Annotated in this window: 336 protein-coding genes, 9 tRNA genes, 2 other RNA genes, 90 pseudogenes, 1 riboswitch and 1 other annotated feature (2 of these 439 running past the window's edge); of the genes and pseudogenes, 283 read left to right on the top strand and 154 right to left on the bottom strand. The window is 50.5% G+C overall.

All coding sequences use genetic code 11. The features are described from left to right. The 7 genes and pseudogenes from hemW to ABDK09_09305 form a co-directional block, all read right to left on the bottom strand. Positions 1 to 852, bottom strand: a pseudogene (gene hemW, locus ABDK09_09275) (radical SAM family heme chaperone HemW) (it extends 328 nt beyond the left edge of the window). Continuing rightward, the gene (locus ABDK09_09280) at positions 852 to 1,478 is read right to left on the bottom strand and encodes an XTP/dITP diphosphatase (GenBank protein XAW89791.1); all 627 of its coding nucleotides are present in this window, start codon (positions 1,476 to 1,478) and stop codon (positions 852 to 854) included. Before ABDK09_09280 ends, hemW begins: the two are co-directional and overlap by 1 nt. Before the next feature lie 17 nt (positions 1,479 to 1,495). After that, entirely contained in the window at positions 1,496 to 1,897 is a 402-nt protein-coding gene (locus ABDK09_09285; GenBank protein ID XAW90707.1) for a DUF4426 domain-containing protein, read from the bottom strand. A gap of 171 nt (positions 1,898 to 2,068) precedes the next feature. Then, complete coding sequence (gene yggU / locus ABDK09_09290) at positions 2,069 to 2,359, bottom strand: DUF167 family protein YggU (GenBank protein ID XAW89792.1); 291 nt, start codon at positions 2,357 to 2,359, stop codon at positions 2,069 to 2,071. Further along, entirely contained in the window at positions 2,359 to 2,916 is a 558-nt protein-coding gene (locus ABDK09_09295; protein ID XAW89793.1) for a YggT family protein, read from the bottom strand. Before ABDK09_09295 ends, yggU begins: the two co-directional genes overlap by 1 nt. A 125-nt stretch (positions 2,917 to 3,041) precedes the next feature. Continuing rightward, on the bottom strand, positions 3,042 to 3,860 hold the full coding sequence (gene proC, locus ABDK09_09300; GenBank protein ID XAW89794.1) for a pyrroline-5-carboxylate reductase: 819 nt from the start codon (positions 3,858 to 3,860) through the stop codon (positions 3,042 to 3,044). A gap of 214 nt (positions 3,861 to 4,074) precedes the next feature. Then, a pseudogene (locus ABDK09_09305) lies at positions 4,075 to 4,787 on the bottom strand (YggS family pyridoxal phosphate-dependent enzyme). A 40-nt stretch (positions 4,788 to 4,827) separates the two neighbouring features. On the opposite strand from ABDK09_09305, the gene ABDK09_09310 reads away from it, so the two are divergent. Together ABDK09_09310 and ABDK09_09315 are read left to right on the top strand one after the other, a co-directional pair. Continuing rightward, on the top strand, positions 4,828 to 5,865 hold the full coding sequence (locus ABDK09_09310) for a type IV pilus twitching motility protein PilT (protein XAW89795.1): 1,038 nt from the start codon (positions 4,828 to 4,830) through the stop codon (positions 5,863 to 5,865). 108 nt (positions 5,866 to 5,973) lie between these two features. After that, positions 5,974 to 7,090 (top strand): annotated as a pseudogene (locus ABDK09_09315) (PilT/PilU family type 4a pilus ATPase). 88 nt (positions 7,091 to 7,178) lie between these two features. Here the strand turns inward: ABDK09_09315 and ruvX are convergent. From ruvX to metK, 8 genes and pseudogenes are all read right to left on the bottom strand, one after another. Further along, the gene (gene ruvX / locus ABDK09_09320) at positions 7,179 to 7,604 is read right to left on the bottom strand and encodes a Holliday junction resolvase RuvX (GenBank protein XAW89796.1); all 426 of its coding nucleotides are present in this window, start codon (positions 7,602 to 7,604) and stop codon (positions 7,179 to 7,181) included. 28 nt (positions 7,605 to 7,632) lie between these two features. Beyond that, a complete protein-coding gene (locus tag ABDK09_09325) occupies positions 7,633 to 8,196 on the bottom strand; it encodes a YqgE/AlgH family protein (GenBank protein XAW89797.1) in 564 nt (187 codons plus the stop codon). A 77-nt stretch (positions 8,197 to 8,273) separates the two neighbouring features. Next, a complete protein-coding gene (gshB, locus tag ABDK09_09330; protein ID XAW89798.1) occupies positions 8,274 to 9,230 on the bottom strand; it encodes a glutathione synthase in 957 nt (318 codons plus the stop codon). An 11-nt stretch (positions 9,231 to 9,241) separates the two neighbouring features. Beyond that, a pseudogene (rsmE, locus tag ABDK09_09335) lies at positions 9,242 to 9,974 on the bottom strand (16S rRNA (uracil(1498)-N(3))-methyltransferase). Between the two features lie 180 nt (positions 9,975 to 10,154). Further along, positions 10,155 to 10,871, bottom strand: a complete 717-nt coding sequence (locus tag ABDK09_09340; protein ID XAW89799.1) for an endonuclease — start codon at positions 10,869 to 10,871, stop codon at positions 10,155 to 10,157. 180 nt (positions 10,872 to 11,051) lie between these two features. Beyond that, positions 11,052 to 11,558: a SprT family zinc-dependent metalloprotease gene (locus ABDK09_09345; GenBank protein XAW90708.1), complete on the bottom strand. Its 507-nt coding sequence runs from the start codon at positions 11,556 to 11,558 to the stop codon at positions 11,052 to 11,054. A 312-nt stretch (positions 11,559 to 11,870) separates the two neighbouring features. Continuing rightward, positions 11,871 to 12,665 (bottom strand): DUF2189 domain-containing protein, encoded by a 795-nt coding sequence (locus ABDK09_09350; protein XAW89800.1) that lies wholly within the window; start codon positions 12,663 to 12,665, stop codon positions 11,871 to 11,873. Between the two features lie 416 nt (positions 12,666 to 13,081). Continuing rightward, positions 13,082 to 14,236: a methionine adenosyltransferase gene (gene metK / locus ABDK09_09355; protein XAW89801.1), complete on the bottom strand. Its 1,155-nt coding sequence runs from the start codon at positions 14,234 to 14,236 to the stop codon at positions 13,082 to 13,084. Positions 14,237 to 14,614: 378 nt separating this feature from the next. Between metK and tkt the strand changes: the two are divergent. After that, positions 14,615 to 16,613 (top strand): annotated as a pseudogene (tkt, locus tag ABDK09_09360) (transketolase). Between the two features lie 153 nt (positions 16,614 to 16,766). On the opposite strand, the pseudogene ABDK09_09365 reads toward tkt, so the two are convergent. Further along, positions 16,767 to 17,664: pseudogene (locus ABDK09_09365) on the bottom strand (LysR family transcriptional regulator). A gap of 161 nt (positions 17,665 to 17,825) precedes the next feature. Between ABDK09_09365 and ABDK09_09370 the strand changes: the two are divergent. The 6 genes from ABDK09_09370 to mscS all read left to right on the top strand — a co-directional run bounded on the left by ABDK09_09370 (position 17,826) and on the right by mscS (position 26,069). Beyond that, positions 17,826 to 19,904, top strand: coding sequence for a TonB-dependent receptor (locus ABDK09_09370; GenBank protein XAW89802.1), 2,079 nt, complete (start codon positions 17,826 to 17,828; stop codon positions 19,902 to 19,904). Positions 19,905 to 20,024: 120 nt separating this feature from the next. Further along, positions 20,025 to 20,981 (top strand): siderophore ABC transporter substrate-binding protein, encoded by a 957-nt coding sequence (locus ABDK09_09375; GenBank protein XAW89803.1) that lies wholly within the window; start codon positions 20,025 to 20,027, stop codon positions 20,979 to 20,981. 281 nt (positions 20,982 to 21,262) lie between these two features. After that, on the top strand, positions 21,263 to 22,288 hold the full coding sequence (gene epd / locus ABDK09_09380; protein XAW89804.1) for an erythrose-4-phosphate dehydrogenase: 1,026 nt from the start codon (positions 21,263 to 21,265) through the stop codon (positions 22,286 to 22,288). 214 nt (positions 22,289 to 22,502) lie between these two features. Then, on the top strand, positions 22,503 to 23,666 hold the full coding sequence (locus ABDK09_09385; protein ID XAW89805.1) for a phosphoglycerate kinase: 1,164 nt from the start codon (positions 22,503 to 22,505) through the stop codon (positions 23,664 to 23,666). Between the two features lie 151 nt (positions 23,667 to 23,817). Next, a complete protein-coding gene (gene fbaA / locus ABDK09_09390; protein ID XAW89806.1) occupies positions 23,818 to 24,894 on the top strand; it encodes a class II fructose-bisphosphate aldolase in 1,077 nt (358 codons plus the stop codon). 311 nt (positions 24,895 to 25,205) lie between these two features. Next, a complete protein-coding gene (gene mscS, locus ABDK09_09395; protein XAW89807.1) occupies positions 25,206 to 26,069 on the top strand; it encodes a small-conductance mechanosensitive channel MscS in 864 nt (287 codons plus the stop codon). Positions 26,070 to 26,185: 116 nt separating this feature from the next. On the opposite strand, the gene ABDK09_09400 is transcribed toward mscS, so the two are convergent. Beyond that, the gene (locus tag ABDK09_09400; GenBank protein ID XAW89808.1) at positions 26,186 to 26,809 is read right to left on the bottom strand and encodes a LysE/ArgO family amino acid transporter; all 624 of its coding nucleotides are present in this window, start codon (positions 26,807 to 26,809) and stop codon (positions 26,186 to 26,188) included. 156 nt (positions 26,810 to 26,965) lie between these two features. Here ABDK09_09400 and ABDK09_09405 point away from each other — a divergent pair. The 4 genes and pseudogenes from ABDK09_09405 to ABDK09_09420 all read left to right on the top strand — a co-directional run bounded on the left by ABDK09_09405 (position 26,966) and on the right by ABDK09_09420 (position 31,048). Beyond that, positions 26,966 to 27,869, top strand: a pseudogene (locus ABDK09_09405) (LysR family transcriptional regulator ArgP). Between the two features lie 365 nt (positions 27,870 to 28,234). Further along, positions 28,235 to 28,933 carry an oxidative stress defense protein gene (locus ABDK09_09410; protein XAW89809.1) on the top strand — a complete coding sequence of 233 codons (699 nt, stop codon included), beginning with the start codon at positions 28,235 to 28,237 and terminating at the stop codon, positions 28,931 to 28,933. A 242-nt stretch (positions 28,934 to 29,175) separates the two neighbouring features. Continuing rightward, positions 29,176 to 30,411, top strand: a complete 1,236-nt coding sequence (locus tag ABDK09_09415; protein ID XAW89810.1) for a hypothetical protein — start codon at positions 29,176 to 29,178, stop codon at positions 30,409 to 30,411. Position 30,412: 1 nt separating this feature from the next. Continuing rightward, positions 30,413 to 31,048 (top strand): GGDEF domain-containing protein, encoded by a 636-nt coding sequence (locus ABDK09_09420; protein XAW89811.1) that lies wholly within the window; start codon positions 30,413 to 30,415, stop codon positions 31,046 to 31,048. A 473-nt stretch (positions 31,049 to 31,521) separates the two neighbouring features. Here ABDK09_09420 and pykF read toward each other — a convergent pair whose 3' ends face one another. Then, positions 31,522 to 32,934 (bottom strand): pyruvate kinase PykF, encoded by a 1,413-nt coding sequence (gene pykF, locus ABDK09_09425; protein XAW89812.1) that lies wholly within the window; start codon positions 32,932 to 32,934, stop codon positions 31,522 to 31,524. Between the two features lie 436 nt (positions 32,935 to 33,370). Between pykF and ABDK09_09430 the strand changes: the two genes are divergently transcribed. Then, positions 33,371 to 34,132, top strand: coding sequence for a DeoR/GlpR family DNA-binding transcription regulator (locus ABDK09_09430; GenBank protein ID XAW89813.1), 762 nt, complete (start codon positions 33,371 to 33,373; stop codon positions 34,130 to 34,132). Positions 34,133 to 34,240: 108 nt separating this feature from the next. Continuing rightward, positions 34,241 to 36,074, top strand: a pseudogene (gene glmS, locus ABDK09_09435) (glutamine--fructose-6-phosphate transaminase (isomerizing)). A 324-nt stretch (positions 36,075 to 36,398) separates the two neighbouring features. On the opposite strand, the pseudogene ABDK09_09440 reads toward glmS, so the two are convergent. The 5 genes and pseudogenes from ABDK09_09440 to ABDK09_09460 form a co-directional block, all read right to left on the bottom strand. After that, positions 36,399 to 38,595 (bottom strand): annotated as a pseudogene (locus ABDK09_09440) (YjbH domain-containing protein). A gap of 4 nt (positions 38,596 to 38,599) precedes the next feature. Further along, complete coding sequence (locus tag ABDK09_09445; GenBank protein ID XAW89814.1) at positions 38,600 to 39,043, bottom strand: capsule biosynthesis GfcC family protein; 444 nt, start codon at positions 39,041 to 39,043, stop codon at positions 38,600 to 38,602. 13 nt (positions 39,044 to 39,056) lie between these two features. Further along, positions 39,057 to 39,341 carry a hypothetical protein gene (locus tag ABDK09_09450; protein ID XAW89815.1) on the bottom strand — a complete coding sequence of 95 codons (285 nt, stop codon included), beginning with the start codon at positions 39,339 to 39,341 and terminating at the stop codon, positions 39,057 to 39,059. Positions 39,342 to 39,417: 76 nt separating this feature from the next. Continuing rightward, complete coding sequence (locus ABDK09_09455; GenBank protein XAW89816.1) at positions 39,418 to 40,083, bottom strand: YjbF family lipoprotein; 666 nt, start codon at positions 40,081 to 40,083, stop codon at positions 39,418 to 39,420. A gap of 265 nt (positions 40,084 to 40,348) precedes the next feature. Then, positions 40,349 to 40,747, bottom strand: coding sequence for a hypothetical protein (locus ABDK09_09460; protein ID XAW89817.1), 399 nt, complete (start codon positions 40,745 to 40,747; stop codon positions 40,349 to 40,351). A gap of 471 nt (positions 40,748 to 41,218) precedes the next feature. Between ABDK09_09460 and ABDK09_09465 the strand changes: the two genes are divergently transcribed. The 22 genes and pseudogenes from ABDK09_09465 to galU all read left to right on the top strand — a co-directional run bounded on the left by ABDK09_09465 (position 41,219) and on the right by galU (position 59,798). Continuing rightward, positions 41,219 to 41,566, top strand: coding sequence for a hypothetical protein (locus tag ABDK09_09465; GenBank protein ID XAW89818.1), 348 nt, complete (start codon positions 41,219 to 41,221; stop codon positions 41,564 to 41,566). A 14-nt stretch (positions 41,567 to 41,580) separates the two neighbouring features. Next, the gene (locus ABDK09_09470) at positions 41,581 to 42,603 is read left to right on the top strand and encodes a polysaccharide biosynthesis/export family protein (protein XAW89819.1); all 1,023 of its coding nucleotides are present in this window, start codon (positions 41,581 to 41,583) and stop codon (positions 42,601 to 42,603) included. Positions 42,604 to 42,607: 4 nt separating this feature from the next. After that, entirely contained in the window at positions 42,608 to 43,324 is a 717-nt protein-coding gene (locus ABDK09_09475) for an SLBB domain-containing protein (GenBank protein ID XAW90709.1), read from the top strand. A 2-nt stretch (positions 43,325 to 43,326) separates the two neighbouring features. Beyond that, a complete protein-coding gene (locus ABDK09_09480) occupies positions 43,327 to 44,112 on the top strand; it encodes an ABC transporter permease (protein ID XAW89820.1) in 786 nt (261 codons plus the stop codon). Positions 44,113 to 44,227: 115 nt separating this feature from the next. Next, a complete protein-coding gene (locus tag ABDK09_09485; GenBank protein XAW89821.1) occupies positions 44,228 to 44,995 on the top strand; it encodes a hypothetical protein in 768 nt (255 codons plus the stop codon). Beyond that, positions 44,964 to 45,638, top strand: a complete 675-nt coding sequence (locus ABDK09_09490) for a hypothetical protein (protein ID XAW89822.1) — start codon at positions 44,964 to 44,966, stop codon at positions 45,636 to 45,638. Before ABDK09_09485 ends, ABDK09_09490 begins: the two co-directional genes overlap by 32 nt. Positions 45,639 to 45,687: 49 nt before the next feature. Then, on the top strand, positions 45,688 to 46,602 hold the full coding sequence (gene rfbA / locus ABDK09_09495; protein XAW89823.1) for a glucose-1-phosphate thymidylyltransferase RfbA: 915 nt from the start codon (positions 45,688 to 45,690) through the stop codon (positions 46,600 to 46,602). A 134-nt stretch (positions 46,603 to 46,736) separates the two neighbouring features. Then, positions 46,737 to 47,283 (top strand): annotated as a pseudogene (gene rfbC, locus ABDK09_09500) (dTDP-4-dehydrorhamnose 3,5-epimerase). A 2-nt stretch (positions 47,284 to 47,285) separates the two neighbouring features. After that, the gene (locus tag ABDK09_09505) at positions 47,286 to 48,119 is read left to right on the top strand and encodes a glycosyltransferase (GenBank protein XAW89824.1); all 834 of its coding nucleotides are present in this window, start codon (positions 47,286 to 47,288) and stop codon (positions 48,117 to 48,119) included. Beyond that, a complete protein-coding gene (locus tag ABDK09_09510; protein ID XAW89825.1) occupies positions 48,097 to 49,059 on the top strand; it encodes a glycosyltransferase family 2 protein in 963 nt (320 codons plus the stop codon). Before ABDK09_09505 ends, ABDK09_09510 begins: the two co-directional genes overlap by 23 nt. Positions 49,060 to 49,286: 227 nt before the next feature. Further along, on the top strand, positions 49,287 to 50,081 hold the full coding sequence (gene rfbD, locus ABDK09_09515; protein ID XAW90710.1) for a dTDP-4-dehydrorhamnose reductase: 795 nt from the start codon (positions 49,287 to 49,289) through the stop codon (positions 50,079 to 50,081). 107 nt (positions 50,082 to 50,188) lie between these two features. Beyond that, a pseudogene (gene rfbB, locus ABDK09_09520) lies at positions 50,189 to 51,278 on the top strand (dTDP-glucose 4,6-dehydratase). Between the two features lie 6 nt (positions 51,279 to 51,284). Beyond that, entirely contained in the window at positions 51,285 to 52,199 is a 915-nt protein-coding gene (locus ABDK09_09525; protein ID XAW89826.1) for an NAD-dependent epimerase/dehydratase family protein, read from the top strand. Then, positions 52,196 to 52,684: a hypothetical protein gene (locus ABDK09_09530; GenBank protein ID XAW89827.1), complete on the top strand. Its 489-nt coding sequence runs from the start codon at positions 52,196 to 52,198 to the stop codon at positions 52,682 to 52,684. Before ABDK09_09525 ends, ABDK09_09530 begins: the two co-directional genes overlap by 4 nt. Before the next feature lie 25 nt (positions 52,685 to 52,709). Then, positions 52,710 to 54,473: a hypothetical protein gene (locus tag ABDK09_09535; protein ID XAW89828.1), complete on the top strand. Its 1,764-nt coding sequence runs from the start codon at positions 52,710 to 52,712 to the stop codon at positions 54,471 to 54,473. Beyond that, on the top strand, positions 54,403 to 54,957 hold the full coding sequence (locus tag ABDK09_09540; protein ID XAW89829.1) for a glycosyltransferase: 555 nt from the start codon (positions 54,403 to 54,405) through the stop codon (positions 54,955 to 54,957). The genes ABDK09_09535 and ABDK09_09540 overlap by 71 nt, the downstream gene beginning before the upstream one ends. After that, on the top strand, positions 54,957 to 55,409 hold the full coding sequence (locus ABDK09_09545; GenBank protein XAW89830.1) for a glycosyltransferase: 453 nt from the start codon (positions 54,957 to 54,959) through the stop codon (positions 55,407 to 55,409). Before ABDK09_09540 ends, ABDK09_09545 begins: the two co-directional genes overlap by 1 nt. Positions 55,410 to 55,698: 289 nt before the next feature. Beyond that, positions 55,699 to 56,184 carry a hypothetical protein gene (locus ABDK09_09550; GenBank protein ID XAW89831.1) on the top strand — a complete coding sequence of 162 codons (486 nt, stop codon included), beginning with the start codon at positions 55,699 to 55,701 and terminating at the stop codon, positions 56,182 to 56,184. A 46-nt stretch (positions 56,185 to 56,230) separates the two neighbouring features. After that, positions 56,231 to 56,887 carry a hypothetical protein gene (locus ABDK09_09555; protein ID XAW89832.1) on the top strand — a complete coding sequence of 219 codons (657 nt, stop codon included), beginning with the start codon at positions 56,231 to 56,233 and terminating at the stop codon, positions 56,885 to 56,887. A gap of 88 nt (positions 56,888 to 56,975) precedes the next feature. Next, the gene (locus tag ABDK09_09560) at positions 56,976 to 57,605 is read left to right on the top strand and encodes a hypothetical protein (GenBank protein XAW89833.1); all 630 of its coding nucleotides are present in this window, start codon (positions 56,976 to 56,978) and stop codon (positions 57,603 to 57,605) included. Between the two features lie 74 nt (positions 57,606 to 57,679). After that, the gene (locus ABDK09_09565; protein XAW89834.1) at positions 57,680 to 58,840 is read left to right on the top strand and encodes a hypothetical protein; all 1,161 of its coding nucleotides are present in this window, start codon (positions 57,680 to 57,682) and stop codon (positions 58,838 to 58,840) included. 63 nt (positions 58,841 to 58,903) lie between these two features. Continuing rightward, positions 58,904 to 59,798, top strand: a pseudogene (gene galU, locus ABDK09_09570) (UTP--glucose-1-phosphate uridylyltransferase GalU). Positions 59,799 to 59,866: 68 nt separating this feature from the next. On the opposite strand, the gene ABDK09_09575 reads toward galU, so the two are convergent. The 3 genes and pseudogenes from ABDK09_09575 to ABDK09_09585 form a co-directional block, all read right to left on the bottom strand. Continuing rightward, positions 59,867 to 60,208 (bottom strand): hypothetical protein, encoded by a 342-nt coding sequence (locus tag ABDK09_09575; protein ID XAW90711.1) that lies wholly within the window; start codon positions 60,206 to 60,208, stop codon positions 59,867 to 59,869. 16 nt (positions 60,209 to 60,224) lie between these two features. Continuing rightward, positions 60,225 to 60,629 (bottom strand): annotated as a pseudogene (locus ABDK09_09580) (N-acetylmuramoyl-L-alanine amidase). A gap of 40 nt (positions 60,630 to 60,669) precedes the next feature. Next, a complete protein-coding gene (locus tag ABDK09_09585; GenBank protein XAW89835.1) occupies positions 60,670 to 60,978 on the bottom strand; it encodes a hypothetical protein in 309 nt (102 codons plus the stop codon). Positions 60,979 to 61,251: 273 nt separating this feature from the next. Between ABDK09_09585 and ABDK09_09590 the strand changes: the two are divergent. The 14 genes and pseudogenes from ABDK09_09590 to cysN all read left to right on the top strand — a co-directional run bounded on the left by ABDK09_09590 (position 61,252) and on the right by cysN (position 75,240). After that, positions 61,252 to 61,518 (top strand): annotated as a pseudogene (locus ABDK09_09590) (helix-turn-helix domain-containing protein). A 299-nt stretch (positions 61,519 to 61,817) separates the two neighbouring features. Continuing rightward, positions 61,818 to 62,138: a hypothetical protein gene (locus tag ABDK09_09595; protein ID XAW89836.1), complete on the top strand. Its 321-nt coding sequence runs from the start codon at positions 61,818 to 61,820 to the stop codon at positions 62,136 to 62,138. Between the two features lie 207 nt (positions 62,139 to 62,345). Beyond that, on the top strand, positions 62,346 to 62,672 hold the full coding sequence (locus ABDK09_09600) for a hypothetical protein (protein XAW89837.1): 327 nt from the start codon (positions 62,346 to 62,348) through the stop codon (positions 62,670 to 62,672). A 130-nt stretch (positions 62,673 to 62,802) separates the two neighbouring features. Next, a complete protein-coding gene (locus ABDK09_09605) occupies positions 62,803 to 63,849 on the top strand; it encodes a hypothetical protein (protein ID XAW89838.1) in 1,047 nt (348 codons plus the stop codon). Continuing rightward, complete coding sequence (locus tag ABDK09_09610) at positions 63,846 to 65,879, top strand: HAD-IA family hydrolase (protein XAW89839.1); 2,034 nt, start codon at positions 63,846 to 63,848, stop codon at positions 65,877 to 65,879. Before ABDK09_09605 ends, ABDK09_09610 begins: the two co-directional genes overlap by 4 nt. A 4-nt stretch (positions 65,880 to 65,883) precedes the next feature. Continuing rightward, positions 65,884 to 66,318, top strand: coding sequence for a hypothetical protein (locus ABDK09_09615; GenBank protein XAW89840.1), 435 nt, complete (start codon positions 65,884 to 65,886; stop codon positions 66,316 to 66,318). 31 nt (positions 66,319 to 66,349) lie between these two features. Then, positions 66,350 to 66,865 (top strand): hypothetical protein, encoded by a 516-nt coding sequence (locus ABDK09_09620; protein ID XAW89841.1) that lies wholly within the window; start codon positions 66,350 to 66,352, stop codon positions 66,863 to 66,865. Between the two features lie 36 nt (positions 66,866 to 66,901). Beyond that, positions 66,902 to 68,647, top strand: a complete 1,746-nt coding sequence (locus ABDK09_09625; protein ID XAW89842.1) for a glycosyltransferase family 2 protein — start codon at positions 66,902 to 66,904, stop codon at positions 68,645 to 68,647. Further along, complete coding sequence (locus ABDK09_09630) at positions 68,613 to 69,290, top strand: ABC transporter ATP-binding protein (protein XAW89843.1); 678 nt, start codon at positions 68,613 to 68,615, stop codon at positions 69,288 to 69,290. Before ABDK09_09625 ends, ABDK09_09630 begins: the two co-directional genes overlap by 35 nt. Before the next feature lie 45 nt (positions 69,291 to 69,335). Next, the gene (locus tag ABDK09_09635) at positions 69,336 to 71,072 is read left to right on the top strand and encodes an SLC13 family permease (GenBank protein XAW89844.1); all 1,737 of its coding nucleotides are present in this window, start codon (positions 69,336 to 69,338) and stop codon (positions 71,070 to 71,072) included. Positions 71,073 to 71,167: 95 nt separating this feature from the next. Further along, a complete protein-coding gene (cysD, locus tag ABDK09_09640) occupies positions 71,168 to 72,076 on the top strand; it encodes a sulfate adenylyltransferase subunit CysD (protein XAW90712.1) in 909 nt (302 codons plus the stop codon). A 31-nt stretch (positions 72,077 to 72,107) separates the two neighbouring features. Then, positions 72,108 to 72,737, top strand: a complete 630-nt coding sequence (cysC, locus tag ABDK09_09645) for an adenylyl-sulfate kinase (protein ID XAW89845.1) — start codon at positions 72,108 to 72,110, stop codon at positions 72,735 to 72,737. 2 nt (positions 72,738 to 72,739) lie between these two features. Beyond that, a pseudogene (locus ABDK09_09650) lies at positions 72,740 to 73,703 on the top strand (DHH family phosphoesterase). A gap of 130 nt (positions 73,704 to 73,833) precedes the next feature. Beyond that, positions 73,834 to 75,240: a sulfate adenylyltransferase subunit CysN gene (gene cysN / locus ABDK09_09655; protein ID XAW89846.1), complete on the top strand. Its 1,407-nt coding sequence runs from the start codon at positions 73,834 to 73,836 to the stop codon at positions 75,238 to 75,240. Between the two features lie 430 nt (positions 75,241 to 75,670). On the opposite strand, the gene ABDK09_09660 is transcribed toward cysN, so the two are convergent. Continuing rightward, a complete protein-coding gene (locus tag ABDK09_09660) occupies positions 75,671 to 77,170 on the bottom strand; it encodes a UbiD family decarboxylase (protein XAW89847.1) in 1,500 nt (499 codons plus the stop codon). A gap of 295 nt (positions 77,171 to 77,465) precedes the next feature. Here ABDK09_09660 and ABDK09_09665 point away from each other — a divergent pair, with 295 nt between their 5' ends. Further along, the gene (locus ABDK09_09665) at positions 77,466 to 78,395 is read left to right on the top strand and encodes a LysR family transcriptional regulator (GenBank protein ID XAW89848.1); all 930 of its coding nucleotides are present in this window, start codon (positions 77,466 to 77,468) and stop codon (positions 78,393 to 78,395) included. Between the two features lie 191 nt (positions 78,396 to 78,586). Here ABDK09_09665 and ABDK09_09670 read toward each other — a convergent pair. Next, positions 78,587 to 80,342, bottom strand: a pseudogene (locus tag ABDK09_09670) (lysophospholipid acyltransferase family protein). A 246-nt stretch (positions 80,343 to 80,588) separates the two neighbouring features. Next, positions 80,589 to 81,161: a YceI family protein gene (locus ABDK09_09675; GenBank protein XAW89849.1), complete on the bottom strand. Its 573-nt coding sequence runs from the start codon at positions 81,159 to 81,161 to the stop codon at positions 80,589 to 80,591. A 390-nt stretch (positions 81,162 to 81,551) separates the two neighbouring features. Here ABDK09_09675 and ABDK09_09680 point away from each other — a divergent pair, with 390 nt between their 5' ends. Further along, on the top strand, positions 81,552 to 82,049 hold the full coding sequence (locus ABDK09_09680; protein ID XAW89850.1) for an acyloxyacyl hydrolase: 498 nt from the start codon (positions 81,552 to 81,554) through the stop codon (positions 82,047 to 82,049). Between the two features lie 193 nt (positions 82,050 to 82,242). On the opposite strand, the gene ABDK09_09685 is transcribed toward ABDK09_09680, so the two are convergent. Then, positions 82,243 to 84,036, bottom strand: a complete 1,794-nt coding sequence (locus ABDK09_09685; GenBank protein ID XAW89851.1) for a rhamnogalacturonan lyase — start codon at positions 84,034 to 84,036, stop codon at positions 82,243 to 82,245. Between the two features lie 422 nt (positions 84,037 to 84,458). Here ABDK09_09685 and ABDK09_09690 point away from each other — a divergent pair, with 422 nt between their 5' ends. Further along, entirely contained in the window at positions 84,459 to 85,205 is a 747-nt protein-coding gene (locus ABDK09_09690; GenBank protein ID XAW89852.1) for an alpha/beta fold hydrolase, read from the top strand. A 278-nt stretch (positions 85,206 to 85,483) separates the two neighbouring features. Beyond that, positions 85,484 to 86,446, top strand: coding sequence for a hypothetical protein (locus ABDK09_09695; GenBank protein ID XAW89853.1), 963 nt, complete (start codon positions 85,484 to 85,486; stop codon positions 86,444 to 86,446). A gap of 252 nt (positions 86,447 to 86,698) precedes the next feature. Here the strand turns inward: ABDK09_09695 and rhlP are convergent, their stop codons facing one another. Both rhlP and ABDK09_09705 read right to left on the bottom strand, forming a co-directional pair. After that, positions 86,699 to 87,574, bottom strand: a complete 876-nt coding sequence (rhlP, locus tag ABDK09_09700) for a rhombotarget lipoprotein (protein XAW89854.1) — start codon at positions 87,572 to 87,574, stop codon at positions 86,699 to 86,701. 219 nt (positions 87,575 to 87,793) lie between these two features. Then, positions 87,794 to 88,441: a glutathione S-transferase family protein gene (locus ABDK09_09705; GenBank protein XAW89855.1), complete on the bottom strand. Its 648-nt coding sequence runs from the start codon at positions 88,439 to 88,441 to the stop codon at positions 87,794 to 87,796. 102 nt (positions 88,442 to 88,543) lie between these two features. On the opposite strand from ABDK09_09705, the gene ABDK09_09710 reads away from it, so the two are divergent. After that, positions 88,544 to 89,404 (top strand): LysR substrate-binding domain-containing protein, encoded by an 861-nt coding sequence (locus tag ABDK09_09710; protein XAW89856.1) that lies wholly within the window; start codon positions 88,544 to 88,546, stop codon positions 89,402 to 89,404. A 1-nt stretch (position 89,405) separates the two neighbouring features. Here ABDK09_09710 and ABDK09_09715 read toward each other — a convergent pair whose 3' ends face one another. After that, positions 89,406 to 90,560, bottom strand: coding sequence for a GNAT family N-acetyltransferase (locus tag ABDK09_09715; protein XAW89857.1), 1,155 nt, complete (start codon positions 90,558 to 90,560; stop codon positions 89,406 to 89,408). A 303-nt stretch (positions 90,561 to 90,863) separates the two neighbouring features. Then, positions 90,864 to 91,755 (bottom strand): annotated as a pseudogene (locus ABDK09_09720) (LysR family transcriptional regulator). 110 nt (positions 91,756 to 91,865) lie between these two features. Here ABDK09_09720 and ABDK09_09725 point away from each other — a divergent pair. From ABDK09_09725 to ABDK09_09760, 8 genes are all read left to right on the top strand, one after another. Continuing rightward, entirely contained in the window at positions 91,866 to 92,537 is a 672-nt protein-coding gene (locus ABDK09_09725) for a type 1 glutamine amidotransferase domain-containing protein (protein ID XAW89858.1), read from the top strand. Positions 92,538 to 92,786: 249 nt separating this feature from the next. After that, complete coding sequence (locus ABDK09_09730) at positions 92,787 to 93,743, top strand: methyl-accepting chemotaxis protein (protein XAW89859.1); 957 nt, start codon at positions 92,787 to 92,789, stop codon at positions 93,741 to 93,743. 73 nt (positions 93,744 to 93,816) lie between these two features. Then, positions 93,817 to 94,410 carry a methyl-accepting chemotaxis protein gene (locus tag ABDK09_09735; GenBank protein XAW90713.1) on the top strand — a complete coding sequence of 198 codons (594 nt, stop codon included), beginning with the start codon at positions 93,817 to 93,819 and terminating at the stop codon, positions 94,408 to 94,410. A gap of 788 nt (positions 94,411 to 95,198) precedes the next feature. After that, complete coding sequence (locus tag ABDK09_09740) at positions 95,199 to 95,801, top strand: methyl-accepting chemotaxis protein (protein ID XAW90714.1); 603 nt, start codon at positions 95,199 to 95,201, stop codon at positions 95,799 to 95,801. Between the two features lie 773 nt (positions 95,802 to 96,574). Beyond that, the gene (locus tag ABDK09_09745) at positions 96,575 to 97,360 is read left to right on the top strand and encodes a hypothetical protein (protein ID XAW89860.1); all 786 of its coding nucleotides are present in this window, start codon (positions 96,575 to 96,577) and stop codon (positions 97,358 to 97,360) included. Positions 97,361 to 97,385: 25 nt separating this feature from the next. Next, entirely contained in the window at positions 97,386 to 98,312 is a 927-nt protein-coding gene (locus ABDK09_09750; GenBank protein ID XAW89861.1) for a hypothetical protein, read from the top strand. A gap of 99 nt (positions 98,313 to 98,411) precedes the next feature. After that, the gene (locus ABDK09_09755) at positions 98,412 to 98,840 is read left to right on the top strand and encodes a hypothetical protein (protein XAW89862.1); all 429 of its coding nucleotides are present in this window, start codon (positions 98,412 to 98,414) and stop codon (positions 98,838 to 98,840) included. Continuing rightward, positions 98,770 to 99,276: a hypothetical protein gene (locus tag ABDK09_09760; GenBank protein ID XAW89863.1), complete on the top strand. Its 507-nt coding sequence runs from the start codon at positions 98,770 to 98,772 to the stop codon at positions 99,274 to 99,276. Before ABDK09_09755 ends, ABDK09_09760 begins: the two co-directional genes overlap by 71 nt. A 53-nt stretch (positions 99,277 to 99,329) precedes the next feature. Here the strand turns inward: ABDK09_09760 and ABDK09_09765 are convergent, their stop codons facing one another. Next, positions 99,330 to 100,538 carry an IS256 family transposase gene (locus ABDK09_09765; GenBank protein ID XAW89864.1) on the bottom strand — a complete coding sequence of 403 codons (1,209 nt, stop codon included), beginning with the start codon at positions 100,536 to 100,538 and terminating at the stop codon, positions 99,330 to 99,332. A 477-nt stretch (positions 100,539 to 101,015) separates the two neighbouring features. Continuing rightward, positions 101,016 to 101,921, bottom strand: a complete 906-nt coding sequence (locus ABDK09_09770) for a LysR family transcriptional regulator (protein ID XAW89865.1) — start codon at positions 101,919 to 101,921, stop codon at positions 101,016 to 101,018. 166 nt (positions 101,922 to 102,087) lie between these two features. Here ABDK09_09770 and ABDK09_09775 point away from each other — a divergent pair. Next, positions 102,088 to 103,021, top strand: a pseudogene (locus tag ABDK09_09775) (aldo/keto reductase). A 71-nt stretch (positions 103,022 to 103,092) separates the two neighbouring features. After that, positions 103,093 to 104,253, top strand: coding sequence for an MFS transporter (locus ABDK09_09780; GenBank protein ID XAW89866.1), 1,161 nt, complete (start codon positions 103,093 to 103,095; stop codon positions 104,251 to 104,253). A 242-nt stretch (positions 104,254 to 104,495) separates the two neighbouring features. On the opposite strand, the gene ABDK09_09785 is transcribed toward ABDK09_09780, so the two are convergent. Continuing rightward, the gene (locus tag ABDK09_09785; protein XAW89867.1) at positions 104,496 to 105,116 is read right to left on the bottom strand and encodes an NAD(P)H-dependent oxidoreductase; all 621 of its coding nucleotides are present in this window, start codon (positions 105,114 to 105,116) and stop codon (positions 104,496 to 104,498) included. 267 nt (positions 105,117 to 105,383) lie between these two features. Between ABDK09_09785 and ABDK09_09790 the strand changes: the two genes are divergently transcribed. Beyond that, positions 105,384 to 106,280 (top strand): LysR family transcriptional regulator, encoded by an 897-nt coding sequence (locus ABDK09_09790; GenBank protein ID XAW89868.1) that lies wholly within the window; start codon positions 105,384 to 105,386, stop codon positions 106,278 to 106,280. Here ABDK09_09790 and ABDK09_09795 read toward each other — a convergent pair. The 11 genes and pseudogenes from ABDK09_09795 to ABDK09_09845 all read right to left on the bottom strand — a co-directional run bounded on the left by ABDK09_09795 (position 106,267) and on the right by ABDK09_09845 (position 113,433). Further along, positions 106,267 to 106,542, bottom strand: coding sequence for a hypothetical protein (locus ABDK09_09795; GenBank protein XAW89869.1), 276 nt, complete (start codon positions 106,540 to 106,542; stop codon positions 106,267 to 106,269). The genes ABDK09_09790 and ABDK09_09795 overlap by 14 nt on opposite strands. 546 nt (positions 106,543 to 107,088) lie before the next feature. Further along, positions 107,089 to 107,751 (bottom strand): hypothetical protein, encoded by a 663-nt coding sequence (locus ABDK09_09800; GenBank protein XAW89870.1) that lies wholly within the window; start codon positions 107,749 to 107,751, stop codon positions 107,089 to 107,091. 167 nt (positions 107,752 to 107,918) lie between these two features. Beyond that, positions 107,919 to 108,164, bottom strand: a complete 246-nt coding sequence (locus tag ABDK09_09805; GenBank protein ID XAW89871.1) for a hypothetical protein — start codon at positions 108,162 to 108,164, stop codon at positions 107,919 to 107,921. Positions 108,165 to 108,264: 100 nt separating this feature from the next. After that, on the bottom strand, positions 108,265 to 109,356 hold the full coding sequence (gene trbL, locus ABDK09_09810) for a P-type conjugative transfer protein TrbL (GenBank protein ID XAW89872.1): 1,092 nt from the start codon (positions 109,354 to 109,356) through the stop codon (positions 108,265 to 108,267). A 2-nt stretch (positions 109,357 to 109,358) separates the two neighbouring features. Further along, positions 109,359 to 109,547 (bottom strand): hypothetical protein, encoded by a 189-nt coding sequence (locus tag ABDK09_09815; protein ID XAW89873.1) that lies wholly within the window; start codon positions 109,545 to 109,547, stop codon positions 109,359 to 109,361. Positions 109,548 to 109,549: 2 nt separating this feature from the next. Continuing rightward, a pseudogene (gene trbJ / locus ABDK09_09820) lies at positions 109,550 to 110,327 on the bottom strand (P-type conjugative transfer protein TrbJ). 29 nt (positions 110,328 to 110,356) lie between these two features. Beyond that, positions 110,357 to 111,973: a TraI/MobA(P) family conjugative relaxase gene (gene traI, locus ABDK09_09825; GenBank protein XAW89874.1), complete on the bottom strand. Its 1,617-nt coding sequence runs from the start codon at positions 111,971 to 111,973 to the stop codon at positions 110,357 to 110,359. Next, entirely contained in the window at positions 111,930 to 112,130 is a 201-nt protein-coding gene (locus ABDK09_09830) for a hypothetical protein (GenBank protein XAW89875.1), read from the bottom strand. The genes traI and ABDK09_09830 overlap by 44 nt, the downstream gene beginning before the upstream one ends. Before the next feature lie 5 nt (positions 112,131 to 112,135). Further along, entirely contained in the window at positions 112,136 to 112,498 is a 363-nt protein-coding gene (traJ, locus tag ABDK09_09835; protein ID XAW89876.1) for a conjugal transfer transcriptional regulator TraJ, read from the bottom strand. A 343-nt stretch (positions 112,499 to 112,841) separates the two neighbouring features. Then, on the bottom strand, positions 112,842 to 113,186 hold the full coding sequence (locus ABDK09_09840; protein XAW89877.1) for a TraK family protein: 345 nt from the start codon (positions 113,184 to 113,186) through the stop codon (positions 112,842 to 112,844). A 1-nt stretch (position 113,187) separates the two neighbouring features. Then, the gene (locus tag ABDK09_09845) at positions 113,188 to 113,433 is read right to left on the bottom strand and encodes a DNA-binding protein (protein ID XAW89878.1); all 246 of its coding nucleotides are present in this window, start codon (positions 113,431 to 113,433) and stop codon (positions 113,188 to 113,190) included. Positions 113,434 to 114,499: 1,066 nt separating this feature from the next. Here ABDK09_09845 and ABDK09_09850 point away from each other — a divergent pair. Together ABDK09_09850 and ABDK09_09855 are read left to right on the top strand one after the other, a co-directional pair. Then, the gene (locus tag ABDK09_09850; GenBank protein XAW89879.1) at positions 114,500 to 115,027 is read left to right on the top strand and encodes a metallophosphoesterase; all 528 of its coding nucleotides are present in this window, start codon (positions 114,500 to 114,502) and stop codon (positions 115,025 to 115,027) included. Positions 115,028 to 115,424: 397 nt separating this feature from the next. Further along, on the top strand, positions 115,425 to 117,551 hold the full coding sequence (locus ABDK09_09855; protein XAW89880.1) for a hypothetical protein: 2,127 nt from the start codon (positions 115,425 to 115,427) through the stop codon (positions 117,549 to 117,551). Positions 117,552 to 117,889: 338 nt separating this feature from the next. On the opposite strand, the gene ABDK09_09860 is transcribed toward ABDK09_09855, so the two are convergent. From ABDK09_09860 to ABDK09_09885, 6 genes are all read right to left on the bottom strand, one after another. Continuing rightward, positions 117,890 to 118,936 (bottom strand): HipA domain-containing protein, encoded by a 1,047-nt coding sequence (locus ABDK09_09860; protein ID XAW89881.1) that lies wholly within the window; start codon positions 118,934 to 118,936, stop codon positions 117,890 to 117,892. Between the two features lie 80 nt (positions 118,937 to 119,016). Next, a complete protein-coding gene (locus ABDK09_09865) occupies positions 119,017 to 119,247 on the bottom strand; it encodes a HipA N-terminal domain-containing protein (protein XAW89882.1) in 231 nt (76 codons plus the stop codon). Next, positions 119,232 to 119,552, bottom strand: a complete 321-nt coding sequence (locus ABDK09_09870; protein ID XAW89883.1) for a helix-turn-helix transcriptional regulator — start codon at positions 119,550 to 119,552, stop codon at positions 119,232 to 119,234. The genes ABDK09_09865 and ABDK09_09870 overlap by 16 nt, the downstream gene beginning before the upstream one ends. A 155-nt stretch (positions 119,553 to 119,707) precedes the next feature. Continuing rightward, on the bottom strand, positions 119,708 to 120,163 hold the full coding sequence (locus tag ABDK09_09875) for a hypothetical protein (protein ID XAW89884.1): 456 nt from the start codon (positions 120,161 to 120,163) through the stop codon (positions 119,708 to 119,710). A 28-nt stretch (positions 120,164 to 120,191) separates the two neighbouring features. Then, on the bottom strand, positions 120,192 to 121,070 hold the full coding sequence (locus ABDK09_09880) for an ABC transporter substrate-binding protein (protein ID XAW89885.1): 879 nt from the start codon (positions 121,068 to 121,070) through the stop codon (positions 120,192 to 120,194). Further along, positions 120,997 to 121,518 carry an SgrR family transcriptional regulator gene (locus ABDK09_09885; GenBank protein XAW89886.1) on the bottom strand — a complete coding sequence of 174 codons (522 nt, stop codon included), beginning with the start codon at positions 121,516 to 121,518 and terminating at the stop codon, positions 120,997 to 120,999. The genes ABDK09_09880 and ABDK09_09885 overlap by 74 nt, the downstream gene beginning before the upstream one ends. 141 nt (positions 121,519 to 121,659) lie before the next feature. Here ABDK09_09885 and ABDK09_09890 point away from each other — a divergent pair, with 141 nt between their 5' ends. Beyond that, positions 121,660 to 122,484, top strand: a complete 825-nt coding sequence (locus ABDK09_09890; GenBank protein XAW89887.1) for a shikimate 5-dehydrogenase — start codon at positions 121,660 to 121,662, stop codon at positions 122,482 to 122,484. Between the two features lie 428 nt (positions 122,485 to 122,912). Here ABDK09_09890 and ABDK09_09895 read toward each other — a convergent pair whose 3' ends face one another. Continuing rightward, positions 122,913 to 123,563, bottom strand: a complete 651-nt coding sequence (locus ABDK09_09895; protein XAW89888.1) for a LysR substrate-binding domain-containing protein — start codon at positions 123,561 to 123,563, stop codon at positions 122,913 to 122,915. A gap of 144 nt (positions 123,564 to 123,707) precedes the next feature. On the opposite strand from ABDK09_09895, the gene ABDK09_09900 reads away from it, so the two are divergent. Further along, on the top strand, positions 123,708 to 124,937 hold the full coding sequence (locus ABDK09_09900; GenBank protein ID XAW89889.1) for a MalY/PatB family protein: 1,230 nt from the start codon (positions 123,708 to 123,710) through the stop codon (positions 124,935 to 124,937). Between the two features lie 74 nt (positions 124,938 to 125,011). Next, positions 125,012 to 126,217, top strand: coding sequence for an MFS transporter (locus ABDK09_09905; GenBank protein XAW89890.1), 1,206 nt, complete (start codon positions 125,012 to 125,014; stop codon positions 126,215 to 126,217). A gap of 27 nt (positions 126,218 to 126,244) precedes the next feature. Here the strand turns inward: ABDK09_09905 and ABDK09_09910 are convergent, their stop codons facing one another. Beyond that, the gene (locus tag ABDK09_09910) at positions 126,245 to 126,706 is read right to left on the bottom strand and encodes an Lrp/AsnC family transcriptional regulator (GenBank protein XAW89891.1); all 462 of its coding nucleotides are present in this window, start codon (positions 126,704 to 126,706) and stop codon (positions 126,245 to 126,247) included. A gap of 138 nt (positions 126,707 to 126,844) precedes the next feature. On the opposite strand from ABDK09_09910, the gene ABDK09_09915 reads away from it, so the two are divergent. Genes ABDK09_09915 through ABDK09_09930 form a run of 4 tightly spaced genes read left to right on the top strand, consistent with a single transcriptional unit; the run spans position 126,845 to position 130,499 of the window. Next, the gene (locus ABDK09_09915) at positions 126,845 to 127,675 is read left to right on the top strand and encodes a hydantoinase/carbamoylase family amidase (GenBank protein ID XAW89892.1); all 831 of its coding nucleotides are present in this window, start codon (positions 126,845 to 126,847) and stop codon (positions 127,673 to 127,675) included. A 13-nt stretch (positions 127,676 to 127,688) separates the two neighbouring features. Then, positions 127,689 to 128,093, top strand: coding sequence for a M20/M25/M40 family metallo-hydrolase (locus tag ABDK09_09920; GenBank protein XAW89893.1), 405 nt, complete (start codon positions 127,689 to 127,691; stop codon positions 128,091 to 128,093). A gap of 27 nt (positions 128,094 to 128,120) precedes the next feature. Further along, positions 128,121 to 129,308: a diaminopropionate ammonia-lyase gene (locus tag ABDK09_09925; GenBank protein XAW89894.1), complete on the top strand. Its 1,188-nt coding sequence runs from the start codon at positions 128,121 to 128,123 to the stop codon at positions 129,306 to 129,308. A gap of 9 nt (positions 129,309 to 129,317) precedes the next feature. Further along, positions 129,318 to 130,499 (top strand): M20 aminoacylase family protein, encoded by a 1,182-nt coding sequence (locus ABDK09_09930; protein ID XAW89895.1) that lies wholly within the window; start codon positions 129,318 to 129,320, stop codon positions 130,497 to 130,499. A 373-nt stretch (positions 130,500 to 130,872) separates the two neighbouring features. Here the strand turns inward: ABDK09_09930 and ABDK09_09935 are convergent, their stop codons facing one another. The 6 genes and pseudogenes from ABDK09_09935 to rpsU all read right to left on the bottom strand — a co-directional run bounded on the left by ABDK09_09935 (position 130,873) and on the right by rpsU (position 136,860). Continuing rightward, positions 130,873 to 131,964 carry a site-specific integrase gene (locus tag ABDK09_09935; GenBank protein ID XAW89896.1) on the bottom strand — a complete coding sequence of 364 codons (1,092 nt, stop codon included), beginning with the start codon at positions 131,962 to 131,964 and terminating at the stop codon, positions 130,873 to 130,875. Between the two features lie 98 nt (positions 131,965 to 132,062). After that, positions 132,063 to 132,138, bottom strand: a tRNA-Ile gene (locus ABDK09_09940). Between the two features lie 139 nt (positions 132,139 to 132,277). Continuing rightward, positions 132,278 to 134,159: pseudogene (rpoD, locus tag ABDK09_09945) on the bottom strand (RNA polymerase sigma factor RpoD). Between the two features lie 97 nt (positions 134,160 to 134,256). After that, positions 134,257 to 136,009: pseudogene (gene dnaG, locus ABDK09_09950) on the bottom strand (DNA primase). Between the two features lie 163 nt (positions 136,010 to 136,172). Then, on the bottom strand, positions 136,173 to 136,616 hold the full coding sequence (locus tag ABDK09_09955) for a GatB/YqeY domain-containing protein (GenBank protein ID XAW89897.1): 444 nt from the start codon (positions 136,614 to 136,616) through the stop codon (positions 136,173 to 136,175). A 28-nt stretch (positions 136,617 to 136,644) separates the two neighbouring features. Next, a complete protein-coding gene (gene rpsU / locus ABDK09_09960; GenBank protein XAW89898.1) occupies positions 136,645 to 136,860 on the bottom strand; it encodes a 30S ribosomal protein S21 in 216 nt (71 codons plus the stop codon). Positions 136,861 to 137,093: 233 nt separating this feature from the next. Between rpsU and tsaD the strand changes: the two genes are divergently transcribed. Then, positions 137,094 to 138,113, top strand: a complete 1,020-nt coding sequence (tsaD, locus tag ABDK09_09965; protein XAW89899.1) for a tRNA (adenosine(37)-N6)-threonylcarbamoyltransferase complex transferase subunit TsaD — start codon at positions 137,094 to 137,096, stop codon at positions 138,111 to 138,113. A gap of 130 nt (positions 138,114 to 138,243) precedes the next feature. Then, positions 138,244 to 139,059, top strand: a complete 816-nt coding sequence (locus ABDK09_09970) for an alpha/beta fold hydrolase (GenBank protein ID XAW89900.1) — start codon at positions 138,244 to 138,246, stop codon at positions 139,057 to 139,059. Between the two features lie 162 nt (positions 139,060 to 139,221). Here ABDK09_09970 and plsY read toward each other — a convergent pair whose 3' ends face one another. Continuing rightward, entirely contained in the window at positions 139,222 to 139,824 is a 603-nt protein-coding gene (gene plsY, locus ABDK09_09975) for a glycerol-3-phosphate 1-O-acyltransferase PlsY (protein ID XAW89901.1), read from the bottom strand. A gap of 189 nt (positions 139,825 to 140,013) precedes the next feature. On the opposite strand from plsY, the gene folB reads away from it, so the two are divergent. From folB to rpoS, 11 genes and pseudogenes are all read left to right on the top strand, one after another. Beyond that, positions 140,014 to 140,367, top strand: a complete 354-nt coding sequence (folB, locus tag ABDK09_09980; GenBank protein ID XAW89902.1) for a bifunctional dihydroneopterin aldolase/7,8-dihydroneopterin epimerase — start codon at positions 140,014 to 140,016, stop codon at positions 140,365 to 140,367. Next, positions 140,364 to 140,855, top strand: a complete 492-nt coding sequence (gene folK, locus ABDK09_09985) for a 2-amino-4-hydroxy-6-hydroxymethyldihydropteridine diphosphokinase (protein ID XAW89903.1) — start codon at positions 140,364 to 140,366, stop codon at positions 140,853 to 140,855. Before folB ends, folK begins: the two co-directional genes overlap by 4 nt. Positions 140,856 to 140,870: 15 nt before the next feature. Further along, on the top strand, positions 140,871 to 141,674 hold the full coding sequence (locus ABDK09_09990) for an undecaprenyl-diphosphate phosphatase (GenBank protein ID XAW89904.1): 804 nt from the start codon (positions 140,871 to 140,873) through the stop codon (positions 141,672 to 141,674). Between the two features lie 182 nt (positions 141,675 to 141,856). Beyond that, a complete protein-coding gene (gene ftsB / locus ABDK09_09995) occupies positions 141,857 to 142,141 on the top strand; it encodes a cell division protein FtsB (GenBank protein XAW89905.1) in 285 nt (94 codons plus the stop codon). Beyond that, positions 142,142 to 142,831: a 2-C-methyl-D-erythritol 4-phosphate cytidylyltransferase gene (ispD, locus tag ABDK09_10000; protein ID XAW90715.1), complete on the top strand. Its 690-nt coding sequence runs from the start codon at positions 142,142 to 142,144 to the stop codon at positions 142,829 to 142,831. Between the two features lie 203 nt (positions 142,832 to 143,034). Beyond that, on the top strand, positions 143,035 to 143,511 hold the full coding sequence (gene ispF, locus ABDK09_10005; protein ID XAW89906.1) for a 2-C-methyl-D-erythritol 2,4-cyclodiphosphate synthase: 477 nt from the start codon (positions 143,035 to 143,037) through the stop codon (positions 143,509 to 143,511). Between the two features lie 46 nt (positions 143,512 to 143,557). Then, positions 143,558 to 144,604: a tRNA pseudouridine(13) synthase TruD gene (gene truD, locus ABDK09_10010; GenBank protein XAW89907.1), complete on the top strand. Its 1,047-nt coding sequence runs from the start codon at positions 143,558 to 143,560 to the stop codon at positions 144,602 to 144,604. Positions 144,605 to 144,648: 44 nt separating this feature from the next. After that, positions 144,649 to 145,428 carry a 5'/3'-nucleotidase SurE gene (surE, locus tag ABDK09_10015; protein ID XAW89908.1) on the top strand — a complete coding sequence of 260 codons (780 nt, stop codon included), beginning with the start codon at positions 144,649 to 144,651 and terminating at the stop codon, positions 145,426 to 145,428. After that, a pseudogene (locus ABDK09_10020) lies at positions 145,421 to 146,048 on the top strand (protein-L-isoaspartate(D-aspartate) O-methyltransferase). The gene surE and the pseudogene ABDK09_10020 overlap by 8 nt, the downstream one beginning before the upstream one ends. Further along, positions 146,048 to 147,046 (top strand): murein hydrolase activator NlpD, encoded by a 999-nt coding sequence (nlpD, locus tag ABDK09_10025; GenBank protein XAW89909.1) that lies wholly within the window; start codon positions 146,048 to 146,050, stop codon positions 147,044 to 147,046. Before ABDK09_10020 ends, nlpD begins: the two are co-directional and overlap by 1 nt. Positions 147,047 to 147,115: 69 nt before the next feature. Continuing rightward, a complete protein-coding gene (gene rpoS / locus ABDK09_10030; GenBank protein XAW89910.1) occupies positions 147,116 to 148,111 on the top strand; it encodes an RNA polymerase sigma factor RpoS in 996 nt (331 codons plus the stop codon). Between the two features lie 175 nt (positions 148,112 to 148,286). On the opposite strand, the pseudogene mutS reads toward rpoS, so the two are convergent. Further along, positions 148,287 to 150,822, bottom strand: a pseudogene (mutS, locus tag ABDK09_10035) (DNA mismatch repair protein MutS). A gap of 113 nt (positions 150,823 to 150,935) precedes the next feature. On the opposite strand from mutS, the gene pncC reads away from it, so the two are divergent. The 23 genes and pseudogenes from pncC (at position 150,936) to luxS (ending at position 170,019) form a co-directional block, all read left to right on the top strand. After that, positions 150,936 to 151,424, top strand: a complete 489-nt coding sequence (pncC, locus tag ABDK09_10040) for a nicotinamide-nucleotide amidase (protein ID XAW89911.1) — start codon at positions 150,936 to 150,938, stop codon at positions 151,422 to 151,424. A 171-nt stretch (positions 151,425 to 151,595) separates the two neighbouring features. After that, the gene (gene recA / locus ABDK09_10045) at positions 151,596 to 152,645 is read left to right on the top strand and encodes a recombinase RecA (protein XAW89912.1); all 1,050 of its coding nucleotides are present in this window, start codon (positions 151,596 to 151,598) and stop codon (positions 152,643 to 152,645) included. A gap of 131 nt (positions 152,646 to 152,776) precedes the next feature. Continuing rightward, positions 152,777 to 153,235, top strand: coding sequence for a recombination regulator RecX (gene recX / locus ABDK09_10050; GenBank protein ID XAW89913.1), 459 nt, complete (start codon positions 152,777 to 152,779; stop codon positions 153,233 to 153,235). Between the two features lie 184 nt (positions 153,236 to 153,419). Beyond that, positions 153,420 to 156,003, top strand: a pseudogene (gene alaS, locus ABDK09_10055) (alanine--tRNA ligase). Between the two features lie 219 nt (positions 156,004 to 156,222). Beyond that, positions 156,223 to 157,411: pseudogene (locus tag ABDK09_10060) on the top strand (aspartate kinase). A gap of 92 nt (positions 157,412 to 157,503) precedes the next feature. After that, on the top strand, positions 157,504 to 157,701 hold the full coding sequence (gene csrA / locus ABDK09_10065; protein ID XAW89914.1) for a carbon storage regulator CsrA: 198 nt from the start codon (positions 157,504 to 157,506) through the stop codon (positions 157,699 to 157,701). 195 nt (positions 157,702 to 157,896) lie between these two features. Next, positions 157,897 to 157,989 (top strand) — tRNA-Ser (locus ABDK09_10070). A 39-nt stretch (positions 157,990 to 158,028) separates the two neighbouring features. Then, positions 158,029 to 158,105: transfer RNA gene (locus ABDK09_10075), tRNA-Arg, on the top strand. A gap of 58 nt (positions 158,106 to 158,163) precedes the next feature. Further along, a tRNA-Ser gene (locus ABDK09_10080) sits at positions 158,164 to 158,256 on the top strand. An 89-nt stretch (positions 158,257 to 158,345) separates the two neighbouring features. Continuing rightward, positions 158,346 to 158,422: transfer RNA gene (locus tag ABDK09_10085), tRNA-Arg, on the top strand. 72 nt (positions 158,423 to 158,494) lie between these two features. Further along, a tRNA-Arg gene (locus ABDK09_10090) sits at positions 158,495 to 158,571 on the top strand. A 132-nt stretch (positions 158,572 to 158,703) separates the two neighbouring features. Next, a tRNA-Arg gene (locus tag ABDK09_10095) sits at positions 158,704 to 158,780 on the top strand. 73 nt (positions 158,781 to 158,853) lie between these two features. Next, positions 158,854 to 158,930 (top strand) — tRNA-Arg (locus ABDK09_10100). A 131-nt stretch (positions 158,931 to 159,061) separates the two neighbouring features. Further along, a tRNA-Arg gene (locus ABDK09_10105) sits at positions 159,062 to 159,138 on the top strand. 369 nt (positions 159,139 to 159,507) lie between these two features. Further along, a complete protein-coding gene (locus ABDK09_10110; protein XAW90716.1) occupies positions 159,508 to 159,765 on the top strand; it encodes an oxaloacetate decarboxylase subunit gamma in 258 nt (85 codons plus the stop codon). Between the two features lie 26 nt (positions 159,766 to 159,791). Further along, positions 159,792 to 161,574, top strand: a pseudogene (gene oadA, locus ABDK09_10115) (sodium-extruding oxaloacetate decarboxylase subunit alpha). 9 nt (positions 161,575 to 161,583) lie between these two features. Further along, complete coding sequence (locus ABDK09_10120; protein ID XAW89915.1) at positions 161,584 to 162,714, top strand: sodium ion-translocating decarboxylase subunit beta; 1,131 nt, start codon at positions 161,584 to 161,586, stop codon at positions 162,712 to 162,714. Positions 162,715 to 162,858: 144 nt separating this feature from the next. Next, positions 162,859 to 163,809 carry an NADP-dependent oxidoreductase gene (locus ABDK09_10125; protein XAW89916.1) on the top strand — a complete coding sequence of 317 codons (951 nt, stop codon included), beginning with the start codon at positions 162,859 to 162,861 and terminating at the stop codon, positions 163,807 to 163,809. Beyond that, positions 163,803 to 164,264, top strand: coding sequence for a YqaA family protein (locus ABDK09_10130; protein ID XAW89917.1), 462 nt, complete (start codon positions 163,803 to 163,805; stop codon positions 164,262 to 164,264). The genes ABDK09_10125 and ABDK09_10130 overlap by 7 nt, the downstream gene beginning before the upstream one ends. A 9-nt stretch (positions 164,265 to 164,273) precedes the next feature. Further along, a pseudogene (locus ABDK09_10135) lies at positions 164,274 to 167,131 on the top strand (pitrilysin family protein). A 156-nt stretch (positions 167,132 to 167,287) separates the two neighbouring features. Beyond that, positions 167,288 to 168,853, top strand: a complete 1,566-nt coding sequence (gshA, locus tag ABDK09_10140; protein XAW89918.1) for a glutamate--cysteine ligase — start codon at positions 167,288 to 167,290, stop codon at positions 168,851 to 168,853. 16 nt (positions 168,854 to 168,869) lie between these two features. Beyond that, on the top strand, positions 168,870 to 169,475 hold the full coding sequence (locus ABDK09_10145; protein XAW89919.1) for a hypothetical protein: 606 nt from the start codon (positions 168,870 to 168,872) through the stop codon (positions 169,473 to 169,475). A gap of 25 nt (positions 169,476 to 169,500) precedes the next feature. Beyond that, positions 169,501 to 170,019, top strand: a complete 519-nt coding sequence (gene luxS / locus ABDK09_10150) for an S-ribosylhomocysteine lyase (GenBank protein ID XAW89920.1) — start codon at positions 169,501 to 169,503, stop codon at positions 170,017 to 170,019. Positions 170,020 to 170,137: 118 nt separating this feature from the next. On the opposite strand, the pseudogene ABDK09_10155 reads toward luxS, so the two are convergent. Together ABDK09_10155 and ABDK09_10160 are read right to left on the bottom strand one after the other, a co-directional pair. Next, a pseudogene (locus ABDK09_10155) lies at positions 170,138 to 171,413 on the bottom strand (CNNM domain-containing protein). A 108-nt stretch (positions 171,414 to 171,521) separates the two neighbouring features. Continuing rightward, entirely contained in the window at positions 171,522 to 172,316 is a 795-nt protein-coding gene (locus ABDK09_10160; GenBank protein XAW89921.1) for an inner membrane protein YpjD, read from the bottom strand. A 339-nt stretch (positions 172,317 to 172,655) separates the two neighbouring features. Here ABDK09_10160 and ffh point away from each other — a divergent pair, with 339 nt between their 5' ends. The 5 genes and pseudogenes from ffh to rplS all read left to right on the top strand — a co-directional run bounded on the left by ffh (position 172,656) and on the right by rplS (position 176,336). Continuing rightward, a complete protein-coding gene (gene ffh, locus ABDK09_10165; GenBank protein ID XAW89922.1) occupies positions 172,656 to 174,035 on the top strand; it encodes a signal recognition particle protein in 1,380 nt (459 codons plus the stop codon). 302 nt (positions 174,036 to 174,337) lie between these two features. Beyond that, a complete protein-coding gene (gene rpsP / locus ABDK09_10170) occupies positions 174,338 to 174,586 on the top strand; it encodes a 30S ribosomal protein S16 (GenBank protein ID XAW89923.1) in 249 nt (82 codons plus the stop codon). Positions 174,587 to 174,615: 29 nt separating this feature from the next. Continuing rightward, positions 174,616 to 175,171: pseudogene (rimM, locus tag ABDK09_10175) on the top strand (ribosome maturation factor RimM). Between the two features lie 26 nt (positions 175,172 to 175,197). Beyond that, positions 175,198 to 175,941: a tRNA (guanosine(37)-N1)-methyltransferase TrmD gene (trmD, locus tag ABDK09_10180; GenBank protein ID XAW89924.1), complete on the top strand. Its 744-nt coding sequence runs from the start codon at positions 175,198 to 175,200 to the stop codon at positions 175,939 to 175,941. A gap of 41 nt (positions 175,942 to 175,982) precedes the next feature. Continuing rightward, complete coding sequence (rplS, locus tag ABDK09_10185; protein XAW89925.1) at positions 175,983 to 176,336, top strand: 50S ribosomal protein L19; 354 nt, start codon at positions 175,983 to 175,985, stop codon at positions 176,334 to 176,336. A 131-nt stretch (positions 176,337 to 176,467) separates the two neighbouring features. Here rplS and degS read toward each other — a convergent pair. From degS to zapG, 3 genes and pseudogenes are all read right to left on the bottom strand, one after another. After that, positions 176,468 to 177,530, bottom strand: a pseudogene (gene degS, locus ABDK09_10190) (outer membrane-stress sensor serine endopeptidase DegS). A 307-nt stretch (positions 177,531 to 177,837) separates the two neighbouring features. After that, the gene (locus ABDK09_10195; GenBank protein XAW90717.1) at positions 177,838 to 179,205 is read right to left on the bottom strand and encodes a Do family serine endopeptidase; all 1,368 of its coding nucleotides are present in this window, start codon (positions 179,203 to 179,205) and stop codon (positions 177,838 to 177,840) included. A 349-nt stretch (positions 179,206 to 179,554) separates the two neighbouring features. Then, a complete protein-coding gene (gene zapG, locus ABDK09_10200) occupies positions 179,555 to 180,010 on the bottom strand; it encodes a Z-ring associated protein ZapG (GenBank protein ID XAW89926.1) in 456 nt (151 codons plus the stop codon). Positions 180,011 to 180,161: 151 nt separating this feature from the next. On the opposite strand from zapG, the pseudogene zapE reads away from it, so the two are divergent. The 8 genes and pseudogenes from zapE (at position 180,162) to sspB (ending at position 186,646) form a co-directional block, all read left to right on the top strand. Beyond that, positions 180,162 to 181,266, top strand: a pseudogene (gene zapE / locus ABDK09_10205) (cell division protein ZapE). 272 nt (positions 181,267 to 181,538) lie between these two features. Then, the gene (gene rplM / locus ABDK09_10210; GenBank protein ID XAW89927.1) at positions 181,539 to 181,967 is read left to right on the top strand and encodes a 50S ribosomal protein L13; all 429 of its coding nucleotides are present in this window, start codon (positions 181,539 to 181,541) and stop codon (positions 181,965 to 181,967) included. 15 nt (positions 181,968 to 181,982) lie between these two features. Continuing rightward, positions 181,983 to 182,375, top strand: coding sequence for a 30S ribosomal protein S9 (gene rpsI, locus ABDK09_10215; protein ID XAW89928.1), 393 nt, complete (start codon positions 181,983 to 181,985; stop codon positions 182,373 to 182,375). 439 nt (positions 182,376 to 182,814) lie between these two features. Then, positions 182,815 to 183,408 carry a ubiquinol-cytochrome c reductase iron-sulfur subunit gene (gene petA, locus ABDK09_10220; GenBank protein XAW89929.1) on the top strand — a complete coding sequence of 198 codons (594 nt, stop codon included), beginning with the start codon at positions 182,815 to 182,817 and terminating at the stop codon, positions 183,406 to 183,408. Then, a complete protein-coding gene (locus ABDK09_10225) occupies positions 183,408 to 184,673 on the top strand; it encodes a cytochrome bc complex cytochrome b subunit (GenBank protein XAW89930.1) in 1,266 nt (421 codons plus the stop codon). The genes petA and ABDK09_10225 overlap by 1 nt, the downstream gene beginning before the upstream one ends. Continuing rightward, positions 184,670 to 185,407 (top strand): cytochrome c1, encoded by a 738-nt coding sequence (locus ABDK09_10230; GenBank protein XAW89931.1) that lies wholly within the window; start codon positions 184,670 to 184,672, stop codon positions 185,405 to 185,407. Before ABDK09_10225 ends, ABDK09_10230 begins: the two co-directional genes overlap by 4 nt. A gap of 100 nt (positions 185,408 to 185,507) precedes the next feature. Next, positions 185,508 to 186,144 (top strand): annotated as a pseudogene (sspA, locus tag ABDK09_10235) (stringent starvation protein SspA). A gap of 10 nt (positions 186,145 to 186,154) precedes the next feature. Next, the gene (sspB, locus tag ABDK09_10240; protein ID XAW89932.1) at positions 186,155 to 186,646 is read left to right on the top strand and encodes a ClpXP protease specificity-enhancing factor; all 492 of its coding nucleotides are present in this window, start codon (positions 186,155 to 186,157) and stop codon (positions 186,644 to 186,646) included. Positions 186,647 to 186,855: 209 nt separating this feature from the next. On the opposite strand, the gene ABDK09_10245 is transcribed toward sspB, so the two are convergent. From ABDK09_10245 to ABDK09_10260, 4 genes are read right to left on the bottom strand one after another with little or no spacing between them, the layout of a single operon-like run. Further along, entirely contained in the window at positions 186,856 to 187,425 is a 570-nt protein-coding gene (locus ABDK09_10245; protein XAW89933.1) for a BON domain-containing protein, read from the bottom strand. 3 nt (positions 187,426 to 187,428) lie between these two features. Beyond that, positions 187,429 to 188,019: a phosphoheptose isomerase gene (locus ABDK09_10250; protein XAW89934.1), complete on the bottom strand. Its 591-nt coding sequence runs from the start codon at positions 188,017 to 188,019 to the stop codon at positions 187,429 to 187,431. 3 nt (positions 188,020 to 188,022) lie between these two features. Continuing rightward, entirely contained in the window at positions 188,023 to 188,409 is a 387-nt protein-coding gene (locus ABDK09_10255; GenBank protein ID XAW89935.1) for a YraN family protein, read from the bottom strand. Next, on the bottom strand, positions 188,396 to 190,201 hold the full coding sequence (locus ABDK09_10260; protein XAW89936.1) for a penicillin-binding protein activator: 1,806 nt from the start codon (positions 190,199 to 190,201) through the stop codon (positions 188,396 to 188,398). Before ABDK09_10260 ends, ABDK09_10255 begins: the two co-directional genes overlap by 14 nt. A 69-nt stretch (positions 190,202 to 190,270) precedes the next feature. Between ABDK09_10260 and rsmI the strand changes: the two genes are divergently transcribed. From rsmI to lpxC, 16 genes and pseudogenes are all read left to right on the top strand, one after another. Further along, complete coding sequence (gene rsmI / locus ABDK09_10265; protein XAW89937.1) at positions 190,271 to 191,134, top strand: 16S rRNA (cytidine(1402)-2'-O)-methyltransferase; 864 nt, start codon at positions 190,271 to 190,273, stop codon at positions 191,132 to 191,134. 111 nt (positions 191,135 to 191,245) lie between these two features. Next, positions 191,246 to 191,639: RNase P RNA component class A (gene rnpB, locus ABDK09_10270), an RNA gene on the top strand. 184 nt (positions 191,640 to 191,823) lie between these two features. After that, positions 191,824 to 192,774: a 16S rRNA (cytosine(1402)-N(4))-methyltransferase RsmH gene (gene rsmH / locus ABDK09_10275; GenBank protein XAW89938.1), complete on the top strand. Its 951-nt coding sequence runs from the start codon at positions 191,824 to 191,826 to the stop codon at positions 192,772 to 192,774. Between the two features lie 151 nt (positions 192,775 to 192,925). Next, the gene (gene ftsL / locus ABDK09_10280; protein XAW89939.1) at positions 192,926 to 193,243 is read left to right on the top strand and encodes a cell division protein FtsL; all 318 of its coding nucleotides are present in this window, start codon (positions 192,926 to 192,928) and stop codon (positions 193,241 to 193,243) included. After that, a pseudogene (locus tag ABDK09_10285) lies at positions 193,240 to 195,007 on the top strand (penicillin-binding transpeptidase domain-containing protein). Before ftsL ends, ABDK09_10285 begins: the two are co-directional and overlap by 4 nt. Before the next feature lie 47 nt (positions 195,008 to 195,054). Next, positions 195,055 to 196,542: a UDP-N-acetylmuramoyl-L-alanyl-D-glutamate--2,6-diaminopimelate ligase gene (gene murE, locus ABDK09_10290; GenBank protein XAW89940.1), complete on the top strand. Its 1,488-nt coding sequence runs from the start codon at positions 195,055 to 195,057 to the stop codon at positions 196,540 to 196,542. Continuing rightward, the gene (gene murF, locus ABDK09_10295) at positions 196,539 to 197,900 is read left to right on the top strand and encodes a UDP-N-acetylmuramoyl-tripeptide--D-alanyl-D-alanine ligase (protein ID XAW89941.1); all 1,362 of its coding nucleotides are present in this window, start codon (positions 196,539 to 196,541) and stop codon (positions 197,898 to 197,900) included. Before murE ends, murF begins: the two co-directional genes overlap by 4 nt. Next, positions 197,897 to 198,980 (top strand): annotated as a pseudogene (mraY, locus tag ABDK09_10300) (phospho-N-acetylmuramoyl-pentapeptide-transferase). Before murF ends, mraY begins: the two are co-directional and overlap by 4 nt. A 44-nt stretch (positions 198,981 to 199,024) precedes the next feature. Then, entirely contained in the window at positions 199,025 to 200,359 is a 1,335-nt protein-coding gene (gene murD, locus ABDK09_10305) for a UDP-N-acetylmuramoyl-L-alanine--D-glutamate ligase (protein XAW89942.1), read from the top strand. A gap of 37 nt (positions 200,360 to 200,396) precedes the next feature. Then, positions 200,397 to 201,590: a cell division protein FtsW gene (gene ftsW, locus ABDK09_10310; GenBank protein ID XAW89943.1), complete on the top strand. Its 1,194-nt coding sequence runs from the start codon at positions 200,397 to 200,399 to the stop codon at positions 201,588 to 201,590. Then, positions 201,577 to 202,656, top strand: a complete 1,080-nt coding sequence (gene murG, locus ABDK09_10315) for an undecaprenyldiphospho-muramoylpentapeptide beta-N-acetylglucosaminyltransferase (GenBank protein XAW90718.1) — start codon at positions 201,577 to 201,579, stop codon at positions 202,654 to 202,656. The genes ftsW and murG overlap by 14 nt, the downstream gene beginning before the upstream one ends. 10 nt (positions 202,657 to 202,666) lie before the next feature. Beyond that, positions 202,667 to 204,124, top strand: a complete 1,458-nt coding sequence (gene murC, locus ABDK09_10320; protein ID XAW89944.1) for a UDP-N-acetylmuramate--L-alanine ligase — start codon at positions 202,667 to 202,669, stop codon at positions 204,122 to 204,124. 329 nt (positions 204,125 to 204,453) lie between these two features. Next, the gene (locus tag ABDK09_10325) at positions 204,454 to 205,227 is read left to right on the top strand and encodes a cell division protein FtsQ/DivIB (protein ID XAW90719.1); all 774 of its coding nucleotides are present in this window, start codon (positions 204,454 to 204,456) and stop codon (positions 205,225 to 205,227) included. Further along, entirely contained in the window at positions 205,220 to 206,482 is a 1,263-nt protein-coding gene (gene ftsA, locus ABDK09_10330; protein ID XAW89945.1) for a cell division protein FtsA, read from the top strand. Before ABDK09_10325 ends, ftsA begins: the two co-directional genes overlap by 8 nt. A gap of 30 nt (positions 206,483 to 206,512) precedes the next feature. After that, positions 206,513 to 207,728, top strand: a pseudogene (gene ftsZ, locus ABDK09_10335) (cell division protein FtsZ). A gap of 98 nt (positions 207,729 to 207,826) precedes the next feature. Continuing rightward, positions 207,827 to 208,744 carry a UDP-3-O-acyl-N-acetylglucosamine deacetylase gene (lpxC, locus tag ABDK09_10340; GenBank protein ID XAW89946.1) on the top strand — a complete coding sequence of 306 codons (918 nt, stop codon included), beginning with the start codon at positions 207,827 to 207,829 and terminating at the stop codon, positions 208,742 to 208,744. Positions 208,745 to 208,792: 48 nt separating this feature from the next. Here the strand turns inward: lpxC and ABDK09_10345 are convergent. Continuing rightward, a pseudogene (locus ABDK09_10345) lies at positions 208,793 to 209,252 on the bottom strand (DciA family protein). A gap of 371 nt (positions 209,253 to 209,623) precedes the next feature. Between ABDK09_10345 and secA the strand changes: the two are divergent. The 7 genes and pseudogenes from secA to ABDK09_10380 all read left to right on the top strand — a co-directional run bounded on the left by secA (position 209,624) and on the right by ABDK09_10380 (position 220,607). Continuing rightward, positions 209,624 to 212,339, top strand: a pseudogene (gene secA / locus ABDK09_10350) (preprotein translocase subunit SecA). A 241-nt stretch (positions 212,340 to 212,580) separates the two neighbouring features. Continuing rightward, positions 212,581 to 212,979, top strand: a complete 399-nt coding sequence (gene mutT, locus ABDK09_10355) for an 8-oxo-dGTP diphosphatase MutT (GenBank protein ID XAW89947.1) — start codon at positions 212,581 to 212,583, stop codon at positions 212,977 to 212,979. A gap of 154 nt (positions 212,980 to 213,133) precedes the next feature. Beyond that, a pseudogene (gene dapB / locus ABDK09_10360) lies at positions 213,134 to 213,944 on the top strand (4-hydroxy-tetrahydrodipicolinate reductase). A gap of 481 nt (positions 213,945 to 214,425) precedes the next feature. Next, positions 214,426 to 215,566: pseudogene (carA, locus tag ABDK09_10365) on the top strand (glutamine-hydrolyzing carbamoyl-phosphate synthase small subunit). Between the two features lie 16 nt (positions 215,567 to 215,582). Beyond that, positions 215,583 to 218,822: a carbamoyl-phosphate synthase large subunit gene (gene carB / locus ABDK09_10370; GenBank protein XAW89948.1), complete on the top strand. Its 3,240-nt coding sequence runs from the start codon at positions 215,583 to 215,585 to the stop codon at positions 218,820 to 218,822. A 263-nt stretch (positions 218,823 to 219,085) separates the two neighbouring features. After that, the gene (locus tag ABDK09_10375; GenBank protein XAW89949.1) at positions 219,086 to 219,709 is read left to right on the top strand and encodes a serine protease; all 624 of its coding nucleotides are present in this window, start codon (positions 219,086 to 219,088) and stop codon (positions 219,707 to 219,709) included. Between the two features lie 118 nt (positions 219,710 to 219,827). Beyond that, on the top strand, positions 219,828 to 220,607 hold the full coding sequence (locus ABDK09_10380; protein XAW89950.1) for a TSUP family transporter: 780 nt from the start codon (positions 219,828 to 219,830) through the stop codon (positions 220,605 to 220,607). On the opposite strand, the gene ABDK09_10385 is transcribed toward ABDK09_10380, so the two are convergent. The 10 genes and pseudogenes from ABDK09_10385 to gltB (ABDK09_10430) form a co-directional block, all read right to left on the bottom strand. Then, the gene (locus ABDK09_10385) at positions 220,558 to 221,403 is read right to left on the bottom strand and encodes a LysR family transcriptional regulator (protein ID XAW89951.1); all 846 of its coding nucleotides are present in this window, start codon (positions 221,401 to 221,403) and stop codon (positions 220,558 to 220,560) included. The genes ABDK09_10380 and ABDK09_10385 overlap by 50 nt on opposite strands. A gap of 97 nt (positions 221,404 to 221,500) precedes the next feature. Continuing rightward, a complete protein-coding gene (locus tag ABDK09_10390; GenBank protein ID XAW89952.1) occupies positions 221,501 to 222,121 on the bottom strand; it encodes a TRIC cation channel family protein in 621 nt (206 codons plus the stop codon). A gap of 186 nt (positions 222,122 to 222,307) precedes the next feature. Further along, positions 222,308 to 223,192, bottom strand: coding sequence for a vitamin B12 ABC transporter substrate-binding protein BtuF (gene btuF / locus ABDK09_10395; GenBank protein XAW89953.1), 885 nt, complete (start codon positions 223,190 to 223,192; stop codon positions 222,308 to 222,310). Next, entirely contained in the window at positions 223,193 to 224,146 is a 954-nt protein-coding gene (locus ABDK09_10400; GenBank protein XAW89954.1) for a cobalamin biosynthesis family protein, read from the bottom strand. Between the two features lie 10 nt (positions 224,147 to 224,156). Continuing rightward, a complete protein-coding gene (gene mtnN, locus ABDK09_10405) occupies positions 224,157 to 224,852 on the bottom strand; it encodes a 5'-methylthioadenosine/S-adenosylhomocysteine nucleosidase (protein XAW89955.1) in 696 nt (231 codons plus the stop codon). 96 nt (positions 224,853 to 224,948) lie between these two features. Continuing rightward, positions 224,949 to 225,383, bottom strand: a complete 435-nt coding sequence (locus ABDK09_10410) for a DUF1499 domain-containing protein (GenBank protein ID XAW89956.1) — start codon at positions 225,381 to 225,383, stop codon at positions 224,949 to 224,951. A 269-nt stretch (positions 225,384 to 225,652) separates the two neighbouring features. Beyond that, positions 225,653 to 227,066 (bottom strand): annotated as a pseudogene (locus tag ABDK09_10415) (FAD-dependent oxidoreductase). A gap of 18 nt (positions 227,067 to 227,084) precedes the next feature. Further along, positions 227,085 to 231,549: pseudogene (gltB, locus tag ABDK09_10420) on the bottom strand (glutamate synthase large subunit). Between the two features lie 416 nt (positions 231,550 to 231,965). Next, positions 231,966 to 233,436, bottom strand: a pseudogene (locus ABDK09_10425) (glutamate synthase subunit beta). Next, positions 233,436 to 237,976: pseudogene (gene gltB, locus ABDK09_10430) on the bottom strand (glutamate synthase large subunit). The pseudogenes ABDK09_10425 and gltB (ABDK09_10430) overlap by 1 nt, the downstream one beginning before the upstream one ends. Before the next feature lie 538 nt (positions 237,977 to 238,514). On the opposite strand from gltB (ABDK09_10430), the gene ABDK09_10435 reads away from it, so the two are divergent. The 3 genes from ABDK09_10435 (at position 238,515) to ABDK09_10445 (ending at position 242,505) form a co-directional block, all read left to right on the top strand. After that, on the top strand, positions 238,515 to 239,444 hold the full coding sequence (locus ABDK09_10435) for a TIGR01212 family radical SAM protein (GenBank protein XAW89957.1): 930 nt from the start codon (positions 238,515 to 238,517) through the stop codon (positions 239,442 to 239,444). A 267-nt stretch (positions 239,445 to 239,711) separates the two neighbouring features. Then, a complete protein-coding gene (arcB, locus tag ABDK09_10440) occupies positions 239,712 to 242,057 on the top strand; it encodes an aerobic respiration two-component sensor histidine kinase ArcB (GenBank protein ID XAW89958.1) in 2,346 nt (781 codons plus the stop codon). Between the two features lies 1 nt (position 242,058). Then, positions 242,059 to 242,505, top strand: coding sequence for a hypothetical protein (locus tag ABDK09_10445; protein ID XAW89959.1), 447 nt, complete (start codon positions 242,059 to 242,061; stop codon positions 242,503 to 242,505). 109 nt (positions 242,506 to 242,614) lie between these two features. Here the strand turns inward: ABDK09_10445 and arcA are convergent, their stop codons facing one another. Further along, positions 242,615 to 243,331, bottom strand: a complete 717-nt coding sequence (gene arcA, locus ABDK09_10450; protein XAW89960.1) for a two-component system response regulator ArcA — start codon at positions 243,329 to 243,331, stop codon at positions 242,615 to 242,617. A gap of 319 nt (positions 243,332 to 243,650) precedes the next feature. Here arcA and ABDK09_10455 point away from each other — a divergent pair, with 319 nt between their 5' ends. Beyond that, positions 243,651 to 244,040 (top strand): DUF3293 domain-containing protein, encoded by a 390-nt coding sequence (locus ABDK09_10455; protein ID XAW89961.1) that lies wholly within the window; start codon positions 243,651 to 243,653, stop codon positions 244,038 to 244,040. Positions 244,041 to 244,128: 88 nt separating this feature from the next. Next, positions 244,129 to 244,620: a putative 4-hydroxy-4-methyl-2-oxoglutarate aldolase gene (locus ABDK09_10460; GenBank protein ID XAW90720.1), complete on the top strand. Its 492-nt coding sequence runs from the start codon at positions 244,129 to 244,131 to the stop codon at positions 244,618 to 244,620. Positions 244,621 to 244,632: 12 nt separating this feature from the next. Here the strand turns inward: ABDK09_10460 and ABDK09_10465 are convergent, their stop codons facing one another. Further along, complete coding sequence (locus ABDK09_10465) at positions 244,633 to 245,097, bottom strand: hypothetical protein (GenBank protein XAW89962.1); 465 nt, start codon at positions 245,095 to 245,097, stop codon at positions 244,633 to 244,635. Between the two features lie 295 nt (positions 245,098 to 245,392). Next, positions 245,393 to 245,511, top strand: a sequence feature (Thr leader region). A 31-nt stretch (positions 245,512 to 245,542) separates the two neighbouring features. Between ABDK09_10465 and thrA the strand changes: the two are divergent. The 3 genes and pseudogenes from thrA (at position 245,543) to thrC (ending at position 250,260) form a co-directional block, all read left to right on the top strand. Continuing rightward, positions 245,543 to 248,003 (top strand): annotated as a pseudogene (gene thrA, locus ABDK09_10470) (bifunctional aspartate kinase/homoserine dehydrogenase I). An 18-nt stretch (positions 248,004 to 248,021) separates the two neighbouring features. After that, the gene (gene thrB / locus ABDK09_10475; GenBank protein ID XAW89963.1) at positions 248,022 to 248,978 is read left to right on the top strand and encodes a homoserine kinase; all 957 of its coding nucleotides are present in this window, start codon (positions 248,022 to 248,024) and stop codon (positions 248,976 to 248,978) included. Next, a pseudogene (thrC, locus tag ABDK09_10480) lies at positions 248,975 to 250,260 on the top strand (threonine synthase). Before thrB ends, thrC begins: the two are co-directional and overlap by 4 nt. 135 nt (positions 250,261 to 250,395) lie before the next feature. Here thrC and grcA read toward each other — a convergent pair. Next, positions 250,396 to 250,773, bottom strand: coding sequence for an autonomous glycyl radical cofactor GrcA (gene grcA, locus ABDK09_10485; GenBank protein XAW89964.1), 378 nt, complete (start codon positions 250,771 to 250,773; stop codon positions 250,396 to 250,398). Positions 250,774 to 251,099: 326 nt separating this feature from the next. On the opposite strand from grcA, the gene nfo reads away from it, so the two are divergent. The 4 genes from nfo (at position 251,100) to ABDK09_10505 (ending at position 253,763) form a co-directional block, all read left to right on the top strand. After that, a complete protein-coding gene (gene nfo / locus ABDK09_10490; GenBank protein ID XAW89965.1) occupies positions 251,100 to 251,975 on the top strand; it encodes a deoxyribonuclease IV in 876 nt (291 codons plus the stop codon). A 192-nt stretch (positions 251,976 to 252,167) separates the two neighbouring features. After that, the gene (locus ABDK09_10495) at positions 252,168 to 252,320 is read left to right on the top strand and encodes a hypothetical protein (protein XAW89966.1); all 153 of its coding nucleotides are present in this window, start codon (positions 252,168 to 252,170) and stop codon (positions 252,318 to 252,320) included. A 100-nt stretch (positions 252,321 to 252,420) separates the two neighbouring features. Beyond that, positions 252,421 to 253,098: a uracil-DNA glycosylase gene (gene ung / locus ABDK09_10500; protein XAW89967.1), complete on the top strand. Its 678-nt coding sequence runs from the start codon at positions 252,421 to 252,423 to the stop codon at positions 253,096 to 253,098. 113 nt (positions 253,099 to 253,211) lie between these two features. Further along, positions 253,212 to 253,763 carry a hemerythrin domain-containing protein gene (locus ABDK09_10505; protein XAW89968.1) on the top strand — a complete coding sequence of 184 codons (552 nt, stop codon included), beginning with the start codon at positions 253,212 to 253,214 and terminating at the stop codon, positions 253,761 to 253,763. 91 nt (positions 253,764 to 253,854) lie between these two features. On the opposite strand, the gene ABDK09_10510 is transcribed toward ABDK09_10505, so the two are convergent. After that, positions 253,855 to 254,034 carry a DUF3545 family protein gene (locus ABDK09_10510; protein ID XAW89969.1) on the bottom strand — a complete coding sequence of 60 codons (180 nt, stop codon included), beginning with the start codon at positions 254,032 to 254,034 and terminating at the stop codon, positions 253,855 to 253,857. Positions 254,035 to 254,729: 695 nt separating this feature from the next. Here ABDK09_10510 and ABDK09_10515 point away from each other — a divergent pair. The 9 genes and pseudogenes from ABDK09_10515 (at position 254,730) to deoD (ending at position 264,403) form a co-directional block, all read left to right on the top strand. Continuing rightward, entirely contained in the window at positions 254,730 to 256,154 is a 1,425-nt protein-coding gene (locus ABDK09_10515; GenBank protein XAW89970.1) for a sodium:alanine symporter family protein, read from the top strand. Positions 256,155 to 256,285: 131 nt separating this feature from the next. Next, positions 256,286 to 257,062: a peroxide stress protein YaaA gene (gene yaaA / locus ABDK09_10520; GenBank protein XAW89971.1), complete on the top strand. Its 777-nt coding sequence runs from the start codon at positions 256,286 to 256,288 to the stop codon at positions 257,060 to 257,062. Positions 257,063 to 257,085: 23 nt separating this feature from the next. Further along, positions 257,086 to 257,223: a DUF5363 family protein gene (locus ABDK09_10525; GenBank protein ID XAW89972.1), complete on the top strand. Its 138-nt coding sequence runs from the start codon at positions 257,086 to 257,088 to the stop codon at positions 257,221 to 257,223. Continuing rightward, positions 257,198 to 258,019 carry a TatD family hydrolase gene (locus ABDK09_10530; GenBank protein XAW89973.1) on the top strand — a complete coding sequence of 274 codons (822 nt, stop codon included), beginning with the start codon at positions 257,198 to 257,200 and terminating at the stop codon, positions 258,017 to 258,019. Before ABDK09_10525 ends, ABDK09_10530 begins: the two co-directional genes overlap by 26 nt. A gap of 186 nt (positions 258,020 to 258,205) precedes the next feature. Then, a complete protein-coding gene (locus ABDK09_10535) occupies positions 258,206 to 259,471 on the top strand; it encodes a NupC/NupG family nucleoside CNT transporter (protein ID XAW89974.1) in 1,266 nt (421 codons plus the stop codon). 573 nt (positions 259,472 to 260,044) lie between these two features. Then, the gene (deoC, locus tag ABDK09_10540; GenBank protein ID XAW89975.1) at positions 260,045 to 260,824 is read left to right on the top strand and encodes a deoxyribose-phosphate aldolase; all 780 of its coding nucleotides are present in this window, start codon (positions 260,045 to 260,047) and stop codon (positions 260,822 to 260,824) included. A gap of 106 nt (positions 260,825 to 260,930) precedes the next feature. Then, complete coding sequence (deoA, locus tag ABDK09_10545) at positions 260,931 to 262,292, top strand: thymidine phosphorylase (protein XAW89976.1); 1,362 nt, start codon at positions 260,931 to 260,933, stop codon at positions 262,290 to 262,292. Between the two features lie 14 nt (positions 262,293 to 262,306). After that, positions 262,307 to 263,528, top strand: a pseudogene (locus ABDK09_10550) (phosphopentomutase). A 140-nt stretch (positions 263,529 to 263,668) separates the two neighbouring features. Next, the gene (gene deoD, locus ABDK09_10555; GenBank protein XAW89977.1) at positions 263,669 to 264,403 is read left to right on the top strand and encodes a purine-nucleoside phosphorylase; all 735 of its coding nucleotides are present in this window, start codon (positions 263,669 to 263,671) and stop codon (positions 264,401 to 264,403) included. A 53-nt stretch (positions 264,404 to 264,456) separates the two neighbouring features. On the opposite strand, the gene ABDK09_10560 is transcribed toward deoD, so the two are convergent. Then, positions 264,457 to 265,068 (bottom strand): YtjB family periplasmic protein, encoded by a 612-nt coding sequence (locus ABDK09_10560; GenBank protein ID XAW89978.1) that lies wholly within the window; start codon positions 265,066 to 265,068, stop codon positions 264,457 to 264,459. 101 nt (positions 265,069 to 265,169) lie between these two features. Between ABDK09_10560 and serB the strand changes: the two genes are divergently transcribed. Then, positions 265,170 to 266,174 carry a phosphoserine phosphatase gene (gene serB, locus ABDK09_10565; GenBank protein ID XAW89979.1) on the top strand — a complete coding sequence of 335 codons (1,005 nt, stop codon included), beginning with the start codon at positions 265,170 to 265,172 and terminating at the stop codon, positions 266,172 to 266,174. Positions 266,175 to 266,314: 140 nt separating this feature from the next. Here the strand turns inward: serB and ABDK09_10570 are convergent. After that, positions 266,315 to 268,664: pseudogene (locus ABDK09_10570) on the bottom strand (PilZ domain-containing protein). A gap of 147 nt (positions 268,665 to 268,811) precedes the next feature. Here ABDK09_10570 and radA point away from each other — a divergent pair. Together radA and fusA are read left to right on the top strand one after the other, a co-directional pair. Continuing rightward, positions 268,812 to 270,192 (top strand): annotated as a pseudogene (gene radA, locus ABDK09_10575) (DNA repair protein RadA). Between the two features lie 408 nt (positions 270,193 to 270,600). Next, the gene (fusA, locus tag ABDK09_10580) at positions 270,601 to 272,688 is read left to right on the top strand and encodes an elongation factor G (GenBank protein ID XAW89980.1); all 2,088 of its coding nucleotides are present in this window, start codon (positions 270,601 to 270,603) and stop codon (positions 272,686 to 272,688) included. 147 nt (positions 272,689 to 272,835) lie between these two features. Here the strand turns inward: fusA and ABDK09_10585 are convergent, their stop codons facing one another. Continuing rightward, positions 272,836 to 273,768: a LysR substrate-binding domain-containing protein gene (locus tag ABDK09_10585; GenBank protein ID XAW89981.1), complete on the bottom strand. Its 933-nt coding sequence runs from the start codon at positions 273,766 to 273,768 to the stop codon at positions 272,836 to 272,838. A gap of 176 nt (positions 273,769 to 273,944) precedes the next feature. Here ABDK09_10585 and ABDK09_10590 point away from each other — a divergent pair, with 176 nt between their 5' ends. Then, on the top strand, positions 273,945 to 274,073 hold the full coding sequence (locus ABDK09_10590; GenBank protein ID XAW90721.1) for a DUF1127 domain-containing protein: 129 nt from the start codon (positions 273,945 to 273,947) through the stop codon (positions 274,071 to 274,073). Here the strand turns inward: ABDK09_10590 and ABDK09_10595 are convergent. The 3 genes and pseudogenes from ABDK09_10595 to ABDK09_10605 form a co-directional block, all read right to left on the bottom strand. After that, a pseudogene (locus ABDK09_10595) lies at positions 274,070 to 274,976 on the bottom strand (LysR substrate-binding domain-containing protein). The gene ABDK09_10590 and the pseudogene ABDK09_10595 overlap by 4 nt on opposite strands. A 380-nt stretch (positions 274,977 to 275,356) precedes the next feature. Beyond that, positions 275,357 to 277,043: pseudogene (locus tag ABDK09_10600) on the bottom strand (AMP-binding protein). A 328-nt stretch (positions 277,044 to 277,371) separates the two neighbouring features. After that, positions 277,372 to 278,043: an AraC family transcriptional regulator gene (locus ABDK09_10605; GenBank protein ID XAW89982.1), complete on the bottom strand. Its 672-nt coding sequence runs from the start codon at positions 278,041 to 278,043 to the stop codon at positions 277,372 to 277,374. 610 nt (positions 278,044 to 278,653) lie between these two features. On the opposite strand from ABDK09_10605, the gene ABDK09_10610 reads away from it, so the two are divergent. From ABDK09_10610 to ABDK09_10680, 15 genes and pseudogenes are all read left to right on the top strand, one after another. Next, a complete protein-coding gene (locus ABDK09_10610) occupies positions 278,654 to 278,836 on the top strand; it encodes a Flp family type IVb pilin (protein ID XAW89983.1) in 183 nt (60 codons plus the stop codon). A gap of 75 nt (positions 278,837 to 278,911) precedes the next feature. Then, a complete protein-coding gene (locus ABDK09_10615) occupies positions 278,912 to 279,442 on the top strand; it encodes a prepilin peptidase (GenBank protein ID XAW89984.1) in 531 nt (176 codons plus the stop codon). A 39-nt stretch (positions 279,443 to 279,481) separates the two neighbouring features. Beyond that, positions 279,482 to 280,820: pseudogene (locus ABDK09_10620) on the top strand (AAA family ATPase). Further along, complete coding sequence (cpaB, locus tag ABDK09_10625) at positions 280,817 to 281,563, top strand: Flp pilus assembly protein CpaB (protein ID XAW89985.1); 747 nt, start codon at positions 280,817 to 280,819, stop codon at positions 281,561 to 281,563. The pseudogene ABDK09_10620 and the gene cpaB overlap by 4 nt, the downstream one beginning before the upstream one ends. 8 nt (positions 281,564 to 281,571) lie before the next feature. Continuing rightward, positions 281,572 to 283,042, top strand: a pseudogene (locus tag ABDK09_10630) (type II and III secretion system protein family protein). Positions 283,043 to 283,054: 12 nt separating this feature from the next. Next, positions 283,055 to 283,324: a hypothetical protein gene (locus tag ABDK09_10635; protein ID XAW89986.1), complete on the top strand. Its 270-nt coding sequence runs from the start codon at positions 283,055 to 283,057 to the stop codon at positions 283,322 to 283,324. 15 nt (positions 283,325 to 283,339) lie between these two features. Continuing rightward, positions 283,340 to 283,621 (top strand): pilus assembly protein TadG-related protein, encoded by a 282-nt coding sequence (locus ABDK09_10640; GenBank protein XAW89987.1) that lies wholly within the window; start codon positions 283,340 to 283,342, stop codon positions 283,619 to 283,621. Between the two features lies 1 nt (position 283,622). After that, positions 283,623 to 284,510: a pilus assembly protein gene (locus tag ABDK09_10645; GenBank protein XAW89988.1), complete on the top strand. Its 888-nt coding sequence runs from the start codon at positions 283,623 to 283,625 to the stop codon at positions 284,508 to 284,510. Beyond that, complete coding sequence (locus ABDK09_10650) at positions 284,511 to 284,798, top strand: TadE/TadG family type IV pilus assembly protein (protein ID XAW89989.1); 288 nt, start codon at positions 284,511 to 284,513, stop codon at positions 284,796 to 284,798. It begins immediately after the preceding gene. A gap of 150 nt (positions 284,799 to 284,948) precedes the next feature. Continuing rightward, entirely contained in the window at positions 284,949 to 285,428 is a 480-nt protein-coding gene (locus ABDK09_10655; protein ID XAW89990.1) for a TadE family protein, read from the top strand. 9 nt (positions 285,429 to 285,437) lie between these two features. Next, a complete protein-coding gene (locus ABDK09_10660) occupies positions 285,438 to 286,658 on the top strand; it encodes an AAA family ATPase (GenBank protein ID XAW89991.1) in 1,221 nt (406 codons plus the stop codon). A gap of 15 nt (positions 286,659 to 286,673) precedes the next feature. Beyond that, positions 286,674 to 288,128: a CpaF family protein gene (locus ABDK09_10665; GenBank protein XAW89992.1), complete on the top strand. Its 1,455-nt coding sequence runs from the start codon at positions 286,674 to 286,676 to the stop codon at positions 288,126 to 288,128. Between the two features lie 15 nt (positions 288,129 to 288,143). Further along, positions 288,144 to 289,110, top strand: a pseudogene (locus tag ABDK09_10670) (type II secretion system F family protein). A 1-nt stretch (position 289,111) separates the two neighbouring features. After that, positions 289,112 to 290,068: a type II secretion system F family protein gene (locus ABDK09_10675; GenBank protein ID XAW89993.1), complete on the top strand. Its 957-nt coding sequence runs from the start codon at positions 289,112 to 289,114 to the stop codon at positions 290,066 to 290,068. An 11-nt stretch (positions 290,069 to 290,079) separates the two neighbouring features. After that, positions 290,080 to 291,097: pseudogene (locus tag ABDK09_10680) on the top strand (tetratricopeptide repeat protein). Positions 291,098 to 291,165: 68 nt separating this feature from the next. On the opposite strand, the pseudogene ABDK09_10685 reads toward ABDK09_10680, so the two are convergent. Together ABDK09_10685 and chrA are read right to left on the bottom strand one after the other, a co-directional pair. Then, a pseudogene (locus ABDK09_10685) lies at positions 291,166 to 292,312 on the bottom strand (HD domain-containing phosphohydrolase). 135 nt (positions 292,313 to 292,447) lie between these two features. Next, on the bottom strand, positions 292,448 to 293,608 hold the full coding sequence (gene chrA, locus ABDK09_10690; GenBank protein ID XAW89994.1) for a chromate efflux transporter: 1,161 nt from the start codon (positions 293,606 to 293,608) through the stop codon (positions 292,448 to 292,450). Between the two features lie 331 nt (positions 293,609 to 293,939). On the opposite strand from chrA, the pseudogene galM reads away from it, so the two are divergent. Beyond that, positions 293,940 to 294,975: pseudogene (gene galM, locus ABDK09_10695) on the top strand (galactose-1-epimerase). Between the two features lie 217 nt (positions 294,976 to 295,192). On the opposite strand, the gene ABDK09_10700 reads toward galM, so the two are convergent. The 3 genes and pseudogenes from ABDK09_10700 to ABDK09_10710 form a co-directional block, all read right to left on the bottom strand. Continuing rightward, the gene (locus ABDK09_10700) at positions 295,193 to 295,744 is read right to left on the bottom strand and encodes a gamma-glutamylcyclotransferase family protein (GenBank protein ID XAW89995.1); all 552 of its coding nucleotides are present in this window, start codon (positions 295,742 to 295,744) and stop codon (positions 295,193 to 295,195) included. 59 nt (positions 295,745 to 295,803) lie between these two features. After that, a pseudogene (locus ABDK09_10705) lies at positions 295,804 to 296,743 on the bottom strand (zinc transporter ZntB). 51 nt (positions 296,744 to 296,794) lie between these two features. Continuing rightward, positions 296,795 to 298,247: pseudogene (locus ABDK09_10710) on the bottom strand (RimK family protein). 85 nt (positions 298,248 to 298,332) lie between these two features. Here ABDK09_10710 and ABDK09_10715 point away from each other — a divergent pair. Together ABDK09_10715 and ABDK09_10720 are read left to right on the top strand one after the other, a co-directional pair. Continuing rightward, entirely contained in the window at positions 298,333 to 299,427 is a 1,095-nt protein-coding gene (locus ABDK09_10715) for a GNAT family N-acetyltransferase/peptidase C39 family protein (protein XAW89996.1), read from the top strand. A 194-nt stretch (positions 299,428 to 299,621) separates the two neighbouring features. After that, on the top strand, positions 299,622 to 300,806 hold the full coding sequence (locus ABDK09_10720; protein ID XAW89997.1) for an NnrS family protein: 1,185 nt from the start codon (positions 299,622 to 299,624) through the stop codon (positions 300,804 to 300,806). 111 nt (positions 300,807 to 300,917) lie between these two features. Here the strand turns inward: ABDK09_10720 and ABDK09_10725 are convergent. The 4 genes and pseudogenes from ABDK09_10725 to ABDK09_10740 form a co-directional block, all read right to left on the bottom strand. Beyond that, positions 300,918 to 301,929: pseudogene (locus ABDK09_10725) on the bottom strand (adenosine deaminase). 192 nt (positions 301,930 to 302,121) lie between these two features. After that, positions 302,122 to 302,221, bottom strand: a riboswitch (purine riboswitch). Between the two features lie 189 nt (positions 302,222 to 302,410). Continuing rightward, a complete protein-coding gene (gene dapD, locus ABDK09_10730) occupies positions 302,411 to 303,442 on the bottom strand; it encodes a 2,3,4,5-tetrahydropyridine-2,6-dicarboxylate N-succinyltransferase (protein XAW89998.1) in 1,032 nt (343 codons plus the stop codon). 348 nt (positions 303,443 to 303,790) lie between these two features. Further along, positions 303,791 to 304,081 carry a YebG family protein gene (locus ABDK09_10735; protein ID XAW89999.1) on the bottom strand — a complete coding sequence of 97 codons (291 nt, stop codon included), beginning with the start codon at positions 304,079 to 304,081 and terminating at the stop codon, positions 303,791 to 303,793. 118 nt (positions 304,082 to 304,199) lie between these two features. Next, complete coding sequence (locus ABDK09_10740) at positions 304,200 to 305,090, bottom strand: LysR family transcriptional regulator (GenBank protein XAW90000.1); 891 nt, start codon at positions 305,088 to 305,090, stop codon at positions 304,200 to 304,202. A 230-nt stretch (positions 305,091 to 305,320) separates the two neighbouring features. Here ABDK09_10740 and recC point away from each other — a divergent pair, with 230 nt between their 5' ends. The 3 genes and pseudogenes from recC (at position 305,321) to recD (ending at position 314,980) form a co-directional block, all read left to right on the top strand. Then, positions 305,321 to 308,875 carry an exodeoxyribonuclease V subunit gamma gene (recC, locus tag ABDK09_10745; protein XAW90001.1) on the top strand — a complete coding sequence of 1,185 codons (3,555 nt, stop codon included), beginning with the start codon at positions 305,321 to 305,323 and terminating at the stop codon, positions 308,873 to 308,875. 320 nt (positions 308,876 to 309,195) lie between these two features. Next, positions 309,196 to 312,832 (top strand): annotated as a pseudogene (gene recB, locus ABDK09_10750) (exodeoxyribonuclease V subunit beta). Next, a pseudogene (gene recD / locus ABDK09_10755) lies at positions 312,832 to 314,980 on the top strand (exodeoxyribonuclease V subunit alpha). The pseudogenes recB and recD overlap by 1 nt, the downstream one beginning before the upstream one ends. A gap of 135 nt (positions 314,981 to 315,115) precedes the next feature. Here recD and ABDK09_10760 read toward each other — a convergent pair. Continuing rightward, complete coding sequence (locus ABDK09_10760; GenBank protein XAW90002.1) at positions 315,116 to 315,295, bottom strand: hypothetical protein; 180 nt, start codon at positions 315,293 to 315,295, stop codon at positions 315,116 to 315,118. Between the two features lie 334 nt (positions 315,296 to 315,629). Beyond that, positions 315,630 to 316,970: an amino-acid N-acetyltransferase gene (gene argA, locus ABDK09_10765; protein XAW90003.1), complete on the bottom strand. Its 1,341-nt coding sequence runs from the start codon at positions 316,968 to 316,970 to the stop codon at positions 315,630 to 315,632. Between the two features lie 298 nt (positions 316,971 to 317,268). Here argA and ABDK09_10770 point away from each other — a divergent pair, with 298 nt between their 5' ends. The 4 genes and pseudogenes from ABDK09_10770 to csdE all read left to right on the top strand — a co-directional run bounded on the left by ABDK09_10770 (position 317,269) and on the right by csdE (position 320,327). Then, positions 317,269 to 317,706 carry a DUF2850 domain-containing protein gene (locus ABDK09_10770; GenBank protein XAW90004.1) on the top strand — a complete coding sequence of 146 codons (438 nt, stop codon included), beginning with the start codon at positions 317,269 to 317,271 and terminating at the stop codon, positions 317,704 to 317,706. 71 nt (positions 317,707 to 317,777) lie between these two features. After that, a complete protein-coding gene (gene mltA, locus ABDK09_10775; protein XAW90005.1) occupies positions 317,778 to 318,893 on the top strand; it encodes a murein transglycosylase A in 1,116 nt (371 codons plus the stop codon). A gap of 166 nt (positions 318,894 to 319,059) precedes the next feature. Continuing rightward, positions 319,060 to 319,870, top strand: a pseudogene (gene tcdA / locus ABDK09_10780) (tRNA cyclic N6-threonylcarbamoyladenosine(37) synthase TcdA). A 10-nt stretch (positions 319,871 to 319,880) separates the two neighbouring features. Next, complete coding sequence (gene csdE, locus ABDK09_10785) at positions 319,881 to 320,327, top strand: cysteine desulfurase sulfur acceptor subunit CsdE (protein XAW90006.1); 447 nt, start codon at positions 319,881 to 319,883, stop codon at positions 320,325 to 320,327. Between the two features lie 99 nt (positions 320,328 to 320,426). Here csdE and csdA read toward each other — a convergent pair whose 3' ends face one another. The 4 genes and pseudogenes from csdA to ABDK09_10805 form a co-directional block, all read right to left on the bottom strand. After that, positions 320,427 to 321,638 (bottom strand): cysteine desulfurase CsdA, encoded by a 1,212-nt coding sequence (gene csdA, locus ABDK09_10790; protein ID XAW90722.1) that lies wholly within the window; start codon positions 321,636 to 321,638, stop codon positions 320,427 to 320,429. Between the two features lies 1 nt (position 321,639). Then, positions 321,640 to 322,240: pseudogene (locus ABDK09_10795) on the bottom strand (DJ-1 family glyoxalase III). Then, on the bottom strand, positions 322,237 to 323,127 hold the full coding sequence (panE, locus tag ABDK09_10800; GenBank protein XAW90007.1) for a 2-dehydropantoate 2-reductase: 891 nt from the start codon (positions 323,125 to 323,127) through the stop codon (positions 322,237 to 322,239). The pseudogene ABDK09_10795 and the gene panE overlap by 4 nt, the downstream one beginning before the upstream one ends. Positions 323,128 to 323,234: 107 nt before the next feature. Beyond that, a complete protein-coding gene (locus ABDK09_10805) occupies positions 323,235 to 324,053 on the bottom strand; it encodes an outer membrane protein OmpK (protein XAW90008.1) in 819 nt (272 codons plus the stop codon). Positions 324,054 to 324,403: 350 nt separating this feature from the next. Between ABDK09_10805 and ABDK09_10810 the strand changes: the two are divergent. From ABDK09_10810 to ABDK09_10825, 4 genes and pseudogenes are all read left to right on the top strand, one after another. Further along, positions 324,404 to 324,983, top strand: a pseudogene (locus tag ABDK09_10810) (LON peptidase substrate-binding domain-containing protein). 202 nt (positions 324,984 to 325,185) lie between these two features. After that, the gene (locus ABDK09_10815) at positions 325,186 to 325,770 is read left to right on the top strand and encodes an RNA polymerase sigma factor (GenBank protein ID XAW90009.1); all 585 of its coding nucleotides are present in this window, start codon (positions 325,186 to 325,188) and stop codon (positions 325,768 to 325,770) included. Then, positions 325,767 to 326,474: a ChrR family anti-sigma-E factor gene (locus ABDK09_10820; GenBank protein XAW90010.1), complete on the top strand. Its 708-nt coding sequence runs from the start codon at positions 325,767 to 325,769 to the stop codon at positions 326,472 to 326,474. Before ABDK09_10815 ends, ABDK09_10820 begins: the two co-directional genes overlap by 4 nt. A gap of 150 nt (positions 326,475 to 326,624) precedes the next feature. Continuing rightward, a pseudogene (locus ABDK09_10825) lies at positions 326,625 to 328,068 on the top strand (MDR family MFS transporter). 64 nt (positions 328,069 to 328,132) lie between these two features. Here ABDK09_10825 and ABDK09_10830 read toward each other — a convergent pair. The 3 genes from ABDK09_10830 to rdgC all read right to left on the bottom strand — a co-directional run bounded on the left by ABDK09_10830 (position 328,133) and on the right by rdgC (position 330,964). After that, entirely contained in the window at positions 328,133 to 328,387 is a 255-nt protein-coding gene (locus ABDK09_10830; protein ID XAW90011.1) for a YfhL family 4Fe-4S dicluster ferredoxin, read from the bottom strand. A gap of 1 nt (position 328,388) precedes the next feature. Beyond that, positions 328,389 to 329,789, bottom strand: a complete 1,401-nt coding sequence (gene yegQ, locus ABDK09_10835) for a tRNA 5-hydroxyuridine modification protein YegQ (GenBank protein XAW90012.1) — start codon at positions 329,787 to 329,789, stop codon at positions 328,389 to 328,391. 260 nt (positions 329,790 to 330,049) lie between these two features. Then, complete coding sequence (rdgC, locus tag ABDK09_10840; protein ID XAW90013.1) at positions 330,050 to 330,964, bottom strand: recombination-associated protein RdgC; 915 nt, start codon at positions 330,962 to 330,964, stop codon at positions 330,050 to 330,052. 216 nt (positions 330,965 to 331,180) lie between these two features. Between rdgC and phoB the strand changes: the two genes are divergently transcribed. The 3 genes and pseudogenes from phoB (at position 331,181) to ABDK09_10855 (ending at position 334,207) form a co-directional block, all read left to right on the top strand. Continuing rightward, positions 331,181 to 331,870 carry a phosphate regulon transcriptional regulator PhoB gene (phoB, locus tag ABDK09_10845; protein ID XAW90014.1) on the top strand — a complete coding sequence of 230 codons (690 nt, stop codon included), beginning with the start codon at positions 331,181 to 331,183 and terminating at the stop codon, positions 331,868 to 331,870. Positions 331,871 to 331,924: 54 nt separating this feature from the next. Further along, positions 331,925 to 333,224, top strand: a pseudogene (phoR, locus tag ABDK09_10850) (phosphate regulon sensor histidine kinase PhoR). Between the two features lie 2 nt (positions 333,225 to 333,226). Further along, complete coding sequence (locus ABDK09_10855; GenBank protein XAW90015.1) at positions 333,227 to 334,207, top strand: phosphate ABC transporter substrate-binding protein PstS family protein; 981 nt, start codon at positions 333,227 to 333,229, stop codon at positions 334,205 to 334,207. Positions 334,208 to 334,326: 119 nt separating this feature from the next. On the opposite strand, the gene ppx is transcribed toward ABDK09_10855, so the two are convergent. After that, positions 334,327 to 336,030, bottom strand: coding sequence for an exopolyphosphatase (gene ppx, locus ABDK09_10860; GenBank protein ID XAW90016.1), 1,704 nt, complete (start codon positions 336,028 to 336,030; stop codon positions 334,327 to 334,329). Beyond that, entirely contained in the window at positions 336,005 to 338,116 is a 2,112-nt protein-coding gene (ppk1, locus tag ABDK09_10865) for a polyphosphate kinase 1 (protein ID XAW90017.1), read from the bottom strand. The genes ppx and ppk1 overlap by 26 nt, the downstream gene beginning before the upstream one ends. Positions 338,117 to 338,534: 418 nt before the next feature. Between ppk1 and ABDK09_10870 the strand changes: the two genes are divergently transcribed. The 5 genes and pseudogenes from ABDK09_10870 (at position 338,535) to phoU (ending at position 344,071) form a co-directional block, all read left to right on the top strand. Beyond that, complete coding sequence (locus tag ABDK09_10870; protein XAW90018.1) at positions 338,535 to 340,736, top strand: ABC transporter permease subunit; 2,202 nt, start codon at positions 338,535 to 338,537, stop codon at positions 340,734 to 340,736. An 11-nt stretch (positions 340,737 to 340,747) separates the two neighbouring features. Continuing rightward, complete coding sequence (locus ABDK09_10875; protein ID XAW90019.1) at positions 340,748 to 340,882, top strand: hypothetical protein; 135 nt, start codon at positions 340,748 to 340,750, stop codon at positions 340,880 to 340,882. Between the two features lie 6 nt (positions 340,883 to 340,888). Further along, positions 340,889 to 342,535: a phosphate ABC transporter permease PstA gene (pstA, locus tag ABDK09_10880; protein ID XAW90723.1), complete on the top strand. Its 1,647-nt coding sequence runs from the start codon at positions 340,889 to 340,891 to the stop codon at positions 342,533 to 342,535. Then, the gene (gene pstB, locus ABDK09_10885; protein XAW90020.1) at positions 342,536 to 343,354 is read left to right on the top strand and encodes a phosphate ABC transporter ATP-binding protein PstB; all 819 of its coding nucleotides are present in this window, start codon (positions 342,536 to 342,538) and stop codon (positions 343,352 to 343,354) included. Between the two features lie 17 nt (positions 343,355 to 343,371). Then, a pseudogene (gene phoU, locus ABDK09_10890) lies at positions 343,372 to 344,071 on the top strand (phosphate signaling complex protein PhoU). A gap of 113 nt (positions 344,072 to 344,184) precedes the next feature. Here phoU and ppk2 read toward each other — a convergent pair. The 3 genes from ppk2 to ABDK09_10905 all read right to left on the bottom strand — a co-directional run bounded on the left by ppk2 (position 344,185) and on the right by ABDK09_10905 (position 347,312). Beyond that, the gene (gene ppk2 / locus ABDK09_10895) at positions 344,185 to 344,961 is read right to left on the bottom strand and encodes a polyphosphate kinase 2 (protein ID XAW90021.1); all 777 of its coding nucleotides are present in this window, start codon (positions 344,959 to 344,961) and stop codon (positions 344,185 to 344,187) included. Positions 344,962 to 345,014: 53 nt separating this feature from the next. After that, positions 345,015 to 345,767, bottom strand: a complete 753-nt coding sequence (locus ABDK09_10900; GenBank protein XAW90022.1) for a copper homeostasis protein CutC — start codon at positions 345,765 to 345,767, stop codon at positions 345,015 to 345,017. Between the two features lie 336 nt (positions 345,768 to 346,103). Continuing rightward, on the bottom strand, positions 346,104 to 347,312 hold the full coding sequence (locus ABDK09_10905) for an IS256 family transposase (protein XAW90023.1): 1,209 nt from the start codon (positions 347,310 to 347,312) through the stop codon (positions 346,104 to 346,106). Positions 347,313 to 347,411: 99 nt separating this feature from the next. Between ABDK09_10905 and ABDK09_10910 the strand changes: the two are divergent. Continuing rightward, a pseudogene (locus tag ABDK09_10910) lies at positions 347,412 to 348,604 on the top strand (ISL3 family transposase). A gap of 125 nt (positions 348,605 to 348,729) precedes the next feature. Here ABDK09_10910 and ABDK09_10915 read toward each other — a convergent pair. After that, entirely contained in the window at positions 348,730 to 349,341 is a 612-nt protein-coding gene (locus ABDK09_10915) for a peroxiredoxin C (GenBank protein ID XAW90024.1), read from the bottom strand. A gap of 198 nt (positions 349,342 to 349,539) precedes the next feature. Here ABDK09_10915 and ABDK09_10920 point away from each other — a divergent pair, with 198 nt between their 5' ends. From ABDK09_10920 to aceA, 3 genes are all read left to right on the top strand, one after another. Continuing rightward, on the top strand, positions 349,540 to 350,445 hold the full coding sequence (locus ABDK09_10920) for a hydrogen peroxide-inducible genes activator (protein ID XAW90025.1): 906 nt from the start codon (positions 349,540 to 349,542) through the stop codon (positions 350,443 to 350,445). A 611-nt stretch (positions 350,446 to 351,056) separates the two neighbouring features. Further along, positions 351,057 to 352,730, top strand: a complete 1,674-nt coding sequence (gene aceB / locus ABDK09_10925; protein ID XAW90026.1) for a malate synthase A — start codon at positions 351,057 to 351,059, stop codon at positions 352,728 to 352,730. Positions 352,731 to 352,906: 176 nt separating this feature from the next. Further along, positions 352,907 to 354,217 (top strand): isocitrate lyase, encoded by a 1,311-nt coding sequence (aceA, locus tag ABDK09_10930; protein XAW90027.1) that lies wholly within the window; start codon positions 352,907 to 352,909, stop codon positions 354,215 to 354,217. Between the two features lie 263 nt (positions 354,218 to 354,480). On the opposite strand, the gene ABDK09_10935 is transcribed toward aceA, so the two are convergent. Continuing rightward, a complete protein-coding gene (locus ABDK09_10935; GenBank protein ID XAW90028.1) occupies positions 354,481 to 354,951 on the bottom strand; it encodes a CBS domain-containing protein in 471 nt (156 codons plus the stop codon). 431 nt (positions 354,952 to 355,382) lie between these two features. Between ABDK09_10935 and queA the strand changes: the two genes are divergently transcribed. From queA to ABDK09_10965, 6 genes and pseudogenes are all read left to right on the top strand, one after another. Further along, entirely contained in the window at positions 355,383 to 356,435 is a 1,053-nt protein-coding gene (queA, locus tag ABDK09_10940; GenBank protein XAW90029.1) for a tRNA preQ1(34) S-adenosylmethionine ribosyltransferase-isomerase QueA, read from the top strand. Positions 356,436 to 356,545: 110 nt separating this feature from the next. Beyond that, positions 356,546 to 357,685 (top strand): tRNA guanosine(34) transglycosylase Tgt, encoded by a 1,140-nt coding sequence (tgt, locus tag ABDK09_10945; protein ID XAW90030.1) that lies wholly within the window; start codon positions 356,546 to 356,548, stop codon positions 357,683 to 357,685. Positions 357,686 to 357,790: 105 nt separating this feature from the next. Beyond that, the gene (gene yajC, locus ABDK09_10950; protein ID XAW90031.1) at positions 357,791 to 358,123 is read left to right on the top strand and encodes a preprotein translocase subunit YajC; all 333 of its coding nucleotides are present in this window, start codon (positions 357,791 to 357,793) and stop codon (positions 358,121 to 358,123) included. Between the two features lie 21 nt (positions 358,124 to 358,144). After that, a pseudogene (gene secD, locus ABDK09_10955) lies at positions 358,145 to 359,999 on the top strand (protein translocase subunit SecD). A gap of 14 nt (positions 360,000 to 360,013) precedes the next feature. Next, the gene (gene secF / locus ABDK09_10960) at positions 360,014 to 360,961 is read left to right on the top strand and encodes a protein translocase subunit SecF (protein ID XAW90032.1); all 948 of its coding nucleotides are present in this window, start codon (positions 360,014 to 360,016) and stop codon (positions 360,959 to 360,961) included. A 112-nt stretch (positions 360,962 to 361,073) separates the two neighbouring features. Continuing rightward, positions 361,074 to 361,733, top strand: a complete 660-nt coding sequence (locus tag ABDK09_10965) for a cysteine hydrolase (protein ID XAW90033.1) — start codon at positions 361,074 to 361,076, stop codon at positions 361,731 to 361,733. Between the two features lie 52 nt (positions 361,734 to 361,785). Here ABDK09_10965 and suhB read toward each other — a convergent pair whose 3' ends face one another. Then, a complete protein-coding gene (gene suhB, locus ABDK09_10970; GenBank protein ID XAW90034.1) occupies positions 361,786 to 362,589 on the bottom strand; it encodes an inositol-1-monophosphatase in 804 nt (267 codons plus the stop codon). A gap of 179 nt (positions 362,590 to 362,768) precedes the next feature. Between suhB and trmJ the strand changes: the two genes are divergently transcribed. The 20 genes and pseudogenes from trmJ (at position 362,769) to ABDK09_11070 (ending at position 381,752) form a co-directional block, all read left to right on the top strand. Further along, the gene (gene trmJ, locus ABDK09_10975) at positions 362,769 to 363,500 is read left to right on the top strand and encodes a tRNA (cytosine(32)/uridine(32)-2'-O)-methyltransferase TrmJ (protein ID XAW90035.1); all 732 of its coding nucleotides are present in this window, start codon (positions 362,769 to 362,771) and stop codon (positions 363,498 to 363,500) included. 129 nt (positions 363,501 to 363,629) lie between these two features. Further along, positions 363,630 to 364,151, top strand: a complete 522-nt coding sequence (gene iscR, locus ABDK09_10980) for a Fe-S cluster assembly transcriptional regulator IscR (GenBank protein XAW90036.1) — start codon at positions 363,630 to 363,632, stop codon at positions 364,149 to 364,151. Between the two features lie 26 nt (positions 364,152 to 364,177). Next, positions 364,178 to 365,392, top strand: a complete 1,215-nt coding sequence (locus tag ABDK09_10985; GenBank protein ID XAW90037.1) for an IscS subfamily cysteine desulfurase — start codon at positions 364,178 to 364,180, stop codon at positions 365,390 to 365,392. Between the two features lie 36 nt (positions 365,393 to 365,428). Further along, on the top strand, positions 365,429 to 365,812 hold the full coding sequence (gene iscU / locus ABDK09_10990) for a Fe-S cluster assembly scaffold IscU (protein XAW90038.1): 384 nt from the start codon (positions 365,429 to 365,431) through the stop codon (positions 365,810 to 365,812). Positions 365,813 to 365,872: 60 nt separating this feature from the next. Beyond that, a complete protein-coding gene (gene iscA, locus ABDK09_10995) occupies positions 365,873 to 366,196 on the top strand; it encodes an iron-sulfur cluster assembly protein IscA (protein XAW90039.1) in 324 nt (107 codons plus the stop codon). A 191-nt stretch (positions 366,197 to 366,387) separates the two neighbouring features. Continuing rightward, entirely contained in the window at positions 366,388 to 366,903 is a 516-nt protein-coding gene (gene hscB, locus ABDK09_11000) for a co-chaperone HscB (GenBank protein ID XAW90040.1), read from the top strand. Between the two features lie 21 nt (positions 366,904 to 366,924). After that, positions 366,925 to 368,779: pseudogene (hscA, locus tag ABDK09_11005) on the top strand (Fe-S protein assembly chaperone HscA). A 13-nt stretch (positions 368,780 to 368,792) separates the two neighbouring features. Further along, a complete protein-coding gene (fdx, locus tag ABDK09_11010) occupies positions 368,793 to 369,131 on the top strand; it encodes an ISC system 2Fe-2S type ferredoxin (protein ID XAW90041.1) in 339 nt (112 codons plus the stop codon). Between the two features lie 61 nt (positions 369,132 to 369,192). Continuing rightward, the gene (gene iscX, locus ABDK09_11015) at positions 369,193 to 369,387 is read left to right on the top strand and encodes a Fe-S cluster assembly protein IscX (GenBank protein ID XAW90042.1); all 195 of its coding nucleotides are present in this window, start codon (positions 369,193 to 369,195) and stop codon (positions 369,385 to 369,387) included. A 250-nt stretch (positions 369,388 to 369,637) separates the two neighbouring features. After that, complete coding sequence (gene pepB, locus ABDK09_11020; GenBank protein ID XAW90043.1) at positions 369,638 to 370,930, top strand: aminopeptidase PepB; 1,293 nt, start codon at positions 369,638 to 369,640, stop codon at positions 370,928 to 370,930. A gap of 134 nt (positions 370,931 to 371,064) precedes the next feature. Continuing rightward, positions 371,065 to 371,496, top strand: coding sequence for a nucleoside-diphosphate kinase (gene ndk, locus ABDK09_11025; GenBank protein ID XAW90044.1), 432 nt, complete (start codon positions 371,065 to 371,067; stop codon positions 371,494 to 371,496). A gap of 330 nt (positions 371,497 to 371,826) precedes the next feature. Next, a complete protein-coding gene (locus tag ABDK09_11030; GenBank protein ID XAW90045.1) occupies positions 371,827 to 372,948 on the top strand; it encodes a bifunctional tRNA (adenosine(37)-C2)-methyltransferase TrmG/ribosomal RNA large subunit methyltransferase RlmN in 1,122 nt (373 codons plus the stop codon). Between the two features lie 371 nt (positions 372,949 to 373,319). Further along, positions 373,320 to 374,279 (top strand): annotated as a pseudogene (gene rodZ, locus ABDK09_11035) (cytoskeleton protein RodZ). Positions 374,280 to 374,287: 8 nt separating this feature from the next. Then, positions 374,288 to 375,407: pseudogene (ispG, locus tag ABDK09_11040) on the top strand (flavodoxin-dependent (E)-4-hydroxy-3-methylbut-2-enyl-diphosphate synthase). 26 nt (positions 375,408 to 375,433) lie between these two features. Further along, positions 375,434 to 376,702 (top strand): histidine--tRNA ligase, encoded by a 1,269-nt coding sequence (hisS, locus tag ABDK09_11045; protein ID XAW90046.1) that lies wholly within the window; start codon positions 375,434 to 375,436, stop codon positions 376,700 to 376,702. A 38-nt stretch (positions 376,703 to 376,740) separates the two neighbouring features. Further along, positions 376,741 to 377,355, top strand: coding sequence for a YfgM family protein (locus ABDK09_11050; GenBank protein XAW90047.1), 615 nt, complete (start codon positions 376,741 to 376,743; stop codon positions 377,353 to 377,355). Between the two features lie 12 nt (positions 377,356 to 377,367). After that, a complete protein-coding gene (gene bamB / locus ABDK09_11055; protein XAW90048.1) occupies positions 377,368 to 378,528 on the top strand; it encodes an outer membrane protein assembly factor BamB in 1,161 nt (386 codons plus the stop codon). A 193-nt stretch (positions 378,529 to 378,721) separates the two neighbouring features. Continuing rightward, positions 378,722 to 380,207 (top strand): annotated as a pseudogene (gene der / locus ABDK09_11060) (ribosome biogenesis GTPase Der). 79 nt (positions 380,208 to 380,286) lie between these two features. Further along, positions 380,287 to 381,171 carry an alanyl-tRNA editing protein gene (locus tag ABDK09_11065; protein XAW90049.1) on the top strand — a complete coding sequence of 295 codons (885 nt, stop codon included), beginning with the start codon at positions 380,287 to 380,289 and terminating at the stop codon, positions 381,169 to 381,171. A gap of 355 nt (positions 381,172 to 381,526) precedes the next feature. Continuing rightward, positions 381,527 to 381,752 (top strand): annotated as a pseudogene (locus ABDK09_11070) (zinc ribbon domain-containing protein). On the opposite strand, the gene xseA reads toward ABDK09_11070, so the two are convergent. Then, the gene (xseA, locus tag ABDK09_11075) at positions 381,753 to 383,138 is read right to left on the bottom strand and encodes an exodeoxyribonuclease VII large subunit (GenBank protein XAW90050.1); all 1,386 of its coding nucleotides are present in this window, start codon (positions 383,136 to 383,138) and stop codon (positions 381,753 to 381,755) included. 168 nt (positions 383,139 to 383,306) lie between these two features. On the opposite strand from xseA, the pseudogene guaB reads away from it, so the two are divergent. The 5 genes and pseudogenes from guaB to ABDK09_11100 all read left to right on the top strand — a co-directional run bounded on the left by guaB (position 383,307) and on the right by ABDK09_11100 (position 388,017). Then, positions 383,307 to 384,771, top strand: a pseudogene (gene guaB, locus ABDK09_11080) (IMP dehydrogenase). A gap of 146 nt (positions 384,772 to 384,917) precedes the next feature. Next, positions 384,918 to 386,471 carry a glutamine-hydrolyzing GMP synthase gene (gene guaA / locus ABDK09_11085; GenBank protein XAW90051.1) on the top strand — a complete coding sequence of 518 codons (1,554 nt, stop codon included), beginning with the start codon at positions 384,918 to 384,920 and terminating at the stop codon, positions 386,469 to 386,471. Between the two features lie 421 nt (positions 386,472 to 386,892). Continuing rightward, positions 386,893 to 387,120: a hypothetical protein gene (locus ABDK09_11090; GenBank protein ID XAW90052.1), complete on the top strand. Its 228-nt coding sequence runs from the start codon at positions 386,893 to 386,895 to the stop codon at positions 387,118 to 387,120. 19 nt (positions 387,121 to 387,139) lie between these two features. Then, positions 387,140 to 387,619, top strand: a complete 480-nt coding sequence (locus ABDK09_11095; protein ID XAW90053.1) for an outer membrane protein OmpK — start codon at positions 387,140 to 387,142, stop codon at positions 387,617 to 387,619. 161 nt (positions 387,620 to 387,780) lie between these two features. After that, entirely contained in the window at positions 387,781 to 388,017 is a 237-nt protein-coding gene (locus ABDK09_11100; GenBank protein XAW90054.1) for a hypothetical protein, read from the top strand. An 18-nt stretch (positions 388,018 to 388,035) separates the two neighbouring features. Here ABDK09_11100 and ABDK09_11105 read toward each other — a convergent pair whose 3' ends face one another. Further along, positions 388,036 to 388,392, bottom strand: a complete 357-nt coding sequence (locus ABDK09_11105) for a GtrA family protein (GenBank protein ID XAW90055.1) — start codon at positions 388,390 to 388,392, stop codon at positions 388,036 to 388,038. A 385-nt stretch (positions 388,393 to 388,777) separates the two neighbouring features. Between ABDK09_11105 and ABDK09_11110 the strand changes: the two genes are divergently transcribed. The 7 genes and pseudogenes from ABDK09_11110 (at position 388,778) to ABDK09_11140 (ending at position 395,858) form a co-directional block, all read left to right on the top strand. Continuing rightward, positions 388,778 to 389,804 (top strand): IS630 family transposase gene (locus ABDK09_11110; GenBank protein XAW90056.1). Its coding sequence is split into 2 segments (ribosomal slippage): positions 388,778 to 389,227 and positions 389,229 to 389,804, totalling 1,026 coding nucleotides; the frame shifts between segments, so codons are not numbered across the junction. 254 nt (positions 389,805 to 390,058) lie between these two features. Further along, positions 390,059 to 390,656: pseudogene (locus ABDK09_11115) on the top strand (acetate uptake transporter). A 268-nt stretch (positions 390,657 to 390,924) separates the two neighbouring features. Beyond that, positions 390,925 to 391,869, top strand: a complete 945-nt coding sequence (locus ABDK09_11120; GenBank protein ID XAW90057.1) for a bile acid:sodium symporter family protein — start codon at positions 390,925 to 390,927, stop codon at positions 391,867 to 391,869. 364 nt (positions 391,870 to 392,233) lie between these two features. Next, a complete protein-coding gene (locus tag ABDK09_11125) occupies positions 392,234 to 393,547 on the top strand; it encodes an MFS transporter (GenBank protein XAW90058.1) in 1,314 nt (437 codons plus the stop codon). 151 nt (positions 393,548 to 393,698) lie between these two features. Beyond that, entirely contained in the window at positions 393,699 to 394,895 is a 1,197-nt protein-coding gene (locus ABDK09_11130) for a M20 aminoacylase family protein (GenBank protein XAW90059.1), read from the top strand. Positions 394,896 to 394,945: 50 nt separating this feature from the next. Beyond that, the gene (locus tag ABDK09_11135; GenBank protein ID XAW90060.1) at positions 394,946 to 395,326 is read left to right on the top strand and encodes a LysR family transcriptional regulator; all 381 of its coding nucleotides are present in this window, start codon (positions 394,946 to 394,948) and stop codon (positions 395,324 to 395,326) included. Next, positions 395,235 to 395,858 (top strand): LysR family transcriptional regulator substrate-binding protein, encoded by a 624-nt coding sequence (locus ABDK09_11140; protein XAW90061.1) that lies wholly within the window; start codon positions 395,235 to 395,237, stop codon positions 395,856 to 395,858. The genes ABDK09_11135 and ABDK09_11140 overlap by 92 nt, the downstream gene beginning before the upstream one ends. A gap of 89 nt (positions 395,859 to 395,947) precedes the next feature. Here ABDK09_11140 and ABDK09_11145 read toward each other — a convergent pair whose 3' ends face one another. Beyond that, positions 395,948 to 397,498 carry an alanine/glycine:cation symporter family protein gene (locus ABDK09_11145; GenBank protein XAW90062.1) on the bottom strand — a complete coding sequence of 517 codons (1,551 nt, stop codon included), beginning with the start codon at positions 397,496 to 397,498 and terminating at the stop codon, positions 395,948 to 395,950. A gap of 570 nt (positions 397,499 to 398,068) precedes the next feature. Continuing rightward, positions 398,069 to 399,332 (bottom strand): annotated as a pseudogene (locus ABDK09_11150) (D-amino acid dehydrogenase). A gap of 115 nt (positions 399,333 to 399,447) precedes the next feature. Here ABDK09_11150 and ABDK09_11155 point away from each other — a divergent pair. Beyond that, positions 399,448 to 400,341 carry a LysR substrate-binding domain-containing protein gene (locus ABDK09_11155; GenBank protein ID XAW90063.1) on the top strand — a complete coding sequence of 298 codons (894 nt, stop codon included), beginning with the start codon at positions 399,448 to 399,450 and terminating at the stop codon, positions 400,339 to 400,341. Between the two features lie 96 nt (positions 400,342 to 400,437). Here ABDK09_11155 and ABDK09_11160 read toward each other — a convergent pair whose 3' ends face one another. The 3 genes from ABDK09_11160 to ABDK09_11170 are packed head-to-tail and all read right to left on the bottom strand — an operon-like array spanning position 400,438 to position 403,481. Beyond that, positions 400,438 to 401,730 (bottom strand): glycoside hydrolase family 3 C-terminal domain-containing protein, encoded by a 1,293-nt coding sequence (locus ABDK09_11160; GenBank protein XAW90064.1) that lies wholly within the window; start codon positions 401,728 to 401,730, stop codon positions 400,438 to 400,440. Positions 401,731 to 401,770: 40 nt separating this feature from the next. Beyond that, positions 401,771 to 403,219, bottom strand: a complete 1,449-nt coding sequence (locus tag ABDK09_11165; GenBank protein ID XAW90065.1) for a glycoside hydrolase family 3 N-terminal domain-containing protein — start codon at positions 403,217 to 403,219, stop codon at positions 401,771 to 401,773. After that, complete coding sequence (locus ABDK09_11170; GenBank protein ID XAW90066.1) at positions 403,206 to 403,481, bottom strand: hypothetical protein; 276 nt, start codon at positions 403,479 to 403,481, stop codon at positions 403,206 to 403,208. The genes ABDK09_11165 and ABDK09_11170 overlap by 14 nt, the downstream gene beginning before the upstream one ends. 847 nt (positions 403,482 to 404,328) lie before the next feature. Between ABDK09_11170 and ABDK09_11175 the strand changes: the two genes are divergently transcribed. After that, positions 404,329 to 405,291, top strand: coding sequence for a sensor domain-containing diguanylate cyclase (locus tag ABDK09_11175; protein ID XAW90067.1), 963 nt, complete (start codon positions 404,329 to 404,331; stop codon positions 405,289 to 405,291). A gap of 169 nt (positions 405,292 to 405,460) precedes the next feature. On the opposite strand, the gene ABDK09_11180 is transcribed toward ABDK09_11175, so the two are convergent. After that, positions 405,461 to 406,228 (bottom strand): glucose 1-dehydrogenase, encoded by a 768-nt coding sequence (locus tag ABDK09_11180; GenBank protein XAW90068.1) that lies wholly within the window; start codon positions 406,226 to 406,228, stop codon positions 405,461 to 405,463. A 723-nt stretch (positions 406,229 to 406,951) separates the two neighbouring features. Between ABDK09_11180 and ABDK09_11185 the strand changes: the two genes are divergently transcribed. The 5 genes and pseudogenes from ABDK09_11185 (at position 406,952) to ABDK09_11205 (ending at position 410,421) form a co-directional block, all read left to right on the top strand. After that, complete coding sequence (locus ABDK09_11185; protein ID XAW90069.1) at positions 406,952 to 407,734, top strand: hypothetical protein; 783 nt, start codon at positions 406,952 to 406,954, stop codon at positions 407,732 to 407,734. Further along, positions 407,691 to 408,299 carry a hypothetical protein gene (locus tag ABDK09_11190; GenBank protein ID XAW90070.1) on the top strand — a complete coding sequence of 203 codons (609 nt, stop codon included), beginning with the start codon at positions 407,691 to 407,693 and terminating at the stop codon, positions 408,297 to 408,299. The genes ABDK09_11185 and ABDK09_11190 overlap by 44 nt, the downstream gene beginning before the upstream one ends. 6 nt (positions 408,300 to 408,305) lie before the next feature. Further along, positions 408,306 to 408,659, top strand: a complete 354-nt coding sequence (locus ABDK09_11195; protein XAW90071.1) for a hypothetical protein — start codon at positions 408,306 to 408,308, stop codon at positions 408,657 to 408,659. Positions 408,660 to 409,262: 603 nt separating this feature from the next. Beyond that, positions 409,263 to 409,823, top strand: coding sequence for a hypothetical protein (locus ABDK09_11200; protein ID XAW90072.1), 561 nt, complete (start codon positions 409,263 to 409,265; stop codon positions 409,821 to 409,823). 116 nt (positions 409,824 to 409,939) lie between these two features. Beyond that, positions 409,940 to 410,421 (top strand): annotated as a pseudogene (locus ABDK09_11205) (transposase). A 103-nt stretch (positions 410,422 to 410,524) separates the two neighbouring features. Here ABDK09_11205 and ssrA read toward each other — a convergent pair. Both ssrA and smpB read right to left on the bottom strand, forming a co-directional pair. After that, positions 410,525 to 410,892: a transfer-messenger RNA gene (ssrA, locus tag ABDK09_11210) on the bottom strand. Positions 410,893 to 410,960: 68 nt separating this feature from the next. Next, positions 410,961 to 411,449, bottom strand: coding sequence for an SsrA-binding protein SmpB (smpB, locus tag ABDK09_11215; GenBank protein XAW90073.1), 489 nt, complete (start codon positions 411,447 to 411,449; stop codon positions 410,961 to 410,963). A 238-nt stretch (positions 411,450 to 411,687) separates the two neighbouring features. On the opposite strand from smpB, the gene ABDK09_11220 reads away from it, so the two are divergent. Both ABDK09_11220 and ABDK09_11225 read left to right on the top strand, forming a co-directional pair. Beyond that, on the top strand, positions 411,688 to 412,119 hold the full coding sequence (locus ABDK09_11220) for an SRPBCC family protein (GenBank protein XAW90074.1): 432 nt from the start codon (positions 411,688 to 411,690) through the stop codon (positions 412,117 to 412,119). A gap of 119 nt (positions 412,120 to 412,238) precedes the next feature. After that, entirely contained in the window at positions 412,239 to 412,598 is a 360-nt protein-coding gene (locus tag ABDK09_11225) for an RnfH family protein (protein ID XAW90075.1), read from the top strand. A 151-nt stretch (positions 412,599 to 412,749) separates the two neighbouring features. Here the strand turns inward: ABDK09_11225 and bamE are convergent, their stop codons facing one another. From bamE to nadK, 3 genes and pseudogenes are all read right to left on the bottom strand, one after another. Then, entirely contained in the window at positions 412,750 to 413,109 is a 360-nt protein-coding gene (gene bamE / locus ABDK09_11230) for an outer membrane protein assembly factor BamE (GenBank protein ID XAW90076.1), read from the bottom strand. Positions 413,110 to 413,263: 154 nt separating this feature from the next. After that, positions 413,264 to 414,929: pseudogene (gene recN, locus ABDK09_11235) on the bottom strand (DNA repair protein RecN). 135 nt (positions 414,930 to 415,064) lie between these two features. Beyond that, entirely contained in the window at positions 415,065 to 415,949 is an 885-nt protein-coding gene (gene nadK, locus ABDK09_11240) for an NAD(+) kinase (protein XAW90077.1), read from the bottom strand. A gap of 227 nt (positions 415,950 to 416,176) precedes the next feature. Between nadK and grpE the strand changes: the two genes are divergently transcribed. The 4 genes and pseudogenes from grpE to dnaJ all read left to right on the top strand — a co-directional run bounded on the left by grpE (position 416,177) and on the right by dnaJ (position 421,988). Then, positions 416,177 to 416,788: a nucleotide exchange factor GrpE gene (gene grpE / locus ABDK09_11245; protein ID XAW90078.1), complete on the top strand. Its 612-nt coding sequence runs from the start codon at positions 416,177 to 416,179 to the stop codon at positions 416,786 to 416,788. Positions 416,789 to 417,129: 341 nt separating this feature from the next. Next, a pseudogene (locus tag ABDK09_11250) lies at positions 417,130 to 418,402 on the top strand (dicarboxylate/amino acid:cation symporter). 282 nt (positions 418,403 to 418,684) lie between these two features. After that, positions 418,685 to 420,599: pseudogene (gene dnaK, locus ABDK09_11255) on the top strand (molecular chaperone DnaK). A 240-nt stretch (positions 420,600 to 420,839) separates the two neighbouring features. Then, a complete protein-coding gene (dnaJ, locus tag ABDK09_11260) occupies positions 420,840 to 421,988 on the top strand; it encodes a molecular chaperone DnaJ (GenBank protein ID XAW90079.1) in 1,149 nt (382 codons plus the stop codon). A 150-nt stretch (positions 421,989 to 422,138) separates the two neighbouring features. On the opposite strand, the gene ABDK09_11265 is transcribed toward dnaJ, so the two are convergent. Beyond that, entirely contained in the window at positions 422,139 to 422,576 is a 438-nt protein-coding gene (locus tag ABDK09_11265; protein XAW90080.1) for a type IV pilin protein, read from the bottom strand. A 97-nt stretch (positions 422,577 to 422,673) separates the two neighbouring features. Here ABDK09_11265 and ABDK09_11270 point away from each other — a divergent pair, with 97 nt between their 5' ends. The 4 genes from ABDK09_11270 to ABDK09_11285 all read left to right on the top strand — a co-directional run bounded on the left by ABDK09_11270 (position 422,674) and on the right by ABDK09_11285 (position 424,803). Then, positions 422,674 to 423,177, top strand: a complete 504-nt coding sequence (locus ABDK09_11270; GenBank protein XAW90724.1) for a GspH/FimT family pseudopilin — start codon at positions 422,674 to 422,676, stop codon at positions 423,175 to 423,177. Then, positions 423,155 to 423,838 (top strand): prepilin-type N-terminal cleavage/methylation domain-containing protein, encoded by a 684-nt coding sequence (locus tag ABDK09_11275; GenBank protein ID XAW90081.1) that lies wholly within the window; start codon positions 423,155 to 423,157, stop codon positions 423,836 to 423,838. Before ABDK09_11270 ends, ABDK09_11275 begins: the two co-directional genes overlap by 23 nt. Further along, positions 423,835 to 424,290 (top strand): hypothetical protein, encoded by a 456-nt coding sequence (locus ABDK09_11280; protein XAW90082.1) that lies wholly within the window; start codon positions 423,835 to 423,837, stop codon positions 424,288 to 424,290. The genes ABDK09_11275 and ABDK09_11280 overlap by 4 nt, the downstream gene beginning before the upstream one ends. A gap of 63 nt (positions 424,291 to 424,353) precedes the next feature. Beyond that, complete coding sequence (locus ABDK09_11285) at positions 424,354 to 424,803, top strand: prepilin-type N-terminal cleavage/methylation domain-containing protein (protein XAW90083.1); 450 nt, start codon at positions 424,354 to 424,356, stop codon at positions 424,801 to 424,803. A gap of 83 nt (positions 424,804 to 424,886) precedes the next feature. On the opposite strand, the gene fghA is transcribed toward ABDK09_11285, so the two are convergent. Together fghA and ABDK09_11295 are read right to left on the bottom strand one after the other, a co-directional pair. Beyond that, positions 424,887 to 425,783 (bottom strand): S-formylglutathione hydrolase, encoded by an 897-nt coding sequence (fghA, locus tag ABDK09_11290; GenBank protein ID XAW90084.1) that lies wholly within the window; start codon positions 425,781 to 425,783, stop codon positions 424,887 to 424,889. Positions 425,784 to 425,911: 128 nt separating this feature from the next. Beyond that, positions 425,912 to 427,046: pseudogene (locus ABDK09_11295) on the bottom strand (S-(hydroxymethyl)glutathione dehydrogenase/class III alcohol dehydrogenase). Between the two features lie 265 nt (positions 427,047 to 427,311). Between ABDK09_11295 and ABDK09_11300 the strand changes: the two are divergent. Continuing rightward, positions 427,312 to 428,184 carry a LysR family transcriptional regulator gene (locus ABDK09_11300; protein XAW90085.1) on the top strand — a complete coding sequence of 291 codons (873 nt, stop codon included), beginning with the start codon at positions 427,312 to 427,314 and terminating at the stop codon, positions 428,182 to 428,184. A 110-nt stretch (positions 428,185 to 428,294) separates the two neighbouring features. Continuing rightward, positions 428,295 to 428,828 carry a tRNA adenosine(34) deaminase TadA gene (tadA, locus tag ABDK09_11305; protein ID XAW90086.1) on the top strand — a complete coding sequence of 178 codons (534 nt, stop codon included), beginning with the start codon at positions 428,295 to 428,297 and terminating at the stop codon, positions 428,826 to 428,828. A 182-nt stretch (positions 428,829 to 429,010) separates the two neighbouring features. Here tadA and ABDK09_11310 read toward each other — a convergent pair whose 3' ends face one another. Beyond that, positions 429,011 to 429,142 carry a hypothetical protein gene (locus ABDK09_11310; protein XAW90087.1) on the bottom strand — a complete coding sequence of 44 codons (132 nt, stop codon included), beginning with the start codon at positions 429,140 to 429,142 and terminating at the stop codon, positions 429,011 to 429,013. A gap of 352 nt (positions 429,143 to 429,494) precedes the next feature. Continuing rightward, positions 429,495 to 431,064, bottom strand: a pseudogene (gene mltF / locus ABDK09_11315) (membrane-bound lytic murein transglycosylase MltF). A gap of 309 nt (positions 431,065 to 431,373) precedes the next feature. On the opposite strand from mltF, the pseudogene purL reads away from it, so the two are divergent. Next, positions 431,374 to 435,270 (top strand): annotated as a pseudogene (gene purL / locus ABDK09_11320) (phosphoribosylformylglycinamidine synthase). Between the two features lie 104 nt (positions 435,271 to 435,374). On the opposite strand, the gene ABDK09_11325 reads toward purL, so the two are convergent. From ABDK09_11325 to tsaA, 5 genes and pseudogenes are all read right to left on the bottom strand, one after another. Then, entirely contained in the window at positions 435,375 to 435,566 is a 192-nt protein-coding gene (locus ABDK09_11325; protein ID XAW90088.1) for a DUF4250 domain-containing protein, read from the bottom strand. 1 nt (position 435,567) lies between these two features. Beyond that, positions 435,568 to 435,771, bottom strand: a complete 204-nt coding sequence (locus tag ABDK09_11330) for a YaeP family protein (protein ID XAW90089.1) — start codon at positions 435,769 to 435,771, stop codon at positions 435,568 to 435,570. A 104-nt stretch (positions 435,772 to 435,875) separates the two neighbouring features. After that, the gene (locus ABDK09_11335; protein XAW90090.1) at positions 435,876 to 436,523 is read right to left on the bottom strand and encodes a tellurite resistance TerB family protein; all 648 of its coding nucleotides are present in this window, start codon (positions 436,521 to 436,523) and stop codon (positions 435,876 to 435,878) included. A 152-nt stretch (positions 436,524 to 436,675) separates the two neighbouring features. Further along, positions 436,676 to 438,392, bottom strand: a pseudogene (locus ABDK09_11340) (proline--tRNA ligase). Positions 438,393 to 438,533: 141 nt separating this feature from the next. Then, positions 438,534 to 439,229 (bottom strand): tRNA (N6-threonylcarbamoyladenosine(37)-N6)-methyltransferase TrmO, encoded by a 696-nt coding sequence (gene tsaA / locus ABDK09_11345; protein ID XAW90091.1) that lies wholly within the window; start codon positions 439,227 to 439,229, stop codon positions 438,534 to 438,536. 331 nt (positions 439,230 to 439,560) lie between these two features. Here tsaA and ykgO point away from each other — a divergent pair, with 331 nt between their 5' ends. After that, the gene (gene ykgO, locus ABDK09_11350) at positions 439,561 to 439,686 is read left to right on the top strand and encodes a type B 50S ribosomal protein L36 (GenBank protein ID XAW90092.1); all 126 of its coding nucleotides are present in this window, start codon (positions 439,561 to 439,563) and stop codon (positions 439,684 to 439,686) included. Between the two features lie 88 nt (positions 439,687 to 439,774). Here the strand turns inward: ykgO and ABDK09_11355 are convergent, their stop codons facing one another. Both ABDK09_11355 and ABDK09_11360 read right to left on the bottom strand, forming a co-directional pair. Then, positions 439,775 to 440,224, bottom strand: a complete 450-nt coding sequence (locus tag ABDK09_11355) for a YaiI/YqxD family protein (protein ID XAW90725.1) — start codon at positions 440,222 to 440,224, stop codon at positions 439,775 to 439,777. Continuing rightward, entirely contained in the window at positions 440,224 to 440,514 is a 291-nt protein-coding gene (locus tag ABDK09_11360; GenBank protein ID XAW90093.1) for a hypothetical protein, read from the bottom strand. Before ABDK09_11360 ends, ABDK09_11355 begins: the two co-directional genes overlap by 1 nt. A gap of 884 nt (positions 440,515 to 441,398) precedes the next feature. On the opposite strand from ABDK09_11360, the pseudogene ABDK09_11365 reads away from it, so the two are divergent. Next, a pseudogene (locus ABDK09_11365) lies at positions 441,399 to 441,945 on the top strand (GNAT family protein). On the opposite strand, the gene ABDK09_11370 reads toward ABDK09_11365, so the two are convergent. Both ABDK09_11370 and ABDK09_11375 read right to left on the bottom strand, forming a co-directional pair. Beyond that, a complete protein-coding gene (locus ABDK09_11370) occupies positions 441,902 to 442,204 on the bottom strand; it encodes a DUF3301 domain-containing protein (protein XAW90094.1) in 303 nt (100 codons plus the stop codon). The pseudogene ABDK09_11365 and the gene ABDK09_11370 overlap by 44 nt on opposite strands. 4 nt (positions 442,205 to 442,208) lie before the next feature. Beyond that, positions 442,209 to 443,246: a DUF3549 family protein gene (locus ABDK09_11375; GenBank protein ID XAW90095.1), complete on the bottom strand. Its 1,038-nt coding sequence runs from the start codon at positions 443,244 to 443,246 to the stop codon at positions 442,209 to 442,211. An 80-nt stretch (positions 443,247 to 443,326) separates the two neighbouring features. Between ABDK09_11375 and ABDK09_11380 the strand changes: the two genes are divergently transcribed. Together ABDK09_11380 and truC are read left to right on the top strand one after the other, a co-directional pair. Further along, positions 443,327 to 443,638: a YqcC family protein gene (locus ABDK09_11380; protein XAW90096.1), complete on the top strand. Its 312-nt coding sequence runs from the start codon at positions 443,327 to 443,329 to the stop codon at positions 443,636 to 443,638. Then, positions 443,638 to 444,394 (top strand): annotated as a pseudogene (gene truC / locus ABDK09_11385) (tRNA pseudouridine(65) synthase TruC). The gene ABDK09_11380 and the pseudogene truC overlap by 1 nt, the downstream one beginning before the upstream one ends. Before the next feature lie 103 nt (positions 444,395 to 444,497). Here truC and dxs read toward each other — a convergent pair. The 3 genes and pseudogenes from dxs to xseB form a co-directional block, all read right to left on the bottom strand. After that, the gene (gene dxs / locus ABDK09_11390) at positions 444,498 to 446,381 is read right to left on the bottom strand and encodes a 1-deoxy-D-xylulose-5-phosphate synthase (GenBank protein ID XAW90097.1); all 1,884 of its coding nucleotides are present in this window, start codon (positions 446,379 to 446,381) and stop codon (positions 444,498 to 444,500) included. 20 nt (positions 446,382 to 446,401) lie between these two features. Beyond that, positions 446,402 to 447,287 (bottom strand): annotated as a pseudogene (gene ispA, locus ABDK09_11395) ((2E,6E)-farnesyl diphosphate synthase). Positions 447,288 to 447,333: 46 nt separating this feature from the next. Beyond that, positions 447,334 to 447,576, bottom strand: coding sequence for an exodeoxyribonuclease VII small subunit (xseB, locus tag ABDK09_11400; GenBank protein XAW90098.1), 243 nt, complete (start codon positions 447,574 to 447,576; stop codon positions 447,334 to 447,336). 376 nt (positions 447,577 to 447,952) lie between these two features. Between xseB and pomA the strand changes: the two genes are divergently transcribed. The 7 genes and pseudogenes from pomA to rlmM all read left to right on the top strand — a co-directional run bounded on the left by pomA (position 447,953) and on the right by rlmM (position 454,878). Next, on the top strand, positions 447,953 to 448,717 hold the full coding sequence (gene pomA / locus ABDK09_11405) for a flagellar motor protein PomA (protein ID XAW90099.1): 765 nt from the start codon (positions 447,953 to 447,955) through the stop codon (positions 448,715 to 448,717). A gap of 11 nt (positions 448,718 to 448,728) precedes the next feature. Continuing rightward, the gene (locus tag ABDK09_11410) at positions 448,729 to 449,697 is read left to right on the top strand and encodes a flagellar motor protein MotB (GenBank protein XAW90100.1); all 969 of its coding nucleotides are present in this window, start codon (positions 448,729 to 448,731) and stop codon (positions 449,695 to 449,697) included. Positions 449,698 to 449,906: 209 nt separating this feature from the next. Further along, positions 449,907 to 451,355, top strand: a complete 1,449-nt coding sequence (thiI, locus tag ABDK09_11415) for a tRNA uracil 4-sulfurtransferase ThiI (protein ID XAW90101.1) — start codon at positions 449,907 to 449,909, stop codon at positions 451,353 to 451,355. Between the two features lie 521 nt (positions 451,356 to 451,876). Continuing rightward, the gene (locus ABDK09_11420) at positions 451,877 to 452,797 is read left to right on the top strand and encodes a transcriptional regulator GcvA (GenBank protein ID XAW90102.1); all 921 of its coding nucleotides are present in this window, start codon (positions 451,877 to 451,879) and stop codon (positions 452,795 to 452,797) included. Continuing rightward, a pseudogene (locus tag ABDK09_11425) lies at positions 452,778 to 453,402 on the top strand (alpha/beta fold hydrolase). Before ABDK09_11420 ends, ABDK09_11425 begins: the two are co-directional and overlap by 20 nt. Then, positions 453,392 to 453,790 (top strand): DUF423 domain-containing protein, encoded by a 399-nt coding sequence (locus ABDK09_11430; protein ID XAW90726.1) that lies wholly within the window; start codon positions 453,392 to 453,394, stop codon positions 453,788 to 453,790. Before ABDK09_11425 ends, ABDK09_11430 begins: the two are co-directional and overlap by 11 nt. Then, the gene (rlmM, locus tag ABDK09_11435; GenBank protein XAW90103.1) at positions 453,787 to 454,878 is read left to right on the top strand and encodes a 23S rRNA (cytidine(2498)-2'-O)-methyltransferase RlmM; all 1,092 of its coding nucleotides are present in this window, start codon (positions 453,787 to 453,789) and stop codon (positions 454,876 to 454,878) included. The genes ABDK09_11430 and rlmM overlap by 4 nt, the downstream gene beginning before the upstream one ends. A 228-nt stretch (positions 454,879 to 455,106) precedes the next feature. Here rlmM and xni read toward each other — a convergent pair whose 3' ends face one another. The 4 genes and pseudogenes from xni to ABDK09_11455 form a co-directional block, all read right to left on the bottom strand. Continuing rightward, on the bottom strand, positions 455,107 to 455,898 hold the full coding sequence (gene xni / locus ABDK09_11440; protein XAW90104.1) for a flap endonuclease Xni: 792 nt from the start codon (positions 455,896 to 455,898) through the stop codon (positions 455,107 to 455,109). Between the two features lie 122 nt (positions 455,899 to 456,020). Next, positions 456,021 to 457,383: pseudogene (gene ppnN, locus ABDK09_11445) on the bottom strand (nucleotide 5'-monophosphate nucleosidase PpnN). A 311-nt stretch (positions 457,384 to 457,694) separates the two neighbouring features. Then, positions 457,695 to 459,260 carry a diguanylate cyclase gene (locus ABDK09_11450; protein XAW90105.1) on the bottom strand — a complete coding sequence of 522 codons (1,566 nt, stop codon included), beginning with the start codon at positions 459,258 to 459,260 and terminating at the stop codon, positions 457,695 to 457,697. A gap of 109 nt (positions 459,261 to 459,369) precedes the next feature. Continuing rightward, on the bottom strand, positions 459,370 to 461,373 hold the 3' portion of the coding sequence (locus ABDK09_11455) for a tetratricopeptide repeat protein (protein ID XAW90106.1). Its footprint extends 264 nt past the window's final position; the window shows 2,004 of its 2,268 coding nt (coding positions 265–2,268); its start codon lies beyond the right edge, outside the window; its stop codon occupies positions 459,370 to 459,372.

The following is a 461,373-nucleotide window of genomic DNA, read 5'->3' on the forward strand; positions in this document are numbered from 1 at the left end:
ACGCACAATGCGGCCGTCACTGAAACTGAGCTTGCCGTGTGAGCCGCAGCCAATCCCCAGATAGTCGCCAAAGCGCCAGTAGTTGAGGTTGTGCTGGCACTGATAACCCGGTTTGCTGTAGCCGGAGATCTCGTACTGCACATAACCGGCCTCGGTCAGCTTATGATGGCCGAGATCAAAAATATCCCACAGCGCATCATCATCCGGCAAAGTCGGCGGTTTAAAGTAAAACAGCGTATTGGGCTCTATGGTGAGCTGATACCAGGACAGATGTGGCGGATCGAGTTCGATCGCGCGGTCGAGGTCGGCCAGCGCCTGATCCAGGCTCTGATCCGGCAGGCCGTGCATCAGATCGAGGTTAAAGCTGCTGAGGCCAATCTGGTGCGCCAGTTTGGCGGCATTCACCGCTTCATCCTGACCGTGAATGCGGCCAAGACGGGTCAGTTTCTCCGGCTCAAAGCTCTGCACGCCAATCGAAATCCGGGTCACGCCTGCGCTGCGGTAACCGGCAAAACGCTCGGCTTCAATCGTGCCCGGGTTGGCTTCCATGGTGATTTCAATATCCGGCTTAAACGCGATCCGGGCTTCAATCCCGCGCAGCAACCGGCCGATGCCTTCGGCTGAGATCAGGCTCGGCGTGCCGCCGCCGATAAAAATCGAATGCAGCGGGCGCGGTGCCTGCTTAAGCTGATAGCGCTCAATATCGGTATCGAGATCTTCCAGCAGAGCATCAATATACTCATCTTCCGGAATATCGTTTTTCAGGGCGTGCGAGTTAAAATCGCAGTACGGGCATTTTTGCACGCACCACGGAATGTGCACATACAGGCTCAGCGCCGGAGGAGTCAACATCACTGCTTTTGCTCTTCAATTACCTGAAACTGCTTTTGTTCTTCAATCGCCTGAAACAGCTTGTTAAGTGCCTGCCCACGGTGTGACAGTTGCTTCTTACGCGCCGGTTCCAGTTCTGCCGAAGCACAGTTCTCTTCCGGTACGAAGAACACCGGATCGTAGCCAAAACCGTTGCTGCCGTGCGCCTGCTCCAGAATGCGTCCTTCCCATTTACCATGGCAAACCAGCGGTGTCGGGTCATCAGCGTGACGCATCAGTACCAGTACGCAGTGGAAACGCGCAGTGCGCTGCTCAAGCGGCACGCCCTGCATGGCCTCAAGCAGCTTGTTAAGATTGTCGGCATCGGATGCGCCTTCGCCGGCGTAACGGGCGGAATAGACACCCGGCGCACCGGCCAGATAATCGACTTCCAGGCCAGAGTCGTCGGCAATCGCAGCCATTCCGGTCTGTTTGGCGGCGTGACGCGCTTTGATAATCGCGTTTTCGATAAAAGTGGTGCCGGTTTCTGCCACGTCAGAGACGTTAAATTCACTCTGCGCCATCACGTCAAAACCAAACTCGGCCAGCAGGTCGGCCATTTCACGCACTTTGCCCTGGTTACCTGTGGCTAATACAATCTTGTTCATGCTTGTCTCAATCTTGTTTACTGTTCTACATAAAATTTTTGGCTGAATTTGAGCTTGCCGGCGCCTTTCATCCCGGCGTTGACGTCAATGTCAAAGGTCAGATTTTCTTCGTTACTGATCGGAAATTCAGCCAGATAATAAATCGCATCGCCTTCTTTCACTTCGCGAAACTCCAGCTCGCGGATATTGCCGATCAGGTTCTTGGCCTGGCCGGAGAGCTTAGCTTCGGTGGCCGGTTTACCCAGCGCGGCCGTATCGAGCACGCTGACGTTGAGGATGGCCGAGTAGCCATTACGGGTCAGCTGATACTGCGTGGCGACCTGCGGCGTCAGGAAAGTCGAATTAAACGCCGAGTAGTGTACCTCAATATCCTTGATAGTGATCGCTTGTTGCGCCTGAGCAGGCACGGCGGCGGCCATCAGCAGTGCAGGCAGCAGGGCGCAGCGTGCGCGGCGGTGCAGCGGCAGAGAGTGATTGAATCGCTTAAGGGTGAGACGCATGGTTTTTCTCCGTTAGCTGGACTGGCGCCAATCCAAAAATTGCCGACAGCACTAAAAACAATCCCCACCATAAGGTGGGGAAGTATGTAATTAACTGAGCAGCGCCGCAACCGGCGGCGGCAGACAGACAGGAGAACTGATGCGCACTTGTTTGTGGCGGCCAAGCTCCCCTTTTTCTATCGCTATCAGCCCTTTCGCTACCTTACACTGTTTTGCCAGGAACTTACTGAGATGTGCGTTGGCTTTGCCGTCGACCGGCGGGGCGGTAATCGCCACTTTGAGCTCATCGCCATGCAAGCCGACAATTGTGTCACGGCTCGCCTTGGGCTGAATATACAGCCGTAATACCAGATCGTCCCCGTCAAACCAGGCTGCTTTCATTATAGCTGATACCAGATAGGACCGATAAAGTCGCCCATCAGGAAGTTAGCAAACTGCAGCACAATGAACAGCACCAGTACGCTGAGGTCAAAACCGCCCATCACAGGGATCACGCGGCGAATCGGCGCCAGCATTGGCTCAGTCAGCTGATGGAATACGTATTCCACCGGGCTGCGACCCTGGCTGACCCAGCTCAGGATAGCGCGCAGCAGCAGTACCCAGAACAGCAGGCCACCGGCCGCTTTAATCAGCGACAGCAGACCCAGTAGCAGGAAGTCAGCGCTGAATACCACACTGCCGCCTGAGGCGATCAGGATCAGCGCCACGTATTTAAGAATACATAACACGTAGCCGAATAATACCGTGGCCAGATCCAGGCTGCCAACGGACGGAATAACACGGCGAAGCGGGCCGACTACCGGCTGGGTCGCTTTTACCACAAACTGGGAAAATGGGTTGTAGAAATCAGCACGCGCTGCCTGCAGCCAGATTCGCAGAATCACGACCATGATATAAAGATCAAACAGGGTGGAGATTAAAAAACTCATTGCATTCATAGGTTGCCCTTACTGCGTAGGATGAACGTTGTGCTCCAAAGATCACAATCAAGCGTCGCAGCACTTTGTGAGTACTGCGGCGGCATTAAATAGTGTGCTCTAGAGTAAGCAAACGTTGGTGTATTTTAAAATAGTTTTTCCATCTCTTGCGCGCGGCTTACGGCAGCGCGCATCGCTTGCGCGACAATCTCACTGAGCTGATGCTCATTGAAAGTGCGGATGGCTTCGGCGGTGGTGCCGCCTTTCGAAGTCACCTGCTCACGCAGGGTCGACAGTTCAATCTCCGGATTGGCTTTAACCATCTCTGCGGCGCCGAGTGCAGACTGCTGCACCAGCAGGCGCGCGGTTGCCGCGTCAAAGCCTTGTGCCATTGCTTCTGCCTGCATTGCTTCCATAAACAGGAAGAAATAGGCCGGCGCACTGCCTGCTGCAGCAATTACGCTGTTGATGCCGGATTCCTGTTCTACCCAGCACACTTCACCCACCGCGCTCATCAGGTCAGCGGTGAACACTTTATCCTGCTCGGCCACCAGCGGAGTTGCAAACAGACCTGCCATACCACGGTTCACCAGTGACGGGGTGTTCGGCATGACGCGCACCAGGCGCAATTCCGTCGCCAGCATCGCATTGAGACGCGCCGCTGACACACCAGCTGCAATTGAAATCACCAGCTTGCCGGAAAAATCGACCGCCTGCAGCGGCTTACACACCTCGGCCATCAGCTGCGGTTTGACCGCCAGTACTACCACATCGGCTTCACTCGCCGCCGCCAGGTTGTCACTGCTGGTGCGGATACCATACTTCTGCTCCAGCGGCAGGCGACGGGTTTCAGAAGGTGCAGTGGCAATAATGCTCCGGGCCGGATAGCCGCTGCTGACCAGACCTGCGATGATGGCGTGTGCCATGTTTCCTGCACCAATAAAGGCGACGGTTCTTTGTTCCATGTTTCTCTTGTCCAATATTGTGGCTGCGGTTAGGTGCCGGTATTGGCTTACAACCGCAGACCTGAGTTCGAAAATTGTGTGTCACAACCTGACTGATGACTTAGGGTACATGCTGTCTGCCTGCTGCGCATCTGCGTAAATCGTTACAGACGGTAAATCGTTACAGGCAGTTACCCCTGCGGCACATTGTACGCTTACAGCGTAGCGGCGCGGATTACCCTTTCTGGCTGTAATCGCGCTGTCCAAAAATCGCGGTGCCGATGCGGACAATGGTACTGCCGGCTGCAATTGCCGCCTCCATATCGCCGCTCATGCCCATCGACAGGGTATCAATGCCGTCAAACTTGTCCGCCAGCTGCTGCTGCAACGCTTCCAGCTGCTGAAAGGCGGCCAGCTGCGACTGATAGTCAGTGACGTTCTCCGGAATTGACATCAATCCTCTTAACGTGAGGCCCGGCAGAGTAGAAATCAATTCCGCGAGCGGAAATAATTCCTGCGCACTGATACCGGATTTAGAGGCTTCACCACTGGTATTGACCTGGATCAGCACCTGCAGCGGCGGCAGGTGGGCCGGACGTTGCTCACTGAGGCGCTGGGCAATCTTGGCGCGGTCAATGGTGTGCATCCAGTCAAAGTGCTCGGCAATCAGGCGGGTTTTATTCGATTGCAGCGGGCCGATAAAATGCCATTCCAGATCGAGCTCAGGATGTTGGGTGGCGAAAAACTGCACTTTATCGCAGCCTTCCTGGACATAGTTTTCTCACCAAAAGCACGCTGGCCTGCCGCGGCAGCTTCCAGAATGGCTTCAACCGGTTTAGTCTTGCTCACTGCCAGAAGTTGCACTGAGCCTGGAGCGCGACCACACTTTTGTTGTGCGCTTGCGATCTGTGAAGTGATAAGTTCAAGATTTTGTTGAATACTACTCATAGCCGGACTTATTTGGGTCTGTTGACCATAGGAAAATTAAATGGATATCTCTGAATTACTGGAATTTAGTGTAAAACATAATGCGTCAGATCTACATCTTTCTGCAGGAGTTCCTCCGATGGTTCGTATCGACGGCGAGGTGAGAAAGCTTGGTGTGCCTGCTTTCAGCCATGCTGACGTGCATCGATTAATTTTTGAAATTATGAATGACGCCCAGCGCAGCGAGTATGAAGAGCGGCTCGAAGTGGACTTTTCCTTTGAACTGCCGTCGGTCGGCCGTTTCCGGGTTAACGCCTTTCATCAGGCGCGTGGCGCCTCTGCGGTGCTGCGTACCATCCCGACCAGGATTCCGACTCTGGACCAGTTAGAAGCGCCGGAAATCTTCAGTAAAATCGCCAACTATGAGAAAGGTCTGGTGCTGGTTACCGGCCCGACCGGCTCCGGTAAATCGACCACTCTGGCGGCGATGGTCGATTACATCAATGCCCATCATAATAAACATATCCTGACCATAGAAGATCCGATCGAATTTGTGCACAGCAATAACAAGTGCCTGATCAACCAGCGTGAAGTGCACCGGGATACCCACAGTTTTAAAAACGCGCTGCGCAGCGCACTGCGTGAGGATCCGGATGTGATTCTGGTCGGTGAGCTGCGCGATCAGGAGACCATCAGCCTGGCGCTGACCGCGGCAGAAACCGGCCATTTAGTGTTTGGTACCCTGCACACCAGCTCGGCGGCGAAAACCATCGACCGTATTATTGATGTGTTTCCGGGTAATGATAAGTCCATGGTGCGCTCCATGCTGTCGGAATCACTGCGCGCGGTGATTGCGCAGAAGCTGCTCAAACGGGTTGGCGGCGGCCGGGTGGCGTGTCACGAGATCATGATGGCCACTCCGGCGATCCGTAATCTGATCCGCGAGGATAAAGTGGCGCAGATGTACTCGATTATTCAGACTGGTGCCATGCACGGCATGCAGACCATGGAACAGAACGCTAAGCAGCTGCTGGCCAAAGGCCTGGTTGACCTGGCTGAAGTGCAGCAAAAAGTAGAGAGCGATATGTCGGCGTTTTGATGCTAAAGCGCAGCGTAATACCCAGAGCGCGGCGTAAGCTCCAGAGCGCAGCGTAAGCCCCGGTGCTGGCACCTGAGCCAGAACAGTAACTGAAGCAAAGAGAGCAAGATGCAACTTGATGATTGCCTGCAGGGCATGGTGACGCGTAAAGCGTCCGATATTTATATCACGGTCGGCGCGCCGCTGCTGTACCGGGTCAACGGCGCCCTGGAGGCAGAGGGTAGTGCACTTGGCTCGGCTCAGGTTGAGCAGCTGCTGCAGGCGATGATGGACAGCGTTCGCCAGCAAGAGTTTGCCGCCAGCCATGAAGCCAATTTTGCCCTGGTGCGTGACTTTGGCCGTTTCCGGGTCAGTGCTTTTATGCAGCGCGAGCAGCCGGGCGCGGTCATTCGCCGCATCGAAACCGAAATTCCGACCTTTGAGCAGCTCGACCTGCCGCCGGTGCTGAAAGATCTGGCGCTGGCCAAACGCGGCCTGGTGTTGGTGGTGGGCGCGACCGGCTCCGGGAAGTCGACCACCATGGCGGCGATGACCGGTTATCGCAATGCCGAGCGCAGCGGGCATATTCTCAGCGTCGAAGACCCGATTGAGTTTGTCCATCCTCATCAGCGCAGTATTGTCACTCAGCGTGAAGTCGGTCTGGACACCGCCAGCTTTGAAGTGGCGCTGAAAAACTCGCTGCGTCAGGCTCCGGATATGATTGTCATCGGTGAGATCCGCACGCGTGAGACGATGGAGTACGCCATGACCTTTGCCGAAACCGGCCATCTGTGTCTGGCAACCCTGCACGCCAATAATGCCAATCAGGCACTGGAGCGCATTTTACATCTGGTCAGCAAAGAGCGCCGCGAGCAGTTCCTGTTTGATCTGTCGCTCAATCTGCAAGGGATTATCGCGCAGCAATTGCTGGCGGATAAACATGGTCAGGGGCGGCACGGGGTGTTTGAAATCCTGCTCAACAGCCCGCGTGTGGCGGATCTGATCCGGCGCGGCGATCTGCACGAACTGAAAGCGACCATGGCTAAATCACGCGAGAAACGGTATGCAGACCTTTGATCAGACGCTGTATCAGCTGGTGGCAGAGGATAAAATCGATGAGCAGGAAGCGCTGCACAGCGCCGATTCCGCTAATGATTTACGTCTGATGCTTAAAACCCGCTCGGGCTGTGACAGCTCTGCGCTATCCGGCGGGTCACTGGCTAATGTGCAGATTGATATGGACTGAGCGCAAAGGGAATGTAAATGGATATAAAAAACAGCCGTCAAAGGCTGTTTTTTTATTGACCGCAATGGTTTTCCGCCACAGTCCGGCGCTATTCACCCCACAGGGTTTCGAACCAGCTTTCCAGGATCACCACCGCTGACTGGCAGTCGACGTTGCCCTTGCTCAGCGCTTTATAGCCGCCCATTGAAAACAGCTCGGCGCGCGCTTCGGCAGTCGACAGACGCTCATCATGCAGTTCGACCGGCAGACCGTAGCGGCCATGCAGGCGCTGGGCAAACTTCTTGGCACGCGGGGTAATGGTTTCCAGTGCTTTGCCTTGCAGGTCAGTCGGCAGGCCAACCACCAGTAAGTCCGGTTGCCACTCTTTGATCTGTTTTTCAATCTCATCCCAGTTGGGAATGCCATCGTTGGCTTTAAAGGCTTTCAATGGTGAGGCGGTGCCAGTGATCTCCTGGCCAATGGCGCTGCCGATACTCTTGGTACCGAAATCAAACGCCATAATTGTGCGTGACATAGGGTGTTTCTCTTCAATTACGCGCCGCTCAGGCGTGTCCGCTCTGGGTGGACAGCTGGTGCGGATTAATGCCCAGTTTCTGAATCGCTTTATTCCACTTTTCATGCACCGGGGTGTTAAAAATCAGTTCCGGATCCGCTTCAATCGTCAGCCAGGAGTTTTCCGCCAGCTCATCTTCGAGCTGACCCGGCGACCAGCCGGAGTAGCCCAGCGCGACAATGTAGCCGCTTGGCTCGGCATCGGTGCCCAGCACCGTCAAAATATCTTTTGAGGTGGTGACACTGATCTCGCTGGTCATATGAATGCTAGATTCATAATGATCTTTCGGACGGTGCAGAATAAAACCGCGATCTTCCGAAATCGGACCACCGTTAAATACCGGACGTTTCAGGCTGTCGGTGTGTGACTGCGGATAAGCCGCTTCCACTTCAACCTGCTTGAGCATCCCGCCGACAGTGACATCGATCGGGGCATTGATCATCAGCCCCATCGCTCCTTCTTCATTGTGTTCACAGATATAAATCACACTGTGCTTGAAGTAAGGATCCTGCATGCTCGGCATGGCGACGAGAAAATGGTTGGTCAGGTTCATCTTGGTCTCCACTTGCAAGGGCCTGCGCAGCGGTATTTGCACCGCGAGTGAGGCCCAATTATCAGGAGCGGAGCTCCTTACAATGACAAGGCTTTGATACGACGCTCAATCGCGTCCATCAGTTTACCTGTGATTGAGATATCGAAAGCCGCTTCAATCTCGCGTACGCAAGTCGGGCTGGTGACGTTAATCTCAGTCAGTTTATCGCCAATGACGTCAAGGCCGACAAAGATCAGACCTTTTTCTTTTAGTACCGGTGCCACGGTTTCTGCAATCTTGCGATCCGTGTCGCTGATCGGGCGGGCTTCACCACGACCACCGGCGGCGAGGTTACCACGGGTTTCACCGGCGGCCGGAATACGTGCCAGACAGTAAGGCATCGGCTCACCATCCACCACCAGGATACGTTTGTCACCGTTGCTGATATCCGGCACGAACGTCTGTGCCATGCAGTAGTTTTGCCCTTGGTTGGTCAGCGTTTCAATGATGACCGAAACGTTTGGATCGCCTTGCTTGACCCGGAAAATCGAGGCGCCGCCCATGCCGTCGAGAGGCTTAAGGATAATGTCACCGTGCTGCTCGCGGAACGCTTTAATCTTCTCGGCTTTACGCGTCACAATCGTGGTCGGTGTCAGTTCCGGGAACCAGGCGGTGAACAGCTTCTCGTTACAGTCACGCAGGCTCTGCGGTTTGTTGACGATCAGCGTACCTTCTTCTTCGGCACGTTCCAGAATGTAGGTCGCGTAAATGTATTCAGTATCAAACGGAGGATCTTTACGCATCAGCACGGCGTCGAGTTCAGACAGGGCGATGGATTGCTCGGACTTGAATTCATACCAGCCGGTTGGATCTTCTTTCAGCTCGACAACTTTCGTGTCAGCCATGGCGACGCCTTGATCTAAGTGTAGATCATTCATCTCCATATAATGAATCTCATAACCGCGACGTTGCGCTTCTAGCATCATGGCGAAGCTGGTGTCTTTTTTGATGTTAATGGACGAAATCGGGTCCATTACGATGCCGAGTTTAATCATGCTCATCTCCGTTAGCCAAGATCGCCGAAGCGAACTTGCAGGGCTGTAATTGCGGTTAAGGCTGCGGTTTCGGTGCGCAGTACGCGCGGGCCGAGCAGCGTCTCTTCAAATTGGTGATCGCGGGTCATCTTGATCTCTTCCGATGACAAGCCGCCTTCCGGGCCAATCAGCAGGCGCACTTTGCTTACCGGCTGTGGCAGGGTATTGATGGAATATTTAGCGCGCGGGTGCAGGTTGAGTTTGAGCGCGTCGCTCTGCTCGGCACACCACTCTTCCAGGCTCATGATTGGGCGAATTTCCGGCACGACATTACGGCCGCACTGTTCACAGGCACTGATGGCAATTTTCTGCCATTGCTGCAGTTTCTTCTCAAACCGTTTTGGATCCAGCTTGACGCCGCAGCGCTCAGAGATGAGCGGTGTAATGGTGTTGACGCCGAGCTCCACCGATTTCTGAATGGTGAACTCCATTTTATCGCCACGGGAAATCACTTGTCCCAGATGCAGATCGAGCGGGGATTCAATACTGTTCTCAACCCGTTCGGACAGTTCAACTACCACCTGTTTCTTACCGGATTCGGTAATCACAGCCGGAAATTCCGCGCCACTGCCGTCAAACAGCAGTACTTCCTGGCCCGGTTGCATGCGCAGTTACGCGCCCGATGTGACCGGCCGCATCTTCACTCAAAGTGAGCGCGCCAAGATGAGTAATAGGGTGCGGGTGATAAATACGGGGAACTCGCATGCTGGTATTCCTGAAATTATGCTAATTATCTGGCCCTTAAGATGGGCGCTTTACAGCAAAAAAACAAGGGGCAATATCGGATTGCCCCTTGTTTTCATATAAAGCCAGTTTTGGCGCAAAGTCAGCATTGTCATCTGTCAGCATGGATATCGGCCGCTGTGTGGCCGTGCGGATTAACGATTAAGGTGTGGCGCTCAGTGCGTAACTGCGGCACTGCTCGATGACGTACGGGTTGTGGTTACCCTGAATGCGCTCGATACGCTGATCGCGCACGCACTCCCACTGATTAACCGGATACTGGCGGTTCCAGGCCTGCATCAGCTGAGTCTGGGCTTTGGAGAGACGAAAACCGTAGCGGTCGCTCATATAAAGGTAGGTTCGCGCAATTGCACCGCGTGCACGCTCCGGCGGCATTACCCGGCGCTGTTTAAAGTTGACCTGCACTTCGCAGCGGCCGTAAGTCGCGCCGTCAATGCCGTTCCACTGACTGAAGTTGAGATTGGAGCGGTCGCCGTTGACCTCACCGATCGCCGGGGTCAGGTTGTGCAGATCCGCTTCCATCCGCTTGAACGTTGCATCATGACGCGTGCACTCTTTACGTCCGCCTTTTTGCCAGCATTGCAGCTGGTGGCCAAACTGCCAGGCCGGAACAACGTGTTCCCATTCAATCCGGCTGGCACGTTTTTGCTGTTTACGCACCTGATAGCCGCAGCTTGCCAGATCCGGTGTGCCTTTTTTACCCTGCCAGCTGATATTACAGCCACAGTAAAAGCTGACCGGATGATCCTGATAAATCTTCAGGGCGGCCGTTTTGGCCTGATAAAATGAGGTCGGTGCCGAAGCCCAGGCGCTGGAAACCAGGCTGGTTAAACCAATAGCGAGTAACAAACGAAACATAGTAAAGACGGGTTATAGTGTGATTTTTTCCAGTCTATCACTCATAAATGGCAGTTTGAGCAGATGTTTTTATCATTACGGAACGCAGCGCACTGTCTGACCAAAACTTGCGCGGCGCGCTGGCTGTTAACGTACGTAACTCGATAAAAACAGGATTAGCAATGGCCGTGCAGACGCCGCCTAAGAGAGTTGTTTGCCGCTGAAAGTCAGGGTTTGCAGGCACTGCTGGCAGCGGTACACCGCTTGATTGCGCAGCACTTTATTGTGGCGGCGCACCGAGAGTGGATAACGGTTGCAGGCACACAGATACTCAAAGGTCTTACCCTGTACCGAGGCGACCGAGAAACTGTGGGTGGTATTGGCGGGCACGCCAAACACTTCAGTCATGATGTGCTGCCATTCTCTGCCGTGCGGACGCACCCGGCCGTAAACCTGATAGGTGATCAGGTGGGCGATTTCATGCGGCACCACTTCCTCGATGAAAGCGTGCGGGTTTTCGCCAAACAGTACCGGGTTGAGGCGGATCTCTTGCAGCTGCAGATAGGCTTTACCGGCCACTTTACCGCGCAGCTGAAAGCTCAGGGAAGGAGTGGTAAAGGTACGCTTAAAATAGCGCTCGGCTTTGTCGATACAACGTTGAATTTGCGCTTGGGCGCGATAGTGCAGTTCAAAATCGACCACAAACAGGGACTCCGGCGAAGCGTGCTCAGTAACGGTGTGGTCACGGGGCACGAGAGAAAAGATAAAAAAAACCTCAGCATTTGGCTGAGGTTTTATCATAACACTGTTGACCGTACTCGCTGTAGTTTCCAGTAGGACGGGACAGTGATCAAGGTTGGAGACCTTTGAGATCAGTGTCATACCCTTCCTACTTGAAGCTGCAGCGGTGTTGGCTGCATTCGTTCACCCCAATCACATAGTGTCTCTATGCTCATGGGGATTCACTCATTTGCCGCCTACCTGCAACTCCAAGTTGTTTGGGTATATTTCTTTTTGATATTATTCATGTTTCTTCTTGATAATCGCATGGTAGGCGTGCCAGGTGCTGTAACCGAGAATCGGCATAGTAAACAGCATACCGATACCGTAGGTGGCAAAGCCTATCAGGATCCCGCCGCAAATCACTCCGGCCCAGACGATCATGGCCGGAATGTTGGACTTAACCGCGTTAAAGCTGCTGAATACCGCGGTCATCACATCGACGCGCCGTTCCATCATCAGCGGAATCGAAAACGCTGAGATACTGAAGATGACACAGGCAATCACGAAACCGACCAGAGAGCCAATCAGCAGAAATGGCAGGAAATCGGTCAGCGGTGCGCCTTGCACCGACGGGTAGAGCGCGTGCAGCAGGGCAGCAATCCGCATCCAGAAAATCATCGCAACCGCCAGCATGACCGCAAACGCCCACTGTGAGCTGGAGTTACGGGTAATGGCTTTAATCGAGTGCAGCAGACCGGCGGAGTGGCCTTTTTCCCGTTCCCAGCTTGCGGCATACAAACCGAGCGCGAGGAAGGGACCAATCAGCATATAGACCACCAGGCTGGGCAGGATCACCAGGTGGGTGCCTTGCCACTGCACCAGCAGCACAATACCGATGGCGGCGGCCATAAAGCACAGACCGTAAAAAGCGCTGATCAGCGGCATGCGGATAAAGTCATGCAGGCCAAGCGCCAGCCAGTGAAACGGAGCAGACACACTGACCGAGTTGCATGGCAGCGTGCGGGCGTATTCCTGAGGACCGACTTCTTTTTGCTTATGGTCGAAGTCGGAAGAGTGAACCGTACGAGGCATAAATCCTCCCTGATCGATTAGGCACAGCAGTTGGATAAGGAACGCAGCCAGCGAGGTGCTTTTCAGAGCCTTATGTCTTTCAAGAACGTAATGTCTGTTAAGAATATAGCGTTTTTCAAGATCATCGTGTCTTTCAAGACTAAATTGACCCGGGCAGCGCAGTATAAATTCTGTCTGTATTATCTGTTTCGTCTGTTCTGATAAATGTTGCGTCTGTTAGTATTAACTATCTAGAATTAACTATCGTTGACGTGTGGCAAAAACACAAATAAACGGATAAAAATTAATCAAGGCATGACAGATGTAAAGCGCGGATAAAGAGAGTGGCAAATGTGATAAAAGAGGGGGATACGAAAAAGCCCTTGCGCGTTGGCAAGGGCTTTGCAGTGTGGTGCTGTCATGTCAGTTCAAAGAACTTATTTCAGGCCAGCGAAGTCACGCAGTTCAGCGGCTTTGTCAGTCGCTTCCCAAGGGAACTCTTCGCGACCGAAGTGACCGTAGGCTGCTGTCTTCTTGTAGATAGGTTGCAGCAGGTTCAGCATCTCTTGCAGACCGTAAGGACGCAGGTCGAAGAACTGGCGTACCGCTTCAATGATGATGTCGTGTGATACTTTCTCAGTACCGAACGTTTCCACCATGATTGAGGTTGGATCCGCAACACCGATAGCGTAAGACAGCTGGATCTCACAGCGGTCAGCCATACCGGCTGCGACGATGTTTTTCGCCACGTAACGTGCTGCGTATGCTGCACTGCGGTCTACTTTTGATGGATCTTTACCAGAGAATGCACCACCACCGTGACGAGCTGCGCCGCCGTAAGTGTCAACAATGATCTTACGACCAGTCAGGCCACAGTCACCCATTGGACCACCGATAACGAAACGGCCGGTTGGGTTGATGAAGAATTTAGTCTCTTTGTTGAGCCATTCAGCTGGCAGAACCGGCTTGATGATCTCTTCCATCACTGCTTCACGCAGATCCGGGGTAGAGATTGAATCACAGTGCTGAGTTGACAGAACAACTGCGTCGATACCGACGATCTTGCCTTGCTCGTACTGGAAAGTAACCTGAGATTTTGCATCCGGACGTAACCATGGCAGCGTGCCGTTTTTACGTACTTTTGCCTGACGCTCAACCAGACGGTGAGAGTAAGTAATTGGTGCAGGCATCAGCACTTCAGTTTCGTTACATGCGTAACCGAACATGATGCCCTGGTCGCCGGCGCCCTGTTCTTTAGGGTCAGATTTGTCGACGCCCTGATTGATGTCTGGAGACTGTTTACCTATGGTGTTCAGTACCGCACAAGAGTCCGCATCGAAACCCATGTCTGAGTGGGTGTAGCCAATTTCACGTACGGTTTCACGAGTCAGCTCTTCGATATCAACCCAAGCTGAAGTGGTGATTTCACCACCGACCATTACCATGCCGGTTTTCACGTAAGTTTCACAAGCAACACGTGCTTTTGGATCTTGTTCCAAAATGGCATCTAAAACCGCATCAGAGATTTGGTCTGCGATTTTATCCGGATGGCCTTCTGATACTGATTCAGAAGTAAACAGGTGCTTAGCCATGATTGCTCCAATTCTATAATCAAAAGAGCAGTGCACTGTGGTCACTGCTCTGTAAAATCGTTCATTATGTAGGCGTTTCTACATCTAGACGTCTATTCTAGTTTTGAATGCTTAAATTACAAGCTCTTTTTTTGTCTGATTGCTAACCAAACGTTTGCTCATCGGCAGGCCTTTTGCAGGCTTTGTGCATGAATATGTTGTAAAGCATTGCAAAATTAGAACAAAGCGCCAGCAAAAGGTTTGCAGTGCCGATCCGGCTTTGCGACAATATCGGCCACTTTTCTGCCCGATTAATCTCTGAGCTACCTGCCTGAGGCAGCGCGGTGAGATTAGTTGCGGACCGACGGATACTTTTCGCATATTGCTTTAGGAGCTGACATGTCTTCCCGTAAACAACTGGCTAACGCAATCCGCGCGCTGAGCATGGATGGTGTACAACAGGCTAACTCTGGTCACCCAGGCGCCCCGATGGGGATGGCTGACATCGCTGAAGTGCTGTGGCGCAGTCACCTCAACCACAACCCGCAAAACCCGAACTGGGCTGATCGTGACCGCTTCGTGCTGTCCAACGGCCACGGCTCTATGCTGATTTACTCACTGCTGCACCTGAGCGGTTACGAACTGTCAATCGACGACCTGAAAAACTTCCGTCAGCTGCACTCAAAAACCCCGGGCCACCCTGAATACGGTTACGCACCAGGCATCGAGACCACCACAGGTCCGCTCGGTCAGGGTATCACGAACGCCGTAGGTATGGCGATTGCTGAAAAAGCGCTGGCAGCGCAGTTCAATAAAGAAGGTCACGACATCGTTGACCACTTTACTTACGCGTTCATGGGCGACGGCTGTCTGATGGAAGGCATCTCGCACGAAGCGTGCTCTCTGGCGGGTACCCTGGGTCTGGGCAAGCTGATCGCATTCTGGGATGACAACGGCATCTCTATCGACGGTCATGTGGAAGGCTGGTTCTCGGACGATACGCCAAAACGTTTCGAAGCTTACGGCTGGCACGTCATCCCGGCGGTAGACGGTCACGATCCAGAAGCGATCAACGCTGCTATTGAAGCCGCACAAGCGGAAACCGGTCGTCCGACCCTGATCTGTACCAAGACCATCATCGGCTTTGGTTCACCAAACAAAGCGGGCTCACACGACTGTCACGGTGCTCCTCTGGGCGCAGACGAAATCAAAGCCGCACGTGAATTCCTGGGTTGGGAATACGGTGCATTTGAAATCCCGGCGGATATCTACGCTGAGTGGGATGCCAAAGAAGCCGGTGCTGCCAAAGAAGCAGCCTGGAATGAAAAATTCGCAGCCTATGCTGCAGCTTACCCGGCAGAAGCGGCGGAATACCAGCGCCGTATGGCTGGCGAAACTGCCGGCAGACTGGGAACAAGCAACCAGCGCAGTGATTGCTGAGCTGCAAGCCAACCCGGCCAACATCGCGTCACGTAAAGCGTCACAAAACGCGCTGGAAGCGTTCGGTAAGGTCCTGCCTGAATTCATGGGCGGCTCAGCCGACCTGGCTCCGTCTAACCTGACCATGTGGTCTGGCTCTAAGTCACTGACTAACGAAGATTTCGCCGGTAACTACATCCACTACGGTGTACGTGAATTCGGTATGACCGCCATCATTAACGGTATTGCCCTGCACGGCGGTTTCGTGCCTTACGGCGCAACCTTCCTGATGTTCATGGAATACGCGCGTAACGCAATGCGTATGGCGGCGCTGATGAAGATTCAGAACATCCAGGTTTACACTCACGACTCCATCGGTCTGGGTGAAGACGGCCCGACTCACCAACCGGTAGAGCAAGTGGCGTCACTGCGTATGACACCAAATATGAGCACCTGGCGCCCATGTGACCAGGTTGAATCTGCGGTTGCTTGGAAACTGGCTATCGAGCGTAAAGACGCGCCATCGGCGCTGATCTTCTCGCGTCAGAACCTGGCTCAGCAAGAGCGCAGCGCGCAGCAAGTGGCGGACATCGCGAAAGGTGGTTACATCCTGCAAGATTGTGCCGGTAAACCTGAGCTGATCCTGATCGCGACCGGTTCTGAAGTAGAACTGACCGTAGAAGCCGCAGCGCAACTGACGGCGGCCGGTAAACAGGTTCGTGTGGTATCTATGCCATCGACTGACACCTTTGACAAGCAGGATGCGGCTTACCGTGAAGCGGTACTGCCAGCTGATGTGACTGCACGTATCGCTGTTGAAGCGGGCATCGCTGACTTCTGGTACAAGTACGTCGGCTTTGGCGGTCGTATCATCGGTATGACCACCTTCGGTGAATCTGCACCGGCGGGTGAACTGTTCAAGATGTTCGGCTTCACTGCTGAAAACGTAGTTAACACTGCGAACGAACTGCTGGCGTAAGCCTGGTTTGATCCTGTCTTAGGACGGGACAACCATGAAAGCCAAGGCCCTGCTCATTGAGCAGGGCCTTTTCTTTTTTATGAATCAGTTTTTTATGAATCAGTTTCTATGAGCATTTTTCAGAGCACTGGCTTGGGCTTCTCTGTCAGGCGGTTATTTCCACTCGTCGGGACGGGCCGCGCGCAGCGCATCAATAAACAGCCGCAGCCGCAGCGGATGACGTCCGGTCGGGTAGTAGCAGTTGATGTTAGACGGAGACGCTGACCACTCCGGCAAACATAACGAGATGCTGCCCGGGTGATGTTTCTCATAACCCTGCGCGACCCAGTTTGGCAGTAAGCCGATGCCGCGCCCTTTGGCAATGGTGTCGATCTGCATGTAGAGATTGTCACACTGCAGGCGGCTCTCTTTGGCCGGCAGGACATACTCGCCCTGCTGCGGGTGGGTCAGCGTCAGTGCTTCCTGACGCTGTGCCACCAGGTCAATCCAGGCGTGCTTGGTCAGATCGCGCGGATGGTCTGGCTGGCGATGCTGGGTAAGGTAATCCGGTGAGGCATACACGGCGCAGCGCCATTCACCGAGCAGTTTCGCGCCGGTAACCGGCCGGGTCGATATCGCCAATCCAGATAATTAAATCCGGTTCAAGCAACTGTTCATCATGCTGAAACTGGCTGTAGAGGCGCACACGTAGCTGCGGATGCTGCGACATAAACTCATCCAGCACCCGGCTCATCCAGCCGCGGGTCAGGTTAGGGTGCACCACCAGGGTCATTTCACCGCTGACCTCATTGTTGAGTTCATGCAGGGCCTGCTGACTTTTATTAGCCAGATCAATCAGCTGCTCCGAGTAGGCAGCAAACACTTCACCGGCTTTGGTCAGTGCCAGGCGGTTGCCCTGGCGTGTGACCAGCGCCTGGCCTAAGTCTTCTTCTAACTGAGTCAGACGGCGGCTGAGCGTCGATTTAGGCTGATTGAGGGCTTTTGCCGCTCCGGTCAGGCTTTTGTGTTGGCAGAGCGCATGGAATGCGCGCACTGCACTGAGATCCTGCATTTTTCTTTCCTCTTACGGCCGTCGTGACAACAATATTTTTGCTTTGTTCCATAACTGGGCCTAAGTATTCCACATCTTGCCCTATTCATGCAGCTCTTTTTGTGAATAATTCTCATCTTGATTTTGATAATTATTACCATTTAGAAATGAAGGAGTAGTAGATGTACAAATGGACGCCATCTAAAGTCTCATTGGCAGTCTCCCTTGGCCTGGTTTGTCAGTTCCCGGCTTTGGCAGCAGAGACACAAGAGCAGGCTCAAGAAACCCAGGCCCATGAAACAGTAGTCGTGACCGCTTCCGGTTTCGAGCAAAATATTACCCGTGCCCCGGCGACCATTTCGGTGATTACCGCTGAAGATATCGAAAAAAAGTCCTATACCGACATCACTGATGTGTTAAAAAATGTTTCCGGGGTGCAAGTCTCCGGTGGCGGTGTAGAGCAGTCGATCATGATTCGCGGTATGTCATCTGACTACACCCTGTTTCTGATTGACGGCCGTCCGGTGCAGGGCAACGATGCTTTTGGTCTCAATGGTACCCAAGCGGGAACGCCGATTAACTTTTTACCACCTGTTTCGCAAATCGAGCGTATTGAAGTCATCCGTGGCCCTGCCTCTTCTTTATACGGCTCCGATGCCATGGGCGGCGTCATTAACGTCATCACCAAAAAAGTCGGCAACGAGTGGAGTGGCAGTGTCACCACGGAATACAACCTGGCAGACAGCTCCAATAAAGTGAATGAAGATTCCACTCAGACCAGCATCGCGCTCAATGCGCCGCTGATCGAAGATACGTTGTCGCTGCAGTTTACCGGTTCATACCTCAATCAGGACGAAAGCCATTTCATCGGCAGCGATGACAGTGAAGCCTCGGACCCTGAATACAAACGCCGCAACTTCAGCACCAAGCTGAACTGGAGCGTGAATGAGCAAAACAACCTGACTTTCGGTTACAGCCGCGCCGAGCAGGAACGGACCCATAACCCGGGCGTAAGTATTGCCGAAACCGTCACCAACCGTGATGGCAGCATCAGTGATGCCGAGCAGAGCTACAACAAATCGATCCGTGATACCTATTTCCTTGAGCATGAAGGTCACTATGACCGCATGCGCGTTAAATCTTACGTCAACTACGACCAGTCCGAGAACCCGTCCCGCGTCAATGAAAATACCGGTAACGGCATTGATTTCGATGTGCTGACGCTCAACTCGCAAGCCAACTGGTTCTGGGACGCCAACACACTGACTATCGGTGCGACTTACAAAAATGAGAAGCTGGAAGATGGTGCGACCAATGGTCTGTCTGAACCGGTCGTTGCTGACGCTGATGCGATCAACAAAATGGAGCGCTACCAGTACTCGATTTTTGCCGAAAATGAATGGCTGCCGATGGATGACTGGTCAATTGTGCTGAGCGGCCGTTTTGATGACAACGAAGCGTTTGGTAACCACTTCAGCCCGAAAGTGTACAGCGTGTATGGCCTGACCGATGCCTGGGTGGTCAAAGGCGGGGTGACTTCCGGCTACAAAGCGCCGAGCCTGCGCCAGAGCGCAACCGATTTTGGTTCCACCTCGCGCGGTGGTGTGATCATCGGTAACCCGGATCTGAAACCGGAAACCAGTCTCAACTATGAAATCGGCCTTGGCTTTGACGACAGCTATGATTCGGGTATCTCCGCCACGCTGACCGCGTATCTGACCGAGTTTGAAGACAAGATCAACCGTACCGGCCGTATCTGTGAAGCCAACGTCGAGTGTAACTACGGCGGCACTGTCTATCCGGCGCACCAATACGGTTATACCGCCTACGAAAACATCGCTAAAGCGGAAATGTCCGGTATTGAAGCGACCATGGATTACCAGATCAACGAAGATGTGCTGCTGCGCCAGTCGTACACCTTTACCAAAACCGAGCAGAAGAGCGGTGAGTACAAAGGTGAGCCGCTCAATGATGTGGCGAAACACATGTACAACGCGTCAGTGGAATGGCAGGCAACGGAGAAACTGCTGCTCTGGACCCAGGGTAACTACCGCAGCAAAACCACCGGTCGCTGGCAGACCGGGACCAGCGGCAGTTCAACCAATGGTCTTAAAATCCCGAGTTACACCCTGTTTGATCTCGGTCTGGTGTACAAAATCAAGCAGGACATCAGCCTGAAAGCGGGCGTGTACAACGCATTTAACAAAGAGATCAACCCGGAGAAAGACGAGAAACTACCGTTACATCCTCGATGGTCGTAAGTACAACCTGGCGCTGACCATGCGCTTCTAAGGTGACAGAGTAAAAGCGGAAGGCCCGGAGAATAGAATACCGGCCTTCCGCTTTATCGTGAGCAAACCTGACTATATAAGAGAAAAGCAATGAAAATATTGGCAGTTGGCCTGGCGGTAGTCGCCAGCGTATTGAGTTTTATCCAGCCTGCGCTGGCCTTTCCGTTAACCGTGCAGCACAAGCAGGGCAGCACCATCGTTGAACAGGCGCCGCAGCGCGTGGCCGTGTTTGATCTGGCAACCCTGGATACCATGAATGCCCTGGGCGTCAGTGCAGCCGGTGTACCGGATACCTTTATGCCGCAATACCTCAGTCATTATTCAGGTGACGAGTTCACTAAAGTGGGTGACCTGTTCAAGCCTGATTACGATGCGCTGAAAAAGCTGCAGCCGGACTTAATCATTGTTGCCGGCCGTTCATCACGTGCTTATGAAGAACTGAGCAAACTGGCGCCGACGCTGGATCTGAGCATTGATGCCGGCCACTTCGTGCAGGGTATACAGCATAACCTGGCACTGCTTGGCACCCTGTTTAACCAGCAGGAAAAAGCGCAGCAGCTGAGTGTTGAATTTAATAACAAACTACAGAGCCTGCATGCACAAGCGGCCAAACAAGGCCCGGCGCTGGTGCTGTTTACCATTAACGGCCACGTGATGCTGCATGCTCCGGGTGAGCGTTTTGGTATGCTGTATGAACTGACCGGCCTTAAATCTGTGGTACCGGCGGTGGAAGCGGCAGAGCCGAAACCACGCGCTAAACCAGGCTCAGAAGAAGCAAAACAGCAACAGGCTGAGCGTCAGCAGCGTCTTGATGCGGCACTGGCTGAAAACCCAAGCTGGCTGTTTGTGCTGGATCGCGGCGCGGCCACCGGTGGTGAAGGTAAAGCGGTGGAAACCCTGTCAGCGATGGACAGCATCACTGCGACCACCGCATGGCAGGAAGAGCAGGTTTACTACCTCAATCCGAAAGAGTGGTATCTGGCACTGGGCGGCTACCAGAGCGTATTCAAAACCCTGAACGATCTGAGCAGTCGTTTCGCACAGTAAAACTGCCCTCATTAAATCCTGTCTAGTCAAACCCCGGCCCGCTGGCCGGGGTTTGTTGTTTTGGCCCTGGCTACTTATGTTACTTGGTCATCTATGTTGTATGACTGGTGTTATGTGACCGGCTGCCTAACCGATTGAGGCAAGCGTCAGCCACCGGCCTGGCTGGGAGCGGTTTCAATCGGAATCCGGGGTAAAAGATGGGGTACCGCGATGGATTTTAGATGAATAAATACGCATTTCTGGTTACCATCACGGCATAAGGAATAAGGGATAGTGAACCGATGTTAAAAGTGGCGATCAACGGATTCGGACGCATTGGCCGTAACGTTCTGCGGGCGGTGTACGAGAGTGGCAAAAACCAGCATATTAAAGTGGTGGCAGTGAATGAACTGGCCAAGCCCGAAGCCATGGCGCACCTGTTGCAATATGACACCAGTCATGGCCGGTTTGGTAAAAAAATCAGCCACGATCAGGAACACATTTATATCCATCATGACAACGGCGACTTTGACCGGGTGCGTATTCTGCATCTGGCTGAAATACCGCTGCTGCCGTGGCGCGATCTCGATGTCGACATCGTGCTCGATTGTACCGGCGTGTACGGTTCGCGCGCTGACGGACTGCAACATATTGAGGCTGGCGCTCGTAAGGTGCTGTTTTCCCATCCTGGTGCAGCGGACATCGATAACACCATCATCTACGGTGTTAACCACGACACTCTGACTGCTGATCAGCACATCGTTTCCAACGGTTCCTGTACCACCAACTGCATCGTGCCGATCATCAAGGTCCTCGACGATGCGTTCGGCATTGACTCCGGCACCATCACCACCATTCACTCATCAATGAATGATCAGCAGGTCATCGATGCTTATCACAGTGACCTGCGCCGTACCCGTGCCGCCAGCCAGTCGATCATTCCGGTTGACACCAAACTGCACAAAGGTATCGAACGGATCTTTCCGAAATTTTCCAACAAATTTGAAGCTATTTCGGTGCGCGTACCGACCGTAAATGTGACCGCGATGGATTTAAGCGTTACCTTGAACACAAATGTGAAAGTTAATGACGTAAATCAAACCATAGTACAGGCGTCTCAGTGTACATTAAGCAACATTGTTGACTATACTGAAGCGCCGCTCGTTTCCATCGATTTTAACCATGATCCGCACAGTGCGATTGTGGACGGAACCCAGACCCGGGTAAGTAACGGGCAACTGGTGAAAATGCTGGTCTGGTGCGACAACGAGTGGGGATTTGCTAACCGTATGCTCGATACTGCGTTAGCGATGCAGGCCGCGCAATAGCGCTTTAGCCTGATGAGGCGGTTGCCCCCGAATGGGGAGAGCGCTGCCCATGATTGGGGAAAAATATTTATTTTTTGCATTGAAATAAATATCATGATCCCCATATCTTATGTAGTTTAAAAAATTAGCTAACCAGTTTAAGAATTGACAGGTTCGGCAGGATCGCCGAACTGACGAAAACTTTATTTTCTTTGAATATTTGAGAGGACAAACCATGTCTGTAATCAAGATGACTGACCTGGATCTGGCAGGTAAACGCGTATTTATCCGTGCTGACCTGAACGTACCAGTAAAAGATGGCAAAGTGACTTCTGATGCACGTATCCTGGCATCACTACCAACGATCAAGCACTGCCTGGAAGCTGGCGCGAAAGTAATGGTGACATCTCACCTGGGTCGTCCTACTGAAGGCGAATACGCAGAAGAGTTCTCTCTACAGCCTGTTGTGAACTACCTGAACGACGCGCTGGACTGCGAAGTGAAACTGGCGAAAGAGTACCTGGACGGTCTGGAACTGAACGCTGGCGAACTGGTTGTTCTGGAAAACGTTCGTTTCAACAAAGGCGAAAAGAAAAACGAAGAAGAGCTGTCTAAGAAATACGCGGCACTGTGTGACGTATTCGTAATGGACGCTTTCGGTACTGCGCACCGTGCACAAGCTTCAACTCACGGCGTGGGCATGTTTGCTCCTGTTGCATGTGCAGGTCCTCTGCTGGCGAACGAACTGGATGCACTGGGTAAAGCAATGGACAACCCGGCTCGCCCAATGGTTGCTATCGTTGGCGGCTCTAAAGTATCGACCAAACTGACTGTCCTTGAGTCACTGTCTAAAATCGCTGACCAACTGGTTGTTGGCGGTGGTATCGCAAACACCTTCATCGCAGCAGCAGGCCACAACGTAGGTAAGTCTCTGTACGAAGCTGACCTGGTTGAAACTGCCAAGAAACTGATGGACGAGTGTGCGATTCCGGTAGCGACTGACGTTGCGTGTGCAAAAGCATTCGACGAAAACGCAGAAGCGGAAATCAAAAACGTAGCTGACGTTCAGGATGACGACATGATCTTCGACCTGGGCCCTGATTCAACTGCGGCACTGGCTGATATCCTGAAAAACGCGAAAACTATCCTGTGGAACGGCCCGGTAGGTGTATTCGAGTTCAAGAACTTCGAAGCAGGTACTCGTGGTATTTCAGAAGCGATTGCCTCTTCTGAAGGCTTCTCTGTTGCGGGTGGTGGTGACACGCTGGCTGCGATCGACAAGTTCGGTATCAAAGCAGACGTTTCATACATCTCAACTGGCGGCGGCGCTTTCCTTGAGTTTGTAGAAGGTAAAGTTCTTCCTGCGGTTGAAATGCTGGAAGCACGCGCTAAAGCGTAACTGATTGATAGAAAGCGGGAGTGATTTCCCGCTTTCTTGTTTGCTGCACCGGCCGGTTTCTTCTGCTAGAATAGCGCCAGTTGTAAGCAAGCTTTTACAAGAATGTAAACTTACCGTTTTTAATTAAAACGACAAAAATAGGATTATATCCATGTCTAAGATCTTCGATTTCGTTAAACCAGGTGTGATCTCTGGCGACGACGTTCAGAAAGTATTTGAAATTGCTAAAGCAAACAAATTTGCTCTGCCAGCAGTAAACTGTATCGGTTCTGACTCTGTAAACGCAGTACTGGAAGCAGCAGCGAAAGTTAAGTCTCCGGTTATCGTACAGTTCTCTAACGGCGGCGCAGGTTTCTTTGCTGGTAAAGGTCTGAAACTTGAAGGTCAGCAAACTCAAATCCTGGGTGCTATCGCTGGTGCAAAACACGTACACACAGTTGCAGAATCTTACGGCGTGCCTGTAATCCTGCACACTGACCACGCAGCGAAAAAACTGCTGCCATGGATTGACGGTCTGCTGGACGCGGGTGAAAAACACTTCGCAGAAACTGGTAAGCCTCTGTTCTCTTCTCACATGATCGACCTGTCTGAAGAGTCTCTGGAAGAGAACATCGAGATCTCTGCTAAGTACCTGGAGCGCATGGCTAAAATGAACATGACTCTGGAAATCGAACTGGGTTGTACCGGTGGTGAGGAAGACGGCGTAGATAACTCTGACATGGACGCATCTGAGCTGTACACTTCTCCGGAAGACGTGGCATACGCTTACGAAAAACTGAGCGCAATCAGCCACCGTTTCACTATCGCAGCCTCTTTCGGTAACGTACACGGCGTTTACAAACCAGGTAACGTAGTACTGACTCCAACTATCCTGCGCGATTCTCAAAAATACGTTTCTGAGAAATTCAACCTGCCAGAAAACTCACTGAACTTCGTATTCCACGGTGGTTCAGGTTCTTCTCTGGAAGAAATCCGCGAATCTATCGGCTACGGTGTTATCAAAATGAACATCGATACTGATACTCAGTGGGCATGTTGGGATGGTATCCGCCAGTACGAAGCGGCTAACCACGATTACCTGCAAGGTCAAATCGGTAACCCGACTGGTGAAGATGCACCAAACAAGAAATACTACGATCCACGCGTATGGCTGCGTGCTGGTCAAGCTTCAATGGTAACTCGCCTAGAGCAAGCATTCTCTGACCTGAACTCAGTTGACGTACTGTAATCAGTCATTGATCTAATACGAAAGCCCGCTCATTGAGCGGGCTTTTTTGTATCCGCCGCACACAAATCAGTGCACCAGTTGGCACAGTTGCTATTTATTGCATAGGCTGTAACAGGCAGATTTGTAACAAGATAATCTCTTGCTTGGTAAGCCTTTAAACTAACAGTGCCAATTTAATGTTAATTGGTGCATATAAGCTGTGCCAAACTGAAATTTGACCAAAATCTGATGTCAGGTCACGGCAGATTATGTGTATGATAGTCAGTGGGTTATATACAAATACATAATGATTACTCTAGAGGATAGACACTATGGCTGGTGAGTCGAGCAGTGTAGAAATACCAATTGTCGATAGTTTGGGTCAGGTGAATGCCTGGCTGACCAATAATTCGGAGCTGTTGATCCAATACGGCGTCAATATCATTTCAGCGCTGCTGATCTTATTTATCGGTAACATCATCGTTAAGGTGATTGCCGGCAGCGTTTCCAAAGTTCTGCAAAAGAAACAGATGGACAAAGCCGTGGTGCAGTTCATCTATGGTCTGGTGCGTTACCTGCTGTTTATCATCGTGCTGATTGCTGCACTGGGCCGTATCGGCGTGCAGACTGCCTCAGTGGTTGCGGTGATTGGTGCGGCCGGTCTGGCAATTGGCCTGGCTCTGCAGGGCTCACTGTCGAACTTCGCCGCTGGTGTACTAATTGTGGCATTCCGCCCGTTCAAATCCGGCGACTATGTGGAAGTGGCAGGTGTGGCCGGTTCAGTCGATTCTATCCATATTTTCCAGACCATTCTGAAAACGCCGGATAACAAGATGATCGTACTGCCTAACTCATCCGTGATTGGCGACTCGATTGTCAACTACTCACGCTACGACACGCGCCGGGTCGATATGCTGATTGGCGTATCGTACAAAGCGGATCTGAAAAAGACCAAAGAAGTCATGCGTAAAGTGGTCGAAAGCGATCCACGCGTGCTGAAAGATCCGGCGGTCAACATTGCCGTACACGCTCTGGCGGATTCGTCGGTCAACCTGATTGTCCGTCCTTGGGTTAACAGCGCCGATTACTGGCCGGTGTACTGGGATCTGACCCAGGCGATTAAAGAAGCTCTAGATGAAAACGGTATCGAGATCCCATTCCCGCAAATGGATGTGCATCTCAACAAGCTGGACTAATTAGTCATTCAGCAACGTTATTCACTAAGACAAAACGGAGGCTTCGGCCTCCGTTTTTACGTTATGCGCCTGGCACTTTTTCTAGGCCTGGCGTTCTTCTATGCTGCAGCGCCGGATTAAACCGGCCACTGCAGGTTATGGCCGAGCGTAAAGGCGATGAGAAACATCACTGCGGCAACCACCAGATCGATGACCTTTTTCACCTTAGGTTTGGACAAGGTCGGCGCCAGTTTGGCCGCACCCATCGACAGCGAGTAGAACCACACGAACGAGGCCAGAATGGTGCCGATGGCAAATGAAATCCGGTCGCTGCCTTCAAACTGACCGCCAATCGAGCCCAGAATCACAATCGTATCCAGATACAGGTGCGGGTTGAGTACCGTCACCGCCAGCGTACCAAGGATCACCGCGCGGCGGCCTCGCAGCATCGCCTGTTTATCGCTGCTCTCCTGCTGCTGGTCAAAGGCGCTCTTCAGCGACTGGATCCCGTAGAAAATCAGAAACAGAATGCCGCCCAGGGTCACCAGTGCCAGCAGCCATTCATTCTGAGTCAGAATCGCGCCGCCGCCAAAGATACCCAGCGAGATAAAAAAGATGTCTAAAAAGCTGCACAGGGTGGCGGTTGTGAGATGATGGTTGCGCTTAATGCCCTGATTAAGCACAAACGCATTCTGAGCCCCGATCGGGATTATCATGGTAGCGCCGAAACCAAAGCCCTGCAGTAAAATCCATAAGTTCATTGTCAAACCTGAAAATTAATAGTTATGTTCGGAAAAGTTAATAGTTATGTTCGGAAAATGAGTAAGTATTAAATCTGGCGTTAAAATAAAGCATGGGTAAAAATAAATAAATCTAATAATATTAATTACTCATAAGTCAGGCTAATGGAGGCGGGAATGCGCGGATTGGATTATCGCTGGATAGAAGCACTGGATGAAATCATTGCCCAGCGCAGTTTTGAAAAGGCCGCCGATGTCTTGTGCATCTCGCAGTCGGCAGTATCACAGCGGATTAAGCAACTGGAAAAATGGCTGGCGCAACCGGTACTGGTGCGCGAGCAACCGCCGCGTGTCACACCGGCCGGGCAGAAGCTGCTCGGCTTATATCGTCAGGTATGCATTCTGGAACAGGAAATTCTGCCGGATCTGAGTGGCGATGACAGTGATAAAACCGTCTCAGTTTCCATTGCCACCAATGCGGACAGCCTGGCGACCTGGCTGATCCCGGCGCTGGCACCGCTGGTTGAGCAGGGCAATATTCAGCTTAACCTCCTGGTTGATGATGAGCACCGCACGATAGAGAAACTTAAAAATGGCGAGGTTGTCGCGGCCATCAGCCAGTCAGCCAAATCGATTCCCGGCTGTGAGGCCGTGCTGCTCGGTGATATGCCTTATCTGTGTGTCTGTGCGCCGGGATTTTATCAGCGCTATTTCCCGGCCGGAGTGAGCGGCGCAGCACTGGAGAGAACGCCCTCCATCGCTTTTGATCCCAACGATTTTGTCAACGAGCGCTTTGTGCGCAAGTCGCTGGGCTATGAGATGCAAAGTCCGGTTAAGCACAGTGTCGGCAGTTTCCGAAGCGTGTGTGAAAGGCGCGCTGGCGGGGATAGGCTTTGCCATGATCCCGGAGATACAGATTCGCGCTGAGCTGGAGCAGGGCTTGCTGGTCGAGATCCTGCCGGGCATGCGCATCGATCAAAAGCTGTACTGGCATCACTGGCAACTGGAGAGCGGCATTCTTAAACGTCTGTCACACGATATCATCCGCGCTGCGCAGAGTGTTTTGCCGCGGTCAGCATAGCCACAGCCAGTAGCGTAAGGGCTGTCAGGTCAAAGTTATGTCAGTTTACCTTGGATTGACGGAGAGTGTGCAACCTTTCACCTATTATAAGCTCAAAGTCTGCGTGTTCGTCGAGTGCCCGGTTGGCTTGTAACTAAGGACTAAGTAACTAAGGCCTCAGTACCTTAAAGTTAAACGCCTTAGAGCTTAATGCCTGCGGTCTAAGTACCTGCTGTCTAAGTACCTGCGGGTTAAGCCCAAGCGTACCGACGAGACAACACAACAGACAGGAGAGCAGTCAGCACAACTTGATGTGCTATTGCTCTGGCTTATCTGCCCGGGCCTGAATGGTCAGGATCCGGATTTGACGATAAAAAGGTGAATAAATGAAATGGATCGCCCAGCTTGCGTTAGTGCTATGCAGTGTCACATCACTGAGTGCGTATGCACAAACTCCGGATTTTCCCCATTTGGTGACCACAGGTTACGGTGAGGTTGAGGCTCAGCCTGATATGGCGCAGTTCTCAGTACGGGTGGTGGAAACCACTATGAATGCCGAACAGGCCAAGGCTGCGGTGGACAAAGTGGTGGCGCAGTTTACTGACCGCCTGGCCGAGTCCGGTGTTGAGCGCAAGCAGATTGCCAGCTCCAACCTGTTTGTCGCCCCGCAGTATCATTATCCGCAATCGGGCCAGCCGGAACTGGTCGGCTACCGCGCTTCGCGCAATGTGACGGTTGAAGTAGGCGATATCGCCAATCTGAATCAGTATCTCGATATTGCTCTGGCGGCGGGTATCAACCAAGTGGATAACATTCAGCTCAAAGTCAGTGACCCGGGTAAATATCAGATGCAGGCGCGCATGGCTGCGATTGAGGATGCCAAGCTGAAGGCACAATCAGTGGCCAAAGGTTTTGAACGTAATCTCGGCTCTATCTGGCAGGTAGAATACAATGATGCCAATCAGCAACCGGTACTGATGCGCAGTATGAACATGAGTGAAAAGCGCGCCATCAGTGATACCTATCAGGACTCCGTGCTGACTATCCGCGATCGGGTACAGGTTATCTATCGTCTGGCCGACTAGGCTTAGCGTTTCACGCAATATTATCGATTAACTCAACAATATCGAGAGTTAACTGATAAATTGATAACTTAAAGCATAAAAAACCAGTGTTAGCCGACAATTCATGTTAGTACCACGTTATTTGCTACTGAATACAAAAAGCATGGAGTTAAATGATGAATCGGCTATTTTATATTCTGTCTGCGTGCGATGGTGCTATAATGCCCGACTTAAATTTTTTGGCAGGTTAGTGGCGCAGAGTGATGAGATTTTCAAGAGTAGTGATCTTTCTTGCGATTGTCAGCACCCTGATCCTGAGCGCAACGGCTGCTTACTATTACCAACGCTACCAGGCAATCAAACAAGCCAGCATAACGGAAATCGCGCAGAGCGGCCTGAATCAGCTGACCTACAGTGAACGGGAATTTGCCAACAGCCAGGAGCAGCTGTTTTCTGTGGTTGACCTGCTTAGCCACAGCCAACTGACGGCAGACTTTGCGGTTGACCCCGGTGAGGATAACAAAGCGCAGCTGCAGGGGATGTTCATTTCCGTACTTAAGAGCCAGAAATGGTACGATCATATCCGTTTCGTTGACACTCAAGGCATCGAAAAACTGCGGGTCGATTATTATCCGCACACCCACTCCGCGCAGAGTATGGAAGATGATACCGATCAGTCACAAACCAGTTTCTTCCGCTACGCGCAAACCCTCTCTGATGATGACATTGGTATCTGGAGCTTGCAGCACAGCCTGGGGCCAAATATCGAATTTACCCTGCCATCTCTGCGGGTGATCACGCCGGTATCTATTCTGGGCAAGCGCTATGGCTACATCATGGTCAGTGTTGATCCGTGGAATCTGGCCAACCGGCTCAACTATGTGCTTAATAAAGAACTGCGGCCGCAGCTGGTCTCTGAGCAGGGGATCTATCTGGTCGCATCGGGACGTAACTACCTGAACACGCCGGGACAAGGCCTCCTGCGCAGCGAGAGTCTGGCGCAGCGTTTTCCGCTCAGCTGGAATGAAATCAAACAGGTGCAAAATGGTTATACCCAGGAAAAGGGCTGTCTGCTGATATTTACCACCTTTGCTCTCTCTGCCGACCAGAAGCTGCACCTGGTGATTAAGTTATCTCCTCAGCAACTTGCCGAGCGTTTACAGCGCGATGTGGATGATCTCATCAAGCAGAGCATTTTTGTCTGTCTGCTGTTGCTGGTGTTTATTCTGCCGACCTTGTCGATGGCGCTGCATTACCACCGGCGTAACATTGACAGTAAACTGGCGCGCGCAGCTCTGGAGGGGATGTCGGCGGTGATGATCTCCGATACCTCACACCAGGTCATTAAGGTCAATCAGGAGTTTGAGAATATCACCGGTCTCGGCAGCGATCAGGTACTGGGCTGTAATGGTTTGAAAACTCTGTTATCGCAGCATGGCATCGAGTATGTGCTGCAAGTGCTGGAATGGGTCGAGCAGGCCCGGTTTCTGGGAAGGTGAAGTGGAATTTGTCACCCCGGATCAGCGTCATCTGACCACGATTATGCGTATCCAAGCCATCACTGAAGCCGGAAGCATCAGCTATTACATTACCTCGCTGGTGGATATCAGCGAACGTAAAGCACTGGAAAATAAACTGCGTGAACTGAGTGAGAAGGACTCGCTGACTCAACTGTGGAACCGGCGTAAGTTCGAACAGGAGCTGCAGGCGCAGACCCAGCTCGTGGCGCGTTATCCCGACAGTCATGATGCTTGTCTGGTACTGATTGATATCGACTTTTTCAAACGGATTAACGATGAAAAAGGGCACGATGTGGGTGATCAGGTGATCATCCAGGTAGCCCGAATTCTCTCTGGCCAGTTACGCACCACCGACTTTATCAGCCGGATCGGCGGTGAGGAATTTGCTGTGATCATGCCGCATACAGCCATTGATGAAGCGCAGGCGGTGGTCGAGCGTTTGCGCCATGCGGTTGACTTAGACCAAAGTCTGACTGTGACCATCAGTGCCGGAATTACCGACTTGAACCAGGACAGCACCCGTTCCTACAAATGTGCTGACATTGCCTTGTATGAGTCTAAAACCCTGGGACGCAACCGGGTTTCGCTCTGTTACAGCTGTGATGATATTGCTTAGTGTTTATTACTACTGATAAATGTTGATGAGTGTCACATTTTTCTGACACTGCGACTAAAGTCTAATTTCTCTTTTTACTTGAGCTAAACTGTACAATAAGTAGACTGTTGTTCTTTTCATCAATAGTCGTCCGGGTACTGAGCTATCATGTCGTCACCGCTGTGTGATGAACAAGTTGTCACCGCTGTGTGATGAACAGACAGCACGATAAAGACGCCGGGCAAAACGGGGCAGGTATGGTTAATCACTTTCTGGTGAGGCTGACCATTGGCTTTTTGTTGGTGTTGGGCATAAAACTGAGCGCACTTTATTTCCTACCTATGGTTTTATTGCTGAATACCCATCACAAAGAGTTCTTTGGCTGGTAGTTGAACCACAGAAATTAAAGACAAAAAAATCGGGGCATGCCCCGATTTTTTATTGTCTGTCATCTTATCCGGCGCAGGCCGGATAAGTGCCTCAGCGGACTGAAATTACAGTACGTGAACAGATGTTGTGTTGGTGGTACCTGAAGCAACCAGAGCGCCAGAAACCATAACCACGATGTCGCCTTTCTTACCCAGACCAGATTCCAGAGCAATCTCTTTACCCAGACGGTAGAAGTCATCAGTGCTGGCGATTGAATCAACCACAACCGGACGAACACCTTTAGTCAGAACCAGCTGAGCGGCGGTTTTCTTGTTCGTAGTTACCGCGATGATGTTCGCCGTCGGGAAGTACTTACGTACTGAACGTGCAGATTTACCCGCTTCAGTTGCAACCACAATCAGTGGTGCAGCCAGTTTCTCAGCAGTATCTACCGCGCCTTTACATACCGCTTCAGTGATGCGCAGACGTGGGCTGTCCAGACGAGAACCCAGTTCTGCTTTCAGAGCTGAGTCAGTACGGTTTGCGATTTGCGCCATGATCGTCACAGCTTCAACCGGGTATTTACCTTTCGCGGTTTCACCAGACAGCATCACTGCGTCAGTACCGTCCATGATCGCGTTCGCTACGTCACCCGCTTCTGCGCGAGTAGGACGTGGGTTCTTGATCATTGAATCCAGCATTTGTGTTGCAGTGATAACCACTTTACGTGCACGGTTACATTTCTCGATCATCATCTTCTGCGCGAAGATAACTTCTTCAGCCGGGATTTCTACACCCAGGTCGCCACGTGCAACCATGATACCGTCAGACAGTTCCAGGATTTCGTCGAAGTTGTCTACGCCTTCCTGGTTTTCAATTTTAGAGATGATCTGGATGTTTTCGCCGCCGAATGCTTTCAGCACGTCGCGGATTTCTTTCACGTCAGAACCTTTACGGATGAAAGATGCTGCAACGAAATCAACGCCTTGCTCACAACCAAATTTCAGGTCATTTTTGTCTTTTTCAGACAGGGCTGGCAGGTTCACAGAAACGCCTGGCAGGTTAACACCTTTGTTTTCGCCCAGTGCGCCGTTGTTAAGAACTTTACATTTTACTTCGCTGTCAGTTTTAGCAACCACTTCCATTTCGATCAGACCATCGTCAACCAGGATAGTGTTGCCTACGTTCAGGTCGTCAGCGAAACCGGCGTAAGTAACTGCCACGATGTCTTTGTTACCGACGACTTTAGTATCAGTGGTGAAGGTGAATTCCTGGCCTGCAACCAGCTCAACGTCATCACCGTTTTCCAGTTTGATAGTACGGATTTCAGGACCTTTAGTATCCAGCAGGATAGCCAGTTCCTTACCTGTGTTTTCCATGACAGTACGGAAGTTCGCGATGCGAGTACCGTGCTCGACAAAGTCACCGTGAGAGAAGTTAAGGCGCATGACGTTCATTCCGGCTGCAACCAGTTCAGTCAGCTTCTCTACAGATTCAGTTTTAGGGCCAATCGTACAAACGATTTTGGTCTTTTTCATGGAAGGGTCTCTCCGGTAAATAAAATTTAATAAATAAAGTAAAGTTTCGTTGTTAGCGTCGAAGTGAGCTCGGTGGTGGCAACTTATCTTCTTCTATTGCCAAGTGTAGTTCACGAGTTTTACTCACCTCAAAGCTGAAAGTCTTTCAACAAATTTAGTCATTTTATGACCATTTGTATGGGATGAAATTTCAGAAATCTTCAACTTATCCATGTTGAACGGGTTTTGTGACACTAATGCGGCGTCTGATTCTGTAATTTTTTTTCTTTTCGGGTGTGAATTCTAACACTGAATGAAGGCAATATCACTGTCTAAGGTTTGTCTTAGGACAAGGTTTTAGCGCGAAATAATAATTTTTTGGATCGAAATAAATGGACAGAAATGTTTCATCTTGATTATAATTTCTTTCGATTCGAAACTAACAAAACAAAAAATCATGTCGAAACGAAACACGCAGCTCAGACGACACGCTATCGCCAATCTGGTGAATGAAAAAGGTGAAGTGAGCGTCGAAGCGCTTTCCAGTCAGTTTGATACTTCCGAAGTCACCATCCGAAAGGATTTGGCTTCATTGGAGGCTAACGGATTACTACTCAGACGCTATGGCGGCGCGATTGCGCTGCCTCGCGAAGTGGTGGCCGATGAAATGAATTCAAAAGTTTCGTTTCGAAAGGTTGAGCTGGCAAAAGCGGCGGCAGAGCTGATTCGGGAACATAACCGAATTGTGATCGACAGCGGCAGTACCACTGCGGCACTGATTCAGCAACTGAACGACAAACGCGGCCTGGTGGTGATGACCAACTCCCTCAATGTCGCCAATGCGCTGAATGAACTGGAAAGTGAACCGACCTTATTAATGACCGGCGGAACCTGGGATACCCATTCAGAATCTTTCCAGGGCCAGGTGGCTGAATCTGTGCTGCGTTCCTACGATTTTGATCAGCTGTTTATCGGCGCAGACGGTATTGATTTGGCACGCGGTACGACTACGTTTAATGAACTGGTCGGCCTGAGCAAAGTGATGGCGGAAGTGTCGCGCGAAGTGATCGTGATGGTCGAGTCAGAAAAAATAGGCCGTAAGATTCCCAATCTGGAACTGGCCTGGGACAGCATAGACGTGCTGGTCACGGACAGAGAGCTGTCTGATGACTATGCTAAACAAATTGAATCTCATCAGGTACGGGTGATCCGGGCCTGATACAAATTATCCCGCTTCTAAGTGACATGGCTTGTTTCATTTGCTGAAAATGGCGTAAGCATACTTAGTCGTTTTGTCCGGAAGCAAAACAATTAACGGAGAATAAACATGTGTGGAATTGTTGGCGCAGTAGCGCAGCGTGATGTGGCAGAAATCCTGGTTGAAGGCCTGCGCCGTCTTGAATACCGTGGTTACGACTCAGCCGGTGTGGCGATTGTGGATGGTGAGCAGCAGCTGACCCGCATCCGTCGTCTGGGCAAAGTTCAGGAAACTGGCCGATGCGGTTGACGCGGCGCAGGTATCTGGCGGTACCGGTATCGCCCATACCCGCTGGGCGACGCACGGTGAGCCGTCTGAAGTTAATGCTCACCCGCACATGTCTGGTGATATCGCTGTTGTGCACAACGGCATCATCGAAAACTACGAAAGCCTGCGTGAGCAACTGCGCGAACGCGGCTACGTGTTTGAATCGCAAACCGATACCGAAGTCATTGCTCACCTGGTGGATTGGGAGCTGCGCAGCGCCTCTTCACTGCTGGAAGCGGTGCAGAAAACCGTTAAACAGCTGGAAGGCGCCTACGGTACTGTGGTTGTTGACCGCAAAGATCCAAGCCGTCTGGTGGTCGCTCGTTCCGGCAGCCCAATCGTGATCGGCTTTGGTGTCGGTGAAAACTTCCTGGCGTCAGATCAGCTGGCCCTGCTGAGTGTGACCCGCCGCTTTATGTACCTGGAAGAGGGCGACGTGGCAGAAATGACCCGCCGCGAAGTGAAAGTGTTTAACACCTTGGGCGAGCAGGTTGAGCGTGAGATTGTCGAATCGAACGCAGAACACGATGCCGGTGATAAAGGCCAGTACCGTCACTTCATGCAGAAAGAGATTTTCGAACAGCCAAAAGCGCTGCTCAACACCATGGAAGGTCGTATCACCAAAGATTCTGTGATAACCGAAAGCATCGGGGTGAACGCGGTTGAGATCCTGAGCAAGGTTGAGCACGTGCAGATCATTGCCTGTGGTACTTCGTACAACTCAGGCATGGCGGCGCGCTACTGGTTTGAAGCTCTGGCCGGTGTCAGCTGTGACGTGGAAATCGCGTCTGAATTCCGTTACCGCAACTTCGTGACCCGTCCGAACAGCCTGCTGATCACCTTGTCTCAGTCCGGTGAAACCGCCGATACCCTGGCTGCGCTGCGTATCGCCAAAGAGCGTGGCTACATGGCCGCGATGACTATCTGTAACGTCTCCGGTTCATCACTGGTACGTGAATCCGATATCGCGTTCATGACCCGCGCCGGGACTGAAATCGGCGTGGCATCAACCAAAGCCTTCACCACGCAGCTAGCGGCGATGCTGATGCTGGTAACGGCAATCGGTAAAGAGCAGGGCCGTATCAACAAAGCCAAAGAAGCGGAAATTGTCGAGGCGATTCACGCGCTGCCGGCGCAAATTGAAAGCGCACTGGCCTTCGACAAGCAGATTCAGACTCTGGCGGAAGATTTTGCCGACAAGCATCACACCCTGTTCCTCGGCCGCGGTGAGTACTACCCGATTGCGATGGAAGCGTCACTGAAGCTGAAAGAGATCTCTTACATCCACGCAGAAGCGTACGCAGCCGGTGAACTGAAACACGGCCCGCTGGCACTGATCGACGCCGATATGCCGGTCGTGGTGATTGCACCCAATAACGACCTGCTGGAAAAACTGAAATCCAACGTCGAAGAAGTGCGCGCCCGCGGCGGCCTGCTGTATGTTTTCGCGGACGAGAAGGCCGGCTTTGAGGCGGATGAAAGCATGAAGATCATTCCGATGCCGCACGTCAGCGAAATCACTGCGCCAATCTTCTACACCGTACCGATGCAGCTGCTGTCGTACCACGTCGCTCTGATCAAAGGTACCGACGTCGACCAGCCTCGCAACCTGGCTAAAGCGGTAACCGTAGAGTAATTCAGTTACCCGCCCCCGCCCAAAAAAAGAAAAGGCGCAGTCAGATTCAATTCTGGCTGCGCCTTTTTGTTTCCTTACTTTTCGGAAACAGTGCTCCGGGAACAGAAGCGGGAACAGGACACACACCGTCGTGGTGTTCCTTTTTTACGGGGACACTCGCCTATATGTTTGTGCTGGTTTAAAGGTGTGTGTCCTGCTTAAAAATTGTTCCGTCCGAGCTCGATATCCTTTTCTTAGGTGCATAAAAAATGACGATGCTGTAAACACAACATCGCCATTTGAATTACTTGTTAACGCATTTGTTAACGTACTTGCTGACTCAGGTTAGTTTGCGCTGCTTGGCTTCTGGTACCACTGTGAACGCGAATCGGTTTCGGTAAACAGATAGTGCTGTTTACGCAGCATCTGGCCGCCATCACGGGTAATTGGTTCCCAGGCGATATTGGCGCGGCTGGTACTTGGTTTCACCGTCATGATATCCATCGGGATAGAAACATAGAAACCTTTACTGAAGCTGCCTTCACCGTACTCTTCGGCACTCAGGTTAGTTTTAGCCGCGTATGCACCAACAGTTACGCCAGACTTAAACTGCTTAGAAAAATCGACCATCACACCGACATCGCCACCCAGGAACTTACCTGCGTGTACTTTGATCAGCGTATTGTCCAAAAATTCCCACTGCGGCATGTAGTACGCCGACACATGGCCGGTTGTTCCGCGGCTCAGTACATAAGCCTGACAAGACGGAATACGCTCGTCACAAGTGGCTTCGTCGTAGAAGAAGTAGTCGTCAGTAAAGACACCAAACCAGGAATCCGGATCACGCTGACTCACCAGGTTAGCATCCACACCCAGCGCCCAGTTCGCATTCATCGGACGATAGAGCACTTCACTGCCGACACCGGCAAACATGCTTTCCAGATAACCGCCATACACCTGGGTGTACAGACCGTCAGTCGGCTGGGCAAACCAGGTCAGCTGTAAGTTGTTCAGACGTACCGGATGATCATGCACGTAAGCACGGAACATGGTTCGCACCCTTGGGGTCGCGTAGTTGCGAACGTGTGGCGAGTTCTCGACGTAGTTGAACTTGTCATAGTTATCGACCAGGTTGAAGTAAATCGAGCCGCTTAACTCAACATTATCAGCCAGCCACAACTTAGCGCCCGCGTTAACGCCCAGGCTGTAAAGATAGAAGGTTTCCGGTGCGCCGAGGCTCTGCTTCAACGATGGATCGATATTGTAATCCCACACCTTGCGGGTTGTCGCCTGGTTATCACCTCGCTCAGCACGCGGTTCACTGACGGAGAAAGCGTTCTTCACATCAGAGTTCACGCTCATGTAGTTTGCCGCCTGAACATATTGCTCACGGTCTACCTGAGTTTCGGTCATATCCATACCGGCTTGCTGTTCCACAATGCGGAAGGTACGAATCGAGGCGTCAGAGGCATTATTCAGAATCGCAGCCGTGCGATCCAATGCTTCCGTACGGTCACGATATTTCTTCTGCTCGCCGCGCACGACAATTTCATCATCACTGACACGGATATCATTCAGCTCGTAGCCGGCGTTGTCTTCAAGTTTCCTGAGCGACCTGCTGCCAGTCCGTATCTTGCGGATTCGGGCGTAACTGAGCCTGAGGTTTTGGATCATCACGCCAGGTGGTCGACATATCGTTAAAGTTGGTATAAAGGTTAAAGCCCAGCGTCAGCGTGTCACCGCGCTCATAGCTGACCTTCGCATCCCCCCAGTCGCCTAAACGATAGTTGATCCCGAAGTTCCACGGAGTGTGCTGGCGCAGAAGCTTACCGTTGACGGTGGGTAAGTCCTGACTGTAGTCGTTGCCTTCATATTCCACTTTAATGCGCAGTGGTTCGTACGGCGTCTGATATTCGATCCCACCGAACAGGGCAGCAGGGCCCTTAAACCAGCGATCCAGGTCAACACTACCGCCTGAACCGGCATATTCATCGTTGTTACGGATACAGTAACTGTCGGTGGCTTTACAGAACGGGTTGGTGACCGAACCGCTCTGGCCCAGGTAGCCCCAGCCCATACCCAGGGTAAAATCCAGGTTGCCGAAACGCTTGGTCGCCGCAACAAATTCACCGTCAAACAGACCGGTACCACCGATATCGCGGATACCGAACGAGGTTTCCGGTAACCAGTAGCTCTCTTGCAGCAGGCGCAGTTTAAAATCCAGGCCTTTGTCGGTATACAGGTTGTCGCCACTGTAGCTTTCATCGTTACTGAATTTAAAATCAGGGACACGGGTATAACGAATAGTGGTTTCCAGCCAGCTCATCAACTGCAGCGACACCATGTAATGCTGATAATCATCGTTGATGGTCGCACCCAGGTTGAATTCACCTTCTTCGGCCATGCGGCCGGTCGGAGTCTGCATCAAACCGGTGCCGCCAAAATCAGTCTGAGAGACTTTCCATTGAGTATTCGGGTCCGCGTAAATAACAGACGATGAAAGCACACTGCACACAGCAATCAGTAAAGTCGAGTGTTTCATCTGTTTATAATCCTTTTCTCATACTGATGAGTTTTACAATATCTCTTTCTAAATCAACCAGCTGAGGTTCATCTGAGCCAAAGCCAAGAAATATAACACTGCCCGGCGCCAGATGGCGGCGTTCATTATTGAAGTACTCGTAGCCAGAGCGGAAAGTCTGACCATCCGGATAAATCACCCAGGCCAGGCTGTTGTCAGCGCTCGACAGCGGCGTCACGTTTTCCAGGTAATCACTGAGATGATAAGCCGGATTAAACGGCACGCTTTGCGGGCGGAAAAGTAAGCCTTCAATGCTGATGTGCTCATTGCGCTGCGGGATAATCAGTTCGAATTCACCACTCATCATCGGATTAGCAGCGGGTTTGAGACGAATGGCATCATAGTCGAGCGAAGTAAACTCACGATAACCAATATCCCAGCGTTTGATCTGTTCAATCAGCAGCTGCACCGAAGTGGTCCATTCACTGTGCGTGTTGGCAAAGGTTTGCAGTTGGTCCAGAAACCTTAGCTTTTAATTGCTGGGCTTTACCTTCTTTGTCACTGTCAAACAGCTGATTAGAGAGAGGGTACACCACAGGCGAAGCCTGTTTGGATTGAGCAATCGAATCAGCCAACACCCGATCAAGGCGAACAGGTTGAGAATATTCCAAAGCGATCCCTTCTCCGGGCAGTTCGACCACCAGAGGTTTCGCATAAGAGGAGACAGACAATAGAATGAAACTGCCGAGCAGAATTTTCCGTTTCATGGGTAATACTCTTCTAATTTAACGGCAAGCGTTAGTCGTTACTTAATGACAGACATCAGTTATTTAACAGCAAACGTCAGTTAACGGCGTAAGGCTTAACGATCTCTAACTCGATATAGAGCTGATCCGGGATAACCCATTGGGCGCTCTTCACCACCTGACCTTGTTGATCAACCCAGTAATGGCTCGACATTTGAGAGCCTGAGTCCTTAAAGCGCACATCTTCCTGAATATGCGTGGTCTGCTTTGTCCATACCGAGGAAGTGACGGTTTCGTTGCCGATAACATGCGAGGTCACATCGGCAATATGGCCAAACTGGTAGCCGGGTTGCCAGTCATAAGTGGCTTGCCATTGCGGTGCAGTATTTGCTGACGGTGAAGTGAGCTGATTGGTTGCTGAAACATTAACCAGGTTGGTGTTGGGTAAATTCAACGTTTTAACAATGCGGCCGTTTTCTGTCGTGATCATAGCCTGGTCGGCAGAAACCCATTTTAATTGTACATTGCCGGTTTGCGGGTTTATTTCAGTTAAAGCCAGAACCATGGATATTTGATGCGTACCGTTTACCCGGGCATACAGGTTGGCATAAGGCAGATTTTCTATCTGTTCTTGGGAGAGGTTCACATCTTCAAAACCGAGAAAAGCTTCTTTCAATGTGGAACCGGTATCTAAAAATCGTTGGCTGCAGCCTGCCAGTAAAGTAAAAATAAAGACAGAAGTGTAGCGAGTAAACTGGCTCATCCGTATGTCCTGAATGTAAGTCCTGAATAAATTAATGCGAACGGTATGTTATATCGATTAGCAGTACGTTAGTCACGTCAACGCTATATTTACGCAAAAGCTCTATTTGCGTCAAAAAGGAAGCGTGGCAAAAGAGTTATTACGTCAAAAACTAATTACCTAACAATATAAGCAAAAAAACACCCTTGGCTTAAGCCGAAGGGTGTTTGGCGTCAAAATACTAACGCTTGGTCAGTACCGTCACGCTTAGTTAGTACTATCACGCTTAGTTAGTACCGTCAGTACCGTCAGTACCTGTTGTACCAGTTGTACCATCGTTGTTCGATGATGCAATGGCAACAGCAGCAACTGCCAGGCCTGCACCTACAGCAACAGCTGTAGAGGTAGCAATGCCTGTCGCAGCAGCAGTAGCAGCAGTAGTAGAACCTGCTGCACCAGCACCAACGCCAGCACCAGTACTAGCGCCAGAAGAGGCGCCTGCAGCTGTAGTAGTACCAGTAGTACCACCAGTACCCGTTGATGCACCAGCAGTACCTTCTTCTACTGCAGCGTTAACTGCGGTTGAAGAGATACCAAAAGCCACCAACATTGCTAGAGCAAAGTGTTTCATTAATAATATCCTTGTAAATTTACAAATGAACCATCGATGATGTGCATATTCCATGCACAGGATACATTCTATGGGTAAATAAAGTCCTTGTAAAAATAAATATTTGCCTTAGCCCAGTTCAACTTACGTTCAATCTTGCGTCAAAATTTAAACATAGGCTATACTCTCGCGCGGAAAAATGTATAGTTATACCCCTATGAATGAATCAGTTTATTCATATTTGTATTAGTGATTGCCGATATATTGAGCAGTTGCTAATTAGTAAACAAAGATTCACGGCTTATTCATAGAAGCGTCACTAATACACAGGCAGTCTTTGATGAATACTTCAAGGCTTGCAGTGCATTCGTGCGCATTACGGAATAATACAAAAGATATGGAGATGTGCGTTGTGTGGTTAACGCTAAAAGCCAATGGGCGGTAGCGTGCCTGCGCACAGTAATTAGCATGTACAGACCAACCATGTATAAAAAAACCTTCTCTAAAAGCATTATCAGCAAAAGTATAGTGCTATGTTGTCTAAGCATGCTGGGATTAACGGCGTGCAGCAGCGCGCCACGTCAGGTTCAGGCAAGCCTTCCTTTAGTCGCAGCGACTATTCAGCCTCTCGGACAAAAATTACCCGCCAAATATCGTTCCCAGTTGGAACAGGCAGACAGCACCCAACTCGACAATTCCGATTACTCCATTCAGCTCGGAGCCCGCTATACCTCTAGCCTGGGCCAGGATTGTCGTGACCTGACCATCTACGATCAAGCCGGTGATAAAAGCCAGCGCGTTGCCTGCGCTGAGAAAAAACAGTATCCGGAGCAAATCCGCGCCTGGTACCTCGTCCCGAACATTGTCCAGCACGCGTCCTCAATTAAGTTATGATTATGAATCTCTCATTGTTTAGTAAACGACTGCTGTGTGCAGTGTCGTTACTGCCGATGGCTGCCTTTGCCGCATCCCCGTTACTGATGAATGCCGCCAACCAAAATGGCAGTGCGGCAGATCCATCTGCTTATACCACTCCGACTTCTGCACAAGGCCAGCAAGCGCCGAATGAAGCGCTGGCGATGGGCACTTACTCCAGCGAAAACCGCACCAACTTATTATTACCGGGTGAAACCGACGTACGTAAATTGTTGCCCTCAAGTGGTGAGAATATGCCTCCCCCTTATGGTGCAAACTTATTTGCCGGCGGATATGAAACTGAGCGGACAGACGGATTAAATGATAATTATCTGATCGCAGCCGGTGATAAAATTAATATTTGGATTTGGGGCGCAGTTAATTATTCCAGCGTGGTTACTGTTGATAACCAAGGTAATATATTTATTCCTGATATCGGCCCGATTAAAGTACAAGATTTACGTGCCAGTGAAGTAAACCAATATGTTACTTCGCAAATAAAGAAAGTGTATACCAATAATGTCAGCGTTTATGTCAATTTGCTGACATCCACGCCGGTCAGTATTTATCTTTCCGGGCCGGTCATTCGTCCCGGCCAGTATGCCGGTATGGCATCCGACAGCATTCTCTATTATCTCAACCGGGCGGGTGGCATTGACCCGGAGCGTGGCAGCTACCGTGAAATTGTTATCCTGCGCGATAACCAGCCAATTGAAGACATTGATTTATATGACTTCATCCGGACCGGTAAGATGCCGAAAGTCAGCTTTAAAGACGGCGATGTCATTTTAGTCAAACCACAAAAAGCGGCGATTACTGTTTCGGGCGGGGTACGTAACCCGTTCCGTTTCGAGCTTAAAGAGTCCGTCACTCCGGGCAATATGCTGACTCAGTATTCACGTCCGCTGGCGAAAGTGAGCCACGTCGGTGTTATGGGTAACCGTGACAGCGGGCCGTTTCTCTTTATATATGCCGTATCAGGAATTCCTGAAATTCAAATTACAGGATGGCGATAAAGTGATGTTTAATGATGATCTGCATCCGCAGGTAATCGATATTCAGGTCACCGGCAGCTATCTTGGCCCTTCTTATTTCTCCGTCAACAAACGCACTCGTTTACATGAGTTGCTGAGCTATATTCCGATTGATCCGGAACTTGCCAATAACGGGTCGATCTACATTTTGCGCCAAAGTGTGGCACAGAAGCAGAAAGAGATGATCAACGAATCACTGGATCGCCTCGAGCGCAGCGTATTTACCGCACCAGCCTCATCAGACGGTGAAGCGGCTATCCGTGCCAAAGAAGCGGAGATGGTGATGCAGTTCACCGAGCGCGCGCGTAAGATTCAGCCGCTGGGTAAAGTGATTGTTTCCGACGATGGCAATATCGCCAACATTCTGCTTGAACAGGGCGATAAAATCGTCATTCCTTATCAGACCGATCTGGTGCAAATCGGCGGTGAAGTGCTGATGCCACAGGCAGTGGTGTTTAATAAAGATGCCACCATCGATGATTATGTCGCCTGGGCCGGCGGTTTTACCGACCGGGCAGAAGACAAGCGCATCGCGATTGTGCGTGCCAACGGCCTGGTTGAATTTGACAGCAAGGACCCGATTGAAAAAGGCGACCAGATTCTGGTGCTGCCGAAAGTGGAAACCAAAACCATGCAGGCAGTTAAAGACATCACGCAGATCATCTATCAGATCGCAGTGGCAGCCAACGTAGCGGTTAACTAACCATGGCCTTGGTTGAAAAACGCTCCACCCTGAAAGTGTGGGGCGATGTTATTTTTGCCATCTTTTTGCGCGAAATTAAAAGCAAATCGAACGATAAGCTCGGTGTGGCCTGGAGTGTGGTCTCGCCGGTCGCCTTTATTTTTATGCTGTCGTACATTCGCGGGCGAATGGATGGTGGTGAAACCCATGGTGTGCCGACCTTCTACTTTATGGTATTTGGCATGATCCTGGTGCAGTTTTTTCTCGGCTGTATCGGGTCAGTGTCCGCCTCGATCAAGAAGAATAAGCCGCTGTATGCGTTTCGTCAGGTGCAGCCAATCAGCTCCATTGTTGCTATTGCTGGTTTTGAGCTGCTGATTAAGCTGTTTGTGGTATTGATTATTGCCATACTGGCCTACTTCCTGCGGATTAATGGCCAGGTCGATGATTTATTGGAAATTTTATTGATCTTGCTACGGGTCTGGCTGATTGCAACCAGTCTTGGAGTACTGTTTGCATTGGCGGCTTGTTATGTACCAGAAATTGATAAATTGCGTTCACTGGCAATGCGGCCGATCTTCTTTATCTCCGGCATCTTTTTCAGCTTGCAGGATATTCCGCGTGACTACTGGCCATACCTGACCTGGAACCCGCTATTACATGCAGTGGAGCTGGCGCGTTATGCCGCTTATCCGCAGTATGGTACTGAAGGTGTCAGTTATTTTTATCTCGATATCACCACTCTGGTGCTGACCTTTTTCGCTCTGGCGTGTTACCACGTCAGCTGGAAGCAGGCAATTAGCCGCTAATCGTAGACGCTATGTTTTTAGTCGCTGTCTCATGGCCAGCGACTAAGCAGCCGTCAGTTGTAAATGGCAAATGATAGCGCCCGTCGGGCGCAGTTAAACTTTATAAGAAGTATCAATGAGCGAACAGACCACAGCGCAGAAGTTTAAGCAATTACAGCAAGATCTGACGCAGCAAGAATTCAACAGTATCGATTTTCTGACCGCAAAAGCAGAGCAGATTGAAGAACAAGATCCTGAACTGGCCAAACGGATTCTGGTGCGGGTTGCTAATCTGAAAAAGCAGCAGGCAGCAAACAGCGAACCGAAAGCCAAACTGACGCCGCCAAACGATGGTGCAGACAAAGCGTCACGCCCGACGCAACAAGCAGATGGCAGTGAGGATGATAGCGCAGTGCAAGATGCCGATGAACTGCCGCTCTGGCGCCGTTGCTTTAACGCGCTGAAGAAATCTCATTTTTTCCTGTTAGTGGTGACGCCGACTCTGCTGTTTGCATTTTATCAGCTGATCTGGGCTACTGACCGTTACGAGAGTCAGGCGCAGGTGATTGTGCAGCAGCCGGATGGTATGGCGACTATGGATGCCTCAATGGCAATCCTGAGCGGATTGGGCGTTTCCAACAGCGGGGTATCAGATACCGAACTGGTGAAAGCTTATATTCTGTCCAACGATATGCTGAGCTACCTGGATGACAAGCTCAATCTGCGTGAGCATTACAGCCAATCATCGATTGATCTGTTCAGCAGCCTGCCGGATGACGCGACCCGGGAAGATTTCCTTAAGTATTACCAGGACCACCTTGAAGTTTATATCGATTCCAAATCGAGCATTGTTCATGTTTATAGCCAGGCGTTTGATAAACAGTTTCGCCCATCTGCTGACTGAAACCATCGTTAAACGTGCCGAGTGGTACATCAACTCCATCGGTCATCAACTGGCGGAAGCGCAGCTCAAGTTTATTACTCACGAGCATGAGAATATCGAGCAGCGCCTTGAACAAGCGCAAGTTAAACTGATGAACTTCCAGCAGCGCTATAACCTGCTCGATCCGACCGCCGAAGGCACGGCAATGCAGCAGATTACCTATACCTTAGAAGGTCAGGTATCAACGAAAGAAGCCGAGCTGAAAGGGCTCTCTTCGATCATGAGCGCGCATGCGCCGCAAGTGGTGCAGGCTCAAAACCAGTTGGCAGCGCTCAAAGCGCAGCTGATTAAAGAGCGCTCTAAGTTGTCTGAAGAGGACGGCAAAGTGACGCCGCTGAGTGAAATCCTCGCCAGCTATACCGACTTAAAAGTCAAAATGGAGCTGGCACTGCAGGCGTATACTTCATCGCAGGTATCACTGGAAAAATCACGCATCGAAGCCTACCGCCAGCTTAAATATCTGGTGGTAGTCGAAGCGGCCACGCAGCCGGAAGACAACAAATACCCGGATGCGTTTTACAATATTTCTCTGTTTGCCGCCCTCGCTGCGATGCTGTTTGCCATTGGCAATATCATCGTCTCGACCATCCGCGAACTGAAATAACTCCCCTAAAAAAGACATTGAAAATAATCATGCAAGGAACAGTTGGACTATGAATTTAAACGTCGAATCGCCGATTAATCCGTATGGACGCAAAGGGATTATTCTGGCCGGTGGCTCAGGCACCCGTCTTTACCCGCTTACTCAGGTGGTCAGCAAACAGCTGATGCCGGTGTATGATAAACCAATGATCCACTACCCGCTGGCCAACCTGATTATGGCCGGCATCCGTGAGATCTGCATCATTACTACTCAAGAAGAGCAGCACCGCTTCCAGCGCCTGCTCGGTGACGGCTCGCAGTGGGGTGTATCGCTGGAATACGTGGTGCAACCTTCACCAGACGGCTTAGCGCAGGCGTTTATTCTGGCGGAAGAGTTCCTGGCGGGCGCACCAGCAGCGCTGATCCTGGGCGATAACCTGTTCTACGGCCATGATTTAGCGAAATCATTCCGTAATGCCAACGCGCATGGCAGCGGTGCGACCATCTTTGGTTACCACGTGGCGGATCCAACCTCTTATGGTGTGGTTGAGTTTGATTGCGAAGGCAAAGTGCTGTCGATTGAAGAGAAGCCGCAGCAGCCGAAATCTAACTATGCAGTACCGGGTGTATACTTCTTTGATCATAATGTTGTTGAGTACGCCAAACGAGTGGAGCCTTCTGCGCGTGGCGAACTGGAAATCACCGACCTGATTGAGCAGTACCTGCAAGCCGGCACTCTTAACGTTGAAGTTATGGGGCGCGGCACCGCCTGGCTGGATACCGGCACGCTGGATGACCTGCTCGATGCGGCGGTCTTTATCCGCGCGATTGAAAAGCGGCAGGGCCTTAAGGTCAATAGCCCGGCCGAAGTGGCTTATCGCATGGGCTTTATCGGTGAAGAAGAAATTCGCCGCATTGCCGAACCACTGCGTAAATCCGGTTACGGTGATTACCTGCTAGGCCTGCTGGAGCACAAAGTATTTTAAGCTTAGAACCTGATGCTTGGGCTTGAAGCGTGAGTCGGCTTCAAGCTTTAACAGTCGGCTGCCTTGCCGGGCAGCAATTAATGTTATAACGGTGTGATATACCGTGCAGAGGTTTATATAGGTTAGAACATAATATGAAATTTATTGAAACTCGTATTCCGGACGTGAAAATTATAGAGCCTCAGGTGTTTGGCGACGAAACGCGGCTTTTTTATGGAAACGTTCCGCACCACACTGTTTAACCGAGAGTGCGGTGAACGTGAGTTCGTGCAGGAAAACCACAGTAAATCCAGCCACGGTATCCTACGCGGTCTGCATTTCCAGACTGAAAATACCCAGGGTAAACTGGTGCGCGTGGTCTCCGGTGAAGTATTCGATGTCGCGGTTGATATGCGCAAAGAGTCACCAACCTTTGGCCAGTGGGTAGGGGTGGTACTCTCAGCAGAAAACAAACGTCAGCTGTGGGTGCCGGAAGGTTTTGCCCATGGTTTTTACGTCATGTCTGCTGAAGCCGAGTTCGCCTACAAATGTACCGATTTTTACAACCCGCAAGCCGAAGTTTCAGTCAAATGGGACGATCCGACGCTGGCGATTGAGTGGCCGCTGGTGGATAGCCAGGCACCAAGTTTGTCAGCCAAAGATGTGGCTGGCCTTAGTTTTGAAGCGGCGCCTAAGTTTTAACTGTGTCTTATTCAAGTGCGCCGCCAATATCACTGGTCACCGTGTCTCACGGGCATGAAGTCTATATTCGCGAGCTGGTCGCTTCGCTGATCAAGTTTTGGCCATCACCGTTTGAGCTGATCCTGATTGACAACCTTAACAGTGATGCATTTGATCGCTGGGCTGAAGAGTGCAATCAGCAGCTGAGCACGGTGAACTCGTCGATCCGTTTATATAAATTCAGCCAGCCGAGATCGTTTAGTGTCGGCAATAACTTTGCCATCACCAAAGCGAGCCACGAGCATCTGTTTATTATCAATCCGGATTGCCAGTTCATTAACCGCTCGGTCCAGAAGTGGTTTATCGACCATCGTGAAAAAATCGACGGCAACTTGTTTTATCCCTGCTTACTCAATAGTGACGGCTCACGCCAGCAAAACTACAACGAATGGCCCTGTTTAACCAATCAGGTGATGCGTTTAATTCGCGCGAAACTGGGGCTGCCGACCGGGCAGCGGCAAAAACGGCGTGACTGGTATTTTGCTTCGGCCATTATTACCACCAAATCAACCTTTAGCCGCTTAAACGGCTTTGATGAGTTGTTTCCGCTTTATTGCGAGGATGTTGATTTGTGCTACAAAGCCAAATTACTCGAGATTCCTTGTATTCCGGTGGAGTCAGTCAGAATGATTCATCATTTGGGTGGTGAGGCGATGCACAAGCATCTGCGCAAAGCGATTCACTCTAATGTGGTGTGGCGCTATGTGCGGGTGCGCAATTATATCCGCATCAAGGTGCTGAAAAAGCAGTATGACCAAACATGGGTGAAATCCAGTGGCGACAAAACCCTGTATTGATATTGTGCTCGCTACGTATAACGGTGAACGTTTTGTTGCGCAGCAAATTAGCTCACTGCAAAACTGCCGGCGTTACGCAGAGTTGGTGGCGCGCGTAATCGTGGTCGACGATGGCTCATCAGACCAGACTCGGGCGATTATTGCCCGCTTGCAACAAAGCGATCAGCGGATTGAATGGCATGTTAATCGCGGCCCGCTGCATGGCCCATGCGCCAACTTTAATTTTGGCCTCGGCCTCACCACAGCAGATTACATTATGCTGTGCGATCAGGATGACATCTGGCACGCCAATAAAATTGCGCGCTCTTTTCAGGCTATCTCTAGTCAGGCTATAACAGCCCGGGAAATCATCCAAGCTCAGCGGCCAGCATTAGTGTTCAGCGACAAACGCATTGTCGATCAGGATCTCAATGAGTTGTGCCCGAGCTTTTTTCAGCTGCGTAATATCTCCCGCCAGTGGCATCACTGCACGGAAAGCTTACTGCAGCAGAATGTCGCCTCCGGCTGCACCATGTTGTTCAACCGCCAATTACTGCAACTGGCACTGCCGATTCCGCCCGCAGCCTTTATGCATGACTGGTGGTTAATCCTGGTGGCTAAATTAAACGGCGAGGTGGTGTTTATCGATGAGCCGCTTATCGATTACCGTCAGCACAGCAATAATAGCCTGGGCGCAAAGTCACACACAGTCTGTTATCTAATATTCAATTTTTTTAGTCACTTTAACAGGTTCGAGAAGAATTTCTGGCACACAGTAAGACAAGCAGAAGCACTGTCATCACAATTTAGTGAGAGTGGAGTTAATCTTGTTCCCTTTACTGAGGTAAGGTGTCTGTCTTATGGGAAACGTTTACGACTTTTCCTTCAAGGAGATATCCGACAGCACAGCTGGAAAGGTCAGATTGCGTTGTTATTAACTCTTCTTAAAGGTTATCGTTAAGGGTTTCTGCACATTTCTATCCACAAGGTCGATTTGAATATTAATGGTACGATTTTTCTCTCTCTCTCTCGTAAGATGCGACTATGCAGCCATGATTATTAAATCGAAAACCTAAATTTATATGAAAATACTTATTACCGGAAAAGGTGGGCAGTTAGCCTGGGAAACTAGAGCAAACGGCTCCTCAGCAATATGATGTCAAAGCATATTCCGCTGAACAATTAGATATTACTAACCAGATGCAAATTCTGAATGTTATTGAGAAATATCAACCAGACATATTAATAAATGCAGCGGCATATACATCGGTTGATAAGGCTGAATCAGAAAAAGTGATGGCATACGCCGTCAATGATAAAGGCAGTGAAAATCTCGCGTATGCTTGTGTAAATCACAAAGTGAGCTTGATTCACATCTCAACTGACTTTGTGTTTGATGGCAATCAAACTACACCTTACCAGCCAGATGATCGTCCATGTCCGGTTAACGTTTATGGAGATTCGAAACTGCGCGGTGAGAGAAAAGTAGCGGAAATTCTTGGTAGTCAAGCAACTATTATCCGTACTGCCTGGGTCTATTCCGCGCACGGCAATAACTTTGTAAAAACCATGCTGCGCCTGATGGCAGAGAAAGAGCAACTGGGTATCGTGTACGATCAAGTCGGCACTCCAACCTGGGCCAAAGGCCTGGCTCAGATGATCTGGAACCTGATTGAGCAGCAGACACAAAACACAACCGGTGCTGATTCAGCGCAGACGCAAATTCTGCACTGGACCGATGCTGGTGTTGCATCCTGGTATGATTTTGCAGTAGCAATTCAGGAGCTGGCGATCGAAAAAGGCTTACTCGAAAAATCGATCCCGGTACGCCCGATTCCTGCTGCGGCATACCCAAGCCCGGCCAAACGGCCAAGTTTCAGCGTGATTGATAAAACCAGCGCTGAAAAAGCCAGCCAAACGGAGACCGTTTACTGGCGTAAGCAGCTGGCTGCCATGCTGGATGAACTGGCAAGCTGTGACTAGCTGCGCAAAAGTCGCGGAATTGAAGCAGAATTTTACTCTGTCTAACTTTTGCGACTTGTATTTCTCTAAACTACCCAACTTCACTTAACAACATAAATTGAAACATCATGAAACAACGTAATCTATTGGTAACAGGTGGCGCAGGCTTTATCGGCGCAAATTATGTCCACTACTGGCTGGAGCAATACCCGAATGATAAAGTGGTTGTACTGGATGCGCTGACGTATGCAGGAAACCAGGCCAATTTAACCCCGGTGCAAGATAACCCGAACTTTGTTTTTGTTCACGGCGATATCTGCAATACCGAATTAGTCGAAACTCTGCTCAAAGAACATCAGCTGGACACTATTGTACACTTTGCTGCAGAGTCTCATGTTGACCGCTCTATTACCGGCCCGGATGCGTTTATCGAGACCAATATTCTCGGTACTTATAGTTTACTCAAGAGTGCCAAAAAGGTGTGGTTGGATGAGCCAAAAGCGGAAGGCAGATCACCGTTACCGCACCGTTTCCACCATGTTTCAACCGATGAAGTATACGGCACTCTGGGCCCGAACGACCCTGCGTTTACTGAAGATACGGCTTACGCGCCAAACTCACCTTACTCAGCTTCAAAAGCGGCCTCTGATCACCTGGTGCGTGCTTACCACCACACTTACGGCTTAGAGGTCACTACCTCTAACTGTTCTAATAACTACGGGCCTTTCCATTTTCCGGAAAAACTGATCCCGCTGATTATTACCAATATCCTGCACAACAAAGCGCTGCCAATTTACGGCGACGGCCAGCAGATTCGTGACTGGCTGTTTGTGACCGACCACGCACGCGGTATTGACCTGGTACTGAACAAAGGCCGCCTGGGTGAAAACTACAATATCGGTGGCCATAACGAATGGGCTAATATCGATATCGTTAAAGTGGTGTGTAAACTGATGAACCAGGCGTTTGCTGAGGATGCAGAAACTGGCTTCCCGTTACCCGTTAGCACTGGCAGCTCAGTCTGGTGAATCAGAATCTCTGATTACTTATGTCACTGACCGTGCCGGCCATGATCGCCGCTACGCGATTGATGCGACTAAGACGAACAATGAACTGGGTTATAAGCCAGCCGAATCCTTTGAAACAGGTATCCAAAAAACAGTAATGTGGTATCTGACCAATGAAACTTGGTGGAGTGAACTTCTTAGAGAGGTTTAGTACATTATGAATGTTAATAAATTAGGTGTTACATTACTTGGTGCGACTGGTTTTCTGGGATCGGCTATAGCAGAGGAATTAGAACGAAGTGGAATAAATTGGATAGGGGTGACAGTTGACAGTTGTGATCACCCCAAGATTCGTTCTATTGCAGTTGAAAACTTTGATGAAGTTATCGAAATTATTAATGACTACCCGATAGTTATTAATGCTGCTGGTGCATTAAAACCTAACGATTTTGAAAATGATTTAGGAATTGCAGCCAAAAAGTTTTGGGGAACAGTAGAGCAATTTACATCGGCTTTTAAAAGTTCAAAAATTGATACACTTGTTCATTTGTCATCAGCTGGGACTGTTTATGGAGAGTTAGAGCAGTACAGCGATCCGCACCGTGAACAAAGTTTACTTCAGCCAATTTCTTGGTATGGAAGAATGAAGGTGTTCGAAGAACTACATTACGAAAAAATTAGTAATGCTTTGGGGACCAAATTCATATGTGCGCGCGTATCTAACCCATATGGTAATAAAAAGAAAACTAAACATGGATTTATTGACGTATTAATAAATTGCATAAAAGAAGGCAAAGAATTATATCTATATAATGATTGTGACCCTATTCGTGATTTTATTTATGCTCAAGATATGTCCAGAATGATAGTAAACATGATTATTACTAGGAAATCGGGTGTCTATAATGTTGCATCTGGTCAATCCAATAGTCTATCCGAAATTATTGATTATGTTAAAGCTAAAAATTTCCCTATAAAAATAAATAAAATCAATAGCAAGCCTCAGCATGATGTTGTTTCAAATGTTTTGGATGTATCAAAAGCGATAGATGAAGATATCTATACTAATACAATGACTGTATATGATTATATCGATATTAGATTACAAGATTTTAATAAGAAGTCAGCATGAAAAAATTTAACTTTTCTGAAGATGATACTTTAATTGAAGTTTTGTCTAATGATGAAACAATTATAAATATTCTTAATGTTCAAGGGAAAGAAAAAACAGAATCTCTTGAGATATTGACTTTTATTGTCAATAATAATTTACCTATCCCTGGTTATATTGATCCCGAATTTTATTTCGACTTATACGAAGATGTAAAGAATTCAGGAATGTCGGCAATCCAACATTTTAAACTATTTGGCCAGGAAGAAGGTAGAATAGGTTATCCTGAGGAGTTAAAACATTCAATTCAAGATATGCGGAACCTTGGACGTTGGGAAGCTAATATTTCTCGGGTTGATGGTGTCTTTAATCTCAATTACAGTACTATATTTGATGACTATCTACATCTAGATAGTGATATATGTGTTTTGAGCTATCATTGGTTTAATAGTATCGATTCCGAAACTGTTAAGGTCAAAATACAAACCAGTGTTAAAAAAGTTTAATTCTATTAAAGCTTTAGAATATCTAATGGAATTAAATAAAAGCTATTCATTAAACGAGCTTTATGACCACGAAATACCGTTATTCATAGAGATTGTCATCAGTAGTCAACTAGGGTTGAAGAATTTTGATGATGAATGGTCTCCGAGTGATGTTCATTTCTTTGATATTCCGTACTTGGAAAAATATACACTAACATCTTACAGTAGTATTTTAGAAGCCTTTAAAGATTGGTTTAGAAATCATCGGGATTTTGTTCCTAATAATTTTTTTAATTCGAATTTTTACACTTCGGCTTACAAAGACATAAATGGAATTAAATATCCATTTGAACATTATCTTTTACATGGCCGATATGAAGGTAGAAAACCAAACCAATTTGTTTTTCATATTGAGTTTGGTCTATCTGATACTTGCAGATATACCCAATATCCTTTAGAAAAGCTTTACCCATTTTTAGCGGATTGTAATGAGGAAGTTGGCGAGTTATTGGATTCAGTCTTTCTAAATCTGTCAGTGTTAGTTAGAAAATATAGTCATATACACTTACTATGGAAATTTATTAATAATAAATATTTTATAGATTATTATGATTGCGATTCTTTAGCTGAAGCTATCAAGTGCTGGATGGATGATAGTTTTAGTGATGATGCAATACTACTGTTTGATACTTCTTTCGTAGCTTCAAATTTAAGTACAGATTTGACGGATTTTGTAGCAGTATTTTCTCAATGGGTTGATTCAGAACAATTGAGTACAACGCCACTGTTCGATGAAAATTTTTACTTGAACAAGTATCTAGATTTAAAAAAATCAAAAGTGCATGCATTCCGTCATTTTTTAGATCATGGTCAATTTGAAAATAGAGCGCCATGCCTTCTTTTAGATCCTATGTGGATCTGTAATACATATAATTCTGGTACTTTACCTGGTCTGCAGTTTTTTGCTAGTACTTCTCAGCCAGTAAAACCTTCTCCAGGCATTATGCCAATATCATGGACTGAGCTTAAATCACTGGCTCTAGATATTAGTGAAAATCAATGGTTTGATCTCGTTGAAAACAATGAACTAAGAGAACAGTTTGAGAAAGTAACAGCAATAGATCCAAGAATAAAGTTAAATGATCCTCAAAGAATCCATACATTAATGCCATATAACATGGATTTCTATCATTATATTCGTGATCTGGAAAAATACTTTAAAGATGTAGATGTTCTTATTTTTAGGGATTCAATTAACTTTGGTGGTGCTGACGTAGTTTTAGGCTATTTATACAATGCGATTAAATCAAATCAGCCGAATAGTATCATCAAAGTCGTATCATTCGGTCATGTTGACGAGTTAGTATTAGCTGACCGCAACATTGATGCTGACGATGTTTTTTCCTTGAGTTCTTTGAAAGGTGAGATCCCTCATGTTCATCAGTCAAATATAGTTTATGATTTAATTGTTGGATCGAATGCGAAGAAAGTATACAACGTAAATAGCTATGGTGCTTGGGAAGCATTTTCTAATTATGGTAAAAGCTTATCAGGAAGTGTATCTTTGTATGGCTATTTTTTCTGTGATGACAGAGATGAGTTTGGTAACATAGCCGGATATCCAACATCGTATTTCTTCTCTACTATTGAATATATGACAAAAGTTTATCTGGATAGTTATAGCTTACAATATGAATTAGAAAGTCGCGGAGCTATTATTGACAGATATAGAAATAAAGTTGAAGTCGTTAAAACACCATTTGAGTGTAAGTTTAATCAGTATACTCCCGCCGAGAAACAGCAGTCTTAAAGTTGCTTGGGCTGGTCGTTTTGATGAACAAAAAAGACCTGACTTACTGATTGAAATTGCTAAGTTAATGCCAGAAACTGAATTTCATGTCTGGGGTAAAGCTGTTCTATCCAAGGAAAATTATGATTTTTCATCTTGTCAAAATATTAAGCTACATGGCTTATACGGAAGTATAGATGAGGTTTTGCACCAAGGATGTAACGTATATCTATATACGTCAGGCTGGGATGGCATACCTACTATATTATTAGATATGGTAGATCTAGGTTTACCTATTGTTGCTAGTAACGTTGGCGGAGTTTCTGAAGCATTACCAGAATGGTCTTTGGTTGACGGCAATGGAAATGCTCAAGCGTACGTAGATAAGATGATGAGTATATCGAATAATATATCTGACTATTGTGTTGATATGCTCAATCACAAAAAATCACTTATGAATGAATGTACTACGGAAATATATAATACTAAGATTGGAAAAAGATAATGACTAGTTTGCCAAGTCTAGATGTAGTTATTACCGCTCATAAGGAAGGGGATCTACTTCTTCCTACGTTTATTAGCGCTCAGAAGTCAATCAAGTGTCTTAAAGAGGCATTTAATGTACAGGTTTCTATACTCATTTTTCTTGATAATCCTGATGAGATTACACAGCAAGTGGCAAGAGAGCTGTCTAAGAAGTACGATTTATTTTTAGTTGAGGGTAGCAACGGCGATCCCGGTTTATCTCGAAATCAAGCTATTTCAATTTGTCGTAGTGATATGATTGCATTACTTGATGGCGATGATTTGTGGTCAGAGAATTGGCTTTTTTCTGTATATAAAGATATACAGACATCGCTTGAAAATGGTCATTCTATTGATGATCTAATTTATCATCCTGAATACAACCTCATCTTTGGTGGACATAATGCCTTTGTTTCGTCAGGGAAATATTGAGGATCCATTTTTTGATAAGCGTTTTTTAAGAGCATCTAACTATTGGGATGCCCTTTGTGTTGCTCCAAGAAGATTGTTCAAGAAATTTCCTTACAAGAAAAACGATTTGTCCAAAGGTTTTGCACATGAAGATTATCATTGGGTTTGTGTGACAACATCGAAAGGACTAGTACATAAAAGCTTGAAGAATACAATTCACTTTAAACGACGCAGAGCAAATAGCGTGTCTGTTATCGCTAACAGTCAAAGTGTTAAAAGCTACACAACAGAATTACAGAGATTCTAGGATATGAACAGAAAATTAGTATTGCATATTGGTACAGAAAAAACTGGAACGACCTCTTTACAGAATACTTTGCATAGTAATAGAGAGTATCTAAAAGAAAAAGGAATACTAATTCCAAATAGTTTTAAATTGTCCAATCACGTAGAGATGGCTGTTTGTTTTCAAGACTATAATTCATCATCTGAACTTTATAGTGTTGTTGATGTTAATAATGATTTTGAATCAGTATCAAAATTTACTGATAACTTTTTAAATAAAATTAAAGAAGAAATTTTATCGAGCAACTGCAATACAGTTGTCATTAGTAATGAACACTTACATAGTCGAATTACAACAGAGGATGAAATAAAAAAAATTTATGATTGGGCAAGCGATATATTTGACTCTGTGACGATAAATGTATATTTAAGAAAGCAGTGTGATCTAGCTGTATCACATTTTTCTACTGCTCTAAAATCAGGTTTCTACAAATTGCAAACCTCTTCCTGATAATGCATTTAATAGCCTATATTATAACTATGAAAGTCTTTTAGCTATGTGGGGGACATTTTTTTCTGACATTCAAGTTAACGCATTCGCCCGAGAGCATTTGTATAACAAAGATGTAGTTTATGATTTCTGTCATTGTACTCTCAGCTTAGATGACTCAGAAATTGTTAAGTTGGAATTAAAATTGGATGATAATATTTCTTTAGGTGTTGAAGCATTATCTTTTCTAGCAAAGGCTAATGAGAAACTTCCTTTAATTGTCGATAATCAGTTGAACCCTAATAGAAGACGTTTGATTCAATTTCTCGAAGAAATGAATTTCAACGATGAACCGTTAAAAATGCCTCATGAAAGCTTAGAATCTTTTCAGTCTCAATTTTTGGAGTCAAATTTACAAAGTCCATTAATTCCTAAACATGTTTGCGACTACCTAAATAGTCCTGTCAAAGTAAAGGAATCTAATTATGATTTGTTTTTGTCAAATATTAATCATGAATTTTCATTACAGCTTTGGTGCCGTTGTATTGAGACGATGAACTTTCTTGAGGTAAGGAATACTGCTTTTAGAGCAAAGATCTCTATGTTAGAAGGTGATTTAGATGAAGCTGAAAAGCTTCTTTATCAAGCAAGAAAAATTAATAAGCGCTTACCTATTATTTCTCAAATTCAAGAAGAAATTGTTAATATCAGGAGTTGTTCATAAGTTGTTTTATTATTTCTTCAAATAAAAAATAAAGCCTGGATTTTTAATTTTTTTCAGGCTTTACTATTTAAATTTATGTTGTTTAATTATGAATAAAAAAATTTTAAATGCAGCATTGGTTCTCGTTCCTAGGAATTTACAAAATAAGGCAGTATCTAAAGCACTAAATTTCTTATTTCCTGTCGGAACTCTTGCTTTTGACGAAAAAAAGGTTTTTAAGTTAGAACTGAAAGACTTAAATCGGTATTGGATAGTAAGATTTGATGATTTTGGTTTTCGGCCTTGTTCTGTTAAATCTCGGGCGGATATTGAGATTTATACCAATTTTGATGTTCTATTTTTAGCACAGAATACTAATGATTTGTGTGCAGCTCTTGATGCGGGGCTTATTCAGTTTAAAGCTGATGAGCGAGATAGATACTTGGTTGAATCTTCTTTAAAATCGTTATCACAGAATAAAATAGATGAGTTAGTTCAGCGTTGCTATTCTTTTTTCAAGATTAAGCCTAAACCTCGTTTTGATCTTGATTCAGTAAAACTAACTGATATAAAAACATCTAAAGATGTAGATTGGCTTCGCGATGAAGCCGTAAAACTTGAAAAAATAAATTTGCCGGAAGCACTACGGTTGATGGAGCTTGCACATTTAGCTAGACCAAGTGGTCCGTTTATTCGCCAAAAAGTTGAAGAATATAGAGCCTCGCTTAAATTAGATTGATTTTATAGGAAAATCATTATGGAATCTTTAATTAGTGTGTTTGCCAGATGAATGATATAACGAACGAATATTGGATGAGCCACGAAAAGGTTGAATTCCGAAATAATGTTGTTATTTTTGGAGGAAAGTATTTTTTTTTACATCAAAATGGTTCAGGTCAACGCCAATGTGATTATCTTTTGTCAAATAGGAAAGTTGATGAGAATAGCATATCAGTATTTAAAGAGAATATAGATAGAAATATCGCCCTTTCCAGAAAACAAGGTTTTAAATACTGTCATCTTATATGTCAGAGTAAAATTACATCTCACGCAATGATATTAAATAAAGAGTTTTGTGTTGATGTTTTTCCTCTTTATAAACAATTTGATGTATCTGATTTTGTACTCATTCCTAATATGGAGCCAGATGATTTCTTTATTGGAGATTCACATTCTCATTCTGTTGGCGCTTTAAAGCATATATCGGCTATTCTTGATTTTTTTAATATTAACGATTTATGTCCATACGATATAGAAACTACAACGGTGAAATTTAAAGGTGACCTTTCTTCCAAACTTGGACTTGCGGAATTTGATGAGGTTTTTTTAGACTCAGTCAATGGAGTTAAAACGAAAAAGGCAATTTTCAATTTTAACTCATATTTGAAGGGTAATACCGGTAATATTCAGTATTATTATAATGATAAAGCCTTAGTTAAGAAAAGATTAGTAACCTTTGGTGATAGTTTTATAGGTATGAATCTCCAAGCTTGGGGGGTTTTCTTTGAAGAAGTTATACATTTCAGGATACCTTATATAGATGAATTTATCGTTAATAACCTAAAACCAGACTATGTAGTTACAAGTAATACTGAACGATACCTGGTTGATGTACCATCAGCAGTGCGTTCAAGTATTCCTTTTTTTATAACCACAATTCTTTCTATGAATAAGTCTGTATCAAAAAATGATAGTGAAATAATATTAAGTTTATTTTCAAATTCTAAGGAAAAACACCTGAACAATATTCCTCTTAGATATAAGACTATAGATGATGAATTTTTAGGATTTATTACTGAGAATGATGTAAAAAATGAAAGTGATATTGATTTTATTAGGGATGTAGCGATAAGTAGAGAAAGAGATAACGTTGAATTATCCTATTATTTAATGAAAGTTGCTCATAAGTTAAGGCCGAATGGCCCTTTGATAAAGGGCAAGCTTGAAGAGTACAGTAAAATGTTAGGTTGCTAAATTCCTATCTATCATTTTTAAATAACTAATTTATATTTATTTGTAGTTCGGATTAACAACGTCATGATTAAAAAATGTTTATTTCCCGCCGCAGGCTACGGCACCCGCTTCCTCCCGGCGACTAAATCCATGCCCAAAGAGATGATGCCGGTGGTGAACAAACCGCTGATTGAATACGGCGTCGAAGAGGCGATTCATGCCGGTATGGATGGTATGTGTATCGTCACCGGGCGTGGTAAGCACACCCTGATGGACCACTTTGATAAAAACTACGAGCTGGAACATCAGATTGAAGGCACCAATAAAGAAGAGCTGTTGGTGGATATCCGTCATTTGATCGACTCGGCTAATTTTACCTATATTCGCCAGCGTGAGATGAAGGGCTTAGGCCATGCAATTCTGACCGGGCGTGAACTGGTGGGTGATGAACCGTTTGCTGTGGTGCTGGCGGATGACCTGTGTGTCAATACCGAAGGCGACGGAGTACTGGCGCAGATGGTTAGCCTGTACAAGCAGTTTCCGCTGCTCCATTGTGGCGGTGCAGGAAGTGCCGCGTGACCAGACCCATAAATATGGTGTGATTGCCGGTGAAGCGATCCGTGATGACCTGCTGCGCATTAATGATATGGTTGAAAAGCCGGCTCCGGGTACAGAGCCAAGTAACCTGGCGATTATCGGCCGTTATATCCTCACTCCGGATATCTTCGAGCTGATTGAAAATACCGAGCCGGGTAAAGGCGGTGAAATTCAGATCACCGATGCGCTGCTCAAACAGGCGCAGCAAGGCTGCGTCATTGCCTACAAATTTAAAGGCCAGCGTTTTGACTGTGGTTCGGTCGACGGTTATATCGAAGCAACTAATTTCTGTTACAACAATTTGTACCTGCAAGATAGCCAGGCGGAGCTTAAACAGCAGCCGACGGCGCGTCAGGCAGTGAAACAGCCTGAGCCGGCATAAATCCGGTGATTGTGTAATGGAACTAAATAACAAAAGCGCAGCACGGAGCTGCGCTTTTGTTGATCAGGCTATGACTTTTTCGGCCATACCCCGCCGGTCAGATATAAGCCGACGGCAGTCAGTACCGGATAGCCGAACGCCTCGTTGATCATCTCGCCAATTGGTGCCCATTCCAGGCCGTGCATACAGCCGACAATCACCATGCTGTGCAAAATGATATAAGGGACGGTAAACAGCAGCACAATGCAGCGCTGCACCAGTTTAAACGGCTCAAAGGCTTTGAGCAGGTCGAGCTTGTACTGCGCTTTTTCCTGATTGGTAAAAAACATCGCATCTCCTGTTCGGGTGATGGCGTCTAAGCTTTTTTCCACAAAAGACGCACTGCCAAAGATACGGCTCCATAAACTCATCATAACCTCCTTGTGCTTACTGATGGCGCTCAAAGTCGCGGGCATGCAGATTGATTACCGGGCAAGCTTTGTTGGCCCAGTAGTGATGGGGTTTCACATGCGCATCATCGACTGCGTATTGGGTCTGTAACTCGTTTATCAGTTTAAAAAGGGCTTTGCGCTGGGCCAGGGTAAAGTTGTCCTCTGCTTGCTGCTGCAGATTACATCCTCCGATCAGGCAAATGCCCAGATTGCCCTGATTCGCGCCGCGCACGTGAGCGCCGATTTGGCCGGGCGGGCGCCCGGTTTCTATGCTTCCGTCCCGTTTGATGACCCAGTGATAGCCAATATCACGCCAGCCTTTGGCCAGATGCCAGCGGCGAATTTCGGCGGCATCGATATCTTGCTCCGCGTGAGTTGCGCTGCAGTGAATCGTGATCCATTCAATAGGCAGATTCGCCGCGGCGGGAATCTGTTTCGTCTCAGGTCTGTTCATCAGGTTGGTTCTCCTCTGCGCTGCTGAGCTGATCCAGGGTGGCGAAAAACTCATTCAGGTGATATTCCAGCTCCTGGCTCGGGAGTTGGAAGCGGGTTGCTAAAACACGCAGGCTGCCGTGGTGCAGCCAGACAAACCGGGCCAGTGCAAACCCCAATGGGTGCAAGTGGGCCGCTTTGGCAATCAGCCAGATAAAGTCTTCACGGCGCAGTGTGTTAGCTGGTGGAAAATAGCTCTCCTCTTGGTGATGGACCGGGTTATGAACGTAAATAAAGCGACGTATGCTAATCGTCATGCTTAATTCCTATCTCAGTCGGACCGGGCCACTTTAGTTCTGTTTTGGCGTTGAGGGATGAAAAATAAACAGGGAATTTTGCCTTATTGAGTATGGTGTTCTGAAAAATAGAGCCAGTTCAAACTTGGATGAAACTAGAGTTGTTAGTCAGAGCTTCGCAGCGCGAAGTCGATTCTATTTTTGAACTAATGTCACCTTTTCATGTGCAGTAAAGTAACCCTAATGCGGCTGTAGCTGGTTTGGTAGTCCTCTTTTAATCAAGAGGATATCAGTATGAGCCATACCTTAGTTGCCACATTAATGAAAGTGAAAACCGGGTCACCGATCAGTAAGTTGATTTTATTGAAGCTGGCTGACAACGCCGATATTCACGGCCGATGTTTCCCCTCGTACCAATATCTGGCGCAGTATTGTGAGGTGTCGCTGCGCACGGTCAAGCAGCATGTCAGGCAGCTTGAAACCCTGGGGTTAATTGAACTGATACATAGGTTTGATCAACGGGGCCGGCAGCGCAGTAATCTGTATCAGATACGAACTCCGCCTCACCTGCATATTGAACTGCATACCGACACGGCATTTAACTGCATCCCGCAGGAGGCAGCGTCTGCTCTCTCTGGCAGTGCAGCCACTGCACCGATAAACTCCCATAAAGAATATGATCTGGTGTCAGGGGGGCAGATAACTGAGGTTCGCAGCCCGTTACCTGTCCGGGTGGCTGATCAGTTGGTGGCCGACTTTGCTGCCAATGCGCAGCCCAACCCGTTTGCCGAACGGATTGAGAAGCTGATTCGCCAGCGCCGTGAAGAAGTGGCGGATACCTCCGCCGATGGGGAGGGAAAATGAACGCGATTCTTTCCCTCGCTGAAGAAAAAGAGATCTTGTCGTGGCATATTGCTCCTGCTTACGGACGGTCCAGACAACTGCTCGATGCCTTATTGGAGTGTTATCCTTATCCGGCAGAGAAAGAAATGTTAGAAACAAAGCTTTCATTCACCGGTAAGCATTCGCTGGGGTCGGTCCTTCGCAATGCAAAAATTTTTATTGAAATACATACCAGCAATGATGCGGATTCAAATCAATGTTACTATTCGTTGGATGATAGTTGCATCCGGATCGCAAAGATCAACCGGATTATGAATAGTCTGGTGGTAAGATGTTAGCGTGTTAGTTCGGGTATTCACCGCCTCGCTATGGGGCGGTTTGTGACATTAAAATGCTATTGTTGAAGTTAAGCATAAGTGTGTTAGCAAAACATAGGTGTGTTAGTCAAACACGCGTGTTTAAGATAAACATAAGTGTTTAAATCAAAAATGATTGTGTCAGTCAAAAATGACTGTTTGAAACGGATATTATGAAATGGAACAGCTATGCCACTGTTAAGAATTGCCAGAAAATTAAAATCAAAATTGTCGGGGCATAACTTACCCTCCGCAGATTATGTCTACCACCTTGATGCGTGTTTCAATCATGTGGTGAAGGGATGGGTTTATAAAAAAAGCGACCCGGGTAAAGCCGTGCACGTCGCGTTTAAACAAGGTAATCACACCTTTTGTGAAGTGATGGCCAACCAGGCGCGTGAAGATTTGGCTCAGGCCGGCTTACCGAGCACAAACTGCGCATTTGAAGTGGCGCCGGATCTTAAGCAGAACAGCTTAACGCCGGTTTCTGGCCGATCTCTATCTGGACGGGATTAAAATCAACCCACAACCTGTTGTGTTTGCGATGGATTACCAAGTATTTGTCGATCAGCTGACGCAGCCGCCGGTCCAATCCTAATAAAATAAAGACCAGTATTCATATTCTACCTATTAAGACAGACATCAGATGGCTATTGAATCCTTACAGCAACTGGGGGCGGTATTTCTGTCGCCGGTACTGACCTATTTTAACCAGCATTTGTCCCAGCAGCAGCCGGCTGACCGGCCGCTGTTTTTTCTTGCCCGTGAAGGATACTGGCTCGAGCAGGCGTTTCAGCGCTATGCCGCAGCCAAACCGTGCCAGGCAGACACGCGCTATATGCTGGTATCGCGCTCTTTCCTGTTTAAGATAGGTTTGCTTAAACCGCAAACCTATACCTATTCACTCAACTTTACCTTCTCCGGCACCTTGTATGAGCTGATGCGCAGCCGCTTTATGCTCAGCGATACCAAGATCCGTGAAGTCTTCAGTGCCAAAGAATTTAATAAAGGTCTGCAGCTGCCGAGGGATCTCGCTAAAGTTGCAGACCTTTTAGCCGCAAAAATCCCGCAACTGACTCCGGTTATCTCGGCGTCCGCCGATGCCTATCAGCGCTACCTGACAGAATTAGGCTTTTTCGCCCATGACAAGGTCGATGTGGTGGATCTCGGCTACGGCGGCACCATTCAGACTCTGCTGAGCCTGATTTATAACATTGATACCTGCGGCCATTATCTGATTGCCTCTAATCCCGGTGAGAAGCAGCTTGGTGACAATACCATCACCATGCGCGGCTATCTGCACGAGGGCGTCAAGCTGGGCGAGGGCTATGTGCCGTTGGACCGTTCTATGTTTTTGGAAGGCTTACTCACCGCACCGGTGGGGCAGTTTCAGGATATTCGTCTCAGCCCGTTACCGCATCGTACCTTTGACTTTTATTACGGGCGTAAAGTCTCCACCCAGCATCAGTTTCATCTGGTTGAGGCTGTTTGTCAGGGAGCGCTGGCACAACTGGAAAGTTTTGCTAAGCAGGGCATCGAATTTAGTAAACCAGAAGTTGAGACGCTCTATACCACCTATGTGACTAAAAAAGGGCTGCTTCCGCGCCACAGCTGGCCGTTATTTGAAATTGATGACGATATTGCCAGTGAGGGCACCGTGAACGGCATCGACTTCTTCGGATTAAGAGTATGAATTACAGAGCAATGATTAAGCGCCGCTTTCCGCGAGTCGAGCGCACATTACGCCGCAATCCGCAGCTGATGAAACTGGCTGTGAATGTTGAAGGCCGGCTGCTGCAGCGTAAAATGAAAAAACTGTCGCAGAGCTATGCTGTCAGCGGTATCGCCATAGATACTCATCATCTGCAGTTACTGGCCGACGCCAAACAGCATGGGCTGTTTGATTTTGGCTGGTATTGCCAGGTGCAGAATCGTCAGTTTCGAACGGAGCAGGAAGCGTTCAGCGATTATCTGCACAAAAGCCGTTTTTCTTCTGTCAGCCCGAGCCCTGCTTTTGATAACCTGACTTATCAGAAACACAATATTGACGTTTATCACAGCAATATCAGCCCATTGGCGCACTATCTGCAGTCTGGTCACTCCGAAGGTCGTATCACTGCGCCGTTTGCACCCAAGTGGACACCGACCAGCACTCTGGATATCACGCCGGATACCAAACTGCTCAAGCAGGCTAAAGTGGCGGTTTGTCTGCATATCTTTTATGAAGATTTTATCCCTTACTACGCCCGTTGCCTGCGCGATTTTCCCGCTCAGGTGGACCTGTTTATCAGTGTCAGTGATAAAGCGTATCAGGCCGCCATTGATGAGCATTTAGCGCCATTGGCGGCGGTGCAGAATATTGAAGTGGCTGAAGTACCAAACCGCGGACGTAACTTTGGCCCTCTGCTGGTCGAGTTTGGCCGCAAGCTGCTCGATTACGATCTGTTTTGCCACCTGCACTCGAAAAAGTCGCTCTATTCGGGCCGTCCGCAGACGCAGTGGGCTGACTATCTCGGTGAGTACCTGCTCAAAGACCATGCGGTGATTGCGCGGGTCATGACCCAAATGCTGCAGGACAGTGAGTGCGGCCTTTACTACCCGACTTCATTTAGCATGATGCCGGACTGGGTTAATCACTGGCTCAAGAATAAACCGTTTAAAGGTGAATTTTTTGATGCCTGGGATCTGCAGGATCACTCTGAGTTTCTGGCTTACCCGGTCGGCGGTATGTTCTGGGCCAAACCTGAGGCGTTAAGGCCGCTGCTGGAGAAAGAGTACCAGTACAGTGATTTCCCGGCAGAGCCACTGCCGAATGATGGTTCGCAGCTGCATGCTTTAGAGCGTTGTATCGGCTTACTGGCGGAGCGCAACGGCTATTCTCAGCTGTTTTTCCACCCGGAACTGGCCTGCTTTACCCAGGATAAAGGCTATCTGTTTACCAATTACGTCAGCACCCAGCAGCAGCTGTTGCATAAAGTGCAGATGTTTGATGTTATCTCGTTCGATGTGTTTGATACCCTGGTGCGCCGCAGTCACTATGTGCCGGATTACGCCAAACTGAAATTAGGCCAGTATCTGGTGTCGCAAGGTGTGGTTAGTGATGCCAAAGCCTTTGTGCAGGAGCGTAACCAGGCTGAGTTTCTGGTTCGTCAGGACAAGCAGTTTCAGGGTGATGTGACCATTTTTGAAACCTATCAAAAGCTGGCTGCACTGCAAAACTGGACAGAGCAGCAGGCGCATGAGTACGCTGAGCTTGAATTTGCCTACGATCTGGAAATGATTGAGAGCAAGGATGAGGTGGTTGATGTCCTTAACCAGTTGATTGGTATGGGTAAAACCGTCTACATTATCTCCGATACCTATTATACCGAGTATCAGATTATCCTGATGCTGCGCAAGGCTGGTGTGACCAATGGCTACCGCTTGTTTGTGTCTTCTCAGCTCGGGCTGCGTAAAGATAACGCTACCATGTGGTCTTACATCAGTGATGAGCTGAAAGATAAGAGCCGTTTTGTCCATATTGGTGATAATGCGGTCGCCGATGCCCAGTTGCCGGGTGATTTTGGTTTAGCCAATTTGCATATTCTCAACCCGATCGATAAGTGGCAGGCTGCTGGCTGGGATAACCCGTTTGCTGGTGGTAACGAATTAAATGAACAACAAATTTTAAAATGGGGACCGCTGATCAGTCAGTTTGGCCGTTTCCCGTTTTTAGGTGAGTAAAGCAATGACGAAAACGATTTATCTTCATGTTGGCCCGCATAAAACAGGAACAACGGTGATTCAGAAAGCTTGTCTGGACAATACGGATGTATTGGATAAACATGGCGTCTCTTTTCCGTCCCTCTACTTTACGCCGATTGGCCACCATGACTTGGTAAATACGGTCAGAAGAAGAGCTATTTCTGATGAAGATCTGGCTACACTGGCATCCGGACATGAGAAGGCACTGCTTTCCAGTGAAAACTTTATCCACTTTTCCGCTCAGGACTGGAAATACCTCAGTGAGCGTTTAGCTCAGTTCGAGGTTAAAATTATTTATGCCTGGCGCCGCTCCAGCTTAAAAATGTATTCCATGTGGCAGGAGTCGGTCAAACACGGCGGAAACGACACCGTTTCATGCGTTTTTTTATCAGGATCTGATCCGTCCTGGCGAAAGTAAAAGTCTTATGCAGACTCTCAATCTGGATGCCATGGCTGCAGCTTTTGGTAAAGATAATATTCATATTCTGGATTTTGATGCGCTTTTTGAAAGCAAGATGCTGGTCACTGAATTTTTTAACCTGCTTGGAGTTGATGGTACTCAGATTGATATCTCAGGTCAGAGCCAGGGATTCAGAAATGAGTCGATGGATCCGGTGACGACTGAAGTTTTACGTTGTTTAAACTCCCTCAGCGTTAAAGCCGGTTATCCGCAAAACTCGAAAACCCGTGAGGTTTTTTCTGCACTGCAACCTACGTTGGATGCTGAAATGGAGCAGGCCAAATCATTAATGGAAAATGATGTGGATACGTTTGAAGTAGGTGATTACTTTGTTGATCGCGCTACCGAGCATGCTTTAAAGAGTAAGTTTATGACCAACCTGGTTCACTATAAGGCGCAAAAAAGAACTAAGAATATTAAAGTAGCCAATCAGGATTGGCTGTTAAAGCCGCAGGCTTATCAGTTGATCAGTGCCATGCACGAAAAAATAATGAAAAATTACTAGTAATGGTCAGCAGTAACTTTAACCAAGAGAGCTTCTATGCCTGCTCACAATAAAAAAGTAAAAATCGTTGCGATTGCTAAAGATGAAGCCAGATACATTGTGGAATGGATTTATCACCATGTTTATTTTGGTTTTGATGCATTTGATATTTATGTAAATAACACTTCAGATGGCACTGTGGCTATTCTGACCCGCTTGGCGGAGAAGTTTGATATCAATATCATTATGGCAGATGATTTATATCGTTCGGCCCCAGCTAACTTTCAGACCAATGCATACAATCAGTCATTACAGCAGGCAGATAGCGATGAATTCTCGCATCTTGCTTTTCTGGATATTGATGAGTTTTGGACGCCGAAGGATTTTTCGACCGGAATCCACGAATTGTTGGCGGAAGCTGATAACTACGATGTTTTGCTGTTTAACTGGGCCATTCACCGCAGTGAAACTGAATTCAGCCGCTGTTTTTCGCAAGTGAATGCATTGATAACCGATCACCACGTAAAATCGATCGTGAAAGTGGGTTGTCAGGCGAGAGCCGGTATTCACAATGCCTATGGCGCCAATTTAGCGTATGCCAATAGTGATCTTGAACCCGCAGTTTTTGCTGACGACGTCAAAGCCAAAATTAAAGCAGAGCACCATCTGGCACCTAACGTATTTGTTGTGCACCGTGTGTACCGCAGTCAGGTTGAATATGTCTCAATGCTTGGCCGGGGCCGTCCGCGAGGGGATCGCTTTAAGTCCAACCGTACTGGTTATTATCTTAATAATGACCAGGGTTATCAGTTTACGGTTTCTCCCGATAAGTTAGAGACTTATTACATCGGCTATGAGGCTTTGATTGAAGAGTGTGCTTTAGAGGCGATGCTTGCCGATGCTCAGCAGTTTGTGATGCAGCGTTATCATAACTTGGTGAAGTCGATTCAGCACGGTGTGACGTACACCGAAGCTAAAGTTTTATTGCGGGCGTTAAAAAACATTTCCCTGCCAGAAATCTCAGGGATGATTACTCTGCTGGATGAGAAAGTTAACCAAATGAAAATCTTCCAAATTGGCTTTAATAAAGCCGCGACGGCCAGCATTTATCACTATTTTAAAAATGATGGCTTTAAAGCGCTGCATTGGGAAGGTGGTAATTTATCCAAAACAATTAAGTCTAACTTTGAGAAGGGCTTGCCGTTACTGACCGGTTATGAGGACTTTCAGGTGTTCACTGATATGGAGCATCGTGAGGAAGACCAAACGGCTTTTTACAGTGCAGAGCAGTACTTCAAAGAGTTGGATCAGCAGTATCCGAATTCAATTTTTATCTTGAATTACCGGGATGTCGATAAATGGGTGCAGAGCCGACAAAATCATCCGGGTTATTTGCAAAAAACCGTCAACAGCACAGGCATGACGCCGGCAGAGGTTGTTGATGAGTGGAAACGTAACTATTCCCGTCATATCGAGGCAGTAAAACAGTACTTTAAGGATAAATCTAACTTAATTGTTATTGATCTGGACCAAGATGACAGCCAGAAGCTTTATCGCGAATTAACGGAACGTGGTATCGAGTTAAGTCAAAAAGAACTGCCCCACACACACAAAACTAAGCCAGCCGTCTCTGAACAGAATAAACACATTGATGCCGTGCGTGATGCTGCGCTGTTTTTTGCTCAAGACAACATCGAAGTCGCTTACATGCTGATGAAAGTCGCACATGAATTGCGCCCGCAGGGGGCAGTGATTGCGCAGAAGTTAAATGAGTTTGAAGCAAAGCTGGCTGCTGATGATTAAACTGCAAAACCTGACTAAATATTATCCTTCAGAGCTGGGTAAACAGTACGTTTTTAAAGACATCAACTTTACCCTGCCTGAAGGTCATAATGTGGCCTTACTCGGCTCGAACGGTGCGGGTAAATCGACCTTGTTCCGCATTATTGCCGGCAGCGAATACCCCAACACCGGTAAAGTGGTAACCGACAAAGCCATTTCCTGGCCGGTGGCGCTTGCCACTGGCATTCACCCGCAGATGACCGGACGGGAAAATACCCGTTTTATCGGCCGGGTCAATGGGGTGGCCAATCTGGATGAGTACGAAGAAAAGGTAAAACGCTTTGCTGAGCTAGGGGTGAAGTATGATTTACTGGTAAAAAATTACTCCAGTGGTATGCGCTCCCGCTTAGCCTTTGGCTGCTGTATTGCGATTGATTTTGATGTCTATCTGATTGACGAGGCGACGTCGGTCGGTGATCAGAAGTTTCGTAAAAAAGCTAAGCAGGCACTGCTGGATAAGAGTAAAACCGCCAGTGTGATCATGGTCAGCCACGATATGAAGGAGATTCGTGAGTTTTGTGACAGTGCGATAATTCTCCATCAGGGCACGCTGACCTTTTATGACGATCTTGAGCGGGCATTAAAGGTATACGAAGAGCTGTGACAGAAACACAGCCAATAATTTTCCCAAGGAAGAATAAAAACAACAATGTTAGTTACTTATACGTCGGCTTTGGCGGTCTTGTTGCTGTTTGTATTAACAATAGCGGGGCTGATCAAGTATCAATCCAACCCTGAACGTGTGTTCGGGGTATTGCTTCTCGTGCTGTTTGTATGCGGTTTTGTCAGCAGTGAACAGGTAGTGAGCAGCTTTGCCAGCCAGGGCGTACTGACTCTGGTGTTACTTATGGTGTGCTCGCTGGCGCTGGAGAAAACCCGCTTTTTACGCCAGGTAGCCAATTTTGTTATCCGGCTCAGTTATCGCCGCTCATGGCTTAATTTGTATATCTTCGGCGCGTTGTCGTCTGCGGTGCTGAATAACACTGCGGTGGTGTCGGCCATGCTGGCACCGATTCGCGCCAACCGCCACCATGCGCCAAGCCGCTTATTAATTCCTCTCTCTTATGCCGCCATTCTCGGCGGTACACTGACTTTGGTCGGTACTTCCACCAACTTAATCGTTAACTCCATGGTGATTGAAGCCGGTTTTAAGCCGCTGGGTTTCTTTGATTTCACCTTGGTTGGCAGCTTGCTGGTGCTCGGTTGTGGTATCACGCTGTTTATTGCCAGTCGCTGGCTGCCCAATCATTGCAATACCACTCAGGTACTGGCCGATTACTTTATTGATACCAAGGTGCGCGAAGGCTCGGCGTTAATTGGCCGCACTATTGAAGAGAACGGCCTGCGAAACCTGGAAGCACTGTTTCTGGTCGAGCTGCAACGTCAGGGCAAACTGATTTCGCCGGTTTCACCTTATGAGGTACTGCAGCAGGGCGACCGTTTGCTGTTTAGTGGCGATATTAAAAAAGTCACGTTGCTCAATCAGTTTTCCGGCCTGGAATCCTTTGCCAACCAGAACGGCCTGCCGCTCGATAACCTGTCGGAAGTGATTGTCCGTCCGGAAAGTACCCTGGTCGGCCGCACCCTGAAGCACGCCGGATTCCGCGCGCTGTTTGATGCGGCTGTGGTAGCGATCAAACGCGATGGTGAACGTTTATCCGGCAAGCTGGGTGAGGTGGTGCTCAAAGCCGGTGACAACCTGGTGCTGGCGGTGGGCGAAGATTTTAAATCTCGTCATAACCTGCGTAAAAACTTCTTCTTTGTCAGCGGGGTAGAAACTGAGCAAACCCTGACCCCAACTAAAGAGTGGGTTGCGGTACTTGGCTTTGTCGCTGCCATCGGGCTCTCCGCGTTAGGTTTAGTGCCGCTGTTTAAAAGCATGTTTATGCTGCTCGGGGTATTTTTACTGACCCGCATGCTCAAGCCGAATGAAATCCTGCAGCGCCTGCCGACGCAGATCTGGCTGATTATTTCCGCCGCTCTGCTGCTGTCGCATGCGCTCAATAATACCAAAGCGACCGAACTGCTCGATTTACTGATCCTGGATAATCAGCAGGCGTTCACCCCCTTTGCCGGGCTTTGTGTGGTTTACATCATGACCTGGTGGCTGACTGAGCTGGTCACCAATAATGCCGCTGCGGCACTGGTGTTCCCGCTCGCGGTTGGTCTGGCAAAAACGCTGGGCGTGGAGCCGACCGGCTATATCCTGGCGGTCGCGTTTGGCGCCAGTGCCAGTTTTGTCAGCCCGTACGGCTATCAGACCAACCTGATGGTGTTTAACGCCGGCCAGTATCATATTAAAGATTTTGTCAAAGTCGGGCTGCCGGTCAGCCTGGTGTATGGTCTGATCACGGTCAGCAGTATCAGCGTAATGTTTGGACTGTAAAAACTGCGCGTTAGAATGAACTCCTTAACGGGATGTTTGATACATTGTGTGTTACATTTTCACCAATTCAACAAATGGAAAAGATTGGAATGAATATTTCTCCAGAACGTATGACTCACCTTAAACAGCTGGAAGCTGAGTCAATTCATATCATGCGCGAAGTCGCGGCTGAGTTTGATAACCCGGTTATGTTGTACTCGGTAGGTAAAGACTCCTCCGTAATGCTGCACCTGGCGAAGAAAGCCTTTGCTCCGGGTATCCCGCCGTTTCCTTTGATGCACGTGGATACCACGTGGAAATTCAAAGAGATGATCGCGTTTCGTGATTACATGGCGAAAAAGCTGGGCATGGAACTGATTGTGCACCAGAACCCGGAAGGTCTGGCGATGAACATCAGCCCGTTTGTACACGGCAGCTCAATGCACACTGACATCATGAAAACTCAGGGTCTGAAACAGGCACTGGACAAGCATGGTTTTGACGCGGCCTTCGGCGGCGCACGTCGTGACGAAGAGAAGTCTCGTGCTAAAGAGCGTGTGTACTCATTCCGTGATGAACACCACCGTTGGGACCCGAAAAACCAGCGTCCTGAGCTGTGGAACATCTACAACGGTAAAGTGAACAAGGGCGAAAGCATCCGTGTTTTCCCGCTGTCGAACTGGACTGAGCTGGATATCTGGCAATACATCTACCTGGAAAACATCGAAATCCCGGGTCTGTACTTGTCTGCCAAGCGTCCTGTAGTTGAGCGTGACGGCATGCTGATCATGGTTGATGATGAGCGCATGGAACTGAAAGAAGGTGAAGTGGTTGAAGAGAAGATGGTTCGCTTCCGTACTCTGGGTTGTTACCCGTTGACCGGTGCGGTTGAATCTGAAGCGACGACGCTGCCTGAAATCATTCAGGAAATGCTGCTGACCACGACTTCTGAGCGTCAGGGCCGTGCGATTGACCACGACAGCTCAGGCTCGATGGAAAAGAAAAAACGTGAGGGCTACTTCTGATCTTGGTGTAACCAGTCAGAAGCAAATAACTATGACTTCTCCATACATTAAAAAAGAAAATCAATCGGTCAGTGATGATGTAGTGTGGCATAACACTACGGTAACTCATCAGGATCGGATTGAATTAAAGAAGCAAAAGCCGGTTGTGCTTTGGTTTACCGGATTAAGTGGCTCGGGTAAATCGACGGTGGCGAACGCCGTTGAGAGCAAGCTGCTTAGCCTGAATAAACATAGTTACTTATTAGATGGCGACAACGTCCGTCATGGCTTGAACAAGGATTTAGGCTTTAGCGATGCAGACCGCATCGAGAATATTCGTCGTATCAGTGAAGTGGCTAAGCTGTTCGTTGATGCGGGCACGATTGTGCTGACCGCGTTTATCTCTCCGTTTATTTCCGATCGCGAACAGGCCAGAGCGCTGCTTGATGCGGGGCAATTTTTGGAAGTGTATATCGACACGCCGCTTGAGGTGTGTGAGCAACGCGATCCAAAGGGGCTGTACAAGAAAGCCCGTGCCGGCGAGATCAAAAACTTCACTGGCATTGATTCTGCCTATGAAGCGCCACTCAATGCAGAAATTCACATTCAAACCGCAAATAAGAGCGTGGAAGAGTGTGCAGAGGCCGTGGTCGAACAGCTAACTAAGCTTGGGTATATTTAATTATGCATTACGATGTATTTAACGGCGATGCTGATGGCATCATTGCTCTGCTGCAGCTACGTAAGGCGGAGCCAAAACGCTCAACTCTGATCACCGGCGTTAAGCGTGATATTAAACTGCTGCAACAAGTGGCTGCACAAAAGGATGTGTGCGGAGTAACTGTGCTTGATATTTCGATGGAGAAAAACATCGATGCTCTGTATGAGCTGATTGAGCGTGACGTTCCGGTATTCTATTGTGACCACCACCGAAACTGGTGAGGTTCCTCAGGCGAGTAACTTCACGGCTTTGGTTAACCTGGATGCCCAGGTGTGTACCAGTTTGCTCATCAGCCAGCATTTGAATCATCGTTATGCGCAGTGGGCGGTAGCCGGTATCTACGGCGATAATCTGTTTAGTACTGCTGAAGCGCTGGCCGACCAAATCGGTTTAACTTCAGAGCAGCGTGAGTTTTTGAAAGAGCTCGGCACGCTGATCAACTACAACGGTTATGGCGCGACCATTGACGACCTGCATATCCCGCCGGCTGATTTGCTGGCGATGCTGATGCCATACGCTTCTCCGTTTGATCTGAAAAACGATCCGGAGTCGCCTTACTACCTGCTGAAAAACGGCTATGCCGCCGATTACGCGCACATTGCAGCGCTGTCTCCGGTTGAGAGTAGTGAAGTGGCTGAAGTGTATGAGTTGCCGTGCGAAGCATGGGCGCGCCGCATCAGCGGTGTGTTCGGTAATGAGTTGGCCAATCAGTCTCCGGCCAAGGCGCACGCAGTGCTGACCCTGAACCAGAACCTGCAGGATTATACCGTGAGTGTGCGCGCACCACTGGAAAACCGTACTGGTGCTGATGAAGTGTGTTGTCAGTTTGATACCGGTGGCGGCCGTAAAGCGGCCGCGGGGATTAATCAGTTACCGCTCGATGCCAAGCACAAGTTTATCTCGGTTCTGACGGAGTTTTATCGCTGAGCCGGGGTACAACCAGTTACTGTTTTTATCGTTAACACTTAAGTTTTTATCGTTAACTAGAAATTTGTATCAGTTATCAATCGACGAGTGGTGAGCCATTCGTCGTTGTAGAGAAAATCAAGGAATAAAAATGTCACACGCATCAGATCTAATTGCAGAAGATATCGAAGCGTATCTGAAAGTGCATGAAAACAAGGACCTTCTTCGCTTCCTTACCTGTGGTAACGTTGATGATGGTAAATCTACCCTGATCGGTCGCCTGCTGTTTGACAGCAAGCTGATTTATGAAGATCAGATGGCAGCGATTGAAAAAGATTCACAGAAATTCAATACCACCGATGAAGCGTTTGACCTGGCGCTGCTGGTGGATGGTCTGCAGTCAGAACGTGAGCAGGGCATCACTATCGATGTGGCTTACCGTTACTTCTCAACTGACAAGCGTAAGTTCATCATCGCCGATACTCCGGGACACGAGCAGTACACCCGTAACATGGTAACCGGCGCATCAACTTGTGACCTGGCGATCGTGATGGTTGATGCCCGTTACGGCATCCAGACTCAGACTCGTCGTCACAGCTACATCTGTTCTTTGCTGGGTATTAAGCACATCATCGTGGCCATTAACAAAATGGACCTGATGGAGTACAGCCAGGACGTGTATCAGAAAATTAAAGCTGATTACCGTGAAATGGCGAAAAACTTCAACATCGACGATATTCGTTTCGTGCCAATCTCGGCACTGAAAGGTGATAACGTCGTAACGCCAAGCGAAAACATGGACTGGTACCCTGGTGCCACTCTGATGAAGCTGCTGGAAACGGTTAAAATCGATCAGGATAAAGATCTTGAGCACATGCGTTTCCCGGTTCAGTACGTTAACCGTCCTAACCTGAACTTCCGCGGCTTCTGCGGTACGCTGGCATCAGGTGTTGTACGTGTGGGTGATGAAGTGACCGCTCTGCCATCAGGCAAGACTTCACGCATCAAAACCATCTACACTCACGATGGCGAGCTGGAAACGGCGTACCCAGGTCAGGCAATCACGCTAACTCTGGAAAACGAGATTGATGTGTCACGCGGCGATATGCTGGTTCACTCTGGTCATGAGCCAGTGGTGACTAACAAGCTGTCTGCTCACGTGGTATGGATGGACGAGAACCCGCTGCGTACTCAAAAAGAGTACTCATTCAAGTTCGCGACCAAGACGTGTACCGGCCGTATCAGCAACATCGATCACAAGGTGGATGTGAACACGCTGGAACAGCATGAAGAGAACAGTGAATCTCTGGGTCTGAATGAAATCGCGCTGACTTCAGTATCGCTGACTGACAAAGTAGCCGTTGATACTTACAGTGCGCTACCACAAACGGGTGCATTCATTATCATCGACCGTTACACCAACGTTACCGTCGGTGCCGGTATGGTTCACGCGCTGAACGATGGCCAGGATAACGTGCGTCATTACACTCAGGCAGAAAAAGAACTGAACGCGTACGTGCGTAAGCACTACCCTGAATGGGGCTGTGCAGAGATCTAATCTGTAAGCACTCACTATCAGCAAAGCAAAAGGTGGCCAAGGCCACCTTTTTTTATACCTGCGATTTACCCCACCAAACCGCCTCTTTCTTACGGGGACACACACCGTCGTGATGCCTCTTTTTTACGGGGACACACACCGTCGTGGTGTCTCTTTCTTACGAGGACACACACCGTCGTGGTGCCTCTTTCTTACGAGGACACACACCGTTGTAGTGTCTCGTTCTTACGGGGACACACCGTCGTGGTGTCTCTTTCTTACGGGGACACACACCGTTGTGGTGTCTCTTTTCTTACCGTTCTTACGGGGACACACACCGTTGTAGTGTCTCGTTCTTACGGGGACACACACCGTTGTGGTGTCTTTTTCTAACGGGGACACACACCTTTATTACGGTGTGTGTCCTGCTTAGCGAAGTTCAGATCGATGATCAGTCTTGTGGTAAGAAGCGCTGGTAATCGACTTCCATAAACTGCGAGCGCTGGAAGCGGGTCTCTTTCAGTTCCAGCGGTACGGTACAGTCGTAGATAGTTTTGCATGACATACCGCGCGCTTTGATCGACGGGCTCATGTCCGGCATTTGTGACGGGTCGAGTACGTGGGTGGTGACGCCCGGGATCACTATGGTATCGACATCGGCTTGGTGGCGGGTATTGAGCGCCCACAGCACGTCGTTAGAGTCAAAAATATCCACGTCATCTTCAACCAGAATGATGTTCTTCAGCTCCGGGAAGGCACCGAAGGCGACCAGTGCGGCCTGGCGCTGACGACCTTCATCTTTGGCACTCAGTTTCTTGAACTGCATCACCGCCATCAGCTTACCGCCACCGGAAGAGTGGGCGTAGACGTTCAGGACACGGCCCGGCATAGCGCGCTCGGTCATCGACAAGATACTGGCTTCGGTACAGATCCCCGCCAGGCTGACGTGCTCTTCACTGCAGCCGATACAGGTTTGGGTGATTGGGTTGGTGCGCGTCGTGACCGATTTGACTTTGATGACCGGCAGGCTCGGGTTGGCTTCGCCGGTGTAGCCCGGAAACTCCGGCATGGCTTTACCTGTGTGGCTGTTTTGATCTTCCACCACGCGGTAGTCCGGCATGATCTCGCCTTCAATCACGATTTCAGCATGGGCAATGGCTTTGGTATCGACGGTTTTGGCTTGGACCAGTTCAACCGGACGGTTACGGAACGCGCCGGCGATTTCCAGTTCGTTAAAGCCCAGCGGGGTCACTGGTGGCTCAAAGCAGGCGGAAACGTACACTGCCGGATCTAGACCGATATTGACCGTGATGGGAAGAGGTTTGCCCATGGCTTCGGCTTTTTTACGGAACACATCAATATGGCGGCCCGGCGCAAAGAAGATCGACACTTCATCGCGCGACTGAAAACACTGGCGGTGAATGGTGACATTGGTGTCACCGTTTTCCGGATCTTCGGCGTACACCAGACCGAGCGTGACGTAAGGGCCGGCATCTTCCACTGTGTTGGTCGGCGCCGGGATCAATTTGCGGATATCGAAGTCCGGATCATCGGCGTAGTGTACCACTTCCTGGCACGGCGCTTGATCGACCAGGATCGGTTTGATCGGATTATTGGCGGCCTGCATCATGGCATGACCGAGATGCTCCGGTTCATGACCGAGCAGCAGGGCGGTACGTGCGCGGCTGGCCAGTACGCCAATCGCAACCGGTGATTTCTCAAAGTCTTTGATGTTATTAAATAGCATCATCGGGCCTTCTTTGGTCGGGCGCATAGTCGTGCCGGCCGCGCCGATATGGCGATAGACGCCGGACAGCTCACCGACCGGATCGACTTCGATATCGGTTTCCAGCAGCTGGCCTTCATATTCGGAGAGAAATTGAATCGCGGAGCGCAGGTCGGTGATCTCTTCCCGGGCGCGTTGGTAATCTTCAGGGCGGTATTTTTTCATCTTGTCTCCTCGCAACTGTTGTGTGCTGCGACTTCAGGTTTAACGCACAATGGCGGGTAGCGGCTTTGAGGCGTGCAAGGCAATCACGGGCGTGCGTCGGCCCAGCATGAACGCTGTGCGTGACGGGCGTGATTTGTCGGGTTTGTCAAAGCGGGTGATACGCCGTTAGTGCGCGGGGTGGTGCTGTGAACGGGTCGCAGAGCGTGCAACCCGTTATCTGCAGCCCAGTATAGAGATTGAGCACAAGTTATCCATAACCTAAAATGAATGTGAAATATTACGTTTTGGAATGTTTATGAAGCAGGTTAAACCGCTTAATCAGATCAATATGAATCTGTTGATCCCGCTCAACGCCTTGCTGGAGTACAAAAGTGTTACTGCGGCAGCAGAATCGCTCGGCATTGCCCAGCCGACCATGAGTAAGCATCTCGCCCAGTTACGCCGCTTACTCAACGACCAGCTGCTGGTGAGGGTCGGGTCGCACATGCAGCTCACTCCAACGGCGCTTGAGATCCAGTCGAGTCTGACGCTGGTGCTGGACGGGCTGAATGATATTTTCGCCGCCAGTTATGATCCGGATAAGGATAAGCGCGAGTTTATTATTGCCTGCCCGGATTATGTCAGTGCCTACATTCTGCCGGATGTGATCCGGCCCTATCTGGCTGATGAGTCGCAGGTGTCGTTTCATGTTATCAACTGGGATGTGCAGGCGCGCAGCCTGCTGCTGGAAGGATTGATCGACTTTGTGATCACCATAGATGAGGATTTTGCGCCCAACTTTATTCGCAAAGTGATCGATAAAGATCACTGGGTGATGGTGATGAGAGCGGATCATCCGCTGGCTAATCAGGTTGAGATCAGCATGGATCAGTTACTCGCCCAGCCGTTTGTGCAGACCGTGACCGGTGGCGGCAGCTCGAAACAGATTGACCGCTATTTCAGTCAGCGCCGTCTGAAACGCAATATCAAACTCACCACTCAGGGCTATATCCCGACCTTCAGTGCCATTCGCAGCAGCGACATGATCTCTGTGGTGCCGCAGCATCTGGCGACATACATGGCGCAGGACTTCGGCCTGGTGGTGCGGGTGCTGCCGTTTCGGGTCGCGCAGTCACAACATTCGGTCTACTGGCACGAAAAGTTCAATAATGACAGTGCGCACCGTTGGTTTCGCGACCACATCATCAGCGAAATTATCACGCACCCGCGCCACCGCAGCGGCTAAGCCTGCAGAGAAAAGAGTAAGCAGAAAGAAAAAATAAGCAGGACACACGCCGTTACGGTGCCTCTTTGTTACGAGGACACACACCTTTAATTGCGGTGTGTGTCCTCGTAAGAGATGCGCCTTTAGTTACGGTGTGTGTCCTGTTAAAAGACATCCTGTTAAAAGACAGCGAGGTTGTGCGGGCAGCCAGATTACTGCTGATGGTAATTGAGGTACTGCTCAGCTTCGGCGCTGCCCATATAACGCGCCAGCGTGCGCTGCGGCACGTTGCGCAGGTCGACCACAATCAGGCCGTCGAGGGCATCGTTAAAGTCCGGGTCGATGTTAAAGCTGACCAGTTTACCGTTCAGGCCGAGATACTGGCGCAGCAGCACCGGGACCCCTTTGCCTTCATCGATACGCGCAATCACCCGCGACAGCAGCTGTAGATCGGCCAGTGAAGTGAGCAGACTGGCGTTCCACAGGTTGTGTCCGATCGGCAGCGGGTTGGTGGCTTCGACCAGATCCGCCTGCGCTTTGTCGTAGTAGTGCAGAGTCATGGTATCGGCCAGCAGGCGGCGCGCCTGATCGCTGTAATCATTGCTGATACTGACCGGCCCGAAACAGATGAGTGTACTGTGGGTTGCGGCTGACGTAAGTGGCGATGCCTTTCCACAGCAGCAACAGCGGTGCCATGCTTTTCTGATAGTAGGCGTCGATCACCGAGCGGCCCATTTCAATCGCATTGCCCATGTTGTGCAAAAAGCGCGGATCGTAATGGAACAGAGTGCTGGAGTAGAGTCCGTCGATACCGCGCTGTGCCAGAATTTGATCCACCAGGCCGAGACGGTAAGCGCCGACCAGCGCCTGACGCTCACGATCCCAGATAAACAGATGCAGGTAGTCGCGATCAAACTCATCGATATCGAGCGCCAGTCCGGTGCCTTCGCCGACCTGACGGAAGTTGATTTCTCGTACCCGGCCAATCTCGTGCATGATGGCCGGAATGTTTTCGGCCCGGGTGCAGTAGACGTCAAATTCGTTGTGGCGCAGCAGATGGTCGGAGAAGGAGAGTCGCGCTAAGTCCTGGCGCAGATCATCCGTTGGCAGACGGCTGTCGATTGGCTGCAGCGCGCTGTCCTGGGTCGCCTTATTACGCGTGATGGTGTGCTGGCTGTGCAGCAGGTAGGTGTTAAGGCGCAGGTAATTGACCAGTTGCTGGTCGCACAGATCGTGAATCTCTTTGTAGTGAATGGTTTCACCAATCGCGATTGAAATGCAGCTCTGTTTTTTATTGAGCAGCTCGCGCCCCAGCATCAGGGTGCGCAGCAGCGGATGGATCTTGCCGGCCATGTAAAAGCGTTTCGAATTATGGCCGTCGATAAACACCGGCACCGTTTTGGCTTTGTGTTTTTTGATCAGGCGGCTGACCGAGTGACTCCACTCTTTGTCTTCCAGGCGGCGCTGTTTGCGATCGACCAGTTGCGACACTTCACCGGCCGGGAAAATCAGCAGTAAACCACCTTGCTCAAGGTGTTTATGTGCCTGACGCATCGCGAGCAGATTGGCTTTGGCCGATTTCTCCGTTTCAAACACATCGACGCCGATAAACAGTGAGTCGAGTTCCGGTACGGTTTTGAGGTAGTGGTTGGCGAGGATCTTGATGTCAGAGCGGCGGGTCAGCAGCATTTCGGCCAGGATCACGCCCTCGACGCAGCCGAGCGGGTGGTTGGCAACCACGACCGTGGCGCCACTTTGCGGCACATGACCTAGCGAGCCTTTATTGAGCTGATAGTCGATGCCGAGAATTTCGAGGGTAAAGCGCAGGAACTGCGCGGTATCACAGCCGGCCGGGCGCTGGGCGTAGAATTTATCCAGCTGGCTTAATCCGGTCGCCCATTCTGCCAGGTGTTCGCCAAGGCCAAACGGGGTTTTACGCGGTAATTTGAAGGGGCTGGTGGATAGCATAACGTCCTCACAATCCTATGTGTTGACGTTATGCTAGTCAGCCTGTGTGTCAGATTCGCGGCGCTTTAATGAGGCTTTAATGGCGGTTTGATTGCAATTTAGTGACTCGATTACAAATTGGTGACTTGATTACAACTTAGTAACTTGAATACAACTTAGTGACGCCGGCTGGTGCTGTTGTCACTAAGTTATTGATTCCATCAAGTGCTCAAGTGCCGCGTACTACGGTAGCCGTTATTGTCGACGTTAGTGTTGAAACAGCAGGGTCAGGCTGACCGGCACACTGTCCGACAAACTCAGCCCGCCGACGGTTTCTGACAGGGCGCTCAGGTTGGCGGCCGGAATCGAGAAGTCCGCGGCGTTGATGATGACCGGAGCGCTGGAGCTGACCATCACCTTGCCATCGGATGGCATGATCACCACCGGGAAATCGACCATTTTACTCTGCCCGTACAGGGTGACCTGGGCCGGAATGGTCGTGCTGGTGGCTGCCCCGGACAGCAGTTTGCTGTCGACCATGCCACTGACCATGACCTGCGGGTATTTCATGCTTTCAAAGTAGATCTCGTTGAGGCGGCTATCACGAGTCGGCACGCCGGTACTGATGCCTTTCAGGTCGATATTGACTGAGAACTTACCCTCTTCGCTCAGTTGTCCGCTCAGGGTACGTATGCTGGCCGGCTCAACAATATACTGCTTTTTGATGGTGGCGAAGCTGACCGACGAGAGGTCTGAATTGAGCATGTAATCGCCTGCGGCGAGCGTCGGCAGAGAGAATGCGCTGAGTACCAGACAGAGGGAAGAGCTGATTTTGTTCATTATGCTAACCTTGTTCAGGAGAGGATTAGCCATAAGCGTAGTCGGTTAATTCACGGGATGACAAATATTGACGCGATGGTCGCTGATCATCAGATGACAGATGTTCACCGGACGGCAGCCATTGAGCGGATGACCAAGAAACATTGAGCGGATGAAAAAGAAAACGACCACGCGCCGTTGGTACTTTTTTAACCTGGTTTCGTCACGGCACAGTGGCCTGCATCGCTTGCCGCGCTGGTTGTGTCTTTAGTCAGGCGCGCCAGAAAAGTACAAAACGTGATCTGCTACACAACTTTCCTATTGGCGTGCCTATACTAAAATGTCTTTTATCAATAACAACAAGAAAGCAAAACTATGAATATTTTATTTCGTAATCTATTGATAGTCATAATGTCTATTCTGTTTGTTCCTGCCAGTTACAGTCAGAGCCTGGTTGACGGTGTCAGCATCGGGGCCGGTTATTCGTTTGATGACGACCTGCTGGGGCGCATCGGGCTGCAGCACGATCTCGATTACCGCTGGCTGGAGAGTGACAGCGGCCACCTCGCCGTGTACTGGGATGCCTCCTATAACCGCTGGTTTCTGCGCGACGATGATGATTTCAGTATCATCGCGCTGACGCCGGTCCTCTATTATCAGTTCACTCAACCGCTGCTCGGCGGCGTCCCTGTGGTTGAGTTGGGGATCGGGGTGAGTTACATCAGCGACCGTTATGTCAATGATCGTGATATGGGCGGCCACTTTCAGTTTGAGGACCGGATCGCGGCCGGGCTTAAATATGACGCGGTTTATCTCGCCCTGATGTATGTCCATTACTCGAACGGCGGGCTGTATGATGAGAATGCCGGCTACAACACCGCACTGATCAATATACAGTATTCTTGGTAAGGCGGGCGATCTCAATTAAGCACACCGACGGCGCTGAGACCATAGCCGAGAGTCGCTCTCGTCTAGGGTTAAATTAATATCCCCACACGACGTTCATCGTGCGGGGGCTGGTTATTTTTGACTAGCTTTTATCAAGGTGATGTTCGGCGTCGGAGCGCCGTCCGGGAAGTAGTAGCTGACATGAGCTGGCTGGTTATAACCGACGTTTCTGTACCACCACGTTCATGCGATACATAGGATCATGCATCAAGGTGTAGTTTTTGTGCTCGGTTTCAATCCAGGTCGAGATCAGCAGCAGTTCAGTGTTGTCTACATTAGGGAAAATAACCTCTTCGCGCCAGTCACCTAAAATATCGGCCACCAGGTTAGCGTCATTTTTTGAGTCATGCACGGTGGCTGCGCCATAGTACCAGCCGGTCAGTAAGCGGGTTGAGCCGCTGATATTGGATCCTGAACGCATTTCTTGCTGTACATCACCATCAAAATAGATCGGTTGGTTATAGGAGTTGTAGTCAGTATCCAGGCTGTTGCCTTCGGCATCAAAGGTGCCAAGACCAACGGCCGCAACTTCAGAACCGCGATAGTCGGCGGTGACATCAGCCGCCCACGCGCGCCCGACATCATCGGAGCTCAGCACTTCCCACAAAATCTCACCGGTTGCGGCATCGCGCATGTCAATGCCGTAGGTACTGTTCTCGTGTGGTTGGAAGAACTCCAACCCGTCACGATCTGGTATCAGGTCGCCAATGGCATGCGCATCGCCATGGCCGCGTTGTGTGGTATACAAGCCGCTACCATCGTTATCGATCGCCATTGCACCGTAGGTCAGTTCGTCAGAGCCATCATTGTCGACATCGCCGACCGCCACGCTGTGGTTACCCTGGCCGGCGTAACCTTCGTTCCCTTCATCATCTGAGTCAAACTTCCACACCGTGGTTAAACTGTTGGCACCATCCCACTTGTAAGCGGCCATACCGATTCGGCTGTAAATCCCCCGGGCAAACACCAGCAGCGGACCTTGCTCGGCATCATATAGCACAGCGGCTTTTTTCGATGCTGAGCGTTTACCGTAATCGTCGCCCCAAGTTGCTTCCATATCCTCAGTTGCTCCAATCGCTGGCCAGTAATTGACGGTCGCCATTTCTTTACCGGTTTCGCCGTTGAACAAGGTGATATAGGATGGGTCACTCATCATGTGACCTGAGGTTCGCTCAATAACTAAGGTGTCATCGTCATCGGCGGCGGGCCCCTGGCTCAAATAACTACCGGTACCATCAATGGTACCCGGGCCGGTTGTCATGGCGACTTCGGCTTTGCCATCCTCATTGAGGTCGTACACCATGATGTTGAGGATTTGCTTGGTGGTATTTGGACCGCAGTCAATACGCCATAGGCTGTTGCCGTCCAAATCAATCGCTTCAACATAGGAGTGCAGGCCTGAGCTTGGTTCCCATTCAAAAATTAATTCATACTGACCGTCACCGTCCAGGTCGCCGACACTCATGTCACCCGGGGTATATGTGATGTCATCATTCTGCGGGGCTTCCGGCAGTGGGATGCGTTTGAAGGGAACCTTAGACTTGGTTGGGCTCAAATAAGGTGATTGCAGTTCCCAGACCGACACCGAATTAGAGACTTCATTACCGGTGCTCAAGACGGTTTCGACGCTGTAGGTATCAGAGGCAGAGCCGTCTTCATCCAGATAATTGGTCGATGTGGTGATCGGCGTAGTGTTGATTTGCTCGCCATTGCGGTACAGATTGAAACCGATATCACGGTTATCAGCGCCCAGCATTCGCCAAGACAAATAGACGCCATCGGAGCGCTCCAAAGCCACCAAACCACGGTCGAGGTATTCCATTGGTCGCGTGTTATCGTCGGATTTTGCATGTAAGGGTGCCATGGAGCCCAATAAGCCTAATGTACAGCTCAATGCTAACTGGCTAAGCTTGCTGCGTTGCTTCAGTTTTATGTTTTTACTTTTCATATATTTCTCTATCGAAAATCGATAAAGAAAATATACAGATACCATGCGTCATATTGTAAAACTTGATGCATTTAAAGGGAGCGATGTAACAGATTACAAAAGATCTCTAATAAGTGTGTTGACCTATTACTTTTGGTATTTTTTTTCATGGGTGAGCTTTAAGGAGAAAGCTTTTAAGGGGGACACACACCGTGGAATGAGGGCTTTTTAAGGCGGACACACGCTCTAAGGAAAGTCTGAAGCGGACACACAACATGAACGGAATTCTGATTTGATTGACTTTAATGGTTATACCCGGCAGCTTGAGCAGTTCGATTACTCACAATATGCTGCGGTGAAAACTCGTGAGGGGAAGGTCGCGGGTTTGAGCTTTTGTTTATATCAGCAAAGCGATGTGCCTTCAGAGGTGTTCATCATTTACCATGGCGGTGGCGTTTCACCGCAACGCGGGTTACCCCGTGCTGGCTTACCAGTTGTGCGCCGACCCTTATGTTGCGGTCTGTCTGGTCGATATTCGCGGGCATGGTCAATCTGATGGTCAGCGGGGAAGCGTTGCCCGGCCTGATCTCATTTGGCAGGATGTGGATACGATTATGGGGGAGATGGAGCGGTACTTTCCTGACGCGCGGCGGCATCTTGTCGGGCACTCCAGCGGGGCTGGTATGCTGATAAATTATTGTACCCGTTACGATTATCAGCACTCAGCTGACAGTCTGATTCTTGTGGCGCCTGAGTTTGGCCCGTTTGCCGGAATAGCGCGTCCGATTGGAGAGAGGCAGCGCTTCGCTCAGGTGCGCCAGTGGCCGTTCATTGTTAATGCGATGAGCGCGGGCTACCTGTTGGGTGAATGCTGGGCTGTAAAACTGCATTTTTCGGATCAAGTATTAAGCTCTTCACCTGGTTTTGTTTCTCGTTATAGCGTCAACATGGCTAATGCTCTGACACCGCGCGATCCCAAGAAACAGTTATCGTCGTTATCAGTCCCAACCTTGTTGCTGTTTGCTCAGCACGATGAGCTGTTTGATCGTCAGGCTATGTGCGATTTTGCAAATCAACACGGGAATGACTTGTTGCAAAGTCAAGAGATGCCAGGTGCAACACACCTCGCCTGTGTGTTTGATGCCCACCATTACATGGCTCCATTCATCGCCGGTTTATCGCCATGTTAGTAGTGTTAGCCCGTTTGTTAGCAGCGTGTTAGCCGGAGCATGTTAGCCGGACACACACCGTTAATGGATGAATCTTTAAACAGGACACACACCATTATTTCAGTGTGACTGATGGTGTGTGTCCTCTTTATTTTCCCGTATTAGCGGACATTTTCTAATACTTTATAAACAGTGAAGTTGCAGCTGTTACGATATCCGGGCTGCAGTTTTTATTTGTGCGTTTGCGCTTTATGCTCTGTGGGCCAGACTCGTCATATCACCCATAAATGACATGACCTATGACGACAGCACGATCTCAATTGATTTGCCCTGACATCACGCCTTATTATCACTGCGTTTCCCGCTGCGTACGCCGCTCGTATTTATGTGGTGAGGATTCTCATACCGGTCAGTCTTATCAACATCGTCGCGCTTGGGTGGAAGAGCGCATTTTAACTCTGGCGACCATTTACTGTATTGAGATCTGCGCTTATGCAGTGATGAGTAATCACTATCACTTGGTGGCCTTTATCGACATGACCGGAGCGGCTGCGCTTTCCGATTCAGACGTCATTGAACGCTGGGGGATAGAACACTGTTTACCCAAGCTTATTCAGCGTTACCAATCAGGTCAAAAGTTAGCTGACGCTGAATGGCAAAAGTGCCGGGAAATTATCGAAGTTTGGCGCACTCGTCTGTGCTCACTCAGCTGGTTTATGAAAGAGTTAAATTACCAGATAGCTAGGCAGGCGAATCAAGAAGATCAGTGTACCGGACGGTTCTGGGAAGGGCGGTTTAAGTCTCAGGCGCTGTTGGATGACAAAGCTCTGCTGGCAGCCATGGCGTACACTGACCTCAACCCTGTACGGGCGAAAGTCGCGGATACGCCCGAGCAGTCTGACCATACTTCGGTAAAAGCGCGCCTGATTGCTCTGGATAGAGGTAAAACCTCTGCGCATGCTTTGCTGGATTTTATCGGTTATCACAGCCTGGAAAACACGCGTGGTATCCCGTTCCGATTGATGGATTACCTGGAGTTGCTTGATTGGCTGGGACGGCAGATGAGAGAAGGCAAACGTGGGGTTATCGATGCAAGATCACCGGGCATTCTGCAGCGCTTATCACTGGTGCAGAAAGAGTGTTTAACGCTTTGCTCTGAACTTGAGAAGAAGCCGAGAGCCTGGGTTGGTTCGCAGCGTCACCTCATGCATGCTAAATCGCAGTTAAATCGTCAGCGTATGCTGGGAATCGTCATTTCTTAGTTATTTAAAACCGGGTACACATCCGTTTCTGCTGTATTTATTCATTTCCTCTCTGAGACTCCTTGAAACATATTCTTCATCAGCATTCATTTGTTTGTACTCCTTCTGATAGCGAAGGACACCACACTTTTGGTTTTTCGGCTTAAGGTGTGTGTCCTGTTCAGCCTAATGGGTGAATCTTTAACGAGGACACACACCGCTATATTTACGGTGTGTGTCCTGTTCAGACCCTCCTGTTCAGACCCATGCTGTTCAGCCTCTTTTGCCCGCTCGTCTGCGCAGCGCAGCAATACAGCCCAACACTGCCAGCAGGAGAAATTCCGGCCCGCTAAGAGCGCTGCCTGAGTAGCCTTTGCTGTGTACTATTTGCACTTTTTCCGGCTGCTGTTTGACTTTATCTTTGAATGAAGCGAGCTGGATATCGAGATTCTGGATCATCATATCGGTTGCTTCGGCAAAGCTTTTACGGCTGTCTTTACGCAGTGATTCACTCAGGTTAACCGGGGTGGCGCTGCTTTTTACCTGGCTGGTACCCGGCGCGCGAAACAGCATATTCTGACTTCTCACATCGAACACGGCGGTGTCGAGCATGGTGCTGGTGTCGTTCTTCTCGCCAGCCACGAAATAGCCGCCAATCAAGGTCCAGTAGGTGAGTGACAGTAAGCCTTCATCGGTAAACTGCACCTGGTCATAGGAAACCAGAGCAATCACATCGGTGCCGTACATGGTCTGAATCTGGCCCAGGTTGGCAAAACTGCCGTGCGGGGTAAGGTAGGCGGGAGGGATCACCGTGATCTCATTGATGTAGTCGTAGCGGCGAAAATGGCGGGCAACTTTTTCCAGCAGATCCACTTTTTCCGCATCCGTCAGTGTGCTGGCCGACAAAGAACCTGCCCAGAAATTAGAGCCACTGGCGTAAGCGCTCTGGTCGGGCACAAACGCTATTCCGACGTTAATTGGCAGCGTTAACACCGGCACCGCCGGTTCAACAATGGTTTCAGCGCCCTTGGGATAGAGATAATCGACCACGCTGCTGCGTGCACGGCTTTGCTGACTGGCGCATCCGCTGATAAGCGAACATACGATAAATGACATCATAGCAATGAGTTGGATTTGGCGACGTTTCATGGACCACCTCTGCCTTCACAAGGTTACTGCCTGTATGGCGATGCTGCTTTACTTCATCAGTATAGATTTGATTGGGGCTGGCATGAGTGGGATGTTGAGCCAAAGATAAGTACAGGGTCAGTTGTATTGTACAGGAAGGTGCGTGTCCTGTTCGGATGTGTTAGCAGGACACACACTTTCATCAGTCGTCAAAATTTACGGTGTGTGTCCCACTAAAAATCAGATTGGTGTCCCAGCTTCGTCGATATCCACAATCTCGGTTTCTAAGCTGGCTTCGCTGAGCCAGCGCTGGATGGTTGGGCTGGCGAGGACGTGGTCACGGTATTGAGCGGCGCCGGGCGACAGCTCGATACCATAGGTTTTAAAGCGCAGCGCGACCGGGGCAAACATCGCATCGGCAATTGACCACTCGCCAAACAGCCATTGGCCCGGATAGCGCGCCATCTGCTCGCACCATAATGCGTCAATACGGGCGATATCCTGCTGCGCCCCGTCGCTTAATTCTATATGACGGCGCGCGCGGCAGTTCATCGGCATTTCGTTACGCAGGGCATTGAACCCTGAGTGCATTTCGCAGCTGATGGCCCGGGCTTTGGCTTTGTCGGCTTTATCCGCCGGCCAGGCTTGGCCGCTCAGATAGTTGTCATTGACGTACTCAAGAATGGCCAGCGAATCCCACACCACTATGTCACCATCCTGCAGCGCCGGGACTTTGCCTGTCGGCGTAATGGCTTGCAGCGTGGCATAAAACTCCGGCGTGCAGAGTTGTAGTTTACGGCTCTCGACCGGCAGCTGGTAATGGGCGAAAATCAGCCAGGCTCTGAGTGACCACGTTGAGTAGTTTTGATTGGCGATATAAAGTTGCATACATAACTCCTTGTCTTGTCTGTTGCTCAGCATAGAAAAACAATCGCAGCCTGACTAACGGATTGTTTGGATAATAACCATTAATAAAAGCGATGGATGAGTATGGATATTGATTCGTTACGCAGTTTTCTGGCCTTTGTTGACACCGGCAGTTTTACCCGCGCCGCCAAGCAAATAGCCCGCACCCAATCGGCGTTCAGTGCGCAGATGCGCAAGCTGGAGCAGGAAATCGGCAGTGAACTGTTTGTCAAAGAGGGACGAAATCTGGCGCTGAGCGAAGCCGGTATCCGGCTGGTGAACCATGCGCATGAGCTGTTAGAGCGCCACAATAAGGCGCTGCTGGAGCTGAAAAAGTTTCAGCACAAACAGCCGCTGCGCCTCGGCTGTCCGGAAGACTATAACGATCAGGTATTGCCGAAATTAATGCAGGCGTTACTGGCGGCCAAACCGACCTGTTCAATCCAGGTGTTTAATGAACCGAGTGTCGTGCTGCGCCAATGGTTGGATGAGGGCAAATTAGATGCCGCGATTGTGACCCGTTCTGCCAACAGTGAAGAAGGCTATTGGATCACCAGTGACCAGGGCGTGTGGATCTGCGCGCAGCCGGATGCTGAGACTGTTCAGCGTTCGCCGTTGCCGCTGGCCCTGTTTCAGACCGACTGCCGTTATCATTCGGCTGCCATCGACAGCCTGACTAAGCGCGGTGTGCCGTTTCACTTAGTAGCGTGCTGTAACACCTCATCGGCGCAGCGGGCGATTGTCCGTCAGGGGCTGGCAGTGGGCGCGATGGGGCGGCTCAGTGTCACTGACGATTTAACCATCCTCAGTGATTTTCCGCCGCTGCCGGCGGTCGATATCGTGTTGCTGGTGGCCGCTAAATCCCATCCGCTGCTGCCGCGTCAGTTTCTGAGTGACATCGGTGAGCTGTTTACTGCGCCGCAGGCGGAGCAGTCGTCAGAGTAAATTATATCTCCGGCTGCGTGTGTTGCAGGCGGTAGGGCAGGTAAGTGGCGAGCTCGGCCATACGAGCCTCGACCAGTCGCTGCTCCTCTTTGACGAAGCGCGCGATGGCCGGACGAAACGTGGCGGACTCAATCCAGTGCGCGGACCAGGTTGCGGTCGGCTCAAAGCCGCGCTGAATCTTATGCTCGCCCTGTGCGCCCGGGTCAAAATGCGCGATCTGATGGCGGATGCAGTAATCAATGCCCTGATAGTAGCAGGCTTCAAAGTGCAGCCGGTCGAACTCCTCGCTGCAGCCCCAGTAGCGGCCATACAGGGTGTGACTGTCTTTAAAGAACCAGGCACCGGCGACGGGCTGCTGCTGATGGTAGGCCTGAATCAATACGATATGCTGCGGCATACGCTGGCGCAGGCTCTCGAAAAAATCCTGATTGAGGTGCGGATAACGGCCGCGTTTGAGATAAGTCAGCTGGTAGAACTCAAAAAAGACCGCCACGTCGTCATCGCTTAACTGCGCGCCTTCAATGACTCGAAGCTCAATCTCTTGCTCTGTCACTTTCTCGCGCTCTTTACGCAGGTTTTTACGTTTGCGTGAAGTCAGGGTCGCAAGGAAATCCTCAAAGTGCTGATAGCCGCGGTTATACCAGTGATACTGGCAGTCCATCCGCACCGAGAGCGGCTTGAACTGTTGGATATGCTGCGCTTCAACAAACAGGCCATGCCAGCCGGAAAACTGATGCTCGGCGCACAGCTGACGCACCGCGCTCAGCATCGGCTGCAGAGCGTCGTCATAGCTGATGACATCGGCACGATACAGCAGGCGCGGGCCACTGACCGGCGTAAACGGAATCGCGCTCACCAGCTTGGGAAAATACTCTTCACCGGCCTCTTGGTAGGCTTCCTGCCATGACCAGTCAAACACGTACTCGCCCCAGGAGTGACTTTTCAGATACATCGGCATCGCCGCCAGTATGGTGCCATGCTCATCTTCCAGCGTCAGGTGGAGCGGATGCCAGCCACTGTCATCACTGACACAGCCACTCTGTTCTAACGCGCTCAGGTAGGCATAAGATAGAAACGGATAGTCACAGCAGCGTAGCGCGTCCCACTCAGGCTGCGCAATGTCGGTCAGTTGTTGGTGAACTTTGATGAGGGCCATGGTGAGCGTCCAAGCAGTAAACAGGCGTGAGTTATCCTAGCAGAAACCCTTAGCAGGACAAACCGTGAGCAGTAAACCGTTAGCAGGACACACGCATTAAGTCGTTGTCGCATCAAATCGTTCAAGGCGTTTTTAATGGGTATTTTCCTCTGTGTACAGCTCTGAAAGCTTTTGGATTATAGGTAACCATCCTTGCCTGGTTTTCTGTGATTTTAATTATTTTCATTTAAATACAGTTATTTATGATGTACAGCTTTTTTATGCTCAGTTTGATGAGCTTTTGGAACATAGGTGACCTTACCGTTATTTGCCAGCTTGTGCCCAGTCAGCGAAGTAACTGACCAGATAGTCGATCGCCAGACGGGCGCGTAACGGCAGAAAGCGCTGGTTCTGATACACAATCCAGCTGCTGTTGCCTGGCCCCCAGAAGTCTTGCAGGATCGGAAGCAGCGTGCCGGATTCTATACCTTTGGCCAGGCTGCTTTTGGGCATATAGGCGATGCCGAGCCCCTGTTTCGCAGGCAGCAATGGCCGCGTTGGAATTGTTACTTTTCCAGCGCCCGTGCACTCGCACGCTGAGAGGTTTGTTGTCGTTGGCAAATTGCCAGTGATCGTTATTGGTAATGATGCAGCTATGTTGTTTGAGTTGATTTGGATGGGACGGCTCACCAAAGCGGTGTAAATAGTCACGGCTGGCGACCGCGGCCATCGGGCGGTCAACCAGCTTTCTGGCAACCAGGCCCGAGTCTTTGAGCGCGCCGTAGCGAATCGCGAAGTCGATGCCATCTTCAATAAAATTGACCATGCGCGAGTTAAAATCCATCTCGATGGTGAGCTCTGGATATTGCTGGGCAAACTGCATCAGGGCTGGGGCGACGTGCTCTTCGGCAAACGCGCCGGCAGCGCTGACACGCAGAGTGCCGCTTAGAGTGATTTGCTGTGAGTTTAAGCCTTCATTGGCCTGCTCCAGCCCGGTCACCAGCTCTCGGCATTGCGAGTAATACAACTGACCAGCGTCGGTTAAATTGACCAGCCGGGTCGAGCGGGCAAACAAGGCCACCCCCAGGCGATCTTCCAACCGCGATACCTGGCGGCTGACGTGACTGGTGCTGCAACTGAGCTGTTTAGCGGCCGCCGAAAAGCCCTGACTTTCCGCCACGGCGACAAATTCTATGATGCCATCAAAACTGTTCATAACCTTCTATCTTTGCTATTTAGCAATAATCTTTTGTTGATTAACGGTATTATCATTGAAATGTTTTTTAATTAGTATCTTTTCTGTACTCAATCATGCAGGAGACAGCAATGAAGAAGATTCTAATTCCGGTAACTAATCATGCCACATTGGGCGATACCGACCAGGCGAACGGTACTTACTCACCAGAGATCACGCACGTCATCCATGAGCTGACCACGGCCGGGTTTGAGTATGACATTGCGTCGATTGAAGGTGGCAAAGCGCCGCTGTATGGCACTGACATCGAAGGTGATGAAGTCAACAGCCGAGTACTGGCGGATGATGATTTTCAAAACCGAATCAACAACACCATCCCGGTCTCGCAAATAAATATTGACGACTATGTCGCGGTATTTTATCCGGGCGGCTTCGGCTTGCTGTCTGATCTGGCCACCAACACCAGCTTTGCGCAACTGGCGGCTAAACACTATGAAGGCGGCGGTACGATAGCGGCTGTCTGTCATGGCCCGGCGGCACTGCTGCCGATTACCCTGAGCAACGGTGAAAGCTTACTGGCGACAAAATCGGTTACCGGTTTCACCCGCGAAGAAGAGATTGATTTTGGCACTATCGAACACATTCCGTTCTTGCTGGAAGAGTCACTGACCCGCAAAGCGGCGCGTTTCAGCAAAGTGCAGCCTTGGCAGGAGTTCGTGATTGTGGATGAGCGACTGATTACCGGGCAAAACCCGACCAGCGCACATGGCGTCGGCAAAGCATTGGTCTCTGCGCTGTCTTAAGTGATGACCGCTAAGGTTTAATCGCTTTAATTGCCAATCGCTAATAGCTCACTGAATGTGGGCTATTTTTGTTTCTGAGCGATGCTCAGTTAACGGGGAAGTTAACGGGGACACACACCTTATCGGTACTAATAATTAAAGAGGACACACACTTTTTCAGTAAGGTGTGTGTCCTTTTTGTTTGTGTCTATAATTGTTAAAAAATCAGTTAACAATAACGTTATCAATACGGCCACGGTGAAGGTATCTATGCGCAATATTAAAATCGGAACACTACTGTTGGGTGGTTTTATTATTCCCATCATCGCTCTTATCGGACTGGTGTGGTTGTCCATTACTGAAATGGGCACGATTAACAGCCAATCGACGATTATCTCTACCAACTGGCTGCCGTCGGTGCAGTTAGTGGAACGGGTAAATACCCAGACTTCTGATCTGAGAAACAGAGAATCTGTCCATATTATTTCTACCAACGCGACTCAAATCGCGTCTGCCACTCAAGCGATTGAGGACTCCAAAGCTGAAATACAAAAGACCCTCTCTGAGTATGAACAACTGGTGTCCAGTGACGAAGAAAAGCGCCTGCTGCAGGAGTTTAAGCAGAAATATAACGACTATTTAGTGATTCAACGCAATCTGCTGGCACTGTCGGAGCAAAATAAAAATGAAGAAGCTAAGGCCTTGTATCTGGGGCAGTCACGCGACGCTTACCGGGCTTATTCAGAGGTGCTGACCCGACTTTCAGACCTGAATGAAGCTTCGGCAAATCAAGCCAGTGAGTACGGCGATGTCATCTACGAAGAAGCAATTGAAATGATGCTGGCGGTGGTGGTTGTCGTGACGATTGTGGTTATTGCCACCGGCTTGGTTATCTCTAAAAATCTGACCAGTTCAATCAGCCTGGTACAGGATGCGATGGGCAAAATGGCGCAAGGGAACCTGACGGTTCGTATTGAACAGTTAGGTAACAATGAGTTGGGGATTCTGGCGGACAGTTACAATCAAGCCGCCAGCAAACTGTCGCAGTTGATGAGCAAATTGATTGCGGTTGCCGATAACGTCGCGCTGTCGTCAGAAACTCTGGCATCGACCATGAACCAAGCCGATGCCAACTCGCAAAATATGCTGTCTCAGGTTGAGCAGATCGCGACCGCATTGACGGAGATGTCGAGTACCGCACTGGAAATGAGCCAGAAACGCCGCTAACGCAGAAACGGCAGCCGGTGAGGCGATAGCTTATGTCGAAGTCGGTAATAAATCGCTGATTGAGTCGAATAAAATATCCCTCAAGATCGGCGACTCGTTGGGTGAGGCGACCAGTCTGGTGAATCAGCTCAAAGAGTACTCGACCGATATCGGTGAAGTGATTGATGTGATTAACAGCATCTCAGAGCAGACTAATTTGCTGGCCCTGAACGCGGCGATCGAGGCGGCGCGGGCCGGTGAAGCGGGGCGCGGCTTTGCGGTGGTGGCCGATGAAGTACGTTCACTGGCAGCCAAAACCCAGCAGTCGACCATAGACATTCAGGAAATTATCACCAAGTTGCAGTCACAAGCGGAAAAAGCCGATCAGTTTATGCAGTCCAACAGCAAGCTGATTGATGATTCGCAGCAAATCGCACATACCGTGCAGGAAGCGTTCAAGAAAATTACCGAATCGGTGACCACTATTTCTGACGTCAACACGCTGGTGGCGACGGCGGCAAGTGAGCAATCGAGCGTAACTGAAGATATCTCCAACAACATCGCTTCGACGGTCGACATCGTCAACCAGAACGTTGCAGGTATCGCCGAAAGTACCAATGCAAGCCGCTCACTGGCGCGTGAATCAGAAAACCAGAAAGGGCTGCTGAATGTGTTTGTGATTGGTTAAGCGCAAACCGTTGATATCACTTCACGTCAACCCGATGACTGACATCCGGCAGGTATTCATATCGGGTCCCTGACGGATGTCAAAAGCAGGACACGCGCTGTTTGCTCTTGTTTCGCATAAGGAGCGCTTAAAGTGTGTGTCCTCTTTACTCTTGCGCTGTTTATTGTTGCTGATGTGAGAGCCAAACGAGAGGCTCAGTGACCGGTTTTGCGGGCTAAATGAGGTTAAAATCCAGCAAACAGCATTAAAATGAGCAAATTGAACAAGATATAGCTGATAACGTCAATAGTACTGTATACTGCGCTCTCTTACGCATACCTTCATCTGTCGCGATAGAAGGTCGTTATTCTAATCAGTCTTTTGAGTTGTCTATGCTTTCTAAATTACCGGTTTTTTCTAAATTGATAGCCGCTGATATTGTGGTGGCGGTCGGGTTAATCCTTGCCTTCTTTTTCGCTGAACAGGGCTTGTCTTCAACCATCATCTTTCTGGTCGTACTTGCGACTGTCATGGTAAATGCAGCGCTGCTTTATATGTCTCTGTGTTATCGCTTGCAGGCGATTGCCGGCAAGCTGGTGAAGCGCACTTCCTACGCAACGGATCCTTTATCGCGCTTAGATTCCGCGGCGACTTTTGTTGTGGATGAATTGGAACAGTGCCGGGCTAACATCACCGCTCTGGAGAGTAACCAGCAGCAGCTTGAGCGTGAAATCGCTCGTCTTGAGCAGCAAAACCGTCAGCCTGATCTGAGCCGTCAATTGCAGCCGGTTGCCAATCGCGCATCGGACATGGGTAATACAGCGGCGGACATGATGGCCCAGACTGAGCAGATCACGGAAATGACCCGCCAGGTGATTACGGACCTGACTAAATCCTGGGAAGGTTTATCGCTGGGCGCCAAAGCGACCAAAGACGACGCAGATTTTATCAGCGGCTTTAAAGGCGACATCACCACCTTGAGCGAAACCGTGTCCAGCATCAGTAGTTTGGTTCAGGAGATTGATGATATTTCTGAGCAAACCAATTTGCTGGCACTGAATGCCGCGATTGAAGCGGCGCGAGCCGGGGAGCACGGCCGCGGATTTGCGGTGGTGGCTGATGAAGTACGAAAACTGGCGACCCGGGCTCAGTCTTCCGCCACTTATATTGAACGCGGTATCGCGACCGTGATTGACCAGGCCAACTCGTCGTCGAAAGGCATGGAGCGCATCAGAAATAACGTCGATTTCGCGGTGGTGGCTAACTTTGAACAAGTGGAGTTTGTGCAGGATATCCTGGATCGCCTGCAACAAATGAACGCCAGCATCAGCCAGCTTAACGCATCCGCTACTCAGCATCGTGATTTGAGTGAGGACGTTTGCCAGGGGCTGGAGCAGTTGCAGAGTGCCTGATCAAGGGCAATGAGATGTGAGTGTAGCCTCACATCAGGATATAACGCTTCTTAAAAGGACACACACCTTGTTGCGAGGGTGTGTGTCCTTTTTTGTTTTTTCATTTACTGATGCGGACGGGCAGAAAAGCTGGTACTTACCGGACAAGACTACGGACCGGATATCGATCGGACCAGAAAAGACAAAGGCCCGTAGATTTCTCTACGAGCCTTCTGAAAGATGGTGGCCCCTCCCAGACTTGAACTGGGGACCAATCGATTATGAGTTAGCCACTAACGCAGGAAGCCTAGGAAAACCGAGGTAAATTAAACGTAACTAAAAATACCTTAAAGTATTTACTAAACAGTAGTTTAGCGTAGTTTTGGTAAAACTGTCAAAACTAGTGACTGTACCTCTAGTGTACCTTTTTTCGGTACAGTACTCATACTCTGTGATTTCAGAATGCTCCGATCGATCGCCTTCACCACTCCTGCTCCCAAGACCGAAGAGGCGATCTGTTCCCACAACAAAACCGGCTAGCCAGCACATAATGGACACGTTTCTTTTGTCATTTCTTGACCACCTTTTATCAATGGCAGATTATGAGCTTAGTGGATTATTGGTGGTTAGATAGACATGTTCTGTCGTTACAGAGTGTTTAATAAAATTAACCATATAAATCAGAATCTTGATGTTATGGTGTCTGTATTTTCTTAAAATGTTATATAGACAATGTCTGCTTAAAAAAGACTGTTAGCTTAAGCCTCAAATCACGAATACATAAAGGATCAACTTTGACTTTTACAGAGATTTTTAACGCCATAAAATCCTATTTGGCAGGTTTTTTAACTTTTGTTGTCTGCTTTGCAGTTGCAGGTGTGTTTTTGTGGAATGAGTACAAGGCAGTGCAGGCTGATAAAGAGGCCGTATCAACCAAGTTACTATCCCTGAAAGATGCACAGATAGAACTAGAAAAGGAAAGGTCGCTCTTGCAGTCAGAATTGAAGGATGCAGAACTTAAGCAGGAGAAAGAAAAGGCGATATTGCAATCAAAGCTAAAAGAAAAGGAGTTTGAGCTTTCCACAAAGGAAGCAAAATTGGAACATACTAAAGCTGAATTAGAGGACGAAATTAATAAACTTAAGGGCTCTCTATCTAGCAAGCAGTCAATTAAGAGTGACTTGATTAAGGCCAAAGAAAGCGAGCTTAAGATTCTGATTGATCAGTATCAAAGCAAAGTCAAAGAAGTCAACGAACTATACTCATATTATTCAAACGAAGCCCTAAAAGCGAAGGCCGAAGAGCTAATATTGAAAGCTATGAACGAATTTTCGGCTTTAGGTGTAAATATTAGAAAGCCTGATTGGTGTGATAAAGATTACACAAGTAGGTATTACCAAGGCGAAGCTCTAATTGACCAGATTAGTGCCTTAAATAGTAAATATTCAATCAGTGACGAGTACGATTGGTATGTTAGAACGCATTCTCGAGGGATTTTTTCTTCAAGTGATGGAGTATGTGAAGCTAACAAGTCAAGTAACTCGGATGCTGCAAGCAGCACCGGTTTCTTGAAGCGTTAAGTGAATACAGAAAGGAGTCTTATCTATGATTATCAATAAAAAGCGGATCAGAACGCTAGGCGCGTACACTAAAGCGTTGCAAGAGGGTCAGCCCATAGTTGTGAGCGTTGGAGTATCAGATATTGATAGTGTCGCAGCTATAAATGTTGGCTTTAGTCCTGATTTATCTCCTGGGGAAACTGTCCTTCCGAAAGCAATTGGCAACATTTCTAAATTCAATGCCGAGGGTAAAGAAATCCCACTAAAAGACGAGCCAAAGGAAACACACTATAGACAGCAAGAATGGACCTGGAAAGAGTTCAGAGGTAGATACGATTTTGAGGAAAAGTCAAAAATCGTAGATATTCCTTATGAGCGCTATCCCAGAGAGCATGTAGAGCCTCCGGCTGTTGAACTGCATATCGCCACAAATGCTGACAGTGAAAAATTCATCGTCTCAGACCCGATAGAATTTACTACCGAGAACGAAGATCATCTGGTTCATATAATCAACTTATTCCTTGAGATTTTTGGATATTGCGAGATTAGGAGTGAGAATCTCGATTCTATTATTAGGGCTCCTCTTCGTAAGCTGAATTGGGATGTCCTTCCTCCAGGGAAAAAACCTTGGGGCGAGCTAAAGCCACTTGTAAATGAAGCTACAGAGAATCTCTCGGAAGGAAATAAAGTTGTTATTGATAAAAGGTTGGAATCTATCAATGTACATGAGCCCGACTTTGTTGCAGTAGGTAGAGCTGGATTTTCAGGTTATTTGATCTTTGGTTTCCCTGACAAAAATCTATACATCTTGGAAAGCACGCAAACAAACAATGCCACATATGTCATTGAAAAAAATTGGGAAGCTCTGTCTGGTTTAACTAAGGCTGAAATCCTAGAGAATAACCTACACAAAGAACGGATTATTCACAGGGAGAGTTGGTTTAATGAGATCAATCGAGTCTTGTGCAATTGAATCACTTAACAAGTCAATTAACTACGCGCCTGCGCTACGCTTCTGCTGCCGGTTATTGAGGCGTCATGCCTCCCCAATATTTTAACCTTTGGAGTAAGAATGAGATTAAAATCAGATTTTTTTTGTGATTGGGTCAATATCCAGAAAGATATTTTGATGAACCACTGGGGATATGATGTTTCATCAGTACCGGATAATGAGATCCCTTTTGTATATTTCAATGCTGAGCAGCGCCGTCCTGAAGCCAAAGTTAGGCAATTGCTTTTGGCTGATACTTTTTCTTGCCCTCAAAATTTAGAGTCCGGATGGGAACGTTTAAAAGGCTTGATTAAATCAGGTCATGACTTAACCCCTAATTTGAGTAAATTGGTAAACAATTTGAATAACAAAGATTCCATGCTCAATGATTGGGGAGTTCATCATTTTCATTTAGGTGAAAATATGAAAGGTGACTTTATTGAACGCACTGGACCACTTCTATTTGCACTGCTCATCGAGGATACGTTTCTATGCAATCGGTATCTTTAACCATGGCTCATGGGCAGACCAAGATATAGTTGAAATTATTCACCGTAATTGGTCTAGCGTAGTCGAGCGGTACCAAATTAAAGGCATCGTATCGTCGACTCCTTTAACCGAGCAAGAACGTTTAACTCTCCGTAAAAGAAATGCCAATAGCTTCGTAACTGTTCAGGATGGGACTGTCTATGCACCGATAGGTGGTGGAATGGTAAGTTCTGGTTTTAATATACAGGCTGTAATGAGAAAAGATCGCCAAAAAATATTTCTCAGAAACTTAGAACAACATCTAGATAGTCAGCTAGATAGCTTACGTGAGGTTTTTGAGAAACAAGGTTACAGCGGTGAGCCCGAGCTTGAAGCAATCTTGGATATTACAGAAGATAAATATACCGCTCTATTCCCTAAATATGGTGTGTCAGCAATTTTGTGGTCCAAGGCATAACAAACGAGCATGGCGTCAGTGAGACTGTAAATAATTCTGTGTAATTGTCGGGGTTACATATAATCACGCAGTCTGTCTTCGAACATAATCATAAAGCGGTTCAGGGCCTGTCGCCAGTTTCTGATAGGCATTGTCCACCTCTTGGATGCATCCTGGATCGCTAAGAAGATGACCTTTCTTGCCGATTCATCTGTTGGGAACAGCTTACGTTTTTTGATGGCTTTTCTAATCACGCTGTTCAACGACTCGATGGCGTTAGTCGTGTAAATCGCCTTCCTGATGTCCTCAGGGTAGTTAAACAGCGTATTGAGATTAGCCCAGTGAGTTGTCCAAGAGCGGCTGATTTGAGGGTACTTAGCGTCCCATTTATCAGCGAACTTCTCTAATGCTAGCAAGGCTTCATCTTCGGTTTTCGATTGGTAGATGGCCTTCAGATCCACAGCAACCGCCTTGTAATCTTTCCACGGCACATATTTCATTGAGTTTCGCACCATATGGACGATGCAGAGCTGGATTTGAGTGTTAGGGAAAGCGGTGTTGATGGCGTCAGGGAAGCCTTTTAGCCCATCAACACAAGCGATGAGGATGTCCTTGACGCCCCGATTTTGTAACTCCGTCAGCACATTCAGCCAGAACTTAGCCCCTTCGTTTTCAGATAACCACATGCCGAGTAGCTCTTTCTGACCTTCCATATTGACGCCGAGTGCTAGATAAACCGACTTGTTGATGACTTGCTTGTCCTGGCGAATTTTGACCACGATACAGTCAAGGTAAACAATGGGATACACTTCATCCAGAGGACGAGATTGCCACTCGATAACTTGCTCCAGAACGGCGTCAGTGACCTTAGATACCAAGGTGGAGGAGACATCTGCATCGTACATTTCTTTGAATGTGGCGACGATCTCTCGGGTGGTCATGCCTTTCGCATACAGACTTAAGATCTTGTCATCCATGGATTGGAATCGGGTCTGATGCTTACGAACTAACTGGGGTTCAAAGCTTGCCTCTCGGTCGCGAGGCACCTCAATTGGAACGTCACCATCATCAGTGATGATCGACTTTGATGAGTACCCATTGCGGGAGTTGGTACTGGGTTTTGACGCGTGTTTTTCATAACCAAGGTGCTCATCAAGTTCAGCATTAAGCGCCGTTTCAACAGTCACCTTGGTTAACATTTTACGGAAGTCATCCAGATCGGATTCTGTCTTGATTGATTTGGCGGCTTCACGCGCAAATGCTTCCAGTGCTTTCTTATCCATAATGTCTATCCTTAGCCTTTTAAGGCTTAAGCTTAGACAATTACACAGAAATCAGGACAGTCTCGCGTCAGTAGTTAAATTTTTACCATATTCACATTCCAAACAGTACCTATAGTGAGCAATCAAATTATGATCGCTTAGCCTTGCCTCTTCTCTCCAACTCTTTTCGCATCTTGGCCGATGCATCTTTCATGTCCTGGCGTAGATTTTCAATCTCTTCAGGTGTGAGTGGTCTTGGTCCATCATGATCTAGATACTCAGAACGAGATGCTCTGGCTTCTTTTCTCTTTCTAAGCTCCTCTCTGGCCCATTTTGACTACTCCTGCAATCATTCCTCAAGTTTTCCTTTTCGGCTTCTGTGAGGGGGCGTGGTGGCTCTGTATTGGGGGTTTTTCTTTTCATGCTGGGTCTATCACTCTTCTTCCTCGCCATGTTACTTCAAGGTCTGAAGTTGTCTTCGATTGCGCGATTTTTGCTTTAGGAGTCTGTATTTCTAGACTTAACCCAATCTATTAAAGTTCGCAAAGACACAGGAACATATTTTCGACTTGGGTAATAAATGCAGAAGTGTTCAGATGGATAATTATAGTTAGGTAACAAACGAACAAGATGACCTTTGTTTATTCTATCTTTGACTAAGTGTTCGTAGACGAAAGCTATACCTATATTGGATTCCGCGGCCTGAATCATAGCCATATCAGAATCAAGAACAAGATCTCCATTTACAGATATTTCTCTTATGTTTCCCTCGGTATCTAAAAACTCCCATCGATATATTTTTCCGCTAGGGAAACAACGATTTATACACTTGAATTTGGTCAGTGATTCAGGGGTTTCTGGGATGCCAAATTCTTTTAAAAAGATAGGGCTGGCTACTGGAATAAGGGATGGCTTATCTCCAATTGGAATTGCAACCATATCTTTAGGTACATCATGATTGTATCTAATTCCTGCATCAAAACCTGATTCAATGATATTAATCATTCTATCTGTTGTGAATAACTCTAAAGTTATATTAGGATGTTCATTTTTGAATTTTAATAAATATTCTTTGAAAAAAATATCAAGTGCTACTCTTGGTAAGTTTAACTTTATGACGCCTTCGGGCTTATTTTTATAACTATTTATATTATCAATGACTTTTCGATATTGATTAAAAATAGGTATAACATCATTTAAGAACTCTTCACCCACAACTGTCAGCGAGAGGCTTCTTGTTGAACGATTTAAAAGCCTCACTCCTAGCTTTTCCTCCAAATTATTTATGGCTGTTGTCAGAGACGGAGGTGATACATTTAATTCTTTTGCTGCTTTGCGAAAACTTCCGTGTCTCACAATAAGCATTAACATTTCAATATGCTGTAATTCGGGAATGTTTTTCATTGTTTATAATCTTCTAATAGTGCATTAAATATATGTTAATTGTTTTGGGTTTGGAATGAAAGTATACATATAAAAACACTAGGTAAGTAAGGACAAATAAGTGAAAACACGTTATCTCGGAAAAGAACAATTCGAAGTTTCAACACTTGGGCTTGGTTGTATGGGAATGAGTTTTGCGTATGGAGGTGCTGAAGAATCTCAAGCGATTAATACTATTCATACTGCTGTTGATATGGGAGTTACCTTTCTAGACACAGCTGAGGTATATGGTCCTTTTCAGAATGAAGAGTTACTCGGAAAAGCGATTAAAGGTATTCGGGATAAAGTCCAGATCGCAACTAAGTTTGGGTTTCGAATCCTTCCTACAGGTCAGGGACTTGAACGTATGGCGGGTGTTGACAGTAGACCAGAGCACATCAGAGAAGCGGTTGAGGGTTCTCTCAAACGGTTAGACATTGATACTATCGATATACTCTACCAGCACCGTGTTGATCCAAATATACCTATTGAAGATGTTGTCGGGACTATGGCGGATCTTATCAAAGAAGGGAAAATACGCCATATCGGTTTATCAGAAGTCTCTGGTGATACTTTGCTTAGAGCCTCTAAAGTCCATTCTATTACTGCGGTCCAGACAGAATACTCGCTTTGGACGCGGGAAACCAGAAGACGGCATTCTTAAAGCTTGTCACGAACTTGGGGTCGGCTTTGTTCCATATAGCCCGTTAGGACGCGGATTTTTAACAGGAAAGATAACGGATCAGTCAGGCTTTGCGCATGATGACTTTCGACGCAACCTTCCTCGTTTTCAGCAAGAAGCGATATTGAAAAATCAGCAACTACTAAACCAGTTGCAAGATATTGCATCTAAGCATGAGTGTACGTTAGCTCAATTGGCATTAGGGTGGGTATTGAGTAAAGGTGACAATATTGTTCCAATTCCTGGTGCTAGAAGAATAGAGCATTTAATAGATAATATTGGTGCTGTCACATTAAATATCTCCAGTGATGACATTAAACATATAGATAATATCTTTACGCCAAATAATGTTCATGGCTTAAGATACAATGAAGGAGATTTTGAATTAATCGATAAATAGAATGATTAATTTCAGGCATTTTTCTTTCAGTAAATAAATGTCCCGCCAGCATGGCGGGAAATAAGGTTTTTATGAACATCGCTGTTTCTCGTTCGTCAAGTATGCCAGCTTCAATATATGCGCTATCTGTAGGTTCTTTTGGTATAGGAACTACAGAGTTTGTAATTATGGGGCTCCTGATCACTATTTCTCGTGATTTTAATATATCTATTACACTAGCTGCTTACTCTATTACGGCTTATGCGTTTGGAGTCGTAATAGGTGCCCCTTTACTAACTCCATTGCTTAGTAAATATAATAAAAAACCGGTTCTAATTTTTCTTATGATCGTATTCATAATAGGTAATTTGTGGTGTGGTTTATCTGGAAGTATTAGTACATTAATTATTGCTAGAATAATAACTGCTTTTTCTCATGCTTCATTCTTTGGTGTTAGCTCCGTTTATGCTTCCGAATTAGCACCTGCTGATAGAAGGGCTTCTGCCGTATCTGCCGTTTTTCTTGGTGCGACGTTAGCTAACATCATGGGAGTACCTATTGGTGCCTGGGTGGGGCAGTTTGCTGGTTGGCGTTATACATTCTTTATGGTCACATTTATTGGCTTATTGTCTGCATTGGCAATAATAACCTCTGTTCCTAATGTAAGAAATAAAAATGCACCAAAAATCAAGATAATAGATGAATTGAGAGTCGTGACAATACCTAATGTTTTTAAAAGCTTATTGATTACGGCATTCGGATTTTCAGGAGTTTTTACTGCTTTCACTTATATCTCACCAATGCTTAAAGATATTACAGGTATGAATGAGAATCTAATACCGCCAGTTTTAGTTTTGTTCGGTATCGGTATGGTTGTTGGGAATTATTTTGGTGGAAAACTGACTGACAAAGGAACTCGTAAGGCACTTACTATAACGTTATTATTTCTAATTGTCGTTCTATGCTTGTTTCCTATTGCAATATTATCCGAGCCTACAGCCTGTCTTGCGATTTTTTTATTAGGTATGGCTATGTTTTCAACTATTCCGCCATTGCAAGTACAGGCACTTGATAGCAGCGATATATCAAAGAGTATGGTTTCTTCTTGTAACATTGCTGCATTCAATCTTGGTAATGCTGCTGGTGCTTTCCTAGGAGGGGTACTCATTACTAATGGAGTGTCTTTATTTCAGGTTCCATTTTTTGGGGCACTATTAACAGCAATTGGATTAATCATTGCATTTTTAAGATAGTCATTAGTTGGAGATTAGGCATCTTGGCATGAGATCAAAGAATCTTATATTCGAAACAAATAGCTCTGAGTGATAGTGTTTTTTACTGCATGTAAATCTCGCTTTGATATACGTCGGCATGTTACGACTGGGTGTTATTGTAGTATGTTGTATGCTACATACAACATACTACATTTCTTTTGACTTATTAAAGTCCGACGAATTTTTGGGGTGGGGAGCTTCAGTACCGTAAAAATGAGAAACTAATCATCCATATGGATACTTAAGCCGGTTTTATCCGTGGCTAGATGACTGACTAGAGTGTTCGATTCATAATCGCCACTGTCTTGTCGTCGAAATGGTATAGGGGCTTCATCAAACAGGTGCTCAAGGCGAGTGTTCCAAGAGCTGAGTTCTTTTTCAATCACACTAGATTCCACTTTCCCTGTACCATAAACAGCATGAGTTGGTAGTACATCGAATCCTGGAAAGAAGAGAGCTCCGTGAGTGATAGGAAACAGCAGTTCATCTAAAGGACCATTAATGCCTCTTGGTGAGTAATCCTGGCTTGGTCCTCCTACCATCACTGATAGAATCGCTCGCTTACCTTTGAATATCCCATCTCCATATCGATATCGATTACCCTGTCCTTTGTAGCCGTACGCAAAGCCATACGCATACACTCTGTCTATCCAGCCTTTTAGAATAGCTGGCATACCAAACCACCACAGTGGAAAATGAAATATAACGGCATCAGCCGCAAGGAGTTTTTGCTGTTCAGCGTGAACATCTTGGGTTTGTTGAGCAGTCGTATAAGCATGCTCAGACTCTTGAATAAACATCAATTTCTCAGAGTTTCGCTCTGTTGGGAAAGTCGGCTTCATCGAAAGTGGCTTTCCAATTCATACTGTAAAGATCTGATTTCAGAACGTTATATCCCAGGCTTTCTAATGTCTGCAAAGTTTTAGACACAAATGTTCGGGTCAGTGACTTTGGCTCAGGATGTGCGTAAACAACTAAGACGGTTTTTGACATGGCTCTCTCCTAAAGTGCTTCAACGAGCTATCTGATCATTTCTTGATACCGAATGCAGTGTGTAGGAAAGTTTGGTATATCTGAAATCTAAACATTCATGTGTAGGTATAGTTTTGATGGATACCAAAAAACCAGATCTCAATTTGCTCGCTACGCTAGAGGTCTTACTGGAAGAAAAAAATGTGAGTAAAGCAGCAGCCAGGCTACATCTAAGCCAACCTGCCGTTAGCACGCAATTAAGTCGGTTAAGAGATCTATTTAATGATCAGTTACTGATTCCAGCGCGTCGCGGAATGATCCCAACGGCGAAGGCGTTGGAGTTGCGCGCACCGTTGCGTCAGGCTTTAGATCACGTTCGAGACACTTTATCGACACATCAAAGCTTTGAACCGGAAAAAGCATATCTGACGGTTATGATTGCTAGCACCGACTATCTTCAATCCGTTATTGGTTCATCCATAATTGAAGCGATAAGGGAGCATGCACCTGGTATTAAAATTGGGTTACGGAATTTAGAGCCATCTCGATTAAACGAGCAATTTGTGAATGGTGAGGTCGATCTTGCTCTTATGACGCCGGAAGAGGCTCCTTCCGAGCTACGAACTAGGCATTTGTACGATGAAGTGTATGTACTGATCGGCCATAAAAATCACCCACAGCTTTCAGACAGTATGAGTTTTGAAGATTATCTCTCACTTGAACACATTGTTGTTTCTCTTGATGGTGGAAACTTTTTGACGCCTCACGATCAAGCTTTAAAAGAGCTTGGTTATTCGCGAAATGTCGTACTTTCAGTAGCTACATTCCTGATCGTTCCTGAAATAGTTGCTAAGTCCAACTTTGTAGCATTAGTTCCGAAGCGCTTAGTGAGTGGTCGAACTGATCTAAAAATAGTCTCTCCACCTATGTCATCAACCGGGTTCTCTGTAGGGATGGTTTGGCATGAACGTACTCATAATCACAGTGCACATCGTTGGGTACGTGATGTGATCAATCAAATTATGATCGCTTAGTCGGACCTCTTTTCTTTAACTCTTCTTGCATCTTGGCCGATGCATCTTTCATGTCCTGACGCAGATCTTCAATCTCTTCAGGTGTGAGTGGTCTTGGTCCATCCTGGTCTAGTTGCTCAGAACTGGATGATTTGGCTTCTTTTCTCTTTCTCAGCTCCTTTCTGGCCCATTTTGACGACTCCAGCATATCTTGCCTCAAGTTGTCCTTTTCGGCCTCTGTGAGGGGGCGTGGTGGCTCTGTATTGGGGGCTTTTCTTTTCATGCTGCGTCTGGCTCTCTCGGTGAGAAGATTTTGCTGTTTTGAGTCGATTACCTTCCTGGCGTAAAAACTATCATCTCATCATATGCTCAGGTGCTCAATATGTGAGCTGTTCTTGCAGCTGGTGATCAAGCTCCCGATGGGAGTCCAGAGGGGCTTGCCCCTTTGGGCATAGCGCAGCGTAAACTTTCAAATTCTATGCGAACGTTAGTTCGCGAAGACATTGATTCATGGGGAGGTACGAGGCATGAATCAATGCATGAAGTAATAGGTTAGGAAGTCTGTACAGCTCTCACTTTTCGTGCTTCCCGTGGTCCCGTTTTAGAGTCTCACTTTATCGACGATATGGTTTGTACGAGTTAAATTGCTTCGTTTTAAGGGCAACTGAACAGTGATTGATGAGTAAAGCAGTCAAAATTGTAGTTTGGGGTGGGGTCAGAATTGCTCATTAGTGGCGCAAAATTGCACATTTCCAGATGCCAGGCGTGCGAATATGACCGGAGTAAACCGGCGTGTTGCATTGAAGTGTTGAGCTTGATTTAGGTACCGTCAGCTCTCGTTGCTAAAAGGCTCTGCTTCGCAATAACGATAGTCCTGCGTTGTTTGCAGTGATATCGCCATAGAATGAGTTATGCGAGCACTGTGGCCTTTAAATACTCGCCATTGATTACTTAGCCCTTTAGCTTTGAGAGATTTCAGCGCGTGCTCTTGTTGCTGAGAAAGCCAATCTTTTTTGAACCCGAGTTCAGTCATGAATTTTTTCGTGAACCATTTATAAGCGGGCTTGTTGAAGACCTTTCCTTCACTCGTACTCATTCTTGCAGTAATACTATTTAAGTAGCCTGCATCGGTAATTTTTTTGATATACCGGTACCAAGTGGAACGGGGAATCGTTTCGTTGTGCAGTCGTTCATGGCGTTTCATGAAGGCTTTGTATGTAATCGGATCCAAGAACTCTTTTTTGGCTACGCCGATACGCAAAGTCGACCAATCTACCGCATCAATTAAGGTTTCGAGTATTCGATACATTCGGAGGCGAGCGTCTTTGCGGCATATATCCAGAGATTTGAGCATAAAGCTACGTACCGGGAATTTAGCGACTCGGTCTGAGACTATACGAGTGGTTTCTGGTACTGCTTTGAGCCTTTTCCCTCGATACTTGTTAAAACGGTGCTTATTTTGTCGGGTGCTGCTATTGGTTTTGTTGGTCATGGGATCACCCTTTGAAGATAGAATATGTCAGGGTGAAAAATGAGCACTTTATATCTTTAAAGTGTGCACTATAATGTTTTATTGTCATGTTATACCTCTCAGGAAGGTTAATGTGAAAATGCGGGCCGGTGTTGCGAGCACCGGCCTGTGTGTCTTTATGATTTGCGTTACTTGAACGGCCAACCTTTGGTTTTATTGGTTTGTTTATTCAACGACATCATTCCTCGATACGCCTTGTTTGCTACTTTGTTTTGAATCCCTTCCAGCACGTCAGCTAAGCGATAAAGCTGCTTACTGTATTTGGTGGAGTGTGCCCACTGACCAGCAAAATAAAACGCCAGCATTACCAGGAACATGACCGCGAAAAACGCGCCAAAGTCGGTCCAGTTTTGAGGTGGAAAATGTAGTTCCATGCTTGTTCTCCTCTATGCCTGGTGGTGAAATCCTGGAGATATGTTCTCTCAGAACTTCGGTGTGTGATTCTTTAGCCAACCGTCTACCGGCCAGTGAAACTCAATTCGACTCACGCCCCATACCTGCGGCTCTGGCAAACGGTGTGTCACCTGTACCTGGCTCTTCGGACTTGGCAGAATCGCTGCCAATTGAGCCTGTCATCATCTCAGCCATCTCTGAGTTGGTCGCCGATTTAAACGCGGCTTGAAGGGCGGATGCGCCACCGGCAGTACTCATCACTGCACCAGCCGACATTCCCCCGGTGGTCATTGCGGCTCCGGCCATTGCTCCGGCACTGATGTTGCCCGAACTGGCAGCGGCCCCTGCGCCTGGGATTAGACCGGCAACGATATTGGGAACGGAGTGGATCAGTAGCACCAGGACCAGCGCAACAATGAAAATAACCAGTAGCTCTCGCATGGGAGCGTCATCAGATAGGTTGACCAGGAATGAATCCATGATGGACATCGCAATGCCGATCATGAGAGTCATCGTCATGAGTTTTAACGCTAGGCCAAGGACGTTACGGAAATAGTTAATCGCGATATCGGAAGTCCAGCGCGAGCCGCCAAAACCAAGCACAAAGATGCCTGCGTAGCAAAGTACCCAGGCCGACACCAAGGCCACTAACACGTTGGCAGAAACGATAGTCATACAAACGACAATCAGCAGGGTGATGATAAAGATCGCCAGGCTGTCGAAAGGGCTCGAAAAGCTGTAGGCATTGCCTGATTTAGCCACAATATCCAGCGCGATACTGATTGGCTCAGATGGCGTCAGTTCACGCGGTAACCCCGCAGCTTCTGCGCCAATGATTCTCAGTGAATCGATGATGGACGTGGCAAATTCAGGACCATTGCGTAGCAGCCACAGAAAGAAGCCGAACGTCATGATGAAACGGATAAACTCGGCAAAGAATTCCCTGATATCCGCTTGGCGGAGGAGGAGGGTTCCTCCGGTCCAAACCAGAGAGATAGTACCAAGCAGCCAGAACAGCCAACTGGCATAGTTGGTCATTACGCCAATCCAGGTACTGGCGACCGTCATGAACTGGAATGCGACATCATCCAGCACACCGTTGTTATTAATGGCAGCATGGGCGGTCACCGAAGGGACAATCAAGCCCAAGGACATTACCTGACGAGCCTTCATAATCAGAACCCCTTATTCTGGCTGCGATCGGTAGGGTCACCCATGTTCCAAAAGCAGTTGGCTTGTTGTTTTTCGGCTTTGGTCAGGCCCGGTGAGTCGCAATCGATATCTTTGATGTCTTGGGATTGGTCACAGCCAAGCAGAAGCAATGACGTAAGCAGGCACAAAGTGATAGGTGAAGTAATTTTCATGCTTAAAACCCTCTGTTTTGAGAACGGTCGGTTGGCGAACCAAAATCAAAAAGTGCTTCGTGGGCTGCTTGTTGCAGTGCCTCTTTATCGGCGTCTGCCTGCATCCGAGCGCCCACAGCGTTTTGCTGAGCAATCAATAAACTGCGGATTTGCAGCAGTTGGTTAGCCTGGTTACTGGCAAGCTGATTGGCATAACCGATAGCGGCCATCTGACCATCGGCTCCCTGAGCGGCTGACTGCAATCGCTGAAGCTGGCGGGCATCGGTTTGTAAGTTGTCTTGCTGGAGTGCCAGGTTGTTGAATAACGCGTCGTTGGCTTTTTTCTGAGATTCAGACGCTAAGCGACGGTTTTGGATCATGGCAGTCCTTTCCGTTTCACTACATCCTGAAGAGGAAAAGCAAGGAGAAACTGCGGTAGTAGGCCACATCCTGAAATTTGCCCAGATACTCGTCCAGACTGCCGAGCTGATTCTGGTAATAGGAGAGTGTATTGGTCGCCTGAGTCAGATCATGAATTGTGGATTGAGCCTGGTCCCAGATATAGGAAGCCGGAGCCATCGTGTTTTGCAGCATGTTTTCATATTGCTGCAATTGGGACTGATACTGCTGGATTTGTTTGGCAGTCTGCGTCACGGCTTCCATCGCCGAAATGATGTTTTGTTGCAGGTTAACGCCGTCGGCCACCGGTATACCGGACCAAACAGGGCTAGCGTGCGCCATGATCCCGCCGAGTGCTAAAAGACGAATTTTAGCCGCTAAAATTTTTGTGCTGATGTTCATCGTGTATTCCTTACTGACGTTTAAGTGGTTTATCGACTTCTGCTCTTCTTGGCTTGTTTCTGTTTTTTCTGCGCCATTTCAGCGCGAAGTTGCGCTTTACGTTGTTCCAGCGCCGATGGCCTTTGCTCCTGTGGTTTGTCAAAACGCATGACGTCAAGCTGAGCAAGAGTGCTGAGCGTGTTGCGCCTGATGCCTGGCGGCGCTTTGCCAATCGGTGGAACACCACGGCGTTGAGCCTTAGCCGGTGTGGCCTGATGGTTGGCAGACAGCAAAGCTAATCGACGTTGTTCCAGACCTTTATCGCTGAAAGTAAGGGGCAGGCCGGTGTCTGCCGCTGCGCGGATCACACGAGCTTTAAACTCCGGAGAACCATTGACACTGATTTGATTGCCATAACGCTCCAGAGCTATTTTCAGCGCCTGAGTTATCGCTTCGGAGTCGGATTGGGTCGAAACCTGGAGGCGTTGACCATCGTCACGGACCGCGCCATTTTTGGAGCGAAACAGAACGGTGCCGGTTTTGGTGATTGAATCGATCACACTGCTCTGGTCTTTGCGTGTCTGCCCGTTTCCCTGGAGCGTGTTGCCATTCAGTGCCTGAGCTGCTTCTCGCGCTCGCAACGCGGCTAATGCGATTTGGTCACCTTGTTGCGCTTGGTGTTTCAGCCAGTCTGCCCAGGTGCGCTTGCTGTGAGTTTGATAAACCTGTTGGCGTTCTTGTCGGTATTGTTTATGGATAGAGTCCAAGCGGCTTTGCAGCGCCTGACTTGCCTGGGAATACAGTACGCGTTTGGTAAATCGACCGCTGCCGGTCAGTTTGATGGCGGCGCGGCGAACCTTGTTGTTATTTTTGGCGTTGATGATTTGCTGGTTTTTCTTGTGGCGAAGCTGCTCTAAAGCGGCGGCCTTATGAGTTGCGAGCGTCTGTTGCTCACGCTGATAGCGTGCATACAGTTCGCTGGTATCGATGCGTGTTTTTAGCGGCTGCTTTTGGTAATTGCGCTGCGCGGCTTGGCCTGAGTGATTGCTATCGGTCTGAGCCGATTGGAACGCGCCGAATCGTGCTTCTAATTTGGGTTTTGAGAAATCGCGCGCAACGGTACTGGCTTTGACTGTGATGCCACTGTCAGCCGAGAAAACCAAGCCATTACCTTTGGCCGATAGCGTTAGGCCATGTGCGCGGCAGGTATCGTGCAGTTCAGCCCAGGTTTGGGCGGCTTTCATCTCTTCTAAACACTCACGTTTAATCCAACCGGCCAGGCTCTCAATGCCAGAGTGTCGCTCCATGTCGGCGGCGCGCGCAGCATTGTGAGTTTGCTGCGGCTTGTGATTGTCCTGCTGGAGTCCAAACGCTTTTTCTAACTGCTCACATTGTTCGGCCAAGGTTCGATAGGCGGCATACGGTTCATGCATGGTGTGGCGCGTTGGGTGAATCTTATTGATGGCAACATGGATATGCAGGTTGTCCGTGTCGTTGTGCACGGCGCTGATACGTTGATGGCCGTTAAATCCAAGGCTGTCACACACACGATTTTCAATCTCTGAAAGCACGTTCTGCTCAAGCTGTTCACCGGCTCGGAAGCTGATGATCAGGTGATAGGTTTTATCGTTCTTTGCCCGGGTGTTCGACTGCTGAGTGGCAAGCACTTCGCTGATTGCGTCCCGGACGGAATCGGCGTGGCAGTTTCGTCAGCTTAACGTGCCCCAAGCGGTGCTCTTTGCTTTGAGCATCGGTGAGGTAATTGATTAAGCCGGCAAAATCAGATTTGTGCGTGGAACGCATCGGAATATGTTTAACAATCATGACTATCACCTTTGGCGCAGGACCGACTCCATGATGGTGCTCATTTGATCTTTGGTGGTATCAATCCGGTTCAGCACGGCCTTGATGGTCGGCACACCGATTTGCGCAGCTTTAACATCGTTGGTCAGCCAGAGTTTGAGTAAACCGCCAAGACGGCCAAGATCGCCGTTTACCTTAACCAGTTCTCGTACTTGCTCAGCATCGACGACGCTTTTCACTTGGCGTCCCTGACCAATTCTGCGCAGGTAAGTGGATACGCTCAGCCCGGCTTGTTTGGCGTTGGCTTCAATCAGTTCACGCTCTTCCGGCAGGCAATAGACTTTGATTGGTGTCGTATTCTTCCTGGTGACTTTCTGTGAATGATTCATGTGTTGCCTCCGTCTCGAACCGTCTGTTACTGACTCGGCCCCGCAGGGCAGGATTAGCGTTGAGCGCCTTGGCGCGAATAAGGGAAGTGAAGTGGTAACCGTCGACTTGTCGGGGGGACCACTTCACCTATCCTGCCCGCAATATCACCCGCAACTGTGTTTTGGATATCGCAGGTATGCTGCGCTGCTGTCGCGCAATTGCGCGTAAACCATCCCAAAAGCAGGCAAAAACACGAACAAACCACATCAATACTAGCGAAAAACACACAAAGTTGTGTCTGCGTTGCGCGTTGGTAGCGCCGCGACTGCGAGCTGACAGCGGGAAAACGGCGTGGCTGCGTATTCATATCAAGTCCTGCGTATTTGGCTTGGCATCAAACGAAAATCCGCTGATCTTGCGAGAAACGTTTTGCTTCTCTTTCGCTGGCTTATTGGTTGTGCAGGGCTTGGGGGCTTTCGTGATGTACTGCTTTACGTAGCGCAGAAACGTTTCATAGCGGAACGAGATATATTTCTGCTCCGTCAGGTATTCCCAAATGGTTTTGAGGTTATATCCGGTCTCAATGCTTTCCTCTACGAAGGGTTGAACGCCAAGGAAGGTTGCCAGGACTTCCTGCTTGGTCGGAGGGCGAGTTTTGGGCTGGCGCTGAATAATCCAGGCTTGCAGCTCTTTGACGTAATCCGACATCTCAAGCTTCCTCCATATTGTCCGGGGTAGCCTGGTCAATTAAGTTGGCGATATCGGAGACTTTGAAGTAAACGCGTCTGCCAATTTTGAGTCGATTGGGTTTCAGCTTATTGGCTAAATCGCAGTTAGTGCGAAGAGTAATTCTCAAGCCTTCAGGACTGCGATGCAGGATCTCTGCAACCTGGGTAAACGAAAGCAGCGGAGAATTGCCGTATTTGTTGTACAACCATTCTTCAGTCGTCATCATTTTGCTCTCCTTCCTTACACTCGTGAATGATTGGGATAATGGCCCACGAGAACACCCTTGAAGCCTATTTTGCTAAACGGTGGTGTGGGGAACTATTGAAGGATAATCATAAGATAAATGTGTCGTCAAATGCGTTTAATTGCTGCAAATTTTCATTAAATGTCGGTATTTGAACCTAAATTAGACAAAGTTTAGCTATACTTTTGTTGCGTTTTCTTTTGTTTTTGCCTTTTTAGAATGGCTTTTTTAGCCGCTAAAATTCAGAAAAGGGATATATTTATTTCGATATATCGAAATTAAATGGGTTATTAGCAGTTTTGTTTTCTTAATCAATTGTTTTTATTGGTTTATTTGATTTTTCACGTTGGGCGTTTAACTGTTTAAAAGGGAGGGGAATATAGAGTGTTCAGGTTGTAGACGGTGAATTGACAGAGATAGTGACGAGACTAAGAAAAGTTGTAGTTAAATTACTAAAGGATCTTAAAACAAACCTTTTTATTCCTAAATATTCTATTTTTTTATGAAATTGAGATCTGATGTTTTCACTAAATAGGAGATAAGTCTTGAGTCCTCATGGTCGTGCCCCTTAAATGTCAATAAGTACGATTTTCTGAGAGAGGTTGTGAGGCAATGTTATGGTGGTGTTATTGACATTGAGGGGTATGTGGCAGCTTTAACGACGCCCCATGTATGGAAAGCAGTGTCAGCTCGTCCTGGCTGAAACACTTTCTGCTCTAAAAATAGTTATGCTGATCACTTAATCAATGGTTTCCACTCTCTCATGTTCCTAATAAACGTGCAGTTGGGTAAACTGATTTAATGCGTTTTTTGTTGTATATAGTAATTGTATATGACGCTTAACTTTACGAGGTATGTATCATGGTTGAAGATCCAAAAAAGTTTTTTGTATGGAATCATTTTCTACCTGTGCCGTCATTAGCAACTCAGGGATAATACACTTAAAGAAATGGACTATCATCGAGATAGCACAACAGCTTAGAGCTTTTTATTGGCACATGACTCAATAAAAGCAGACGTCTCAATGTTGGAGAATAGGATTTAAAGAATGGATAATGGGCTATTTGTCGTTATTAGCGATATACATGCAAGACAAAATAACTGTGATGAAGTTAATAAACGACTTACTGAACTAAAAGAATGGATAAAAAGAAAGTGTATATGTGGTGAATATAGTTCTGTAGCGATACTAGTAGCTGGTGATATTGCTTTTAGTGGCTCTAGTGAAGAGTACGACCTAATACGATCGTCTTTCAAATCTCTTTCAGATGAATTCAAAGTAATACTCACTCCAGGTAACCATGACCATGATTTTTCCAAATATACAGGCGGAGCTCGTGATGTATTGATAAGTTCAAAGGGTTTTACTTTTGACGAATCTGTCTATCAAATTGTAGCAGCTGGCCAACAAGATTATTTTGATTTTGAATCTGATATTTGTAACGTTGAGGCTTCTAGCTCCACTCTGCTATCCAAAGAATTTAAACTTAGTAATAACGTATCTATACAAACAATAAATACAGCATGGTGCTCACAAATTAATGAAAAAGGTGGAGACCTAACTGTTTCCTATTAACCAGCTAATAGAGCCTTCTGGCAATGAGGAAATCAAGATTGTATTCTTTCATCATCCGCTAAGCTGGTTAGAACCAAATAACAATAAGGAGGTTAGAAACTTCCTTAATAGCAATAGAAATATCATTATATCTGGTCATGAACACATCGAAACTAGTTTTAAAGTTGAAACTGATAATAACAAGACACTAATCGTTGAAACTTGTTCATTTCATGATATTCATGTAGATGATAACGGGTTTATTAGCTTTACCATAGAGAATGAAGATATTTTAATAGAAAAACACATTTGGGAAGGCGATCATTTTACTAGTTTAGAAAACAAAAAAAGAAGTGATATAATAGACTCTAGCTCTTTATATTTTAACGGGTTCAAAGTAAGGGATAGTTACTATGAAATGTTAGTTGATGTTGGTATAGGATTCTCTCATCCAGAAAAAGACGAACTTAACATCCATGATATTTTTATATACCAGAATGTAAAAAACATTGACTCAAACTCAACTACAACTATTAAAAGAGAAAGCTCTAGAGATATTTTTTCTAGATACCCTGATGATAATATAGCTCTATCAGGAGAAGAAAGCATTGGTAAAACCTCGCTTTTAAAGAAACTTTGCCTTGATACATTAAATGATGGTAAGTTTTCTGTATTCTTAGATGGCTCTGATATAAATAGAGCAGATAGATTCAAAGATAGTAAAATAGAAGAGTATATAAAAAATCAATATGAAGATTTTAGCTTCGATAGATTATTATCAAATAGTCAAGATAGATACATATTTATAGACAACTTTAATTTGGTGAAGGGGGATGAGAAATCTTTATTAAATCTAATTAAAACCCTAAGGAAATATTTTACCAAGTTAATATTAACTGTTTCTGATTCATACACATTAAATCACGATAAAATAAAAGGTGATGGCATATTAAATGAGTCATTTACCAAACTAGAGATACTTAAGTTAGGTCATGCTTCTCGTTGGGAACTGATAACTAAATGGAACAACTTAAAATATGAATGTAGAGAGTCAACACAAGAATTAATCGTTAGAACAGATCATGCTAATAAAGAAATTAGTCGACTAATAGGAAGAAATTATGTTCCTTCAACTCCTTTCTTTCTATTGACAATGTTACAGTCCATGGATACGAGCATAGCGGCAGAATTAAATACTAGTTCTTATGGTCATTATTATCACTACTTAATTACATGTAGTTTAGGTCTAGCTGGCGTAAAAAAAGATAAACTAGATGGAATATTTACCTATATTACTGAGATGTCTTATTTTTTCTATAACTCAGAACATAAAGAGCTATCAAGAGACGCACTGTGGGAGTTTAACTCTAAGATCAATGAAGAGTATACGCTTAAGATAGATTGTGACAGTAGGCTAAATCAGCTTGTTTCTGCAAAAATAGTCAAAGAAAATAACGGTTACTATTCATTTAGATATCCTTATGTATATTACTATTTCTTATCTAAATATTTATCTGACAATCTATCAGATGATGGTGTTCAAAATATTGTTTCAAACCTTATATCAGGTTTAGATAAAAGAAAAAACATGAATACATTAATGTTTTTAACTCATCATTCAAAGGATAATCGTATACTTGATGGTATAGTTGGTCACTCCAAAACTATACTATCCGATTACAATACCTCTCGTCTAGACGAAGATGTACTCTTTATTAACAACATAATTGATGAATTAAATTTAGAGGAATTTGTATTTGTTGAAGGTAATGTTCAAGAAAATAGGATTAAAGCTGCCAAAGAACAAGAAGAATATGAAGATATTCAACAAAATCATGAGGCAGAGTTTGATGATAGCGTTCATGAAGAAGATAGTAATAAGCAATATTCATCATTAAACAATCTATTGCGAGACTTTAACCTCGCTTTCAAGTCAGTTGATTTAATTGGACAACTGACCAGAAACTATCATGAGTCTCTAAAAACTGAACCAAAAGTAAATCTTATAACGGAGGCAATAGAAGCACCATTACGAGCATTAGAAGCAATCTTAAATATAATGCGTGAAGATCATGAAACACTTATAGATATGCTCAAGAAAAAGATTAAGGAAGAATTTGAAGTACCAGATAAGTCTAAAAATGATATTGATTTAATAGCTAGGCAGCTTTTATTCAACATGGTTAGAGTTGTATCATATTCAATAATAAAAAAAATATCTTCTTCGATTGGAAGTAGAGATCTTATCCCTCTTATAGAAAAGGCTTACAGTAGTAAAGACAAGTCCAATGCTATAAGGTTAATTGAACTTTCAGTTCAATTAGATTTGGGTAATTTAGGGTCTATTGAAAAAATAAAGAAAATGAGAAGAGATTTTAAAATAAATACCGTATCAGGAAATGTTTTAAGGGATCTAATTGTTGACTACCTATACATGTTTGAAGACTCAGAACGCAACAGGAAAGCTGTTTGTTCTGCGCTTAAAATAAATTACATTCCAATGCAAAGCCATCAACAACAAAAGCTGATATCAAAAACTTCATAATATATACAACCCGTCATGACATCTTCATGGCGGGTTGTTGGGAATCTGATTTTCTACTATCCAGCACTTTAAAGATTATATCTTTGTCGATAAGTGAATGTTGCCCCCCCCCCCAAGTGTCAACAAACCAGTCTCATCCACTGAGTACAGCCAGGTCACATCGGCACAAACCTCATTTCATTGACACTTGAGGGGCGGTGTTGGCTAAGCCTTTCTCCCTTTGGCAATTGCGTCCAGGTCTTCGGCTCTGAGGTGAGTGTAGCGGCGTAGCATCTGCATTGATTTGTGGCCGCTGATGCTGCGACTTGCCGATCACTTAGTCCGCCTTCAACCATGTATTAAACAGCAACATGCTCTAATTGACCCAAATAGTTGACTCGACTCAATATCCATTCAGCGACTTTCTCTACGTGCTCTGGCAGCATGAAACTATTACGGTAGATATCGAGAATCGCCTCTTGCTTGGCGCACAACTCTTTGATCATTTTGGTCGCCAGTTTAGGGTTGAGACCAATATTTTGTGCGAAGGTGAGAAAGTCATAGCCGGTGTAGGTACTATGTGATTGATAGCCACTGGTATTGAAATTATCGCCTTCTTCACTCGCGAGAAGAGGTAGTGCTAATGGGTTCTCGTTTGCGATGTAGCCAGGATAGGGCGCTATAGATACGTAATCATAGATTGGCGCGAGTCGCGTGGCCTCTTGTTCCGGTAGCAGCAAACCAATGTTTCTAAGGTGTAGGTCATTATTACCGAGAAAGTAGGCGACGAGTATTCGGTTAAACAGCTCTTTCTTAAAGTTTAAGCTGCCGTCTACTTGATGAATTAAGAACTTACAGACTTGCTCGTAGCTCACATATCCTTCGGCATCACCTTCTGTCTTGCCGTACTTTTCCGGCACGGCCATAGCGGCATCCAGTTGCTCCTGATGAATCGCCTCTTCACCTGCGTTTAAGCGGTCATAGCGCTTAATCATAAAGGCGAGTTCACCTTCTCCGTCTGGCTCGTTAAATCGAACTAATCCAAATGGAGGTGTATCGAAACCGAGGAATTTCATCACTAACATGGTTGCGTGTTCGTTTTCGGCAAGATGAGGAAATTCTTCTGGTGAGGGCTTGAGAATAAATAGCGCCTTATCCTCCACAACCCCTAGCTGATTCTCGTCATTAATAGCCAGAGAAAGCTTGGGTTGATAACCGGAAATACTCATGCCTTTTTGTTTCTTTGGCAACTCAGTAACAAATTCAGCGCGCGAAAAAGGCAATTGGATCTGAAATCTATTCGAACCTAGTAGGGTTTTGATCTCCCCCTTTTTATACTCGACTTGTTCTCTATTTTGTTCATTGAGTTCATCGAGGCTAATGAGGCTTCTATTGCTCGGATACATGGTCTTCTAACCTCAACAGTTGGACTGCACCAAGTAAATTTTTACCGTTGGACAGCAGCATACCCAGCGGATCGTTTTCATCAATTTTTTGTAGTTTCTGAGTAGCGCTTCTTCAGCCATCCTTCGGGGGCAAGACTGAGGAAAAAAGGATGCAGCTCTTTACTCTCAAATGGCCCATCGGCGACAGGCATACTCAGCGATAAGCTCCGGCCTCGATAACCAGGTTCATATTCGAATAGATAACCTTGTTCGTTTTGAGTCAAAACACCGCAAAACTTGCCGTACAAAAGAACTTTTACTTTTCGATCCATATTTTCATTCCGAGTTCATTCGCAACGGCTAAAAAGTTATCCAGCGAAGTCTTACTTGGGTCTTTAAGCATTCGTTTTATCGTTGATTTAGAAATATCCGTCTGCAATTCAAGGTCTTCTAATGAGATACTCTTCTTGCGTGATTGCATATCATCAATCAGAGTGTTGGTCTCGTAAATTGAGTAACTTGAAATAGGGCGGTTGCTTGAGGCTTCAACGTTGCTAAGCATCTCTTCGAAAACTTCGTGAATTTCGGACTCAAGCTTAGTTGTGAGATTGCGAAGTTGTAGCACTTTAGGATTCATAGCGTTGCCTCTGGTATGTCAAATATGAACCATATGTCGGTTTTTTATAAATATAAGCTCAAAAATGGGCCGTGTAAACTGCTTGGGTGTCATTGATGAGCTTTATATTATTTTAGATAGGTAAATGGCTCATATTGGAGCCTTTAGTGCTCCAGCTATTGTTCTTCTGGCTCAAACCAAGTAGACCGAAAATCAAACCAACCTAAGTTATTGAGGTGTATACCCTGAGCGTTTTCTGGACCTTTAAGGCGCATCCAATGGTGAAATTGTGGTTGCAGCCAACCTGAATGTACCACTTGCCAAATTAGATGTTCGGAGCTCATATCACCACTACGCCATTGATTGTGCCAGTGATGCAACAGATCGTTATCTCTGCCACAGATGGATCTGCGCATCAGCGATGAGCCTAGCAGCCAAGCGCCAACATGCCAGGTTTCTGGGACTGGAAAATTGATGGTACCCAACCAGATATCAATATTATCAGCCGTACCTTGCGCCCACTGTTCATAAGGCAACTCAATTAGCTCGAGAGCAATATTGTTACGCTTTAGTAAGGTAGCCATCGCATTGGCGAGAGCTGGAAACTCAGGATGATGATCATGATAGGCCAAGCGAAGCGCAGTGTTTGATACTGTATCTTTAAAAGGAGAAGTGGCATGTATCGGTGCGATCCGGTGGCACCAATTGGGCAGTAAACTGGTTGCTGGCACCCACAAATGACGAATAACTGGACTCAGTTTCTTGTGATATGGAGTAAGGATTCAGAATTTGCTGCAACCAAGCCCGGTTTTCAGGCTGCTGCCACTTGTCAGAGTGACTATCGCACAGCAGAAAATATCCCCCTTGTTCTAAAAACATTTCTTCAAAACGGTCAGAAGGCCCTCCAGTCAGATCAGATGCAACACCTGAGATATATTCTTTGTCACTCAAACTTGAACTCAACCACGTTGCATTTGCTTCGGTTGATAGTGATTGTTTTGTCTCTTCCGCTTCTTGATCGGATTTATTGGTTAAATTCGTCCACATCAGGATATCGACCTGATCAAGAAGAGCTCTTAAGCCAAAATAACCATCAAAGGCTTTAAGACATAAACGGCGTTCGTCATTTTGTATCACTTGGTAGGGGCCTGTACCAACAGGTAAGCGCGCAAAATGCTCTATTTCAGCATGGTTAGCAGGTAGGATCAGTGCTGAGGATGTAGCCAACAGTTGTGGGAAGTTATCATCCTCTGCACTGAGTTCAAACTCCACACAATGCGGTCCGATGATTTTTATCTGCTCAATATGTGAAAAAAGGGCGTGCTTACGAGCACGGTTAAGGGAGGTGACCACATCGTCACTAGTTAACGGACGACCATCGTGAAATTGAACCGCAGGTCTTATATAGAAACGCCAGATAGATGGGGTAAGTTGTCTCCAATGATGAGCTAAGTCTCCTTCGACTTCACCTATTTCCTCTTTTATTCGGGTTAATCCACTGAAGATCTGACGAACAAGGTGACGCTCTGAGCGGCGCAAAGGTGTTCCCGGGTACAAATTGTACATAGTCCGATAGTAAGGAACACGCAGAAACCTGGTTGTCTGGGTTAATACTAAACCCCAGCTTTGAGCGCAATAATGGCGCAACTAAGTGCTTGTTTGTTCCGAGAAGATCAATGGCCTCGTTGAAGCGACCTTTATCAATTAAGTTTTCAGCTTTTCTACTAAGTAACTGGTTTTTATTGCTTAATAGCGTTAGTGTTGAGCGTTTCCCTCGCCCGAATTCCCCTTGCCAATCAATCCATCCGGACTCTTGCATTTGAAGTAGAAGATTTCGCATGTGCCGTTTGGTACAAAAAAGGCAGTCAGACAGCTCTTGTAATGTTACCGACACACTGCTTTCGCCAAAGTGGTTAAGCAGCTTGAGATATTGTTGTTCGAGTCTGTTGCTGGCCATAAAAGAGGAACTTATTTTATTTGAATTCATCAATTTTTAATCACCTCAATTTAGACCATTCTATTTCCATCAACAAGGCATACCTCACTATGAGCAAGCGAGTATTCCAAGATCTCGAGGCATTTTTGCCGTAGTTCTACCTATTCGTGAATAAAGAAATGGAAAGTTTTGATGAACACAAAAATTAATAAAGATACAACGATTTGCATGTCTTTGGCGGCAAGACCTACCAATTTCGGTACGCGCTTCCATAACTACCTCTACGATGCGTTGGATCTGAATTACCTCTATAAGGCATTTACCAGTAAAGATCTTGCTGGCGTGATAGCGGGGGTGAGAGCTCTCAATTTTCGCGGTTGCGCTATTTCCATGCCATTTAAAGAGGAAGTCATAGCATTGGTGGATGAGCTCGATCCCTCTGCGGCAGCGATTAATTCCGTTAACACTATCGTGAACACCGATGGACATCTTAAGGCGTATAACACTGACTACATCGCTATTTCTACGTTACTGACTCAATACGCGATCCCAACGGATTTTTCATTTGCTTTAAAAGGAAGCGGTGGGATGGCGAAGGCGGTGGCATGCGCGTTAAGAGACTTGGGATTCACCAACGGCGTTATTGTAGGGAGAAATGAGGCAAGCGGTAGGGCGCTAGCCGATTTGTGTGGATTCAAATGGCAAACCGATATGAGTGGCATCGAGGCTGATTTACTCATTAATGCAACGCCACTCGGCATGAGTGGTGGTATAGAAGAAGGAAAACTGTGCTTTTGTGAGCATGAAATTGAACATGCGCAAGTATTATTTGATGTTGTTGCCATCCCGGCTGTCACCCCCGCAGTACAGTTTGCAAAATCTATCAATAAAAGCGTTATCACGGGTAGTGAAGTATTTGCTATTCAAGCCGTTGAACAGTTTCAGTTATACACCGGAATGAAACCGAGCCAGGAACTTTTTGAACAAGCAGCAGCTTACTCAAGAAGTGAGAGCTAAATCTAATAAAACATCAACGTGTCAGTGAGCTCTTGACTGACACGAATTTGCTCCAAACCTTGCTAGATAATTGAAGCCGATAGATGACATCACTAGCTTTTCATAAAATTATCGTAATGTAATGGTAGTTCCATATGGGATAACTCAGTCTCTTGAAAAGCAACTATTAGAAGGTATAGATTCAAGTCAAAATTGGGACTATGTTTTTTGCTATTTCGACAAAACCCTTCAAATAATCAATCTCTTGCTCACCTTTTCGCATTCCCACATGTATGCACTTCTGGATCCCCTTTGAGCCAATTTTAATACATTCAAGATGTTCACTTTTTGTTGTCGCGCTTACAAGCCAGTCTGGGAGTACCGCTACACCCCGATTATGAGAAACCAATTGTAGGATCAAATCGGATGTTTCTATCTTTACGTGGTTTTTAGGTCTGCAATTGGACGGGATTAAGAATTGGGTGAAAATATCTAGTCTGTCCGCGGAAACTGGCACGGTAATCAGTTTCTTCATTAACCAAGTCGTGTGGCTCAATGTAGGCTTTTTTAGCGAGTGGGTGAGCTTTGTGTACAACTAAGACCAACTCATAGTCAAACACCGGTTGAAAAGTAAGAAGCGGGTGATCTATGGGATCAGGCGTAATTAATATATCTATTTCATGTTCATTGAGAGCATTTATACCGCTAAAATTAAAAGACGATGAGACTTCGAAACGCACATCGGTCCATTTCTCTAGATAAGGATCAGCAATAGCCATCAGCCACTTCTGGCAAGGATGGCATTCCATACCGACTTTTACGTGTCCTCTCATGCCTGAAGCATATTCGCGAAGCATAACCTCGGCATTTTCTAACTGCGGCAAAATTCGCTCAGCAACTTGAATTAAGTATTCACCGGCTTTGGTAAAATGTAAGTTTCTACCCTGTTTAATCCAGATTTTTGTGTTGTAGCGCTCTTCAAGTTTTCTGATCATATGCGAAAGGGCAGACTGGCTCACATGCAGCTTTTCTGCAGCAGCGGTAACACTGCCCTGAGACTTTACTTCCTTTAGAATTTCCAGATATCTCACATCAATCATAACTACGACCCGCTTCCTGATTATGTGATGAGCATAACTCATCATTTAATGAATAAATACCATTTTTAATCATGATAAAACTCCTGCAAAAATAGCGACTACCGATACTTATATTGTTAACTTTCTGATTTGGCGGAGTATTACATGAACTATACAGAAGAATTTCCTCAATCCATTTTTGATGAAGTGATAGAGCGCAAAAACTCAAACTCGATGAAGTGGGCATTCAGTAAACAGTTGCTCAGTTTAGAAGAAAGCGCGGCGGAACCGTTGCCAATGTGGGTTGCAGATACCGATTTCAGAGCGCCTAAACCTGTGTTAAATGCCCTGTATGACGCTGTTGAGCATGGCGTATTTGGTTATCCGGGTGGTGCGCTCGAAAGTTATGTGGATGCGGTAATAAATTGGCAAAAGAAGCGTTTTAGCTGGGCTGTACAAGAGGAGTGGGTGGTTCAAACCGCCGGAATCATTACAAGCCTAAAAACGGCAATTCAAGCATTTTCAAACCCTGGGGATAGCGTCTTAATTCAGCCGCCAGTCTATTCTCATTTTCATAACGATGTGCTTATTAATGGTCGACAACTGGCATTGGCTCCACTGGAGCGAGTTGACCAGGGCTATCGATTTAACCCTGAAGTGTTTGAAGATGCGATTCAAGCGAACACTAAAATATTCATTTTGAGCAATCCTCATAATCCTACCGGTAATGTGTGGTCGGAAGAAGAATTAAGAATCATGGGCGAAATATGTTTTAAACATGGAATACTGGTTATTTCGGATGAAATTCACCAAGATTTGATCATGAATCCGCTCAAAAAGCATACTCCGTTTGCCTCTTTGGGGCGTGAATTTGAGCTAAACAGTCTCACTTGTACCGCGCCAAGTAAAACATTCAATCTGCCTGGATTACAGTGTGCGAACGTCTTTATTCCTAACAAAAACCTACGAAATCAGTTTGCACGGCTGTATGAGAGAAATATGTTCCCATTGGTTAATACACTGGGCATGGTAGCGGCAGAGGCGGCCTATACACACTGTGAAAAATGGGTGGATGCGATGGTCGATTACGTCCGTGGTAACCATGACTATTTTGCGAAAGAGGTTAATGCGATGACGGATAGAATCAGCGTACTTCGGGCCGACTCTCTTTATTTGAGTTGGATTGATTGTCGCAAGTTGGGATTCAGTGCAGTGGAATTAGACCGATTTATGTTGACTAAAGCGCGTCTATGGTTAGATAAAGGGCAGAAGTTTGGTCAAGAAGGTCATGGATATATGCGAGTGAATTTAGGCTGCCCACGGTCCACTGTGGAAGAGTCGATTCGCCGTCTACGTCTTTCACTAGACTACCTTGCCAATGACTACACAATATAATCGACCTCAAACGTGCACTGACTCTACTTCAAGAACAGTTGTGAGATTAGAACAGACTATGGCTAGGAACAAATATGGATAATCAGACCGATTTGATTGTTGAGGCGTCGGAATACACGGAATCACAAAACCGCTCGAATATTTGGCGGTTAACCTTGGCTCAAGCCCTATCTGGCGCGAATGCGGTGGTGGTCTATGCAACGGGGGCGATTGTCGGGAATATGCTTGCTCCATCAGCGATGTTGGCCACTTTGCCCATTTCAATTTTTGTTGTCGGCATGGCGCTATGTGTTTTTCCTGTTGGAGAAATTGCCTTTCGTTATGGTCGCCGCGCTGCATTTTTGGTTGGCTCTGCGGCTGGCGTGATTACCGGTTTGCTTGCTATGGCAGCACTGTTTACACAATGGTTCTGGCTATTTTGTTTGTCGACATTTTTTGGTGGCGCTTACGCCGCGGTTGTGCTTTCTTTTCGTTTTGCCGCTACCGATGGCTTACCTGCGAACAAGCGCCCTCAAGCGCTCTCTCTAGTCATGGCTGGCGGGATTGTGGCAGGGATCATAGGGCCACAATTGGTTACGCAAACCATGCACTTGTGGCCACAGAAAATGTTTGCCGTGACCTTTTTGGCACAAGCGATAGTTGCGCTATTGGCTGGCATTGTACTCTTCGGTGTCCATTCGCCAGCACCAAAAAGGCAGACAGAGCGAGGTGGGCGAGCATTAGCAGATATTGTACTTCAGCCACGTTTTATTAGTGCGGTTATTTGTGGCGCGGCTTCTTATATGATCATGAATTTTTTAATGACAGCGGCTCCACTGGCTATGCACATGCATGGCCATAGCCAAGAGTCATCGAACTTGGGGATTCAGTGGCATGTGATTGCTATGTACGCGCCAAGCTTTTTTACCGGTAAGCTAATTGCGCGTTTTGGTGCTGCGAAAATCTCCGCATTGGGTATTTTCCTAACTGGGCTATCTGCTGTTATTGGTTTAATGGGAGAAGAGGTCGTGCATTTCTGGTCGCTATTGATACTGCTAGGTCTTGGCTGGAACTTTGGATTCTTAGGGGCGTCCGCGTTAGTACTAGAATGCCACGAAGCCAAAGAAAAGAACCGAGTGCAGTCGCTTAATGATTTCATCATATTTGGTTTGATGGCGATTGGCTCGTTTTCTTCCGGCGGTATCCTTAGCTTCTATGGTTGGCATACCGTGCTGTTGGTTTCATTTGTACCGTTAGTCTTGGCGACGATCACACTTGGCTCGGCAAGGAAGCGCTCGTAACCCGATTAAACCAATGGAGTGTTGGTCTTATAACGCAAGGCCAACACCAACTTTGGCTTTGGACATGGCGACGAGCGTTTTAAAACGTTTGACGTTAGGCTTTTGGAAAAACAGCTCTCTTGTCAGCTCATTGTATTGATCCATACTTTGCACCGCGAATATCAACACAAAGTCCCATTCTCCTGTTACGTAATAGCATTGTTGTACGAATGGGCAATTTTCAAAATCGCGACGGGTCGCATCCAGTTCGTGGATTTGTTCTGACTCCACTTCGATGTTGGCGATGATGGTTAAACCAAATCCCAGCGCTTCTTGATTAAGCAGTGCCGTATATTGCTTAATCACGCCATTGGCTTTGAGCTTTTTGAGTCGTCTATTTACGGCGGCCGTTGATAAATTTACCTCTTCACCTAACTCACTTTGCGCCATTCGCCCATCTTTTTGGATAGCACGTAGGATCTTTAGATCAAATTCATCCACTTCAATCATTAAAATTTCCACTTAATCGCTAATAAAACGCAAAAAAATTGCGATAACACAGTTAATTTAGAAAATTTATACGATCACTGCTCTCTATACTAGTCCTATCTAACATGACTTATTACACCGAAATATAGGAAGGTTCCTATGACAGCACTTGTGCTAGATGCGGATACGCTGCTTGAAAATATCACTACCCTTGGAAATATTGGCCTTGAGCCTAGCAATGAAGGTCGCTCTCGAATTGCTTTAACTGATGCAGAAAAGCTAGGACGAGATCAACTGGTTACATGGATGAAGGGATTGGACTTGGAAGTTCATATTGACGAAATCGGTAACCTATTCGGCATTCTCCCTGATAACACAGGAAACACAAAAAACGACGCTTTGATGATTGGCTCCCACATCGACAGTGTATTCAATGCTGGTGCACTTGATGGTTGCTACGGCGTTCTAGCCGGATTGGCTGTCACCAAAGCGTATCGGGACCAGAATGTTTCTCCTTCACGGCCAATCATTGTGGCGGCTTTCACCAATGAGGAAGGGGTTCGCTACCAACCAGATATGATGGGATCCCTTGCCCATGCAGGAGGCCTCACCGCAGAGCAAGTTTTAAATAGTATCGGCACGGATGGGACGCGCTTGGGAGATGAATTGCAACGCATAGGCTACGCCGGAACGATGCCTCTAGGAACGCTTATCCCCAGTCAGTACCTTGAACTGCATATCGAGCAAGGCCCGATCTTAGATAGTGAGGGCATCAAAATTGGTGCTGTTGCCAATCTGCAGGGGATTTCTTGGCAAAAAATTCAAATCAAAGGAAAAGCTAACCATGCAGGCACGACGCCTATGTCGATGCGCCATGATGCAGGATATGTCGCCGCTTCTATCATTGCGTTTCTTGAGAGAGATAACGGAAACGATGCCCGGAACTTTGGCGACAGTTGGCAGCATAAAATTCGAACCGAATGCGATTAATGTCATCCCACGAATGACCGAATTAACCGTTGATCTGCGCAATCCGGATAACACGATGTTAATGGCTGCCGAGCAGGCATTAGCAGAGAAACTAGAGATATTAAGACGAGAAGAAGGTGTCACGATAGGAACGGAGGTATTAGCTCGCTTTGATCCTGTTATCTTCGACGAAAGCTTGGTCGCTTCTATCGAGAAAGCTGCCAATTCACTCAATATTTCTCATCACCGAATGACATCAGGTGCAGGTCACGATGCACAAATGATCGCCCGCATTGCGCCATCAGCAATGATTTTTGTACCAAGTAAAGATGGCGTTAGCCACAACCCGAAAGAGTTCACTGAACTTGAAGATTTAATCCTCGGCGCTGAAGTTCTATTGACCACCGTAGACTCTTTGCTCAGCAACGTTTCTGGCTAATCCAATTATCGTTTGAGAGACCTTATCATGCTATTTAAAAACCCAAATGCCACCAATTCACCATATCCGACAAAATTGGCAACGGTGTTAAACCAAGAAACGGCTCATAAAAGTAAGCAATGGCTGTCTACTTGGCCTTTGCTTAGCCGTTGCGCCACGCCACTCAGGTCGATGACCGGAACCGCTCGAGCACTAGGCATTAACACGCTTTGGATAAAAGATGAATCCAAACGCTCCAAACTGGGGAGCTTTAAAGCACTAGGTGCTCCCAATGCACTTATCAATTTAATCCTGACCCATTTCCCAACATTTGAAGCCGATAAAATCCTATTGGGTAAATACCGAGAACAACTTGCAGACTTTGCTGTGGTTAGTGCAACTGACGGTAACCACGGACGCGCATTAGCAGCAGCAGCACAATCGAGTGGTTGTCCTTGTACCATTGTGATTCATGCACAAGTCAGCCAAGAAAGGGAAGACGCCATTGCTGAGTATGGTGCAACTATGGTTCGTATCACTGGAAACTATGATGAGTCGGTAGAAGAAGCTGACCGTATTGCGAAAGAAAATGGCTGGATTGTCGTCTCGGATACTTCTTATGAAGGATACACGGAAATACCTCGAGATGTTATGCAAGGTTATGGTGTGATGGCGACGGAAACTGCTGAACAACTCGAAGCGCAAGAGCAGAAGCCGACCCATATAATTCTTCAGGGTGGAGTCGGAGGTTTAGCTGCAGGTGTGTTCAGTTATTTCTGGGAGCAATACGGAGTTGAGCGCCCAACATTTATTGTGGTCGAACCAAGACAGGCAGACTGTTTATACCAGAGTGCTATCCAGGGTAAACCATCGGCGGCAACAGGGTCGGTAGATTCCGTAATGGCAGGACTGGCTTGTGGTGAAACTTCACAAATCGCTTGGGACTTTCTACAACCAAGTGTGGATTATTTCACTTTGATTGAAGATCAGGATGCGATCGACAGCATGGTGCATCTTGCTCACAGTAAATATGGGGACGCACCAATTGTCGGCGGTGAATCTGGGGTGGCGGGTTTAGCACTATTGACCAAGCTGGCAAAACTGACTCAGCTCAATGCGCTGAGTCTAAACGCGGACTCCAAAGTTTTAATCGTTAATACCGAAGGTGCCACTGCGCCAGATCTATTCAAAGAATTAACAGGTATTTCGGCAGAAGAAATCATCGCTAAACAATAAGGAATAGAAATGTCATCTATTGAATCGTTTAAAAAACAGTTAATGAGCTGGCGTCACCATTTACATCAGTATCCCGAGACCGGTTTCGAAGAGTATCAGACTGCTGAATTTGTTTGCCAAATACTATCGGATATGGGGCTAAAGGTAACCACAGGTATAGGAGGCACAGGATTAGTTGCCAGTATCAATCGAGGAAACAGCCATAAAGTCGTTGCTATTCGTGCTGATATGGATGCCTTAAACATTTGTGAGGCATCGAATGAGCGTCACTATACTTCTCAACATCAGGGGAAGATGCATGCGTGTGGCCACGATGGCCACATGGCTATGGTACTCGGCGCAGCAAAATTGCTTACCGATAATCCTGATTTTGATGGAACTGTGCGCTTCATATTTCAGCCGGCGGAAGAACACGGTCGTGGTGCGAAAGCAATGATGACTGATGGCGTGTTTGAGCGTTTCCCAGTAGACGCAATTTTTGGTGGTCATAATATGCCAGGAATGCCGTTAGGGACTATCGCTACTCGCTCTGGTGGTATCATGGCTAGCGAGGATAACTTTGAAATAACCATTGAAGGTAGTGGTACTCATGCTGCGCGGCCACACATGGGCAATGACCCGATGGTGATAGCGGCAAACATTATTTTAGCGCTGCAAACTATCGTGTCGCGGAACGTAGACCCAAGCCAACCGGCAGTGGTTTCCTGTACAGAGATCTTAACGGATGGGTTGCGTAACGCCATTCCTGGAAAAGTAGTAATTAAAGGTGACACTCGTAGTTATTCCAAAGCGATTCAAGCACAGCTTGAGGAGCGTATGCGTAGTCTTGTTAAAGGGATATGTGATGCGCACAACGCTAATGGAACCGTTATCTACACTCACGAATTTGCTCCGACAGTGAACACGGAGGAATACGTCAGCTTAGCGGTAGAGTCGGCAGCACAAGTGGTTGGAAGAGGTAATGTTGAAGACAATATTCAACCTATGATGATTTCAGAAGACTTTGGTGCTTTTCTACAAAAAGTACCAGGCAACTTTGTCTTTTTTGGTAATGGTCATCAAAAAGAACAGGGCGGTACGCCTCTACACAGCGCTCATTATGATTTCAATGACGAATTACTCGTTACCGGAGCAAACTACTTTGCCACGGTGGCTAAGGTTGCATTAAAGAAATTAAATCAATCCAACTAGCTCGGAAAATTCGGCGCATCATCGATATCGCGCCGAACTGCATCCATTAATTTACAATCTTGGCAATGTATCGATATAAGTTTTTCGCATCTAGAACTTTAACAGGTAAGGCTAGCGCAAGATCTGATCCGTTTTAGCGATACCTAAAGTTATTCGTCTTGGTCTAATTTAGCAAATTCACTGGCAAACTTCTGTCCAAAACTGATTTATGTTTGAATAAATCGATATCGCGGGTGCCCAACTCCCCGGCACATCCGAGGTTGTATCGATATTTTTGCCCCCCAAGTGTCAATAAACCTGCCTTTTCTGGTGAGCACAGCCAGGTCACATCGGCTTAATCCTCATTTGATTGACACTTGAGGGGCGGTGTTGGCTAAGCCTTTCTCCCTTTGGCTATCGCGTCCAGTTCTTCAACCAGGTCTTCGGCTCTGAGGTGCGTGTAGCGGCGTAGCATCTGCATTGATTTGTGGCCGCTGATGGCCGCAACTTGCTGATCACTTAGCCCGCCTTCCACTAAGCGGCTGACGCTCTCGTGGCGCAGGTCGTGGAATTTAAAATCTTTCAGGCCAATCTTGGCTTTGATCTTCATCCACACTTTGTTGAAGTTGTACGGGCGGCGCTTGCCGTCTTTGCCTGGTTCGCCAAAGAAAATCAGGTCGGTATCAATGGGCCGTACCGGATTATTAATCGCCTGCTTGAAGGATTCTAACGCCAGGAGAGAAAGCGGAACGGTTCTCGGCATGGTGTTTTTGGTTTCGACCAGGAAAACCACACGCTTTTTCAAATCAACCTGAGAGCGGCGCAGAGAAGTGATTTCAGAGGAACGCATACCGGTTTCCAGCGCGATACGAACAATCCAGGCTAACATCGGATTGGTGTGTGTCTCAACGGCTTCCAGGAGCTGTAGCTCTTCTTCCTCGGTCAAGCGCCGTTCCCGGCCAGAAGGCGGGGAGGGCTTACGAATATTCTGGACTGGGTTAATGGCCAGGCCGATACCCCATTCTTTAATCGCAATGTTATACAGGTGGCTGAGCAGGGCCAGGTCAATGCGCACGGTATTAGGAGATCGCGGTTTGGGAGCCGGGTTACCTCTGGCGTCGCAACGGTCCAGGCCAGCTAACCGATCGTCTCGATACTTGGCAATGATTTCGGGCGTCAAGGCGGCCAGGGAGTATTTCCCCAGGGCTTTGATAATCGGTTTGGAATGTCTCGCGTCACAGGCAGCGGTCGCCGGTCGTTTGGTCGGTGAGATTTCTGCCAGGTAGCGTTTTAATGCTTCTTCAATGGTGAGTCGTTCAGACGAGGAACGTTTGATATACACGCCACGCACAATTTCATCTTCAGTGCGTCTTGCCCAATCCTCGGCATCGCGTTTGAGACGAAAAGTTTTAGACGTCGTCGGCCAGCCGGTTTTTCGAATAACGGCTTTCCAGGTACCTGAAGAGGTTTTAACTAAAGTTGCCATGTGAGTACTCCCGAATGCGTACTGTACTGATTTTGTACCTCGGGACGGAATAAAAGGCAACATTCAAAGAAGGGGAAGCGATAACTGCTTGATTTGAATGGTGGCCCCTCCCAGACTTGAACTGGGGACCAATCGATTATGAGTCGACTGCTCTAACCACTGAGCTAAGGGGCCATACAGGTCAAAGATTATAGGGGAAGCTTTACGGGGTGTCTAGACGCTAGGGCGGGCAATTGCGCTTAGTTTTTATTCACTTAGAACAACAGGCAATAAAAAAGGTGAGCCAGAGCTCACCTTTTTCAGTCTTGGTCGATTATTCGTCCAGGAAGCTGCGCAGAGTTTCTGAGCGGCTTGGGTGACGAAGCTTACGCAGTGCTTTGGCTTCGATCTGACGAATACGTTCACGGGTTACGTCGAACTGTTTGCCCACTTCTTCCAGAGTGTGGTCAGTGTTCATGTCGATACCGAAACGCATACGCAGTACTTTAGCTTCACGTGGCGTCAGGCCGGCCAGAACGTCGCGTGTCGCGCCTTTCAGGCTGGTTGATGTTGCTGAGTCCAGTGGCAGCTCGAGGGTGGTATCCTCGATGAAATCGCCCAGATGCGAATCTTCGTCGTCACCGATTGGTGTCTCCATTGAGATTGGCTCTTTGGCAATTTTCAGTACTTTACGGATCTTGTCTTCCGGCATTTGCATGCGTTTCTGCCAGTTCTTCCGGCAGTGGCTCACGACCCATTTCCTGCAGCATCTGACGCGAGATGCGGTTCAGTTTGTTGATCGTTTCGATCATGTGAACCGGAATACGGATAGTACGTGCCTGGTCTGCGATAGAACGGGTGATCGCCTGACGAATCCACCATGTCGCGTAAGTTGAGAACTTGTAACCACGACGGTATTCAAACTTATCCACCGCTTTCATCAGACCGATGTTACCTTCCTGAATCAGATCGAGGAATTGCAGACCACGGTTGGTGTATTTCTTAGCGATAGAAATAACCAGACGTAAGTTCGCTTCAACCATCTCTTTCTTCGCACGGCGGGCTTTCGCTTCACCGATAGACATGCGACGGCTGATGTCTTTGATGCGAACCACAGTCAAAGAGGTTTCTTGTTCGATGATCTGCAGTTTCTGGATTGAACGGCGAATGTCTTCTTCATTACGGCGGATTTTTTCCGCGTACGGTTTATCAGACGCCAGAACCTGATCCAGCCACGCTTCGCTTGATTCGTTACCGGTGAAGACTGCGATGAACGATTTCTTCGGCATCTTAGCCACTTCAACCACAGACTTCATGATCAGACGTTCTTGAGTACGAACGCGATCCATAGAAGTACGCAGTGTTTCCACCAGGTGGTCGAACTGCTTAGGTGTCAGACGGAATTCGCGGAATACGTCCAGTACCAGATCAGTCGCTTCCTGAGCGTGTGAACTTTCGTTACCGTGCTCGTTGATCGCCAGTTGCAGGTTCTGGAATTTGTTACGCAGTTGCGTGAATTTTTCCAGTGCCAGCTCAGGGTCGATACCAACTTCTTCTTCGCTGTCGTCGCTTGAATCGCCGTCTCCATCTTCATCGTCGTCGTCTTCATCGTCGTCGATGTTTTTGTCGTCTTCATCTTTGAGGTCGGCTTCGGTCAGTTCAGAACCGATGTGCGTCGCAGTCGGCGCAGTGCTCTCTTCTTCATTCGGATCGACAAAACCTGAAATCAGGTCAGTCAGGCGCAGCTCTTCAGCCTGGACTTTATCAAACTGTTCCAGGATGTAAGGGATGGTGCCCGGGTATTCAGCGACCGCGCTTTGAACCTGGTTGATACCATCTTCAATGCGCTTGGCAATATCAATTTCACCTTCACGAGTCAGTAGTTCTACTGTACCCATTTCACGCATGTACATGCGGACTGGATCGGTCGTACGACCAATCTCGCTTTCTACGCTGGACAGCGCAGCGGCAGCGGCTTCTGCTGCATCTTCATCAGTGATCGTATCGTCGTCGTTTAACGCAAGATCATCGGCATCTGGGGCAGTTTCTACTACCTTGATACCCATGTCGTTGATCATCTGAATAATATCTTCTACCTGCTCAGAATCGACGATCTCGGCAGGTAGGTGGTCATTTACTTCGGCGTAGGTCAGATAGCCTTGTTCCTTGCCTTTCAGGACAAGTACTTTAAGCTGTGACTGCGGACTTTGATCCATAGACGGTATCCAACTTCGTATCTGGTGAAGGAATAGTATGCGAAATGCAAACCACGTATACTAACAAATTTATTCTTTGCTGACTATTTAAACTGGGTTACGCTTTTAATTCTAGCATTAACGCTACTAGCTCCCTTTTTTCGTCGCTTGATAAACCGACGCTTCTCTCTTTAGCCTGCAAGTTGTCAATTTGTTTCTCTACGCACTGGGCAAGAATCTTGTCCAGTGAGTCTAAAAATAGTTCTTCCTGATTGTCTTCGACGAGCGGTATCTCCCAGCTCGCCAGACGAGACAGAAGTGCCTCATGATTTTCGTTGCGCCAATGTTCGAGTAATTGGCCAGTTGATATATGGGGATTTTGTCGACAGTTTTCAAGCACTGTGACCAACAAACTCAACCCAGGTATAGCCAGACCTTTTACGCTGGAAAGATCCGGTACCATTTCAGCATAGCTCGGATTTTGCAGAAGCAAAGCGATGACTTCACGCATCGGGGTGCGTTTAATCTCTTTGTGTGGCTGCGGGCGCGGGTTAGCGGCCGCCGGCACGCTCGGCTTTTTATAAATGCCGGTCTTCTGCTCCAGAATGCGCAGCAGCTGATCCTGCAGCGATTCATCCGGGATCTGGTTAATCAGTGGCAGTGCCATCGCCTGCAGCGCGGCTTTGCCTTCATAAGTACTGGTGTCCACCTGGCTGAGCAGGTTGGAGAAACAGGTACTTAGACAGCGGTTCTGCGTTGTGCATCTGCTGTTCAAAGGCGTCTTTGCCGTATTTACGCACGTAGCTGTCCGGGTCCTCGCCGTCGGGCAGGAACAGGAATTTGAGAATGTTGCCGCTTTTGAGGTAGCTGAGCGCATTCTCCAGCGCGCGCCACGCCGCTTCACGGCCGGCGCGGTCACCGTCGTAACAGCACACCACAGTGTTGGTCTGACGGAACAGCAGCTGCAGGTGGTCACCTGTGGTTGAGGTGCCCAGCGACGCGACCGAATAGTCGATACCATACTGCGCCAGTGCCACCACATCCATATAACCTTCGACCACCAGAATCTGCGGTGGTTCACGGTAAGCCTGTAGCACCTCATACAGGCCGTACAGCTCTTTGCCTTTATGGAAAATCGGCGTTTCCGGCGAGTTGAGGTATTTCGGCGTGCCGTCACCCAGCACCCGGCCACCAAAGCCGATCACCCGGCCACGCCGGTCACGGATCGGGAACATGATGCGGCCGCGGAAACGGTCGTAACGGTTGCCTTTGTCGTTTTCAATCAGCATGCCACCGGAGACCAGCATGTCCTGGTTATGGCGGCTCTGACCAAAGTTTTTACGTACTTGGTCCCACTCGTCAGCGATGTAGCCGATGCCGAACTTCTGCACGATTTCACCGGATAAACCGCGGTTTTTCAGGTAATCGATGGCGGTGCGGTTAGTGGCTATTTTCAGCTGCTGACGGTAGAACTGAGCAATGCTGCCCATCAAATCGTACAGGTTACGCTTTTCTTCACTGCTGGCGCGCGGGGCATTACTGCCGTTATTGAAGCTGCCGTTGGAACGGGCTTCGCGCGGTACATCCAGGCCGAGAAAGGAGGCCAGCTCTTCAATCGCTTCCGGAAATTCCAGTCGCTCGTACTCCATCATGAAGTCGATGGCATTACCGTGTACGCCGCAACCGAAACAGTGATAGAACTGTTTTTCCTGGCTGACGCTGAAAGAGGGGGTTTTCTCGTTGTGGAACGGGCAGCAGGCGCTGTAGTTTTTACCCTTTTTTTTAAGTTTTACACGTGCGTCAATGATGTCGACGATATCAAGTCGAGCGAGGAGGTCATCAATGAAACTACGAGGGATCTGTCCTGCCATAAAACCTAAAACAAAGAGCTAAACGAAAAAATTACATCCGGCCGGATGGGCGGCGAGCCTCGCGGTTAAAGCTGAGGTTCGGGTCTGCAAAGGCCTGGAGTATAGATACAAACAAGCCGTGCGTTCCGAAGAATAGCACGGCTTGCTGCAATTGGGCGTGGTATTAAGCCAGCTTAGCGCGAACTAAACCGCTTACTTTACCCATATCTGCGCGCCCTTGAATTTGCGGCTTCAGCACAGCCATTACTTTACCCATGTCTTGCATGCCCGCGGCTTCGGATTCGGTGATTGCGCTGTCAATCAGGGCAGACACTTCGTCTTCGGTCAGTGGTTGAGGCATAAAATCCTCAAGTACAGTAATTTCGGCTTTTTCCGCATCAGCGAGGTCTTGACGACCGGCTGCTTCAAACTGCGCAACAGAGTCGCGACGCTGTTTAACCATTTTCGTCAGCACAGCAAGAATGTCGTCGTCGGACAGAGTAATCTGTTCGTCAACTTCACGTTGCTTAATGGCTGACAAAGCTAAACGGATAGTGCCAAGGCGCGTTTTGTCCTTGGCTTTCATCGCTAATTTTTGCTCTTCTTTGAGCGTGTCAATCAGAGCCATAACAAATTCCTAAGTAAGGAATCAGTTATTAGTACAGGCGAACGCGACGAGCGTTTTCGCGAGCAAGCTTCTTAGCGTGACGCTTTTGAGCTGCTGCTTTAGCGCGTTTGCGAACTGTAGTTGGTTTTTCGTAGTGCTCACGACGACGCACTTCAGAAAGGATACCTGCTTTTTCGCAAGAGCGCTTGAAACGACGCAGTGCTACGTCGAACGGTTCGTTTTCACGTACTTTAACTACTGGCATATGCCTTTCACCTCAGGGGTTAATTCGTTAACGCTGGCGTTCAGTGACCGAAACAATAATTTGCTTAGTCTATCTACCAGCTTGATCAAAAATGGTGCCGAATTTTAATCCGATCGACAGGGCTTTGTAAAGCATTTTGTCGACTACAGTCTGTACAAAATTTGTTTGTAAAGCCAAGCCGAGGTAACATGGCGCCAATTTCTAATTATAGATGAAAGCGTGCTGAGAAAACTATGCGCATTATTGGTATTGAAACTTCTTGTGACGAGACGGGTATAGCAATTTACGACGACGAGCAAGGATTGCTGTCGCACAAACTCTATAGTCAGGTCAAACTTCATGCAGACTATGGCGGTGTGGTGCCGGAACTGGCCTCACGCGACCATGTTAAAAAAACCATTCCTCTGATTAAAGCGGCGATGGCTGATGCCAATCTGACCCCGGCCGATATTGACGGTGTGGCTTACACCGCCGGTCCTGGCCTGGTTGGCGCGCTGCTGGTGGGGGCCACTATCGGCCGCAGCCTGGCGTACGCCTGGAATGTGCCGGCGGTGCCTGTGCATCACATGGAAGGCCACCTGCTGGCGCCGATGCTGGAAGATAACCCGCCACCGTTCCCGTTTGTGGCGGTGCTGGTGTCCGGCGGCCACTCAATGATGGTGGAAGTGAAAGGCATTGGTGAATATCAGATCCTCGGTGAGTCGATTGATGATGCCGCCGGTGAAGCGTTTGATAAAACCGCTAAGCTGATGGGGCTCGATTATCCGGGTGGTCCGCTGCTGGCGCGTCTGGCAGAGAAGGGTACGCCGGGTCGCTTTAAGTTCCCGCGTCCGATGACCGATCGTCCGGGGCTGGATATGAGCTTCTCCGGTCTGAAAACCTTCACCGCCAATACCATTGCCAGCAATGGTGATGATGAGCAGACCCGCGCCGATATCGCCTATGCGTTCCAGGAAGCGGTGTGTGACACGCTGGTGATTAAGTGTAAACGTGCTCTGGAACAGACCGGGATGAAACGCATCGTGATTGCCGGCGGCGTGAGTGCCAATAAGCAGCTGCGTGAATCGCTCGGTAAACTGGCACACAAAATCGGTGGTGAGGTGTACTACCCGCGCACGGAATTCTGTACCGACAACGGTGCGATGATCGCTTATGCCGGGATGCAGCGTCTCAAAAACGGTGATACCACGGATCTGAGTCTGGATGCGCGTCCGCGCTGGCCGATTGATCAGCTGACGCCGATTGCTCAGTAAGCACAATTGTTACGGTCGCTGCGGCGGCCGTTTTTATATCTCACGTTTGGTCACAAACCCCAAGCAGGTTTCATGACAACGACAGTAATACGCACGCGATGAGCGCTGCAATATAAAGGAAACAACAGCCATGACGATGTTTACTCATGACGGTCAGCAGATGCATTACCTCGATCAAGGTGAGGGTGAGGTGATTGTGTTTGGCCACAGCTATTTGTGGGACAGCGCGATGTGGGCGCCGCAGGTCGAAGCCCTGAGCGCGCAATACCGTTGTATCGTGCCTGATTTATGGGCACACGGCCAGTCACAACCCGCTCCGGCGTCGATGCGCAGCCTGAGTGATTATGCTCAGCATATTCTGGCACTGATGGATCATCTCGGCATTGAGAGCTTTACTATCGTCGGTCTGTCGGTGGGCGGCATGTGGGGCGCAGAGCTGACCGCGCTGGCACCGCAACGCGTTAAAGCGCTGGTGATGATGGATACTTTTGTCGGCCTGGAGCCGGAAGTCACTCACGCCAAATATTTCCACATGCTGGATACCATTACCGCGCTGCAAGCGGTACCGGCACCGATTGTCGAGACCGTGGCACCGATGTTTTTTGCCAAGCAGGCTGAGCAGGTTGCGCCGCAGCTGGTGCACAACTTTAAACAGCAGCTTGCTGCTCTGAGCGGCGAGCAGGCGGTGGAAGTGGCGCGTATCGGGCGGATGGTGTTTGGCCGTCGCGACCTGATGGAAGAGGTGGAGAAGTTTGCCTTGCCGGTACTGATTGCGGTCGGCGCCGAAGACAGCCCGCGTCCGGTGCTGGAATCTTATCTGATGCAGGACAGCATTAGCGGCAGTGAACTGGTGGTGATCCCGCAGGCCGGCCACATCAGTAACCTCGAACAGCCGCAGTTTGTCACCGAGATGCTGCAACGCTTCTTGGCGCGTTGTTTAAATTAGCATTGAGTCTCTGAACAGATAGCCAGGTGAATCTGAGCTGTCCAACTGACGTAATCAAAAAGGCCGTCACGGCCTTTTTTTGTGTCTGTTATTTGTTGTGAAGAGAATAGCTATGAAGAAAAGAGCTGTGAAGTTCACGGCCGTGAAGTGCTGGGCTCGGCGTTAATCGAGATGGCGACGTTTCTCGCCGACCTTGGGCTCGGTGCCGCTGATCAGGCGTTTAATATTCTGATGGTGACGCAGCACGATAAGGCAGCACAGCATCGCCACCGGCAGGGTGTAATGCGGTTTGACCATCCAGGTATAAAACGGTGCCAGCAGAACGGTGACCAACGCGGCCAGCGAGGAGTAGCGGAAGATCACGGCGATCACCAGCCAGGTGGCCATAATCATTGCGGTCAGATCGAGTCCGATCGGTGCGATCGCACCTAAAGCTGTGGCGACCCCTTTACCACCTTTAAAATGAAAAAACAGCGGATACATGTGGCCAAGGCAGGCTGCGATCGCGATTACGCCCAGCAGCAGCGCATCAATGCCGAGAAAATACGCACTCCAGACCGGAATGGTGCCTTTGAGCATGTCACACAGCAGCACCGCCGCCGCGGTCTTTTTGCTGCCGATACGCAGCACATTGGTCGCGCCCGGATTATGCGATCCGACGGCGCGCGGATCTGGCAGTCCGGTCATTTTGCAGATCAAAACTGCACTGGAGACGGATCCCAGCAGGTAAGCAGAAATGATCATAATGAGTGCCAGTGGCGTCATAATTTCCTCAGAGTGAAGATTTACCGGAATATCGGTTCACAAGTCCTTGTTAACCAAGCTCAAAGTAAAAATTCTGTCCGGATTTCGCATCTTGAGGTGGTTTAGGTATATGATATCGCGATTCAGCAAAATAATACGTTTTTTTCCTCAAATAGGGTATCCGACCTGTAAAAAGGATGTAATAGAAAGATGGATAAAGTTTTTATCGAGCAATTGGAAGTGATCACCACCATCGGTGTGTATGACTGGGAACAAGAGATCAAGCAGAAGCTGGTTCTGGATCTGGAAATGGCACACGACAACAAGCCTGCCGGGCTGAGTGATGATGTGGCGGATGCCCTGGACTATTCTCAGGTCAGTCAGGCGGTGATCGATCACATTGAAAACGGCCGTTTCCTGTTGGTGGAACGCGTGGCGGAAGAAGTGGCAGAGATCATTATGAGCCGTTTCTCAGTGCCTTGGATCCGTATTCGCCTCACTAAGCCGGGCGCAGTGGCCCAGGCCAAAGGCGTGGGTGTGATCATTGAGCGAGGACAGGCATGATCACCATCTATGTGGGCGTGGGTTCCAATCTGCAGCGTCACAAACACATAGAGGCCGCGATTCATGAGCTGGCCGGGTTGGGGGAGGGGCTGCGCCTCTCCACTATCTATGAGTGTGAATCGGTCGGATTTGACAGCCACGCCTTTTTTAATCTGGTGGTTGAATTGCAGACGGAACTAAATTTATCTGAGTTGTCTCAAACCCTGCGTGATATTGAACTGCGCTGGGGGCGTGACAGCCAGGCGCAGAAATTTCAGGACAGGACGCTTGACCTCGACATCATTCTGTATGGCGACACAGTGTCGCCCGCGGCGCCCAAGCTTCCCCGTCCGGACATTTATCAATATCCCTTTGTGATACAGCCTCTGTATGAGCTGTGTCCGTCGTTGTCCATTCCCGGCGATCAGCAGACGATCGCGCAGGTGTGGCAGCAAGCCAAAGGGCTGGAGGCACTTAAACCTGTAGAGCTTTGGTTCTCATTAAATTAATTACAAGAGTAAACAATGAGTTATTTTGAAGCTTTCATGTTAGCTTTAATTCAGGGCTTAACCGAATTTCTACCGATTTCCAGTTCCGCACACCTGATTCTGCCCTCGGCCATTTTTGGCTGGGCCGATCAGGGGTTGGCGTTCGACGTGGCAGTGCACGCCGGAACGTTAGCGGCGGTGGTGATCTATTTTCGCCGTGAGGTCATCACCCTGTTACGGGCGTTTTTCGGTTCGATTTTCAAAGGTCAGCGCGGCAAAGAGGTCACTTTGGCCTGGATGATCGTGCTGGCGACAATCCCCGCTTGCGTGTTTGGCCTGCTGATGAAAGATATAGTCGAGACGTATCTGCGCAGTGCATGGGTGATAGCGATCACGACCATCGTGTTCGGTCTGCTGCTGTGGTATGCCGATAAATACTCAGTGCCTAAGGATGATGAATATCAGGCTGGTTGGAAAAAGGCGCTGTTTATCGGCCTGGCTCAGGCGCTGGCGATTATCCCCGGCACTTCCCGCTCTGGTATCACCATTACAGCGGCGCTGTATCTCGGTTTTACCCGCGAGGCAGCAGCACGTTTTTCATTTCTGATGTCGATTCCGATCATTGTGCTGGCAGCCAGTTATCTTGGCATGCAGCTGGTCACCAGTGGTGCGCCTGTCCATGCCTGTTTTATGCTGACCGGAATTGTGACCTCTTTTGTCAGTGCTTATTTGTGTATCTTCTTCTTTCTGAAGTTGATTTCTCGCATGGGCATGACACCGTTCGTGATTTACCGTTTATTATTAGGTATCGGGCTGTTTGCCTTTTTACTCAATCAATAAGTCATCATTGTGGCGGGTCAGCTCCTGACTCGCCTCACTATCGGGCTTATGGTATAAATGGTGAACTTTTATTAACAACGATTCGTTGTTAATGATATTCCCCGGATACACACGCTGCTGCCTTCGGGCGGCAGCGTTTCCATTAACCAGTATGTGTTTAATTAAGAAACGAGAGGAAGGCAATGCGTGTATTTGCAGTGGCACTGACTCTGCTGTTTGCCTGTCTGCAGTATGACTTGTGGATGGGGAAAAACGGTATTGCGGACTATCGTTCGGTCGCGGGTGAAATCGAGGTTCAGCAGCAGGTGAACAGCAACCTGCATGTGCGCAACCAAGAGATGTTTGCTGAAATTGACGACCTGCGTCAGGGACTGGACGCAATAGAAGAGCGTGCCCGCCACGAGCTGGGTATGGTCAAGGATGGCGAAACGTTTTACCGCATCATAGGTGAGGAAAACCGGTCATGACTGACCTTATCACTGCCATCGTTTCCTGCCGCCGGTGTCGGCAGTCGCATGCAGGCCGACCGGCCGAAACAATACCTGACTCTGCACGGCCATACTGTGCTTGAGCATACGGTTGAAAAACTGCTCAGCCACCCGGCTATCGATCAGGTGGTGGTGGCTGTCAGCCCGGGCGATCCCTATTTTGGCGAACTTTCATTGGCTGCTCATCCGCGCGTGGTGCGGGTTGATGGCGGCAGTGAACGGGCCGATTCGGTGTTATCGGCGCTGAACTATCTTTGTCAGCAGCCATCCAATGAATGGGTCATGGTACATGACGCGGCGCGGCCCTGTGTGCAGCATGCGGATATCTCGCGCCTGATTGATGTTGCCCGCAATCATGCGGTCGGCGCCATTCTGGCGGCACCGGTACGTGATACCATGAAGCGTGGTGACGGCAGCGGTAATATCGATCATACGGTGGAACGCGTTGCTTTATGGCACGCGCTGACGCCGCAGATGTTCCGCACCCGGCCATTGCGTGATGCACTGGCTCAGGCTTTACAGCACCAGATAGCGATTACCGATGAAGCGTCCGCTTTCGAATGGCTGGGTCAACAGCCCGGTCTGGTTGCCAGCCGCGCTGATAACATTAAAATTACTCAGCCGGAAGATCTCGCTCTGGCGGACTTCTATTTGAGCAGAGAAATTTAAGTCAAGCAGCTGAAGCGGAGGCGTTGACACCGGACAGCATTTTAGCCAGCGCCGCGTATCAGCAATGCGGCGGATCAACTGAGTCGCGATAACCTGTGTCTTAACAAAGAGCTCAAAACAATTAGTTCAAAAAAATTAGCTAAAAACAATTAGCGATAAAAAGTCGCCATGAAAAGCAGCCATAAAAAGAAGAAGGACTGAACATGATTCGAATCGGCCACGGTTTTGACGTACATAAATTTGGTGGTGAAGGACCGGTGATTATCGGTGGTGTTGCGGTGCCTTACGAGCAAGGTCTGATTGCTCACTCCGATGGTGACGTGGCTTTGCATGCGCTGTGTGATGCGCTGCTTGGCGCGATTGCTGCCGGTGATATCGGCCGCCATTTCCCTGATACCGACGATAAGTGGAAAGGGGCTGACAGCCGCGAACTGCTTAAAGATGTCTACCGCCGGGTGAAAGAGCAGGGTTACCGTCTGGGTAACTGCGATGTCACTATCATGGCTCAGGCTCCGAAAATGGCGCCGCATATCGATGCCATGTGTGCGGCGATAGCACACGATTTAGAAACAGAATTAACTAACGTCAATGTTAAAGCCACCACCACAGAGCGGCTTGGCTTTACCGGGCGTAAAGAAGGTATTGCCTGTGAGGCAGTGGTACTGCTGGTGAAAGCCTGATCACATCAGGTGATTGGCGTACTGCTCTCACATATCGGAATAAAAAATGACAGATCTTTTATCATCGTTGGCTTATTTATGTGGTAAACCAACAGCGAAAGCAAAAATCAAAGCCAAGCCGGAACACTTTAAGGTGTTTGAGGAGCTGGGTTACGAGTTCAGTGGTCAGGGCGAACAGGTCATGATCCGGATTCGCAAAACCGGTGAGAACACCAGTTTTGTTGCCAATGAACTGGCCAAGGCGTGCGGCGTGAAGTCGAAAGATGTCAGCTGGGCCGGCCTGAAAGACCGCCATGCGGTGACCGAGCAGTGGCTGAGTGTTCACCTGCCACAGGGCAAGTTCCCCAATCTGGCTCAGTTTGAAGCCCAGTATCCGAGTATTGAGGTGCTGGCGATGCAGCGTCACAATAAAAAGCTGCGTCCGGGCGATCTGCAGGGTAACCGTTTTGAGGTGACCTTAAGCGAAGTCAGCGATATGGATGATGTGTTACAAAGATTGCAAGTAGTTGCACAGCAAGGCGTTCCGAATTATTTTGGTAATCAGCGCTTTGGCCGCGATGGTAACAACCTGCATGAAGCGCGCCGCTGGGGACGAGAGAATGTGCGTACCCGCAACCAGACTCAGCGCAGCCTGTATCTGTCCAGTGCCCGCTCGTGGATCTTTAACCATATTGTGTCTGCGCGCATTGAGGCCGGCTGTTTTTACCGCTTTATTGACGGCGATATCGCCCTGCAAGGCAAGCAGCAGTCATTAGTTGAGGCCGATAAGCTCAGCGAATGGAACGCACTGCTGGAACAAGGTCAGGCGGCGATTTCTGCGGCGCTGGCGGGTGACAACGCGCTGCCAACCCGTAATGACGCGCTGGCACTGGAGCAGCCGCAACTGGATGCGGAACCGGACCTGATGAAGCTGATTGGCGGTAACCGTATGCGTCACGATCGCCGCGCGGTGTCGATGATGCCACAGGATCTGAGCTGGGACGTCAACGGTGACGAAATTACCCTGCGTTTTGCGCTGGATGCCGGCAGCTTCGCGACCTCGATTGTACGCGAACTGGTGGAAGAGATTGCCGTCGAGCGTGTCTATGAGTGAATACAGCGTTTCTATGAGTGAACATCAACAGGCGTAACGGACTGATGAGTGATAAAAAATTAAAAATTCTGCTCAGTAATGATGATGGCGTCTACGCGGAGGGCATTCGTGCCTTGGCTTATGCGCTGGCAGATATGGCTGAAATCGTGATTGTCGCCCCGGACCGCAACCGCAGCGGAGCGTCGAACTCTCTGACTTTAGAGCAGCCATTGCGCGTCACCAAGATTGAACCTAATACCTATTCAGTGCAGGGCACGCCGACCGATTGCGTGCATTTTGCGTTAAACGAGCTGATGAAAGACGATTTGCCGGACCTGGTGCTGAGTGGTATCAACCACGGCGCTAACCTGGGTGATGACGTGCTCTATTCAGGTACGGTTGCGGCGGCGATGGAAGGCCATTTCCTCGGCGTGCAGGCGATCGCGTTTTCTCTGGTCGGAAAACATCATTTTGCCACTGCGGGAAAAATTGCCCGTCAGCTGGTTGAACAACATTTATCTTCTCCGATTCCGACCAACCGTTTAATCAATGTCAACATTCCGGATGTGCCGTTTGCCAAACTGACAGGTCAGAAGGTCACGCGCCTTGGTGCCCGCCACCATGCCGAGAATATGATTAAACAGAAAGACCCGCGCGGCCACGATATCTACTGGCTTGGGCCTCCGGGGCGTGAGCAGGATGCCGGTGAAGGCACCGATTTCCATGCAGTTGAACATGGCTTCGTGTCGATTACGCCGCTGCAGGTGGATCTGACCGCCCATGAGTCGCTGGGGGCGATGAATGACTGGTTGATGACCAAGGGAAAGGAAGGTGCGGATGACTAATCCGAAAGCGGACAAACTGATTCAACTGTTATCCGGTCACGGTATTAGTGATGAGAAAGTACTGGCCGCCATCCACGCTTTGCCGCGGGAAAAGTTCGTGTCGCAGGCGATGATGCATCAGGCCTATGATAATAATGCTCTGCCGATCGGTCAGGGGCAGACCATTTCCCAGCCTTACATCGTGGCGAAAATGACCCAGATGCTCGGGTTGCAGCGCGACAGTAAGGTGTTGGAAGTCGGCACAGGTTCCGGTTACCAAACCGCCGTGCTGGCGCAGCTGGTCGATCATGTCTGTTCAGTGGAGCGGATAAAATCGCTGCAGTGGGAAGCTAAGCGCCGTCTCAAGCAGCTCGACATTTATAATGTTTCCACCAAACACGGTGACGGCTGGCAGGGCTGGGCGGCGAAAGGGCCGTTTGATGCCATTATTGTGACCGCCGCAGCTCCCGTTGTTTCCGCAAGCTCTGCTCGATCAACTGGCTGACGGCGGACGCTTGGTGATCCCGGTCGGTGAAGAAGATCAGCAACTGCTGCTGATTGTTCGCCATGGTGACCATTTCGACACCCATGTGGTGGAGATGGTGCGTTTTGTGCCTTTAGTTTCAGGTGACCTGGCCTGATGCGCCCGCTTTGGTGCCGCAGTTTACTGGTCGCAGGGCTGTGCAGTCTGATGATAGGCTGCGTGGCGCATACCCCTGCGCCGGTATCGGGACTGAAGAAAGACTACACCTCTATCGAACGTGGCAGTTATCGTGGCAGCTACTATGAGGTCCGCCGCGGCGACACCTTGTACTACATTGCCTATATCACTGACAAGAACGTCAATGACATCATTCGTTACAATAATCTGCCGAAACCTTACACCATTCACCCGGGTCAGAAACTTAAGCTCTGGCAGCCTGCCTACACGCCTCCCGCTTATGGCGGCACCGGAGCCGGTCCAGCTGTTGCTGTGGCTAAAGCCGCATCAGCGCCGGTTAAAGCAGCGGTTTCTGCTCCTAAACCGATCAAAACGAGCAATAGCTCTAATACTGCGTCAACATCACAAACTGCTAATGTAACCGCTGATCAGGTTAAAAAATACCCAGGCAAGGGTGTTGAACAATCAAAACCAAAGGAGTATGTTAGTTCTGTAAATAAACAAACTGTTAACAAAAAGGTAAGTGAATCTTCATCTTCGAGCGCTAAGTTAGCTCAATCGAACGCCAAGCCAGCGAGTTCAAACGCTAAGCCAGCGAGTTCGAGTACTAAAGTAGCGAAGTGGATGTGGCCGACTAAAGGTCGGGTGATTCAGAACTTTTCCGCTGGGGATCAAGGTAATAAGGGGATCGACATCGCAGGACAGCGCGGTCAGTCCATTATGTCCACCGCAGCAGGAACAGTGGTTTATTCGGGCAGTGCACTACGCGGATATGGCAATCTGGTCATTATCAAGCACAACGATCATTATCTGAGTGCTTATGCCCACAACGATCGGTTGCTGGTTAAAGAAGGACAAAATGTAAACGCTGGCCAGAAGATAGCCACAATGGGCAGTTCAGGAGCCAGTAGTGTTCGCTTACATTTTGAAATTCGATATCAAGGTAAGTCAGTGAATCCAAAGCGCTACTTACCATAAACATACTTGTTCAGAGTCATGTGACATTAAGCAGTAGTAATGTCTTGCTAGCTCGCCAGGGGAGGCGCTATGAGTATCAGCAATACAGCCACTAAAATCGACGAAGAGTTTGAATTCGATGCCGAAGCAATGAATGCCGCGGAAGCAGAAGAGCAACTCACTACTAACAGTAAAGACCAATCTGAAGAGATTCGTGAAGAATTTGACGCATCGACTAAGAGTTTGGATGCCACTCAGATGTATCTGAGTGAGATTGGTTTCTCACCACTTTTAACCGCCGAAGAAGAAGTTTTGTATGCCCGTCGTGCTCTGCGCGGCGATGAAGCGGCACGCAAACGTATGATCGAAAGTAACCTTCGCCTGGTGGTCAAGATCTCACGCCGTTACAGCAATCGTGGTCTGGCTCTGCTCGATCTGATTGAAGAAGGCAATCTGGGTCTGATCCGTGCGGTGGAAAAATTTGATCCGGAACGCGGCTTCCGCTTCTCGACCTACGCCACCTGGTGGATCCGCCAGACCATTGAACGTGCGTTGATGAACCAGACCCGGACCATTCGTCTGCCGATTCACGTCGTCAAAGAGCTCAATATCTACCTGCGTACTGCGCGTGAACTGTCGCAAAAGCTCGATCACGAGCCAACTGCAGAAGAGATCGCACTGGAGCTGGATAAGCCGGTTGATGATGTCAGCAAAATGCTGCGCCTCAACGAGCGTATCAGCTCAGTCGATACCCCGATTGGCGGTGATGGTGATAAAGCGTTGCTCGACATTATTCCGGACATCAACAACTCGGATCCGGAAGTCTCGACTCAGGACGATGACATTCGTGACTCTCTGGTTGCCTGGCTGGATGAACTGAATCCGAAACAGAAAGAAGTGCTGGCGCGCCGGTTTGGCCTGCTCGGTTATGAACCTTCTACGCTGGAAGAAGTCGGTCGCGAAATCAACCTGACCCGCGAGCGGGTACGTCAGATTCAGGTCGAAGGTCTGCGTCGTCTGCGTGAAATCCTGATGAAACAGGGTCTGAATATGGAATCGCTGTTTAACGTGGAAAACGAACAATAATCCGTGATCGTTAGAGGTTCAGTTTATTGATATTGTTCATTACTGCGCAGTTTGAATATGAAAAAGGCACTCAGTGAGTGCCTTTTTTGATCTTACTGAATGTTTGATCTTACTGGTTTTTTCAACTTACGCAGTTACTCAACTTACAGAAAATAAGCGCTCATGCTCGCAAGGCTCAGAGCATTTTCTTCAGGCGATACAACGCTTCCAGTGCCTGACGCGGGGTCAGATCATCCGGGTCGATACCGGCCAGCGCCTGTTCCACTTCGCTTGGCTCCGGGATCAGACTAAGCTGATTGGTGATATCCACCTGACTTGGACGGCTGCTCGGTTGCTGCAGGCTAAGCTGCTCCAGCTGGCTCAGTTTGCTGCGCGCGTTTTTGATCACCGCTTTCGGTACGCCCGCCAGTCCGGCTACGGCCAGACCATACGACTTGCTGGCCGCACCTTCCTGCACCGCGTGCATAAAGGCAATGTCATCGCCGTGCTCAACCGCATCTAAATGAACATTGGCCAGATGCGGCAGGGTGTTCGGCAGCTCGGTCAGCTCAAAGTAGTGGGTCGCAAACAGCGTCATAGCGCCAATCTGTTTGGCCAGCCATTCCGCACTGGCCCAGGCCAGAGACAGACCATCATAGGTACTGGTGCCGCGGCCGATTTCGTCCATCAGCACCAGGCTGCGGGCGGTGGCATTGTGGAGAATATTGGCGGTTTCGGTCATCTCAACCATGAAGGTCGAGCGGCCGGACGCCAGATCGTCAGACGCGCCGATACGGGTGAAAATGCGATCCAGCGAGCCGATACGGGCCGACTCGGCCGGGACATAGGCACCGATGTGCGCCAGCAGGGCAATCAAAGCGGTCTGGCGCATATAAGTCGATTTACCGCCCATGTTCGGACCGGTAATGATCAGCATTTTACGCTGCGGATTGAGCTCTATCGGGTTGGCGATAAAAGGTTCGTCCAGCACCTGCTCGACCACCGGGTGGCGACCGCCCTGGATATGGATACCCGGCTCTTCGCTCAGTTGCGGACGGCAGTAATCGAGGCTTTCCGCCCGTTCGGCCAGGTTTTGCAGTACATCCAGCTGGGACAGCGCCGAAGCCAGGTTTTGCATCTGCTCAAGTTGTGGCAGCAGCAGATCAAACAGTTGCTCCCACAGCTGTTTTTCCAGCGCCAGTGCTTTGGATTTGGAATTGAGTACCTTGTCTTCGTGCTGTTTCAGTTCCGGAATAATGTAGCGTTCGGCATTTTTCAGTGTCTGGCGACGCACATAGTGCGGCGGCACCAGGTGGCTCTGGCCGCGGCTGACCTGAATATAAAAGCCATGCACATTGTTATAGCCGACTTTGAGCGTGTCGATGCCGTGGCGATCGCGCTCTTCTGCTTCCAGTTTGTCGAGGTATTCGGTTGCACCGTTGGCCAGATCGCGCCATTCGTCCAGCTCGGCACTGTAGCCGTCGGCAATCACGCCGCCATCGCGGATCACCACCGGCGGGTTGTCCTTGATCGACTGCTCAAGCAGCTCACACAGTTCATCAAGAGGCTGGGCGAACTCACGCAGTTTGCCAAGATAGTCGCCTTCAAGCGGCTGCAATACGTCACTCAGTTCCGGCAGTTGCTGCAGCGCGTTGCGCAGGCGGGCCAGATCGCGCGGCCGGGCCGAGCGCAGAGCGAGACGGGCCAGAATACGTTCGATATCACCTATCTGTTTCAGGACCGGATAGAGATCGGCAAACAGGCCCTGCTGTTTGATTTCACCAATCGCATCCAGACGCTGATTGAGGGTATCCAGGCTACGCATCGGCTGGTGGATCCAGCGTTTCAGCATCCGGCTGCCCATCGGCGTGGCACAGTGATCAAGCACTTCGGCTAAAGTGTTGTCGCTGCCGCCGGCCAGATTCTGGGTCAGTTCCAGGTTACGCCGGGTCGCTGCATCGAGGATCACTGAGTGATCCTGACGGTCAAAAGTCAGTGAGCGGATATGCGGCAGGGCGGTGCGTTGCGTGTCTTTAACGTACTGAATCAGACAGCCGGCAGCGCACAGGCCCAGCTTGGCCTGCTCGACGCCGAAACCGACCAGGTCACGGGTGCCGAACTGCTGGTTGAGCTGCTGCTTGGCGGTGTCGAGTTCAAACTCCCACACCGGGCGGCGGCGGTTACCCTGACGGCTGGCCATCAAATGTACTGGTTCGAAATCTTCCGGAAACAGCAGCTCGCGCGGCGCGGTGCGCTGCAGTTTCAGCCGCCATAGCTTCTTCCGACTCCGGCTCACATAGCTGGAAGCGACCTGAGGTAATGTCCAGCGTGGCGTAACCAAAGCGGCCATTATGGTAGTAAATCGCCGCGATCAGGTTATCAACCCGCTCCGAGAGCAGGGCTTCGTCGGTCACCGTGCCCGGCGTGACGATACGCACCACTTTACGTTCGACCGGGCCTTTGCTGGTGGCCGGGTCGCCTATTTGTTCACAAATGGCCACCGATTCGCCGAGCTGAACCAGTTTGGCCAGATACCCTTCCACGGCATGAAATGGCACTCCGGCCATCGGGATCGGCTCACCGGCCGACGCGCCGCGTTTGGTCAGGGAAATATCCAGCAGGTGCGAGGCACGTTTGGCATCGTCATAGAACAGTTCATAAAAGTCGCCCATCCGGTAAAACAGCAAAATATCCGGATTCTCCGCTTTGAGTTTGAGATATTGCTGCATCATGGGCGTATGTTTTTGCTCGGCAGTCACGGGTTACTTCTTTTGTTTGTGGACATAGCGGCTTAGGATACGTGAATCCCTATCGAGCGAAAAGACACAACAAGAGGTTTTTGGGCATGGAATTGCAGCAACGATTAAGTGAACAGGTGGGCGAGTTATTGCTCGCACGGCAGCAGGTGCTGGTGACGGCAGAATCTTGTACCGGTGGTGGTGTGGCCGCCGCGGTGACGGATATTGCCGGCAGCTCGGCCTGGTTTGACCGCGCCTTTGTCACCTACAGCAACGAGGCTAAGCAGGAGATGATTGGCGTGCGTGCAGCAACGCTGGCAGAACACGGTGCGGCGTCTGAGCCGGTGGTGATTGAGATGGCGCAGGGCGCACTGGCTCACTCCAACGGCACCATCGCGGTGTCGATCAGCGGTATCGCCGGACCCGGTGGCGGCAGCGAAGAAAAACCGGTCGGCATGGTCTGTTTTGCCTGGGCAGACAAGCAGGGCTGGCTGCAGGTTGAGACGCAGTTTTTTGCCGGCGATCGGCAAACAGTGCGTCAGTTAGCGGTGCATCATGCCCTGGCCGGGGTGGCAAACCATTTATCAGTAAGTTAGTTTGAAGTTTGTCGGGTTGCTGCAAGTTTTTTCTATACAGGGGTGGACACTGTATGAATCAACAGTATAATGAGCAACATTATGACAGCTTATGTCGAAGCAAATTTTACGCATTCACGTATCACTATTGATAGCCTCACCATGAGCAGTAGTGACAGTCTGGAGAGAGTAATGGACGAGAACAAACAGAAGGCTCTGGCCGCAGCCCTGGGTCAAATTGAAAAGCAATTCGGTAAAGGTTCCATCATGCGTCTGGGTGATAACCGCACCATGGATGTTGAAACCATTTCTACTGGTTCACTTTCTCTGGATATCGCTCTGGGTGCCGGTGGCCTGCCAATGGGTCGTATCGTAGAAGTTTACGGTCCTGAATCTTCAGGTAAAACCACCCTGACTCTGGAACTGATTGCGGCTGCGCAGCGTGAAGGTAAAACCTGTGCCTTTATCGATGCTGAGCACGCGCTGGATCCTGTGTACGCCAAGAAGCTGGGCGTAGATATCGACGCATTGCTGGTGTCTCAGCCGGATACCGGTGAACAGGCGCTGGAAATCTGTGATGCGCTGGCTCGTTCAGGTGCGATTGACGTGATGGTTGTCGACTCGGTTGCGGCACTGACTCCGAAAGCGGAAATCGAAGGTGAGATGGGTGACAGCCACATGGGCCTGCAGGCACGTATGCTGTCACAGGCGATGCGTAAGCTGACCGGTAACCTGAAACAGTCGAACTGTATGTGTATCTTCATCAACCAGATTCGTATGAAAATTGGTGTGATGTTCGGTAACCCGGAAACCACGACAGGTGGTAACGCGCTGAAGTTCTACGCGTCAGTCCGTCTCGATATCCGTCGTACCGGTTCGATTAAAGAAGGCGACGAAGTGGTCGGTAACGAAACCCGTATCAAAGTGGTTAAGAACAAGATCGCGGCACCATTTAAAGAAGCGAACACTCAGATCATGTACGGTCAGGGCTTTAACCGCGAAGGTGAGCTGGTTGACCTGGGCGTGAAACACAAGCTGGTGGAAAAAGCCGGTGCATGGTATAGCTACAATGGCGATAAAATTGGCCAGGGTAAAGCAAACGCGTGTAAGTACCTGCGTGAGAACACCCATATCGCTAAAGAACTGGATACTAAACTGCGTGAAATGCTGCTGAACCCGACTCAGGTTCCAGCCGATGAGCCAGAATTTGGCGCAGTGCCAGAGCAAGAAGAAGAGTTGTAATCACTCGGGTTGTCATTACAATCGAATGTGATGATCATCCATTGACGAATAAAGCCTCGCCTGTGCGGGGCTTTTTGTATTGTGGCGTGCTCAGCCACGCTAAGCTTAATTCATGTGATTAAGGAGCGATTATGTTTGGTAAATCTTCCCCGCGCAGTTGTCAGGAGAGTGCGCTGGCGCTGTTGTCGCGCCGTGATCACGGTGAACATGAACTGGGGCAGAAACTGCAACAAAAGGGCTACCCCGAGCAGGAGATCGCTCAAGCGATTGCATTTTGTCTTGAGCACCGCTTTCTCGATGATCTGCGCTTTGCTCACAGTCAGGTACGCCAGCACATCAGTAAAGGCCATGGTGAGCGGCGCATTCGTCAGGAGCTGCAGCAAAAAAGGGTCAACACTGACCTGATTGATCAGGCGCTGGCGGAAGAGGGCACCGACTGGTTTGAACTGGCCAGACAGACGGCGCAGAAAAAATTCAGCGACCTGCGCGGGCGTGATGCCAAAGAGTACGCCAAGCGAGTGCGTTTTCTGCAATACTGCGGCTTCAGCTTCGATCAGATTCAGTATGCTCTCAGTGACGAGACCGAATAATCTCGCTGATAGCGTCTCACCGGGCGGACTATCTGTTGCTGTGCTGCGACGGACAAATTTAACCTTCTGACATTGGGTTAAAATTCAATTCATTTTCTTCTTTTCTTGAAGAAAACTAGGCGAAGTCTTATCCATGCTTTACAATAGCGCAAAATTCTAACTTGAGTATTTCAGGAAGAGCTGCATGTACATGAGCACGGATGAGGTTCGCCGCGCGTTCCTCTCATTCTTTGAAAGTAAAGGCCACCAAATTGTCGAGAGTTCATCTCTGGTGCCTGATAATGACCCGACCCTGCTGTTCACTAACGCAGGTATGAACCAGTTTAAAGATTGTTTCCTTGGCTTGGAGAAGCGTGGATACACCCGAGCGGCTACCGCGCAACGCTGTGTGCGTGCCGGCGGTAAGCACAACGATCTGGAAAACGTGGGCTTCACCGCACGTCACCACACATTCTTCGAAATGTTAGGTAACTTCAGCTTTGGTGACTACTTCAAAGAAGATGCGATTAAGTTTGCATGGGAGTTTCTGACTGATGTACTGAAACTGCCAAAAGACCGCCTGCTGGTTACGGTTTACCAAACCGATGATGAAGCGTTTGATATCTGGAACAAACAAGTGGGTGTTCCGGCGGATCGTATTGTGCGCATCGGCGATAAGCCTGGCGGCAAAGCGTACGAGTCTGACAACTTCTGGCAGATGGGTGACACCGGCCCTTGTGGTCCGTGTACCGAAATTTTCTACGATCACGGTGATCACATCTGGGGCGGCCGTCCGGGCACACCAGAAGAAGACGGTGACCGTTTCATCGAAATCTGGAACAACGTTTTCATGCAGTTCAACCGTCACGCTGACGGCACTATGGAACCGCTGCCAAAACCATCGGTAGATACCGGTATGGGTATCGAGCGTATCTCTGCCATTATGCAGGGCGTACACTCTAACTACGAAATCGATGTATTCCAGACGCTGATTAAAGCAACTGCAGAAGTGATTGGTTACGACGACCTGTCTAACCAGTCACTGCGCGTTGTGGCAGACCACATCCGTTCTTGTGCGTTCCTGATTGTGGATGGCGTGATGCCGTCGAACGAAGGCCGTGGCTATGTACTGCGTCGTATCATTCGTCGTGCAGTACGTCATGGTAACAAGCTGGGTGCACAGGGTTCTTTCTTCCACAAACTGGTTGGCCCTCTGGCGGACATCATGGGCACAGCCGGTGATATTCTGAAGAACCAACAGGCTATCGTGGAAAAAGTCCTGCGCATCGAAGAAGAAAACTTCGGCCGCACTCTGGATCGCGGTATGTCACTGCTGAATGAAGCCCTGGACAACCTGCAAGGTAACGAGCTGGACGGAGAGACTGTCTTCAAACTGTACGATACTTACGGTTTCCCGGCTGACCTGACCAACGACGTGGCACGTGAGCGTGGTTTCATCATTGATGAAGCGGGCTTTGAAGCGGCGATGGAAGAGCAACGTCAGCGTGCGCGCGAAGCGGGTAACTTTGGTGCTGACTACAACTCAATGATCAAAGTGGACGGCAAAACTGAATTCTGTGGTTACGGCGCGACAGCCGGTCAAAGCCGCATCAGCAAGCTGTTTGTCGAAGGCAATGAAGTTTCTTCACTGTCGGCAGGCGATCAGGCGATCATCATTCTGGATGAGACGCCGTTTCTACGCCGAATCAGGTGGTCAGTGCGGTGATACCGGTACGATCAAAACTGAATCTGGTGTTTTCCAGGTCGAAGATACCCAGAAGCTGGGTAACGCGATTGCCCATTACGGTGTGTTGGCGGAAGGCGTATTTGCTGAAGGCGACAGCGTGACCACGGATGTGGATGCGAAGCGTCGTAAAGCGATTTCACTTAACCACTCAGCGACTCACCTGATGCACGAAGCTCTGCGCCGTATCCTGGGCGAGCACGTGATGCAGAAAGGCTCGCTGGTGCGTGCTGAAGCGCTGCGTTTTGACTTCTCTCATCTGGAAGCGGTCAGCGCTGAAGAGCTGAAAGAAGTTGAGCGTATGGTGAACGAACAGGTGCGTCGTAACCACCCGATCGAAACCAACATCATGGATGTGGAATCGGCAAAAGCGAAAGGTGCGATGGCACTGTTTGGTGAGAAATACGAAGAGATGGTACGCGTACTGTCGATGGGTGATTTCTCTACTGAACTGTGTGGTGGTATCCACGCCAATAGCACCGGTGATATCGGTCTGTTCAAGATCATCTCGGAAAGCGGGATTGCAGCCGGTGTGCGTCGTATCGAAGCAGTGACTGGTGAAGCGGCGCTGGATTACCTGGACGAGCAACAGGCTCAGTACCAGCAGAAAATGAACGAGATGGCGTCAAAAGCCAAGACTCTGGAAAAAGAGATCAATCAGCTGAAAGACAAACTGGCAGCGAAAGAAAGTGCCAACCTGACCAGCAATGTCAAAGAGATTGCCGGCGTGAAGGTACTGGTTGCTCAGTTGGATGGCGCGGATAACAAAGCGCTGCGCGGTATGGTTGATGAACTGAAAAACCAGATGGGCAGCGGCATCATCATGCTGGGTAACGTGGCTGACGATAAAGTGGGCCTGATTGCCGGTGTGACAAAAGATCTGACGGCTAAAGTGAAAGCCGGTGAGCTGGTCAACATGGTGGCCCAGCAAGTCGGTGGTAAAGGCGGTGGTCGTCCTGATATGGCTCAGGCGGGTGGCAGCGATGCAGCAGCATTGCCGGCAGCGCTTGCGTCAGTAGATGCCTGGATTTCCGAGCGTCTGTAACGATCAAATCGTTATTCATTGAAAATTAAAGACACTCAATCAGCGTTTTGTTGATTGAGTGTAACTTTATCTGGTCAACCAAGTGGTTTAATTGGCTTTAGCAACAGCGGGCTGATTAGCCGCTTGGTTTTGTTTTTTTATTGTGACCAAACTGATATTCAACTGATTGTTGACGGGTTTGGTCTTAATGAGACTTCGGTCCTGGGAAGGTGAATACTGGTGAAAAAGCCCATTATCGTGCAAAAGTTTGGTGGCACTTCAGTTGGTTCAATTGAAAACATGCACTTAGTCGCCAAGCACATCATCAAAGCGAAAGATGATGGTAATCAAGTTGTGGTAGTTGTTTCTGCTATGTCGGGTGAAACCAACCGTCTGCTGGGCCTGGCCCATCAGGTGGACAGTGTTCCGACCGCAAGAGAACTTGATGTTTTGCTCTCTGCCGGTGAGCAGGTATCTATGGCATTGGTAGCGATGACCCTGAATAAACTGGGTTATGCGGCGCGCTCGTTAACGGGCGGTCAGGCAAATATCGTCACCGATAATCAGCATAATGATGCGACGATTAAAGCCATTGATACTCAGGCGATAACGGACCTGCTGGAGCAGGATCAAATCGTTATCGTAGCCGGATTCCAGGGTGTTAATGAGAATGGGGATATCACCACGTTAGGCCGCGGCGGTTCTGATACCAGTGCGGTGACGTTGGCGGGAGCCTTAAAGGCGGATGAGTGTCAGATCTTTACTGATGTTGACGGGGTATATACCTGCGATCCGCGTGTGGTTCCTGGCGCGAAAAAGCTGGATGTGATTGATTTTCCTTCAATGGAAGAGATGGCTCGTAAAGGAGCTAAGGTCCTGCACCTGCCATGCGTTCGTTTCGCATGGAAAAACCAGGTCCCGCTGCGCGTTTCTGTCGACCTTTGATGTGAATGCCGGCAGCCTGATTAAAGGCGAAACCGGTACTCAGCCAATCTGCGGCCTGGCGCTGCAGCGTGATTTGGCGTTGGTCAGCGTTGACCATGACTCACTTGCCGCGTTGACAGCACAATGTCAGATGCTGGGAATTGAAGTGTGGAATGTGATCGAAAAGGCAGAATGGGCGGGTGTTGTGATAAAACATGACGCTTGTGCTAAGTTGGATCTGGTGTTCAGCAATAAAATCCGTAATAGTGAGCAGGTAAGCTTACTGACCAAGGTTGGTTTGCAAGCACCAGAACTGAAGGAACAGTGTTGTGCATTGTTGGCGGCAAATAATATTGAGGTTGATCACGTTTCAACCACTTCACAATCATTAATGTTAATGCTTTCGCCGCAAAATGTTGATAAAGCAGCAAATATTTTACATGAAGCTTATATTGATTCGCAGCTTTTCGTCGCAGTTGAAGCTAAACATGCCTTTTCGGGATGATTAGTCTGCATTAGAGAGTTTACGTAAATATAACTTTTAGTGGATAATAAAAGCGTTGCAAGAGAATACAGAGATCACTCAAGGAGCAAATAATGCTAATTTTGACTCGCCGTGTTGGCGAAACCCTCATGATCGGTGACGAAGTGACAGTGACTGTGCTGGGCGTTAAAGGTAACCAGGTACGTATCGGTGTGAATGCTCCAAAAGAAGTATCGGTACACCGTGAAGAAATCTACATGCGCATTCAAGCGGAAAAGGGTAATGGTAACGTTGCATCAGGCAACTACTGATTATCAGAGAAAGGCCGGCAATTTTGCCGGCCTTTTTTGTCCTGTTTTTTATCGGAATAGGGGGATTTGAATGGCTAAAGTTCAAATTCTCGGCGCTTTGGTTAAATAGCCAACGCTTAAGCAGTTTTTTATTATTTTTGCCAAGAAAGTGTTTGACATATTTTTGGTAAAACGTAATATGAGCCCCCGCAAGACGGTGAGGTGGCCGAGAGGCCGAAGGCGCTCCCCTGCTAAGGGAGTATGCGGTTTGTAGCCGCATCGAGGGTTCGAATCCCTCCCTCACCGCCATTCTTGCGACGCTTAATTTTAGCATGTTAAGTGAAATGCGCGTCCGTAGCTCAGCTGGATAGAGTACCTGGCTACGAACCAGGCGGTCAGAGGTTCGAATCCTCTCGGACGCGCCATATTCCTTCGGGAATATGCAAGGTTCTCTTGGAACATAAGTTCTTTGAGAAGAAAAGTGGTGAGGTGGCCGAGAGGCCGAAGGCGCTCCCCTGCTAAGGGAGTATGCGGTTTGTAGCCGCATCGAGGGTTCGAATCCCTCCCTCACCGCCATTTCTTGACCTTTGGTCAATTTTTTATTCCAAAAGAATAAAAACGTGATATAGTTCACACCTCAAAACGTGATGCAATTCACACACTGCGCGCTCGTAGCTCAGCTGGATAGAGTACCTGGCTACGAACCAGGCGGTCAGAGGTTCGAATCCTCTCGAGCGCGCCACTATTTTTAAGCTTCTGATTTATCAGGAGTCGATTGCAGAAGCGAGTCTTCTCCTGCTACAGTCAAGCCTGCGCGTCCGTAGCTCAGCTGGATAGAGTACCTGGCTACGAACCAGGCGGTCAGAGGTTCGAATCCTCTCGGACGCGCCACTTTTCAGTTTGAGAAGTTACTCAGGTTTTATCCTGAATGGCTTTTTGAACCGAACTTCTGGTTACAGAAGTATTGGGAAGGGTATTGCCCTGTTTATCTTCGGTTTATCCGCCATTGATAACAAAAATTGCGCGCTCGTAGCTCAGCTGGATAGAGTACCTGGCTACGAACCAGGCGGTCAGAGGTTCGAATCCTCTCGAGCGCGCCACTATTTTTAAGCTTTTGATTTATCAAAAGTCGATTGCAGAAGCGGGGTTTCTCGCTGCTACAGTCAAGCCTGCGCGTCCGTAGCTCAGCTGGATAGAGTACCTGGCTACGAACCAGGCGGTCAGAGGTTCGAATCCTCTCGGACGCGCCACTTTTCAGTTTGAGAAGTTACTCAGGTTTTATCCTGAACGGCTTTTTAAACCGAGCTTATGTTAAAGAAGCAATGTGAAGGGTACTGCCCTGTTTATCTTGGCTTTGTTTGCCATTGATAGCGAAAACTGCGCGCTCGTAGCTCAGCTGGATAGAGTACCTGGCTACGAACCAGGCGGTCAGAGGTTCGAATCCTCTCGAGCGCGCCACCTTTCTAAAGCCCTGCATTCGTGCAGGGCTTTTTTGTTTACATTCCATTAGCATTTTGTCTATTCTTTATTTACAACTCTTTGTTTTTACAAAGTTAGTTGCCACTTTATTAACTGCATCTCAATTTTCATTCCGATTGTTTACTAACCTCATCATATTCGGCACATAACTGAGCAAGTAAATCGCAGATTACATGACATTTTGTGATTTGTGTGACGAATCTTACGCTGATTTTGTGGCAAGCCTTAAAGAGTGGTGTGAACCAAATTGACAATTTTTCACCAAAATTGATAATCCTTGTTCACATATCGCTGCGTCTTTATACGCGTGCGGTATATGTTGTCAGGATGACACTGAAAGGAAGCAAAATGACAAATATTGGAAGCCTGCTAGTTGATGCGGCCACCCTGATGGTTACCGGGATGACGGTCGTATTTCTATTCCTCACCATTTTGGTTTATCTCGTTCGGTTAATGTCTAAATGGGTACCACAAGAAGTACCTCAGCCGATCGTATCCAAGTCCCCAGCGAAAAAAATGCAACCCGCCTCTGCTGCTGTCAGCCCTCAGGTTGTGGCTGCGATTTCCGCTGCTGTACACCAACACCGTACTTCAGCGGCGAAGTAGTCAGAATTTAAAAGGAGTTTATAAGCATGTCTAAACCACTCGCTATTACTGATGTGGTCCTTCGTGACGCACATCAATCCCTGTTCGCGACGCGTATGCGTATCGAGGATATGTTACCGATCGCTGCCGAACTGGACAAAGTGGGCTACTGGTCGCTGGAGACTTGGGGCGGAGCCACCTTCGATGCCTGTATCCGTTATCTGGGTGAAGATCCGTGGGAGCGTCTGCGCGTGCTGAAACAAGCGATGCCGAATACGCCGATGCAGATGCTGCTGCGCGGTCAGAACCTGCTTGGGTACCGTCACTACGCCGATGACGTGGTGGAAAAATTTGTTGAACGTGCCCATGCCAACGGCATGGATGTGTTCCGTATCTTTGATGCCATGAACGATGTGCGTAACTTCGAGAAGGCGGTGAAAGCTACTATCGATGTCGGCGGTCATGCCCAGGGCACCATGTCTTATACCACCAGTCCGGTGCATAACATCGAGACCTGGGTTGACCTGGCCAAGCGTCTGGAAGATCTCGGCTGTCACTCGTTGTGTATCAAAGATATGTCCGGTCTGCTTAAACCGTATGAAGCGGATGAACTGATCCGCCGTATCAAGGCCTCGTGTGATGTGCCGCTGGCGCTGCACTGCCATGCCACGACCGGTCTGTCGACCGCGACCGCGATTAAAGCGGTTGAAGCCGGTATCGATATTCTGGATACCGCGATCTCCTCAATGAGCCAGACTTACGGCCACACCCCGACTGAAACCGTGGTGGCGATGCTGGAAGGCACGGAGCGCGATACCCAACTGCAACTGGAAAAGCTTGAGCCAATCGCGGCTTACTTCCGTGAAGTACGCAAAAAATACGCTAAATTCGAAGGTCAGCTGAAAGGGGTCGATTCACGGATCCTGATTGCCCAGGTTTCCGGGCGGGATGCTGACCAATATGGAAAGCCAGCTCAAAGAGCAGGGCGCGTCTGATCGTATGGACGAAGTGCTGCAGGAGATCCCGCGTGTGCGTCAGGATCTTGGTTATATTCCGCTGGTGACACCAACCTCGCAGATCGTCGGCACTCAGTCGGTAATCAACGTGCTGACCGGTGAGCGCTACAAGAGCATCACTAAAGAAACTGCTGGTGTGCTGAAAGGCGAATACGGTGCGACGCCGGCCGAGGTAAACGCTGAGCTGCAAAACCGCGTGCTGGACGGTGCTGAACCGATTACCTGCCGCCCAGCTGATCTGCTCAGTGCGGAAATGGATAACCTGACCAGTGAGCTGCAGACCAAAGCGAAAGCTGAAGGCATCCGACTGGCGGATGAGCAGGTGGATGATGTACTGACTTACGCCTTGTTCCCGCAAGTTGGTTTCAAGTTCCTTACCAATCGCGGCAATCCTGCTGCCTTTGAGCCTGCGCCGGGTAGTGAGCCAGCACCTGCGGCGTCTGCATCTGCCCCTGCCGCATCTGGCGCTAAGATTGAAACGTACAGCGTGAAAGTGGACGGCCAGGTATACAACGTCGAAGTCGGGCCGCAGGGCCAGCTGACGTCGGTCTCTCCGGCAGCAGCACCGGCTGCTGCAGCGCCTGTCGTTGCGGCGCAGGATGCCGAATCGATTCCGGCACCGCTGGCCGGTAACATCTTCAAAATCAATGTCCATGCCGGCAGTGAAGTCTCCGAAGGTGATATTCTGGTGGTACTGGAAGCGATGAAGATGGAAACCGAAATTCGCGCAGCACGCGGCGGCGTGGTGCAGGAGCTGCTGGTCAAAGAGGGTGACTCTGTGACTGTCGGCGCACCTCTGCTCAGCCTGGCGTAAGGGAGAACCATGGACGGATTAATGACCCTGTGGCTGGAAACCGGCATTGCCAATTTCCAGTTTGGCCAGATCATCATGATTCTGGTCGGCTGCCTGCTGCTGTTTCTGGCGATCAGTAAAGGCTTTGAGCCTTTACTGCTGCTGCCGATTGGCTTCGGTGCGGTGCTGGCCAACATTCCTAACGCCGGCTTCACTGAGCCGGGCGGCCTGTTGTACTACGTCTACCATATCGGTATTGAGTCGGGCGTTTTCCCGCTGCTGATTTTTATGGGCGTCGGTGCGATGACCGACTTTGGCGCTTTGATTGCTAACCCGAAAACCCTATGGCTTGGTGCAGCGGCGCAGCTGGGCATCTTTGCTACGCTGTTCGGGGCGATCCTGCTCAACTATGTGCCGGGCATGGAGTTCACCATGGCCGATGCGTCGTCAATCGCGATCATCGGTGGTGCGGACGGCCCGACGGCGATTTTCCTCGCCAGCCAGCTGTCACCGGATCTGCTCGGTGCGATCGCAGTGGCGGCGTACAGCTACATGGCGCTGGTGCCGATTATTCAGCCGCCGATCATGAAAGCGCTGACCACGCCAGAGGAGCGTCAGATCAAAATGGCGCAGCTGCGTCATGTCGGTAAAGCGGAAAAGATCCTTTTCCCGCTGATGGTACTGCTGATGACCATTCTGTTCCTGCCGGCGGCGACGCCGCTGGTCGGCATGTTCTGTCTTGGTAACCTGATGCGTGAAGCGGGCGTGGTCGAGCGTTTGTCGAAAACGGCGCAGAATGAGCTGATCAACATAGTGACCATTTTCCTCGGCCTCGGTGTCGGCTCTAAACTGCAGGCAGATAAATTCCTCAATCTGGAAACGCTGGGTATCCTGGCGCTGGGTGCGGCGGCATTCAGTATTGGTACTGCCGGTGGCGTGCTGATGGCCAAGCTGCTCAACAAGTTTTCCAAAGAGGACATCAACCCGCTGATTGGCGCGGCTGGTGTATCGGCCGTGCCGATGGCAGCCCGGGTGGTCAACAAAGTCGGGCTGCAGGCTAATCCGCAGAACTTTTTGCTGATGCATGCCATGGGGCCGAACGTGGCCGGGGTACTGGGTTCGGCAGTTGCCGCGGGTGTGTTGCTGGCTCTGGTCGGTTAACTATCTGGTCGGTTAGCTATCTGGTCGGTTAACTAAAGGCCAAATTGCGAAGCCCGTATTCACGGTCGCAGATAATTTGGTATATATTCAAAGGGATGCTTCGGCATCCTTTTTTCATTTCGCCCACAGGCTCAAGGAAAGGACATGGACAACAAGCAGATTGTAATTACCCGATTTGGCGGGCCGGACGTGCTCGCCATTCAATCATCCGCGCTACCCGAGCCGCAGGCCGGTGAAGTGTTGGTCAAGGTCGCCTTTGCCGGCGTGAATCCGATTGACGTGAAAACCCGGGCCGGGCTGGGCTGGGCCGCGGCGCAGAATAAAGACAATCTGCCTTGGGTGCCGGGCTACGATATTTCCGGCTCAGTGGTCAAAGTCGGCGCAGGTGTCAGCGATTTGCAGCCGGGCGCGAATGTGGCGGGCTTTATCGGCTTTCCGCTGCGCGGCGGGGGTTACAGTCAGTATGTGTGTGTACCGCAAAGTGAACTGAGTGTGGTGCCGGATGCGGTCACACTCGAAGCAGCGGCGGTGCTGCCTTTGGCCGGACAGACAGCCGCTCAGGCGCTGAGCAAAGCCGAAGTCAAAGAGGGAGAGCGGGTGCTGATCCTGGCCGGGGCCGGCGGGGTCGGTCATCTGGCGGTGCAAATCGCCATTGCGGCCAAAGCCGAAGTGTATACCACCTGCAGTGAAGGTAATCTGGACTACCTCGCCACTTTGGGCGCGCATGCGATTAACTACAATTTCGAGCCGGTGTCCCAGCGTCTGCAGGATGTGGATGTGCTGATTGACCTGGTCGGCGGCGATGCGGCGCTCGATGCACTCAAATGTCTGAGCGATGACGCGCGGGTGGTTACTGTGCCGACCTTGAGCGCCGAGCTGATTTGTGAGAAGGCCAAACTGCTCGGCTTTAACGCCACCGGCATGCTGGTTGACCCCAATCCGCAGCAACTCGATACCATGCTGTATATGGTCAGTGTCGGCTTGCTGAAAACCGAAATTCAGCACGTTTATCCGTTGACTGAGGCCGCGCAGGCTCACATCCAGCTGGAGTCTGGTCACACCCGGGGCAAGGTCCTGCTTGATATGCAATGCTAGAGTGGGTTAACTCTGGCTTTACCCAACTGGTTACTCTGTTTTCTGATTCCGCTCTGTGGGTACTGTTTTGGGGCGGATTTCTCAGCGCGACTCTGCTGCCCGGCGGCTCCGAAGCCGCCGTGGTCGCGACCTTATCCCTTCCGCAATATTCGCCAATCATGATTGTTCTGGTGGCAACGCTGGGCAATACCCTGGGTGGTATGACAAACTACTGGCTTGGTTTGTGGCTGCCAAATCGAACTGATCAGGAAAAGCAGGGTCATAAAGCTTTAGCCTGGCTGCATAAACACGGTTACTGGGCTCTGCTGCTGAGCTGGTTACCGATTATCGGTGATCCGCTCTGTCTGGCGGCCGGCTGGCTTCGTATGCACTGGTTTTTGGTCGCCTTACTGATTCTGATTGGCAAAGCCGCACGTTATTCTCTGCTGGCTGCTGTTTTTTATGGTTTTTTCTAAGGATATGTCATGAGAAAAATCTGGATTGGTGTCGTTTCTCTTATCGCCATTTATGGCTGTACCTCAACGAAACACCCCGACATCGCTTTTCTCATCTCTGCCTTCCGGCGTCACCCTTGTTGAACAAGAGGATGCACAGCCGGGAAAAGTGATGATCCCTTATTCCAAGTACCGCCTGGCCAACGGCCTGACGGTGATTCTGTCGCCGGATCACTCCGATCCGCTGACCCATGTCGACGTGACTTACCATGTCGGTTCCGCGCGTGAAGTACCGGGTAAATCCGGCTTTGCCCATTTCTTTGAACATATGATGTTCCAGGGCTCCAAACATGTGGCGGATCAGGAGCATTTTCGTCTGATCACCGAAGCGGGTGGCTCGCTCAATGGGTCGACCAACCGCGATCGCACCAACTATTATGAGACCGTGCCGGCCAATCAGCTCGAGAAAGTGCTGTGGCTCGAATCGGACCGGATGGGCTTTTTGCTCGACGCCGTCTCGCAGCGTAAATTTGAGATTCAGCGTGACACAGTGAAAAACGAGCGCGCGCAGAACTACGACAACCGCCCGTATGGTTTGATCTGGGAAAAAATGGGTGAAGCCATGTATCCCAAAGACCACCCTTATTCGTGGCAGACGATTGGCTATGTTGAGGATCTCGACCGGGTTGATGTCAATGATCTCAAAGCCTTCTTCCTGCGCTGGTACGGTCCGAACAATGCGGTGCTGACCATTGGCGGGGATATCGATGTCAAACAAACGCTGCAGTGGGTGAATAAGTACTTTGGTTCTATCCCGCGTGGTCCGGAAGTGGATAAGGCGCCGAAACAGCCGGCGATTGTGCCGCAGGACCGTTATGTCACTATGCAGGATCGCATCCAGCAGCCGATGGTCGTCATTGGCTGGCCGACCAGCTACCGCGGCTCGGATGATCAGGCGTCACTGGATGCGCTGGCCAAGGTGCTGGGCGGCGGAACCAACGGCTTGCTGTACCAGAATCTGGTCAAAACCCAGAAAGCGGTCGACGCCGGTGCGTTCCAGGAGTGTGCTGAGCTGGCGTGTAACTTCTATGTTTACGCCATGGCGCCGTCCGGCGATAAGGCGCAGCTTAAACCGCTTTATCATGAGCTGATGCAGACGCTGCAGCAATTTGAACAGCAGGGTGTGCCGGAAGGTCGTCTTGAGCAGATCAACGGTATGGCGGAGGCCAATGCGGTGTTTGCGCTGGAAAGTGTCCAGGGCAAGGTGACTCAGCTCGCCAGCAATGAAACCTTCTATGGTAAGCCGGACCGGATTGAAACCCAGCTTGAGCAGTTGCGCGCGGTGTCGCCGCAATCGGTCAAGGATGTCTATCAGCGTTATCTTGATGGTCAACATAAAGTGACCCTGAGTGTGGTGCCGCGCGGTAAAACCGGGCTGGCGGTACAGAAAGACAACTTCACCCCTCCGGCGCGTGAGCTGCCTGAGTATCACAAAATCAGCGATGACGAGCTCAACTACCGCAAAGTTGATGACGACTTTGACCGTTCCGTGATGCCGCAAGTCGCAGAGGCGGTGCAGGCGCATATGCCGGCGCTGTATGAGATGTATTTTGATAACGGCGCGGAACTGCTTGGCACTGAAACCTCAGAAACCCCGACCGTGCTGGTCAAAATCAAACTGCCGGCCGGAGAGCGTCACGTGGTGCCGGGAAAAGAAGGCCTGGCGAACCTGACCGCGGCCATGCTGGAAGAAGGGTCCAGCGAGCGCAGTGTAGAGCAGATTCAGGCTGAACTGGATAAACTCGGGTCGCAGGTCAGCGTTAATGCCAATTCCTATGCGACCAGTATCGTGATTTCGAGCCTGAAGAAAAACCTGGCGCAAACGCTGGATGTGGTGTCGGAAGTGCTGTTCCATCCTGGTTTCCGCGCCGATGATTTTGCCCGCCTTAAGCAGCAGATGATTGAAGGTGTGGTCTACAAGCATCAGCAGCCGGGCTGGCTTGCGTCCCAGGCAACCCGTCAGGTGTTGTTTGGTGACTCGGTATTTGCCCGCACCAGTGACGGTACCAAGCAGTCGATTGCCGCGCTGACGCTGGATGATGTCAAAGATTTCTACCAGCAGCATTACACCCCGCAAGGCGCGCAGATTGTGGTGGTTGGCGATATCAGCAAACGCGAAGTGCGCCGCGATCTGCATTTCTTCGCCGACTGGAAAGGCGGGGTGTCGCCGCTGCTGCGTCCGCAGGTGATCCCGAAACTTAACGGCCAGAAAGTTTACCTGGTGGATAAACCGGGCGCACCGCAAAGTATCGTGCGTCTGGTGCGTCGCGGTCTGCCGTTTGACGCCACCGGTGAGCTGTACCGCAGCCAGCTGGCCAACTTTAACCTCGGCGGTAACTTTAACAGCCGGATTAACCAGAACCTGCGTGAAGACAAAGGGTACACCTATGGCGCGAACGGCTATTTCGCCAGCAACCGTGAAGTCGGTGCGATTGTCTACAATGCCCAGGTGCGTGCCGATTCAACCGTGCCGTCGATCATCGAAATGGAAAAAGAGATGAGCCGGTTTCAGCCAGCAAGGCATGACGGATAAAGAGCTGCAGTTTATGCGTCTGGCGGTGGGGCAGCAGGATGCGCTCAACTATGAAACTCCTTCACAGAAAGCGCAGCTGCTCAGCAGTATCCTGACCTACAATCTCGATCGCGATTATCTGCAGCAGCGTAATGAGATCGTGAAAGATATCGATAAATCGACTCTGGATGATTTGGCCGCCAAATGGTTCAATCCGGACGATTACCAGATCATTGTGGTCGGCGATGCAAAAACACTCAAACCTGAGCTGGAAAAGTTAACAATTCCCGTAGAAGAGCTTGAAATCATCCGCTAGAGTACACATTAAACAGGAGGCGAAGTTTACGCCTCCTGTTGCAAACATGGTGGATTACGGGCTACCTTATCGGTCCCGCGTATAATCGACGCTGTTTTGTGTTGCGGAGTTAGCTCAGCTTCATTTGGATTATCACACACATAAGCGAATCTCATTTTGACTAATTTTGCCGCGCGACTTGCCAAAGTCGCTCAACAACCTGAAGTGTTTCAACAGTTTGGCCGAGGCGTTGAACGTGAAACGCTGCGTTATACTCCGGATGGAGCTATCGCACAGACGCCTCATCCAAAAGCACTGGGTTCGGCACTGACCAACAACTGGATCACGACGGATTTCGCTGAGCCTTTGCTTGAGTTCATCACCCCGGTGTCTAACCAGGTGCCGACCCTGATGTCCCAACTGGCTGATATCCACCATTTTGCCCAGAGCAAAATGGGTGAAGAGAAGCTGTGGCCGATGTCGATGCCATGTTATGTCGGCAGTGAAGATGACATCGAGCTGGCGCAGTATGGTAGCTCCAACAGTGGCCGCATGAAGACACTTTACCGTACCGGTCTGAAACGCCGTTACGGCAGCCTGATGCAGATCATCTCAGGCGTACATTTTAATTTCTCGTTCCCGGATTCGTTCTGGGATGTGCTGTATGGTGAACAGGATGACGAGCAGCGTCAGGCGACCAAGTCCGATGCGTACTTTGCCGTGATCCGTAACTACTACCGCTTTGGCTGGCTGATCCCGTATTTCTTCGGCGCCTCTCCGGCCTTGTGCTCTTCTTTCCTGCGCGGCCGCGAAAGCAAACTGCCGTTTGAGAATATCGGTCAGACTCTGTATCTGCCGTATGCCACGTCGCTGCGTCTGAGCGATCTGGGTTACACCAACAATGCGCAGAGTGCGCTGAAAATTGGTTTCAACGGCATTGAGCAGTATCTGCAGGGCCTCAATCAGGCGATTCGCACGCCGTCGGACGAGTTTGCCAAGCTGGGCGTGAAAGTCGATGGTGAATACCGTCAGCTCAACAGCAATGTGCTGCAGATTGAGAACGAACTCTACGCGCCAATCCGTCCGAAACGGGTGGCGAAAAGCGGTGAGAAACCGTCCGAAGCGCTTGGTCGCGGCGGGGTGGAATACATCGAAGTGCGTTCACTGGACGTTAACCCGTTCAGCCCGGTGGGGATCACTGAGCAGCAGGTGCGTTTCCTCGATCTGTTCCTGACCTGGGCGGCATTGTCTGACTCTGACCCGATGGACGGCTGTGAGCTGGAATGCTGGCGCGATAACTGGAGCAAAGTGGTACTGGAAGGGCGCAAGCCTGGTCTGGAACTTCAGATCGGTTGTCACGGTGAAAAACTGTCACTGCAAAGCTGGGCGAAACGTGTGTTTGCCGATTTGGCGCAGATTGCTGAGCTGATGGATGCGGCGCAGGGTGGCAGTGCGTATCAGGATGTGTGTCGTGAGCTGCAAGGCTGGATCGAACATCCGGAGCGTACCTTGTCAGCGCAAATCCTGGAGATGACCAAACAGATGGGCGGCTTGGGTAAAACCGGCTGCGCGCTGGGGCTGAAGTACCGTCAGCACAACCTGGACCACCAATATGAAGTGTATTCACAGCAGGTGATGGAACAGGAAGTGGCGCGTTCGGTTGCGGCTCAGGCTGAGATTGAACAGCAGGATGAGCTCGACTTCGATGCCTTTCTGCAACACTACTTTGCCTACCTGAAATAGGCGGCCGGGCACTGCGATGAGAAAAGGTTTCCAGTTAGCGGCGCTTGCCAGTGTCGGAATGCTGGCCGGGTGTGCGACATCGCCACCGGCCCAGCAGAATAACCTGTGTGAGATCTTCCGCGAGAAACCGGACTGGTACGAAGACGCGCTGGCGATGGAAAAAGAGTGGGGCACGCCGATGCAGATTGCGATGGCGTTCGTCAAACAAGAGAGCAGTTTCCGTCACGATGCCAAACCGCCCAAAGATTACCTGCTCGGCTTCATTCCATGGGGCCGGGTCAGCAGTGCTTATGGTTATGCTCAGGCGCAGGATCCGGCCTGGGATGATTTTCAGGATGCGACCGATTATGGCGGCTCGCGCAGCAATTTTGATGACGCGTTAATGTTTATTGGCTGGTATACCAGCGAAACTCAGCGTACGCTTGGGGTCTCGAAATGGGATACCTATCATCAGTACCTCGCCTATCATGAAGGGCGGGGCGGATTTAAACGTAAAACCTATCAGTCGAAGCCCGCATTACAACGCGTGGCGCGCAAGGTTGAACAACAAGCCAATGATTATGGATGGCAGCTGAAACAGTGCCGTCAGGAATTAGAAGATAACCGCAGCTGGTTTTTCTAAGCTGGCCTGCAAGGGAGAGACAAACATGCCATTATTAGACAGCTTTACCGTAGACCACACTCGCATGAGTGCGCCGGCGGTACGTGTGGCCAAGACCATGCAAACTCCAAAGGGCGATACCATCACGGTATTTGACCTGCGTTTCACTCTGCCGAATCAGGATATTCTGTCAGAACGTGGTATCCATACGCTGGAGCACCTGTATGCCGGCTTTATGCGTGCCCACCTAAATGGTGCGAACGTGGAAATCATCGATATCTCGCCAATGGGCTGTCGCACCGGTTTCTACATGAGCCTGATTGGCGCGCCAAGCGAAGACCAGGTGGCAAGTGCGTGGCTGGCAGCGATGCAGGATGTACTGAAAGTCGAAGGCCAGGATAAAATCCCTGAGCTGAACGAGTACCAGTGCGGTACTGCGGCAATGCACTCTCTGACCGAAGCGAAAGCGATTGCTGAAAAGGTGATTGCTTCTGGTATTTCAGTCAACAAGAACGACGAACTGGCCCTGCCGGAGTCGATGCTGAAAGAGCTGAAAGTCAACTAAGCACGCTCATACTGCGTGGTGATTACGGCGCAGTTTAGGTGCTGATAAAGAAAAGGCTTGGGATTTCCCAAGCCTTTTTTAGTGTCTGAATCTGCCGGCCCCGTTGCGAGGCCTGCGACTAAGATTTCTTGCTCTTGCGCGGGTGAACGCGCACCAGCTTGATACGGTTCTCTTCCAGCTCGATAATTTCCATCGGATGATTGGCGACTTTCACGCTCAGGTGGCTGGCCGGGATCTCTTCCAGGTGCTCCAGAATCAGACCGTTCAGGGTACGCGGACCATCGGTCGGCAGTTTCCATTTCAGGCTCTTGTTGATATCCCGGATATTGGCACTGCCTTCAATCAGGAAGCTGCCATCCCCTTGCGGTGTGATCTCATCGGCCAGGCTTGGTGCAATCGAAGTGGTAAACTCACCGACGATCTCTTCCAGAATATCTTCCAGCGTGATCAGACCATTGATATCCCCGTATTCATCGACAATCAGACCGATACGCTCTTTGTTGCGCTGGAATTTCAGCAGCTGGACGTTGAGCGGGGTACTTTCCGGAATGAAATAGACTTCATCGGCCGCGCGCAACAGCGTCTCTTTGGTGAATTCATTTTTCTCCAGCATAAAGCGCGATGCTTCACGCAGACGCAGCATACCGACCACTTCATCAATATTGTCACGGTACAACACCACGCGGCCATGCGGCGAGTGGGTCAGCTGGCGCACAATTGATTTCCAGTCATCGTTAATGTTGATGCCGGTAATCTCGTTACGCGGAATCATGATGTCGTTTACGGTGACGTGCTCAAGATCTAGGATCGACAGCAGCATGTCCTGGTGACGGCGTGGAATAAGGCCGCCGGCTTCATTCACCACAGTGCGCAGCTCTTCTGAACTGAGCGGATCGTCGCCGCCGTGCTGGGCTGACAGGCCAAGCAGACGGATAAAGCCGTTGGTGATGAAGTTGACGAAAATCACCAGGGGAGACAGCAGTTTCATCAGCAGGCTGAGCAGAATACTGCTCGCGTAGGAAACCCGTTTCCGGGTACAGCGCCGCCAGGGTTTTTGGCGTTACTTCGGCAAACACCAGTACCACCAGGGTGAGCACGCCGGTGGCGATGGCAACCCCCATGTCGCCGTACAGGCGCATGCCGAGAATGGTGGCAATGGCAGAAGCGAGGATGTTGACCAGGTTGTTACCGATCAGGATCAGACCAATCAGACGGTCCGGACGGTTGAGCAGGTTTTCGACCCGCTTGGCCCCTTTGTGGCCGGTATTGGCTAAATGCTTAAGACGGTAGCGGTTAAGCGACATCATGCCGGTTTCTGAACCGGAGAAATAAGCAGATATAACAATGAGACACGCGAGCAGCGCAAATAAGATACCCGTTGATATGTCGTCCAAAACGCTTGGTTTCCTTGTAATGAATTTTGATGATCAGGCTTTACTGATCGGTTTTTGAATATTAATGGCCTAACTCTGGCTGGGTGTCAATCTTCTAACCCGTTGACCTTAGCGCAGAATAATCTCTCTGACAAATCGGCTGCCAAAGTACGCCAGCGTCAGTAATGTCGCCCCTGCAACCGCAAACCAGGTCACTTTGCGCCCGCGCCAGCCACGCTGGTAATGTCCCCATAACAAGATGGAGTACACAACCCAGGCGATAAAAGACAGCACGCCTTTATGCGCTTTGCCCTGGGCAAACATATCGCCGATAAAGAAAATGCCGGTGATCAGCGTGCCGGTCAGCAGCAGGTTACCAATCAGAATGATCTTAAACAGCTGACGCTCAACCAGCAGCAGCGGCGGCATATTAGGATTGATGCTCAGGCCCTTCTTCTTCTTGAGCTTGTAGTCAAGCCAGGCCAGCTGCAACGCGTACAGAGCGCCAATCGATAAGGTCGAGTAGGAGAACAGCGCAAACGAGATGTGCACCATCAGTTTAGGATCATTCTCAAGGTGAGTAATGAAGGTACCCGGCAACCAGGTTGCCGCCGACAAGTTGATGGCAGAGAAGCTGTACACCACTGGCAGCAGGAACCACAAACGGGTTTTGAACATCGCGATACTCATGACCAGCGAAATAATAAAGCTGATTAAAGAGGCGACGTTAAGCATGCTCAGGTTCTGGCCGCTGCCGTGCAGAATCAGGTCGCTGAGCAGCCAGGCGTGAAACAACAGTGCCAGTGCGGCGCTGACGAAGACAGCTTTAGCTTTGATGCCGGTCTGGCCGGAAAGGCCGGGTACAATCGTCGCAATTGACAGCACGTATAAGATGGCGGCAACGATAGCGATAAGGTTATCCATGCTTCTCACAATAATGGTGGACTAAGTGGCGAATTATACCTTGCCTGACTCCGATGGGCTACGCTGGATCGTGATCGATTTTGAGAGTTGAGATATAAGAATTTACCCCCACCTTAGGGGGAGTATCCGTTTTCGTCTCCAAAGGCTGCCATGAGGGGCCCGACAGCCAGACAGTAACGGGCAAAACCGTGCTGTCGGCAGCGAAATGCCGCTTCGATGGGCGCAAATCGACAAAGAAACCGACAAAGAAACTGACCAGCAACCGCACTATGGGTATGCCTATCCTTTTGGCTAAGGTATACTCAGCGCTATTGATCGCCTAATCGCGAAGAGAAAAGCATGTTTGAGAATTTAACGGATCGATTGTCCAGTACGCTGAAGAATATCAGCGGAAAAGGACGTCTTACAGAAGACAATATTAAAGAGACGCTGCGTGAAGTTCGCATGGCGTTGCTGGAAGCGGATGTCGCTCTGCCGGTTGTGCGTGAGTTTGTCGCCCGTGTGAAAGAAAATGCGGTTGGGGTTGAGGTATCTAAATCTCTCACTCCGGGCCAGGAATTCATCAAGATCGTCCGCAATGAACTTGAAGCGGTCATGGGTGAGTCCAATGAAGCACTGAATCTGGCGGCGCAGCCACCGGCAGTGATTCTGATGGCAGGTCTGCAGGGTGCCGGTAAAACCACTTCGGTCGGTAAACTGTCGAAACTGCTCAAAGAGCGTGACAAGAAGAAAGTGCTGGTGGTCTCGGCGGACGTGTATCGCCCGGCGGCGATCAAACAGCTTGAAACCCTGGCAACCGACCTGGGTGTCGATTTCTTCCCGTCTTCTGCTGACCAGAAGCCGATTGATATCGCCAACGCGGCGATTGATCACGCGAAGAAAAAATTCTACGACGTTCTGATCGTCGATACCGCCGGTCGTCTGGCTATCGATGAACAGATGATGGCAGAAATCAAGCAGCTGCATCAGGCGATTACGCCGGTGGAAACCCTGTTTGTGGTCGATGCGATGACAGGTCAGGATGCGGCCAATACCGCGAAAGCGTTTGGCGATGCACTGCCTCTGACCGGTGTGATTCTGACCAAAGTCGATGGTGATGCCCGTGGTGGTGCTGCGCTGTCGGTGCGTCATATTACCGGTAAGCCGATCAAATTCCTCGGTGTCGGTGAGAAGACCGATGCGCTGGAACCTTTCCACCCGGATCGCGTAGCGTCACGTATTCTGGGCATGGGCGATGTGCTGTCGCTGATCGAAGATCTGCAGCGCAATGTCGACCAGGAAAAAGCGGAAAAACTGGCCAAGAAGTTCAAAGAGAAGAAAGGCTTCGATCTGGAAGACTTCCGCGAACAGCTGGGTCAGATGCAGAACATGGGCGGCATGATGGGTATGCTGGATAAGCTGCCGGGCATGAACAAACTGCCAACCGACATCAAAGATAAAGTTGATGACCGCATGTTCAAGCAGATGGAAGCCATCATCAGTTCGATGACGATGAAAGAGCGTGAACGTCCGGAGCTGATTAAAGGCTCGCGTAAAAAACGTATTGCAGCCGGTTCCGGTACTCAGGTACAGGATGTCAACCGTCTGCTTAAACAGTTCACCCAGATGCAGAAGATGATGAAGAAGATGCAAAAGGGTGGCATGAAAGGCATGATGCGCAACATGCAAGGCATGATGGGCGGCATGGGTGGCGGTGGCGGCGGTTTCTTCGGTCGCTAGCACTGATAGTCTGCAGCCGGGGCAGACAGTTGGCCTGAACGGGTGAAAACCGGCTCAGGCCAGCAGGTTGGTTAAACGCAGTCGCCCGTAATCAGTGCGCTTCTGCAGCTAAGTTTCAAACTGTTAGCCAGCTCACGGTATTTTATCCCCACTTCTGGTGGCGAAAAAATAGCTAAAACCCTTGCAATGCCCCGGAATAAGAGTAAAATTCCGGGGCTTTATTTTGGCACGAGACCCCAAGCCGTTTTTGATAAAATGGTTACTGGGGTTAATTTTATTTTTGAGAAAGCAAAGAGGACGACATGGTAACCATTCGTTTGGCACGTCACGGCGCTAAAAAGCGTCCATTCTATCAAATCGTTGTTGCTGACAGCCGCAACGTTGCAACTGGCCGTTTCATCGAGAAAGTAGGTTTCTTCAACCCTACAGCTCAAGGTCAAGAAGAAGGCCTGCGCCTGGATCTGGATCGCGTGAACCACTGGGTTTCACAAGGCGCTTCAGTTTCTGACCGCGTAGCTAAACTAGTTAAAGACGCTCAAAAAGCGGCTTAATTCTTACTTTAGTAAGAAGTAATTAGTTTATGTCGATGAAAGGCAAAGAAACAATGAGTGAGCAAAGCGAAAAGATTGTTGTAGGCAAGTTTGGTGCTTCTTATGGCATTCGTGGCTGGCTTAAAGTTTTTTCCTATACAGACAATGCTGAAAGCATTTTCGATTACAGCCCGTGGTTTCGTGAACCATAAGGGCGAATGGGTTGAGTACAAAGTAGAAAGCTGGAAGCGCCATAACAAAGGTATGGTGGCTAAGTTGGAAGGGCTTGAAATCCGTGAAGACGCAAACCTGCTGACTAACTTTGAAATTGCTATCAACCCGGCATCTCTGCCTGAATTGTCAGAAGACGAGTTCTACTGGCGGGAATTGTTCGGTATGAAGGTAGTCACTACTCAGGGTTACGACCTTGGTGAAGTGGTAGACATGCTGGAAACCGGTTCGAACGATGTTCTGGTAGTGAAAGCAAATCTGAAAGATGCTTTTGGTCAAAAGGAACGATTGATTCCGTTCCTTGAAGAGCAAGTGATCAAGCAGATTGATCGCTCGGCTCAACGGATCGAAGTTGACTGGGATCCTGCGTTCTAAACTCGAAACGATAAGGCGAAGAACACATGTGGGTTGGCATAATTAGCCTATTTCCTGAAATGTTCCGCAGCGTTACCGATTTCGGAGTAACAGGTCAAGCGGTTAAAAAAGGGTTGTTGTCAGTTGAGACCTGGAATCCTCGTGATTTCACTCATGACAAACGTCGCACTGTCGATGATAAACCCTACGGTGGCGGCCCTGGCATGTTAATGATGGTTCAGCCTTTGCGCGACTCCATCCATGCTGCGAAACAAGCTGCACCGGGAAAGACGAAGGTCATTTACCTGTCGCCGCAAGGTCGAAAACTCGACCAGCAAGGCGTTGAAGAACTGGCAACCAATCAGAATCTGATTCTGATCTGTGGCCGTTATGAAGGGGTAGATGAGCGCATCATAGAGGCAGAAGTTGACGAAGAATGGTCAATTGGCGACTTTGTGATGACGGGCGGGGAAATCCCGGCCATGACGTTGATTGATTCGGTCTCACGGTTTATTCCGGGAGTATTGGGAGATTTCGCGTCGGCAGAAGAAGACTCTTTTGCCAATGGCCTGCTGGATTGTCCGCACTATACGCGTCCGGAAGTGTTAGACGGAAAAGATGTACCTGCGGTACTCAAATCCGGTAATCACGAGGACATTCGTCGTTGGCGACTGAAACAGTCGCTGGGCCGAACTTGGCTGAGAAGACCAGAGCTCCTGGAAAACCTAGCTCTGACTGACGAACAGGAACAATTACTAGCCGAGTACATTAAAGAGACTCACGCTAAGTAACCTATTAAATTTAGTATCAGTTTATTCTAGGAATTTACACAATGAGTAACATCATCAAAGCTCTAGAACAAGAGCAAATGAAACAAGACCTACCTCAATTTGCACCAGGTGACACTGTTGTTGTTCAAGTTAAGGTAAAAGAAGGTGACCGTGAGCGTCTACAGGCTTTCGAAGGCGTTGTAATCGCAATCCGTAACCGTGGTCTGCACTCAGCATTCACTGTACGTAAGATCTCTAACGGTGAAGGTGTTGAGCGTACGTTCCAAACACACTCTCCAGTTGTTGATAGCATTGAAGTTAAACGCCGTGGTGCAGTACGTCGTGCCAAGCTGTACTACCTGCGTGAACTGTCTGGTAAAGCTGCTCGTATCAAAGAGAAGCTTGCTAAGAAGTAATGCTAGAACTCGCGTTCTCATAAAAAACGGAGCCTTTGGGCTCCGTTTTTTTATCTGTTTTTCAACTCGTTAAACTTAGGTGTTTCTTTAAAGTAAGCTATTCACGAAAGTAAGTTATTCACGAAAGTAAGCTATTCACGGCTGTCTTCAGCAATCGTGACCGGTACCGTCATCTCTTTGCCTTTGCGCAGCAGGGTAAATTCGACCACAGTGCCCGGACGCAGGTCGGTCACGGTATCCATCACGTTTCTGGCGGCCGTTGATCTTGTTGCCGTCGATTTTAAGAATGACATCGCGGATCTGAAATCCGGCCTTGGCGGCCGGGCCGTTCGGGTCGATGCCCAGCACCACTATCCCGCCGACATGCTCGCTGCCGAGCAGCCTTGAGGTCATTGAGTTAATGTCCTGGCCGTCAACGCCGATATAGCCGCGGATGACCCGGCCGTCGGCGATGATCTTGTCCATGATTTTGTGCGCCAGCGCGAACGGGATGGCAAATGAAATGCCGTAAGTCTCTAGTTCAGTCGCTTGCTGGAATGAAGCGGTATTGATGCCGACCAGTTCGCCCTGAGTATTGACCAGCGCACCACCCGAATTTCCTTCGTTGATGGCCGCGTCAGTCTGAATAAAAGCCTGGCGGCCATCGGCACTGATTGAGGAGCGGCCGGTCGCGGAAATAATGCCGAACGTTGTGGTCTGACCGAGGTTATACGGGTTACCAATCGCCAGTACCACGTCACCGACTTCAGCCTGGTAGTTCGGATTTTGCGGGATGACCGGCAGGTTGGTGCCGTCGACCCGCAGTACCGCGATATCGGTGCGGCGGTCTTTACCTACTAACTGGGCTGCGGCAACCCGGCCATCCTGCAGCGCAACAATGATTTGGTCTGCCTGGGCAACCACATGATAGTTGGTAATGATGTAGCCTTTCTCGCTGACAATAACCCCCGAGCCCAGCCCCTGGGTGGAGAGTTTGGATTTGTCGCTCTCGGAATATTTACGGCTGTAGATATTGACCACGGCAGGCGCGGCGCGGCGTACGGCCTGATTGAATGAGATTTGCAGTGACGCAATATTGGCTGGTTTGGGCGCCGATGGTGGTATCACGTGATGACGCAGTGAAGGCACAGCAAACACCACCACTGCAGCGGTGACGAGCCCAAGTCCGACCGAGCGACCCAGAAATTTCAGCATATATTCCCCAAACGGTTAGTCGATGACGAAAATAAAGAGATTCCACGTATGCTGCGAAGGGACTGGTTGTGAGTCAGGGATAAAACAGTACCTGCTCGGCATCGCGTGGGTTAATTCGATTCTGCCCGCTTTCGATCGGATAACGATTTCAACAACCTGACTTGCGTTAGGGCAGTTTGGTAACGAATCCGAAGAATAGCATTACCGGCTGAAATAACAAAAGGGCAGCGTAACAAAGCTGCCCTTTTCAAATAAATTTATCACTAGTGACGGCCGCGGACGGCTGTCATCGAACGAAAGCTTGAGCTTAACGAACCACCAGATAGATAGAACGATCACCACGCTGGATGTTCAACGCCAGTACATTCGGTGTTTTTTCCAGGATCTTGCGCAGTTCAGCGATGTTCTTCACTCGTTTGCGGTTGACGCCGATGATGATGTCATCTTTCTCGATCTGGTAGTTGGCCGCCGGAGAGTCTTTCTCCACGCTGGTCACTTTGACCCCTTCTATCGGATCCTGGTCTGTGGTGTTGCTCAGCTCAGCACCGGTCAGGCCTTCATGCAGTTTATCAGCCTTGGTCTTGGCGTTGCTCTGTTCACCCAGGGTGACATCGAAGTTGCGCGACTTGCCGTCACGCACGATACCCAGTTCAACGGTTTTACCCGCGCCCAGGGTGGCGACTTTGGCACGCAGTTCAGCAAAGGTATCAATTTTCTTGCCGTTGACCGAGGTAATGATATCCCCGGCTTTGATACCGGCTTTATCTGCGGCGCTGTCTGGCAGTACCTGACTGACGAACGCGCCTTTACTTGAATCGTAACCCAGTGCTTCCGCCAGTTCAGAGGTGATCTCGCCACCTTGCACGCCGAGCATACCGCGTTTCACTTCGCCGAATTCGAGTATCTGATCGGTGAGGTTCTTCATCATGTTGGCCGGGATAGCAAAGCCGATCCCGACGTTACCGCCGTTCGGGCCGAGAATCGCGGTGTTGATGCCAATCAGTTCACCATTGAGGTTGACCAGCGCGCCACCCGAGTTACCGCTGTTGATCGCGGCATCGGTCTGGATGAAGTTTTCAAAGTTTTCGATGTTGAGACCACTGCGGCCCAGTGCCGACACAATACCTGACGTGACGGTCTGGCCAAGGCCAAACGGGTTACCGATCGCGACGGTAAAATCACCGACCCGCAGCTTGTCGGAATCGGCAATCTTAATTTGGGTCAGATTTTTCGCCTTATCGAGTTTGATCAGGGCGATATCGGCCATTTGGTCGCCGCCGACCAGCTCGGCGTCATACTCACGACCGTCATGCAGCTGGACGCGAATTTTTTCCGCGCCGTTAATCACATGGTAGTTGGTGACCACATAGCCCTTGTCGGCGTTGATGACCACGCCGGAGCCAAGGCCACGGAACGGACGTTCCTGTAATTGTTCAGTCGGAAAGTCAGGGCCAAAGAAGAAACGGAACTGGTCTGGAATACGTTGGCGAGAGACTTGAGTGCCTTCAACCGCAATGCTGACCACGGCCGGAGTGACTTTTTCCAGCATTGGGGCCAGGCTGGGAACCTGTTCTCCGTTGACAGATAAAGGCAGGGCGGCGGAGGCCGGTAGTGGGGCGATGATGGAACTTAAGCTTAGAGACAGGACGGTTAAGGCAAGCAAAGGTTTTTTCATCATAAAACTCCTCATAGATTAACGTCTGGCTGTTGTTATATTTGTGTCAAACAATGACAATTCAACAGGCTCAGTGAGGGTTATGACTAAAAAACATGAGCAAAGTTCATTTACTGCACAGCGATATTATTAATGAAAAGTGATGGACTGGCGAAAAACGATGGTTAAGCAACAAGCACAGCATTACCGATAGCGTATGCATACTTAAAAGACAGCTTCAGTTAAAACAAATGCGTCACCGGCCACAAATCGATTGTGTGCGGTGACGCATTATGTGTAGTGATGCTTTGTCAACAGAGACGAAGCGTGTACAGAGCTTTATCGTTTATAGAAAAACAATATCGAGCGATTAACTCGCTTTGGCACTGACCACTTCAGAAGAGCGGATGATGGCTTTCTCTTCTGGTTTCAGCAGGCCGGTCGCGCCTTGGGCGTAATCCTTCGGCGGCTGCTCGAACGTTTCGTCACTGCTGGCTGATGATGTTGTGTCGCTCTCCTTATGCTGGGCAATCTTTTTCACAAACGGATTGTCCTGCTCAGGCAAGCTTGGCAGCAGCTCAGAAGAGGTTGCGGCCATGTGCTGGTAAAGCTTGGTGTAATCTTTACCGAGTGTATCCAGCATCTCCGCCGCCTGGGCGAAGTGGTCCGCCAGCTCCTGGCGATGCTGTTCAATTTCAAACTTAGCGCTGTCTAAATCTTTCTGTAGGGTCTTCTGGGACTTATATTGAGGGGTCGTCAGGCGAGCAATTACAATCCCTGCAACGAGTCCTACTAGCAAGCCCACAATGGCATATATCCAAGGCATAACTGCTCCTTATTGTTGTTATTTAACATGTTTTTCACTGATTGGTTACACATGTTCAAGGGACATGTTACTATGAGACTGTTGGCGGATAAAGCAAAAAGCACACCCTTTAACCGTCAGAATTTGCCCCTCATTTTTTTAGCAGACTGTCATGACACCAAAGCAGCGATACGAGCAAGATCTAAAACGATCTGATTTTCAAAGGGATGAAGCGCAGGCGCGCGCGGTTGATGCGTTGGATGCCTTGCATCATCAGGTAATCGATTTCATTAATACCCCAGTGGTACGACCTTCACGCTGGCAAAAGTTACTCGGCAAAAAAGAGGTGGTGCCGAAGCCGCCGAAAGGCCTTTATTTCTGGGGTGGCGTCGGGCGCGGTAAGACTTATCTGATGGATACGTTTTATGAGGCGCTGCCGACCGAGAAAAAGATGCGCGTCCACTTCCACCGCTTTATGTATCGGGTGCATGATGAGCTCAGGCAGCTGGGTGATGTCGGCGATCCTTTAGAGATCGTGGCGGATAAATTCCGTGATGAGGCGGTGATCATCTGCTTTGATGAATTTTTCGTGTCAGACATCACCGATGCGATGATCCTCGGTACGCTGTTCCAGGCGCTGTTTCCTGCGTGGCGTGACTCTGGTCGCCACTTCCAATATTCCGCCGCACGATCTGTATCGCAACGGCTTGCAGCGCGCCCGCTTCCTGCCGGCGATCGCCCTGATTGAAGCCAATTGTCATGTGCTGAATGTCGACAGCGGAGTGGATTACCGTTTGCGGACGTTGCAGCAGGCTGAAATCTACCATTACCCGCTTGATGACCAGGCGCGCAGCAATCTGCAGCAGTATTACACTCAGCTGGTCGGCCAGGATAAAGCGAAAGCGGATCAAATTGAGATCAATCATCGCCGCATTGATGTGCTTGGTGCCAGCGATGGCGTGCTGCATGCCACGTTTGCCCAGCTGTGTCAGACCGCGCGCAGCCAGAATGACTATATAGAAATGTCACGTTTGTATCACACTGTGTTGCTGGCGGATGTGGAGCAGATGGGGCGTACTATCGATGATGCGGCACGCCGTTTTATCGCTTTAGTCGATGAATTCTACGAACGGCATGTAAAACTGATAATTTCTGCAGAAGTTGCGCTCGAAGATCTGTATACTTCGGGCCAGCTGGAATTTGAATTTAAGCGTTGTCAGTCAAGGCTGACAGAAATGCAGAGCCATGAATATCTGGCTCGCGAGCATCTCGCGTAATTCATTCCGCTGTCTATTGGGCATAAGCCTAAAAAAAACATCGGGCGTCAGCCCGAAAAAAGAGGGCGCAGGGCTTAAAAAAATGAGTTTTTTAAGCAAAAAGAGGTGATTTTTTCTTCTCTCTTCTCTATAATCCTGCGACCCACCGTTACTGCAGGTCTTTTTAAGACCGAGAGTGCCACCCACTCGAAGGGGTGATGACTGGGCTCTTAGACAGTGGGAGCGTATACGCTCCTTTAAGTGTAAATTTGATTAAACGGGTTATTATTAGCATGAAAACTTTCGTTGCTAAACCAGAAACTGTAAAACGCGACTGGTACGTTGTAGACGCTGAAGGTAAAACTCTTGGCCGTCTAGCAAGTGAAATTGCATCTCGCCTACGTGGCAAACACAAAGCTGAATACACTCCACACGTTGACACTGGTGATTACATCATCATCGTAAACGCGGAGAAAGTTGCTGTAACTGGTAACAAAGCTAAAGACAAGATGTACCACCGTCACACTGAATTCCCAGGTGGCCTTAAGTCAACTAGCTTCGAGAAGCTGATTGAACGTAAGCCAGAGATGGTACTTGAGCTAGCGGTTAAAGGTATGCTTCCAAAAGGTCCTCTAGGCCGTGCTATGTACCGTAAGCTGAAAGTTTACGCAGGCGCTGAGCACAACCATGCTGCTCAACAACCTAAAGTACTAGACATCTAATCGGGGATTTCGGAAATGGCAGAGAATCAATACTACGGCACTGGCCGTCGCAAAAGCTCAGCTGCGCGTGTTTTCATTAAACCAGGCAGCGGCAACATCGTAATCAACAAGCGTAGCCTTGATGAGTACTTCGGTCGTCCAACTTCTCGCATGGTTGTTAAACAGCCTCTAGAGCTAGTTGAGATGGTTGAGAAACTAGACCTATACATCACTGTTTCTGGTGGTGGTATTTCTGGTCAGGCAGGTGCTATCCGTCACGGTATCACTCGCGCTCTGATGGAATACGATGAGTCTCTACGTCCTGCTCTACGTGCAGCTGGCTACGTTACTCGTGACGCTCGTCGCGTTGAACGTAAGAAAGTTGGTCTGCGTAAAGCACGTCGTCGTCCACAGTTCTCTAAGCGTTAATCTTTTCACTACGAAAAGAGTTTCGCTTTCCAGCCTGGCTGGATTGTGGATCGAAAAGCCCGGTTTTTACCGGGCTTTTTTGTGTCTGCAATACAGGGCTTTCGCTTTAAATTCAGATTATTCGCTTTAAATTCAGGTTTTTTAGATAGTTAGCAGCTTATTTGTCAGAAAATATGACTGTTTTCGCTCTTCTCCCGCCGCGCAATGCTGCGCTTTCTCACAGCGTCCTTCTGTTGGTTTTCTCTCCCTTCTGCTTCTTTTGTGACCTGACGTGCGAAACGCCGCACTGATGTTAGCAAAAGGTAGCTTTATCTTGTCAAAAAGTAGGGTTTTATTTATGCTCATTCATCAAATACATACAATTATAAACGTATTTTGTTAGCCATGCTCTTGAGAGGAATAACAGGAATCCGCAAGGAGCAAATGGGAGAATGTCTGGATGAGCAATGTGCCTTTAAATAACGGTCGCAGACGTTTCTTAACCGCTACCACAGCAGTGGTCGGCGGGTTGGGAGCGGCTGCTGTGGCTGTACCTTTTATCAAATCGTGGAACCCAAGTGCCAAGGCGAAAGCCGCTGGCGCCCCGGTCGAAGTTGACATCAGTAAACTCGAAGAGGGGCAAATGGTTCGCGTCGAATGGCGTGGTAAACCGGTCTGGGTTGTACGTCGTTCGCAGTCAATTGTCGATGGCCTTAAACAGCACGACGATCAACTGCGCGATCCAAATTCTGAAGAAGATCAACAACCTGACTACGCCCAAAATACCTACCGCTCGATCAAACCTGAATACTTTGTCGCGGTTGGTATCTGTACCCACCTAGGCTGTTCACCTACCTATTTACCGGACTCTTTTAGTGAACAAGTGCAAGGTGTTAAATCGGGTTTCTTCTGTCCTTGTCATGGTTCTAAGTTCGACATGGCGGGCCGTGTATTCCAGGGTGTACCTGCTCCACTCAACCTGGTCATTCCTAAGTACATGTACCTGAGCGATACCCGTATGGTTATCGGTCTTGATGAAACCGGGGAGGCATAATGCAAGCACTACTTGATTGGGTGGAAAAACGCCTGCCCGCAATGAATGCGTACAAAAAGCACCTGTCTGAATACCCGATGCCGAAGAACTTTAACTTTTGGTACCTTTTCGGTTCCTTGGCAATGCTGGTATTGGTGAACCAGATCCTGACCGGTATCTGGCTGACAATGAACTATGTGCCGTCCGGTGAAGGGGCGTTTGCCTCAGTCGAATACATCATGCGTGATGTCGAATACGGCTGGCTGCTGCGCTATATGCACTCGACCGGCGCGTCGGCGTTTTTCGTGGTGGTTTATCTGCATATGTTCCGTGGCCTGATCTACGGCTCGTACCAGAAACCGCGCGAGCTGCTGTGGATCTTCGGTATGCTGATCTTCCTGGCGCTGATGGCAGAAGCCTTTATGGGTTACCTGCTGCCATGGGGTCAGATGTCTTACTGGGGTGCACAGGTGATCATTTCCCTGTTTGGTGCCATTCCGGTCATCGGTGATGATCTGACCTTATGGATCCGTGGTGACTACGTGATCTCAGGTGCGACTCTGAACCGCTTCTTTGCGCTGCACGTGATCGCGCTGCCGATCGTGCTGCTGCTGCTGATTGTGCTGCACATTCTGGCGCTGCACGAAGTGGGTTCAAATAACCCGGATGGTATTGAAACCAAGCTGCCAAAAGGCTCAATGGGTGACGATTACCAGAGCCAGTTCAAGTTCCATGAGTACTACACTAAGAAATACGACATCATTGATTCGATTCCTTTCCATCCTTACGGCACGGTAAAAGATCTGGTTGGTGTGGCAGGTTTCTTGTTCCTGTTCTGTTATGTGCTGTTCTTTAATCCGGAGATGGGTGGCTATTTCCTTGAGCCGCCTAACTTTGAAGCAGCTAACCCGCTCAAAACACCTGAGCATATCGCCCCGGTTTGGTATTTCACTCCGTTCTACGCCATTTTGCGTGCGGTACCGGACAAACTGATTGGCGTTATCGCGATGGGTGCATCGATTGTGGTGCTGTTCCTGTTGCCGTGGCTGGACCGCTGTAAAGTGCGTTCTTACCGCTACCGCAGTAAGTTCCACCTGGTGAACATTATTCAATTTACCATTTGTTTCATTGCCTTGGGTATTCTGGGCGCGCTGCCAGCGACGCCGACTTATACTCTGCTGGCGCGCATCTTTAGTCTGGGTTACTTCATGTTCTTCGTCTTGCTGTTCTTCTACAGTAAAAACGAAGCAACCAAACCATTACCGAAGAGGGTGACATTCAAATGAAAAAATGGATTGTAATTTTGTTTGCCATGCTGCCTTCGCTGGTGATGGCAGCCGGGGCTAACGTACATCTGGATAAAGCCGGTAATGACCTGACTGACACGGCTTCTCTGCAGCGTGGTGCCAAGCTGTTCATGAACTACTGTTTTGGTTGTCACTCGACTCAGTATCAGCGTTATGAGCGCGTTGCTACTGACCTGGGGATTCCGGCCGATCTGATGAAACAGAATCTGATTTTTGATCCGCAAACCAAAATTGGTTCGTTGATGGAAAACGCGATTCCGGAAGAGTCTGCGGCCAAGTGGTTCGGTGCGCCGCCTCCGGATCTGACGCTGGTGGCCCGCGTGCGCGGGGTTGACTGGCTGTACACTTACCTGCGTTCTTTCTATGCCGATCCGAGTCGCCCGTTCGGGGTCAACAACATTGTCTTCCCGAGTGTCGGTATGCCGCACGTACTGGAAGAGCTGCAAGGCATTCCGGATCCGGTATTCGGTACCCATATGGTGAACGGTGAAGAAGTGCGTACTGTGGTGGGCACCCAATCACGCGGTAACGGCGAACTGAGCAGCGGCGAGTTTGATACCGCAGTCCGTGACCTGGTGAACTTCCTGGAATATTCCGGTGAACCGGTCAAGCTCGAGCGTCAGAGCATGGGTTGGTGGGTGATGGCCTTCCTGGTGCTGTTGACCATAGTTGTTGTGCTGCTTAAGAAAGAGTATTGGCGTGATGTGCACTAATTGTGCTACTATGTCGTGCTAATTCTTGATTCATCGAATCATCAATGGAGGCTTAGCCTCCATTGTTTTTTATATTTGTAAGTGTGTGCTGGAGGGCTCCATGGCTGTAGCTGCCAATAAACGTTCTGTGATGACTCTATTTTCTAGTGCGTCAGATATGTATAGCCATCAGGTGCGTATTGTGCTGGCTGAAAAAGGTGTCAGTGTTGAGGTTGAGCTGGTTGATGACAATAGTCTGCCTGCTGAGCTGCTTGATCTGAACCCATATAAATCAGTACCAACATTGGTTGACCGTGAGCTTGCGCTTTACGATTCAAAAATCATCATGGAATACCTTGATGAGCGTTTTCCTCATCCGCCATTGATGCCTGTTTACCCGGTTGCCCGTGGTAACAGCCGTCTGATGATTTACCGTATCGAACGTAACTGGTACTCACTGGCGAACAAAATCGTGACGGGTTCTGCTGAAGAAGCGGAAGTTGCGCGTGCCACTCTGCGTACTGACCTGTTGACTCTGGGTCCGGTATTTGCTGAATACGAATTCTTCATGAGCGAAGAGTTCAGCCTGATCGACTGCTACCTGGCTCCGCTGTTGTGGCGTCTGCCGGTTTCTGGGCATTGAACTGGTCGGCCCGGGTTCTAAAGAGCTGAAAATTTACATGAACCGTGTGTTCGAACGTGATTCATTCCTGGCTTCTCTGACTGAAGCAGAACGCGAGATGCGTCTGTCTCGTTAAGGTCTGAGTAATGGATATCGAGCAAATGACTCCGCGCCGGCCATACATGCTCCGTGCATTTTATGACTGGCTGCTGGATAACGAACTGACGCCTCATCTGGTGGTTGATGCCACTCTGCCTGGTGTACGTGTTCCGATGGAGTACGTACAGGACGGTCAGATCATTCTTAATGTTGCGCCACGTGCGGTCGGTAACCTGGAACTGGGTAACGAAGCGGTCACATTCAGCGCCCGTTTTGGTGGTCGTCCGCATCAGGTTATCGTCCCTATTTATGCCGTACAGGCCATTTACGCACGTGAGAACGGCGCAGGTACCATGTTCGAGCCTGAAGAGGCTTACCTGGAACTGCCGGAAGAAGACGTGCAGGATGAGAGCCCTGCTGAACCGGCGCTGACTGATGTATCGGTTGCGGCGGTTGAGGATGATGGCGAGCAAGCCGGTGATGAGGAAGAAGCGCCTCGTCCGGCCAAAGGCAAACCCAGCTTGCGTGTGGTGAAATAACCTCAGGGTAATTGTTCATTGCAGTGGCAAGTTAGCCGCAGAAAAACAACCAGAAAACAAAAAGCAGCGTCAATACGCTGCTTTTTTTATGTCTCGATTTATATCTATGTCTCAATATGTATATCTTGATTGCCGCACGGGTTATCTTGTTATGCCCGAAGCCGAAGCCGAAGCCGAAGCGGGGCTAATCTGCGTGAGCCGCTCAGCGTTTAGTCCGCGTACTGAAACGCTTTGATAACCTGAGTGACACCAGAGATATTGCGCGCCACATCGGTGGCGATAGCGGCATGCTCACGGCTGACATAGCCGAACAAATACACTTCACTGTCTTCGGTAATCACTGACACTTTGACACCATTCAGCTCAGATTTCGCCAGCAAAGCGGATTTCACCTTGGTGGTGATCCAGCTGTCATTGCTGATCTCGCCAAACGAAAGTGGCTGTTTGATTTTGACCTGGTTATGCAGCTCTTTGACACCTTGCAGCTGCTCGACCTGGCCGACAAACTGGCGCAGCATATCTTCAGTACGTGACTGACCGATCAGAATCACGGTACCACGGTAGGATTTGGCGGTGATACGCATCTGATGCTGGTACGGCGCTTTATTGGCCAGACCGGTAATGTCGAGTTCCAGATTGTTATCTTTCCAGATCTCTTGCGTGGAGCGCGGGTCGGTGGCGATATTGACCGTGGTCGCGGCACCGGCGATGAACAATCCGGCACACCCCGACAGGGAGACCAGAGCCAGTAAAACAGAAAATAGGCGTAATGTTTTCATAACTTACTCTTCGTGAGCGGGAAATAAAACCTGATCGATCAAGTCGCACAAACAGTGCAGGGTGACCATGTGCACTTCCTGAATTCGGGCGGTACGGTGCGAAGGAATGCGGATTTCCACATCGTTTTCACCCAGCAGGCCGGCCATCTCGCCGCCGTCTTTGCCGGTCAGGGCGATAATGGTCATGTCACGGGTTACCGCCGCTTCCATCGCTTTAATAATGTTCTGGCTGTTACCGCTGGTGGAAATCGCCAGCAGAATGTCGCCTGGCTGACCAAATGCGCGCACCTGTTTGGAAAAGATTTCCTGATAGTGGTAGTCGTTCGCGACCGCGGTCAGGGTGGTGTTATCAGCGGTCATTGCCATGGCGGGCAGACTCGGGCGTTCAGTTTCGAAACGGTTGATAAGGCAAGAGGTAAACTGTTGCGCGTTTGAGGCTGATCCCCCGTTACCACAGCACAGAATTTTGTTGCCATTGAGCAGGGTCGCGACCATCGCCTGAGCGGCATGCATGATGGCATCCGGCAGCGCTTCTGCTGCGGCGATTTGAATTTGAATACTTTCGGTAAAACTGTCTTTAATGCTGTCTAGCATCGATTATCCTTCGGTGATTGCATTTTTTATCCAGTCAATCTGGCGTCCGTTATCATGAATGGCCACGACATCGAATCGAAAACTGGTGTGGTCGGCACTCAGGCCTTGTTTGAGCATCCACCAATTTGCTGCTTTGATCAAGCGTGTCTGCTTCTGTCTGGTTACGGTTTCAGCAGCGTGGCCGTGGCGTTGGTCATGGCGGTATTTCACTTCAACGAACACCAGGGTGTCATTGTCGCGCATGATCAAATCCAGTTCACCGGCCTTAACCTGAAAGTTTTGCTCAATCAGGATCAGGCCGTGGCGGCGCAGATAATCTGCTGCCGCCTGTTCGTAATTCTGCCCTTGCTGACGCCGGTTGACTGGCTTAAGACGGCTAAAGAGCCCCATGGTCAGCCCAGCTGATTTCACGCTGTACGACACAGTTATCGTCAATGCCCAGCACACCGGTCTGGCCCTGGATAGTATAGCCTTGGACGACTTTCATCTGCGGAAGTTCAACCATCAGCTGGTAGGCATCCATACCCATGGCCTGTAAACGGCGCTCGGCGTTGGAAGAGTCCGGCCACAGTTTTTCCATCTGCTCGGCAATCTTCTCATCCGGATGAATCAGCAGCGGGATGTCGCTGTAGCTGACACCGCTCAGATCTTCATATTGGCGACCGCCACTGTTGCTGGCTGAGTTCGAGAATAGTTTTGGTGGCTGAGTATCCGGGTTAATCGCCACTTCAATGAATGGCTTAATCAGGGTCAGGTCAGCACTGTTGGCGACGATGTACACCGCGTCGATGTCACGACGGCTGCGCGGCTGGCTTTCCATCTTCATGCCCAGCAGAGATTCCATCTGAGCAATATTCTGCTGGCTGTCCTGCAGACCAAACACGTTATTGATGTTGCGTTGCAGCTGACGGCGATCCTGATACTGGCTGACCGCGACTTTATGTTTGCTGTACTGTTTCCATGCCTGGTCAAAAGCTTCAACCACACGCTGACCGTAGTTGCCTTGTGGAGCCAGAATTAATGGATAGCGGTAGCCTTGATCATACAGATGCTTGGCCGCCTGCTCGACTTCCTGCTCGGGTGATAGGGCGAGGTAACAGGTGTCAGCGCCTTCTTCGACCTCATCCGGAATATTGAGCGCCAGAGCCGGAATAGTCTGACCGCGTTGCTGCTGATGTTTCTGCAGCGCTTCGATGTTGTCTTTAATTAGCGGGCCGACCACGAAATCAATCTTGTTGTTGATGAGGGTTTCATCGATCGATTGCGGGGTTTCACTGTTGGTGTCGATGATGGTCAGCGTCGCTTGCGGATCGCGCTGTTCATCGTTCATCAGCGCCATAATGAAGCCATCGCGGATCTGGTGTGCCGGCTTGGAGAATTTACCACTCAGCGGCAGCAGCAGCGCAGTATGCTTAGGCTTGACGATTTCCAGGTTAAGGATATCTTCAATCGCCTGCGGGGTATAGCGTGCTGCCGGATGATCCGGATTCTCCTGCAACCATTTTTCCAGGGTATTCTTCAGCTGAGGCAGATCGCTGCCCAGCGTTTTGACATACACAGCCAGTTGCAGCCAGCCGTCCAGTACCGCTTCATCGGCACCGGCCGAGAGCTTGGTGATGTCCTGGGCAGAGTAGCGGCTCAGGTTGGTCCAGATCTGGTCGGATAAGGCTTCATACTGCTCGCGATTGACGAAATCATATAGCGCAACCAGCTCGCGGCTGGAATCAAAGCTGCGATCCTGCGCGGTGAAGATATCGGCACGCAATTGGTGGTATTGCTGCCACTGCTGCTCGGCCAGTTTCCAGTCGTCCGCAAATTGCAGCTGCTTGAGGGCGTCGGCGTACTGACCGGCGTTAAACAGCTGCGCTGCGTGGGTCAGGCGCCATTCCGCCTGCTGCGAATGGCTCAGGGTCTGTTTGCTCAGGCGACGGTTAATCAGATCGGCCTGAGCGGTGTCGTTTTCTGCCAGTGCTGCTTTCAGTGCCATGATCAACCAGTCGTTTTGCAGGCTGCCTTGACTGCTGTCCGCTTGCATTAAATAGACCTGGGTCGGCAAGCTTGGCTCGTCTGTCAGGTTGACTTTCAACGGTGAGGTTGAGGTCGACGAACAGGCGGCCAGGGTAATTGCTAATGCAACGGGAGTGAGTAAGCGTGGTACACTGCGTCTCTGATGGTTTTTCATAGCCATGAGTTCTTTCGTTAATCCGTGTAAAATTGTCTCTATATTAATCGTTGAAGTGATGGTAAACAAATGACAGATAGCAAAACCTTGCCGACAGAAGTCCCAACTTTATACATAGTTCCGACTCCGATAGGCAATCTAGGGGATATTACCCAACGGGCACTGGATGTGCTGTCAAATGTTGACGTTATCGCCGCAGAAGACACTCGTCACACGGGCAAACTGCTGTCGCACTTCAATATTCAAACGAAGACGTTCGCTCTGCATGATCACAACGAACAGCAAAAAGCTCAAGTATTAGTTGAGAAATTACTGGCCGGGCAATCTATTGCGCTTGTGTCTGATGCCGGGACACCACTCATTAGTGATCCAGGTTACCATTTAGTCAATCAGTGTCGTCAGGCCGGTGTTAAAGTTGTGCCATTACCTGGTGCGTGTGCGGTGATCACCGCGCTGAGTGCCTCGGGTCTGCCATCTGACCGCTTTAGCTTTGAAGGCTTTCTGCCGGCGAAGAGCAAGGGGCGTAAGGATAAATTCCTCGAGATCGCCAAAGCCGAACGGACCTGCATCTTTTATGAATCGCCGCACCGGATTACCGAATCCCTGCAGGATATGCTGGAGATTCTCGGCCCGGATCGCGATGTGGTGCTGGCGCGTGAGCTGACCAAAACCTTTGAAACCATTCAGGGTTTGCCGCTTGGTGAGCTGATTGACTGGATTGAAGAGGACGATAACCGCAAACGGGGCGAGATGGTGCTGCTGATCCACGGCTACCGTGACAGTGCAGAAGAGTCGCTGCCGGAAGAAGCGCTGCGCACGTTGGGGATTCTGGTCAAAGAGCTGCCACTGAAAAAAGCGGCCGCCGCCACAGCGGAAATCTACAACCTGAAAAAGAACGCACTGTATAAGTGGGGGCTGGACAACCTGGGCTAATCCCGCAAACGGCATAAAAATCGCTGCAGGAATGACCACTTGGGCCTAATTTCAGCACTAAGCCCGATTCTTCCTAGACAGTGGCCGGTGTTGCCGCTAGAATTCGCGCCTGGAGTTGACTGGGTAGTCGCTGCCTTATTGACGTCCCTTGACCTTGTGTTGGGGAGACTGATAAGGGGGAGGAAAGTCCGGGCTCCATAGAGCAGGGTGCCAGGTAACGCCTGGGGGGCGCAAGCCTACGACAAGTGCAGCAGAGAGAAGACCGCCGATGGCCCGTAAGGGATCAGGTAAGGGTGAAAGGGTGCGGTAAGAGCGCACCGTGCGTCTGGCAACAGTTCGTAGCAAGGTAAACTCCACCCGGAGCAAGACCAAATAGGCTTCCACACAGCGTGGCTCGCGTTAGGAAGCGGGTAGGTTGCTTGAGCCAGTGAGCGATTGCTGGCCTAGACGAATGGCTACTACCGCGCAAGCGGAACAGAACCCGGCTTATACGTCGGCTCCACCTATTCAGACCCATCATAACGGCAACGTTATGATGGGTTTTTTGCTTTTTACTGACTTAGTCGACCGCAAAACCATTAAACTTAGCGCAATGTCACGTCCTGTATATGCTTATGGGTAGCAGTAGTGCGGGAAATCGGTACACTACTCACAGACACTGACGGGCGTTCCCGCAAAATGAGACCATTATGACTGAATCTTTCCAACATATTTCCGTGCTTCTCCATGAATCGATCGACGGCCTGGCGATTAAGCCGGACGGCACTTATATCGATGGCACCTTTGGTCGTGGCGGGCACAGCCGTACTATTTTGTCCAAACTGGGTCCGAATGGCCGTCTGTTCAGTATTGACCGCGATCCGCAGGCAATCGCCGAAGCAGCGAAGATCGACGATCCGCGCTTTACCATAGTGCATGGTCCGTTTTCCGGTATTGCCGAATACGCCGAGCGTTACGATTTAGTCGGTCAGGTGGATGGGGTGCTGTTTGACTTAGGTGTTTCGTCACCGCAGCTGGACGATGCTGAACGTGGCTTCAGTTTCATGAAGGACGGTCCGCTTGACATGCGGATGGACCCGACTTCCGGTCTGCCGGTGTCGGAGTGGCTGCTGCAGGCGGATCTTGATGACATCACCTGGGTGATTCGTGAATTTGGTGAAGACAAGCACGCGCGCCGTATTGCCAAAGCGATTGTTGCTCATCGTGATAACGAAGAAAAAGAGCCGCTGACCCGCACCAGTCATCTGGCAGCGCTGATTTCTGAAGCGGCGCCAAAGAGCTTTAAAGAGAAAAAGCACCCGGCGACGCGCACTTTCCAGGCGTTTCGTATTTACATCAACAGTGAACTGGAAGAGATTGATACTGCCCTGAAAGGCGCGGCTTCGATTCTGGCACCTGAAGGCCGCTTGTCGGTGATCAGTTTCCACTCGCTGGAAGATCGCATGGTGAAACGCTTTATCCGTAAAGAGAGCCAGGGCCCGGAAGTACCGCACGGCCTGCCACTGACCCAGGATCAGATCAAAGCGCTCGGTAGCGCTAATTTGAAAGCTGTCGGTAAGGCGATTAAACCCTCGCCACAGGAAGTGGAGATGAATCCGCGTTCACGCAGTTCGGTGCTGCGCATTGCAGAAAAACTGTGATGGCCAGTCACCGACATTGTTATGACAGATTCTGATAACAGATTCTCATAATAGTTAAACATAACCGATAACCATAACGAGAGCTGAAAGCTGGTCACAAGTAGCCTGAAAGCAGGTAACAACGAGCTGAAAGCAGGTAAAAATAGTTAATATGTCGCAAACCAAGCCGAACCTTGCCAAACTTATCGCTCTCGACCTGCTGACGGTCGGGCGGGTGCCTTTGGTGATGCTGGTGCTGATTTTTGCGTCAGCGATGGGGGTGGTGTTCACCACCCACCATACCCGCCAGGCCATTACGGAAAAGGATCAGGTACTGGAAGAGCGTGACCACCTCGATAACGAGTGGCGCAACCTGATTCTGGAAGAAACGGCGTTGGCGGAACACAGCCGGGTGCAAGAAGTGGCCCAAAACGACCTCAAAATGAAACGTCCTGATGCTGACAAAGAAGTAGTGATTGAACTCAAATGACGAAAAAGCCAGCCAAAGACAGCGCCAAGTCTAAATCTAAGTCTGCCGATAGCCCTAAATCCAAACCTCAAGCCAGTGCGAGCGATGCGCCGACATTCATTCGCTGGCGTTTCTATCTGATTGTATTTTTTGTATTGCTGGCATTCGGCCTTTTGGTCGGGCGCCTGGCATTTATCCAGATCATTGAGCCGGATAACCTGATCCGTCAGGGGGATATGCGCTCGGTGCGGGCCAAAACTCTCGAATCGGCGCGCGGTATTATTTCTGATCGCAACGGTGAAGCGCTGGCGGTCAGTGTGCCGGTCGAAGCGGTATGGGCCGATCCGGCCACGATTTACAAAAAGGGCGGTCTGGTTGAAAAGGATCGCTGGTACGCGCTGGCTGATGTACTGGGGCTGGACCGTCAGGAGATGATGAAGAAAATCGCCGACAACCAAACCCGGCGCTTTATCTACCTGCAGCGCCAGGTCAGCCCGGCGATGGCGAAATACATTCGTGAGCTCAAGTTGTCCGGAGTCGGACTGAAATCTGAGTCACGCCGTTACTACCCGGCAGGCGAAGTGAGTGCGCACCTGATAGGTGTGACCGGCATTGACGGTCATGGCCTGGAAGGGGTCGAGCGCAGTTATGACAAATGGCTGACCGGTGAAGCGGGTAAGAGCATCATCCGTAAAGACCGCTATGGCCGCGTGGTTGAGAACATCTCACTCGAAGAGCGTGAAGAGGGCAAGCCGCTCAAACTAACCATCGATCAGCGTCTGCAGGCAATTGCGTTTCGCGCGGTCAAGCAGGCAATGGCCGATTATCGTGCTACCTCTGCCTCGGCGGTGATGCTGGATGTCAAAACCGGCGCGGTGCTGGCGATGGTGAACGCGCCGTCGTATAACCCCAATAACCGTGCTGACTGGCAGAGCTTTAAAATGCGTAACCGCGTTATCACCGATGCGTTTGAGCCGGGTTTCGACGGTCAAACCGTTTGTGGTACTGGCGGCGCTTGCCAACGGCAGCGCTGATGAAAAGACCGTTATCGATACCGGCGACGGTGTGATGCGCATCGGCGGCAGCCGGGTGCGCGATACCTCGAAAGTCGGTAAAGCCACTCTGCAAATGATTCTGAAAAAATCCAGTAACGTCGGTGTGGCTCACCTGGCGCTCGGGATGCCGCTGCAGGATATGCTCAGTATGTATAATGCAGTCGGCCTCGGTGAAGTGTCCGGCCTTAATCTGGTTGGTGAAACCACAGGTATTTTCCCCAACCGCCGCCGCTGGTCGCAGTTTGAAATTGCCACCCTGGCGTTTGGCTACGGTCTGGCGATTACCCCAATCCAGCTTGCGCACGCTTATGCCACCTTGGGTAACCTGGGTAAATACCAGCCGGTACATCTGATTGACAGTAACGATGACGATCTGTCGCACCAGGTAGTAGACGCTAAATATGCGCGCAAAGTGCTGGATATGCTGGAAACCGTGACCCAGCCGGGCGGTACGGCTGTCAAAGCTGCTGTACCGGGTTACCGTATTGCCGCTAAGTCAGGCACATCGCGCAAAGCGATTGCCGGTGGCTACAGCGATGAATATTTTGCCTATACCGCGGGTGTGGCGCCGGTCAGCGACCCGCGTATTTCACTGATGGTGATGGTCAATGAGCCTCAAGGCGACTCCTATTACGGCGGTGCGGTCGCCGGTCCGGTCTTTTCTGAAATTATGAAAGGCGCGCTGCAGATCTTAAACATTGCGCCGGACGAGAACCGTTTTCAAAACTGAACCAACCCGGCCGTCGTTACGGCAGGGGCAGAGAGTGTGAGAATACAATGAACACTGGCATGGCATTACCCCAACTGCTTGCTCCCTGGCTGAGCATTGATGAGCCAGAACTGACGGCGCTGCCCGTTACCCGGCTGGAACTCGACAGCCGCAAAGTCAACCCGGGCGATACCTTTGTCGCCATTATCGGCCATGCAGCCGACGGGCGCCGCTTTATCGATACTGCGCTGCAGCAAGGCGCGAATCTGGTCCTGGCGCAGGCATGTGAGCAGCATCCGCATGGCAAGACCGAGTGGCGCAGCGGTGTCGCTGTCGTCTATCTGGCCGAATTGGGGGCCCGTTTGTCAGAGCTGGCCGGGCGTCTGTATGGCGCACATGCCAATCAGGTGATTGCGGTCACCGGCACCAACGGCAAAACCACGATTTCCCAGCTCATCGCGCAGTGGATTGAACTGCTCGGCAGCAAAGCCGCGGTGATGGGTACAACCGGCAATGGCTTTCTGGCCACCCTTGCGCCTGCCGCTAATACTACCGGCAATGCACTTCAGGTGCAGGAGACGCTGCATACGCTGGCGCAGCAAGGTGCGCAATACACTGCGATGGAGGTCTCCTCGCATGGCCTGGTACAGGGGCGTGTCAAAGCACTGACTTTCGCCGCCGGGGTGTTTTCTAATCTCAGCCGCGACCATCTTGATTATCACGGCACCATGCAGGCATACGCTGAGGCTAAGTTCAGCCTGTTTACCGAACATGCCACCCGTAATGCAATCATCAATGTTGATGATGCGGTGGGGGCTGAGTGGGCGGCGCAACTGAGTGCGTGTATCGGCGTATCGCTGAACGACCAGCCGCAGACCGATCGCAGCCTGTGGGCAACATCGGTCAGTTATGCCGAGAGTGGCATCAGCCTGGATTTCAGCGGTAGCTGGGGCGAAGGACGATTAAACGCGCCGTTGATTGGTGAATTTAATGCCTCCAATTTGCTGCTGGCACTGGCGACTTTACTCAGTCTTGGTTTCGATAAAACGGCGCTGTTAGCGTCAGCGCCTAAACTGACCCCGGTTTTAGGTCGCATGGAACTGTTTCAGGCACCAGGTAAAGCCAAAATTGTTGTCGATTATGCCCACACGCCGGATGCGCTGGAAAAAGCGTTGCGAGCATTGCGCGTGCATTGTCAGGGCCGCTTATGGGCCATCTTCGGCTGTGGCGGTGATCGCGATACCGGCAAACGACCTATGATGGCCGCTGTGGCGGAGCAGTTTGCTGATCAGGTGATTCTGACCGACGACAACCCGCGCAGTGAAGCGCCGCAACGGATCGTCGAGGATATGCTGGCCGGCATGCGTGAGCCGCAGCGGGCGCATATCGAGCACCGCCGTCTGGACGCGGCGCGTTTTGCCCTGCAGCAGGCCGGTGAGCAGGACATCATTCTGCTGGCGGGTAAAGGGCATGAAGATTATCAGGTGCTGGCTGATGAGACGATTCACTACTCGGACCGTGAAAGCGCCCAACAACTACTGGAGTTACCGGCATGATTACCACGACTTTAACGCAACTTGCGAATGTACTGGGCGCGCGCCTTTTGGGCGCAGACCGCGCTATCAGTGCGGTTTCAACTGATACCCGCAACATGCCGCCTGAAGCCTTGTTTGTTGCTCTGGTCGGCGAGCGCTTTGACGCGCACGATTTTGCTGCTCAGGCGGTAGAAGCCGGGGCCAGTGCATTGTTAGTCGAGCGCGAGCTGGACGTAGCAGCGCCGCAACTGATTGTGGACGACAGCAAACAGGCACTCGGCCAGCTCGCAAGCTGGGTGCATCAGCAGTGCCAAACCCCGACCATTGCGATCACCGGCAGCTGCGGTAAAACCACGGTTAAAGAGATGGTGGCCAGCATTCTGGCGGCCAAAGGCCAGGTCTTGTTTACCGCCGGTAACTTTAATAATGACATCGGTGTGCCGCTGACGCTGCTGCGCTCGACAGCGCAGGATGATTACGCGGTGATCGAGCTTGGCGCCAATCACATTGGTGAGATTGCGTATACCACAGCGCTGGTGAAGCCGGATGTGGCCGTGGTCAACAATGTGGCGGCTGCGCACCTGGAAGGTTTTGGCTCGATTGACGGGGTGAAACGCGCCAAAGGTGAAATTTATCAGGGCCTTAAACCGGGGAGCACCGCACTGGTGAACCTTGACAGTCACGGCGGTGAACTGTGGCAGGCGGTGCTGGCCGACAAAACGGTGCAAACTTTTTCCGTGACGGATCACAGCGCTGACTTTTATCCGCGTGACATCGTGTTGAATAGCGCCGGTGAAGCGAGCTTTATCATGATGACGCCGCAGGGCGAAATCGCGGTTAAGCTTGGCATTATCGGCCAGCACAACGTGGCGAATGCATTGGCGGCCAGTGCACTGGCGATGGAACTGGGCGCAAGCCTTGACGAGGTGCAGGCGGGACTGGCGCATCTGGCCAAAGTAAAAGGCCGGGTTGAAGTCAGCCAGTTAACCGACCAGATCCGCCTGATTGATGACAGTTACAATGCCAGCGTTCCGGCCATGAAAGCCGCGGTGGATCTGCTTGGTGGTTTTTGTGCCACTCGCTGGCTGATTTTGGGCAATATGGCCGAGTTAGGCGATGAAAGCCTTGCACTTCACCGACAAGTCGGTGAACATGCTGCACCATTCCAGTTTGAATATGTTCTGACATATGGTGAGGATACGAAAGTGATCAGCGAGGTCTGTCACGGCCGTCATTTCGCCTCGCATCAGGATATGATTATGTTTATCGAGCAGCAACTTGACCAACAACAGGATCGTGCTCACGTATTGATCGTCAAAGGGGCGAACAGTGCGGGTATGGGCCAGATCGCTGCTGCTCTTAAGGAGAAATACTCATGATTATTTGGCTTGCGGAGTTACTCCAGCCATATTTTTCGTTTTTCCGTTTGTTTGAATACCTGTCATTTCGAGCAATCGTCAGCATCCTGACCGCCCTGGCGCTCTCTTTGTGGATGGGCCCGCGTCTGATTAAACGCCTGCAGCTGCTGCAAATCGGCCAGGTGGTACGTAACGACGGCCCGGAATCGCATTTCAGTAAACGCGGTACGCCGACCATGGGCGGGGTGATGATCCTGGCTTCGATCATTATCACCGTACTGCTGTGGTCTGATCTCAGTAACCCTTATGTGTGGGCGGTATTGGCGGTACTGCTCGGCTATGGTGTGGTCGGTTTTGTCGATGATTACCGTAAAGTGGTGCGTAAGAAACACCGATGGCCTGATCGCGCGCTGGAAATATTTCTGGCAGTCGGCGATTGCGCTGGTGGTGGCATTTGCGCTGTACGCCCATGGCCAGGATACCGCAGCGACTCAGCTGGTGGTGCCTTTCTTCAAAGATGTCATGCCGCAGTTGGGTCTGTTGTATATCGTACTGACTTACTTCGTGATTGTCGGCACCAGTAATGCGGTCAACCTGACCGATGGCCTGGACGGCTTGGCCATCATGCCGACCGTACTGGTGGCGGCCGGTTTTGCCGTGATTGCCTGGGCAACCGGTAACGTTAACTTCGCTAATTATCTGCACATTCCCTACATTCCGTACACCTCGGAGCTGGTGGTGGTCTGTACTGCCATGGTCGGTGCCGGCCTGGGCTTCTTGTGGTTCAACACCTATCCGGCGCAAGTATTTATGGGCGATGTCGGCTCACTGGCACTGGGCGGCGCGCTGGGTACCATTGCCGTGCTGGTTCGTCAGGAGTTTGTGCTGGTGATCATGGGCGGTGTATTTGTGATGGAAACCCTGTCGGTGATTCTGCAGGTCGGCTCGTACAAGTTGCGTGGTCAGCGTATCTTCCGTATGGCCCCTATTCATCACCACTATGAATTGAAAGGCTGGCCGGAGCCGCGGGTTATCGTACGTTTCTGGATCATTTCCATCGTACTGGTACTGATTGGTTTGGCGACGCTTAAGGTGCGCTAATCCGGCTGGTGACGTTAAAGTAACTCACTGAAATTGGAAATAAAATGGACCGTTGGCAAGGCATTAAGCATGTAGTGGTCGCAGGGCTCGGTATTACCGGGCTCTCTGTCGTTAAATATCTGCAAAAATTTCATCCTCAGCTGCAGGTACGGGTGATTGATACCCGTGAGACGCCGCCCGGGCGAGACCAGCTTGCCCCTGAGATCGGCCTGCATTGCGGCAGCTGGAACCTGGAGTGGCTGCTGGAGGCGGATCTGATTGTCGCCAACCCCGGTATTGCTCTGGCCACCCCGCAGATTCAGCAGGCGCTGGCAGCTGGAGTCCCAGTGGTGGGTGACATTGAGCTGTTTGCCTGGCACTGCGATAAGCCGGTGATTGCCATTACCGGTTCAAACGGCAAAAGTACTGTTACGGATTTAACCGGCGTGCTGGCTAACGCTGCCGGTGTTGCAACTGCAATTGGCGGCAATATTGGTGTACCGGCGCTGGATTTACTCTCGACGTCTGCCGAGCTGTATGTACTGGAGCTGTCCAGCTTCCAGCTTGAAACGACAGCCAGCCTGGCACCGGTTGCGGCAGCCTTCCTTAATTTGTCTGAAGATCACATGGATCGCTACGACAGCATGCAGGGCTACCGCGCGGCAAAACTGCGTATTTTTGACCATGCGGCCACGGCGGTGATTAACGCCGATGACAATCAGACTTGGCCCGAGCAGGACAGTGTCCGCAGCGTGAGCTTTGGTCTGGAACAGCCGGCGGATTACTGCACCGCTCTCATCAGTGCCGACGGCGCTGCGCCGCAGGAGTGGCTGATGGCCAATGGCACTGCGGTGCTGCCAAGTCACGAGCTGACCTTAGTCGGACGGCACAATGTGGCTAACGTACTGACGGTGCTCGCTTTACTCGATGCTGCGGGCGTGAATTATACAAACGCGCTCACTGCGCTTAAGTCTTACACCGGGTTGACACATCGTTGTCAGGTAGTTGCCGATAATCAGGGTATAACCTGGGTCAACGACTCTAAGGCAACCAATGTGGCCAGCACGCTGGCGGCGTTGTCCGGGCTGAGCTTGCAGGGCACTTTGTACCTGTTGGTTGGTGGGGTCGGCAAAGGGGCGGACTTTACGCCGCTGCAGCCGGTGTTTGCCACTCTGCCGCTGCAGCTGTGCTGTTTCGGCCGCGACGGCGATCAATTCATGCCGCTGCATCCGTCGGCGCAGCGTTATGACAGCATGCAGGATGTGGTGCGTGCGATTCGGCCGCAACTTCAGGCCGGGGATATGGTCTTACTGTCGCCGGCCTGTGCCAGCTTTGATCAGTTTGCCAACTTTATGGCGCGCGGTGATACTTTTGCTGAGCTGGCGCGTCATTATGCTTAATTAAATGGCTTTATCTAATTAAACCAAGGGAACGATTTTGTTACTGTCCAAACCCATTTCCGCCCTGAGCCACTGGCTGCGCACGCCCTCACCACAAGTTCTGTTTGACCGGCAGTTGGTGTGGATTGCGCTCGGCCTGATGCTGATCGGTCTGGTGATGGTGACGTCAGCCTCGTTCCCGATCAGCTCACGGCTGACGGACGATCCGTTCCACTTTATGTTCCGCCATGGCATCTTCCTGTTTCTGGCTCTCGCCACCTCTTCCGTGGTGCTGCGGGTGCCGATGCAACGCTGGATGCAATACAGCACCGTGTTACTGGCGATCTCTTTCCTTTTGCTGATCATCGTGTTGCTGGCCGGTAAGTCGGTCAACGGTGCATCGCGCTGGATCCCGCTCGGGCTGTTCAACCTGCAGCCGGCCGAGGTGGCTAAGCTGTCACTGTTTATTTTCATGTCCGGTTATCTGGTACGTAAGCACGATGAAGTGCGCCAGACTTTCTTCGGCGGCTTTATGAAGCCGATCATGGTGTTTGGTACCCTGGCGATCCTGCTGCTCGGTCAGCCCGATTTGGGCACCGTGATCGTGATGCTGGTGACTCTGTTTGGCATGCTGTTTATCGCCGGGGCCAAACTGTCCCAGTTCCTGGCGCTGATGGTGGCCGGTATTCTGGCGGTGGTGGCGCTGATTGCGGCTGAACCGTATCGTATCCGCCGTGTGACCTCATTTCTTGACCCGTGGGAAGACCCGTTCGGCAGCGGTTATCAGCTGACTCAGTCACTGATGGCCTTTGGCCGTGGCGAATGGTTTGGCCAGGGGCTGGGCAACTCGATTCAGAAACTGGAATATCTGCCGGAAGCGCACACCGACTTTGTCTTCGCCGTGATGGCAGAAGAGCTTGGTTTTGTCGGTGTCACCCTGGTATTGATGCTGATTTTCAGCCTGGTATTCAAAGCGATCCTGATTGGTAAAAAAGCGTTCGAACACGATCACCAGTTTGGTGGTTATCTGGCGTTTGGTATCGGGATCTGGTTTGCGTTCCAGACCTTAGTGAACGTCGGCGCGGCGGCCGGTATGGTACCTACCAAGGGTCTGACTCTGCCGCTGATCAGTTACGGCGGCTCCAGTTTAATTATTATGTCGGTGGCGGTGTCGATACTGTTACGTATTGACCACGAATGCCGGCTGGCGCAACGCCACAACACAAAAGAACTCAATGATGAAAAACAATAAACGATTGATGGTAATGGCTGGTGGCACCGGAGGGCACGTCTTTCCGGGGCTGGCGGTTGCAAAACAGCTGCAGCAGCAGGGATGGGACATCCGCTGGCTGGGCACCGCTGATCGTATGGAAGCGGATCTGGTGCCTAAGCATGGTATCGAGATTGATTTTATTCGCGTCAAAGGATTACGCGGACAGGGTATTGCGCGCCTGATTAAAGCGCCGTTTCAGATAGTCAATGCCATTATGCAGGCACGCCGCCATATGCAGGCCTGGCAGCCGGATGCGGTGCTGGGCATGGGCGGTTACGTCAGCGGCCCGGGGGGCATCGCCGCCTGGACGCTGGGTATTCCTGTGGTGCTGCATGAACAGAATGCGGTGGCCGGGCTGACCAACCAGTGGCTGTCGAAAATTGCCCGTAAGGTGTTTCAGGCCTTTGATGGCGCATTCCCGAAAGCGCCGGTAGTGGGTAACCCGGTGCGCGCTGATGTAGTGGCGTTGCCGGCACCAGCGCAGCGTCTGGCTGAGCGTGACGGACCGGTGCGGATTCTGGTTATGGGTGGCAGTCAGGGCGCGCGGATTCTTAACCAGACTTTGCCGCAGGTTGCCGCTAAACTGGGCGCCGGTTATCAGATTCGCCATCAGGCGGGTAAAAATAACCAGGATGAGGTTGAACAGGCGTATCAGCAGCAGGGCGTGGTTAATGCGCAGGTGACCGAGTTTATCGATGATGTGGCGGCAGCTTATGCATGGGCCGACCTTCTGGTGTGCCGCTCGGGTGCTTTGACCGTGTCTGAAGTGTCAGCAGCCGGGGTGGGGGCGATTTTCATTCCGTTTATGCACAAAGACCGCCAGCAGGCACTCAATGCCGACCACCTGGTCGAATGCGGCGCCGCACAGATGATTGAGCAGCCGCAACTGACCGTGGATAAACTGGCACAGACGATTTCCGGCCTGGATCGCGCGGCACTGCTGGCGATGGCCGAGCAGGCCCGTAATGCGGCCAAACTGGATGCAGATAAAGTGGTGGCGGAAGCGATTATTGGGCTGACAGAGCCTGGCCACACTCCAAATTGAGAACAGATTCATGACAATTAAACACACTCAAGATTTAGCACAGATTCGCGCTATGGTTCCGGAGATGCGCCGGGTGAAATGCATTCATTTTATCGGCATCGGCGGTGCCGGTATGAGCGGGATCGCTGAGGTGCTGCTCAATGAAGGCTACCAGATCACAGGGTCTGATATTGCCTCGAACGCGGTGACTCAGCGTCTGGCTGAAAAAGGTGCCACCATTTTTATCGGCCATGCCGCAGAGAACGTAGCGCAGGCCAGCGTGGTCGTGGTCTCGACCGCTATCAATGAACAGAACCCGGAAATCAAAGCAGCACGTGAAAAACGTATCCCGGTGGTGCGCCGCGCAGAAATGCTGGCCGAGCTGATGCGTTTCCGACACGGTATCGCGGTGGCAGGTACGCACGGTAAAACCACCACTACCGCCTTGGTGACGCAGATTTATTCTGAAGCCGGTCTCGATCCGACTTTTGTCAACGGCGGTCTGGTGAAAAGCGCCGGTACCAACGCGCGTCTTGGTTCGAGCCGTATTCTGATTGCTGAAGCCGACGAGAGTGATGCCTCGTTCCTGCATCTGCAGCCGATGATGTCGATTGTGACCAACATCGAAGCGGATCACATGGACACTTACGGTGGCGATTTTGAAACCCTGAAACAGACCTTTATCGAGTTTCTGCATAACCTGCCGTTCTACGGCCGTGCGATTATGTGTATCGATGATGCGGTCATTCGTGAGCTGATCCCGCGTATCAGCCGTCATGTGATCACTTACGGCTTCGCACAAGATGCCGATGTACGGATTGAAAACTACCGTCAGGAAGGTCAGCAGGGCAAATTTACTGTAGTACGTCAGGGGCGCAAAAACCTCGATATTACCCTTAATATCCCGGGCCGCCACAATGCGCTCAATGCCGCGGCGGCCATTGCGGTGGCGACCGAAGACGATGTCGATGATGCTGCGATTCTGCGCGCTATGGAAAGCACCCAGGGCACCGGGCGTCGTTTCGATCAGCTGGGCGAGTTTGAAACCGGACGTGGTAAAGCCATGCTGGTGGACGACTATGGTCACCACCCGACCGAAGTGGATGTGACCATTGCGGCGGCACGTAATGGCTGGAGTGATAAACGTCTGGTGATGATTTTCCAGCCGCACCGTTATACCCGTACCCGCGATCTGTATGACGATTTTGCCAACGTGCTGGAGCAGGTTGATGTACTGCTGATGCTGGATGTGTACTCGGCCGGTGAGAAACCGATCGCTGGTGCCGACAGCCGTTCACTGTGTCGTACCATTCGCAGCCGCGGTAAGCTGGATCCGATTTTTGTCCCTGACAGCAAGACCTTACCGTCAGTTTTAGCCAACGTCCTACAAGACGGTGACCTGGTTCTGACGCAAGGCGCCGGTGATGTGGGCAAAGTAGCCAAAGATTTGGCGGCGTTGCAATTGTGCATCGAAAAGATGCAGAGCTAATAACGCTGTAACAAGATGTAATATGCTACACAATTAGTGGATTGCTGAACTAAGGTTGTATTGATTATCAATTTTGTATTTGAGTATTTGATACTTTCCACCACCTCAGTATAATCCAAAGGTTAAAGCCAGTGCTTTTGCCTCTATTACAAAAAGAAATAGGGAATCAATTTGCCAGTCGCCAACAGGAAAATCGGACTTTGATTAACCGTTTGTTTGCCAAAGTGAATGTATTTGACAAGGTTAATGTGTTTGCCAGAGGTGGTGCGCTTGCTAAAAGCAGTGTGATGTTCGCCAAAGGCAGCAACGTAGTTGCCAAGAGCAGCGCAATGGCCACAAGCAGTGTATTTGCTCAGGGGCGCCGATTGTCCGCGTCACCACAGGTAAAAAAACATGCCGCAGGCGGCAGCTTTTTTATTGTGGTGCTGTTGCTGATTGGTTTTTTGTTGTATTCGACGATCAGCTGGATGTGGGACGAACAACGTCTGCCACTGTCCAAAATCGTATTGCAGGGTGATTTACAATACGTCTCGACCTCTGATGTGCAGCGGGCTTTTGCCCGTATTGATCACATCGGCACTTTTATGTCACAGGATATTGATGTGCTGCAGGACAGCGTGCAGTCGATTCCCTGGGTGTCACATGCTTCAATTCGCAAGCAGTGGCCGGATACGATTAAAGTGTTTTTGACCGAGCACAAAGTTGCCGCCATCTGGAATGGCAATGCGCTGTTAGATGACACTGGGTACGTGTTTGACGGCGATATCGGTCTGGTTAATGAAGAGCACGTAAAGCTGTACGGTCCGCAGGGCAGTGCGCCGGAAGTGCTAAAAGTCTGGCGTGAGTATCAGGACAAGTTTGCGCGTATCGGGCACAGCATTTCATCGCTGCTGCTCAATGAGCGGCGAGCCTGGCAGATCATTTTGGATAACGGTATCCGGCTGGAGTTGGGAAAGGAGTCGCTTGATGAACGTATCAACCGCTTTTTTCTTCTCTACAAGCAATTAGGCAGTGACGCTGACCGGGTCAGTTATATCGACCTCAGATACGATACCGGCGCTGCAGTAGGTTGGATTTCAGAACAAGAGAATACAGATGACTAAAACTGCCAACGACAACATTATTGTTGGTCTGGATATCGGCACCGCCACCGTATCAGCGCTTGTGGGTGAAGTCCTCCCTGATGGTCAAATTAATATTATTGGTTCAGGTAATAGCCCGTCTCGTGGCATGGATAAAGGTGGTGTCAACGATCTGGAATCGGTGGTGAAATCGGTCCAGCGTGCGATAGACCAGGCAGAATTGATGGCCGAGTGCCAGATTAACAATGTGTTTTTGTCGATTTCCGGCCGACACATTGCCAGCCGAATTGAAAAAGGCATGGGAACCATTTCGGATGAAGAGGTGTCCCAGGACGATATGGATCGGGCGATCCATACCGCAAAATCAATCAAAATTGGCGAAGAGCAGCGAATCTTGCATGTCATTCCTCAAGAATTTACGATTGATTATCAAGAAGGCATTAAAAATCCGTTAGGATTATCGGGTGTACGTATGGAAGTCAGCGTACATTTGATCACTTGTCACAATGATATGGCAAGAAACATCATTAAAGCCGTGGAACGTTGCGGTTTAAAAGTTGAACAGTTAGTGTACTCAGGATTGGCGGCCAGCAATGCCGTGATTACCGAAGATGAGCGCGAACTTGGTGTGTGTGTGATCGATATTGGTGCAGGCACCATGGATATTGCCATCTGGACGGGCGGCGCACTACGGCACACCGAAGTGCTTTCATACGCCGGCAACGCGGTCACCAGTGATATTGCGTTTGCATTCGGTACACCGGTCAGCGACGCCGAAGAGATCAAAGTTAAATACGGTTGTGCGCTGAGTGAACTGGTCAGCAAAGATGACACAGTTAACGTTCCCAGCGTAGGTGGGCGTCCGTCTCGCAGTTTGCAGCGTCAAACCTTGTCGGAAGTCATTGAGCCTCGCTACACTGAGTTAATGGGCCTGGTAAACCAGACTATTGACTCAGTTCAGGAAAAATTGCGCCAGGACGGAATTAAGCACCACCTGGCAGCCGGTATTGTTTTAACCGGCGGCGCGGCGCAAATAGAAGGTTTAGTTGAGTGTGCGGAGCGGGTGTTCCGCAACCAGGTCAGAGTTGGCAAACCTCTCGAGGTCAGTGGCCTGACCGATTACGTTAAAGAGCCGTATCATTCTACGGCAGTTGGTTTACTTCATTATGCAAAAGACAGCCAGATTAATGACGACAGTGATTACCAGGAGCCTAAGCGCCAGTCGGTGTCGGGATTATTCGGTCGTTTGCGTAATTGGATACAAAAAGAGTTTTAACCTGAGTTGCAGGAAAAACGGAGATAACACATGTTTGAACCGATGATGGAAATGTCTGACGAAGCTGTAATCAAAGTCGTTGGGGTTGGTGGTGGCGGTGGTAACGCCGTTGAACACATGGTACGTGAGTCCATCGAAGGCGTGGAATTCATCAGTATCAATACAGATGCACAAGCGCTTCGTAAAACCAGCGTAAGCACAGTCATTCAAATCGGTGGCGATATCACCAAAGGCCTGGGTGCGGGTGCTAATCCGCAAGTAGGACGTGATGCAGCTCTCGAAGACAGAGAACGTATTAAAGAAGTTCTCGAAGGTGCCGATATGGTATTTGTCGCCGCTGGTATGGGTGGCGGTACCGGTACCGGTGCTGCTCCTGTAATTGCGGAAGTGGCTAAAGAAACTTGGCATCCTGACGGTTGCTGTAGTGACCAAGCCATTCAGCTTTGAAGGTAAAAAACGTCTTTCGTTCGCGGAACAGGGTATTGAAGAGTTGTCTAAGCATGTTGACTCTCTGATCACTATTCCAAACGAAAAACTACTGAAAGTACTGGGTCGTGGGATCACTTTACTTGAAGCCTTTGCCAGCGCGAACGACGTACTTAAGAATGCAGTACAAGGTATCGCAGAACTGATTACTCGTCCGGGTATGATCAACGTCGACTTTGCGGACGTACGTACCGTGATGTCGGAAATGGGTCACGCCATGATGGGTAGCGGTGTTGCGAAAGGTGAAGACCGTGCTGAAGAAGCGGCCGAAATGGCGATTTCCAGCCCACTGCTGGAAGACATCGACCTGGCTGGCGCGCGTGGCGTACTGGTTAACATTACCGCAGGTCTGGATATGCGTCTGGATGAGTTCGAAACGGTTGGTAACACTGTTAAAGCGTTTGCTTCTGACAATGCGACTGTCGTGATCGGTACTTCTCTGGATCCGGATATGGCTGAAGAGATTCGCGTAACGGTTGTTGCTACAGGTATCGGCAACGAGCGTAAACCGGATATCACTCTGGTCGCCGGCGGTAAAGCGAAACCTGCGCAGGCAGCTCAACCACAGCAAGCGGCAGTCGCTGCAAAAGTGGAAGAAAAACCGGCACAACCTTTGCAAGAGAAAGTAGAAGTGAAAACTCAGCCAGCACCGGCTCAGAGCTCAGCATCTGCTTCAGCAAGCCAAAGCACTGCGCCTAAGCAAGAGAAAGAAAACGGATATCTGGATATCCCGGCTTTCTTACGTCGTCAGGCTGATTAGATTCTCGCCACAATTTGACACTGTTCAAAATTCTGGTAGGATGTCGGTCGATAAGGTATATCGGCCGAGCTTTGTGGCATCGATTTAGAGGCAAGTAGATGATTAGACAACGTACACTGAAAGAAATAGTGAAAACAACTGGGGTGGGACTTCACTCTGGTCGTAAGGTCACGTTAACTCTTCGCCCAGCTGCTGCAAATACTGGTATCGTTTACCGTCGTACCGACGTAAATCCACCTGTGGATTTCCCGGCTGACCCGGAATCTGTACGCGACACTATGTTGTGTACCGCTCTGGTGAATGACGAAGGCATTCGTATCTCTACAGTTGAGCACCTGAGCGCAGCTTTAGCGGGTATGGGCATCGACAACGTGATCGTTGAAGTGGATGCGCCGGAAATTCCGATTATGGACGGTAGTGCGAGTCCGTTTGTATACCTGCTGCAACAAGCAGGCGTAGAAACGTTGAACGCACCTAAGCGTTTCATCCGTATCAAGAAACCAGTTCGTATTGAAGATGGCGACAAGTGGGCGGAACTGCGCCCGCACAACGGCTTCAAAATGGACTTCGAAATCGAATTCAATCACCCGGCGATTGATGGTGACGAACAGCATCTGGTGTTCGACTTCTCATCGCAAGGCTTTGTGAAAGAGATTTCCCGTGCACGTACCTTTGGTTTTATGCGTGATATCGAATACTTACAGTCACAGAATCTGTGTCTGGGTGGTAGCTTCGATTGTGCTATCGTTCTGGATGATTACCGCATCCTGAACGAAGAAGGCCTGCGTTTTGCCAATGAGTTCGTGACGCACAAAGTCCTGGATGCGATTGGTGATCTGTACATGAGCGGACACGCGATTGTCGGTGAATTCTGTGCCTATAAATCGGGCCACGGTCTGAATAACCAACTGCTGCGCGCAGTACTGGCGGATCAGGAAGCGTGGGAATGGGCAACCTTCGAAGAAGAAGCGGGCTCTCCGGTTGCATTCGCAGAACCAAACATGGTTATTGCATAAGCGAAAGATTAATGAAAAAAGCCAGACTAAGGTCTGGCTTTTTTTGTGTCATTTTTTCGCCAGCTTAGCCAGGCTTTCCAGCCGTTTGCGTACTTTCGGTGACGCATTTTCGGCGATCGTCATCAGAACATGGGCGGCATGATCCGTCAGGGGAGGGCGGGCTTTTGCCTCTTCCTTCTTTGCCGCCGCGGCAGAGTTGCCGCGATAGAGATCCGGATTGATCCGGATCTCTATGCTGATCAAGCGTCCGAAGCCCTGCGCGCGCAGCTGATTGAGCAGTGACAGACGATCGTAGTCGATCTTCATTTTGATCGCAGCGCTGGCGGCTTCGAGGATCAGATGACCGCCACGGATGTTGGCGGCACGCACATGCTTTTCAGTGCCGCGTGGCAGCAGCGTTTTGAGGATTTGATTGAGCTGGAGAATTTCTTTGGCATGCTCTTGCACCTGCTTGAGTCGCGATGCTTCGAGCAGTTTCTTCAGTGTTGGTCGGGCGGTGATCGCGCATCGGGTGCATCCGGTAATGGGTATGACTTTATTCTACCTGTTAACGCGAGTGAACGAAAACAGTGCGGTGGCCGAAAATGTCTGAATCCGTGCGGATAAAGCAGGATGTGATGATAAACCGCACACTAAACAGTGGCCTGAGCGCACAAATTGGTAAGCTTGCTGCAAACAAACCGGTTTGAGCATGGTTGTTCGGACAAAAATTCTCTAAACTAGGCGCCACTTAATTCATTTACTGCCTTGAAAATACGCGTCACCATCACAATATCCCAAGATACATGACATACCTCAGTATCCTTAGTTGAAATTAGGTAGACACTACAAAGGCATTAAGTAGATCGGGATGATCGAAGTAAAGAGAGATTCACATCAATGATAACTAAGTTACTGACCAAAGTGGTTGGCAGCCGTAATGACCGTACATTACGCCGCTTAAGAAAAATCGTAAAAGAGATCAATAACTACGAACCTGCATTTGAAACACTTTCTGACGATGAACTGAAAGCCAAGACCGTCGAATTCCGTCAACGTATTGAACAGGGCGAATCGCTCGACCAACTTCTTCCAGAAGCCTTTGCAACAGTACGTGAAGCCTCTAAACGTGTCTTTGGTATGCGTCATTTCGACGTACAGCTGATCGGTGGTATGGTGCTTAATGCCGGCCAAATCGCAGAGATGCGCACCGGTGAAGGTAAAACTCTGACCGCAACCCTGCCAGCCTACCTGAATGCTCTGCCGGGCAAAGGCGTTCACATTGTAACCGTCAACGACTACCTGGCTAAACGTGACGCGGAGACCAACCGTGCGCTATTCGAATTCCTTGGTATGACCGTCGGCGTTAACGTACCGAATATGCCACCGCAAGAGAAAAAAGAAGCGTATCAAGCGGATATCCTCTACGGCACCAACAACGAATTTGGTTTTGACTACCTGCGTGACAACATGGCATTCCGCGTTGAAGACCGTGTGCAACGCGAGCGTTTCTTTGCGGTGGTCGATGAGGTGGACTCGATTCTGATCGATGAAGCGCGTACCCCGCTGATTATTTCCGGTCCGGCTGAAGACAGCTCAGAGCTTTATACCCGCATTAATACCCTGATCCCGCACCTGAAACTGCAGGATAAAGAGGACTCGGAAGAGTACCGTGGTGACGGCCACTACACCGTGGATGAAAAATCCAAGCAGGTTTATCTGACTGAAACCGGTCAGGAATATGTCGAAGAGCTGCTGATCAACAACGGCCTGATGGAAGAGGGTGATACCCTTTACTCACCGGCGAACATCAGCCTGCTGCACCATGTCAACGCGGCACTGCGCGCTCACGTTCTGTTCGAGAAGAACGTCGATTACATCGTGACTGACAACGGCGAAGTGGTCATTGTTGACGAACACACCGGTCGTACTATGCCGGGTCGTCGCTGGTCTGATGGTCTGCACCAGGCGGTGGAAGCCAAAGAAGGCGTTAAGATTCAGAACGAAAACCAGACCCTGGCTTCAATTACCTTCCAGAACTTCTTCCGTCTGTACGAAAAGCTGTCGGGTATGACAGGTACTGCCGATACTGAAGCGTTCGAGTTCCAGTCGATCTACGGTCTGGAAACTGTGGTTATTCCAACCAACAAACCAATGATTCGTAACGATATGCCGGATGTGGTGTACCGTACCGAGTTAGAAAAATTTGCCGCGATTAAAGAAGACATCAAGGCACGGGTCGAAAAAGGCCAGCCGGTGCTGGTGGGTACGGTATCGATTGAAAAATCGGAACTGCTCTCCAATGCGCTGAAGAAAGACAACATCAAGCACAACGTGCTGAACGCCAAGTTCCACGAAAAAGAAGCGGAAATCGTGGCTGAAGCGGGTAAACCGGGTTCGGTGACTATCGCGACCAACATGGCCGGTCGTGGTACCGATATCGTGCTGGGTGGCAGCTGGCAGTCTAAAGTTGAGACGCTGGATAATCCGACTGCGGAACAGATTGCCGAGATCAAAGCGGAGTGGAAACAGGTTCACGATGCGGTACTGGCATCCGGTGGTCTGCACATTATCGGTACTGAGCGTCACGAATCACGTCGTATCGATAACCAGTTGCGTGGTCGTGCCGGTCGTCAGGGTGATGCGGGTTTCGACCCGATTCTATCTGTCGATGGAAGATACCCTGCTGCGTATCTTTACCTCGGATCGTATGGCGAGTTTGATCCAGAGCGGTATGGAAGAAGGCGAAGCGATCGAAAGTAAGATGCTGTCACGCTCAATCGAAAAAGCGCAACGTAAAGTGGAAGGCCGTAACTTCGATATTCGTAAGCAGTTGCTGGAATACGATGATGTGGCGAATGACCAGCGTAAAGTGGTGTACGAGCTGCGTGATGAGCTGATGGTGGCGGACAACATCAGTGAGATGATTGAACAAAACCGTATTGATGTACTGACGGCTGTGATTGATGAGTACATTCCGCCGCAGTCGCTGGAAGATATGTGGGATATCGCCGGCCTGCAGGATCGCCTTAAAAACGATTTTGATCTGGAGCTGCCGCTGCAGGAATGGCTGGATAACGACGACAAACTGTACGAAGAAGCGCTGCGTGAGCGTATCCTTGAGCAGGCAGTGACGGTTTACCAGCAGAAAGAAGCCGCGGTGGGCGAATCTGTGATGCGCAACTTCGAGAAATCGGTGATGCTGCAGACGCTCGATACGCTGTGGAAAGAGCATCTGGCGGCGATGGATCACCTGCGTCAGGGCATTCACCTGCGTGGTTACGCGCAGAAAAACCCGAAACAGGAGTACAAACGTGAGTCGTTTGAACTGTTTGAAGGTCTGCTTGATTCACTGAAATCTGATGTGATCATGATTCTGTCCAAAGTTCGTGTTCAGCAACAGGAAGAAGTGGAGCGCATGGAAGAGCAGCGCCGGGTGCAGGCTGAAGAAGCCGCACGTCTGGCTCAGGCTCAGCACCAGAGCGCGGACGGTTCCGACGACGAGCAGGATGACCATCAGCCACAAGTGCGTGACGAGCGTAAAGTCGGTCGTAACGAACCTTGTCCGTGTGGCAGTGGTAAAAAATACAAACAGTGTCATGGCAAGATTGCCTGATCCTGATTGAAACAGAGAGTCGCCCCGGGGCGGCTCTTTTTTTGTCTGTCAGTCGGCTCGTCAGTAATTTGAGTTTATCTCTGATGAGCTTTTCTTTAATAAGTAACCTAGTGCATATTTATGCTCAGGTGTTTATCTCAGATGATAACGGCCGGGCGCAGCTAACACTGGACTTTCACCTGGCGGGCGATAACCTAGTCGGTCAATAGTGAGCCCCGAGTTCTAGTGCACAGGAATTAATATGAAACGTATTCATATCGTTGCCGGGATTATTTTTAATCCCGATCAATCACAAATTTTTATCACCAAGCGTCCGGATAACCTGCATAAAGGTGGTTTCTGGGAATTTCCCGGCGGCAAAGTCGAAGCGGGTGAGTCAATTGAGCAGGCGATGACGCGCGAGCTCAACGAAGAGATTGGGATTGAAGTCACTGAGCAGGCGTGTTTTGAGCACCTGGAATATGACTATCCGGAAAAATCACTCAAGTTTGATTTTATCCTGGTAACGGCTTTCAACGGCCAGCCTTACGGACGTGAAGGACAAAGCGGGCAGTGGGTTAAAGTCGCCGATCTGAAAGACTACACTTTCCCGGAAGCCAACGTGCCGGTGCTGGAGCGCGTGCTGAGAGAATTTGCCTGACGCTGAGCGATAGTAAGTAGCGTTACTCGCTACAGTAAGTAGTGCTACTAGCCGCAGTAAGTGCTAGCCACAGCCAGCGATAGTTGATAGTTTATCGTTACTAGCAGGAACCATCGTGCCGAGCACGAATGAACAAAAGAATGGAGAATACGCAATGGTAAGAATTGCGATTGCAGGCGCTGCCGGCCGTATGGGCCGTAATCTGGTTAAAGCGACGCATCACAACCCGCTGTCTACTGTGGGTGCCGGTTCAGAAACGTCCCGAGTCATCTCTGGTGGGGGTCGATGTCGGTGAACTGTGCGGCGAAGGCCGTTTTGATGTTGCCCTGATCGATAACCTGGAGCAGGTGATTGACCAGTTCGATGTGATTATTGATTTTACCGCCCCGGTCAGCACACTGGCTAATCTTGAGCTGTGTAAAAAACATGGTAAGAAGCTGGTGATTGGTACCACAGGTTTCAGTGAGCAGGAGCGCGCGCAAATTGATGAAGCCGCTAAGCTGATCCCAATCGTGATGGCACCAAACTACAGTGTCGGTGTTAACCTGGTGTTCAAGCTGCTGGAAAAAGCGGCTAAAGTGATGGGTGACTACTGCGATATCGAAATCGTCGAAGCGCATCACCGTCATAAAGTCGATGCTCCTTCCGGTACGGCTATCGGTATGGGTGAAGCGATTGCCGGTGCGATGGGCAATAAGCTCAGCGATGTGGCTGTGTATGCCCGTGAAGGGATTACCGGTGAACGTACCCGCAACGAAATTGGTTTTGCGACCATCCGTGCCGGCGACATTGTGGGTGAGCATACTGCGATGTTTGCTGATATCGGTGAGCGGGTCGAGATCACCCACAAAGCGACCGACCGCATGACATTTGCCAACGGTGCCGTTAAAGCCGCGATCTGGCTGGATGAAAAACCAGCGGGTTTCTACACCATGACAGACGTCATCGGTCTTAACGATCTCTAATTACATAATTATGCGCCAAGACCCCTTGGCGCATTCGTTTCCTTTCTGCTAAACTCAGCAAAATCATCTCATCCCTTTTTGGTCTTTCCTGACCACTTTTCTGTTTATTATTTTGGTTTGAAGCAAAAAATAGAATGTAATCGATTTTTTATGTGTTAAAAAATCCAGATTATCGTTTGCCTCAATCGGGATAGCAAAAAAAACGCCAAGATTGATTCCGTGCGGCTGTTTTTTATTCAATTTAGCCTAAGTGAATTCTCAAACCGGCCAAAACATATGGTTTTACTGTGTTTGAATGAATTTTTCGTTGTAACAGGTCAAATTCCAATTTTATTTTTGAACAATTATTGACAGAAGTCACGGTGCTAATTAGAATACCGCCAATTTGTCTGATATACCCTAAAGCAAAGTTAAAATGCGAGCAGGAAGGCAAATGTGCAGTTTAATTTAAAATTTTTGCATTTTTATTCTGGAGGTTGTCTTGAGTAAATCAGCACTGTTAGTCCTGGAAGATGGGACAGTGTTCCACGGAATTTCCATTGGAGCAGATGGTTCGTCCGTTGGTGAAGTCGTTTTTAATACCTCGATGACGGGGTACCAAGAAATCCTCACTGATCCTTCCTATTCTCAGCAAATCGTTACCCTTACTTACCCTCACATTGGCAATACCGGCACCAATGCCGAAGATGAAGAATCATCCCAGATTCATGCACAAGGCCTTGTGATCCGCGATCTTCCTCTTATCGCTTCTAACTTCCGTAGTGAACGTTCCCTTTCTGATTACCTTAAGTCGCAAAACATCGTCGGCATCGCGGATATTGATACCCGTAAGCTGACGCGCATTCTGCGCGAAAAAGGTGCTCAGAACGGTTGCATTCTGGCAGGCGATAACCTGGATGAAGCTCTGGCGCTGGCAAAAGCAAAAGAGTTCCCGGGCCTGAAAGGTATGGATCTGGCGAAAGTAGTAACGACGAAAGAAGCTTACGAATGGAAGCAAGGTTCATGGACGCTGGAAGGCGGACTGCCTGAAGCGAAAGATGACAGCGAGCTGCCATACCACGTTGTGGCTTACGATTTCGGCGCGAAACGTAACATCCTGCGTATGCTGGTCGACCGTGGCTGCCGTCTGACTGTGGTTCCGGCTGAAACGTCTGCAGAAGACGTTCTGGCGCTGAATCCGGATGGCGTATTCCTGTCAAACGGCCCTGGTGACCCTGAACCATGTACTTATGCTATCGAAGCGACCAAGACCTTCCTTGAGAAGAGTCTGCCGGTCTTCGGTATCTGTCTGGGCCACCAGATTCTGGCACTGGCCTCAGGCGCTAAAACCATCAAGATGAAGTTCGGTCACCACGGTGCGAACCACCCGGTCAAAGATCTGGATCGTGATGTCGTGATGATCACCTCGCAGAAACCACGGTTTTGCGGCCGATGAAGCGACTCTGCCAGAGAACCTGCGCGCGACTCATAAATCGCTGTTTGATGGTTCACTGCAAGGTATCCACCGCACCGACAAGCCGGCATTCAGCTTCCAGGGTCACCCTGAAGCGAGCCCTGGCCCGCACGATGCGGCACCGCTTTTCGACCACTTCATTGAATTGATTAAACAACACCGCGCTTAATTTGGAGTAGTAAACAATGCCAAAACGTACTGACATTAAAAGCATTCTGATTTTAGGTGCTGGTCCAATTGTTATCGGTCAGGCTTGTGAGTTTGACTACTCTGGCGCGCAGGCGTGTAAAGCGCTGCGTGAAGAGGGTTACCGCGTTATTCTGGTCAACTCTAACCCGGCGACCATTATGACTGACCCGGAAATGGCAGATGCGACCTACATCGAGCCAATCCAGTGGGAAGTTGTACGTAAGATCATCGAAAAAGAGCGTCCGGACGCAATCCTGCCGACCATGGGTGGCCAGACTGCACTGAACTGTGCACTGGCACTGGAAAAACATGGTGTGCTGGAAGAGTTCGGCGTCGAGATGATCGGCGCAACGGCGGATGCGATTGATAAAGCAGAAGATCGTTCTCGCTTTGATAAAGCGATGAAATCTATCGGCCTGGAGTGTCCACGTGCTGATACGGCGAAGACGATGGAAGAAGCATACCGCGTGCTGGATATGGTGGGTTTCCCATGTATCATCCGTCCTTCGTTTACTATGGGTGGTACCGGCGGCGGTATCGCTTACAACAAAGAAGAATTTGAAGAGATCTGTCGCCGTGGTCTGGACCTGTCGCCAACCAACGAGCTGCTGATTGACGAATCTCTGATCGGTTGGAAAGAGTACGAGATGGAAGTGGTTCGCGACAAAGCGGACAACTGTATCATCGTGTGTGCGATTGAAAACTTCGACCCTATGGGTATCCATACTGGTGACTCGATCACTGTGGCACCGGCTCAGACCCTGACTGACAAAGAATACCAGCTGATGCGTAACGCGTCTCTGGCGGTTCTGCGCGAAATCGGCGTAGAAACCGGCGGTTCAAACGTGCAGTTCGGTATCAACCCGAAAGATGGCCGTATGGTTATCATCGAGATGAACCCACGTGTATCCCGCTCTTCTGCGCTGGCATCGAAAGCGACCGGTTTCCCGATTGCAAAAGTTGCCGCGAAACTGGCAGTCGGCTTCACGCTGGACGAGCTGATGAACGATATCACTGGCGGTGCAACCCCAGCTTCGTTCGAGCCGACCATCGACTACGTTGTGACTAAGATCCCTCGTTTTAACTTCGAGAAATTTGCCGGTGCTAACAGCCGCCTGACGACTCAGATGAAATCGGTCGGTGAAGTCATGGCCATTGGCCGTAACCAGCAAGAATCACTGCAGAAAGCACTACGCGGTCTGGAAGTGGGTGCTAACGGTCTGGATGAAATGGTGGATCTGGATGCTCCGGATGCACTGACTAAGATTCGTCACGAGCTGAAAGACGCAGGTGCAGAGCGTATCTGGTACATTGCTGATGCATTCCGTGCCGGTATGTCTGTCGACGGCGTATTCAACCTGACTAACATCGACCGTTGGTTCCTGGTTCAGATTGAAGAACTGGTGCTGATGGAAAATGACATCAAAGCGGGTGGCTTTGCCGGTCTGACGGAAACCACACTGCGCGCGATGAAGCGTAAAGGCTTCTCGGACGCTCGTCTGTCTGCTCTGCTGGGCGTAGCGGAAAGTGAAATCCGTCGTCTGCGTGACCAGTTCAACATTCACCCGGTTTACAAACGTGTGGATACCTGTGCAGCTGAGTTCTCATCTGACACTGCTTACATGTACTCATCTTACGATGACGAGTGTGAAGCGAACCCGACTGACAAAGACAAAATCATGGTTCTGGGCGGTGGTCCAAACCGTATCGGTCAGGGCATCGAATTTGACTACTGCTGTGTGCATGCGTCTCTGGCGCTGCGTGAAGACGGTTACGAGACCATCATGGTTAACTGTAACCCGGAAACCGTATCGACTGACTACGACACTTCAGACCGTCTGTACTTTGAACCAGTGACTCTGGAAGATGTACTGGCTATCGTACGCGTTGAAAAACCAAAAGGTGTTATCGTGCAGTACGGCGGTCAGACTCCGCTTAAACTGGCGCGTGCGCTGGAAGCGGCGGGTGTGCCTATCATTGGTACCAGCCCTGATGCGATTGACCGTGCGGAAGACCGTGAGCGTTTCCAACACGCGGTTGAGCGTCTGGGTCTGAAACAGCCAGAAAACGCGACCGTGACAGCAATTGAGCAAGCGGTTGAGAAATCGAAAGAAATCGGCTTCCCGCTGGTGGTTCGTCCTTCATACGTACTGGGCGGCCGTGCGATGGAAATCGTTTACGATGAAGCAGACCTGCGTCGTTACTTCAACGAAGCAGTCAGCGTATCGAACGAATCTCCGGTTCTGCTGGACCGTTTCCTGGATGATGCGACGGAAGTCGACATCGATGCTATCTGTGACGGCGAGCGCGTTGTGATCGGCGGTATCATGGAGCACATCGAGCAGGCGGGTGTTCACTCAGGTGACTCTGCATGTTCTCTGCCAGCTTACACGCTGAGCCAGGAAATCCAGGACAAAATGCGTGAACAGGTTGAGAAACTGGCGATGGAACTCGGCGTTCGTGGTCTGATGAACACCCAGTTTGCGGTGAAAGATAACGAAGTCTACCTAATCGAAGTTAACCCGCGTGCTGCTCGTACCGTACCTTTCGTATCGAAAGCAACCGGTGCACCGCTGGCGAAAATCGCTGCGCGCGTGATGGCTGGCCAGTCTCTGGAACAGCAAGGTTTCACCAAAGAAATCATTCCACCGTACTACTCAGTCAAAGAAGTGGTGCTGCCTTTCAACAAGTTCCCGGGCGTTGACCCGCTGCTTGGCCCTGAAATGCGCTCTACCGGTGAAGTGATGGGTGTTGGTGCCACGTTTGCTGAAGCCTTCGCGAAAGCGGAACTGGGCTGTGGCAACGTGTATCCTGAAGGTGGTCGTGCACTGCTGTCTGTTCGCGAAGGCGACAAAGAGCGTGTGGTTGACCTGGCCTCTAAGCTGGTGAAACTAGGCTACAAACTGGATGCAACTCACGGTACGGCTGTGATTCTGGGCGAAGCGGGTATTAACCCACGTCTGGTCAACAAGGTACACGAAGGTCGTCCGCACATTCTGGACCGCATCAAGAACAATGAGTACACCTACATCATCAACACGGCTGCCGGCCGTCAGGCGATTGAAGACTCAAAAGTTCTGCGTCGCGGCGCTCTGGCTGAGAAAGTGAACTACACCACAACGCTGAACGCAGCGTTTGCAACTTGTATGTCTCACACAGCGGATGCGAAAGCGAACGTCACTTCAGTTCAGGAACTGCACGCCCAAGTGCGCGCTGACCAGGCTGCTAAAGCGTAACGGATAACAATACGGGTAAGTAAAACTTATCTGACAACCTCATTGCCCGCTCATCTGAGCGGGCTTTTTTATGCCCCGTAAACTGACTCATGTTTGATTCCCGGCTGAAATCTTGTCTATTTGTTGCGACAACGTCATAACCTGAGTCACGTTTCTCATCTATTACTCTATTGTTAGTGTGATTCCAATCATAAAAATAACAATATTAAGTGATCTAAATATCAGTAAGGCTAGTTCCTCCTTGTTCACTGGAGTGCGTGGCCATGCTGAAATTTATCGTGATTGTGCTTTATTTGATGCTCACCGGATGCAGTAGTCATTTGATCTCTGGTGCTGATATTGATCAAGCCATAGGGCAAAACAACCAGAAAATATTTGTTGGAATTCCGGTGTTGGCCAGTATTGAAGGTTCTATGACCAGATTGGATGAAACCTGGTTGCTGACGGCTAAACACAATAAAGTGATTTTATCTTTGCAGGGGCGTGAGGTGTATTACCATCCTTATTGCGATATTGCCCTGGTAAGAAGTGCCGGCACCGTTCATGCAAGTATCGGGATGGTGTTGAATGGGCAAGATATCCTGCATGTTGGTTATCCGATAGGCTTACCGCTTTCTGCCAGCAAAGGTAAGTACGTCGGAGATGTGTTCGTGCAAGACTGGGACGGATGCCAGATGTCTGCGACTACAGGTGTCGTATCCAGTGGTATGTCTGGTGGTGGGGTTTACAACGATGATGATGAACTGATCGGCATCAATCATGGCTACGTCTCCGGCAGTGTCACCTGGCCGAGCGGTGAGAAAGTCTCTAATCCGGCGGTGTTTGTTTCTTTATATGCAGTGAAAGACTGGCTGCATCAGATAACGGGCAAAGATTACTATCGTTAGTCGCGCTGCGTGATTTAATCGTTGAATATCTGGAATGAATCATTTTCTTTCAATTCGCTGTTGCAGGCCGTGGCACAGTGGTAGCGTGTAGCCTTTCTCGTCTCAGTTTTGGAAGTTCATGGAAGTCTCGTTAGATATTTTAGCTCTGCTGTTTGTGGTCGCGGGTGTGGCCGGGTTTATTGATGCGATGGCGGGCGGCGGTGGGTTGCTGACTCTGCCGGCGCTGCTGGCGGCCGGGGTGCCGCCGACGCAGGCTTTGGCCACCAACAAGCTGCAAAGCTCGTTCGGCAGTTTTTCGGCCAGCTGGTATTTTGTCCGCAACGGCATTGTCAGTCTCAAAGATTTGCGGCTTGCGATTGCCTGTACCTTTATCGGTTCGGCGGTCGGCGCAGAACTGGTGCAACTGTTTGATGCCTCGCTTTTGACCAGTCTTATTCCTGTACTGCTGATCGCGATCTCACTCTACTTTCTTCTGGCGCCGCAAACCCGTGCCGACTCAGGTAAAAAGCCGTTGCCGGAAGCGCTGTTTGCGTTTTGTGTCGGCGGTGGGGTCGGTTTTTACGACGGCTTTTTCGGGCCGGGCACCGGTTCGATTTTTACCGTCTGTTTTGTGGTGCTGGGCCATTTCAGCCTGGTGGAAGCGACCGCACGCACTAAGGTACTCAACTTTACGTCCAATATTGCCGCATTAACGTTCTTCCTGATTGCCGGCCTGACTATCTGGCAAATCGGCCTGACCATGGCGGTGGGCGGTTTTATCGGCGCGCGCCTGGGGGCAAAAGTGGTGATCAGTAAGGGGCAGAAATGGATTCGTCCGTTGGTGATTGTGATGTCGATGCTGATGGCGACTAAGCTGCTGTGGCAACAGCACTCTCAATGGTTGCTATCAATGTTCTGACCCGTTGTGAACGGTAGCTGGTGGCGCGCACGCAGATGTGAATCGGGCGAAACAGCGGCGCCAGCTCGGCAAAATAGTGACAGTAGACCGGCTCGATTTTCAATGTATTGACGATAGACAAAGGCACCAGAGCCGGCGCCATACCACCCAGTGCCAGCTGAGCGGCTGCGGTGTAGGAGTCCATCTCCATCACCGGCGTAATACCCAGCCGGGCCAGGATCGCGGCCTGATAGGTGTTGGCCGGATTGGTTAAATCGTTGGTCACCAGCTCGGCAGGCAGACCGCTCAGCGGGCTGTGACTGACGATACAGAATGGCTCATCAAGCAGATGAAACGTCATCAGACCGTGGTTGCCCGGCAGATAACCGGCGCAGAATCCCAGAGTCGCTTTACCGGACTGGACATGCTCGACGATGCGCGGGGTATGGTGGGTGGTGATGGTAAAATGCGGATCGCGACGCCGAAATTCACCCATCACGTTACTGAGATAACCGGCCACCAGGGTCTCCGAACAGTCGAGGCGGATTTGGGTGTTATCTTCCAGCGTCTGCTGCTCGAAGATCAGACCGCGCAGTTCGTTAAAGGTCGGGCCGATATTGGCAATCAGCTGCTCGGCTTCGGCGGTCAGTTTGATGTGCCGACCGGCCGGAGTAATCAGCTTTTTACCCAGTTTTTTCTCCAGATTCGCAATCCGTTTGCTGACCGCAGACTGGCTGATGTAGAGCTGGCTGCCGGTACGACTCATGGTTTTTTCTTTGCTCAGTACCAGCAAAGTTTCAATGCCTTCCAATAGCATGGACTTTCAATGACAATCAGGAATAGATGGAAATAGTGTACTTGATTTGTCGCGTGAGTGCTTAAAAATAAGGCCACCTTAATCGGGTGGCCTGTATTTAGCGGCTGAGCGCAAACGTCGGTAGCGATAAGTGCCAGCGAATCGCACCGAGGCGGATAATCAGGGTCGACAGGGTACCGGAGATAAATGCGGTCGAGCTGTCATAGCCCATGGCCAGTGCGGTGGTATGGAATACGCCGCCGATAATACAGGCGGTGGCATACACTTCACTACGCAGTATCATCGGGATCTCACGCGCCAGTACGTCACGGATAATGCCGCCGCCACAGCCGGTGATCACGCCCATGATAATCGCAATCATCGCTGATTCCTGATACATCAGTGCTTTTTCTACTCCGGTACCGACAAAGACCGACAGGCCGATGGCATCGCATACCGGCAGAATCCACCACGGCAGACGCTTTGGACGGCGCACCACAATCATCATGGCAATACAGGTGATCAGTATCACCCACAGATACGTGGTATCCCGCACCCAGAATACCGGGGTAGCGCCCAGAGCCATGTCGCGGATCGTGCCGCCGCCGATAGCGGTAACACTGGCCAGCACAATAACCCCGAACGGATCCATTTTTAACCGTCCGGCTAAAAGTACGCCGGAAATGGCGAAAACTGCAGTACCAAACATATCGATCAGAAAGAGCAGTGAAGTATCCAAGGTGTCGTTCGCTTTGTTAAATCGGTGAATAAAGGTTCGTCGGATGACGGCCGCGACGACATAACCTGCGGCCTTGGGCTGCTTTAAGCATAACCTAATCTGGCCACAGCCGGTTTAGCGGCGGATAACATCCTGCGAGTGATGTATTTATGGGGCGCAGATTGTAAGGGATTTTTGCCGATCCTGTTACTGATTTCGCACCTGATCAAAATAATCACACACCTGTTTGATCGCATTGAGGGTACGCGGAGTCGGCCGGTTGATCCAATCGGAGTTGAGTGACCAGACATGACGCTTGGCCACGGCCGGCAGTTGCTCTGACCAGCGCCACCACATGGTGCCGTTTGCCATCGCATGCTGAGAGGTGAAGATCACTTCCGGCTGAGCGACCAGTACCTGTTCAATCCCAATCTGCGGGTAGGGAGAAGGACTGTCCTGAAACACATTTTCACCACCGCAGAAGCGGAACACTTCCGTCGGCCAGCCGTTTTGGGCCAGAGTAATGATCGGCTTCTGACTGAGCTGATAAAAGTAGCGCACTGGTCTTGCATCGGCATAGCGGGCGCGCAGTTCACTGAGCTGCTGACGAAAATCAGCCGCGGCCCTGGCCCCGACCGACGGGTCATCGGCGTATTGGCTCAGTTTTTCGATATTGGTGGCAATACTGTCCAGATCGCCGGTTTCTGAATAGTAAATATTGAGGCCGAGCTGCCGGAGTTTATCCAGTTCGCGTGCCGGATTGCCCGACGGCCAGGCCAGCACCAGATCCGGATGCAGAGCCAGAATACGTTCGATCTTGATGCCCTGATAGTTGGCAACTTTCTCAATCTTCTGCGCGGCAGGCGGGTAGTCGCTGTGTTCACTGACCGCCACCAGTTTATCGCCGAGGCCGGCGGCAAAGGCGATTTCGGTCGCGTGCGGTGCCAGGCTGACAATCCGCTGTATTGATGAGGCCTGAGAGTGAGCGTGAGCCGGTGCGACCTGAGATAGAGCCGGGGCGACCTGAGATTGAGACGGGGTGGCCTGACACCAGGCGCTGAAACAGATAAGGCTGAGCGTCCAGAGGCGCATTTAAACTCCTTGATGAATCAATACCAGCACGGCGCTTTCTGCCACAATCCAGGCGAAGATACGCCAGGCCAGCAGTTTATGCACCTGCGCCAGATGAATGGCTGACGGGGCAATCCGACCGCCAATTTTGACCCGCACCGCTTTCTGCTCGCCGTAAATGGCCGGTCCGCCCAGCGACAGCTGCAGTTTGTTGCCGACGGCACACAGCAGCCAGCCCGGGCCAGGCAGAGGCCAGGCGCGGCTTTGTGCCAGTGTAGTCGACAACACTTGTGCGGCTTTGCTGCCGCACACCACGAACAAAGTGAACAGGCGCAGCGGAATAAATTCCAGCATCGCGACCGCGCGCACCACCGGCAGACCGAATGGCTGAAAACGGGCACGGGACGGTGACCAGGCGCGAGCCAGTTCGACCATCAGACGATAGAGCAGGGCTCCAACGCCACCGAGTAAGCCGTACCAGAACAGCACGCACACCACATTGCGGCCAAAACCCATCACTATGGTTTCGGTACCGGCTTTACCCAGCCCCAGAGGTGACAAGGTTGAGGTATTGCGGTTGACGTAAGGAACCAGCAGGCTGCGCGCCAGCTTTTTATCTTCGCGTGCCAGCGCCTGACTGAGCTGATTGGCGAGCTGTTCCTGGCTGCGCCAGTCCAGTGCCAGCAGCAGCAGAGCCATTTCAAACAGCTGTGGTTGCCAGACGAGGGGTTTGAGGGCAATCAGCACCGCCAGCGCCGGCAGGATCATCAGCATCCAGGCTAAGGTGCCGGATAACTGACTCTGAGCGTAGTTGGTTTGGGTGTTGACTTTACTGGCCAGCAGATCGGCGAACTTGTGCCACAGCGTGACCGGATGAGCACTGCGCGGAATTGGCAGGATCAGGTGAAATAACAGCGCGCCCCACATCACCAGGAGCGCACCATTGGCATACAGAGTATGAAATATCTCGTCCATGAGCGTGGCTTTACTTCAGCAGTTCCACCATTTTGATCACCATCTCTGACGAGCTTTGCGCTGCCAGCGGCAGGAACTCATCAAAAGACATTGGTGACTCTTTATCGGCTACATCCGAAATCGCACGTACCACCACAAACGGTACCTGGAACTGGTGACAGGTCTGGGCAATAGCCGAGGCTTCCATCTCAACCGCGATCACCGACGGGAAGTTGCGACGGATTTCAGCCTGACGCTCAGCGCTACACACAAAGGCATCACCGGTACAGATCAGGCCGCGTACCGCGTGTTTGTCCTGCATGGTCGCCAGCGCCTGCTCTGCGACCGCCATCAGCTTGTCATCCGCTTTAAACGCTGCTGGCTGGCCGGCCATCTGGCCGATTTCGTAGCCGAATGCGGTTACATCAGCATCGTGATGGCGAACTTCAGTTGAAATCACCACATCGCCGACGTTGAGGGAAGAGTCAAAACCACCGGCTGAACCGGTATTGATCACGACATCCGGCTGGTGTTCGTCAAGCAGGATCGCGGTACCGACCGCAGCGGCCACTTTACCGATACCCGATTGCAGTACCACAACGTCTACGCCGTGCAGCTGACCGGTGTAATAGGTCGCGCCGCCTTTGCTGGTTTGCTGAACGTTTTCCAGGGCGTCTTTTAAAATCGCGACTTCCTGTTGCATTGCGCCGATGATGCCAATTTTCATGCAGAATCTCTTATATCAATTATGAAAAAACTGCGCAGAGTCTACCACGTTCTGCGCCGCTTACGCGAGGTCGGGTTTATTCGCGCGCAGAGCGCTTTAAGGTTGGCGCAGCATACCGGCGGCGGCCAGTTTCTCGCGCAGATTTTCGGCGCGGCGGCGGTTGACGCCAAAGTCACTGTAACCGACCCGTGATTCGGAGCGCACGATCAGGTGGTCGTCGCGCAGCTTCAGTTCCAGATCGTCGACGAAACGCAGGAAGCGCGTGGTGCACTCAATGCGCAGGTAGTTGTCCTGCTTGTCGGCGGTTTTGGCACCTTGCAGGGTCAGGGCGACTCGTTCAATCTGATCGAGCGTCACGCCCGGACGCAGGATAAAGGGCACCAGGGCAAACTTGTCGCGGCTTTCCTGAGTGGAAACACAATTGGGCTTATCACCGCAAGGGGTTTGGGTTCTGTCTGTCATTGGTGCGACTCCCTGACTGCACGCGCTGAGCAATAGCACGGCAACCAGCAGGATTCCCTCTCTTCGCATCGGCGCGGTCCTGTAACTTGATATGAGTGAAGACGAACGGCGGCAAGGTTATCGCGCTTAGCCTGGCTTAACCTGAGTTGGCTTAACCTAGGTTAGTTTAACTTAGGTTTACCTAGCTTAGGTCTTAGGTTTACTCAACTCAGCTTACGAACGCAGCCGCCGCCAGTCACTATTATAAGCGTTAAAAACAAAAAGGATTCATCAATGATGAATCCTTTTGTCAAACAGTGAAGCTGATAGCTCAGCGGTTAAACTGAGCGAGCGGACACTCAGACTTCCAGGAAGTCCATGATGCCTTCAGCGGCTTTACGGCCTTCATCGATGGCGGTTACCACCAGGTCCGAGCCACGTACCGCATCACCACCGGCAAAGATTTTCTCATTGCTGGTCTGGAAGCGGAATGATTGCTCAGAAGGCGCTTTAATGCGGCCCCATTGATCCAGCTCGACCCCAAATGGTTCCAGCCAGCTCATCTGGTGTGGTTGGAAACCAAATGCCATGATAACGGCATCTGCTTCCAGCACATGTTCGCTGCCTGCGACCGGTTCCGGACGACGACGACCAGCGGCATCGGGTTCACCCAGTGCCGTCTTGACCACTTTAACGCCGCTGACATGGCCCGCAGCGTTGACTTCAATCCCCAGCGGCTGCAGGTTGAACATAAACTCAACCCCTTCCTCTTTGGCGTTTTTCACTTCGCGGCGTGAGCCCGGCATGTTCTCTTCGTCACGACGGTAAGCACAGATAACGTTGCTCGCGTTTCTGACGAATTGAGGTCCGCACACAGTCCATCGCTGTATCACCACCACCCAGCACGACGACCTTTTTACCGGCCATATCGAGGAATGGTTCGTTGCTTGGCAGATCCATCACTTTGTAAGTGTTGGAAATCAGGAACGGCAGCGCATCGTACACGCCTTGCGCGTCTTCGTTTTCCAGACCGGCACGCATGTACTTGTAGGTACCGACGCCAAGGAACACGGCGTCGTATTCGTTGATCAGATCCTGCAACTGGACATCTGTGCCCACTTCGACGTTAAGGCGGAACTCGACACCCATCTCAGTGAAGACGCGGCGACGGTTTTCCATCACGCCTTTCTCCAGCTTGAATGACGGGATACCGAAAGTCAGCAGGCCGCCGATTTCCGGGTAACGGTCAAACACTACAGGTTTGACCCCGTTGCGCACCAGCACGTCAGCGGCGGCGAGGCCAGCAGGGCCGGCACCGATGATCGCGACTTTTTTGTCGGTCCAGACCACTTTCGACATGTCTGGTTTCCAGCCCATTTCGAACGCGGTATCGGTAATGTATTTTTCAATATTACCGATGGTGACCGCGCCAAAATCATCGTTCAGGGTACAGGAACCTTCACACAGACGGTCCTGCGGACACACGCGTCCACACACTTCCGGCAGGCTGTTGGTCTGATGCGCCAGATCGGCCGCTTCCAGAATCCGGCCCTCGTTGGCCAGTTTCAGCCACTGCGGGATGTAGTTGTGCACCGGACATTTCCATTCACAGTACGGGTTACCGCAATCCAGGCAGCGATCCGCCTGAGCGGTCGCCTGCTGTTTAGTGAACGGTTCGTAAATCTCTACGAATTCAATTTTACGCACATTGATCGGCTTCTTGGCCGGATCAACCCGGTTAACATCAATAAATTGGTATACGTTCTGGCTCATTACTTCGGCTCCTTCCAATTATTGTGCTTGAACGCGCAGTTCTGCAGAGCTGCGGCTTTGGTGACCGAGCAGGGTCTGTAGATCCGCAGACTGAGGTTTAATTAAGTAGAACTTCGGAATCCATTCATCAAAGTTCGCGAGAATGTTTTCAGCATGCACTGAACCGGTTTCTTCCAGGTGCTCGGCGATCAGGCCACGCAGATGCTCCTGGTGGATGTACAGTTCGTCCAGTGACAGTGCTTCGACCGATTCGTCATTGACGCGGCCCTGGAAGTCACCGTTTCTCATCCAGTACATAAGCAAAACCACCGGTCATACCGGCACCGAAGTTAACTCCGGTTGCGCCCAGAATCGCGACGATACCGCCAGTCATGTATTCACAGGCGTTGTCGCCCGCGCCTTCGATAACCGCGATGGTGCCTGAGTTACGTACGCCGAAACGTTCGCCCGCTTTACCTGCAGCAAACAGTTTGCCGCCGGTTGCGCCGTACAGACAGGTGTTACCGACAATGGTCGCTTCGTTACAGGTAAACGCAGTACCCAGATGCGGTTTGATCACAATCTTACCGCCGGCCATGCCTTTACCGACATAGTCGTTGGCATCACCTGTCAGGTACAGCTCTACGCCACCGGCGTTCCATACCCCGAATGACTGACCCGCGGTGCCTTGCAGCACAACTTTGATCGGGTTAGCGGCCATACCGGCGTTGCCGTAACGTTTGGCAATTTCACCCGACAGACGCGCGCCGACCGAGCGGTCAGTGTTGATCACATCATAGTACAGTTCAGTCGACTGCTGGTTTTCAACCGCTTGCAGCGCATCTTCCACGATCTTCTGGTTCAGTACGCCTTTATCAAACGGTGTGTTTGGCTGAGTGCAGTACAGCGGCAGATTCTCCGGCGAGACCGGGGCTTCCAGAATGCCGGATAAGTCCAGCTTGCTCTGTTTCGCAGTCATGCCCTGCACGGTTTCCAGCAGGTCAGTACGGCCAATCAGGTCAGTCAGTTTCTCAACGCCCAGCTCAGCCAGATAACCACGAACTTCTTCGGCAATGCCGGTGAAGTAGTTGATGACCATTTCCGGCAGACCTTTGAAGTAGTCGCGGCGCAGGGTTTCATCCTGAGTCGCAACACCGGTCGCACAGTTGTTGAGGTGACAGATACGCAGGAATTTACAACCCATCGCCACCATAGGACCGGTACCGAAACCAAAGCTTTCTGCACCGAGAATGGCACCTTTGATTACGTCCAGACCAGTTTTCAGGCCACCGTCCACCTGCAGGCGGATTTTGTGGCGCAGACCGTTGGCCACCAGAGCCTGCTGCGTTTCTGCCAGACCAAGCTCCCAAGGGCTGCCGGCGTATTTAACTGACGTCAGCGGGCTGGCTGCGGTACCACCGTCATAACCTGAGATGGTGATAAGGTCTGCATAGGCTTTAGCCACACCGGTCGCGATGGTGCCGACACCTGGTTCAGAAACCAGTTTGACCGATACCAGCGCCTGCGGGTTGACCTGTTTCAGGTCAAAGATCAGCTGGGCTAAGTCTTCAATCGAGTAAATATCGTGGTGAGGCGGCGGTGAAATCAGCGTCACGCCCTGCACGGAATAACGCAGTTTGGCGATTTCCGCCGTCACTTTGTGACCCGGCAGCTGACCACCTTCACCCGGCTTCGCGCCTTGTGCCACTTTAATCTGCAGCACGTCAGCATTAGTCAGGTAATGCGGTGTGACACCAAAACGGCCGGAGGCGACCTGTTTGATGCGCGAGTTACGCTCAGTACCAAAACGGCGCGGGTCTTCACCACCTTCACCTGAGTTGGAGTGACCGCCGATACGGTTCATGGCGGTTGCCAGCGCTTCGTGCGCTTCCGGACTCAGCGCGCCGATAGACATCGCTGCGGAATCGAAACGTTTGAACAGCTCAGTGGCCGGTTCAATCTGCTCCAGCGGCAGTGGCTTGTCGGATTTTTTCAGTTTCATCAGGTCGCGCAGCATGGCTGGCGGACGCTGGTTAACTTGTTGGGCAAACTCAGCGTAATCGCTGCTTGCGCCGGATTTAACCGCTTTTTGCAGTGTGCCGACCACGTCCGGGTTGTAGGCGTGGTATTCGCCGCCGTGAACGTATTTGAGCAGACCACCGTGTTCAACGGTTTTACGTTTGGTCCACGCTTTGCGTGACAGGTTGAACAGATCCTGCTGGAAGTCTTCAAAGTTCGCGCCCTGAATACGGGTCGCGACGCCTTTAAAGCACAGCTCCACGATGTCCGTGTGCAGACCGACTGCTTCAAACAGCTGTGAACAGCGGTAAGAGGCGACAGTCGAGATGCCCATTTTAGACATGATCTTGTACAGACCTTTGTTGATGCCGTACTGGTAGTTCTGCATCGCGTCGCGGTAGCTCTTATCCAGTACGCCGTCATCGACCATTTTTCCGACCACTTCGTACGCCAGGTACGGGTAGACAGCCGTGGCACCAAAGCCAATCAGGACCGCAAACTGGTGCGGGTCACGCGCGGTGGCGGTTTCAACAATAATGTTGGCATCACAACGCAGGTTCGCTTCAACCAGGCGGGTTTGCACTGCGCCAACTGCCATTGCAGCCGGAATCGGCAGTTTGCCCTGGGTCAGCGCGCGATCCGACAGCACGATCAGTACTGTGCCTTCGCGCACCACTTGTTCGGCTTTATCACACAGCTCAAGCAGGGCCTGTTTCAGGTCTTGCTGCTGCGGATCAAAGTTGATGTCGAGAATCGTATTGCGGTAATGCTGGTCACTCAGCGTCAGCAGCTGCTGCATGTCTGAGTAAAGCAGGACCGGTGAATCGAAGGTCACACGGTGTGCGTGGCCATCGGTTTCGTTAAAGACGTTCATCTCCTGACCGATACTGGTCGCCAGAGACATGACGTGTTTTTCACGCAGCGGGTCGATCGGCGGGTTGGTGACCTGGGCAAATTTCTGACGGAAATAGTCAGTCAGCAGGCGCTCTTTAGAAGAGAGTACCGCCATCGGGGTGTCATCACCCATAGAGCCGACCGCTTCCTGGCCCATATCGGCCATGACGCGCAGCACCTGATCCACTTCTTCACGGGTAACCGCAAACTGTTTCTGGTAAGTGTTGAGCTGATCTTCATCGAAGTTGCGCTCACCGACCTGATCATCCGGCAATTCCGCAAAGGTTTTCAGCGGGTAGACGTTATTTTTCATCCACTCGCGGTACGGGTGACGGCTTTTCAGATCGTTATCGATCTCGGCTGATTGCCACAGTTTGCCTTTGCGGGTGTCAATGACCAGCAGTTCGCCCGGACCAACACGGCCTTTCTCGGCCACTTCATCCGGTGCATAATCCCAGATACCCACTTCAGAGGCCAGGGTGATCAGCTTGTCTTTAGTGATCACGTAGCGCGCCGGACGCAGACCGTTACGGTCAAGGTTACACGCTGCGTAGCGGCCGTCAGACAGAACGATACCCGCCGGGCCATCCCACGGCTCCATGTGTTTGGAGTTAAAATCGTAGAACGCGCGCAGATCGTCGTCCATATCCGGGTGATTCTGCCATGCTGGCGGCACAAGCATACGCATGGCACGGAAGATATCCATACCACCGGCCAGGAACAGATCCAGCATGTTATCCAGGCTGGACGAGTCAGAACCGGTTTCGTTGACGAACGGTGCGGCACTCTTCAGATCCGGCAGCAGCGGAGAAGAGAACTTGTACGCGCGGGCGCGGGCCCACTGACGGTTACCTTCGATGGTGTTGATCTCACCGTTGTGCGCCAGATAGCGGAACGGCTGAGCCAGCGGCCAGCGAGGTTGCGTGTTGGTTGAGAAACGCTGGTGGAACAGACAGATGGCTGATTCCATGCGCAGGTCTGCCAGATCCAGATAGAAACGTGGCAGGTCCGCCGGCATACACAAGCCTTTGTAAACAATGACCTGAGTTGATAGCGAACAGATGTAGAAATCTTTGTCTTCGGTGATCTGTTTTTCGATGCGACGACGGGCGATGTACAGGCGGCGTTCAATATCACGCTCGCGCCAGCCAGCCGGGGCAGAAATGAAGACTTGTTGAATATCAGGCAGGGATTCCGCGGCGATCGGACCCAGTACCTTTGGATTGGTTGGTACGGTACGCCATCCGGATACCGTGAGTGTTTCTTGCGCCAGCTCTTTATTAATGATGTCGCGCGCAGTCTGCGCTTTAACAGGATCTCTGCTCAGGAAGATCATACCAACCGCGTATTGCTTACCCAGCTTCCAGTGCTGTTCTTCAGCCATCAGGCGCAGGTAAGAATCGGGTTTTTGTAGCAGGAGACCACAGCCATCACCGGTTTTTCCATCGGCAGCAATACCGCCACGGTGAGTCATGCGATCGAGAGCAGAAATCGCGGTGCGAACCAATTTATGACTAGCCTGACCTTCCATGTGCGCGATCAAGCCGAATCCACAGTTGTCTTTCTCAAGACTTGGATCATATAGAGCCATTGCAATTCTCCCTTTTGCTTCTCTGTCATCCAGACAGTAAATGACTAACTATTCGTTCGTATTGTTATAATTTAAATAATTATGAAAATTAAGTGACTAAAAACTTAACAATTCGAGACAGTCTATTTATCACTGAATTCACAACCTATAGCTTATTGTGAAAAAGGTCAAGTTTTTGGTGAATAATCATGTCTGTCAGCTATTTACCAGCTATTACTCTGTTAATTATCAATAAATTCAAATAGATAGTGAGTGTGGTGTTACAGCTTTTTAACAAATAACTCTCAATGGATGAGAATCACATAAAAAAGGCTAGCAGAGACTGCTAGCCAAATAGGAACTATAGGAAGGATTTTATGATATCTATATTAAGGCTCGCAGAGAATTGCTTCTGTCGAGCCTTAATTTCTGGACTTTTATGCTGAAAGCATCAGTGAGTCCGCTTTTGCCTCTAAATGGGTATTACCCATCAGGTAAGCGTCAACCGCACGGGCAGATTCACGGCCTTCGTTGATACAACGCACTACCAGAGACTGGCCGGTACGCATATCGCCTGCAGCGAATACGCCTTTTTGGTTGGTGGCGAAATCCTGGGTCGCTACGTTGCCGCGCTCATCCAGTTTAATGTCCAGCTGAGCCAGCACGCCGTGTGGTTCCGGATGCAGGAAGCCCATTGCCAGGAACGCCATATCACAAGGGATAACACGTTCACTGCCCGCGACTTCTTCAAAGCCCGGACGTTCGCCAGGTGCAGCGTCTTTCCACACGATATCTGCAATGCGCAGACCGGTGACTTCGCCTTTATCGTTGCCGATAAATTCTTTGGTCAGAATGTTCCAGTGACGCTCACAGCCTTCTTCATGTGAAGTTGAGGTGCGCAGAATCATCGGGTATTGCGGCCAAGGCATGTTCGCCGGGCGTTTTTCCGGTGGCATCGGCATGATTTCCACCTGAGTGATGCTGGCTGCGCCGTGACGGTTGGAAGTACCGACACAGTCAGAACCGGTATCACCACCACCGATCACGACCACATGCTTACCTTTGGCGTGAATTTCTTCCGTCTTCAGGTCCATGTTGTTAGCGCGGCGGTTGTTCTGACCCAGGAAACTGCATTGCGAAGTACACGCCATTCAGTTCGCGGCCCGGAATCGGCAGGTCACGTGGAACGGTTGAGCCACCGGTCAGCAGTACGGCATCAAATTCCTGACGCAGTTGCTGAGCGTTCACATCGACGCCGATGTGCTGGTTCACTGCAAACTTCACGCCGGCTTCAGCCATCAGATTAATCTTACGATCGATGACATCCATGCTCAGTTTGAAATCAGGGATACCAAAGCGCAGCAGACCACCGACTTTCTCATCACGTTCAAACACCGTCACTTCGTGGCCGGCACTGTTAAGCTGCTCGGCTGCGGACAGGCCCGCCGGGCCTGAACCGATGATCGCCACTTTCTTACCAGTGCGGCTGCGTGGTGTTTTCGGTTTGGCGTAACCCTCTTGGTAGGCACGCTCCACGATGGTCTTCTCGATGTTACAGATGGTGATCGGGTCCTGGTTAATGCCCAGAACACACGCACTTTCACACGGAGCAGGACACACACGACCGGTAAACTCCGGGAAGTTGTTGGTCGAGCTCAGAATGTTCCATGCTTCTTCCCAGCTGTCACGATACACCGCATCGTTAAACTCAGGAATGATGTTACCAATCGGGCAGCCGTTATGACAAAACGGCACGCCACAGTCCATACAACGGGATGACTGTTCATTAATCTTGCTGCCAAACTCTTCGTTCAGAACAAACTCTTTGTTGTTCTGAATCCGTTGTGCCGGGTCGATCTTCTGTGGTAGTTCACGACCAAATTCTAAAAATCCAGTAGGCTTACCCATTACACTGCCTCCGCTTCTGCTGTTGCTGCTGCTTCCTGACGCTGCTTCAGTACCGCTTTGTAATCACGCGGCATGACCTTAACCATATCGGCCAGGTTATCTTCGAAGTTGTCCAGGAACGCTTGTGCAACGTCACTTCCTGTGAACTCTACATGTTTGGTCAGCATCTCTTTCAGGAGTGCTTTGTCTTCGGCTTCGATCGGATCCAGATCCACCAGTTCCGCATTGAGCTTGGTTTCGAAGTCGCCTGACTTGTTCCACACGTAGGCGGTACCGCCACTCATACCTGCGGCGAAGTTACGTCCGGTTGCGCCCAGAATCACAGCCACACCACCAGTCATGTATTCACAGCCGTGGTCACCCACGCCTTCAACCACAACTTTGGCGCCTGAGTTACGCACACAGAAACGCTCACCTGCCAGACCACGGATGTAAGACTCACCTGAGGTCGCGCCGTAGAAACAGACGTTACCGACTACGATGTTGTCCTGAGCAACCAGGCTGGAGTTGCGATCCGGATACAGAACCAGCGTACCGCCGGACAGACCTTTACCCCAGTAGTCGTTGGCATCGCCTTCGACTTCGAACTTAACGCCTTTGGTCAGGAAGGCACCGAATGACTGACCTGCGCTACCGTTGAACTTGACGTTCATTGGCTGCGGCAGACCGGCATCTTTGTACACTTTCGAAATTTCATTCGACAGCATGGTACCGGTACTGCGGTCGGTGTTGATGATCGGCAATTCCGCTTGAACTGCCTGGCCGCTTTCCAGCGCCGGTTTGGCAATTTCGATCAACTGGCGATCCAGCACGCTTTCCAACTGGTGGTTCTGCTGAGTCTGACAGTGGATACCGTCGCCGGCACGTGGCGGCTCGATAAACAGCAGGGTCGACAGATCCAGGTTTCTTATACTTCCAGTGGCCGACTTCTTCGCGCACTTTCAGTTTCTGTGCCTGACCGACCATCTCATTGATGGTGCGGAAGCCCAGCTCAGCCATGATTTCACGCAGACCTTGCGCCATGTACTGGAAGAAGGTCACTACGTCTTCTACGCGGCCGTCAAAGCGCTCACGCAGGGTCTTGTTCTGGGTTGCGATACCAACCGGACAGGTGTTTTTATGACACTTACGCATCATGATACAGCCTTCAACCACCAGGGCGGCCGTCGCCACACCCCATTCCTCTGCACCCAGCAGAGTCGCGATAGCGATGTCGCGTGGTGTTTTCATCTGGCCGTCAGCCTGAACCACGATACGGTTACGCAGACCGTTTTTCAGCAGGGTCTGGTGTGCTTCAGCCAGACCCAGTTCCCACGGCAGACCCGTGTGACGGATGGATGAAATTGGTGATGCACCAGTACCACCATCGTGACCGGCAATCAGCACGACGTCAGCTTTCGCTTTCGCCACACCAGAGGCAATCGTACCGACGCCTGCGCCGGAAACCAGCTTCACGTTGACACGGCCTTTACGGTTGGCGTTTTTCAGATCGTAGATCAGCTGCGCCAAGTCCTCGATAGAGTAGATATCGTGGTGCGGCGGTGGCGAGATCAGACCGACGCCCGGAGTGGAGTGACGGGTTGCACCGATCCAGTCATCGACTTTATCGCCCGGCAGCTGACCACCTTCACCCGGTTTCGCGCCCTGCGCCATCTTGATCTGAATCTCTTCAGAGTTGGTCAGGTAGTAAGAGGTTACGCCGAAACGGCCTGACGCGACCTGTTTGATCGCTGAGCGTTCCCAGTCGCCGTTCTCTTTTGGCGTGAAGCGGATTGGGTCTTCACCACCTTCACCTGAGTTCGATTTCGCGCCCAGACGGTTCATGGCCACGGCCAGAGTCGAGTGCGCTTCGTAGGAGATAGAACCGAACGACATCGCACCGGTCGCGAAACGTTTCACGATGCTTTCGATAGATTCCACTTCTTCAATCGGAATTGAACCGGCCGGATTCTTAACGAAGTCCAGTTGGCTGCGCAGCGTCACGGCTTTGTCGCCCTGACGGTCGACTTCCGCGGCATACTGTTTGAACTGAGCAAAATCTTTGTTACGGGTCGATTTTTGCAGCAGGTGGATGGTTTCCGGGTTAAACAGGTGTTTTTCACCACGCTGTTTCCACTGGTAAACACCGCCCACATCCAGAATTTGCAGCGGGATTTCACGGGTCGGGTAACCGACACGGTGACGAACCAGCACTTCTTTGGCGATATCATCCAGCGTCATGCCCTGGATACGGGTCACAGTGCCGGTGAAGAATTTATCCACCACGGCTTTGCTGATACCCAGCGCTTCAAAGACTTGTGCGCCGCTGTACGACTGCAGGGTAGAGATACCCATTTTCGAGAAGATCTTCAGCAGGCCGCCGTTGATGCCTTTGCGGTAGTTGTCGAAGTACTGCTCAACAGAAACGTCGGCATCAAGTTTCTTGACGCGCTGCAGATCAACGATGGTCTCGGTAACCAGGTACGGGTTCACCGCGTTGGCGCCGTAACCGACCAGAGTCGCAAAGTGGTGGGTTTCACGTGCATCACCGGTTTCAACCACGATGCCACATTTAGCACGCAGACCTTTACGGATCAGGTGGTGGTGCACCGCACCGACTGCCAGCATGGCCGGAATCGCAGCGTGGTTTGAGTTCACCGCGCGGTCAGTCAGAACGATGATCGAGTAGCCGTCAACCACGGCATCTTCCGCGTACTGACAGATACGTTTCAGCGCGCGTTCCAGTTTACCGGCGTCTTCGCTGGCCTGGAATACGATGTCGAGGGTTTTCGCCTGCAGGTGCTCGTTGTCGATGGCACGCAGTTTTTCCAGCTCGGCGTTAGAGATAACCGGAGATTCCAGCTCAACTTTACGGCAGTGAGCCGGGCTTTCTGCCAGCAGGTTCTGGTCGCGACCAATGTAGGTATTGAGCGACATCACCATACGCTCACGGATCGGGTCGATCGGCGGGTTGGTGACCTGAGCAAACAGCTGCTTGAAGTAGTTAGACAGATGCTGTGACTGATGTGACAGCACGGCAACCGGCCAGTCCGCACCCATAGAACCAAGCGGTTCGTACGCGGTTTTCGCCAGAGTCAGGATGATGTCGTTGACTTCTTCGCTGCTGACACCGAAAGATTGCTGACGGTGCAGCAGACGCTCCGGTGAAGGCTGGCTGTGGACGTTGTCTGAAGCCGGCAGTTTTTTCAGGCTCAGCAGGTTGTCTTCCACCCATTTCTGGTATGGCTGAGCATTGGCGATGCCATCTTTGACTTCTTCATCAGAGATGATGCGACCTTGTTCCAGGTCAGCGACGAAGATACGGCCTGGTTGCAGACGACCACGGTGTTCAACGTTTTCCGGAGCGATTTCAACCACGCCGGACTCGGATGCCATGATCAGGAAATCGTCTTTGGTCACGGTATAACGTGACGGACGCAGACCGTTACGGTCCAGAGTTGCACCAACCTGGACGCCGTCGGTAAAGCACACCGAAGCCGGGCCGTCCCACGGTTCCATCACGTTGGCGTGGAACTGGTAGAAAGCGCGACGCTTCGGATCCATGTTTTTGTTTTCCTGCCACGCTTCCGGAATCATCATCATCAGGGCGTGTGGCAGGCTGCGGCCTGACAGTACCAGCAGTTCCAGCACCATATCGAAGCTGGCTGAGTCTGATCCGCCTTCCTGACAGATTGGCAGCAGCATGTCGATTTCGGCCTGAGTGAACAGATCCGATTGCAGAATCGCTTCGCGTGCCTTCATCCAGTTCAGGTTACCGCGCACGGTGTTGATTTCACCGTTGTGAGCAATGTAACGGAAAGGCTGCGCCAGGCGCCATTTAGGGAATGTATTGGTAGAGAAGCGCGAGTGAACCAGCGCCAGCGCGGTCACCATAGTCGGGTTTCTGCAGATCGAGGAAGTACTGTGGTACCTGCTCGGTGGTCAGCTGACCTTTGTACACCAGAGTCTTGTAAGACAGTGAGTTGATGTAGAAATCGTCGCCGATATTCGACACGCTTTCCAGACACACACGTACGGTGTAGTTACGCAGAACGTACAGTTTACGCTCCAGTTCGTCCGCGCTCATGCCCGGACCACCGGAAATAAACACGTGCTCGAATTGCGGTTCCGTGCTCAGCGGGTCTGCACCCAACATTGAGTTGTCGGTTGGCAGAACGCGATAACCGATCACGTCCAGATCCAGGCGCTTGGCATTGCGCTCGAGGATTTCACGACATTGTGCACGTTTGTCTGCATCTTTCGGGAACAGTACTACACCCACGCCGTATTTATCGAACGCCGGTAGTTTGATACCCAGTTTAACCGCTTCTTCCAGCAGAAACTCGTGTGGTTTTTGCAGCAAGATACCTGCACCATCACCGCTGCACGGGTCACAACCCTGGCCGCCACGGTGTTCCATACGTGCCAGCATATCCAGTGCCTGAGTCACGACTTGGTGAGATTTACGGTTCTTCAGATGAGCAACAAAACCGATACCGCATGCGTCATGCTCCAATTCCGGAGTATAAAGACCGTGCGAACTTTGCTCTTGATCTACCATAGATACATCCTTCCAGTTCAAGCGGACACAATTAAGCCAAGGCAAGCCCCAGCTGTGTATCCTGTCCTTTAATTGTTATGAATCTAAACCAGTCAGTGTGACTGGTTCGCTTCCTTTCCGTCTCTCACAGGAAAAGTTTTGTGAGAAAAACAATCCTTAGTGATATCCCTTTTATCGAACCACTTTCCTAGTGGTTTATATAGGTAGGTGCGGGATATCACCGATAATTCGCGAAGTTTTGTGTTGTAAACTAATCAAAAAACCACGCAAAACTGTAAGTATCCTACAATTTTGTTGCACGAAAATGCAACGAAAAGTGTCCTTTTTAGGGCGTTTTTTTTGTTTTCAATTGCATAACCTGTATAACATGAATGCAACAATAGTGAATAAAGGCCGTTTTTAATGAATGTTTATTGATTTCTGTTAGAGAAAATCTGCCGTCATGTTCCTAATATTTCAGCCAAAATTTGTAATTTAATTACACAGATCGAAGTGAGATTTATTTTCATTTATGAGTCAGGTAAAAGTGAGGGTTAACATGCAACTGCACCAGTTAGTCAATACCATCGGCCAGGATCTGCAGCGCCGCTACGGCGAAAAGGTGCATAAGCTGACTCTGCACGGCGGATTCAGTTGTCCGAACCGGGACGGTACTATCGGCCGTGGCGGCTGCACCTTTTGCAACGTGGCGTCGTTTGCCGATGAGCAGAGCCAGGCCAAAAGCATTGCCGAACAGCTGCGGGACAGGGCCGGTGAAGTGCGGCGTGCGAAGAAATACCTGGCGTATTTTCAGGCCTATACCAGCACCTATGCCGAGGTGCAGACGCTGAAAAATATGTATGAACAGGCGCTTCAGGCGGCGGATATCGTTGGTTTGTGTGTCGGCACCCGGCCGGACTGCGTGCCGGATGCGGTACTGGAGTTGCTGGCCGGCTATGTCGCTCAGGGTTATGAAATCTGGCTCGAACTTGGCCTGCAAACCGCCAGGGAAGAGACGCTTAAGCGCATTAACCGCGGCCATGATTTTGCCTGTTATGCCGATATTACCCGCCGCGCCCGCGCGCTGGGCATTAAAGTTTGTACCCATTTAATCGTCGGCCTGCCCAAAGAGAGCCGAGCCGATAATCTGGCTACGCTGGAGCAGGTACTGGCGGTCGGGACCGACGGCATTAAGCTGCACGGCCTGCACATCGTTGAAGGCAGCACTATGGCGAAAGCGTGGCGTGGCGGTCGCCTGCAGGCGCCGGAGCTGGATGATTATGTCGCCACCGCCTGCGAGATGATTCGCCGCACTCCGCCTGAGGTGGTGTTTCATCGTGTCACCTCGGCTGCACGTCAGCCGACTCTCCTGGCGCCGCTGTGGTGCGAAAACCGTTGGCTGGCGATGACGGCGATCGGCCACACCCTGGATCGCGATGGCGCGCAGGGCTCTTTGCTCGGCCGGCCGTTTCATCTGCCGGAGCGTTAGTTTCCTCTGTTGGGGCACCAGTTTTCTTCTGCCGCAGGACTCGTCTTACTCTGATATAGCACGCGTCTTCCTTTCCCGGCATTGTAAGCGGCCGGATGCAGGCAGCGATTTTTTCCTTGCGGCTGAAATCGCTGCTCATTTCTCCGATTTCTCAACGGGTTGTGAAGCCAATGGCTGACGTCCGGCGGTTAAACACGTTAGACTAGTCACTGCGGGCAATGGCCCCGTGCGGCCTCAAGCCGTCGAATTTTTGCTGCGGAGCATTGAATGAAACCGATGAAGAATCTCGCTCAGTATTACGTTGACCTGTTGGTGAAGCTGGGCATTTTACGTTTTTCTATTTTGCTGGCGCTGGCCCTGGTTGCGCTGGCGGTGGTGGTGCAGGTCGGGATCACCCTGGCTCTGAATGGCTATGTCGACGATATCGACATTGTACGCTCGGTGTTTTTCGGCCTGCTGATCACGCCATGGGCGGTCTATTTCCTCTCCGTGGTGGTCGATCAACTGGAAGAGTCACGCCAGCGCTTATCTAAACTGGTGTCGAAGCTGAAAGACATGCGCTCCCGTGACCAGGAGCTCAATCAGAAGCTGCAGCTGAACATCGTCAAGCTTAACCAGGAGATCGAAGAGCGCATCAAAGCGGAAGAAGCGCGCGAGATGGCGATGGCTGATCTGGAAAATGAGGTGTTTCAGCGTGAGAAAACTCAGATGGAACTGGCTGAGCGGACCGCGCTGCTGCGCTCGTTCATCGATGCTTCGCCGGATTTGATCTACTACCGTAACGCCAAAGGCGAATTCTCCGGCTGTAACCGCGCGATGGAAGAGCTGACCGGCAAACGCGAAAGCGATCTGGTCGGTCTGACGCCGTGGGATGTGTACCGCAAAGAGATCGCCCAGTCGATCGTCGAAACCGACCAGGAAGTGTTCCAGAATAACCGATCGCTGACCTATGAGCAGTGGCTGGAATACCCGGACGGCCGCAAGAATTACTTCGAGCTGCGTAAAGTGCCGTTTTACAGCAAAGAGGGCCGCCACCTCGGGCTGGTTGGCTTCGGGCGCGACATCACCGAACGCAAGCGCCATGAAGAATCGCTCGAGAAAGCCAGCCGTGACAAAACCACCTTTATTTCCACCATCAGTCATGAGCTGCGCACCCCGCTGAACGGTATTGTCGGCCTGAGCCGCATGCTGCTTGATACGCCGCTTGACCCGGATCAGCGCAAGCATATGCAGACCATTAACGTCAGTGCGGTAACTCTGGGCAATATCTTTAACGATATCATCGATATGGATAAGTTCGACCGGCGTAAACTGGAGCTGTTCCCGGCGCCGCTCAGCTTTGAAGAGTTCGTGGTTGAGCTGGAAAGTCTGTCGGCTCTGATGGCGGAGCAGAAAGGACTGCGTTTCGATCTGGAACGTCTCACCGATCTGCCTGCGCTGGTTGAAGTGGATGCGACCCGCCTGCGTCAGGTGCTGTGGAACCTGATCAGCAATGCGATGAAGTTTACCAAAGAGGGCGGGGTAGTCATGACCGTCAGCGCCGATATTGAAGATGGTCAGGCGTACATCGTGATGGACATTGAAGATACCGGCATCGGCATTCCGGAAGCGGAACTGGATAAGATTTTTGCCATGTACTATCAGGTCAAATCCGGCAAAGACAACCTGCATGCCGTCGGCACCGGTATCGGCCTCGCAGTATCACGTCAGCTGATTAATCTGATGGGCGGTGACATCACGGTCAGCAGCGAAGAGGGCTTTGGCAGCACCTTTACCGTCAGCATCTGTGTGCCGCTGGCACAAGAGAGTGAGCCGCAGCACAGCCCGGTTGAGCATAAGAGCCTGAATATCTTTATGGTCGAAGATATTGAGCTCAACATTACCGTGGCGCGTTCGCTGCTGGAAAGTCTGGGGCATACCGTGTCGGTGGCGATGACCGGCGAAGAGGCCAAACAGAAATTCGATCCTGCAGCCTTTGATCTCGCCTTCCTGGATATCCAGCTGCCGGACATGACCGGTTTTGACGTTGCCCAGTATTACCGCGCAACTTACCCTCAGCTGCCGCCGCTGGTGGCACTGACTGCTAATGTGCTGAAAGACAAAGCCGAATATCAGCGCAAAGGCATGGATGAAGCCATCAGTAAGCCATTGTCTGTGAAGGCGGTGCAAGAAGTCATCAATAAACTGGTTTATCAGCACACGGAAGTTCCCCAGGAGACTAATATGCCGACAGAAGCGCCGCAGGATGGCCATGATGAATTGTATAACCGTCTGCTCGATCTGAGTATGCTCGAGTCATATGTTGAGATTGTCGGCCCGCAGCCGGTGCTCGACAGCATTGAGATGTTTGAGCAGATGATGCCGGAATACATCGAGATCCTCGACTCCAATATGGTGGCCAAAGATCAGGACGGTATCGTTTCGGAAGCGCACAAGATCAAAGGCGCTGCAGGTTCCATTGGTCTGAAACACATTCAAAGTGTGGCGCAGAAAGCGCAGTCGCCGGATGCGCCGGCCTGGTGGGAGAACATTGAAGACTGGGTCGATGAAATAAAAAACGAGTACCTGAATGACATTGAGGTACTAAAACAGTGGTTAGCGCAAAGGAGATAACATGAAGAAATGGCTTTTAATGTTGGCGACCTTAGGTTTAGTCGCCTGTTCGACCCCGAATGTGAACTGGCACCAGGGTAACCTGGCCATGATTGAACAAACGGCGATTCAGCTCGAGAGTAATCTCTGGACCGATCAGATGCCTAAAGTCGGTGCCGGTGCGCAAAGCCAGAATCTGAACGGGACTTTGCGCCTGGAAACGTCCGATCAACTGCCGGCCGATCTGACGGTCAGTGAGGTGGTGATTAAACAGGGTGATTCGACGTGGATCATTGACGGTGACATGGTTGAGCTGCGCACTGAGAGTGATAACCGCTGGGAAGTGGTGTTCCAGAGCAGCAGTGAAGTCAATATCGACCGCAGCGTCAGTGTGGCGCTGGGTCTGAGCGACAGTCAGGGCGAGATCTGGCTGGTGCAGCACAAAGTGAGTATTGATAAAGTTTACTAAGCTTGTCGGTTGGCGTGGCCAACAAAAAAGCCTCTGCGCGGGCAGAGGCTTAGACAATTTGTTGCGTTATGGTGGCTGAGAAGATTATCGACTCAGTCAGGCTGGACGCTTACTCTTCCAGATCACCACAGAAGCGGTAACCTTCGCCGTGGATAGTGGCGATGATTTCCGGCGTACCGGTTACCGATTCGAAGTGTTTACGAATGCGGCGGATGGTCACGTCGACCGTACGGTCATGTGGTTTCAGCTCACGACCGGTCATTTTCTTCAGCAGATCGGCACGAGTCTGGATCTTGCCCGGGTTTTCACAGAAGTGCAGCAGGGCACGGAATTCTGAACGTGGCAGCTTGTAGCTGTCGCCGTCAGGATTGATCAGTGAACGGCTGTTGATGTCGAGAACCCAACCGTTGAATTCGTATTTCTCAACCGAGCGTTTTTCTTCGTGGCTGCTGCTGGCGTTCATAGAGCGGCTTAGCAGGTTACGGGCACGAATAGTCAGCTCGCGTGGGTTGAACGGTTTAGTGATGTAGTCATCTGCACCGATTTCCAGGCCAAGAATCTTGTCAACTTCATTGTCGCGACCTGTCAGGAACATCAGGGCTACATCCGCTTGCTCACGTAGTTCGCGAGCCAGCAGCAGACCATTTTTGCCTGGCAGGTTGATATCCATAATCACCAAATTAATGGCGTTATCGGTCAGCACATGGTGCATCTCTTCACCGTTACTGGCCTCAAAAACAGCGTAGCCCTCTGCTTCAAAAATACTCTTCAGAGTGTTACGAGTCACCTGCTCGTCTTCAACGATAAGAATCTGCGGGGTTTGCATTGGCGGTACCTAAACTTGTGAAAAAAATGTGCTAATAGAACTTATTCTAGGCAAAAACATAACATACAAGTAATTTTATGTTGATAATAAACCAAAGATTTTCGTGATTATGCTGACTTTGGCTGCCCGCCTTCCATGGATAACACTAGCAATTGAGATCCAATATCCCACTGGTTCTACTAGTCTTTAAAACGAATTCTATAATGTTAACAGCTTGCTAACAACGGCCTGATGTTAATTCCAACAACTTTGTTGATTTATATCAAGGGTTGAAATGTAACAGATATGAATAGTAATAACGAGTTGTAAAAAGACGAGAATGAGCACTATCGACCCAAGATTATGGCAGGCTTACCAAAATGTCTGTTTTTGCTTTGAAAACGAGACGTTATTTGCTTCTTTTGCGGTAATTACCGCATGGAACCCGAAAAGTATTCGGTTGTCAGACAGTGAGAATTGCGTAAATAATCTACGTTTACAGCAAACCATAGCCAACTATGATTGGAGTAGAGTCCGGGTCGGCGACCCAAGATTTGAGTGGTTTGAAGACAGTTTTGCCGTAGAGATGCCTTTAGCTGCGGCGCTGCAGCTGGCCACTGAGTTTGGCCAGAATGCGATTTACTATGTCAGCGACGGCGAGTTGTGGCTGCACGCTTGTGCGCCTCATCAGGCGTATTGCCTGGGCCAGCTGCGCGATAAGTTATCTTAAGACTAATAGCCTTAAGACAAATAGCCATAAGAGACATAATCTTAAGACAAATAACCATAATAAGCCCAACAAGAATCATGGAGGAATGATGAGAGATATAACACCGGATATTTGTGATAAATACCAATCCAAGGTCACGCTGCTTGAGTTGCCACTGCAAAACTTTGGCATGCGCAGTGCGTTCTGGGGCGAGATTGTCACTGTACGTTGCTACCATGATAATTCTAAAGTCAAAGAAGTACTGAGCCGTAACGGTAAGGGCAAAGTGCTGGTGGTTGATGGCCACGGTTCGTGCCGCAAAGCGCTGATGGGCGATCAGATTGCCATCAGTGCGATTGAAAATGAATGGGAAGGGGTGATCATCAATGGTGCGGTGCGTGATGTGGTGACCATGTCGCAGATCGATTTAGGGATTAAAGCGCTGGCCGCCTGTCCTTTCAAAACCGAGAAACGCGGTGCCGGAGATATCAACGTCAGCCTCAATATCCACAATCAGATGATTCATCCGGGCGATTACATTTATGCTGACTGGAACGGAGTGCTGATCTCCCAGCACGAACTGGATTTAAGCGCTCTTTAAGCCTGATTGGCGTCAGAAGCGAAAGCCGATGCCGACCTCAATACCTTGCTGCCACTGCTGATAATCCAGTGTGGCACGCAGGTCGAGGTTGTCTGACAGACGTAGGCTGCTGGAGAGTTCGGCTGAAAGGGAGTCATTGCCTTTCTTGTTATCATCATCACTGCGGTTGAGGGAGTAAACGGTACTTTTCACCGATACCCGCTCGGTCAGTTGATAACGCACGCCGCTGAGAAAACCATTTTCTCCGCCGTTAATTGAAGAATTGACCCGGGCGCCGACATACAGGTCGACGTCGCGAAAAATGTTGTACATGTAGCCACCATCAATCACCCAGCTGTCAAAGCCCTGGTTGTCCTGTTCGGTGGTGAAAAACATGTTGTGTGGTGAGGTGACCTGCTGCGATGGCAGGGAGGGAAGGGTGACGGCTTGCGCAGACACGGCGAAGGCGAGGCACAATATGCCGAGAATGACTTTCATTCGTCCCTCCTTATAATTTTTATCGTTGTCTGCTGTCCACTGCACTGCGTTTAAGTAAAGCACAAAATCGGCGGGGCTGCCGAAGAAATAATCTGATTCTGAATCATCAACCTAGCGTCTGCCCGCCCGGGCCATAAAGCAGTCATATGAATCATGATGATTTAAAGCTTTAGGCGATAATTTTGAAAAAGAGGCCAAAAAATCAAATTTTTCGTTGACTCTTTAAGCAAAAATAGGTTAAACGTAAGGGAACGCAAACACACGACTTACGCAAGAATTCATATGTTTACTAACAGCCTAGTAGTAATGACCACCACCATTATTATTACCGACATTACGCATGTTGGGGCAGGCTGCTGAGCGTAAAATTTTCGAAAAAAGGCCTGTACCCCAACCGGTACAGGCCTTTTTTTATACCAGTTTTTTACAATATTCGGAGGAAGGGATGCGAGTATTAAAGTTTGGAGGTTCATCGTTAGCTGATGCTGACCGTTTTTTGAGAGCGGCCGATATCATTGCCAACAATGCACAACAAGAAGAAGTGGCAGTGGTACTTTCAGCACCGGGTAAAACCACCAACAAGCTGGTGGCAGTGATTGAAAATGCACTGCGCAACGGCGAAGCTGAACTCCAGGTCGCAGAACTGGAAACGTCATTTCATGAGCTGTTTGAAGCGATTAAAGCGGTATTACCGAATATCGATGGCAAAGACTTCGAGCAGCAGGTCAGCACAGCCATGGCGCAACTGCGTCAGTATGTGCACGGTATGAGCCTGCTCGGCACTTGCCCAGATTACGTTAATGCCCGCATCATCAGTAAAGGTGAGCGCATTTCTATCCAGCTGATGAAAGCGGTGATGGAAGCGAAGGGCCTGGCCGCCAACCTGATTGACCCGGTGCAGTACCTGCTGGCGAAAGGGGATTACCTGGAAGCCATGGTGGATGTTGATGCTTCCACTCAGCGCTTTAAGCAGAACCCGCTCCCGGCCAACCACGTAAACATCATGCCTGGCTTTACTGCCGGTAATAAAAAAGGTGAGTTGGTGTGTCTGGGCCGCAACGGTTCTGACTACTCGGCGGCGGTACTAGCGGCTTGTCTGCGTGCTGATTGCTGTGAAATCTGGACCGATGTCGACGGTGTTTACAACTGTGACCCGCGTCTGGTCGACGATGCACGTCTGCTCAAATCACTCAGCTACCAGGAAGCGATGGAATTGTCTTACTTCGGTGCGTCCGTTCTGCACCCGAAAACCATCGCTCCGATTGCCCAGTTCCATATCCCTTGTCTGATCAAAAACAGCTTTAACCCGCAAGGTCCGGGCACGCTGATTGGCCAGGATACCGGTGAAGACAAGCTGGCAATTAAAGGCATCACTACCCTTAACGATCTGACCATGGTCAACGTCTCCGGTCCGGGAATGAAGGGCATGGTTGGCATGGCGAGCCGCGTGTTCGGCGCTATGTCTGCTGCGGGTGTGTCGATTGTGCTGATCACTCAGTCTTCTTCTGAGTACAGCATCAGCTTCTGTATTGAAGCGCAGCACAAAGCGCTGGCCCAACAGGCGCTGGCCGAGTCGTTCGAGCTGGAACTGAAAGATGGCCTGCTTGAGCCGGTTGAGTTTATCGATGACCTGTCGATCATCACGCTGGTGGGTGATGGCATGCGCACGACGCGCGGTGTGGCGTCACAATTCTTCGCTTCACTGACTGAAGCGCACGTCAACATCGTGGCGATTGCCCAGGGCTCGTCTGAGCGTGCGATCTCGGCGGTGATCCCGGAAGATAAAGTGTCGCTGGCAATCAAATCGTGCCACGAAAACCTGTTCAACTCGAAACACTTCCTCGATGTGTTTGTGGTCGGTGTCGGCGGTGTCGGCGGCGAACTGGTCGATCAGATCCATCGTCAGCAAGCCAAACTGGCCGATAAAGGCATCGTGATCCGCGTGTGCGGTCTGGCTAACAGCAAAGGCCTGCTGCTGGACAGTGAAGGTCTGCCGCTGGATCATTGGCGTGACCGCATGACAGATGCATCGGAAGAGTTCTCACTGGCGCGTCTGATTGCCCTGGTGCAACGCAACCACATCATTAACCCGGTGCTGGTGGACTGTACGTCAAGCGATGAGATTGCCAGCCAGTATGCTGACTTCCTGTCGGCCGGTTTCCACGTGGTGACACCGAACAAGAAAGCCAATACGGCCAGCATGGCGTACTACCATCAACTGCGTGAAGTGGCGCGCCACTCACGTCGTAAACTGATGTACGAGACCACAGTGGGTGCCGGTCTGCCGGTCATTGAAAACCTGCAAAACCTGATTGCGGCCGGTGACGAACTGGAGAAATTCAACGGTATTCTGTCTGGTTCTCTGTCGTTTATCTTCGGTAAACTCGATGAAGGGCTTTCTTTCAGTGAAGCCACCACAGTCGCCAAAGAGAAAGGTTTTACTGAGCCGGATCCGCGTGATGACCTGTCCGGTATGGATGTGGCGCGTAAGCTGCTGATCCTGGCGCGTGAAGCGGGCATGGTTCTGGAGCTGGCGGATGTTAACGTCGAGCAGGCTCTGCCACCGGGCTTTGATGCTTCAGGCAGTGTGGAAGATTTTATGGCACGTCTGCCGCAGGCGGATGCGTACTTCAAGTCGCTGTGTGATGAAGCGGCTAAAGAGGGCAAAGTGCTGCGTTACGTCGGTGAGATCAGCGAAGGCAAGTGTCACGTTCGTATTGCGGTTGCCGATGAAAACGATCCAATGTTTAAGATCAAGGATGGCGAGAAACGCGCTGGCATTCTACAGCCGTTACTATCAACCAATTCCTCTGGTACTGCGCGGCTACGGCGCGGGTACCGAAGTAACTGCCGCCGGTGTATTTGCCGATGTGATGCGTACTTTAGGCTGGAAATTAGGGGTTTAATCAATGAGTTCAAGTGATATGAGTGTCGTCGTTTATGCTCCGGCATCGATTGGTAATGTCAGTGTCGGTTTTGATGTGCTGGGGGCCGCAGTGTCCCCGGTGGACGGCACTCTGCTCGGCGACCGTGTGATGGTCAAAGCGGGCAGCGAAGCGTTTACTCTGCACACGGCAGGTAACTTTGTGTCTAAATTGCCGATCGATCCGAAAGAGAATATCGTTTACGACTGCTGGACTGTGTTTGCCCGTGAACTGGACAAAAAGCACATTGCACTCAAACCGCTCGAAATGACACTGGAAAAGAACATGCCGATCGGGTCTGGTCTGGGTTCCAGTGCCTGTTCTATCGTGGCCGCGCTTGATGCGCTGAACCGTTTTCACGGTCAGCCGCTGAATGAAACTGAGCTGCTGGCGCTGATGGGTGAAATGGAAGGTAAAATTTCCGGCGGTATCCACTATGACAATGTGGCGCCATGCTATCTGGGCGGCGTGCAGCTGATGCTGGAAGAGCTGGGTATCATCAGCCAGGAAGTGCCGTGTTTTGATGACTGGTACTGGGTGATGGCGTATCCCGGCATTAAGGTCTCCACGGCCGAAGCGCGCGCGATTCTGCCGGCGCAGTATCGCCGTCAGGATATTATTGCTCATGGCCGTTATCTGGCCGGCTTTATTCACGCTTGCCATACCGGTCAGCCTGAACTGGCGGCAAAAATGATCAAAGACGTGATCGCAGAGCCGTATCGTGAGAAACTGCTGCCTGGCTTTGCGCAGGCGCGTCAATACGCGACCTCTGCAGGCGCTCTGGCTACCGGTATCTCGGGCAGCGGCCCGACACTGTTTAGTGTCTGTAAAGATAAAGAAGTGGCCGAGCGTGTTGCGCGTTGGCTGGAACAAAATTACGTCCAAAATGAAGAAGGATTCGTGCATGTTTGTCGTCTCGACAAGCAGGGTTCGAAAGTGACAGGAAGTGAGCTATGAAGCTTTACAATATAAAAGAAAATGATGAACAAGTTTCCTTTGGCCAAGCCGTGCGCCAAGGGTTAGGCCGTAACCAGGGCCTGTTTTTCCCGTCGGAAACTGCCTAAGTTTGATGATATCGATGCACTGCTGGCAGAAGACTTTGTCGCTCGCAGCACCAAAATTCTGTCGGCACTGATTGGTGACGAACTGGCAGAAGATCAGGTCAATGCTATGGTCGATGCGGCATTCCAGTTCCCGGCACCAATTAAGTCGGTCAAAGACGGAGTGTACGCACTGGAGCTGTTTCATGGCCCGACACTGGCGTTCAAAGACTTCGGTGGTCGCTTTATGGCGCAATCACTGGCAGCAGTCTCTGACGGCGGTAAGATCACCATCCTGACCGCAACTTCCGGTGATACCGGCGCAGCCGTTGCGCACGCGTTTTACGGTATGGAAGACATCAATGTCGTGATCCTGTACCCGAAAGGCAAGATCAGCCCGCTGCAGGAAAAACTGTTCTGTACCCTGGGTAAGAATATCCATACTGTAGCGATCAACGGTGACTTCGATGCCTGTCAGGCATTGGTGAAAAAAGCCTTTGATGATGCTGAGCTGCGTAAACAGATCGGTCTGAACTCGGCAAACTCAATCAACATCAGTCGTCTGATGGCGCAGATCTGCTACTACTTCGAAGCAGCGGCGCAGCTGAGCAAAGCAGAGCGTGAAAACCTGGTTATCTCGGTACCAAGCGGTAACTTTGGTAACCTGACTGCCGGCCTGCTGGCCAAAGCACTGGGTCTGCCAATCAAGCGCTTTATCGCGGCAACGAATGCCAATGATACTGTGCCGCGTTACCTGGAAACCGGTAAATGGGATCCGAAGCCGACGGTTGCGACTACCTCAAACGCGATGGACGTCAGCCAGCCAAACAACTGGCCGCGCATCGAAGAGTTGTGCCGCCTGAAAGACTGGGGTCTGGAAACTCTGGGTAAAGGCGCAGTGCTGGATAACGAAAGTGCTGAATCGGTTAAAGAGCTGCACGCACTGGGTTACCTGTGTGAGCCACACGGTGCAATCGCTTACCGCGTGCTGAATGAACAGCTGCAACCGGGTGAAACTGGCCTGTTTCCTGTGTACTGCGCATCCGGCGAAATTCAAAGAAGTGGTGGATGATATTCTGCAGTCAGATATCGAACTGCCGGCGCCTCTGGCCAAGCATGCAGCGATGGAGCTGCTGTCGGTGGATCTGGATAATGATTTCGACGCGCTGAAATCGCTGCTGGTTAACGTACAGCCTTAAGCGGCCGACGTTGAGCGACGGTGTGTTCCGTGTGAACAATCTGTCGTTGTGTCACAGTAAATAAAAAGCGGTGCCTGGGGCACCGCTTTTTTGCATCTGGGCTTTTTGGCCTGTAACGACCAATTTTATCTGAAATTACAGCGTTTCTGTAAAAGTACGCGCGATAACGTCGCGTTGCTGCTCTTGGGTCAGAGAGTTAAAACGCACTGCATAGCCGGAAACACGAATCGTCAGCTGTGGGTATTTGTCCGGATTTTCAACTGCATCCAGCAGGGTTTCGCGTTTCAGGACGTTGACGTTGAGGTGCTGACCGCCTTCGATGCGTGGTGTACGTTCAATCGCAATTTCACGGCTTTCGAACTGACCCAGTTTGTTTAAAGCGACCACCTGATCCGCTTGATAACCGGCTACAGCGGCAACGCAGCGCGCTTCATTGGCTTCATTATCGATTAGCCAAATGGAGTTAAGTAGGTCATCATTAGCGGCTTGAGTAATTTGGATACCTTGGATCATTACAATCTCCTAGTTCACTGATAGGGCATGAATGGTTGTTAATTTTCAATGCTGGCTGAGCTTGGTATTATATACCCAATATCCATACTTATAGTATTGATTTAGGTCAATAAACAACATAAAGCCACAATTTAATGGTGGTTAAAGTTTTGATTATGATCAACAAAGCGTTTTAAAACATAGAAATGCTTTTCTGGTCGTAGGTTTTTAAATTTATGTGAGGCCTTGATATGTAGTAATTTTACTACATATCAAGGTCCTGGCGTGTACTGCCTGACCCGACATCAGGCAGTTAGCAAGTAAAACTGAAAGTGTGTAGTGATTGAATGACAAACAGTAATACCAACCTGACCGCTAAATTTATCGGCGCGCATGTCTCGGCATCCGGCGGGGTCGATCAGGCTCCGTTGCGGGCGAAAGAGATCGGTGCCAACGCCTTTGCTCTGTTTACCAAGAACCAGCGTCAGTGGGTGGCCAAGCCGCTGGAAGCATCCACTATCCGGGCATTCAAAGCTAACTGTGCACGGCTGGGTTTTGCCGCTGAGCACATTTTGCCGCATGACTCTTATCTGATTAACCTGGGCGCACCGGAAGAAGAGAAACTCAATAAGTCGCGCGCTGCTTTTATTGACGAGATGGAGCGTTGCCAGCAACTGGGTCTGACGTTGCTCAACTTCCATCCCGGCAGTCATCTGAAACAGGTCAGTGAAAGTGAATGTCTGGCCACGATCGCTGAGTCAATCAATCTGGCCCATCAGGCGGTACCGGATGTGATTGCGGTGATTGAGAACACCGCAGGGCAAGGCACTAACCTGGGTTGGAAGTTTGAACATCTGGCGGAAATCATCGCGCAGGTGGAGGATAAATCGCGGGTCGGTGTGTGCTTAGATACCTGCCATACCTTTGCTGCCGGCTATGATCTGCGCAGTGCGGAAGCGTGCGAAGCAACCTTTGCTGAATTCGATCGCATTGTTGGTATGCACTATTTAAGGGCAATGCATATTAATGATTCAAAATCGGCCTACGGCAGCCGGGTAGACCGTCACCACTCGCTGGGGGCGGGAGAGATCGGCTGGAGCTGTTTTGAATACATCGCCAAAGATGCTCGTTTTAATGGTATCCCATTGATTTTAGAGACGATCGATCCGGAACTATGGGCAGATGAGATTCAGGCGCTGCGCCATTTTCATCAGCAGGCGTAAAATATTCGGCGAATTTCTCTATCTTGGCATTCTTCTTTCATTACATTTATATGTAGATGATGTTTCATCACTATGATTTGACCCATGCGCACTCGCCGTTGCGTGGCGCATGTTTGAATCGTTGATGTTTTAGCTAAAGCTTTAGCTAATGTTTTAACTAACACATAAAGACACATAAAGAAGGATGCCATTATGCAAGCAGTGACTCGTACCACGCTAACCGCTATTTCATGCGCTACGCTAACGACTATTTCACGCGCCGTGCCACGTATGCCGGTGCCAAACCGCCACGTGACCGGTCAGGGTCATCACCGTTCACCGCAACCGAGCAGACCCCATCATTAGCTGATGCTTTGGAGCCACACTGAGCCATCGCCGACTGCACTGACGTCTGAAGCAAAATCAGGTTACAATCACCTGCTCATTCAGACAGTAAGGAAGGTTTATGGCTCAGTCCCTGACGTGGCACGATGTAATCGGCAACGAAAAACAACAAGAGTATTTTCAGCACACACTGGCGTTTGTTGAAGCCGAGCGACAGGCCGGCAAAGTCATCTTTCCTCCCGCACACGATGTTTTTAACGCATTTCGTTTCACTGAGTTTGACCAGGTAAAAGTGGTGATTCTCGGTCAGGATCCTTATCACGGGCCAAATCAGGCTCACGGGTTATGCTTTTCTGTGCAACCCGGTATCAAAACACCGCCATCCCTGGTCAACATCTATAAAGAACTGGCGCAGGACATTCCCGGTTTTACCATCCCGGCACACGGCTATCTGAAAAGCTGGGCCGAACAGGGCGTATTGCTGCTCAACACGGTATTAACCGTCGAGCAGGGCAAGGCTCACTCACACGCCAAAACCGGCTGGGAAACCTTTACCGACCGCGTGATTGATGCGCTCAACCAGCATGGTGACGGCATTGTCTTTCTGTTGTGGGGCTCTCATGCGCAGAAAAAAGGCAGCATGATTGACCGTCAGCGCCATCATGTGCTGACCGCGCCGCACCCGTCGCCGTTATCTGCCCACCGTGGCTTTTTCGGCTCCGGACATTTTTCTAAAACCAATCAAATACTTGAGCAGCAAGGTTTAGCGCCAATCGACTGGCAGCCACACGCTGAGTGAGTTGGGTAAGATATCGCGTTCGGGCGATAATTGCGTTTTTTTCGACCAGAATCAAAGCGTGCCCCGGCTTCCTTATATACACTTACTTTAAGTAAGTGTACGGGAGACACACTATGATGATTGAGAGAATCAGACGCGAACACGGTTACATGACACGGCTACTGGCGATTTTGCGTAACAAGCTGCAATTGCTTAAGGATGAGCAGCCAATCAACTACAGCCTGGTCAAAGAGATCGTCGATTACCTGGCGACACATTCTGAAACGGTGCATCACCCGAAAGAAGATATTCTTTACCGCTATTACATGGACCATTACGGTGATAACCAATCGGTAGAGGATCTGGAGAAAGAGCACGTACGTCTGGCTGAGCAAACCCATGCGTTTGTCGATGTGGTTGAAATGATTCTGCAGGACGCGGTGGTGCCGCAGGATGTATTTATCGAAAAAATGGAAGGCTTTATTAGCGCCCAGCGTCGCCATATGGAGCTGGAAGAGCAGTCCATTTTACCGCTCATCAGTCGCACCTTTAACGTCGAAGACTGGCAGAAAGTGGAAGAGCAATGGAGCCAGAATGAGGATGATCCGGTGTTTGGTGAAACCATAGCCGATCGCTTCACTCAGCTGGCGCGCCGGGTACGTAAAAGCGAATCCGAATGCACCTGATTGGCTAAGGCCGTTTGGTTGTAGCCCGGCTACAGCCGGATACTAAAAAGGCACCCTAGGGTGCCTTTTACGTCTCACTGGTTAAACTACATCAAAGTTTGAGTTCATCAAGTTCCAGACATACGTCCATGTCGAGCAGCTCTTTTTCCAGACGCTTTTTATCGCGAATGGCTTCGATCTCCCGCCACATTCGTTTGGCCGGTTTCGCACGGGTAGTGCGAATCTTGGTGATTTCCCTATCCAACATTTCATCAAAGTGCAAGTCATCCATAATCAAGCCTCATTGTTGTTGTCATCTCGCCATGAGTGCTGTCTAAATAGCACGTTTAGCCTCAGGCTAACTTTGATTTATTTCTCATTTGTTGCGTTTCGATGAATATTAAATGTGGTTTTTGTCTGAAATTCACAATTCCCATCGATTGCGATGAGCAAAAAAGCAGCACTTGGAGTCACGCAAACGATAAAATGGTCTGGCAAGGTTGTTAAAAAGGTGTTGAAGAGTTCGTGCGACAATCTATGGTTGGTGGTTTTTTGTGCGCTTGATTTAAAATTATGACTTTTTACTGACAAAATAACGTCGCTCTGCGCCTTATCCCTTTATTCTCAATGGATGAGATTGATTTTATGCAACCAGGCTTTTATGCTGTGTTTTTATCCTGATATGTTGCGCAATTGCTGGTCTATTGTTCTGACTTTGTGTTGTTTTTGATTGGTAACGTGTTAATGGATGGTGATTGTATAGTAAAAAATAACAACAAAATGCGTATGGTTGCATATTGATTTTTGCTATTGCAGCCTGCATTATCCGCCCGTCAAAAATTCGCTGATTTATTCTACTGGTCATCCCGACCGCGGAAATCACAACAAACGTATGCCATAACTCTGATAATTTCGCTGTTTGCGAAGATACGTTTGTGGTGCTGACGATCGGCTCAGATTAGCGCAATCACTCTACGAGAGGTTCTTGTGACAGACTTAATTAATTTGATGAACGATCTGCTTTGGGGATCGATTCTGGTTTATCTGCTGGTGGGTGTGGGCATTTACTTCACACTGCGTTTAGGTTTCATTCAGTTCCGTCATTTCGGCCACATGTTCTCAGTACTGAAGAACAGCCGCAAAGAGGACAAAGCTGGTATTTCTTCTTTCCAAGCCCTTTGTACCAGTCTGGCTGCTCGTGTCGGTACAGGTAACATGGCGGGTGTCGCTGTGGCGCTGACCATGGGTGGTCCGGGTGCGATTTTCTGGATGTGGATGACGGCGATGCTGGGCATGGCGACCTCATTTGCAGAAAGCACTCTGGCGCAGCTGTACAAAACCCGTGATAAAGACGGCAACTACCGCGGTGGTCCGGCTTACTACATGGAAAAAGGCCTGGGCATGCGCTGGATGGGTGTCCTGTTCTCTATCTTCCTGATGATCGCGTTTGGTCTGGTATTCAACGCCGTACAGGCGAACTCGATCACTAACGCAATGACCACCGCATTTGGTTTTGAACCACTGCATATCGGTGTGGTGATTGTGATCCTGTCAGCGTTTGTTATCTTCGGTGGTATCCGTAAGATTGCCCGCACTGCAGAAATCATCGTACCGTTTATGGCACTGGCTTATGTCGGCATCGCGCTGTTCGTCATGGTGATGAACATTGAGAAGCTGCCAGCGGTACTGACTCTGGTTATCAAGAGTGCGTTCGGCTATGAACAGGCGGCGGCTGGTGGTCTGGGCTACGCGATTGCACAGGCAATGATCAATGGTGTGAAACGCGGTCTGTTCTCAAACGAAGCCGGTATGGGTTCTGCGCCTAACGCGGCAGCAACGGCAACGCCGTACCCGCCACACCCGGCTTCACAGGGTTATGTACAGATGCTGGGTGTGTTCGTTGACACCATCGTTATCTGTTCAGCGACTGTGGCTATCATTCTGATGTCTGGTGAATACGTGCCGCACGGCGATGTGACCGGTATCGAACTGACTCAGCGCGCACTGAGCTCGCAAGTGGGCAGCTGGGGTAGCATCTTTATCGCCATGGCGATCTTCTTCTTCGCCTTTACCTCAATCATCGCTAACTACTCATACGCTGAGACGAACCTTATCTTCCTTGAGCACAACAACAAGAAAGGTCTGGCTATCTTCCGTATTGTGTTCCTGGGTATGGTGATGTTTGGTTCACTGGCGACCCTGCCAACCGTATGGTCGATGGCAGACGTGTCGATGGGTATGATGGCGATTGTTAACCTGGTGGCGATTTTGCTGCTGTCTGGCATCGTGATTAAGCTGGCGAAAGACTACAACCGTCAGTTGAAAGCGGGCAAAGTGCCGACCTTTGATGCCAATGAATACCCTGAGCTGAAATCTCAGCTGGAAGACGGTATCTGGGATAACAATAAGTAATCGCAGGACAATCAGTCTTCAACAGCTCACGGTGATAAGATTGTACCGATAGCTATGATTGGAAAAGCCATGCAGACAATGCATGGCTTTTTTTGTAGGCTATAGCCAAAGAAAACAACTAGGATATGATTATGCTGATTGTGGTATCACCAGCCAAAACGCTTGACTATGAGTCACCGCTACCGAGTGAACGTTACACCCAGCCGGAGCTGACCGAGCATTCCAAGCAGCTGATTGAGGTTTGCCGCAAGCTGACCCCGGCCGACATCTCTGAGCTGATGAAGGTCAGTGATAAAATTGCCGGCCTCAACGTGGCACGCTTTGCCGAGTGGAGCGAAACATTTACCACTGATAACGCCCGTCAGGCTATCTTTGCGTTTAAAGGTGATGTCTACACCGGTCTGGAAGCGGAAACACTGAGCGAAGATGACCTGAGTTATGCCCAGAGCCATCTGCGCATGCTCTCTGGCCTTTACGGTCTGCTCAAGCCGCTTGATCTGATGCAGCCATACCGTCTGGAGATGGGCACCAAGTTGGCGAATGAACGCGGCAGCAACCTGTATCAGTTCTGGGGTAACATCATCACCGACAAGCTGAATGAGGCGCTCAGCGAGCAGGGCGATAATGTGTTGATCAATCTCGCGTCCAACGAGTACTTTAAGGCGGTGAAGCCGAAAGCGCTGGATGCACAGATCATCACTCCGGTATTCAAAGACTGCAAGAACGGTCAGTACAAGGTGATCAGCTTCTACGCTAAAAAAGCGCGTGGCATGATGGCACGCTATATTATTGAAAACCGCATTGAATCGGTGAAGCAGCTCGAAGCCTTTGATACGGCAGGCTACTATTTTGCCGCGGATGAATCGACGCCGACCGAACTGGTATTCAAACGCGAAGAGCAGGCTTAATTAACGCCGCAAGAGGGCAGAGTATGATGGCATGGTTTAAAAAGTGGCTGGCGCGTTATGATGCCTGGTGTGTCAGCATGGGACTGACGCCGGAGCAGAAACGCTGTTGTGTGCCGTATCGTAAAGACCCGGTCCATGAGCGCAGCCGTGACGACGCCTGAGTATCCGCTGTTTGATACTCACTGTCATTTTGATTTCGATGCCTTCGCGGCGCATTTTGCCGACGAACTGGCTTTGGCATCACAGCAGGGTGTGCAACGCATTCTGATCCCTTCTATCGGCCGGCAAAACTGGCAGCGGGTGGCGACACTCGCTGCTGATTATCCGGACCACATCTATTATGCACTGGGCTACCACCCTTATTTCTTAGCTTCGGCCGGTTTAAATCCGTTACATAACCTTGAGCTGGCGCTCGACGCCCGCAGTTCTTCCTGTGTCGCTGTGGGAGAAGTGGGGCTGGACGCTATGGTGGATATTGACGCCAAGGTGCAGGAAACGCTGTTACTCGGCCAACTGGCGTTAGCCCAAGCGGCAGGCTTGCCTGTCGTGCTGCACAGCCGCAAAACCCATAACCGTTTATTGCAACTGCTCAAGCAGACACGCTTTCAGGGCGGTGGCGTGTTACACGCGTTCTCCGGCAGTGAGCAGGAAGCGCGTCAGTTTATCGATCTGGGCTTTAAAATCGGTGTTGGCGGCGGAATTACCTATCCGCGCGCCAACAAAACCCGGCGTACCATTTCTGCTCTGCCACTTGAGCATTTAGTGCTCGAAACTGATGCGCCTGATATGCCTTTATGCGGATATCAGGGCCACAACAACCATCCCTGCCGTTTGCCTCTGGTATTGAACGAACTGGTTCTGCTGCGAAAAGAGGATAAGCAAACGGTTGCTAGTACAGTTTGGAAAAACAGCAATTTGCTCTTTTCTATTTGTGAAAGAATCCCAACGGAAATGTAGTACGATTGTCACATTTAGTGACAAAATGGTGATTAAAGTCACATATTGAAATGAACAAGCAGTGAATCTTATTAGAAAGTGTGAAGGGTGCATTACTTTATGGATCTAGGGGTGAGTATAATTGCCACGCTTTTGAGCTCCATTTTGTTACACGCCAACAATAAACTTATAAGGAAGTCATAAACTATGAGCCTGTTTATGAGCCTCATCGGTATGGCAGTACTGCTCGGCATCGCCCTGCTGCTGTCTGAAGACCGTAAAGCTATTAACTTTAGAACCGTGGGTGGCGCATTCGCTATCCAATTCGCACTGGGTGGTTTCGTTCTTTACGTCCCTTGGGGTCGTGATCTGCTGGCAAGCTTCACTGCTGGTGTTCAGAGCGTAATCGATTATGGTAAAGACGGTATCGGCTTCCTGTTCGGCAGCCTGGTTAACTTCTCAGTTGACGGTATCGGTTTTATCTTTGCTTTCCAGGTACTTCCTACCGTAATTTTCTTCTCAGCCCTGATCTCAGTTCTTTACTACCTGGGTATCATGCAGTGGGTTATTAAGATTCTGGGTGGTGGCCTGCAAAAAGCACTGGGCACTTCTCGTGCGGAATCTATGTCTGCAGCAGCAAACATTTTCGTTGGTCAAACTGAAGCACCGCTGGTGGTTCGTCCGTTTGTACCAAAAATGACACAGTCTGAGTTGTTCGCAGTGATGTGTGGTGGTCTGGCTTCGGTAGCGGGCGGTGTAATGGCCGGTTACGCAGCGATGGGTGTACCACTGGAGTATCTGGTTGCGGCGTCTTTCATGGCGGCACCGGGTGGTCTGCTGTTTGCAAAAATCATCAAACCTGAAACTGATGCTCCGGAAGAAGAACTGGGCAACGTAGACATCGACGGCGGCGACGACAAGCCTGCTAACGTGATTGATGCCGCCGCTGGTGGTGCTTCAATGGGTCTGCAACTGGCTCTGAACATCGGCGCGATGCTGTTGGCGTTTATCGGTCTGATCGCGCTGATTAACGGTATTCTGGGTGGCGTTGGTGGCTGGTTCGGTATGCCGCAACTGACTCTGGAACTGCTGCTGGGCTGGGTGTTCTCTCCACTGGCATTCGTGATTGGTGTGCCTTGGTCTGAAGCGACTCTGGCGGGCTCTTTCATTGGTCAGAAGATCGTGGTTAACGAATTTGTTGCTTACCTGAACTTTGTTCCTTACGTGGGCGAAAATGCGCAGGTACTGGCAACGACTGGCGCAGTGATGTCTGAGAAGACAGCAGCAATCATCTCGTTTGCTCTGTGTGGTTTTGCGAACCTGTCATCGATTGCGATTCTGCTGGGCGGCCTGGGTGGTATTGCACCTAACCGTCGTCACGACATCGCACGTTTCGGTATGAAAGCTGTGGCTGCTGGTACGCTATCTAACCTGATGGCAGCAACCATTGCTGGCTTCTTCCTGTCTTTCTAAGTCAGTCGAGAACCTATATATAGACGCCGTTTAAACATCACCCCGTAGCAAGAGATTGCTGCGGGGTTTTTTTTATTTATGGATTTATTTTTTATCTCAGGGCCGGAGAAAGAGCCGGGTGGACAGAAACGGACCCACCAGACCGGCGCCATTGGCGTATGGCGCGCCGGCCCGACAGAGGCTGATTTCCTCAGTCTGTTATTTTGAGATACAAACCGTTTGCTCCGGGCAGAGTGCTACAGTTTTGTTGTGAATATCTATACTGTGTAGGTCGGTAAGCATGGTGACAGGAGTTGTCATGCCCCGTCTCTACAGTACCTATACCCAAACAACTTGGAGTTGCAGCCAACACCGCTGCAGCTTCAAGTAGGAAGGGTATATACACACCTGCTGAGCCCGCAACCGAGCGTAAACGGGTACTGTACGGTGACAAGGATAGCAATTGGCAGGTCGGCTGATGCCCGGCTGCCGAGTCTTCAGGGAACCAAGTCCGTTCATTTTATTGCTGCCCGGCATGATGTCAGATGACCATCCGGGTGGTGAGCTAATTGAAACTATTGATCGGAGATAGAAATGAGCGATTTAAAAGCAGCAGCACTACGTGCACTGAAACTGATGGATTTAACCACGCTGAATGATGATGATACGGACGCCAAAGTGATCCAGCTTTGTCACGATGCGAAAAGCCCGGTTGGTAATACCGCCGCCATCTGTATCTACCCTCGCTTTATTCCTATTGCTAAGAAGACCCTGCGTGAACAAGGTACGCCGGATGTGCGTATTGCGACTGTGACTAACTTCCCGCACGGCAATGACGATATCGAGATTGCTGTAGCGGAAACCAAAGCGGCTGTCGCTTATGGCGCTGACGAAGTGGATGTGGTGTTTCCGTACCGCGCACTGATGGCGGGTAATGAGCAGGTTGGTTTTGAGCTGGTGAAACAGTGTAAAGCGGCGTGTGGTGATAAGGTGCTGCTGAAAGTGATCATCGAGACCGGTGAACTGAAACAGGAAGCCTTGATCAAACAGGCTTCGCAAATCTGTATTGAAGCGGGCGCGGACTTCATTAAAACCTCGACCGGTAAAGTGGCGCAAAACGCGACCCCTGAGTATGCACGCATGATGCTTGAAGTGATTCGTGATATGGGCGTGGCACAAAGCGTTGGCTTTAAGCCGGCCGGTGGCGTGCGCACGGCCGAAGATGCGGCGCTGTATCTGGCGATGGCTGATGAGATCCTGGGTGATAACTGGGTCGACAGCCGTCACTACCGTTTTGGTGCCTCAAGCCTGCTGACTAATCTGCTGAACACGCTGGAAGTGAGCAATGACAAAGCGGATCCGGCTGCGTACTGATTGATTCAGTTGCATATCTAAGTAAAGGGTGGTGTATCACGCACCACCTTTCCACTCTCTATTTTCTATTAACCATGGCTCTGTAACAGAGCTTGGGGGGATAGCTATGTCTTTAGCCAATGAAACATCAGCGGCCAAGCGTTTTTTGCCGCAGGAAATCATTCGTAAAAAGCGCGACGGCGAACCGCTCAGCGCCGAAGAAATTGAGTTTTTTATCCAGGGTGTGGCAGACGATACGGTGTCGGAAGGTCAGATTGCGGCGTTTGCGATGGCGATTTTCTTTCGTGAAATGAGCATGGATGAGCGCATTGCGCTGACTTGTGCCATGCGTGATTCCGGCATGGTGATTGACTGGAGCGCAATGAACTTCGCTGGCCCGATTGTCGACAAACATTCCACCGGGGGCGTGGGTGATGTCACTTCTCTGATGCTGGGGCCGATGGTAGCCGCCTGTGGCGGTTATGTACCGATGATCTCCGGGCGTGGCCTGGGACATACCGGCGGTACGCTGGATAAACTTGAATCCATTCCCGGCTACAACATTACGCCGAGCAATGAGGTCTTCGGTGCGGTGACCAAACAGGCAGGCGTGGCGATTATCGGCCAGACCGGTGATCTGGCACCGGCGGATAAACGCGTCTATGCCACGCGTGATATCACCGCCACGGTGGATAACATTTCCCTGATTACCGCATCGATTCTGTCGAAAAAACTGGCCGCGGGTCTGCAGTCTCTGGTGATGGATGTCAAAGTCGGCTCCGGCGCCTTTATGCCGACCTATGAGGCTTCAGAAGAGCTGGCTAAGTCGATTGTTGCCGTTGCCAATGGCGCCGGCACCAAAACCACGGCGATCCTGACGGATATGAACCAGGTGCTGGCGTCTTCGGCCGGTAATGCTCTGGAAGTGCGTGAAGCGGTACGTTTCCTGACCGGTGAATGCCGCAATCCTCGTTTGTATAACGTGACCATGGCGCTGTGCGCCGAAATGCTGGTGCTGGGCAATCTGGCTAAAGACAGCGCCGAAGCTGAGCAAAAACTGCAGCTGGCACTGGACAGCGGCGCGGCGGCGCGCTGTTTTGGTCAGATGGTGGCAGGCCTGGGTGGCCCGGATGATTTTGTCGAGCACTATGAGCGCTACCTGGATAAAGCAGAGATCGTTAAGCCGGTCTATGCCACACAAAGCGGCGTCGTGTCTGCGATGGATACCCGGGCGATCGGCATGGCAGTGGTCGGTATGGGCGGCGGTCGCCGCGTGGCGAGCGACAGCATCGACTATGCGGTCGGTTTTGATCAGTTTATCCGTCTGGGTGAAACCGCAGACAGCAGCAAACCGCTGGCCGTTATTCATGCGCGCAGCGAAGCGCAGTGGCAACAGGCGGCGCAGGCGCTGCAACAGGCGATTAGCGTCGGTGGCGACTATGTGGCGACACCGGATGTGTACCGTCAGATCCGTGAACAAGATATTTAATGCTGGAGCAAGCAATGAAAAGAGCATTCATTTTAGTCCTGGACTCATTTGGTATCGGCGCGGCGCCGGATGCCGACAAATTTGGTGATGTGGGTTCGGATACCCTGGGTCACATTGCCGATCAGTGTGCCGCCGGAGCGGCGGACAACGCGGTTCGTCGTGGTGAACTGACGTTACCTAACTTGTCCAGACTGGGTCTGGCAATGGCACACCAGGAAGCGACGGGCCGTTTCGCGCCCGGACTGGATCAGCGCGCGGATATCATCGGCGCTTACGGCCATGCGGCTGAGCTTTCTTCTGGTAAGGACACACCGTCCGGCCACTGGGAAATCGCCGGGGTACCGGTGCTGTTTGAATGGGGCTATTTCACCGACAAACACAACAGTTTCCCGCAGGAAACTGACCGATCGCATTCTGGCCCGCGCGGGTCTGGACGGTTTCCTTGGCAACTGTCACGCTTCCGGGACTCAGGTGCTCGATGATCTGGGTGAAGAACACATGCAGAGCGGTCTGCCGATTTTCTATACCTCAGCCGATTCGGTATTCCAGATTGCCTGTCATGAAGAGACCTTTGGTCTGGAGCGCTTACTGGAGCTGTGTCAGATCGCCCGTGAAGAGCTGGCGGATTACAACATTGGCCGGGTGATTGCGCGTCCGTTTATCGGGCCGGGCAAGGGCCAGTTTGAGCGTACCGGTAACCGTCGTGATTTGTCAGTCGAGCCACCATCGGCGACTGTGCTGCAAAAGCTGGTCGAAGAGAAGCAGGGCAAGGTGGTGTCGATTGGTAAGATTGCCGACATTTATGCCAACTGCGGTATTACCGATAAAGTCAAAGCGACCGGCATTCCGGCGTTGTTTGGTGCCACGCTGGAGCAAATTGCAGCGGCTGGTGACAACACGATTGTGTTCACCAACTTTGTTGACTTTGATTCAGCCTACGGCCACCGCCGTGATGTGGCCGGTTACGCCGCCGCGCTGGAATATTTCGATCAGCGTCTGCCACAGGTGCTCGAGCTGATGCAGGACGATGATGTGTTGATCCTGACCGCGGACCACGGTTGTGACCCGACCTGGCCGGGCAGCGATCATACCCGTGAGCATATTCCTGTGCTGGTGTACGGCAAAAAAGTGGCACCGGGCTCTCTGGGCCAGCGTGAAACCTTTGCTGATATCGGCCAGAGCCTGGCTGGCTACTTTGGCGTGTCGGCGATGGACTACGGCAGCAATTTCCTTTAATTGCTGACCTGGCGTGTGTCATTGCCAGGTAAAGATCGGGTTTCGCGGCGGCGTAAACCCGATTCTGCGCTTAGACTTGGATAAGGTCTGTTTTATTGAATAACAGTGGCCTTGAGTATAAGCGCGAAAGGAAAACACATATGGCGACTCCACATATCAATGCTGAACCGGGCGACTTTGCTGATGTCGTCTTGATGCCGGGCGACCCGTTGCGGGCCAAATACATTGCTCAGTACTTTTTACAGGATGTCCGGGCAGTGTGTGATGTACGCAATATGCTCGGTTTTACCGGCACCTACAAAGGACGAAAAGTTTCGGTCATGGGGCACGGGATGGGCATTCCGTCCTGTTCGATTTACGTCACTGAGCTGATTAAAGACTTCGGGGTGCGGAAAATCATCCGCGTCGGCAGCTGTGGCGCGGTCAGCGATGACATCAAGGTGCGTGATGTAGTGATTGGCCTCGGTGCCTGTACCGACTCGAAAGTGAACCGGATACGCTTTAAAGATCATGACTTTGCCGCCATCGCTGATTACAGCATGGTCAAAGCGGCCGAAAAAGCGGCGCTGGCGCGCGGGATTGAGGTGAAAATCGGCAATCTGTTTTCGGCCGAGCTGTTTTATACCCCGGATCCGGCCATGTTCGAAGTGATGGAGAAGTACGGTATCGTCGGTGTGGAAATGGAAGCCGCCGGTCTGTATGGGGTTGCGGCTGAGTATGGCGCGAAAGCCATGGCAATCTGCACGGTGTCAGATCATATCAAAACCGGCGAGCAGACCAGCTCAGAAGAGCGCCAGACCACCTTCAACGAGATGATTGAGATAGCGCTTGATTCAGTGCTGGTTGCGGATGCGGAAAAAGCTGCCAGAGCTTAGGTCTTTTGAGCTCTTGGTTTTTGAGAACTGGGGGCGAGAGCTCAGGCCGGGTCTTAGAGTTCCCCGGCATTTTTCAGCAGCAGGTTTTCGCCTTTATCTTTCGGCTGACGACGCACCAGCAGGGTCAGCAATACGCCACTGATAAAGCTCATCAGCAGCATCAGGTACATGTAGCGGTCACTTTTACGGTAGTGGTGGTCTGAAATGGCCGTTACTTTACCGGTTTCAAAGGTAATCCGTACAAAGCCGATCAGGCTGCCATCGTGCATCACAGGTTCAACCAGTTGCTGGCGGCCGATACTCGCAGTTTGCAGCGGCGTATCGAGCCCCAACACTTCACGCACACTCAGTGCCGAATCACTCGCGGCCAGTTTGACCCCTTCCGCATCATAAATGGTGGCATCAAACACCAGACGCTCAGAGGCTAACTGGTTAGTCAGCGCCAGCAGGCGCTCCTGATCCTGCTCGGCAATCATGCTGCTGGCCGATTGCGAAGCCTGGGTAATCAGGACCTTGGTCAGAGTTTCTAACTGGTTAGCCTGAATTCGTTCATTACCCTTGCTGATCACCACGCTGTTCTGAATTGTGATGAAAAACATCACGGCTATCAGGATAACAGCCAGCACCCGTATCACCATACGAAAGGAGAATAATGAACCATCCATACCGTTAACCTAAAGAAAAATAAACTCCGGCTCATATTGAGACTTGCCTTTTGAAATTGCAATAGGGTAACGTCAGGGAATACCAACAATGGAAAGTGGACATGGACGCTTTGACAACTTTATCTACCAAAAAACAAACAACCTTATCTATCAAAAAACATACAACGTTACTTAACCGTCTGCCTGAAACGCGTTTAGCTAACCGACTGGACAAAGCAAAAGCGAACTGGATTGTCTACGCACCGACTCTGACTGCGCAGCAATTTGAGGACATTGATTTCTTTACCGGTCATTTCAATGCCATTGTCGAATGCTGGAAAGTCGGGCATTACGAAGTGGCACTGATGTCAGGTGAACTGACCGCTGAGCATGAGACGATTCTCCAGGGATTGGAACTCGATTATGCACGTATCAGCGAAGTGCCGGATTTATCCAAGCCAGGATTGATTGTGCTGGATATGGACTCGACCGCGATTCAGATTGAATGTATTGATGAGATTGCCAAACTGGCCGGGGTCGGCGAAGAAGTGGCAGAAGTGACCGAACGTGCCATGCAGGGCGAACTGGACTTTGAACAGAGCCTGCGTCAGCGTGTCGGCAAGCTGAAAGGCGCCGATGCGTCGATCCTTGAAGCGGTGCGTAAAGAGCTGCCTCTGATGCCGGAACTGCCGGCTCTGATTGGCACTCTGCAGGCGCTGGGCTGGAAAACGGCGATCGCTTCCGGCGGCTTTACCTATTTCTCCGATCACCTCCAGCAGATGCTGTCACTTGATCACGCGCAGTCGAATACGCTGGAAATTGTTGATGGCAAGCTGACCGGTGAAGTACTGGGCGATGTGGTTTCAGCGCAGACCAAAGCGGAAATTCTGGCGGATCTGGCCCAGCAGTATGAGATTGAAATGCACAATACCGTGGCGGTCGGTGACGGCGCCAACGATCTGGTCATGATGGGCGTGGCGGGTCTGGGTGTGGCGTATCACGCGAAACCTAAGGTGGAAGCACAGGCGCAGACGTCAGTGCGTTTCTCGGCGCTGGGCGGCGTGTTGTGTATTCTGTCGGCCGGTCTGGTCAAGCAGCAGAAACTGAGCTGGCAGGCTAAGCCGTAAGCGAAGCGATAGGGCGCGAAGTCGTCCACTATACGCGGCAGCGGCCAGAGACTGCTGAACATAAAAAACGAGGCGATTGAGCCTCGTTTTTTATTGGTTTGTTGCAGGCTGTTAATCCTGCTTTTGAGTCCGGTGCCGTTTTACCGGGTCAGCTCAAGCCGGATCAGTACTTCTTCGGTGATATCGATGATTTCGCCAAATCCGGCCATGGCGCCGAGTTCTTTCTCCAGCGCCTTGGCATGTGGCATGCTGATCTGCGCCAGTTCGCCCAAATCGCTGCGCATCAGAGTGGTAAAAGGATCGAACACTGGTGCTGCGCTGATACGCAGCACAAACAGCTCGCCCAGTTCCAGAGCATGCTGAATAAACTGGATGCGATCTTTAATGTTGACGAAGTCGGTGATAAGGCGTGATTCGACCGATTGAATACGGGCACCGAATTTGGCCGCGGCAATATAGACTTCGTGATACTGCGGCTCCGCGCCGTCAATGCGCCGCATTGGCGTGGCGAGCAGCGTATTAGTGTGACCTTTGTAGATAGGTTCAAGCGTGATTTGGTTATCGTGGCCCAGTTTGGCCAGCAGCGCCAGATGCGGCGGCAACGGATAGTTGACCCCGATGACTTTCGGCCGCAGGTTAGCACCGACTTTTTCCACGAATACCGGCGCGCTGACAATCTTATCCAGCAGAATGTTATGCAGCCCTTCCAGCAGGTGGGCGCTCGGCAGCACTTCATCTTTACGCAGCATCTTGTCCTGGTTGTTCTCGATGATGCTGTTGAAAAACGCAATGCTTTTTAACGTCTGTGTGGTTTCCTCAACCATGAGCTGCAGTTTACGTCCTTCCGGGCCGACCCGGATCACGGTATACGGCAGGGCATCAAGCGGCAGGCTTTTGTCATACAAACGCAGTTCGCGGAAGTTGATTTGCGCGGTATCGCCGGCTTTGAGGTCAACCGCTTTATCCAGCACTATGCTCAGACCACGCTTGGACATATCAATGGTAAAGCCTTCAGCCAGTACGTTACCGTCGATGTGCAGTTGCAGCGGCGTTTTAAAGCGATAGCGCGGCTCGCGACGGCGTGAACGGGCATCGTAATAGATGTTAATCGGGGAGTGAGAAACTTTGCGCGGATGGCGGAACGGGGCCAGTTCATTACTCGCCAGGGCCGGCTTCTCGACCAGCAGATAATCTTTGGCGCTGGCACTGTCGGTGATTTCCTGCAGCATACCGCAATGGGTCAGAGCGCCGGAGCGATCCGCCAGTTCTCGGGAGTGGCTGGCAAGTTTCCTGACGTTCCTGATCTGACAGCTCAAATACCGAAAGACGAAACGCTTTCCAGCTGCTGCGCCGTGCGCCGATGTGCCAGAACAGGTGACGCTGATCGCGCGTCGCTTCCGGCATCATCATCGAAAAGAACAGCGTCTTCCCCTGGTGATCATGCTTGAATGCATACAGCACATTGCTGCTGCCGCGCAGACCATGTTTGGTCAGCTGATCCATACGCGCGCTATTGAACAGATTACTCAGTACCTGCTGATTACGTTCATCCTGCCAGTATTGCCAGATCGACTGGTTGTTTTCGGTCATCAGCACCAGCTCAAGCTCATTGCCGCTGAAAAACACCGGCAGGTTTGACGTATGTTTCAGATAGCTGTGCTCATAGCCGCGTGTGCGGGCGCGGATGATTTTATCCTGGTTGTCATGCTTGGCTTTCTGGCTGTTGTCACGCAGTGATTCAATGATGATGCGTTCGATGACATTCGTCTCAGTCAGCTTTAGAGTGCGCAAAAACTTGATTGCATCATTGTCATACGAGTCGTCAATTGCCAGAATACGGTATTCGATCGCCTGATCCAGGCCAAGTACCTCGGAGGTCTCGCTAAGTTCGGTAAACGTGACTGAAATAGTGTCGCCCAGTTTGTAGTCAAAAGCGGACGGGACTTTAAACTTGGCGCCGGAGGAGGAGAGGTCAATACTCAGGCCGTGCACGGTGTGCTTGCTGTTACGCAGAATGATTTTCACCTGCGACGATATTTTCAGCCGGTTTTCCTGACGTTTGAGATCGTAGCCGAGCTTGACCGGCTCAACTTCAAACGGGCTGTTGGGCTCGGTGATCTTGCCCTGATTGAGCGTGCCACGCTGTTTCATTACCCGGAAGTTGTTGCGGGTGTTATACAACAGGTCCCAGACACCTTCGGTGTAGCTGCCAAACCTTTTCACCCCTTTGTGATAAGTGTTAAAGGCAACATCATCCAGCCAGTGTTTGAGTCCGTCCAGCTGATACTCACGGCACTCCCCCTGGACACGGCCACGCAGATCAATGCTTTTAGTGCATGGCGTCATCAGGCGTTTGAGTTCCATCTTCACCAACAGTTTGACCGAAGGCGGATGACCTTCGGTCAGCTGATTGAGCAGTGACTCAAAATCAGGTGAGTGATAGGCCGGAATCAATTGTTCCGTGAACGAGAGTATTTCAGGTGGCTGCATAGTTTTCTGTTAGAGTGTCATTCTCATACTTGATACATCGGCCCCGCGGGCCGGATCTTTAGCAGTATGTTGCAGTGATTCATGAATTTATAAAAGCTGTCGCTTCACAGCTTTTAAACATTTTTCAGGTTTGAGGTTTAAGTTTTCATGGCTAAAGCTAAACGTGCCTACGTCTGTAATGACTGTGGGGCCGATTTTCCGCGCTGGCAAGGGCAATGTAACGCCTGTGGCGCCTGGAATACCATTTCAGAAGTGCGCCTGGCGGCTTCACCGCAGGCAGCACGCAATGAGCGCCTGAGTGGCTATGCCGGCAGCGCGACGGAAGCAGCGGTGCAGACGCTGGCGGAAATCAACCTGCAGGAAGTGCCGCGTTTCACCAGCGGCTTTAAAGAGCTCGACCGCGTACTCGGCGGCGGCATCGTTTCCGGGCGCGGCAATTTTGATTGGTGGCAGTCCGGGTGCGGGTAAATCGACCCTGTTGCTGCAAACCATGTGTCTGCTTTCGGCGCAGATGACGACCTTATATGTCACCGGCGAAGAGTCGTTGCAGCAGGTTGCTTTACGCGCTTCACGACTTGGCTTGCCTAAAGAGCATCTTAAGATGCTGTCGGAAACCAATGTCGATCGGATTTGCCAGATTGCTGAGCGCGAGCAGCCGCGCATTATGGTCATTGACTCGATTCAGGTGATGCATGTGGCTGACGTTCAGTCGTCACCAGGCAGTGTGGCTCAGGTGAGAGAAGCAGCGACGGCGCTGACCCGCTATGCTAAGCAAAATAACGTTGCGGTATTTATTGTCGGTCATGTGACCAAAGACGGCACGCTGGCCGGACCTAAAGTTCTGGAGCACATTATTGACTGTTCAGTCCTGCTCGATGGCGGCACTGACAGCCGTTTCCGTACCCTGCGCAGCCACAAAAACCGTTTTGGTGCGGTCAATGAGCTGGGGGTGTTTGCCATGACCGGTCAGGGCCTGCGAGAGGTGAGTAACCCGTCGGCGATCTTCCTGTCACGGGGTGAAGAAGCCACGTCGGGCAGCTCGGTGATGGTGGTGTGGGAAGGCACGCGCCCGCTGCTGGTGGAGATTCAGGCGCTGGTTGATTACTCCCAGCTGGCGAACCCGCGCCGGGTTGCGGTCGGTCTGGAGCAGAACCGTCTCTCTCTATTATTAGCAGTGCTGCATAAACACGGTGGTTTGCAGATGGCGGACCAGGACGTGTTCGTCAATGTGGTCGGCGGCGTTAAGGTGACAGAAACCAGTGCCGATCTGGCGCTGCTGATGGCGCTGCTGTCGAGTTTCCGTGATAAGCCACTGCCGAAAGATGTGGTGGTGTTCGGTGAAGTCGGTCTGGCGGGAGAGATTCGTCCGGTCCCGAGCGGGCAGGAACGTCTCAATGAGGCCTTCAAGCACGGCTTTAAGAAAGCCATCGTACCGATTGCCAATATGCCGAAAGGAGGCATTGAGGGCATGCAGATTCACGGGGTGCGCAAACTGTCAGAAGCGATCAGCGCGTTTGATGAACTGTAACCAGAACATGAAGCATGTGTAACCCGAAGATAAGATAGTGTCACCACAACATGAGTGAAAGAGAGGCCGGGGTTGGTCCGGATGCGGGCGGTCAGAATATTTATCAGCGCTCCTCGCGTGATGGCGCGCTATCACCTATATTTCATCAGCAAAGACCAAATATTTCAGCAGGAATAACCGGGTCTATACCCCAACAACTTGGAGTTGCAGGTAGGCGGCAAATGAGTGAATCCCTATGAACATAGAGACACGATCTGATTGGGGTGAATGAATGCGGCCAACACCGCTGCAGCTTCAAGCAGGAAGGGTAAAAATATTTTTTTTCAGCAAATGGACGCAGGGGTATCAGTATTGACGGATTGTGATATACTCTGCGCGCACTTTATACCTTATTAACAGAGTAAGACAATGGCAGATTTATCGAAATACAGAAACATTGGTATTTTCGCGCACGTTGACGCGGGTAAAACCACTACCACTGAGCGTATTCTTAAGCTTACTGGTAAAATCCATAGAACTGGTGAGGTTCACGATGGTGAATCTACTACAGACTTCATGGAGCAGGAAGCAGAGCGCGGTATTACTATCCAATCAGCTGCGGTAACTTGTGAGTGGAAAAACCACCGTCTAAACGTTATCGATACTCCTGGACACGTTGACTTTACAGTAGAAGTATACCGTTCTCTGAAAGTTCTTGATGGCGGTATCGGTGTATTCTGTGGTTCTGGCGGTGTTGAACCTCAGTCAGAAACCAACTGGCGTTACGCGAACGAATCAGAAGTATCTCGTCTGATCTTCGTTAACAAACTGGACCGTATGGGTGCAGACTTCTTCCGCGTTGTAGACCAAGTGAAGAGCGTACTGGCTGCTAACCCACTGGTTATGACTCTGCCTATCGGCCGTGAAGACGACTTCGTAGGTGTTGTAGACGTACTGAACCGTCAAGCATACGTGTGGGACGAAACAGGTCTGCCAGAAAACTACGAAATCAAAGACGTTCCAGCAGACATGGTTGATCAGGTAGAAGAATACCGTGAAATGATGATCGAATCTGCTGTTGAGCAAGATGACGATCTGATGATGGCTTACATGGACGGCGAAGAGCCTTCTATCGAAGACATCAAACGTTGTATCCGTAAAGGTACTCGTGACCTGGCATTCTTCCCAACTTTCTGTGGTTCTGCGTTTAAAAACAAAGGTATGCAGCTAGTTCTGGATGCGGTTGTTGATTACCTGCCAAACCCAACTGAAGTTGAGCCACAAGATCTGACTGATCCAGAAACTGGTGAACCAACTGGTGAAAAAGCGATCGTTGACGCTGCAGAACCTCTGAAAGCGCTGGCATTCAAGATCATGGATGACCGCTTCGGTGCTCTGACTTTCATCCGCGTTTACTCAGGCGTAATGAAGAAAGGCGACACCGTCCTTAACTCAGCGACTGGTAAAACTGAGCGTATCGGCCGTATGGTTGAGATGCAAGCGAACGACCGTACTGAAATCACTTCAGCACAAGCTGGTGACATCATCGCAGTTGTTGGTATGAAGAACGTTCAAACTGGTCACACTCTGTGTGATCCAAAACACGAATGTACTCTTGAGCCAATGATCTTCCCAACTCCAGTAATCTCTATCGCGGTTTCTCCGAAAGATAAAGGTTCTACTGAGAAAATGGGTATCGCGATCGGTAAGATGGTTGCAGAAGATCCATCATTCCAGGTTGAGACTGATGAAGATTCAGGCGAAACCATCCTGAAAGGTATGGGCGAACTTCACCTGGACATCAAAGTAGACATTCTGAAACGTACTTACGGCGTTGAGCTGGAAGTGGGCGCACCTCAGGTTGCTTACCGTGAAACTATCACTAAAGCAATTGAAGATAGCTACACGCACAAGAAACAGTCTGGTGGTTCTGGTCAGTTCGGTAAGATCGACTACCGTATCAAACCAGGTGAGCCAAACTCTGGCTTCACTTTCAAATCAACTGTAGTTGGTGGTAACGTTCCTAAGGAATTCTGGCCAGCAGTTGAGAAAGGTTTTGAAGGCATGATGGCGCACGGTGTTCTGGCTGGCTTCCCTACTCTGGACGTTGAAGTAGAACTGTTCGACGGTGGCTTCCACGCAGTTGACTCATCTGCAATCGCATTTGAAATCGCAGCGAAAGGCGCATTCCGTCAGTCTATGCCTAAAGCAGGCGCGCAACTTCTTGAGCCAATCATGAAAGTTGACGTGTTCACTCCAGATGACCACGTTGGTGATGTAATCGGTGACCTTAACCGTCGTCGTGGTATGATAAAAGACCAACAAGCTGGCGCAACTGGCGTACGTATCAAAGCAGACGTTCCTCTTTCAGAGATGTTCGGCTACATCGGTACTCTGCGTACTATGACTTCTGGTCGTGGTCAATTCTCTATGGAATTCGAACGCTACGCAGCATGTCCAGCAAACGTTGCTGAGAAAGTTATCGCTGAAGTTAAAGAGCGTAACGCGAAGAAGTAATTCTTTAAGTTAAGCGCTTTAAAGCTAAGTAATAACAAAGCCCTGTTAGTGTAAGCTAACGGGGCTTTTTCTTTTCTTTTTCATTAGCGGAATTGTTCTTTTTCATTAGCGGACTTGCTGCTTTTCGGCTTTGTTTCTGCTGTGAAGTTACAGATCAAACCGGGTGTCACGCACTTCGCCCCGATAAGGGTAACGCTGCTGAAACTGGTTGATTTGTGCTTGCAGCCAGCGGTGAAAAGCCTGAATTTTCGGCCGTTTAAAGTAACCATTGGGCGCGCACAGATAGAACTGGAATCTGGGTTTTAACGCCACATTACCAATCTGTACCAGCTTGCCTTCTTCGATATAGCGACACACGGTCGCATGTTTTACCAGCGCCACGCCCTGTACCGCTAAAGCGCCTTCCAGCACAAACTGGGAGCCGTTGTACTGCAGCGTCGGCTGACTGCCGGGCAGGCCGACATTTTTCAGCCACAATCCCCAGTCCATATCCGGCCAGATATCTTCAATCAGTTCCGCTCTGACCAGATCCTCAAGCTGATAGATTTGATGTTGCTGCTGATAAATCGGGTGGCAAACCGGATACAGGACTTCGTCCATCAACCACTCTGAGCGCACGTTTTTATAGTCGCCGCCGCCGTAGCGGATACAGACATCGACACTGGAGTCCTGAAAATTGACCAGTTCACTGGTGGGTTCGATCAGCAGTGAAATATCCGGGTTATGGGTGCGAAAATCACCGATCCTCGGTACCAGCCAGTGCTGGGCAAAAGAGGGCAGGGTAGAAATTGACAGCTGGTGAGGGGAGGGATCCTGATTGATAAGGCGAATGCCTTCCTGCAGGTGAGCAAAACCTTTTTGCGCCTGCAGATAGAGCACGTTGCCTTCGTGAGTGAGCTGAATCTTACGATGTTGGCGGATAAACAGCTCTGCACCGAGCCACTCTTCGAGCAGGCGAATCTGCTGGCTGACCGCTGCTGGCGTGACAAACAATTTCTCCGCCGCCAGCTTAAAACTGCCGGACTCAGCGGCGGTATAAAAATAGAACAGTCCCTGCAATGGCGGTATACGCTCGCTCACATTAGTTTTCCTTAACTGAATGGCAAAATCTATCGTTTGTGGAAATAGCCGTTAATGACGATTATTGGTCACATCCAATCAGGGTTCAAGGGGGACTTATGAAGGCTGTGAATCTGGAAAACATCTGTGTAGAGCACAACACTACATCCAACTGGATTAATTCAATCTTAAGTCAGATGCGGTGGTGGAGGCATAACTATCGTACCCGCCGCCAGTTAGCTGAGCTGCCGCCACATTTGTGGAAGGACTTAGGGCTTGAACCTGATCAGGTCGCGACGGAAGTGCATAAACCGTTCTGGCGTTAAGCTGATGGTGAAAGGTTTAACTCCCGGCGCAGCCAGTCACTGAATGCTTGAATTCGCGCTGCGCGGGAAGAGGAGGGATCGCTGATTAGAGTGTAACGCACGCCGGGAGTCAGGCCGATATCGAACGGTTTGACTAACACCCCGCGTTGCACATAATCATCGGCCAGGCTGTCGGTGGCCAGGCACGCGCCGTGTCCGGCGATCACCGCATTAAGCGCCATGTCAAAGGTGCTCACTTCCATCCACTGCATGGTCTCTTTGCTGACGGCCACACCTGCGGTGGCAAACCATTCGGACCAGGGAAAGCTTTGTGAATCGAAGTGGATCAGCCAGCATTTGAATAACTGGTCCGGATGAGTCAGCTGCAGCGATTGCGCCAGTTGCAACGAACAGAAACGGGTAAACCGGCTCCTCATGGAGAAACTCCTGCACCAAGCCGGACTCAGTGACATCTTCGTCACCCTGCCAGATCGCCACATCAATGGCGCTGTGACGGATATTCGGGCTGTCACAATCGGTGATGAGACGAATCGGAATGTACGGATGTTCCATGGTAAAGCGCCATAAACGCGGCATCAGCCAGCGTGAAGCAAAAGAAGGCGGAGTACGTACACACAATATTCCTTCCAGAGGTTCATTCTGAATCTGGTTCAGCCCGGTAATGATGCGTTCAAAGCCCTGACTGACTTGCAGATACAGTTGCTGGCCTTTTTCAGTCAGCAACATTTCCCGTCCTTGGCGCATAAACAGCTTACAGCCCAGTTGCTGCTCTAACTGGCGCAGTTTCTGACTGACCGCCGCCTGAGACACAAACAGCTCTCGGGCCGCTTCACTGTAACTTTGATGGCGGGCCGCGGCTTCAAAAAAGCGCAGCCCGGAAAGATGACGCAGCCGGTTGTCCATAACTCCTGCTTATATTACCTGTCGTGAATGATCGTTCGTTTCTATGCGGGAATATTTCCATAATACGGCTAACAGAGCAGCAGGTACAGGAAGTAAATATGACAACAGACACGAAACGCTTACGCTACCGTTTCAGATTAGGCCCTATAATCTCAGGCTTATGGCGTAGGTTGACGGGAAAACGCAGACAGCAAGAGCTGACGTTGCCGCTCAACGATCACTTGCGAAATGACCTTGGTTTGCAAGACCAGCCTCAGCAGACTCGTGATTACCGGGATTATCTGTAACGAGTACTATAAAGCTGAGTTATCGTGTTTAAAAAGTAAGGGAGCCGATTGGCTCCCTTGCGTTGTATTTGGGTAAGACTATTCTTCCCAAAGCTACTCTTCCCAAATCACGAGTTGCCCTTTCGGCCAGTTCTGACCGGTTTCGTGATATTTCTGCTCCAGCACGTGACGTTTGATTTTCAGGGTTGGCGTGAGAATGCCGTTTTCAATGCTCCACGGTTCTTTGATCATTAACACGCCTTTGATTTGCTCGTGTGATTCCAGTTCGGCGTTCATTCTGGCAATGACTTTCTCGGTGCTGCGTTCATAGCGCTGGCGATTAAAGTTAGGGAAGCTGTGCGGAACCACGAGCAGAATTGGCGCAGGCAGCCCGAGGCCTATCAAACACATCATCTCTACCCGGCTATATTCAAACAGCTTTTTCTCGATCGGTACCGGTGAAACAAACTTGCCTTTGGCGGTCTTGAAGGTGTCTTTTTTACGTCCCTGAATCGAGAGGAAACCATCACTGTCCAGCGAGCCGATATCACCGGTATGCAGCCAGCCCTGGCTGTCGAACGACTCTTTGCTGGCAATATCATTTTTGTAATAACCGGCGAACATTCCCTGGCTGAGCACCATGATTTCGCCGTCATCGGCAATTTTTATTTTTACCCCCGGCCCGGCGTTACCGACGGTCCCGATTTTATCGGCCCGGAACGGGTAGTTAAGTGTGCTGTACGCAAAGGATTCCGTCATGCCCCAGGCTTCGGTGATATTGAGCCCCAGGCTGTGATACCACGCGAGTAACGCCGGTGACACCGGTGCAGAACCACAGCCCAGAAACCCGAGCCTGATCCAGTCCAAGACCTTTGGCGATTTTCTTTTTGACCAGCGAATTGATCAGCGGAATTTTCAGCAGCAGATTTAATTTTGCCTGCGGTAGCTTATCCTGAATACGTTGCTGGAACAGCGTCCACAGACGAGGTACGGAGATAAACAGCGTCGGGCGCTGCATTTTGACATCGTCAATAAAGGTATCGAGCGATTCCGGAAACGCGGTCGGTACGCCGCCCATCACGGAAGAACCAAAGATATAAACCCGTTCGGTAATATGAGCCAGCGGCAGATAAGAGAACAGGCGATCATTGGGTTCAATGCCGATATGGTTGATCAGTTGCTGTACCGACCAGCAGAATCCGCCGTAGGTCAGCATGGCACCTTTAGGCACCCCGGATGTGCCGGATGTGTAAACCAGCGACATCAGTTTGTCTTCGCTGTGCTGAGGACGAAATTCACTTGGCGCATGTTCAGCAATCAACTTGGTGTAGCGATGCTGACATTTTGGCGCAGAGTCATAGGGCAGTGAAATCGTGATTAAGTCAGGCAGATTCGCCAGCACCTGTTCGGTTGCTTTGGCGTCATCCAGTTTACCGGCAATCAGGATTTTACTCTCACTATGGGTGAGACAGTATTCGATAGTCTCGGCACCTGCGGTCGGGAAAATGGGTACACTGACAAAGTCACCCAGCATCATGGCCAGATCGCAGATAAACCATTCAGCGCAGTTTTTCGAGACCAAGGCGATTTTATCGCCGGGCTCGGCACCGAGTGATTGTAAAGCCGAGACCAGTCGCAGCGCCTGTTCGGCCACTTGCGCAAAAGTAAAAGTGACAAACTGGCGGTTAATCATCTGTTTGAGATAAATTTCGTCCGGACGCTCATGCGCCCATTTTAAAATCATCTCGTCGGGTGTGTGGAGAGCACAGTTTGATTTGCTCAATGTGTTAGGTTGGATCATTCTCTAACTCCTGGCCGCTTGCCTGTCCGCCTGTCTTCAGAAAGTTCAGATCGTCAGGAAAGTCAGCATTGGTTTGGCAAAACTTATATCCCCTTCCTACTTGAAGCCGCAGCGGTGTTGGCTGCATTCGTTCACCCCAATCACATAGTGTCTCTATGCTCATGGGGATTCACTCATTTGCCGCCTACCTGCAACTCCAAGTAGTTGGGTATGGTTGTTGTTATGTTAAATTTTTGTTAACTTTAGCAGTAAGCACTGTGCAAATAAAGCCTTAATTACACGCACTTATACCCAAAGTGTTACCAGTGGTAAGCGCCTGATCAGGCGTTTAGCGCGAATGAAGCTGGCGAAAAGCGCCGGGGCTGATCCCGGTTTTCTTTTTAAAGATACGCGAGAAGTAAGACACATCCCGGTAGCCGCATTGATAAGCGATAAAAGCGATTTTGGCATTCTTCTCATCCACCAATAATCGCTTGGCCATAGCGATACGTTTGTCGCAGATGTAGTCGCGAAAGCTGACTCCAATCACTTTGTGGAAGCGTTTTGAAAAGTAAGAGACGGAGTAGTGGCAGTAGCTGGCGATGTCCTCTTCACGGATTTCTTTAGTAATATTCAAATCAATATAACGCAGAATATCTAACATCTCTTTACTTAGACTATTTGGCGATATAGGCGAGTGCAGAACTTGTTGCTCGACGCTTTGCTGGTCAACGTTATTGTTAAGCTTCTCGCAAATACCAGAAATAACTATCGAGGGTTCATCTTCACTGATATCGAGCAGGGCCAGAACGGATTCTTGGTGGCCAATACTGTTTTTGTATGAGCCATCGTGAATAATGATCAAGTACTTGTTTAAATTCATGCAGATCTTGAGTGAAGTCAGCAGTAAGCCTTGGCTGCGATCCTTCTGATAAAAAAACAGCGCGTAAGAGACATCCGGTTCACTGAGGACCGAGACATCACTGCCATGCTCAACCACATCGAAGTAGTGCTTACACACGTCCTGAAACCCGCCTTGGGAGCGTCGTCAGCGGGCTACCTAACCAGTGACCCTGATATTTTCCTACCATACCGGATTCTCACACCACAGATTTTCACACCAAGGTTCTAAAGTCATAGCTTCTTCTAAAGTTATAGCTTCGAAAGCCATAGATTCTAAAACCACACTCGTTGCCACCCGAGAAAGCAGAGGCTTTATTCTAAGCCTAGAATTAAGACAAAAAAGTGCAAACAAACGTCCCAATGTCTTAGGTCAAATAATTGGTTTAGCGCACATTTCCAAGTGATCATGAGTTGAATATGCACTGTAACTTTATTGTGTTTGTTTCACTACTGAGAACATTATTAGGTGCGGTTTATTGTCGCTCTGCCGATGAATATCACGATATCTATCAATAAAAAGTGTGATCAATTACCACTAAAGGGTATTAATGAGATGTTGTGCCAAATATTTCCAGTCCTTAAATGGTTTTTAAATCAATAGTTAGTAAGTAATTTGTTATTAATTGGTTAAAAAAGTACCAAACCCTGACAAAAAAGTCCTAACTGCTACTGATAGAACTATCTAAATTGAATATGAACATTCAATGTGTCAGGAAGGAGACCAAATCATGAATAAGTTCACTCAAGCGATTAAAAACTTTTGGCAAGATGAAGAAGGGTTGACGGTAGTTGAGTATGTAATTGGTGCCGGTTTATTAGTAGTAGCCTTAGCTGGCCTGTTTGCAACAATGGGCACCCAATTAGAAGCCAAAATAACAGCTATTATTGGAAATATTGCTGACGGTTCATAGACTGATTTTTAGATATCAACACACAGCCAGAGAAGAATATGACTCTTAATCTACACTAGGTTCGAAGGTGGCAATATGGTTATGGATATATCGCTCTGGCTTCTTTTATTTGTAGTAGGTGTTAATGATGCAAAAGAGCATCGTATCCCTAATTATTTGCTTGGCCTGATTGCACTGCTTGTGACATTAAAGCTCACAATTTTAAAAGGAGATGTCGATACATTTCTTCTTCATCTCCTTTCAATGTCTATGTTTTTTTCTATAGCCCTGTTATTCCACCTGTGCGGCTGGATGGCACCAGGTGACGTAAAGTTACTAGCTATAGTTGGATTTATTTTTGGCTTTAATGATTTAATGAACTTAGTTTTTTGTATAGGTCTTAGTTCTATATTTTTAGGTTGTATGTATTGGATTTTAAACAAAATTATAATATTTAACAAAGAAATAAGTATTGACCGTTTTTTCAAGGCCTTACTTTACTCTAGTGCTAAACCATATCGGAGTTTTATTGTTTGCGACCTGAAAGATAATCGGCTGGTAATGCCATTTGCTCCAGTTGTTGTCTGTGGAATAGCTTTAGCACAATACTTACATTTTTCGTTTTGAACTTTGTGTGACAAAGATTAGAAACCAAGGAGTCAGTCAATGGGCACATTGGTTAAAGATAATATTCATCGAACGGTTTTAACGCCACAAGCCAAAGCTCCAGAGGTGCCAGTAAGTTTTGGTGACTTGAAAGTACCGAAAGCAGTACTGGAAAACTTGGTGTTAAAGCATCTCTCTGCTTATCCCAAAATCGATGTTCTGCAGCTGAGCAAGTATTTATGCATCAGCAGCCACCTTGTGGAAGAGTTGCTCGCCTTACTGAGACTGCGTTCATTGGTAGAGGTATTTCAGGCAGAGTCACACTCTACTGTCGGCCATGTCAGATACGGTTTATCTGAGGCTGGTGGACGGGAAGCCGAGCGTGCATTTTTAAGAGACGCATATATAGGGCCGGCTCCGGTTTCGCTGGATGATTATAATCAGATGGTTTCGGCTCAGGATGTGCGTTTCTAAGATTATTACTCGTCCGGATGTCGAACACGCTCTGAGTGATGTCTATGGTTCAGAACGGTTAATTTCGGTGTTGGGACCGGCGATTAATTCAGGGCGGGCACTGTTACTCTATGGAGATGCGGGGACCGGTAAAACTTTTGTCGCCACCCGATTGCTCAACTCGCTCAACACATCGGTTTATATACCACATGCCGTGTATGCAATGGGCAATGTTATCAAAGTTTATTCTCAGCAGCACCACGTCCGAGTTGAAGAAAGTAAGTGCTTAGATTCTTTGTCTTTTAGGGATCAACATGATCAGCGTTGGGTATTGTGTGAGAGGCCGAGTATCCAGGTCGGTGGTGAGCTGACCATGGAGATGCTGGAAGTGAATCATACTGAGCACAACAGAGTCTGGATGGCACCGCTGCAGATGATGGCCAATAACGGTATTTTCATCATTGATGACCTGGGCCGTCAACCGTTTCCGGTCGATGCTATTCTCAACCGTTGGATTGTGCCGATGGAGTATTTTTATGACTATCTGTCATTGCCAAACGGTCAACAAGTGACTATCCCTTTTATACTGACTTTAGCTTTTTCTACTAACTTGGATCCGGAAAAGATCAGTGACCCTGCGTTCTTGCGTCGGCTAGGATATAAGATTCAGTTCCATCCTCTGGAGAGAACCGAATACCACGCCTTGTGGGAAGATATGGCTGCAACCAAAAATATGACTGTTCAATCATCGTCTTTTGATGCGCTTTATGATTTGCATCGTCGGCATAACATAGGATTTTATCCCTGCCTGCCAAAAGACTTACTTGGGATTAGTCGAGACATCGTTGCTTTTGAAGATACTCAACCCGTTGTTACGCCAGAAATTTTGCAGCGCGCCTGGGAGGTTTACTTCACCGCTGATGGGAAAGGAGGAGGTACCAGATGAGTCGCAATCAAGTGGTTTTATTACTGTTGGTCTCAATATTGTTGGGACTGGGAGCGGTGTTTTTCGCCAAGCAGTGGATGGATAATCAGGTTAGGCCCACAACCGAAGTTGAAGTGGTAGAACGTGTGCCAGTTATTGTTGCCGCTACAGAGATACCGGTGACGACGGTGATTGAAGCGCAGCATCTGACAACACGTCTAATAGAGAAATCCTGGACTAATGACAATCAGTTTAGTGATACGGCGGATGTTATAGGAAAAATTGCTTCTGAGGCTTTGTATCCGGACGAAATTGTACTGAACCAAAGGTTAAGTATTCCTGGTGAAGGTGCCACTCTCGCTGCTGTTCTGCCCGAAGACAAACGTGCAGTAACGATTCGAGTTAATGATGTGATTGGCGTGGCGGGTTTTTTGTTACCGGGCAACAAAGTGGATGTGTTGAGCACTGTTAAATATGGTCAGAACTCCGCGAATACAGATACGGTTCTAAAGGACATTAAAGTTTTGGCAGTTGACCAGACCGCGCGTACCAGTGATAACAAGCCTGTTATTGTGCGTGCTGTAACCTTAGAAGTTTCCCCTAAAGAAGCTGAAAAGCTTTTGAGTGCCAAAAGTAAGGGTGACATCCAACTCGCACTGCGCAATCCCCATGCCATCGAACCTAAAGTGGTGAAATACGTTCCGCCACCAAGCGTTACTATTATTAAAGGGACTGATACATCCAATGTGCGTGTAAGGAATTGAGGTGAGTTATGAAAAACATTTTAGTCATTCTGGCTGTGTTCTTTACATTCAGTACTTGGGGAGCAGCGACTCAGAGCGGTAAAGTTGTCACCGTTTCCGCATCACAAATCGACCCATGTGGTGCTACAGGGCAACGCTAGTCGAGTTTCTTTAGGCGACCCTGAAGTACTGGATATAGTGATGCTAAAATCCAACGAGCTGTTTTTGATTGGTAAAAAATTGGGTTCAACCAACCTGATGGCTTGGGATCGCAGAGGACAGTTAATTGAGTCAATCAATATTGAAGTGACTCATGATGTGAATAGCTTGAAAGCCAAGCTTTACGAATTTTTACCAGATGAAAGTATCGCCGTACACAGCTCGCAGAATCGTCTGATACTGAGCGGTCAGATCAGTTCTCAAGATAAGATGAATGTGGCGTTGCGTTTGGCTGAAACCTACGCTGCGGGGGAGTCAGCAGACAAAGAGACCGACTCGCGCAATAAAGAGGCGGAAAAAACCGGCGTAGTTAATTTGATGAGTATCGGCGGCGCGCAACAGGTGATGTTGGAAGTCACCGTTGCTGAAGTACAGCGCAGCCTGGTACGCCGTTTTGACTCTAATTTTCATTTCTTTCAAAACAACGGTAAATTTTCCTGGGGTGGCACATCGGCTGGTGGTTACATTGATGACATAGCCCCTGGTGTGATTGGCCCGGTGTTTAACTCACCAACCATCGAAGGCACCGGATTGCTGTCTACATTTATTGACGGAGACACTCTGTTTACCCTGGCGCTGGATATCGCTAAAGAAAATGGTGTGGCGAAAGTGTTAGCTGAACCAAATTTGACGGCATTAAGTGGCGCTAAAGCTGAGTTTCTGGCGGGTGGCGAATTTCCTATCCCTGTGCCTGATGACGATGGTATTACCATTGAATATAAACCCTATGGTGTCGGACTGAAATTTATCCCCACTGTACTGAGCGATAAAAAAATTAACCTCAATATGGCAGTGGATGTCAGTGAAATTGCCAGTTCAACCACTTTGACCTTCACACCTACAGGTTCTAATGCTGCTTACTTTATTCCGCCCATTACCCGTCGAAGCGCTTCCTCTACTCTTGAATTGGCGGACGGACAAACTATCGGTATTGCCGGTTTGCTGAGTGAGAACGTGCGTGACTCTATTTCTAAAATGCCTGGTTTGGGTGATATTCCATTATTGGGGCAGCTTTTTAACAGTCAGGAATATATCTCTGGTGAAACTGAACTGGTCATTCTGGTGACTCCAAGATTAGCTAAACCGATTGATCGCTCTAAAGTAACGCTACCTACGGATGCCTTTGTTGAGCCTACTGATATGAAGTACTACTTACTCGGTCAGGGAGCGTATCTGGCTTCACCCGGGGATGTAAAACGCACTCGAGCCTCTTCCTCCTATGACTCTGCTGTCACTGCAGGTAAAGGTGGATCAGAAGGCTCATTCGGCCACGGGTTATAGGGAGATAACAGTATGAAAATGACGCTACTGATCGGTATGGGGATCACGTTGGTCATGAGTGGATGCGCTAACCAGAATCATGTTGGGGTGCAAAAACTAGGCGGACATGTTGCTCAAATCAAAACTTTGCAAACCTACAACCCGAATGCGACTCAAGAGAATATGGTAATTATTCCCGATGGTAATGGCGAGCGTATGGAAGATGCCTACAGTATCTACACGGGTAAAAAAAGTGAAGACCTAAAAGGATCATCGACCAGTCAGATCATTACTGGTTTTTAACCCGGAGAGGGTGCTATGAAAACTCAAGTTAAACCTAAACGTTCGGCTCCAGGACACAAAGGAAGCCAGCGCCAACAAGGTGTGGTGGTTGTGATTGTTACCATTGCATTGTTGGCTATGCTTGGTGCGGCTGCACTAGCCATTGATATTAATCATGCGTTTATGAATCGGACGAAACTACAAAACGGAGTGGACGCAGCTGCTTTGGCTGCAGCCGTTGTTTTAAATAAAAGTGGCGTTGACCAGAAACGCGGTTCAGAATGCGGCCAGCCAGGCAGCAAAAGATGCATTGACTAAGATGGCGCAGTCTTCCGGAAATACTGAAGTGACGGTGCCGGATGCGAATATCGCAGTGACTTTCAATAACGACTCTCGCTTTACCGGCGGTAGCTGTGTGCTGGGAGGTGATTGCTATGTGCGTGTGGCTGTCAGTGACCTGACATTGCAAAGTTTTTTCATCCAATTATTCACTGACACCAAAGCGATTAGTGCTAGCGCTGTTGCCGGCCCCAGTGCTGGGGGCGATACCTGTAATGTCGTGCCGATGGCTATCTGTGCTAATGATGCTACGAATCAAGAGACCGCAGGTTTTGAAGACGGGGTCAATTATGAAATCAAACTAAGCGAAAACAACTCTGAGATGGGGCCGGGTAATTTTCAGTTATTAGATTTGGAAGTGGATGACAGCGAATCGAAAAATGCACAAGACAACCATATTCGTAATCAATTGGCGGGCAACTTCCAAGGCTGCGTTGGTAAAAATGACATTGTGACGACTAAGCCAGGTAATACGATTGGTCCTGTCGGGCAAGGTATCAATACCAGATTTGGCGAATACAAAGGCGGAACAAGTAGTAGCGAATTTACTTCTGATGGAGTAACTACTGAAAACATTACCCATGATGAGTATTTAGCCAACGATTTACACAATGGACGGAGAGAAATTGCAGTGCCGATTGTCGATTGCACTTCTCCGAGTTCTGGCAGCCAGGATTTCTCTGTGGTTGCCGTCGGTTGTTTTTTCCTGGTTGAGAAAGCGCCTGATAACAATAGCGGTAAAGACTCCATTGTGGGTGAGTACATGTACGACTGTACGGTGCAAAACAGCCATAACGATGGTGAAAGTAATACTGGTGGCTCTTATCGTATCGTTTTATACAAAGATCCTTTAAATGAGGATTCATAAATGAAAACGATGCGCGTGAAAAATATTAAAGGATTAGCCTCGATTGAGTTGTTGATTGTTTTACCCGTATTGTTGTTGATACTGGCAGCCATCGCTGAGTTTGGCAATGCCTTCATCCGTTACAACATTCTGAGTAAAGCAGTACAAAATGGTGCTCGCATGGCTGTCACTGAAGTTTACGGTACCGCGAAGGCGGAAAATATTGCTTCCGATGAGGAGATTAAGCAAGCGGTTATGTATGGGAGTCCACAGAAACGTAGTGGACGATACAACGCAGCCAATACTTGAGGCGATGACCGTGACTGTAACCTATAGTACGGGCGATGACTATGTTGTTGTGACTGGCACATATCCTTATCAGCCGCTGGTTGGTCCATGGTTAAACGACCTGTTATCTGATGTGACTTTGACGGCTTCTGCTGTGATGAGGGTGGCGCAATGAGGAGAAAACTAAGAACACAGCATGGTTTAACAGTGATTGAATTCACGATTGTGGCCACTGTTCTGTTAATTATTTTATTTTCAATTTTTGAAATTGCGGTATTTGTTTATTCATTACAGACACTCAATGATATCAGTCGGCGCTCGGCACGTATTGCCGCGGTCTGTGTTGTCAATGATAGTGAGATTAAGACTTTAGTGTTTAGTGAATGGACGCCGAAAGATTTTTCTGTTGATAACATAGAGATTAATTATCTTGATGAAGATGGAGATGTGATTGGTGATCCTGTTACCGGACATATCAGTATTCGTTATGTCAGATCCAGAATTATCAATTACGATTACGGGTTTTCTGGCGCTCTGGGCTTTCTAAGTGATAATGGGGTTATTACTGTACCGGATTTTCAGACGACACTGCCTGCTGAATCTTTGGGAGTATTAAGAGTCGACGATCCAGACGCTAAGACGGATTGTTAAGGAGGGGGCATGGGTGAAACAGTGCATTTATCTCGTGGTGAGAGCGAAAATATTCGTTTAAAGACCAATTTAACTATTTGGATTTTATACTCCAGCGATCGTTTTAAAATTCACCTCAGTGAAGAGTTGTCGTTGTGTCGAAACATCACTTTTAATGCATTTTCTTTGCATAGTGTGAAACAAGACAGCTTTAAGAGTTTTAACCCACCGGATTTGATTTTTGTTGAAACCGGGCCTAACTGGGCGCAAAAAATTGTTGAAATGCAAAACTATGACAGCCTGGAAGCTGACGATGGTTCTAACACATCACTGGTTGTGTTTGGTGATGAAAATGATAGTGGCGCGCTTAAAATAGCATTACGCATCGGCGCGACTGATTTTGTCTCTGATCAGGCTACTTTATCTGATTTAGTTCCACTTTTGAAAAATAGTGCGGAAGAAAAAATATCTGCACGAAAATTAGGTCAGTTGTTTGTGTTTCTTAATACAAAAGGTGGGTCTGGGGCAACTACTATCGCTTTAAATACTGCTGTAGAAGTTGCAATGCAATGTGATCATAAAGTGTTACTGCTCGATTTAGATATTCACTTCGGTGTCATTATGGATTATCTCAACATTAATCCGACCTACAGTATCAATGATGCGATTGCTAATGTTGCTGACTTGGATGAGATGTCTTTGCAGAGTTTAGTCTCAAAGCATCCGTCGGGATTACATGTTTTGAGTTTTAAGCATGAAAATCACAATGAAAACTTTGATAAAGCGATGCAGTTAGGAAAGTTAATTCCAACTTTGCGTGAGTTCTATCCTTATGTGTTTATAGATTTGTCGATGGGTGTTGATAGAATGTTCTCACCGGTGCTATCTCAAGCCGCTAAAGTCTTTATGGTGACTCAGCAAAACTTAGTGGGAATAAAAAATGCCTCGCGGATCGTTAAGTCTTTAATGATGGAATATGGTCTGTCAAAAGATCAAATCGAATTAATTATCAATCGATATGAAAAAAATCAATCGATAAAATTAAAAGATATTCAACAAACATTACCTGGTATGGAGACTCATAGTATTCCCAACGATTTTAAAGTCGCTATTGAGAGTGCCAATCTGGGTAAACCATTTGTTGAGCTGAAGAAAAACAGTTCAATTACTAAATCGATTATCGAACTTTCTCAGACTCTCGCGCCTGAAACTATCGAGCACAAAGGCTGGATAAAGCGATTGTTTTCATGATTCTTCGGAGGCTATATGTTCTTCAAGAGAAAAAATATCAATACGGAATTTCAAGATCAGTCTTTATCGGATTCAGCGATTGTTACCGATGTGTCTGAGCGAACAAGTGGATCTGAATATAAAAATGAGAACCAGTTGGAGCGCAAAGTTCGCGAAGCGGAATTAAAAAATCGAGAAATAGACGATGCGCGTAAGCAACTAGAGCAAGAGCTGTCCATCAAACATTTTTATCATAAACGTTTGCTTGAAACTTTAGACTTAGCACTGCTATCGAGTTTGGAAAAGGAGCGCGCAAAGAAAGACTTACATGATGCTATAGTACAATTGATGGCAGATGATCAGACACATGCACTAAGTGCAGAAGGACGTAAACGTGTTATTAAGCAGATCGAAGATGAGGTGTTTGGCTTAGGGCCGTTAGAGCCTCTCCTCAATGATCCTACAGTGTCAGACATTTTGGTTAATGGCGCTAAAAGTGTTTATGTGGAACGACGCGGTAAACTGGAAAGAACCCCCTACACCTTTTTGGACGATCGCCATCTGCGTAATATTATTGATCGCATTGTCAGTCAGGTTGGTCGTCGAATAGATGAAGCCTCTCCTATGGTTGATGCGCGCTTAGCTGATGGCTCTCGGGTTAATGCTATCATTCCTCCTCTAGCGCTGGACGGCCCTTCCGTATCAATTCGCCGCTTCGCGGTTGATAAGTTAACAATGGACAACCTTTTGGCTTTTAACTCTATATCAGAGCCGATGGCCTGTTTTGTAGAAGCTGCCGTTAAAGGTGAACTTAACGTACTAATCTCTGGGGGTACTGGTTCAGGTAAAACCACCACGCTGAATATTTTCTCCGGATTTATCCCCACAGAAGATCGAATCATCACGATTGAAGATTCGGCTGAGCTACAGTTGCAGCAACCTCACGTTGTGCGTTTGGAAACTCGTCCGGCCAACCTAGAAGGAAAAGGTGAAATTACCCAGAGGGAACTGGTTAAGAACTCGTTGCGTATGCGTCCTGACAGAATAGTCTTGGGGGAAGTTCGTGGTAGTGAAGCGGTTGATATGCTGGCTGCAATGAATACCGGCCATGATGGTTCACTTGCAACGATACACGCCAATACTCCACGCGATGCACTCAGTCGGGTTGAAAATATGTTTTCTATGGCGGGATGGAATATTTCTACAAAGAACTTGCGAGCACAAATTGCTTCAGCGATTCATTTAGTGGTGCAGATGGAGCGTCAGGAAGACGGTAAACGCCGTATGGTTAGCATTACTGAAATTAATGGCATGGAGGGCGATATTATTACTATGTCGGAGATTTTTAAATTTCAGCGCCTTGGAATGGATGAAAATGGCAATGTACTTGGTTATTACACTGCAACTGGTGTCGTGCCACAGTGCCATGATTCATTGTCGAAAAGAGGTTTCCATTTGCCGCATGAAATTTTTAGCGAGGCACACCGTTAGAAACAGGAGGTCTCTATGCAAGATTTAACCATGTTTTTAGTTTTGCTATTTTTTGCCGTGGTGATTATTTCACAAGCATTATTACTACCAGCTGCTGGTAACAAAGCAAAACATAAGCAATTAGCGAGTCGTTTGAAAGAGAGCCAGGCTAACCTCGATGCAGAAAGTCGTTCTTTACTACAGGAGCATTATCTAAAAAGTTTAACACCTCTTGACCGTAAGTTAATACAGATTCCATTACTAGCATCGTTTAAGAAAAATCTTGAATTATCAGGTCTTGACTGGTCATTGTCCCAGACGTTAGCGGTGACTACGCTTTTAAGTGTTGGGGCTGGTTTCGTATTATTGATACTTAATCAGATTTGGTATTTGTGTTTAGCCGCTGTTGCTTTTGTTTGGGTTGCAGTACATCTTTTCGTGCATAAGAAAATTTCAGATCGACTCGCTAAATTTGAAGAACAATTACCTGACGCGATTGATATCATTCGCCGTATGTTACAGGCAGGTCAGCCAGTGAGTCAGGCCTTCAAAGAGGTCGGAGATGAGATGCCATTACCTATAGGCGTTGAATTTAGAAACACGTTCAATTTACTTAATTACGGCTATGATATGCGATTAGCAATTATGCAAATGGCTGACAGAAACTCCTACTGTGTCAATGCTGGCATTTTCCAGCGCCGTACTGTTACAGAAGGAAACCGGTGGTAATTTATCCGAAAATTTGGACAAAGTGTGCAAAGTATTACGTTCTCGTTTTAAGCTAATGCGAAAAATAAAGACTATTTCAGCGGAAAGCCGTATGTCTGCCTGGATATTGGTATTATCACCATTTGTATTATTTATTGCTATGTCACTATTTAAGCCTGAATTTTTAGCTCCATTGTATGAAGATCCGAGAGGGATTAATTTAATTACCTATGGTGTAGTTAGTCTTTTTTTTGGTGCTTTATGGATGAGAAAGATAATAAACTTTGAGGTGTGATATGGAAAATATTATGGCTGTGTTGTCTTCCATTCAACTTTCACAGAGAAACATTTTATTTGCTCTGATAATGATTTCAACTATGTTGCTATTTTTTTCAGTAGCTTTGCTTATCTCTGGTCGTAGGACCAAGATTAAACGCCAATTGAGTGAAATAAGACAAGAGAATCAGGTTGGTTCTCCCAGTTTAAATAAGATTAAAAATAGTAAAATCAGTAATACACTTGAATCTATATCTCCTATGTTTTCTCCCAAAGATATCAAGGAAAGAGATAGTGTTCGTCACCAATTAATGCACGCAGGTTTTCATAGCGCTAGTGCGCTAAATGTTTACTATGCAGTAAAAACAGCTCTTACATTAGCGGCAGTCGCCCTGAGTGCATTGGTGTTTTTTTTATTCCCCAATACTGAGAATCTCCTGTTAATTATTGTTACCTCTATCGCTGTTGGTCTTTTTGGTCCCAATGTTGTTTTAAGGCATTTAGTTAAGAAAAGAAAATCAAAGATTAGAGGGGGCATAGCTGATGCTCTCGATTTGTTGGTGGTGTGTACTGAGTCTGGTTTGGGCTTTAATGCTGCCTTGCGCAGAGTTGCGGATGAATTGGTGATTTCTCACCCAGAGTTGGCGGATGAACTTGATACTGTTTGCGCTAAAATTAAGGCGGGTGTGGAAGTTCCTCAGGCGTTAGCTCAACTAGTTGAACGGACAGGTATCACAGAGATTAGCGGATTAGTAAGCATGTTAGCGCACGCATCTCGGATTGGCGGTAGTCTGGCTCAAACATTGCGTGATTATACTGAAGACTTTCGTGACAAACGTAATCAAGAAGTCGAAGAGATCGCTGCTAAAATCCCAACAAAGATGATCTTTCCGCTGTTACTTTTTATATGGCCATGTTTCTTTATTGTTGCTGTCGGCCCTACCATTCTTTTCTTGTTAGTCTATTTTAGTTCGTAGAGGAGAGGTTTATGAGATATAAAGTTGTTGCTCTTTGCGTAAGTATTCTAGCGGGTTGTGCTAACCAATCCCCCCAACCTAAACCTTTCGACAACGCCCTTTACGATGGTCGTCCGGTCGAAACGCTAAGTTCTGACGCCGCGCCGATGACTGAAACTGAAGCGATCAAACGTGGCGACTATGCGCTGAAAAACAATAATACCGACTTAGCTCTGTATGAGTACCTGCGTTTCTCTGGATTTCCCTGACACGCAATATCGTGACAAAACCTTGTATACCGTCGGTCGGATTCACCAATCACGTGGCAACCTGGATTTGTCCGAGCAAGCTTATCTGCTCGCTCTGGAGGCAAACCCAAATAATATTCAGGTTTTGGAACAGTTGGGCTCCAATTACACCAAGCAAGGCGATACCAAGCAGGGGGAAAGTTACTTTTTACGTGCCATCAATGCCGACCAACTACGCTTGGCAAGCCGCAATAAACTGGATAGTTCCAACGTTTCTGTTGAACAGATCGATAAGTTGAGCAGTGATGATAAGTCACCGGCGTTGGCTTACATGGGATTGGGCATTTTATATGATGTCAAAGCCAGCCATGATGTGGCGAAAGGTTTCTATCGACATGCACTGCAAATCGAGCCTAAATCGAGTAAGGCGCTGATGAACATGGGCTACTCGTACTACATGAGCGGAGAGTATGCGCCGGCTAAACGTTATACTCAGGCTGCTTTAGAGCAGGACAGCAGTAACCAGAGAGCGCAGAACAATCTGGCGTTGATTTATCTGGCCGAAGGTGAAGCTCAGCGTGCGCTTAACGTGTTTATGCGTTTTATGGATGCACCGGAAGCGCTCAACAATGTCGGCTATTTTTTAATGTTGCAGGGCAAACCTGAAGATGCGATTCCGTTCCTGCAACAAGCAATCGACAAAAAGCCTTCCTACTACAAGGTGGCAAATGAAAATCTGGAGCGTGCGTTACTTGAGGTGCGTGCTAATTCGAGTGACAGCACACGAGTCAAGGTTCAGTAACTGAACTCATCTGTACCTCTAAACAATAAGCGGAACCTCAGGGTTCCGCTTATTGTTTGTAGCCTCTGTTAAAGTTTATCGATCGGATCCGGTTCTGGGTAGGCTTCAATCACTTTTTTCAGATAGTCCTGATGGCCGCGCAGTGCATTCACACAGTGTTTGTCTAGTTTGCCGACAACCACCATTTTTTCCAGCTCCAGCAAGGCAAAAGGAACGGACCAGGCCTGTTTATACGGGTGGTGACTGGTCAGCGCATCAAAAATATTAGCGACAGAAATAATGCGAGCCGATATCGGGATATCATCCTGGGTCAAACCGTAGGGATAGCCACTGCCGTCTAAAAACTCGTGATGATAGGCGACGATCTCTTTCAATACCGACACACATGGATGGTTGGGGGCCCCCATGTCGTCAATGATGTGATTGATGATCTCGACCCCTTTTTCAACGTGGTCATTGAGTTGTTCTCGCTCTTCATCTGCTAGGGAGTTCGGTTTGTTGAGCACACTGGGTGGTACCGCCAATTTACCGATATCATGGCATTTAGAGAACTGGCTGATGGTTTCGATCATCTCGTCATCGAGGTCATAAATAGGGGCAACCTCCAGGGCAATCACTTTAGCGAAGCGGCTGATGCGCTCCCGATGTTCATGGGATTCCTGAAAGTGTTCTGGCGAGCTGGCGTTGATGTCATTGGCGGAATTGAGCAGGGCATGAACCAGATCGTATTCAGAAGAGACAATAAAGCGGATGATCTCAATGTAAGGTTTGAGAGAGACTTTACGGACTTCATTGAAATAGTCTTTCTGACACGAGTTGAGAAAGATAAAGCCGATGAACTCATCGCCATGATAAGCCGGGACAGCCAGGGAAGAATGGAAACCTTGTTCAATCAGCCATTTGGTGTGCGGGTAGTTAGGGACTAACTCGTTTGGAATATCATTCAGATAGCGCGGTTTCTCCGGAGAGCGAGCACTGTTTGAGGGCGGACAGTGCTTCCAGCGGAAACTCATAATGCATCAGTTCATAACCATGAAACGTACTGTCGGCATAAGTCTTTAAATTACCGCTTTCTGCATCGTACAAAGCAAACGAAATACGGTCGATCTCCGGCTCAGCCACCCTTAACCTCTGGTGGATATCGGCTAACTGGTTATTCAAAGTACCAGCAGTCGGAAAGTAACTGTGTTCGCTGGTTTTGCTGTGTGTTTCCATCGGTACGCCTCCTCATAGATCCCCTTTCTGCTAACAGTTAAGTTTAGGTGATCGAGTAAGGAAACGACCAATGGTGAGCCAACAATTTGCACTAATTATTGACCTTTCCCCAAACAACTTGGAGTCGCTGCAGCTTCAAGTTGGAAGGGGATAAATGAATCCCAGCAGAATGCCAGCAAGCGCAAAGAACAGCACGAGTACCAAGATAGGGGCGCGAGCGACTTTTAACAGGATAAAACCGATCAGCAGACAAGCCAGATCGTAAGCATCTGCGACTGCGCTGGTAAATACCGGCTGATAAAGCGCCGCAAGCAGCAGACCAACCACACAGGCATTAACCCCTTTCAATGCCCCGGCGATGGCAGGAACGTTCGACAGTGCTTGCCAGTTCTTAATCACGCCCAACAGCAGCAGGAACCCTGGCAGGAAAATCGCCAGGGTTGCCAGCAGAGCACCGACCACAGGAGTTTCAGGATGGAGGACAAAGCCCAGGAAGGTCGCCAGAGTAAACATAGGGCCAGGAACGGCCTGCGCGGCAGCGTAGCCGGTCAAAAAGGTGTCGGTTGTGAGGTTATCTGCCAGAGAATTTTGCAGCAGAGGCAGCACGACATGGCCGCCGCCAAATACCAGACTGCCGGCCTGATAAAACTGATCTAATGTTTGCCAGTAGGATGATAGTGGCGCGAGCAGAGGTAAAGCAAAAAACAGGGCGAGAAAAGCGACTAAAGGCGGCCATGACAGCGAAAATCTGCTGGCTTTAGCTGTGCTTGTTGGCTGTTTCAGATAAAGGGCCCCAATTAAGGCACCGATGATCAGCACCAACATTTGGCTGCTCAACGAAGGGATGACGAGCAGAACAATCGCGGTGACTAAGCAGAGTGACAAGGTGAGTTTGTGCTGACAAAAATTTTTAAACATACCCCAGGTGGCATCCGCCACAACCATAACCGCCAGCAGTTTCAATCCATGCACGATATGCTGAAATAGCGGCTGCTGGAGAAATTGGCTGCTCAGCAGGGCAACGGCCAGCATCAGCAGCACCGAAGGCAAGGTAAAGCCGATAAAAGCCGCGCATGCACCGCTCAGGCCGCCACGCTGGTAACCGAGCGCAAAACCCACCTGGCTGGATCCCGGACCTGGTAAAAACTGGCTGAGCGCAACCAGCTGTGCGTATTCTTCGTCACTCAGCCATGCGCGCTCTTCGACAAAGGTTTGGCGAAAATAACCGATATGTGCTGCCGGGCCGCCAAAACTAACCCATCCTAAGGCAAAGAAAATTTTAAATATCTCGAACATAACCGCCTGCTGCTTACACTCGTTGGATTAACTGAGGAAAATGTAATTCCTTACTACTTGCTCCTCAACGGCAAAGTTGTAAGAAAATAGCGCAGTGAGATGACAATTACACGACAGCTTTCAGTTGTTAGGCAGTCTTATCATTGATGGAGATTGGTTTAGTTAACACTAGTGAGAACGTTTTCACTAGTGCGGACTAACTCACAGTCAACCCAATGGGTTAGTTGTTAGACTGGGGTTATTGATCCGATAAGGAAGCCTGCACGCTGAGTGTTTTGCCGCTTCCGTAACCAAAAGAGAGGATGTGGTGAAAAGTTCGTTGTTTGAATCTATGACACAGCAGGTGTTTAGTGATGGCCGTCTGGCGCAGCTGGTGGAGCTGACCAATCGTCACGGGATGAGTATTGTGCTGATGGATGTCGGCGCTACCTGGCTCAGCTGCCGCTTGCCGCTGGCTCAAGAAAGCCGCGAAGTGCTGCTCGGTGTCGACACTATGGCTAACTTTGTAGCGCAGGGTGCATTTATGGGCGCTTCGGTCGGGCGTTATGCCAACCGGATTGCTAATGCGCGTTACTGCTATCAGGGTGAAGATGTTCAGGTTGTGGCCAGTCAGGGTAAAAACTGTTTGCATGGTGGTGCTCCGGGCTGGAGCCATCGTCGCTGGACGCTGGACAGCCAAGGTGACAACTTCGCCTGCTTTACCATTGAATCAGAAGATGGTGAGCAGGGTTTTCCTGGTCATGTCAGTGCGTCGGTGCGCTATGAAACTGGGTGAGGATAACCAGGTCAGTATTACCTACCAGGCCACGACCGATAAGCCAACCCCGGTTAACCTGACCAATCATGCTTATTTCAACCTGATGGGGGCTGAGTCCGGCTGTGATGTACTGGGGCATACATTGTCGATTGCGGCATCTGAGTATCTGCCGATTGATGATACTGCGATTCCGCTGGGGCAATTAGCGCCGGTGCAGGGTAGCGGGTTTGATTTCCAGCAGGCGAAAACCATTGGTCAGGATCTGCTTAAAGATGATCAGCAGCAAGTGTCGAAAGGCTATGACCACAGCTACTGGCTCAATGATGAATGTCGCAGCGGGCAGTGTGCCGCGACCCTGACTTCAGATGACCAGCAAGTGGTGCTGCAGGTCTTTACCGCTAAGCCCGCGCTGCAGCTGTACAGCGGCAACTGGCTGCAAGGTACGCCGGGCCGTAATGGCAATGAGTATCAGAGTTATCAGGGTGTGGCCTTGGAAACTCAGTTTCTGCCAGACTCACCTAACCATCCGGAATGGGACCAGCAAAGCTGTATCTTGTTACCGGAGCAGGAATATAACTTCACGACGGTTTATCAGTTCCAACTGGCATAGCTATCCCCTTCCTATTTGGAGCTGTAGCGGTGTTGGCTGTATTCGTTCACCCCAATCACATAGTGTATCTATGCTCATGGGGATTCACTCATTTGCCGCCTACCTACAGCTTCAAATAGTTTGGGTATATATAGCGCGTTAGCGTGCTACCAGAGATGAAAAAGGCCCTCTGCGCGCAGAGGGCCTTTGTGTAACTGATGGATTCTGTGCTGAGTATCTAGCGCACGTCAGCCAGCAGGGCATCGATCAGCGGATGGTGAGCCTGCTTTACTCCGGCCAGATTACCGTATTTCGGGGCATGGCGATCGTTTTCCAGCGGATGATGCCAGCCAAGTGTGTGCTCGACAAAATGGCGCGCGAAGTTTTCGGACACTTCCAGGCAACCGGCCAGTACGGTATCGACATAAGTCTGGACGATAGGACTGTTAACACATGGCGGCTGATGATCATCTTTGATGTAGACCCAGATGGGTTGGCTGCGATCAAAGGCGTGATCAGTTGCAATTTGATCGGCGCTCAGAGCAATGCGCTGATAGCCACGTTCGCGGCGATCAAATTCCACCAGTGCGGCATCATCAATCTCAAGCAGTACGCCATTCACTTCGCCCTGGCCCGGATTGACCACTAAAGGCGAGATGACATAACTGTCGTCAATTTTTCCCCAGTGGCGCACTAAGCCGTGCACAATCGCGGGTAATGCCTGACCGGTATTACCGGTCAGTTGCCGTGAGGCTGAATTCATCAGGCTGCCGTAGCCGAAAATATACATAAACTGTTCCTACTGCTTAGTGACATGCGCTTACTCAGCGAACTTCGCTTATTCTGTGGTTACTTGCCGCCAAAGAACTGCAGACGACGCAATATCCAGAATTCCAGTCCGAAGATCAGTACCAGTCCGGCACAGAAACAGGCCGAATGCAATCGGTGATTCTGTTCCGGGAATACCACCTACGTTAACACCGAGCAGGCCGGTAAGGAAACTGGTTGGCAGGAAAATCGCCGCAATCACAGAGAACAGATAGGTGTTCTGGTTCATTTTTTCCGCATGGTACTGACGCAGTTCCCCTTTGATGATTTCCAGTTCACTCAGGTAAAAATCGAGCGTTTCGTTGATGCGGGTGATGGTGTTGACACTATGGCGTAATCGCAACTGTTTATGGCCGGCCAGTGGCACACTCGAGTTCTGATAATCGTCAATCGCGTATTGCTGTGGCTTAATGAAGCGTTTGATTTTCAACAGAGCTTTGTGCGTGGTCATCAGTTCTTCGGTCAGCTCCAGCTGGTCATCAAAATCGGTGATCTTTTCTTCCACCAGATCGAGATAAAAGTCGATGTTGCGGCTCAGTCCGTCAATCACGCCCAGCACCAGTTCGGCCAGTGTCTTTGGTCCGCGCCCTTCGCTGAGTGCAGTGCGAATGGCATTGATGGTTTTGGACGGGATCTTGCGGCTCGAAATCAGTGCACCGTTGTAACACAGGATGCGCACACTGAGCATGTCGGCCGGGTCGGCGTTTTCGTTCAGATTGACGCCGCGCAGAATGAGCAGAAAGTTCTGCTCATCATACTGCTCAAACAGCGGCCGGGTATCTTCGGCCAGCAGACTGTCGATGATCGAAGCCGGAATGGCGTTGTCGATCAGCCACTCTCTTACTCCCGGCGCATCACGCTGGCAGTGATACCAGTGATCCGCTTCTATGCTGTCGGGTGTCTGAGTGGGCTGAATAACTTTTGATTCAGTGAAGTGCCAGTGATCGATGAGAAAATTCATATCGGTCCTTTTTGTGAGAAAGTTCAGCAGGCCACAAGCGGCCTGCCAAGCTTAGAAACCACGCATCTGAATGCGGCGTAAAAACTCAGTCATCACCCGGTCGTACAGCAGATCGCCCAGGAAGGCGTCTTCAACGTGGTGATCAATGCTCGGGTTATCGTTGACCTCGATGACATACACCTGGCCGTCAATTTCTTTTAAGTCAACACCATACAGGCCACCACCAATCAAGTTTGCGGCTTTGACTGCCACGTCGACAACCTGTTTCGGTACCTGTTTCAGGTCGAGGGTTTCGAAACCGCCTGATGAAACACGGCCGCTGTTGTGGTGTTGGTAAATCTGCCAGTGGCCGCGGCTCATCATATACTTACAGGCAAAGATTGGCTGGCGGTTCATCACACCGATACGCCAGTCGTAGTCGGTGGGCATAAAGGCCTGTGCCAGAATCAGCGCGCTCTTTTCAAACAGCGCCGCGGCTTCCTTCTCCAGTTCCTGTTCGTTACGCACTTTCACCACACCACGTGAGAATGCGCCATCAGGAATCTTCAGCACCATAGGGAACTCAAGATGTTGCTGCAGATGGGCCTGCCAGTCCTGGTCAAAGCTTTGCAGGATCACGCTTTTCGGTGCCGGCACATTATTGCGTTGCAGAAGTTCGGTCAGAAATACCTTGTTGGTACATTTCATGATCGATTCTGAGTCGTCCATCACCACCAGGCCCATTTTTTCAGCCGTTTTGGCAAAGCGATAGGTGTAGTTACTGATGTTGGTGGTTGCGCGGATAAACAGGCCGTCAAATTCGCCCAGGCGCGACAAGTCGTCCGGCGAAATGTTTTCCAGGTTCATACCTAAGCGGTTCGCAGCGCGGCGAAAACGCTTCAGTGCCGAAGCATCTGATGGCGGCATTTTCTCTTCTTCATCGACCAGCATGGCGATGTCGTAGCGATATTTCTTCTCTTGTTTCGGTTTGCGCCATACCTTGGTCGAGAACAGTTCCAGCGACTCGATAAAGAAATCCTGCTCAGGATCTTTGAGGTCCTGGAACGGGAACGGCGCGATTTTGCTGATTTGCCACTGGCCCTGACCCTTGGTCATTTCCAGTTCAATCACCGGCACCATGAACTGCTCAAACAGGTGACGAGCCAGTTTGTCCAGGCCGGGTTTCCGGCGTACGACCGAAGTAAATTTTACACGCGATAGTCTCGGTGTTTTTACACAGTTTATTGAGTTTCAGCAGTCCGGATGAAAGCAAAAATGGCTGATTAATATCATTAATCGCCATTACGCGCGGAATCACGCGGTGGCCACGGGCTTCTGCCATCAGCGAGCAGTAGTAGCCGGTACTCATGTAGTCATAATCGCGACACAGGTTAACAACCTGCAGGCTGCGGTGGTTGTTTTTCCAGTCTGCGTCCAGGTATTGATCGACGCTGATCACTTGTTCTGAAGGGAAGTACTGTTGCCAGTCACTGGCCTGATCGGTCACGATTAAAAGGTTTGCCATCTTTCGTTTTTTCCTATAGCAATAGGTGTATGATTATGTCGCAATCTTGCCAACTACTATCCTGTCAACCCAGTAAGGACATCGTATGGACTTTCGTCATGCGAAAGACTCTGATCTCTCTGCGCTCAATGCGTTAGAACAACAGCTGTTTGAAGGAGATAAAATTTCTCCGCGTCAAATGAAGCGCTTTTTGCACTCCGACCAGGCAATCATGTTGGTGGCTGATGCCGGTGAGGAACTGGCTGGATATGCATTGTTGTTGTTTCATCAAGGTACACAGCTATCAAGGTTGTATTCGATTGCCGTAAAACCTGATTTCAGAGGACGGAGGATTGCTCAGACTTTAGTTGAGCAATGCGAGCGTGCCGCTCTTGATCAAGGCTCTACTACATTACGGCTAGAAGTTCGTGAAGACAATATAGCAGCCATTAAATTATATGAAAAAATGGGCTATAAAACTTTGAAGCTATTGATACATTACTATGACGATTTCTGTGATGGGCGTCGCATGCAAAAGCGTTTGGCGCCACATGGTCCGAAAGTTCTGCTACCGATGCCTTTATATGTTCAGACCACGCCTTTTACCTGCGGTGCTGCCTGTCTGCTGATGAGTTTTTCCTGCCTGGATGAAAGCTTCGAGCCAAGCCGGGTGAAAGAAATGCAGTTGTGGCGCGAAGCGACCACGATTTTCATGGCTGCCGGGCACGGCGGGTGCAGCGGACAAGGGCTGGCTCTGGCGGCGGCACGGCGCGGATTTCATGTTGAGTTGTGGAATCAGTCGCGCAGCACACCGTTTATCGACAGTGTACGTGACGCGAACAAAAAAGAGGTGATTGAACTGGTTCATCAGGATTTTTGCCGCCAGTTGCTGGAGGAAGATGTTGAAACCATTGATGCTCCGCCAACTCAGGCTCAGCTTGAAGAGTGGGTGAATCAGGGATCTTGTGTGCTGCTGCTGATCAGTACCTATCGTTTTGACGGTAAGAAAGAGCCGCACTGGATAGTGCTGAGCGGGATGAGTGAGAAGTTTTTCTTTTTCCATGATCCGCATGCAGAATCGGAAGATCATGCAGTGGCCTCCGGCTATGTACCGGTCGGTAAAAAAGCCCTGTCGCAGATCCTCGGCTTTGGTAAGCAAAAACAGATTGCCTGTGTGGTTATCAGCCGGCGCGAATCATAAGTTAACCCTTAAGCTGTCACTAGGAAGCTGTTACTAGGTTAAAAAGATTTAAAGGAGTCATTATGACTCCTTTTTTGTTGGGTTAATTTGACCTGATTTTTTATAATTCATTGATTATTAATCATTAATATCTTGGCTCAAATCGTGCAGTTCATTGCAGCAGAATCTAATCAATTGCTGGCGAAGGAGCCAATATGCTGAATATTGTCGACAGACAGGCCGAGGAGCGAATTCCGGCGATTTTACGCTCGGGTTTTCGGCCGTTGTTTTTGCTGGGGTGTGTCTATGCTGTGATCGCGGTCGGCGCCTGGGTTGTCATGTTTCAACATGGTCAGCCGCAATGGCTGGCGGTGCCTGCGTTGTGGTGGCATGTGCATGAAATGCTGTTCGGCTTTGCGATGGCGATCGTAGCGGGCTTTCTGCTCACTGCCGTGCAGAACTGGACCTCGATTCCCGCAACAAAAGGTTGGCGCCTGGCGCTGGTGGCCGGGCTGTGGCTGTTGGTGCGTGTTCTGCTCTGGACTCCATTGCCGCTGTGGCTGACGGCCAGTATTGAAGCGCTGTTTCTGGCTCTGACTGCCTATGAGGTCGGGATTCGTCTGGTGCGTGCCCGCGGCTGGAGCAATCAGTTTTTTATTCCGTTACTTGCCCTTGCGATTGGCGCTAACTTTGCCAGCTATGCCACCATCAAAGGCGTGGCACCGTTTTCGGCCGCGGCAGTGTGGCAGGCGATGCTGTGGTGGTTTACCTTGCTGCTGGCGGTGATGGGCGGGCGGGTGATCCCGTTTTTTACCGCGCGTCGTTTCCAGCTGGAGCAAGCAAAGCCGAAAGTGTGGCTGGAATGGCTCGCTAATGCGCCGTTGCTGGCGCTGTTTATTGTGAGCTTTTTCCCGTTAACGGCAGACAGTGTCGCGCGTCCGCTGATGCTTTTAGCCGGAGCGGCTCAGTTACTGCGCTGGTGGCGCTGGCAGCCCTGGCGCACGCTGAGAGAACCCCTGGTGTGGTCGCTGCATGCGGCTTATCTGTGCATACCGCTTAGTCTGCTGTTACGGGGCGCAATCGGGCATCCGTTGTTTGCGCACAATATGCTGCACCTGCTGGCTATCGGTGCGCTGGCCGGCCTGATTCTGGCTATGGTTGCCCGGGTGTCGATGGGACATACAGGACGAGCCATTTATCAGGGGCCGGATATGAGCCTGGCGTTTGGCGCGCTGCTGCTTGCCGCTCTGGTACGCAGTCTAGGTGTTGCGCTGTTGCCTGCGCATTTAATGTGGTGGGTGAATCTCAGTGCCTTGCTGTGGATAGCGGCGTTCGGTCTGTTTATTGTGCGTTTTGGTCCGATGTTGCTGACGCCACGCGTTGATGGTCATCCGGGGTAAAACGCACAGGAGTCGGGTGCTGAGGTAAAAAAAGCTGCGCGAAATGCGCAGCTTGATGATGTGGGTGGTTATCACTCAGAATATCGCTCAGAGTATGACTCAGTGCCTGATTCAGGCGCTAAAGCGTGCCAATACGCTGTCAACCTGCGCGTTCATGCGTGCTTTCTCCGCCTCGGAGATAAAGCTGGCTTCAATCGCATTGCGGGTGAACTGGGCCAGCTCCTGATGGGTCATTGTGTGTGCATCCGATACTGCCATGAAGTTGTCGGTCATGTAGCCGCCAAAGTAGGCCGGGTCGTCCGAGTTAATGGTGACACACAGCCCCTGGCGCAGCAGTTTCGACGATGTTGTGCTCAGCCATGTGCTGGAATACTTTCAGCTTCAGATTGGAAAGCGGACACACGGTCAGCGGCATACGGGTCTGTTTCAACTCTTCCACCAGCGCCGCATCTTCAACGCAGCGTACGCCGTGATCGACCCGTTGTACGCCGAGCAGATCAATGGCATTGCGGATATTGAGCGCCGGGCCCTCTTCGCCGGCGTGAGCGACGGCAATAAAACCGGCTTCACGTGCTTTGGCAAACACGCGGCTGAATTTCTCCGGCGGGTGACCCTGCTCAGAGGAGTCCAGACCGACACCGACAATTTTGTCCTTATACGGCACAGCCAGTTCCAGGGTCTGCAGCGCTTCTTCTTCACTCAGGTGGCGCAGGAAGCACATGATGATCTGACTGGTAATACCGAGTTCCTGCTCAGCTTTATTGAGAGCGGCGACGATGCCATTCAGTACGGTTTCAAACGCAATGCCGCGCGCGGTGTGTGTCTGCGGATCGAAAAAGATCTCGGTGTGCATCACGTTATCCTGCTGGCAACACAGCAGGTATTCCCAGGTCAGATCGAAAAAGTCCTGCTCGTGGATCAGCACATTGGCGCCCTGATAATAGATATCGAGGAAAGATTGCAGGTTAGAAAACTGGTAGGCGGCGCGCACTTCTTCGGGGGAAGCAAACGGAATGTCGATTTGGTTACGCTGAGCGAGTTTGAACATCAGTTCAGGTTCAAGTGAACCTTCGATGTGGAGGTGAAGTTCTACTTTTGGAAGTTGCTGAATAAATTCTTTCATATGTCGGCCTCACACCAAGCGAAACCGGTGATTCATCTCTCATGATTCATCATCCCGTGATTCCGGTTGGCATTGATCAAAAAGTTTATCTGCAGTGCATCTGAGTCGCGCGGGCGCTACTGAGATAACGGGGCAGAGATTAATCGCTTTTCGCCTTGGGCGGTGGTGTCGGGCCATACAAAGAGAAAAGCGATCATGCGCTTAACTCTTCGTAATCAGAATTTTACGGATTCTGGTAGAGACCCCCACACCTTATCAGTGGGGTTATACGAAGCAACAGTTGTGAGTTCCATTTTGTATCGGAACATGGCTAATGATAACCGATTGAGAGAAAAACGCCAATTTTCAGCAAGCTGCGCAGATGAAGGGCAAACCAAAGGAAGGGCAAACTAAATGAAAGACAGACCTAAGTAAGCCGGAAGAGCGGACAAACAAAAGGCCGGCACTATGGCCAGCCTCATTAATCATTAAGGAGTGATCCTTAGTTGTTGCTGTGCAGCTCGCTGTTCAGCTCAACCGCAGATTTGTTCGCCAGACACTCAACCTGACCGGTTTGAGAGTTGCGACGGAACAGCAGGTCAGAAACACCAGCCAGATCACGTGCTTTAACGATTTCCACTTCTTTACCCTGGTTGTCCAGCATGCGTACCTTAGTACCTGCTGTTACATACAGACCAGATTCAACCGTACAACGGTCACCCAGCGGGAAGCCCAGACCAGAGTTTGCGCCCAGCAGTGAGTTTTCACCGATAGAAACCACGACTTTACCGCCGCCAGACAGAGTACCCATGATAGAAGCACCACCGCCGATGTCCGAACCGTTACCAACCAGTACGCCGGCAGAGATACGGCCTTCAACCATGCTCACACCTGTGGTGCCGGCGTTGAAGTTGATGAAGCCTTCGTGCATAACTGTAGTACCTTCGCCCACGTGTGCGCCAAGACGGACACGAGACGTGTCAGCAATACGGATACCCGTTGGTACCACGTAATCCACCATTTTAGGGAATTTGTCTACACAATCGACGCTCAGAGCACGGCCTGCCAGGCGCGCTTCGATTTGACGATCAGCCAGTTCTGGCAGGTCGATCGGACCTTCGTTGGTCCATGCGATGTTGTGCAGCAGACCGAAGATGCCATCCAGGATGATGCCGTGTGGCTGAACCAGACGGTTTGAGATCAGTTGCAGTTTCAGGAAACCTTCTGCCACGCTCTGTGGTTGCTCGTCTGCTGCCAGTACAACCAGTACCAGTGGCTGAGCTGAAGCCGCTGCTTTTTCCGCAAATGATGCGTTTGCTGCCTGCTCGTTAGCTGCGAAAGCTTGTGCCAGTTGTGCACTCTGCTCTGCGCTGATTTCGATTGCCTGGTTACCTTCGCTGTAGCCTGCAACAGCCGCTACGTCAGCAATCAGCTTGTCGCTTGGGTTCAGAATTGGGGCAGGGAAGAAAGCTTCAATGATTTTACCGTCGCGGTTTTTGGTCGCGCTGCCAAAGCCAAGTGCAAAGTTTGCCATGTTGGTCTCCATAAACTTTATAATAAGTAATCCGTTGAGCAGCAGGTTGAGCGCTGCTGCCTGTTTAAAAATGATTCGCTGAAAACGATTAAGCTCATCATAAAGAGAGTCACCCGGCGAGGAAAGTGCTAAGCGGGGATCCGTCCGTAGAACGATACTTTTTGTCTGATGAAAGATATATCTCTTTAGATGGAATTATACCCTGCCTGCTTGAAGCTGCAGCGGTGTTGGCTGTAACTGCAAGTCGTTCGGGGATGATTAAAATAGAAAAACCGCTGCCGGTTTATCCGCTTAAGCCGCAAAGCAACGACTTGTTCCGGATAACAACAACAGCGGTTTGGGATTGGATTAAGCGGCGTCGTCGACAGCTTGATCGTCTTTGACAGCTTTAGGTTTCTTTGGTGTCGGTTTACGTTTGGCGCCCAGGGCGTACAGAACTTCTTCTTTGTTCTGGGCCAGATACATGGCCAGCTCTTCCTGTTTGCTTTCGTCTTCTACCAGTTCACTTTTACCCAGCAGCTCGAACAGCTCGTCCGCCATGTCCAGCATTTTGTCATATGCGTCAGCTTCGGCTTTCGAGGTAAAAGTCATTTTCTCTTCTCCGTTGCGTTCCACCACGTACTTAACGATGACAGCCATGGTTCATCCTCTACATTTTGCTAATAAATTACTGGCTTTTTATACAGTTTTTGCAATCAGAAGTCCAGCCACGCAGCGAAAACTGTGGCGTCTATTCAGTCTGCAGCAGACATCGGGATCAGGCTTGCCAGTGATGACAGAATTCGATGAAGCGTTGCAGCAGCGGACTCTGGTATTTCTCTTTGTGCACCAGCAGCCAGAAGCGGCGCTTCATGTCGAGCGGTACATTGAGCACCTTGACGCGGCCGTCATTGATGGCGCTTTTGGCGGCAAGGCGTGACAGGCAGCCAAAGCCGAGCCCGGCCGAGACACTGTTGATCAGCGCTTCGGTGGTATTGAGTTCAAACGCTTCATGCCATTGCTCGATACGCGGCGCGACCGCGCGCAGGAAAAACTCGCGTGAACCGGAGCCGGCTTCACGCAGCACCCAGTCACTCTGCTCGAAATCGCGCAGCAGCACTTTGTCCTGACGGGCGAGCGGATGATGCGGCGCGCAGACGATGCACATTTCATCCTGACTGAACTGGGTCGACATCAGTTGCGGATGCAGGGTTTTACCCTCAATCAGCGCAATATCCAGCTCGTAGTCGACCAGTTTCTCGCAAATCAGAGCTGAGTTGCCAATGAACAGGCTTTGCGAATGGTGGTCAAACTCGTGCCGGAATGCACTGAGCAGGTAAGGCGCGACCTGATTGCCAATCGTATCACTGGCGCCGATACGCAGCTGGCCGGACAGAGTCTGGCTATCGTTAAACAGCTGATCGAGATCTCGGGCGCGGCTGAGCAGTTCATCGGCCAGCGGCAGCAGTTTTTGTCCTTCCTGATTAAGGATCAGACGGTTGTTGACCCGGTCAAACAGGGCATGGCCGAGCTGCTTTTCCAGTTCTGATAACGCCATGCTGACCGCCGCCTTGGAGAGAAACAGCATCTCGCTGGCGGCGGTCAGGGTTTTATACTGGGTCACGGTGGTAAAGACCCGCAGTTGCTTGAGCGAAATATTGGCAGCCATAGGTTTAGTATTTCAACGGTTTAAGATTTCAAACGTTTAGTGATTCAAACGTTTAGTGGTTCAAAGGTTTAGTCGTTCTAAACGGGAATCTGAATGGGTTCAGTATATCTGACCGGTCACAAGCACGGCAAATTGCGTAATGCTTAACCCTTTGAGCATTCCATCCCGTACAGTGACCGATGCTTATGATAATCTGAACCTTATTATGGTTAGAGCTGCGTGAGTGCCTTGTGTTTACCGTTTACCACTCCAATAAAGTTGATACGCTGAAAATCCTGCTGGTGCATCTGATTAAGAATGATCCGCTGGCCAACCCCTTTGCCAAAGAGCAGATTCTGGTGCAGAGCCCGGGGATGTCACAGTGGCTGAAAATGGCCCTGGCGCAGGAGCTGGGCGTGGCCGCCAATATTGATTTTCCGCTGCCGGCGACCTTCATCTGGGAGATGTTTACCCATGTGTTGCCGGATGTACCGAAACGTAGTGCCTTTAACAAAGAGGCGATGACCTGGAAGCTGATGGAGCTGTTGCCGGGTATGCTCGGCCAGGACGAATTTACCCCGCTGCGCCGTTATCTGCAGGATGACCTCGACCAGTCCAAGCTGTATCAGCTGGCGGAAAAAATCGCCGATATCTTCGATGGTTATCTGGTGTACCGTCCGGACTGGATTGCCAGCTGGGAAGCGGGGCTGGATGTGGCCGAAATCGATGGTGAACACCCATGGCAGCCGCTGCTGTGGAAAGCGCTCTACGACTACACGCTGGCTCAGGGCCAGTCGCATTATCACCGGGCCAATCTGTATCAGAGCTTTATTGATGCGCTGGCCGCGCCGGGGCTCAGTCAGGAGTGGTTGAATAAACTGCCCAAGCGGCTGTTTATCTTCGGCATTTCGGCGCTGCCGCCACGCTATATGGATGCACTCAAGGCGCTCGGGGAGCACATCGATGTCCATCTGATGTTCACTAACCCTTGCCAGCACTACTGGGGCGACATCCGCGATCGTAAATACCTCGCCCGGGTCGAAAACCAGCGCCGTAAGCAGCTGGCGCTTAATGGTGACCGGGTCGAAGTCAGCGCGGAAGTCTCACCGCTCAAAGGCAGTCTGGATGACTATTCCGAGGGTGATAGCTCAGATGACGAGTACCCAGAGAACGATTATCCGCAGGATGCTCCGCGGCAGGATGATTCGCTGCAAACTGAGCTGCACACCGCGCAGGCGGTCGGTAACAGTCTGCTCGCGTCGCTTGGGAAGCTGGGGCGTGACAATCTGTATCTTTTGGCGCAGAGCGAGAATGAAGAGCACGAACTCTTCATTGATGTGGCGCGTGACACGCTGCTGCATCAGCTGCAGGCCGATATTCTTCATCTTGAAGAGCACCAGGATGACCGCCTGCTGGAGAGCAGCGCGCATAAAGCGCAGGTACCAGCCGGTGACCGCTCGCTGACCCTGCACGCCTGCCACAGCCCTATGCGCGAAGTGGAAGTGCTGCACGATGAGCTGCTGGCGATGTTTGATCGCGACCCGGCTCTCAAACCGCGCGACGTGATTGTGATGGTGGCCGATATCAACGCCTACAGCCCTTACATTCAGGCGGTGTTTGGTAACGCACCCGGTGAGCGCTTTATTCCTTACTCGATTTCGGATCGCACTGCCGATCAGGAGAGCCCGATCCTCAATGCCTTCATGCAGCTGGTCAATCTGCCTCAGTCACGTTGCCTGGCTTCTGAGCTGCTTGAGCTGCTCGAGACGCCCGCCATGATGGCGCGTTTTGCTCTCGATACCAGCGAGTTCGAGGTTGCTAAGCGCTGGGTGGAAGAGTCCGGTATCCGCTGGGGGCTTAATGACAGCACCGCGAGCGAATTTGAATTACCGCCGACCGGGCAGAATACCTGGCAGTTCGGCATTGCTCGTATGCTGCTCGGCTATGCAATGCCAGCCTCGGTCGGCCTGTTTGATAACGGCGCGCAGACACTGGCGCCGTACAATGAAGTGCAGGGCATGAGTGCTGAGCTGGCCGGTAAGCTGGCGCACTTTATTGACACCATCAGCCATTACCGCAGCGAACTGGGCAAGACCCAGTCGATTGATGCCTGGCGTGAGCTGCTGTCGGCGCTGCTCGACGACTGCTTCTTAGTAGAGCTGGAAGGGGAGATGGCGCTTAAATCGATTCGCGATACCCTGGCGGCGCTGAAAGAGCAGCTCAGTGATGCCGGCTATCAGCAGGATATCGCGCCGGCTATTATCAGCCAATATCTGCATGACAAACTGTCCGGCACCCGGGTCAGCCAGCGCTTTCTCGCCGGTCAGGTTAACTTCTGTACCCTGATGCCGATGCGTTCGATTCCGTTTGGCGTGGTGTGTCTGCTTGGCATGAATGACGGCGTTTATCCGCGTTCGATGCCGCCGGAAGGTTTCGATTTGATGAATGGCCGTACCCGTCCCGGCGATCGTTCGCGCCGTGACGATGACCGCTATCTGTTTCTGGAGGCGATGCTATCGGCTCAGCACACGTTGTACATCAGCTATGTCGGCCGTTCGATTCAGGATAACACCGAGCGCGTGCCGTCGGTGCTGGTCAGTGAACTGCTGGAGTATTGCCAGCAGAATTACTGCCTGGCCAGTGACAGCGCGCTGCCTTGTGATGAATCGGGCCTGCGTCTGGTCGAGCAGATCCATTTCAGCCATGCCATGGTGCCGTTCAGCCCGCAGGCGTTTTTGTCGGAGGTCGGCAGTTATGCCCGCGAATGGTTACCGGCCGCATTGCGGCAGGGCCAGCCGGGCGGGCAATTCCAGCGCGCGCTGGAGGATTATTTGTTGGATGTGGCCTATCCGCTCGAGCTGGATCTGGTGGAGCTGCAGCGCTTCTGGCGTTTGCCGGTGCAGTACTTCTTTAACCGCCGTCTTAAAGTGGTGTTTGAACCGCCGCTGCCGGTGATGGAAGATGATGAGCCGTTTGCTCTGGGCGGGCTGGCCAGTTATCAGCTGCGTGATGCGCTGCTGGAAAATCTGCTCACGGCTGGCGGTGAAGAGGCGCGTCAGGCGGTTCTTACTGAGTTTAATCAGCAGCAGCGCGCTGAGGGCAAACTGCCGGTCGGCGCCTTTGGTGAGCTGGAATTTGAAACCAACCGGGTGCAGGCGGAAGAGCTGGTGGAAAAAATCCATTACCTGTGTCAGGCACCGCTCGATGACCACGAAATCAATCTCACTCTGGATGCGCTGGGCGAATCGCGCCCGGTGCAGTTAACCGGCTGGCTGACCCGCTGTTACCAGTCGGGACTGGTGCGTTATCGCAGTGGTTCGATTCGCTCGCAGGACATTCTCGCGGCCTGGATCGATCATCTGGCTGCTGCTGCCATGGGGCACAGGGTGACCACTCATCTGATTGGCTACGATCGTAAAGAGGGTGTGGTGCATCAGGTGCTGCCGGTGTTGGGAGAGTCGGCCGAGCAGAGCCGCAGTCTGGCTATTGCGCAGCTCAACGAATTAGTACGCTTGTTCTATCAGGGCATGACCGAGCCGCTGCCTTATTTCCCTAAAACAGTGCAGGCTGGTATCGATGCCGGTTTCAGCCGCGGTCAGTGGGTGGATGATGAAGAGAAATCACTGAAGAAGATGGCGGAAACGTTTAACGACGGTTTTATGACTCACGGCGAAGGCAACAATGCTTACATTGCACGCTTATGGCCGCAGTGGAATGAGGAGCTGGCGCAGCAGGTACGTATGCTGGCAAGCCTGGTGTTTCAGGCGCCAAGACTGCAACTGACAGACAGTGCGGACAGAGTGTAATGGGGAAGAGTGGGTGGCCGCCAGAAAATCATTATAGTGTAGGGCGTTCGCTGTACGGCCACAGGTCAGAGGGACCATTATTCGTTTAGAGAAAGTATTCGGTTAGTGCGAGCTTCACCGGACTATACCTGGTGCACTGCATCAATGGGGTGCAGTATAGTGTGCCAACTTGGTGCGTATCGTGAGTAAGATCCCATTACCCTGCGCTAAAACAAAAATTTACACAAATACATACATTTTTATAATTCGGATCACATAATCCTCTGTTTACTCGGCAGCGGAAATGGGTCGTCAATCATAAACTGAGGATGCACCTGACCATGAGTGTCACTTCCCACATCACGGCAACGCCGCTGGAAACCATGCGTTTTCCTTTGCATGGTGCCCGTTTGATTGAAGCATCAGCCGGGACCGGTAAAACTTTTACCATCGCCGGTCTCTATCTGCGTTTGTTGCTGGGGCACGGGCATGACGCCGGATTTGACGGACTGGACGAAGCGACCCGGCACGCGGCGCCGCTGACGGTGGACCAGATCCTGGTGGTGACCTTTACCGAAGCGGCCACCGCAGAGCTGCGCGACCGGATCCGGGCCCGTATTCACGATGCGCGTCTGGCATTCAGCCGCGGGGTGAGCAGCGATCCTGTGATTGCCCCTTTGCTTGAGGAAGTGAGCGATCACCGGCAGGCGGCCAGTCTGCTGCTCAATGCGGAGCGGCAGATGGATGAAGCCGCGGTGTATACCATCCATGGTTTTTGTCAGCGCATGCTGACCCAGAATGCGTTTGAGTCGGGCAGCCGCTTTAATAATGAATTCGTGACCGATGAAAGCCATCTCAAAGCTCAGGTCGTGGCCGATTACTGGCGGCGCCAGTTTTATCCGCTGCCGCTGCATCTGGCCGCAGAAGTGCGCCGCCTGTGGGCATCACCGGCGGCCTTGCTGGAGAAAATCGGTGGCTATCTGACCGGTTCGCCGCTCAAACTGACCACGCCGGTGATGGACGGCGATCTTGCGGCCCTGCATCAGGACAATCTGCAGCGCATCGAGACGCTGAAAACCCAGTGGCGCGCGGCGCAGGATGAGATTCATGACTGTATTGCCGCTTCCGGCATCAACAAACGCAGCTATACCAAAAAATCCCTGCCCCAATGGATTGAAACCGTGTCGCACTGGGCTGCGCAGCCGACCAGCGGTTATGAGGTTTCCGGAGCATTTAAGCCGCTTTGCCCAGAATGTACTGGCTGAGAAAACGCCTTCCGGCGCAGTGCCGCAGCATGAGCTGTTTGCGGCTATCGAAAATTTCCTCGCTCAGCCGGTGACGCTGGAAGCGCCGCTGCTGGCTCATGCGATTACTCATTGCCGAACCATGCTGGCCAAGGCCAAAGCGAGCAAACAGTGGTTGTCGTTTGATGATCTGCTGACTCAATTATCGGCCTCGCTGGACGGTGATGAGGAAGGGACGCTGGCGGCCCGTATCCGCACCCTGTATCCGGTGGCGATGATCGATGAGTTCCAGGATACCGACCCGCTGCAATACAGTATTTTCAGCCGCATTTATCTCGACCATCCGCAGTGCGGCCTGTTTATGATCGGTGACCCGAAACAGGCGATTTACGCTTTTCGCGGCGCGGACATCTTTACCTATATCCGTGCTCGTAATCAGGTGAGTGCTCACTACACGCTCGGCACCAACTGGCGCTCGAGCGCCGATATGGTGGCCGCGGTCAATCAGGTGTTTGAACGCCCCGACAGCCCGTTTATTTACGACGACGACATTCCGTTTTTGCCGGTGCAGCCGAGTCCGAAAGCCGCGCAGCGTGCCTGGTTACTCAATGGTCAGGCGCAGCCGGCGCTCAATTACTGGCATCTTGAGGCCGAAGCGCCGGTCACGAAGGGCAGTTATTTTGACGCTATGGCTGCGGCTACTGCGAGCCAGATCCAGCATATTCTCAGCGCCGCTCAGCAGGGCGCGGCGCAGTTCAGTGACGGCGCAGAGATTGAAGCCGGGCACATTGCGGTGCTGGTGCGCACCGGTAATGAAGGGCGGATGATCAAAGAGGCACTGGCCAGACAGGGCATTGCCAGCGTCTACCTGTCCAACCGTGACAGTGTGTTTAGCAGTGCGGTGGCGGCGGATCTGCAGCGTTTGCTGCAGGCGGTGCTGACCCCGGACAACGATCGCGCGATGCGCGCGGCGCTGGCTTCGCCTCTGTTTGCTCTTAATGCCGAGCAGCTGGATGCGCTCAACAACGATGAAAACGAATGGGAAAACGCGGTTAACGAGTTTAAGCAGTATCGCCAGTTATGGCTTGATCGCGGCGTGCTGCCGATGCTGCGCAGTGTGCTCAGCCTGCGCCACATCGCCGAACGCTGGCTGGAAGAAAGTGATGGTGAGCGCTTACTAATAGACTTTATGCATCTGAGTGAATTGTTGCAGCAGGCGACGCAGGAGATTGACAGTGACCATGGTCTGCTGCGCTGGCTGGCGCAGTCGATTGTCGATGCCGAGCAGGGGCTGGGCGGCAGTGATGAGGCGATTCAGCGCCTTGAGTCGGAGCGGAACCTGGTTCAGATCGTCACCATTCACAAATCGAAAGGTCTGGAGTATGAGTTGGTGTTCCTGCCGTTTGTGCTCAGTTACCGTGAAGCGAGTGAAGGGAAATATTACGATGCGGCCAGCGGTGAGACCCTGCTGGATATCACCGCGCAAGACGCTTCGCTGCAGCAGGCTGACAAGGAGCGTCTGGCGGAAGATCTGCGCCTGATTTATGTGGCGCTGACTCGCGCGGTGTACGGCTGTTTTATCGGTCTGGCCCCGCTGCGCAATGGCCGTTCCAGCAAAGAGCCGACCGGGGTACACCACAGCGCGATGGGTTACCTGCTGCAAAATGGCGAGCAGGGTGGTCTGGATTTACTGCGCAGCAGCGTGCAGCAACAGGTCGATGCGCTGGCTTGTGTCGCTTCGTGTGAGCCGCCGGAGCTGCCGCCGCAGGCGTTTGTTGCCCGCGAGGAGAAGGTGCCTGAGCTGAGCGCGCGTACGCTGAGACGCGAGATTGACCGCTTATGGCGTATCACCAGCTATTCCGGTCTGGTTAAACAGGGCGGTCACAGCCATGATGCCACGCTGGAAATCGGCGGTTTCGATGTCGATTCAGCTGACGAACATGATGAGGAAGGGCTGCCGGAGCCGGAGCGCTCGATTTTCACTTTCCCGCGCGGCGCTCAGCCGGGGACTTTCCTGCATTCGCTGTTTGAGGATGTGGAGTTTACCCAGCCGGCCGACAGTGAACTCAATACCCGGGCTATTACCGACCTGATGGAGCGCGAGCAGGTCGACAGCGAGTGGCTGCCGGTGTTGCAGCAACTGGTCGATACTGTGCTCAGCACGCCGCTGGATGGCAAAGCGCTGCGTCTCAATCAGAAATCGCCCGAGCAGCGTCTGACCGAAATGGAATTTTTACTGCCGATCGAAGTGCTGAGCGCACCGGCGCTTAACCGGGTAGTGCAGCGTCACGATCCGCTGTCGGCCCAGGCCGGTGACCTCGGCTTCTATACCGTGCAGGGCATGCTAAAAGGCTTTATTGACCTGGTGTTTGAGCATCAGGGCAAGTATTACGTGCTGGACTGGAAATCCAACCATCTCGGCGATGATGTGGCCGCGTATCATGGCGCGCGTCTGCAGCAGGCCATGGCTGAGCACCGTTACGATTTGCAGTACCAGTTGTATGCTCTGGCGCTGCACCGTTTTCTGCGCAGCCGGATTGCCGATTACGATTACCAGCGTCATTTCGGCGGGGTTTATTACCTGTTTTTGCGTGGTATGGACGGTCCATCGGAACACGGTATTTTCAGCGCCAGACCGAGTCAGGCCATGCTGGAAGATTTAGATGATTTGATTCGCGGAGTCGAGCCGCAAACCCGAACCACCTCTGCCGGGCAGATGGAGCTTGATTTATGATGACCTTTGATGAGGTGCAAACCACCTTACAGCAGCTGAGCCAGCAGGGTTCGCTGCGTCAGCTTGATTACCAGTTCGCGCGCTTTATTGCCGCGCAGTGCCCGGCCGGACAGCTCAGCCAAAATCAGCGCAGTGTGCTGCTGATGATGGCGGCAGCGGTAAGCGCAGAGCTTGGGCGCGGTCATATCTGTCTGCCGCTGCGTGATGAGCAGGGCAATGCCCTGGATCTCGCCGCCCGGCTCGGCTTGTTTGGTGACGCGGCGCTGCCGCTCAATCAAGTGTGGCTGGCCTGTGACTGGGCCGAGCTGGTTGAACAATGCAGTTTGATTGGCGAGCAGGGCGAAGCGGTGCCGCTGATGTACGACGGTGAACGACTGTATCTGCATCGTTACTGGCACTATGAAGTGACCCTGGCGCAGCGCTTACAGAGCTTTGGGACACCCATGATCCTAAAGCCTGCGGAGGTCGATAACCTGCGTCTGCGGCTGGATAATCTGTTTGCCCGTGACTACCGCTTTTTGCATCAGGCGCTCAGTCCGGAACTCAATCAGGTCGCGCGTCAGCGTCTGGTGTGCGACCTGCTGGATGTGGTCGATGAGGGGGCGCTGGATTGGGATGCGATTGATGCCTTGCTGCAAGGGGCGCCGCGCCTGGCTGAACTGAGCGCGCTGGACAATCTGGTGCCGCAGGCACACTGTCTCAACTGGCAGAAAGTGGCGGCGGCGATTGCGCTGACGCGCCGTTTTGCGGTGATTTCCGGCGGCCCGGGCACCGGTAAAACCACCACGGTGACCAAACTGCTTGCGGCGCTGATCAGTCAGTCGCAGCAGCAGGGCCATATTCCGGCTATCAAGCTGGTGGCTCCGACCGGTAAGGCTGCTGCGCGGCTGACCGAGTCCATCGGGAAAGCCGTGGCCGGCCTTGCGGTGGAGCCGGAGCTGAAAGCCTTGATCCCGACTGAATCGAGCACCATTCACCGGTTGCTGGGCGCGATCCCGGACAGCGCGGAATTTCGTCATCATGCTGGTAACCGGCTGCATCTTGATGTGCTGGTGGTGGATGAAGCCTCAATGGTCGATTTGCCTATGATGGTCAAATTAGTCGACGCGCTGCCGGCGCACGCCCGTCTGATCCTGCTGGGCGATAAAGATCAGCTTGCCTCGGTGGAAGCCGGTGCGGTGCTGGGTGATATCTGCTCATTTCTGCAGCAGGGTTACAGTGCCGAGCAAAGCCAGATGCTGGCGCGCTTAACCGGATTTATGCCGGCGGCGCTCAACCCGCGTCAGGATGAGATTGCCGCAGGTGCCCGCGCGGAGGTCAGCGATAGTTTATGTATGCTGCAAAAGAGTTATCGCTTTGATGCCCGCTCGGGGATCGGTCAGCTGGCCAAAGCAGTCAACAGCGGTCAGGCAGTGTGGATTGACCGGGTGTGGCAGCAAGATTTTGCCGACATTACCCATTTTGCCCTCAGCAGTGACCATTACAATCAGATGTTGCAGTCGTTGGTAACCGGTTATGCCCCGTATCTGCAGCGCCTGCGTCAGCCGTTGCAGGCAGCTGAATCCGACCGCGCAGCGGAGTCGATGGCCGATAAAGCGCGCGAGGTCCTGACTCTGTTCAGCCGCACCCGCTTATTGTGCGCGCTGCGCGAAGGCGACTTTGGCGTCAGCGGGCTTAACCTGCGGATTGAACGAGCTCTGGCTGCACGCAAACTGATTAAAACCCAGGATGAGCTCTGGTACAGCGGCCGCCCGGTGATGGTGACCCGTAACGATCATGCTCTGGGGTTGTATAACGGCGATATCGGTATCTGCCTGCGCGATGAGCAGGACGAGCAGCAGCGGCTGAAAGTCTATTTTGAGCTGCCGGACGGCAGTGTGAAAGCGGTCTTGCCAAGCCGGGTACCACAGCATGAAACCGCGTTTGCCATGACGATTCATAAATCCCAGGGCAGTGAATTTGATTTTACTCTGATGATTGTGCCGCCGGAATTCAGCCCGATCCTGACCCGTGAAACTGGTTTATACCGGCATCACCCGCGCTAAGCAGCGCCTGGCACTGTACTGTGATATGGGCGTGATGAAGCGGGCGATTAAGCTCAAAACCCAGCGCGCCAGTGGTTTAGTGCAGCGTTTAAGCGCGTGCTGAATTTTTCTTTTTCGTGCTTTGCAAAACAACGTGCTTTGAAATACAAACAGGCAGCCCTTGGGCTGCCTGTTTACTTTCGAGTCAGTGAATCTGTCTTTGATGGCTACATTGAGTCAGTGAGACACCTTTACCGCGTCAGATAAACGCTTTGGTAAAAGTAATAGTACGAATCTTGTAGCGTTGTTTAGATTCAAGGATAAACGTCCGAAGTTGCTCGCTTACCGGGAAAACGCAATGCACGTCCAACCCTTCCAGGAACTCGTTATCGGCCATATCCCAAAAGCTTTGCAGTGAGTTACAAATAACGGTTTTCATATTAAGTTGCTCTTAACGACTGGTTGAGTGATAAAAGCAATCCATGCGCGTACTAAGCGTTGTCGCTTAGCTGATAATCCTGAGACTCCGCTTCACTTAAGCTGCAGGCTTCAAAGCCAGGTATTCAAATCGAAGTGATTGGAGTACAACGTGAAGCATCGGTTACCTGAACTAAAAGGTGATGCCTGTCACGTTTGGGCGAATTTTACACAGTTAAGGCAGGCTTGAAAAGCGTTGATTTTATAGACAAAAAGATGCAACGGATTGCATCTTTTTATGTTTTGCCTTATTAGAACTATATACTGCTTTTATAGCAGTAATCTAGATGAATGTTTTATTTCAGGTTTAAAATTAAGATTTTTGAACGCCGCTGATAGTTGTACAGGCTCTGCTTGGCCATCGGCAGACTTTCCACCCCGACTTCGGTAAAACCTTGCTCACGGAACCAGTGTAAGCTGTGGGTCGTGAGGACAAATAAACGCTGGATGCCCATCTGCTTGGCCTGATGTTTCATGTGATTGAGCAGCAGCAGGCCTCGGTTACCATCACGGTACTCAGGATGGATAGCCACGCAGGCCATTTCGGCCATGCTCTCTTCCTGATATGGATAAAGCGCAGCGCAGCCAATCAAGAGGCTGTCTTTATCGATAATGGTAAACTTATGAATTTCTTGTTCTAACTGCTCACGGGAACGCCGCACCAGGATGCCTTGTTCTTCCAGCGGGCGAATCAGATCAAAAATGCCGCCGATGTCGTCAATCTGAGCCTGACGGACCTGCTCGGCACTCGCCATCACGATTTGGGTACCGATACCATCAAACGAGAACAGCTCCTGGATCAGCGCGCCATCTTCTTTGTAACTGATCAAATGGCTGCGCGGCACACCGGCACGGCAGACGGAAACCGCGGCACGTAAAAAGCGCAGGGTTCCGGTTGAGTCATCGCTAGACGGATTGCTTTCTGACTCCAGACGCTGGACCAGTTTTTCCACTTCAGCCGGAAACAGTTCTGCGATCGAGTTGCCTTTCTCATCGATGATGCCCTGCTCCGAGCAGAAGCCAATCAGCTTATCCGCTTTTAATCTTATCGCCACTTGGGTCGCCACTTCTTCTGAGAGCAGGTTAAAACACTCACCGGTGACAGAGCTGGCAATCGGACCCAGCAGCACAATCGAGCCTTGATCCAGAGTACGGTTAATCCCGTCGATATCGATGCGACGGATACGACCGCTGTGGCAGTAATCGATGCCGTCATCCACGCCAAGCGGCTGGGAGATGACAAAGTTACCACTGGCGACATTGAGCTGAGTGCCGGCCATCGGAGTATTGTTGAGGCTCATCGACAGGCGGGCGGTGATCGCCAGTTGCAACTGACCGGCAGCCTGCATAACCAGGCCGAGTGCTTCTTCGTCGGTGATACGGATACCTTTGTGGTATGGCGTGGTGTGATTATTCGCTTCGAGGATTTGGTTGATCTGCGGGCGGGCGCCATGCACAAGCACGATCTTGACACCCAGGCTGTGCAGCAGTGCCAGGTCGCTGATGATATTAGTGAAGTTTTTATCAGCAATCGCTTCACCACCCACCATGACCACCATGATTTTGCCACGGTGAGCGTTGACATAGGGTGCGGATTGTCTGAACCCTTTCACAAGGGCGGTACTACGAATTTTCACGGCCTGACACTCAAGTTGGTTGTTTAATTATGTTTGAATAATGACTTTTTATTCACCTGTAAACAAGTTTTTTTTCGATTTCAGCTCAAAATATCATCTTGATATGACAGCGCTGAGTCGGACCGGCTCTGCCAGCCGGTACAAGCGCGGCCTTTAAAGCCGTATTCAGTCATTCAGACTACCACTTTGTAATGCAAAGAGTTGCACCAAGATCTGATCAGAATAGCAAAGCAGGATAAAGAGCACGGTAAAATATGATAATCAGAATAGAACACTATGATAATCGGAACGAAACAGCATGATAAATAGTGAGGCTCTTGCCCCTGTGTTGGCCGCATTGCGATCCGTTAAGCGTAAAGCCATTGAACGCAGCTTATTGAGTATCGCGGCGGCAGGGACTCTGCTGGTACTGATGCTGTACGGCAACTTGTTCAGCCAGCTGGCTGCGCTGACTCAGCCGCCGACAAGCACGCTTTACGGCGTGTGGATTGAAAAAGATGTCGCGCCGTACCTGGCGCAAAAAATTGAAATTCGTCCGCAGGCGTTGTTAGTCGATGGCCGGGTAGTGACCACCCGCTATGATTATGACGGGCATACCTTGCACTATCAGGTTGGTGGCCAGGCGTATCAGTGGCAGATGCGTAATGAAGAGCAAACCGAAATGACCCGGGTTTCGTCAGCGCATTATAATCCGACCTTCCGATTGTCAGAAAAAGACAAAAAACATCTTCAGTAACCATTCCTTAATTGCGCTTGTCAGCGGAGTTTGTCATCCTTTTGCTCAACTCAGCAAATGGACTTATTCCAGTGACAAAACGTTTATTTTCCTATGTTTCTCTGGCACTGCCAGTGGCGCTGCTCGTCGGCTGTGCCCAGCCGACCGATCGCGCGCAACAGTACCTTGATCCTGAATTTCCTCAGCCGCTGAATCAGGTCGCTGAGGTGCACTCCAACACGCCACGTGATTTTACCGAGTTTGCCAAGCAGAGTGCGGCGGTGGTAACCAACTCGCCTTCGATGGCGGCAATGTACGGCCCGCTCTACGAACACCTGAGTGAGTGGGCGATGCAAAGCGGCGATCCGCAGACGCTGGCTCAGTTTGGTATTCAGGCTGCGCAGATGGGCGGCGGTGATAAGAAAGGCAATGTGCTGTTCACCGGTTATTTTTCGCCGGTCATCGAACTGCGCCACACGCCGAATGAAGAATTCCATTTTCCGGTCTACGCCAAACCGGACTGCAGCTCAGACTGCCCGACCCGGGAGCAGATCTACGGCGGTGCACTGCAAGGTCAGGGGCTGGAGTTAGGCTATGCGGCCAACCGGATTGATCCGTTTATTATGGAAGTGCAGGGCAGTGGCTTTGTCCATTTCGGCGATGACGATACGCTGGAGTACTTTGCCTACGCCGGTAAGAATAACAAAGCGTACGTCAGTATCGGCCGGATTCTGATTGAACGCGGCCTGGTTGAACGCGACAAGATGTCACTCAAAGCGATTAAAGACTGGGTGCTGGCCAACGATGACGCCACCGTTAAAGAGCTGCTGGAGCAAAATCCTTCTTACGTCTTCTTTGCCCCGCGTGCTGCGGCGCCGGTGACCGGGAGCGCGGGCATCCCGCTGCTGCCGATGGCATCGGTGGCCGGCGACCGCTCGCTGTTGCCGATGGGTACGCCGATCCTGGCCGAAGTACCGCTGCTGAATGCCGATGGCAGCTGGTCCGGTACTCATCAGTTGCGTCTGCTGATTGTGCTTGATACCGGCGGTGCGGTGAAGCAGAATCACCTGGATCTTTACCATGGCATGGGGCCTCGTGCGGGGACCGAAGCCGGTCATTACAAACACTTTGGCCGGGTGTGGAAACTGGGGCTGGAAAACAGTCCGACACAAGCACCTTGGGCTACGCCGCCAGAGAAGTTACAATAGGCCATCGGCGGGCTTGCCCGGCTAGACTTTTGGTTAAAGAGTGCGTATAAATCGCACTCTTTCTTTTTTGAACCCTTTGATTGCGGATGATCCGGTGCTCACTGACGGTGCGTAAATGTCGCCGCTCATGTTGTAATCCGGACATTTCCTGTTGTGGATGATTAGTATGCGCGAACTCGATACCCCGGCCTCTGACAATTACAACCAGCGTTTTGGCGGCACACGTCGTTTATACGGCAACAGCGAAGTGGAAATTCTGCGTGCGGCCCATGTGTGTGTGATTGGTATTGGTGGTGTGGGCTCTTGGGCGGTGGAAGCGCTGGCGCGCTCCGGGATTGGTGAACTGACTCTAATCGATATGGACGATGTGTGTGTCACTAACATCAACCGTCAGATTCATGCCATGAGCGGTACGGTCGGTCAGAGCAAAATCGAAGTGATGGCCGAGCGGGTCAGACTGATCAACCCGGAATGTAAAGTGAACCTGATTGATGACTTTATTACCGCCGATAACCAGCATGAGTACCTGAGCAAAGAGTACGACTATGTGCTGGATGCGATCGACAGCGTTAAAGCCAAAGCCGCTCTGCTGGCCTACTGCCGCAGCAATAAAATCAAGGTGATTACGACCGGTGGGGCCGGCGGTCAGACCGATCCGACCCAGATTAAAGTCGCTGACCTGACCAAGACGATTCAGGATCCGCTGGCGAAAAAGATCAAAGACCGTCTGCGCCGTTTTCATAATTTCCCGATCAATCCGGCGCGTAAATTCGGTATTGATTGTGTGTTTCTCTACTGAGCACCTTAAGTATCCGCAGGCTGATGGCAGTGTGTGCGCGGTCAAATCCAGTGCGGAAGGCCCTAAACGTATGGACTGTGCCAGCGGCTTTGGCGCGGCGACTGTAGTCACGGCGACCTTTGGCTTTGTCGCAGTGTCGCGCATTATCGAAAAACTGATTCAGAAACACAGCGCGTAACGGAGCCTCTATGTCTGATTATTCTTGGTCTGATTTTCCGGATTCGCCATTTGGCAGCGAAATTCACAGCGCTGATGTACTGGCGGTGATGCAGCAGCTGAAAGGCTGGGAAGATCGCTATCGTCAGGTGATTCAGTGGGGTAAAAAGCTGCCCCAGATGCCGGATGAACTAAAGAGCGAGCAAGTGACGGTCGCTGGCTGTGAAAGTCAGGTCTGGTTGCTGGCGGCTCAGAAGGACGATGTGTGGTATTTTTGCGCCGATTCGGATGCGCGCATTGTGCGCGGCCTGATCGCGTTGGTGATGGCGGCCTATCAAGGCAAAACCAGTGCCCAGATTCAGGCGTTTGATATCGATGATTACTTTGCCCAACTGGGCCTGATCGCCCATCTCAGCCCGTCGCGCGGCAATGGCCTGAAAGCGATTGTTGAGCAGATTAAACATCTGTCAGTAAGGTAAATTTCCAGGGTTTTAAGATCCCAGGCCCCAGTTTCTAGGACCTAGGACCTAGGACCTTGGACCGAAGATCCTAAAACCCTAAAACCTTTATCCTCTCAATTACAGCATATCGACCGCTTTTTCTATCGCGGCGATTAAGCGTTGCACTTCTTCCATCGAGTTATAAATCCCGAACGAAATCCGCACTGTCCCTTTGACAGCGAAAGCATCCATCAACGGATGAGCGCAGTGGTGACCGGCACGGACTGCAATGCCCTGTTGATCGAGCAGAGTGGCCAGATCCTGATGATGGACGCCGTCCATCACGATGCTGAGAATGCTGGAATCAGGCTGGTAACCCAGTACCTTAATATCCTCCAGTTGCAGCAGCGCCTGATAGGTCGTGTGCTGTAACTGATGCAGATGCGCTTCAACCTCAGCGCGCTCAAAACCGCAGTACCAGTCGATGGCTGTCGCCAGTGCAATCGCACCCGCCACATTCGGCGTACCGGCTTCAAATTTACCCGGCAGCGCGGCAAAGGTGGTGCCGTCAAACGAGACTTTCTCGACCATTTTTCCGCCGCCGTGCCAGGGTGGCATCGCTTCCAGCAGCGCCAGTTTGCCATACAGCACGCCAATCCCGGCCGGAGCGTAAAGTTTGTGACCGGAAAAAACATAAAAGTCGGCATCCAGCGCGGCCACATCGACCTCTTCATGCACTATGCCTTGCGCGCCATCGACCACCACCACAGCGCCTACCTGATGGGCGGCGTTAATCACAGCTTCAATCGGCTGTCGGGTGCCGGTGACATTGGTGATGTGCGCCAGGGCGACAATCTTGCACTTGGCAGACAGCAAGTGGTGGAAAGCATCCAGACCAAACTCGCCATTGGCGGTCATTGGAATTTTGACCACCTTAGCGCCGGTCTGCTGCGCCACGATCTGCCACGGCACGATATTGGCGTGATGCTCCGTTTCGCTGACCAGGATTTCATCGCCGGGTTGCAGGGTTGAACGGGCGTATGTCTGGGCAATCAGGTTGAGCGCTTCGGTTGCGCCCCGGGTCCAGATAATGCTGTTACTGCTTGGCGCGCTGATAAAACGGGCGACGCGTTCACGCGCGGCCTCAAACTGGCTGGTGGCATGCGCGGTCAGGCTGTGGCTGCCGCGATGTACATTGGCGTTTTGCGCGCTGTAATAGCGGCTGATGGCATCAATCACCACTTGCGGCTTTTGCGTGGTCGCGGCGCTGTCGAGGTAGACCAGCGCCTGGTCATTGATGGTTTGCTTGAGCGCCGGAAACTGGGCGCGAACCGCGGCAATATCCAGCATGTTATTCGATACCCAGTTTTTCATAGTTGAGCTGAGGCAGGGCAACCAGAGGTACAGCGACCTCACGTGCCAGTTTCTTTACCGGACAGCTGGACAATGATTTCCACCGCAAATTCGAGCGCGGTGCCCGGGCCCTGACTGGTCAGCAGGTTGTTGTTGACGTCAAAGGTCACGCGGCGGTTACGCCACAAATCGGCCGGAATACACTGCTGGAAATTGGGATGACAGGTCATCAGCGCCCCCGGATAGAGATCATGGTGTTGCAGCACCACGGCTGGCGCAGCGCAGATCGCAGCAACCAGGCGGCCATCATATTTTTGTTGTCGGATGATTTCGACCAGCACAGTGCTGTCACGGAACACTTCTGCGCCACCGACACCACCGGCCAGTACCACCGCATCAAATTCATCATCGGCGACGTCGACCAGTTTGCAGTCGGCAGTCAGTGTCACGCCACGGGACGCGCGCATGGTGAGGTGACCGTCGAAATCCGCGCTGGCCACCACAACCTGATAACCGGCCCGGACCAGAATATCAATCAGAGTGACGGCTTCCATCTCTTCCGTGCCCGGAGCGATAGGGATCAGAATGCGTTTTGTCATGCTTGGGTCCAACTTTGTTGTAAGGATTGAATGTGTTGATACAGTTGCTGGTTGACCGGTACGGCCAGACCATGCTGCTGCGCTTTGCGCACCACGTATCCGTTGATAAAGTCTATCTCGGTTTGGCGCTGATGGACAACGTCCTGATGCATTGAAGAGCGATTACGTGCTGTGGCAGCAATCACCTGATCGACGCTGGCGCGCAGTGCGCGTTCATCGACGGGAATATGTTCCGCGCGCATCACTGCAGCGACTTCAGCGATGATGGCATCCAGTCGGGCGCGATAGCGCGGGTCGGCCAGTTCTCCATTGCTGATTTGCTCAAGCGCTGTCAGCGGGTTAATCGCACAGTTAATGGCGAGTTTCTGCCACAGGGCGTGCTCAATGTGTTGGTTCCAGCTTACCTGAGGCAGGGCATGCTGCAGCACATCACAGACAAACCCGCAGCGCTCCCCCTGCGCATTAAAGGGCCCGATTTGAGTTTGCCCTTGTCCGGTATGCAGGACCTTATCCGGCGCAGGTTTCAGCGCGCCGTGCGTGGTGGTTGATAGCAGCACCGGGTAAGGTGTAAGGCGATCACTGAGTGCTTCCAGCGCCCCCATGCCGTTATGCATAAACAGCAGGATGGTCTCATCAGCAATCTGCTCAAGCAGGGCTGGTAAAGCGGATGCGACTTGCCAGGCTTTCACTGTGATCAGTAACAAATCCGCGCTGCGTAGCGTGTCTGGCTGATTGTAGCTAAAACTGAGCTTAGGCTGCTCATCACATTGCAGTGACCAGTGTGTGGCGTTTTGAGTGCCCCACAGCGCCACCTGATGCCCGGCTTGGTGCAGATGCGTCGCCCACAGGCTGCCAATTGCGCCGGGACCGACAATCACTATATTCATGCAAACAACTTCGCTAAAGGGTTTGCGCTAAGGATAATGCTCCGCAGAACGAAAGCAATAAAAAAGGGCGCCGATTGGCGCCCTCTCAAAGCTTAAGCAGGATGTGCTTAGAACTTGTAAGTCACTGCTACGTAATGGCCGATACCGGTTGAATCTGCAGTTGCAGACGCATCCCATGGCAGACCTTCGCCGTTTTCAAAACCGTAAACGTCGTTGAACAGCTTCAGGCCGTAACCCACTGCGAAGCGGTCTGAGTGCCAGTAGATACCGTTGAACATGTCAAAGCCAGTGCTAGACGTGTTGTATTGGCTCTTCATGCCAAATTGGTAATCGATGTAACCCTGGTATGCGATGAAAGTACCGTTCTCGAAGAAGTAGAAAGGTTTGAACCAGTTAGTTGCAAAGTGGTAACCGTTCCAGTCTTTCTTAGCTGAATCGTAAGTTTTGTACAGGTTTACGCCTACTTTACCAAACCATGGAACCATCACGTCTGAACCCAGACCGATGTTTTGAGTGTTCAGACCGTCACTACCGCCATCCCATTGGATCAGAGAAGCCAGGTATAGCTCCTGTACCGGACCGAAAGACAGGTCTTTACCAGTCAGAGCGTCCAGAGAAACACGTGGCGCGAATTTCATAAAGATTTTATCACGACCGTACTTGTCGCTGCTTGTATCTGTAGTCAGGTTGAAGATATCGATGTAGCCGTAAAGATCGAAAATTCCTGAACGACCGCCAAATTCCATTTCCAGGTAATCGTGGCTTGAGTCTTCATCTGCAGCGCCTTTCTCATTAAACGCACCCATGATGTTGAACTGGAACCATTTGTAGTCGTTTTTGTGGATGTCGCCATCTGAGTAGTCAGCTGCCATAGCTGGTGCAGCTGACGCTGCCAGTAGACCAAGAGCTAAAAGTAATTTGCGCATAAGGGGGACTCTCTATGTTTGTATTGATTCAGAAGAATAATTAATCACTGCCTCTTCCAATTGGCGGGAATGATAGCGACTAAAATCTCAATTAAAAGTGATACAGCGTGCAAAATTTGGCTTCTTTGGTGATCAAGATCACAGTATTGCATTTTATTTACGGAACTTTTCTGTGTTACAGGAATTTGCATTTTATTTGTGATTTTTATCACGCAAACGTTTGGGTTGAGGGATATTAAGCTTATTGAATAACCTAAACGTGTAGTCAGTGATCTGGAGTTTTGCAAATTGCGTATGCACAGCAAACACATTTGGTTAGCAGATCCATAACAGATAGGCAGGAAATCCCGATGGAAGAGATAATGTTATTTCCGCTCAGTTCAATTGTTTTACCCGAAGGTAAGATGAAATTGCGTATTTTTGAGCCAAGGTACAAACGTATGGTGGCGGAATGCAGCAAAACCGCCAGTGGATTCGGGATCTGTTTGTTCGATAGCAAAAGCAAAGGAAAAGCAAATCCTCTTTCCGAATTTGGTACATGGGTGAAAATTGTCGACTTCGAAACGCTCGATGATGGCCTGCTCGGGATTACCGTGGTGGGGATAAAACGCTTCGTGACGCGCAAAATCCGGGTTGAGCACGATGGGTTACGCCGCGCGAAAGTGGAATGGCTGCCGAAACTGGCCAACCCAGCAGATGCCGGATCGCGAAGTTTTTCTCAGTCAGCACCTGCAAAAGCTGTATCAGGAATTTCCGCAGATTGGCAGTTTGTACGACCACCGCTTTTTTGATGATGCCAGCTGGGTCAGTCAGCGCTGGCTCGAACTGCTGCCACTGTCCAACGGCCAGTTTGATGAACTGGCGCAGCAGGAAACCTGCCACAGCGCGCTGGCATTCCTGAATCAGGCCATCGAAGCGTACGACGACTAGATTCCTCGCGACGCGACAGGCTGCCATCAGCACTGTCAGTATTGAGCACTGTCAGTATTGGGTACTGGCAGTAAAAGCTGGCGCTATAATGAAAGGTGAGTGCCTTACAGCTTTGCTGTGATCTGAATGGATGATCAGCACGTATAATGTGCGTTAGGTGCAGGAAGGCCTGAATTTCAGGCCGCTAAGGACAGGACATCTCATGACAAATGTGAATCCACAAACCTTCAGCCGCCAGGACTGGACCCGGTGCATGGAGAAAGTTAAACAACGCGATAAGGAAGCTTTCGCGCTTATCTTTCATTATTTTTCTCCGCGGCTGAAACAGTTTGTTTTCAAGCATCTGGGTAACGAGCACGTCGCCGTTGAACTGGTTCAGGAAGCCATGACCACAGTATGGCACAAAGCCTATCTGTTTGATGGCTCCAAAAGTTCGTTATCGACTTGGGTCTACACCATTGCACGTAATTTGTGTTTTGACCTGATGCGTAAACAGAAAGGTAAGGAGCCTCATGTCCTTGCCGACGATATCTGGCCGGGAGATTTCTGCCCGCCTGACCTGGTTGAGCACTACGCTCCGGAGCATGAAATGCTGAAAGAGCAGGTGCTTAAATTTCTCGACACTCTGCCGGAAGCGCAGCAAAAAGTGGTACGTGCGGTTTACCTTGAGGAAATTCCTCATCAGCAAGTGGCCGACATGTTTGACATTCCGCTCGGTACGGTCAAATCACGCTTGCGTCTGGCAGTGGAAAAACTCAGAACTTCAATCGATGCGGAGCGGTTATGAGCTACCATCCAGATTTTTCATTACTTGAAGCCTATGCCCAAGGCTCTATTGATGCCATTCATGGCGTGTCTGTGGCCACTCATCTGGAGATGTGTCCACACTGCCGCCAGCAAACCCGGCAATTGGAAGAGCACTGCGGAGACGCACTGCTCAAATTAGAAACGAGCTCCAACTTAGAAACCATATCCAGTGTGGTACCCGCGGAGCCAACAGCCGATGCTCACTGGCAGCAGATGCTGGAGCAGATCATTAACAGCGATGCGCCTGCGCGGCCCAAACTGACACGGGTCAAGGCGCCGGTTGTGTCGGTAAACGGACGGCAAATTACTGTGCCGCGTGCGCTGAAGCGTTTCGTGTCATCCGAGGCAAAATGGCGCAGTTATGGCGGCAAGGTGTTCAGCCTGGCGTTGCACAGTGATGACAACACGCACATGAATCTGATGTATATCAGTGCCGGCGTGAGTATTCCGCAGCACACCCATCTGGGCACAGAATCGACTCTGGTGCTGCATGGCGGTTTCAAAGATGAAGATGATCATTATGACGCCGGTGATTTCATTCTGCGCGATGGCAGTGTGCGTCATTCCCCCCAAACTGCGCAGGATCAGGACTGCCTGTGTCTGACTGTGCTGACTGAGCCAATGCTGTTTACCCGCGGTGTGGCACGGTTGTTTAATATGTTTGGCAAAGGGCTTTATCCTTAAGAGCTTTATCCTTAAGGTCAGTTTCTTCACCTGTACTCCTGATGGCCACTTTGTGGCCTTTTTTTTGTCCTGACCACACTTCTCTGGCATTTTCGCGCCGGGTTCAGTGTATGATGCATGAGTATTCAATCTATTACATAAAATCGAATTATGTCTCAGCCTATTGATAAAAAGACTTTTCTCAGCCTGTTCGCCACAGTGTTTCTGCCAATGTTTCTGGCTGCGGTGGATCAGACTCTGCTGGCCACGGCTACTCCGGCCATCGTCAGCGATCTGGGTGACATTCAACTCTCTTCCTGGATTGCGGTCGGTTATATGCTGGCCGGTGCGGCTTCAGTGCCGATCTATGGCTGGCTGGGTGATCAATATGGTCGTAAACGTATGCTCGGGATTGCGCTCAGCATCTTTGCACTTGGCTCTCTGGTTTGTGCGCTGGCGGTCAACATGCCGGGTCTGGTCGCAGGGCGGATTATCCAGGGCTTGGGCAGTGGCGGCCTGATGAGCCTGTCACAGGCATTGATTGGCGAACTGGTCGCACCGCGTCAGCGGGCGCGTTTTCAGGGCTACTTTTCGGCGCTGTTTGCGCTGTCGAGTATCGGTGGCCCGGTGCTGGGCGGGGTGATAGTGACTTATCTCTCCTGGCAATGGCTGTTCTGGATTAATCTGCCGCTGGTTGCGCTGGCGCTGTTTCGTTTATCGCGTCTGCAGTCGAGTCAGGTTAAAAGCGCCACAAGCAGCATCGACTTTGCGGGGCTGCTGTTGTTTCCGACCCTGATGACGACGATCATTTACTGGCTGTCTGCCGGTGGCCATTACTTTGCCTGGGGATCAGAAACCAGCCTGCTGCTACTGGGTGTGTTTATGCTGTTAGTAGTGAGCTTTGTATGGCAGCAGAAGCGGGTTCGTCACTCTTTTTTGCCTTTACCTTTGCTGGTGCGTAAAGAGATTCATGTGCCTTTGATTTCGACTTTCCTGTTTGCTTCGTGTCTGTTCGGGCTGGTCTTTTTCCTGCCGATTTTCATGCAAATCGGTCTGGGCGTCAGTGCGGCCCGTTTCCGGGCTGCTGATGATCCCGCTTTCGGCCGGCATTATCAGTGGTTCATTTATCACCGGCAAACTGATTGCGCGCAGCGGGGTGCCGAAATGGATTCCGGTGTGCGGTATGAGCCTGAGTACGCTGGCGTTTATGGCGTTAGCCATGGTGGATATGGGGCCGAATGCGGTCAGTGCGGTCGGCTTTGTATGCTGCCTTGGTCTCGGCACTGTGATGCCATCGACCCAGGTGCTGATTCAGACCGTGGCCGGTAAAGCCAGTCTGGGGCGGATAACCTCTATGGCGGCGCTGTGTCGTTCGCTGGGCGCGTCAGTCGGTACGGCGGTATTTGGTACCCTGATTTATTCGCAAATCCCCGGTTTTGATGCCAGCAGCTCAATCAGTACCTTACTGGCGACGCCGCAGAATGTGGTTGCGGACGCGTTCCAGACCGGCTATCTGCTTGCGGCGCTGCTTGCGTTTATCTGTGTGCTCAACGCGGCGCGGGCACCGTTGATTCAGCTTGATGACTACAGTTGGGCGACGGAAAAAAGCGCATAAAAAAACGGTCTCAGCTGAGACCGTTTTTTGTCTGGGTTGCGCCACTGTGAAGAGGCGCAACCTGTCAGGCCAGACCCTGAATGATCACGAATTTCTCTAACAGCTCTTCTTCTGTTTCAATGTGGTTCGGATCAACAATGATGCATTTCGTGATCGGACACACCGACTGACAGGTCGGCTTGTCGTAGTGACCTTTACATTCGGTACACAGATCCGGGTCAATCTCAAAGATGGAGTCGCCCATCGAGATGGCCCCGTTCGGGCATTCCGGATCGCACATATCACAGTTAATGCACTTATCAGTGATCAATAAGGCCATATTATTTGCCTGTTGGGTTACGGGTATCCTGACCAGCGTTAAGGTTACGCATCAGTAGAGCGTAGTTCAGATCCATATCCTGTGGAACTGGAATATAGACAAAGTGGCCGTTGCCTTTCGCATCGTCAATTACTTCGCCTTTACGGTTTTCCATCGCTTCCAGAGTGAAAACAACGTTACCTTTTGGCGTCATCAGCTCCAGGCTGTCGCCCAGGATGAATTTGTTCTTCACTTCTACTTCTACCATGTCGCCACGGCGTTTACCGGTGAACTCACCGACGAACTGCTGTGCATCAGATACAGAGTAGCCGTAGTCGTAGTTCTGGTACGCGTCATGCGTGTGACGACGCAGGAAGCCTTCGGTGTAACCACGGTGCGCCAGGCTTTCCAGCGTGCCCATCAGGTTCTCATCGAACGGTTTACCTGCCACAGCATCATCGATCGCTTTGCGGTAAACCTGAGCAGTACGTGCACAGTAGTAGAATGACTTAGTACGACCTTCGATTTTCAGTGAGTGCACACCCATCTTGGTCAGACGCTCAACGTGTTGTACCGCACGCAGGTCTTTGGAGTTCATGATGTAAGTGCCGTGCTCATCTTCATAAGCGGCCATCTTCTCTTCCGGACGGTGGCTTTCAGACAGCAGAACCACGTCATCAATTGGCTTACCACGGCCGATGGTGGTTTCCGGACGCTCTTCCTGCACTTCAATCGCCTGAGCGGCATTCGGATCGAATTGTTCAACGATTTGACCCGCTTCGTCTTCTTTGCCTTTCTCAACTTTGTATTCCCAACGGCAGGCGTTGGTACAGGTGCCTTGGTTCGGGTCACGTTTGTTGATGTAGCCAGACAGCAGGCAACGACCTGAGTAAGCCATACACAGTGCGCCGTGTACGAAAACTTCCAGCTCGGTTTCCGGACAGTGTTCACGAATCTCTTCGATCTCTTCCAGAGACAGCTCGCGAGAGACGATAACGCGCTCAACGCCGTTGGCTGCCCAGAATTTAACCGTGGCCCAGTTTACCGCGTTCGCCTGTACTGACAGGTGAATCGCCATGTCAGGGAAAGCTTCACGTACCATCATGATCAGACCCGGGTCAGACATGATCAGCGCGTCCGGACCCATATCAACCACAGGTTTCAGATCGCGGATGAAGGTTTTCAGCTTCGAGTTGTGCGGCTGGATGTTACATACCACGTAAAAGCGTTTGCCCTGGGCGTGCGCTTCATCGATACCGATTTGCAGGTTCTCGTGGTTGAATTCGTTGTTACGTACACGCAGGCTGTAACGCGGCTGGCCGGCGTACACAGCATCCGCACCGTAGGCGAACGCGTAACGCATGTTTTTCAGGCTACCTGCCGGTGACAGCAGTTCAGGTACGAAAGTTTTCTCAGTAGTCATTGCTTCTTTATCTCAATCTGATCTCAAGTCAGGCCAATGCCACCTGATGGCATTGGAAGGGGCACAAATTTTACGTCAAAATGTGAGCCATGACCAGTTGAGATTGCAGATGAGAATAGCAGCTGAACACGCAGTGTACGCTGCCGGGCTCATACCTGATAAGCCGATAGATGACAGGTTGATAACGGACAGTCTCAATCACGGATAGCTTCAAAAAAGTCAGGCCGGTCACAACGGACCGGCCTGACTCGGGGAGGGGCTTAAGCGTCGGCGTGCGGCAGGCCGCCTAACGCGTCGAACAGATTCGGCAGCAAGGCGGAAAACTCGCCGCACATCAGCGAGAAATCGGCATCGAAACGCGCCGCCTGATCTTCACGCGGAATGTCTTCGTTCTGATCTTTCAGTTCATCGCTGAAGGTGATGCGTTTGATGCTGCAGTCTTCGGCCAGGATAAAGCTCAGACGATCCTGCCAGTTGACAGCCAGCTTGGTCACCACTTTATTGGCTGCAATGTGATTGAGAATCTCATCGCTGGTCAGTTCCTGTTTTTTACAACGCACGACGGCGCCGTCATCGAGAGTCGATGTCAGCTCGGCTTCATCCAGCAGGTTGAACCCTTGCGGCAGGTTGCCGTCTTTGACCCATTGCGTCAGGGTGGTTTCGACCGCCACTTCCGGAATAGCCGGAACTACCGGCAGGCTGCCCATGGTTTTACGCAGCAGCGCCAGCACGTCTTCGGCTTTTTTGTAGCTGCTGGCGTCGACCAGAATCAGCCCTTGCGACGGCATGATCAGCACAAAGGTGTACTGGCTGCGGCTGAACGCGCGTGGCAGCAGATCGATGACGATATCGTCTTTGATATTGTCCTTTTCTTTCTTTTTCAACGGGCGGCCTTCTTCGGCTTCCATTGCTTCAACCTTGGCATTGAGTGAGTCTTTGATCACTGAGGCCGGGAGCATTTTTTCTTCTTTCTTGGCACAGATGAGAATGCGGTCTTCACTGACGTGAGTCATCATGTCGCCATGTTTGCCCATCGCATGTACCCAGCCGAATTTCTGTTTGTCCTGGCTGCCACAAGGGGTGAAGCGAAACTCTGCCAGTTGCTGTTCCAGCTGGTCGGCATTGAAGTTGATATCGCGGTTAACGCGATAGACCATACAGTTTTTAAACCACATATCTATTTCTTTTCCTTGTTCGAAAGCGTGACATCATAGGACATCTCACTGGCAATGTCTCACGGCGAATTCAAAAAATTGCCACCCGAAACCAGGTTGATATAACGATGAATTTGATAAGAAAGTTATATTAAAAATTGTTTGCAAAGGTCACAAAAGTGTCATAATCATTTCTCATAATGCACAGCGTTGATTAAATAAAAAGGTTATTCAATTATGTCTAGAAGGATTCTGGTTGTTGAAGACGAAGCACCGATTCGTGAAATGCTGTGTTTCGTGCTTGAACAAAAAGGTTATCAGGCAGTGGAAGCCGAAGACTATGACACTGCGGTGAATAAACTGGCTGAACCCTTCCCTGATCTGGTCCTGCTTGATTGGATGCTGCCTGGTGGCAGCGGCATTAACTTCATCAAGCATATGAAACGTGAAGAGCTGACACGCAACATTCCGGTTGTGATGCTGACTGCGCGTGGTGAAGAAGAAGATAAAGTCCGTGGCCTGGAAGTCGGCGCTGATGACTACATTACCAAACCTTTCTCTCCTAAAGAGCTGGTGGCTCGTCTCAAAGCGGTGATTCGCCGTGTGACGCCAACGGCACTGGAAGACGTGATTGATGTGCAGGGTCTGAAACTGGATCCGGTATCGCACCGTGTGACAGCCAATGATGATGCATTGGATATGGGCCCGACCGAATTCAAAATGCTGCATTTCTTTATGACTCACCAGGAACGGGTGTACAGCCGCGAGCAGCTGCTGAACAACGTCTGGGGGACGAACGTTTACGTGGAAGACCGTACCGTTGATGTGCATATCCGCCGTTTGCGTAAAGCACTGGAAGAAGCGGGTCACGATAAGCTGATCCAGACAGTGCGCGGCGCCGGCTACCGTTTCTCAACCAAAGCGTAAGGGGACTGACGCCGGTCCTGGATTCCGCCGAATCGGATGCGGCATGAAGACATTATGGTTGAACGTTTAACTTGGAAAAAGCTGGCCTGGGAGCTGGCTTTTTTTTACCTGCCCTGGGTTGTGGTCGGGTGGATATTCGGATACATGCCGTGGTTGCTGTTAGCGGCCACGGCTTTGCAGCTTGTATGGCATTTGCATAACCAGATGCGCCTTTCCGCCTGGCTATGGGACGAAAAGCGTCTCACGCCGCCGTCCGGTTTCCGGCAACTGGGAGTCGCTGTTTAACGGCATTTACCGCCTGCAGCAGCGCCAGCGCAAAAAACGCAAAGAGCTGACCAACCTGATTCGCCGTTTCCGTAACGGGGCGGAATCGCTGCCCGATGCTGTCGTGGTGTTTCGCGGTGAAGGCAATATTGTCTGGTGTAACCGTCTGGCTCAGCATTTGCTCGGTTTTCGCTGGCCGGATGATGCCGGACAGCCGATCTCTAACCTGATTCGCACCCCGGATTTCATCAAATATCTGCAAAAAGGCGACTTCACGGAGCCGCTCGACATGCGTTCGCCGCTCAATGTGGAACGTTCGCTCGAACTGCGGATTGTGCCGTATACCGAAGGCGAGCACCTGATGGTGGTGCGTGATGTCACTCAGCTTAAGCAGCTGGAAGGCATGCGCCGTAACTTCTTTGCCAACGTTTCCCATGAGCTGCGCACCCCGATGACGGTGCTGCAGGGTTACCTGGAGATGACCGAAGATCCGGATATGCTGGTCGGTCCGATGTGGCCGAAAGCGCACGGCGTGATGACCGAGCAGCTCAACCGCATGAACAGCTTGGTCAGTCAGCTGCTGACCTTGTCCAAGATTGAAGCGTCGCCGATTCATGAGCTGGACGAAGTGGTTGATGTCCCTTCGATTCTGGAGATTCTGGAAAAAGAAGCGGTCAGCCTGAGCGGTGATGATCAGCATCAGCTCCATTTTGACGTCGACAAGAAGCTGCGTGTGCTGGCAGACGAAGATCAGTTACGCAGTGCGATCTCAAATCTGGTGTATAACGCGGTCAAATACACGCCGCCCGGCGCCGAAATTAACGTGCGCTGGTATCAGAGCCCGCAGGGCGCCTGTCTGGAAGTGGAAGATAAAGGCGACGGTATCGAGCCGCAGCACCTGCATCGTCTGACTGAGCGTTTTTACCGCGTCGATAAAGCGCGTTCACGTGATACCGGCGGCAGTGGTTTAGGGCTGGCGATTGTAAAACATGCCTTGTCGCATCATGACTCTCATTTAGAAATTAAAAGCCAGGTTGGTGTCGGCAGCCAGTTCTCGTTTGTGCTGCCCAAACGCCTGGTGGTGAAGTAACCATGTGGAAAAAAATGACTCTGTTGGCGCTGCTGGCGGCCAGTTTTGGCCCGGCGTCGGCAGAGGCCTTAAGTGATAATGGCTTAAGTGACTATGACTTAAGTGACTATGAAAAAACATCCGGCGTGGCCGGTAACCTGCTTACGGTCGGTTCCGATACCTTAGCCGGGATGACCACCTTGTGGGTGGAAGAGTTTAAATCGATTTACCCCAATGTGATTGGTCAGGTGCAGGCATCCGGCTCTGCCACCGCGCCACCGGCGCTGACCGAAGGTACGGCCCAGTTTGGCCCGATGAGCCGGCCGATGCGCAGCGGCGAAATCGAAGCGTTTGAGCGCACCTATGGTTATAAACCGACCGCGCTGCGGGTGGCGATTGATGCGATTGGTATCTTTGTGCATCGCGATAATCCAATCAAAGGACTTAATTTCACCCAGCTCGACAGTATTTTCTCCGCCACTTTGCGCTGCGGTGCGACTGAGTCGGTCGAACGCTGGGAGCAACTTGGTTTGCCTTATGAGTGGGCAAAACGTGGTATTCAGATGTTCGGCCGTAACTCGGTATCCGGTACGTATGGCTACTTTAAGCAAAATGCACTGTGCGGCGGGGATTTCAAACGCAGCGTCAACGAACAGCCGGGCTCGGCCTCGGTGGTGCAGTCTGTGGCTTCCACCATCAACACCATAGGTTATTCCGGGGTCGGTTACCGGGTCTCCGGGGTTAAGTTACTGCCGATTGCGGTAGAAGGTGACCAGTATGTTGAGCCGACCCGTGCGAACATTTTGTCCGGTGACTATCCTCTGTCGCGCTATCTTTACGTTTATATCAACAAGAATCCGACCCGCGAGCTGAGTCCGGTGGAGCGTGAATTTATCCGCTTTATCTTCTCCAGACAGGGGCAGGACATGGTGGCCAAAGATGGCTATCTGCCTATCTCACCCGAATTGGCTCATCAGGAGTTGCACAAGGTCGGGATCGAATAAGTCAGGGCGTGCATGATCCGCATATATCCTCCACTAATAAAACAAGCCAGCATTGTGCTGGCTTGTTGCATTTTGTTTGTCTGGTTAACGGTGGCGTTTGCTGTGAAAATCTGAGCGGCTCAGAAGCTTAGCTGCCAGCCGGCGCTGTGCCAGTACTCCTGTTCACTGAGCAGGTCAGCATGCAGCAGCTTGTTGTTCTCCAGCCAGTCTTGTTCCACGCATTTGAGCTGCCATTCGTCGTCTTTGATTTCAAGGCTCAGCTCCGGTAACGGGTCTTCATTGCGCTGGCCGTTCACCACAATCGCCAGGCGCAGCACCCGGATCAGGCCAAGGATATGCTTTTTCTTGAACAGCGAAAAATCGGCCATTTCATTGAGTTTTAACGCTTTACGCTGGAAACGGGCCAGCGTTGACAGCACCAGCTGTTGCTCGCTGTTAAAGCCAGGCATGTTGGTGTGATGCAAAATGTAGGCGGAGTGGCGGTGAAATGCCTGCAAGCTGATACTCAGACCGACTTCATGCAGCAGGGCGCTCCATTCCAGCAAATCGAACAGCTCGTTATTCTTTTTCAGCCCCAGTTCAGCGGCGACCTGATCGAGAAATTCGCGTGCCTGGCCTTTGACCTTGGCTGCGTGTTCCAAATCAACCAGATGTTTCGTCGCCAGGTTTTCCGTGGTGCGCAGACGGATATCAGAATATTTGAACCTGTCTTCCATCTCATACAGCAAACCTTCACGCAGCGCGCCGTCGGAGAAGAACATCTCTTTGATCTTGAGCGCATGAAAAATCGCACTCAGGATAGCGACCCCGGCCGCAAACACAGGTTTACGGTCCTCGGTCAGGCCGGAGAGCTGAATGTCGTCAATCGAGTTCCAGTCACACAGTTTGTCGATCAGTTTACTCAGCCGCTCTTCGGTAATGATGCCATCATCAAATCCGAGGCCGATCAGCACTTCGTGAATCGCTTTCACGGTACCGGATGAACCAAAAGCGATTTTCCAGCCCAGTTTGCGGTACTTACTGGCTACCGACTCCAGTTTCTGTTCGGCCGCCAGCATCGCCTGGGCAAAATTTTTCTTCGACAGTTTGCCATTAGAAAAATAGCGGTCGGTATAGGAGACGCAGCCCATCTGTTTACTGTTGACCAGCTCGGCATCAAAGCCTTTGCCTATCACCATTTCGGTACTGCCGCCGCCGATATCGACCACCAGCATCGATTCAGCCTGAGGCTGAGTATGCGCCACACCCAGATAAATCAGGCGTGCTTCTTCCGTGCCGGGAATAATCTCGATCGGGTAGGGCAGCACTTCCTGCGCGCGTTGCAGAAAAATATGCGCGTTATTGGCCTGACGCAGGGTATGCGTCGCGGCGATACGTACATTGTCGGCATCAATGCCCTGCAGACGCTCGGCAAACATCGCCAGACACTCGAGTCCGCGCTCTATCGAGGCGTTATCGAGATTGCGCTGTTCATCCAGACCTGAAGCGAGACGGACCCGCTGTTTGTGGCGGCTGATCAGCTGTAAATCCTGATCAACGACTTTCGCCACCACCATGTGAAAGCTGTTCGAGCCTAAGTCAATCGCGGCGATTTCACGGGTACTGGTCTCATCGCGAACAGAACTATCATCGCGAAGATAAGTACCATCGCGAAGAGAACTATCACCTGACACCTGTTCAGGCCGGGTGTCATTCACGCTGTCGTTGACAGGCGTATCCTTTTCAGGTGCCAAGTTTTTAGACTGATCGCTTTTAGGCTGATCGTTGTCAGGCTTAGTGTTTTCAGATTTAGCGTGGTCAGACGTGCTGCTGGGCTGAGTCATGGATATCTGCTGATCCCTTATGCTTACGTGTTTGTTTTTCTACATTTTTAAGATAGTCATAAATCGCCAGTTGTGAACGAACTTTCTTGCGGTTACCGCGGTTAACGTAGCGGTTACTCATTTCTTTATCGATCACCCGTGCTTTGACGGTATCGGTAAACTGTAGATTGATGATGTCTATAATACGCTGTTTCAGCCGCTCGTCACGCACTGGTGCGGTGACTTCGATACGGTGATCAATATTACGTGTCATCCAGTCAGCAGAAGAGATATAAACCTTTGGATTGCCTTCATTATGTGTGATCAGTACCCGCGGGTGCTCCAGGAAGCGATCGACAATACTGATGATACGAATGTTATCGCTGATGCCTTCCACGCCGGGCACCAGAGAGCACATGCCGCGAATGATCATCTTTATCTGCACGCCGGCACTGCTGGCGGCGTACAGTTTGTTGACCAGACCGGGATCGACCAAGTTATTGACCTTGAGAGTAATGGCCGCTTTTTTACCCGCTTGGGCGTTGGCGGTTTCCTCATCGATCAGACGGTACAACTGGTTGCGGGAATTACGCGGCGAAACAATCAGATGATTGAAATTCACCGGGCGGAACGGATTTTCAATGTAGCCGAACACGTTACGCACTTCGTTAGTGAGATCTTTGTCGGCGGTCAGCAGGGAAAAGTCGGTATAGATACGCGCGGTCTTTTCGTGGAAGTTACCGGTACCGATATGGGCGTAACGGACAAATTCATTCTCTTCGCGGCGGGTGATCAGTAGCAGCTTGGCGTGGATTTTCATCCCCGGGGTACCAAACACCACGTGCACGCCGGCTTCAGTCAGCACCCGCGACCATTCGATGTTGGCCTCTTCATCAAAACGGGCCTGCAGCTCCACCACCACAACGACATTTTTGCCGTTATGGACCGCGTCAATCAGTGAGTTCATCAGACGTGAGTCTTTCGCGACACGATAGATGTTGATTTTAATGCTGACCACTTTCGGGTCAAAGGATGCCTGACGCACCAGCTCGGTAATGTGCTCGAAGCTGTGGTACGGGTAGTGCAGCAGGATGTCCTGCGCTTTGATGGCGTCAAAGGCGTTCAGATAGCCTTCAAAATCGGCGCACTTGATCGGCGGCAGCGGACGGTTTTCCAGATAGTCACGTCCCACGTTCGGAAAGCCGATAAAGTCTTTAAAGTTGTGATAGCGCCCGCCCGGCAGCAAACTGTCGTAATGGGAAATCTGCAGTTTTTCGCACAGGAAGTTAAGCATCTGCTCCGGCATATCGCGTTCGTAAACAAACCGCACCGGCATCGCGGTCAGGCGCTGGTTAAGGCCTTCCGACATCAGTTCCAGCAGGCTGTATTCCACTTCATGACTAAGATCGTATTCCGCATCGCGGGTCATTTTGATCGCATAGCCATTGAGCGAGTCGTAATCGAAAAAGCCGCGGAAAATATCGTCCAGGCAGTAACGGATGATGTTGTCGAGCAGAATGATGGTCTTGCGGCGCTTGCCTTTTTGTTCCGGCACCATAACAAAACGCGGCAGGTGATCGGTCGGAATTTCGATTAGCGCGTAGTGCGATTCATCGCCTTTTTTCAGGTCGGTGGCGATATAGGCGTATTCATCTTTGAGGAACTGCAGCACATCGATGTCATCTTTCATCAGCAGCGGAGTGATGTGAGGCAGCACTTCTTTATGGAAGTACTTGGTGATCCAGCGCTGCTGCGCTTCATCGAGCTGGGTTTCGTTGACCAGGAAAATGCGTCGCCGTGCCATCTCAAGAATGATGTCATTATACAGGTTGTCGAAATCCTGATTGAGCTTGAATGCTTTACTCTGCATACGGCTGAGCAGATGTTTATTGGAGTCATTGCCGCCGCGTTCACGGTTGATCAGAATGCGCCGTTTTACATCGGAGAAGCGTACTTTATAGAATTCATCCAGGTTGTTGGAGAAAATGCCCAGAAAACGGATACGTTCAACCAGCGGCACGGTCTTATCGGCTGCTTCCTGCAGCACCCGCTCGTTAAAAGAGAGCCAACTTAATTCTTTATCGATATACAACTTTTCCGCGCTCATGACTTACCTACTGACTTGTTCTGGTGATTTTGTGTCTGGTTAAAATGACTTTTTAATGATTGTTTAGTTATTAACCGTGGGGTATTCATTGCAAATTAGTTTTTAAATATGACACTTTTATTGCAAAAGTGCGTACTCTCTATAGTTGTTTTATTTTCAGTTGTTTAATGTGATCTGTAATATAATTGTCACTTAACAGACATATAATCTTGTACTTGAGTATCTTCAATAAATGCACTGCGCAAACCGGTCGCTATAAGGTTTACAGCCACTCTGTTACCCGGGCCGGATTTCACCGCTGAGAGTCACACTCTTCAGGCGTTCCCCTTCAGACAGGTTAACACCTGCTCGTATTCGGGCGTGCAATGGCATTTTGATGACATTTTAGTGTAGCGGAGCGGCAGAGGTAGAGGGATTCATGGCACAGGCCGAGTTTTCATTGAAAGAGCGGGATCAAAAACGAATTATTAAGGATCGTCTTGTCCGTCTTGCAGTGACTGGTGGTGGTGTCAGTGTGCTTGGCGCCCTGATTCTGATCTTTGTCTATCTGGCGCTGGTGGTCCTGCCGCTGTTTTCCGATGCGAAACTGGAAACCGGCTATGCCAGTCAGCCCATTAACACCCCGGCGCCTAAAATGCTGGCGGTGGATGATTACGGTGAGCACGCGTTTGTTCTCAGCGCGCAGGGCAAAGCCGAATTCTGGTCGCTCAATCATGAGCGCAGCCTGCCATTATGGCGCGGTTCACTGCCGTTTAAACCGGTGCAGTTTGCGGCCGGTATGGCCGATAAGCGCTGGTTTGCGGTGACGGACGCGGCTAACCGGGTCTATGTTGCTCGTCCCCATTTTACCAATACCGTCACCGCGCAGGGGCGTCTGTTTATTCCTAAGCTGGAAGCGCTGCCGCTCGGTACGGACTGGCCACTGTTGCCTGAGTCAATTCATATTCAGCAGCTGGCGCTGGCGGTCAGCGACAGCACGGTCTTTTTTGCGACTTATCAGTCAGATAACCAGGTCTCGGTGCATTGGGCTGAGCGGAGCAATCCGGCCATTCGTCATGACTTTACCTTTACAGCCCCGTTTGACCAGCTTGATGAGATGAAGCTGACTCCAGACGGACGCAGCTTATATCTGCGCACTGGTTCTGAGCTGGCGGTGGCCGTGCGCGACGGCGTTAATTACCGCGTGCGTGAGGTGATTGATCTCAGCCAGGGCCAAGCCGCCCATGCTGTCAGTGCCATTAACCTGTTGTCCGGTGCGTACTCACTGCTGGTTTCCCACCAGGACGGACTGGTCACTCAATGGTTTGACGTGTTACGCGATGGTGAACGCCGCCTGACCCAGATCCGCGATTTTAAACTGGCCGAGCAGCTGCGTTTTATTCTGCCTGATACCTACAGCAAGGGCTTTTACAGTTTTTATCAGAACGGTACGGTGCAGAGTCACTACACCACCAGTGACAAACTGGTCGTGTTCGCCCGCGCCTATCAGCAGGTGCCGAAGCTGGCGGCGATGTCATCCAATGAACGTTATCTGGCGACCTATGATCGCGGCACCATCAGCGTGGCTGAGGTGGATAACGGTTATCCGGAAGTGTCATTTTCGTCTCTGTGGCAGAAAGTGTGGTACGAAAGCTACCCTGAGCCGCAGTATGTGTGGCAGTCGACATCAGCCAGTGATGATTTCGAGGCCAAATTCAGTCTGGTACCGATAGCGTTCGGTACCTTTAAAGCGGCCTTGTATGCCATGCTGTTCGCGGTGCCGATCGCGGTGCTGGGCGCTATCTATACTGCTTATTTTATGGCGCCGAAAATGCGTCGGGTGGTTAAGCCGAGTATTGAACTGATGGAAGCGCTGCCGACGGTGATCATCGGTTTTCTGGCCGGCCTGTGGTTTGCGCCGATTGTGGAGAATAATCTCAGTGCGATTGCTGCGCTGGTGCTGTTTCTGCCTTTATCTGCATTGCTGATTGGTATGCTGTGGTCCTCTCTGCCCAAAACCTGGCTGCGCAGAATGGCCGGTGGCTGGCATGCGCTGATCCTGATCCCGGTGCTGCTGGCGGTCAGCGTGGTGATTTTGTCGTACAGCACAGACATTGAGCGCTGGCTGTTTGGCGGCGATGTGCAGGTTTTTCTGGCCCAGAACGGTATCGATTTTGACCAGCGTAATGCGCTGGTGGTCGGTTTTGCCATGGGCTTTGCGGTGATCCCGACCATTTTCACTATCGCGGAAGATGCGATTTTCTCCGTACCGAAACACCTCTCCGACGGTTCACTGGCTCTGGGGGCGACGCCGTGGCAGACCCTGATTCATGTGGTGCTGCTCACCGCCAGTCCGGGTATTTTCTCGGCGGTGATGATGGGGCTGGGACGCGCGGTGGGCGAGACCATGATCGTGCTGATGGCGACCGGTAATACGCCAATCCTGGACTGGAATATTCTCGAAGGCATGCGCACCTTATCGGCCACGATTGCGGTTGAATTGCCGGAATCGGAAGTGGGCAGCTCGCACTTCCGTATCTTGTTCCTGGCGGCGTTGCTGCTGTTTATGTTTACTTTTGCGGTCAACTCGCTGGCGGAATGGGTACGTCAGCGACTACGTGCCAAATACCGTTCCTTGTAGTGAGACGACAGATGCAATTTTTAGAAGAACAAATGCCCGTCTCAGGAACACAGATGCAACGCTCAGGAAGACAGGCGCAACTTTTAGCAAGACAGGCGCAACTCATAGTAAGACAGGCGATTAAAGATGCAAGTATGGGGTGGTAAATGAAAATTTCGCAGTGGATGAGATCCGGCGCCCCATGGATTTGGTTAACCGGTGGTGCGGTCAGTCTGAGTCTGATTTCGGTACTCGGCTTGCTGCTGCTGATTGGCTGGAAAGGGTTAACCTATTTCTGGCCCGCGCCGCTTTACCAATGGCAATCGCAAGACGGCCAGCATTTGGTGGGGCAGTTGTATGCATCCGAATCAGTGCCGGTCAGCCATTTGAAGGATATGGACATCGAGCTGCCGGACGAGGTGATCGAAGCAGGCAGCGCGACACGGCTTAATATCAAAATTGCCAACCGTGAACTGTATGGCAGCGATTTTGTCTCTATGTTGGCGCTTAAGCTGAGTGAGCCGACCAAACCTTCCGGCTGGATGGTGATAGAGCGGGCCCATGACGGCCAGTTTTACGGCAAGCCGCTTGGCTTTGAACAGGTCAATGGCAACATCAGCCCGCACATCGAGACCTTGCTCAGCCAGGGGCTGGAGCAGGCAGATGGGCTGCGCACCGAGATGGACGGCGTGATTAATGACCAGATTCGCCAGATTGGTAGTCAGGTCGAAAACCTGCGTCTTGAGCGGCGCCGTCATGAACTGAACGGCAAACTGACGGACGACTATCTGGCTCGTTATCGTGAGCGCAAGCAAGCGCTGGATGCCAAGCTGGTTGAGGCGGAAAAACACCTGGATTTCCTGCGCTCCCAGCTCAGTCATCAGGCGCTGCTGATGGAAGATATGCATGGTCTCAAGGTGCGGATTCCGCTCAGTCAGATTCTTGATTACTGGTTTCCGAATAACATGACTCTGGTGGAAAAAATCGCGCAGTGGGGCAAGCAGGTGTGGGTGTTTTTGTCTGATGACCCGCGCGAGTCCAACTCGGAAGGTGGCGTTTTTCCGGCCATTTTCGGCACGGTTTTTCTGGTGCTGATCATGTCGGTCATCGTGATGCCGCTCGGTGTAGTGGCGGCGGTTTACCTGCATGAGTACGCTAAAGACAATACCTTTACCCGCCTGATCCGGGTCGCGGTGATTAACCTCGCCGGGGTGCCGTCCATTGTGTACGGTGTGTTTGGCCTTGGTTTTTTTGTTTACACCATAGGTGCCTCTATCGACCAGCTGTTTTATGCCGAGCGCCTGCCGGCGCCGACATTCGGGACGCCTGGCCTGCTGTGGTCAGCCCTGACTCTGGCCGTGCTGACGCTGCCGGTGGTGATTGTGGCGACCGAGGAAGGCCTGACCCGGATTCCGCTCTCGGTACGGCACGGCTCTCTGGCATTAGGCGCGACTCAGTTTGAAACCATCTGGCGCATTGTTCTGCCGATGGCCAGCCCTGCTATGATTACAGGATTGATCCTGGCGATTGCGCGCGCTGCCGGTGAAGTAGCACCCCTGATGCTGGTCGGGGCGGTGAAGCTGGCGTCGAGCCTGCCGGTGGACGGGGAATTCCCGTTTGTGCATCTGGAGCGTAAGTTTATGCACCTCGGTTTTCATATTTACGACATCGGCTTTCAGACTTCGAATATTGAAGCCGCGCGCCCGCTGGTATACGCGACGTCATTTTTGCTGGTTACAGTGATCGTGGCTCTCAACCTCACGGCGATCAGCATTCGTAATAACTTACGCGAGAAATACCGAACTTTAGGACAAGATTAAATGCTTTCTGTCAATCAGGCGCTGGGTTACCAGGCGCCGCTCGACGTCAACAACTTAACCGATAAACAGACTGCGATTGCGATCGAAGACCTCAATCTGTTTTACAAACAGACCCGGGCATTGAACGATATTTCAATGCGGATTCCCAAAGGTCAGGTGACGGCGTTTATCGGTCCGTCCGGCTGTGGTAAGTCGACACTGCTGCGCTGTATCAACCGCATGAACGATCTGGTCGAAGGCTGCCGGGTAGAAGGGGAAGTCAAACTGCACGGTAAGAATGTTTACTCGCCGGAGGTGGATGTACCGACTCTGCGCCGCCGGGTCGGTATGGTGTTTCAGCGCCCCAATCCGTTTCCGAAGTCGATTTACGAGAATGTGGTGTATGGTTTGCGCCTGCAGGGGATTCGCAACAGCCGCGCGCTGGATGATGCCGCTGAGCATGCGCTGCGTGCTGCCGCTCTGTGGGATGAGGTTAAAGGACGCCTGCATGAGAATGCTTTTGGGCTGTCCGGTGGTCAGCAGCAGCGTCTGGTGATTGCACGCGCGATTGCGATAGAGCCGGAAGTACTGCTGCTTGATGAACCGACTTCGGCGCTCGATCCGATTTCGACCCTGACCATCGAAGAGCTGATTCATGAGCTGAAAACCAAGTACACGGTCGTGATCGTGACTCACAACATGCAACAGGCCGCGCGGGTCAGTGACCATACGGCTTTTATTCATATGGGAAAATTGATCGAGTACGCAGATACCGATTCTATTTTTACGTCACCATTGAAAAAACAGACTGAAGACTACATTACTGGGCGCTACGGTTAATCGATAAAGGAATCAATATGCAATTAGGTCGTCATATCTCAGGACAGTTTAACGTGGAGCTGGAGTCGATCCGCACGCATGTGCTGACGATGGGAGGCCTGGTTGAGCAGCAGTTGTCATTTGCCATGCAGGCGCTCAATAAAGGTGATGAAGATTTGGCGCGCAAAGTGGTGCGCGATGACCATAAAGTCAATGCGATGGAAGTGTCGATTGATGAGGCGTGCACACGCATTATTGCCAAGCGCCAGCCGACGGCCAAAGATCTGCGCTTGATCATGGCTATCATTAAGACCATCACTGACCTGGAAACGAATCGGCGACGTGGCGACTAAAATTGCCTATGTGGCGATTGAGAGCCCGGATGCCAAAGAGAGTCAGTTTCATGTCTCGCTCGAACCCTTGTGTCGCCAGGCGATTGATATGCTGCACCAGGTACTCGATGCGTTTGCACGTATGGATGTGGAAGCGGCGGCTCTGGTGCATAAGCTGGATGACAAGCTCGACAAAGAGTACGAAGCGGTGATTCGTCAACTGATGACGTACATGATGGAAGACCCGAAAAACATCCCGCATATTCTGCAGGTGATGTGGTCGGCGCGCTCCATTGAGCGGGTCGGCGACCGCTGCCAGAACATCTGTGAGTACATCATCTATTTCGTCAAAGGCAAAGATGTGCGCCATCTTGGCGATGAAGGCATCGATGACGCACTGCGTTAGAACTGATTGTATAATAAAGAGCGGCACGTATATAAAAACTTGCTCGTATATAAAAACCTGTGCGTATATAAAACTGGCGCCGGCGGAAGGAAGCGGCGCACTTCAGCAGCGGGTTAATACTTGAGCGGCACCAGAGTCTGTTCTTCTATCGGCGAGCGGACATAGCCTTCCTTGTTGATTTCCGGCAGGTGGATGGGCGGATATTCAATGCTGCGATATTCGATGCTGCTGAGCAGATGGCTGATGCAGTTAAGGCGCGCACTGCGCTTGTCATCGGATGGCACCACCCACCACGGGCACTGCTTGGTATCGGTGTAGGCAAACATCTTGTCTTTCGCTTTGGAGTAATCGGCCCAGCGGTGACGGGATTCCAGATCCATCGGACTGAACTTCCAGCGTTTAATCGGGGTTTTGATCCGCTCGAGAAAACGCTTTTCCTGCTCTTCATCTGAGACCGAGAACCAGTATTTGAGCAGAATAATCCCGGAGCGCTGCAACATACGTTCGAATTCCGGGCAGGAGCGCAGAAACTCTTCATACTCTTCGCCGCTGCAAAATCCCATCACTTTCTCTACCCCGGCGCGGTTATACCAGCTGCGGTCAAACAGCACGATTTCACCAGCCGCCGGCAGATGGGCAACATAGCGCTGAAAATACCACTGGGTTTTCTCTTTTTCCGTCGGCGCGGGCAGGGCGGCCACCCGGCACACCCGCGGGTTGAGCTTTTCGGTAATACGCTTGATCACGCCGCCTTTACCGGCCGCATCGCGGCCCTCAAAAATGACCACGACTTTGAGCTTTTCATGTTTGACCCACTCTTGCAGCTTAACCAGTTCAACCTGCAGCCGCTCGAGCTCTTTCTCGTACACTTTTCTTTTTAATTTGGTCATAGTTCACTCCTTTGATAAGCGCATATTAGCACCGACCTAATGCATCAACAGGCTTATGCTCCTGATTTGAGAGCTGATGCGGTATCTGCAATCGCCTGACGGTCGGTGACCGGTATGACAAAGTCATCCACTGCCGCTGCGCCCATTTTGCTCTGCGCGGCGATAAAACGCATTTTGCTGGCGCGGGTGGTTTTACCGGACAAGTGCAGCTCAGTCACGCCGGTGTGCTGCGCCAGGGCCCGCACATTGCCGGCATTGACCCCAGCCCCTGCCATAATCGCAATCCGTCCGTTACTCTGCCTGACCAGTTCGGCGATAAGGTCGGCACCTTGCAGCGCCGTCGGCGCCTGACCTGAGGTAAGCAGCCGCTCACAGCCCAAGTCAATGATGCTCTCCAGTGCTTGCTGCGCGTCCTGGCACTGGTCAAAGGCGCGGTGAAAGGTCACGCCAAGGCCAAGGCTGTGTGCCTGCTCAATCAGCGGCTGACAGCCTTGCTTATCCACTTCACCCTGCTCAGTCAGCAGCCCTAACACCACGCCTTGCAGTCCGGCTTGATGGGCCGCAGTGATATCGTGTTGCATGCAGGCAATATCGTCAGCGCTGTAGAGAAAATCCCCCTGACGCGGGCGGATCATGGCATACACAGGTACGGCAGACAGTTTTGCCGCCTGGCGCATCAACCCCCAACTTGGCGTCAGTCCCCCCAGTGCCAGTGATGAGCAGAGTTCGATGCGGGTAGCACCGCCAGCCAGAGCGTGCAGCAGCGATTCAATGGTGTCGATACAGACTTCGAGATGATAGGACATAGCTTGGCGACCAGTCAGAAAACAGAGCCCAGAGTGTAGCAAGGTTCGCTACGGCAGAGGACAGGAAATAGGGGTAAAGCGAGTAGTGAAGCATTTCCGCAATTGGGGGGAGGAGAAGCTATTGCGTGAGGGAAAGCCTTAGCACAAGGGAAAGCTTTAGCGTGAGGAAAAGTAATAGCGCGACGAAAAGTAATCGTGCGAGGAGAAGCCTTAGCGTGGGAGCAGGCCAATAAAAAGGTTCATCGCGGATTGGCGGGAACTTAAAACAAAAACGGTAGTAAGTGATAAGGTTACATCGCCAAAGAGACTGTAAATAATTCTGTGTAATTGTCGGGGTTACATATAATCACGCAGTCTGTCTTCGAACATAATCATAAAGCGGTTCAGGGCCTGTCGCCAGTTTCTGATAGGCATTGTCCACCTCTTGGATGCATCCTGGATCGCTAAGAAGATGACCTTTCTTGCCGATTCATCTGTTGGGAACAGCTTACGTTTTTTGATGGCTTTTCTAATCACGCTGTTCAACGACTCGATGGCGTTAGTCGTGTAAATCGCCTTCCTGATGTCCTCAGGGTAGTTAAACAGCGTATTGAGATTAGCCCAGTGAGTTGTCCAAGAGCGGCTGATTTGAGGGTACTTAGCGTCCCATTTATCAGCGAACTTCTCTAATGCTAGCAAGGCTTCATCTTCGGTTTTCGATTGGTAGATGGCCTTCAGATCCACAGCAACCGCCTTGTAATCTTTCCACGGCACATATTTCATTGAGTTTCGCACCATATGGACGATGCAGAGCTGGATTTGAGTGTTAGGGAAAGCGGTGTTGATGGCGTCAGGGAAGCCTTTTAGCCCATCAACACAAGCGATGAGGATGTCCTTGACGCCCCGATTTTGTAACTCCGTCAGCACATTCAGCCAGAACTTAGCCCCTTCGTTTTCAGATAACCACATGCCGAGTAGCTCTTTCTGACCTTCCATATTGACGCCGAGTGCTAGATAAACCGACTTGTTGATGACTTGCTTGTCCTGGCGAATTTTGACCACGATACAGTCAAGGTAAACAATGGGATACACTTCATCCAGAGGACGAGATTGCCACTCGATAACTTGCTCCAGAACGGCGTCAGTGACCTTAGATACCAAGGTGGAGGAGACATCTGCATCGTACATTTCTTTGAATGTGGCGACGATCTCTCGGGTGGTCATGCCTTTCGCATACAGACTTAAGATCTTGTCATCCATGGATTGGAATCGGGTCTGATGCTTACGAACTAACTGGGGTTCAAAGCTTGCCTCTCGGTCGCGAGGCACCTCAATTGGAACGTCACCATCATCAGTGATGATCGACTTTGATGAGTACCCATTGCGGGAGTTGGTACTGGGTTTTGACGCGTGTTTTTCATAACCAAGGTGCTCATCAAGTTCAGCATTAAGCGCCGTTTCAACAGTCACCTTGGTTAACATTTTACGGAAGTCATCCAGATCGGATTCTGTCTTGATTGATTTGGCGGCTTCACGCGCAAATGCTTCCAGTGCTTTCTTATCCATAATGTCTATCCTTAGCCTTTTAAGGCTTAAGCTTAGACAATTACACAGAAATCAGGACAGTCTCTCGCCAAACACAACCTTACACAAACTACCGTTTTCATGCCGAATCATACTTTCCTATCATCGTTCTGGGAAGGCTTTCATGTCGTAAAGTCTGTACAAACGTCTTCTCTCATCACGATTACTCTCCAACCCAGCACGACTGCTCGATGTTCATGTGGGCAACATGTTCAAGCCATACATGATTATCAGTGGCGCACGATTAAGGAAGCGACGATTCTCGGCGTACCCGTCGAGCTATCCCTACAAACAAGGCGTATCAAGTGCCCTGACTGCGGTATCAAAACCGAATCTATTTCTTGACTTGAACCTTTTGCTCGCCTGACTAACCGCTTAAGACGTTACATTGAGCAGTTGCTGCCTCTTCTTCCTATCAAGCATATCGCCCAGATGACGGGGGTTCATTGGCATACGATTAAGGCGATAGATAAGCGTCGGCTACAACATGCGGTGCCAGAGGTTAACTGGGCAGAGCTGAGACAGCTGGTCATGGATGAGTTTGCTCTCTTCAAGGGACATCGTTATGCCACTGTTATCGCGGATGCTAAGACGCATCAAGTGCTTTGGATAGGCGTTGGACGCAGCCGAAAAGATATCCGTCCCTTCTTTGAATTACTCGGTGAGCATGGACAGAACATAGAAGCGGTTGCAATGGATATGAATACGGCTTTCGACCTCGAAGTGCAGCGACATTGTCCTAACGCCCGCATTGTGTACGACTTATTCCATGTGGTCGCCAAATTTGGTCGGGAAGTGATGGATAGAGTCAGAGTTGACCAAGCTAATCAACTCAACCAGGACAAAAAAGCGCGCCAATGGGTGAAACGTTCACGCTGGGTTCTCCTCAAAAACAGAGGTAATTTAGACAGTAAACAGGAGAGCTATCTGAGTGAGATACTGAGTATGAACAAAGACTTAATGGTGACGTATTTACTTGGCTCTCAGCTAAAAGAGTTATGGAGGTGCGAGTCAGAAAGCGAAGCGGAAGACTTATGGGACGTATGGTGGGAGCAAGTTCAAGAAAGCGGGATCAAGCCGCTTATGGACTTCGCGAGAAAGCTCAAACCGTATCTTCATGGCATCGTTGCTTCTGCAAGCTACCCACTCAATACCTGTACGCTCGAAGGGATAAACAACAAGATAAAGTTAATCAAACGAATGGGCTACGGCTACCGAGATCTCGATTACTTTTTTTAAAGATAAAAGCGGCTTTCCCCGGAAAGCCGCGATGAACCAATAAAAAGCCCCGCTCGGTGAGCAGGGCTTTACAGACTTTACTTCTTAAACTGATTGGCGAGTTGTATCACTTATAATCCAACCACAAACCCGGTTTGAGCGCGGGCGTTTAAGAGGTTAATTATTTTTTGTTCAGGTCAGCAGTGTGCTCAGACAGGTAAGCAGCTACGCCCGCTGGAGAATCTTTCATACCAGCTTTACCTTCTTCCCACTGTGCAGGACATACTTCACCGTGAGTCTGGTGGAAGTTCAGAGCGTCAACCATGCGCAGCATTTCGTCGATGTTACGGCCCAGTGGCAGGTCGTTAACAACTTGGTGACGTACAACGCCGTCTTCGTCGATCAGGAAAGAACCACGGAAAGCAACGCCAGCTTCTGGGTGCTCAACATCGTAAGCTTTAACGATTTCGTGCTTAACGTCAGCAACCAGTGGGTATTGAACTTCACCGATACCGCCATTCTCAATAGCAGTGTTACGCCATGCGTTGTGAGAGAACTGAGAATCGATAGAAACGCCGATTACTTCTACGCCTTTAGCTTTGAAGTCTTCGAAACGTTTGTCGAATGCGATCAGCTCAGATGGGCAAACGAAAGTGAAGTCTAGTGGGTAGAAGAAAACAACCGCTTTCTTACCTTTAGTGAATTCTGCGAAGTTGAAGTTATCAACGATTTCACCGTTACCTAGCACTGCTGCAGCAGTAAAATCAGGGGCTTGACGACCTACTAGTACCATTTTTTTGCTCCTAAGATTAATGGTTAGTTCCGGGTTACCAAGATTAGTTAACCCAGTCCGTATAATTGCGAGACAAACTATAGTACAGATCGTAGTATAGAAAAAAGCGAATTAAATAGATTAAGTTTATCGAAAAAAGCGATGAGCTAAAGATCTGCCGGCGAAAAAAACAGAAACAGAACAAAGACTAAACTTACGATGAATAAATGGCCCAGTTTAAAGCAGCTGCATTATCTGGTGACGCTCCATGAGACCCGTCATTTCAGTGATGCAGCCGAGCGGTGTTTTGTCAGTCAGTCGACACTGAGTAAAGGAATTCAGAACCTCGAAGAGCTGATTGGCTGCCCATTGTATGAAAAGAAAGATAAAAAAAGCCCGTTGGTGTTTACCCAGGCGGGTGAAGAGGTGGTGAAACAGGGGCGTGAGCTGCTGGCGCGTGGCCAGGACCTGATGGATCTGGGTAAACAGTGTCAGGGCGACTTAATGGAAGGGCAGCTCAAACTCGGCTGTATTCCGACCATCGCCCCGTTCTTACTCGGCGATCTGGTACAGGAAGTCAATGTGCACTATCCGCAGCTGCATCTGTTGCTGCGTGAAGATACCACCGCTAATCTGCTCACCGCTCTGCGTAACGGCGAGCTGGATGTGCTGCTGCTGGCGCTGCCGATTGATATCGGCAGTATGGAAAGCCGCGTGGTCGGCCAGGATCCGTTTCGCATGGTGATCAGCCGCAAACAGGCAGACGCGATTCGGGTGCCGATCACATATGATGACCTGCCGGATAATTCGGTTTTTCTGCTCGAGAATGAACACTGTCTGACCGAGCACGCGGTTTCGGCCTGTAAGCTGACGGATAAAGAGAAGATCAACCCGTTTACTGCCACCAGTTTGCATACTCTGGTCCAGATGGTTGCGAACGGGCTGGGGACGACCTTTATCCCGCAAATGGCGATCAAACACGGTTTACTTGATAACCAGAATCTGGTGGTGATTGACCCGCCCGGCCAGCAGGCATCGCGGGAAATTGGTCTGGTATGGCGCCCGAGTTCGTCTCGCAGTCACACTTTTGAGCGACTGGCGGATGTCGTTTCGGAGCTGCTTTAGGCCTTCTCTGGTCGCCAATTAGCGTAGCCAGCGCCGGAGTTCGGTAGAATACTAGTGAAAATGCGCTACTATAGGCGCATTTTTTAGTATTAAACTCTGTTGGTGATTTTTTTATTGTAAAATTTTACAGAACATTCTGAGTGAACCTTTCATAAAATCGTAAAACTTCACAAAGTAAATTTTACACAAACTCCTTAGTAACCGGTTTTAAACCCGCTCGGTTAACTCTGCTGTTGCCCCGTCTGTGCAACCTCTGGCGATATTTCCTTCCTCTGCATCTGCTGTTTGACACTTTTTAACAGGCTCAATTTCACTGTAATTTTATTACGTAATTAGTTACGGATTTACCTGCTGAGATACCCCTAAATCAGCAGCGGAATAAAACTTCGAATTTCAGGTTTGGTGGCTTGAGGGGGTTTTCGTAACCCCCTTGTTGGAGTAGATTTTAATTAAGTTTTTAGCACTTAAACCTCAGCCTTCGCAGCGCAACATTTAATGCGGCTTAGCGTTGACAGAGGTCAAGGAAGATACTCACTGCCAAGAGGCGCAAGTTGTCATTTGTAGTTCAAAACTTACAAATGTTTCTTGTTAACAATTCTAAGGAAGGACTCATGCTTGCACAAACGCCAGAACAAGGCTCTGCCCGTACTCAAGATAGCGCCAGGACTCAGCATACCGCCGGTCATCAATCAGGCGACAATCTTACCCGGCTCAATGTGACCGGCCATGTGACTCAGATCCAGGCAGAGATCTTCTCAACCCCAGTCCAGGCGTTTCTGTCTGATCTGTGTGCCCGCTTTGCACCTCAGGTTGATGGACTGCTTGCTGAACGCGAGCAGCGTCAGCGCAAGATTGATGCAGGGGCGCTGCCGGATTTTGTTACGGAGACGCAGGATATTCGCGAAGGCAGCTGGAAGATCCTTGGGATTCCGCACGATCTGCAGGATCGCCGGGTGGAAATTACCGGACCGACCGAGCGCAAAATGGTCATCAACGCCCTGAATGCCAACGTTAAAGTGTTTATGGCTGATTTTGAAGATTCGATGTCGCCGGCCTGGGATAAGTTACTCGACGGTCAGATCAATCTGCGTGATGCGGTGAATGGCACCATCAGCTACACCAATCCGGACAACGGTAAGAGTTACCAGCTTAAGGACAATCCGGCGGTACTTATCTGCCGGGTGCGCGGCCTGCACCTTAAAGAGAAACACGTCCAGTTTGACGGCATGGTGATCCCCGGCGCGCTGTTCGATTTTGCGCTCTATTTTTACAATAACTATCAGACGTTACTGAAAAAAGGCAGCGGTCCGTATTTTTATCTGCCTAAGCTGCAGGCGCATCAGGAAGCCAAATGGTGGAGTGAAGTCTTCCATTTTACCGAGTCCTATTTCGGGTTGGATACCGGCACTATCAAGGCGACTGTGCTGATTGAAACTCTGCCGGCGGTATTCCAGATGGACGAAATCCTGTTCGCGCTCAAAGAGCACATTGTCGGTCTGAACTGCGGCCGCTGGGATTACATTTTCAGCTACATCAAAACATTGAAAAAGCATCCGGATCGTGTCTTGCCGGACCGTCAGGTGGTCACCATGGACAAGCCGTTCCTGAGCGCTTATTCGCGCCTGCTGGTTTACACCTGTCACAAACGCGGCGCGTTTGCCATGGGAGGAATGGCGGCGTTTATTCCGGCCAAAGACCCGCAGGAAAATGCGCGGGTACTGGAGAAAATCCGCACTGACAAAATGCTCGAAGCCACCAATGGTCATGACGGCACCTGGGTTGCGCATCCTGGCCTGGCTGATACCGCGATGGAAGTGTTCAGTCAGGTACTGGGCGAGCGCAGTAACCAGCTTGACGTCAGCCGGATGGCCGATGCTCCGATTCATGCAGCGGACCTGCTTGAGCCCTGTGAAGGGCCGCGCAGTGAGCAGGGCATGCGCCACAACATCCGAGTGGCTCTGCAGTACATCGAAGCGTGGATCTCCGGCAACGGCTGTGTACCGATTTACGGCCTGATGGAAGATGCCGCCACCGCTGAGATTTCCCGCGCCTCTATCTGGCAGTGGATTCAGCACGGCAAAGCGCTTGATAACGGCCAGGTCGTGACCAAACAGCTGTTCCGCGATTACCTTGCCGAGGAGATTGAGGTGGTCAGAGCGGAAATCGGCGAGGCACGTTTTCAGGCCGGCCGTTTTGAGCAGGCTGCCGAGCTGATGGAAAGCCTGACCACCAGTGATGAACTGAGTAATTTCCTGACCATACCCGGGTATGACTATCTGGATTGACCCGGGATACCGCCCGGCGCGCATTCGCGCCGAGCAGAGTCGTTATTTTAACGGACAATGAATAAGAATTTTAACAACAATCAATAACGTGAACGTCTCATCAATATCAGAGCGCGATGTACTGATAGCGAAAAGGATGACCATGCGCCACAAGCGTATAACAAGAGGGAATGATTATGACACTGACTCGCCGCCAACAAATCGAAGCTTTGGAAAAAGACTGGGCAACCAATCCACGCTGGAAAAACGTCAAACGCACCTACAGTGCGGAAGAGGTGGTGAACCTGCGCGGTTCCATGACGCCGGCCAACACTATCGCGCAGCGTGGTGCTGACAAACTGTGGTCACTGGTCAATGGCAACGCTAAAAAAGGCTATGTGAACTGTCTGGGCGCGCTGACCGGTGGTCAGGCGGTGCAGCAGGCTAAAGCGGGGATTGAAGCGATTTATCTGTCCGGCTGGCAGGTCGCGGCAGACAACAACACCGCCAGCACCATGTATCCGGACCAGTCGCTCTATCCGGTTGACTCTGTGCCGAGTGTGGTTAAGCGCATTAACAACGCCTTTCGCCGTGCGGACCAGATCCAGTGGTCATCCGGTCAGTCGCCGCAGGATGAGGGCGGGATTGACTACTTCCTGCCGATTGTCGCCGATGCAGAAGCCGGTTTTGGCGGCGTGCTCAATGCGTATGAGCTGATGAAGTCGATGATTGAGTCCGGCGCGGCCGGGGTGCACTTTGAAGACCAGCTCGCGTCAGTGAAAAAATGCGGTCACATGGGCGGTAAAGTTCTGGTGCCGACCCAGGAAGCGGTGCAGAAACTGGTTGCGGCGCGTCTGGCTGCTGACGTGGCGGGGACTACCACGCTGGTGATTGCCCGTACCGATGCGAACGCCGCGGATCTTTTGACCTCAGATTGCGACCCGTATGATGCGGACTTTATTGTCGGTGAGCGCACCGCAGAAGGTTTCTACCGCGTACGTGCCGGCATTGATCAGGCGATTGCACGTGGTCTGGCTTACGCGCCGTACGCGGACCTGGTGTGGTGTGAAACCGCCAAACCGGATCTGGAAGAAGCGCGTAAGTTTGCCGAAGCGATTCACGCCCAGTACCCGGATCAGTTGCTGGCCTACAACTGCTCGCCATCGTTTAACTGGGAGAAAAACCTCGATGCAGACACCATCGCCCGCTTCCAGCAGGAGCTGGCAGACATGGGTTACAAATACCAGTTCATCACTCTGGCGGGCATCCACAACATGTGGTTCAACATGTTTGAACTGGCTCATGCTTATGCTCAGGGTGAAGGTATGCGTCACTACGTGGAAATGGTGCAGCGCCGCGAGTTCCAGGCGGCAGAAAAAGGCTACACCTTTGTGGCGCACCAGCAGGAAGTGGGTACCGGTTACTTCGATAAGATGACCAATACCATTCAGGGCGGTCAGTCGTCTGTGACGGCTCTGACCGGTTCAACCGAAGAAGATCAGTTCTGATCGGTGAGCAGTGCCGGACGGGCACTGCTTCATCACCATTACAAGCACCATCACTGTCACCATCCACCTAATGAGCGGCCCCGGCCGCTCTTTCTTTTCTACATCAGCTTTCTATATCAGCTTTTTAGGTCAGATTTTTACGTAAATTTTTTAAGCCAGGCGGCATGATTTTGCGGCGATGCTTTTCGTCGCAAGCTTTGCTCGCGACGCAATGACAATCTATTCCAATCCAATCTATTCCAATCGATCGGATGGAGTCGGTTTTACAGCTCGCTGTCGTCGAAGTCAGTCTCCGGCTCTAGCTCTTCCGGTTCGACCTCTTCGGTCAGTTCGAGCAAATTAATCGCAATGGTGACAAAGTCACTGTCGGTGATGATGCCGACCAGTTCGCCTTTCGCGACCACCGGCAGACAGCCGACTTTATGCTTTTGCATATAGATGGCGCTCTCTTTCAGCCCGGCCTGCGGCGCCACGTTCATCACGCTGGTGTGCATCACTTGATAGAGCGGGGTTTGCTGAATCTCTTCCTGCTCAAGCGGGCTTTTATGCAGGCTGGACTCCTGAGCGGCGAGAATATCGCGCTGGGTGACAATGCCCAGCAGCTGGCGGTTGATATCGACCACAGGAATATGGCGAATATCGAGCGCTTCCATCATGTTTTTGGCATCGGCGAGAGTGTGGGTGCGCTCCAGAGTATGCGGGTTGCGCGTCATCATATCTTCAACCTTGATCATAACCGACTCCTGTTCTCGTGTAGGCAGTGGCAGCGGTACTTGGCAATCGCAGTGCATTCAGCAATGTCTGCGGGAACCTCTGGCTTGACTGCTGGCTTGGCCTGGCAGTTAACTTGGCGACGGATGATGTCCGCCGATTATTGTATTGGTCTTTTTCCCTAACTATAGTTTTTGCCCGGATAAATATCTGAGAGTTCAGTCGGTTTTTGTTATCTGTTGCAGCGCGCGGCAACGGCAAGTGTCATGTTTGATTACAATCGGGCGCTTTCCAAATCGGGCTGCTATCCGGCACAATCAACCGAGGCAAAAACTGCAAACCCAAACACGCAAATGTCGATGAATCTCTCATCTTGAGGTATACTGCCGCGCCGCGAATTAAACCGTCGCACCCATCCGATAATGGCGAAAGCCGAGAGAATCAACAGAAAGTCATGCAAGTTTCAGATTTTGATTTTGAACTACCGGACGAGCTGATTGCTCGCTATCCGATGGCGGAACGTACCGCCAGCCGTCTGCTGCAGCTAGACGGTAACTCCGGTGAGCTGGTTGATGGCACTTTTAAAGATGTGCTCAACTGTGTGCAACCGGGCGATTTATTAGTTTTCAACAATACCCGGGTGATTCCGGCGCGTATGTTTGGCCGCAAAGCCTCCGGCGGTAAGCTGGAAGTGCTGGTGGAGCGTATGCTCGATGAGCACTCGATTCTGGCCCACGTGCGCTGCTCGAAACCGCCGAAACCAGGTACTGAACTGTATCTGGGTGAAAACGACGAGTTTCATGCGGTGATGGAAGCGCGCCACGATGCGTTGTTCGAGATTCGTTTCACCGCGGACACTGTGGTGCTGGACATTCTTAACCAGATTGGTCATATGCCGCTGCCGCCTTATATCGACCGTCCGGATGAGGATGCCGATAAAGAGCGCTACCAGACGGTGTACAACCAGAAGCCGGGTGCGGTAGCCGCGCCGACGGCCGGTCTGCACTTTGACCAGGCGTTGCTTGAACAAATTGCGGCTAAAGGTGTCGAACTGGCTTACGTTACGCTGCACGTCGGTGCAGGTACCTTCCAGCCGGTGCGGGTTGAGAATATCAACGATCACCACATGCACGCCGAATATGTGGAAGTACCGCAGGAAGTGGTGGATGCCATTGCTGCAACTAAAGCACGTGGCGGGCGCATCATTGCTGTCGGCACCACGTCAGTACGTTCACTGGAGAGTGCGGCTCAGGATGCACTGAAAAACGGCACTGAGCTGGTGCCGTTCTTCGGCGATACTGAGATCTTTATCTACCCGGGTTATGAATACCAGCTGGTGGATTGTCTGATCACCAATTTCCATCTGCCGGAATCGACCCTCATCATGCTGGTGAGTGCGTTTGCCGGTTATGAGCACACCATGGCGGCTTACCATCATGCCGTGCAGCAACAGTATCGCTTCTTCAGTTATGGTGATGCGATGTTTATTCGTAAACGTACGGCGTAATCAGGCGCCGGCGTCAAAACGCAATAAACCTTATTTAATCTATCGTCGTCAGGACTCTTATCCGGGCGATGTAAATCCGTCAGACTGTTTCTCTGACATTTGGAGGCTTTGTGAAGTTAAAGTTCGAACTGAAAAAAACTAATGGCACCGCTCGTCGTGGTCAACTGACCTTTGAGCGTGGCACAGTACAAACTCCGGCATTTATGCCCGTGGGCACTTACGGTACGGTTAAAGGCATGACACCGGAAGAAGTGGCGGCGACGGGGGCTGAGATTCTGCTGGGCAACACTTTCCACCTGTGGCTGCGCCCGGGTCAGGAAGTGATGAAAATGCACGGAGATTTGCACGATTTCATGAACTGGCAAGGTCCGATCCTGACCGACTCAGGCGGCTTCCAGGTATTCAGCCTGGGCGATATCCGTAAGATCACCGAAGAAGGGGTGCATTTCCGTAACCCGGTTAACGGCGACAAGATCTTTATGGATGCGGAAAAATCGATGGAAATCCAGAAAGACCTGGGTTCAGACATCGTGATGATTTTCGACGAGTGTACGCCATACCCGGCGACCCACGACGAAGCGAAAAAATCGATGGAAATGTCACTGCGCTGGGCACAGCGTTCACGTGACCACTTCGATAAACTGGAAAACACCAACTCACTGTTCGGCATTGTGCAGGGCGGTGTGTATGAAGATCTGCGTGATGTGTCGGTGAAAGGCCTGACCGAGATCGGGTTTGACGGTTATGCGGTTGGCGGCCTGGCCGTTGGCGAACCAAAAGAAGACATGCACCGCGTGCTGGAGCATACCTGTCCGCAACTGCCGGAAGATAAGCCGCGTTACCTGATGGGCGTGGGTAAACCGGAAGACCTGGTGGAAGGCGTGCGTCGTGGTATCGACATGTTTGACTGCGTGATGCCAACCCGTAACGCGCGTAATGGTCACCTGTTTGTGACCGGCGGTGTGATCAAGATCCGTAATGCATCACATAAAACAGATACTTCACCGCTCGATCCGCACTGTGACTGTTACACTTGCAAAAATTATTCTAAATCGTACCTGCACCACCTGGACCGTTGTAACGAAATCCTGGGTGCACGCCTGAATACTATCCATAACCTGCGTTACTACCAACGCCTGATGGAGAGCATTCGCAGCGCGATTGAAGAAGACCGCTTTGAGCAGTTTGTCACTGAGTTTTACGCTCGTCGTAACCGCGAAGTGCCACCGCTGCAAACGGAAAAAGCGTGATTTCGTGCGCCAGGTTAGATTTATGCGCTGAATAGCTTGAATTTAACCTGGTGCAGCCCAATAAAATCCACAATTAAACAACAATAACTTAGAGGACGTTTCTCAATGAGTTTAATTTCTGTAGCACATGCAGCAGGTGAAGGTTCCCCACAAGGTGGTGGTTTTGAAATGCTGATCATGCTTGGCATGTTCGCGGTGATCTTTTACTTCATGATCTACCGCCCACAGTCAAAGCGCGTAAAAGAGCATAAGAATCTGATGGCTTCCATGTCAAAAGGTGATGAAGTTCTGACCAGCGGTGGCCTGGTGGGTAAAATCACCAAGATCGCTGAAGACAACGACTACGTGTCGATTGAACTGAACGCAAACAATGAAGTTGTGATCAAAAAAGACTTCGTTACTGCAGTGCTGCCTAAAGGTACGCTGAAATCTCTATAAAACAGCTAGAGGATCCTCGCTGTGTTAAACCGTTATCCATTGTGGAAGTACCTGATGGTAGTGTTTGCTATTGCCATCTCCGCATTATACGCACTTCCAAATATCTACGGTGAAGATCCGGCTATTCAAGTTACAGGGGCGCGTGGCGCCTCTGTAGATATGTCAACGCTGGATGCTGTCACTAAAGCGCTCGATGCAGCGCATCTCTCTCATCAATCCATTGCTCTCGAAAATGGATCTATTCTGGTTCGATTCAAAGACACCGATACTCAAATCAGTGCCCGTGACGTCATTGGCGAAGCGCTTGGCAGTGATAAGATCGTAGCGTTAAACCTGGCACCGGCAACCCCTGGTTGGCTGGAGTCTATCGGTGCGGCGCCAATGAAGCTGGGTCTTGACCTGCGTGGTGGTGTGCACTTCCTGATGGAAGTGGACATGGACGCTGCGATGGAAAAGCTGGTCGGCCAACAAGAAGAAGCGTTCCGTAGCGAGCTGCGCGAAGAAAAAATTCGTTATCGCGCGATTCGTCCTCAGTCCGATTCGGTTGAAATTATCCTGCGTAGTGCTGAACAGGTGGATGAGGCCCGTCGTGTACTGACGCCTTTACATCGCGACATGACGTTTGTGTCTTCTGATGCGGAAGGTGATTACACTCTGACTGCAACCTTTACTGAAACGCGTCTGCAGGAAATCCGTAATTACGCCGTAGAACAGAACATCACTATTTTACGTAACCGTGTGAACGAACTGGGTGTGGCTGAGCCACTGGTTCAGCGTCAGGGTGCAACGCGCATCGTGGTTGAACTGCCGGGTGTTCAGGACACGGCACGTGCCAAAGAAATCCTCGGTGCTACGGCGACGCTGGAATTCCGCGAAGTCGACGACAGTGTTGATCTGTCAGCGGCGGCTGCAGGCCGTGTACCACCGGGCAGTGAGGTGAAAACCGATCGCTCAGGTCGTCCGGTTGTGCTGAAAAAACGTGTCATTCTGGGTGGTTCAAGCATCACGGATGCAAGCTCCAGCGCGGATGAATACGGCCGTCCTCAGGTGAATATTTCACTCGATAGTGAAGGCGGCAGCAAGATGGCGGCGTTTCTCGAAGAAAAACATCGGTAAGCTGATGGCGACCGTGTTTGCCGAGTACAAAGACAGCGGTAAGAAGACGCCGGAAGGCAAGGTCATTCTGACCAAGCATGAAGAAGTCATCAACCAGGCAACCATTCAGTCTGCCCTGGGCCGTAACTTCCGCATCACAGGTATCGACTCGGTCTCCGAAGCTCATAACCTGGCGCTGCTGCTGCGTGCAGGTGCTCTGATCGCGCCTATCTCTATCGTTGAAGAACGTACTATTGGCCCGTCAATGGGTCAGCAGAACATCGATATGGGTATTCAGGCATGTATCTGGGGTATGGTCGCGGTCATGCTGTTTACGCTGCTGTACTACCGTAAGTTTGGTCTGATTGCCAACATGGCGCTGGCGGCTAACCTGGTGCTGATCATCGGTATTATGTCGATGATTCCGGGTGCAACCATGACGCTGCCGGGCATTGCCGGTATCGTTCTGACCGTCGGTATGGCTGTGGACGCCAACGTACTGATCTTTGAACGTATTCGTGAAGAGCTGCGCGACGGACGTAATCCGCAGCAGGCGATTCACCAGGGTTACGCTAACGCGTTCAGTACCATTGCGGATGCCAACATCACCACGTTGATCACAGCCATCATTCTGTTTGCTGTGGGTACCGGTGCGATCAAAGGTTTCGCGGTGACACTGTCAATCGGTATTCTGACCTCCATGTTTACAGCCATCATCGGCACGCGTTGTATCGTCAACCTGGCGTACGGCGGTAAACGCATCAAGAAACTGTCGATCTGAGGCCGGGAAGTATTATGTTTCAATTAATGAAAGCAGACCATACGATCGGCTTTATGCGCTGGTCGAAAGTGACGTTTGTGTTTTCACTGCTGATGATCGGTGCATCGATCTTCACTCTATCGACCAAGTGGCTCAACTGGGGCCTGGACTTCACCGGCGGTACGCTGATTGAAGTGGGCTTTGAGCAGCCGGCTAATCTGGAGCAGATCCGTACTTCACTTGAAGCCAAAGGCTTTGGTGATGCGACGGTGCAGAACTTCGGTTCAGCGCGTGAGGTCATGGTCCGTCTGCGTCCGCGTGACAATGTTGCCGGTGAAACTCTGGGTAACCAGATCATCGATGCCATCAAGCAGGGCACGGGTGAGAACGTTGAAATGCGTCGTATCGAGTTTGTCGGCCCTAACGTCGGTGATGAACTAACCGAAGCAGGCGGCCTGGCGATTCTGGTCTCGCTGATCTGTATCCTGATTTACGTATCAATGCGTTTTGAGTGGCGTCTGGCGGCAGGTGCGGTACTGGCACTGGCACACGACGTTATCATTACGCTGGGCGTGTTCTCTGTGATGCAGATTGAAGTTGACCTGACTATCGTGGCAGCGCTGCTGACCGTGGTCGGTTACTCACTCAACGATACCATAGTCGTGTTTGACCGCATCCGTGAGAACTTCCGTAAACTGCGTAAAGGTGAACCCCCTGAGGTTATGGATATCTCGATTACCCAGACTCTGAGTCGTACTCTGATCACTTCAGGTACCACGCTGTTTGTGGTGATTGCGCTGTTCGTACAGGGCGGTGCCAATATCCACGGTTTTGCGACCGCACTGCTGCTGGGTATCACAGTCGGTACTTACTCGTCGATTTATGTGGCTTCAGCCCTGGCGCTGAAACTGGGCATAACCCGTGAGCACCTCATGCCACAACAAGTGGAAAAAGAGGGCGCTGACCTGGACGAGCTGCCATAACATTACGAAAGCCACTGACTTGTCAGTGGCTTTTTTCTTTTCAGGCCTGCAAATTGGCCGCGCCGGGATGAAAAAACGGCCCGGCGGATAGATAACCAAAATAGGAGAGATCATGGCTATCACTCAAATTGATAATAAGACCGCGCTGATCGTGATTGATTTACAACACGGCATTGTTGCGCTGCCACCGCAGCAGACCGTTCCGGGTGTGCTGGAGAACGCAGCGCAGCTGATCAGCGCGTTTCATCAGCACCAGCAACCAGTCGTGTTGGTCAATGTGGCCGGTGCAGCGCCGGGTCGTTCTGACCGCGGTCTGGGGTCACATGGTTCGCTGCCGGATAACTGGAGCACGCTGGTGGATGAACTGCCGCGCAGCGAGGATGAAATCCTGGTGACCAAAAAGAACTGGGGCGCGCTGATCAATACTGAACTGCATCAGCAGCTGCAAGCTCAGGGGGTAACTCAGGTGGTGGTGATTGGTATTGCGACCAGCATCGGGGTTGAATCGACCGCGCGTCAGGCGTTTGAGCTGGGTTATAATGTCACCCTGTGCAGCGATGCCATGACCGATCTTAATCTCGATAACCACGCGCACAGCATTGCCGCGGTGTTCCCTATGCTGGGGGAAGTGGGCACGACGCAGGATTTGCTCGACGTTTCTCAACCGCTGAGAGTGATTGTGCGAGGCTTATGGCGATATCCATTTGCTACCATTCGCCTGAAACGAAAAAAGCCCTGGCACTGCCAGGGCTTTGTTATTTGTCTTGCCTGAACACCGCGCGGTGTTCAGTTTTTACAGCAGTCAGCGCGGGCTGACCAGCGCCTTATTTCAGGATAGCGCTGTTGCCGTTTTCACGGATGTGCTTAAGAATCGCTTTCACACCACGTGGGCTTGAACCAACGATGTTGCCTGATTTCATGTAATCAGTACCGCCGGCAAAGTCAGTCAGGATTGCGCCAGCTTCACGGGCGATTAGTTCACCTGCTGCCATGTCCCAAGGTTTCAGGCCCAGCTCGAAGTAACCGTCAACACGGTTAGCCGCCAGGTAGCACAGGTCCAGTGCTGCAGAGCCGGTACGACGGAAGTCTGCACACTCAACGAACAGAGCTGACAGGATTTTCAGGTAAGATTCTGAGTGCTGTTTCTGTTTGAACGGGAAGCCAGTTGCCAGGATAGTGCCTTGCAGATCTTTCACTGGTTGAACGCGGATACGCGCGTTGTTCAGTTGTGCGCCTGAACCACGTTGCGCGGTAAACAGTTCGTTCTGCATTGGGTCATAAACACAAGCAACTTCAGTTTTACCTTTAAAACGTACGGCGATAGATACCGCGAAGTGAGGTAAACCTTTCATGAAGTTAGTGGTGCCATCCAGTGGGTCGATGATCCATTGTACGTCTTTATCTTTACCTTCGATAAGACCGCCTTCTTCGGCAACGATGCAGTGCTCAGGGTAAGAGCTTTGAATAGTCGCAATGATGATTGCTTCTGCTTCTTTGTCTACGTTAGTAACAAAGTCGTTCGTGCCTTTCTGAGTTGATTCGATTTTCTCAGCATTTTCTAGAGATTTGGCAATATGGTTGCCTGCTTTTCGCGCAGCGCGAATAGCAATGTTTAGCATAGGATGCATACGGTTTTCCCAACGGATGTTAAAGAACGAAAAAGCGGGCGGCAGTATACCAAAACTTTACCAAAAGGGAAGTGGTTATTTTTTGTGCGCTTAACGACCAAGGCGGGAAAGGGTCTGACCATTTTACTCAGGTTTATGTTAATATTCGGGCGCGCTAATTTTAGGGGTGTAATAACGCAATGTTAGACAATGTTAAGGTGGTTTTAGTCGGAACGTCGCATTCTGGCAATATCGGTTCCGCAGCTCGTGCTATGAAAGTCATGGGGCTGAAGCAAATGGTTCTGGTGGATCCGCAATGTGAAGTCGATGCTCAGGCCATCGCACTGGCCGCCGGTGCCAGTGATATTGCTCTCAACGCGCAGATTGTGACCTCGCTGGAACAGGCGGTGGATGACTGCGGCCTGGTGGTGGGCACCAGTGCGCGCTCGCGTACGCTGGAATGGCCGATGCTCGACCCGCGTGAATGTGGCGAAAAATTCGCCCAGGAAGGCCTGCATCACAAAGTTGCGATCGTATTTGGTCGTGAACGGACTGGCCTGACCAACGAAGAGCTGCAAAAGTGCCATTATCACGTCGCGATTCCGGCCAATCCGGAATACAGTTCGCTCAACCTGGCGATGGCCGTCCAGACGCTGTGCTACGAGATCCGCGTTGCGTATCTTAACCAGCAGCAGGCGCAGTTTGCACCGGCGCAGGAAGTGGAATACCCACGTCATAACCAGTTGGAAATGTTCTACAGCCACCTTGAAAAGGTGTTGATTGATACCCAGTTCATTTCCGCCGACAAACCAGGCCAAGTGATGAACAAGTTACGTCGCTTGTTTAGCCGTGCGCGACCTGAGGAGCAGGAACTGAATATATTGCGTGGTATATTAACTGCCGTTGAGAAAAATAAGCGCGATAATCAGTAACGGCTGACATTATTGGCCATATCAATGGTAGGGTTAAATACCCGAGTAATTTAGTCAAATAAATACTTGACCATATTGGTCAGGTATGGAACACTCCTAACCACAGAAACAATGTGGATACGGTGTGATATGAGACTTACATCTAAAGGAAGATATGCAGTAACGGCCATGTTAGATGTGGCTCTGCATTCGCAACAGAACCCAGTGCCACTGGCGGACATTTCAGAACGTCAGGGTATTTCGCTTTCTTACTTAGAACAGTTGTTTTCTAAGCTACGTAAAGCAGGCTTGGTGGCCAGTGTACGCGGACCTGGTGGCGGTTACCGCCTCGGCGCGAATGCCAACACGATTTCAATCGGTACTGTGATTGCAGCGGTTGATGAATCCGTGGATGCAACCAAGTGTAACGGCAAAGGTGATTGCCAGGGTGGAACCCGTTGTTTGACCCACACATTGTGGCGTGACCTAAGCTCACGCATCAGCGACTTCCTCAACAACATCACTCTGGGTGAGTTGATGATTGATAACGAAGTTTTAGAGATTTCAGACCGCCAGGATATTGGTCTAGCGGTTAACCAAGGGGTTTCCCAGAAGAAATCAAATACCGTCACTATCGGTGCGGCACCCGTTGGTATTAACGTTCGCTCATAGCGGCAATGTTTACATTGGAGTAAAAAATGAAACTGCCTATTTATTTAGACTATTCAGCAACAACACCTGTAGACCCACGTGTTGCTGAAAAGATGGTTCAGTGCATGACGATGGACGGCAACTTCGGTAACCCGGCATCGCGCTCTCACCGTTATGGCTGGCAGGCAGAAGAAGCGGTAGATGCCGCACGTGAGCAAATTGCCGATCTTCTGAATGCAGACCCGCGTGAAATCGTATTCACGTCTGGTGCGACTGAATCTGACAACCTGGCGATTAAAGGTGCTGCCCACTTCTACAGCAAGAAAGGCAAGCACATCATCACCTGCAAAACCGAACACAAAGCGGTTCTGGATACCACTCGTCAGCTTGAGCGTGAAGGCTTTGAGGTGACTTACTTCGAGCCTGAGTCAAATGGTCTGATCGACCTGGCTAAGCTGGAAGCTGCGATGCGTGACGACACCGTTCTGGTTTCTATCATGCACGTGAACAACGAAATCGGTGTTATCCAGGATATCGCCGCGATTGGTGAACTGTGCCGTGCACGTAAAATCGTGTTCCACGTTGACGCAGCCCAGTCAGCAGGCAAATTGCCTATCGATGTTCAGGAAGTGAAAGCTGACCTGATTTCTCTGTCTGCACACAAAATCTACGGCCCGAAAGGTATCGGTGCGCTGTACGTGCGTCGTAAGCCGCGTATCCGTCTGGAAGCGCAAATGCACGGCGGCGGTCACGAGCGTGGTTTCCGTTCAGGTACTCTGGCGACTCACCAGATTGTTGGTATGGGCGAAGCGTTCCACATCGCTAAGCAAGACATGCAGAAAGATTACGATCACGCTCTGGCACTGCGTAACCGCATGCTGGATGGCCTGAAAGATATGGAAGCCGTGACCATCAACGGTGACCTGGAACAGCGTGTTCCGCACAACCTCAACATCAGCTTTGCGTTTGTTGAAGGTGAATCACTGCTGATGGCACTGAAAGACATCGCAGTATCTTCAGGCAGTGCGTGTACATCAGCCAGTCTGGAACCATCGTACGTACTGCGTGCGCTGGGTCTGAATGACGAACTGGCTCACAGCTCAATTCGTTTCTCATTCGGTCGTTTTACGACGGAAGAAGAAGTAGACTACGCAGTCGAACTGATTCGTGTAGCAGTCAACAAACTACGCGACATGTCTCCTCTATGGGATATGTATAAAGAGGGTGTGGACCTGAGTACCGTTGAATGGGCTCACCACTAATCGTTCCAGGGATATAGAGGATTTGAGGTAACTATCATGGCATACAGCGAAAAAGTAATTGATCACTACGAGAACCCACGTAACGTTGGTTCATTTGACAAAGAAGACCCATCAATCGGCAGCGGCATGGTTGGTGCTCCGGCTTGTGGCGACGTAATGCGTCTGCAAATCAAAGTATCACCGGAAGGCATCATCGAAGATGCAAAATTCAAAACCTACGGTTGCGGTAGTGCTATCGCGTCCAGCTCACTGGTAACAGAGTGGGTTAAAGGTAAATCTATCGATGAAGCGGCTGCTATTAAGAACGCTGAAATCGCAGAAGAACTGGAATTGCCACCAGTGAAAGTTCACTGTTCAATTCTGGCAGAAGACGCGATCAAAGCCGCCGTTGCGGATTACAAGAAAAAACACGATCAGTAATTTATGTGGGAGCAGGGTGCTGCTCCCCCCCTTTATTCATTGACAGTCAAAGGTTGTAACATGGCCATTACCCTAACAGAAACCGCAGCAAACCGAGTGAGATCCTTCCTTGACAATCGTGGCAAGGGCATTGGATTACGTTTGGGCGTAAAAACGACGGGCTGCTCTGGTATGGCTTACGTGTTGGAGTTCGTTGACGAACTCAACGAGGAAGATGAGGTGTTCGAAGATCACGGAGTGAAAGTGATCATCGATGCGAAGAGCCTGGTTTATCTCGACGGCACTCAGCTTGATTACAAGAAAGAAGGGTTAAACGAAGGCTTTGAATTTGACAACCCAAATTCGAAAAGTGAATGTGGTTGCGGTGAAAGCTTCAACGTTTAACGGTTGTCTCCCGGTGAGTTGAGTCATTGTCTGATGATGACGTTCGTTTGACTGGCCAGGTGTGATGTCGATGGCATCCCCCAAGCCCTGAGCGCATCATCCGTTACTGACTGGTTCTGACCGGGGCATCATATCGGTGTTTTGGCGGACGTTTAGTACGGCCAGAGCTCGACCATAGGGACCGGTTTTACATGAATTACTTTGAATTATTTGGGCTACCAACTCAGTTTGATCTGGATGGTAGCCTTCTTTCTTCTCAGTTTCGCGAGTTGCAGAGACGTTTCCACCCGGATAACTTTGCCACCGCCTCTGAGCGCGACCGTTTGATGGCGGTACAGAAAGCGGCGCAGATTAATGACGCCCATCAAGTGTTAAAAAGCCCAATTAACCGCGCCGAATACCTGTTGTCACTCAACGGGGTAGAGTTACGTGGCGAGCAGCAGACGCTGCAGGATCCGATGTTCCTGATGGAACAGATGGAACTGCGTGAGGAACTTGAAGCGGTTGAACACAGCGCAGATCCGGAAAGTGCCCTGTTTGATTTCGATGCGAAAGTGAGCCGCATGTACAAACAGCATTTAGCTCAGGTAGAACAGGAGCTGAATGAGATGCAATGGGATGTCGCTGCTGACACCGTTCGTAAGCTCAAATTTATTGCCAAATTAAAAAATGAAATAGAACGAGTCGAAGACAAACTGCTCGGCTAATTCAAATAAAAGGACCCATCCATGGCATTACTTCAGATTGCAGAACCCGGCCAAAGCTCAGCACCGCACCAGCACAAGCTGGCGGCGGGCATTGACCTGGGAACCACCAACTCGCTGGTTGCTTCGGTTCGAAGTGGGACAGCGTCTACCTTGGTCGACCAGCAGGGCAGAAGCATTCTGCCATCCGTAGTCAACTACGCTGGCGACGAGATTTGTGTGGGTTACGACGCACGAGATAAAGCGCAGGCAGATCCGGAAAACACCATTATTTCGGTGAAACGTCTGCTGGGCCGTTCATTGCAGGATATCCAGCAGCGTTACAGCAACCTGCCATACCACTTCAAAGCCAGTGATAATGGCTTACCTGTGATGCAAACCGCACGCGGTGACAAAAACCCGATTCAGGTTTCTGCTGATATTCTGAAAGCGTTAGGCCAGCGCGCCGAGCACACCCTGGGTGGTGAAACTGGCGGGCGTGGTGATCACTGTCCCTGCGTATTTTGATGATGCCCAGCGTGTCGGCACCAAAGATGCCGCCAGCCTGGCTGGTCTGCATGTACTGCGCCTGCTCAATGAACCAACCGCTGCTGCAATTGCCTACGGCCTGGACTCCGGTCAGGAAGGCGTGATTGCGGTTTACGATCTGGGCGGTGGTACCTTTGATATTTCCATTCTGCGCCTGTCGAAAGGGGTGTTTGAAGTACTGGCGACCGGTGGCGATTCTGCCCTGGGCGGTGATGACTTTGACCACCTGATTGCGGACCACCTGCAACAGATGAGCGGCCAGACCGGCAAACTGAGCGCGGAAAATTACCGCAGCCTGCTGAACGCCGCGACCGCAGCGAAAATTGCCCTGACCGACAGCGCAGAGACCGAAGTATCGGTACTGGGGTGGAGTGGTACGTTAAGCCGCGAAACGCTCAACGAACTGATTCAGCCTTTGGTGAAAAAGACCCTGCTGTCTTGCCGCCGCGCATTGAAAGATGCAGATGTCAGCGCTGATGAAGTGCTGGAAGTGGTGATGGTCGGTGGTTCAACCCGCACGCCTTATGTGCGTGACATGGTGGGCGAATTCTTTGGCCGTACCCCGCTGACCAGCATTAACCCGGATGAAGTGGTGGCGATTGGCGCTGCGATTCAGGCCGATATCCTGGCCGGTAACAAACCGGATTCAGAGATGCTGCTGCTGGATGTGATTCCGCTGTCCCTCGGTATTGAAACCATGGGTGGCCTGGTGGAAAAAATCATTCCGCGTAACACCACAATCCCTGTCGCCCGCGCGCAGGAATTTACCACCTTCAAAGACGGCCAGACCGCAATGAGCGTGCACGTGGTGCAGGGTGAACGTGAACTGGTCGACGATTGTCGTTCTCTGGCGCGTTTCTCGCTGAAAGGCATTCCGCCGATGGCAGCCGGTGCGGCGCACATTCGCGTCACCTACCAGGTCGATGCCGATGGCCTGCTGTCTGTGACGGCGATGGAAAAAAGTACTGGCGTGCACTCCGAAATTCAGGTCAAACCGTCTTACGGTCTGAGCGATAATGAAGTGGCGGACATGCTGAAAGATTCGATGGCCCATGCCAAAGATGATATGCAGGCCCGTGCTCTGGTTGAGCAACGTGTTGAAGCGGACCGCGTGATTGAAGGTCTGATTTCAGCGCTGCAGGCAGACGGTGATGACCTGCTCAATGAGCAAGAGCGTCAGGCACTGCTGCAGGCAATTGAAAGCCTGATTGAACTGCGCAATGGCGATAATGCTGATGCGATTGAGCAGGGAATTAAAGATACCGACAAAGCCAGTCAGGATTTTGCCTCACGTCGTATGGATAAATCCATTCGTGCGGCACTGGCCGGTCATTCTGTTGACGAGATTTAAAGAGATTATAACCATGCCAAAGATTATTGTTTTGCCTCATGAATCCCTTTGTCCTGAAGGCGCAGTGTTAGAAGCGCAACCAGGAGAAACCATTCTGGATGTGGCACTAAAAAACGGTATCAGTATTGACCATGCGTGTGAGAAATCATGTGCGTGTACCACTTGCCACTGTATTGTTCGTGAAGGTTTTGATTCACTGGAAGAGAGTGACGAGCTGGAAGATGATATGCTGGATAAAGCATGGGGTCTGGAGCCGGAATCTCGTCTGAGCTGTCAGGCCCGGGTTGCGGATGAAGACCTGGTGGTCGAGATTCCTAAGTACTCGCTCAACCACGCCAGCGAAGATCATTAATTTAACTTAATCGGCCCTGCTTCCTCACGGATGCGGGGCGTTTTATCCTAGGAACGATGCTATGAAATGGACCGACTCACGCGACATCGCGATTGAACTGTGCGACCTGTATCCGGACATTGATCCGCAAACAGTACGCTTTACTGACTTGCATCAGTGGATTCTGGATCTGGAAGATTTTGATGATGAGCCTAACCACTCAAATGAAAAGATTCTGGAAGCCGTTATCCTGTGCTGGATGGATGAGCGCGATTAAGCTCAAGCCTTGATTCTGGAAACCATCAGCGTGGCCGCCATTGATCGGCAATCATTCAGATATGCGCAGCCATTAAGATGGAAACCACGAGCTTGGAAATAAAGCCAAGTTAACAGTTTTGAGCAAAAGAAACGGGCCAAATGGTCCGTTTTTTTATCAATTTGACATTTTTACCTGACAAAATGCTAACATCCGAACGTTCATTATTCGACGTGGCCAAGCAATGCCACGATAAAGACAAGGAGTAACCATGTCTACACAGATGTCTGTATTTATTAGCCAAGAATCTGCCCAGCCTCAGTGGGGAGAGAAGGCACTTATTTCGTTTTCTGAACAGGGTGCAACCATTCACCTCGATCAAACCCATGATCTGGGCGCTATTCAACGTGCCGCGCGTAAACTCGATAGTCAGGGTCTGCGTGCGTTACTGCTCGACGGTGAAGGCTGGACTCTGGAAGCTATCTGGGCGTTTTACCAGGGCTACCGTGATGCCAAGCGCAAGAACACGCTGGAGTGGAACGCTCTGGCCGCTGCAGAAGAGAATGAACTGCAGGCGCGCATCAAAACCTCTGACTGGACGCGCGACATCATCAACAAAAGTGCCGAAGAAGTGGCACCGCGTCAACTGGCCACGATGGCGGCTGAATTCATCAAGTCGCTGGCACCTGATGCGGTGTCTTACCGCATCGTGAAAGATAAAGATCTGCTCACCGAAGGCTGGGAAGGTATTTACGCGGTTGGCCGTGGTTCAGAGCGCACGTCAGCGATGCTGCAACTCGACTTTAACCCGACTGGTGATGAAAACGCACCTGTGTTCGCTTGTCTGGTCGGTAAAGGTATCACTTTCGACTCCGGCGGTTACAGCCTCAAGCCATCGAACTTCATGACCGCGATGAAATCGGACATGGGTGGTTCTGCGACCGTGACCGGCGCACTGGGTCTGGCGATTCTGCGCGGCTTCAATAAGCGGGTAAAACTGATCCTGTGCTGCGCGGAAAACATGGTTTCCGGCCGCGCACTAAAACTGGGTGATGTGATCACGTACAAAAACGGTAGAACCGTTGAGATCATGAACACCGATGCTGAAGGTCGCCTGGTACTGGCGGATGGTCTGATCTACGCGTCAGAGCAGAAACCAGAGCTGATTATTGACTGTGCGACACTGACAGGCGCGGCGAAAAACGCGCTGGGTAACGATTACCACGCGCTGCTGAGCTTTGACGACCAGTTGTCGCATAACGCGCTGATGGCTGCGAAAGAAGAACACGAAGGTCTGTGGCCACTGCCACTGGCCGATTTCCACCGTGAGATGCTGCCATCGAACTTTGCTGATCTGTCGAACATCAGCTCAGGTGATTATTCACCGGGTGCCAGCACCGCTGCGGCCTTCCTGTCGTACTTTGTCGATAACTACAAGCAGGGTTGGCTGCACGTCGATTGTGCGGCGACTTACCGCAAGTCAGCCAGCGATAAATGGGGCGCAGGCGCAACCGGTACTGGTATCCGTACCGTCGCACGCATCCTGATGGATGAAGCCAAGTAAACCCATCCCGTCATCAGGGCAGCCTGAGTTGCCCTGAAGACCGCTCTCAGGGGCCGAAGGCCGGTGTTTGCCACCGGTATACGGAGTGAGAGGGCGGTAAATAACTAAAATAGTCAATAAAGGACATCTATCTTATGGCTCTTGAAAGAACATTTTCGATTATTAAGCCTGACGCAGTAGAACGTAATCTGATCGGCGAAATTTACCATCGAATGGAAAAAGCGGGTCTGCGCATCATCGCCGCTAAAATGGTGCAGTTGAATGATGAGCAGGCGAGTGGTTTCTATGCTGAGCACGAAGGCAAAGAGTTCTTCGCGCCACTGAAAGAATTCATGACGTCTGGTCCTATCATGGTTCAGGTACTGGAAGGCGAGAACGCGATTGCCCGTTACCGTGAGCTGATGGGTAAAACCAACCCGGAACAGGCGGCGTGTGGCACACTGCGTGCGGACTATGCAATCAGCATGCGTCTGAACTCAGTGCACGGCAGCGACAGCCCGGAATCGGCAGCGCGTGAAATCGAGTTTTTCTTTCCGCAATCTGAAATTTGCCCACGCACTAAATAAGCAAATAAGCAAATAAGTAGATAAGCAGGTTTGTCATTGATTGGCGCTTAGCAAGTCAGTGAGTGACCACCTAGCAAGTCACTGAGTGACACTTAACTAGTCAGTCGCAATTGGCCGGTTGTAAGCTCTCTTCGGAGGGCTTTTTTGTGTTTGTTGCGCGCTCAACATGGCTTTTTGCCAGTGTGAGCCAGTTCAAAATTTACCTGGTTAAAATTTAATCACAGTTTTATTAATGTCTTAGTAAAGTCATGGTTTTTCAACTCTTGTTGTCACTGCGTAAAGGCTGTACAATTCGCGCCCTTAATTCTTGTTCCATCTCTGAGAGGCCACATGAGCACAGAAAAAGTCAATCTGCTCGATTTTGATCGCAAAGGCATGCGCGAATTTTTCGTTGAAGAACTGGGCGACAAAGCATTCCGCGCTGAGCAGGTTATGAAGTGGATCTATCACTTTGGCTGTGATGACTTCGATAAGATGACCAACCTGAACAAGAAACTGCGTGAGCAGCTCAAAGAGCGCTGCGAAATTCGTGCACCGTATGTATCGGAAGCGCAGCACTCGAGCGACGGTACGATCAAATGGGCGATGCGTGTTGGCGATCAGGACGTAGAAACCGTGTACATTCCGGAAGACGACCGTGCCACCTTGTGTGTGTCGTCTCAGGTTGGTTGTGCACTGGAATGTAAATTCTGCTCAACCGCGCAGCAAGGTTTTAACCGTAACCTGCGGGTATCAGAGATCATCGGTCAGGTGTGGCGTGCTGCACGTGAAATCGGCATGGAAAAAGAGACCGGCCGCCGTCCAATCACCAACGTGGTGATGATGGGCATGGGTGAGCCGCTGCTTAACATGAAAAACCTGATCCCGGCGCTGGAACTTATGCTCGATGATCTTGGTTTTGGCCTGTCGAAGCGCCGTGTGACCGTATCAACGTCTGGCGTGGTGTCTGGTCTGGATCAGATGACCGGCAACATCGACGTGGCTCTGGCTATCTCGCTGCATGCACCAAATGACAAGCTGCGTAGTGAAATCATGCCGATCAACGATCGCTGGGACATTCAGGACTTCCTGGCGTCTGTGCGTCGCTACATCGCCTCTTCCAACGCTAACCGCGGTAAAGTGACGGTGGAATATGTGCTGCTGGACCATGTTAACGATGGCACAGAGCATGCGCATGAGCTGGCACAGCTGATGAAAGATACGCCGTGCAAGGTCAACCTGATCCCGTTTAACCCGTATCCGGGTTCGCCGTACAAAAAGCCGAGCAACTCGCGCATCGACCGTTTCCAGAAAGTGTTGATGGAATACGATATCACTGTGACGGTACGTAAAACCCGTGGCGATGACATCGATGCGGCATGTGGTCAGCTGGTCGGTGACGTGATTGACCGTACCAAGCGTACTAAGCTCAAACAAAGCGCGGAAAATGCTATTCCGGTTAAAACGCTTTAATACAGATAGTTACAATAAAGCCAGAGTCATCTCTGGCTTTATTGTTTTTGGCGTCAGGGCAGGGCAACAGCAGGCTGGGCGGGGCTTTCTGTGTCAATTTAACGAAAAACCTTGAGCTGTCTGTAATTTCTTTCCCAATTGCATGTTGTTTACCGCCTATTATCTATTAGAATGATTCTCTATTATCAAAGTCTGGACAAAAGACTGATAAAATAACACCAATACATTCCTGTTGTTGAAACTCACAACCTGACGGCTACTAACAATTAATAATAAAAGCGCGCGGGACAGTGGATTTGAGCACAAAAACACGAGATTGACATTGCGGATGAACACAGAAACAAGACAACCTCACACCAAGCACGCCACACGTACAACCAGGAACACTTCTTAAGCAAAAGCGTGAAGCTCTGGGCTTAACGCAAAAGCAGGTCGCGGATCGTCTGCGACTGCGCATCACCATTATTCAGAATCTGGAAGACAATAACTTTAAGTCTGACCTGGTGGCGACGTTTACCCGCGGTTACCTGCGTTCGTATGCCAAAGCGGTCGGCTTGTCAGAAAGCGAAATCGTGGATGCTTTCGAGGCGATGGAAGGGCTGCAACCTCAAGAGCAGACCATGCAAAGTTTTTCTAAAAAGACCAAGCGTGACAAGCACGACAGCCGCATCATGACCATTACCTGGATCATCCTGCTGGTGATCATTGGTATGTCTTCCCTGTGGTGGTGGCAAAATAACGAGCAGGATACCCTGAAGCCGGACAGCGCTGCTGATGCGGTCTCTGCGGTCGTGGAAAGTACCGTGGCAGGCAACAGCGATGAGATCCAGCCGGATTTCACAACCATTAACGGTGCCGGTGATGAGATCTCTGCTGCGCAAGACAGCGATGGTGCAGAAACGGTTGCTGACACCGATATGACTAAAGAGCCGCAACCTGCCGCTGATGATGAGCAGTTTAACGCAGGGCAGGACAGCTCAGCGATGACGGAATCAGACGCAGATGAGCAAGGTGCCGCTGAAGCGACGTCTTCTGAACTGACGTCTTCTGAGAAAGCGATGTCTGAAGAGCCGGATACGACTGAACAGGCAGTGGCTAATCTGCTGACCCTGAACTTTACTGCCGATTGCTGGATTCAGGTTAAAGACGCAACCGGTAAAACCCTGTCAACCGGCATTAAAAAAGCCGGTCAGACGCTGAATCTGCGTGGTGAAAAGCCGCTGCAAGTGATTCTTGGCGCTCCGGAAGGCGTGTCAGTGACATTTGCGAGTGAACCTGTCGACCTTTCTGGGTATACTTCAGGCAAAGTAGCACGATTCACCTTACCTTAGACATTACTATGCAACACGAGTCTCCTATCAAACGTCGCCCATCGACACGCATTTACGTGGGTAACGTGCCTATTGGCGACGGCGCGCCTATCGCCGTACAATCCATGACCAACACCCGCACCACAGATGTGGCTGCGACGGTTGCACAAATCAAGGCGTTGGAAAATGTGGGAGCCGACATTGTGCGTGTCTCGGTTCCGACCATGGACGCGGCGGAAGCGTTTCCGTCAGATTAAACAGCAGGTATCGGTGCCTTTAGTGGCCGATATTCACTTCGACTACCGTATCGCGCTTAAAGTGGCGGAGTACGGTGTTGACTGTCTGCGCATCAACCCGGGCAATATCGGTAATGAAGACCGTATCCGTTCCGTGGTGGATTGTGCGCGCGACAAAGGTATTCCTATTCGTATCGGTGTCAACGGCGGTTCTCTGGAAAAAGATATCCAGATGAAATACGGCGAACCGACGCCTGAAGCGCTGGTTGAATCGGCGATGCGTCATGTCGATATTCTTGATCGTCTTAACTTCGACCAGTTCAAAGTCAGTGTGAAAGCCTCGGATGTGTTCCTGGCCGTCGACTCTTACCGCCTGCTGGCGAAGAAGATCGATCAGCCGCTGCACCTGGGTATCACCGAAGCGGGCGGTGCCCGTGCCGGCGCAGTGAAATCATCGGTCGGTCTTGGCATGCTGCTGGCGGAAGGCATTGGCGACACGCTGCGTATCTCGCTCGCCGCGGATCCGGTGGAAGAGATCAAAGTCGGTTTTGATATCCTCAAATCGCTGCGTATCCGCTCGCGCGGGATCAACTTCATCGCCTGCCCAAGCTGCTCTCGTCAGGAATTTGATGTGATTGGTACAGTCAACGCGCTCGAGCAGCGCCTGGAAGACGTACTGACCCCGATGGATGTGTCTATCATCGGCTGTGTGGTTAACGGTCCGGGTGAGGCTGAGGTGTCGCATTTAGGTCTGGCAGGCAGCAACAAGAAAAGTGCGTTTTACGAAGATGGCGTGCGTCAGAAAGAGCGTTTTGACAACGATGATCTGGTGGATCGTCTGGAAGCCAAAATTCGCGCTAAAGCCGCTGTGTTAGATGCAAACAATCGCATCGACGTGAAACAACAAGATTAATCTCAACGATATTACGGTAATTTACTGTGGCAAAGACTATTCAAGCAATCCGAGGCATGAACGACTGCCTCCCTTCTCAGTCTCCGCTTTGGCAAAAAGTGGAAGGCATCGTGAAAAACGTAATCAGCGCATACGGTTACAACGAAGTGCGCATGCCAATCGTTGAGATGACTCATCTGTTCAGCCGCGCTATCGGTGAAGTGACCGACGTGGTTGAAAAAGAGATGTACACCTTTGAAGACCGCAATGGCGACAGTTTGTCACTGCGTCCTGAAGGGACGGCGGGCTGTGTTCGCTCTGGTATCGAAAACGGTCTGCTTTACAACCAGGAACAGCGTCTGTGGTACATGGGTCCGATGTTCCGTCACGAGCGTCCGCAGAAAGGCCGTTACCGTCAGTTCCACCAGTGTGGGGTTGAGGTGTTTGGTCTGGATGGTCCGGATGTGGATGCGGAACTGATCATGATGACCGCACGCATGTGGCGTGATATGGGCATCTCCAAATATGTGCGTCTGGAGCTGAACTCAATCGGTTCTCTGGAAGCGCGCGCGGAATACCGCAGTGCGCTGATTGAATACCTTGAGCAGTATCAGGATGTGCTGGACGACGATTGTAAACGTCGCATGTACACCAACCCGCTGCGTGTACTGGATTCTAAAAATCCGGATGTACAGGCCATTCTGGGCGAAGCGCCTAAGCTGTCTGACTACCTGGATGCTGAATCAAAACAACATTTTGCCGGTTTGTGTGAACTTCTCGACGCGGCGGGTATCGAATACACCGTTAATGAGCGTTTAGTACGTGGTCTGGATTACTACAACCGTACCGTATTTGAATGGATTACCGAAAGCCTGGGCTCCCAGGGCACTGTGTGTGGCGGTGGTCGTTACGACGGTCTGGTGGAACAACTGGGCGGTAAAGCAACACCGGCAGTCGGTTTCGCCATGGGTCTTGAGCGTCTGGTACTGATGATGGAAACCCTGGAGCTGAACGAAGTTCGCCGCAGTGTCGATGTCTACATGGTGACGGCGGGTGAAGGAACCATGATTGCGGGTATGAAGCTGGCTGAGCAGTTACGTGAAGCTGTACCTGGCCTGCGCGTGATGACTCACTTTGGTGGCGGCAACTTTAAGAAACAGTTTAAACGTGCAGACAAAGTCGGCGCGGCAGTTGCTCTGGTACTGGGTGAAAACGAAGTGGCAGACAGCACTGTGGTACTGAAAGATCTGGCCGGTGGTGAACAGGAAACTGTCTCGCAAACCGAGATCGCAGCCAAACTGGCGCACCTTGTCTAAACGCTAATTTTTGAGATTTCATACTAAGAGGACAGGAAGTGGAACTCTACGATACTGAAGAACAACAAGTTGAAGCGATCAAAGATTGGTGGAAAGAGAACGGCAAAGCCGTCATCTTTGGCGCAGTGATCGGCTTGGGTGGTCTGTTTGGCTGGCGTTTTTATCAGGATTCTGTCTCTGAAGCGCAGGAAGCCGCATCCGCAAGTTACACGGCCGCAATGACGACTCTGGCTGCGAAAGGCGCAGAGGGCGAAGCTGACGTACAGCAGTTTATTGATGGCAACAAAGAATCTGAATACGCTGTGCTGGCAGCGATGCAACTGGCTAAAGTGCAGGTTGAAGCGAAGCAGCTTGATGAAGCACTGGCGCAACTGAAATGGGCCCAGTCTACAACTCAGGATGCGGCGCTGAAACCGGTGATTACTTACCGTGTGGCTCGCGTGCTGGCTGAGCAGGGTGACTACCCAGCAGCGCTGAGTGAGCTGGACAGCATCACTGAAAACGGCTGGACCGGTCGTGTGGCTGAACTGCGCGGCGATATCGCCCTGCGCAGCGGTGACAAAGCCGGTGCTTATGCAGCTTACAGCGAAGCGCAGCAGGCGGATGACGCAAGTCAGACTCTGCAAATGAAACTGGATGACCTGGCCAAATAAGGGCACACCTTGATGAAAAAAATGTTCAACAAAGTGCTCCTGTCTGCGGCTGTCGTAGGTTTACTGGCCGGCTGTGCTGGAGAAGAAGAAAACATCATCATGGCGCCTGTGCCGGTGGTGAAAAGTGCATTTACGCCTGAATCCGAGTGGAGCAGCTCCGTGGGTGACGGTGTCGGTCATTACTTCTCCAAACTGGCCCCGGATTACGCTTACGATAAAGTGTTTGTTGCCAGTCGTGACGGGGAAGTGAAAGCGCTCGATCCGAAAAACGGCAAAACCCTGTGGGAAGCGGATCTGGAGCAGGATGATACCCCGGCCCGATTGTCAGGTGGTATCAGCTCGGCGTACGGCCAAATCTACATCGGCAGTGAAAACGGTGAAGTGATCGCGCTTGATGAAGAGAGCGGTAAACTGGCCTGGCGTGTCAGTGTTGAGGGTGAAGTGCTGGCGGCTCCGGTTGCTGACAGCAACCTGGTGCTGGTGAATACCAGCCGCGGCGCTCTGGTGGCGCTCGATCCGGAAAGCGGTGAACAGCAATGGACCATCAGTACCGAAGTACCAACCCTGACCCTGCGTGGTGACAGTCGCCCGGCCACAGCTTCTGGTGGTGTGTTCTGGGGCACGTCTGCCGGCCGTCTGGCGGCCGCGATCATCGAACGCGGTCAGATGATTTGGCAGCAGCCTGTTGGTCAGCCTAAAGGGGCGACCGAGATTGATCGTCTGGTTGATGTGGATTCATCGCCGCTGATCATCGGTGCGACCCTGTATACGATTGGTTTCAACGGTCAGCTGATTGCGATTGACCTGCGTTCGGGTAAACCGATGTGGAAGCGCAATTACTCATCCGCGATTGATCTGGCGAGTGACGGTTCAAACCTGTTCCTGGTGACTGACAAAGATCACGTGGTGGCGGTTGATGCGCGCAGCGGTACTGAGCTGTGGAGCAACGATAAACTACAAAACCGTCAGCTGACGGCGCCGACTCTGATCGATGGTTACCTGGTGGTGGGTGACAGTGAAGGTTATCTGCACTGGATTGACCGCAGCAGCGGTGATTTTGTCGCGCAGCAACTGGTCGACGACAGCGGTTTCGCTGTGGCGCCACTTGCGCTCGATGACGGTTATCTGGTGATGACCCGCGACGGCGACATAAAGAAACTCAAGATCAATTAATAAATCGTGATATAATTCACAAACGGCTCCTGGCTGGTAACGGCGAGGAGCCGTTTTATTGCCCGTTGTTTTTAAATAAACTCTTTTAAACAACTAGTTAGAAACAAGCTTGTGGTTATAGTTAAAAATTTAACGCTTGGGCTCGAGTGTTTACCTATAACTACATAAGAAATAAATCATTGTAGAGGTTGTTATGATACCTGTAGTTGCTCTTGTTGGGCGTCCTAATGTAGGTAAATCGACACTGTTTAACCGACTCACCCGCACACGAGATGCACTGGTAGCGGACTTTCCTGGTCTGACCCGTGACCGTAAGTATGGTCAGGCAAAACTGGGTGAGCATGAATTTATCGTGATCGATACCGGCGGTATCGACGGCACCGAAGAAGGTGTGGAAACTAAAATGGCTCAGCAGTCTCTGGCTGCGATTGATGAAGCCGATGTCGTCCTGTTCCTGGTTGACGGCCGTGCTGGTCTGACTGTGGCAGACGAAGCGATTGCTGCCCACCTGCGCCGCGTTGAAAAGAACGCTGTGCTGGTCGTCAACAAGGTTGATGGTATTGATGCAGATGCAGCCAGTGCTGAATTCTGGCAACTGGGCGTGGACAACATGTACCAGATTGCTGCGGCCCACGGCCGTGGTGTCGGCGCGCTGATTGACCGCGTACTGAGCCCTGTGGCTGAGCAGATGCAGGAAGAGCAGGCTGAGCTGAACGATCTGACCGGTATGGTTGACGTAGAAGAAGAGCAGCTGGATTACACCGAAGAAGAAGCCGAGCAAGCGTATCAGCGCCTGCAGGATCAGCCAATCAAACTGGCGATCATCGGTCGTCCGAACGTGGGTAAATCGACTCTGACCAACCGTATCCTCGGTGAAGAGCGTGTGGTGGTGTACGATATGCCGGGTACCACGCGTGACTCGATTTATATCCCGATGAAACGTGATGAGCGTGAATACGTTCTGATCGACACGGCAGGTGTGCGTCGCCGTAAGCGCATCAACGAAACGGTTGAGAAATTCTCAGTGGTGAAAACCCTGAAAGCGATCGAAGATGCCAACGTAGTGCTGCTGGTGGTTGATGCGCGCGAAAACATTTCGGATCAGGATCTGAGCCTGCTGGGCTTTGCTCTTAATGCCGGTCGTTCAATCGTGATTGCGGTTAACAAGTGGGATGGTCTGGATATTGACGTGAAAGAGCGCGTTAAGAAAGAGCTGGATCGTCGTCTGGGCTTCGTTGATTTCGCCCGTATCCACTTTATCTCGGCCCTGCACGGTACAGGTGTTGGTCACCTGTTTGAATCGGTACAGGAAGCATACCGTTCGGCAACGACCCGTGTTGGTACGTCAGTGTTGACCCGTATTATGAAAATGGCAACTGACGATCACCAGCCGCCGATGGTACGCGGACGCCGCGTGAAGCTGAAATACGCGCACGCCGGTGGTTACAACCCGCCGATCATCGTGATTCACGGTAACCAGGTTAACGAAACTGCCAGATTCGTATAAACGTTATCTGATGAACTACTACCGCAAGTCGCTGGACATCATGGGTACGCCAATCCGTATTCAGTTCCAGAACAGCGAAAACCCGTTTGAGGGTAAAACCAATAAGATGACGTTGTCGCAAGAGCGTAAACGTAAGCGTCTTATGACCATGATGAAAGGTCGCAAAAAATAAACCACAGCCCGGCAATCGCCGGGCTTTTTGCTATCTTAAGCGCCGAGTTTATTCCATTTCGTTTTGCAGAGAAGTTGTTATGTCTTACACCCCAACCCAGATTACTTTTACTCAGGCTATTTTCAGCTTGTCGAGCCCGGTACAGAAGATTCAGCCTCAGGGCGACCAGTTGTGTGTTGTGACCGCGCGGACTCCGTTTCACCCGGTCAGCCACATCTGGCCGGATCATCCTGCTGACCGTGGCACCCTGAGTACGGCTCAGGCGAGCTATGCGGTGACGGATTGCCAGGTGGGGGCGATTGAACTGGCGAGCGGCGAGCTGTATGTCGGTCAGGCCATCCCGGTTAAACGCGATGAGCCGGGCTGGGTGTTTGTGGTGGTGCACCTGATTGAGGCGCCTGACAGCGTAGTCAGCGTTGGTGAGGATGTGGTGCTGAGTGTGGATGAGGAGTACCAGCATAGTCTGAGCCGCGGCCACAGTGCCGGTCATCTTGCCTATCTGGCTCTGAATAAGGTGCTGGCCACGGGCTACTGGCGTAAAGATGCCGAGCGTAAAGATCCGCACGGCCATTGTGATTTCAACAGCTACGCTCAGGTGACCAGCTTTGTTGACCAGGACAGCTGCCTGGATACCTATCGTCTTGGCAAAACACTCCGTAAAAGAGGCTTAAACAGTGAGAATATGCTGCTGGATCTGGCAGAGATAGAGAGCAAGGTCAATCAGCAACTGGCAACCTGGCTGGCCACAGAGGCTGTGATCAGCATGCGCTGTGACGGGCAAAACCTGACGGATTCCCGTTACTGGCAGTGTGATTTACAAGAGGGTAATCCGGCCGTGATCCCTTGTGGCGGAACGCATGCCGCCAGTCTGACAGAGTTTTCCAGCCTGCAGGTCAGCCTGATGCAGCGCGATGAGCAGCATGTCGAAATGCACACGCGTGTAAATCTTACTTCGGAACAATGATCTTTTTATTAAATCCTGATTTAGGATCTAATAAAATTAATCTAAAGATTTTAAATCTGTTTAAAATCCAAATGCAGAATATGTAACTTATGCTTTCGGTGTGTGGTGATATAAATGTTCTTTTAAGGGTAGATCGCTGATCAAGGTGTAGAAAGCATAAGATCAGGTGACGATCTTTATCTGCTCAGCATAGCAAGCGGTGGGGTAAAAAATAGCCGCACCCGCGGTGCTTGTGATGAAGATCATGGATTACCGTACTCAGATCTCTGAGGATGGGAATATCGACGAGACAGGGCATCAGGCCGGACTGCCACACAGAGCGGTCAGTGATGACGGGCAGTGAAGAGGAAAGAGTATGAATAATTGTTGTCCCCGCTGTGCACAGGAAACTGGAATGGGATGGTCACTATCACTGCGCGCAGTGTCAGTGCCATTTTGACAAAGTGGGTTATTGTCCGGATTGCGGCGCCGTCATGGAAAAACTGCAGGCGTGTGGTGCGGCTAATTACTTTTGTAATCAGTGCAATGATCTGAAATCCAAATCGCGGGTACGATTTGAATTTCAGTCAGTTAAAGGATAATTACTCAACGGTGGAATAGATCTCGCCATCGGCTAAACGGGTGACCAGACGGTCGCCCGTTTTCACATCCTGCGGCTGCCGTACAATGTCACCCTGTTCAGTGCGGGTGATGGAGTAGCCACGCGACAGGGTCGCCAGCGGGCTGACGGTATTGAGCTTGTCTGCCAGACGGGCAAAACGGTGTTGTGAACGGGTCACCAGGCGTTGCATCGCGTCCTGCAGCGCTCTCTCGCGCAGAGCCAGTGTGTATTTCTGCTCGCGCAGAGTTTTATCCGGTGATTGCAGCTCTAAACGGTGCTGCTGTTTGTTGAGGTGCTGACGGATACGACTGAGCTGGCGCTGTGTGGCGCGCTCAAGGCGCATCGTGAGCTCATCGAGTTGCTGCTGCTGACGCTGCAGACGATACATCGGATGCTGCTTGTCGAGGCGGTACTGCAGGCGGCTGACCCGGACTTTCTGGCCGGCAAAGTAGTGGCGCATCGCGCTGGCCAGTCTATGATCAAAGCCCTGAAAAGCCTGTTTCTTATGGCTGTTGTCGCGGCTGACCAGTTCAGCGGCAGCAGACGGGGTCGGAGCGCGCACATCGGCGACAAAGTCAGCAATAGTGACATCAATTTCATGCCCGACCGCACTGATGATCGGGATCTGGCTGGCGGCGATGGTCCGCGCGACGATCTCATGGTTGAAGCACCACAGATCTTCCAGTGAACCGCCGCCACGACCGACGATCAGCACATCACATTCGGCGCGCGCATTGGCCCGGCCGATAGCTTGGGCGATACTGATGGCCGCCTCTTCACCCTGGACCAGAGTCGGGTAGATGATAACAGGCAGGCTGGGATCGCGTCGTTTGAGTACGTTGAGAATATCGTGCAGGGCTGCGCCGGTTTTGGAGGTAATAATACCAACACAGCGCGGATGCTCCGGCAGAGGTTGCTTAAGTGTATGCGCAAACAGGCCTTCACCAGCCAGTTTCATCTTCAGCTGTTCAAATTCCTGCTGCAGACGACCATCACCTTCCGGTTGCATGCTTTCAATAATCAGCTGGTAGTCGCCACGCGGTTGGTACAGCGACAGACGGGCCTTAACTAATACCTGCTGACCGTTTTGCGGTTTAAAGCGCACCATGCGGTTGTTGCCTTTGAACATGGCACATTTTACCTGGGCGCGGGAGTCTTTAAGGGTCAGATACCAGTGACCGGAAACCGGTGCGGAGAAGTTGGAGATTTCACCAATCAGCCACACCACGCCCATTTCATTTTCCAGTAACAAACGGACTTCAGCATTGAGGCGTGAAACGGTGTAGATGTTTTGATTAGTCAAGGAAGGCTCGCTAAGTTTCTCAGACGTGAGTATGGAAGTTAGCGGCAATATAATACATATCAAGGGGGGTAATGCAAATAAAAAATGAAAAAACGTGTGGTCAAACGATTGCTCTGGGCGTATAATGCGTCCGCAATATCTAATCCAAATACAGCACCGCTGTAACTCATTACGCGAAACGATGAGGCTTGGATTGTTCTTTTTACTCCTATTAATTGTGAGATATTGCAAATGCTAAGAATTGCCAAAGAAGCGCTGACATTCGATGACGTACTACTTGTGCCAGCACACTCCACCGTTCTCCCAAATACAGCTGATCTTCGCACTCAGCTGACGAAAAACATCCAACTGAACATCCCAATGATTTCTGCGTCGATGGATACCGTGACGGAAGCTCGTCTGGCTATCGCTCTGGCTCAGGAAGGTGGCATTGGCTTTATCCACAAGAACATGTCTATTGAGCAGCAAGCTGCTGAAGTTCGTACCGTGAAGAAATTCGAAGCGGGCGTGGTAACGGATCCTGTCACAGTCAGCCCTGACGCGACTATCGCTGATGTGGTTGCACTGACTGAAAAGCACGGCTTTGCCGGTTTCCCTGTTGTAACTGAAAGCAACGAACTGGTGGGTATCATCACTGGTCGTGACGTACGTTTCGTCACCGACCTAAGCAAGAAAGTGTCTGTTGTGATGACACCAAAAGAGCGTCTGGCTTCAGTAAAAGAAGGTGCAACCCGCGCAGAAGTGCAGGAAAAAATGCACGAAGCACGTGTTGAGAAAGTACTAGTTGTAAACGACGACTTCCAACTGACCGGTATGATCACCGCAAAAGACTTCCACAAAGCTGAGCGTAAGCCACATGCATGTAAAGATGCACGCGGTCGTCTGCGTGTGGGTGCTGCTGTGGGTGCAGGCGCTGGTAATGAAGCACGTGTTGCTGCCCTGGTTGAAGCGGGTGTTGACGTTTCTGCTGATCGACTCTTCACACGGTCACTCTGAAGGTGTGCTGCAACGTATTCGTGATACTCGCGCGACTTACCCTGATCTGGACATCATCGGCGGTAACGTTGCAACAGCAGCTGGCGCGAAAGCGCTGATTGAAGCTGGCGTGAGCGCAGTGAAAGTGGGTATCGGCCCTGGCTCTATCTGTACTACTCGTATTGTCACTGGTGTGGGTGTTCCTCAGATCAGCGCAATCGCTGATGCTTCAGAAGTGGCGAACCAATACGGTATCCCGGTTATCGCTGACGGCGGTATCCGTTTCTCGGGCGACATCTGTAAAGCTATCGCAGCCGGCGCATCTTGTGTAATGGTTGGTTCTATGTTCGCTGGTACTGAAGAAGCACCGGGCGAAGTGATTCTTTACAACGGCCGTTCTTACAAAGCTTACCGCGGCATGGGCTCTCTGGGCGCGATGTCTCAGGGTTCTTCTGACCGTTACTTCCAGTCTGACAACGCGGCAGACAAGCTGGTTCCTGAAGGTATTGAAGGTCGTATCGCATACAAAGGTCGTCTGAAAGAGATCGTTCACCAGCAAATGGGTGGTCTGCGTTCAAGCATGGGTCTGACTGGCTCTGCAACGATTGAAGATATGCGTACTAAAGCTGAATTTGTTCGTATCTCTGGTGCAGGTATGCAAGAGTCTCATGTACATGACGTACAAATTACCAAGGAAGCGCCAAACTACCGTCGCGGTTAAGTGATGATGATGTGGCCAGTGTAAAACTGGCCATGTTTTTTCTGCTTATACCCTTAAGGTAAACGTTTGCTTTTTCCTTGAAGCATTAAGAAGAGGCGGGTACACTCGCCTCTGTTTTAATAACCTAGCTTATAAGACTGCTCAAAATGACTAAAAATATTCATGACCAACGTATTCTGATCCTGGACTTCGGTTCTCAGTACACTCAGCTGGTAGCTCGTCGTGTCCGTGAAATCGGTGTTTACTGCGAACTGTGGAGCTGGGACGTTGAAGAAGCGGATATTCGTGAATTCAATCCGGACGGCATCATCCTGTCTGGTGGCCCGGAAAGCGTGACTGAACTGAACTCTCCACGCGCACCTCAATACGTATTCGACTCAGGTGTTCCTGTGCTGGGTGTATGTTACGGCATGCAAACCATGGCAGAACAGCTGGGCGGTAAAGTTGCCGGCTCAAACGAGCGTGAATTTGGCTACGCACAGGTGAAAGTATCTGGCGAGTCTGCGCTGTTTAAAGATCTGGCTGAAACACAAGATGTGTGGATGAGCCACGGTGACAAAGTGGTTGAGATCCCTGCTGACTTCGTGAAAGTAGGTGAGACCGACACTTGCCCTTACGCGGCAATGGCGAACGAAGAGAAGAAGTACTACGGCGTACAGTTCCACCCGGAAGTGACTCACACCAAACAAGGTCAGCAAATGCTGGAAAACTTTGTACTGTGTGTGTGTGGTTGTGAACGTCTGTGGACTTCTGAGTCAATCATCGAAGACGCGATTGCTCGCATTAAAGAGCAAGTGGGCGACGACGAAGTGATCCTGGGCCTGTCTGGCGGTGTTGATTCATCTGTAGTTGCGATGCTGGTTCACCGCGCTATCGGTGACAAGCTGACGTGTGTATTCGTAGACAACGGTCTGCTGCGCCTGAACGAAGGTCAGCAGGTGATGGATATGTTCGGCGATAAATTCGGCCTGAACATCATCAAGATTGATGCGGAAGAGCGCTTCCTGACTGCGCTGGAAGGCAAGTCTGATCCGGAAGAAAAACGTAAGACCATCGGTCACGTGTTTGTTGACGTATTTGACGAAGAGTCGAAGAAACTGGCGAACGCGAAGTGGCTGGCACAGGGTACTATCTACCCTGACGTTATCGAATCTGCGGCCTCAAAAACCGGTAAAGCACACGTTATCAAATCTCACCACAACGTAGGTGGTCTGCCAGAAGACATGCAAATGGGTCTGGTTGAGCCGCTGCGTGAGCTGTTCAAAGACGAAGTTCGTAAGATCGGTCTTGAGCTGGGTCTGCCGTACGAAATGCTATACCGCCACCCCTTCCCGGGTCCAGGTCTGGGCGTACGTGTACTGGGCGAAATCAAGAAAGAGTACTGTGACCTGCTGCGCCGCGCCGACGCTATCTTCATTGAAGAACTGCGTGCTGCTGACCTGTACGATAAAGTATCGCAAGCGTTCACTGTATTCCTGCCAGTTCGCTCGGTAGGCGTAATGGGCGACGGCCGTAAGTACGACTGGGTTGTCTCACTGCGTGCAGTAGAAACCATCGACTTCATGACCGCACACTGGGCTCACCTGCCATACGACTTCCTGGGTAAGGTTTCAAACCGTATCATCAACGAAGTTGACGGCATCTCACGTGTAGTTTACGACATCTCTGGTAAGCCACCAGCGACTATCGAGTGGGAATAATTTCCCCTTGATCTGCTGAGCACCTGCTGCCAGTGATGATCAAAAAGCCCATGTTCGCATGGGCTTTTTTTGTTGTTTAGGCCTCCCGTTTTAGCCACTTTCATTACCGCTGTGTGCGGCGTTGTGCTGCTATGGTAATGCCATAACTTTCCGGTCAGTTTGCGCTGCACAAACTGAGGGCATGGTGTGCGGCCTATGCACACTTGTTATGCAATCTGTGGTTTTATTGGTGAAATGAATAAGCAAGGACTTCCTGTTATCTGATTGATATACAGGTTGTTTTTATTTGTTTTCTTTCTGGTTAACCATTTGGTCAGGTTTTTGCTAGCAATATGCCGACCGTAAATAAAACAGCGTTATTGACTGAGATTGCGGTGACTAAACAACGGATTACAAAACCTATAGAAAGGAAGACAAATAAATGAAAACCAAACACGCAGCGACAACCCTGCTGATTGGCTTGTGCAGTGCCATGACCACTTCAACCGCTTCTGCTGAGATGCAGTGGCAGGATTTCAGCCTGACTTATCTGAACGGCAGTAACTATGAAGTGGGTGATAAAGATCGTCAGGTATTTACCTTTGAACATGCCAGCGGCCATACCTGGGGCGACACTTTCTTCTTCATGGACCGCCTGAAACTGGGATGATGGTACGACTGAAAACTATATGGAGTTCTCGCCACGTCTTAGCCTGAGCAATGTCTCCGGCACGGATCTGTCATTCGGCCCTGTTAAAGATGTATTACTTTCCGGTACCTGGGAATCCGGTGAAGGATTTGACAACCTGCTGTATGGTATCGGCGTCTCGCTTGATGTTCCCGGCTTTAACTACTTTAACCTTAACATTTATAAAGCCGATAACGACACCAGTGCTGACGATGAACAGCTGACCTGGACCTGGGGCCTGCCGGTGACTGTCGCAGAAGAAGAGTTCTTGTGGGATGGCTTCCTGGACTGGTCTTCCGCTTCAGAAACCAATAAAGCGGAAATGAACTGGACATCGCAGATCAAGTGGAATGCAGGTAAGCACCTAGGGTTAACTTCTCCGCTGTATCTGGGTATCGAGTACTCGTACTGGAACAACAAGTTCGGCATCAAAAATGCCAACGAGCGCAACGCCTCGTTACTGGTTAAGTGGCACTTCTAATTCCTGAGTACAATGTAATATTCAACAAGCCCATGTTTTCATGGGCTTGTTTCGTTTTCGGGGATTGGTGGGTAGCTTAGTACTGCGCGTATCCTGGCCTCTGGTTTTGCTTAGCTAGACCTCGTTTTGTTCATCCCGTTTTCTCGGGTACGCGATTGGCGGTGGATTTTCGACTACGGCGACGTACGCTTATCTTGGTGCGGCGCCGTTCATCTTTCTCCATCAGCTTAACCGGCCGCCTGATGATTGCCGGAGCTTTGTGCGCGGCGTTAAGTGGTCTGGGAGACAATCCGGCTCTGGCAACCGCGGTGACTCTGATGGCGGCAGGCATTATAGCCCAGTTATCATTCTGGGTTGCACGCCGTGTACCACGGCAGACGGTACAACCGGCACTTTAAATAAATCCAATCACAAGGTCAGCGGCGAAAAACCACCTGTTTTGAGTAGCTAAAGCCGAGCAGAAGCGAGAGCAGGGACGTCGCAACCAGCGTCAGCCAGGGAGTCAGCTGCAGGGTATCGGCCAGCCAACCGGTTGTGATACTCAACAGCCCCATAAAGGTAATAAACAGCAGGTAACGGGTTTTGGTTGCCGGTGACTGAAAGGTAAAACGGGCATTGGCGATAAAGCCGAAACTGGCTGCGCACAGGAATCCGGCCAGGTTAGCCACGACCTGAGTGCTGCTCCAGGCATAAAAACAGAGGGTGAATACAGACCAGTGAATGGCGGTACTCACTACGCCGACCGAGCTGTATCTGGCAAACAGTTTCAACATAAGTGCGTCATTATCATCCTGGTTTTGGTCACCGTGTCAGTATTTCCTCAACGGCAGGGATGTGCAAATGTTATCTTTCTGACTGGCGCGCTCTGTTTGGTTCGCGCAGTGAGAGTTTACTTTTCGGTGTGCTGATTGCCTTAATGATTTACTCCATTAATATTCTCGCCCTTAATAAATCGCTCCGAGCCTGCTGGGAGAGTCTCTTTGTTCATTAATCAATGATGTTTATAACAAATAAAATAAGCAATCAGTTGCTATTATGGGTTACTGGCGGGTGAGCGGCGGATACCAAGCGGTTTTGACTGCTCAACATCAGTGAACGAAGTCGTAATACCAATCGCACTAATTTTATGATCTAATATCAGCTTCAATAGGAGCTGATATGACGACCCCTGACTTCCCAAAACTTATTCGTGAAACATCCGATGCTAGGATGCGTACGAGACTTCTTGCTATATCTCATTTCGTGGATGGAAAAAGCCGCACTCAGATCGCCAAATATTTAAAAGCCAGCCGTACCAGTATCAATAACTGGGTCGCGGCTTATTTAAAGAATGGTGTTGAAGGCTTGGTAGAAAAGCAGCATACAGGCCGTCCTCCACGACTGACTGAAGACCAGCTATCTCAGTTAAAGCTGTACATCACTTCCAATGCGATTAAGCCTGAAGGTGGCAGACTACAGGGGACAGATATTATTGAATTCATCCATGAAGAATTTGGCCTATCGTACAGCTTATCAGGCATCTATAAGATATTGAGAAAGCTTGATTTAGTTTGGATAACAACGCGTTCAAAGCACCCAAAGCAATCTGTAGAAGCACAAGAAGCTTTTAAAAAAATTCCCAATAGAAACGATCCTTAAGATCCCAGGACATGTTGCTTTAAAAGATGTTCAAATCTGGTTTCAAGATGAAGCCAGATTTGGCCAGCGCAACACAACAACCCGAATATGGGCAGAAAAAGGGACTCGTCCCAGAGCGGTACAACAACAGCAATTTGAGTATGCGTACCTATTTGGAGCGGTGTGCGTTAATACCGGAGAAACTGAAGCTATTGTTGTTCCGATGAGCAACATGGAAGCAATGAAAGAGCAACTCAGGCTCATTTCTCAATCCACACCCGCAGACAAACATGCTGTCGTCATCATGGATCAAGCCAGTTGGCATCAAAGTTATCTTGCTGATTCATTCAAGAACCTGACTGTCATTCATATACCGCCCTATTCACCGGAACTCAACCCAATAGAGCAGGTATGGAGTTGGTTGCGTCAGAACGAAATAGCCAATAGGTGTTTTGAATGTTACGACGATATTGTCGACAAGCTGTGTAGTGCTTGGAATCGTTTTTGTGCAGACAAAAGCAGAGTCATTTCGCTCTGCTTTAGAGATTGGACTATATTGACCAGTTAATTAGTGTGATTGGTATAAAGCTAGCGAGACGCTGAACGATTGAAATGGAGTATTTATTCTAACTGGTAGTTTTCTAAGTTTTTGTTTTTATTATTAATACATCAAGGTTGTACAGCTGTTTTAGCTTTTGGTTTTCAATGTTCCAATTGCTATATAGATGGAATCTAAGTTTGCATAAATAAAATCTATCTTTTATTCTTGTGGCATTTAAAATTCGCGCGCAATTTTTATTCACATTTTTGAAGGTAACTTTGATGTCTACTAAATTAGCTAACCCAGCACCGCTTGGCCTGATGGGATTCGGCATGACGACTATTCTGCTTAATATTCATAACGCAGGTTTCTTCCCGCTGGATTCAATGATTCTGGCTATGGGTATTTTTTACGGCGGTCTGAGCCAAGTGATTGTTGGCATCATGTGCTTTAAACGTGGTGATACATTCGGTACGACTGCGTTTACCTCTTACGGCCTGTTCTGGCTGACTCTGGTTGGTTTGATCGTAATGCCAAAAATGGGTCTGCCTGCAAGCCCGGCTTCTTTCATGGGATGGTACCTGGCGCTGTGGGGCATTTTCACTGGTTTCATGTTCATTGGTTCACTGTGCTACCCGGTAGCGAAGCAAGTGGTATTCGGTTTCTCTGACTATCCTGTTTGCTCTGCTGGCTATTCGTGACTTCACCGGTAACGAATTCATCGGCATGATTGCGGGTTTCGAAGGTATCTTCTGTGGCGCGAGCGCAGTTTACTTCGCAATGGCACAAGTACTGAACAACGAATACGGTCGTGTTGTACTGCCAATCGGCGAGAAGAAAAAAGCCTCAGCGCCTGCTGCGCAAGAAATCGCTGCATAATCGCTGACGCGAGTGCGGACAAAAAGCTGGCTTGGTGCCAGCTTTTTTTATACCTGTGGTTTGCGACCTTTGTTTAAACCGGCTGACCCATCGTCTCATCCTACTTATCAGCCCGTTTCACTAAACTGGCTAAACGGCCTCATCCGGGCCGAAAATGATTTGTCCTTACTAAATTCGCGGTTGTTTGTTGATGGTTAAGTGATAGTTTGATGAGTGTTTTATAAACACAACAATTCTATTTAAAAAACTACAACAGGAATGTATCACCATGCTACGGATTATTACTCAGCTCTTCCCGCTATGGGCCGTGCTGTTCTCTCTATGGGCGTATTTCTCTCCCGCATTATTTGTTGACCTTAAAAGCCAGATTGTCCCTTTACTGACCATTATTATGCTGGCCATGGGCCTGACCCTGAAACCGAAAGATTTCCTCAATGTGGTGACGAATAAAAAGGCGATTGGGGTCGGGTTGATTCTGCAGTTTACCGTTATGCCGTTGGCGGCACTGCTGATCAGCCTGCTGCTTGGTTTCGATCCGGTTCTGACCATAGGTATGGTGCTGGTAGGCAGCGTGGCCGGCGGTACCTCATCCAACGTGATGTGCTATCTGGCCAAAGGCGATGTGGCGCTGTCGATCACGATGACGTCCATCTCGACGCTGCTTGGCGTGGTACTTACGCCACTGCTGGTTGAGCTGCTGGCGGGCCACAGTGTGGATGTGCCTGCGATGAGTATGTTGCTCAGCCTGATTAAAATCGTGCTGTTGCCGGTGGCAATTGGTCTGCTGATCAACGTCTTTCTCCACTCTGTTACCGAAAAACTGGAACCTGTCCTGCCTTTGATTTCTATGGTGGCGATCGTGATGATCATCGCTATTGTCGTGGCACTGAATGCCGGTCAGCTGCAGACAATTGGTCCTATCGTGGCGCTGGCGGTGATCATGCACAACAGTCTGGGTATTACGGCCGGTTACTGGGTGTGCCGGGTGCTTGGCTTTAATGAAAGCATTTGTCGTACGGTGGCCTTTGAAGTCGGTTTGCAGAACTCCGGCCTGGCGACAGCACTGGCGATGAAATTCTTTACGCCGGCGTCGGCGGTGGCAGGCACCATTTTCTCCATCTGGCACAATCTTTCCGGCTCTTTACTGGCAGGATACTGGAGCAAGCGAACGTCTCAGATGACGGCTCAGTCTGAGGCTGAAAGCAGCCGTTAGTGCGCAGCGATTCCCATATTCAATCATGACAATAAGAAGGCTTCGGCCTTCTTTTTTGTTTCCTTTTTTTTATCGACAAAACTTTTAGTCAATTGTTCGTTGACGTACATATAGATGATAATGACCGATGGTTACAGGGTTTTTATTGGCGATGTGACTCAGGTTGATTATGCCTTGGTAAAGGATTGAGAGCCAATGCCCGTAAGTGGTGCGCTTTGCGCGATCATGGTTTGCTTTGCTGCCCTCAGAGTGAACTTTTTAGTTATTTGCTTAGCTTTTGGTTTGTGATGGAAAGTTGGGCAATGACTATTATCAATAGCATTGATAGCGAATGAATCGCGACGAATAACAAGGAAGGGACACCATGAGCAGCACACTATCGAGTTCACTTGATGCAGAAGTGGCATCAGGCCAAGTTCAGCCGGCCAAGACAGCAGATTCACGTAAAGCCATTTTCGCCATTTCGCTCGGCAACGGGCTGGAAATGTACGACTTTACCGTCTACAGCTTTTTTGCCGTGATTATCGGTGAGTTGTTTTTCAATGTCGGGGGCACCGCGGCAGGCTTGCTGTTGTCGCTGGCCACGTTCGGGGTCGGCTTTGTCATGCGCCCTCTAGGGGCGGTACTGATTGGCAACTATGCCGACAAATATGGCCGCAAAGCTGCACTGACTCTGACCATCGCTCTGATGACGATCGGTACCGGTATGATTGCGCTTACGCCAACCTATGAAAGTATCGGCATTGCCGCCACGATTATTCTGGTAGTAGGGCGCCTGCTGCAGGGATTGTCGGCCGGCGGTGAAATCGGTACCGCTTCTGCTGCCCTGATGGAGTCCAACAATTATCAGCGCCGCTGTTATATGGTGAGCTGGCAGCTCGCCAGCCAGGGCGCAGCTGCCCTGTTCGGTGCTCTGGTCGGTTTTGCCGTCAACGGGCTGTTGTCACCTGAAGAGGTACACAGCTGGGGCTGGCGTATTCCGTTCGTGTTGGGCTTGTTGATTGGCCCGGTCGGCTGGTACATCCGTCGTCATCTCAATGAATCCCATCAGGCCGACCCGAATACGCAGGACACTCCGTTCAAGACCGTGCTGCGCAAGCAGGGCCGTACCATCCTGACCGGTATGCTGATGATCTGGGGTGGCACCGCTTGTATGTACATTGAAGTGTTCTATATGCCGACCTACCTGATCAAAGAGTTGGGTTACACCTCGACTACGGCGTTTGCCGTTGCAGTGCTAGCCGGACTGATGCTGATGTTGCTGATGCCGGTATTTGGCCAATGGGCTGACCGTTTAGCGAGCCGCAAAACGCTGCCGCTGCTTGGTATGTTGGGTTCCTTTGTGTGTATTTATCCGGCGTTCACATTACTCGGCGGCGATGCCTCTCTGCTTAAAGCTTTGCTGGTGATTGGGGTGTTGATTGCGCTGTTTGCATTATCCAATGCATCACTGCTGGTGCTGATCATGGAAGCATTTGCTCAGCAGTACCGTGCCAGCGGCATCTCGATGATTTACGGCTTTGGCGTCACGGTTTTTGGTGGTTTTACTCCGTTGCTGGTCGCCAGCCTGATTGAGTGGAGTGGTAACAAGATGGCACCGGCGTTTTATCTGATGCTCGCCATCGTGGTCAGCAGCATCGCGATGTGGCGCTTTCCGGCCAAAGCTCTTAAGTCTTAAAGAGCTTAAGTCTTAAAGAGCTTAAGTCATAAAGAACTTAAGTCATAAAGAAACCTCAGTCATATAGCGCCGCACTTAACATGCTCGCATAAGTAAAACGCTGCACTTAACCCGTGCCGATGTACCCTGAATCCAACATAAGGAAATGACGATGACCGTACCTGAATTCTCGCTGTTGAATGACGCCGATTTTGTCGCCAGCTGTGAACAATTTATCCAGACCCGCCATGCCATTCATGCTCACCCTGAACTCGGGGCTGAAGTCCCGGCGACCGCCGAGCTGGTGGCCGGTCTGCTGCGCGAGTGGGGCTATGAAACCCATACCGGGATTGGCGGCCACGGCGTGGTCGGCGTGCTGAAAAACGGCACGTCAGCGCGCTCGATAGGGATCCGTGCTGATATGGATGCGCTGCCTATTCATGAACAAACCGGATTGCCTTACGCCAGCACCATTGACGGGCGCATGCATGCCTGCGGTCATGATGGTCATACTGCCATTCTGCTTGCGGCGGCTCATTACCTGGCCCGTCACAAGGCATTTGACGGCACCCTCAATCTGATTTTTCAGCCGGACGAAGAGGGTTTGTCGGGCGCGAAAGCCATGATTGAAGATGGCCTGTTTGAGCGCTTTCCGTGTGATGCCATCTTTGCTTTGCACAATATGCCGGGCAAAGAAGTCGGCCTGGCTGATGTGCGCAGCGGCGTTTTCATGGCTTCTTCCGATAAAGTCACCATACGTCTGACCGGTAAAGGCGGTCATGCTGCTCTGCCGCATCTCTCCAACGATGTCACGATTGCCATCGGCCATATCATTCTCGGGCTGCAAAGTATTGTGTCGCGCAACATCAATCCTGCGGAGCAAAGTATTGTCAGTATTGGTCAGGTTTTGGCGGGTACGACACCAAATGTGATTCCAAATGATGCGATGATGACGTTATCTGTGCGTAACTTCAGTGTTGCTAACCAGGATCTGATTGAAAAGCGCATTCGCGAAATTGTTGCCGGTCAGTGTCAGGCATTTGGGATTAGCGGCGAAGTGGAGTATTTGCGTCAGGTGCCGTCAGTGCACAACTCTGGCTCGGAAACGCTGGTGGCGCGCGTTGCGGTAAAAGCGGTGCTGGGCGACGACAACGTGGCCGGTGATGAGGCGCCGGTGATCCCGGGCAGTGAAGATTTTGCCTGGATGCTGCAGCAGCGTCCGGGTTGTTATTTCACTCTGGCGAACGGATTAGGCGAGTGGCATGGCTGCTCGGTCCATAATCCGAGCTATGATTTTAATGATAAGTTAGTAACGATAGGTGCGGCCTGTTGGGTCCGGCTGGTCGGTGATTATCTGCGTGCAGATTAATACCCAACCCGCATGGCTGAGGGCAGGGCGCCTTTAGGTAACAGGACGAGATGAAATTACATCAGATTAAAGCCTTTCTGGCGGTCAGTAATGCCGGTAGCCTGAAAACGGCCGCCGAGCAGTTACATCTGACTCAGCCTGCTCTGAGCAAAGCGATTAAAGAGCTCGAGCAGCAATACGGAGTGGCATTGTTTGAGCGCACTTCCGGCGGTTTGACGCTTACCCCGTATGGTGAGCGTTTGCTCGGTTATGCCCGCATGATGAACGAGACCGCACGGCGTGCCAAGCAGGACATTGATACCATGCGTGGGGTGTCGAAACTGCAGCATTACCATCGGCGTGACGCCGGTTGCCTCGCTGATCAAGTCGCTGACGACCAGCCTGAATGGGTTTATGCAGCGTTATCCGGAAGTGACGCTGCGCATTATTGAACTGCGTCCGGCGCCGTTGCTCAACCAACTGCGCCAGGGCGGGGTTGATTTTGCCATTACCTCGCAGATCCCGGTCATTGACAGTTCACTGGAATGGCAGGCCATCTGCCGCATTCCCAATGTGGTGGTGACGCGCAAATCGCATCCGCTGTGCAATACCCGTTCACTGCGCACCCTGCATCAGAGCGAGTGGCTGACTCTGGATGCGCCGGATGACCCGAACACTTATCACCATCAACTTTTTGCCGTTAATGGGTTACCTATTCCGTCTCGGATTCGCGAATGTACCTCGATGACACTGGCGCGTTCCTTGATTCAGACCGCCGATTTCGCTGCGCTGTTTTCTGTTGAGTCACTTGACCTGGATTACATCAAAAACGAATTTACCGTGGTGCCGCTGCTCGACAACATTCCGGACAGCGTGATTTCTATGGTGCGTCCAAAGCGGGAGATCATGACCCAGAGTGCGATGACACTGTTTGACACTATCTTGCAGGATATGCGCGATATTTATCCTGATTTTAATCATTAACGCCAGCTGCGATCCAATAAGAAAGGGCCAGCATTGCTGGCCCTTGGTTTTGTGTAATCCACTGCTTTTATTATTTTAATCAGCTGTTATCAGATTGAAGTTTCTTGTGCTGTTTCTGAGCTGGCTTCAACTGCTGCATGCGCGGATTTACCCGTTTTGCGCTGATATTTCTCTTCCCAGTAGGTCGCATTCTTAATGCCAAGCTTAACCGGGTTGAAAATGTATTCGTCAACACCCTGTTTTTGCTGATCTTCGTAATCTTTCAGCGCTGCCATGGTTGGTTTGGCCAGGAAGAAGATGATCAGAATACCGATGATGTTCAGCCATGCCATCAGGCCAACACCAATGTCACCCATTGCCCACGCCAGGTTAGCTGTTTTCACCGTGCCGTAGAATACCGCTGCCATGATGGTGATTTTCAGGATGAACATCAGGCCGTCAACTTTAAAGGTACGACGGATGTAGGCGATGTTGGTTTCTGCAATGTAGTAGTAAGCCAGAATGGTGGTAAAGGCGAAGAAGAACAGTGCAAAGGCAACAAATGGTTTACCCACGCCCGGCAGGGCGGTTTCGATTGCGGTCTGAGTAAAGACCGGACCGTTCGCACTGATATCAGCCGCCAGGTTCTGAACCAGGAACACACCTTCTGCGCCGCCGTGTACGTTGTACGCACCAGTGATCAGAATCATGAATGCCGTCGCTGAACAAACCAGCAGGGTATCAATGTAGATAGAGAATGACTGCACCAGACCTTGCTGAGCAGGGTGCTCTACGCTTGCTGCTGCCGCGGCATGAGGACCTGTACCCTGACCGGCTTCGTTCGAGTAAACACCACGCTTCACACCCCAGCCAATCGCTGCGCCCACACCTGCCATAGGAGTAAATGCATCGCCGATGATCATGGCAAAGATACGTGGTACTTCACCGATGTTCAGCAGAATGATCACGAATGCAGTAATGATGTACGCCAGAGCCATGAATGGCACCACGATCTGGGTGAAGCTGGCAATACGTTTTACGCCACCGAAGATGATGAAGCCCAGCATAATCGCAATCACAGTACCGGTCAGAATTTTTGCAAAACTGAATGTGCCGATCGCTGTATTAATCATGTCACCTGAGCCAAATGCTGCTTCAACCGCATTACCAATACTGTTGGACTGAACACCCGGCAGCAGAACACCACACGCGAAGATAGTCGAGATAGCGAAGATCCATGCGTACCATTTCTGGCCCATGGCTTTCTCAATGTAGTAAGCCGGACCACCACGGAATTCGCCGTTGTCTTCCTCTTTATAAATTTGCGCCAGAGTCGATTCTGCGTATGCGGTTGCGGCGCCGAAGAAGGCCACAACCCACATCCAGAATACCGCGCCCGGACCACCGAAACCGATAGCCGCTGCAACACCGGCGATGTTACCTGTACCTACACGGCCGGACAGTGATACCGCCAGTGCCTGGAATGAAGAAATCCCTTTTGAGGAGCTTTTGCCTGAAAATAGCAAACGCCACATTTCAAAGAAGTGACGAACCTGAACGAAACGGGTCAGGATTGAATAGAACAAACCTGCGCCAAGACACAAATAAATCAGCGCCGGGCTCCAGATGATTCCATTCAGAAAATCAACAAATGACTGCATGAGTATTTCCCTGTTATTAGAAAGTTGTGTTAGTTTTTCCGTTCAACATAATAATCTTTTTGTAATTTAAATGTTAACTGATTTATCTGGGAAAGCGCAGGAGCGTGAGCTGGAGCACAAAATGCTAACCAAATGTTAAATTTATGGTATGCTTTATTAGTTTTTGGTTAATAAGTAGTCAATTGGTGTGTGATTGGTTAATAAAACGAGTGATATCACTATTGATGAATAGGTAACCGGTAGATATGACTATACTTGTCGGTGAGAGAACAGTAGAGGATCGTTCTGCGACGCTGAAATGGCGCCCGATCCGGGCATATTACGCGGACCGGGCTGATGTACCTGAGCAGAAAGCGAGGGAGGCCAGCCACTCAGGCAACATTTTTAACGTATTTAGTGTGGTAAATATTGGTCAAAGTGAACCGGCTGTGTTGGAAAACCATTCTTTTGGGAAACTGATGGCGTTGCAAAACCGATGACGTTTCAAAACCGAGTAAGTTGCTAAACCGATCAAACACTTCAACCAATAACCTGGCTGAACCGGCAACCAGGTTAAACGGGCAAAATCACTTAAGAGGCGTTCTGGTAACGGAACACGTTGAGGCCTTTAGTATCAATCGCACCTTCACCACGGGTGACAATGTCGGCCAGCAGATGGGCAGAACCACATGCCATGGTCCAGCCTAGCGTGCCATGGCCGGTATTGGTAAACAGGTTGTCGAACTGGGTCTTGCCAATAATCGGTGTACCATCCGGTGTCATCGGACGGAAACCTGTCCAGAATTCCGCCTGATTGAAGTCGCCTCCCTGCGGGAACAGATCGCGTACCACCATTTCGATGGTCTCTTTACGCGCAGTCGGAATCGACGGGTCAAAACCAGCCAGTTCTGCGGTGCCGGCGACGCGAATCCGGTTATCAAAACGGGTCAGCGCAACTTTATAAGTCTCATCCATGATGGTCGATTTCGGTGCCAGGTCACGGTTGGTGATCGGCACAGTCAGCGAGTAGCCTTTGACCGGATAGACCGGAATATCAATCCCCACTGGTTTGAGCAATGACGTCGAGTAACTGCCCAGTGCCACCACATAAGCATCGGCTTTGAGCAGACCCTTATCGGTTTGGACACCGATGATCTTATTGCCTTCTTTAGCCAGCGCTTTGATTTGCGTGTTGAATTCAAAACGCACACCGTGAGCTTTGGCCAGCTCAGTCATCTGCTGACAGAACAGGTAGCAGTCACCGGTGGCATCATCCGGCAGGTACAGGCCGCCGACCAGCTTGTCTTTGACCGGTGCTAGGCCAGGTTTCCTGCGCGATACAGCTGTCAACATTCATCAGTTCAAAGCGCACGCCGCTCTCTTCCAGCAGACGCATATCTTTTTCAATCGAAACCAGCTGTTTTTCATCTCGGAACACTTGCAGTGTGCCTTGCTGACGGCCTTCATACTGCACGTTGTGCTCTTTATTGAGCTGATTCAGGCACTCACGGCTGTGGTTGGCAATCGCCAGCATACGTGCTTTGTTGACCTGGTAACGTGACAGTTGGCAGTTGGACAGCATTTGCGTCATCCAGCCCAGCAGTTTTGGATCCAGCGATGGTTTGATTTTTAATGGGGCATGCTTTTCAAACAGCCATTTTACCGCTTTTTGCGGAATGCCAGGCGCTGCCCATGGTGAAGAGTAGCCGTAAGAGATCTGACCGGCGTTGGCAAAACTGGTTTCTTCTGCGCTGCGTGCCTGGCGATCGATCACCGTGACACTGTGTCCTGCCTGTGACAGGTACCATGCTGAGGTTAAACCCACTACGCCGCTGCCTAAAACGATAACTTCCATCATTGACTTCCTATGTGACTGGCTGTTTTTGTATTGGGCGTAGTTTCTTTGCTTTACCTTTTGTTAACAATCGATAAAAATTATCACCAGTGTTTAGAAATTCTATAAGCAAGCCATGTTGAAAAGCCAAAGTGTTTCCGCGTTATATACCTTTATGCAGGTCGCTCAGTACCCTAGTTTCAGTAGTGCAGCCAAAGATCTGCACCTGACAACCGGTGCGATTAGTCAGCAGTTGTTGCAGCTGGAAGAGCAGTTAGGTTTTAGTCTGTTTGAACGGCATTCGCGCGGTGTGCGTTTGACCGAAGCCGGGCAGACGTTATTGACGGTTGTGCAGCGCAGTTTTCAGGAGATAGATTCGGCGGTGCAAAGCCTGAGTCAGCGCGATAATCGTAGAGAGATCCGGCTCAAACTGACGCCCTCACTGGCGTTTAAATGGCTGGTGCCGAGACTGGATGACTTCTATCGCCATAACCCGGATATTCAGATTCAGATGTTTGCCGAAGGGGCCTTGGTCGACAGTGACCGGCGCGATTTTGATCTGGCTATTGATTACGGTCCGATACCTTATCCGAAAGCCAATGCTGAATTGCTGATGGCTGAGTCGCTGCTGCCGGTCATGAGCCCGGCCTATCTTGCCGGCCATCCGCAACTCGCCAGTATGTCAGGCTGGAAAGATGTGGTGCTGCTGCACGATGCGATGCCATGGGCCAAGGCGCCACGTGATTTTGAATGGCTGTACTGGGCCTCGGAAATGGGGCTGGAACTGGCGACACAACGCGGTCATTTTTTTAACCGTACCGACATGGCGATGTCGGCGGCGGAAGCGGGAGTCGGGATCGCGATGGCCCGTATGGCGCTGATCACCACCGAGCTCGAGAGTGGTAAACTGGTGACCCCGTTTGAGCCCATCGAAGCCAACGCCGGTTATTTTCTCATTACTCATACCGCCAATGAAACCACCCGGGTATTCAGAGACTGGCTGAAGCAGCAGATCGGCGCAGAGTGCTGAGCAAGGGAGATAAAAATCGGAAACCCGGTGAAAGGTTTCCGATGCAGTGAGTTTGAGTTTGTGCCTGCGCGGAATGGCAGGCACAAGAGCGTTGTTTTAGTAGGCGTATGCTTCACTCTTATCAACCTGGACCATAAACTGGACCGGACCAGGCAGCGGATTCGAATTTTTTGAATCCAGAGTGATGTTTTGATGTGCGTTTACACTGCTTGAAAGCGGCAGCGAATCTGAGCTGTCACCGATTTCAATCGTGTAACGTCCTGCTTCCACTTCCCATTGTGCCTGTTTGACATCGTAATGGGCAAAGGAGCGAGCGTTGAGCGGAATGGATACCTGCTTGCTTTCTCCTGCTTGCAGATAAATTTTGCTAAAGCCTTTCAGCTCATGTTGCGGACGTTCGACTGAGCTGCTCTGTGGATGCACGTACAACTGCGCCGTCTCATAGCCGGCCTGACTGCCGGTGTTGGTGACAGTGAAGTTCGCATACAGGGTTCCGTTTTCAGTCACCGTCTGCTCTGACAGAGTTAAGTTACTGAAATTAAACGTAGTGTAAGACAAGCCAAAACCAAACGGATACAGCGGTTTATGGTGCGAGATATCATAGCCACGGTAACCGAAGAACAAACCTTCCGAGTAGGTCATGTCTGTCTTGGCATTCTCGCCGATGTAATCATCCGGATTCGAATACGACGGGTATGACGGGTTGTATTTCAGCTTGCTGTCGAGTGTGATCGGCAGTTTACCTGATGGGTTCACATCACCGTACAGAATTTCAGCCAGTGCCTGACCACCTAACTGACCACTAAACCAGGCATGCAGAATGGCTTTGGCTTTCTTGTTCCACGGCTGCATATCCATGCCGCCACCGCCATGCATGACCACAATCGTGTTGCGGTTGCTACGCATCAGGTTGGTCAGCAGGGTTGCCTGTTGCTCCGGCAGTTCAAAGTTCGGATCCGAAGCTTCACCTTCGTACTCATGGCTGCGTCCGACCACTGCGACAACGGCGTCATAGTCGCTCAGATCGGCGGGAGGCGTCAGCGAAGCCCAGCTAAGTTGTACGCCGTTCAGGCCGCCCAGTTGTCCCTGGAAGAACTGCTCGCGTGCGTATTCCAGCACAACCTGGTAGGTCTGGCCGGCTTTCAGGCGTGGGGTTTGCACCGACAATGGGTTAGCATTCGGTACATCGGGAGCGCGCGGCTCGCCATCACTTTCCAGCAGCAGTTTGCCGTTCACCCAAAGTTTCACCGGGCCATCAGCACGTACTTTAAACACATGCTTACCGGTAATGGTTGGCTTAATGCTGGTGGTAAAGCGGGCCGAGAAGCCGCCCATCGATGGAGACAGATCATTGAGGTCACGTGAGCCGTCAGCCTGTTCGGCTGTCACTGAACTACAGTCCAGTCCCTGCTCTTCTATGGTTTGAGCATCATTTTCGATACAGGCGTTTCTCCACGACGTTGGTCATATTGGTCCAACTGAAGTTGATGCCTTGCTCTTCGCGGGTCAAAACCGGTTCACCAGCCCATTGGGTATTGGCAAAGTATTCGGCTTCAACGCCCACCCGGCAGGTATCATCGCTTGCCTGACAATTCGGGCTCAACCAAAGCGACTGTTCTGGTGACAGCGACATGCTCTTGATAAACGTCACGTTCTCGCTGTTGGTTGCTAACTGTTGCAGACCACTCAACTCGCTGACGTAATCGGATTCGGCATCGGAATAGCCGGTACCAAACGGTGAGCTTGGCGCTAGCTGAGCGCCGTTGCCGACCACGGCAATCCGCGCCGATTTATTCAGTGGCAACAGTGCCCCTTGGTTGCCAGACGCATCATTTTTCAGCAGAACAATGCCTTCACGTGCGGTATCGAGTGAAGCGGTCAGGCCGTACTCCGGATAATCCAGAGTTTGGGCCGGGTAGCCGCCTTTATCCAGGCCGTAACGGATCAAGGCACGCAGGTTGCGCGCGACTTTATCGTCGATGACGCTTTGAGCGAGAGTGCCGTTATCGACATAAGGTTGCAGTTTGTCCTGGGTAAACTGAAGGCCGGATGGCATATCCAGATCGGTGCCAGCGTAAGCGCCTTCATAGGCATTCTGAATCGCGTTGAAGTCAGACATGACGAAGCCCTGGTAGCCCCATTCATCTTTCAGTACTTCTTTGATGATGTGGTGATTTTCACAGGCGAAGTCGCCGTTGACCTTATTAAAACCACACATGATGGAGGCGATATCGGCATTTTTCACCAATGACTCAAACGGGACCAGGTACATTTCACGCAGGGTACGTTCGTCAACGTGCACGTCCAGAGCATGGCGGTTCGCTTCCTGCTCATTGGCGATCAGGTGTTTGGCACCGGCTTGAATGCCCTGAGCCTGGATACCGTTGGTGATCGCCGGCGCCATGACAGAGCACAGGAACGGGTCTTCACCACACACAGACTCAGCAGCGCGGCCATTCAGAGGAGTACGGTAAAGATTGACGACCGGTGACAGCATTTGTTCACCGCCGGCCATACGAGTTTCGTAGCCCAGGGCCAGACCTTGCTCCTGAGCTCGTTTGATATTCCAGGTTGCGGCCAGAGCTGTTTGTGAAGGGTAGCTGGCACCAAACGTGGTGTTATTTACATGCACACCTAATGTGGAATCGTAAGCAACTGTTCCTTCAATTCCAAAACGATCCAGACGCGGGATCATATGGCCGTCGTCAACTCGGATAAACTGATATTTTTCTTGCGCAGACATGTTATCCAGAATGGAGCTTACCTGTGCTTCGACTTCCAGCCAGGATTTACCGTTATAGTCAGCATGTGCGGCCGCCGGTGCCAGTGCTGCGAGCATACAGACCGTGATTGGTCGTAAGGTATTAGTAGGTTTCATATAACGATCCTTGCTGAGTGCTTTGATCACTGTTGTCCGATCGGTTGGCTTGTGCCGTGTCTTTTTTGACGTCAGCTTGCAATAAAGCGCGCTCTTTAGCCTGTTGACCGTGTTCGATAAAGTCGTTGGCCTGAGTTAGCATGTCTTTTTTATGTTCATAGTCGGCTCTTTTCTGGCTCATGCTCAGATCTGCGGCTGTCGCCAAGGAGCGGACTAAGCTGGTCATCAGAGCGAAAGCCAGAGGGATGGCAATTTTTTTCATTGTCTTTCCTTCAGAGAAAAGAGGAAACATCTCACCGTGTAACTCAGTGGTTCACTCAGAAATCAGGCGGTGTCTCCTCTTGATTAAACGGAATGTTATTCCGTAAAAAGGATGTGAAAAGTTATAAACCTGACACTTGTGTCAGGCTTGGTTCGCAAATCTCATGGGATTCAATACCCTGGTGAAGGGCATTTAGAAGACAGAATTACGCAGGTTGAGCAGTCTACCCATCAAAAGCGAGCCTTTGTCGGATCAAAGTCAGGTTTATGTAAAACCTCAGTGGCGGTATTTCTCTGCTTGTGAATTGCTTTATTCTCACATTCTGTGGCCCGGTTACTTATTCTGTTTGGGCTGTAGATTTGAAAGGCTGATTTTTTGCTAAGTGAAAAGTTTGTGACTATTTAAATCTTATATATCAGCTAGGTATGAATGTTATCTATAGAATTACAAATAAAAGTTAATCAAATAACTTTTTATCAATTTACTGTCTGGGCTCAGTTGAGTGTATAACAGGGTGTTAATAAAATTTTTTGATTAAAACCAAAATAAAAATCATTTTCATATAGTGTTTAAAGTAAGACCTTAAATGGTCGCCATCACATACGGTGAATGGATTTTATAAAATATCTATTATAATCATTGTATTGTGATTAATTTTTGGCGTATCTCTACTCTGAGTGTTATGTGATTTACAGTTGTTCGTTAATTGTGCAATGGCCGGTAAATTTATATGTGTTTATTAATAATCAATCTATAATTATAGGGTTTACTTATTTAAAGTACGTGATATAACCATTACTAATAAACGGATTGATGTACTGTAAAATTCATTTTGTGGACAGGGATAGTGAAAGAGCAATCGAATGAAATAACCCAATTTCTGGACTTTTTGGTTGATGCGATTTTAATCGTTGATGAAGATTCAAATGTAGTATTTGCTAACGAATCATGTGCCAAATTATTTGGTTATAAAAAGGAAATCCTGCACACCAGAACACTGACCGATTTGATAAAAATTGGCGTAGTGGATGATCATGGATTTAAAGTACGTAACTTTATCCTTGATCAGCCCCGAGCCAGGCCGATGATGTCACGGGGTGTGATTCCTTGTGTGAAAAGTAACGGTGAGGACTTCAGCGCCAGAATTTCCATCGCTAATCTCAATTTCAACGGCAAGAAGTGTGGAATCGCGACCATTCAGGATTACTCTACCGTTAAAGATCTGATCGATAAACTGCACAGAGACTCGCGTACTGATGCGGTCACTAACCTTTTCAACAAACGCCACCTTGATAACCTTATCGCCCAACCGACTAAGCTGATGCATGAGTCCGGTCTGCTCGGTGTGGCGTACCTGGATCTGAATGGCTTTAAAATCATCAATGACCAGTATGGACATGACGTGGGTGATGCGCTGCTGGTGGAAATATCCCAACGTTTAACCAGTAAAGTGCGCAGTCGTGACATCTGCTTTCGGATTGGCGGCGACGAATTTCTGGTGCTGTTTCGGATAGAAGATGTAGAGCATTATCTGAACGAAGCGGCGGGTTGCGGAGCCAAGTTACACGATTTGATCACCGCACCCATTGAGATAGATGGTGTCGAGCATCTGATTTCAGTCGGTGTCAGTATCGGGGTTGGTGTATTACCGCATGATGGTCATGATTTAACGGCTGTTATCAAGCAAGCTGACGCCGCAATGTATGTCTCTAAAACCCGCCAACTGCCTTTTGTTCTGGCCGGTCAGTTTTCTGAACCCGCCTGCGATGCGACTCAAGCGATGACGGATACCGACAACGCCACCTTGTAAGGTCCAGCGCTGATTTCGCGGATGCTTTTGTCTGTGCTTTCCAGTAAGTCACTGGATTTTTCCAGTCGGCTGAGTTTCAGCTGCACAGAAAACGAGGTGTTTTCACGAGCCAGTTTCTTATTCAGTGTCCAGCGGTGAATTCCCGCTTATTTTTACGTTCAAGAGTGAATTAACGCGTAGTTGCACCACCGTCGACCGGCAGCGCGACACCCAGTACAAAAGATGCGGCATCGCTGCTCAGCCATAGTACGGCAGCAGCCACTTCTTCCCCTTTACCAAGGCGGCTGATTGGCTGAATACCTGAGATAATTTCATCAGTCAGCACACCTTTTTCTTTCATATCAGCTACCATTGGCGTGTCGATAGCTGCAGGACATACCGCGTTGACGCGAATACCACGTGTCGCGTATTCCAGCGCTGCACTCTTGGTCAGGCCGATAACACCGTGTTTTGATGCGTGGTAAGACGCCAGTTTACCCAGACCTACCAGGCCACCGATAGATGAACAGTTGACGATAGAGCCGTGGCCCTGTTCACGCATGTACTTCAGCTCGTGTTTCATGCTGGCCCAGACACCACGCCGGTTGATCGCGTTGACGCGGTCAAAGTCGTCGGCCAGTTCGTCCGCCGCATCAATAGCCGGTACCTGAATACCTGCATTATTGAATGCCATATCCAGGCCGCCGAACTGTTCAACGGTTTGTTTTACCAGAGCTTCAACTTGCTCTTCTTTGGTGACATCACACACAAAACCCGCTGCTTTACCGCCAGCTTGAGTGATCTCAGCAACCGCTGCGTCCAGAGCTTGTGGGTTAACATCGGACAGCATAACGGCAGCGCATGCTTCCGCGTACGCTTTCGCTGTTGAAAAGCCCATGCCTGATGCAGCACCAGTGACCAGAGCAACTTTACCGGAAAAATCATAAGAGACTGACATATTACCTCCTCGGTAATGACGTGATTATCGTTGTAATAAAAAGATGAATGATGCAAGTTTGAGCGCCTCGCCCGGACGTTGAGCTATGGCATCATTGATGTTTACCTTGGTTGCATGACGAGCCGATTCACTTGTCTATGCCAGGTGTAAAGAATTGGATACGCTGGGGTTACTAAACGAACCTATACAGCGCAACGTTGCGGATAAGTATGAGGTGGGCTTCACCGCTTCACCGCTTAACCGAAACTAATGGTGGTTATGTTATCGGTTTTGGCGCCGGGAGTGATGAGTCTAAACTCCGTAATTCTTGCCTGATTGTCTATCGATTGGATTGACAACAAAGCAGAGTCGGGACATTCAAGGCAGAAAGCATCGTTGAGAAATCGTGTTGAGGGGTTTGAGAGATAACAGATTATTTTTAAAATACTTCGTTGCGTAGTGTCTGATTTATCTAAGTTTATTATAATGACTGGTTATGAATTTCTCTCATGAATGTTAGATGAGTTTAGTTGGCTTTTTTGTAAATAATTATGGTTAATATTTGGATGTTAATTACTGTGAGTTTTTGATTTTTGGAGCAATGTGGCAATTTTAGCTTCTGTATGAATATAAGTAGATATTGTTATTTAAATTGGGTGTCCAAAAAATCACGGTTAGAAAATTAAATTTAGTTTTATAAATACTGTGATGTAATTAATGGTTAGTTAGCTAAAGACAGTCAAAATGTTTAATCAAGTCTATAAGTGTCCGATTGGCAGTTTAAATCCAGACTTTTGTAACTGTGGTTCATGTCAATTACAAAAGCAAATGAGTGCAGGGCGCGCTGCACTTGAAAAAATCCAACAAGAAAATTTTGCTAGTGGTGGTTCTATCTCAAGTATCGGAAGTCAACCTGAAATCGATGCTCCAAAAGAGTCCATGAAAGAAAAGCTAGCAAGACAGCGCAAAGAAAGAATTGAGCAGTCAGATAAGGATTGGAATAACAGTCAGCAGGCTCAAGCACAAGAGTTTATGTTGGGCTGGATGTCCAACCCTGAGACGCAATCGAAGTCCTCATTATGGTTAGAATTATTTACACCTGATACCTCAGAAGAACAGCGCAGGCTGATCAAGCAGTGCAACATTCACTTAAATGATCCGGTGAGGGAAGGTGAAATAGTGATTTTGCCTTCAGCGCAGCCAGCAACACCTCGGCACAAGCAACTACTAGCTGATCTTCAGGAAGATGCGAAAGCAGCAAGTATTGAATTCGCGAAACTGACAGATGACTTGGTTGCATTGGCTAATCGTCATTTTGAATTGCTAGATCATTATGCTAATGAAGCATGGAATCGTTTCAAATCAGATGGGTTACCTAGTGATCAGTATGCTTACGCTTCTTTAGGAGTAGGCGTGGCTGCATCTACGGTTGAACAGCATTTGAAAAATATCAATGGCGTCTTGTTAGATATTAACAACTTGTATGCAGAACAAGTTGCTTTGGCTAGCCGAAACGGGTGGTATTAACTACGGTACTTTTGTTGCTCAAAGGGCTAAACTATTTGAAAAATTGGACGGCTCTTTTGCACGGTTATCAAAACGCAGTATACAACTACCTGTTTACCAGCAGATACGACGTAACCTGAAGCTATCAACGAAATCTGTTGTTCATAATGCGGAAAGCATTCTAGAAAAAGGCTTCATTCCCAATCTTGGCAAAAGGATGGCTAATGTAGCAAACGGTGTTTCTGTTGCTAAGGGCGTGGGTTATGTCGGATTGACGTTAGGAGCCGCAAGTGGCGTTAAAAACATGTATGACGCATGTTCGAAAGATATCGATGGAAAGTGTAAAAAAACAGCGACAAGAGAAATAGTTGGATTCAGTACCGGTTTATATGCAGGTAGTGTTGCCGGCGATTTAGCTGTAGGAGGTGTTTTATTGGTATTAGGTGCCGCTAGTGCTCCTGTTATAGCTGTTGCTACTATTGGAGCTTTTGTAGTTGGGGGAGCTATTGGTGGTAGTATCGGGAGTACAGTGGGTAAAGCTTCTGCTGACTTTATGTATGAATATTTTGAAAGTATATTGGAATAACGAGCCATGTTCAGTTTCGTCGTAGTAATTTTGGGTGGATATATCTTGATTTGGTCAATTCCTGGTGCATTGATCGGAGCTGCTTTGGGGCTGGGTGATCCACAGCGTATTGTTAGAATTGACAAGTTACTAGCTAGAGATGTTAATAAACTTCATTCCAATCATCAGTGTATGATGTCATATAGTATTATTTCTCGGTTTTTGCGTTATTGCGTTGCTTACCCATTTATTCGACATAGAGCAAAAAAAAGTAGTATAAAATTTAAGATTTTCATGTGGTTTAATGCTCTTGGTTTTTGGAGTTGGATTGGCGTATTTATTTGTATGTTTCTAGATAAAGGATTAGGGATTATTAATTAAATTTATCAGAAAGCCAATAGTTACTTATGAATATATTTAAAGATGTAGATAATTTTGTTTCTGCTGGTGTTTTGGGTGGGACTTTTAGTACGCTTCAGGAAAATCTTTGTCTGATGTATTATATGAATCCGCTATGGATCTCATAGAGGAAGTCTAGTAGTGGTAGGAGAAATAATACATAATATAAAAGTAGTATTTCTTGGTATATATTCAATTTACATTCTTTTATGGGGTTTGTAGGCCCCGCCTCCTCACGAAATGACTAGTCTTAAAGCTCAAGAGAAACAAAGATTTATCTACTTAACCTGAGTGATTCCGATATAGAGAGGGGAATTGTTCTTGTGACCAGCCCTGTATCAGGATCACTGAGATGGGGCTTGCTCGCCAAATCATATGGGCAGAATTCACTGTGTAAAAAACAGCGTTTAGATGAGGAGTGCCAGGCATACCCATAAACTCCAGATTCGTGATTGGGTACCGCCGCAGCACAGTTTATAAGATTTCAGAATTGATTTATGGCTTGTTAGAACGATATGTCGCTGTATGACGGATGGATTTCTGAATGAAAGTTTGTAAGTATCGACTAATAAAATTAAAAAGGGCATGGATATGGGAATTTTTTGGGTAATTATAATTTTTGGGATTGTGTTTTTGACGATGGGGCGCCTTAAAGAAGAAGACCAAGATAAATTAAAAAAAGTAGCGAGACTCAACTCAACGGCGTCAAAAAGACATTCCCCAGTTACTAGGAACACATTCGATTCAACGAATGCCAACACATCGTCAGTTTCTACGGCAACCGCTGGTTTTTTAGCGGCTAGTACATTGGGCAATTTTGGAATCAACCCTGCCACCGGGTTACCCATGGTAAACAGTCTTTTCGATCAGGGCGGTAATGCTTGGGAAGACCAACCAGCTAGCATCGTGGGTGATTCAATGCTAGGAGTGATGGAGTCTCCATCTACTGAAATATCTATGGTCAATCCTGCCAATGGATTAGTAATGGTCGATACCGTGTTTGATATTGCAGGGAATATTTATGGCTTTGATAACACCATGGGCTCCAATTTGTTTGACGACAGCTTCGGCTCTTCTATGATTGAGGATGGTTTTGGCTCTTCTATATTTGATGACAGTTTCAGCAGCAGTTTGTTTGACGATTAAACAGCATCGACACTATATAGGCTATCAGGTAAACCCCATTGTAACCCTCCCCGAAAAACTGGTCGCTAGTAATTAGAGCTTTTCCGTTTAAGCTGAAACAAACGGAGAAACGCATGATGAATAAATCACGCTACACAGAAACACAAATCGTCAAGATCCTAAAGGAAGTGGAAGCTGGCCGAAAGGTGAATGAAGTTTGCCGTGAGTATGGCATCTCAGATGCGACCTACTACAACTGGAAATCCAAGTATGGAGGTATGGAAGCATCAGACGTTAAACGTCTAAAAGAGCTTGAGGGTGAGAACCGAAGGCTTAAGCAGATGTTTGCAGATCTTAGCCTCGAGCACCGCATCGTCAAAGATATTCTGGAAAAAGCTGTAAAGCCAGCGGTTAAGCGAGAGCTCGTAGATTACGCTCTCAAACAATTCCAGGTCAGTTTAAGAATGGCCTGCCGCGCAGTTGGCATCAGCGACTCAGTCTATCGCTATCGGCCAGCTCCTCATCGAGATGATGAGGTCATTGCCAAGCTACAACAACTCGTAGAGCGATATCCTGCGTACGGATTTGGCAGTTATTTAAAGTACTCAAGCGTTGGGGTGACGGGATGAGACAGATTAAGACAGGAAAGAGAGTTAACCAGTTGAATTTTATTGTTTTTAGATACAAAAAAGGCCACCCGAGGGTGGCCTTTTCCAAACGTTTGGTGGAGCTGGCGGGAGTTGAACCCGCGTCCGAAAATCATTCATCTTTGGTACTACATGCTTAGTCGATCTTTAATTTCGCCATCCACCTGCGAACCGACACGCTAATGAATGACTAACCTGAATTATAATTCGCCGTTCATCTCTCAGGTGGGAAAATCCGGGCTAGCGCGTTTGGGTTTGATCCCTCGTTGGTCCCCGTCTTACGTGCGGAAGCTAGGGCGAGAGAGCTCTCAGCAGGGTATTAAGCTGCTAGTGCGTAGTTTTCGTCGTTTGCGACTATTTTTTTGCGGTTTGTTAACGAGGCCTACCGCACCTCGGCATGCACCTCAGACTGCAAAATTCCCGTCGAATCCTGAATCAGCCCCAAGGTTGTAACTCGCATACTACCAGAAAAGTATTGTGTGTCCAGTGGTATACGATTAACTGGTTACTATTAGCGCAGGTTGTTGCTCTTCATAACGCGCGCTTTTTGGCGTTCCCAGTCTTTGTCTTTCAGGTCATCACGTTTGTCGTGCAGTTTCTTACCTTTCGATACACCGATTTTGAGTTTGACCCAAGAGCGGGACCAGTACAGAGACAGCGCGGTTAACGTCATCCCTTCACGGTTTATACGACCGAACAGGTTGTCGAGTTCACGACGTGATAACAGTAGCTTACGCACGCGGGTCGGGTTAGCGACCACGTGGGTGGATGCTTGCTGCAGCGGTGTGATGGTCATACCGGAGATAAACGCTTCTCCGTCACGCATGTACACATAGCTTTCAGCGATATTGGCTTTACCCTGGCGAAGTGATTTGACTTCCCAGCCTTGCAGCTCCAGGCCAGCTTCGATTTCATCTTCAATGAAATACTCGTGGCGGGCTTTTTTGTTCAGCGCGATAGTGTTGCTACCCGCTTTTGTCTTTGAATTTTTCTTTACCATAGTGGGCGCATTATACGGATTGGTGGAAAGTTAGGGAATGGTTTTCTTTGCGTAGCATAAGGTTAACCGCTGCAGAGCTCAAGAGGTAGCATGCAGTAACTTGAGCTGACCAAGGGATAAAAGTACAATCAGGGCAGGTGCGATATTCCGAACTGAACTCAACTGAGCGGAATATAGGTATAAATAGTTATGTAGGCACGAATTTTTGGTGCAGTTCACGCGAAGGTGAGGAGAAAAGATGAAGCAAGTCAGTCGTTCTGCGTTGGTCTCGTTCAGTGCGGATCAGATGTTTCATTTAGTCAATGATGTGGCGCGTTATCCGGAGTTTCTGCCAGGATGCTCGGGCAGCCGCGTGCTGGAGACAACCTCAGATAAGATGGTGGCGTCGGTCGATGTGTCGAAGGCCGGCATCAGCAAAACCTTTACCACTTCGAATGAGCTGAGTCATGGTCAGTCGATTATCATGAACCTGGTGGATGGCCCGTTCCGTACTCTGCGTGGCGGCTGGTTCTTTACTCCGCTGGATGAGTCGGCCTGTAAGGTTGAACTCAAGCTGGAGTTTGAGTTCTCAAGCAAGATGATTGAGATGGCGTTCGGTAAGGTGTTCAACGAGCTGACCAGCAACATGGTAAACGCGTTTACCGCGCGTGCCAAACAGGTTTATGTGTAACGCCGGGTGATGCAACATACTGGTTTTATGAAGAAACCAGGTTTATATAAAACACTGGGTTTATGTAAAATACCGCATTTCGGTAGAACAACGTTTTAAGCGAAGAGAGTTAACGCGCAATGAGTATTGAATCAGACATGATCCACGTGGAAGTGGTGTATGCTCTGCCGCACGAGCAGCGCGTTCTGACTCTGGTGGTCAACAAGGATATGACGGTTGAAGAGATCATTCAGACCTCGGGTGTTTTGAAAATGTACCCGGATATTGATCTGAGCAAAAACAAGGTGGGTGTGTTCAGCCGCAATGTGAAGCTTAATGCGACCGTACGTGATCGTGACCGGATTGAGATTTATCGCCCGCTGCTGGCCGATCCGAAAGAAATCCGTCGCAAGCGCGCTGAGCAGGCCAAAGCAACCGGTAAAGCCGACCCGGTGACAGGCGGTAAGCCGAGTGCCCAGCGCAAAGCTGAAGAAGCTTGAACAGCAGAGACTTGCTAAGTTTCTGGCTTGGCTGATGCCGAAGTCAAATTACGCATTAATTAAAAAGAGCTCGCCTAGGCGAGCTCTTTTACTATCTGTATCTTTTAATGACTGTCTGTGAGCAAATTATCGCTGCTCAGTGAAAACCGGTTTAGTTCAGGCTTTCAAAGAAGTCATCACTGGTTTTAAAGTCACCGGCGATATCAACCAGGTTGCCATCGTTGTTGAAATTAACGACCAGGTTTTTTTGCTCGGTGTCACCGTGTCCAGGGGTGTGATGGTAAATGTAATACCAGGTATCCGGATAGCCGTTTTCTACCAGCATTGGCGATCCTAATACGTAGCGCACCTGATCTTTCGACATACCAAATTTCAGCTGATCAACCGACTGTTGTTCAACGTAGTTACCCTGGTTGATGTCGATACGATAAACCAGACGTTCCATCACAGAACAGCCAGACAACATGGTCACGGCAAGGGGAAGGGCGACAAGCCACTTGGTTAACTGCATATTCAAATTCTACTGCTGATCAAACTCAAAACTGGGGTGATAATAAACAAGCTCAGGGCAGAAGTAAAAACTTCACACTCTCCCTGAGCTTTTTATGACTGCGAATTTTGAATTAGGTTGCAAAGCGCGAACAAAAATTAGCAAATTTTGTCGATTAAGCCGCGATAAGCAGCTCTTTGGCATTGGCCAGGGTCGATTCTGTGATCTGGCTACCACCGAGCAGACGGGCTAGCTCAGCCACGCGCTGTTCGTTGTCCAGTTTGACCATCTGGGTTTCAGTCGTACCGCCTTTGGTGTGCTTGGCGACAAACAGCTGGTTATGGCCACAGCCTGCCACCTGAGGTAAGTGGGTGACACACATGACTTGGGTGGACTCGCCCAGGGTGCGCAGCATTTTACCCACCACGGCGGCCGTCGGGCCTGAGATACCCACGTCGACTTCATCGAAAATCAGGCTCGGCGTATCGACTTTCTGCGCCGTGATGACCTGAATTGCCAGAGAAATCCGTGACAGCTCACCACCGGAAGCAACTTTGGCGATCGGTTGCAGCGGCTGGCCCGGGTTGGTTGAGACCAGGAAGGTCACGGAATCAAAACCCAGGGGAGACGGGTGGCCGCCCTGATTACACACATCGATTTTGAATTCGGCTTTTTCCATGCTCAGTTCATGCATGCTCTGACTGATGAGCTTATCCAGCTCTTTGGCATAGCGGCTGCGTGATTTGTGCAGTTTCTCAGCCACGTTAACCAATAACTGGTATTTGTTGCCGACTTCTTCTTCCAGCTCAGACATTTTTTCTTCCGAGCAGTCGAGCTGTTCGATTTGCTGCAGCAGATCCTGATGATGCTGGTAGAGCTCTTCCGGCAGCACATGGTGTTTGCGTGACAGTGACATAATGCGTGAGTAGCGCTCTTCGACATACGCCATCCGCTCCGGATCCACATCGATATTATCCAGATAAGCACGCAGTTCACTGTTGGCTTCTTCGAGCTGAATCATGGCTTCACTGATCATATTCGGCAGAGTGGCCAGTTTGGTGTCCATTTCCGCCAGTTCGATCAGGGTATGGCTGACACTTTGCAGCATACCGAGTGCGTTAACGTCTTCACCTTCGTACAGCAGTTCAATCGCTTGCTGGCAGTTGATCGCCAGTTCGCCACTGTTAGCCAGACGTTTGTGCTCCTGCTCCAGTTCGGCGTATTCGTCTTCGCCGATCGCCAGTTCGTTCAGCTCTTTGATTTGGTATTCGAGCAGTTGCAGCTGAGCCAGGTTTCTGCTGGCTGTTCTCTTTGAGTTGCTTCAACTGATTATTAGCCTGACGCCAGTTTTGGTAGGCAAGGCGGGTCTTTTTCATCAGTTCGCCGTGGCCGGCGTATTGATCCAGCATCGCCAGCTGTTGTTCCGGCTTCATCAGTTGCTGGTGGGCATGCTGACCATGGATGTTGATCAGCAGCTGACCGAGAGATTTTAGCTGGGATAGCGGGACCGGACTGCCGTTGATAAAGGCGCGTGAACGGCCGTCTTTGCTGATGGTGCGGCGCAGAATGCAGTCTTTGCCGTCCAGCAGTTCGTTATCTTCCAGCCAGCGGGTGGCGTGAATATTGTTATCGAGGACAAAAGCGGCGCTGACTTCGGTTTTTTCTTCACCTTGTCGCACCATGCTGGCTTCCGCGCGGCCGCCTAAACAGAGGCTAAGCGCATCAATGGCAATCGATTTACCGGCACCGGTTTCACCGGTGATGGTGGTCATTCCCTTTGACAGCTCGAGTTGCAGAGCTTTAACAATCGCAAAATTATTTACACTTAGATGAGCCAGCATTTTGTGCACCTGTATAATTGAACAATACTGTATAAGAAAACAGTATATACTGTTTCTTTATACAGTAAAGTTGTCCAGGTGAAATCTTTTGCGTAACCAGCGAAAAAGTGTGATCCAGATCGAGGAGTGCCTGATTTAGAACAACTTACTCGACCAGCCGAGCTTATTTCGCAATACATGGTAGTAGCTGTAGTCTTGCGGATGAATCAGTTTCAGCACATTAGGGCTTTGATAAATATGGATTTCATCTCCGGGTGATACCGGCAGGGATACCTGGCCGTCACAGCTGATTTCCTGAGTGCCACGATTGTCCGGCGAGACAATCAGTTTGATGCGGCGTTTGCCATCGACTACCAGCGGGCGGCACGACAGGGTGTGCGGGAACATAGGCACCAGGGTGATGGCATTCAGGCTCGGCGACAGAATCGGACCGCCGCCGGAAAGCGAATAGGCGGTGGAACCGGTCGGCGTTGAAATGATCAGGCCATCAGAGCGCTGGGAGAAGGCGAAGTTGTTGTCGATATAGACTTCAAACTCAATCATGTGAGCAATTTTGCCCGGGTGCAGCACGGCTTCGTTCAGTGCCGCGTTCTGGCTTTTGACCTGGCCGTGGCGGTGAATTTCCGCTTCCAACAGAAAGCGCTCTTCTTCCAGATAATTACCGGCCAGCACATCGAGCAAGCGATCCTGAAAATCTTCCGGATTCAGATCCGTCAGAAAGCCGAGGTTACCGCGGTTGACGCCTATAACCGAAATATCGAAGCGGGAAAGGACGCGTGCAGCACCGAGCATGTTGCCGTCACCACCGACAACGATGCCGAGGTCAGCATGCTTGCCCAGTTCAATCAGACTGGCAAAGTGGTCACTGGGGATATCGGTCAGGATGTCACGTAACCGATCATCGATAAACACAGACTTACCTAAAGAAGTTAACCAATGGTAGAGATCTTTATGTGTCTGAATTGCTTGTTGATCCCGGGGTTTACCAATGATGGCGATCACTTCAAACGGGTTTTTCATAAGTTTTCCAACCGAATTAGGCTTGAATCAGAATTCTTCATCCCCATAATAAAGGCAAGTTACGCTTTTATGCGAATTTTTGTGTCAGGAAACGAGGGCTTATTGCGGTTTTCCGGTCAAATATTAGACCAGGTCGCCATTATCAGCGACTTACTGAGGAAAACAGTAATAATCTCATAAGCATTTCAACTCCTTAGCACATAAGTGATAAGAGTTCTGGAGATATCATGAGCAACGAAGAAAACAAGATGAAAGACGAAGAGCTGCAGCAAGACGCGGTACAAACTGAAGCGGAAGCCGTAGGCACTGATGCTGATATCGATTGGAATCAAGGCGCTGACTCTGCAGACGAACTTGATGAGAAAGAAGCGAAGATCGCTCAGCTGGAAGCCGCTTTACTGACCAGTGAAGAGCGTGTTAAAGAGCAGCAGGATGCCGTGCTGCGTGCCCGTGCTGAAGTTGAGAACATGCGTCGCCGCAGCGAGCAGGAAATCGACAAAGCGCGTAAATTCGCTCTGAGTCGTTTTGTTGAAGAGCTGCTGCCGGTTATTGATAACCTGGAGCGTGCGATTCAGTCGGCTGATGGTGAAGTAGAAGCGATTAAACCGATTCTGGAAGGCGTTGAGCTGACTCATAAAACGTTCGTCGATGCGATTGCTAAATTTGGTCTGAAAGAGATCAACCCGGAAGGTGAAGCGTTCAATCCGGAGCTGCACCAGGCGATGTCGATTCAGGAAAGCCCTGACCATGCATCAAACACAGTGATGTTTGTGATGCAAAAAGGTTACGAGCTGAATGGTCGTGTTGTGCGTCCGGCGATGGTAATGGTTGCTAAATAAGCATCATCTGCCATAACGGCTAAAACGATTAACGAAAAAGAGAGACGATTGTCTCTCTTTTTTTATGCCTGAAAGTGCACTAACTCACTGTTGCTTATGGGGTTCTATCATTGAATACTAATTAATAATAGAAATAACACTAAAAACAACGCATTAGAGTTTAATATGGCCTTTATGGATAAAAAGTGGTCATTATTCTAATTTGCTCTATGTAACATTTTTGTAAATAAATACTTTGGATTGTGGGGTTGCTGTGTATGATGCGCGCACGTTTTGCACAATATGTGACATAAACGGCTGTATAACTAGAAATGCTCAACACAACAATCTGGAGTGGAACGATGAATAAATCGCTCTCAACAAAAATATTTTTAGGTTTGTTTGCTGGTCTGGTGCTTGGCACTGGTATTCAGTACCTTTTTTCGGGCGTTGCCCTGTTTGATGTATACCTGCTTGGCGCAGCAGAAGGCGCAGGCGGGATGTTTGTTTCTCTGATCAAATTGCTGGTGGTGCCCCTGGTTTACGTATCGATCGTATGCGGTATTGTTGACCTGAAAGACATCTCGGCTTTTGGACGCCTGGGAACCAAAACCTTCGCGCTCTACCTGATTAACACCATTATTGCGATTGCGGCGGCACTGACCGTTGGCATGATTTTCCAGCCGGGCGCGGATGCGAATCTGGCCGGGACGGTTTCGCAGGCTGTTAAGCTGACCACAACAGAAACGCCGGACATTTTCTCGCTGGTGGTAAACATTGTACCGAGTAACCCGGTACAGGCGTTTGCTAACGGTGACATGCTGCAAATTATTTTTATGGCGATTCTGACCGGTCTGGCAATTCAGGCGCTGGACTCTCGTGGTGGCCCTGCGATCCGCACCTTTAAAATGGCCAATGAAATCATGATGAAGCTGGTTGGCCTGGTGATGAGCCTGGCGCCATACGGTGTATTTGCCCTGATGACTCAACTGGGTGCGACGCTGGATGCGCATACCTTGTTCTCTGTCGCCGGCTATGTAGCCCTGGTGGTGGTGATGCTGGTGTTCTGGATTTTCGTTTTCTATCCGGTGGTCGTCGGCATGACAACCAGCGTTTCACCGAAGCAATTTTTGCGCGCGACCCGTGAGCAGGTGCTGTTTCTCGCTTTCGACCGCCAGCTCCAATGCGACCATCCCGGTTACGATGCGTACCCTGACTGAAAAGCTGCAAGTGTCAAAATCGGTCGCCGGTTTCGGTGTGCCGCTTGGCGCGACCATGAATATGTCCGGTGTGTCTATCTATATTGCGCTTGCGACCATTTTTGTTGCCAACGCGTTTGGCCAGCCAATTAACTCGGCCGATATCTTTACTCTGGGCCTGACGATTCTGCTGCTGTCGATTGGCGCAGGCGGTGTTCCGGGCGGCGGTGTAGTGATGGTTGGCGTATTGCTGCACCAGCTGGGCCTGCCACCAGAAGGTCTGGCAATTATCGCTGCGGTTGACCGGATTAACGATATGTTCTGTACTTCATCTAACGTGGTGGGTGATACGGCGGTTAATACCATCGTTGCCAAAAGTGAAGGTGCGCTGGCTGAAGAAGAAGCGGGCGGTGAACTGGCAACAGAGTCACGTTAAAAAAGCGTGCTACAGAGCGATATAATCTGCTTATATTTCAGAGCGAAGCCAAGCGGCTTCGCTTTTTTATTGCTCAGGAGAGGCGATTTGCCACGCCAGAGTGAGAAAAATTAAAACTTTTTTTAATCTGGCCCTTGAAAAGGCTCTTGGCGCCCTTATCTATGGGGCATACGAGAAACAAACATCAACGTTTTTGTTGGTGAGCAGGGTTGAAACCCGATTCTCCACCCCCACATAAGGGGTATAGCAAAACGAACATAGAATTTATTCGGAGATAGCCTGATGGGTAAAATCATTGGTATTGACTTAGGTACTACTAACTCATGTGTTGCTGTGCTTGATGGCGACAAACCTCGCGTAATTGAAAATGCTGAGGGTGAGCGTACAACACCTTCTATTATTGCGTACACAGATGGTGAAACGCTAGTTGGTCAACCAGCGAAACGTCAAGCTGTAACCAACCCAGAAAACACGCTGTTCGCAATCAAACGTCTGATTGGTCGTCGTTATGAAGACGAAGAAGTGCAACGTGACATCTCTATCATGCCTTACAAAATCGTTAAGGCAGACAACGGTGACGCTTGGGTAGAAGCGAAAGGCCAGAAAATGGCGGCGCCACAGGTTTCAGCTGAAGTTCTGAAGAAAATGAAGAAGACTGCTGAAGATTACCTGGGCGAGAAGGTAACCGGCGCGGTTATCACAGTTCCAGCTTACTTCAACGATGCGCAGCGTCAGGCAACCAAAGATGCCGGTCGTATCGCAGGTCTTGAAGTAAAACGTATCATTAACGAACCGACTGCAGCAGCTCTGGCTTACGGTCTGGACAAACAAGGCGGCGACCGCACTATCGCGGTATACGACCTGGGTGGTGGTACATTCGATATTTCAATCATCGAGATCGATGAAGTTGAAGGCGAGAAAACCTTCGAAGTTCTGGCAACCAATGGTGACACTCACCTGGGTGGTGAAGACTTCGACAACCGCATGATCAACTACCTGGTTGAAGAGTTCAACAAAGAACAAGGCATCAACCTGAAAAACGATCCGCTAGCGATGCAGCGTCTGAAAGAAGCAGCAGAGAAAGCGAAGATCGAACTGTCTTCTGCACAGCAAACAGACGTGAACCTGCCGTACATCACTGCAGACGCGACTGGTCCTAAGCACATGAACGTTAAAGTGACTCGTGCGAAACTGGAATCTCTGGTTGAAGACCTGGTACAACGTTCTCTGGAACCACTGAAAGTGGCACTGGCAGATGCTGACCTGTCTGTTAAAGACATCACTGACGTTATCCTGGTGGGTGGTCAGACTCGTATGCCTATGGTTCAGAAGAAAGTTGCTGACTTCTTCGGTAAAGAAGCTCGTCGTGACGTGAACCCTGATGAAGCGGTAGCGGTTGGTGCTGCAGTTCAAGGTGGCGTACTGGCGGGTGACGTTAAAGACGTACTGCTGCTGGACGTTACTCCACTGTCTCTGGGTATCGAGACTATGGGCGGCGTAATGACTAAGCTGATTGAGAAAAACACCACGATTCCTACTAAAGCGAACCAGGTGTTCTCAACTGCAGAAGACAACCAGAAACGCAGTAACTATCCACGTACTGCAAGGTGAGCGTAAACAGGCGACTTACAACAAGTCTCTGGGTCAGTTCAACCTGGAAGGCATCCAAGCTGCACCACGTGGTATGCCACAGATCGAAGTAACCTTCGACCTGGACGCGGACGGTATCCTGCACGTATCAGCGAAAGATAAGCAAACTGGTAAAGAGCAGAACATCACTATCCAGGCATCTGGTGGTCTGAGCGATGAAGACATCGAGAAAATGGTTCAGGAAGCAGAAGCTAACAAAGAAGCGGACAAAAAGTTCGAAGAGCTGGCAACTGCACGTAACCAGGCTGACCAACTGATCCACGGTACTCGTAAGCAAATCGAAGAAGCGGGTGACGCTCTTCCTGCTGACGAGAAAGAGAAAATCGAAACTGCATTGAACGAGCTGGAAACAGCGAAGCGCGGTGAAGATAAAGCGGAAATCGACGCGAAAGTTCAAGCGCTGATGACGGCTTCTCAGAAACTGATGGAAATCGCTCAGCAGAAAGCTCAGGCACAGCAAGGCGCTGATGCTGGTCAGCAGTCAGCATCGCAAGATGACGACGTGGTTGACGCCGAGTTTGAAGAAGTGAAAGACGACAAGAAATAATTCTTTGTCTGAAGCGGCTTGAATTTGTACAATTCAGGCCCTTCATCTTCGACTCTTCCCACACGGGAAACACGAAGTTTGATGCGGGCGTTGGGGGAAACTCTTACGCCCGTAAATTTGTCGACTTAGTTAAGGAACCTAGGATCCTAGGACCTAGGGCCTAGATTCTTTAACTATGTCGATACAACCACCAAGCGGCGTAACCCCGCCGTTTGCAGTAACAGATTGGTGACCTAGAACATGTCAAAACGTGATTTTTACGAAGTATTAGGCGTTAGCCGTGATGCCTCTGAGCGCGATATTAAGAAGGCGTACAAACGCCTGGCGATGAAATACCACCCGGACCGTAACCAGGGTGATGCCAGCTCTGCGGATAAGTTTAAAGAAGTAAAAGAAGCGTATGAGATTCTGACTGATCCTCAGAAAAAAGCAGCCTATGACCAGTATGGCCACGCAGCCTTTGAACAGGGCGGTGGCGGCTTTGGCGGCGGCGGTTTCGGCGGCGGCGGTGCTGATTTTGGCGACATTTTCGGTGACGTCTTCGGTGATATTTTCGGCGGTGGTCGTCGTGGCGGCGGTTCTCCGCGTCCACAGCGTGGCGCAGATCTGCGTTACAACATGGAACTGACTCTGGAAGAGGCGGTACGTGGCTGTTCGAAAGAGATCCAGGTTCCGACTCTGGTGCACTGTGATACCTGTGACGGTTCTGGTGCGAAGAAAGGCACCTCGGCTCAGACCTGTGGCACCTGTCATGGCCACGGTCAGGTACAGATGCGTCAGGGTTTCTTTGCAGTGCAGCAAACCTGTCCGACCTGTCACGGTAAAGGCAAAATCATCAAAGATCCTTGTGATTCTTGTCATGGCCAGGGCCGTAAGCAGCAGACTAAGACGCTGAATGTGAAGATCCCGGCAGGTGTTGATACCGGTGACCGTATCCGTCTGGCTGGTGAAGGCGAAGCGGGCGAAATGGGGGCTCCGGCGGGCGATCTGTACGTACAGGTGCACGTTAAAGAGCACAATATTTTCGAACGTGAAGGCAATAACCTGTACTGTGAAGTACCGGTCAGCTTTGCGATGGCTGCCCTGGGTGGTGAAGTCGAAGTGCCGACGCTGGATGGCCGTGTTAACCTGAAAGTGCCGGAAGAGACTCAGACCGGTCGTATGTTCCGCATGCGTGGTAAAGGCGTGAAGAGTGTACGCGGTGGTGCTGTCGGTGACCTGATTGTGAAACTGGTGGTGGAAACTCCGGTGAAACTGAGCGCGCGTCAGAAAGAGCTGCTGCGTGAACTGGAAGAATCTTGCGGTGGCGAAGCGGCTAATAAGCACAAGCCAAAATCGGAAGGTTTCTTCAACGGTGTGAAGAAGTTCTTCGACGATCTGACCAGCTAAGCTGAACACATATTCGTTAAGTTAACCCGGTAACCAGTTCCTAAACTGGTAACTAGTTAATCCGATGGTTATTAACTTAATCCTATGGTTATTAACTTACAACGATAATTAACGAAGGCCTGCATTGCAGGCCTTTTTTGTGCCTGCTGATCAGCGCCAGCAGGCAACGGGTTCACGTTCCCCCTGGCTGCTGAGCGTCAGCCTGGCATAACTTTGTCCGCTGCACCTGTCGCTGTTCTGGTCACTTTGCGCTTGCGGCGTGGCATAAATCAGATAACCACCGTCAGACAGATCCAGTCCGATGCGGTAATGCGTCGGGTCCGATTCACACAGCAGGCAGTGGCCGGCGTCAAATATCTCCTGGCTGTGATAGCCATTGCGGTAACTGGTTTCAAGCTGCAACTGAATCCGGGTCATGTCACTCAGAGCCAGGCGGCGGTGCGTGCGCTGTATGTGGTCATCATAGAGCGGATAGGTCAGGGCTGAGAGTATCAGCAGCAGCGTCATCGCCAGCATCAATTCGATCAGCGTCATACCCTGAATGTTGTTTTGTCCTCTGTTGCAGTTATTTATTCGAATCATTTCCATCGCTTTTCCTGTCTGTATTCAGCCCGTTGTGAAAGTTGTTAGCCTGATAGTAAGACGGGTTATGGGTTCTCTCTCTGATTGCATGAGGTTCTTGGAAATGGTTCGCGGATTTAGTTTGCTTGAGCTGCTGATAACGGTAGTCATACTGAGCATTTTGCTGGCAGTTGCGATACCTGATTTCAGCCAGGTGACCGGCCGGGAAACGATGCGTTCTCTGGCGGCGCAGTTGCAGGGTTTCATCCATAACGCCAAATCTCAGGCCGTGCTGCGTAACCGCGATTTATGGGGGCATATTGTCTGGGATGCAGACAACGACAGTCACTGGCGTCTGATTCTGAGTGACAGCAGCGAACCCGGTAGCGGAGAACGATTAATGACGCTCGATGGCGGCGAGTTTAGCGCGGTCAGCTTGAGTGCCACCTTTGCGCGCGACCGGATTCAGTTTGATGGCGTACGTGGCAAAGTCAGCAACGGCAGTTTCTATTTCCAGCCCGATGGCAAAGGTTCTGCGGCGCTGCGTCTCACCACGTCATTTGGCGCCAGCCGGGTGATGGTCTGTTCACCGGAGGAGGAGAGCTATGGCTATCCAAAATGTGATTAGCCCGTTTCATCGCGGCCTGCGATTTCAGCATGGCCCGAAATGTCAGTACGGCCCGAAATCTCAGCGCGGGCTAACGCTGATTGAAATGATGGTGGCCTCTTTACTCGGGCTGATGGCGCTGTCTGTGACCAGCCAGGTAATGATTAGAGGTCAGGCTTATGTGGCAGAGCGCAGCCAGCAACTGCTGCTGGTGCAGAATATGAACAGTGTAATGCAGGTGCTGAAAGAGGATCTCTACCAGGCCGGATTTGATCCCGGCGGGTCAGTGACTCTGTCGGGTGGCGATGATGTTATCCAGTCGGGGCCTGATGCCGCATCACTGGGTTATGTTTACCGCGTTGCCGAGCGTGGTGAGCAGGCGTATCGCAATGTAGTGTATCGCTTTGACCGTGAAGAAGGCGTACTGCGTATCTGCGAGAAAGCTCAGCCTGCACCGCTCACTTTTCTTCAGGCGTCGGACTCGGGCTGGGGCGGGAACTGTTATTCGCTGTTTGAACCACGCCAGATCCGGGTCTCAGAGTTTCGGGTAACGACGCGGCGAGTGGCGGGCGTGCAGGCGACTGCTCTGCTCACCGAGGTCAGGCTCAGTGCGCTGCTGACCAGGCTGCCGCAGTTCAGTCACAGCCTTTCCTTTCAGCTTTTAACCCGTAACGGACAATGACAACCAACGCCAAGGGCATGATCACCCTGCTGGTGGTGTCACTGCTGCTGATGCTGGCTTTGGTGATGACGCTTGGGCTGCATCAGGCTCTGCTCTATCAAATCAAACGGGCTCACAATGAGCTGATTTCACGTCAGCAGTTCTGGATAGCGGAAGGCGGCCTGGAGTGTGTGCTAAGTGTTGCTCATCAATCGGGGCAAGTGCCGGACAGTGCCAGTATGGCGTTGTGTAATCAGCACGGTTCAGTGCAGTTTGATTACCAGGTGGTACAGCCGAACGAACACGGCCAGCCCGGATTAGTGACGGTAGGCGCTAGTTATGGCTACCGGCGGATACAACGGACTCTGGCCTATGTCGTCGGGGCCGACACCGTTAGCGGTGAAGACACAGAAAGCGAGGCGGAGCAACAACAGAGTATCAGTTGGCAGCCGGGATCGTGGAGCGCACGGTGAGATGGGAATTACGATGGTAATGACTGCTTTCAGAGGAACTGCTTTGAGAGGGGAAAATAGGCAATGGAAACTAGCCGCGTCAGCCGGCATGTGGCGGTAAGCCGGGCGCACGGATTCAGCCTGATTGAAGTGATGATCGCCTTTATTCTGGTCAGTGTCGGAGTGCTGGGTCTGATGAGTTGGCAGCTGTTTATTGAGCAGCGCAGCGACTATGCACAGCGCAGCGGGCAGGCGCTTGATCTGGCGGAGCAAAAGCTGACCTGGTTTCATACCCGGGGCGCACAATCCTCGTTATCTGAACTGGCGGTCGCGGATTTTGAACGTGATGTGGTCAGCGGTGAAGAGGTTGTCGGGCCGGATTATCGTATGCTCTGGAGTGTGACTGCACTCAGCCCGGTGCTGAAATCGATTCGGATCGAAGTGATCTGGCAGGATCGACTGGGTGGCGAACGCAGCATAGAACTAAGCACCCTGCTGTCACGCTATACGCACGATCAGACTGATAATGAATGATAAGTGATAAGCGGAAAAACCATGGTTTAGGGCGAGGCATGTTGTTGTGAATAACAAAAAGCCCGCAGCTGCGGGCTTAGTTGCTATCCGGGGTAACGCAGGGCGATAGTGAAATACAGATTCGCCTTTTGGCTTACGCTTTCAGGAAACCGGGCGTGGAACGCCAGATGTTCTGAAATAAAGCTCTGGATAAAGAAGTAGCTGTGGTCGTAACCCGGATGCAGACGAATCTGCACATCAAGCTGCTTGGCTTCCGCCGCGGCTTGCAGGGTTTCCGGTTTCAGCTGCTCGCTGAGGAAGCTGTCTGCTTCACCCTGATCGACCAGAATCGGCGTTTTGACCGGCAGCGCTTTCATCAGCTCGACTGCGTCGTACTGTTCCCAGGTCGACTTATCTTCACCCAGGTAGTGACGGAACGCTTTCTGGCCCCATGGCACTGTCATCGGATGACAAATCGGGCTGAAGGCTGAAATAGAAGTGTACTGATCCTGGTTTTTCATACCTATGGTCAGTGCACCGTGGCCGCCCATGCTGTGGCCGGAAATCGCTTTCTGTTTGTTGACCGGGAAGTGGGCTTCAATCAGCTGTGGCAGCTCATCAACGATATAGCTGTACATCTGGTAGTGCTGCTTCCATGGCTCTTGTGTGGCGTTAAGGTAGAAACCTGCGCCGAGGCCGAAATCGTAGGCACCTTCGGCATCATCCGGCACACCTTCGCCGCGCGGACTGGTGTCCGGGGCAACGATCGCGATACCCAGCTCAGCGGCTTTCTGGAAAGCAGCGGCTTTTTGCATGAAGTTTTCGTCGGTACAGGTCAGGCCTGACAGCCAGTACAGGACCGGAACCGGATTGGTCGAAGACGCTTCCGGTGGAAGGTAGATAGCGAAACGCATGTCGCAGCTCAGCACGTCTGAGCGGTGTTGATATTGTTTGTGCCAGCCTTCAAACACCTTAGCCTGACTGAGATTGGTGAGACTCATTCTTGCTCCTTGGACAGAGTATTCCGATAGCACAAGGTTGCAGCGCTGTTGGCAGTGCTGCAACCTGATTAATGTGCGGGATAATCCTAAGTCGGGATTATTTGCAATCGACGTGAGTGATTACGCGATTATTTGTCGTAGTGAATCACTGAGCGGATGCTTTCACCTGAGTGCATCAGGTCAAACGCTTCGTTGATCTTGTCCAGTGACATGGTGTGAGTGATGAACTCTTGCAGGCCGAATTCACCCGCCAGGTACTGGTCTACGATACCAGGTAGTTGTGAACGGCCTTTTACGCCACCGAATGCGCTACCACGCCATACACGACCGGTTACCAGCTGGAACGGACGAGTTGAGATTTCCTGACCTGCACCGGCAACACCGATGATGACAGACTCACCCCAGCCTTTGTGACAGCATTCCAGCGCCTGACGCATTACGTTCACGTTACCGATACACTCGAATGAGAAGTCTACACCGCCGTCAGTCATCTCAACGATCACTTCCTGGATAGGCTTGTCGAAGTTTTTCGGGTTGATGCAGTCAGTCGCGCCCAGTTGTTTTGCCAGGTCGAATTTACGCTCGTTGATATCGATACCGATGATGCGGCTCGCACCAGCCATACGTGCACCGATGATCGCAGACAGACCGATACCGCCCAGGCCGAAGATAGCAACCGTGTCGCCTTCTTTCACTTTCGCGGTGTTCATTACTGCGCCCATACCTGTGGTCACACCACAGCCCAGCAGACACACTTCTTCCAGTGGCGCTTCTTTGTTCACTTTCGCCAGTGAAATTTCTGGCAGTACAGTGTACTCAGAGAAGGTTGAACAGCCCATGTAGTGGTAGATTGGCTGACCGTCTTTGTAGAAACGGGTGGTGCCGTCTGGCATCAGACCTTTACCCTGAGTTTCACGCACTGCGCTACACAGGTTGGTTTTGCCAGATTTACAGAATTTACACTCGCCACACTCTGCAGTGTAAAGCGGGATAACGTGATCGCCGACTTCAACGCTGGTTACGCCTTCGCCGACCATTTCCACAATACCGCCACCTTCGTGACCCAGGATTGACGGGAAACACGCCTTCCGGATCGTCGCCAGACAGGGTGAACGCGTCAGTGTGACATACACCGGTCGCCACGATACGCACTAGTACTTCGCCTTTACGCGGCAGCATTACGTCCACTTCTTCAATTTTCAGTGGCTCTTTTGGTCCCCAGGCTACCGCAGCACGAGATTTGATAAATTTGTCTTGTGACATGGAGTGATTCCTTTTCATAACATTAAAGGTGAAAGACGGAGTGCGTGACACCATCAAACTGATTCAATTGTCTGCGTCCGGGTCAGAGCGCTATCGCTCGGGAAAACGACGCCGGAGTGCGAACTAAGATAATCAGTATAGATCCTTCTCAGCTTGTTATAATCGGTGTAAAGTGAGAATGACTTTTACGAATTTGTAATAATCAAACGGTAAGTAATTGTAATTACGATAAGCTTATCGTGGTAATCAGGCTAAGTGAGGGGCTATGGCAAGCTGGGAAGGGGTCAATGAATTTGTCGCGGTGGCGGAAACCGGCAGTTTTACTCAGGCCGCGCTGCGTATGACGACCTCGGTTGCTAACGTCAGCCGCCGGGTGGCGGTGCTGGAAGAGCGTCTGGGGGTAAAACTGCTGCTGCGCACGACGCGTAAAGTCTCGCTGACCGAAGCCGGGCAGGTTTATTACCTGCAGTGCCGCGCATTGCTTGAGGGGCTGGAGCAGGCTGAGCTCGCCGTGACCCAGATGCAGCAGACGCCGAAAGGGAAGGTGAAAGTGACTGCGCCGGTGACTTATGGTGAGCAAAAAATCGCGCCGCTGCTGCATGACTTTTTGCAGCTCTATCCGCAGCTGGAGTTGGATCTGGTGCTCAGTAACCAGAAGCTGGATCTGATTGAACAGGGCGTTGATGTCGCGGTGCGGCTCGGCCAGCTCGATGATTCAAGTTTTATTGCCCGCCGTCTGAGCAACCGCCATCTGTACGTGTGTGCCACACCTGAGTATCTGGCTCAGTACGGTACGCCGCACACGCTGTCGGAGCTCAATCAGCACTATTGTCTGATCGGTACGTATGATCACTGGCGCTTTAAAGAAAACCATCAGTCGCGCTCGATCCGGGTTAAAGGACGCATCAGTTGCAGCAGCGGGGTGGTGCTGCTCGATGCAGTGCTGAAAAGTATGGGGCTGGCGCAGTTGCCGGATTATTACGTCTCCGAGCATCTGGAATCGGGGCGCCTGGTTGAAGTGTTGCCCAGTTATCGTGATGATCGCGAAGGGGTGTGGGCGCTCTATCCGCAAAACCGCCATTTGTCCCCTAAAGTGCGTTTGCTGGTGGATTACCTTGCCCAGCACCTGCCGGCGTAAGGGCGCTGAGTGACTCGTTTTGCTGGCTGATGAGCTGGCGAGCGAATTTAATTTGAATATCCGCCCTGTGAGCTTGCTATAATCGCGCTTCACCGAACAATGAGGCCCTCATGACAGACAGTACACACTCTTTTACTCCCCAGGATGAACTCTTTATGCGCCGCGCGATGGAGCTGGCTGCTGAGGCAGAAGCACAAGGTGAAGTGCCGGTCGGCGCGGTATTGGTTAAAGATGGCGCGGTGATTGCCGAAGGCTGGAACCGTTCGATTACGGCTTGCGATGCCACCGCGCATGCGGAAATTCAGGTGCTGCGCAAAGCGGGAGAAGTGCTAAGTAACTATCGTCTGCTCGATACCACCTTATACGTCACGCTCGAACCATGCCCGATGTGTGCCGGAGCCTTGCTGCACAGCCGGGTGAAACGCATTGTGTTCGGCGCGCCGGATCTCAAAGCGGGCGCCGCCGGTACTGTGCTGGATCTGTTCAGCAGTCAGGCGGCCTATCATTACGCCACGATTGAAAAAGGTTTACTGGAGCAGGAGTGTCGTGAGCAATTGCAGGCCTTCTTTCAGCGCCGGCGCAAAGAGATTAAAGCGCGCAAAGAGGCCGAGAAACAAGCGCAGCAGCAAGCGGGCAGTGAATAAGTGGTTTACAACAAGAACTGGCTGGATAGCCAAAAGAATGAGTTTAATGACCGGAAGCTTAGTTTAGTGGCAGGAGCAGGGCTTAATGGCAGGAACAGGGTTATTGGCAAACATCTACTTGTGGTAGATGTTTGCATCCCGGAGCTTACCCGAAGAAGGTTACCTTGTCCGGAAACTGAGCATTATCCTGATAACTGAACATACGCGCGATGACGGGCCAGCACTTTGCGTTTGCTGTTGGCCATCATACGGCGTCGGCGGTTGGCCGAACTGGATTTATTCAGGAGTTTTGTGTGACGTTTACGTCGCAGCATAAAACACCCTCCTACAACTGACTATAAACAAGAAACCCTACTCACACTCCACACCTGACTGTGATGCTGAGCATACAGCGTCCGGAATCGGTTGGTGCCCGCAGCACACTGCCACAGCAAAGTGAAACGGCTGATCACCGTCATATTGCAGAGCAAAGAGCTTGGGGGAAGAGACGAGCAGGAAACCCAAAAATAACAGCTTATTGTGTTTGTGTGACAGCAGCGTTGCATCGCAGCCTGAGTACCGGGCTGAGACAGTTGCTACCCGCTAACACAAAAGGAGCCAGCACATGGTGATATCATGCAGTGGCCCCTTCATATGTATGGGTTTTACGGGCAAAAAGCAAGTGGATTATTGCGAACCTGTCGCCTGCGCTGCGCTGGCAGGCTCGGCGCTGCTCGGTACCGGATCTAACTCATCACTGTACTCATCCGATTCTGTATTCTCATTGTCCACCGGCTCTTCGATACTGATGACGGCTAAATCGTCGGTACTGGCGTTGCTGTCTTCGAGCTGTTTTTGTTCCACATGACCAATAATACTCTGGTAATAGCGACGGATATTTTCCACGTAACTGAGCGCTTCATCGCCGCGCGCATAGCCGTAGCGGGTCTGGGTGAAGTAACGTTTCTGGCGCAGCTGTGGCAGACGATCTTTCACATCGGCCCAGGAATCCGGCGAACCGCCCTGTAACTTGGTCAGGCGGCGCGCATCCATCATATGGCCGAAGCCGACGTTATAAGAGGCAAGGGCAAACCAGATTTTCTCGTGATCGGGAATCGAATCGGGTACCCGCTCTATCATACGGCGCAGGTATTCCACCCCGCCGCGCACCGACTGTTCCGGATTAAGACGGTTGGTGACATTGACGCTGCGCGCGGTCGGCAGGGTCAGCATCATCATGCCGCGAAACCCCGGTCGGCGATTTGGCATTCGGATTCCAGTGCGATTCCTGATACGCCAGTGCGGCAATCAGACGCCAGTCGAACTCTTCCGAATATTTCTGAAACAGCGGCATCCATTTGGGTAAGCGGCTATCCAGAGCGCGGATAAAGGCGCGGGTATCGACGTAATCAAAGCTGCCGATATGGCCGATGTATTTCTCTTCCAGCGAGGCCAGGCTGCCGGACTGTTTGAGGTTACCGAAGAACTCAATCATCATCGCGTACAGGCTTTCATCATCCGAGCGACGCATAAACCAGGAAATCGGCTGATCTTCGGTCAGCTCAAACGCCGTCGCGATATCGGGATAGATACGCTGCGACAGGGAAATCTCGACCGAATCGGCCATGGTAAATGGCAGATCCCCCACTGAAACCTGCTTGAGCAGATCGTTTACGTCGGCGTTATTGTCGACGTGATAACGAAATTCCGGATAGGTTGTCTTCATGCTGTTGAGCGTGCTCTCGAAGTGCGAATCATCCACCACGCTCAGGATGGGCTGTTCGCCATTGTTTTCGTACAGTTCATTCTGTTTTGCCAGCAGTTGCTCAATATTACGCGGCCGCCATTCGCCTTTCTTGTAGACGATCTGCTGGGATACGTAGTAATAAGCAGGGCCGGCGCGATAATTTTTCAGGCGTTGCTCAGACTGACTCAAACCGGCCGCGATGATGTCTATCTCGCCATTCTTCAATGCCGGGAACAGGCTCGCCAGGCGGTAAGCCGGTTTCATTTCCAGCTTTACCCCCAGTTCGCGGGCAAATTCACGCGCCAGTTCATAATCGAGACCGGCAGGGCCATCAGGACCAATATAGTAGGACAGCTGATTGTTGAGGGTCCCGACACGCAATACGCCACGTTCCAGGATATGGTCGAGCTCACTTTTAGGCTCGGAGTCGATCTGGCAGCCAGAGGCCAGTAAAGTAAAGGCGGCCAGCAATACGATGCGACTCAGTGAGGCGAAGGAAAGCTTGGTCATGAATTCGAAATCTCTTACGTCAAGTGCTGCCTTTATACCAAACCCCATCCACTTGGCAAAGTTTTGCAGGTAATGGCTGGAATTTGCGTCTAACATTTGAGCAAATGAGTGGAAATTCAAATTTAAGAAAAAAAATGACGCAAACGGTTGCTTTTGGTGTTACGTCACAAAAAAAAATCCTCTATAATGCGCACGCAAACGACAGATGAAATCGGTATGAGTTCAGTGAAAAATAGCCTAATCTGCTGTTATTTATATGAATTTATTCCAATTACATCTTAATCACTTGCATATAAGAGACCTAAGCACATGAGAATTTTGCGTGGCTCCCCAGCGCTTTCCGAGTTTCGAGTTAACAAACTACTGGAAACTTGTCGTGAACAAAACCTGCCAGTGACCGGCATCTATGCTGAGTTTATGCACTTTGCTGATCTCAAAGCCGATCTGGATAGTGCGGAACTCGAAAAGTTAGAGAAGCTGCTGACTTACGGTCCAACCATTCAAGAACATGAACCTCAGGGGTTACTGCTGTTAGTTACTCCTCGTCCGGGTACGATTTCTCCTTGGTCTTCAAAAGCGACCGACATCGCGCAAAACTGTGGTCTGTCTCAGGTGAAACGTCTTGAGCGTGGCACGGCTTACTACATCGAAAGCGAGCAGGCTCTGAGCGAAGAGCAGGTTGCGGCGCTGAAAGCGCTGCTGCATGACCGCATGATGGAAGTGACGTTCAGCGAACTGGAAGCAGCACAGGCGCTATTTACCGTGGCAGAAACCGGCTCCTCACACTGAAGTGGATATTCTGGCGGGTGGCCGTAAAGCTCTGGAAGAGGCGAACGTTTCTCTGGGTCTGGCTCTGGCAGAAGATGAAATTGATTACCTGGTGGAAAACTTCACCAAACTGGGTCGCAATCCAAACGACATCGAACTGATGATGTTTGCTCAGGCGAACTCAGAGCACTGTCGTCACAAGATTTTCAACGCAGACTGGACCATCGATGGTGTTGCGCAGGATAAATCTCTGTTCAAGATGATCAAAAACACTTTTGAAACCACGCCGGATCACGTGCTGTCTGCTTATAAAGACAACGCGGCGGTTATGACGGGTTCTAAAGTCGGTCGTTTCTTCCCGAACCCGGATTCTCGTCAGTATGGCTACCATCACGAAGATGCGCACATCCTGATGAAAGTGGAAACGCACAACCACCCAACTGCGATTTCACCTTGGCCAGGCGCGTCAACCGGCAGCGGTGGCGAAATCCGTGACGAAGGCGCAACCGGTATCGGTGGTAAGCCAAAAGCGGGTCTGGTTGGTTTTACCGTATCTAACCTGCGTATTCCTGAATTTGTTCAGCCATGGGAAAGCGATTTCGGCAAACCTGGTCGTATCGTCAGCGCGCTGGACATCATGCTGGAAGGCCCTCTGGGGGGCGCGGCATTCAACAACGAATTCGGTCGTCCGAACCTGCTGGGTTACTTCCGTACTTACGAAGAAAAAGTTACTTCTCACGCGGGTGAAGAAATTCGTGGTTATCACAAACCAATCATGATTGCCGGCGGTATGGGTAACATCCGTGACGAGCACGTGCAGAAGAAAGAGATCCCAGTCGGCGCTAAGCTGATTGTACTGGGTGGCCCGGCGATGAACATCGGCCTGGGTGGCGGTGCCGCTTCTTCTATGGCGTCTGGTCAATCGGCTGAAGATCTGGATTTCGCTTCTGTACAGCGTGAAAACCCGGAGATGGAACGCCGTTGTCAGGAAGTGATCGATCGCTGCTGGCAGCTGGGCGATGCTAACCCAATCGCGTTTATCCATGATGTGGGCGCGGGCGGTATCTCGAACGCACTGCCTGAGCTGGTGGATGACGGTAACCGTGGCGGTAAATTCCAGCTGCGTGACGTACCGAACGATGAACCGGGTATGAGCCCGCTGGAAATCTGGTGTAACGAATCACAAGAACGTTATGTACTGGCGGTCGCGGCAGAAAACATGGCCCAGTTCGACGCGATTTGTAAGCGTGAACGTGCACCTTACGCCGTTGTGGGCGAAGCGACTGAAGAGCGTCACCTGACGCTGGAAGACAGCCACTTCGATAACACGCCAATCGATATGCCAATGGATATCCTGCTTGGTAAGGCGCCGAAGATGCACCGTGAAGCGACGACACTGAAAGTCAACAGCCCGGCGCTGGATCGCAATGGCATTGAACTCAATGATGCGGTAGAGCGCGTACTGCGTCTGCCAGCTGTCGCTGAAAAAACCTTCCTGATCACCATTGGTGACCGTACCGTAACGGGTCTGGTTGCACGTGACCAGATGGTTGGTCCTTGGCAGGTGCCAGTGGCGAAACTGTGCGGTAACGGCAGCGAGCTACGATACTTACCACGGCGAAGCGATGTCGATGGGTGAGCGTACTCCGGTTGCTCTGCTTGACTTCGGCGCGTCAGCGCGTCTGGCAGTCGGTGAGTCTCTGACTAACATCGCGGCGACCGATATCGGCGATATCAAACACATTAAACTGTCAGCAAACTGGATGTCTCCGGCCGGTCACCCGGGTGAAGATGCGGGTCTGTACGAAGCAGTTAAAGCGGTCGGCGAAGAGCTGTGTCCTGCGCTGGGCCTGACTATTCCGGTTGGTAAAGACTCAATGTCGATGAAGACCAAGTGGGAAGAGAACGGCGAAAGCAAAGAAGTGACTTCACCACTGTCACTGGTTATCACTGCGTTTGGCCGTGTTGAAGATGTACGCAAGACAGTGACACCACAACTGCGCACTGACCAAGGCGATACGTCTCTGGTACTGGTTGACCTGGGTAACGGTCAAAACCGTCTGGGTGCAACTGCACTGACTCAGGTTTACAAGCAACTGGGCGACAAGCCTGCTGACGTTGACAACGCAGAGCAGCTGAAAGGCTTCTTTGATGCGATGCAGACTCTGGTTCGCGCAGACAAGCTGGTGGCTTACCACGATAAAGGCGACGGCGGTCTGCTGGTGACTCTGGCGGAAATGGCGTTTGCTGGCCACTGTGGTGTGCAGGCAGATATCGCGGCACTGGGCGACGACGCTCTGGCGGCGCTGTTTAACGAAGAGCTGGGTGCTGTGGTTCAGGTTAAGAACGCTGAACTGGATGCGGTACTGGCGACGCTGGCAGACAAAGGTCTGGCACAGTGTTCACACGTTATCGGTTCGGTAGAAGCTTCAGACCGCTTTGTGGTGGCTTCTGGTGCAGACGTACTGCTGGATCGCTCGCGTACTGAACTGCGTACCATCTGGGCAGAAACCACGCATAAGATGCAAGCGATGCGTGATAACCCGGCATGTGCTGACCAGGAATTTGTGGCTAAGAAAGACAACACTGACCCGGGTCTGAACGTGGCACTGAGCTTCGATGTCAACGAAGATGTAGCAGCGCCTTACATTGCGAAAGGTGCTAAGCCTAAGATGGCGATTCTGCGTGAGCAGGGCGTAAACTCGCACGTTGAAATGGCCGCGGCGTTTGACCGTGCCGGTTTCGATGCGGTTGATATTCACATGAGCGACATTCTGACTGGTCAGGCGGCACTGGACGAGTATCAGGGTCTGGTTGCTTGTGGCGGCTTCTCATACGGTGACGTACTGGGTGCCGGTGAAGGTTGGGCGAAGTCAGTACTGTTTAATGCTCAGGCACGTGAACAGTTCCAGCAGTTTCTTCAACCGTCAGGACACTTTCTCTCTGGGTGTGTGTAACGGCTGTCAGATGCTGTCTAACCTGAAAGAGCTGATCCCGGGCGCTGACCTGTGGCCACGTTTCGTACGTAACGAATCTGAGCGTTTTGAAGCTCGCTTCAGCCTGGTTGAAGTACAGAAATCTGATTCTGTGTTCTTCGATGGTATGGCAGGCTCTCGTATGCCTATCGCAGTATCACACGGTGAAGGTCGTGTTGAAGTGCGCGATGAAGCCCACCTGAACGCGATTGAGCAGTCTGGTACGGTAGCGGTGCGTTTCGTGGATAACTTCGGTAACCCGACTCAGCAGTACCCGAACAACCCGAACGGCTCGCCAAACGCGATTACCGGTCTGACAACAGCAGACGGCCGTGTGACCATCATGATGCCGCACCCGGAACGTGTATTCCGTACCGTCGCGAACTCATGGCACCCGGACAGCTGGGGTGAAAACGGCGCCTGGATGCGTATGTTCCAGAACGCGCGTAAGAACCTGGGTTAATCCCTGTCTTTGCGGGCAAACGCCTGGCGAATTGATGAAAAGCGCAGACTTCGGTCTGCGCTTTTTTATGTCTTGAATTTGATAAATCGTGCGGTTATTCCGGGTTAACGGAACTGGCCCGCTTCAGGCAAGTAATCAAATCCGGCTGTCGCCAGACGAGCTTCCAGCGCCGTACGGTCAATATCAAAGTACGCCACCAGTTGGTCCAAATCACCGGAGAAATCATCGCGCAGTTTCATGTTGACGATGCTCATCAGCATGACAGGATCCATAGTTTCGAAATTGGCCAGGTTCATCTTAGTCCTCAAAGTCTGAAATCAGTAAATTCGCTGCCGCAAAGGCCGCCTTCTCGCGCGTTTCCAGTGGCAGGGATGTATCTGCCGCTACGTCGTTCAACGCCCGTACCGCGCAGGAGATCGCTTTTGGCACATAAGCCTGATCGCCACTGCCAATCTGGGCATAAAGCTCTCGCACCAGGTCACAACAGGTATACACTTGCATGGTTTTGCCCTCTAAATGGTATCTGTTCTCAATATACACAGAGCCGGGTATGAAGACAAAACCTGAGGTTTGTTCTGGCGCAAGGCTTATGTGCGAGTGGCGATTTATTCACCACTGACCTGCTGATTGAGGCGTGCGACCAGTTCGTCTTCAAGGCGCAGCTGTTTGGCCAGTTCATCCAGATAGGCTTTTTCCATGAAGTTCTGTTCGTCAGCAACCAGCAGGGAGGCGAGGTAGATCTCGGAGGCCTGGGCCGGTGTCTGGGCCAGCAGGGCAATTTCGGCCGGATCGAGCGGCTTTTTCAGCTCTTGCTCAATCAGCTGTGCCACGCCGGCATCGGCGCCGAGTTCAGTGACGGCCTGGTTGATCTTGTCCATCTCGGCGTCATCAACATGCCCGTCGGCTTTGGCGGCCGCAATCATGGCTTTGACGATCAAGAGTTCATGGCGCGGGTTGTGTTCATCGAAACTGTCTGCCGGCGGAGCGGAAGCGGGCTGGTTAGCCTGCCAGTCGTTATACACTTTATAAGCCAGTGCGCCGAGAGCGGCCGCGCCACCAACTTTGAGCGCAGTTTTGCCCATCTTCTTGCTCTTTTTCGAGCCCATCAGTACGCCAAGCAGACCGCCGCCGAGCGCACCGGCACCAAAGGTGGCGAGCTGGCTTTTATTTTGCGTTGCGGATTTGGCCTGCTGTGTTCCTTTGCGCACCAGATCAGAATTGAGTGCCTGATTAAGTAGTGATTTCAGATCCATACTGTTCTCCTTGCTTGTCTCAGGGCTGGCATAAACTCACCAGATTGCGGATTAGTGTAGGACAGGCAAGATGAATGGCAGATTAATGGGCATAAAAAAAGCTGCCCGCAGGCAGCTTTTCCGTCATCGATGTTACCATCAATCGCCTGGTATTAGGCCAGTTGTGCTTTGATGTGCTCGACGATTTGATCCATTGCAACCGGAGATTTCTCACCGCTGCGACGGTTTTTGTATTCGAAGTTGCCTTCGTCCATGCTGCGATCGCCGATGATCACCGTGTGCGGTACGCCGATCAGTTCCATATCAGAGAACATAACGCCCGGACGCTCTTTACGGTCATCAAACAGTACTTCAATGCCCGCTGCAGTCAGCTCAGCGTACAGTTTCTCAGCCGCTTCCTGAACTCGCTCAGACTTGTGCATGTTCATTGGCACGATAGCAACCTGGAATGGCGCAATCGCATCCGGCCAGATGATGCCGTATTTGTCGTTGTTCTGCTCGATAGCTGCCGCAACCACACGTGATACACCGATACCGTAACAGCCCATTTCCAGAGTCACGGCTTTGCCGTCAGGACCCAGAACGTTACAGTTCATTTTCTCTGAATAGTTGGTGCCAAGCTGGAAGATGTGACCCACTTCGATACCGCGTTTCAGCTGAATGGTACCCTTACCACATGGGCTTGGATCGCCTTCGACCACGTTACGCAGGTCTTCTACGCGACCCAGTTTCTACGTCACGACCCCAGTTGATACCGAAGTAGTGTTTACCGTCGATGTTGGCACCACCGGCGAAGTCGCTCATCACAGCCACGCTGCGGTCAACGATGCATGGCAGTTTCAGGCCAACCGGACCCAGTGAGCCAGGACCTGCGCCAACCAGAGCTCGGATCTCTTCTTCGGTTGCCATTTCCAGCGGCGCAGCCACTTCCGGCAGGTTTTCCGCTTTGATTTCGTTCAGCTCATGGTCACCACGAACCAGCAGCGCAACGATTGGCGCATCAACAACATCGGACGCTTTGAAGAACAGCGTCTTGATGGTTTTTTCGATTGGCAGACCGTGCTGGTTCACCAGCTCCGCGATGGTTTTCGCGTTCGGGGTGTCAACCAGAGTCATTTCTAAAGTTGGTGCATCCGCTGCATCCGCAGGCGCCAGCGCTTCGGCTTTTTCCAGGTTCGCTGCGTAGTCAGATTCGGTTGAGAACGCAATCAGGTCTTCGCCGCTTTCTGCCAGTACGTGGAACTCTTGAGAACCGTTACCACCGATAGCACCGCTGTCTGCCAGCACAGGACGGTAGTCCAGACCCATACGGTCGAATGCTTTACAGTATGCGTCGTGCATCGCATCGTAGGTGTTCTGCAGACCCGCTTTGTCGATGTCAAAGCTGTAAGCGTCCATCATCGAGAATTCACGTGCACGCATCACACCAAAACGCGGGCGGCGTTCGTCACGGAATTTAGTCTGGATCTGATACAGGTTCAGTGGCAGCTGCTTGTACGAGCTGACTTCGTTACGCACCAGGCTGGTGATCACTTCTTCTGCAGTCGGGCTCAGGACAAACGGACGCTCGTGACGGTCAGTAAAGCGCAGTAGCTCAGGACCCATTTTTTCGCTGCGTCCTGTCTCTTCCCAAAGTTCAAACGGCTGAACAACGGGCATCAAAGTTTCGATTGCACCTGCATTATCGATTTCTTGACGAACGATGTTTTCTACTTTACGCATTACGCGCAGACCGGTAGGTAGCCAGGTGTACAGACCTGAAGCTAGCTTACGGATCATGCCCGCACGTAGCATGAGCTGGTGGCTCACAACTTCTGCGTCGTTTGGAGTCTCCTTCAGAGTAGAAAGAAGATATTTACTGGTACGCATTTATGTATCCGTTTATCAAAAGTTGATGGGATCACCGCTCGTGTCATTCACTCTGCTGCCGCTGTCGCTGGCGCAGTATTGGTAAGTGCTGACCGGTGATAAATTTATTTAGCCGCTAATAATATCAGCCAAATGCTCTCGTCAAAAGCGTTCTATTGCGGTGACGGTCACTAAGTTGTCATTGACGATGAATTTTACGTTCATATCGTACAAATTCACCGCGTACTCTTTGCTGTCCAGCTTGTTTTTCTTGTAAGCCGGGCGCGGATCCTGGCTCAGCACTTCTTCGATCACGGCCTGTTTACTCGCGGCGTCGGGCTGGCAATTCAGGCTGGCAGCCGCCGCAGGCGTAAACTGCACCTCGGCGCGTTCCGGTTCGGCACCGGCATAACCGCCGCTAGCGCCGCTGATCGCGTCCGAGTAGGGGATATAGGGCTTGATGTCGATGATCGGGGTGCCATCGACCAGATCGACGCTGCCGAGATCGAGATAGATTTGCTCGCCCTGTTTGCTGACGCCGCGCAGTTCGACCGCCGACATACCAATGCCGTTCGGGCGGAAGGTGGAACGTGAGGCCAGCACGCCAATCCGCTCATTACCGCCAAGGCGGGGCGGGCGCACGGTCGGCTTCCAGCCGGCGGCCAGATTCTGGTCAAACAGAAACAGCAGCCATAAATGGCTGAACTGCTCGATGCCGCGTACCGCTTCCTGGCAGTTAATTTCACCGACTAAGCGGGCACGTGCGGTGGCACTGGGGACCAGACGCGGCTGACGTGGAACGGCAAACTTCTCTTTATACGGGCTTTCTATAATCGCTATCGGTTCAATCGAATGCATGGCAGGAGTCAAAGTAGATAACATGGCGGCAAAATAGCACATTTTGGCCGACAAAGCGCTGCCGGGCTGCGCGCCGAGTCATCTGCACGGAATTGCGACATTTATCCGCATGGATGCATTAGTGCTTGCAAATCGGCGGAATAGGATTATTATTTGATTATGTTATAACATAACAATTGACCGTTGTTATTGATTCAGACTTATTTAATCAACATCTGCCCGGTGATGAATGCTGATACGTGATTCAGAACGATTCAGTCATTAAGAGCTGATTAGTCATCAAGAACTAATTAGTCATTAACAGCCGTGCAGTAACCAACAGGAATTATCGATGAAAGTGCTTAGCTCGCTGAAAAGCGCCAAACAACGTCACCCGGACTGCCAGATCGTTAAACGCCGCGGACGCCTGTATGTGATTTGTAAAACCAATCCGAGATTTAAAGCCGTACAACGCTAGATATGGCCAGTAACATAACTGCCAAGAAAGCGATAAAATAAAACCTGCGCAGGACGCAGGTTTTTTGTATTAGGTTATCGGCTGCTGATCAGCGTTTGGTTTTAGCCAGAATACGGTCCAGATGGTTGGCAAATTCACGTCGTTCCGTCTGGGAAAGTGCTGCCGGGCCACCGGTCTGGATGCCGCTGGCGCGCATGGTATCCATAAAGTCGCGGATATTGAGGCGCGCTTTGATGGTTTCCTGGGTGTACAACTCGCCACGCGGACTCAGCGCCTGGCCACCTTTACTGATCACTTCGTCGGCGAGCGGAATATCGGCGGTGATCACGAGATCGCCGTGCTCAACCCGGCGCACAATTTCGTTGTCGGCGACATCGAAACCACTGGCGACCTGCAGGCTGCGAATATTGTCGCGCTTGGGAACCGGAATTTGGTGGTTGGCGACAAAAGTACATTCGATACCGGTACGTTCCGCGGCGCGAAACAGGGTTTCACGAATCACTTTCGGACAGGCGTCCGCATCAACCCATAGTTTCATCATTTTTCACCCGCCAGCTTCTGCTCCAGTGCCTGCAGGCGCGAGGTCAGATCGGCGACTTGCTGCTCAAGCTGAGTGATACGATCCATTTCGCTCGCGACCGGTGCGGCCACTTCGACTTTCGGTACCCGGTTAGCACTCTTCCAGCTTTTGATGGTGGTGATCAGCGCCGGCATAGGAACCGGGGTAGAAAGGCGGGATTTAACCAGAGCGACCGTGGGCTCTTTTCCGTCTTGCTGCAAGCTGGTCAGAATCGCTTCCAGCTCCTGTGAAACATCTTTTGTGAGCATGATTTGTCCTTATGCTTAAGTTAGCCCGATCATACTGCGAAATCCCCACGAGCAAAAGAGGGAGGGGCTTGTGCGAGATCGCTTACAAACAGTGTAGGATATTGGATTTTTTAGCAGAGAAATCTGCTGTGTAATCGATTTAATATATTGATATTAAATGATTTTGTTTGTCTGGTGTGTTTTTCGCACAAAAAAATCTTTTCGCGGGCATTGCACAAAAAGTCCAAAGGGGTAAATTGAACCCTGTCGGAAGGGAACTGACACGGATTTGGATTCACCACTGGACGGTGGCTTCAGGATGAAATTGGCGATGACGGATAGTCGCCAGCACGGAAGACAGGACTTCGAACGGATTCGACAGTTTACACGGAGTAGACTGGCACGGAATGCGAAGGACACCTCGGGACGAGGTCGGAATACCATCAGGAAGATGGCAAGGACACCGCTCAGGGAACAAGTGAAGTGCGCTGATGGGATTATCAGCATAAAGGATTTAAGGACACCGCTAGGACGGCGATGCGAGGACAAGGCAGAAGGATTCTGTCGCTATTATGGATGATGCATGGAGCAACATCAGTAGCCGGAATGCTGCGAGTAAGACTTAAGCCCCGATACCTAGTGTGTCGGGGCTTTTCTTAATATTTTTTCAACCACTGTCGTCTGATCCTGATGACGATGACATTCGCGTGGCGCAATCAATCATTGAGCAAAAAAATCAAATACATAAGCCAGCTCAATTCTAAAACAACTAAGGTCGCCACCTAAATCAATATTACTTCGTCTTATTTGGTTCTCTTTTTCGATTTTTCCGCCTGCGAGCATGCTCTTAGTGGCGGAGAAGGATCGGTTTGTCTATTCGGAATTGCTGCTAACAAGGATTGTCCGTGACGATAGTAACTCGCAGAAACGCTTGTTATTCCTTACACAGAATCGTTTGAGTCTGAATTTCTCATCCTCAATTGCTGTGCGAAAAACCGCGCCCAACTCAATGGCCCGCAAACGGTCTCTGCCGCCCGAGAGCAGTTTAAACGTGTGTTGCATGATGACAGTCTGTACGCCATGGCAGTGCTCGATAACTACAACCGTGAATTCATGGGCCATGTGTTTGTGCAGGCCGAAGACGGCCGGGCAGAACTGGGTTTTATTTTTGATAAAGCATATTGGGGACAGGGACTGGCGAGCGAAGCTCTGCAGGCGTTCTTTCCTAAGGCGTGCGCACGGCTTAATCTGACGGCGGTGACAGCACGTGCCAGTCTGAGCAACTATGCCGCCATCGCTATCTTACACAAACTGGGCTTTCAGCTTAGTGCGACCCGTCAGGATGCCTTCGGCTCTTACTACGCGTTTGAATGGCAACAGACCGAGCCTAGCGAGGCGGAGCACGACTTTATAGCATTCGGTGCGGCGGCAGGTGGAATCCCTGCGGCCTGAAGCCCTGCATCACCAGATGGCCCTGGTAACAATCATCACCCAGGGCGGAAAACTCAAAATAGTACACCGTATGCCAACGCCAGCGATTGTCTGGCGTTTTCCATTTGTGCTGACCGAACGAGACACTGAGTAACTGCAGTTCCAGTTCGTCGCATTTGCGGCTGATGCGAGTCTTGGCGATTTCGGATTGGCGACGCTGCTGCCAGAACGCAAAACAGGCCAGACAGAACAGCAGGATGCTGAGCAGGTCACCTATCATCACTTTATCCTTTTGCTGACTGCTGTAATTTAAGCAGCGCGTCCGCCAGCTCCGGCGACGGGCTGGTGTGGATCAGTGGTAATAACACCATACGCAGTTCAGGCAGCATCACCAGATCAGCAAACAGCTGGTTAAACAGGGTCTGGTTACCGGTCTGAGCCAGGCGCACTAAAAAGCGCTGCGCGCGGCCGCTGTCGTTCAGCATTGACCAGTTGCGTCCGGCCATACCAATCAACACTTCCTGATGGCTTAAACGCGCACTGGCGAGAATCGCATCGATCACCTTGACCTGGTGCTCAGCCGGAGCGCCGGACAAGGCACGTACTAATGCTGACAGCAGGAACAGATCCGGATCCTGACTGGCGATTTCGCTGTGCGCAAATTCCGCTACGCGCTGGGCCAGTTTATCCGGCAGCAGTGTGTGTTCCAGCGCGCCAAGCAGGGCATAGAGTGGCTGAGCCGGCAGATGGGCGATGGCTTTACGCACCCGCACCCCGTTTTGTTCCTGGCCGAGACGGGCACAGATATCGGTAATGCCCTGCAGGCCGACGGTCTGCCAGTTATCCCAACCCAGGCCACCATCGAAATAATGCTGAGCGTGCTCGTAATACTGGCTGCACGACAGATTGAGGCGGGCGCGGATCTGGCTGTGGAACACCGCCATTTTGTCATCGGACGGTTTGAAAGTGTAAGGGTTATTGGCCAGTTTCTGCTGCTGCTCTTCGCTCAGCTCCTGATTCAGGCGTGTGCCCATAGCTTCAATCACATACTTGAGGAACTGGCCGATATCGGCCTGGGCCAGCAGGCCGCGTTCGTCGAGGCTGAATTTCAGAAACCAGATCCAGGGTTGCTGACTCTCGTTCCAGTAGGCAATCGCCAGATGAGCTTTACGCTGCAGCGGAAAAGGGTACGGCTGCGCACCTTTTTCAACCTGGGCAAATTGCGCGTTATCGATGGGCTGAATGCGACGACCTAGGTCAAATACCTGGTACTGGCAGCCACTGTTGTTGAGCAGTTCGCTCAGAGTATGAATGGATTGCATGGGATCAAATTGGTCCTAACTTTCTGTGTTGAATAGATGGTATCATTCGCGGCTAATTCAAGGCCAGAGTGTATAGATTAATGACCGCTCCGACACTTTTTTCCTTATTGCAGCAGCTGGAAGCCGAACTCAGAGCATGCGGAGCATGGCAGAGCCGGGCGCCAGACGAGACGGCACTGCAGAGCAGCCAGCCGTTTGCGCTGGATACCCTGGCGCCGCACGAATGGCTACAGTGGATCTTTGTGCCGCGTTTGCAGAAGATGATCGCATCCGGGCAGCCGCTGCCGCGTGGTTTTGCCATCACGCCTTATTTTGAGCAGGCCTGGCTGGAACAGACACAGTTCGGCACTGTAATGACGATTCTTTACCATATTGATGAGGCATGTCGCTAATGCTGGAAATTATTTATCAGGACGAGTACATGGTGGCGGTGAACAAGCCGGCCGGTATGCTGGTGCACCGTTTCCTGGCTGGATAAGCACGAAACACAGTTTGTGATGCAGACCCTGCGTGATCAGATTGGTCAGCATGTGTTTCCGCTCCATCGTCTGGATCGTCCGACGTCCGGCGTGTTGGTGTTTGCTCTGTCGAGTGAGATTGCCGCGAATATGATGCCGATGTTCGCGCAGCATGAGATGCAAAAGACCTATCATGCGATTGTGCGTGGCTGGATTGAGCAGGCTGATGTGTTGGACTATCCGCTCAAAGAAGAGCTGGATAAGATTGCGGATAAGTTTGCCCGCCAGGACAAAGAAGCTCAGGATGCGGTGACGGCCTATCAACCGCTGGCCAAGGTGGAAGTGCCGCATTCAACCGGTAAATTTCCCACCACACGCTACTGTCTGATGGAAATGCAGCCGAAAACCGGTCGCAAACATCAGCTGCGTCGCCATATGGCACACCTGCGCCATCCGATTGTCGGTGATACGACGCATGGTGATGGCAAGCATAACCGTCTGTATCGCGAGGTCTATGACAGTCATCGTCTGATGCTGCATGCCAGCGAGCTGAGTTTTATTCACCCGTATACCCAGCAGCCTTTGGTGCTGCGCGCCGGGTTTGACCAGACCTGGCAGCGCCTGTTCACCACTTTTGGCTGGCACAATCCGCAGCCAGACGTAGTAGTGGAATCTGCCCAGGCTGAATAGCTTCAGCTTTCAGCGGTGCGGCTACTTCGCAAAGTAAAAAGCCTTCTCATTGAGAAGGCTTTTTTTCTAAGCTCAGATGCTTATCGGGTAAGAGAGGCGCGGATTATTTGGCCAGATAAGCGCGAATCGCGCGCTCAATACCGGCACCGTCGAGGCCAAGCTCGGCGTGCATCTCTTCCTGAGTACCCTGGGCGACAAATTGATCCGGCAGGCCCAGATTGAGCACAGGTTTAACCAGCTTGTTGCTCATCATGAATTCTACCACACCGGCACCGGCGCCACCGGCGACCACGTTTTCTTCCAGCGTGACCAGCACATCATGGCTGTTCGCCAGTTCAGTGATGAGAGCTTCATCCAGCGGTTTAACAAAGCGCATATCGGCCACAGTCGCATTGAGTGCTTCGGCTGCCTGCAGAGCGCCCGGCAGCAGAGTACCAAAGCTGAGGATCGCCACTTTGGCGTCTTCGCCCGCAGCTTGTGCCTGACGCACAATGCGGCCTTTACCGATTTCCAGTGCGCTGAATGTCGCTGCCAGTTCGGTGCCCATGCCGTTACCACGCGGGTAACGCACGGCACTGGGTCCCTGATGCTGGTGGCCGGTGTAGAGCATCTGACGACATTCGTTTTCATCGGCCGGCGCCATGATGACCATATTCGGGATACAGCGCATAAAGCTGAGATCAAACGCGCCCTGGTGGGTCTGACCGTCGGCACCGACTAGGCCTGCGCGGTCAATGGCAAACATCACCGGTAAATCCATGATGGCGACATCATGAATGAGCTGATCGTAGCCACGTTGCAGGAAGGTCGAGTAAATCGCCACAATCGGATGATAACCACCAATCGCCATACCGGTCGCCAGTGTCACCGCGTGTTGTTCGGCAATCGCCACATCGAAATACTGATCCGGATACTGTTTGGAGAAGCGGACCATGCCTGAGCCTTCGCGCATCGCTGGCGTGATCGCCATCAGCTTAGGATCCTGAGCGGCCATGTCACACAGAAAATCACCGAAGATCTTGGAGAAGGTCGGTTTGTTGTTGGTGCTCTTTGGCAGGCTGTTATGAGACGGGTCAAACTTAGGCACGCCGTGATAACCGATTGGATCTTTCTCCGCCGGCTCATAGCCTTTACCTTTTTTGGTCATCACATGCAGAAACTGCGGGCCTTTCAGCTCACGCATATTCTTCAGCGTTTTGATAAGCTCCAGTACATCATGGCCGTCAACCGGACCGATGTAGTTAAAGCCAAACTCTTCAAACAGTGTGCCTGGTACCACCATGCCTTTAAGGTGCTCTTCGGTACGGCGCACCAGTTCCTTGATTGGTGGCACGCCGGACAGGACTTTTTTGCCGCCTTCACGAATGGAGGTGTACAGGTTGCCTGACAGCAGCTGCGCCAGGTGATTGTTCAGTGCTCCGACGTTTTCGGAAATCGACATTTCGTTGTCGTTGAGAATCACCAGCATGTCCGGTTTGACATCACCGGCGTGGTTCATGGCTTCAAAGGCCATGCCCGCAGTGATCGCACCATCGCCAATCACGCTGACCACTTTACGATCCTGGCCTTCTTTGCCGGCACAGATCGCCATGCCCAGTGCGGCGCTGATGGAAGTCGATGAGTGACCGACGGATAAGGTGTCATATTCACTCTCGCCGCGCCACGGGAATGGGTGCAGACCGTCTTTCTGACGAATGGTCGGCAGCTGCTCACGGCGGCCGGTCAGAATTTTATGCGGGTAGGCCTGATGGCCCACGTCCCAGATCAGGTGGTCAAACGGTGTGTTATAGACGTAATGCAAAGCTACAGTCAGTTCTACGGCACCCAGACCTGAGGCCAGGTGGCCGCTTGACTGACTGACGGAGTTGAGCAGGTAGGTTCTCAGTTCGTCACAAAGCTTAGGCAGCACCTCTTTTGGCATGCTGCGTAATTCATCTGGTTTGCTTGCCAGAGCCAGTGTGGGATATTTTGAAATATCAAGAGTCATAGTAATGCGCGCTTATAGTGTTAATTTTTGCGCTCGATGACATATCGGGCGAACTGTTCTAAATGCTCAGTGTTATACGGAATATCTTCCAGTGCCTGCAGCGCTTCGCTAAGCAGTGCCTGAGCTTTTTTCATCGCACCTTCGAGTCCGAGCAGAGCCGGGTAGGTGCTTTTGTGCAATAGTTGGTCAGAGCCCTGAGGTTTGCCTAAGGTTTCTGTATCGCTGATGATATCTAAAATATCATCCTGAACCTGAAATGCGAGGCCGACGGCGTCTGCATAGCGGTTAAGCTGGGGAAGAATATCCAGACCGGCCTGGCCGGCAGCCATCGCGCCCATCCGAATTGCACAGCGCATCAGGGCGCCGGTTTTATTGCGGTGGATATTTTCCAGCTCTTCCAGCGTGACCAGGCGGTTCTCGGCCGCCAGATCAAGGGATTGCCCCAGACACATGCCCTGCGCGCCAGAGGCTTCAGCCAGTGCCTGAACCATTTTTATCCGGTTGGACTCACCGGCAGCCGATAGCTCACCTTCGGCCAGAATGGTAAACGCCAGCGTTTGCAGCGCATCGCCGGTCAGGATGGCGGTGGCTTCATCAAACTTGATGTGACAGGTTGGCTGGCCGCGACGCAGTTTCGTCATCGTCCATAGCCGGCAGATCATCGTGTATCAGCGAGTAGGCGTGGATACACTCGATCGCAGAGGCCGGGGTATCAAGCGCTTCCAGTTCACAGCCGAGCATCTGGCCGGTTATGTAAACCAGATACGGGCGCGCGCGTTTGCCGCCCAGCAGCAGTCCGTAACGCATCGCCTGAGTCAGCGACAGGTTCTGATAGGGCAGACGGTTTAACCACACATCAAGTTGTTGGTTATTTCTTTGTTGGAAAGAGGATAGAGCCTCAATCATAGGGCACTCATTTAGCAATTCAGTGTTATTTTAGAATAATTCAGGATTATTCAGGCAAATCGGTAAATTCGGTCAGCGGCGCGTCATCACTGTTGCTGAGCAGAATGCTCACGCGTTGTTCCGCTTCATCCAGTTTACTCTGTCCGGACCGGGCAAGGGCAATACCACGCTCAAATTTTTTCAGGGCGTCGTCTAATGCCAAATCCCCGTTCTCCAGTTGGTCGACCAGCTGATCCAGCTCTTGAATGGTCGCTTCGAAGGACATGTTTTCAGGTTTCTTGCTCGCCATAATTATATTGCCTTTGGAAAGATGCACGAACGTTACCGCAGGGCGTGGTGATGGTCAAATTTAACCAAGCAAATTTGTCAGAAATACAACGTTTTTTACCTGCCGGCGACGTAAAAGGGAAAATTGGCACCAGAGTCTTATACTTATGCTGCATTTCTGGGGCGCTGACGGGTGCATAAAGTTCGCTTTTAAGTATACACTGAGACACGTGGTTCACCGCAGGCGGACGCGTTGCCTTTGGCAATGCTTTGGACTGAAAAGCGTGATGACCTCTATTTCCGGCAGCGCAAGCTGATAAAAAAGTTAAAGAATGCATTCTCTTGCCGATAACGAGAGTAATGTCTTAGTCGCGAATGAATAGCATGAGGAGCGCTTCGTGGATTTAGCAACGCTAATAGGTCTGATTGGTGGCTTAGCTTTCGTTATTATGGCGATGATCTTGGGCGGCAGCCTGATGATGTTCGTCGATGTCACCTCGATTCTAATCGTAGTCGGTGGTTCACTGTTTGTTGTGCTGATGAAATTTACCATGGGCCAGTTTTTTGGTGCCGCTAAAATCGCCGGTAAAGCCTTCATGTTCAAAGCCGATGAGCCGGAAGACCTGATTGCTAAGGTGGTTGAAATGGCCGATGCTGCGCGTAAAGGCGGCTTTCTGGCTCTGGAAGAGATGGAAATTTCCAACTCATTTATGCAAAAAGGCATCGACCTGTTAGTGGATGGTCACGATGCCGACGTCGTTCGTGCCACGTTGCAAAAAGATATTGTCCTGACCGATGAACGCCATCAGGCCGGCACCAGCGTGTTTCGCGCATTTGGTGATGTGTCTCCGGCGATGGGCATGATCGGTACTCTGGTTGGTCTGGTTGCCATGCTGTCTAACATGGATGACCCGAAGTCAATCGGCCCGGCGATGGCGGTGGCCCTGTTAACGACGCTGTATGGTGCGGTGTTGTCCAACATGGTGTTTTTCCCGATTGCCGACAAACTGTCGCTGCGCCGTGAACAGGAAACGCTCAATCGTCGTCTGATTATGGATGGTGTGCTGGCGATTCAGGATGGTCAGAACCCGCGTGTCATCGACAGCTACCTGAAAAACTATCTCAACGAAGGTAAGCGCGCCCTTGATGTGGATAACGAATAGCGGAGCTTATAATGGATGAGGAAAAGCCAAATTGCCCGCCACCCGGTCTGCCGCTGTGGATGGGGACCTTTGCTGACCTGATGTCACTGCTGATGTGCTTTTTCGTACTGCTGCTGTCATTTTCAGAAATGGACGTACTGAAATTCAAGCAGATCGCCGGTTCGATGAAGTTTGCTTTCGGGGTGCAAAACCGTCTCGAAGTCAAAGACATCCCGAAAGGGACCAGTATCATTGCTCAGGAGTTTCGCCCCGGCCGTCCGGAGCCGACGCCGATTGATGTCATTATGCAGCAGACCATAGATGTCACGCAGCAGACACTCGAATTCCATGAAGGTGAATCGGATCGCGCAGGCGGTACCCAGCGTGATGCGGGTCAGATGACCGGTGGTCAGTCTCCGGAGACATCGACTCAGACCAACCAGAACACTGAGTCTGAAATGCAGCAACAGCAGTCGCAGGCGATGTCGGAAGAGATGGAAACCGTGCTCGAAAGCATCAAAAAGGCGCTGGAGCGCGAAATTGATCAGGGCGCGATCGAAGTGGAAAACCTCGGTCAGCAGATCGTTATCCGTATTCGTGAGAAAGGGGCATTTCCGGAAGGATCGGCTTTCTTGCAGCCTAAGTTCCGGCCTCTGGTACGCCAGATAGCGGAACTGGTCAAAGATGTACCGGGCATCGTGCGTGTCTCTGGTCATACCGATAACCAGCGCATAGATTCAGAGCTGTATCGCTCCAACTGGGACTTGTCTGCCCAGCGCGCCGTCTCGGTGGCTCAGGAGATGGAAAGTGTCAAAGGCTTTGATCACCAACGTCTGCAAGTGCGTGGTATGGCCGATACCGATCCACTGGGCCCGAACGATACCGAAGCGCAGCGCGCGCGTAACCGCCGGGTTGAAATCAGTATCATGCAGGGCGAACCGCTCTACAGCGATGAGGTGCCTTCCGCCCCTCAGGGCGACGCTCAGACTCAGAACCAGTAAAAACTCTGTAGTATTAATCACAAAGGCAAGCCAGACGGCTTGCCTTTTTTCTAACCTTTCCTCTCTTGGCTGAGATCGTGTATAATCCGCCCCCCTTAGAGTCTGTTGAATGGGTGGTTATATCACCACCAGTTGCCAGACCCGGAAGTACTGAGCGCCGCCAGAGGGTGTCAGCCAGAGAATGTCCACATTAAATTGCGAATAGCCTTATGAAATTTATAGTTAAACCACATCCGGAAATCTTTGTTAAAAGTGAATCAGTACGTAAGCGTTTCACTAAAATTCTTGAGGGTAATATTCGCAATATCGTCAAGAACCGTACCACAGGTGTTGCGGTATTTAACCGTCGTGATCATATTGAAGTGTCGGGTAACAGCGATGAATTTTTCGCCGAGACACTGGAAATTCTGACCACCACACCCGGCATCCAGCAAGTGCTGGAAGTGAAGCAGAGTGAGTTTACTGACCTGCACAATATTTATGAGCAGGTGTTGGAGCAGAGCCGCGATCTGATCGAAGGTAAAACGTTCGTAGTGCGTGCTAAACGTCGTGGTAAGCACGAGTTTAAATCGATTGAGCTTGAGCGCTATGTGGGCGGCGGCCTGAATCAGGCGGTGGAAAGCGCACGCGTTAAGCTGCAAAAACCGGATGTCACTATTCGTATCGAAGTGGTTGATGGTCTGCTCAACCAGATTATTGCCCGTCATAAAGGTCTGGGCGGTTTCCCGCTGGGCACACAGGAAGACGTACTGAGCCTGATTTCTGGTGGTTTCGATTCAGGTGTGTCGAGCTACCTGCACATCAAACGTGGTTCTAAAGTTCACTACTGTTTCTTCAACCTGGGTGGTCCGGCGCACGAGATTGGCGTAAAACAGGTCGCTCACTACTTGTGGAATAAGTACGGCTCATCGGCCAAAGTCCGTTTTATCTCGATTGATTTTGAGCCGGTTGTGGCTGAAATCCTGGAAAAAGTCGATGACGGCCAGATGGGCGTGATCCTGAAGCGGATGTTTATGCGTGCGGCGGGTATGGTGGCTGAGAAGTTTGGCATCCAGGCGCTGGTAACCGGCGAAGCTCTGGGTCAGGTATCAAGCCAGACGCTGACTAACCTGCGTCATATCGATAACGTAACGGATACCCTGATTCTGCGCCCGCTGATCAACTGGGATAAAGATGACATTATTACGCTGGCGCGCGAAATCGGTACCGAAGATTTTGCCAAGACTATGCCGGAATACTGTGGTGTGATCTCGAAGAGCCCGACCGTGAAAGCGGTGAAGGGTAAGCTGGAAGCGGAAGAAGCCAAGTTCGACTTCTCGATTCTGGAAAAAGTGGTTTACGATGCCCGTCAGATGGACATTCGTGACATCGAGAAAGAGTCGCAGCAGCAGGCTCCGGAAGTGGAACTGGTGACCGCCGTGCAGGAGCACGCTGTGGTACTCGACATCCGCAGTCCGGATGAAGAAGACGATAAGCCGCTGGAACTGGATGGGGTTGAAGTTCAGCACCTGCCGTTCTATAAGCTGGCGACTCAGTTCGGTGACCTGGATCAGTCGAAGACTTATCTGCTGTACTGTGAACGCGGTGTGATGAGCCGTCTGCAGGCGCTGTATCTGCAGGAACAGGGCTTTAAGAACATTAAGGTTTACCGCCCATAAGGTTCGCCTGACGACCAGACAGCGGCACAGCCGCAACAGTTTTGAATATGAAAAGCGTAAACTCAGCCGGGTTTGCGCTTTTTTATTGGCCGCTTGTTAATGTTTCAATAGTGGCTAAAAGCGCGCCGTTTCGGACACAAAATCACAGTTTCGAATTAGTATTATTAACGAATTGTTACAGTTGTTGAGGTAAGTATCAGCAGGTTTTTGTGCGCGGCAGATAAAAAAACACCGCCATATAGGCGGTGCTAAAAATTTGACAGACAGGTCAAAAAATAAATACAGGAAGTATATTTTGTAGCAGGGGATAACTGCACAAAACAGGGTGGTAGAAACCTACCGAACTCGAAAACCGAGTTTGCAAACACAACATCGCAACAACTAAGCCCATTGATTCTAAACAGAATCAAGCCGTTCAGGTCAGCGTTGCGGGGTGCAATATAGATTTTCTCTGGCTGGTTAGCAACGGACAATTTATAATGTTTCAGATTAAAAAAACTAATCTGTTACAGAGTGTACTCATGTCGAGAAGATTGCCACCATTAAACTCGCTGAAAGTGTTTGAAGCAGCGGCCCGCCACCTGAGTTTTACTCGTGCGGCGGAAGAGTTGTTTGTCACCCAGGCTGCGGTTAGTCATCAGATTAAAGCGCTGGAAGAATTTCTCGGTCTTAAGTTGTTCCGGCGTCGCAACCGTTCGCTGTTGCTGACGGAAGAGGGCCAGGGTTACTTTCTCGATATCAAAGATATCTTTGTCTCCCTGCAAGAGGCGACGGATAAACTGCTGGAACGCAGTGAGAAAGGCGCGCTGACCATCAGTCTGCCGCCAAGCTTTGCCATTCAGTGGCTGGTGCCACGCCTGGCGGACTTTAATCAGCAGGAGCCGGATATCGATGTGCGGATTAAAGCCGTCGATATGGAAGAGGGCTCGCTGACCGACGATGTCGATGTCGCTATCTATTATGGCCGCGGTAACTGGCCGGGCTTGCGCGCGGATAAGCTGTACCAGGAGTTCCTGATCCCGCTTTGTGCGCCGTCGCTGTTGATCGGCAGTAAACCGCTCGCTAACCTGAATGACCTTGGTCAGCATACCCTGTTGCATGATACGTCTCGGAAAGAGTGGAAGCAGTTCGCCAAAGAGAACAATCTGGATGGCGTTAACGTCAACCACGGGCCGATTTTCAGTCACTCGACCATGGTATTGCAGGCGGCCGTGCACGGGCAGGGGGTGGCACTGGGCAACAATGTACTGGCGCAGCCGGAGCTGGATGCCGGACGGCTGGTGGCTCCGTTTGATCAGGTGCTGATGACCAATAACGCCTTCTATGTGGTGTGCCATGAAAAACAAGCTGATATGGGGCGCATTGCCACTTTCCGTGACTGGATGCTGAAAAAAGCTCGCAGAGAACAAGAGGAATTACTCGATGACGCAGGTGCGCGTTGATGGCGACAGCCATCCACTGACATTTATTTTTGCCCACGGTGCCGGGGCAGATATGGATCATGAATTTATGGCTGCGGTCGCAGCCGGACTGGCGCAGAAACGGCATTAAAGTGGTGCGGTTTAACTTCCCTTATATGGTCAAACGCAGTGAAGATGGCAAGCGCCGTCCGCCGGATCGGGCGCCAAAGCTGCTCGACGCCTATCAAGCTGTGCTGGCCGAATACGCGAGTGGCCCTGTGGTGATTGGCGGTAAGTCGATGGGCGGGCGTATGGCTTCGTTGCTGAGTGAGCACTCACATGTGGCCGGGATTGCCTGTCTTGGCTTTCCGTTTCATCCGCCCGGTAAACCGGAAAAGTTCAAGGGTGACCATCTGGCAACCATGCCCAAGTCGTGCCTGATTCTGCAGGGCGAGCGCGATACCTTCGGGACTCAGGCTGAATTTGCGGGTTTTACCTTCAGTGACCAGGTTGAGGTCAGTTTTCTGCCCGATGGTGACCACAGCTTTAAACCGCGCAAAGCGTCCGGCCACACTGAAGCGGGTAATATTGCCCTGGTGGTAGAGCGCTTAACTCAGTTTATTAAAGAGGTGTATGATGCAAAGTAAGCATTTACTTACATTTGGCGGTCTGTTTTCAGGCGTTGCCGTTGCGCTGGGGGCTTTTGCGGCGCACGGTCTGAAAGTTACCCTGAGCCCGTACCTGCTGGAAGTGTTTCAAACCGGTGTGCAGTACCAGTTCATCCATGCAGCGGCGCTGATTGCGTGCGGCATCCTGCTCCAGTTGCCACTGGCACAAAAAGCGCGAAACTATTTTAGCCGCGCGGCGATTTGCTTTATCATCGGCATCTTTTGTTTTAGCGGCAGCCTGTACGCGCTGGCACTGACCGGAATTAAGTGGTTTGGTCCGGTGACACCGTTTGGCGGGTTGCTGTTTATGATCGGCTGGGGACTGTTTGCCTTGGCAGCGATGAGTATTAAAGAGGTGAAGCAGTGAAACAAGTCATGCTCTACTGCCGTGCGGGCTTTGAAAAAGAGTGCGCCGGCGAGATTCAGGACAAGGCCACGCAACTGGAAGTGTATGGATTTCCGCGCATGAAAACCAATAGTGGTTTCGTGATGTTTGAGTGTTACCAGGAAGGTGATGCGCAGAAACTGATCAAAGAGATTGATTTCCAGACGCTGATTTTTGCCCGCCAGATGTTTGCTGTGGCGGCCGAGTTTGAAGATCTGCCTAAAGATGACCGCATTTCACCGATTCTTTCCCGGTTGGGCGAGCTGGAAGATTTTCCGCGTTGCGGCGATCTGCGTGTCGAAACGCCGGACACCAATGAAGCCAAAGAACTGCTCAAGTTCTGCCGTAAGTTCACTGTACCGCTGCGTCAGGCGCTGCGTGGCAAAGGCTTACTGATGGCAAAAGAGCACCCGAAAAAGCCGGTGCTGCATGTCTGTTTTGTGGCGCCTGGTCATTGCTATGCCGGTTTCTCTTACAGTTCGAACAACTCACAGTTCTTTATGGGTATTCCGCGCCTGAAATTCCCGGCGGATGCGCCGAGCCGTTCAACCCTCAAGCTGGAAGAAGCGTTTCACGTATTTATTCCGCGTGAAGAGTGGGACACCCGTCTTGCCTCCGGGATGTGGGCGGTTGACCTCGGTGCCTGTCCGGGGGGCTGGACCTACCAACTGGTGAAACGTTCGATGTTCGTGCATGCGATTGATAACGGCATGATGGCTGACAGCCTGATGGAAACCGGTCAGGTGACTCATCACATGGTGGATGGCTTTAAGTTCGAACCGCCGCGTAAAAACGTTACCTGGCTGGTGTGTGACATGATTGAAAAGCCGTCTCGCGTTGCGCAGTTGATGGGCGAGTGGCTGATCCGGGGATTGGCCAAAGAAGCGATTTTCAACCTCAAGCTGCCGATGAAAGGGCGCTATGATGAAGTGCTGGAAGACATTGAGAACCTCAAGCTGTTCCTGCGCGACAACGAAGTGAAATTCCGCCTGCAGGCGAAGCATCTTTACCATGACCGCGAAGAGATCACGGTTCATGTTCAGGTGCTGAAGACGATTTCGCCATACTAGAGCTGATTTCGCCAGATTCGCTAAGATGTCTCGCGACTGGAACATCATTTCCCGTATAGTGAGCGGTCGATAATTCGCTCAGCATGCAAAACGATAAAACGCTCCTTCGGGAGCGTTTTTTAAACCGAGAGTTTTACAGCGAGAGTTTTTTAGCGAGAGTGCCTTATGGCGGATAGGCTTTATAGCGGATATATTGCAGCGCCAGCTTATCTTGGCGGCGCAAAAGCGTTAGCCTTGTGACTCTTCACTGCCGGGCACCACATAACGTATATCCTGCAGATTGAAGCCAAGCTCGATGTCGGTTTTCAGTCCGGCGACCTGTTTACATACCCGCGCCAGTTCGATGTGCTGGTCGAGCTTTTTGCGGTACTTCGGTGCCAGTTCTTCACTGGCATAGGCGCTTTCAATATCGCTAAACTGAGTCAGGATCTCTTTGGCGGCTTTCGGGCCGACGCCCGGAACGCCCGGCACCTGGCTTGAGCTGACACCCGCCAGACCCCAATAGTCGGCCAGTTGCTCAGGTTTGACGCCAAATTCTTTAGCAATAAACGGCGCATCCAGCCAGCGGTGCTGGAAGTAATCCCGGATCTGCAGCGTCGGCGACAGTAACTGGCAATAGCCTTTGTCGGTGGAGATGATGGTGACTTTTTCCTGATGCGAGGCCACTTTAACTGCCAGCGTTGCGACCAGATCGTCTGCTTCGTCACCGTCGGAGAGCAGCGAATCGATCCCCAGTTGCCACCAGGCCTGCTGAATCGCGTCCAGCCCTTGTGCCAGAGGCTCGGGCATCGGTTTACGATTGGCTTTGTAGTCCGGCAGGATTTCTGCCCGCCAGCCACGATCCTGCAAATGGTGATCAAACACAGCAATAATGTGAGTCGGCTGCGCTTCATTGATGATGCGCTGCAGGGTGCGGGTGGTGGTGTCGATAGTACGGGCAATGTCACTTTCATCGGGTTGTACGGAGTGGACGCGGCGGATCAGATTTAACGCATCGATGATGACAAGATGAAGAGACATAAGGGTTGATTACCTGGGTTGTCTGCCCGGCGTGGGACAAGATAAAAAAATAAGGGCGATAAGGCCCTTATTGTAATGAGTTTGTCTCAGATTGCTACCCGCACGCGCGGGTAGCCGGTGGTTTAAGAGACAATACGATAGCATGGTTCGTAAGCACTGCCGCCGGGCAGTTTCATCCGGTTTTGCGCCACGAAATCTTTCAGCAGTTTGTCCATTTTCTTCATCAATACCGGATCGCCATGGATTTCAAACGGTCCGTGCTGCTCGATTTCACGAATCCCCTCCGCTTTGACGTTACCGGCCACAATGCCGGAGAAACGCGCGGCGCAGATTGGCGGCCAGCACTTCCGGTGCCTGATCGAGATGTAAGTCGAGATTAGCCATATTGTCATGATTGGGCTCAAACGGCATCTGGAATTCCGGCTCGATTTTCAGCGACCAGTTAAAGCTGTAAGCATCTTCGTGATCTTTGCGGTGCTGGCGTACGGTCGGCATCGCATTGCGCATAATGCGCGCCGCTTCAGCCGGATCGTCGATCACGATGCGGTAGTGTTTACGCGCTTCATCACCGAGAGTATCGGCAATAAACTCATCAATCGAACGGAAATACTCTTCACTCTCTTTCGGACCGGTCAGCACAATCGGCATCGGCTGATGAGTGTTGTCCGGATGCATCATGATACCAAGGATATACAGCAGTTCTTCGGCCGTGCCCGGGCCGCCCGGGAAGATGATGATGCCGTGCGCGATACGGACGAACGCTTCGAGACGTTTTTCGATGTCCGGCATAATAACCAGTTCATTGACTATCGGGTTTGGCGGCTCAGCGGCAATGATCGAGGGCTCGGTCAGACCAAGATAGCGTTTTTCCTGGTAGCGCTGTTTGGCATGGCCAATCGCAGCACCTTTCATCGGGCCTTCCATAGCACCCGGACCACAACCGGTACAGATGTTTAATTCGCGCAGGCCGAGTTCATTGCCCACTTCACGGGTGTACTGATACTCTGTCGCGTTGATTGAATGTCCGCCCCAGCACACCACCAGATTGGGAATGATACCCGGGATCAGAGTGCCGGCATTACGCAGGATCCCAAACACCAGGTTGGTGATATGGGTCGAATTGGTCAGATTGAGGCGCTGGCTGTCGGCGAGGTGCATATTGACATACACGATATCGCGCAGCACTGAAAACAGGTGCTCCTGAATCCCTTTAATGATATGTCCATCGACGAAAGCGTGTTCGGGCGGATTGGTCAGTTCCAGCTTAATCCCGCGCTCACGGCGCAGTACATTGACGTCGAAATTACTGTATTTATCCAGCAACTCTTTCGAGTTATCGGTGTGACTGCCGGAGTTGAGTACCGCCAGGGTACAGTTGCGGTAGAGCTGGTACAGGTCGCCGCTCGACGCGGTTTTTTTGAGTCGTTCTACTTCAAGTTGCGACAACAGATCCATACTGCCCGCAGGGCTGACTTGGGTGATCATGCTGACCTCCTTTCTGAGAGGTTAATGAGAGTCCACCTGGCGAGCGGGTTGGAATACGTATTGATTACTTTGCTCGTTACACCGGATGGGAACACTGACGGCGCATTTTATTGTGACTTTGGTTATGGGGAAAATTGAGCCGCAGTTAATAAGTTAACTAATTGATATTACGCTTTCAATCTTGTTCGGATCTACAGATTAGGGAAATATTGTGCCGTAGCAGATGTGAAGGCGGTCACTAAAATTGTGCAGGTTTGTATAAAAAATAGCCATATTTGTGGTGAGGGATGGCGTTGGAGAAGGGCGCGGTTTTACTTCCAGGCTATTTGATTCGGGCCGTATTTTTTCGCTTCGCTCATCGCCCGATAGGCGCGCTCGAGTACGATTTCCGGAGTATCTGATTCTTTAAAACAGGTGCTGGCCGCGGTCAGGGTAATGGTGATGTTTTTATCGCGGAATTTAAACGGCAGTTTGGACACGTTGCGCTGAATCTGCTGAATAATCTGGTAGCTGTCATTATCACTGTGGTCAGGCAGCAGAATCACAAACTCTTCACCCGAGAATCGCGCCACGGTCGCGGTTTCGTTGACTTCTTTACTGATGGTGCGGGCAATGATGCGCAGCGCTTTATCCCCGGCCATAAAACCGAAGCTGTCATTAATGGCTTTGAATTTATCAATGTCCAGCATTATCAGGCGCAGGTTGTTCTGAGCGCGAATCCAACGGTGGTATTCGTGCTCCAGGCGATCATTGAACGCACTGCGGTTATACACATTGGTCAGGGTATCCTGCTGCATACGCTGGGCCTGATCATCAAGACGGCGGCGATAATCCTGGGTCATCTCGTACAGCGCTTCCATCTGGCTGCGGGTGTACTGCATGCGTTCAATCAGCACCTGTTCACGCTGTTCGGCGTGGGTCAGACGTTCTGACAATGAAGCCAGTTCATCCAGCATAGGCCCCAGTTTGGCTTTGGTGGCTGCCAGCTCGGTGCCCTCTTTCAGGGCGCTCTGACTGCGTCCGACCAGGGAGCTGAGTTCCACGTGCATTTCCTCGCGGTGCACTTGGTAGCTCTGGCTTTGCTCGACGTTCTGATTGACGCTTTTAATGTTGTTAGACAGGGAAGTATTGACCAGATCAAGAAACTTCTCGGAGCCTTTACGTTCCGCGTTGGTGCCGGCGATAACCAGTTTCAGCACATCCATGGTCAGTTCCAGCAGTGACTGGGTGGTCACACCGCTCAGCAGCTTGGCACGGATGTCGGTCAGCAGGTCACCATATTCGCCGTCGAAGTCGAGTTCGGTGATCAGGCTTTGCAGTTCGTCACTTAAACGTGCCAACAGCTCTTGGTCAGCTCCGCCGGCCAGATCGGCATTCAATGCGTGCGGGTTAGCGGAGATGATTTTGACGGAGCGTTCATACAGCGCCAGCAGTCGCATCGCCTGTTCCACTTTGGAAGGCGGCTGAGCGGCGGAAAAACTGAGCAGATCACGCAGGTCGCGTTTGATTTTTGCCGGCAGGCCGGGAACGCGCAACAGAATTTCACCACTGCTTTTGATCTGAGAATCAAGGTGGTGACTCTGTTTATCCATGTTCAACGTTTGTTGCTTCAACATGCGCTCCAGTACGGCCAGTCGGGGTATGATTGAGCTTATATCGGTTTGTTGTTCGATGGCTTGACGTAGCTCAGCAAGATACCCGTTTAACTGGATATTCTCGCCCTGACAAGCCTGACTTAAAGATGCGACGATGCGCTTCAGGACTTTTTGTTCTCGGTTAAATTTGAACGAAGTATCCCGATGTGTCAAACGTGTTTGTTCCAATTTGCTACGCAATTGGTCTAACTGATTTTGGATATCTTGTTCAAGAGCGCCCATCGACAACAATCTAATAAAAAGGGGATCAGTATGATCCTATTTACTGATTTGTCGATAATAGCAAATATTTTGAATCCGTCACGAATTCAGGGCCTTAACCGCGTAGCTTTTAGCCATCTTTTAAAAGTTTTTTGATGATTTCCTCATTTTTGAACGAAGAATGGACTTTGATCAGCCCTTGGTTGATGGCGTGTTTGCATGATTTACGAATATCGTTCGAGGCAAAACTGGCCGCCGGCGCGTTATCAATCGCACGCAGATAGACCCAGTGGCTGCTGTTTTCGCGAATACTCAGCTCTCGCGCCACGCTGGCGGCCATCAGCAGAATATCGAGTAACTCTTTATCATTTATCGCGGTATAAGCGCGCGGCAGGAAAGGATAATCGGCAATCCCCATCCGGATGGTACGATTGAGCGCCCGCTCCGGCTGAAACTCCTGCATCCAGTCTTGCACTTTATTACACAGTATTTCCGGTGGTTGATCGCGGTCGCTGCACGGTTCGATGTAGAGCAGGTTGGCATCAGAGAAGTGGTATAAGCGCGCCTCTTCACCGAGCTTGGATTGAATGAACTCACCAAAGGCGTGCTCCAGCTCAAGTCCGGCACTGTAGCCGTGCTGCAGGTACATGTTGCGCAGGAAAGGCACATCAATCATGGCGAACCGTAAGCGGTCGTTGAGCGGTTCATGAATCAGCTCGCTGATGTGCCACTGTTCATAGCTCTGGCTGCTTTTTTCCAGCGTCGATAACAGTTTGGAGTTGAGCATACGCAGGTTGTGCAGTCGTGAACGCGAGTGGGTATACAGGTTGGTATTGAGCTCGGCAATCTCTTCTTTCTGGCGTTGCAGCAGGTAGCCGCGGCGCAGCACAATCAGGAAAAACACAGCGCTGGCAATAAACAGCGCAAAGGCAATTTTCTGGAATTTGCTGTATTCGCGCTTGGTATCCTGCAGCTCTTTTTCCTGACCGACCAGATGCAGTGTCTGTTCGACAAACTCTTTTTGCTGGCGGAAAGCATCTTCACTGATTTGATTGAGTTTTTCCTGGCGGATCTTGGCGATTGAGTTGCTGTGTTTGACGCTGCTTAATGCGTTGGCATAGTCGCCGCGTTGTTCATAACCCAGAGACAGCAGATGATAGGCCTGCTCTTCCATCGCCAGATCGCCGATATCATGGCTGACAAACAGCGCCTGCTGAGCCTGTTCAATCACCTGACTGCTCTGCTGCTGATGGTAAGCCAGACCGGCTTTGAGCAACGCTGCACGGCCTTTAAGCTGCGGAATATCGGTGTAGTTGAGCATATCTTCCGCCCGTACCAGATACTGCTCGGCGAGCGGATAGTTGAAGAGTTGCAGGTACGTGGCAGCCAGGCTGAGGCGTACTTCTATCACGCTGTGCAGATTGTTGTCACCGCTCTCATGGTCGATGACGTTAAAGTAATGCACCAGAGCGAGGTTATATTTGCCTTGCAGGAAGTAGACGTCGCCCATACGTTTCAGCACCGCAGCCAGAGCCGGCGATTTGTCGTAGTTGTCGTAAAAATCGGCCGCCTGGGACAGATGAACCAGAGTTTTATCCAGCACGCGGCGTTCATAGAACAGCTGGGCCAGTAAGGTGTTGGTTTTCGCCAGCAGGGCACCGTCATTATCTTCAATCGCACTCCAGTACGACATCAGCAATTCAGACAGCGCCAGATTGTAGCGCTCGTGAGTCAGGTAATGCTGGCCTACTTCAAGATGGTATTCGATTTGCTGCTGCGGCGACGGCAGGCTGTCGATATAGGGTTTGGCTTCGGCAAACAGACGGTCAGCCAGTTCAACATCATTGGCGCGTGAGGCGATTTCCGCACGCAGCATGGTCATCTTGTAATTGATGCCCTTGGCGAGTTGATCGGAATTTTCCAGCGCTTCGTAGCGTTTGGCGATGTCACGCAGTTTTTCCCGCGCAGCAGAAGCATCGCCGTCATCCATCCATTGCAGACGCACCAGCAGGGTGTCGACGTCGAGTTCGAGAAAAGCCAGCTGATACTGCTGGGCCAGCTTACGTGCTTCTTCCAGAACCTGAAATGCCATGTGCGGAAAACCAAGCTGGTACTGCGCTTTGGCAATGATTTT

The sequence above is a fragment of the Vibrio sp. CDRSL-10 TSBA genome (assembly GCA_039696685.1).
Taxonomy (GTDB): domain Bacteria; phylum Pseudomonadota; class Gammaproteobacteria; order Enterobacterales; family Vibrionaceae; genus Vibrio.

Coding starts and splice junctions, on each gene's coding strand:
- panE (XAW90007.1), bottom strand. CDS start 323,127: ATGAATATAGTGATTGTCGGTCCCGGCGCAATTGGCAGCCTGTGGGCG.
- ABDK09_11360 (XAW90093.1), bottom strand. CDS start 440,514: ATGCTCACAAAAGATGTTTCACAGGAGCTGGAAGCGATTCTGACCAGC.
- guaA (XAW90051.1), top strand. CDS start 384,918: ATGACTAAAAATATTCATGACCAACGTATTCTGATCCTGGACTTCGGT.
- ABDK09_09930 (XAW89895.1), top strand. CDS start 129,318: ATGTCATCTATTGAATCGTTTAAAAAACAGTTAATGAGCTGGCGTCAC.
- ABDK09_09935 (XAW89896.1), bottom strand. CDS start 131,964: ATGGCAACTTTAGTTAAAACCTCTTCAGGTACCTGGAAAGCCGTTATT.
- ABDK09_10130 (XAW89917.1), top strand. CDS start 163,803: ATGCTAGAGTGGGTTAACTCTGGCTTTACCCAACTGGTTACTCTGTTT.
- ppx (XAW90016.1), bottom strand. CDS start 336,030: ATGACTCAGCCCAGCAGCACGTCTGACCACGCTAAATCTGAAAACACT.
- rpsI (XAW89928.1), top strand. CDS start 181,983: ATGGCAGAGAATCAATACTACGGCACTGGCCGTCGCAAAAGCTCAGCT.
- ABDK09_11030 (XAW90045.1), top strand. CDS start 371,827: ATGAGCACAGAAAAAGTCAATCTGCTCGATTTTGATCGCAAAGGCATG.
- ABDK09_11335 (XAW90090.1), bottom strand. CDS start 436,523: ATGGATCTGAAATCACTACTTAATCAGGCACTCAATTCTGATCTGGTG.
- ABDK09_10935 (XAW90028.1), bottom strand. CDS start 354,951: ATGATCAAGGTTGAAGATATGATGACGCGCAACCCGCATACTCTGGAG.
- ABDK09_11180 (XAW90068.1), bottom strand. CDS start 406,228: ATGTCAGTCTCTTATGATTTTTCCGGTAAAGTTGCTCTGGTCACTGGT.
- ABDK09_10875 (XAW90019.1), top strand. CDS start 340,748: ATGCAATTTTTAGAAGAACAAATGCCCGTCTCAGGAACACAGATGCAA.
- ABDK09_11095 (XAW90053.1), top strand. CDS start 387,140: ATGGAGTTCTCGCCACGTCTTAGCCTGAGCAATGTCTCCGGCACGGAT.
- ABDK09_11185 (XAW90069.1), top strand. CDS start 406,952: ATGTTTAATCAAGTCTATAAGTGTCCGATTGGCAGTTTAAATCCAGAC.
- ABDK09_09855 (XAW89880.1), top strand. CDS start 115,425: ATGTTAGTTGATGTTGGTATAGGATTCTCTCATCCAGAAAAAGACGAA.
- ABDK09_09785 (XAW89867.1), bottom strand. CDS start 105,116: ATGAAGCCGACTTTCCCAACAGAGCGAAACTCTGAGAAATTGATGTTT.
- ABDK09_10385 (XAW89951.1), bottom strand. CDS start 221,403: ATGCTATTGGAAGGCATTGAAACTTTGCTGGTACTGAGCAAAGAAAAA.
- ndk (XAW90044.1), top strand. CDS start 371,065: ATGGCTCTTGAAAGAACATTTTCGATTATTAAGCCTGACGCAGTAGAA.
- lpxC (XAW89946.1), top strand. CDS start 207,827: ATGATTAGACAACGTACACTGAAAGAAATAGTGAAAACAACTGGGGTG.
- ABDK09_09460 (XAW89817.1), bottom strand. CDS start 40,747: ATGGAATATGCACATCATCGATGGTTCATTTGTAAATTTACAAGGATA.
- ABDK09_09850 (XAW89879.1), top strand. CDS start 114,500: ATGGATAATGGGCTATTTGTCGTTATTAGCGATATACATGCAAGACAA.
- rfbA (XAW89823.1), top strand. CDS start 45,688: ATGAATTTAAACGTCGAATCGCCGATTAATCCGTATGGACGCAAAGGG.
- ABDK09_09830 (XAW89875.1), bottom strand. CDS start 112,130: ATGATTGTTAAACATATTCCGATGCGTTCCACGCACAAATCTGATTTT.
- ABDK09_09890 (XAW89887.1), top strand. CDS start 121,660: ATGAACACAAAAATTAATAAAGATACAACGATTTGCATGTCTTTGGCG.
- ABDK09_09465 (XAW89818.1), top strand. CDS start 41,219: ATGCTGGGATTAACGGCGTGCAGCAGCGCGCCACGTCAGGTTCAGGCA.
- ABDK09_11280 (XAW90082.1), top strand. CDS start 423,835: ATGACAACCAACGCCAAGGGCATGATCACCCTGCTGGTGGTGTCACTG.
- ABDK09_10120 (XAW89915.1), top strand. CDS start 161,584: ATGGACGGATTAATGACCCTGTGGCTGGAAACCGGCATTGCCAATTTC.
- ABDK09_11370 (XAW90094.1), bottom strand. CDS start 442,204: ATGATAGGTGACCTGCTCAGCATCCTGCTGTTCTGTCTGGCCTGTTTT.
- ABDK09_10645 (XAW89988.1), top strand. CDS start 283,623: ATGGCGCAGTCTTCCGGAAATACTGAAGTGACGGTGCCGGATGCGAAT.
- iscX (XAW90042.1), top strand. CDS start 369,193: ATGAAATGGACCGACTCACGCGACATCGCGATTGAACTGTGCGACCTG.
- ABDK09_10640 (XAW89987.1), top strand. CDS start 283,340: ATGAAAACTCAAGTTAAACCTAAACGTTCGGCTCCAGGACACAAAGGA.
- ABDK09_09900 (XAW89889.1), top strand. CDS start 123,708: ATGAACTATACAGAAGAATTTCCTCAATCCATTTTTGATGAAGTGATA.
- xni (XAW90104.1), bottom strand. CDS start 455,898: ATGTCTCTTCATCTTGTCATCATCGATGCGTTAAATCTGATCCGCCGC.
- thiI (XAW90101.1), top strand. CDS start 449,907: ATGAAATTTATAGTTAAACCACATCCGGAAATCTTTGTTAAAAGTGAA.
- mtnN (XAW89955.1), bottom strand. CDS start 224,852: ATGAAAATTGGCATCATCGGCGCAATGCAACAGGAAGTCGCGATTTTA.
- ykgO (XAW90092.1), top strand. CDS start 439,561: ATGAAAGTGCTTAGCTCGCTGAAAAGCGCCAAACAACGTCACCCGGAC.
- ABDK09_09630 (XAW89843.1), top strand. CDS start 68,613: ATGAGTTTGAAGCAAAGCTGGCTGCTGATGATTAAACTGCAAAACCTG.
- ABDK09_11190 (XAW90070.1), top strand. CDS start 407,691: ATGCAGAACAAGTTGCTTTGGCTAGCCGAAACGGGTGGTATTAACTAC.
- ABDK09_10870 (XAW90018.1), top strand. CDS start 338,535: ATGGCACAGGCCGAGTTTTCATTGAAAGAGCGGGATCAAAAACGAATT.
- ABDK09_10720 (XAW89997.1), top strand. CDS start 299,622: ATGCTGAATATTGTCGACAGACAGGCCGAGGAGCGAATTCCGGCGATT.
- ABDK09_09480 (XAW89820.1), top strand. CDS start 43,327: ATGGCCTTGGTTGAAAAACGCTCCACCCTGAAAGTGTGGGGCGATGTT.
- ABDK09_09615 (XAW89840.1), top strand. CDS start 65,884: ATGACGAAAACGATTTATCTTCATGTTGGCCCGCATAAAACAGGAACA.
- ABDK09_10760 (XAW90002.1), bottom strand. CDS start 315,295: ATGAAAACCGTTATTTGTAACTCACTGCAAAGCTTTTGGGATATGGCC.
- ABDK09_09765 (XAW89864.1), bottom strand. CDS start 100,538: ATGGATAAGAAAGCACTGGAAGCATTTGCGCGTGAAGCCGCCAAATCA.
- ABDK09_09560 (XAW89833.1), top strand. CDS start 56,976: ATGAATAAAAAAATTTTAAATGCAGCATTGGTTCTCGTTCCTAGGAAT.
- ABDK09_11285 (XAW90083.1), top strand. CDS start 424,354: ATGGAAACTAGCCGCGTCAGCCGGCATGTGGCGGTAAGCCGGGCGCAC.
- ABDK09_11125 (XAW90058.1), top strand. CDS start 392,234: ATGAGCAGCACACTATCGAGTTCACTTGATGCAGAAGTGGCATCAGGC.
- ABDK09_10700 (XAW89995.1), bottom strand. CDS start 295,744: ATGTATATTTTCGGCTACGGCAGCCTGATGAATTCAGCCTCACGGCAA.
- ABDK09_11330 (XAW90089.1), bottom strand. CDS start 435,771: ATGCAAGTGTATACCTGTTGTGACCTGGTGCGAGAGCTTTATGCCCAG.
- ABDK09_10610 (XAW89983.1), top strand. CDS start 278,654: ATGAATAAGTTCACTCAAGCGATTAAAAACTTTTGGCAAGATGAAGAA.
- csdA (XAW90722.1), bottom strand. CDS start 321,638: ATGCTGGATATTGCCGCGGTTCGCGCCCAGTTTCCGGCGCTCAAGCAA.
- ABDK09_10160 (XAW89921.1), bottom strand. CDS start 172,316: ATGGATAACCTTATCGCTATCGTTGCCGCCATCTTATACGTGCTGTCA.
- csrA (XAW89914.1), top strand. CDS start 157,504: ATGCTAATTTTGACTCGCCGTGTTGGCGAAACCCTCATGATCGGTGAC.
- ABDK09_09660 (XAW89847.1), bottom strand. CDS start 77,170: ATGAAAAAATACCGCCCTGAAGATTACCAACGCGCCCGGGAAGAGATC.
- tsaA (XAW90091.1), bottom strand. CDS start 439,229: ATGCATTCGATTGAACCGATAGCGATTATAGAAAGCCCGTATAAAGAG.
- ABDK09_09805 (XAW89871.1), bottom strand. CDS start 108,164: ATGGAACTACATTTTCCACCTCAAAACTGGACCGACTTTGGCGCGTTT.
- iscU (XAW90038.1), top strand. CDS start 365,429: ATGGCATACAGCGAAAAAGTAATTGATCACTACGAGAACCCACGTAAC.
- ABDK09_09680 (XAW89850.1), top strand. CDS start 81,552: ATGTCTATTCTGTTTGTTCCTGCCAGTTACAGTCAGAGCCTGGTTGAC.
- pykF (XAW89812.1), bottom strand. CDS start 32,934: ATGAAAAAGACCAAAATCGTTTGTACGATTGGCCCTAAAACTGAATCT.
- grpE (XAW90078.1), top strand. CDS start 416,177: ATGAGCAACGAAGAAAACAAGATGAAAGACGAAGAGCTGCAGCAAGAC.
- mutT (XAW89947.1), top strand. CDS start 212,581: ATGAAACGTATTCATATCGTTGCCGGGATTATTTTTAATCCCGATCAA.
- ABDK09_09450 (XAW89815.1), bottom strand. CDS start 39,341: ATGAAACGGAAAATTCTGCTCGGCAGTTTCATTCTATTGTCTGTCTCC.
- ABDK09_10380 (XAW89950.1), top strand. CDS start 219,828: ATGGAAGTCTCGTTAGATATTTTAGCTCTGCTGTTTGTGGTCGCGGGT.
- ABDK09_09415 (XAW89810.1), top strand. CDS start 29,176: ATGAGATTTTCAAGAGTAGTGATCTTTCTTGCGATTGTCAGCACCCTG.
- queA (XAW90029.1), top strand. CDS start 355,383: ATGCAAGTTTCAGATTTTGATTTTGAACTACCGGACGAGCTGATTGCT.
- ABDK09_09860 (XAW89881.1), bottom strand. CDS start 118,936: ATGTATCCGAGCAATAGAAGCCTCATTAGCCTCGATGAACTCAATGAA.
- ABDK09_09795 (XAW89869.1), bottom strand. CDS start 106,542: ATGAAAAGAAAAGCCCCCAATACAGAGCCACCACGCCCCCTCACAGAG.
- ABDK09_10715 (XAW89996.1), top strand. CDS start 298,333: ATGGACTTTCGTCATGCGAAAGACTCTGATCTCTCTGCGCTCAATGCG.
- ABDK09_11065 (XAW90049.1), top strand. CDS start 380,287: ATGTCTTACACCCCAACCCAGATTACTTTTACTCAGGCTATTTTCAGC.
- dnaJ (XAW90079.1), top strand. CDS start 420,840: ATGTCAAAACGTGATTTTTACGAAGTATTAGGCGTTAGCCGTGATGCC.
- ABDK09_09815 (XAW89873.1), bottom strand. CDS start 109,547: ATGAAAATTACTTCACCTATCACTTTGTGCCTGCTTACGTCATTGCTT.
- iscR (XAW90036.1), top strand. CDS start 363,630: ATGAGACTTACATCTAAAGGAAGATATGCAGTAACGGCCATGTTAGAT.
- ABDK09_10615 (XAW89984.1), top strand. CDS start 278,912: ATGGTTATGGATATATCGCTCTGGCTTCTTTTATTTGTAGTAGGTGTT.
- ABDK09_09400 (XAW89808.1), bottom strand. CDS start 26,809: ATGAACTTATGGATTTTACTGCAGGGCTTTGGTTTCGGCGCTACCATG.
- ABDK09_09410 (XAW89809.1), top strand. CDS start 28,235: ATGAAATGGATCGCCCAGCTTGCGTTAGTGCTATGCAGTGTCACATCA.
- ABDK09_10740 (XAW90000.1), bottom strand. CDS start 305,090: ATGGCTGCCAATATTTCGCTCAAGCAACTGCGGGTCTTTACCACCGTG.
- bamB (XAW90048.1), top strand. CDS start 377,368: ATGAAAAAAATGTTCAACAAAGTGCTCCTGTCTGCGGCTGTCGTAGGT.
- surE (XAW89908.1), top strand. CDS start 144,649: ATGAGTGATAAAAAATTAAAAATTCTGCTCAGTAATGATGATGGCGTC.
- ABDK09_09915 (XAW89892.1), top strand. CDS start 126,845: ATGACAGCACTTGTGCTAGATGCGGATACGCTGCTTGAAAATATCACT.
- ABDK09_09555 (XAW89832.1), top strand. CDS start 56,231: ATGTGGGGGACATTTTTTTCTGACATTCAAGTTAACGCATTCGCCCGA.
- ABDK09_10900 (XAW90022.1), bottom strand. CDS start 345,767: ATGTCCTATCATCTCGAAGTCTGTATCGACACCATTGAATCGCTGCTG.
- ABDK09_09385 (XAW89805.1), top strand. CDS start 22,503: ATGTCTGTAATCAAGATGACTGACCTGGATCTGGCAGGTAAACGCGTA.
- ABDK09_09790 (XAW89868.1), top strand. CDS start 105,384: ATGGATACCAAAAAACCAGATCTCAATTTGCTCGCTACGCTAGAGGTC.
- deoA (XAW89976.1), top strand. CDS start 260,931: ATGTCTTTAGCCAATGAAACATCAGCGGCCAAGCGTTTTTTGCCGCAG.
- ABDK09_11275 (XAW90081.1), top strand. CDS start 423,155: ATGGCTATCCAAAATGTGATTAGCCCGTTTCATCGCGGCCTGCGATTT.
- ABDK09_10920 (XAW90025.1), top strand. CDS start 349,540: ATGAATAAATGGCCCAGTTTAAAGCAGCTGCATTATCTGGTGACGCTC.
- ABDK09_09710 (XAW89856.1), top strand. CDS start 88,544: ATGGATATTGATTCGTTACGCAGTTTTCTGGCCTTTGTTGACACCGGC.
- ABDK09_09885 (XAW89886.1), bottom strand. CDS start 121,518: ATGAATTCAAATAAAATAAGTTCCTCTTTTATGGCCAGCAACAGACTC.
- ABDK09_09475 (XAW90709.1), top strand. CDS start 42,608: ATGTTTAATGATGATCTGCATCCGCAGGTAATCGATATTCAGGTCACC.
- trbL (XAW89872.1), bottom strand. CDS start 109,356: ATGAAGGCTCGTCAGGTAATGTCCTTGGGCTTGATTGTCCCTTCGGTG.
- ung (XAW89967.1), top strand. CDS start 252,421: ATGGCTCAGTCCCTGACGTGGCACGATGTAATCGGCAACGAAAAACAA.
- ABDK09_09955 (XAW89897.1), bottom strand. CDS start 136,616: ATGGCTCTGATTGACACGCTCAAAGAAGAGCAAAAATTAGCGATGAAA.
- ABDK09_10965 (XAW90033.1), top strand. CDS start 361,074: ATGGCTATCACTCAAATTGATAATAAGACCGCGCTGATCGTGATTGAT.
- ABDK09_11325 (XAW90088.1), bottom strand. CDS start 435,566: ATGAACCTGGCCAATTTCGAAACTATGGATCCTGTCATGCTGATGAGC.
- ABDK09_11200 (XAW90072.1), top strand. CDS start 409,263: ATGGATATGGGAATTTTTTGGGTAATTATAATTTTTGGGATTGTGTTT.
- ABDK09_11090 (XAW90052.1), top strand. CDS start 386,893: ATGAAAACCAAACACGCAGCGACAACCCTGCTGATTGGCTTGTGCAGT.
- ABDK09_09920 (XAW89893.1), top strand. CDS start 127,689: ATGACCGAATTAACCGTTGATCTGCGCAATCCGGATAACACGATGTTA.
- ispF (XAW89906.1), top strand. CDS start 143,035: ATGATTCGAATCGGCCACGGTTTTGACGTACATAAATTTGGTGGTGAA.
- phoB (XAW90014.1), top strand. CDS start 331,181: ATGTCTAGAAGGATTCTGGTTGTTGAAGACGAAGCACCGATTCGTGAA.
- dxs (XAW90097.1), bottom strand. CDS start 446,381: ATGACTCTTGATATTTCAAAATATCCCACACTGGCTCTGGCAAGCAAA.
- ABDK09_10905 (XAW90023.1), bottom strand. CDS start 347,312: ATGGATAAGAAAGCACTGGAAGCATTTGCGCGTGAAGCCGCCAAATCA.
- ABDK09_10535 (XAW89974.1), top strand. CDS start 258,206: ATGAGCCTGTTTATGAGCCTCATCGGTATGGCAGTACTGCTCGGCATC.
- ABDK09_11430 (XAW90726.1), top strand. CDS start 453,392: ATGCAAAGTAAGCATTTACTTACATTTGGCGGTCTGTTTTCAGGCGTT.
- ABDK09_11375 (XAW90095.1), bottom strand. CDS start 443,246: ATGCAATCCATTCATACTCTGAGCGAACTGCTCAACAACAGTGGCTGC.
- nfo (XAW89965.1), top strand. CDS start 251,100: ATGACAAACAGTAATACCAACCTGACCGCTAAATTTATCGGCGCGCAT.
- fdx (XAW90041.1), top strand. CDS start 368,793: ATGCCAAAGATTATTGTTTTGCCTCATGAATCCCTTTGTCCTGAAGGC.
- ABDK09_09600 (XAW89837.1), top strand. CDS start 62,346: ATGCCACTGTTAAGAATTGCCAGAAAATTAAAATCAAAATTGTCGGGG.
- ABDK09_09340 (XAW89799.1), bottom strand. CDS start 10,871: ATGTTTCGTTTGTTACTCGCTATTGGTTTAACCAGCCTGGTTTCCAGC.
- ABDK09_11195 (XAW90071.1), top strand. CDS start 408,306: ATGTTCAGTTTCGTCGTAGTAATTTTGGGTGGATATATCTTGATTTGG.
- gshB (XAW89798.1), bottom strand. CDS start 9,230: ATGATTAAACTCGGCATCGTAATGGACCCGATTTCGTCCATTAACATC.
- ABDK09_09870 (XAW89883.1), bottom strand. CDS start 119,552: ATGAATCCTAAAGTGCTACAACTTCGCAATCTCACAACTAAGCTTGAG.
- ftsL (XAW89939.1), top strand. CDS start 192,926: ATGTCGCAAACCAAGCCGAACCTTGCCAAACTTATCGCTCTCGACCTG.
- deoD (XAW89977.1), top strand. CDS start 263,669: ATGGCGACTCCACATATCAATGCTGAACCGGGCGACTTTGCTGATGTC.
- ABDK09_09925 (XAW89894.1), top strand. CDS start 128,121: ATGCTATTTAAAAACCCAAATGCCACCAATTCACCATATCCGACAAAA.
- ABDK09_09595 (XAW89836.1), top strand. CDS start 61,818: ATGAACGCGATTCTTTCCCTCGCTGAAGAAAAAGAGATCTTGTCGTGG.
- ABDK09_10455 (XAW89961.1), top strand. CDS start 243,651: ATGAGCACTATCGACCCAAGATTATGGCAGGCTTACCAAAATGTCTGT.
- csdE (XAW90006.1), top strand. CDS start 319,881: ATGTCTGATTATTCTTGGTCTGATTTTCCGGATTCGCCATTTGGCAGC.
- ABDK09_10465 (XAW89962.1), bottom strand. CDS start 245,097: ATGAAAGTCATTCTCGGCATATTGTGCCTCGCCTTCGCCGTGTCTGCG.
- ABDK09_09755 (XAW89862.1), top strand. CDS start 98,412: ATGAGATTAAAATCAGATTTTTTTTGTGATTGGGTCAATATCCAGAAA.
- ABDK09_09715 (XAW89857.1), bottom strand. CDS start 90,560: ATGGCCCTCATCAAAGTTCACCAACAACTGACCGACATTGCGCAGCCT.
- ABDK09_09990 (XAW89904.1), top strand. CDS start 140,871: ATGAGTTATTTTGAAGCTTTCATGTTAGCTTTAATTCAGGGCTTAACC.
- murG (XAW90718.1), top strand. CDS start 201,577: ATGAAAAACAATAAACGATTGATGGTAATGGCTGGTGGCACCGGAGGG.
- ABDK09_10805 (XAW90008.1), bottom strand. CDS start 324,053: ATGCGCAAATTACTTTTAGCTCTTGGTCTACTGGCAGCGTCAGCTGCA.
- fusA (XAW89980.1), top strand. CDS start 270,601: ATGGCAGATTTATCGAAATACAGAAACATTGGTATTTTCGCGCACGTT.
- ABDK09_10530 (XAW89973.1), top strand. CDS start 257,198: ATGAGCGCAGCCGTGACGACGCCTGAGTATCCGCTGTTTGATACTCAC.
- pepB (XAW90043.1), top strand. CDS start 369,638: ATGTCTACACAGATGTCTGTATTTATTAGCCAAGAATCTGCCCAGCCT.
- ABDK09_09910 (XAW89891.1), bottom strand. CDS start 126,706: ATGATTGAAGTGGATGAATTTGATCTAAAGATCCTACGTGCTATCCAA.
- ABDK09_11155 (XAW90063.1), top strand. CDS start 399,448: ATGTTGAAAAGCCAAAGTGTTTCCGCGTTATATACCTTTATGCAGGTC.
- ABDK09_11380 (XAW90096.1), top strand. CDS start 443,327: ATGACCGCTCCGACACTTTTTTCCTTATTGCAGCAGCTGGAAGCCGAA.
- chrA (XAW89994.1), bottom strand. CDS start 293,608: ATGTTCGAGATATTTAAAATTTTCTTTGCCTTAGGATGGGTTAGTTTT.
- ABDK09_11170 (XAW90066.1), bottom strand. CDS start 403,481: ATGAAAAAAATTGCCATCCCTCTGGCTTTCGCTCTGATGACCAGCTTA.
- nlpD (XAW89909.1), top strand. CDS start 146,048: ATGCGCCCGCTTTGGTGCCGCAGTTTACTGGTCGCAGGGCTGTGCAGT.
- yggU (XAW89792.1), bottom strand. CDS start 2,359: ATGAAAGCAGCCTGGTTTGACGGGGACGATCTGGTATTACGGCTGTAT.
- mscS (XAW89807.1), top strand. CDS start 25,206: ATGGCTGGTGAGTCGAGCAGTGTAGAAATACCAATTGTCGATAGTTTG.
- folK (XAW89903.1), top strand. CDS start 140,364: ATGATCACCATCTATGTGGGCGTGGGTTCCAATCTGCAGCGTCACAAA.
- ABDK09_11420 (XAW90102.1), top strand. CDS start 451,877: ATGTCGAGAAGATTGCCACCATTAAACTCGCTGAAAGTGTTTGAAGCA.
- ABDK09_09750 (XAW89861.1), top strand. CDS start 97,386: ATGATTATCAATAAAAAGCGGATCAGAACGCTAGGCGCGTACACTAAA.
- ABDK09_10525 (XAW89972.1), top strand. CDS start 257,086: ATGATGGCATGGTTTAAAAAGTGGCTGGCGCGTTATGATGCCTGGTGT.
- cysN (XAW89846.1), top strand. CDS start 73,834: ATGTCACACGCATCAGATCTAATTGCAGAAGATATCGAAGCGTATCTG.
- yegQ (XAW90012.1), bottom strand. CDS start 329,789: ATGACTACTGAGAAAACTTTCGTACCTGAACTGCTGTCACCGGCAGGT.
- murD (XAW89942.1), top strand. CDS start 199,025: ATGGACCGTTGGCAAGGCATTAAGCATGTAGTGGTCGCAGGGCTCGGT.
- ABDK09_11225 (XAW90075.1), top strand. CDS start 412,239: ATGAGTATTGAATCAGACATGATCCACGTGGAAGTGGTGTATGCTCTG.
- ftsA (XAW89945.1), top strand. CDS start 205,220: ATGACTAAAACTGCCAACGACAACATTATTGTTGGTCTGGATATCGGC.
- ABDK09_10915 (XAW90024.1), bottom strand. CDS start 349,341: ATGGTACTAGTAGGTCGTCAAGCCCCTGATTTTACTGCTGCAGCAGTG.
- ABDK09_09865 (XAW89882.1), bottom strand. CDS start 119,247: ATGGATCGAAAAGTAAAAGTTCTTTTGTACGGCAAGTTTTGCGGTGTT.
- ABDK09_09375 (XAW89803.1), top strand. CDS start 20,025: ATGAAAATATTGGCAGTTGGCCTGGCGGTAGTCGCCAGCGTATTGAGT.
- ABDK09_09585 (XAW89835.1), bottom strand. CDS start 60,978: ATGACGATTAGCATACGTCGCTTTATTTACGTTCATAACCCGGTCCAT.
- tsaD (XAW89899.1), top strand. CDS start 137,094: ATGCGCATTATTGGTATTGAAACTTCTTGTGACGAGACGGGTATAGCA.
- ABDK09_10665 (XAW89992.1), top strand. CDS start 286,674: ATGTTCTTCAAGAGAAAAAATATCAATACGGAATTTCAAGATCAGTCT.
- ABDK09_10245 (XAW89933.1), bottom strand. CDS start 187,425: ATGAAAACATTACGCCTATTTTCTGTTTTACTGGCTCTGGTCTCCCTG.
- carB (XAW89948.1), top strand. CDS start 215,583: ATGCCAAAACGTACTGACATTAAAAGCATTCTGATTTTAGGTGCTGGT.
- ABDK09_09685 (XAW89851.1), bottom strand. CDS start 84,036: ATGAAAAGTAAAAACATAAAACTGAAGCAACGCAGCAAGCTTAGCCAG.
- sspB (XAW89932.1), top strand. CDS start 186,155: ATGGATATCGAGCAAATGACTCCGCGCCGGCCATACATGCTCCGTGCA.
- trmD (XAW89924.1), top strand. CDS start 175,198: ATGTGGGTTGGCATAATTAGCCTATTTCCTGAAATGTTCCGCAGCGTT.
- ABDK09_11410 (XAW90100.1), top strand. CDS start 448,729: ATGGATGAGGAAAAGCCAAATTGCCCGCCACCCGGTCTGCCGCTGTGG.
- ABDK09_10830 (XAW90011.1), bottom strand. CDS start 328,387: ATGGCCTTATTGATCACTGATAAGTGCATTAACTGTGATATGTGCGAT.
- iscA (XAW90039.1), top strand. CDS start 365,873: ATGGCCATTACCCTAACAGAAACCGCAGCAAACCGAGTGAGATCCTTC.
- metK (XAW89801.1), bottom strand. CDS start 14,236: ATGGCTAAGCACCTGTTTACTTCTGAATCAGTATCAGAAGGCCATCCG.
- ABDK09_11145 (XAW90062.1), bottom strand. CDS start 397,498: ATGCAGTCATTTGTTGATTTTCTGAATGGAATCATCTGGAGCCCGGCG.
- ABDK09_09285 (XAW90707.1), bottom strand. CDS start 1,897: ATGGCCGCCGCCGTGCCTGCTCAGGCGCAACAAGCGATCACTATCAAG.
- murC (XAW89944.1), top strand. CDS start 202,667: ATGACAATTAAACACACTCAAGATTTAGCACAGATTCGCGCTATGGTT.
- rsmI (XAW89937.1), top strand. CDS start 190,271: ATGACAGATAGCAAAACCTTGCCGACAGAAGTCCCAACTTTATACATA.
- ABDK09_09280 (XAW89791.1), bottom strand. CDS start 1,478: ATGAACAAGATTGTATTAGCCACAGGTAACCAGGGCAAAGTGCGTGAA.
- ABDK09_09695 (XAW89853.1), top strand. CDS start 85,484: ATGACGACAGCACGATCTCAATTGATTTGCCCTGACATCACGCCTTAT.
- deoC (XAW89975.1), top strand. CDS start 260,045: ATGAGCGATTTAAAAGCAGCAGCACTACGTGCACTGAAACTGATGGAT.
- rpoS (XAW89910.1), top strand. CDS start 147,116: ATGAGTATCAGCAATACAGCCACTAAAATCGACGAAGAGTTTGAATTC.
- ABDK09_09705 (XAW89855.1), bottom strand. CDS start 88,441: ATGCAACTTTATATCGCCAATCAAAACTACTCAACGTGGTCACTCAGA.
- plsY (XAW89901.1), bottom strand. CDS start 139,824: ATGACGCCACTGGCACTCATTATGATCATTTCTGCTTACCTGCTGGGA.
- fbaA (XAW89806.1), top strand. CDS start 23,818: ATGTCTAAGATCTTCGATTTCGTTAAACCAGGTGTGATCTCTGGCGAC.
- ABDK09_11120 (XAW90057.1), top strand. CDS start 390,925: ATGCTACGGATTATTACTCAGCTCTTCCCGCTATGGGCCGTGCTGTTC.
- ABDK09_10125 (XAW89916.1), top strand. CDS start 162,859: ATGGACAACAAGCAGATTGTAATTACCCGATTTGGCGGGCCGGACGTG.
- ABDK09_10145 (XAW89919.1), top strand. CDS start 168,870: ATGAGAAAAGGTTTCCAGTTAGCGGCGCTTGCCAGTGTCGGAATGCTG.
- aceA (XAW90027.1), top strand. CDS start 352,907: ATGACACTGACTCGCCGCCAACAAATCGAAGCTTTGGAAAAAGACTGG.
- ABDK09_10495 (XAW89966.1), top strand. CDS start 252,168: ATGCAAGCAGTGACTCGTACCACGCTAACCGCTATTTCATGCGCTACG.
- recX (XAW89913.1), top strand. CDS start 152,777: ATGTTTGGTAAATCTTCCCCGCGCAGTTGTCAGGAGAGTGCGCTGGCG.
- ABDK09_09605 (XAW89838.1), top strand. CDS start 62,803: ATGGCTATTGAATCCTTACAGCAACTGGGGGCGGTATTTCTGTCGCCG.
- ABDK09_09485 (XAW89821.1), top strand. CDS start 44,228: ATGAGCGAACAGACCACAGCGCAGAAGTTTAAGCAATTACAGCAAGAT.
- tadA (XAW90086.1), top strand. CDS start 428,295: ATGACAGACAGTACACACTCTTTTACTCCCCAGGATGAACTCTTTATG.
- ABDK09_09295 (XAW89793.1), bottom strand. CDS start 2,916: ATGAATGCAATGAGTTTTTTAATCTCCACCCTGTTTGATCTTTATATC.
- ABDK09_09550 (XAW89831.1), top strand. CDS start 55,699: ATGAACAGAAAATTAGTATTGCATATTGGTACAGAAAAAACTGGAACG.
- ABDK09_11300 (XAW90085.1), top strand. CDS start 427,312: ATGGCAAGCTGGGAAGGGGTCAATGAATTTGTCGCGGTGGCGGAAACC.
- ABDK09_09690 (XAW89852.1), top strand. CDS start 84,459: ATGGCGGTGGCGTTTCACCGCAACGCGGGTTACCCCGTGCTGGCTTAC.
- murE (XAW89940.1), top strand. CDS start 195,055: ATGAACACTGGCATGGCATTACCCCAACTGCTTGCTCCCTGGCTGAGC.
- ABDK09_09675 (XAW89849.1), bottom strand. CDS start 81,161: ATGAACAAAATCAGCTCTTCCCTCTGTCTGGTACTCAGCGCATTCTCT.
- proC (XAW89794.1), bottom strand. CDS start 3,860: ATGGAACAAAGAACCGTCGCCTTTATTGGTGCAGGAAACATGGCACAC.
- suhB (XAW90034.1), bottom strand. CDS start 362,589: ATGCATCCTATGCTAAACATTGCTATTCGCGCTGCGCGAAAAGCAGGC.
- ABDK09_11355 (XAW90725.1), bottom strand. CDS start 440,224: ATGAAACTATGGGTTGATGCGGACGCCTGTCCGAAAGTGATTCGTGAA.
- ABDK09_09325 (XAW89797.1), bottom strand. CDS start 8,196: ATGAACCTGACCAACCATTTTCTCGTCGCCATGCCGAGCATGCAGGAT.
- ABDK09_11270 (XAW90724.1), top strand. CDS start 422,674: ATGGTTCGCGGATTTAGTTTGCTTGAGCTGCTGATAACGGTAGTCATA.
- truD (XAW89907.1), top strand. CDS start 143,558: ATGACAGATCTTTTATCATCGTTGGCTTATTTATGTGGTAAACCAACA.
- traJ (XAW89876.1), bottom strand. CDS start 112,498: ATGAATCATTCACAGAAAGTCACCAGGAAGAATACGACACCAATCAAA.
- trmJ (XAW90035.1), top strand. CDS start 362,769: ATGTTAGACAATGTTAAGGTGGTTTTAGTCGGAACGTCGCATTCTGGC.
- folB (XAW89902.1), top strand. CDS start 140,014: ATGGATAAAGTTTTTATCGAGCAATTGGAAGTGATCACCACCATCGGT.
- ABDK09_09535 (XAW89828.1), top strand. CDS start 52,710: ATGGAATTAAATAAAAGCTATTCATTAAACGAGCTTTATGACCACGAA.
- ABDK09_10195 (XAW90717.1), bottom strand. CDS start 179,205: ATGAAAAAACCTTTGCTTGCCTTAACCGTCCTGTCTCTAAGCTTAAGT.
- ABDK09_09665 (XAW89848.1), top strand. CDS start 77,466: ATGAAGCAGGTTAAACCGCTTAATCAGATCAATATGAATCTGTTGATC.
- ABDK09_10225 (XAW89930.1), top strand. CDS start 183,408: ATGCAAGCACTACTTGATTGGGTGGAAAAACGCCTGCCCGCAATGAAT.
- ABDK09_10650 (XAW89989.1), top strand. CDS start 284,511: ATGAAAACGATGCGCGTGAAAAATATTAAAGGATTAGCCTCGATTGAG.
- rplM (XAW89927.1), top strand. CDS start 181,539: ATGAAAACTTTCGTTGCTAAACCAGAAACTGTAAAACGCGACTGGTAC.
- ABDK09_10855 (XAW90015.1), top strand. CDS start 333,227: ATGTGGAAAAAAATGACTCTGTTGGCGCTGCTGGCGGCCAGTTTTGGC.
- pstB (XAW90020.1), top strand. CDS start 342,536: ATGCTTTCTGTCAATCAGGCGCTGGGTTACCAGGCGCCGCTCGACGTC.
- zapG (XAW89926.1), bottom strand. CDS start 180,010: ATGCCTTGGATATATGCCATTGTGGGCTTGCTAGTAGGACTCGTTGCA.
- ppk2 (XAW90021.1), bottom strand. CDS start 344,961: ATGACCAAATTAAAAAGAAAAGTGTACGAGAAAGAGCTCGAGCGGCTG.
- ABDK09_10325 (XAW90719.1), top strand. CDS start 204,454: ATGGCCACAAGCAGTGTATTTGCTCAGGGGCGCCGATTGTCCGCGTCA.
- ABDK09_09610 (XAW89839.1), top strand. CDS start 63,846: ATGAATTACAGAGCAATGATTAAGCGCCGCTTTCCGCGAGTCGAGCGC.
- ABDK09_10400 (XAW89954.1), bottom strand. CDS start 224,146: ATGGACGAGATATTTCATACTCTGTATGCCAATGGTGCGCTCCTGGTG.
- arcB (XAW89958.1), top strand. CDS start 239,712: ATGAAACCGATGAAGAATCTCGCTCAGTATTACGTTGACCTGTTGGTG.
- ABDK09_11310 (XAW90087.1), bottom strand. CDS start 429,142: ATGCTGCGACGTAAACGTCACACAAAACTCCTGAATAAATCCAGTTCG.
- rhlP (XAW89854.1), bottom strand. CDS start 87,574: ATGAAACGTCGCCAAATCCAACTCATTGCTATGATGTCATTTATCGTA.
- ftsB (XAW89905.1), top strand. CDS start 141,857: ATGCGTGTATTTGCAGTGGCACTGACTCTGCTGTTTGCCTGTCTGCAG.
- ABDK09_10655 (XAW89990.1), top strand. CDS start 284,949: ATGAGGAGAAAACTAAGAACACAGCATGGTTTAACAGTGATTGAATTC.
- arcA (XAW89960.1), bottom strand. CDS start 243,331: ATGCAAACCCCGCAGATTCTTATCGTTGAAGACGAGCAGGTGACTCGT.
- rpsU (XAW89898.1), bottom strand. CDS start 136,860: ATGCCAGTAGTTAAAGTACGTGAAAACGAACCGTTCGACGTAGCACTG.
- ABDK09_09840 (XAW89877.1), bottom strand. CDS start 113,186: ATGTCGGATTACGTCAAAGAGCTGCAAGCCTGGATTATTCAGCGCCAG.
- ABDK09_10815 (XAW90009.1), top strand. CDS start 325,186: ATGACAAATGTGAATCCACAAACCTTCAGCCGCCAGGACTGGACCCGG.
- ABDK09_09370 (XAW89802.1), top strand. CDS start 17,826: ATGTACAAATGGACGCCATCTAAAGTCTCATTGGCAGTCTCCCTTGGC.
- bamE (XAW90076.1), bottom strand. CDS start 413,109: ATGCAGTTAACCAAGTGGCTTGTCGCCCTTCCCCTTGCCGTGACCATG.
- ppk1 (XAW90017.1), bottom strand. CDS start 338,116: ATGAGCGCGGAAAAGTTGTATATCGATAAAGAATTAAGTTGGCTCTCT.
- recA (XAW89912.1), top strand. CDS start 151,596: ATGGACGAGAACAAACAGAAGGCTCTGGCCGCAGCCCTGGGTCAAATT.
- secF (XAW90032.1), top strand. CDS start 360,014: ATGTTTCAATTAATGAAAGCAGACCATACGATCGGCTTTATGCGCTGG.
- petA (XAW89929.1), top strand. CDS start 182,815: ATGAGCAATGTGCCTTTAAATAACGGTCGCAGACGTTTCTTAACCGCT.
- fghA (XAW90084.1), bottom strand. CDS start 425,783: ATGAGTCTCACCAATCTCAGTCAGGCTAAGGTGTTTGAAGGCTGGCAC.
- ABDK09_10505 (XAW89968.1), top strand. CDS start 253,212: ATGATGATTGAGAGAATCAGACGCGAACACGGTTACATGACACGGCTA.
- rsmH (XAW89938.1), top strand. CDS start 191,824: ATGACTGAATCTTTCCAACATATTTCCGTGCTTCTCCATGAATCGATC.
- rpsP (XAW89923.1), top strand. CDS start 174,338: ATGGTAACCATTCGTTTGGCACGTCACGGCGCTAAAAAGCGTCCATTC.
- ABDK09_09620 (XAW89841.1), top strand. CDS start 66,350: ATGGCTGCAGCTTTTGGTAAAGATAATATTCATATTCTGGATTTTGAT.
- ABDK09_09430 (XAW89813.1), top strand. CDS start 33,371: ATGTCGAAACGAAACACGCAGCTCAGACGACACGCTATCGCCAATCTG.
- ABDK09_11450 (XAW90105.1), bottom strand. CDS start 459,260: ATGGGCGCTCTTGAACAAGATATCCAAAATCAGTTAGACCAATTGCGT.
- rdgC (XAW90013.1), bottom strand. CDS start 330,964: ATGTGGTTTAAAAACTGTATGGTCTATCGCGTTAACCGCGATATCAAC.
- ABDK09_10250 (XAW89934.1), bottom strand. CDS start 188,019: ATGCTAGACAGCATTAAAGACAGTTTTACCGAAAGTATTCAAATTCAA.
- ABDK09_10820 (XAW90010.1), top strand. CDS start 325,767: ATGAGCTACCATCCAGATTTTTCATTACTTGAAGCCTATGCCCAAGGC.
- aceB (XAW90026.1), top strand. CDS start 351,057: ATGCTTGCACAAACGCCAGAACAAGGCTCTGCCCGTACTCAAGATAGC.
- ABDK09_09730 (XAW89859.1), top strand. CDS start 92,787: ATGCGCAATATTAAAATCGGAACACTACTGTTGGGTGGTTTTATTATT.
- smpB (XAW90073.1), bottom strand. CDS start 411,449: ATGGTAAAGAAAAATTCAAAGACAAAAGCGGGTAGCAACACTATCGCG.
- ABDK09_09905 (XAW89890.1), top strand. CDS start 125,012: ATGGATAATCAGACCGATTTGATTGTTGAGGCGTCGGAATACACGGAA.
- ABDK09_10255 (XAW89935.1), bottom strand. CDS start 188,409: ATGGGGCTCTTTAGCCGTCTTAAGCCAGTCAACCGGCGTCAGCAAGGG.
- ABDK09_10660 (XAW89991.1), top strand. CDS start 285,438: ATGGGTGAAACAGTGCATTTATCTCGTGGTGAGAGCGAAAATATTCGT.
- ABDK09_11165 (XAW90065.1), bottom strand. CDS start 403,219: ATGAAACCTACTAATACCTTACGACCAATCACGGTCTGTATGCTCGCA.
- ABDK09_10770 (XAW90004.1), top strand. CDS start 317,269: ATGATAAATAGTGAGGCTCTTGCCCCTGTGTTGGCCGCATTGCGATCC.
- ABDK09_10560 (XAW89978.1), bottom strand. CDS start 265,068: ATGGATGGTTCATTATTCTCCTTTCGTATGGTGATACGGGTGCTGGCT.
- grcA (XAW89964.1), bottom strand. CDS start 250,773: ATGATCCAAGGTATCCAAATTACTCAAGCCGCTAATGATGACCTACTT.
- ABDK09_09895 (XAW89888.1), bottom strand. CDS start 123,563: ATGATTGATGTGAGATATCTGGAAATTCTAAAGGAAGTAAAGTCTCAG.
- ABDK09_11135 (XAW90060.1), top strand. CDS start 394,946: ATGAAATTACATCAGATTAAAGCCTTTCTGGCGGTCAGTAATGCCGGT.
- rplS (XAW89925.1), top strand. CDS start 175,983: ATGAGTAACATCATCAAAGCTCTAGAACAAGAGCAAATGAAACAAGAC.
- epd (XAW89804.1), top strand. CDS start 21,263: ATGTTAAAAGTGGCGATCAACGGATTCGGACGCATTGGCCGTAACGTT.
- xseB (XAW90098.1), bottom strand. CDS start 447,576: ATGGCGAGCAAGAAACCTGAAAACATGTCCTTCGAAGCGACCATTCAA.
- nadK (XAW90077.1), bottom strand. CDS start 415,949: ATGAAAAACCCGTTTGAAGTGATCGCCATCATTGGTAAACCCCGGGAT.
- murF (XAW89941.1), top strand. CDS start 196,539: ATGATTACCACGACTTTAACGCAACTTGCGAATGTACTGGGCGCGCGC.
- ABDK09_10230 (XAW89931.1), top strand. CDS start 184,670: ATGAAAAAATGGATTGTAATTTTGTTTGCCATGCTGCCTTCGCTGGTG.
- dapD (XAW89998.1), bottom strand. CDS start 303,442: ATGGCAAACTTTGCACTTGGCTTTGGCAGCGCGACCAAAAACCGCGAC.
- thrB (XAW89963.1), top strand. CDS start 248,022: ATGAGTGTCGTCGTTTATGCTCCGGCATCGATTGGTAATGTCAGTGTC.
- ABDK09_10510 (XAW89969.1), bottom strand. CDS start 254,034: ATGGATGACTTGCACTTTGATGAAATGTTGGATAGGGAAATCACCAAG.
- serB (XAW89979.1), top strand. CDS start 265,170: ATGGACGCTTTGACAACTTTATCTACCAAAAAACAAACAACCTTATCT.
- ABDK09_11130 (XAW90059.1), top strand. CDS start 393,699: ATGACCGTACCTGAATTCTCGCTGTTGAATGACGCCGATTTTGTCGCC.
- ABDK09_09565 (XAW89834.1), top strand. CDS start 57,680: ATGAGCCACGAAAAGGTTGAATTCCGAAATAATGTTGTTATTTTTGGA.
- ABDK09_11265 (XAW90080.1), bottom strand. CDS start 422,576: ATGGAAATGATTCGAATAAATAACTGCAACAGAGGACAAAACAACATT.
- ABDK09_10110 (XAW90716.1), top strand. CDS start 159,508: ATGACAAATATTGGAAGCCTGCTAGTTGATGCGGCCACCCTGATGGTT.
- ABDK09_09770 (XAW89865.1), bottom strand. CDS start 101,921: ATGAAAAACATTCCCGAATTACAGCATATTGAAATGTTAATGCTTATT.
- cysC (XAW89845.1), top strand. CDS start 72,108: ATGACTTCTCCATACATTAAAAAAGAAAATCAATCGGTCAGTGATGAT.
- yaaA (XAW89971.1), top strand. CDS start 256,286: ATGCTGATTGTGGTATCACCAGCCAAAACGCTTGACTATGAGTCACCG.
- ABDK09_09455 (XAW89816.1), bottom strand. CDS start 40,083: ATGAGCCAGTTTACTCGCTACACTTCTGTCTTTATTTTTACTTTACTG.
- ABDK09_09725 (XAW89858.1), top strand. CDS start 91,866: ATGAAGAAGATTCTAATTCCGGTAACTAATCATGCCACATTGGGCGAT.
- ffh (XAW89922.1), top strand. CDS start 172,656: ATGTTTGAGAATTTAACGGATCGATTGTCCAGTACGCTGAAGAATATC.
- ABDK09_09635 (XAW89844.1), top strand. CDS start 69,336: ATGTTAGTTACTTATACGTCGGCTTTGGCGGTCTTGTTGCTGTTTGTA.
- ABDK09_09845 (XAW89878.1), bottom strand. CDS start 113,433: ATGATGACGACTGAAGAATGGTTGTACAACAAATACGGCAATTCTCCG.
- ABDK09_09545 (XAW89830.1), top strand. CDS start 54,957: ATGACTAGTTTGCCAAGTCTAGATGTAGTTATTACCGCTCATAAGGAA.
- ABDK09_10445 (XAW89959.1), top strand. CDS start 242,059: ATGAAGAAATGGCTTTTAATGTTGGCGACCTTAGGTTTAGTCGCCTGT.
- ABDK09_10675 (XAW89993.1), top strand. CDS start 289,112: ATGGAAAATATTATGGCTGTGTTGTCTTCCATTCAACTTTCACAGAGA.
- ABDK09_09740 (XAW90714.1), top strand. CDS start 95,199: ATGGGTAATACAGCGGCGGACATGATGGCCCAGACTGAGCAGATCACG.
- ABDK09_09625 (XAW89842.1), top strand. CDS start 66,902: ATGCCTGCTCACAATAAAAAAGTAAAAATCGTTGCGATTGCTAAAGAT.
- ABDK09_10460 (XAW90720.1), top strand. CDS start 244,129: ATGAGAGATATAACACCGGATATTTGTGATAAATACCAATCCAAGGTC.
- ABDK09_09525 (XAW89826.1), top strand. CDS start 51,285: ATGAATGTTAATAAATTAGGTGTTACATTACTTGGTGCGACTGGTTTT.
- ABDK09_09530 (XAW89827.1), top strand. CDS start 52,196: ATGAAAAAATTTAACTTTTCTGAAGATGATACTTTAATTGAAGTTTTG.
- ABDK09_10985 (XAW90037.1), top strand. CDS start 364,178: ATGAAACTGCCTATTTATTTAGACTATTCAGCAACAACACCTGTAGAC.
- ABDK09_11105 (XAW90055.1), bottom strand. CDS start 388,392: ATGTTGAAACTGTTTGCCAGATACAGCTCGGTCGGCGTAGTGAGTACC.
- pncC (XAW89911.1), top strand. CDS start 150,936: ATGGAATTGCAGCAACGATTAAGTGAACAGGTGGGCGAGTTATTGCTC.
- ABDK09_10410 (XAW89956.1), bottom strand. CDS start 225,383: ATGCGAAGAGAGGGAATCCTGCTGGTTGCCGTGCTATTGCTCAGCGCG.
- ABDK09_09310 (XAW89795.1), top strand. CDS start 4,828: ATGGATATCTCTGAATTACTGGAATTTAGTGTAAAACATAATGCGTCA.
- btuF (XAW89953.1), bottom strand. CDS start 223,192: ATGCGCCTCTGGACGCTCAGCCTTATCTGTTTCAGCGCCTGGTGTCAG.
- hscB (XAW90040.1), top strand. CDS start 366,388: ATGAATTACTTTGAATTATTTGGGCTACCAACTCAGTTTGATCTGGAT.
- yajC (XAW90031.1), top strand. CDS start 357,791: ATGAGTTTAATTTCTGTAGCACATGCAGCAGGTGAAGGTTCCCCACAA.
- ABDK09_10590 (XAW90721.1), top strand. CDS start 273,945: ATGCGGTGGTGGAGGCATAACTATCGTACCCGCCGCCAGTTAGCTGAG.
- ABDK09_11220 (XAW90074.1), top strand. CDS start 411,688: ATGAAGCAAGTCAGTCGTTCTGCGTTGGTCTCGTTCAGTGCGGATCAG.
- luxS (XAW89920.1), top strand. CDS start 169,501: ATGCCATTATTAGACAGCTTTACCGTAGACCACACTCGCATGAGTGCG.
- ABDK09_10735 (XAW89999.1), bottom strand. CDS start 304,081: ATGGCTGTCATCGTTAAGTACGTGGTGGAACGCAACGGAGAAGAGAAA.
- ABDK09_09780 (XAW89866.1), top strand. CDS start 103,093: ATGAACATCGCTGTTTCTCGTTCGTCAAGTATGCCAGCTTCAATATAT.
- ABDK09_10260 (XAW89936.1), bottom strand. CDS start 190,201: ATGAAAAACCATCAGAGACGCAGTGTACCACGCTTACTCACTCCCGTT.
- ABDK09_09970 (XAW89900.1), top strand. CDS start 138,244: ATGACGATGTTTACTCATGACGGTCAGCAGATGCATTACCTCGATCAA.
- ABDK09_10435 (XAW89957.1), top strand. CDS start 238,515: ATGCAACTGCACCAGTTAGTCAATACCATCGGCCAGGATCTGCAGCGC.
- cpaB (XAW89985.1), top strand. CDS start 280,817: ATGAGTCGCAATCAAGTGGTTTTATTACTGTTGGTCTCAATATTGTTG.
- ABDK09_09800 (XAW89870.1), bottom strand. CDS start 107,751: ATGACCAACAAAACCAATAGCAGCACCCGACAAAATAAGCACCGTTTT.
- ABDK09_10375 (XAW89949.1), top strand. CDS start 219,086: ATGCTGAAATTTATCGTGATTGTGCTTTATTTGATGCTCACCGGATGC.
- ruvX (XAW89796.1), bottom strand. CDS start 7,604: ATGTCACGCACAATTATGGCGTTTGATTTCGGTACCAAGAGTATCGGC.
- ABDK09_09575 (XAW90711.1), bottom strand. CDS start 60,208: ATGAGTTTATGGAGCCGTATCTTTGGCAGTGCGTCTTTTGTGGAAAAA.
- ABDK09_10635 (XAW89986.1), top strand. CDS start 283,055: ATGAAAATGACGCTACTGATCGGTATGGGGATCACGTTGGTCATGAGT.
- ABDK09_09350 (XAW89800.1), bottom strand. CDS start 12,665: ATGCCTCGTACGGTTCACTCTTCCGACTTCGACCATAAGCAAAAAGAA.